402 protein-coding genes, 8 tRNA genes and 3 pseudogenes (1 of these 413 cut by a window edge) are annotated in these 459,433 nt (G+C 63.9%); 268 read left to right on the top strand and 145 right to left on the bottom strand.

The window, feature by feature from the left end; genetic code table 11:
* The 3 genes and pseudogenes from MMB74_RS06205 to MMB74_RS06215 all read left to right on the top strand — a co-directional run.
* Positions 1–167, top strand: a pseudogene (locus MMB74_RS06205) (electron transfer flavoprotein subunit alpha/FixB family protein); the annotation flags it as partial.
* A 49-nt stretch (positions 168–216) separates the two neighbouring features.
* Positions 217–513, top strand: coding sequence for a hypothetical protein (locus MMB74_RS06210; RefSeq protein WP_277427744.1), 297 nt, complete (start codon positions 217–219; stop codon positions 511–513).
* The gene (locus MMB74_RS06215; protein ID WP_277427745.1) at positions 510–1,358 is read left to right on the top strand and encodes a 3-hydroxybutyryl-CoA dehydrogenase; all 849 of its coding nucleotides are present in this window, start codon (positions 510–512) and stop codon (positions 1,356–1,358) included. Before MMB74_RS06210 ends, MMB74_RS06215 begins: the two co-directional genes overlap by 4 nt.
* Here the strand turns inward: MMB74_RS06215 and MMB74_RS06220 are convergent.
* Complete coding sequence (locus MMB74_RS06220; protein WP_277427746.1) at positions 1,333–2,400, bottom strand: LacI family DNA-binding transcriptional regulator; 1,068 nt, start codon at positions 2,398–2,400, stop codon at positions 1,333–1,335. The genes MMB74_RS06215 and MMB74_RS06220 overlap by 26 nt on opposite strands.
* Before the next feature lie 543 nt (positions 2,401–2,943).
* On the opposite strand from MMB74_RS06220, the gene MMB74_RS06225 reads away from it, so the two are divergent.
* Genes MMB74_RS06225 through MMB74_RS06245 form a run of 5 tightly spaced genes read left to right on the top strand, consistent with a single transcriptional unit; the run spans position 2,944 to position 7,024 of the window.
* The gene (locus MMB74_RS06225; protein ID WP_277427747.1) at positions 2,944–4,209 is read left to right on the top strand and encodes an MFS transporter; all 1,266 of its coding nucleotides are present in this window, start codon (positions 2,944–2,946) and stop codon (positions 4,207–4,209) included.
* A gap of 6 nt (positions 4,210–4,215) precedes the next feature.
* A complete protein-coding gene (locus MMB74_RS06230) occupies positions 4,216–5,208 on the top strand; it encodes a fumarylacetoacetate hydrolase family protein (RefSeq protein ID WP_277427748.1) in 993 nt (330 codons plus the stop codon).
* The gene (locus tag MMB74_RS06235) at positions 5,205–5,825 is read left to right on the top strand and encodes a cytochrome b (protein WP_277427749.1); all 621 of its coding nucleotides are present in this window, start codon (positions 5,205–5,207) and stop codon (positions 5,823–5,825) included. The genes MMB74_RS06230 and MMB74_RS06235 overlap by 4 nt, the downstream gene beginning before the upstream one ends.
* A gap of 52 nt (positions 5,826–5,877) precedes the next feature.
* Positions 5,878–6,402 carry a YceI family protein gene (locus MMB74_RS06240; protein WP_277428172.1) on the top strand — a complete coding sequence of 175 codons (525 nt, stop codon included), beginning with the start codon at positions 5,878–5,880 and terminating at the stop codon, positions 6,400–6,402.
* A 34-nt stretch (positions 6,403–6,436) separates the two neighbouring features.
* Complete coding sequence (locus MMB74_RS06245; RefSeq protein WP_277427750.1) at positions 6,437–7,024, top strand: YceI family protein; 588 nt, start codon at positions 6,437–6,439, stop codon at positions 7,022–7,024.
* Positions 7,025–7,117: 93 nt separating this feature from the next.
* Here MMB74_RS06245 and pobA read toward each other — a convergent pair whose 3' ends face one another.
* A complete protein-coding gene (pobA, locus tag MMB74_RS06250; RefSeq protein WP_277427751.1) occupies positions 7,118–8,302 on the bottom strand; it encodes a 4-hydroxybenzoate 3-monooxygenase in 1,185 nt (394 codons plus the stop codon).
* Between the two features lie 178 nt (positions 8,303–8,480).
* Here pobA and MMB74_RS06255 point away from each other — a divergent pair, with 178 nt between their 5' ends.
* The 3 genes from MMB74_RS06255 (at position 8,481) to MMB74_RS06265 (ending at position 12,173) form a co-directional block, all read left to right on the top strand.
* Positions 8,481–9,356, top strand: coding sequence for a helix-turn-helix domain-containing protein (locus MMB74_RS06255; protein ID WP_277427752.1), 876 nt, complete (start codon positions 8,481–8,483; stop codon positions 9,354–9,356).
* Positions 9,357–9,773: 417 nt separating this feature from the next.
* Positions 9,774–11,033, top strand: coding sequence for an MFS transporter (locus tag MMB74_RS06260; RefSeq protein WP_277427753.1), 1,260 nt, complete (start codon positions 9,774–9,776; stop codon positions 11,031–11,033).
* Between the two features lie 63 nt (positions 11,034–11,096).
* A complete protein-coding gene (locus MMB74_RS06265; RefSeq protein ID WP_277427754.1) occupies positions 11,097–12,173 on the top strand; it encodes a porin in 1,077 nt (358 codons plus the stop codon).
* Positions 12,174–12,319: 146 nt separating this feature from the next.
* Here the strand turns inward: MMB74_RS06265 and MMB74_RS06270 are convergent, their stop codons facing one another.
* The 3 genes from MMB74_RS06270 to MMB74_RS06280 all read right to left on the bottom strand — a co-directional run bounded on the left by MMB74_RS06270 (position 12,320) and on the right by MMB74_RS06280 (position 14,380).
* Positions 12,320–12,787, bottom strand: coding sequence for a MarR family transcriptional regulator (locus MMB74_RS06270; RefSeq protein WP_277427755.1), 468 nt, complete (start codon positions 12,785–12,787; stop codon positions 12,320–12,322).
* A gap of 85 nt (positions 12,788–12,872) precedes the next feature.
* Positions 12,873–13,361: a MarR family transcriptional regulator gene (locus MMB74_RS06275; protein ID WP_277427756.1), complete on the bottom strand. Its 489-nt coding sequence runs from the start codon at positions 13,359–13,361 to the stop codon at positions 12,873–12,875.
* A 137-nt stretch (positions 13,362–13,498) separates the two neighbouring features.
* Positions 13,499–14,380: an amidohydrolase family protein gene (locus MMB74_RS06280; protein ID WP_277427757.1), complete on the bottom strand. Its 882-nt coding sequence runs from the start codon at positions 14,378–14,380 to the stop codon at positions 13,499–13,501.
* A 120-nt stretch (positions 14,381–14,500) separates the two neighbouring features.
* Between MMB74_RS06280 and MMB74_RS06285 the strand changes: the two genes are divergently transcribed.
* Both MMB74_RS06285 and MMB74_RS06290 read left to right on the top strand, forming a co-directional pair.
* Positions 14,501–15,328 (top strand): p-hydroxycinnamoyl CoA hydratase/lyase, encoded by an 828-nt coding sequence (locus tag MMB74_RS06285; protein WP_277427758.1) that lies wholly within the window; start codon positions 14,501–14,503, stop codon positions 15,326–15,328.
* Between the two features lie 191 nt (positions 15,329–15,519).
* Positions 15,520–17,385 carry a feruloyl-CoA synthase gene (locus MMB74_RS06290; RefSeq protein ID WP_277428173.1) on the top strand — a complete coding sequence of 622 codons (1,866 nt, stop codon included), beginning with the start codon at positions 15,520–15,522 and terminating at the stop codon, positions 17,383–17,385.
* Between the two features lie 101 nt (positions 17,386–17,486).
* Here the strand turns inward: MMB74_RS06290 and MMB74_RS06295 are convergent, their stop codons facing one another.
* Positions 17,487–18,587, bottom strand: coding sequence for an NAD(P)-dependent alcohol dehydrogenase (locus MMB74_RS06295; protein WP_277427759.1), 1,101 nt, complete (start codon positions 18,585–18,587; stop codon positions 17,487–17,489).
* A gap of 40 nt (positions 18,588–18,627) precedes the next feature.
* Positions 18,628–20,109, bottom strand: coding sequence for a benzaldehyde dehydrogenase (locus MMB74_RS06300; RefSeq protein ID WP_277427760.1), 1,482 nt, complete (start codon positions 20,107–20,109; stop codon positions 18,628–18,630).
* Positions 20,110–20,481: 372 nt separating this feature from the next.
* On the opposite strand from MMB74_RS06300, the gene MMB74_RS06305 reads away from it, so the two are divergent.
* The 11 genes from MMB74_RS06305 to MMB74_RS06355 all read left to right on the top strand — a co-directional run bounded on the left by MMB74_RS06305 (position 20,482) and on the right by MMB74_RS06355 (position 31,455).
* Positions 20,482–21,528, top strand: a complete 1,047-nt coding sequence (locus MMB74_RS06305) for an aromatic ring-hydroxylating dioxygenase subunit alpha (protein ID WP_277427761.1) — start codon at positions 20,482–20,484, stop codon at positions 21,526–21,528.
* An 8-nt stretch (positions 21,529–21,536) separates the two neighbouring features.
* Positions 21,537–22,481, top strand: a complete 945-nt coding sequence (locus tag MMB74_RS06310) for a PDR/VanB family oxidoreductase (protein ID WP_277427762.1) — start codon at positions 21,537–21,539, stop codon at positions 22,479–22,481.
* Positions 22,482–22,526: 45 nt separating this feature from the next.
* Positions 22,527–23,306 carry a GntR family transcriptional regulator gene (locus MMB74_RS06315; protein WP_277427763.1) on the top strand — a complete coding sequence of 260 codons (780 nt, stop codon included), beginning with the start codon at positions 22,527–22,529 and terminating at the stop codon, positions 23,304–23,306.
* Between the two features lie 140 nt (positions 23,307–23,446).
* Positions 23,447–24,382 carry an alpha/beta hydrolase gene (locus MMB74_RS06320; RefSeq protein ID WP_277427764.1) on the top strand — a complete coding sequence of 312 codons (936 nt, stop codon included), beginning with the start codon at positions 23,447–23,449 and terminating at the stop codon, positions 24,380–24,382.
* Between the two features lie 241 nt (positions 24,383–24,623).
* On the top strand, positions 24,624–25,643 hold the full coding sequence (locus MMB74_RS06325) for a MoxR family ATPase (protein ID WP_277427765.1): 1,020 nt from the start codon (positions 24,624–24,626) through the stop codon (positions 25,641–25,643).
* Between the two features lie 67 nt (positions 25,644–25,710).
* A complete protein-coding gene (locus tag MMB74_RS06330; protein ID WP_277427766.1) occupies positions 25,711–26,610 on the top strand; it encodes an MxaS protein in 900 nt (299 codons plus the stop codon).
* Positions 26,607–27,683: a calcium incorporation protein MxaA gene (locus MMB74_RS06335; protein ID WP_277427767.1), complete on the top strand. Its 1,077-nt coding sequence runs from the start codon at positions 26,607–26,609 to the stop codon at positions 27,681–27,683. The genes MMB74_RS06330 and MMB74_RS06335 overlap by 4 nt, the downstream gene beginning before the upstream one ends.
* Positions 27,683–28,666: a vWA domain-containing protein gene (locus MMB74_RS06340; RefSeq protein ID WP_277428174.1), complete on the top strand. Its 984-nt coding sequence runs from the start codon at positions 27,683–27,685 to the stop codon at positions 28,664–28,666. The genes MMB74_RS06335 and MMB74_RS06340 overlap by 1 nt, the downstream gene beginning before the upstream one ends.
* On the top strand, positions 28,663–29,286 hold the full coding sequence (locus MMB74_RS06345; RefSeq protein ID WP_277427768.1) for a hypothetical protein: 624 nt from the start codon (positions 28,663–28,665) through the stop codon (positions 29,284–29,286). Before MMB74_RS06340 ends, MMB74_RS06345 begins: the two co-directional genes overlap by 4 nt.
* On the top strand, positions 29,283–30,284 hold the full coding sequence (locus tag MMB74_RS06350; RefSeq protein ID WP_277427769.1) for an MxaL protein: 1,002 nt from the start codon (positions 29,283–29,285) through the stop codon (positions 30,282–30,284). Before MMB74_RS06345 ends, MMB74_RS06350 begins: the two co-directional genes overlap by 4 nt.
* An 88-nt stretch (positions 30,285–30,372) precedes the next feature.
* Positions 30,373–31,455 carry a beta-propeller fold lactonase family protein gene (locus tag MMB74_RS06355; RefSeq protein WP_277427770.1) on the top strand — a complete coding sequence of 361 codons (1,083 nt, stop codon included), beginning with the start codon at positions 30,373–30,375 and terminating at the stop codon, positions 31,453–31,455.
* A gap of 36 nt (positions 31,456–31,491) precedes the next feature.
* Here MMB74_RS06355 and pqqE read toward each other — a convergent pair whose 3' ends face one another.
* The 5 genes from pqqE to MMB74_RS06380 all read right to left on the bottom strand — a co-directional run bounded on the left by pqqE (position 31,492) and on the right by MMB74_RS06380 (position 35,404).
* Positions 31,492–32,736 (bottom strand): pyrroloquinoline quinone biosynthesis protein PqqE, encoded by a 1,245-nt coding sequence (pqqE, locus tag MMB74_RS06360; protein WP_277427771.1) that lies wholly within the window; start codon positions 32,734–32,736, stop codon positions 31,492–31,494.
* Between the two features lie 4 nt (positions 32,737–32,740).
* Positions 32,741–32,989, bottom strand: a complete 249-nt coding sequence (pqqD, locus tag MMB74_RS06365; protein WP_277428175.1) for a pyrroloquinoline quinone biosynthesis peptide chaperone PqqD — start codon at positions 32,987–32,989, stop codon at positions 32,741–32,743.
* Positions 32,990–33,027: 38 nt separating this feature from the next.
* Positions 33,028–33,768 (bottom strand): pyrroloquinoline-quinone synthase PqqC, encoded by a 741-nt coding sequence (gene pqqC / locus MMB74_RS06370; RefSeq protein WP_277427772.1) that lies wholly within the window; start codon positions 33,766–33,768, stop codon positions 33,028–33,030.
* 75 nt (positions 33,769–33,843) lie between these two features.
* On the bottom strand, positions 33,844–34,773 hold the full coding sequence (gene pqqB / locus MMB74_RS06375) for a pyrroloquinoline quinone biosynthesis protein PqqB (RefSeq protein WP_277427773.1): 930 nt from the start codon (positions 34,771–34,773) through the stop codon (positions 33,844–33,846).
* Between the two features lie 13 nt (positions 34,774–34,786).
* Positions 34,787–35,404, bottom strand: coding sequence for a cytochrome b (locus MMB74_RS06380; RefSeq protein WP_277427774.1), 618 nt, complete (start codon positions 35,402–35,404; stop codon positions 34,787–34,789).
* Between the two features lie 499 nt (positions 35,405–35,903).
* Between MMB74_RS06380 and MMB74_RS06385 the strand changes: the two genes are divergently transcribed.
* Complete coding sequence (locus MMB74_RS06385; protein WP_277427775.1) at positions 35,904–36,527, top strand: aspartate kinase; 624 nt, start codon at positions 35,904–35,906, stop codon at positions 36,525–36,527.
* An 85-nt stretch (positions 36,528–36,612) separates the two neighbouring features.
* Here the strand turns inward: MMB74_RS06385 and pqqA are convergent, their stop codons facing one another.
* Positions 36,613–36,687, bottom strand: a complete 75-nt coding sequence (pqqA, locus tag MMB74_RS06390) for a pyrroloquinoline quinone precursor peptide PqqA (protein WP_008354335.1) — start codon at positions 36,685–36,687, stop codon at positions 36,613–36,615.
* Between the two features lie 422 nt (positions 36,688–37,109).
* Here pqqA and MMB74_RS06395 point away from each other — a divergent pair, with 422 nt between their 5' ends.
* The 6 genes from MMB74_RS06395 to tkt are packed head-to-tail and all read left to right on the top strand — an operon-like array spanning position 37,110 to position 44,235.
* Positions 37,110–38,591, top strand: a complete 1,482-nt coding sequence (locus MMB74_RS06395; RefSeq protein ID WP_277427776.1) for a ribulose-bisphosphate carboxylase large subunit — start codon at positions 37,110–37,112, stop codon at positions 38,589–38,591.
* A 30-nt stretch (positions 38,592–38,621) separates the two neighbouring features.
* Complete coding sequence (locus MMB74_RS06400; RefSeq protein WP_277427777.1) at positions 38,622–39,053, top strand: ribulose bisphosphate carboxylase small subunit; 432 nt, start codon at positions 38,622–38,624, stop codon at positions 39,051–39,053.
* Positions 39,054–39,088: 35 nt separating this feature from the next.
* Complete coding sequence (gene cbbX, locus MMB74_RS06405; protein WP_277428176.1) at positions 39,089–40,066, top strand: CbbX protein; 978 nt, start codon at positions 39,089–39,091, stop codon at positions 40,064–40,066.
* A gap of 19 nt (positions 40,067–40,085) precedes the next feature.
* A complete protein-coding gene (locus MMB74_RS06410; protein WP_277428177.1) occupies positions 40,086–41,171 on the top strand; it encodes a class 1 fructose-bisphosphatase in 1,086 nt (361 codons plus the stop codon).
* A 55-nt stretch (positions 41,172–41,226) separates the two neighbouring features.
* On the top strand, positions 41,227–42,114 hold the full coding sequence (locus MMB74_RS06415; RefSeq protein WP_277427778.1) for a phosphoribulokinase: 888 nt from the start codon (positions 41,227–41,229) through the stop codon (positions 42,112–42,114).
* 42 nt (positions 42,115–42,156) lie between these two features.
* Entirely contained in the window at positions 42,157–44,235 is a 2,079-nt protein-coding gene (gene tkt, locus MMB74_RS06420; RefSeq protein WP_277427779.1) for a transketolase, read from the top strand.
* Positions 44,236–44,269: 34 nt separating this feature from the next.
* Here tkt and MMB74_RS06425 read toward each other — a convergent pair whose 3' ends face one another.
* The 3 genes from MMB74_RS06425 to MMB74_RS06435 all read right to left on the bottom strand — a co-directional run bounded on the left by MMB74_RS06425 (position 44,270) and on the right by MMB74_RS06435 (position 48,389).
* Positions 44,270–46,306, bottom strand: coding sequence for a sigma-54-dependent Fis family transcriptional regulator (locus MMB74_RS06425; RefSeq protein ID WP_277427780.1), 2,037 nt, complete (start codon positions 46,304–46,306; stop codon positions 44,270–44,272).
* A gap of 428 nt (positions 46,307–46,734) precedes the next feature.
* A complete protein-coding gene (locus tag MMB74_RS06430; protein ID WP_277427781.1) occupies positions 46,735–47,160 on the bottom strand; it encodes a hypothetical protein in 426 nt (141 codons plus the stop codon).
* 302 nt (positions 47,161–47,462) lie between these two features.
* A complete protein-coding gene (locus MMB74_RS06435) occupies positions 47,463–48,389 on the bottom strand; it encodes an NAD(P)-dependent methylenetetrahydromethanopterin dehydrogenase (protein WP_277427782.1) in 927 nt (308 codons plus the stop codon).
* A gap of 564 nt (positions 48,390–48,953) precedes the next feature.
* On the opposite strand from MMB74_RS06435, the gene MMB74_RS06440 reads away from it, so the two are divergent.
* From MMB74_RS06440 to MMB74_RS06475, 8 genes are all read left to right on the top strand, one after another.
* Complete coding sequence (locus MMB74_RS06440; RefSeq protein ID WP_277428178.1) at positions 48,954–50,789, top strand: methanol/ethanol family PQQ-dependent dehydrogenase; 1,836 nt, start codon at positions 48,954–48,956, stop codon at positions 50,787–50,789.
* A 152-nt stretch (positions 50,790–50,941) separates the two neighbouring features.
* A complete protein-coding gene (locus MMB74_RS06445; RefSeq protein ID WP_277427783.1) occupies positions 50,942–51,361 on the top strand; it encodes a c-type cytochrome in 420 nt (139 codons plus the stop codon).
* 50 nt (positions 51,362–51,411) lie between these two features.
* Positions 51,412–52,305, top strand: coding sequence for a substrate-binding domain-containing protein (locus tag MMB74_RS06450; RefSeq protein ID WP_277427784.1), 894 nt, complete (start codon positions 51,412–51,414; stop codon positions 52,303–52,305).
* Positions 52,302–53,129, top strand: coding sequence for a hypothetical protein (locus MMB74_RS06455; RefSeq protein ID WP_277427785.1), 828 nt, complete (start codon positions 52,302–52,304; stop codon positions 53,127–53,129). Before MMB74_RS06450 ends, MMB74_RS06455 begins: the two co-directional genes overlap by 4 nt.
* 60 nt (positions 53,130–53,189) lie before the next feature.
* Entirely contained in the window at positions 53,190–54,158 is a 969-nt protein-coding gene (locus tag MMB74_RS06460) for a LysR family transcriptional regulator (protein WP_277427786.1), read from the top strand.
* An 86-nt stretch (positions 54,159–54,244) separates the two neighbouring features.
* A complete protein-coding gene (gph, locus tag MMB74_RS06465; RefSeq protein ID WP_277427787.1) occupies positions 54,245–54,910 on the top strand; it encodes a phosphoglycolate phosphatase in 666 nt (221 codons plus the stop codon).
* A gap of 21 nt (positions 54,911–54,931) precedes the next feature.
* On the top strand, positions 54,932–55,978 hold the full coding sequence (gene fba, locus MMB74_RS06470) for a class II fructose-bisphosphate aldolase (RefSeq protein ID WP_277427788.1): 1,047 nt from the start codon (positions 54,932–54,934) through the stop codon (positions 55,976–55,978).
* A gap of 147 nt (positions 55,979–56,125) precedes the next feature.
* On the top strand, positions 56,126–56,890 hold the full coding sequence (locus MMB74_RS06475; protein ID WP_277427789.1) for an HAD family hydrolase: 765 nt from the start codon (positions 56,126–56,128) through the stop codon (positions 56,888–56,890).
* Here the strand turns inward: MMB74_RS06475 and fghA are convergent.
* The 4 genes from fghA to frmR form a co-directional block, all read right to left on the bottom strand.
* Positions 56,869–57,699 carry an S-formylglutathione hydrolase gene (fghA, locus tag MMB74_RS06480; protein WP_277427790.1) on the bottom strand — a complete coding sequence of 277 codons (831 nt, stop codon included), beginning with the start codon at positions 57,697–57,699 and terminating at the stop codon, positions 56,869–56,871. The two genes, MMB74_RS06475 and fghA, sit on opposite strands and share 22 nt — an antisense overlap.
* A 5-nt stretch (positions 57,700–57,704) precedes the next feature.
* On the bottom strand, positions 57,705–58,280 hold the full coding sequence (gfa, locus tag MMB74_RS06485; protein WP_277427791.1) for an S-(hydroxymethyl)glutathione synthase: 576 nt from the start codon (positions 58,278–58,280) through the stop codon (positions 57,705–57,707).
* 40 nt (positions 58,281–58,320) lie between these two features.
* Positions 58,321–59,430 carry an S-(hydroxymethyl)glutathione dehydrogenase/class III alcohol dehydrogenase gene (locus tag MMB74_RS06490; protein WP_277427792.1) on the bottom strand — a complete coding sequence of 370 codons (1,110 nt, stop codon included), beginning with the start codon at positions 59,428–59,430 and terminating at the stop codon, positions 58,321–58,323.
* A gap of 62 nt (positions 59,431–59,492) precedes the next feature.
* Positions 59,493–59,768, bottom strand: a complete 276-nt coding sequence (gene frmR, locus MMB74_RS06495) for a formaldehyde-responsive transcriptional repressor FrmR (protein WP_277427793.1) — start codon at positions 59,766–59,768, stop codon at positions 59,493–59,495.
* A 212-nt stretch (positions 59,769–59,980) separates the two neighbouring features.
* Between frmR and MMB74_RS06500 the strand changes: the two genes are divergently transcribed.
* Together MMB74_RS06500 and MMB74_RS06505 are read left to right on the top strand one after the other, a co-directional pair.
* A complete protein-coding gene (locus MMB74_RS06500; protein ID WP_277428179.1) occupies positions 59,981–61,192 on the top strand; it encodes an MFS transporter in 1,212 nt (403 codons plus the stop codon).
* Positions 61,193–61,301: 109 nt separating this feature from the next.
* Positions 61,302–61,892 (top strand): DUF1571 domain-containing protein, encoded by a 591-nt coding sequence (locus MMB74_RS06505; protein ID WP_277427794.1) that lies wholly within the window; start codon positions 61,302–61,304, stop codon positions 61,890–61,892.
* Between the two features lie 68 nt (positions 61,893–61,960).
* On the opposite strand, the gene MMB74_RS06510 is transcribed toward MMB74_RS06505, so the two are convergent.
* Genes MMB74_RS06510 through MMB74_RS06520 form a run of 3 tightly spaced genes read right to left on the bottom strand, consistent with a single transcriptional unit; the run spans position 61,961 to position 63,939 of the window.
* Complete coding sequence (locus MMB74_RS06510) at positions 61,961–62,578, bottom strand: hypothetical protein (protein ID WP_277427795.1); 618 nt, start codon at positions 62,576–62,578, stop codon at positions 61,961–61,963.
* A gap of 41 nt (positions 62,579–62,619) precedes the next feature.
* Positions 62,620–63,393 (bottom strand): molybdopterin-dependent oxidoreductase, encoded by a 774-nt coding sequence (locus tag MMB74_RS06515; protein WP_277427796.1) that lies wholly within the window; start codon positions 63,391–63,393, stop codon positions 62,620–62,622.
* 24 nt (positions 63,394–63,417) lie between these two features.
* Positions 63,418–63,939: a cytochrome b/b6 domain-containing protein gene (locus tag MMB74_RS06520; RefSeq protein WP_277428180.1), complete on the bottom strand. Its 522-nt coding sequence runs from the start codon at positions 63,937–63,939 to the stop codon at positions 63,418–63,420.
* A 235-nt stretch (positions 63,940–64,174) separates the two neighbouring features.
* Between MMB74_RS06520 and MMB74_RS06525 the strand changes: the two genes are divergently transcribed.
* Both MMB74_RS06525 and MMB74_RS06530 read left to right on the top strand, forming a co-directional pair.
* On the top strand, positions 64,175–64,846 hold the full coding sequence (locus MMB74_RS06525; RefSeq protein ID WP_277427797.1) for a heavy metal response regulator transcription factor: 672 nt from the start codon (positions 64,175–64,177) through the stop codon (positions 64,844–64,846).
* Complete coding sequence (locus MMB74_RS06530; RefSeq protein ID WP_277427798.1) at positions 64,843–66,258, top strand: heavy metal sensor histidine kinase; 1,416 nt, start codon at positions 64,843–64,845, stop codon at positions 66,256–66,258. Before MMB74_RS06525 ends, MMB74_RS06530 begins: the two co-directional genes overlap by 4 nt.
* Here the strand turns inward: MMB74_RS06530 and MMB74_RS06535 are convergent.
* Positions 66,255–67,451 carry an acyltransferase gene (locus tag MMB74_RS06535; protein WP_277427799.1) on the bottom strand — a complete coding sequence of 399 codons (1,197 nt, stop codon included), beginning with the start codon at positions 67,449–67,451 and terminating at the stop codon, positions 66,255–66,257. The two genes, MMB74_RS06530 and MMB74_RS06535, sit on opposite strands and share 4 nt — an antisense overlap.
* Positions 67,452–67,806: 355 nt before the next feature.
* Here MMB74_RS06535 and MMB74_RS06540 point away from each other — a divergent pair, with 355 nt between their 5' ends.
* Positions 67,807–68,619 (top strand): methyltransferase domain-containing protein, encoded by an 813-nt coding sequence (locus MMB74_RS06540; protein WP_277427800.1) that lies wholly within the window; start codon positions 67,807–67,809, stop codon positions 68,617–68,619.
* Between the two features lie 97 nt (positions 68,620–68,716).
* Here the strand turns inward: MMB74_RS06540 and trxC are convergent, their stop codons facing one another.
* The 6 genes from trxC to MMB74_RS06570 form a co-directional block, all read right to left on the bottom strand.
* Entirely contained in the window at positions 68,717–69,139 is a 423-nt protein-coding gene (gene trxC / locus MMB74_RS06545) for a thioredoxin TrxC (protein WP_277427801.1), read from the bottom strand.
* A gap of 87 nt (positions 69,140–69,226) precedes the next feature.
* Entirely contained in the window at positions 69,227–70,498 is a 1,272-nt protein-coding gene (locus MMB74_RS06550) for an FAD/NAD(P)-binding oxidoreductase (RefSeq protein ID WP_277427802.1), read from the bottom strand.
* A gap of 83 nt (positions 70,499–70,581) precedes the next feature.
* Entirely contained in the window at positions 70,582–71,952 is a 1,371-nt protein-coding gene (locus MMB74_RS06555) for a TolC family protein (protein WP_277427803.1), read from the bottom strand.
* A 39-nt stretch (positions 71,953–71,991) separates the two neighbouring features.
* A complete protein-coding gene (locus MMB74_RS06560; protein WP_277427804.1) occupies positions 71,992–72,201 on the bottom strand; it encodes a DUF2892 domain-containing protein in 210 nt (69 codons plus the stop codon).
* Between the two features lie 11 nt (positions 72,202–72,212).
* A complete protein-coding gene (locus tag MMB74_RS06565) occupies positions 72,213–75,461 on the bottom strand; it encodes an efflux RND transporter permease subunit (protein WP_277427805.1) in 3,249 nt (1,082 codons plus the stop codon).
* Positions 75,462–75,477: 16 nt separating this feature from the next.
* Entirely contained in the window at positions 75,478–76,641 is a 1,164-nt protein-coding gene (locus tag MMB74_RS06570; RefSeq protein WP_277427806.1) for an efflux RND transporter periplasmic adaptor subunit, read from the bottom strand.
* A 250-nt stretch (positions 76,642–76,891) separates the two neighbouring features.
* On the opposite strand from MMB74_RS06570, the gene MMB74_RS06575 reads away from it, so the two are divergent.
* The 3 genes from MMB74_RS06575 to MMB74_RS06585 all read left to right on the top strand — a co-directional run bounded on the left by MMB74_RS06575 (position 76,892) and on the right by MMB74_RS06585 (position 80,363).
* On the top strand, positions 76,892–78,436 hold the full coding sequence (locus MMB74_RS06575) for an FGGY-family carbohydrate kinase (protein ID WP_277427807.1): 1,545 nt from the start codon (positions 76,892–76,894) through the stop codon (positions 78,434–78,436).
* Between the two features lie 152 nt (positions 78,437–78,588).
* Positions 78,589–79,404: an acetoacetate decarboxylase family protein gene (locus tag MMB74_RS06580; protein ID WP_277427808.1), complete on the top strand. Its 816-nt coding sequence runs from the start codon at positions 78,589–78,591 to the stop codon at positions 79,402–79,404.
* Positions 79,405–79,487: 83 nt separating this feature from the next.
* Positions 79,488–80,363: an AraC family transcriptional regulator gene (locus tag MMB74_RS06585; RefSeq protein ID WP_277427809.1), complete on the top strand. Its 876-nt coding sequence runs from the start codon at positions 79,488–79,490 to the stop codon at positions 80,361–80,363.
* A 13-nt stretch (positions 80,364–80,376) separates the two neighbouring features.
* On the opposite strand, the gene MMB74_RS06590 is transcribed toward MMB74_RS06585, so the two are convergent.
* A complete protein-coding gene (locus MMB74_RS06590) occupies positions 80,377–80,913 on the bottom strand; it encodes a peroxiredoxin-like family protein (protein WP_277427810.1) in 537 nt (178 codons plus the stop codon).
* 114 nt (positions 80,914–81,027) lie between these two features.
* Here MMB74_RS06590 and MMB74_RS06595 point away from each other — a divergent pair, with 114 nt between their 5' ends.
* Entirely contained in the window at positions 81,028–81,768 is a 741-nt protein-coding gene (locus MMB74_RS06595; protein WP_277427811.1) for an AraC family transcriptional regulator, read from the top strand.
* A gap of 193 nt (positions 81,769–81,961) precedes the next feature.
* Here MMB74_RS06595 and MMB74_RS06600 read toward each other — a convergent pair whose 3' ends face one another.
* The 4 genes from MMB74_RS06600 to MMB74_RS06615 form a co-directional block, all read right to left on the bottom strand.
* Complete coding sequence (locus tag MMB74_RS06600) at positions 81,962–82,780, bottom strand: alpha/beta hydrolase (RefSeq protein WP_277428181.1); 819 nt, start codon at positions 82,778–82,780, stop codon at positions 81,962–81,964.
* A 20-nt stretch (positions 82,781–82,800) separates the two neighbouring features.
* Entirely contained in the window at positions 82,801–84,438 is a 1,638-nt protein-coding gene (locus MMB74_RS06605) for a benzoate-CoA ligase family protein (RefSeq protein WP_277427812.1), read from the bottom strand.
* Positions 84,439–84,537: 99 nt separating this feature from the next.
* Positions 84,538–86,124: a 3,4-dehydroadipyl-CoA semialdehyde dehydrogenase gene (locus MMB74_RS06610; protein ID WP_277427813.1), complete on the bottom strand. Its 1,587-nt coding sequence runs from the start codon at positions 86,122–86,124 to the stop codon at positions 84,538–84,540.
* A gap of 27 nt (positions 86,125–86,151) precedes the next feature.
* A complete protein-coding gene (locus MMB74_RS06615; RefSeq protein ID WP_277427814.1) occupies positions 86,152–86,625 on the bottom strand; it encodes a DUF4863 family protein in 474 nt (157 codons plus the stop codon).
* 197 nt (positions 86,626–86,822) lie between these two features.
* On the opposite strand from MMB74_RS06615, the gene MMB74_RS06620 reads away from it, so the two are divergent.
* The 7 genes from MMB74_RS06620 to MMB74_RS06650 all read left to right on the top strand — a co-directional run bounded on the left by MMB74_RS06620 (position 86,823) and on the right by MMB74_RS06650 (position 95,886).
* A complete protein-coding gene (locus MMB74_RS06620) occupies positions 86,823–87,785 on the top strand; it encodes a helix-turn-helix transcriptional regulator (protein ID WP_277427815.1) in 963 nt (320 codons plus the stop codon).
* A 139-nt stretch (positions 87,786–87,924) separates the two neighbouring features.
* On the top strand, positions 87,925–89,592 hold the full coding sequence (boxC, locus tag MMB74_RS06625; protein WP_277427816.1) for a 2,3-epoxybenzoyl-CoA dihydrolase: 1,668 nt from the start codon (positions 87,925–87,927) through the stop codon (positions 89,590–89,592).
* A gap of 32 nt (positions 89,593–89,624) precedes the next feature.
* The gene (gene boxB / locus MMB74_RS06630; RefSeq protein WP_277427817.1) at positions 89,625–91,052 is read left to right on the top strand and encodes a benzoyl-CoA 2,3-epoxidase subunit BoxB; all 1,428 of its coding nucleotides are present in this window, start codon (positions 89,625–89,627) and stop codon (positions 91,050–91,052) included.
* Between the two features lie 194 nt (positions 91,053–91,246).
* A complete protein-coding gene (gene boxA / locus MMB74_RS06635; protein ID WP_277427818.1) occupies positions 91,247–92,506 on the top strand; it encodes a benzoyl-CoA 2,3-epoxidase subunit BoxA in 1,260 nt (419 codons plus the stop codon).
* A gap of 481 nt (positions 92,507–92,987) precedes the next feature.
* Positions 92,988–94,091: a sugar ABC transporter substrate-binding protein gene (locus MMB74_RS06640; protein WP_277427819.1), complete on the top strand. Its 1,104-nt coding sequence runs from the start codon at positions 92,988–92,990 to the stop codon at positions 94,089–94,091.
* Complete coding sequence (locus tag MMB74_RS06645; RefSeq protein WP_277427820.1) at positions 94,091–95,098, top strand: ABC transporter permease; 1,008 nt, start codon at positions 94,091–94,093, stop codon at positions 95,096–95,098. The genes MMB74_RS06640 and MMB74_RS06645 overlap by 1 nt, the downstream gene beginning before the upstream one ends.
* On the top strand, positions 95,098–95,886 hold the full coding sequence (locus tag MMB74_RS06650) for an ATP-binding cassette domain-containing protein (protein WP_277427821.1): 789 nt from the start codon (positions 95,098–95,100) through the stop codon (positions 95,884–95,886). Before MMB74_RS06645 ends, MMB74_RS06650 begins: the two co-directional genes overlap by 1 nt.
* 71 nt (positions 95,887–95,957) lie before the next feature.
* Here the strand turns inward: MMB74_RS06650 and MMB74_RS06655 are convergent, their stop codons facing one another.
* The gene (locus MMB74_RS06655; RefSeq protein ID WP_277428182.1) at positions 95,958–97,193 is read right to left on the bottom strand and encodes an ABC transporter substrate-binding protein; all 1,236 of its coding nucleotides are present in this window, start codon (positions 97,191–97,193) and stop codon (positions 95,958–95,960) included.
* 203 nt (positions 97,194–97,396) lie between these two features.
* Here MMB74_RS06655 and MMB74_RS06660 point away from each other — a divergent pair, with 203 nt between their 5' ends.
* Entirely contained in the window at positions 97,397–98,470 is a 1,074-nt protein-coding gene (locus MMB74_RS06660; RefSeq protein ID WP_277427822.1) for a LacI family DNA-binding transcriptional regulator, read from the top strand.
* A 135-nt stretch (positions 98,471–98,605) separates the two neighbouring features.
* On the top strand, positions 98,606–99,340 hold the full coding sequence (locus tag MMB74_RS06665) for a ProQ/FinO family protein (RefSeq protein ID WP_277427823.1): 735 nt from the start codon (positions 98,606–98,608) through the stop codon (positions 99,338–99,340).
* Between the two features lie 104 nt (positions 99,341–99,444).
* On the opposite strand, the gene MMB74_RS06670 is transcribed toward MMB74_RS06665, so the two are convergent.
* From MMB74_RS06670 to MMB74_RS06680, 3 genes are all read right to left on the bottom strand, one after another.
* Positions 99,445–99,897, bottom strand: coding sequence for a YidB family protein (locus MMB74_RS06670; RefSeq protein ID WP_277427824.1), 453 nt, complete (start codon positions 99,895–99,897; stop codon positions 99,445–99,447).
* 110 nt (positions 99,898–100,007) lie between these two features.
* Positions 100,008–100,502 (bottom strand): helix-hairpin-helix domain-containing protein, encoded by a 495-nt coding sequence (locus MMB74_RS06675; protein ID WP_277427825.1) that lies wholly within the window; start codon positions 100,500–100,502, stop codon positions 100,008–100,010.
* A 272-nt stretch (positions 100,503–100,774) separates the two neighbouring features.
* Entirely contained in the window at positions 100,775–101,440 is a 666-nt protein-coding gene (locus MMB74_RS06680) for a GntR family transcriptional regulator (RefSeq protein ID WP_277427826.1), read from the bottom strand.
* 40 nt (positions 101,441–101,480) lie between these two features.
* On the opposite strand from MMB74_RS06680, the gene MMB74_RS06685 reads away from it, so the two are divergent.
* Positions 101,481–102,638, top strand: coding sequence for a pyridoxal phosphate-dependent aminotransferase (locus MMB74_RS06685; RefSeq protein WP_277427827.1), 1,158 nt, complete (start codon positions 101,481–101,483; stop codon positions 102,636–102,638).
* A gap of 53 nt (positions 102,639–102,691) precedes the next feature.
* Here MMB74_RS06685 and MMB74_RS06690 read toward each other — a convergent pair whose 3' ends face one another.
* Both MMB74_RS06690 and MMB74_RS06695 read right to left on the bottom strand, forming a co-directional pair.
* The gene (locus MMB74_RS06690; RefSeq protein ID WP_277427828.1) at positions 102,692–103,126 is read right to left on the bottom strand and encodes a helix-turn-helix domain-containing protein; all 435 of its coding nucleotides are present in this window, start codon (positions 103,124–103,126) and stop codon (positions 102,692–102,694) included.
* A gap of 14 nt (positions 103,127–103,140) precedes the next feature.
* Complete coding sequence (locus tag MMB74_RS06695) at positions 103,141–103,461, bottom strand: DUF4258 domain-containing protein (RefSeq protein WP_277427829.1); 321 nt, start codon at positions 103,459–103,461, stop codon at positions 103,141–103,143.
* A gap of 24 nt (positions 103,462–103,485) precedes the next feature.
* Here MMB74_RS06695 and MMB74_RS06700 point away from each other — a divergent pair, with 24 nt between their 5' ends.
* The 3 genes from MMB74_RS06700 to MMB74_RS06710 all read left to right on the top strand — a co-directional run bounded on the left by MMB74_RS06700 (position 103,486) and on the right by MMB74_RS06710 (position 106,555).
* On the top strand, positions 103,486–103,611 hold the full coding sequence (locus tag MMB74_RS06700) for a hypothetical protein (protein ID WP_277427830.1): 126 nt from the start codon (positions 103,486–103,488) through the stop codon (positions 103,609–103,611).
* Between the two features lie 51 nt (positions 103,612–103,662).
* Positions 103,663–104,832, top strand: coding sequence for an aldose epimerase family protein (locus MMB74_RS06705; protein ID WP_277427831.1), 1,170 nt, complete (start codon positions 103,663–103,665; stop codon positions 104,830–104,832).
* Between the two features lie 406 nt (positions 104,833–105,238).
* On the top strand, positions 105,239–106,555 hold the full coding sequence (locus MMB74_RS06710) for a hypothetical protein (protein ID WP_277428183.1): 1,317 nt from the start codon (positions 105,239–105,241) through the stop codon (positions 106,553–106,555).
* A gap of 25 nt (positions 106,556–106,580) precedes the next feature.
* Here MMB74_RS06710 and MMB74_RS06715 read toward each other — a convergent pair whose 3' ends face one another.
* Genes MMB74_RS06715 through MMB74_RS06725 form a run of 3 tightly spaced genes read right to left on the bottom strand, consistent with a single transcriptional unit; the run spans position 106,581 to position 110,894 of the window.
* The gene (locus tag MMB74_RS06715; protein WP_277427832.1) at positions 106,581–108,479 is read right to left on the bottom strand and encodes an EAL domain-containing protein; all 1,899 of its coding nucleotides are present in this window, start codon (positions 108,477–108,479) and stop codon (positions 106,581–106,583) included.
* Complete coding sequence (locus MMB74_RS06720) at positions 108,476–109,009, bottom strand: YfiR family protein (protein ID WP_277427833.1); 534 nt, start codon at positions 109,007–109,009, stop codon at positions 108,476–108,478. The genes MMB74_RS06715 and MMB74_RS06720 overlap by 4 nt, the downstream gene beginning before the upstream one ends.
* Position 109,010: 1 nt before the next feature.
* Entirely contained in the window at positions 109,011–110,894 is a 1,884-nt protein-coding gene (locus tag MMB74_RS06725) for a TonB-dependent receptor (protein ID WP_277428184.1), read from the bottom strand.
* Between the two features lie 550 nt (positions 110,895–111,444).
* On the opposite strand from MMB74_RS06725, the gene MMB74_RS06730 reads away from it, so the two are divergent.
* Positions 111,445–112,845: an alkaline phosphatase family protein gene (locus tag MMB74_RS06730; protein ID WP_277427834.1), complete on the top strand. Its 1,401-nt coding sequence runs from the start codon at positions 111,445–111,447 to the stop codon at positions 112,843–112,845.
* Positions 112,846–112,862: 17 nt separating this feature from the next.
* Here MMB74_RS06730 and MMB74_RS06735 read toward each other — a convergent pair whose 3' ends face one another.
* On the bottom strand, positions 112,863–114,176 hold the full coding sequence (locus MMB74_RS06735) for an amino acid permease (protein ID WP_277427835.1): 1,314 nt from the start codon (positions 114,174–114,176) through the stop codon (positions 112,863–112,865).
* 123 nt (positions 114,177–114,299) lie between these two features.
* Here MMB74_RS06735 and MMB74_RS06740 point away from each other — a divergent pair, with 123 nt between their 5' ends.
* The 10 genes from MMB74_RS06740 (at position 114,300) to MMB74_RS06785 (ending at position 123,477) form a co-directional block, all read left to right on the top strand.
* Complete coding sequence (locus MMB74_RS06740) at positions 114,300–115,259, top strand: WYL domain-containing protein (protein WP_277427836.1); 960 nt, start codon at positions 114,300–114,302, stop codon at positions 115,257–115,259.
* Positions 115,260–115,459: 200 nt separating this feature from the next.
* On the top strand, positions 115,460–116,473 hold the full coding sequence (locus MMB74_RS06745) for an ABC transporter substrate-binding protein (protein ID WP_277427837.1): 1,014 nt from the start codon (positions 115,460–115,462) through the stop codon (positions 116,471–116,473).
* Positions 116,474–116,585: 112 nt separating this feature from the next.
* Positions 116,586–117,383, top strand: a complete 798-nt coding sequence (locus tag MMB74_RS06750; RefSeq protein ID WP_277427838.1) for an ABC transporter ATP-binding protein — start codon at positions 116,586–116,588, stop codon at positions 117,381–117,383.
* Between the two features lie 32 nt (positions 117,384–117,415).
* A complete protein-coding gene (locus tag MMB74_RS06755) occupies positions 117,416–118,279 on the top strand; it encodes an ABC transporter permease (protein WP_277427839.1) in 864 nt (287 codons plus the stop codon).
* Positions 118,280–118,392: 113 nt separating this feature from the next.
* The gene (locus MMB74_RS06760; RefSeq protein WP_277427840.1) at positions 118,393–119,766 is read left to right on the top strand and encodes a sensor histidine kinase; all 1,374 of its coding nucleotides are present in this window, start codon (positions 118,393–118,395) and stop codon (positions 119,764–119,766) included.
* Positions 119,767–119,770: 4 nt separating this feature from the next.
* On the top strand, positions 119,771–120,445 hold the full coding sequence (locus MMB74_RS06765) for a response regulator (protein ID WP_277427841.1): 675 nt from the start codon (positions 119,771–119,773) through the stop codon (positions 120,443–120,445).
* A 205-nt stretch (positions 120,446–120,650) separates the two neighbouring features.
* Positions 120,651–121,793, top strand: coding sequence for a porin (locus MMB74_RS06770; protein ID WP_277427842.1), 1,143 nt, complete (start codon positions 120,651–120,653; stop codon positions 121,791–121,793).
* A 184-nt stretch (positions 121,794–121,977) separates the two neighbouring features.
* Positions 121,978–122,283, top strand: a complete 306-nt coding sequence (locus MMB74_RS06775; RefSeq protein ID WP_277427843.1) for a DUF3579 domain-containing protein — start codon at positions 121,978–121,980, stop codon at positions 122,281–122,283.
* A gap of 219 nt (positions 122,284–122,502) precedes the next feature.
* Positions 122,503–123,135 (top strand): glutathione S-transferase, encoded by a 633-nt coding sequence (locus MMB74_RS06780; protein ID WP_277427844.1) that lies wholly within the window; start codon positions 122,503–122,505, stop codon positions 123,133–123,135.
* A gap of 141 nt (positions 123,136–123,276) precedes the next feature.
* Positions 123,277–123,477 carry a hypothetical protein gene (locus MMB74_RS06785; RefSeq protein WP_277427845.1) on the top strand — a complete coding sequence of 67 codons (201 nt, stop codon included), beginning with the start codon at positions 123,277–123,279 and terminating at the stop codon, positions 123,475–123,477.
* Between the two features lie 130 nt (positions 123,478–123,607).
* Here MMB74_RS06785 and MMB74_RS06790 read toward each other — a convergent pair whose 3' ends face one another.
* Together MMB74_RS06790 and argA are read right to left on the bottom strand one after the other, a co-directional pair.
* Positions 123,608–123,883 carry an oxidative damage protection protein gene (locus MMB74_RS06790; protein ID WP_277427846.1) on the bottom strand — a complete coding sequence of 92 codons (276 nt, stop codon included), beginning with the start codon at positions 123,881–123,883 and terminating at the stop codon, positions 123,608–123,610.
* A gap of 49 nt (positions 123,884–123,932) precedes the next feature.
* Entirely contained in the window at positions 123,933–125,315 is a 1,383-nt protein-coding gene (argA, locus tag MMB74_RS06795; protein ID WP_277427847.1) for an amino-acid N-acetyltransferase, read from the bottom strand.
* A 22-nt stretch (positions 125,316–125,337) separates the two neighbouring features.
* Here argA and hrpA point away from each other — a divergent pair, with 22 nt between their 5' ends.
* The 5 genes from hrpA to MMB74_RS06820 all read left to right on the top strand — a co-directional run bounded on the left by hrpA (position 125,338) and on the right by MMB74_RS06820 (position 133,293).
* Positions 125,338–129,417, top strand: coding sequence for an ATP-dependent RNA helicase HrpA (hrpA, locus tag MMB74_RS06800; protein ID WP_277427848.1), 4,080 nt, complete (start codon positions 125,338–125,340; stop codon positions 129,415–129,417).
* Positions 129,418–129,569: 152 nt separating this feature from the next.
* A complete protein-coding gene (locus MMB74_RS06805; protein WP_277427849.1) occupies positions 129,570–130,601 on the top strand; it encodes a beta-propeller fold lactonase family protein in 1,032 nt (343 codons plus the stop codon).
* 25 nt (positions 130,602–130,626) lie between these two features.
* Positions 130,627–131,628: a sterol desaturase family protein gene (locus MMB74_RS06810; RefSeq protein ID WP_277427850.1), complete on the top strand. Its 1,002-nt coding sequence runs from the start codon at positions 130,627–130,629 to the stop codon at positions 131,626–131,628.
* Between the two features lie 12 nt (positions 131,629–131,640).
* Positions 131,641–132,453 (top strand): EI24 domain-containing protein, encoded by an 813-nt coding sequence (locus MMB74_RS06815; RefSeq protein WP_277427851.1) that lies wholly within the window; start codon positions 131,641–131,643, stop codon positions 132,451–132,453.
* 9 nt (positions 132,454–132,462) lie between these two features.
* Positions 132,463–133,293, top strand: a complete 831-nt coding sequence (locus MMB74_RS06820; protein ID WP_277427852.1) for a molybdopterin-binding protein — start codon at positions 132,463–132,465, stop codon at positions 133,291–133,293.
* A gap of 60 nt (positions 133,294–133,353) precedes the next feature.
* On the opposite strand, the gene MMB74_RS06825 is transcribed toward MMB74_RS06820, so the two are convergent.
* Positions 133,354–133,821: a rhodanese-like domain-containing protein gene (locus tag MMB74_RS06825; RefSeq protein ID WP_277427853.1), complete on the bottom strand. Its 468-nt coding sequence runs from the start codon at positions 133,819–133,821 to the stop codon at positions 133,354–133,356.
* Between the two features lie 441 nt (positions 133,822–134,262).
* On the opposite strand from MMB74_RS06825, the gene glnA reads away from it, so the two are divergent.
* The 3 genes from glnA to ntrC all read left to right on the top strand — a co-directional run bounded on the left by glnA (position 134,263) and on the right by ntrC (position 138,491).
* A complete protein-coding gene (gene glnA / locus MMB74_RS06830) occupies positions 134,263–135,678 on the top strand; it encodes a type I glutamate--ammonia ligase (protein ID WP_277427854.1) in 1,416 nt (471 codons plus the stop codon).
* Positions 135,679–135,808: 130 nt separating this feature from the next.
* Positions 135,809–136,951, top strand: coding sequence for a nitrogen regulation protein NR(II) (glnL, locus tag MMB74_RS06835; protein ID WP_277427855.1), 1,143 nt, complete (start codon positions 135,809–135,811; stop codon positions 136,949–136,951).
* A 19-nt stretch (positions 136,952–136,970) separates the two neighbouring features.
* Positions 136,971–138,491: a nitrogen regulation protein NR(I) gene (ntrC, locus tag MMB74_RS06840; RefSeq protein ID WP_277427856.1), complete on the top strand. Its 1,521-nt coding sequence runs from the start codon at positions 136,971–136,973 to the stop codon at positions 138,489–138,491.
* Positions 138,492–138,579: 88 nt separating this feature from the next.
* On the opposite strand, the gene xth is transcribed toward ntrC, so the two are convergent.
* On the bottom strand, positions 138,580–139,356 hold the full coding sequence (gene xth, locus MMB74_RS06845; protein WP_277427857.1) for an exodeoxyribonuclease III: 777 nt from the start codon (positions 139,354–139,356) through the stop codon (positions 138,580–138,582).
* A gap of 227 nt (positions 139,357–139,583) precedes the next feature.
* Here xth and MMB74_RS06850 point away from each other — a divergent pair, with 227 nt between their 5' ends.
* The 5 genes from MMB74_RS06850 to MMB74_RS06870 all read left to right on the top strand — a co-directional run bounded on the left by MMB74_RS06850 (position 139,584) and on the right by MMB74_RS06870 (position 145,343).
* The gene (locus tag MMB74_RS06850) at positions 139,584–140,378 is read left to right on the top strand and encodes an SDR family oxidoreductase (RefSeq protein WP_277427858.1); all 795 of its coding nucleotides are present in this window, start codon (positions 139,584–139,586) and stop codon (positions 140,376–140,378) included.
* A gap of 37 nt (positions 140,379–140,415) precedes the next feature.
* Positions 140,416–140,492 (top strand) — tRNA-Met (locus MMB74_RS06855).
* A 478-nt stretch (positions 140,493–140,970) separates the two neighbouring features.
* Positions 140,971–142,605, top strand: coding sequence for a methyl-accepting chemotaxis protein (locus MMB74_RS06860; RefSeq protein WP_277427859.1), 1,635 nt, complete (start codon positions 140,971–140,973; stop codon positions 142,603–142,605).
* Positions 142,606–142,799: 194 nt separating this feature from the next.
* Positions 142,800–143,867, top strand: a complete 1,068-nt coding sequence (dinB, locus tag MMB74_RS06865) for a DNA polymerase IV (protein ID WP_277428185.1) — start codon at positions 142,800–142,802, stop codon at positions 143,865–143,867.
* Positions 143,868–144,056: 189 nt separating this feature from the next.
* Positions 144,057–145,343 (top strand): amidohydrolase family protein, encoded by a 1,287-nt coding sequence (locus tag MMB74_RS06870; protein ID WP_277427860.1) that lies wholly within the window; start codon positions 144,057–144,059, stop codon positions 145,341–145,343.
* 36 nt (positions 145,344–145,379) lie between these two features.
* On the opposite strand, the gene MMB74_RS06875 is transcribed toward MMB74_RS06870, so the two are convergent.
* The 4 genes from MMB74_RS06875 to fixL all read right to left on the bottom strand — a co-directional run bounded on the left by MMB74_RS06875 (position 145,380) and on the right by fixL (position 152,003).
* The gene (locus MMB74_RS06875) at positions 145,380–147,518 is read right to left on the bottom strand and encodes a M3 family metallopeptidase (RefSeq protein ID WP_277427861.1); all 2,139 of its coding nucleotides are present in this window, start codon (positions 147,516–147,518) and stop codon (positions 145,380–145,382) included.
* A 180-nt stretch (positions 147,519–147,698) separates the two neighbouring features.
* Positions 147,699–148,562 (bottom strand): bifunctional methylenetetrahydrofolate dehydrogenase/methenyltetrahydrofolate cyclohydrolase FolD, encoded by an 864-nt coding sequence (gene folD / locus MMB74_RS06880; protein WP_277427862.1) that lies wholly within the window; start codon positions 148,560–148,562, stop codon positions 147,699–147,701.
* 283 nt (positions 148,563–148,845) lie between these two features.
* Positions 148,846–149,490: an oxygen response regulator transcription factor FixJ gene (gene fixJ / locus MMB74_RS06885; protein WP_277427863.1), complete on the bottom strand. Its 645-nt coding sequence runs from the start codon at positions 149,488–149,490 to the stop codon at positions 148,846–148,848.
* Positions 149,487–152,003, bottom strand: coding sequence for an oxygen sensor histidine kinase FixL (gene fixL / locus MMB74_RS06890; protein WP_277427864.1), 2,517 nt, complete (start codon positions 152,001–152,003; stop codon positions 149,487–149,489). Before fixL ends, fixJ begins: the two co-directional genes overlap by 4 nt.
* 273 nt (positions 152,004–152,276) lie before the next feature.
* Between fixL and aceE the strand changes: the two genes are divergently transcribed.
* The 3 genes from aceE to lpdA all read left to right on the top strand — a co-directional run bounded on the left by aceE (position 152,277) and on the right by lpdA (position 158,570).
* Entirely contained in the window at positions 152,277–154,973 is a 2,697-nt protein-coding gene (gene aceE / locus MMB74_RS06895) for a pyruvate dehydrogenase (acetyl-transferring), homodimeric type (RefSeq protein ID WP_277427865.1), read from the top strand.
* 84 nt (positions 154,974–155,057) lie between these two features.
* Positions 155,058–156,743, top strand: a complete 1,686-nt coding sequence (gene aceF / locus MMB74_RS06900) for a dihydrolipoyllysine-residue acetyltransferase (RefSeq protein ID WP_277427866.1) — start codon at positions 155,058–155,060, stop codon at positions 156,741–156,743.
* Between the two features lie 39 nt (positions 156,744–156,782).
* The gene (gene lpdA, locus MMB74_RS06905) at positions 156,783–158,570 is read left to right on the top strand and encodes a dihydrolipoyl dehydrogenase (RefSeq protein WP_277427867.1); all 1,788 of its coding nucleotides are present in this window, start codon (positions 156,783–156,785) and stop codon (positions 158,568–158,570) included.
* Between the two features lie 233 nt (positions 158,571–158,803).
* On the opposite strand, the gene MMB74_RS06910 is transcribed toward lpdA, so the two are convergent.
* Positions 158,804–159,385, bottom strand: a complete 582-nt coding sequence (locus MMB74_RS06910) for a phasin family protein (RefSeq protein WP_277427868.1) — start codon at positions 159,383–159,385, stop codon at positions 158,804–158,806.
* 619 nt (positions 159,386–160,004) lie between these two features.
* Here MMB74_RS06910 and pbpG point away from each other — a divergent pair.
* The gene (gene pbpG / locus MMB74_RS06915; RefSeq protein WP_277427869.1) at positions 160,005–161,123 is read left to right on the top strand and encodes a D-alanyl-D-alanine endopeptidase; all 1,119 of its coding nucleotides are present in this window, start codon (positions 160,005–160,007) and stop codon (positions 161,121–161,123) included.
* Between the two features lie 95 nt (positions 161,124–161,218).
* On the opposite strand, the gene MMB74_RS06920 is transcribed toward pbpG, so the two are convergent.
* Positions 161,219–162,031 (bottom strand): IclR family transcriptional regulator, encoded by an 813-nt coding sequence (locus MMB74_RS06920; protein WP_277427870.1) that lies wholly within the window; start codon positions 162,029–162,031, stop codon positions 161,219–161,221.
* Between the two features lie 179 nt (positions 162,032–162,210).
* Between MMB74_RS06920 and MMB74_RS06925 the strand changes: the two genes are divergently transcribed.
* The 12 genes from MMB74_RS06925 (at position 162,211) to iscX (ending at position 171,467) form a co-directional block, all read left to right on the top strand.
* A complete protein-coding gene (locus tag MMB74_RS06925) occupies positions 162,211–162,939 on the top strand; it encodes a (Fe-S)-binding protein (RefSeq protein ID WP_277427871.1) in 729 nt (242 codons plus the stop codon).
* 43 nt (positions 162,940–162,982) lie between these two features.
* Positions 162,983–164,395: a lactate utilization protein B gene (locus tag MMB74_RS06930; RefSeq protein WP_277427872.1), complete on the top strand. Its 1,413-nt coding sequence runs from the start codon at positions 162,983–162,985 to the stop codon at positions 164,393–164,395.
* Positions 164,396–164,562: 167 nt separating this feature from the next.
* The gene (locus tag MMB74_RS06935) at positions 164,563–164,811 is read left to right on the top strand and encodes a hypothetical protein (RefSeq protein WP_277427873.1); all 249 of its coding nucleotides are present in this window, start codon (positions 164,563–164,565) and stop codon (positions 164,809–164,811) included.
* 113 nt (positions 164,812–164,924) lie between these two features.
* Entirely contained in the window at positions 164,925–165,422 is a 498-nt protein-coding gene (locus MMB74_RS06940) for a low molecular weight protein-tyrosine-phosphatase (RefSeq protein WP_277428186.1), read from the top strand.
* A 105-nt stretch (positions 165,423–165,527) separates the two neighbouring features.
* Positions 165,528–166,058: a Fe-S cluster assembly transcriptional regulator IscR gene (gene iscR, locus MMB74_RS06945; RefSeq protein WP_277427874.1), complete on the top strand. Its 531-nt coding sequence runs from the start codon at positions 165,528–165,530 to the stop codon at positions 166,056–166,058.
* Between the two features lie 71 nt (positions 166,059–166,129).
* Entirely contained in the window at positions 166,130–167,353 is a 1,224-nt protein-coding gene (locus MMB74_RS06950; protein ID WP_277427875.1) for an IscS subfamily cysteine desulfurase, read from the top strand.
* 31 nt (positions 167,354–167,384) lie between these two features.
* Positions 167,385–167,807 (top strand): Fe-S cluster assembly scaffold IscU, encoded by a 423-nt coding sequence (gene iscU / locus MMB74_RS06955; RefSeq protein ID WP_277427876.1) that lies wholly within the window; start codon positions 167,385–167,387, stop codon positions 167,805–167,807.
* Positions 167,808–167,819: 12 nt separating this feature from the next.
* On the top strand, positions 167,820–168,143 hold the full coding sequence (gene iscA, locus MMB74_RS06960; protein WP_277427877.1) for an iron-sulfur cluster assembly protein IscA: 324 nt from the start codon (positions 167,820–167,822) through the stop codon (positions 168,141–168,143).
* Between the two features lie 141 nt (positions 168,144–168,284).
* Entirely contained in the window at positions 168,285–168,812 is a 528-nt protein-coding gene (hscB, locus tag MMB74_RS06965) for a Fe-S protein assembly co-chaperone HscB (protein ID WP_277427878.1), read from the top strand.
* A gap of 153 nt (positions 168,813–168,965) precedes the next feature.
* Positions 168,966–170,831, top strand: coding sequence for a Fe-S protein assembly chaperone HscA (hscA, locus tag MMB74_RS06970; protein WP_277427879.1), 1,866 nt, complete (start codon positions 168,966–168,968; stop codon positions 170,829–170,831).
* A 76-nt stretch (positions 170,832–170,907) separates the two neighbouring features.
* Positions 170,908–171,249, top strand: a complete 342-nt coding sequence (gene fdx / locus MMB74_RS06975) for an ISC system 2Fe-2S type ferredoxin (protein ID WP_277427880.1) — start codon at positions 170,908–170,910, stop codon at positions 171,247–171,249.
* Between the two features lie 20 nt (positions 171,250–171,269).
* Positions 171,270–171,467 (top strand): Fe-S cluster assembly protein IscX, encoded by a 198-nt coding sequence (gene iscX, locus MMB74_RS06980; protein ID WP_277427881.1) that lies wholly within the window; start codon positions 171,270–171,272, stop codon positions 171,465–171,467.
* A 174-nt stretch (positions 171,468–171,641) separates the two neighbouring features.
* Here iscX and MMB74_RS06985 read toward each other — a convergent pair whose 3' ends face one another.
* The 5 genes from MMB74_RS06985 to MMB74_RS07005 all read right to left on the bottom strand — a co-directional run bounded on the left by MMB74_RS06985 (position 171,642) and on the right by MMB74_RS07005 (position 178,423).
* Entirely contained in the window at positions 171,642–172,430 is a 789-nt protein-coding gene (locus MMB74_RS06985) for a glycine zipper 2TM domain-containing protein (protein ID WP_277427882.1), read from the bottom strand.
* Positions 172,431–172,675: 245 nt separating this feature from the next.
* Positions 172,676–174,202 carry a lysine--tRNA ligase gene (lysS, locus tag MMB74_RS06990; RefSeq protein ID WP_277427883.1) on the bottom strand — a complete coding sequence of 509 codons (1,527 nt, stop codon included), beginning with the start codon at positions 174,200–174,202 and terminating at the stop codon, positions 172,676–172,678.
* A 16-nt stretch (positions 174,203–174,218) separates the two neighbouring features.
* Positions 174,219–175,323 (bottom strand): peptide chain release factor 2 gene (gene prfB, locus MMB74_RS06995; protein WP_277427884.1). Its coding sequence is split into 2 segments (ribosomal slippage): positions 174,219–175,241 and positions 175,243–175,323, totalling 1,104 coding nucleotides; the frame shifts between segments, so codons are not numbered across the junction.
* A 162-nt stretch (positions 175,324–175,485) separates the two neighbouring features.
* Complete coding sequence (gene recJ / locus MMB74_RS07000; protein ID WP_277427885.1) at positions 175,486–177,216, bottom strand: single-stranded-DNA-specific exonuclease RecJ; 1,731 nt, start codon at positions 177,214–177,216, stop codon at positions 175,486–175,488.
* A gap of 127 nt (positions 177,217–177,343) precedes the next feature.
* Complete coding sequence (locus MMB74_RS07005) at positions 177,344–178,423, bottom strand: regulator (RefSeq protein ID WP_277427886.1); 1,080 nt, start codon at positions 178,421–178,423, stop codon at positions 177,344–177,346.
* 173 nt (positions 178,424–178,596) lie between these two features.
* Between MMB74_RS07005 and MMB74_RS07010 the strand changes: the two genes are divergently transcribed.
* The 9 genes from MMB74_RS07010 to ftsB all read left to right on the top strand — a co-directional run bounded on the left by MMB74_RS07010 (position 178,597) and on the right by ftsB (position 189,498).
* A complete protein-coding gene (locus MMB74_RS07010) occupies positions 178,597–179,850 on the top strand; it encodes a lipoprotein-releasing ABC transporter permease subunit (RefSeq protein ID WP_277427887.1) in 1,254 nt (417 codons plus the stop codon).
* A 4-nt stretch (positions 179,851–179,854) separates the two neighbouring features.
* On the top strand, positions 179,855–180,598 hold the full coding sequence (locus tag MMB74_RS07015) for an ATP-binding cassette domain-containing protein (RefSeq protein ID WP_277427888.1): 744 nt from the start codon (positions 179,855–179,857) through the stop codon (positions 180,596–180,598).
* A 26-nt stretch (positions 180,599–180,624) separates the two neighbouring features.
* Complete coding sequence (locus tag MMB74_RS07020) at positions 180,625–181,413, top strand: TatD family hydrolase (RefSeq protein ID WP_277427889.1); 789 nt, start codon at positions 180,625–180,627, stop codon at positions 181,411–181,413.
* Between the two features lie 89 nt (positions 181,414–181,502).
* Entirely contained in the window at positions 181,503–184,109 is a 2,607-nt protein-coding gene (locus tag MMB74_RS07025) for a DNA internalization-related competence protein ComEC/Rec2 (RefSeq protein WP_277427890.1), read from the top strand.
* A 26-nt stretch (positions 184,110–184,135) separates the two neighbouring features.
* On the top strand, positions 184,136–184,945 hold the full coding sequence (locus tag MMB74_RS07030; RefSeq protein WP_277427891.1) for an alpha/beta hydrolase: 810 nt from the start codon (positions 184,136–184,138) through the stop codon (positions 184,943–184,945).
* A gap of 121 nt (positions 184,946–185,066) precedes the next feature.
* Entirely contained in the window at positions 185,067–186,725 is a 1,659-nt protein-coding gene (locus tag MMB74_RS07035; RefSeq protein WP_277427892.1) for a CTP synthase, read from the top strand.
* Positions 186,722–187,576 (top strand): 3-deoxy-8-phosphooctulonate synthase, encoded by an 855-nt coding sequence (gene kdsA / locus MMB74_RS07040; protein WP_277427893.1) that lies wholly within the window; start codon positions 186,722–186,724, stop codon positions 187,574–187,576. Before MMB74_RS07035 ends, kdsA begins: the two co-directional genes overlap by 4 nt.
* A 47-nt stretch (positions 187,577–187,623) precedes the next feature.
* Positions 187,624–188,907 carry a phosphopyruvate hydratase gene (gene eno, locus MMB74_RS07045; RefSeq protein ID WP_277427894.1) on the top strand — a complete coding sequence of 428 codons (1,284 nt, stop codon included), beginning with the start codon at positions 187,624–187,626 and terminating at the stop codon, positions 188,905–188,907.
* A gap of 135 nt (positions 188,908–189,042) precedes the next feature.
* Positions 189,043–189,498 (top strand): cell division protein FtsB, encoded by a 456-nt coding sequence (gene ftsB / locus MMB74_RS07050; RefSeq protein ID WP_277427895.1) that lies wholly within the window; start codon positions 189,043–189,045, stop codon positions 189,496–189,498.
* Between the two features lie 36 nt (positions 189,499–189,534).
* Here the strand turns inward: ftsB and MMB74_RS07055 are convergent, their stop codons facing one another.
* The 3 genes from MMB74_RS07055 to MMB74_RS07065 form a co-directional block, all read right to left on the bottom strand.
* Positions 189,535–189,927 (bottom strand): hypothetical protein, encoded by a 393-nt coding sequence (locus tag MMB74_RS07055; protein WP_277427896.1) that lies wholly within the window; start codon positions 189,925–189,927, stop codon positions 189,535–189,537.
* A 160-nt stretch (positions 189,928–190,087) separates the two neighbouring features.
* Complete coding sequence (gene hslO, locus MMB74_RS07060) at positions 190,088–191,041, bottom strand: Hsp33 family molecular chaperone HslO (RefSeq protein ID WP_277427897.1); 954 nt, start codon at positions 191,039–191,041, stop codon at positions 190,088–190,090.
* 61 nt (positions 191,042–191,102) lie between these two features.
* Entirely contained in the window at positions 191,103–191,627 is a 525-nt protein-coding gene (locus MMB74_RS07065; protein ID WP_277427898.1) for a gamma carbonic anhydrase family protein, read from the bottom strand.
* A gap of 175 nt (positions 191,628–191,802) precedes the next feature.
* Between MMB74_RS07065 and MMB74_RS07070 the strand changes: the two genes are divergently transcribed.
* The 10 genes from MMB74_RS07070 to MMB74_RS07115 all read left to right on the top strand — a co-directional run bounded on the left by MMB74_RS07070 (position 191,803) and on the right by MMB74_RS07115 (position 200,914).
* Positions 191,803–192,648, top strand: a complete 846-nt coding sequence (locus MMB74_RS07070) for a ferritin-like domain-containing protein (protein ID WP_277428187.1) — start codon at positions 191,803–191,805, stop codon at positions 192,646–192,648.
* 141 nt (positions 192,649–192,789) lie between these two features.
* Positions 192,790–193,674, top strand: coding sequence for an alpha/beta hydrolase (locus tag MMB74_RS07075; RefSeq protein WP_277427899.1), 885 nt, complete (start codon positions 192,790–192,792; stop codon positions 193,672–193,674).
* Between the two features lie 98 nt (positions 193,675–193,772).
* Positions 193,773–194,603 (top strand): 3',5'-nucleoside bisphosphate phosphatase, encoded by an 831-nt coding sequence (locus MMB74_RS07080; protein WP_277427900.1) that lies wholly within the window; start codon positions 193,773–193,775, stop codon positions 194,601–194,603.
* A gap of 99 nt (positions 194,604–194,702) precedes the next feature.
* Complete coding sequence (locus tag MMB74_RS07085) at positions 194,703–195,335, top strand: L-threonylcarbamoyladenylate synthase (protein WP_277427901.1); 633 nt, start codon at positions 194,703–194,705, stop codon at positions 195,333–195,335.
* Positions 195,336–195,381: 46 nt separating this feature from the next.
* Positions 195,382–196,047 carry a site-2 protease family protein gene (locus MMB74_RS07090; protein WP_277427902.1) on the top strand — a complete coding sequence of 222 codons (666 nt, stop codon included), beginning with the start codon at positions 195,382–195,384 and terminating at the stop codon, positions 196,045–196,047.
* Positions 196,048–196,051: 4 nt separating this feature from the next.
* Positions 196,052–197,254 carry a tryptophan--tRNA ligase gene (locus MMB74_RS07095; protein ID WP_277427903.1) on the top strand — a complete coding sequence of 401 codons (1,203 nt, stop codon included), beginning with the start codon at positions 196,052–196,054 and terminating at the stop codon, positions 197,252–197,254.
* Between the two features lie 49 nt (positions 197,255–197,303).
* Positions 197,304–197,912 (top strand): class I SAM-dependent methyltransferase, encoded by a 609-nt coding sequence (locus tag MMB74_RS07100; protein ID WP_277427904.1) that lies wholly within the window; start codon positions 197,304–197,306, stop codon positions 197,910–197,912.
* A 42-nt stretch (positions 197,913–197,954) separates the two neighbouring features.
* Positions 197,955–198,872 carry a 4-hydroxy-tetrahydrodipicolinate synthase gene (gene dapA, locus MMB74_RS07105; RefSeq protein WP_277427905.1) on the top strand — a complete coding sequence of 306 codons (918 nt, stop codon included), beginning with the start codon at positions 197,955–197,957 and terminating at the stop codon, positions 198,870–198,872.
* 120 nt (positions 198,873–198,992) lie between these two features.
* Positions 198,993–200,129 carry an outer membrane protein assembly factor BamC gene (gene bamC, locus MMB74_RS07110; protein WP_277427906.1) on the top strand — a complete coding sequence of 379 codons (1,137 nt, stop codon included), beginning with the start codon at positions 198,993–198,995 and terminating at the stop codon, positions 200,127–200,129.
* An 8-nt stretch (positions 200,130–200,137) separates the two neighbouring features.
* Positions 200,138–200,914, top strand: coding sequence for an MBL fold metallo-hydrolase (locus MMB74_RS07115; protein WP_277427907.1), 777 nt, complete (start codon positions 200,138–200,140; stop codon positions 200,912–200,914).
* A gap of 131 nt (positions 200,915–201,045) precedes the next feature.
* On the opposite strand, the gene MMB74_RS07120 is transcribed toward MMB74_RS07115, so the two are convergent.
* Both MMB74_RS07120 and MMB74_RS07125 read right to left on the bottom strand, forming a co-directional pair.
* Entirely contained in the window at positions 201,046–201,309 is a 264-nt protein-coding gene (locus MMB74_RS07120) for a hypothetical protein (RefSeq protein WP_277427908.1), read from the bottom strand.
* A 230-nt stretch (positions 201,310–201,539) separates the two neighbouring features.
* The gene (locus MMB74_RS07125; RefSeq protein WP_277427909.1) at positions 201,540–202,790 is read right to left on the bottom strand and encodes a cupin domain-containing protein; all 1,251 of its coding nucleotides are present in this window, start codon (positions 202,788–202,790) and stop codon (positions 201,540–201,542) included.
* Positions 202,791–202,821: 31 nt separating this feature from the next.
* On the opposite strand from MMB74_RS07125, the gene MMB74_RS07130 reads away from it, so the two are divergent.
* Positions 202,822–203,364, top strand: coding sequence for a peptidylprolyl isomerase (locus tag MMB74_RS07130; RefSeq protein WP_277427910.1), 543 nt, complete (start codon positions 202,822–202,824; stop codon positions 203,362–203,364).
* Here MMB74_RS07130 and MMB74_RS07135 read toward each other — a convergent pair.
* The 3 genes from MMB74_RS07135 to MMB74_RS07145 all read right to left on the bottom strand — a co-directional run bounded on the left by MMB74_RS07135 (position 203,341) and on the right by MMB74_RS07145 (position 208,810).
* The gene (locus MMB74_RS07135; RefSeq protein ID WP_277428188.1) at positions 203,341–204,678 is read right to left on the bottom strand and encodes a hypothetical protein; all 1,338 of its coding nucleotides are present in this window, start codon (positions 204,676–204,678) and stop codon (positions 203,341–203,343) included. The genes MMB74_RS07130 and MMB74_RS07135 overlap by 24 nt on opposite strands.
* Positions 204,678–207,383 (bottom strand): DNA mismatch repair protein MutS, encoded by a 2,706-nt coding sequence (gene mutS / locus MMB74_RS07140; protein ID WP_277427911.1) that lies wholly within the window; start codon positions 207,381–207,383, stop codon positions 204,678–204,680. Before mutS ends, MMB74_RS07135 begins: the two co-directional genes overlap by 1 nt.
* A 623-nt stretch (positions 207,384–208,006) precedes the next feature.
* Positions 208,007–208,810, bottom strand: coding sequence for an inositol monophosphatase family protein (locus tag MMB74_RS07145; RefSeq protein WP_277427912.1), 804 nt, complete (start codon positions 208,808–208,810; stop codon positions 208,007–208,009).
* Between the two features lie 337 nt (positions 208,811–209,147).
* On the opposite strand from MMB74_RS07145, the gene MMB74_RS07150 reads away from it, so the two are divergent.
* Both MMB74_RS07150 and cysE read left to right on the top strand, forming a co-directional pair.
* The gene (locus MMB74_RS07150; RefSeq protein WP_277427913.1) at positions 209,148–209,963 is read left to right on the top strand and encodes an RNA methyltransferase; all 816 of its coding nucleotides are present in this window, start codon (positions 209,148–209,150) and stop codon (positions 209,961–209,963) included.
* Between the two features lie 244 nt (positions 209,964–210,207).
* A complete protein-coding gene (gene cysE, locus MMB74_RS07155) occupies positions 210,208–211,005 on the top strand; it encodes a serine O-acetyltransferase (RefSeq protein ID WP_277427914.1) in 798 nt (265 codons plus the stop codon).
* 4 nt (positions 211,006–211,009) lie between these two features.
* Here cysE and MMB74_RS07160 read toward each other — a convergent pair whose 3' ends face one another.
* The 4 genes from MMB74_RS07160 to MMB74_RS07175 form a co-directional block, all read right to left on the bottom strand.
* Positions 211,010–211,777, bottom strand: coding sequence for a UDP-2,3-diacylglucosamine diphosphatase (locus MMB74_RS07160; RefSeq protein ID WP_277428189.1), 768 nt, complete (start codon positions 211,775–211,777; stop codon positions 211,010–211,012).
* Positions 211,778–211,848: 71 nt separating this feature from the next.
* Complete coding sequence (locus tag MMB74_RS07165; RefSeq protein ID WP_277427915.1) at positions 211,849–212,343, bottom strand: peptidylprolyl isomerase; 495 nt, start codon at positions 212,341–212,343, stop codon at positions 211,849–211,851.
* A gap of 61 nt (positions 212,344–212,404) precedes the next feature.
* Entirely contained in the window at positions 212,405–212,986 is a 582-nt protein-coding gene (locus MMB74_RS07170) for a peptidylprolyl isomerase (RefSeq protein ID WP_277427916.1), read from the bottom strand.
* Positions 212,987–213,026: 40 nt separating this feature from the next.
* Positions 213,027–213,758 carry a tetratricopeptide repeat protein gene (locus MMB74_RS07175; RefSeq protein ID WP_277427917.1) on the bottom strand — a complete coding sequence of 244 codons (732 nt, stop codon included), beginning with the start codon at positions 213,756–213,758 and terminating at the stop codon, positions 213,027–213,029.
* Positions 213,759–213,955: 197 nt separating this feature from the next.
* Between MMB74_RS07175 and cysS the strand changes: the two genes are divergently transcribed.
* The 6 genes from cysS (at position 213,956) to MMB74_RS07205 (ending at position 220,899) form a co-directional block, all read left to right on the top strand.
* Entirely contained in the window at positions 213,956–215,353 is a 1,398-nt protein-coding gene (gene cysS / locus MMB74_RS07180; protein WP_277427918.1) for a cysteine--tRNA ligase, read from the top strand.
* A gap of 50 nt (positions 215,354–215,403) precedes the next feature.
* Positions 215,404–216,354: a DNA-3-methyladenine glycosylase gene (locus tag MMB74_RS07185; protein WP_277427919.1), complete on the top strand. Its 951-nt coding sequence runs from the start codon at positions 215,404–215,406 to the stop codon at positions 216,352–216,354.
* Positions 216,355–216,471: 117 nt separating this feature from the next.
* Positions 216,472–217,443, top strand: a complete 972-nt coding sequence (locus tag MMB74_RS07190) for an acetyl-CoA carboxylase carboxyltransferase subunit alpha (protein ID WP_277427920.1) — start codon at positions 216,472–216,474, stop codon at positions 217,441–217,443.
* Between the two features lie 68 nt (positions 217,444–217,511).
* Positions 217,512–219,029 carry a tRNA lysidine(34) synthetase TilS gene (gene tilS / locus MMB74_RS07195; RefSeq protein ID WP_277427921.1) on the top strand — a complete coding sequence of 506 codons (1,518 nt, stop codon included), beginning with the start codon at positions 217,512–217,514 and terminating at the stop codon, positions 219,027–219,029.
* A gap of 351 nt (positions 219,030–219,380) precedes the next feature.
* The gene (locus MMB74_RS07200; RefSeq protein ID WP_277427922.1) at positions 219,381–220,631 is read left to right on the top strand and encodes an aspartate kinase; all 1,251 of its coding nucleotides are present in this window, start codon (positions 219,381–219,383) and stop codon (positions 220,629–220,631) included.
* A 174-nt stretch (positions 220,632–220,805) separates the two neighbouring features.
* Positions 220,806–220,899 (top strand) — tRNA-Ser (locus tag MMB74_RS07205).
* Between the two features lie 160 nt (positions 220,900–221,059).
* Here MMB74_RS07205 and MMB74_RS07210 read toward each other — a convergent pair.
* Positions 221,060–221,752, bottom strand: coding sequence for an SGNH/GDSL hydrolase family protein (locus MMB74_RS07210; RefSeq protein WP_277428190.1), 693 nt, complete (start codon positions 221,750–221,752; stop codon positions 221,060–221,062).
* Between the two features lie 176 nt (positions 221,753–221,928).
* Here MMB74_RS07210 and MMB74_RS07215 point away from each other — a divergent pair, with 176 nt between their 5' ends.
* From MMB74_RS07215 to MMB74_RS07225, 3 genes and pseudogenes are all read left to right on the top strand, one after another.
* Complete coding sequence (locus tag MMB74_RS07215; RefSeq protein ID WP_277427923.1) at positions 221,929–222,180, top strand: hypothetical protein; 252 nt, start codon at positions 221,929–221,931, stop codon at positions 222,178–222,180.
* Positions 222,181–222,223: 43 nt separating this feature from the next.
* Positions 222,224–222,332: pseudogene (locus MMB74_RS07220) on the top strand (helix-hairpin-helix domain-containing protein); the annotation flags it as partial.
* 431 nt (positions 222,333–222,763) lie between these two features.
* Positions 222,764–223,300, top strand: a complete 537-nt coding sequence (locus tag MMB74_RS07225; protein WP_277427924.1) for a hypothetical protein — start codon at positions 222,764–222,766, stop codon at positions 223,298–223,300.
* On the opposite strand, the gene MMB74_RS07230 is transcribed toward MMB74_RS07225, so the two are convergent.
* Positions 223,248–224,873: a bifunctional aminoglycoside phosphotransferase/ATP-binding protein gene (locus tag MMB74_RS07230; RefSeq protein ID WP_277427925.1), complete on the bottom strand. Its 1,626-nt coding sequence runs from the start codon at positions 224,871–224,873 to the stop codon at positions 223,248–223,250. The two genes, MMB74_RS07225 and MMB74_RS07230, sit on opposite strands and share 53 nt — an antisense overlap.
* 969 nt (positions 224,874–225,842) lie before the next feature.
* Between MMB74_RS07230 and MMB74_RS07235 the strand changes: the two genes are divergently transcribed.
* The gene (locus tag MMB74_RS07235; protein ID WP_277427926.1) at positions 225,843–229,343 is read left to right on the top strand and encodes a pyruvate carboxylase; all 3,501 of its coding nucleotides are present in this window, start codon (positions 225,843–225,845) and stop codon (positions 229,341–229,343) included.
* Between the two features lie 174 nt (positions 229,344–229,517).
* Here MMB74_RS07235 and ehuA read toward each other — a convergent pair whose 3' ends face one another.
* The 4 genes from ehuA to ehuB form a co-directional block, all read right to left on the bottom strand.
* A complete protein-coding gene (gene ehuA / locus MMB74_RS07240) occupies positions 229,518–230,342 on the bottom strand; it encodes an ectoine/hydroxyectoine ABC transporter ATP-binding protein EhuA (RefSeq protein WP_277427927.1) in 825 nt (274 codons plus the stop codon).
* 74 nt (positions 230,343–230,416) lie between these two features.
* Positions 230,417–231,076 carry an ectoine/hydroxyectoine ABC transporter permease subunit EhuD gene (gene ehuD, locus MMB74_RS07245; protein ID WP_277427928.1) on the bottom strand — a complete coding sequence of 220 codons (660 nt, stop codon included), beginning with the start codon at positions 231,074–231,076 and terminating at the stop codon, positions 230,417–230,419.
* Positions 231,073–231,741 (bottom strand): ectoine/hydroxyectoine ABC transporter permease subunit EhuC, encoded by a 669-nt coding sequence (ehuC, locus tag MMB74_RS07250; protein ID WP_277427929.1) that lies wholly within the window; start codon positions 231,739–231,741, stop codon positions 231,073–231,075. The genes ehuD and ehuC overlap by 4 nt, the downstream gene beginning before the upstream one ends.
* A 66-nt stretch (positions 231,742–231,807) precedes the next feature.
* Positions 231,808–232,659: an ectoine/hydroxyectoine ABC transporter substrate-binding protein EhuB gene (gene ehuB, locus MMB74_RS07255; protein ID WP_277427930.1), complete on the bottom strand. Its 852-nt coding sequence runs from the start codon at positions 232,657–232,659 to the stop codon at positions 231,808–231,810.
* Between the two features lie 212 nt (positions 232,660–232,871).
* Here ehuB and MMB74_RS07260 point away from each other — a divergent pair, with 212 nt between their 5' ends.
* The 9 genes from MMB74_RS07260 (at position 232,872) to MMB74_RS07300 (ending at position 242,745) form a co-directional block, all read left to right on the top strand.
* Positions 232,872–234,287 (top strand): PLP-dependent aminotransferase family protein, encoded by a 1,416-nt coding sequence (locus MMB74_RS07260; protein WP_277427931.1) that lies wholly within the window; start codon positions 232,872–232,874, stop codon positions 234,285–234,287.
* Between the two features lie 81 nt (positions 234,288–234,368).
* Positions 234,369–235,343 (top strand): hydroxyectoine utilization dehydratase EutB, encoded by a 975-nt coding sequence (eutB, locus tag MMB74_RS07265; protein WP_277427932.1) that lies wholly within the window; start codon positions 234,369–234,371, stop codon positions 235,341–235,343.
* Positions 235,336–236,337 (top strand): cyclodeaminase, encoded by a 1,002-nt coding sequence (locus MMB74_RS07270; RefSeq protein WP_277427933.1) that lies wholly within the window; start codon positions 235,336–235,338, stop codon positions 236,335–236,337. The genes eutB and MMB74_RS07270 overlap by 8 nt, the downstream gene beginning before the upstream one ends.
* 21 nt (positions 236,338–236,358) lie before the next feature.
* Positions 236,359–237,567, top strand: a complete 1,209-nt coding sequence (doeA, locus tag MMB74_RS07275) for an ectoine hydrolase DoeA (RefSeq protein WP_277428191.1) — start codon at positions 236,359–236,361, stop codon at positions 237,565–237,567.
* A 4-nt stretch (positions 237,568–237,571) separates the two neighbouring features.
* Entirely contained in the window at positions 237,572–238,597 is a 1,026-nt protein-coding gene (gene doeB, locus MMB74_RS07280; protein ID WP_277427934.1) for a N(2)-acetyl-L-2,4-diaminobutanoate deacetylase DoeB, read from the top strand.
* A gap of 12 nt (positions 238,598–238,609) precedes the next feature.
* Positions 238,610–239,101 carry an Lrp/AsnC family transcriptional regulator gene (locus MMB74_RS07285; RefSeq protein WP_277427935.1) on the top strand — a complete coding sequence of 164 codons (492 nt, stop codon included), beginning with the start codon at positions 238,610–238,612 and terminating at the stop codon, positions 239,099–239,101.
* Positions 239,102–239,225: 124 nt separating this feature from the next.
* Entirely contained in the window at positions 239,226–240,704 is a 1,479-nt protein-coding gene (locus MMB74_RS07290; protein WP_277427936.1) for an NAD-dependent succinate-semialdehyde dehydrogenase, read from the top strand.
* Between the two features lie 18 nt (positions 240,705–240,722).
* Entirely contained in the window at positions 240,723–242,111 is a 1,389-nt protein-coding gene (locus MMB74_RS07295) for an aspartate aminotransferase family protein (RefSeq protein WP_277427937.1), read from the top strand.
* Positions 242,112–242,397: 286 nt separating this feature from the next.
* Positions 242,398–242,745, top strand: coding sequence for a hypothetical protein (locus MMB74_RS07300; RefSeq protein WP_277427938.1), 348 nt, complete (start codon positions 242,398–242,400; stop codon positions 242,743–242,745).
* Between the two features lie 225 nt (positions 242,746–242,970).
* On the opposite strand, the gene fabI is transcribed toward MMB74_RS07300, so the two are convergent.
* On the bottom strand, positions 242,971–243,765 hold the full coding sequence (gene fabI, locus MMB74_RS07305) for an enoyl-ACP reductase FabI (protein WP_277427939.1): 795 nt from the start codon (positions 243,763–243,765) through the stop codon (positions 242,971–242,973).
* Between the two features lie 110 nt (positions 243,766–243,875).
* Between fabI and MMB74_RS07310 the strand changes: the two genes are divergently transcribed.
* The 5 genes from MMB74_RS07310 (at position 243,876) to MMB74_RS07330 (ending at position 250,462) form a co-directional block, all read left to right on the top strand.
* Complete coding sequence (locus MMB74_RS07310; RefSeq protein ID WP_277427940.1) at positions 243,876–245,783, top strand: extracellular solute-binding protein; 1,908 nt, start codon at positions 243,876–243,878, stop codon at positions 245,781–245,783.
* 53 nt (positions 245,784–245,836) lie between these two features.
* The gene (locus tag MMB74_RS07315) at positions 245,837–246,883 is read left to right on the top strand and encodes an ABC transporter permease subunit (protein WP_277427941.1); all 1,047 of its coding nucleotides are present in this window, start codon (positions 245,837–245,839) and stop codon (positions 246,881–246,883) included.
* 83 nt (positions 246,884–246,966) lie between these two features.
* Complete coding sequence (locus tag MMB74_RS07320; protein ID WP_277428192.1) at positions 246,967–247,998, top strand: ABC transporter permease; 1,032 nt, start codon at positions 246,967–246,969, stop codon at positions 247,996–247,998.
* Positions 247,995–249,641, top strand: a complete 1,647-nt coding sequence (locus tag MMB74_RS07325) for a dipeptide ABC transporter ATP-binding protein (RefSeq protein ID WP_277427942.1) — start codon at positions 247,995–247,997, stop codon at positions 249,639–249,641. The genes MMB74_RS07320 and MMB74_RS07325 overlap by 4 nt, the downstream gene beginning before the upstream one ends.
* Before the next feature lie 125 nt (positions 249,642–249,766).
* The gene (locus tag MMB74_RS07330; protein ID WP_277427943.1) at positions 249,767–250,462 is read left to right on the top strand and encodes a C40 family peptidase; all 696 of its coding nucleotides are present in this window, start codon (positions 249,767–249,769) and stop codon (positions 250,460–250,462) included.
* A 135-nt stretch (positions 250,463–250,597) separates the two neighbouring features.
* Here MMB74_RS07330 and MMB74_RS07335 read toward each other — a convergent pair whose 3' ends face one another.
* Positions 250,598–251,575: a patatin-like phospholipase family protein gene (locus tag MMB74_RS07335; RefSeq protein ID WP_346780672.1), complete on the bottom strand. Its 978-nt coding sequence runs from the start codon at positions 251,573–251,575 to the stop codon at positions 250,598–250,600.
* A gap of 217 nt (positions 251,576–251,792) precedes the next feature.
* On the opposite strand from MMB74_RS07335, the gene gltX reads away from it, so the two are divergent.
* The 5 genes from gltX (at position 251,793) to MMB74_RS07360 (ending at position 256,112) form a co-directional block, all read left to right on the top strand.
* Positions 251,793–253,196: a glutamate--tRNA ligase gene (gltX, locus tag MMB74_RS07340; RefSeq protein WP_277427945.1), complete on the top strand. Its 1,404-nt coding sequence runs from the start codon at positions 251,793–251,795 to the stop codon at positions 253,194–253,196.
* 100 nt (positions 253,197–253,296) lie between these two features.
* A tRNA-Ala gene (locus MMB74_RS07345) sits at positions 253,297–253,372 on the top strand.
* 490 nt (positions 253,373–253,862) lie between these two features.
* Complete coding sequence (locus tag MMB74_RS07350; protein WP_277427946.1) at positions 253,863–254,909, top strand: 2-dehydropantoate 2-reductase; 1,047 nt, start codon at positions 253,863–253,865, stop codon at positions 254,907–254,909.
* Between the two features lie 278 nt (positions 254,910–255,187).
* The gene (locus tag MMB74_RS07355; RefSeq protein WP_277427947.1) at positions 255,188–255,415 is read left to right on the top strand and encodes a hypothetical protein; all 228 of its coding nucleotides are present in this window, start codon (positions 255,188–255,190) and stop codon (positions 255,413–255,415) included.
* The gene (locus MMB74_RS07360; protein ID WP_277427948.1) at positions 255,390–256,112 is read left to right on the top strand and encodes a GntR family transcriptional regulator; all 723 of its coding nucleotides are present in this window, start codon (positions 255,390–255,392) and stop codon (positions 256,110–256,112) included. Before MMB74_RS07355 ends, MMB74_RS07360 begins: the two co-directional genes overlap by 26 nt.
* Before the next feature lie 27 nt (positions 256,113–256,139).
* Here the strand turns inward: MMB74_RS07360 and MMB74_RS07365 are convergent, their stop codons facing one another.
* Positions 256,140–257,096 carry a LysR family transcriptional regulator gene (locus MMB74_RS07365; RefSeq protein ID WP_277427949.1) on the bottom strand — a complete coding sequence of 319 codons (957 nt, stop codon included), beginning with the start codon at positions 257,094–257,096 and terminating at the stop codon, positions 256,140–256,142.
* A 537-nt stretch (positions 257,097–257,633) separates the two neighbouring features.
* On the opposite strand from MMB74_RS07365, the gene oxlT reads away from it, so the two are divergent.
* Positions 257,634–258,941, top strand: a complete 1,308-nt coding sequence (oxlT, locus tag MMB74_RS07370; RefSeq protein WP_277427950.1) for an oxalate/formate MFS antiporter — start codon at positions 257,634–257,636, stop codon at positions 258,939–258,941.
* Between the two features lie 170 nt (positions 258,942–259,111).
* Here oxlT and MMB74_RS07375 read toward each other — a convergent pair whose 3' ends face one another.
* A complete protein-coding gene (locus MMB74_RS07375; protein WP_277427951.1) occupies positions 259,112–259,480 on the bottom strand; it encodes a hypothetical protein in 369 nt (122 codons plus the stop codon).
* A 232-nt stretch (positions 259,481–259,712) separates the two neighbouring features.
* Between MMB74_RS07375 and MMB74_RS07380 the strand changes: the two genes are divergently transcribed.
* The 14 genes from MMB74_RS07380 (at position 259,713) to MMB74_RS07445 (ending at position 271,163) form a co-directional block, all read left to right on the top strand.
* A complete protein-coding gene (locus MMB74_RS07380; RefSeq protein WP_277427952.1) occupies positions 259,713–260,432 on the top strand; it encodes a GntR family transcriptional regulator in 720 nt (239 codons plus the stop codon).
* Positions 260,433–260,546: 114 nt separating this feature from the next.
* Positions 260,547–262,289, top strand: a complete 1,743-nt coding sequence (gene oxc / locus MMB74_RS07385; RefSeq protein ID WP_277427953.1) for an oxalyl-CoA decarboxylase — start codon at positions 260,547–260,549, stop codon at positions 262,287–262,289.
* 41 nt (positions 262,290–262,330) lie between these two features.
* Positions 262,331–263,581, top strand: coding sequence for a formyl-CoA transferase (frc, locus tag MMB74_RS07390; protein ID WP_277427954.1), 1,251 nt, complete (start codon positions 262,331–262,333; stop codon positions 263,579–263,581).
* Positions 263,582–263,661: 80 nt separating this feature from the next.
* The gene (locus MMB74_RS07395) at positions 263,662–264,093 is read left to right on the top strand and encodes a PAS domain-containing protein (protein ID WP_277427955.1); all 432 of its coding nucleotides are present in this window, start codon (positions 263,662–263,664) and stop codon (positions 264,091–264,093) included.
* The gene (locus MMB74_RS07400) at positions 264,090–264,395 is read left to right on the top strand and encodes a hypothetical protein (RefSeq protein WP_277427956.1); all 306 of its coding nucleotides are present in this window, start codon (positions 264,090–264,092) and stop codon (positions 264,393–264,395) included. The genes MMB74_RS07395 and MMB74_RS07400 overlap by 4 nt, the downstream gene beginning before the upstream one ends.
* 156 nt (positions 264,396–264,551) lie before the next feature.
* Positions 264,552–265,799 carry a formyl-CoA transferase gene (gene frc, locus MMB74_RS07405; RefSeq protein ID WP_277427957.1) on the top strand — a complete coding sequence of 416 codons (1,248 nt, stop codon included), beginning with the start codon at positions 264,552–264,554 and terminating at the stop codon, positions 265,797–265,799.
* Positions 265,800–265,918: 119 nt separating this feature from the next.
* On the top strand, positions 265,919–266,698 hold the full coding sequence (locus MMB74_RS07410; protein ID WP_277427958.1) for a fumarylacetoacetate hydrolase family protein: 780 nt from the start codon (positions 265,919–265,921) through the stop codon (positions 266,696–266,698).
* Between the two features lies 1 nt (position 266,699).
* Positions 266,700–268,322 (top strand): Re/Si-specific NAD(P)(+) transhydrogenase subunit alpha, encoded by a 1,623-nt coding sequence (locus tag MMB74_RS07415; RefSeq protein WP_277427959.1) that lies wholly within the window; start codon positions 266,700–266,702, stop codon positions 268,320–268,322.
* Between the two features lie 10 nt (positions 268,323–268,332).
* Positions 268,333–269,724, top strand: coding sequence for an NAD(P)(+) transhydrogenase (Re/Si-specific) subunit beta (locus tag MMB74_RS07420; protein WP_277427960.1), 1,392 nt, complete (start codon positions 268,333–268,335; stop codon positions 269,722–269,724).
* A gap of 250 nt (positions 269,725–269,974) precedes the next feature.
* A tRNA-Glu gene (locus MMB74_RS07425) sits at positions 269,975–270,050 on the top strand.
* Positions 270,051–270,131: 81 nt separating this feature from the next.
* A tRNA-Asp gene (locus MMB74_RS07430) sits at positions 270,132–270,208 on the top strand.
* Between the two features lie 62 nt (positions 270,209–270,270).
* Positions 270,271–270,346: transfer RNA gene (locus tag MMB74_RS07435), tRNA-Glu, on the top strand.
* 81 nt (positions 270,347–270,427) lie between these two features.
* Positions 270,428–270,504: transfer RNA gene (locus tag MMB74_RS07440), tRNA-Asp, on the top strand.
* A 179-nt stretch (positions 270,505–270,683) separates the two neighbouring features.
* Positions 270,684–271,163 (top strand): GNAT family N-acetyltransferase, encoded by a 480-nt coding sequence (locus MMB74_RS07445; protein WP_277427961.1) that lies wholly within the window; start codon positions 270,684–270,686, stop codon positions 271,161–271,163.
* A 64-nt stretch (positions 271,164–271,227) separates the two neighbouring features.
* Here the strand turns inward: MMB74_RS07445 and MMB74_RS07450 are convergent, their stop codons facing one another.
* Positions 271,228–272,106, bottom strand: coding sequence for a helix-turn-helix transcriptional regulator (locus MMB74_RS07450; RefSeq protein ID WP_277427962.1), 879 nt, complete (start codon positions 272,104–272,106; stop codon positions 271,228–271,230).
* A gap of 194 nt (positions 272,107–272,300) precedes the next feature.
* On the opposite strand from MMB74_RS07450, the gene MMB74_RS07455 reads away from it, so the two are divergent.
* Positions 272,301–272,732: a gamma-glutamylcyclotransferase family protein gene (locus MMB74_RS07455; protein ID WP_277427963.1), complete on the top strand. Its 432-nt coding sequence runs from the start codon at positions 272,301–272,303 to the stop codon at positions 272,730–272,732.
* Between the two features lie 84 nt (positions 272,733–272,816).
* Here the strand turns inward: MMB74_RS07455 and aceB are convergent, their stop codons facing one another.
* The gene (gene aceB / locus MMB74_RS07460) at positions 272,817–274,409 is read right to left on the bottom strand and encodes a malate synthase A (RefSeq protein ID WP_277427964.1); all 1,593 of its coding nucleotides are present in this window, start codon (positions 274,407–274,409) and stop codon (positions 272,817–272,819) included.
* A gap of 85 nt (positions 274,410–274,494) precedes the next feature.
* Positions 274,495–275,247: a haloacid dehalogenase type II gene (locus MMB74_RS07465; RefSeq protein ID WP_277427965.1), complete on the bottom strand. Its 753-nt coding sequence runs from the start codon at positions 275,245–275,247 to the stop codon at positions 274,495–274,497.
* 151 nt (positions 275,248–275,398) lie between these two features.
* On the opposite strand from MMB74_RS07465, the gene MMB74_RS07470 reads away from it, so the two are divergent.
* Both MMB74_RS07470 and MMB74_RS07475 read left to right on the top strand, forming a co-directional pair.
* Positions 275,399–276,301 (top strand): LysR family transcriptional regulator, encoded by a 903-nt coding sequence (locus MMB74_RS07470; RefSeq protein WP_277427966.1) that lies wholly within the window; start codon positions 275,399–275,401, stop codon positions 276,299–276,301.
* A 175-nt stretch (positions 276,302–276,476) separates the two neighbouring features.
* Entirely contained in the window at positions 276,477–276,911 is a 435-nt protein-coding gene (locus tag MMB74_RS07475; protein WP_277427967.1) for a universal stress protein, read from the top strand.
* A 116-nt stretch (positions 276,912–277,027) separates the two neighbouring features.
* On the opposite strand, the gene aceA is transcribed toward MMB74_RS07475, so the two are convergent.
* From aceA to MMB74_RS07490, 3 genes are all read right to left on the bottom strand, one after another.
* Positions 277,028–278,332 (bottom strand): isocitrate lyase, encoded by a 1,305-nt coding sequence (gene aceA / locus MMB74_RS07480; protein WP_277427968.1) that lies wholly within the window; start codon positions 278,330–278,332, stop codon positions 277,028–277,030.
* A gap of 414 nt (positions 278,333–278,746) precedes the next feature.
* Entirely contained in the window at positions 278,747–280,300 is a 1,554-nt protein-coding gene (locus MMB74_RS07485; RefSeq protein ID WP_277427969.1) for a DEAD/DEAH box helicase, read from the bottom strand.
* 378 nt (positions 280,301–280,678) lie between these two features.
* On the bottom strand, positions 280,679–280,948 hold the full coding sequence (locus tag MMB74_RS07490; protein WP_277427970.1) for an acyl-CoA-binding protein: 270 nt from the start codon (positions 280,946–280,948) through the stop codon (positions 280,679–280,681).
* Positions 280,949–281,119: 171 nt separating this feature from the next.
* Here MMB74_RS07490 and tsaB point away from each other — a divergent pair, with 171 nt between their 5' ends.
* From tsaB to MMB74_RS07510, 4 genes are read left to right on the top strand one after another with little or no spacing between them, the layout of a single operon-like run.
* Positions 281,120–281,884, top strand: a complete 765-nt coding sequence (gene tsaB / locus MMB74_RS07495; protein WP_277427971.1) for a tRNA (adenosine(37)-N6)-threonylcarbamoyltransferase complex dimerization subunit type 1 TsaB — start codon at positions 281,120–281,122, stop codon at positions 281,882–281,884.
* Positions 281,881–282,372, top strand: a complete 492-nt coding sequence (rimI, locus tag MMB74_RS07500; protein WP_277427972.1) for a ribosomal protein S18-alanine N-acetyltransferase — start codon at positions 281,881–281,883, stop codon at positions 282,370–282,372. The genes tsaB and rimI overlap by 4 nt, the downstream gene beginning before the upstream one ends.
* Complete coding sequence (locus tag MMB74_RS07505; protein ID WP_277427973.1) at positions 282,359–283,222, top strand: uracil-DNA glycosylase; 864 nt, start codon at positions 282,359–282,361, stop codon at positions 283,220–283,222. Before rimI ends, MMB74_RS07505 begins: the two co-directional genes overlap by 14 nt.
* Positions 283,219–284,199, top strand: a complete 981-nt coding sequence (locus MMB74_RS07510; protein WP_277427974.1) for a DUF1853 family protein — start codon at positions 283,219–283,221, stop codon at positions 284,197–284,199. Before MMB74_RS07505 ends, MMB74_RS07510 begins: the two co-directional genes overlap by 4 nt.
* A gap of 93 nt (positions 284,200–284,292) precedes the next feature.
* Here MMB74_RS07510 and thiD read toward each other — a convergent pair whose 3' ends face one another.
* Together thiD and lplT are read right to left on the bottom strand one after the other, a co-directional pair.
* On the bottom strand, positions 284,293–285,102 hold the full coding sequence (thiD, locus tag MMB74_RS07515; protein ID WP_277427975.1) for a bifunctional hydroxymethylpyrimidine kinase/phosphomethylpyrimidine kinase: 810 nt from the start codon (positions 285,100–285,102) through the stop codon (positions 284,293–284,295).
* A 28-nt stretch (positions 285,103–285,130) separates the two neighbouring features.
* Positions 285,131–286,438, bottom strand: coding sequence for a lysophospholipid transporter LplT (gene lplT, locus MMB74_RS07520; protein ID WP_277427976.1), 1,308 nt, complete (start codon positions 286,436–286,438; stop codon positions 285,131–285,133).
* Positions 286,439–286,653: 215 nt separating this feature from the next.
* Between lplT and alr the strand changes: the two genes are divergently transcribed.
* Both alr and radA read left to right on the top strand, forming a co-directional pair.
* Positions 286,654–287,724 (top strand): alanine racemase, encoded by a 1,071-nt coding sequence (gene alr, locus MMB74_RS07525; protein WP_277427977.1) that lies wholly within the window; start codon positions 286,654–286,656, stop codon positions 287,722–287,724.
* Positions 287,725–287,827: 103 nt separating this feature from the next.
* On the top strand, positions 287,828–289,204 hold the full coding sequence (gene radA / locus MMB74_RS07530) for a DNA repair protein RadA (protein ID WP_277427978.1): 1,377 nt from the start codon (positions 287,828–287,830) through the stop codon (positions 289,202–289,204).
* Here radA and MMB74_RS07535 read toward each other — a convergent pair.
* Positions 289,188–290,243, bottom strand: a complete 1,056-nt coding sequence (locus MMB74_RS07535) for a CaiB/BaiF CoA-transferase family protein (protein ID WP_277428193.1) — start codon at positions 290,241–290,243, stop codon at positions 289,188–289,190. The two genes, radA and MMB74_RS07535, sit on opposite strands and share 17 nt — an antisense overlap.
* An 82-nt stretch (positions 290,244–290,325) precedes the next feature.
* Entirely contained in the window at positions 290,326–292,287 is a 1,962-nt protein-coding gene (locus tag MMB74_RS07540; protein ID WP_277427979.1) for an ATP-binding cassette domain-containing protein, read from the bottom strand.
* A gap of 137 nt (positions 292,288–292,424) precedes the next feature.
* Here MMB74_RS07540 and MMB74_RS07545 point away from each other — a divergent pair, with 137 nt between their 5' ends.
* Positions 292,425–292,904, top strand: a complete 480-nt coding sequence (locus tag MMB74_RS07545) for a glutathione peroxidase (RefSeq protein ID WP_277427980.1) — start codon at positions 292,425–292,427, stop codon at positions 292,902–292,904.
* A gap of 34 nt (positions 292,905–292,938) precedes the next feature.
* Here MMB74_RS07545 and cls read toward each other — a convergent pair whose 3' ends face one another.
* The 7 genes from cls to dapC all read right to left on the bottom strand — a co-directional run bounded on the left by cls (position 292,939) and on the right by dapC (position 300,205).
* Positions 292,939–294,390: a cardiolipin synthase gene (gene cls / locus MMB74_RS07550; RefSeq protein WP_277427981.1), complete on the bottom strand. Its 1,452-nt coding sequence runs from the start codon at positions 294,388–294,390 to the stop codon at positions 292,939–292,941.
* Positions 294,391–294,578: 188 nt separating this feature from the next.
* Positions 294,579–295,328 (bottom strand): lysoplasmalogenase, encoded by a 750-nt coding sequence (locus MMB74_RS07555; protein WP_277427982.1) that lies wholly within the window; start codon positions 295,326–295,328, stop codon positions 294,579–294,581.
* A 69-nt stretch (positions 295,329–295,397) separates the two neighbouring features.
* Positions 295,398–296,285, bottom strand: a complete 888-nt coding sequence (gene prmB / locus MMB74_RS07560; protein ID WP_277427983.1) for a 50S ribosomal protein L3 N(5)-glutamine methyltransferase — start codon at positions 296,283–296,285, stop codon at positions 295,398–295,400.
* A gap of 61 nt (positions 296,286–296,346) precedes the next feature.
* Positions 296,347–297,486 carry a succinyl-diaminopimelate desuccinylase gene (gene dapE / locus MMB74_RS07565; RefSeq protein ID WP_277427984.1) on the bottom strand — a complete coding sequence of 380 codons (1,140 nt, stop codon included), beginning with the start codon at positions 297,484–297,486 and terminating at the stop codon, positions 296,347–296,349.
* 141 nt (positions 297,487–297,627) lie between these two features.
* Positions 297,628–297,990, bottom strand: a complete 363-nt coding sequence (locus MMB74_RS07570) for an ArsC family reductase (protein WP_277427985.1) — start codon at positions 297,988–297,990, stop codon at positions 297,628–297,630.
* Positions 297,990–298,817 carry a 2,3,4,5-tetrahydropyridine-2,6-dicarboxylate N-succinyltransferase gene (gene dapD, locus MMB74_RS07575; RefSeq protein ID WP_277427986.1) on the bottom strand — a complete coding sequence of 276 codons (828 nt, stop codon included), beginning with the start codon at positions 298,815–298,817 and terminating at the stop codon, positions 297,990–297,992. The genes MMB74_RS07570 and dapD overlap by 1 nt, the downstream gene beginning before the upstream one ends.
* 182 nt (positions 298,818–298,999) lie before the next feature.
* Entirely contained in the window at positions 299,000–300,205 is a 1,206-nt protein-coding gene (dapC, locus tag MMB74_RS07580) for a succinyldiaminopimelate transaminase (protein ID WP_277427987.1), read from the bottom strand.
* 354 nt (positions 300,206–300,559) lie between these two features.
* Between dapC and smc the strand changes: the two genes are divergently transcribed.
* From smc to def, 4 genes are all read left to right on the top strand, one after another.
* Positions 300,560–304,078: a chromosome segregation protein SMC gene (smc, locus tag MMB74_RS07585; RefSeq protein WP_277427988.1), complete on the top strand. Its 3,519-nt coding sequence runs from the start codon at positions 300,560–300,562 to the stop codon at positions 304,076–304,078.
* A gap of 73 nt (positions 304,079–304,151) precedes the next feature.
* Positions 304,152–305,405 carry a cell division protein ZipA C-terminal FtsZ-binding domain-containing protein gene (locus MMB74_RS07590; protein WP_277427989.1) on the top strand — a complete coding sequence of 418 codons (1,254 nt, stop codon included), beginning with the start codon at positions 304,152–304,154 and terminating at the stop codon, positions 305,403–305,405.
* Positions 305,406–305,449: 44 nt separating this feature from the next.
* Positions 305,450–307,498 (top strand): NAD-dependent DNA ligase LigA, encoded by a 2,049-nt coding sequence (gene ligA, locus MMB74_RS07595; protein WP_277427990.1) that lies wholly within the window; start codon positions 305,450–305,452, stop codon positions 307,496–307,498.
* The gene (def, locus tag MMB74_RS07600; protein WP_277427991.1) at positions 307,495–308,028 is read left to right on the top strand and encodes a peptide deformylase; all 534 of its coding nucleotides are present in this window, start codon (positions 307,495–307,497) and stop codon (positions 308,026–308,028) included. The genes ligA and def overlap by 4 nt, the downstream gene beginning before the upstream one ends.
* A gap of 138 nt (positions 308,029–308,166) precedes the next feature.
* On the opposite strand, the gene MMB74_RS27405 is transcribed toward def, so the two are convergent.
* From MMB74_RS27405 to map, 3 genes are all read right to left on the bottom strand, one after another.
* On the bottom strand, positions 308,167–309,168 hold the full coding sequence (locus MMB74_RS27405) for a pseudouridine synthase (RefSeq protein ID WP_346780669.1): 1,002 nt from the start codon (positions 309,166–309,168) through the stop codon (positions 308,167–308,169).
* Between the two features lie 861 nt (positions 309,169–310,029).
* Positions 310,030–312,603: a [protein-PII] uridylyltransferase gene (locus MMB74_RS07610; protein WP_277427993.1), complete on the bottom strand. Its 2,574-nt coding sequence runs from the start codon at positions 312,601–312,603 to the stop codon at positions 310,030–310,032.
* Positions 312,604–312,623: 20 nt separating this feature from the next.
* Positions 312,624–313,430 carry a type I methionyl aminopeptidase gene (map, locus tag MMB74_RS07615; RefSeq protein WP_277427994.1) on the bottom strand — a complete coding sequence of 269 codons (807 nt, stop codon included), beginning with the start codon at positions 313,428–313,430 and terminating at the stop codon, positions 312,624–312,626.
* A gap of 368 nt (positions 313,431–313,798) precedes the next feature.
* On the opposite strand from map, the gene rpsB reads away from it, so the two are divergent.
* The 16 genes from rpsB to MMB74_RS07695 all read left to right on the top strand — a co-directional run bounded on the left by rpsB (position 313,799) and on the right by MMB74_RS07695 (position 329,727).
* Positions 313,799–314,551, top strand: coding sequence for a 30S ribosomal protein S2 (rpsB, locus tag MMB74_RS07620; protein WP_277427995.1), 753 nt, complete (start codon positions 313,799–313,801; stop codon positions 314,549–314,551).
* Between the two features lie 156 nt (positions 314,552–314,707).
* Positions 314,708–315,589 carry a translation elongation factor Ts gene (gene tsf, locus MMB74_RS07625; protein ID WP_277428194.1) on the top strand — a complete coding sequence of 294 codons (882 nt, stop codon included), beginning with the start codon at positions 314,708–314,710 and terminating at the stop codon, positions 315,587–315,589.
* Between the two features lie 193 nt (positions 315,590–315,782).
* On the top strand, positions 315,783–316,496 hold the full coding sequence (gene pyrH / locus MMB74_RS07630) for a UMP kinase (RefSeq protein WP_277427996.1): 714 nt from the start codon (positions 315,783–315,785) through the stop codon (positions 316,494–316,496).
* A gap of 94 nt (positions 316,497–316,590) precedes the next feature.
* Positions 316,591–317,151: a ribosome recycling factor gene (frr, locus tag MMB74_RS07635; RefSeq protein WP_277427997.1), complete on the top strand. Its 561-nt coding sequence runs from the start codon at positions 316,591–316,593 to the stop codon at positions 317,149–317,151.
* A 53-nt stretch (positions 317,152–317,204) separates the two neighbouring features.
* Positions 317,205–318,002: a polyprenyl diphosphate synthase gene (gene uppS / locus MMB74_RS07640; RefSeq protein WP_277427998.1), complete on the top strand. Its 798-nt coding sequence runs from the start codon at positions 317,205–317,207 to the stop codon at positions 318,000–318,002.
* Entirely contained in the window at positions 317,996–318,817 is an 822-nt protein-coding gene (locus tag MMB74_RS07645) for a phosphatidate cytidylyltransferase (RefSeq protein ID WP_277427999.1), read from the top strand. The genes uppS and MMB74_RS07645 overlap by 7 nt, the downstream gene beginning before the upstream one ends.
* 10 nt (positions 318,818–318,827) lie before the next feature.
* Positions 318,828–320,051, top strand: a complete 1,224-nt coding sequence (locus tag MMB74_RS07650) for a 1-deoxy-D-xylulose-5-phosphate reductoisomerase (RefSeq protein ID WP_277428000.1) — start codon at positions 318,828–318,830, stop codon at positions 320,049–320,051.
* Between the two features lie 7 nt (positions 320,052–320,058).
* Complete coding sequence (gene rseP / locus MMB74_RS07655; RefSeq protein ID WP_277428001.1) at positions 320,059–321,432, top strand: RIP metalloprotease RseP; 1,374 nt, start codon at positions 320,059–320,061, stop codon at positions 321,430–321,432.
* A 69-nt stretch (positions 321,433–321,501) separates the two neighbouring features.
* Positions 321,502–323,817, top strand: coding sequence for an outer membrane protein assembly factor BamA (gene bamA, locus MMB74_RS07660; RefSeq protein ID WP_277428002.1), 2,316 nt, complete (start codon positions 321,502–321,504; stop codon positions 323,815–323,817).
* Between the two features lie 38 nt (positions 323,818–323,855).
* Positions 323,856–324,383, top strand: a complete 528-nt coding sequence (locus MMB74_RS07665; protein WP_277428003.1) for an OmpH family outer membrane protein — start codon at positions 323,856–323,858, stop codon at positions 324,381–324,383.
* A 19-nt stretch (positions 324,384–324,402) separates the two neighbouring features.
* Positions 324,403–325,476, top strand: a complete 1,074-nt coding sequence (gene lpxD / locus MMB74_RS07670; protein WP_277428004.1) for a UDP-3-O-(3-hydroxymyristoyl)glucosamine N-acyltransferase — start codon at positions 324,403–324,405, stop codon at positions 325,474–325,476.
* 116 nt (positions 325,477–325,592) lie between these two features.
* Positions 325,593–326,051, top strand: coding sequence for a 3-hydroxyacyl-ACP dehydratase FabZ (gene fabZ / locus MMB74_RS07675; RefSeq protein WP_277428005.1), 459 nt, complete (start codon positions 325,593–325,595; stop codon positions 326,049–326,051).
* A 16-nt stretch (positions 326,052–326,067) separates the two neighbouring features.
* Positions 326,068–326,856 (top strand): acyl-ACP--UDP-N-acetylglucosamine O-acyltransferase, encoded by a 789-nt coding sequence (lpxA, locus tag MMB74_RS07680; RefSeq protein ID WP_277428006.1) that lies wholly within the window; start codon positions 326,068–326,070, stop codon positions 326,854–326,856.
* Between the two features lie 3 nt (positions 326,857–326,859).
* Positions 326,860–328,029: a lipid-A-disaccharide synthase gene (gene lpxB / locus MMB74_RS07685; RefSeq protein ID WP_277428007.1), complete on the top strand. Its 1,170-nt coding sequence runs from the start codon at positions 326,860–326,862 to the stop codon at positions 328,027–328,029.
* On the top strand, positions 328,026–328,856 hold the full coding sequence (gene rnhB / locus MMB74_RS07690) for a ribonuclease HII (RefSeq protein ID WP_277428008.1): 831 nt from the start codon (positions 328,026–328,028) through the stop codon (positions 328,854–328,856). The genes lpxB and rnhB overlap by 4 nt, the downstream gene beginning before the upstream one ends.
* An 85-nt stretch (positions 328,857–328,941) precedes the next feature.
* Positions 328,942–329,727 carry an RNA methyltransferase gene (locus MMB74_RS07695; protein WP_277428009.1) on the top strand — a complete coding sequence of 262 codons (786 nt, stop codon included), beginning with the start codon at positions 328,942–328,944 and terminating at the stop codon, positions 329,725–329,727.
* Between the two features lie 100 nt (positions 329,728–329,827).
* Here MMB74_RS07695 and MMB74_RS07700 read toward each other — a convergent pair whose 3' ends face one another.
* Positions 329,828–330,643: a pyruvate, water dikinase regulatory protein gene (locus MMB74_RS07700; RefSeq protein WP_277428010.1), complete on the bottom strand. Its 816-nt coding sequence runs from the start codon at positions 330,641–330,643 to the stop codon at positions 329,828–329,830.
* Between the two features lie 289 nt (positions 330,644–330,932).
* Between MMB74_RS07700 and ppsA the strand changes: the two genes are divergently transcribed.
* The 3 genes from ppsA to MMB74_RS07715 all read left to right on the top strand — a co-directional run bounded on the left by ppsA (position 330,933) and on the right by MMB74_RS07715 (position 334,852).
* On the top strand, positions 330,933–333,335 hold the full coding sequence (gene ppsA, locus MMB74_RS07705; RefSeq protein ID WP_277428011.1) for a phosphoenolpyruvate synthase: 2,403 nt from the start codon (positions 330,933–330,935) through the stop codon (positions 333,333–333,335).
* A 97-nt stretch (positions 333,336–333,432) separates the two neighbouring features.
* Complete coding sequence (locus MMB74_RS07710; RefSeq protein WP_277428012.1) at positions 333,433–333,909, top strand: NfeD family protein; 477 nt, start codon at positions 333,433–333,435, stop codon at positions 333,907–333,909.
* Between the two features lie 4 nt (positions 333,910–333,913).
* Positions 333,914–334,852 carry a stomatin-like protein gene (locus tag MMB74_RS07715; RefSeq protein ID WP_277428013.1) on the top strand — a complete coding sequence of 313 codons (939 nt, stop codon included), beginning with the start codon at positions 333,914–333,916 and terminating at the stop codon, positions 334,850–334,852.
* A gap of 13 nt (positions 334,853–334,865) precedes the next feature.
* Here MMB74_RS07715 and smpB read toward each other — a convergent pair whose 3' ends face one another.
* Positions 334,866–335,312, bottom strand: a complete 447-nt coding sequence (gene smpB / locus MMB74_RS07720) for an SsrA-binding protein SmpB (RefSeq protein WP_277428014.1) — start codon at positions 335,310–335,312, stop codon at positions 334,866–334,868.
* A 103-nt stretch (positions 335,313–335,415) separates the two neighbouring features.
* Between smpB and MMB74_RS07725 the strand changes: the two genes are divergently transcribed.
* Together MMB74_RS07725 and MMB74_RS07730 are read left to right on the top strand one after the other, a co-directional pair.
* The gene (locus MMB74_RS07725; protein ID WP_277428015.1) at positions 335,416–335,853 is read left to right on the top strand and encodes a type II toxin-antitoxin system RatA family toxin; all 438 of its coding nucleotides are present in this window, start codon (positions 335,416–335,418) and stop codon (positions 335,851–335,853) included.
* On the top strand, positions 335,850–336,182 hold the full coding sequence (locus MMB74_RS07730; RefSeq protein ID WP_277428016.1) for an RnfH family protein: 333 nt from the start codon (positions 335,850–335,852) through the stop codon (positions 336,180–336,182). The genes MMB74_RS07725 and MMB74_RS07730 overlap by 4 nt, the downstream gene beginning before the upstream one ends.
* Before the next feature lie 12 nt (positions 336,183–336,194).
* Here the strand turns inward: MMB74_RS07730 and MMB74_RS07735 are convergent, their stop codons facing one another.
* On the bottom strand, positions 336,195–337,184 hold the full coding sequence (locus MMB74_RS07735; RefSeq protein ID WP_277428017.1) for a DMT family transporter: 990 nt from the start codon (positions 337,182–337,184) through the stop codon (positions 336,195–336,197).
* A 301-nt stretch (positions 337,185–337,485) separates the two neighbouring features.
* On the opposite strand from MMB74_RS07735, the gene guaB reads away from it, so the two are divergent.
* From guaB to MMB74_RS07760, 5 genes and pseudogenes are all read left to right on the top strand, one after another.
* Entirely contained in the window at positions 337,486–338,946 is a 1,461-nt protein-coding gene (gene guaB, locus MMB74_RS07740) for an IMP dehydrogenase (protein ID WP_277428018.1), read from the top strand.
* A 6-nt stretch (positions 338,947–338,952) separates the two neighbouring features.
* Positions 338,953–339,633: a hypothetical protein gene (locus MMB74_RS07745; RefSeq protein WP_277428019.1), complete on the top strand. Its 681-nt coding sequence runs from the start codon at positions 338,953–338,955 to the stop codon at positions 339,631–339,633.
* Positions 339,634–339,776: 143 nt separating this feature from the next.
* On the top strand, positions 339,777–341,360 hold the full coding sequence (gene guaA / locus MMB74_RS07750; RefSeq protein ID WP_277428020.1) for a glutamine-hydrolyzing GMP synthase: 1,584 nt from the start codon (positions 339,777–339,779) through the stop codon (positions 341,358–341,360).
* A gap of 151 nt (positions 341,361–341,511) precedes the next feature.
* Positions 341,512–341,973 (top strand): annotated as a pseudogene (locus tag MMB74_RS07755) (RIO1 family regulatory kinase/ATPase); the annotation flags it as partial.
* 154 nt (positions 341,974–342,127) lie between these two features.
* Positions 342,128–343,807 (top strand): ATP-binding cassette domain-containing protein, encoded by a 1,680-nt coding sequence (locus tag MMB74_RS07760; RefSeq protein WP_277428021.1) that lies wholly within the window; start codon positions 342,128–342,130, stop codon positions 343,805–343,807.
* A 613-nt stretch (positions 343,808–344,420) separates the two neighbouring features.
* Here MMB74_RS07760 and MMB74_RS07765 read toward each other — a convergent pair.
* Positions 344,421–346,232: a diguanylate cyclase gene (locus MMB74_RS07765; RefSeq protein ID WP_346780670.1), complete on the bottom strand. Its 1,812-nt coding sequence runs from the start codon at positions 346,230–346,232 to the stop codon at positions 344,421–344,423.
* Positions 346,233–346,473: 241 nt separating this feature from the next.
* Here MMB74_RS07765 and MMB74_RS07770 point away from each other — a divergent pair, with 241 nt between their 5' ends.
* The 7 genes from MMB74_RS07770 to MMB74_RS07800 all read left to right on the top strand — a co-directional run bounded on the left by MMB74_RS07770 (position 346,474) and on the right by MMB74_RS07800 (position 355,059).
* Positions 346,474–348,498: a sigma-54-dependent Fis family transcriptional regulator gene (locus MMB74_RS07770; RefSeq protein ID WP_277428023.1), complete on the top strand. Its 2,025-nt coding sequence runs from the start codon at positions 346,474–346,476 to the stop codon at positions 348,496–348,498.
* Positions 348,499–348,709: 211 nt separating this feature from the next.
* Positions 348,710–349,831 (top strand): NAD(+)/NADH kinase, encoded by a 1,122-nt coding sequence (locus MMB74_RS07775; protein WP_277428024.1) that lies wholly within the window; start codon positions 348,710–348,712, stop codon positions 349,829–349,831.
* A 42-nt stretch (positions 349,832–349,873) separates the two neighbouring features.
* Positions 349,874–350,863: a thiamine pyrophosphate-dependent dehydrogenase E1 component subunit alpha gene (locus tag MMB74_RS07780; protein WP_277428025.1), complete on the top strand. Its 990-nt coding sequence runs from the start codon at positions 349,874–349,876 to the stop codon at positions 350,861–350,863.
* Between the two features lie 35 nt (positions 350,864–350,898).
* The gene (locus tag MMB74_RS07785; RefSeq protein ID WP_277428026.1) at positions 350,899–351,918 is read left to right on the top strand and encodes an alpha-ketoacid dehydrogenase subunit beta; all 1,020 of its coding nucleotides are present in this window, start codon (positions 350,899–350,901) and stop codon (positions 351,916–351,918) included.
* Positions 351,918–353,039 (top strand): acetoin dehydrogenase dihydrolipoyllysine-residue acetyltransferase subunit, encoded by a 1,122-nt coding sequence (locus MMB74_RS07790; protein WP_277428027.1) that lies wholly within the window; start codon positions 351,918–351,920, stop codon positions 353,037–353,039. The genes MMB74_RS07785 and MMB74_RS07790 overlap by 1 nt, the downstream gene beginning before the upstream one ends.
* A gap of 162 nt (positions 353,040–353,201) precedes the next feature.
* Entirely contained in the window at positions 353,202–354,275 is a 1,074-nt protein-coding gene (locus MMB74_RS07795) for a 2,3-butanediol dehydrogenase (protein WP_277428195.1), read from the top strand.
* A gap of 34 nt (positions 354,276–354,309) precedes the next feature.
* Positions 354,310–355,059 carry a lipoate--protein ligase family protein gene (locus MMB74_RS07800; protein ID WP_277428028.1) on the top strand — a complete coding sequence of 250 codons (750 nt, stop codon included), beginning with the start codon at positions 354,310–354,312 and terminating at the stop codon, positions 355,057–355,059.
* Between the two features lie 42 nt (positions 355,060–355,101).
* Here MMB74_RS07800 and MMB74_RS07805 read toward each other — a convergent pair whose 3' ends face one another.
* The 3 genes from MMB74_RS07805 to MMB74_RS07815 all read right to left on the bottom strand — a co-directional run bounded on the left by MMB74_RS07805 (position 355,102) and on the right by MMB74_RS07815 (position 358,413).
* A complete protein-coding gene (locus MMB74_RS07805; RefSeq protein ID WP_277428029.1) occupies positions 355,102–356,298 on the bottom strand; it encodes a pyridoxal phosphate-dependent aminotransferase in 1,197 nt (398 codons plus the stop codon).
* 166 nt (positions 356,299–356,464) lie between these two features.
* The gene (locus MMB74_RS07810; RefSeq protein WP_277428030.1) at positions 356,465–357,634 is read right to left on the bottom strand and encodes an MFS transporter; all 1,170 of its coding nucleotides are present in this window, start codon (positions 357,632–357,634) and stop codon (positions 356,465–356,467) included.
* Positions 357,631–358,413 carry a DeoR/GlpR family DNA-binding transcription regulator gene (locus MMB74_RS07815; RefSeq protein ID WP_277428031.1) on the bottom strand — a complete coding sequence of 261 codons (783 nt, stop codon included), beginning with the start codon at positions 358,411–358,413 and terminating at the stop codon, positions 357,631–357,633. The genes MMB74_RS07810 and MMB74_RS07815 overlap by 4 nt, the downstream gene beginning before the upstream one ends.
* Before the next feature lie 203 nt (positions 358,414–358,616).
* Between MMB74_RS07815 and MMB74_RS07820 the strand changes: the two genes are divergently transcribed.
* Positions 358,617–358,910 carry an antibiotic biosynthesis monooxygenase gene (locus MMB74_RS07820; RefSeq protein WP_277428032.1) on the top strand — a complete coding sequence of 98 codons (294 nt, stop codon included), beginning with the start codon at positions 358,617–358,619 and terminating at the stop codon, positions 358,908–358,910.
* A gap of 19 nt (positions 358,911–358,929) precedes the next feature.
* Here MMB74_RS07820 and MMB74_RS07825 read toward each other — a convergent pair whose 3' ends face one another.
* Positions 358,930–359,664: an ABC transporter substrate-binding protein gene (locus tag MMB74_RS07825; RefSeq protein WP_277428033.1), complete on the bottom strand. Its 735-nt coding sequence runs from the start codon at positions 359,662–359,664 to the stop codon at positions 358,930–358,932.
* 179 nt (positions 359,665–359,843) lie between these two features.
* Positions 359,844–360,776, bottom strand: a complete 933-nt coding sequence (locus MMB74_RS07830) for a LysR family transcriptional regulator (RefSeq protein WP_277428034.1) — start codon at positions 360,774–360,776, stop codon at positions 359,844–359,846.
* Between the two features lie 89 nt (positions 360,777–360,865).
* On the opposite strand from MMB74_RS07830, the gene MMB74_RS07835 reads away from it, so the two are divergent.
* From MMB74_RS07835 to MMB74_RS07905, 15 genes are all read left to right on the top strand, one after another.
* Complete coding sequence (locus MMB74_RS07835) at positions 360,866–361,873, top strand: NAD(P)-dependent alcohol dehydrogenase (protein WP_277428035.1); 1,008 nt, start codon at positions 360,866–360,868, stop codon at positions 361,871–361,873.
* Between the two features lie 152 nt (positions 361,874–362,025).
* Positions 362,026–362,286 carry a hypothetical protein gene (locus tag MMB74_RS07840; RefSeq protein ID WP_277428036.1) on the top strand — a complete coding sequence of 87 codons (261 nt, stop codon included), beginning with the start codon at positions 362,026–362,028 and terminating at the stop codon, positions 362,284–362,286.
* A gap of 173 nt (positions 362,287–362,459) precedes the next feature.
* Positions 362,460–362,876: a DnaJ family domain-containing protein gene (locus MMB74_RS07845; protein ID WP_277428037.1), complete on the top strand. Its 417-nt coding sequence runs from the start codon at positions 362,460–362,462 to the stop codon at positions 362,874–362,876.
* Positions 362,877–362,938: 62 nt separating this feature from the next.
* On the top strand, positions 362,939–363,487 hold the full coding sequence (gene tadA / locus MMB74_RS07850; RefSeq protein ID WP_277428196.1) for a tRNA adenosine(34) deaminase TadA: 549 nt from the start codon (positions 362,939–362,941) through the stop codon (positions 363,485–363,487).
* 59 nt (positions 363,488–363,546) lie between these two features.
* Positions 363,547–364,473 carry a muramoyltetrapeptide carboxypeptidase gene (gene ldcA / locus MMB74_RS07855; RefSeq protein WP_277428038.1) on the top strand — a complete coding sequence of 309 codons (927 nt, stop codon included), beginning with the start codon at positions 363,547–363,549 and terminating at the stop codon, positions 364,471–364,473.
* Between the two features lie 223 nt (positions 364,474–364,696).
* Positions 364,697–365,392: a GntR family transcriptional regulator gene (locus tag MMB74_RS07860; RefSeq protein ID WP_277428039.1), complete on the top strand. Its 696-nt coding sequence runs from the start codon at positions 364,697–364,699 to the stop codon at positions 365,390–365,392.
* 195 nt (positions 365,393–365,587) lie between these two features.
* Positions 365,588–367,072 carry an NCS1 family nucleobase:cation symporter-1 gene (locus MMB74_RS07865; protein ID WP_277428040.1) on the top strand — a complete coding sequence of 495 codons (1,485 nt, stop codon included), beginning with the start codon at positions 365,588–365,590 and terminating at the stop codon, positions 367,070–367,072.
* A gap of 33 nt (positions 367,073–367,105) precedes the next feature.
* Positions 367,106–367,855 (top strand): aspartate/glutamate racemase family protein, encoded by a 750-nt coding sequence (locus MMB74_RS07870; RefSeq protein ID WP_277428041.1) that lies wholly within the window; start codon positions 367,106–367,108, stop codon positions 367,853–367,855.
* A 183-nt stretch (positions 367,856–368,038) separates the two neighbouring features.
* Entirely contained in the window at positions 368,039–368,989 is a 951-nt protein-coding gene (gene puuE / locus MMB74_RS07875; protein WP_277428042.1) for an allantoinase PuuE, read from the top strand.
* Entirely contained in the window at positions 368,986–369,507 is a 522-nt protein-coding gene (gene uraD, locus MMB74_RS07880; protein ID WP_277428043.1) for a 2-oxo-4-hydroxy-4-carboxy-5-ureidoimidazoline decarboxylase, read from the top strand. The genes puuE and uraD overlap by 4 nt, the downstream gene beginning before the upstream one ends.
* 144 nt (positions 369,508–369,651) lie before the next feature.
* Positions 369,652–370,665 carry an allantoicase gene (gene alc, locus MMB74_RS07885; protein ID WP_277428044.1) on the top strand — a complete coding sequence of 338 codons (1,014 nt, stop codon included), beginning with the start codon at positions 369,652–369,654 and terminating at the stop codon, positions 370,663–370,665.
* Entirely contained in the window at positions 370,662–371,189 is a 528-nt protein-coding gene (locus MMB74_RS07890) for an ureidoglycolate lyase (RefSeq protein ID WP_277428045.1), read from the top strand. Before alc ends, MMB74_RS07890 begins: the two co-directional genes overlap by 4 nt.
* A gap of 268 nt (positions 371,190–371,457) precedes the next feature.
* Entirely contained in the window at positions 371,458–371,598 is a 141-nt protein-coding gene (locus MMB74_RS07895) for a hypothetical protein (RefSeq protein WP_102608480.1), read from the top strand.
* Between the two features lie 134 nt (positions 371,599–371,732).
* A complete protein-coding gene (gene flhD, locus MMB74_RS07900; protein ID WP_277428046.1) occupies positions 371,733–372,023 on the top strand; it encodes a flagellar transcriptional regulator FlhD in 291 nt (96 codons plus the stop codon).
* 147 nt (positions 372,024–372,170) lie between these two features.
* Positions 372,171–372,635, top strand: coding sequence for a hypothetical protein (locus MMB74_RS07905; protein WP_277428047.1), 465 nt, complete (start codon positions 372,171–372,173; stop codon positions 372,633–372,635).
* Between the two features lie 324 nt (positions 372,636–372,959).
* Here the strand turns inward: MMB74_RS07905 and MMB74_RS07910 are convergent, their stop codons facing one another.
* Together MMB74_RS07910 and uraH are read right to left on the bottom strand one after the other, a co-directional pair.
* Positions 372,960–374,153 carry a urate hydroxylase PuuD gene (locus MMB74_RS07910; RefSeq protein ID WP_277428048.1) on the bottom strand — a complete coding sequence of 398 codons (1,194 nt, stop codon included), beginning with the start codon at positions 374,151–374,153 and terminating at the stop codon, positions 372,960–372,962.
* A gap of 41 nt (positions 374,154–374,194) precedes the next feature.
* Positions 374,195–374,548 carry a hydroxyisourate hydrolase gene (gene uraH / locus MMB74_RS07915; RefSeq protein WP_277428049.1) on the bottom strand — a complete coding sequence of 118 codons (354 nt, stop codon included), beginning with the start codon at positions 374,546–374,548 and terminating at the stop codon, positions 374,195–374,197.
* A gap of 325 nt (positions 374,549–374,873) precedes the next feature.
* Here uraH and MMB74_RS07920 point away from each other — a divergent pair, with 325 nt between their 5' ends.
* On the top strand, positions 374,874–376,280 hold the full coding sequence (locus MMB74_RS07920; RefSeq protein WP_277428050.1) for an 8-oxoguanine deaminase: 1,407 nt from the start codon (positions 374,874–374,876) through the stop codon (positions 376,278–376,280).
* Between the two features lie 13 nt (positions 376,281–376,293).
* On the opposite strand, the gene MMB74_RS07925 is transcribed toward MMB74_RS07920, so the two are convergent.
* Positions 376,294–377,226: a LysR substrate-binding domain-containing protein gene (locus MMB74_RS07925; RefSeq protein ID WP_277428051.1), complete on the bottom strand. Its 933-nt coding sequence runs from the start codon at positions 377,224–377,226 to the stop codon at positions 376,294–376,296.
* A 329-nt stretch (positions 377,227–377,555) separates the two neighbouring features.
* Here MMB74_RS07925 and MMB74_RS07930 point away from each other — a divergent pair, with 329 nt between their 5' ends.
* The 4 genes from MMB74_RS07930 (at position 377,556) to MMB74_RS07945 (ending at position 382,447) form a co-directional block, all read left to right on the top strand.
* A complete protein-coding gene (locus MMB74_RS07930) occupies positions 377,556–379,148 on the top strand; it encodes an ABC transporter ATP-binding protein (RefSeq protein ID WP_277428052.1) in 1,593 nt (530 codons plus the stop codon).
* A 67-nt stretch (positions 379,149–379,215) separates the two neighbouring features.
* Positions 379,216–380,319 (top strand): ABC transporter permease, encoded by a 1,104-nt coding sequence (locus MMB74_RS07935; protein WP_277428053.1) that lies wholly within the window; start codon positions 379,216–379,218, stop codon positions 380,317–380,319.
* A gap of 63 nt (positions 380,320–380,382) precedes the next feature.
* Complete coding sequence (locus tag MMB74_RS07940) at positions 380,383–381,312, top strand: ABC transporter permease (protein WP_277428054.1); 930 nt, start codon at positions 380,383–380,385, stop codon at positions 381,310–381,312.
* Positions 381,313–381,361: 49 nt separating this feature from the next.
* Entirely contained in the window at positions 381,362–382,447 is a 1,086-nt protein-coding gene (locus MMB74_RS07945; protein WP_277428055.1) for a BMP family ABC transporter substrate-binding protein, read from the top strand.
* 59 nt (positions 382,448–382,506) lie between these two features.
* On the opposite strand, the gene MMB74_RS07950 is transcribed toward MMB74_RS07945, so the two are convergent.
* Positions 382,507–382,716, bottom strand: a complete 210-nt coding sequence (locus MMB74_RS07950) for a dodecin (protein WP_277428056.1) — start codon at positions 382,714–382,716, stop codon at positions 382,507–382,509.
* 113 nt (positions 382,717–382,829) lie between these two features.
* Here MMB74_RS07950 and MMB74_RS07955 point away from each other — a divergent pair, with 113 nt between their 5' ends.
* A complete protein-coding gene (locus MMB74_RS07955) occupies positions 382,830–383,729 on the top strand; it encodes an NAD(P)-dependent oxidoreductase (RefSeq protein WP_277428057.1) in 900 nt (299 codons plus the stop codon).
* Positions 383,730–383,785: 56 nt separating this feature from the next.
* Here MMB74_RS07955 and MMB74_RS07960 read toward each other — a convergent pair whose 3' ends face one another.
* On the bottom strand, positions 383,786–384,268 hold the full coding sequence (locus MMB74_RS07960) for a hypothetical protein (RefSeq protein WP_277428058.1): 483 nt from the start codon (positions 384,266–384,268) through the stop codon (positions 383,786–383,788).
* Between the two features lie 396 nt (positions 384,269–384,664).
* On the opposite strand from MMB74_RS07960, the gene MMB74_RS07965 reads away from it, so the two are divergent.
* Both MMB74_RS07965 and MMB74_RS07970 read left to right on the top strand, forming a co-directional pair.
* Positions 384,665–386,272 (top strand): ATP-binding protein, encoded by a 1,608-nt coding sequence (locus MMB74_RS07965; protein ID WP_277428059.1) that lies wholly within the window; start codon positions 384,665–384,667, stop codon positions 386,270–386,272.
* Positions 386,273–386,309: 37 nt separating this feature from the next.
* A complete protein-coding gene (locus MMB74_RS07970) occupies positions 386,310–388,298 on the top strand; it encodes a response regulator (RefSeq protein WP_277428060.1) in 1,989 nt (662 codons plus the stop codon).
* 31 nt (positions 388,299–388,329) lie between these two features.
* Here the strand turns inward: MMB74_RS07970 and mscL are convergent, their stop codons facing one another.
* Both mscL and MMB74_RS07980 read right to left on the bottom strand, forming a co-directional pair.
* Entirely contained in the window at positions 388,330–388,770 is a 441-nt protein-coding gene (mscL, locus tag MMB74_RS07975; protein ID WP_277428061.1) for a large conductance mechanosensitive channel protein MscL, read from the bottom strand.
* A 169-nt stretch (positions 388,771–388,939) separates the two neighbouring features.
* Entirely contained in the window at positions 388,940–390,343 is a 1,404-nt protein-coding gene (locus MMB74_RS07980) for a methyl-accepting chemotaxis protein (RefSeq protein ID WP_277428062.1), read from the bottom strand.
* Positions 390,344–390,785: 442 nt separating this feature from the next.
* Here MMB74_RS07980 and MMB74_RS07985 point away from each other — a divergent pair, with 442 nt between their 5' ends.
* Positions 390,786–392,417, top strand: a complete 1,632-nt coding sequence (locus MMB74_RS07985; RefSeq protein ID WP_277428063.1) for a methyl-accepting chemotaxis protein — start codon at positions 390,786–390,788, stop codon at positions 392,415–392,417.
* A gap of 142 nt (positions 392,418–392,559) precedes the next feature.
* Here the strand turns inward: MMB74_RS07985 and MMB74_RS07990 are convergent, their stop codons facing one another.
* The 4 genes from MMB74_RS07990 to MMB74_RS08005 all read right to left on the bottom strand — a co-directional run bounded on the left by MMB74_RS07990 (position 392,560) and on the right by MMB74_RS08005 (position 396,847).
* Complete coding sequence (locus MMB74_RS07990; RefSeq protein WP_277428064.1) at positions 392,560–394,140, bottom strand: NAD(P)/FAD-dependent oxidoreductase; 1,581 nt, start codon at positions 394,138–394,140, stop codon at positions 392,560–392,562.
* Positions 394,141–394,142: 2 nt separating this feature from the next.
* Entirely contained in the window at positions 394,143–395,312 is a 1,170-nt protein-coding gene (locus tag MMB74_RS07995) for a tetratricopeptide repeat protein (protein ID WP_277428065.1), read from the bottom strand.
* A gap of 111 nt (positions 395,313–395,423) precedes the next feature.
* Positions 395,424–396,116 carry a PspA/IM30 family protein gene (locus MMB74_RS08000; protein ID WP_277428066.1) on the bottom strand — a complete coding sequence of 231 codons (693 nt, stop codon included), beginning with the start codon at positions 396,114–396,116 and terminating at the stop codon, positions 395,424–395,426.
* Positions 396,117–396,331: 215 nt separating this feature from the next.
* Positions 396,332–396,847, bottom strand: a complete 516-nt coding sequence (locus tag MMB74_RS08005) for a hypothetical protein (protein ID WP_277428067.1) — start codon at positions 396,845–396,847, stop codon at positions 396,332–396,334.
* A 379-nt stretch (positions 396,848–397,226) separates the two neighbouring features.
* Between MMB74_RS08005 and MMB74_RS08010 the strand changes: the two genes are divergently transcribed.
* Together MMB74_RS08010 and MMB74_RS08015 are read left to right on the top strand one after the other, a co-directional pair.
* Positions 397,227–399,692, top strand: coding sequence for a penicillin-binding protein 1A (locus tag MMB74_RS08010; protein ID WP_277428068.1), 2,466 nt, complete (start codon positions 397,227–397,229; stop codon positions 399,690–399,692).
* Between the two features lie 73 nt (positions 399,693–399,765).
* A complete protein-coding gene (locus tag MMB74_RS08015) occupies positions 399,766–400,923 on the top strand; it encodes a patatin-like phospholipase family protein (protein ID WP_277428069.1) in 1,158 nt (385 codons plus the stop codon).
* 226 nt (positions 400,924–401,149) lie between these two features.
* Here the strand turns inward: MMB74_RS08015 and MMB74_RS08020 are convergent, their stop codons facing one another.
* The 3 genes from MMB74_RS08020 to mfd form a co-directional block, all read right to left on the bottom strand.
* A complete protein-coding gene (locus tag MMB74_RS08020) occupies positions 401,150–402,163 on the bottom strand; it encodes a threonine/serine dehydratase (protein ID WP_277428070.1) in 1,014 nt (337 codons plus the stop codon).
* 34 nt (positions 402,164–402,197) lie between these two features.
* The gene (gene argE, locus MMB74_RS08025) at positions 402,198–403,457 is read right to left on the bottom strand and encodes an acetylornithine deacetylase (RefSeq protein ID WP_277428071.1); all 1,260 of its coding nucleotides are present in this window, start codon (positions 403,455–403,457) and stop codon (positions 402,198–402,200) included.
* Positions 403,458–403,638: 181 nt separating this feature from the next.
* Positions 403,639–407,151, bottom strand: coding sequence for a transcription-repair coupling factor (gene mfd / locus MMB74_RS08030; RefSeq protein WP_277428197.1), 3,513 nt, complete (start codon positions 407,149–407,151; stop codon positions 403,639–403,641).
* Between the two features lie 189 nt (positions 407,152–407,340).
* On the opposite strand from mfd, the gene ispD reads away from it, so the two are divergent.
* Positions 407,341–408,060, top strand: a complete 720-nt coding sequence (ispD, locus tag MMB74_RS08035; protein WP_277428072.1) for a 2-C-methyl-D-erythritol 4-phosphate cytidylyltransferase — start codon at positions 407,341–407,343, stop codon at positions 408,058–408,060.
* Between the two features lie 103 nt (positions 408,061–408,163).
* On the top strand, positions 408,164–408,655 hold the full coding sequence (gene ispF, locus MMB74_RS08040) for a 2-C-methyl-D-erythritol 2,4-cyclodiphosphate synthase (protein ID WP_277428073.1): 492 nt from the start codon (positions 408,164–408,166) through the stop codon (positions 408,653–408,655).
* A gap of 109 nt (positions 408,656–408,764) precedes the next feature.
* Here ispF and MMB74_RS08045 read toward each other — a convergent pair whose 3' ends face one another.
* From MMB74_RS08045 to ompR, 4 genes are all read right to left on the bottom strand, one after another.
* Positions 408,765–409,292, bottom strand: a complete 528-nt coding sequence (locus MMB74_RS08045) for a carboxymuconolactone decarboxylase family protein (protein ID WP_277428074.1) — start codon at positions 409,290–409,292, stop codon at positions 408,765–408,767.
* Positions 409,293–409,371: 79 nt separating this feature from the next.
* Positions 409,372–409,920 (bottom strand): peroxiredoxin, encoded by a 549-nt coding sequence (locus MMB74_RS08050; protein WP_277428075.1) that lies wholly within the window; start codon positions 409,918–409,920, stop codon positions 409,372–409,374.
* 188 nt (positions 409,921–410,108) lie between these two features.
* Complete coding sequence (locus MMB74_RS08055; RefSeq protein WP_277428076.1) at positions 410,109–411,458, bottom strand: ATP-binding protein; 1,350 nt, start codon at positions 411,456–411,458, stop codon at positions 410,109–410,111.
* A gap of 37 nt (positions 411,459–411,495) precedes the next feature.
* Positions 411,496–412,221 carry a two-component system response regulator OmpR gene (gene ompR / locus MMB74_RS08060; protein WP_277428077.1) on the bottom strand — a complete coding sequence of 242 codons (726 nt, stop codon included), beginning with the start codon at positions 412,219–412,221 and terminating at the stop codon, positions 411,496–411,498.
* Positions 412,222–412,464: 243 nt separating this feature from the next.
* Between ompR and MMB74_RS08065 the strand changes: the two genes are divergently transcribed.
* Complete coding sequence (locus MMB74_RS08065) at positions 412,465–412,794, top strand: hypothetical protein (protein ID WP_277428207.1); 330 nt, start codon at positions 412,465–412,467, stop codon at positions 412,792–412,794.
* Between the two features lie 180 nt (positions 412,795–412,974).
* Here the strand turns inward: MMB74_RS08065 and hpnD are convergent, their stop codons facing one another.
* Both hpnD and MMB74_RS08075 read right to left on the bottom strand, forming a co-directional pair.
* Entirely contained in the window at positions 412,975–413,835 is an 861-nt protein-coding gene (gene hpnD / locus MMB74_RS08070) for a presqualene diphosphate synthase HpnD (RefSeq protein ID WP_277428078.1), read from the bottom strand.
* Positions 413,836–414,006: 171 nt separating this feature from the next.
* Positions 414,007–414,204: a hypothetical protein gene (locus tag MMB74_RS08075; RefSeq protein WP_277428079.1), complete on the bottom strand. Its 198-nt coding sequence runs from the start codon at positions 414,202–414,204 to the stop codon at positions 414,007–414,009.
* Between the two features lie 286 nt (positions 414,205–414,490).
* Here MMB74_RS08075 and MMB74_RS08080 point away from each other — a divergent pair, with 286 nt between their 5' ends.
* Positions 414,491–415,690 (top strand): NnrS family protein, encoded by a 1,200-nt coding sequence (locus MMB74_RS08080; protein WP_277428198.1) that lies wholly within the window; start codon positions 414,491–414,493, stop codon positions 415,688–415,690.
* A 175-nt stretch (positions 415,691–415,865) separates the two neighbouring features.
* Entirely contained in the window at positions 415,866–417,209 is a 1,344-nt protein-coding gene (locus MMB74_RS08085; RefSeq protein WP_277428080.1) for a nicotinate phosphoribosyltransferase, read from the top strand.
* 7 nt (positions 417,210–417,216) lie between these two features.
* On the opposite strand, the gene MMB74_RS08090 is transcribed toward MMB74_RS08085, so the two are convergent.
* The 5 genes from MMB74_RS08090 to MMB74_RS08110 all read right to left on the bottom strand — a co-directional run bounded on the left by MMB74_RS08090 (position 417,217) and on the right by MMB74_RS08110 (position 422,995).
* Positions 417,217–418,641 carry an aspartate aminotransferase family protein gene (locus MMB74_RS08090; RefSeq protein ID WP_277428081.1) on the bottom strand — a complete coding sequence of 475 codons (1,425 nt, stop codon included), beginning with the start codon at positions 418,639–418,641 and terminating at the stop codon, positions 417,217–417,219.
* A gap of 37 nt (positions 418,642–418,678) precedes the next feature.
* Positions 418,679–420,013, bottom strand: a complete 1,335-nt coding sequence (locus MMB74_RS08095; protein ID WP_277428082.1) for a glutamine synthetase family protein — start codon at positions 420,011–420,013, stop codon at positions 418,679–418,681.
* A gap of 42 nt (positions 420,014–420,055) precedes the next feature.
* Complete coding sequence (locus MMB74_RS08100) at positions 420,056–420,829, bottom strand: gamma-glutamyl-gamma-aminobutyrate hydrolase family protein (protein ID WP_277428083.1); 774 nt, start codon at positions 420,827–420,829, stop codon at positions 420,056–420,058.
* Between the two features lie 144 nt (positions 420,830–420,973).
* Positions 420,974–421,180 (bottom strand): hypothetical protein, encoded by a 207-nt coding sequence (locus tag MMB74_RS08105; protein ID WP_277428199.1) that lies wholly within the window; start codon positions 421,178–421,180, stop codon positions 420,974–420,976.
* Between the two features lie 354 nt (positions 421,181–421,534).
* Positions 421,535–422,995, bottom strand: a complete 1,461-nt coding sequence (locus tag MMB74_RS08110) for an MFS transporter (RefSeq protein WP_277428084.1) — start codon at positions 422,993–422,995, stop codon at positions 421,535–421,537.
* 140 nt (positions 422,996–423,135) lie between these two features.
* On the opposite strand from MMB74_RS08110, the gene MMB74_RS08115 reads away from it, so the two are divergent.
* Complete coding sequence (locus tag MMB74_RS08115) at positions 423,136–424,008, top strand: LysR family transcriptional regulator (protein ID WP_277428085.1); 873 nt, start codon at positions 423,136–423,138, stop codon at positions 424,006–424,008.
* Positions 424,009–424,204: 196 nt separating this feature from the next.
* On the top strand, positions 424,205–426,391 hold the full coding sequence (locus MMB74_RS08120) for a prolyl oligopeptidase family serine peptidase (protein WP_277428086.1): 2,187 nt from the start codon (positions 424,205–424,207) through the stop codon (positions 426,389–426,391).
* 45 nt (positions 426,392–426,436) lie between these two features.
* Here the strand turns inward: MMB74_RS08120 and MMB74_RS08125 are convergent, their stop codons facing one another.
* Positions 426,437–426,979 (bottom strand): hypothetical protein, encoded by a 543-nt coding sequence (locus tag MMB74_RS08125; protein WP_277428087.1) that lies wholly within the window; start codon positions 426,977–426,979, stop codon positions 426,437–426,439.
* Positions 426,980–427,065: 86 nt separating this feature from the next.
* Between MMB74_RS08125 and MMB74_RS08130 the strand changes: the two genes are divergently transcribed.
* From MMB74_RS08130 to MMB74_RS08160, 7 genes are all read left to right on the top strand, one after another.
* Positions 427,066–427,668, top strand: coding sequence for a DJ-1/PfpI family protein (locus MMB74_RS08130; RefSeq protein WP_277428088.1), 603 nt, complete (start codon positions 427,066–427,068; stop codon positions 427,666–427,668).
* 338 nt (positions 427,669–428,006) lie between these two features.
* Complete coding sequence (locus tag MMB74_RS08135) at positions 428,007–429,416, top strand: NarK family nitrate/nitrite MFS transporter (RefSeq protein ID WP_277428089.1); 1,410 nt, start codon at positions 428,007–428,009, stop codon at positions 429,414–429,416.
* Between the two features lie 13 nt (positions 429,417–429,429).
* Positions 429,430–433,230: a nitrate reductase subunit alpha gene (locus MMB74_RS08140; RefSeq protein WP_277428090.1), complete on the top strand. Its 3,801-nt coding sequence runs from the start codon at positions 429,430–429,432 to the stop codon at positions 433,228–433,230.
* The gene (narH, locus tag MMB74_RS08145; RefSeq protein ID WP_277428091.1) at positions 433,227–434,750 is read left to right on the top strand and encodes a nitrate reductase subunit beta; all 1,524 of its coding nucleotides are present in this window, start codon (positions 433,227–433,229) and stop codon (positions 434,748–434,750) included. Before MMB74_RS08140 ends, narH begins: the two co-directional genes overlap by 4 nt.
* A gap of 2 nt (positions 434,751–434,752) precedes the next feature.
* On the top strand, positions 434,753–435,484 hold the full coding sequence (gene narJ / locus MMB74_RS08150) for a nitrate reductase molybdenum cofactor assembly chaperone (RefSeq protein WP_277428092.1): 732 nt from the start codon (positions 434,753–434,755) through the stop codon (positions 435,482–435,484).
* Positions 435,481–436,194 (top strand): respiratory nitrate reductase subunit gamma, encoded by a 714-nt coding sequence (gene narI, locus MMB74_RS08155; protein ID WP_277428093.1) that lies wholly within the window; start codon positions 435,481–435,483, stop codon positions 436,192–436,194. Before narJ ends, narI begins: the two co-directional genes overlap by 4 nt.
* Before the next feature lie 111 nt (positions 436,195–436,305).
* Complete coding sequence (locus tag MMB74_RS08160; protein WP_277428094.1) at positions 436,306–436,554, top strand: hypothetical protein; 249 nt, start codon at positions 436,306–436,308, stop codon at positions 436,552–436,554.
* Positions 436,555–436,638: 84 nt separating this feature from the next.
* Here MMB74_RS08160 and MMB74_RS08165 read toward each other — a convergent pair whose 3' ends face one another.
* Together MMB74_RS08165 and MMB74_RS08170 are read right to left on the bottom strand one after the other, a co-directional pair.
* Positions 436,639–436,959 carry an HPF/RaiA family ribosome-associated protein gene (locus tag MMB74_RS08165; RefSeq protein ID WP_277428095.1) on the bottom strand — a complete coding sequence of 107 codons (321 nt, stop codon included), beginning with the start codon at positions 436,957–436,959 and terminating at the stop codon, positions 436,639–436,641.
* Positions 436,960–437,159: 200 nt separating this feature from the next.
* Positions 437,160–437,810 (bottom strand): TetR/AcrR family transcriptional regulator, encoded by a 651-nt coding sequence (locus MMB74_RS08170; protein WP_277428096.1) that lies wholly within the window; start codon positions 437,808–437,810, stop codon positions 437,160–437,162.
* 247 nt (positions 437,811–438,057) lie between these two features.
* Here MMB74_RS08170 and MMB74_RS08175 point away from each other — a divergent pair, with 247 nt between their 5' ends.
* The 5 genes from MMB74_RS08175 (at position 438,058) to MMB74_RS08195 (ending at position 445,734) form a co-directional block, all read left to right on the top strand.
* On the top strand, positions 438,058–439,617 hold the full coding sequence (locus MMB74_RS08175) for an efflux transporter outer membrane subunit (protein WP_277428097.1): 1,560 nt from the start codon (positions 438,058–438,060) through the stop codon (positions 439,615–439,617).
* Positions 439,614–440,687, top strand: coding sequence for an HlyD family efflux transporter periplasmic adaptor subunit (locus MMB74_RS08180; protein WP_277428098.1), 1,074 nt, complete (start codon positions 439,614–439,616; stop codon positions 440,685–440,687). The genes MMB74_RS08175 and MMB74_RS08180 overlap by 4 nt, the downstream gene beginning before the upstream one ends.
* Before the next feature lie 68 nt (positions 440,688–440,755).
* Entirely contained in the window at positions 440,756–443,473 is a 2,718-nt protein-coding gene (rbbA, locus tag MMB74_RS08185; RefSeq protein WP_277428200.1) for a ribosome-associated ATPase/putative transporter RbbA, read from the top strand.
* On the top strand, positions 443,474–444,598 hold the full coding sequence (locus MMB74_RS08190) for an ABC transporter permease (protein ID WP_277428099.1): 1,125 nt from the start codon (positions 443,474–443,476) through the stop codon (positions 444,596–444,598).
* A 185-nt stretch (positions 444,599–444,783) separates the two neighbouring features.
* Positions 444,784–445,734 carry a carbamate kinase gene (locus MMB74_RS08195; RefSeq protein ID WP_277428100.1) on the top strand — a complete coding sequence of 317 codons (951 nt, stop codon included), beginning with the start codon at positions 444,784–444,786 and terminating at the stop codon, positions 445,732–445,734.
* A 113-nt stretch (positions 445,735–445,847) separates the two neighbouring features.
* Here MMB74_RS08195 and adhP read toward each other — a convergent pair whose 3' ends face one another.
* A complete protein-coding gene (adhP, locus tag MMB74_RS08200) occupies positions 445,848–446,873 on the bottom strand; it encodes an alcohol dehydrogenase AdhP (RefSeq protein WP_277428101.1) in 1,026 nt (341 codons plus the stop codon).
* Positions 446,874–447,104: 231 nt separating this feature from the next.
* On the opposite strand from adhP, the gene MMB74_RS08205 reads away from it, so the two are divergent.
* A complete protein-coding gene (locus tag MMB74_RS08205; RefSeq protein WP_277428102.1) occupies positions 447,105–447,305 on the top strand; it encodes a copper chaperone in 201 nt (66 codons plus the stop codon).
* A 129-nt stretch (positions 447,306–447,434) separates the two neighbouring features.
* Here the strand turns inward: MMB74_RS08205 and MMB74_RS08210 are convergent, their stop codons facing one another.
* Entirely contained in the window at positions 447,435–447,665 is a 231-nt protein-coding gene (locus MMB74_RS08210) for a hypothetical protein (protein WP_277428103.1), read from the bottom strand.
* Positions 447,666–447,966: 301 nt separating this feature from the next.
* Here MMB74_RS08210 and MMB74_RS08215 point away from each other — a divergent pair, with 301 nt between their 5' ends.
* Positions 447,967–448,614, top strand: a complete 648-nt coding sequence (locus MMB74_RS08215; protein ID WP_277428104.1) for a response regulator transcription factor — start codon at positions 447,967–447,969, stop codon at positions 448,612–448,614.
* Between the two features lie 129 nt (positions 448,615–448,743).
* Entirely contained in the window at positions 448,744–449,109 is a 366-nt protein-coding gene (locus MMB74_RS08220) for a hypothetical protein (RefSeq protein WP_277428105.1), read from the top strand.
* 60 nt (positions 449,110–449,169) lie between these two features.
* On the opposite strand, the gene MMB74_RS08225 is transcribed toward MMB74_RS08220, so the two are convergent.
* Entirely contained in the window at positions 449,170–450,177 is a 1,008-nt protein-coding gene (locus MMB74_RS08225; protein WP_277428106.1) for a 2-dehydropantoate 2-reductase, read from the bottom strand.
* A gap of 4 nt (positions 450,178–450,181) precedes the next feature.
* The gene (locus MMB74_RS08230) at positions 450,182–450,913 is read right to left on the bottom strand and encodes a class II aldolase/adducin family protein (protein ID WP_277428107.1); all 732 of its coding nucleotides are present in this window, start codon (positions 450,911–450,913) and stop codon (positions 450,182–450,184) included.
* 318 nt (positions 450,914–451,231) lie between these two features.
* On the opposite strand from MMB74_RS08230, the gene MMB74_RS08235 reads away from it, so the two are divergent.
* A tRNA-Leu gene (locus MMB74_RS08235) sits at positions 451,232–451,318 on the top strand.
* Between the two features lie 146 nt (positions 451,319–451,464).
* Here the strand turns inward: MMB74_RS08235 and MMB74_RS08240 are convergent.
* Positions 451,465–451,914, bottom strand: a complete 450-nt coding sequence (locus tag MMB74_RS08240; protein ID WP_277428108.1) for a MarR family transcriptional regulator — start codon at positions 451,912–451,914, stop codon at positions 451,465–451,467.
* 127 nt (positions 451,915–452,041) lie between these two features.
* Positions 452,042–453,178: a glycerate kinase gene (locus MMB74_RS08245; RefSeq protein ID WP_277428109.1), complete on the bottom strand. Its 1,137-nt coding sequence runs from the start codon at positions 453,176–453,178 to the stop codon at positions 452,042–452,044.
* 380 nt (positions 453,179–453,558) lie between these two features.
* On the opposite strand from MMB74_RS08245, the gene tig reads away from it, so the two are divergent.
* The 4 genes from tig to lon form a co-directional block, all read left to right on the top strand.
* Entirely contained in the window at positions 453,559–454,905 is a 1,347-nt protein-coding gene (gene tig / locus MMB74_RS08250; RefSeq protein ID WP_277428110.1) for a trigger factor, read from the top strand.
* Positions 454,906–455,050: 145 nt separating this feature from the next.
* A complete protein-coding gene (gene clpP / locus MMB74_RS08255) occupies positions 455,051–455,704 on the top strand; it encodes an ATP-dependent Clp endopeptidase proteolytic subunit ClpP (protein ID WP_277428111.1) in 654 nt (217 codons plus the stop codon).
* Positions 455,705–455,907: 203 nt separating this feature from the next.
* Entirely contained in the window at positions 455,908–457,179 is a 1,272-nt protein-coding gene (gene clpX / locus MMB74_RS08260; RefSeq protein WP_277428112.1) for an ATP-dependent Clp protease ATP-binding subunit ClpX, read from the top strand.
* Between the two features lie 182 nt (positions 457,180–457,361).
* Positions 457,362–459,433, top strand: partial view of an endopeptidase La gene (gene lon, locus MMB74_RS08265; RefSeq protein ID WP_277428113.1) — the 5' portion only. Its footprint extends 346 nt past the window's final position; only the first 2,072 of its 2,418 coding nucleotides appear in the window; it begins with the start codon at positions 457,362–457,364; the stop codon falls past the right edge of the window.

Raw genomic sequence — 459,433 nt, forward strand, 5'->3', positions numbered from 1 at the left:
CGGTGGGCATCTCCGGCGCGATTCAGCATTTGGCGGGCATGAAGGATTCGAAAGTGATCGTGGCGATCAACAAGGATCCGGAAGCGCCGATCTTCAGCGTGGCCGATTACGGCCTCGTCGGCGATCTATTTACCGCGGTTCCCGAGTTGGTCGAAGCGCTCGCATAGATGCGGGTGACAGTGAGCGCGAAATCCGCGCGTCTACTGGAGTCACGATATGGATGCGATGCAACGCACTCGCTTCGATGCCGCCGCAGTGGCCAATGCGGAAGATGCATCGGTCTGGCGGTGGTTTTCCGCGCTGTTGGAGGAGCGCCGCATACGGTGGCGATACTCGTTCGACAACTGGGTAGTGATCGTCGATCGGGCGTGCGTAGCTACCGAGCGCACGTTCGACGGTGCGATTCGAGCCGCAAAAGACGAAGCCGAGTTGCGCAATGTGGGCCAGCCCGGCGAATGGTCGCGGCCGAAGCGGCGTCGTACCGGATTATCCGAATACATAAGGCAACCATGAACTACGAAACGATAGGCATCGTCGGAGCAGGCCAGATGGGCGCGGGGATCGCACAAGTGTGCGCGGCAGCGGGCCTGATGGTCGTGCTCAGCGATGTCGATGAAAGCGCGCTCGAGCGCGGGCGCGAGCGGCTTTTGGCGGGCTACGACAGCCTAGTCTCGAAGCAGAAGATGACAGCCGGCGACGTTGCCGAAGCGATGGCGCGGGTGGAGACGACGTCCCAATTGGCCGCGCTCGGCGCATGCGATGTCGTCATCGAAGCGGCCACGGAAAATGTCCGGATCAAGTGCCAGTTATTGCCCGAGTTGGACGCGATCGCCAAGCCGGGCGCCATCATCGCAACGAACACGTCGTCCGTGTCGATCACGCAATTGGCGGCTACGCTCGCCGACCCGTCGCGTTTCGTCGGCATGCATTTTTTCAACCCCGTTCCGGCGATGGCGCTCGTCGAAATCATTCGCGGCATGCAAACGAGCGATGCCACGTTCGAGACGACCGTTGCGCTTGCTGAGCGCCTCGGTAAATCCGCGATCCAGGTGAAGAATGCCCCCGGCTTCGTGGTCAACCGCATTCTCGTGCCGATGATCAACGAAGCGGTATTCGCGCTGCAGGAGGGATTGGCGAGCGCGGAGGAAATCGACGCAGGCATGCAGCTAGGCGCGCGTCATCCGATGGGGCCGTTGGCGCTCGCCGATTTGATCGGCCTCGACACCGTGCTCGCGATCATGGAGGTGATTCAGCGCGAGATGGGCGACACGAAATATCGGCCCGCGTCCTTGCTTAAAGAGATGGTGGACGCGGGCTATCTCGGCCGTAAGGCTAAGCGGGGCTTTTACTCCTACTGACCGCGGCCGTAGCGCGCTCTCGCGCGGCGGATGCCGGCGCGCGCGTGCTGCCGCGTTGGATCAACGTGGCCGTGGCAATCGAAGCGTAGGGCGCGCGCGCGGCAGCATTTTCGCGGATCTGGTGCACGAACCAGAGGCCGCACGCCGTGGCCAGATCGTGAACGGGAAGGCCGACGGTCGTGAGACCCGGCCCCCACCAACTGAATCCCATCTCATCGCCGAAGCCCACCACCGAAAGTTGCTCGGGAACGGCGATACGTTGAGCCGTGAGTTCTTCCACGATGCCTTGCGTGATGCGTACCGAACCGGCCACGACTGCCGTCGGCGCGCAGGCTTGCGACAGGATGGCGCGCATGGCTTCCCGCCCGAAGTCGATCGAACCCGGCGGGCCGAGCCGGACGAGCTCGGCGCCGGGCCCTGCATTGCGCGGCATGGCTTCGATGGCTTTGCGGTAACCCTGCAGTCGCGCTTCACCCGTGGGCAGCTCGTCGGTGCCGCCGAGGTAGGCGATGCGTTGGTGGCCAAGCGCAATCAAATGGTTCGTCGCGTCGAACAGCGCCTGCGTATCGTCGATGCCGAAGTACTGATCGCCGATGGCCGCTTGCCGGCGAATCAATTGGACGTGCGGCAACAATTTGAGCAGGCGCGTGGCTTCCCGATGCGGCCTCGCCGTTGGAACGATGATGATCCCGGCCACGTTCGCGCTCGTCAGCTCCCGAATGTGATGCAGCTCGACCATCCGGTCGTCTTCGGTTTCCGACAACATCAATTGAAAGCCCGCGCCCTGCACGCACTTGGACAGCGCGTGCGCAATGGTCGAGTAAAAACTATTGCGAATGTCGGGCAGCACGAGGCCGATGAGATTGCTCGACACGCCGCGCATCATGCGGGCCGCGAGATTGGCCACGTAGCCCATTTCATTGGCGACTTCCGTGACCTTCTTTTTCGTGGCGGCGCTGATTCTCGGATCGTCGGCGAGCGCGCGGCCAACCGTCGAAGGAGAGACCTGGAGACGGGTGGCGATGTCTTTGATGGTGATCATAGCGTTCCAATGAAGCGGATCCGGACAAACGATAGCACACTCGCTCGCCGCTGAGCAGTTCCCGATCTCGACCGCCTGATATGACGGTGACCGAGCAATCTCGGCGTTGAATCATGGGTTTATCTGTGTCTGGTGCGTACGTAAGCATAGAAATCAGTAGATGTACGCAATTGACAGCGCCGTAACAGGCATCTAATCTACGCTAACGTTAGCATTGAGCGTGCGGGGCGGTGAGGGAAGGAATGCCGTCATGGGCGTATATCGCACGGAGGAGGAGAGCGTGCTTGTCGAGGACAGATCCTTGCGCTGCGTGGTCGAGAAGTGGTTCGGCAGGGACTCGGACGAGGCGGTTCATGTGAGCCGCGTCCCCCCTGTCAGGCGCAATCGGCATCGTTGCGTTCGAGTGTGCCTGGCGCGGCCGGCCCATGCGGTCACGATCTTTTTCTTCCGGCACGACGATGGCAACTGGAGCGTGGTGCCTCCGGATAGCTCATCGGCGCCCGTCGTCACATCACACGAAAGACAACTTAATGGAGACAAAAGATGACCACATCTCACCATGACATCGGGTACGAGCGCAAAACGCTCGTCCTGCTGGGCCTGGGGTTCGGATTGGTCGGTTTCGACCGGTGGCTGATGGCGCCGATGTTTCCGTACATGATGAAGGACCTCGGCCTCGACTATTCGCAACTGGGCAGCTTGATTGGCGTGCTCGGCGTGGCGTGGGGCATCTGGTCCATCGTGATGGGGCCGGTTTCGGATCGCATCGGACGAAAGAAGATTCTCGTCGCGACGATGATCGTTTTCTCCGTGCTATCGAGCTTGGCCGGGTTCGCCGCCGGCTTTAGCAGCCTGTTGCTGTTGCGTGCCGCGATGGGCGTCGCCGAAGGCGCATTTACGCCCGCAAGCCTCGCGGCAAACAGCGAAGCGTCACGCCCCACTCGACGCGGCCTGAACCAGGGCTTGCAACTGAGCATGATTCCGCTCGTCGGCCTCGGTTTCGCGCCGATCGCCGCGACGCAGTTGCTGCGGATCTTACCGTCCTGGCACTGGGTATTCATGATTTCGGCCGTGCCGGGGTTGATCGTCTCTGTGCTGATCTGGCGCCTGTTGCAAGAGCGCACGCGCGGCAATGCGTCCTTCGCCGCGCAAGGCACAATGAAGATGCAATGGACGCAATTGCTGCGCACGCGCAACGTGCTTGTCGCGACCGCGGCCATTGTGTGCGCCATGGGCGGGATTTTCGTGATCGGTGCCATGGTGCCGACGTATCTCGTCGGCGTGTTGCATCTGGACCCGCGCACTATGGGCTTGGTGGCGTCGGCAATCGGTTTTGGCGGGTTTGCGGGCTCCTTCGCGCTGCCGGGCATTTCCGATTACGTTGGCCGACGCCCGACGGCGCTGTTTGGGTTCGCCGCCGCGACGCTGCTGCTTTATTGCTTCGCGCGCTCGGGCCCGAATCCTCAGATGCTGTTCGCGTTGCTATTCGGCGTCTCCCTTTTCTCCATCGGCTTGCTGTCATTGCTGAGCGGGCCGGTCGCCACCGAGGCGGCGCCGCTCGGTCTGGTCGCGTCGGCCATCGGTTTCGTGTCGGGGGTGGGCGAGACGTTCGGGGGCGGCGTTGCACCCGTGATTGCCGGTTTCATCGCGCAGCATTTCGGCTTGGCCCGCACCCTCGACTTCGCGTTCTACAGCCTCATCGCGGGAGCGGGCGTTGCCGTGCTGCTCGTTGAAACCGCGCCGCGCCGGCGCTCGCGCGCACGCCCCGGCGGCGATGCAGTCGCGGCTCCTTTCACCCAAGCTCGGTGAGCGGCCATGTTTCCGGTACTAGTGAACGTGTCGATCGCCGCGTGCATGCCGTTTCCGGCGCTGCTGTTCGACTCTCGCGTAATGGCCTTGGCGCACTGGCGCACTAACGGTCTGCGCGGCACGTCGTCGATGCGTGAATTGCTCGATGAGTGGGAGGGCAATGCCGAACCATTGAAGCACGTCGTCCGATCGCAAGCAACGCAGGCGCTCATCGTGGAGCAAGGCATCGAGCTTACCGCCTTCCGGGTCCATGAGCCGATTGCGCCGCGGCAGGTTTACTGCACCATCGGTAATTATCGGGAGCAGGTCCTGCAGGCGGCGCTCGATGCGCAGAACGCAGCGGATGCGCCCGGCCGACGAGAAGCTGTGCTCAGATCGATCGAAACGCGGCGGCGCGAGGGCGCGCCCTACGTGTGCCTGAAGGGCGCGGCAGCGGTGGCGGCGCCGTTCGACCCATTGCCCGTCGAAGGCGGCATGGCGACGCTCGATTGGGAGGTGGAGATCGGCGTCGTCATCGGACGGCACGCACGCAACGTCGAGGCCGCACGCGCGTTCGATCATGTGGCGGGCTATTGCGTGGTCAACGACATCACATTGCGCGATCGCATAGCGAGAGCGGATGTGCCGATGCTCGGAACGGATTGGGTGCAGTCGAAATCGAGACCCGGATGGTTGCCGGCCGGTCCGTGGCTCGTTCCCGCATGGGACGTCGAGGCGCCATCGGCGTTGCGCCCGTGGTTGCGGCTGAACGGCGACTTGATGCAGGACGGGCTGGCCGGCGACATGATTTTCGGCATTGCCGAGCAGATCGCGTATTTGTCGAGGCACACGTCGTTGCACCCGGGCGACTTGATCTGCACGGGCACGCCGGCGGGCATCGGCAGCCACTACGGGCGATATCTGCGTGCAGGCGATGTGCTCGAGGCCGGTGTGTCGGCGCTCGGCGTGCAGCGGATCGTTTGTGTCGATGCGGCCGCGGAACGAGGAGGGGAGCGATGAGTCAATCGAACAGCGCCGGCGCAGCCGGCCATGAGCGCATCGCAAGACGCGCGGACAAGCATGCGTCTGCCACCGTTTGCGGTGCGCACACCTACACGGCAGCCGCGATCGGGTTGCATTGGATCGTCGCGGCGTTGATAGTCGGCGCTTTTGCATTGGGCTGGACGATGACCCGCATTCCGGGCATCACGCCCGATAAGTTGCGCTTCTTTTCCTGGCATAAGTGGATCGGCGTGACCGTGCTCGGATTGGCCCTGCTGCGCATCGTTTGGCGCTTGACCCATCGCGCGCCACCGTTGCCTGCGAGCATGAGCGCCTGGCAGCGCTGCGTAGCGCATGCCGTCCACGTGGCGCTCTACGCGCTCATGATCGCGATTCCCGTATCGGGTTACCTCTATAGCTCGGCGGCCAATGTGCCCGTCGTCTATCTGGGCCTCATACCGCTGCCGCGACTGATCGCGCCGGACCCGGCGCTCAAGGTGTGGCTCAAGTGCGTTCATATTGCGCTCGATTACGGGCTGTTCGTGCTCGTTGCGGGGCACGTTGCCGCTGCGCTCAAGCATCAGTGCATCGACCGAGACGGACTGCTCGCGCGCATGCTGCCTTTTCTCAAATGACGAGGGATCTTCGATGAAGTCATCGCTTTACCGCTGCGTGGCGCCCGCGCTCATGTCGGTCGTCTTGGCCGCGCCTAGCGCGGCGCGCGCCGAGGTGGACCTCGCGAAAAGCTCGATCAGCGCCGTGTCGAAACAGATGAACGTGCCTGTCGCGGGCGTGTTCAAGAAGTTCAGTGCGCATGTGAGCTTCGATCCGGTCAAACCATCCGCGGCTATTGCGCAGATCGCGGTCGAGGTCGGCAGCTACGATCTGGGCGACCCCAGCTACGACAGCCAGGTGGCCGGCAAGGACTGGTTCGATGCCCGCACTTATCCGACTGCCACGTTTGCTTCGAGTGCGATTGCCGCTGCCGGCGGCAATCAGTACAACGTGACAGGCAAGCTCACGATCAAGGGCAAATCGGCGATCGTTACGGTTCCCGTCACGTTCACGGAGCGCGATCACACGCAGACGCTGGACGGCAGCGTGCCGATCAAGCGTTCGCAGTTCGACATCGGAACGGGCGAATGGAAGGACACGTCGATCGTCGCGGACGAAGTCATTATCAAATTTCACCTCGTTGCACCGAAGTTCTAAAAGAGCAGCCAATTTAACGAATCTGGAGGAGACAATGAACAAAGCAAACCTGCTTGTCACGGCTGGCCTCGCCGCCGCGGTGGCGTCGTGCTCGGCCCCCGCTTTGGCGAGCACCTATCAACTCGATCCGACGCATACCTATCCCAGTTTTGCCGTGGACCATTTCGGAGGCGTTTCGGTCTGGCGCGGGAAATTTACGAAGTCGAGCGGCACCGTGACGCTCGATCTCGCGAAGAAAACGGGGACCGTCGAGGTATCGATCGATCCGGCATCGATCGACACGGGCAACGCGCAACTCAATCACAACTTGCAGGGCAAGGACGGGTTCGATACGACGCAGTTTCCGAAGGTGACATACAAGGGCACGCAAATCCGGTTCGACGGCGATCGGCCCGATCAGGTGGTCGGCACCCTGACGCTGCATGGCGTCACGCGGCCCGTCAATCTGAAGATCGAATCGTTCAAATGCATCATCAATCCGTACTTCAAGCGTGAGGTATGCGGCGTCGAGGCGAGCGCGCAGTTCAATCGGGCCGATTTCGGCATCGATATCGGGCAGAAGCTTGGGTTCAATATGCTGACCAAGCTTCAGATTCAGGCCGAAGGCATCAAACAGGAGTAGGGCGGACAAGCGCACGCCGCGAAGCGGACGCGCGCGGCCGGGAGTGACGCAGGTGCCGATCGAAAGCTATCGCCGATTGCCGCGATCCTGATCCTATTCGATCACATCGAGCGGCAATCCCACATAGTTTTCGGCGATCATCCTGCGCCCGGCATTCGAGCCCGTGTAGTACTCGTAGTCGATGCGCTGCATCTGTTTGTCGAAGGCGTCGCGCTCGGGGAACTCGTGGAGCAGGTTCGTCATGAGCCATGAAAAGCGCACGGCCTTCCAAACACGGCGTAGCGCGATCGAGGAGTACTTCTCTATCCAATCGGTGCGCCCGTTCTCGTAGACGCCGCGAAGGATCCGATACAGCGCGCCGACGTCGCTCGCGGCGAGGTTCAAGCCCTTGGCGCCCGTCGGCGGGACGATGTGCGCGGCGTCTCCCACGAGAAAGAGCTTGCCGTATTGCATCGGCTCGACCACATAGCTGCGCAGCGGCGCCACGCTTTTTTCCAGCGAATCGCCCGTCACGAGATCGTTGGCAACGTCCCCCGGCAAGCGCCTTTTCAGTTCTTCCCAGAAGCGCTCGTCCGTCCAATCCTCTGCCTTCTCCGTGAGGGGCACCTGCAGGTAGTAGCGGCTGCGGGTCGTCGAACGCTGGCTGCACAGCGCAAAGCCGCGCGGATGGTTCGCGTAGATCAATTCATGATTGACCGGGGGCGTATCGGAGAGCAGCCCCAGCCAGCCAAAGGGAAAGATGCGCTCGTATTGCGTGAGACGATTGGCCGGTATGGTCTTGCGCGATACGCCGTGAAAGCCGTCGCAACCGGCGATGAAGTCGCATTCGAGCGTCACCGTCTCCCCGTTTTTCTCGAAGGTGACGTGCGGCGTGTCGCCTTCGACTCCGTGCAATTGCACGTTGCGTGCCTCATAGATGGTCGTGCCGCCGCTCGCTTCGCGCGCCGCCATCAAATCGCGCGTGAGCTCGGTCTGTCCATAGACGATGACCGTCGAGCCGCCCGTCAGCGCTTTCAGATCGATGCGGTCGCGACGGCCGTGGAAGGCGAGCTCGACACCCTCGTGCACGAGCCCCTCCGCTTCCATGCGCGCGCCGACGCCGGCTTCGCGCATCAGATCGGCCGTGCCTTGCTCGAGCACGCCCGCCCGAATTCGGCCGAGCACGTAGCCGGCGCTTTGGCGTTCGAGGACGATGTTGTCGATGCCGGCGCGTTGCAGCAGTTGGCCGAGCAGCAAGCCGGATGGGCCGGCGCCGATGATGGCGATTCGCGTTTTCACGGTGATGTCTCCTGATACACGCTGCGCGTGATGACGATGTTTTTGTATGCTTGTATTTTTCGTCGATAGCACACGGGAAAGAAGGCACATTTATGCAATAGAATTGGACTTTTCAAAGATCTCGCTGCAGCCCGTGTGCCGTGGATCAGGCGGCGCGAGGCGGGGGCCAGGAGCACCGATGGACTATTCGCCGCTCGAAGACATCCCTGTATTCAAGCTGTACGGCGAGGGGCACGACTGGCGCACACCGGATCTGTTGCACTGCGAATCCATTCCGAAGCGCAGTCGCTTGCACGATTGGGAGATCCGCCGGCATCGGCATGCGGACCTCGCGCAGATCGTTTACCTGCAGAAAGGATCGGCGTGCATCGATATCGAAGGCGCGCACACCGAGGTTGCGCGGCCGTCGATCCAAGTCGTGCCGCCGCTATGTGTGCATGGCTTTCGCTTCAGCCATGACGTCGATGGCTTCGTCGTCACGCTCGCGGCCCCGCTCGTTGCGTGGCTGCAAGAGCAGATCGACGCGCAGCGCCCGGTGCTTCACTATCCCGCGTGCCACGCAGTGGGCACGGACAAGCGCTATCTGGACACGTTGTGCGCCGCGATCGATCGCGAATACGCCAATCCCGCACCCTCACGTGATCTGTTATTGCGCTCCCTCGTCAGCGCGTTGGTGGTTTGGACCAGTCGCAAAGACGCGCGCAGGCTGCACGATGCGGGCGAACGTCTAGACCGCGGTCAGACCCATTTGCGGGTCTTCTCGAAGCTGGTGGAGAAGCATTATCGCGAGCATCTCCCGATTGCCGAGTACGCATCGCAACTGGGCATCACCCCTGTGCACTTGAATGCGGTCTGCCAACGGCTCGTCGGGCAGAGCGCACTGTCGATCGTGCATCAGCGCCTGCTGCTCGAGGCGAAGCGCAATCTCGTCTATACGACGCTCAATGTCAGTCAAATCGCCGATCTGCTCGGTTTCTCCGAACCCGCTTACTTCACCCGGTTCTTCAAACGGCTGACCGGCAGCGCGCCGAACGCTTTTCGCAAGCGGCGGTGACGCCGTATCGACTCGATCGGCCCGATTAGGCAACCAGCTCCGCACGAAGCGGCGGAACGCGATTCGACCAAGGGGCGGCCCGCTCCAATAGAGAGGCACCGACATCGCAGGTTGTCCCGGTCGCGCTGAACCATGCGGTGAACCGCACCGGTATCCATGCCGGATGCCGGTTCGACCTGCCATCCTGTCCTGGGAATGAAGCGCCCGCTTCGTTTTTTTCCCTTGCTCTGGTTGAAGTGTTCCGAGGCCGCCCGGGCCGCCAAGGCCCACGAATTCAGGATCTCCGAGGCGAGTCCGGCGCTGATTGCGCGTTTTCCCCTATCGTCGCGCGCTTGCATTCGACCGGCAAGTCGTTATGCTTTATAACAAATATGAAAAAGAACTATATCGACAGTGACAACAATCGGAGACACCTTCATGAGCACCCTTTCTAGGCACGACACCGCCTACGAGCGCAAGACCCTGATTCTGCTTGGACTTGGCTTCGGCCTCGTGGGCTTGGACCGCTGGATCGTCGCGCCGCTCTTTCCTCACATGATGCGCGACCTTGGCCTGAACTTTCAGCAGTTGGGCAGTTTGATCGGCATCCTGAGCGTTGCATGGGGCATCTGGGCCATCGCGATGGGGCCGGTGTCGGATCGCATCGGGCGCAAGAAGATCCTGGTCGTGACGATGATTGCTTTCTCGCTGCTTTCGAGCCTGTCGGGGCTCGCGGCCAGCTTCGCAGGGCTGATGCTGATCCGCGCCATCATGGGGATCGCCGAAGGCGCATTCACGCCTGCCAGCGTCGCCGCCACGGGCGAGGCGTCGCTGCCTGCCCGGCGGGGTTTCAACCAAGGGCTGCAACTGAGCATGTTCTCGCTGCTCGGCCTCGGATTCGCGCCGATCATCGCCACCCAGTTGTTGCGCGTCGTCCCGTCCTGGCATTGGGTCTTCATGATTTCCGCGGTGCCCGGGCTCATCGTCGCGACGTTGATCGCCGTGATGTTGCGGGAGCATCCGCGCAACGAGCTGCCGCACGCCGATGCCGCACACGCTAAGGCGCGGTGGACTTCGCTCTTTCGCAGCCGCAACGTCGTGCTGGCCACGCTAGCGATTTTGTGCGCGATGTCCGGCATCTTCGTCGTGAGCGCCATGGTGCCGACCTATCTCGTCGAAGTGCTGCATCTCGACACGCAAAGCATGGGCTTCGTCGTATCGGCGATCGGCTTCGGCGGCTTCATCGGGTCGTTCGGCGTGGCCGGCGTATCGGACTTCATCGGCCGGCGCGCCGCGGCGATCATCGCTTTCGTCTGCGCGGCCGTCTTGCTCTACGTCTTCTCGCTCGTCGGGGCAAACCCGCCTGTCCTGTTCGCACTGCTGTTCGGCATCTCGATGTTCGCGCTCGGGTTGCTTGGTCTGTTGAGCGGGCCGATCGCCACCGAGGCGGCGCCGCTTGGACTCGTGGCGTCGTCGGTGGGTTTCGTGTCGGGCACGGGAGAGATTTTCGGCGGCGGTCTCGCGCCCGTGATTGCCGGCTTCATTGCGCAGCATTTCGGTTTGCCCATGACACTCGATTTTGCGCTCGCCGGGCTCGTGGGGGGCGCCGTGGTGTCGCTCTTCCTGCTGGAAACGGCGCCGTGCAAGCGAGGCGCGGCCGCAAGCGATGTCTTCGGCGCAACGCGCGATGTGGCTTGACCCATACCAATGCATCCGCCGGCGATGACCGCGGGCACTTCATACCAGGCAAGGAGAAATCAGATGAAACGTAAGGCCATGTTCGCGGCGGCCGGCGCGCTGTTCGCATCGCACGCATTCGCGCAGAGCAGCGTGACCCTGAGCGGGTTGATCGACGGCGGGGTGTCGTATATCAGCAACCAAGGCGGCAAGAGCGTCGTGAAGTTCGACGACGGCATCGAGGTGCCGAACTTGCTCAAGATCGACGGCAAGGAGGATCTGGGCGGCGGGCTGAAAGCCATCTTCGACTTGACCAATCAGTTCGAGCTCGGTACGGGGTCGTTCATGCCGGGGCAGAGCCTGTTCGGCCGAAACGCTTATGTCGGACTCGACGATCAACGCTGGGGGCGGCTCACTTTGGGCAACCAGTACGACTTCATGGTCGACTCCCTATTTTTCGGGTTCGACGATGCGGCATTCTATGCGCAAGGGGTCTACGATTTCCGCAACGGCCCGTTTGCTGGCCTTGCGCTGCCGAACAATCCGACGGGCGCGTTCGATTGGGACCGCATGGCCGGCGAGCGGGTGCAGAACTCCGTCAAGTATTTGAGCCCAAGATTCGGCGGCTTTTCCGTCGGTGCGATGTATGGCTTCGGGAACGTCGCGGGATCGATCGGGGCAGGCAATGCGCAGAGCATCGGGATCAACTACCTCAATGGCCCGTTCGGCGCCAATGCCGCTTACACGTTGACGAAGACGGATGTGGGCGGGGTGCAGGACAGCGTGCGCAACTGGGGTGTCGGCGCGCATTACCACATCGGCAGGATGGTGACGACGGCACTCTTCACGACGGTGCGCAACGAGTTGAACGGCGCGGCCGTATGGCAAGCGGAAATAGGCGCGGCATACTCGTTCGACAGCCCGTGGCTCGTAAGCGGGGTGTATTCCTATATGAAGGGCAATCATGTGGTCGACAACAACCATGCGCACCAACTAACGGCAGAGCTGCAATACAACTTCTCGAAGCGCACCAATGTGTACGTGGCGGCCGTCTACCAGCGCGCGAGCGCCGGGGCGAATGCGCAGATCAACGATGTCATGGTGGCGTCCAGTTCGCCGTCGCAGTTCATCGGGCGTATCGGGCTGCAGACGCGGTTCTGACGTGACCGTCTTGCGCGTATAAGGTTCGGAGCGATGCATCGGCGCGGCTCGCGCCGCATCGCTCCAAAGCCCTTCACCCTTCATTCATGACCACTCGCTATCTCGCGTTCTGGAGGGGGGAACAATAAGCGGATAGACGCCGGCGCTCACGCCACGAAAATCTTGCGCAGCAACGCCTTCAACTGCTCGCGCTCATCCTCGCTGAGCCTTTCGAGCGCTAGGCGATCGGCGACCGCGGCTGCTTTCAGCGCGCGGTTGTAGATGCGCACGCCTTGCGTCGTCAGCCCGACGTGCTGCACCCGTTTATCTTCCTTGCTGCGTTGGCGCGTCAATAAGCCGCGCGCTTCGAGACGGTCGAGCAGCGTCGCGAGGTTCGGCGGCGCGACCGCGAGGGCATCGGCCAGCGCGCGCTGACTGATCCCGGGGTTTCCGCGCACGACCGACAGCACGCCGAATTCGGCTTGCCGCAGCTCGTGCTTCTCCATCTCCTTGTCGAAGTAGGCTTGAATAACCAAATAGGAGCGCCGAATGTTGTAGCCGACTAGCTCGAGTAGTTCGGATTGGTCGGTCTGCTCGCTTGTGTCGTCTTCGGGAGCGGGCGGCATCGAGGGCATGAGGAAGAGCGTTGGAATGCTGAGGGATCGACGATCATAACATGCACGTATCCCAATTCCGCGGCTCGCAACGTGCTTTCGAACGTCATTCGCGCAGATTCGAAACACAGCGCTGCAGCACCTTGCGAAGCGTATCGAGCGGGATTTCCGTGATGCCTTCGAGCATCGATGCTTCGAGCGCGTCCACCGCGGCATCGCAGCCGCGCAGGACGCGGCGCCCTTCATCGGTGAGAAAGAGATGAATGAGACGCCCGTGGGTAGGATGGTGCGTGCGCCCCACCCATCCGTTCGCTTCCATCGTCTTCACGACCTCATTGGCGGACTGGGGCGTGATCAACGACCGTTCCGCCAGCTTTGCATTGGTCATGCCGCCGCTGGCGTTGATGACCGACAGCGCGGTGAACTGCGGCAGGGTCAAGTCGAATTCGGCCAGCGTTTCGGCCAGGCGACGTTTGACGACTCGATCCAACTGGCCGATCAAATAAGAGACCCGGACCGGCGGGGCGGCCGCGGACCTTGCCGATTGCGCGCGTTTGGTGGCGGCCGGACGCCGCTTCTCCATCGTCGTTGTCATTGTTGCAGTGCTGTTAGGTGTTTGCACCCGGCACATCATAGTCCAGTTTATCTATCGGCCAGCCGGATGGCATATGGGCTTACGCCGAGCGCGGCGGGGCCGCATCGCGGGTTCGGCGATGCGGCCCCGAGCCGCACTCAATGCTTGCGCAGATCGAGCAGCCGCACCGCATTTTCCTTCAGGATCAGCGCTCGCACCTCCGGCTTGACGGGCAGCGTGTCGAAGTCCGCAAGCCAGCGATCGGGTTGGATCAGGGGAAAATCGGAGGCGAACAGCACGCGGTCCTTGAGCAACGTGTTCGCGTACTTCACGAGTTCCGGCGAAAAGTATTTCGGCGACCATCCCGACAGATCGATATACACGTTGGGCTTGTGCAAGGCGATGGACAGGGCTTGTTCCTGCCACGGCCACGACGGATGCGCGATGACGATCTTCATATCGGGGAAGTCGGCCGCTACGTCGTCCAGGTGGATCGGCTCCGAATACTTCAAGCGCAGGCCGCCGCCGCCGCGCATCCCCGATCCCATGCCCGAGTGCCCGCTATGGAAGACCGCAGGCAAGCCGTGCTCGGCGATCACTTCATACAGCGGATACGCGAGCCGGTCATTCGCGAAGAAGCCTTGCATGGTCGGATGAAATTTGAATCCGCGCACGCCATGCGCGTCGATCAGTTGCCGCGCTTCGCGCGCGCCCATCTTGCCCTTGTGCGGATCGATGCTGGCAAAGGCAATCATGATGTCCGCGTTCTCCCGAGCGAACCCGGCGATCTCCTCGTTGGAAATGCGCCGCCGGCCCACGTTCGCTTCGCAGTCCACCGTGAACATCACGAAGCCGATGTTGCGCTCGCGGTAATGCGAGATCGTTTCGGGAATCGTCGGCCGCCGTCCCGCCTTGAGGATCGTTCCGAAGTATTTGTCCGCCGCTTCGTCGAACTCCTTTGCAAAGAGATCGGGCGGCTGACAGCACGACACTTCCGCGTGAACGTGCGTGTCGATCGCCACGAGACGGTCGATATCCATTCATGCCTCCTTGCTAGCGCGGGTTTACACCGAAAGGTTCACATTATACTTTACATGTCAGGCAGCCTGATATTAAATTGAGTGCAAGCCGCAAGGGCGGCAGTGTTCTCGGAGAAAAAAATGAGTTACGAAGGTCGCTGGAAAACGGTCAACGTCACGGTGCAGGGCGGCATCGCGTGGGTGGCGTTCAATCGCCCCGAAAAGCGCAACGCGATGAGTCCGACGCTGAACCGGGAAATGATCGACGTCTTGGGGACGATCGAGCTCGATGCGCAGGCGCAGGTGCTCGTGTTGACGGGGGAGGGTGACGCGTGGACGGCCGGCATGGATTTGAAGGAATACTTCCGCGAGGTGGACGGAAGCCCCGACGTATTTCAGGAGCGTATCCGTCGCGATGCAAGCCGCTGGCAGTGGCAGTTGTTGCGCATGTACTCGAAGCCGACCATCGCCATGGTCAACGGCTGGTGTTTCGGCGGTGGCTTCTCGCCGCTCGTCGCTTGCGATTTGGCCATCGCCGCCGACGAAGCCGTGTTCGGGCTGTCGGAGATCAACTGGGGCATCCCGCCGGGCAATCTCGTCAGCAAAGCCATGGCCGATACAGTGGGCCACCGCGAGGCGCTGTACTACATCATGACCGGCGATACGTTCACGGGGGAGCAAGCGGCGAAGATGGGGCTCGTCAACAAGAGCGTGCCGCGCGCGCAATTGAAAGAGGAAACGCTGGTGCTGGCGGCCAAGCTGCTCGACAAGAATCCCGTCGTGTTGCGCAATGCCAAGCACGGCTTCAAGCGCTGCCGCGAACTGACGTGGGAGCAGAATGAGGACTACCTGTATGCGAAGCTCGATCAGGCGAACTACCGGGATCCGGAGGGCGGCCGTGCAAAGGGCCTCAAGCAATTCCTCGACGAAAAGAGCATCAAGCCGGGCCTGCAAACCTACAAGCGCTGAGCCGGCGACCAGGCCGTCGGCACACTATCCGAAATAACACAGGCCGTGCGTGCCGGCGATCCGTTCAGCGGTTGACGGGACTCGGCACGCATCGATCAGGTCCGCCGCTGCGTAGCCCGCAAGGCGTCGCGAGCAGAGGCCCCAATAGGAGACAGGTTTTGGAACAGCACCAAAGCCACGGAAACAACGGCATGCCCGGGTACCGGCCGGTTGGCATCGGCTCGGTCACGCCTCGCATCGAACGGCGCGGCGAGTGTTGGTACCTGCAAGCCCAGGAGCCGCTCGGCAACTATCCCGAGCGGGTCACAGATCGACTCGAAAGCGGTGCGCGCGAGCATCCGGAACGCTGGTTGATCGCGCGACGCGATGGCTCGGGCGTCTGGCAGGGCGTGAGCTATCGCCAGATGGCGCAGCAGGCGCGCGCCATCGGTCAGGCCTTGCTCGACCGCGGTCTGAGCGCGGAGCGGCCGCTCGCGATCCTCTCGGGCAACAGCATCGAACACTTGCAACTCGCGCTCGGTGCGATGTGGGCCGGCATCCCTTATGCGCCAATATCGCCCGCGTATTCGCTCGTGTCGAGCGATTTCGGCAAACTGCGTCATGTGCTCGCGCTCATCACGCCGGGGCTCGTCTTCGCCGACGACATCGGCGTCTACGCGCGCGCGCTCGACGCGGCTTTGCCTGACGACGTCGAACGCATCAGCGTGGCGCCGGTGGGCGAGGCGCGTGTGACGGCATTTACGACATTGCTCGACACCCCCATGCACGATATCGATGCCGCGCATGCCGGTGTGAATGGCGACACGATCGCCAAATTTCTGTTCACTTCCGGCTCGACGAGCTTGCCCAAGGCGGTGCCCACGACACATCGCATGCTGTGCGCCAATCAGCAGATGCTGCTTCAGACGTTTCCGCAATTCGGCATCGAACCTCCGGTGCTCGTCGACTGGTTGCCGTGGAACCATACCTTCGGCGGTAGCCACAACGTTGGCATCGCGCTGTATAACGGCGGCACGCTTTATATCGACGATGGCAAGCCGATGGCGGGCAAGTTCGACGAGACGTTGCGCAATCTGCGCGAGATCTCACCGACGGTCTACTTCAATGTGCCGAAGGGATGGGAGGAGTTAACCGTGGCGCTCGAAGGCGACGAGGCCTTGCGCAACTGTTTCTTTTCTCGCGTGAAGCTCTATTTCTTCGCGGGCGCGGGGCTGTCGAAGGCCGCTTGGGAACGTCTCGAGCGCGTGACGCAAGCGCATTGCGGCGAACGCATCCGCATCATGGCCGGGCTCGGCATGACGGAGACGGCGCCTTCGAGCTTGTTCACGACCGGGCCCCTTTCGGAAGCGGGCTACCTCGGATTGCCCGCACCCGGTTGCCAGGCCAAGCTAGTGCCGGTCGACGGCAAGCTCGAGGTGCGCTTTCGCGGCCCGCATGTGATGCGTGGCTATTGGCGCGTTGCGCCCGAGGTGGCCGGCAAGGAATTCGACGAGGAGGGCTACTACCGCACCGGCGACGCCGTTCGGTTTGCCGATCCGGCGCGCCCCGAGGTGGGCCTTTCGTTCGATGGGCGCATCGCCGAAGACTTCAAGCTCAGCTCGGGCACGTTCGTGAGCGTGGGCGTGCTGCGCGCGCGCGTGGTCAGCGAAGGGGCGCCTTACGTGCAAGATGCGGTCGTGACGGGCATCGACCGCGACGAGGTGGGCCTCATGATCTTTCCTCGGGTCGATAGCTGTCGAAAGCTGGCCGGATTGCCTGCGAGCGCAAGCATGCAGACGGTGCTGGACGCGTCCGAGGTGCGAGCGTTCTTTGCGGATCTGCTTGCACGCTTGAACGAAAAGGCGACCGGGGGTGCCACCTTCATCGCGCGGATGCGTTTGCTTGCCGTGCCGCCGTCGCTCGATCTGGGCGAGATCACCGACAAGGGCTCGATCAATCAGCGCGCGGTGCTGCAACATCGTATGGACATGGTCGATGCCATGTATGCCGCAGGCCCCGACGATGCCGAAGTGATCTTTGCGCGTCGCAATGAGCAGCAGGGGGCGGCGCCGAAGTAACGTGATGTGAGCGGCTGGTCATTGAAATCCGTCGCACGAACCTACAGTGCGACGGATTTTCTACTTGCGGCTCCTTACCGCATCTACCGCATTCACTCCATCTATTGCATCTTCACGATTGGCTTGATTGTCCTGCCGTCGAGCGAATCGGCGATCGCCTCGTTGATTTCGTCGAGCGCGTAGAACTTGACCATCCGATCGAACGGAAACATTCCGGCGCGGTGAAGTCGAATCAGCATCGGGATGAACGTGTCGGGCGTCGATTCGCCTTCCACGATACCCATCAGGCGCCGGCCCCCGCTCATGAAGTGCACCTCGTCGAGCGTAATCTCGCTGCCCTCGGCGGACGCGCCGAGCACGCCGCAGGTGCCGCGCGGCGCGAGACTTTCGACCGCCTGACGAATGACCGCCGCAACGCCGGTCGTATCGAGCGTGAAGTCGACGCCATAGCCGGTCAGCGCCGTCAACGACGCAACGATATCGTCGCGCGACGGATTGAGGGTATGCGTCGCGCCGACACTGCGCGCGAAGTCGAGTCGCGCATCGTGCAGGTCGATGGCCACGATCGTGGTCGCGCCGACCACACGCGCGGCCATGACCGCGGAGAGCCCGACCGAGCCCGCGCCGAACACGGCGAACGATGCGCCCGCGCTCACGCGCAGCGCATTCATGACCGCACCGGCGCCGGTTTGCACGCCGCACGCGAGCGGGCCCAGCAGCTCGAGCGGGGCATCCGCCGGCACTTTCACCACGTTGCTTTCGCGGCACAGCGCGTGCGTCGCGAACGACGACTGACCGAAGAAGTTGCCGTGAATGATCTCGCCGTCTTTTGAAATCGTGCCCGTGCCGTCGGGCCGCGTCGCAAAGAAGTTGCGCGGGAAGAACGCGTGGCAATAGCTTTGCGCGTGCGCGGCACAGGCAGGACAACTGCCGCACGAATCGTAGGTCATGACGACGGCGTCGCCGGGTGCGACCTTATGTACGTTGCGGCCGACGCGCTCGACGACGCCGGCGCCCTCATGACCGAGCACGACCGGATGCGGGGTGGGCAGCAGGCCGTCGCGTACGACGAGGTCGGTATGGCAGACACCCGTTGCGACGACGCGCACGAGGATTTCGTCCTCGCGCGGCTCTTCGAGATCGAGTGTTTCTATGGACAACGGGCCGCCCTTTTCGCGGGCCACTGCGGCTTTGATCTTCATTGTCGAACTCCAATTGGATCGGGATGGTGCTTTCGGCCGCTCAGAACGGCGTGCGCTCGGCCGCGCCCTTCACCGTCACCCATTGCCATTGCGTGTATTCCTCGATGTCGGCCGGGCCGCCCATGCTGCCGCCGTTGCCGGAATCGCCGCGCCCGCCGAACGGGTTGACGCACTCGTCGGCGACGGTTTGGCCGTTGATGTGCAGCAGGCCTGATTTGAGCCGATCGCCGATGGCGCTCGCGCGGGCCAGCGAGGTGCCGATCACCGCGCACGAGAGGCCATACTCGGTGCGATTGGCCAATTCGACGGCTTCGTCGTCGCTGTCGAACGGCGTGACGACGGCGACGGGACCGAAGATTTCTTCGTCGAAGGCGCGCATCCCGGGCCGCACATTCGAGAGCACGGTCGGGCGATAGAAGAGGCGCTCATGCGTGCCGCCCGCCTCGAGCACCGCGCCCGCGCCGATCGACGCTTGTACGATGGCGTCGACATTGCTCAGCTGCCGCGCATTGATGAGCGGACCGATCGCCACCGTGCCGCTTGCCGGATCGCCGACGGGCAGCGTGTTGGCCTTGTCGACGAGACGCTTCGTCAGTTCGGCGACGATGCTGCGATGCGCGAGAATGCGGCCCGTCGCCATGCAGATCTGCCCTTGGTGGAAGAAGGCGCCGAATGCGGCGTTGCTTGCGGCTACGTCCAGATCGGCATCGTCGAGCACGATCAGCGTGTTCTTGCCGCCGAGTTCCAGCGAGACTTTCTTGAGCAAGCGACCCGCAAGCTCGCCCACTTTACGGCCCGCGGCGGTGGAACCCGTGAACGCGATCATCCGTACCTCGGGCGCTTCGACGACGGCCGCGCCCGCGTCCGCATCGCCAGGGACGACCTGCAATACGCCGGGGGGAAGCCCTGCCTCTTCGAAGGCTCGTGCAATCAGAAAGCCGCCGCTGATGGGCGTTTGCGGATCGGGCTTGAGCACCACCGCATTGCCCATCGCCAGCGCCGGCGCGACCGAACGCATGGACAGGATCAACGGGAAATTGAACGGCGAGATCACGCCCACCACGCCGTGCGGCACACGCCGCGCATAGCTCGTGCGGCCGGCGGGGCTCGGCAGCACGAGGCCTTGCGGCGCCAGCGGCAAGCCCGATGCGATATGCAGCTGCGTGGCGGCTTCGGCCACTTCGAGTTGCGCCTTGGCGGGAATGCCGCCCGTCTCGCGGGCAATGTAGCGCGCGGCCTCTTCGAGGTTGCGTTCGAGGGCCGCCGCGGCGCGGCGCATGATCGCCGCCCGGTCGCGCGGGGGCAGCGCCGCCCATGCCGGCTGCGCAGCGGCAGCCGCTTGCGCCGCACGCTTGACGTCGGCCGCGCGTGCGAGGCCGATGTTGGCGAGCCGCTCGCCCGTTGCGGGTTCGATGACTTCGCGCGTCTCGCTGGCCTGATACCAACTGCCCTCGGCACCGCCGAACAGGCGGCCGGTCCATTTGTCGTGATCGATGAGCGCGGTGCTGACGTTCTCTGCCATGGCTGATGTCTCCTTGTTTGGAATGGGGCGTCGTTGATGCCGTGCGCGCAGTCGGTGCTCGAGCTTGCGCACTACGAGAAAGTTATAGCATATAACTAAAATTGGAACTACCTATTTCACCTAAGGGCCGGTGCAGGCTGTGCTTTAGCAGCGCGTCACGTAGTCGTTTACCCCAGCACGCGGGCCAAACACTGGTGGTCTCGGTTGTGTTGTATACAATTCGATGTCATCGAACGACTCTGTTTAAGAGCGATTCTCGCTACCGTTCGACGTTTATCCGTATTTATGGGTAAAAACGTAGGTTACGGTGCCTTCTTGTCTGCCTGAAAGGCCACTCATTTTTGAAGATTGTATACATAGGAGATGCTTCGAATGTTTTTGACGAACGCTTGGTACGTTGCCTGCATGCCGGACGAGATCTCCGGAAAACCCCTAGGCCGGCGCATCTGCAACGAGCGCATGGTCTTTTTTCGCGGCGCCGATGGCGTTGTCGCCGCATTGGAAGATTTTTGTCCGCATCGAGGTGCACCGCTGTCGCTGGGCTTCGTGCGCGACGGCCGGCTCGTATGCGGCTATCACGGCCTCACCGTGGACGCGCACGGCAAGTGCGCATCGATGCCGTGTCAGCGCGTAGGCGGCTTTCCGGCGACACGCAGCTTTCCGGTGGTCGAGCGTCACGGTTTCATCTGGGTCTGGCCCGGCGACCCGGCGCAGGCCGATCCCGCGAAAATCCACCCGCTCGAATGGGCCGATAGCCCCGAATGGGCGTACGGCGGCGGGCTCTACCATATCGAGTGCGACTATCGGCTGATGATCGACAACCTGATGGACCTGACGCACGAAACATACGTCCACGCATCGAGCATCGGGCAAGCCGAGATCGAGGAGTCGGCGCCGCAAACCAAAGTCGAGGGCGATACGGTCGTGACGAGCCGCTTCATGGAGAACATTGTGCCGCCGCCGTTCTGGGCCGCAGCGCTGCGCGGCAATGGGCTAGCGGATGACGTGCCCTGCGATCGCTGGCAGATCTGCCGGTTCACACCGCCGAGCCACGTGCTGATCGAGGTGGGCGTGGCGCATGCGGGGCACGGCGGCTATCACGCCGATGCCCGGCACAAAGTGTCGAGCATCGTCGTCGATTTCATTACCCCGGAGACGGACACGTCGATTTGGTATTTCTGGGGGATGGCGCGCAATTTCCGTCCCGGCGACGCCGAGCTCACGCGAACGATTCGCGAAGGCCAAGGCAAGATCTTCAGCGAGGATCTCGAGATGCTGCAAGCGCAGCAACGCAACCTGCTCGCCTATCCGCGGCGCAGTCTGCTCAAGCTGAACATCGATGCCGGCGGCGTGCAATCGCGCCGTGTGATCGAGCGTTTGCTGGCCGCGCAGCAGCCGGCCGTCACCGCCGTTTCGTGAGGTCTGCCGTGAAAGTCAAAATCGCGCGCAAGTTTGCCGTGGCGACCGATATTTGCGCCTTCGAACTCGCGCATCCCGACGGGGCGCCGTTACCGGCGTTTTCCGCGGGAGCGCATATCGACGTGCGCCTGCACGACGGCCTCGTTCGTCAGTATTCGCTCTGCAACGCTCCGCACGAATCGCATCGCTACGTGATCGCGGTGCTCCTCGACGCGAACTCGCGCGGCGGCTCGGTCGCGATGCATGCGCTCGAAGAGGGCGGCTCGCTCGAGATCGGCGAACCGAAGAATCATTTTCAGCTGCATGCGGGGGCGCGTCATTCGCTGCTGTTGGCGGGCGGCATCGGTGTGACGCCCATCGCGTCGATGGCGGAAGCGCTCGATCGCGCGGGTGCGTCGTTCGAAATGCACTATTGCACCCGCAGCGTCGAGCGCACCGCGTTTCGCGGTCGCTTTGCAGAGCCGCGTTTCGCGGGGCGCGTTCATCTATACTTCGACGACGCACGCAACGGCCCTGGCATACGGCTCGACGCCGTCCTCGCTCGGCCGCGGCCGGATACGCATCTTTACGTTTGCGGCCCGGCAGGGTTCATCGCCGCGGTGATGGATGGGGCGAAGGCCGCGGGCTGGCATGAGGCGAACGTGCACCGTGAATTTTTCGCTGCGGCGCCCGCTCGGGAAGAAAGCGGCGCATTTCAAGTGAAACTCTCGAGCACGGGGCGCATCGTCGATGTGCAAGCGGACATGACGGTGATCGCCGCGCTCGCGAAGGCGGGCGTGGAGGTGGCGACTTCATGCGAGCAGGGGGTGTGCGGCACCTGCTTGACCCGTGTGCTGTCGGGCGAGCCCGATCACAGAGACGTGTATTTGACCGACGAGGAAAAGGCCGCGAACGATCAGTTCTTGCCGTGCTGCTCGCGGTCGAAATCGCCCTTGCTGGTGCTCGATCTCTAGGCGATGCGGCGTTGCGCGGTCTATTGGACAACATCGAGGGTGTGAATGGAGCAATGGGACGGAACGCCGGGCGATGCCGTAGCTTCGGCGGGGGCATCGCAGGCGGTCAAGGCGCAGTTGGGGTTGCGCGAACTCATACTGGCAGGCGAGCTCGCGCCCGGCGCCCGCATCACCGAGCTGTGGGCGGTGGATCGGCTCGGAATGTCGCGCACGCCCGTGCGCGCCGCGCTGATGCGCTTGCAGGACGAGGGCTTGCTCGATGCCGTGCCGTCGGGCGGCTACGCGGTGCGCTCGTTCAGCCGTGCCGAGATCTACGATGCCATCGAGTTGCGCGGCACGCTCGAAGGGTTGGCGGCGCGCCTGGCTGCGGAGCGGGGCGTCGAGGCCTCGCTGATGGCTTCGCTGCGCACCTGCGTCGACGAGATCGATGTGCTGTTGGCCGCTTCGAAATTCGGCGAAGCAAAGTTTTCGCGCTATGTGGAGTTGAACGAGCGGTTCCATCGCCTACTGGCATCGGCTTGCAACAGCAGCGTGATCGAGCGGCAACTCGCCAAAGCGCTTGCGCTGCCCTTCGCGTCGCCGAGCGGGTTCGTCAAAGTGCAGGCCGCGGCGCCCGATGCCTATCAGGTGCTCGTCGTAGCGCAAGCGCAGCATCGAGCAGTGGTGGACGCGATCGAGCGCCGCGAGGGCGCGCGCGCGGAAGCGTTGATGCGCGAGCATGCGCGCATCGCACATCGCAACCTCGAAAACGCTTTGCGCAATCAATCGGCTCTGTCGCGCCTATTCGGCGGAAATCTCATCCAGCGGGGCGCGACGAGAGTTTGATGAGGCCACCCGGCCCGAAGTCGGTATTTCCCCCGATGCGATAATGCAGCGACTCCAATAAAGTTATAAAACATAACGATATGTGCGTATATCGTTTATGGGAAACCGCTGACCTTATCGACTTCTCCCTCAGGGCGACCATGCCACTCGACAAAACGCTTCAGGACTTCCTCGATCAAGCGCGCGCATCAGGTGCGCCGGATCTCGCCGATTTACCCGTGCCTGCGGCCCGCGATCTTTATCGTCATATTCTGGCCGCCGCGGATGTTCCGCCTGCCGACGTCCGCGTGGAGGATAGAGAAATAGACGGTCCCGACGGCACGTTGGCGCTGCGCCTGTATCGTCCGCGACACGAATCGCCGCAAGGCATTGTGGTCTATTTCCACGGTGGAGGATTTGTGCTCGGCGATCTCGACGGATACGACAGCGTGTGCCGGCAACTGTGCGAAGACAGCGGGGCGTTGCTCGTCTCGGTCGACTATCGATTGGCGCCGGAACACGTCTTCCCCGCCGCCATCGACGACGCGTGGGCCGCGTTGGAATGGGTCGCGCGCCATGCCGAGGCGCTCTTGCCGGACGGTGCGCGCATTGCCGTGGCCGGCGACAGCGCGGGGGCGCTGTTGGCGGCGCTCATGTGCATCTGGGCGCGAGACCGTCGCGGCCCCGCGATCGCGTTTCAGGCGCTGGTCTATCCGCCGGCCGGCGCGGGCCGGCATGGCGAGTTTGCTTCTCGGACGGTGCATGCCGCAGGGCCGACGTTGACGGCGCGAACGATCGACTACTTCAATCGACTGTATTTCGGGAGCGAGATACCGCCCGAGGATATCCGCGCGGCGCCCTTGCTTGCGACCGATCTGGCGGGGTTGCCGGCTGCGCTGGTGCAAGTGGCGGCCTACGATCCGCTGCGGGACGAGGCACTCGCGTTCGGCGAGCGCCTGCTCGAGGCGGGCAACGACGCGATGATCGTCGAATATCACGGGCTGGCGCACGGCTACATCAGCATGGGCGGGATGCTGCAGGCGGCCCGTCTCGCTCAGCGGCAGATCGCGCAGGCGCTGCGCACGGCGTTGCGATAGCGCGCCTGTCTCGTCGCAGGCATTCGCCCTCGTGACAGACTGTCCTCTTTCGATGTGACAGACCCGCCCGTCGTCATGGGGCTCCTTGCCGATCGGCCGCGCGCGCATGTCTGGCGCGGGTTCGGCAAAACGGCACGGCCACTCGGCATGAACCCTGCTTCGAGCAGAGTTGGCCCGGACGCGACGATCTTGCCCGTCCGGCGAAGACGACGCGCAGGCGACGGCCAGGGAGAGGCGATCGATGGCACTGGGCGAGCAGTTGCAGGACTGGCGCAGCGATGCGCTGCGACTCGAGGACGAAGTGGGCAAGATCGTGATCGGCCAGCAACCCACGATCCGGCTCATCAACATCGCGCTGTTCGCGCGCGGCCATGTGCTCTTGGAAGGTGGCGTGGGCGTCGGCAAGACCACCGTGCTGAGAGCCTTCGCGCGCGCCGTGGGCGGCGACTTCGAGCGCGTGGAGGGCACCATCGACCTGATGCCCGGCGATCTCGTTTATCACACCTATGTCGATGCGCAGGGCAAGCCGCGCATCGATCCTGGGCCGCTGTTGCGCCGCGGCGAGCGGCTGACCACGTTCTTCTTCAACGAAATCAACCGCGCGCGGCCGCAGGTGCAGTCGCTGCTGTTGCGCGCGATGGCCGAACGTTCGGTGTTCGCCTTCGACCGCGAATACCGCTTTCCGCACATGATCGTCTTCGCAGACCGCAACAAGGTCGAGAAGGAGGAAACGTTCGAACTGGCCTCGGCCGCGCGCGACCGGTTCCTATTCGAGCTCAATATGCCGACGCCTGAAGATCGCGCCGTACGTCGCGCGCTCGTATTCGACACGGCCTATCACGATGTCGACGCGCTCGTCGAGCAAGTGCGCCCGGGCGTGATCGCCTGGGAGCAGTTGAACACGATCGGTGCGGCAATTCAGCAGGGCGTGCACGCAAGCGAGGCCATCGAGCGCTATGTGCTCGACATTTGGCAGGCGAGCGAATCGCCGCAACGGTTCGGCATCGCGCTCGATGGCGTGGACATGGAGCGGCTCGTGCTGGCCGGTGCGAGCCCGCGCGGCATGAGCGCGCTGTTGCGCGCGGCACGCGTGAGTGCCTGGCTCGCGGGGCGCGCGCATCTCGTGCCGGAGGATATCCATGCGGTGCTGCCCGCCGCGCTCGGCCATCGTGTGTTCTTCACGCCGGTTCATGAACTGCACCGGCAAGCGTTGGCTGCCGCGCTCGTCGATCAGATCGTGGCGCGGCTCGCCGTGCCTTGACTGCCATGACTGCCGTTGTGACCGGAAGCGGTCCTTGGGCCGAGATTCCAACCGAGTGTGGAGTGCGATGAACGAGGCGCGCGAGTTCCACTATCGGCTGCCGGGACGCGCCGGCGGTTTTCGTCCCGGCTCGCATGCGGGTACGAGCTTCGGCGCGGGTCAGCAGTTCGCGCTGCACGCGCGTCTCGTCGACCATCCCGACCCGCGCCGCGTCGATCTTCGCGCGAGCTTGCAATCGGTGCGCGGCGAATGGCTCGTGCGGCTGCATCTGCAACGCGTGGCGGTGCCGGTGCATGTGGTGGTCGATGTGTCGGCTTCGATGTGCTTCGGTAAACGGCGCTCGAAGCTCGAGATCGTTGCCGATTTCGTGGAGGTGCTCGGCTACAGTGCATTCCGTTCGGGAGACCGGGCGGGAATGACCGCGTTCGACGCTCGAGCGCGCGAAGACCTCTTCGTTTCACCGCGTCACGGCCGAGGCAGCGGGGACATGATGGCGGCGATGCTGCGGGCCGAGGCGGCCCAGAGCCGTACTCGCAGCGCGAACGCCACCGGCAGCGGCCAGGTAGACGCGAGCGGCACGAATGGGCTTGCCCGTGCGGTCGAGATTCTGGCCGGCAAGCAGGCGCTGGTTTTCATCGTATCGGACTTTCATTGGCCGCTCGATGGCCTCCCGGCCGCGCTCGATACGCTCGCGCATGCGAGCGTCGTGCCGATCGTCGTGTGGGACGCGGCCGAGCTTGCACCGCCGTCGCGTGGATCGCTGCTAGCGGTCCATGATGCGGAGACGGGTGAGGGGCGCACGATCTGGCTCTCTTCGCGTGTGCGGCGGCAATGGGAAGAGGCCGTGAGCCTGCGGCGCAGGACGCTAACCGCGCTGTTCGGCGCGCGCGGCCTGCGGCCGTTCGAGATCGCAGGCGCGTTCGATGCCGACGCGCTTTCGCGCTACTTCATCGAGGGAGCCGCATGATGAGCCCGCGCTGTCGCATGCCGACGCAGCGCTCACCGAAGCTGCCACGCTCCGGGACGGTTGCGCTCACGCTCACGCTGGCCCAGGCACTTGCGGGTGCGGGCACGCTCACCGTCTCGTTTCCCGCTCGCGCAACCGCCTACGCGGCGAGCATCGATCCTCCGCGCGGCTTCGGTCACACGATCGGCGACGTCGTCACCGAGCGAGTGCTGCTTGCCGCGGCGGGCCGTGAAGTCCGCAACGTCGAGCCGCCCTCGAGCGGCCGCATCGATCTTTGGCTCGAGCGCCGTCCCGCGCGGGTGGAGACCGATCGCGAGGGGCGCCGCTGGCTCGTCCTGGACTATCAGATCGTCAACGCCCCGCGCTCGCTCACGCAAATCGCGCTGCCCGCGCTAAGCTTGCGCACCCGTGGCGGCGATCTTCTGCAACTCGGGGCATGGCCGATTACGGTCGGGCCGATCATCTCCGATGCGGTCGCCGCGCCGGTCGACATCGACTCCGCCGGAGCCGGGGTGGCGCAGATCGTTGCAGCGGGGCAGGGGCGTGAGCCGACGGCTCTCTCCAGTGCTTCGCCGGCCATGCAGCCGGATCGAGGGGCCTCGCCGATTCCGCTCTCGCCGATCGTGTGGCGAATCGGCTATGCGCTGGCATGTCTTCTTTCGACGCTTGCCTGCTGGCTGGCATGGTGGATATGGCGAAATCATCGTGACGCCGCACAACTGCCGTTCGCGCGAGGCTGGCGGCGGATGCGCTCGCTCTGCGCGTCAAGAGCGCCTGCCGATGCTGATGCCGATGCCGCGTGGCACATCGTCCATCGCGCGTTGAATGAAACCGCGGGCCAGGTGATCAACATGCACTCGCTCTCGCGGCTCTTTGCGCATGCGCCATGGTTGCTGCCGATGCAGCCTGAGCTCGAATCGTTCTATGAGCGCTCCGACGCACGCTTTTTCGCGGTGTCGAGCGAGCCGGGCGGCCGGCCGTCCGCCGAGTCGGCGTCGCGGCCGAGCGCGGACGCCGCTCTCGTTGCACTGCTGCGCGCGCTCTTTCGCGCCGAACGGCGGCGTCACCGATGATGGACGCCACGCTCGATTTCACCGCACCCTGGGCGCTCCTGCTGCTGCCGCTCGCGCTATGGCCGCTTTTGCCGCGGCGCGACGACACGCTGGCGTTCTCGTGGGCGGGCTGGCTGCCCGAAGATCGTATCGGTCGTGCATTGGGCATCATGGTGCGGGCGTGCGCTGCGCTCTCGCTTGCGTCCATCGTCGTGGGCTTGGCCGGCCCGGGCCTCACCGGCCTCGCCGTGCATCGCACGGGGCGCGGCGCCCAGATGCTGATCTTGATGGACCGCAGCGGCAGCATGACGGACGTCATGGCGAGCCGTGGCGTCAACAGTTCGGGCGAGTCCAAGAATAGCGTCGCGCGCTCGGCGCTCGTCGAATTCGTCCGCGCGCGGCCGAATGATCGCTTCGCGTTCATGATGTTCGGCATCAGCCCGGTACTGGCCATGCCGTTCACCTACGATCACGCCATCATCGCGGACGCCATAGACGGCACGCGAATCGGCCGGGGCATGCCGGATACGCAGCTTGGCCGCGGGCTCCTTGCCGCCATTGCGCAATTCGACGCCCGCCCGTTCACGGGGCATCGCGCAATCGTGATGGTGTCCGATGGCGGTGCGCTTCTCACCTCGGAAGAAAGCCATGCGATCGCCGATGGGCTTGCGCGAAATCGCATCGCGCTTTACTTCGTATTCTTGCGCAGCAGCGTGTACACGCCCGCCCTCGATGTCGCCGTGCGCCGTGGAGACGCATCGCCTGAAGCGCGGCTGCATCGCTTCTTCCTTTCGCTGCGCACACCGTATCGCCTGTTCGAGGCCGGCGACGCGAACGGCATGGCCGCCGCGATGCGGACCATCGGCGAGCAACAGAACTACCCGGTCGCGTTCGTCGAGCGATTGCCTCGACAGGATCGCAGCGCATGGTGCTTTGCCGTGGCCATCGCTTGTTGCGCGATGCTCATCGTCGCGCGCGCAATCGGCGTTGGGGGCTGGCAATGAAACGGGCGACGGTCCATGCCGCCTTCGCTGCCGTGGCGCTTTTGAGTGCGGGCGCAACGGCTTACGAGACCATTCGGTTTGCTCGTGCCCAGCGCATGGACCGCGAACTGGCGACGATTGCCGCGGATGCGCTCGCCCGCCGAGCAAGGGCGAGCATCGAGCCGGCGGCTGCCGATTCGAGCCATGCAGATTGGTCGCGCGCCGTGGCGCGCTTTGCCGATGGGGCTGGGGACGAGCCTCGGCAGATCGTGCTCGCGCGGGCCGTTGCACTCGCGGCCGAGGGCAACTTCCCCGCAGCCGCCCGGCGCTATGAATCGCTACTCGAAGCCGGCCCAGTCGACGAAATCGGCCGTGCTGCCTTGTTCGATCTCGGTAATGCCTATCTGCGTCAAGGCGCGGGGACGGCGGCCGATGCGCCGCGGTCACTGCCCATGCTCGAGCAAGCCAAAGCGCACTATCGCGCCCTGTTGCGTTCTGTCCCCGACGATTGGGACGCACGCTACAACCTCGAGCGCGCGCTACGGCTCGCGCCGGAAGGCGCGGCCGAGCTCGATGCGGCAAGCGCGGCGACGAAACATCACGTGACCCTGCGCGGTGCGAGGAGCGACGATCTGCCGTGAAACTACCCGCACTCGCCCGTATCCGCATGCTCTTGCAGCGACGTCATTGGGCCGTATGCGCCGCGTTTGCGCTGCTCGCCGTCGCGCTCGTATCGCCCAGCGTGCAATGGCCGCGCACGACGTTCTCGTACATGGTCACGTTCGACATCACCCAAAGCATGGACACCGAGGATCTCACCGTCTCCGGTGCGCCAATGAGCCGGCTCGCCTACGCCAAAGCGGCGATGCGCGAGACATTGGCGCAACTGCCGTGCGGCTCGCGCATCGGGTGGAGCATCTTTGCCGGGCAAAGCACGCTGCCGCTGATGCCGCCGCTCGAGGTCTGCGCCAATTTCGACGCGCTTCTGGCTTCGCTCGACGGCATCGACGGCCGCATGCGCTGGGCCAATTGGAGCCGTATCGCGGAGGGCGGGGTGTATTCGGCCATCCGGGTTGCGCGCGATCTCGGTCACGGTACCGCCGTCGTGTTCATCACCGACGGTCAGGAGGCGCCGCCGATCCTGCCTGGAAATGGGCCGGCCGTGAAAATCGCACTGCCCGGCATCGGCGGCTGGCTGATCGGCGTGGGCGGCGACGCACCCGCGCCGATTCCGAAGACCGACGAGCGCGGCAATCGTATCGGCTACTGGCTAGCCTCCGAGGTCGTGCAGATTCCGCCTGCTGTGCGCGGCCCTGGCGCCGGCGCGAGTCACGAGGAACGCTCCGAATTGCGAGGCCGGTATCTTGCCGACGTTGCCGGCCGGATCGGCTTCGGGTACCGAAGACTGTCTAGCCCCGTTGCGCTCGCGGCGGCGCTGCGCGATGCGCGCTGGGCACGTCATGAGCGCGCGCCTGAGAGCGTGCGGTGGATCGCGGCGCTCGCTGCGCTCGTGCTACTCGTTTGGCGCTATGCACGCCTGCGCGATCTGCGAGCGGCGGCCGCGAGCGCGTCGCGAGCGATGCGGCGGTGGATCCTTGAATCGTGGGTTGTCTCCGATCGCCGCGGTGAGCGATCCTGACAGCAGCAAGGCTGCGACCGCGACCCGGCGGATATGAACCTGAAACGAAATCCCAACGAACACGCAACGAAACCCAACGGAGAACGACATGCTGGAGACTCGACCCATCGCCACGCACATCCTGCGGCCCCTCATTGCCGCCGCGGCAGCATGGTTTGCGGCAGGCTCGCTTCAAGCCGCGCCGCTCGCCTACGTCACGAGCGAGAAGGCCGGCATTGGCGTGATCGGCCTAGACACGATGACGCTCGAGAAGACGTTTTCGATCGGCGCTGCGGGGCCGCGCGGGCTCAGTCTCAACGACGACGGCACGCGTCTCGTCGTCGCCGATAAAACCACGGGCGAACTGGTGGCGGTCGATACGTCAACGGGCCGCGTCGCGGAGCGGGTGAAGATCGGCAAAAACCCCGAATACGTGCGCGTGCGCGGCGGCTATGCGTACGTGACCTACGAGCCGGGCGATTCGGGCAAGCCCGCCGGCAAAGCCGCCGGTACGTCGCCCGACAAGCCGGGCGCCGAAGACGACGACGCGAACAAGCCGCCGGCCGAGATCGCAATCGTCGATCTGAAGACCTGGAAAATCGTGCATTCCGTGGTGAGCGGCCATGAAACGGAGGGCGTGGAGTTCTCTCGCGACGGCAAGCAAATGCTCGTCACGAACGAGGGGGACGACACCGTGTCCGTGTACGACGCGCGAAGCGGCAAGCCGATCGCCACCGTGAAGGTGCCGGCCGGCGGGCGGCCCCGTGGCATCAGGCGTTCCCCGGACGGCACGCAATACGTCGTGACGCTCGAATCGCTGAGCAAGATGATCGTGCTCGACGCGGGCGACTTTCACATCGTGAAGTCCGTCGATACGAAGCTCGGCCCTTACGGCGTCGCATTCGGGCCGGACGGAAAGCGGTTGTTCGTGGCCGCCGCACGCGACCAGACTTTGCAAGTGTTCGACGCGAAAACGTTGGAGCCCATCGCTCAAGTGCCGGTTGGCAAGCGCTGCTGGCACTTCAGCTTTACGCCCGATGGTTCGAAGCTGTTGCTGGCGTGCGGACGCTCGGATGCCGTGTTCGTCATCGATGCGGGCGATTACCATGTCGTCAAGCAAATCGGCGATCTGCCGCTCGCATGGGGCATCGTCACCTATCCGCCAAGCGACGGTTCGATCGAATCGCGCTGAGTCAGGTTAGCGCACGGCGCGCTCGGGCACCGCGCGTCAAGGCGATCGCGGCCCGGCGGTAGAGGCAGAGACGGAGGTCGTGCCTTCGCCCCGGTCGTGGCCGGTCGCCGCGAAAGCGCGGGAATTTGCATCGTTGCGAAAAAGAATGGGGCGTTCCGTGGCCTCGGCTGTGCTTTGCCGCGCTCGTGCGTCTTCGACGAATCGCACGATGCGCGCGTGATCGGGCGATTTGCTGCAGACCGGGTCCGCATTGGCCGCGTCGCCCGTCAACAGGTACGCTTGGCAGCGGCAACCGCCGAGGTCTTTGGTCTTCTCCTCGCAACTGCGGCACGGCTCGTTCATCCAGTCGAACCCGCGAAAGCGATTGAATGCGGCGCTCTCGTACCAGATCTCGCGCAGCGCGGTCTCGGTCACGTTCGGGAACGTGAGGCCGGGCAGGCTGCGCGCCGCGTGACAGGGCAGGGCCGTGCCGTCGGGCGCCACGCCGAGAAACACCGACCCCCAACCGTTCATGCAGCGCTTGGGCCGCTCTTCGAAGTAGTCGGGGACGACGAAGAAAATGCGGCACTTGTCGCCGTGCGCTTTACGGTAAGCCTCGACGACGGCTTCGGCTTGTTCGAGCTGTTCGCGCGTCGGCAGCAATTGCGCGCGGTTGGCCAACGCCCAGCCGTAGTACTGCGTGTTGGCGAGTTCGAGGTACTCGGCGCCCATTGCAAGCGCCATGTCGATGATCTTATCGACATGCGGCAGGTTGTAGCGATGCAACACGCAATTGATCACCATCGGAAAGCCGTGCGCCTTGATCGACGCCGCAACGCGGCGCTTCAAATCGAACGTTCTCGTGCTGCTGAGGAAGTCGTTCAGTTCCTGAGTGGAGTCCTGAAACGAGAGCTGAATGTGATCGAGACCGGCCGCTTTGAGTTCATCCAGGCGCCCGTCGGTCAAGCCGACGCCCGACGTGATCAGATTCGTATAGAAGCCGAGCGCTCGTGCTTCCTTCACGAGCGCCGTGAGATCGTCGCGCAGCAGTGGTTCGCCGCCCGACAGGCCGAGCTGCGCCGCGCCGAGCGCGCGCGCTTCGCGAAGGACCGTGATCCACTGATCCGTATCGAGTTCTTGCCGATTGGCGGCGTAGTCCACGGGGTTGTAGCAGAACGCGCAATGAAGCGGGCAGCGGTAGGTGAGCTCGGCGAGCAACCAAAGCGGTGGCGTCACTTCGTGCGTTGCTTGCTCGGATGATGCCGCAGCGGCAAAGGCTTCGTGTGCCGAAATCTCGCTCATTGCGCTACTCCAGCCAGCCGCGCGATCGCGCTTGAGCAACGAACGTGCGCACTTCGTCGCCGATGCCGGTCGCACCGAATGCGCTTTCGAGCTCGGCGATCACGGCATCCAGCGAACGCGTGCCGTCGCAGCGCTTCAGGACTTCGGCCGCGCTCTGATTGAGCTTGACCATCCCTTCGGGATAGAGCAGCACGTGTGCGTTTTGCGCAGGCTCCCACTGCAAGCGAAAGATCGGCTTGAGCCGTGGCGGCATATCGTGTGCGCCGGCCGCGGGCGCTGGCGAGTCGGTATTCATGAGGGGAAGGCCTTGTCGATGGCGTCGAGCATCGACCATAGGATGTCGAGCTTGAACTGTAGGATCGTCAACGCGCGCTCTTGCTGATCGCGTCGCCTGAAATGGTCGAGCGTCACTTTCAAACCATGCTCGACGTCGCGCTGCGCAAGCGGAATGCGCGAGCGAAAGTAGGCAAGCCCTTCGGCATCGATCCATGGATAATGCTGTGGCCACGACGCCAAGCGATCCTTGTGGATCTGCGGCGCAAACATCTCCGTCAGGGATGAGCAGACCGCCTCTTGCCAGGGCGCGCGTCGCGCGAAATTGACGTAGGCATCGACGGCGAAGCGCACGCCCGGCGTCACGCCCTCGAGCGACCAGAGCGCGCTGCGCGTCAGTCCAACCGCCTCACCGAGGCGCGACCACGCTTCGATGCCGCCCGCGTTCTCGCCGTAGCCGTCGTGATCGAGAATGCGCATGACCCACTGGCGGCGCGTTTCCCGATCAGGGCAGTTCGACATGATCGCCGCATCCTTGATCGGGATGTTGATCTGGTAGTAGAAGCGGTTGGCGACCCAGCCGCGAATTTGCTCGGGAGAAGCGCCGCCCGAATTGAGCCGCACGTTGAACGGGTGGTGGATATGATAGCCGGCGCCTTTCGCGCGAAGCGCGGCCTCGAACGCTTCGCGCGTCAATGCCGGTTGGGCCGGGTCGGGCTGGCGCACCGGCGCGGTGCCGAAGCAGTCGTCGATCGTCATCGAGTCTCGTCTCCTCTGAACTGTCTCGGGTTGCGCCTGCGGTCACGCCGGATTCGTGCACGCGCCGGCATGCAGTCATAGCTCGAATGCCATGCCGTCCTCGGCGACCTCGATCCCGTGCTCGGTCAATATGCGTCGTTCGGTTCCGTCCTCGAGCAGAATCGGATTCGTGTTGTTGATGTGGATCAGCACTTTTCGCACGCGGCTGCGCGCCGACGATTCGATCGAATCGAGCACCTCGATCATCCCGCCTTTACCGGACTGCGCCAAATGCCCCATGTCCGCCGCCGTCTTGCCGGATAGGCCGAGCGCGATCATTTCGTCGTCGGTCCACGTCGTGCCGTCGACGAGCAGCAAATCGGCGGCGCGCATCGCCGCGAGCACGTGCGGCTCGACCGTGCCGAGGCCAGGGGCATAGAACGCGCGCTTGCCCGTGTCGAGGTTCGTGATGGCGAGCCCGATGTTGTCGCCCCGCTCGGGCGCCTCTCGGTGCGGCGAGTAGGGCGGCGCCTTGCTCAGAAGCGGCACCGCTTCGATGGCGATGCGCGGTAGCGCGGCGAGCGTGAGCGGCGTGCCATCGAGCGGGATGGGGTGGTGCGTCACGCCGCAGTAATGCGAAAGCATCGGGCCGATCGGAAAGCCCGTCGTCAAATCCTGCCAGACGGCGTTCGTCGCATAGAGCGGCAAGGGTGCGCCGCGTTCGCGCAACATCAGCAGCCCCGTGACGTGATCGATCTGCGCGTCGATCACGAGCACGGCCGCAATGCCGGTGTCGCGCACGCGCCGTGCAGGCTGCAACTCGGGATGCGCGGCGATTTGCGCGAGCAGATCGGGAGAGGCGTTGACGAGCAGCCAGTCTTTCCCGTCGGCGCTGACGGCGATCGACGACTGGGTGCGCGGCCGTGCGTCGATCGTGCCTCGACGCAAGCCGTCGCAGTTGCGGCAGTTGCAGTTCCATTGCGGGAACCCGCCGCCCGCCGCTGAGCCGAGCACCTTGATCTTCATGCTGGGCGGTTCCTCATATGCGTGGCCTCTGGGCCTTGGAGTTCGCTCGCTGCGGCAGCATGGTTGCAAGCAGCGCATCGCGATCGATGAATTCGTGCTTGAGCGCCCCGGCGATATGAAGGACGACGAGCCCGATCATCGCATAAGCGAGCACGTGATGGGCGCCGAAAAAGAGGCCGCGCACAAAAGGATCATCCCGTCCCCATGCCGGCAGCGCAAAGCCCCAGAAGCGCACGCCGTATTTGTTGAACGACGATCCCAGGTACCCGCTCACTGGCAATCCAACCATCCCGACGTATAAAAAAGCCTGCGTCGTGCGCGCGGCGGCGCGTTGCCACGGTCGCATCGGCGGTAGCGGCGGCCGGTTCGCGGCCATGCGTACGGCAATGCGGATAAGCACAAGCAGGAAAACCGTTAGCCCGAGCGATTTGTGCAGATTGATCAGCGTCGCCTTGATGGGCAAACCTTTTGGCAGGCCGACCATATAGAGCCCGAGCGCGAGCAGCGCGATGATCGCGAGCGCGATCAGCCAGTGCAACACGATTAGCGAAGGCGTGAAGCGGGTGACCGTCTCCGGCGATTCGCGCCGCACCGTTTGCGCTCGCGCGTCGCGCGAGTGGGTCGTAGTCATGACTGTCTCCAATCGCCGCCTTCATGCGTCTCGTGAAAACGCGGGGCATTGCCTTCGTCGCATTGCTTACGCTCGGCCTTTGTGGCGGCCTGCGCAAGCCTGGATAGACGTGAATAGCCCCTGGAGCAAGGTCTGTGCCGACTGCGCAATTCGTATGCGTTGCGCCAAGACGCTAGCGCTCGCCGCGTTTGCGGTGCGTCTCATCGAACAGACTGTTTATCGTTCTGACGCACAGTGTCACCGGTGCGGCCTCGGCGAAGCACGTCCGGCTTGCCTTTCGCTTACGCCCACGCGGGCGGGCTCAATGGCATGGAACTTGTGTGGTTCAGCGCGACGACGTCGACCGGCGGGTCCCGGGCCCGGCCTGCGCCGCGCATGCCGGGCGCGCAGACGAGTTTGTGTTGGCGTCGAACGGCGGAACACCGGGTTGTGCGGGCATGCGGCAGAGCGGAAAGAAACGAAGCCGCGAGGACGGATCGAACCATGCGAGGACAACGGTATGTGGGTGGTGAAGATCGGGGGCGGCCTCAGTCACGAGCCGGCGCTGCGCAACTGGCTCACCGAGCTTGCCGAAGTGGGCGGGGGACGCGTGGTGATCGTTCCGGGCGGCGGCGATTTCGTGGACAAGGTGCGGCAGTATCAAGCCGAGTGGCGCTTGGGCCAACTGGCTGCGCACAACATGTGTTTGCTCGCCATGGCGCAGTATGCCGTGTTGATGCAAGACCTCGTGCCGGAACTCGTGCTTGCGTCGAGCGAGGCCAAGATTCGGCGCGCATTGCGCGACGGGCGCGTGGCCGTATGGGTGCCGACGGCGCTCATGTGCGACACGCCCGATGCGATGAGCGATTGGGATGCCACGTCGGACAGTCTCGCCGCATGGCTTTCGACGATGCTCAATGCAGAGCGGCTCACACTCGTGAAGGCGTGCGCGATCGATCCGGCTGAGCCGCTCGAATCGCATGCTCGCAGTGGGGTAGTCGACCGGCGCTTCATCGGCTACGTCAGCGACGCCAATTACGTGGTCGAGCTTTTCAGCAAGGACAACGTCGCGCTGATGCGCGATCGTCTCTTGAACGTGCCGGCCGCATGGGCCGGCGAACAGCCGGGCGGTGCGGGAGCTTGATGGCGGCGGGCCGCGCGGACCTTCGTCCGCATATCGGCTCGGTGGGCGTTGCGTTACGGGCGCCCGGCGGGCAGCCCGTTACCGCTTAACGCGTTGCGATGTACATGGTGATTTCGAAGCCGAAACGCATGTCGGTGAAGCTAGGTGTCGTCCATTGCATCGATCGTCCTCCATCCAGTCATTCGAAGAAGTCGCCGTCGGCGGCGCCGACGCCGTGCCGGTCGCCGATCGGCGTGCGAACGATGCAAGCTCCGTGCCGGGACATGCGCCACGCGCGCGCTCGAGCTGAGCGGGGCTCGCGCGAGGCGCGAACGACTGCAGCTTGCGCCTCACTGTCGCGAAATCGCAGCAAAGTGTGCCACGCGATCGCGGCGCCTCTGTGCGAGCGAGGTGCTACATGGCACCCGCAAACGGGCACTCGCACATCGCGCACTGAGCGTTCGCGATCTGCAATCGATAAGGCATCCGTTAAGTCTCGGGAATGAAATCGTGAATATTCAACGGGTATCGGCCTGCATACGATGACATCACGCGTTTCGTTTCCCATCGAGACGCACCCAGGTCAACTCCCGAGGACAGGTCATGAACGATTTCAGCAGGGCAGCCGTGCAGCCGGCCCGCACGCCGAGCGAGCGTTATGCCGCGGGCGTGCTGAAGTACCGCGAGATGGGTTATTGGCAGCCCGACTACGCGCCGAAGGACACCGACGTCATTGCGCTCTTTCGCATCACCCCGCAGCCGGGCGTGGAACCGGAGGAAGCGGCGGCCGCTGTCGCTGGCGAATCGTCTACGGCCACCTGGACCGTCGTCTGGACCGACCGGCTCACGGCCTGCGACATGTACCGCGCGAAGGCATACCGGATCGAACCGGTGCCGGGCGCGCCGGGCGCCGAGCCGCAGTATTTCGCGTACATCGCTTACGAGCTCGATCTGTTCGAGGAAGGGTCGGTCGCGAACCTGACGGCGTCGATCATCGGCAACGTATTCGGCTTCAAGCCGTTGAAAGCGCTGCGTCTGGAGGACATGCGCATACCCGTTGCTTACCTGAAGACGTTCCAAGGGCCGCCCACGGGCATCGTCGTCGAGCGCGAGCGGCTCGACAAGTACGGCCGCCCGCTGCTTGGCGCGACGGTGAAGCCCAAGCTCGGTCTCTCGGGCAAGAACTATGGGCGTGTCGTCTACGAAGGACTGAAGGGCGGGCTCGATTTTCTGAAGGATGACGAGAACATCAACTCGCAACCGTTCATGCATTGGCGCGATCGCTTTCTGTTTGCGATGGAGGCAGTGAACCGCGCCCAGGCGGAGACGGGCGAGGTGAAAGGGCACTACCTGAACGTGACCGCGGGCACGATCGAAGACATGTATGAGCGCGCCGAATTCGCGAAGGAGCTCGGTTCGTGCATTGTCATGATCGATCTCGTGATCGGATGGACCGCCATTCAGTCGATGTCGCGCTGGGCCAGGCGCAACGACATGATTCTTCACCTGCACCGCGCGGGGCACGGCACCTACACGCGGCAACGCAATCACGGCATCTCGTTTCGCGTCATCGCGAAGTGGGTGCGCATGGCCGGCGTCGATCACGTTCACGCGGGCACTGCCGTCGGCAAGCTCGAAGGCGATCCGCTATCGGTGCAGGGCTATTACAGCGTGTGTCGCGAATCGCACAATGCGGCCGACCTCTCGCGCGGGCTTTTCTTCGAACAGCCATGGGCCGGCCTGCGCAAGGTGATGCCGGTGGCCTCGGGCGGTATCCATGCGGGGCAGATGCACCAGCTCGTCGATCTCTTCGGAGACGACGCGATTCTGCAGTTCGGCGGCGGCACGATCGGTCATCCGGGCGGTATTCAGGCCGGCGCCATCGCCAATCGCGTCGCGCTGGAGGCGATGATCAAGGCCCGCAACGAAGGGCGCGACATCGCGAACGAAGGGCCGCAGATTCTCGAGGCGGCGTCGCGCTTTTGCACGCCGCTCAAGCAGGCGCTCGACGTATGGAAGGACGTGACCTTCAACTATGCATCGACCGATACGCCCGATTTCGCGGTCACGCCGAGCGTCGCCTGACGCGCACCGAACCCACACGAGGTCATTGCCATGCGAATCACACAAGGGACGTTTTCGTTCTTGCCCGATCTGACCGACGAGGAGATTGCCGCCCAGATCGACTATGCACTGGGTCGAGGCTGGGCCTGCTCGGTGGAATTCACCGACGACCCGCACCCGCGCAACACCTATTGGGAGATGTGGGGGCTGCCCATGTTCGATCTGCGCGACGCCGCCGGCGTCATGCAGGAAGTGCGCGCTTGCCGCACCACGTACCCGAACCTGTACATCAAGGTCAACGCGTTCGATTCCGTGCGTGGCTTCGAGACGATGCGCCTGTCGTTCATCGTCAATCGCCCCGCTGTGGAACCGGGTTTCCGATTGACTAGAACCGAGGGCCGCGGCCGCATGCAGCACTACTCGATCACGAGTTACGCAACGAATGCCCCCGCAGGCGAGCGCTACGCGGACAAAGACCGATGAGCACGACCCAGAGTCCCCACCAACGGGAGGATGCGATGGCGGCAGCCGTTTGCGCGAGCAGCGTCGATCTTGCGGGGCTGTACCGCGATTCGGGCATCGCCGAGGTGCTGGACGACCTCGATCGCGATCTCGTGGGCCTCGTGCCGGTGAAGACGCGCATTCGCGAGATCGCGGCCTTGCTGATCGTCGAGCGGGCGCGCAGGCAATTGGGCCTTGCCAGCGGCGCGCCGACGCTGCACATGTGCTTCTCGGGCAACCCGGGCACAGGCAAGACGACGGTCGCGCTGCGCATGGCCGAAGTGCTGCACCGGCTCGGCTACATCCGCCGCAATCATCTCGTGACCGTCACGCGCGACGATCTCGTGGGCCAGTACATCGGCCACACGGCGCCAAAGACGCGCGACGTGCTCAAGCGCGCCATGGGCGGCGTGCTTTTCGTCGACGAGGCCTACTACCTTTACCGCCCCGAGAACGAACGCGATTACGGCCAGGAAGCTATCGAAATCCTGCTGCAGACGATGGAAAACCAGCGTGACGACCTGGTCGTGATTCTTGCCGGCTACGCCGCTCGTATGGACATCTTCTTTCAAAGCAACCCCGGCTTGCGCTCGCGCATCGCCCATCACATCGAATTCCCCGACTATGAGGCGTCCGAATTGATCGCGATTGCCGAGCGCATGCTCGAGACGATGCACTACCGATTCGACGACGCGGCGCGCGATGCGTTTGCCGAATACATCGCGCGGCGCAAGGCTCAACCGAACTTCGCCAACGCGCGCTCGGTGCGCAACGCGCTCGATCGCGCGCGGCTCAGACAGGCTCGGCGCGTATTCGCGGCATCGCTGGCGAGCGGCGCGCCGGTCTCCAGCGAGATCCTGATGGAGCTGGCCGCCGACGATATTCGCGCGAGCCGAGTGTTTGCGGCGCAGGGGGAAGATGCTGACGAGCCGTCGCATGCCGCTGCGCAGCGAGCCGCGCATGCCGGCGCGCCGCCGCTCGGACACCGGATTTGAACTGCAGCAGGAGAGCGCGATGCAAGACGGACGTACGACCCTTTCGAAGTTCCTGATCGACACGCTTGATCGCCAGCCGTCTCCGGTGGCAGCGACCGGCCTGTCGGCCTTGTTGATCGACGTGGCGGCGGCGATCAAGACGATTTCGTCCACGCTCACGCGCGGCGCGCTCGGCGGCAACTACGGCTGTGCGCACTCGATCAATTCGCACGGCGAGGAGCAGCAGAAGCTCGATGTGGCCACCAACGAGATCTTCGTCCAGCATTGCGAGTGGGATGGTCTGCTCGCCGCGATGGTCTCCGAGGAAATGGAGACTGTCTATGCGATCCCATCCAACTATCCGCGCGGCGAGTATCTGCTCGCGTTCGATCCGCTCGACGGCTCGTCGAACATCGACATCAATGGGATCGTCGGCTCGATCTTTTCGGTCTTGCGTGCGACAGACGGCGCGCGCGACGAGACCGGTTTTCTGCGCCCTGGCCGCGAGCAGGTCGCGGCCGGCTATGCCGTCTACGGACCGTCGACGATGTTGGTCCTCTCTGTCGGCAACGGCACGCATGGCTTCACGCTCGAGCGCGACGTCGGAAACTTCGTGCTTACGCATTCGGACATTCGCATCCCCGCGGAGACGAGCGAGTTCGCCATCAATGCGTCGAACGAGCGCTTCTGGGAGGCGCCCGTCAGGCGCTATGTCCAGGAGTGCAAGGACGGCCGCACGGGCTGCCGGGGGCGCGATTTCAACATGCGCTGGATTGCGTCGATGGTCGCGGAGGTGCATCGCATCTTGATGCGAGGCGGTGTGTTCATGTACCCGCGCGACTTCAAGACGCCATCGATGCCGGGCCGGCTACGGCTGCTTTACGAAGCCAATCCGATGAGCTTTCTGATCGAGCAGGCGGGCGGCGCGGCAACGACGGGACGCGAGCGCATTCTCGATGTCGTGCCGCGCGCGCTGCACGAGCGCGTGCCCGTGATTCTCGGTTCGCGCATCGAAGTGGAGCGTATCGCCCGCTATCACGGCGAGTTCGATCGCGGCGAGGACAAGCCGTTCACGTCGCCGCTGTTTCATCCGCGTTCGTTGTTCTTGCCGGAGACCCCTGCCTGACCGTGCCACTCGCCGAGCGGCGCCGATTCCAACGATTACACCGGAGACTGAACGTATGTCCGTCAAGCATCCGATCATCGCCGTGACCGGCTCGAGCGGCGCCGGCACGACGACCGTCATGAAGAGCTTCACGCATATCTTTCGACGAGAGGGCATCAACGCGCAGATCGTCGAAGGCGATGCATTCCACCGATACGATCGCGCGGGCATGCGCGCGGCGATGCAAGAGCATGAGCGCGATGGAAAACGCGACTTCAGCCACTTTGGGCCGGGGGCCAATTTGCTGCGGGAGCTTGAGGAGCTGTTCGCGAGCTACGGGCGCGAAGGCAGCGGGCGCTACCGGCACTACGTCCACGACGAAGCCGAGGCTGTGCAATTCGGGCAGGAAGCCGGGACCTTCACCGCTTGGGAGGAGATCGCCGCGGGCACGGACTTGCTCTTCTATGAAGGGTTGCATGGGGCTGCCGTGGTCGCGGACGTGGAGGACGTGCAGATCGACATTGCGCGCCACGCCGACCTGCTCGTTGGCGTGGTGCCGATCATCAATCTCGAATGGATCCAGAAGCTGCATCGGGACCAGACGCTGCGCGGCTACTCGCACGAGGCAGTGGTCGATACGATCCTGCGCCGGATGCCCGACTATGTGAATCACATCTGCCCTCAGTTCTCTCGCACGCACGTGAATTTTCAGCGCGTGCCGACCGTCGACACCTCGAATCCGTTCATCGCCCGCGAGATTCCGCAGCCGGACGAGAGCTTCGTCGTGATTCGCTTCGCGCGGCCACGGGGCATCGACTTTCAATACCTGCTCACGATGCTGCACGACTCCTTTATGTCGAGGCCGAACGTGATCGTCGTGCCCGGCGGGAAGATGGGACTGGCGATGCAATTGATCTTCACGCCGATGATTCTTCAATTGATGGATCGGCGCGCACGCGCATGAACGTGCGATGCGCCCGAATGCGACCCAAGGAGAGACGCCCCGATGAATGCCGCAGCCGAACGTTTGCCTTCGTCAGATACCGCCCTCATGGCCAATGCCCTGCGCATGCTCGCGGTCGATGCCGTGCAGGCGGCCAATTCTGGCCACCCGGGGATGCCGCTCGGGATGGCAGAAATCGCCGTCGCGCTGTGGGACCGTCACTTGCGGCACAACCCGCGCAATCCTCAGTGGGCCGACCGTGACCGCTTCGTGCTTTCGAACGGCCACGGCTCGATGTTGCTCTACGCCGTGCTGCATCTGAGCGGCTATGCATTGCCGCTCGACGAACTCGAGCGCTTTCGGCAACTACACAGCTTGACGCCCGGTCATCCCGAAGCGGGCGTGACGCCCGGCGTTGAAACGACGACGGGGCCGCTGGGGCAGGGGCTCGCCAACGCGGTCGGCATGGCGCTAGCCGAGGCGCTGCTCGCGAGGGAGTTCAATCGCCCTGGCCACCGGATCGTCGATCACTACACGTATGCGTTCGTCGGCGACGGGTGTCTCATGGAGGGCATCTCGCACGAAGCGTGCTCGCTCGCGGGCACGCTTGGGCTCGCCAAGCTGATCGTGTTGTACGACGACAACGGCATCTCCATCGACGGTCACGTGCAACGGTGGTTCGCCGACGATACGCCCTCGCGCTTCGAGGCCTACGGGTGGAACGTCGTTCGCGACGTGGACGGTCACGACGTGGATGCCGTCGATCGCGCGATTGCCAGCGCTCGCGAGGCGAGCCGGCCGACGCTGATCTGCTGCAAGACCGTGATCGGCCGCGGCGCGCCCACGAAAGCAGGCACGCACGACGTGCATGGCGCGCCTTTGGGGGCGGCCGAAATCGCGGCGATGCGCCTCGCGCTGAACTGGCCGCACGCACCGTTCGTCGTGCCGCAGCCGGTCTATGCGCTCTGGGACGCGAGCGTTCGGGGTGCGCAGGACGAGGCGCAGTGGACGCAGCGCTTCGCGGCTTATCGCGAGCGCTATCCGCGCGAGGCCGGCGAGTTCGAGCGGCGTATGTCGGGGGCGTTGCCGTCGACGTGGCCGGACGCCGCGCGCATGCTCGTGCAGACGGCGCACGAGGCAGGGCAATCGATGGCGACGCGCAAGGCCTCGCAAAACGCGATCTGCGCCTTGGCGGCGGCGCTGCCCGAACTGCTCGGCGGCTCCGCCGACCTGACGGGATCGAACCTCACGGACTGGCCGGCTTGCGTCGACGTCCAGGGCGGCGAGCACGGCCCGACGGGAGGCAACTATCTGCACTTCGGCGTGCGCGAGTTCGGCATGAGCGCGGTGATTAACGGCGTCGCGTTGCATCGCGGCTATCTGCCGTTCGGCGGGACGTTCCTGACGTTCTCCGACTACGCGCGCAATGCACTGCGGATGGCCGCGCTGATGAAGACACGCGCGATCTTCGTGTTCACGCACGACTCGATCGGACTCGGCGAAGATGGGCCGACGCATCAGTCGATCGAACATGCCGCAAGCTTGCGTCTGGTCCCTGGGCTAGATGTCTGGCGGCCTTGCGATACGGTCGAAACGGCTCAGGCCTGGGTTAGCGCGGTGCAGCGCGAGGGGCCGTCGTGCCTGCTGCTCTCGCGTCAATCCGTGCCGTTTTGCGCGCGAAGCCAAGCGCAAGTCGACGCGATTGCGTGCGGGGGCTATGTCTTGCGCGACTGGGCGCCGGACGACGCGTCCGGTGGCCTCGTATGCAACGGCGAGGCCGAGCGCGCCCCGCGTCGCGTCGTGCTGATCGGGACGGGCTCCGAAGTCGCGCTCGCGCTCGCGGCGGTTGCGCCGTTGGCGGAAAAGGGAATCGCCGCGCGCGTCGTATCGATGCCGGCGACGACCGTGTTCGATCTTCAGCCGCCTGCATATCGCGACACGGTGCTGCCCGCAGGCGTGCCGCGCGTCGCCGTCGAAGCCGGTGTGACGGCGCCGTGGCGGCAGTATGTCGGACTCGAAGGGGAGGTGGTCGGCGTCGACCGCTTCGGCGAGTCGGCGCCTGCTTCAGCGGTCTATGCCCACTTCAACCTGACGCACGAGGCCGTGGTCGATGCGGCCCTTCGCGCCATATCGCGAGCGTGATGGCTTGGCGCAGTCCGGCGCGCTAGCGCCGGATTCATGCGTCGAAGGTCCCATCGTGCGACAGGCGGATATGCAGCCGATGCATCTTGCGGTAGAGCGTGTTGCGGCTGATGCCGAGCGCCTTGGCGACATTGCTCACGTTCCATCGATGCTCATCGAGCATGGCCAGTACCGTCTCGCGCTCGTTCATCTGAATCGCGTTCAACCCGTCGATATCGGCATCCTCGGCCAGATGAGGTAGCGGCTCGCGGGCGGCCGCGGGCGGGGCCGCGTGGACCTCGGCCGCCGCCGCGCACTGTCCCTGTAGCAGTTCGGGCGGCAGATGCGCGCATTGAATCGGCTGCCCGTCGGATAGCGCGATCGCCATTTGCAGGATGTGACGCAACTGGCGGATGTTGCCCGGCCACGCGTATTCGAGCAGGGCGCGCCGCGCTTCGGGCGTCAGCTCGGGCGGATCCTCGGTCTCGCTCTCGAGCAGATGCAAAATGAGCGGCAGTTTGTCGGCACGCTCGGCGAGCGGCGGCAGATTGATCTCGATGCCTTTGAGCCGGTAGTAGAGATCCTCGCGAAACTGCCCGGTCTGCACGAGTTCGAGCAGATTTCGGTGGCTCGCGCTGATCAACTGAAAGTCGACCTTCACGGTCGTCTCGGCGCCAAGGGGCGAGACCTCGTGCGATTCGATCACGCGCAGCAGCCGCGCCTGCAAGGCGAGCGGCATGTCGCCGATTTCGTCGAGGAACAGGGTTCCGCCGTTGGCTTGAACGATTTTTCCGCGCCGCCCTTCGCGCTGGGCGCCCGTGAACGCGCCCGCGCGATAGCCGAACAGCTCGCTCTCGATCAGGCTTTCGGGAAGCGAGGCGCAGTTGACGGGCACGAACGGCCCGTTTGCGAGCGGGCTGATGCTGTGTAGCGCTTGCGCGAACACATCTTTGCCCGTGCCGGTTTGCCCGCGCACGATGATCGGAATCTTGCGCTGGATGACGCGCGCGGCGAGTTGGATCTGCGAGGCCATGCGTGGATCGCCGAACTCGAGATGCGAGATTTTATCGAGCCGGCCCGCGGGGGCGGGCGTTTCGCGCGCGGGACGGCGCGTGGCCGGTGCGGCCGCGGTTTGCGGCGCAATGATTCGTGCGGTGCGCGCGGCGCTCGTTTTTTGCGGCGTCTGCGCGATGAGGAAGAAGCGATTGGTGCCGTTCGCGCTGTAGACCGTGATCGGATGGAACGAGCCGCGAATGCTGCGAGCGATCATATCCTCGATCGAGGCGTTGAACGCTTCGTTGATCGGCTTGCCGCGCAACTCGTCGAGCGAGCGATGGCCGAGTTGGAACAGAGCGCTGCGGTTGGCTGCGAGAACGACGCCGTCGTCGTTGACGGCGAGCGTGCCGCCATGCAGCGTGCCGACGAATTCGGGCCGGCTGTGGAACTGGATGATGTTCACATCGCGAAATCGGGCGCTCATGAGCCGGTTTTCGATCATCTGACGGGACATGCCCACGAGCACGAGCGAATGCTGCTGCAGCAGCTTCGAGCGGCTCGTGACGTCCAGCGCGCCGGCAATCTCGCCGCGCTCGTCGAAAATCGGCGCGGCCGTGCAGGTGAGCGACGTATAGCGCGGAAAGAAATGCTCGTGCTGGCGCACGGCGATGCAATCGCGCTCGGCAATGCAGGTGCCCATGCCGTTCGTCCCCGCTTCGCGTTCGCTCCACAGCGCGCCGACGCGTAGCCCGTCGGCGCCGATGGCTTGCGCGAACGGGACGGACGAGACTTGATGAACGATCAGCCCATCGGCGTCGACGAGCACCACGGCCAGTTCGGGGTCGGCCAGTTGTTGATAGAGCGTCGTCATCTCGAGCTTTGCGCACGCGATCAAATCGCCCACGGCCTCGCGGCGCGCAGTCAACTCGTAATCGGTCAGCACGGGAGGCATGACGAACCGCCCCGGGTCGAGCCGGAACTCGTTGACGCAGCGCGTCCATGACTGTGCGACGGACTCGCTCATCGAATGCGGATGACGATTGACGACATCTAGCACTTCACGCACGTGCGAGCTGCTGTCGGCGACCAATGACATGGGGTTGTCTCCAAGGCGTGCGACGCGCGCAACCGCGCTCCGGTTGCGTCGCTTCACCGCTCTGTACTTAACGTTTATCCCCTTGCACCACGGTTTCTCCTGCCCGCGTGTGCGGCGGCTCGAACCAAAGTTGCATTGTTATCGCTAACGATGTGCCGCGCCAACTGCGAAAACTTTACCCTCGATGGCGCAGCTGTTCAATAAGGAGTCGCATTAGGTAGGTGTGCAGGTGCGAGATTTCGGCTTGCCCGACGCCGGGCGGGCGAGGCAGGGCGCCGCGCCTCGCAACCTTTGCATGAGAAACGGGCGATCGATTAGCCGGCCGTGCGCGGGGCGCTGGCGTGCCGCTCTCGCGCCGCGGCGTCGAGCTAGCGGGTCGCGATGCGCTAGCGGACCACGCGGCACACTCGCCGTGGTGGCGAGCCCCGTTATTTGGCGGCCGTCACGGCCTGCATGCCGAGTCCGCAGGCCCGGTACGCCTTCGCCTGGAGTGCTCGGAACGCCTTGCCGCGTGCACGCGCGTGATCGGTCCTGAACTCCGCGCCGCCTTCGCCGCCGAGCGACGCGTAGCGGGCGAACGTCGACTCGTCCACGAACTGGTCGTAACTGAGCGAGGCAGCCATCTTGTCCACCACGCACGAGCACTTATAGACGTTCGCGAACGCGTGGCCGTTCTCGTCCATGCAGCTCAACACGTATTCCACGCGGCCTTGCGTGGGATAGTCGTTGGCCGGCCGGCCATCGGCGCTGGCGCTCGTTGCCTCGCCGCCAGCCGCCCAGGCCGGGGCCGAAACGGCCGCCGCCATGGCGGCGCAGAAACCGAGCGCCATCATGGCGCAACGCATCAATCTCATCACGATCTCCTCGCTCAAAGCACGGCGCCTTGCGGACCATTCGATTCTCATGCGACTCATGCGACTGGCGCGCGTGCGTCTGCCAGCGCCGCCGCGTCCCTCGCCGATGCGCCGAGCAGGCTCGATCGACGATCCGCGATGGCCCCATCTAACAGTTTTCATGCCAGTCAGCCCGATCGATCGTAGCGCGCTAGGCATCGCGGCCTGCGAAGGGAACGCCAGCGTCGGCGGCCGTTGCGCTCAATTGGGCAGGGTGACACAGTGCGTCATCGCGCGGCCTCGCCTGCGCACAATGTGCGGCCTCAGCCCAGCCCGGCCGCGGCGGCGCGCGCCTCCTCGAATGCTTGCTCGTATCCGAGATACAGCGGGCTGCCGCCGGTGCGCATCCGGACGAACAAGCGATGCTCCACTTGATATTTGACGTTGCCGATCGCGAGCGCGCCGATGCCGATCGGCCCGGCGTCTCCGTTGGAACCGATCGGCTTACCGTCGTTCATGACGTTCACGCCGGCGATGCCTTCCGGCGCCACCGCGCTGACGTCGGCGGCGATCAAGAGGCGTCGTGCGTGGGCGAGATCGGCGGCGCTGGCTACCTGTATGCCGGCAGTGGAGGCCGAGAGCAGTATTTCGGTGTCGGCGAGCGCGTTGCGCAATTCCGTGACGGACGCCGTGCTGGCCGCGGTCGTCATGATCGCCAGGCGCTCGTTGATTTCGTCGCTGACCTGTCTCGCGCGCGCGAGCGAATGGTGGCTTGCGATGGTGACGTCGGCGCCCAGCGAGGCCGCCATGGCCGCGGCGGTGCGCCCGACCGCGCCTGTTCCGCCGAGGATCAGCACGCGCTTGCCGCCGAGCTCCATCGCGTGCGTGCGATTCAAATGGCACTCCGCGAGCGCAACGAGGGCAGCCGCCGTCGTATAGGAGCCGCTCGGATCGGCGAACACGGAGACCTCGAACGGCGGCACCATGGCCGTGCGCGCGATCTCGAGCATGTCGGCCGCAAGCATCGCGTCGCGCCCGCCGATGAAGATGCCCGTGCGCGAGACGCCTTTCGGCCCGCGAGAGAAGATCGCGTCTTGCGTGAGGCTCATGACCATCGTCGCTTCGACGTTGCAGTATGGGACGATGACTTGATAGCCCGCATCGGCGGCCATGTTGACGTCGAAGGGGCTTATCTGCGGCGCAGTCGTCAGCATGTGCAGGATGTAGGGCCTTTCGGTGGCTTCTCGCATGTCGGCTGACTCGTGTCGTTGGGCGTGGCGTGCAGGGCGAAGCTAAGCAGGTGCTATACCAGGCGCTTGCGGCAGCGCGTGCGGCGCGGCGCATTGCATGGGAGCCTCGCCGGCTCGAAGGGACGTGCTTGCCCCGAGGCGCCGGCTCGCACCGCCCACTGACGTTGCACCGTGCGAGCACGCGCCGCGCGTGTCATCGCGGAATTGACACAGTATGTCTCGCGCTGTGGGCGCCCGGCCGCGACAAGCATTGCTGCGCCGCGGCGGGGAAATGCCCTGCGCGAGCCTTTACGGGGTTTCTCGCTACGACGCTCGGCCGCTAATGCGCATGCCCAAAGGCCATGCTCTTTCAAGCCGTTTCCACGACGCGTGCGGCACTGCACACCGGCATGGAATGTGCGTTGTGCCTGCTCACGCCAATGAAGCCTACCCCCGAAGAGGACGACAGCGTAAATCGTTACCCGCATTCGAGAGAGCGCGCCCGATGCGATCAGGTAGCGTGGGTCATTCGTTCGTGAGTTAGACAGCAAGACAAATTCTGGAGGAGCAATGAACTTACGCACCATGGTTCTGGGGCTCGCGATGCTTGCATCAGGGGCCTTCACGACACTCGCGGCACACGCGGATCCCGATCTCGACCGGTTGATGAAGAACCCTGCGAACTGGGCATCGCAGGCAGGCGATTATGCCAATCACCGCTATAGCTCCCTGAAGCAAATCAACGCCTCGAACGTCAAGAACATGCAGGTGGCCTGGACGATGTCCACGGGCGTGTTGCGCGGTCACGAAGGCTCGCCGCTCGTCGTGGGCGACACGATGTATATCCACTCCCCGTACCCCAACAAGGTCATTGCGGTGAGCTTGAAGGATCAGACCTTCAAGTGGATGTATCAGCCGCAGCAGGACGATCAGACTGTCTCGGTGATGTGCTGTGACACCGTCAACCGCGGGGTTGCGTATGGAGACGGGAAGATCTTCCTGCAGCAAGCCGATACGACGCTCGTCGCGCTCAATGCGAATACGGGCGATGTCGTCTGGACCGCGAAGAACGGCGATGCGAAGAAGGGCGAGACGAATACGAACGCGCCGCACGTATTCGGCGATAAAGTGCTGACCGGCATTTCCGGCGGCGAGTTCGGCGTGCGCGGGCGCATCATCGCGTACGACATCAAGACCGGCAAACCCGCGTGGACGGCCTACAGCACGGGGCCCGACAACGAAATCCTGTTGGATCCCGAGAAGACCATGACGTGGACCGACGGCAAGATGATGCCCGTCGGCCAAGATTCGTCCGTGAAAACCTGGAAGGGCGATCAGTGGAAGCTGGGCGGCGGCACGACGTGGGGTTGGTACGCGTGGGATCCGAAGCTCAATCTCGTCTACTACGGGTCTGGCAACCCCGGGACGTGGAACCCGACGCAGCGGCCCGGCGACAACAAGTGGTCGATGACGATCTTCGCGCGCGACCTGAACACGGGCATGGCGAAATGGGTCTATCAGATGACGCCTCACGATGAGTGGGACTACGACGGCGTCAACGAGATGATCCTGGCCGACCTCACGATCAAGGGCAAGCAGGTGCCCGCGATCGTTCACTTCGACCGCAACGGCTTCGCCTATACGCTCAATCGCGCGACCGGCGAGCTCCTCGTCGCGCAGAAGTACGACCCGGCGGTCAATTGGGCCGATCACATCGACATGAAGAGCGGCAAGCCCGTTCGCAACGTGGCGTATTCGACGCAGGCTGCGGGCGCGGATCACAACGTGAAGAACATTTGCCCGTCCGCGCTCGGCTCGAAGGATGAGCAGCCCGCGTCGTTCGATCCGAACTCGAAGCTCTTTTTCGTGCCGACGAACCATGTTTGCATGGACTACGAGCCGTTCGAAGTGGACTACACCGCCGGTCAGCCGTATGTCGGCGCCACGCTCTCGATGTACCCCGGCCCGAAGGACCCGGGCGTAGGTGGCGCCAACCAGGGCAAGACTGTCGAGAACGCGATGGGCAACTTCATCGCATGGGATGCGGCCAAAGGCAAGATCGTCTGGTCCAAGCCCGAGAAGTTCTCCGTGTGGTCGGGCGCGTTGACGACAGCGGGCGACATCGCCTTCTACGGCACGCTCGAGGGTTATTTGAAAGCGGTCGACCTGAAGACGGGCAAGGAGCTTTGGAAGTTCAAGACGCCCTCGGGCATCATCGGCAACGTCTTCACCTACGAGTACGACGGCAAGCAGTACGTGGGCGTGTACTCGGGCATTGGCGGTTGGGCCGGTATCGGTCTCGCGGCCGGGCTGAAGAAGTCCAACGAGGGCCTGGGCGCCGTGGGCGGCTATCGCGAACTCGCGAAGTACACCGCGCTGGGCGGCACGTTGTTCGTGTTCGCGTTGCCCGGGAAGAGCTGACGGCGTGGACGGGCGTTGCGCGCGGGACGCGAGAGCGGTGCGCGAAAGCGCTGCAACGTTCGAAAGAGTAACCGAGTTGTATCCGCCCGCGGCGCGCTGCTCATAGGGGTGAGCGTCGCGGGCCATGACGACATATCGAAGGAGACGTTTGTATGAGAGGCCGTTCCATCCTGTTGCTGACGACAATCGGCGCCGTCGTCGCTTTGCCCGTTGTCTTTGCTCAGAATCAGCCGGCGCTGGCGCAGCAGGTGACGTACAAGGTCGTCGACGGCAACAAGGTCGACAAGCGGACGTTCGATGGCTGGCATACCTGGCGCGCGCTCGATTGCGAGCGCTGCCACGGGGCGCAGCAGCAGGGCCTCGTCGGCCCCTCGTTGGTCGACGCGTTGAAAGTCATCGACGAAAAGGAGTTCAAGCGCACGATTTTCGGCGGCCGTCTCGCCAAGGGGATGCCCGACTTCAGTTCGAGTCCCAGAATGCAAAAGCATTGGGAGGATCTCTATACGTATCTGAAGGGTCGTTCCGACGGAAAGATCCAACCCGGCGATCTAACCTTGATGGATAGCGAGTGATGCAAGCGCCGCGATTCACCCGGAGGTTCCCGATGCGATCGAGTAAACGAATGTCCGCGCATGTCGCGCTATCTGCCGCCACTCTCTGCTGTGCGGCGCTCGCGAGTGCGGCCGTGCGTGCGGACGGGCCGGCGCTGCCGAACAACGACGGCGCCGACGGCGTGCTTCGCGTATGCGCCGATCCGAACAACATGCCGCTTTCGAACGACAAGGGCGAAGGCTACGAGAACAAGATCGCGAGCGCGATGGCGCACGATCTCGGCTACAAGATCGAGTTCACGTATTTCCCGCAGCGCATTGGGTTCGTCCGCCATACGCTGCGCGAGAAAATATCCGATACCGGGCGCTACAAGTGCGACCTCGTCGTTGGTGTGCCCAAGGGCTACGATCTGACATCCACCACGCATCCGTATCTGCGTTCCACCTATGCGATGGTGCTGCCGAACAAACCTGAATTCGCGAGCGTCAAGACGCCCGACGATCTCCTTGCGCTGCCGCCCGACGTGCTTCATAAGCTGCGTTTCGGGATCTTCACGCAAACGCCGGCCGTCGACTGGTTGCTGAGCCACGGCCTCATCGACCAGGCGCACTCGTACCAGATTCAATCGGGCGACACCCAGGTTTACCCGGGTGAGATCGTCGAGCACGACCTCGCCGCGGGCAATATCGACGTCGCCTTTCTCTGGGGGCCGATTGCCGGTTACTTTGCGAAGCGGGCCGGCGACAGCGTGCGGGTCGTGCCGTTTCCTCCGCAAAAGGACATCCGGTTCGACTATCAAATCTCGATGGGCGTGCGCTACGGCGAGAAGCCGTGGCACGACAAGATCGATCAATGGATCGGCAGCCATCAGGACAAAATCGACGCCATTTTGACGAGCTATGACGTACCGTTGCTCAGGCCCGTGGAATCGGCCGACAACCAAGCATCGGGCGGACCGCAATGACCGCGCGAGGAGGCGCCGCGCCGCGCCGGTTACGGCTTGCCGCGCTTGCCGGGGTGTGCCTTCTCGCGCTCGGCGCGGGGCATGCGGCCCACGCGGCCGATGCCGCGGCATCAGCGGATGCCGTAGCGAAGCCGTCGCCCGATATTACGCCGGCCGAGCAACTGGTCTTCACGACCGACCACATGCGCGGCATTGCACCGCAAACGGAGCTCGATTATGCGATCGTCGCCACGGGCAGCGAAGCGCCGGGCAATGCACGAGGGGGCTCCCCTGGCGCGGCGAACGGCTCGGATGTCGTGCACGTGCTTGTCACCAGTGCGGGCAATTCGAAGAGCGACGCCCAGGTGTCCGACCATAGCGGCGCGGTCACGCTGCCGACGGAAGGCATGCCCTGCAACCCCGTCATCCTTTATTTCCTCGAGCGTGATATCAGCGAAATGTCGGCCCTCACCGGCGGTCAGCGGCGCTACTTCCAAAAGCGTCTTCGTTTGGCGCTGGCCGAAGGGCCGAAGATCACGCCGGCGATGAGCCGCATCGGCGGCAAATCGGTCGCCGTCCGGCGCATCGTCGTGCAGCCCTATCTTCATGATCCGAATGCGCAACGATTCGCGCGTTATACGGGCAAGCGCTATACGTTCGAGATCGCGGACGCGCTGCCGGGACAGGTTGCGCAAATCCGCACCGAGGTTCCGGGGTCAAACGGAGATTTCGCGCATCCGCTTAGAACCGAGACGCTGACGTTCCAGGCTGCCGTGCGCAAGCTAGGCGGTGCTGCATCGGCCCCCGCCGCCACGCCAACCGCGGTGCCGAGCGCAAGCCGCTGAACTCGCGCTGCTGGCGCGAGCCCCGGCCTCGCCCGATTTCGCCTGCCAACGAAGAGTCGCATGGCCGTCAACTTCATTCGCTCGCTGACTTTGCGTCAGTTGCAGATCTTTATCGTCGCGAGCCGCCATGCGAGCTTCGCGCGCGCGGCCGAGGAATTGCATCTGACGCAGCCCGCGATATCGATGCAGATTCGTCAGTTGGAAGATGCCATCGGGCTCGCGCTGTTCGAGCGCGTCGCGCGGCGGCTGATGTTGACGGAAGCAGGCGAGCGCTTGACGCACCACGCCAGCCGCATCCTGGGCGAGATCAAGGATGCCGAGGACGCGATGATGTCGTTGCAGTTGGCGGACAGCGGCTCGATCTCGGTGGGTATCGTCAGTTCGGCGACGCATTTTGCTCCGAAACTGCTCGCGCTCTATTCGCGCCAGTATCCGAAAGTCGATGTCCATTTCTCTGTGGGCAATCGCGAATCGCTGCTGCGCTTATTGCAGGACAACGCAATCGACTTGGCGTTGATGGGGCGCCCGCCCGCCGAGTTGGATGCGCTCGTGGAGCCGCTCGCCAGCCATCCGCAGGTGGTGATCGCGCCCAGCGACCATCCGCTTGCGAGCGCGCGCCGTTTCGATCTGCAAGAGCTGCGAGGCGATACGTTCCTGCTGCGCGAGCCGGGGTCGGGCACGCGCATGGCGGCCGAGGAGATGTTCCGGCAGCATCTGTTCATTCCGAAGAAGATCGTCACGCTCGGCAGCAACGAGACGATCAAGCAGGCCGTCATCGCTGGCATGGGCGTGAGCCTGATCTCGCTGCATACCCTTCAATTGGAACTGCGCACCGCCGAACTCGCGTTGCTCGACGTGAACGGCACGCCGATCGAACGCACCTGGCAGATCGTTCATATGCGCTCGAAGCAGCTATCGCCCACCTGCAAAGTGTTTCGTCACTTTCTGCTCGACGAGGCCGCACCGTATCTGCAGCGCGAATACACGCCGTTGCTCGAGCGCGACCCGCCTCCGATTAGAAACCCTTAATCGAGAGCAAAGAAAAAGTGAATGTTCAACGGATATCGCGCCGCTTAACCTTGTGACTCACCTAAGGTTAGGGAGGCAGGCCGGCGATGAGAGCGCGCCTTATCACCTTCGATCTGGACGGCACCTTATTCGACACGGCGCCCGAGATCGCGCTCGCGGTCAATCGTACGCTCCAAGCATACGGGTACGCGCCGATCGAGCTCGGTGCGGTCACCGGATTCATCGGCAACGGCATGGACGCGCTTATGCGCGAGGTGCTCGCCAGCGTCGTGGTCGACCGCGTGATCGCACTCGATGCGGTGATGCCTGTGTTCGTCGAGCATTACGACGCCACTGCCGGTTCGACCGCACAGCCTTATCCGGGCGTGCCGGACGCCCTCGAGACGTTGAAGTCCGCGGACATTCACCTCGCCGTCGTCACGAACAAGGAGCGAAAGTTCGCGCTGCGCTTGTTGGAAAACGCCGGGTTGGTTAGCTATTTCGACGTGGTGCTCGGCGGCGACAGCCTGCCTTACAAGAAACCGCATCCGCTACCCATCCGCTATTGCATCGACCGCTTGAACGTGCCCGCGCAAGCGGTCGCTCACTTGGGCGATTCGCGCACCGACGTGGAGTCTGCGCATCGTGCGGGCGTGGCCGCGTGGGCGGTGCCATATGGCTACAACTACGGCGAACCGATCGAGGATGCGCATCCGGACCGGGTGTTCGCTTCGATTGCAGAGATGGCCGAACACGTCGTCTCGCTGCATTGATCCATTCGACAGGAGACTTCCATGGCTCTCATCTCACTGCGCCAATTGCTCGACCATGCGGCAGAGCACGACTACGGCGTGCCTGCATTCAACGTCAACAATCTCGAGCAGATCCAAGCGATCATGGAAGCGGCGCAAGACACGCAAAGCCCGGTCATTCTGCAGGCGTCGGCGGGCGCGCGTAAATATGCGGGCGAGCCGTATTTGCGCCACATGGTGTTGGCCGCGATCGAAGCGCACCCGGACATCCCCGTCGTGCTGCATCAGGACCACGGCGCGAGCCCGGCCGTCTCTCAGATCGCCATCCGCTCGGGCTTTTCCAGCGTGATGATGGATGGCTCGCTCGAAGACGACATGAAAACCCCGGCGAGTTACGACTACAACGTGCGTGTCACGCGCACTGTCTGCGAGATGGCGCATGCGGTCGGCGTCTCGGTCGAGGGCGAGCTCGGCTGCCTCGGTTCCCTCGAGACCGGGGAGGCGGGCGAGGAAGACGGCGTGGGCGCGGCGGGCAGGCTTTCGCACGACATGCTGCTGACCGATCCTACTCAGGCGAAGGACTTCGTCGAACGCACGGGCGTGGACGCGCTCGCTATCGCCATCGGCACGTCGCATGGCGCGTATAAGTTCACGCGCAAGCCGAGTGGGGACATTCTGGCGATCGACCGCATCGCGCAGATCCACGCACATATACCCGACACGCATCTCGTGATGCACGGCTCGTCATCGGTGCCGCAGGAATGGCTCGAGATCATCCGGCGCTTCGGCGGCGAGATCAAAGAGACGTACGGCGTGCCGGTCGAAGAAATCCAGTGTGGCATTCGCAGCGGGGTGCGCAAGGTCAACATCGACACGGATATCCGTCTCGCGATGACGGGCGCGATGCGACAACTCTTTGCCGAGCAGCCTGAGGAATTCGATCCGCGCAAGGCATTTGCAGCGGCTAAAAGAGCGGCGCGCGGCATTTGCGTCACGCGCTTCGACGCATTCGGCTGCAGCGGGCAGGCGCCCAAGATCAAGCCGGTTCCGCTCGAACGCATGGCGCGGTCGTACGGTGCGGGTGGGTGAGCCCATGACGCAGGCCCGCGTGAATCGATTCGCTTTCATTCGGAGGAGCGCGATCGCGTGCCTGAAACGGTTCACGAGATCGAGATTGATTCGCCGAAATCGCGTGGCGGGAGCCATGGCGGTGCGGCACGCATGGAGGGAACGGGCATGCAAGCATTGATCTTCGACGTCGACGGGACGATGGCTGACACCGAGGCGGCCCATTGCGACGCGTTCAACGCCGCGTTTTCGGAGGTCGGTCTGGACTGGCAGTGGGATGAACGCCTCTATGCGCGCTTGCTCCACGTGGCGGGCGGCAAGGAGCGCATCGGTCACTATTGGCGCTGCGTTGAGCCCGAGGAGGCGGCGGGCGGCGCGATCGCCGAGACCATCGAGGCGATCCATGCGATCAAGACGCGCCACTATGTGGAGCGCGTGCGCGGCGGCGCGTTGCCGCTGCGGCCGGGTATCCGGCGTTTGGTTGAAGAAGCGAGCGCGGCCGGCTTGGCGCTGGCGATCGCCACGACCACGACACCCGGCAATCTTGACGCACTACTGTGCCCGGCGCTGGGGGTGGCTTGGCGTGAGCGGTTTTCGGCCGTGTGCGATGCGTCGACTGCGCCGGTGAAGAAGCCCGCCCCCGACGTGTATTACGCCGCGTTGCGCGAACTCGGGTTGCCGGCGGATGAATGCCTTGCGCTGGAAGATTCGGAGAACGGGCTGCGTGCGGCGCGCGCGGCGGGTATTCCGACGTTGATCACGACCACGGCCTACACCGCGCGGCAGCGCTTCGAAGGCGCGCTGTGCGTGCTGCCTCACTTGGGCGACCCGGACCAGCCGCTGCCGAACGGCATGGTCGAGATGGAGCAGGGCTGGGTCGACCTAGACGCGCTTCGGCGCCTGCATGCCAATCAACGCAACGCCTTTGCGTGATAGGCGATGTGCTCGCCGATGAAGCTGGCGATGAAGTAGTAGCTGTGGTCGTAGCCCGCACGCAGATTCAGTTCGAGCGGGTGTCCCGTTGCGTCGCAGGCTGCGCGCAACAGTTCGGGCTTCAACTGCTTGTCGAGAAATTCGTCGCCGCCGCCTTGATCGATCCGTAGCGGCAAGCGGTCGGCCCCTGCTTTGACGAGCTCCACCGCGTCGTACTCTTTCCACGCTTGCCGATCGTCGCCGAGATAGGCCGTGAACGCCTTTTCGCCCCAAGGCACTTGGCTTGGGGCGACGATCGGCGAAAACGCCGACACGCTGCGATAGCGTGCCGGGTTGCGCAGCGCGATGGTCAATGCGCCGTGCCCCCCCATCGAGTGTCCGCTGATCGAGCGCGCCTGAGTGGCGGGAAATTGCGCTTCGATCAGTGCCGGGAGTTCTTCGACGACATAGTCGTACATGCGGTAATGCTTGGCCCACGGTTGCCGCGTAGCGTTGACATAAAAGCCGGCGCCCTTGCCCAGATCGTAGCTCGGATCGTCGGCCACCTCGTCTCCGCGGGGGCTCGTGTCCGGTGCGACGATGATGAGGCCGTGCTCCGCCGCGTAGCGTTGAGCGCCACTTTTCGTAATGAAGTTCTGCTCGGTGCAGGTGAGGCCAGATAGCCAGTACAGAACCGGGCAGGGCTGGCCGCGCAAGGCCGCGCTCGGCAAGTAAATGGCGAAGCGCATCTCGCACTGAAGGGTGGAGGAGGCATGCGTCCACACTTCCTGGTATCCCTCATGACAAACGTGTCGCTCAACGCGTTCCATATCGATCAAGCCTCGCGGTAGGTGCCTTTGGCCTTGGCCGCATGCACGGCCAGGAGATCCATTAGTGCAGGACTCAGGCAGTCATACGGCTCGAGTCCTTTCTCGCGCAGCGTCTTGCGCACGTCGGCCATTGCGGACGGCGGCGTGCCGCTTTCGATGATGGACGAAACGAACGCGGCGAAACCAGGCCCTTCCCAGCCCGCGTCCTTCGACAGCTCCGTGTGAATGAAGTCGAGGCCGTAGAACGCATGGTCCTTGTTCTCGATGCGCCCGAACAAATGCTTGCCGCAACCGGTGCAGGCATGACGCTGAATCAGCGCCGAATCGTCAACGACCTTGAGCTTTTCACCGTGCGCCGTCACCGTCAGCTTGTCGCGCGGCACGACCCCCACTACGGAGAATAGGGCGCCGGCGGGTTTCCAGCACTTCGTGCAGCCGCACGCGTGATTGAACAGCACCTGCGAATCCACGCGCACCTCCACGGGATCGGTTGCACATGAGCATCGCAAGGTGCCGCCCTTGAAATCGCTCGCGCCCTTCTGAATGCCGTGGTCGACGCTAGGGTGAATTGCCGTGGTCATGACCTGTCTCCTGGTTGGGGTCAGTTGTTGTCGTTCGCGATCAATAGTGAACGACGGTGCGGATCGACTTGCCTTCGTGCATCAGATCGAACGCTTCGTTGATCTCGGCGAGCGATTTGGTGTGGGTGACGAACGGTGCGAGTTGGATTTTCCCGGCCATGGCGTCTTCCACCATGCCGGGCAACTGCGAGCGGCCCTTGACGCCGCCGAACGCAGTGCCGAGCCAGCGGCGGCCGGTGACGAGCTGGAACGGACGCGTGGAGATTTCTTGCCCCGCGCCTGCCACGCCGATGATGACGGACTGACCCCAGCCGCGATGGGCGCACTCGAGCGCCGCGCGCATGACATTGACGTTGCCGATGCATTCGAAGCTGTGGTCGACGCCCCAGCCCGTCATCTCGACGATCACTTGCTGGATCGGCTTCTCATGGTCTTTCGGGTTGACGCAATCGGTCGCGCCGAATACCCGTGCGAGGTCGAACTTGCTCGGGTTCGTATCGATGGCGATGATGCGGCCTGCCTTGGCCAGCTTGGCGCCTTGGATCACGGCCAAACCGATGCCGCCCAAACCGAACACGGCCACGGAATCGCCTTCTTGCACCTTCGCGGTGTTCTTGACCGCGCCGAGTCCGGTCGTGACGCCGCAACCTAGCAGGCAGACCTGCTCCGGGTTCGCATCGGGGTTGATCTTGGCCAGCGAGACTTCGGCCACCACCGTGTATTCGCTGAACGTCGAGCAGCCCATGTAGTGATAGACCGGCTGGCCGTTGTAGCTGAAGCGCGTCGTGCCGTCGGGCATCACGCCCTTGCCCTGCGTGGCGCGCACCGCCACGCACAGGTTGGTCTTGCCGCTTTTACAGAAAAGACACTCGCCGCATTCCGCCGTGTAGAGCGGGATCACGTGATCGCCAGGCTTGACGCTGGTCACGCCCTCGCCGACTTCAACCACGATGCCCGCGCCTTCGTGTCCGAGCACGGCGGGGAAGAGGCCTTCGGGGTCGTCGCCCGAGAGCGTGAAGGCGTCGGTATGGCAGACCCCCGTGTGCGTGATCTTCACGAGCACCTCGCCCTTACGCGGCGGTTCGACGTCGATCTCGACGATTTCGAGGGGTTTGCCAGGCCCGAATGCAACGGCAGCACGTGATTTCATGTCAGTCCTTTGAGCAAAAGAGGGCAAACTCAGCCGGCGCGATCGGCGGCCGCTGAATACGTTCAACGAAGATAGGAGCGCACGAGGGAGACGACGTCATCGATCGATCCTTGCTGAGCACCGTTTGGTTGCGCGACATGCGAAAACTCTTCTCGTAAATGGCTTTCGAGAACACCAGCCATCAACCCGTTGATGGCGCCGCGCACGGCGGCTATCTGCTGAAGAATCGGACCGCAGTCGGCACCTTCCTCGAGCGCGCGCTCGAGCGCGTCGATCTGTCCTTTCACGCGGCGCACGCGGGCGAGGACGCGCTTTTTCTCTGCTGCGGTGTGTGGCATTTTTCTCGCTAAGGGAACTGGGGTGCAGTATAAGGTAGCATACTGGGCGGCAGTATGAAAGAAGGGATGAGAAATTGGCGCCGAGGGATTGATAGGGTACCTACCGTGCGCATCCTAAGATAGGGGTAGGTTTGTTCGGTAACCTATGGGGTGACGAACGGCCGCTGCTGTCCATAAGGTGGCGATACCGAGCAGGAGATACGGTGGACGAGATGCTCAATGCCGTTGGGGCGCCCAGCTATGGCGTGCGTGAAAGGCGCGCCGTGTGGACGATCGCGGTTGCCCAATTGCTTGGCACTTCGCTGTGGTTCAGCGCGAACGCCGCCATGCACGATCTCAAGATGGACTGGAACCTGACCTCGGCCGATGTGGGTTGGCTCACGAATGCCGTTCAAGCCGGTTTCATCATAGGAACGCTCGTCTCTACGCTGACTGGCATTGCCGACAGACTGCGCGCAAGCCGTGTATTTGCGGCATGCGGGTTGGCTGGGGCGTTATTGAACGCGCTTTTTGCGCTCTACGGTTCCGGCCTCGGGACAGCCATCGCGTTTCGGTTTGGCGTCGGCGTTGCGCTTGCCGGGATTTACCCCCTGGGGATGAAGCTGCTCGTCACGTGGGCGCCCTCGCGCGCGGCGCAGACGCTCGCTCTGCTCGTGGCCATGTTGACGCTTGGCACTGCCTCGGTCCATGCGATTCGCGCCACGTTCAGCGCGCTACCCTGGCAGTCGGCCGTGCTGGCCTCTTCGGCGCTGGCGACCATCGGGGCTATGATGGTCTACCGCCTGGGCGAAGGGCCGCATATCCGCGTTGCGACCAAGGCCGCGCGCTTCAAGGGAATCGGCAGCGTGCTCGGAGTGCGCGAATTCCGTGCTTCCGCGCTGGGGTATTTCGGACATATGTGGGAGTTGTACGCATTTTGGACTTTGACGCCCTTGCTCGTGCGGCACGCGTTCGGCGCTTCGGCTGAACACGCGGAAGCAGCCATAGCGTTTTGGTCGTTTGCCATCATCGCGATCGGCGCGGTGGGCTGCGTGGCCGGAGGCTCGCTGAGCAAGCGGATCGGTAGCGCTCGGACGGCCTGGGGCGCGTTGGCCATTTCGGGCACGATATGTGCCGCTTATCCACTGCTGGCTTCGCTCGGGACCTACGCCCAACTGGGGTTGCTGCTCGCGTGGGGCGTGAGCGTGATCGCGGACTCGCCGCAGTTTTCCGCGCTTTCCGTTCGGGCATGTCCTGCGCAGCAGATCGGCGGAGCGTTGACCTTACAAAACAGCCTTGGCTTTCTGCTTTCAGCGTGCTCGATTTTCGTGTCGACGAGCGCGTTCCCTGATATCGACGTCCGGGTCGCGTTTCTGTTATTGCCCGGTCCGGTGTTCGGATTGGTCGCGATGATGCCGCTCTTGTCGAAGCGGCCGCGCTGGTAAGCGCCCGCGTTCCCGCACCATGATGCCGTAGCGGTAAATCCTAGGAGGCGACGATGCCCATCCTGGCATTGGCGCCGTTGCGCGAACCTACTTGATGACGGATGCTCGAATGCCGGATCGTGATCCGATTGCCGATGCGCAGGCGCGCTTCGATGCGCTCGCCAATTATCAGGTCACGCTCGCATCGGCCGCTGCGGGCGCCGAGCCGGTCGAGATAAGGTATAGCTATCGCAAGCCGGGCTTCGTTCGCATGGATTGCATCCGGCCGCATGCCGGCACGACGCTCGTCTACAGCCCTGAAACCGGGAAAGTCACGCTTTGGCCTTTCGGTTTCGGCAGGTTGCCCAAGCTCGCATTAAGCCCCGACAATCCCGTCATCCAGAGTCCGCAAGGGCATCGCATCGACCGGTCGGACATTGGCGTGCTGCTCGTCAATATTCGAGAGCTGCAACGACACGGCGATACCCAGGTGGTCGGCGTGGAGACCATCGGCACGCGCCGGGCGTCGCATGTGATCGTGACGGGCGAACCCGGGCAGAGGGTGGCGGGGGTGTGCCGCTACGAATTGTGGTTCGATCTCGGCCTGGGGCTGCCCGTCAAGGCGGCGAGCGAGGGGGCGTGGGGCAAGCTCATCGAGACAGTGCTGTTGGACGATTTGCGGATCGACGTGCCCGAGTCGCAACTCGGGCCGTTCAGCTAGTCAGGAGTGCGAGCGCCGTATGGTCAAACAGACGTGTTTCATGGGCATGGCGCCGATCGATGCGCCCCTTACATCGGTGGCTTCACCCCGTTTTTCTCCACCACGATGCGTTGCGCCGTATAAGCCGATCCCATCGGGCTCGCAACCACGAACACTTGCTTGCCGGCCTGCAGATCGCTGCGCGTCGCCGGCGCGAACGTCACGACAGGCACGTTCTCCGGCACCGTGACCGCATTGGAGCCGCCCTTGTACGAGAGCTTCAGATTGCGTCCGTCGGTGCTTTGCACGACTTGGTCGACATTCGCGTTCGTCATCGTGCTGTTCGGACCCAGATCCCATGCGTAGTGGCCTTCGCCGGTGCCGCGCGCAGATTCGGGAAAAACCAGCACTTCGGTCGCGGTCAGCTTGCCGTCCACGCCCGTCATTGCCGCCGTGCCCACGAACGAGCCGGGCTTGATGTCTTGGAGCTTGATGTTCCTCAGCGCGTTGATGGGCGTGTCGCCCTTCAACGAAATCTTCACGATATCGCCGCTGCGGCGATGCACGGTTAGCGTATCGGCCGAGAGCGCAACGATGTCGCCGCGGATGCGCGTGGGTTTGGCCGGCGTTTGAGCGAGCGCTGCGCAGGTGATGGAGGCCAGCGTCAACGTGGCGACGCTGGCAGTGAGTGTGCTTCGAATCGACATGAAAGCTCCTTGAGTTGTCGAGGGTGATCGGACCGTGAACGTTAGGAACCGCCGAACCAGTTGTAGCCCTGGTTCTCCCAATAGCCGCCTGGGTATTCGTTGGTGACGGTGATGGCGACGATGTGCTTGGGGTTCTTGTAGCCGAGCTTGGTGGGCATGCGCAGCTTCATCGGGAAGCCGTACTTCGGCGGCAGGATCTGGCCGTCGTAGGTGAGCGTGAGCAGCGTCTGGGCGTGAAGCGCGGTCGGCATGTCGATGCTCGTCGAATAGTTGTCGGCGCAGTGAAAGGCGACGTATTTCGCGCTCGTATCGGCTCCGGCGTGGGCCAGGACATGCGCGAAGCGCACGCCGCCCCACCGGCCGATCGCGCTCCAGCCCTCGATGCAGATATGCCGAGTGATCTGGCTTTCTTGCGGCATGGCATGCAGCTCGTCGAGCGTCCATACGCGCTTGCCTTTCGCGAGACCGCCGATCGTGAGCTTGTAGCCGGACGGATCGACTTGCGGCACTTCGTCTATGTCGTAGAAGGCGTTGAACGGGAACGGGCGCGTGATCATGGACTCGGGATAAGTCGGCGCAAGCGCGTTCGGATCGAACAAGAGCGCTTGCACGTCGTCGTTGAACCTCGACATCTTGCGCAGCATCGCGTTCACGGACTGGTCGTCGGTGATGCTGCAGCCCGAGAGCATCGCGAGGCCGCCGAGCGAAAGGATGCGCTTGCCGAACAACCGGCGCGCTGGCGCTTTCAATTCTTTCGCCGCGTCCTTGACGATGAGTTCGGCATCGGGCCTAACGAGAGAGCGTTTGAATGACATGGTCGAATATCCGTTGGCGCGGCGTCACCGCCCGCGAATCATGAGCACGAGCGAGCGCGGCACGAGCGCCACCATCGCCACATGCACGACGAAGAACGCCACGAGAAAGCTCATGCCGAAAAAGTGCACGATGCGCGCGTTGTCGTAGCCGCCCATGAGCGTCCGTAGCAGCGGGAATTGCACCGATTTCCAGACGACGAGGCCGGAAAGCATGACGATGGCGAGGTCGGCGATGACCGCGAGATACGCAAGCTTTTGCACGGCGTTGTAATGAGCGAGATCGTCGTGGCCCAATTTGCCGCGCAGGGCGGCGTTCGCATCTTTGATGAGCGTCTTCACGCTCAACGGAAACAGGCGGCGCCGCAAACGCCCGGTTGCGACGTTCATCGCGAGGTAGGCCACGAAGTTGACGACCAATAACCACATCGCCGCAAAATGCCACTCGGTCGCGGCGCCGAGCCAGCCGCCCAACGTCACCGCGGACGGAAACGTCAGCGCTTGGAACAGGGGCGATGCGTTGTAGATTTGCCAGCCGCTCGTCACCATGATCACGATGGCGAGTGCGTTGATCCAGTGCGTGATGCGCAACCAGAGAGGCTGGGTAGGGTGCTGCGTTTGGTTTTGCACGGCATGCCTCGCATTCGATGGAGCCAAAACGCTTGACATGGTAGAAACGCGGCGCTGATCGATCGATGACCCATCGATGACTTTTTTGTCATGAAGGAATGGCTCGAGCCAGCGGTCGCTAAAATGTCGCCAATGCAATCAAGGCCGCCCCAGCATGACCATCCTCGTGATCGAAGACGACCGCAAGACCGGCGATTATCTGAAGAAGGGCCTGACGGAATCGGGCTATCAGGTCGATCTCGCCCGCAACGGTACCGACGGTCTGCATCAAGCGCTCGCGAACGCGTACGAACTCATCGTGCTCGACGTGATGTTGCCCGGCATCGATGGGTGGCAGATCATGTCGGCGCTGCGTGCCAAGCGCGACTTGCCTGTCATTTTTCTGACGGCGCGGGATCAAGTCGCGGATCGCATTCATGGCCTCGAGCTTGGCGCGGACGATTACCTCGTCAAGCCGTTCTCGTTTACCGAGCTGCTTTTGCGCATTCGCACGCTGCTGCGGCGCGGCGTCATGCGCGAATCGGATACGTACAAGGTTGCGGACCTGCAAGTGGACGTTTTGCGGCGCAAGGTGACGAGAAAGGGTATCGACATCACCTTGACCAATAAGGAGTTCGCGCTGCTGCATTTGTTCTGCAAGCGCCAAGGCGAGGCATTGTCGCGCACGCTCATCGCTTCCGAAGTGTGGGATATGAACTTCGACAGCGACACCAATGTCGTCGATGTCGCGGTGAAGCGCCTGCGCGCCAAGATCGACAATCCATTCGATCTCAAGCTGATTCATACGGTGCGCAGCATTGGCTATTCGTTCGGGGACGACGCGTGAGACGGCCCGCGCGCTCGCTCGCGATTCGCATCGCGCTCTCGTTCGCCGCGATCGTCTGCGTCGTGGTCGGCATGGTGGGGGCGGCGCTCTACCACGCGACCAATCGGGCATTGTCCACGCGCGCGGACTATCAACTGATCGGTCGCGTCGAGCATTTTCGTTCGCTGTTGCACGATCTCTATACGATCAAGGAAATCGAAGCCCGGCCGCGGCTCTTCGAAACGATGCTCGGCGACAGCCAGGATGTGATCATATTCAAGCGGGCAGGATCGGCTCCGATCATCAATGTCAATCCCGACCACATGGCGTTGCCGCCGCTTCGTGTCGTGCCGGTGGCCGAGGCCGTGGGGCTCGACGCGCTTTACGAGGGTAAGCGTCCCGACGGCGTGCGCATGCGCTGGGTCGCTGCCCAGGCGCAGATCGGCGACGATGGCGACGTCGTGCAGATCATCGCGGCGCACGTGATGACGCAGGAAGCGCGGGTATTGTCGATCTATCTGCGGCGCGTATGGATCACGGTCCTCTGTGCGGTGCTGGTGACCCTAGCACTCGCGTACTGGGTCACGAGCCGAGGGCTGATGCCGCTGAAGCTGATGGCGGACAAGGCTGCCGAAATTTCTCCCAACCGGATGACTACGCGACTCGATGTGGCAGGCTCGCCGGCCGAACTGCAAAGCCTCGCGGCCTCGTTCAATGCCATGCTCGATCGCCTAGAACATGGTTACGAACGATTGCTTCAGTTCTCGGCCGATCTTGCCCATGAGTTGCGCACGCCTATCGGGGTGCTGATCGGCGAAACACAAGTTGCGCTTGCGCATGAGCGCGGCGCAGCGGACTATCGCGCCGTGCTCGAATCGAACCTGGAAGAATTGGAGCGGCTCGCGCGCATCGCGCAAAACATCCTCTTCTTGGCGCAGGCCGATCATGGGCAGCAGGTTATCCAGCGCGAGCGCATCGATATCCGCAGCGAGATCGAGGCGATCGTCGAATACTTCGACGGGATCGCCGACGAGCGGCGAATCACGTTTCAAATCGATGCCGACGGCGAGATGGCGGTCAACCCGATCATGTGTCGCAGGGCGATCGGCAATGTCGTCGTCAATGCGGTGCGTTATGCCGATGCCGGCACGACCGTGCGGATCGACGCGCATGCCGATGCTGCGGGCGCGCGCATCGTCATCGGCAATTTCGGGCCGCGTATCGAGCGTGAGGCGCTCGCACGCTTGTTCGACCGCTTCTATCGCGGCGATGCGGCGCGCAGCGAGTTCACCGAATCGAGCGGGCTCGGCTTGTCGATCGTGCAGGCGATCATGCGGCTGCACGCGGGCGACGTATCGGCCAGTTGCTCGGCAGACGGTTGGATCGAATTCACGCTGAGCTTTCCGCGCGAGTCGCGCGCGGCCGGTTCCTAGCTGCGAGGCCGGGATGCGCCGTGTGCGATCGCACGTGAGCAGGGTGTGCGGCCGAATGCGAACGCGTGGTCGATCTTGACGAGCAGACTGCGGGCGAGCTTGGACGCGAAGCGTTGCACGAGTTTGTCCGTTAGTCGCGAGAGCAGGTAGGACGCACCCAGCGTGACGGCGAGCACGGCGACGAACGCAAGCAAGCGAGAATCTTTGAAGAGATAAACCGCAGCGAATGCGAACAGAAAATGCCACAAATAGATGGCATAGCTTTCACGCCCGACGGCGGTTGCGATGCGTCCCACGAACCGCAGCTGCTGGCTGTGCCCCCGATGCGCGGCCGAACAGAACACGAGCAGTAGCGCCGCCGAGCTGCCGGCCGCGAAGAGGGGCGCATATTCGTTCGCCAATCCGATCCATACGCCGCACACGGCGGCAAGAAGTGCGCAAAGCGCCATCATGGCGAGCGCCATGCTCATGCCGCGGCTGCCGAGCTTGGCGTGCCCGTTCAGATAATGGCTAAAGAAATGCCAGCACCAAATGCCCACGAGAAAACAGGGCACTTGCACCGGTGGCCAGAAGTAGAAGAACGAGTTGTTCTCCACGTTGCACGACAGGCCGCCGCCGCAGGCGCCCGATGACACGAATGCAGCGCACGCGAGCAGCAACGCCGCGGTGATCGTAAGGAGCCGGGCTCGCGTCGTGGCATAGAAGAAGATGAACGGTGCGATCGAGTAAAACAACATTTCCACGCCGATCGACCACCCGCCCGGAACCACATTGTTGATCGCGGAGGGCGACACCGCATGCATGAACAGCAGATTTAGGACGATGTCTCCCGCATCGTGCTGGCCCAGAATCGAGGCATGATCTGGCGCGAAGCGGTATGTGTACCAACTCATCGCGCCGTAAGCCAGGATCGCGACGTAATAAAGCGGCGCGATGCGAAAGAAGCGCTTGATGTAAAAGCGCGCCGTAACGTGGCGGGCAGCTCGATATCGCGCGTGGTCGGCGGCGAGCGTCATGAAGATCGTAATGGCGCTGATGACGAAGAACAATTGGACGCCGTATTGGCCCATGCGGGCCAGCACGGCGGCCCATTGGGGCAGATGAGGGAATTGAAATGACAAATGAACCGCAACGACCGCAATGATGGCAATGGATCGAGCTTGATCGAGACCAGATAACCTTTCTCGCTGCATCCTTTCTCCTGGTAATGATGTGAAGAAAAGCGAAGCCGCATTGCTTCAAAAGCGGCGTTGGGATGCAGGAATTGAGCCAGGACGGGTCGGACATATGGCGATCGGCGCGCGAGACTGTGCGCATAGGCTCCCGGCGTATCGTCGCGCTCGCGTGGGCGATCCCGTCGGCCGCGCTCTAACGCGTCAAAGGAACAACACGGATGAAAGAATTTCAGGCGGAGGGCGAAAAGACCCGCTACTGTTCCATTGAAGATCTCGACGCCGATCGGCAGCTAGCGCACGCAAGGAGCGCGAAGCCGGCGTCAATAGCGATGAGCGCGGTGCCATCGAGGCGCGCTTTAAAGGAGGGGAGATCATGACGGATCGCGACACGGTATTCGTGGGCTCCATCCCGAAGTTCTACGACACGCTCATGGTCCCGCTCATCTTCGAGGCCTACGCCGCCGATCTTGCCGAACTCGCCGCGGCATCCGCGCCCCGGTCGGTGCTCGAAACGGCGGCCGGCAGCGGCGTCGTGGCGCGATCGCTTGCACCGAGGCTCGGCGCAGACACGCGCTATGTGGTAACGGACCTGAACCAGCCCATGCTCGACTACGCCGCCAGCAGGCAAGGGCTCGATAGCCGAATCGAATGGCGGCAAGCGGATGCGCTCGCGCTGCCGTTCGACGATGCGTCGTTCGACGTCGTTTGCTGTCAGTTCGGCGCGATGTTTTTCCCCGACCGTGTCGCCGGTTACGGCGAGGCGCGTCGCGTATTACGAGAAGGCGGGCGCTTCGTCTTCAATGTCTGGGATCGCATCGAAGAGAACGCTTTTGCCGACGACATCACCAACGCTCTCGCGACTGTGTTCGAGCATGACCCGCCGAGGTTCCTAGCGCGCACGCCGCACGGCTACCACGAGGTCGCATTGATCCGCGAGGAATTGAGTAGCGCGGGCTACAGCGACATTCGGATCGAGACCCGCGAGAAAACGAGCTTCTCGACATCGGCACGAGAGGTCGCCACGGCTTATTGCCTCGGGACGCCGCTGCGCAACGAGATCGAGGCGCGCGACGCAGACTTGCTGCAACTAGCGATAGAGCGAGCCACGGACGCGATCGTGAAGCGGTACGGCGAAGGTCCGGTGGCCGGCAAGATTCAGGCGCATGTGATCGTGGCGGCCGGGTGACCGAGCCTCGTCGGCTGATCCGGACGGCAGGCCGCGCGTAGGGGCTGACACGCGTTTGCCATGCATTGACGGCAGAGGTCTGCAGCGTATGCATCGTTCAGATTGCCGCCGCGAGCCACGCCGCCATCTCCTGACTGCTCATGACGCCGCTGCGTCGATCGACCTCGTTGCCGGCGCGAAACAAGACCATCGTCGGAATGCTGCGAATTTGAAATTGCGTGGCGATGTGCGGGTGCGAATCGGTGTTGAGCTTGGCAAACAGGACGCGGCCTTTGAGCTTGTCGGCCGCCGCCGATAGCTGCGGCGCCATCGCGCGACAAGGCCCGCACCAGGGCGCCCAAAAATCGACCAGCACCGGAAGATCGTTCCTGACGATGAATTGGACGAAGCCGCTCGCGTCCAGTTGCACGGGTTCCGGGTTGAGCAGCGGCTCGCCGCAAGCACCGCATACGGCACTCGCATCGAGCCGCGCCGGCTCGATGCGGTTGACTCTCCAGCAATGGCTGCAGACGATATGCATGATTCCTCCCTGAGTGCCTCGATGCGCGCGGGCGTGGCATGCCGGGGCCGCTGGCCGCACCCCGGCCGCCTCGATGCGCGCGACGCATCAAGACTTGAGCTTCTTTGCCCCCAGCAGATCGAGCAGCAGGCGTTCATACGCAGGCTCGGTCGAACCTGTGCGCATACGGTGCAAGAAGTATTTCTCGAAGCCGATCTTGGCCAGATGCACCCATTTTCCTTCGCTGGACCAGTTCAAATTGCGCGGCGGAATCTGCGGCAGCGCGACGAACGCCACGCCGCGGTCGCCGAAGTCGGCAAGGCATATCGCGTTCCAGGTCGCGCGCGTCTCGGGCTCCTTCTTATCGAGCGCGGCACGGATGTTTTCCGCCGTGGCGCTGACCATCGATTCGATCATGAACCCGGTCTTGGGCACGCCTGTCGGTATCGGGGTCGCTTCTTGGGGGGCGATCGCCACGCATACGCCGATCGCGAAGACGTTATGGTACGTGGGGTTGCGCTGATATTCGTCGATGATGACAAAGCCCCGCGGGTTCGTGAGTTTGTCGATGCCGGCCACCGCATCGACGCCCTTGAATGCGGGCAACATCATGGAAAAGCGAAACGGCAACTCGTGCTTGCGGCGTTCCTGGCCCAGATCGTCGTGCTCGGTGACGAATACATGGCCCGCGTCCACTCGCGTGGTCTTCGCGTTGCAGATCCATTTGATATCGTGCTCGCGCATCGTCGACTCGAGCATGCCTTTGGAATCGCCCACGCCTCCGAGACCCAGATGCCCGATGTACGGCTCCGGCGTCACGAATGTCATCGGCACGCGATCGCGGATCTTGCGACGGCGCAGGTCGGCGTCCATGATCATCGCGTACTCGTAGGCCGGCCCGAAGCACGATGCGCCCTGGACGGCGCCGACCACGATCGGGCCGGGATCGGCGACGAAGGCGTCCCACTTGCTGGCCGCTTGCTCGGCGTGATCGATTTGGCAGATCGAGACCGTGTTGCCCTGCGGGCCCAGCCCCTCCACTTCATCGAAGGCCAGCTTAGGCCCCGTTGCGACGATCAAGTAGTCGTAGGCGAGCGTTCTACCGTCCGCGAGCTCGATCTCGTTGCGCTCGGGATGTACTCGCTTCGCGCCGGTCGCGTCGAAGCCGATGTGCTTCTTGTCCAGCACGGGCTGCAGTTCCACGCTGACATCGTCGCGCTTGCGCCAGCGAACGGCGACCCATGGGTTGGACGGCACGAAATGAAAGTGGGTGTCGTCGGAGACGAGCGTGACATGGTCCTCGGTGCGCGCCGCCTTGCGCATCGCAAAGGCCATGGACAGGCCGCCGAGTCCGGCGCCCAGAATGACGATTTCAGCCATGCTGCCTCCTTCTCGAGTGCGCCACATGGCGCATGAATATCTTGACCGGCGCCTGTGCAACGCCGGCGTGCGATTACGGTGCGCTAATGCAGCATCGCGTTGATGGTTTCGAGTTGCGCCTCGTCGAGTTCGCCCGCTGCTGCCGCGAGTCGTAGACGATCGAGCAGGACTTGATAGCGCGCGGCTGCAAGATCGCGCCGCGTGCCGGCGAGCGCCTGCTCGGCGTTGAGCACGTCGATCGAGGGACGCTCGCCCGCTTGAAACCCGGTGCGGTTGGCGTCGAGTTGAAGCTCGGCCGAGCGCAATGCTTGACTAAGCGCTATGACCTGGGCCTGGGCGCTTCGCATGCCGAGGAAAGCCTGACGCACCTCGCGCGCGGTGGAGACGCGCGCCGCGTCTTCGTCAAGGCCCGCGCGGGTCAGTAATGCGGCGCTTTCTTGCGCTTTCGCGCTGCGCAGGCCGCCCGTATAGAGCGGAATGGTGACCATGATCCCCACTACGGCGCTGTTGCTGCGCATGGAGCTGTTTCCGCCATAGCCCGCGCCGTTGACGCGGTCGCCGATATAGGAGGCGAAGGCATCCACCGTCGTGCCTGCGCCCGGCCGATAACGCGAGGTTTCGGCGCGCGCGCTATCGATGCCGAGCTTGCGCAGTTCGATGAGCGGGTTGCCGGTCATGGCGCGGGATTGCCAGTCGCCGAGCTCGCCGCTACTCATCGATTCGACCGCGGCCGAGCCAGCGAGAGGACGCACGGCGCCTTGGGGGGCGCCCGTCAAGTCGCTCAACTCACCGCGTTTGAGCTCGAGCGTCGTTTGCGCCGCCAGCATTTGCGCCTGGGCAAGATCGGCGCGCGCTTGGGCGTCCTTGATGTCGGTGACCGGTGCATCGCCCGTGTCGAATCGGCCTTGGGCGATGTTGCGCGCTTCGAGCGCCGTATCGCGAATCGATTGCAGCGCCGCCACGTTGTCTTGGGCGGAGAGCACGCCGAAATACGCTTGCGCGACTTGCAACAGTAGCGTCTGGCGCGCAACCCGCAACGAGGCATCGCCGGCGTCGGCGGCGTCGTTCAGTTGCCGCGCGTCTGCATTTTTGGTTGCGCTGTAGAGATTCTCTTTGATTGTGATCGCCCAGCCCGCGCCGGTCGCACCGGCTGCGCGCGTATCGAACGCGATGCCGTTGCTCGACCCGAAGCCGCCGCCCGCGAAATGCGCGCCCGTCGTTTCCTGATCGATTGCACCGTAGCGCACATTCCCCGTTGCGAAGACCTGAGGCAGGTAGCCGGCGCGGCCTTGCTTGCGCTTGGTCGCATCGGCCTGGTTCTGCGCGAGGGCGGCAGCGTACACCGGATCGTGCGCGAGCGCCGCCTGCGCCGCGCCGAGCAGGTCCGTTTGCGCATGGGCGTTCGCGCTCGCTGCAAAGAGCGCGAACGCCCAGGCCCTAGCGACGTGCCTCATCGTTTTCACCGTTCGGTTCTCGCAGTCGTCGTCCGCGCCTCATGCGCCCGCGCGCAGACCGAGCTTGCGCATGAAAATCTCCATCGGACACCACCGTGTCAGGCCGCTTTGCAGCAAATTGGCGCCGACGAACACCGTGCCCCACAGCCACCACGCGCTCACGTAAAGCGGACTGGCCGGAGCGCCGAGCGCGAGGGTGACGAGCACGAACAGGCCTGCGAAGACGCGGGTGATTTGCCAGGAAGTCATGATTGCACTCCTTACGGATTGACAGTGGAGGGCGGCGTGCTGCCCAAGCGCCGCCGGTACGCCGTGTAATAGAGCAGCGGGATCACTACGAGCGTGAGCAGCGTCGAGACGAGGATGCCGAAGATCAACGAAACGGCTAGACCATTGAAGATCGGATCGTCGAGGATGAAGAGCGCCCCGATCATTGCGGCGAGCGCGGTGAGCAGGATCGGTTGCGCGCGCGTGGCCGCCGAATGGACGACGGCATCGCGGAAGGGGACCCCTTCGGCAACCTGCAGATTGATGAAATCGACCAGCAGAATCGAGTTGCGCACGATGATGCCCGCCAACGCGATCATGCCGATCATCGAGGTCGCGGTGAATTGCGCGCCCAGCAACGCGTGTCCCGGCATCACGCCGATGACGGTGAGCGGGATCGGCGCCATGATGATGAGCGGCGTCAGGTACGAGCCGAATTCGGCCACGACGAGCAAGTAGATCAGCATCAGCCCCACGGCGTAGGCGATGCCCATGTCGCGGAAGGTTTCGTAGGTGACCTGCCACTCGCCGTCCCACTTGAACGAGAACGCGCGATAGGGATCGTCGGGTTGACGGATGAACCATTCGCCAAGTTTGCCGCCGCCCGGCACGCCAAGCTTGGCGAGCTTGCTTCGCATCTCGAACATGCCGTAAAGCGGGCTATCCACCTTGCCGGCCATGTCTCCCACGACGTAGGTGACGGGCAGCAGATCCTTGTGGTAGATCGGTTGCTCGATTCGAGTGTCCCGCTCGCGGATCAGCGACGACAGCGGGACCAGTTGGCCTTGGCCGCCGCGCACGGCGAGGGCGAGTAGCGCGGAGGCGTCGCCGCCCAGCGTCGCGGGCAACGCGAGGCGCACGGCGGCAGGGTACTTGTTGCCGTCGCGAAGATAGGTGACCTCCTCGCCCGTGAGTCCCGCCCGCAGGGTGTGTGCGACGTCCTGCTGAGAGACGCCGAGTAGACCAGCCTTGCGCCGGTCGAGCTCGAAGTCGCGTTGGGGTGCGGCGGCGACCGTGCTGTCGTCGACGTCGACCACGCCGGGCGTCGCGGCGAATACATCGCGAATCTCGTGCGCCACGGCGTTGCGCTGCGCTTGTCCGGCGCCGTACACCTCGGCGACGATCGGTGCGAGCACGGGGGGGCCGGGCGGCACTTCCACGACTTTGAGGCGCGCGCCGTTGCGCTCGGCGATCTTTTCGAGTTCGGGCCGCACCGATGCGGCGATCGCATGGCTTTGCCGGCGGCGCTTGGATTGGTCGACGAGATTGACCTGAATGTCGCCGACGTTCGCACCGCTGCGCAAATAGTATTGGCGCACGAGCCCGTTAAAGTTGATCGGCGCCGACAAGCCCGCATAGGCCTGGTACGTCGCCGTCTCCGGCACCGTCGCGAGGTAAGCGCCCATGTCGTGCAGGACGCCCGCAGTGCGCTCGAGCGGCGTGCCGGCGGGCATGTCCACGACCACCTGGAACTCGGATTTATTGTCGAACGGCAGCATCTTGAGCACGACCCATTGGACCGCCGGCAATGCAAGCGAGAGGGCGATGGCGCCTGCCACCGCGAGCCACAGCAGCGAACGGTTGCGCTCGCCGTGCGCATCGTCGAGAAACGGTGCGAACAGCCGGTTGAAGAAGGGCAGCATCTTCGTTCGCAGTTTCTCTCTGGCGCTCGGTTCACCATTGGCGGGCTTGCCATGCTGCGCACGCGCAAGCCAGGTCCGCGAGAGCCAAGGCGTGACGATGAAGGCGACGGACAGCGAGATCGCCATGCCCATGCTCGCGTTGATCGGGATCGGGCTCATGTACGGCCCCATCAGCCCCGTGACGAAGGCCATCGGCAGCAGCGCCGCGATCACGGTTAGCGTGGCCAAAATAGTGGGTCCGCCCACCTCGTCGACGGCATGCGGGATGATGGCGGCCAGCGGCGTGCCGGGTTGAAGCTGATGATGGCGATGGATGTTTTCGACGACGACGATCGCATCGTCCACGAGAATGCCGATCGACAAGATGAGCGCGAACAAGGACACGCGATTGAGCGTGAAACCCCATGCCCAGGAGGCGAACAGCGTCGCAGTCAGCGTAAGGATGACCGCCACGCCGACGACGAGCGCCTCGCGCCATCCGAGCGCGAACAATACGAGCACCACCACCGACGTGGTGGCGAAGGCGAGCTTTTCGATCAGCTTCATCGCTTTCGCATTCGCGGTGACGCCGTAGTCGCGCGCGACCTCGACCTTGACGTCGGCGGGAATCACGGTGTTGCGCAAGGTGCCCACGCGTTGCAAGACGTGTTTGGCGACCGTCACCGCGTTTTCGCCCGGCTTTTTGGTGACGGCGACGGAGATGGCGGGATACTCCGCTCGATGTGCGCCCGCGATGCCTTCCCACACATAGTGCGTAGCCGCCGGCGGTCCTTCCTCGATGGCCGCGACGTCCGAGACGAACACGGGGTGGCCGTTGCGGACAGCGACGATGACTTCGCCTACATCCCGCGCGTTGACCAACACAGGGCCGCTTTCGACGTGGATGCTGCGGTTTTCCCTGACGAGATCCCCGACCGTCGCGCCGGCATTGGCGGCAGAGAGCACGCGCTGCAAATCGTCGACGGTGACGCCCGCGGCGCGCATGCGCTCGGGATCGAGCAGGACGTTGACCGCGCGTTGCGGGCCGCCGATGGTCGTCACGTCGCGCGTGCCGGGCACGCGCTTGAGTTCGGCTTCGATGGAATGGCCGACGCGCTCCAGGTCGTACGCGTTGCCGTCGGGGCGCGTGCTGTAGAGCGTCAGGACGACGATCGGCACATCGTCGATGCCTTTGGGCTTGATGAGCGGGGGCAGGACGCCAAGATTTTTCGGTAGCCAGTCGGCGTTGGAAAACACGGTGTCGTACAGGCGCACGAGCGCCTCGGTGCGCGGCACGCCCACCTTGAACTGCACGGTCAACACGGCCAGCCCAGGGCGCGAGACGGACATCACGTGCTCGATGCCGCTGATTTGCGACAGCACCTGCTCGGCGGGGCCGGCCACCATCCGTTCGACGTCTTGCGCGCTTGCGCCGGGAAACGGAACGAGCACGTTGGCCATTGTCACGTTGATCTGCGGCTCCTCTTCGCGCGGCGTCATGACCATCGCGAACAGGCCGAGCAGCAGAGCGACGAGCGCAATGAGCGGCGTGATCCGGTTCTGCAGAAAAAAGGAGGCGATGCGGCCCGATACGCCGAGTCTCGATTCGTCTCTCGTCATGGCGTAGCCTCGCGCGTCATTGTCTTGCCGCCGCCAGCGGGTCCAGCGCGATGCGCTCGCCCGCCGACAGCCCCGCAAGCACTTCGACCCGGTCGGCACGCGTTTCCCCGAGCCGCACTTGGCGCAGCGTGGCGCTGCCGTCGCCGGCGACGACATAGACGCCCGTGACCTCGGTGCGGCGCACGATGGCGGCCAGCGGGACCATCAAGCGCGGTCGAGGGGCGCCGGCCACGAAGTGGGCCCGTGCAAACATGCCCGGGCGGGCCGCCGCCCCGGCCGCAGCGGGCAACCCCAGCCGCACTTTCACCGAGTCGCTCAGCGGATCCGTGACGGGCAGCACCGTGACCGAAGTCGCGGTTTGCCATTGCAGCGCCGCGGGTGCGTCGGGCAACTCGATGCGTACGGGAAGAGTATTGGCGGTCAGCGCTGCGGCGCGCGCTTGCGGCACCGTGGCGACCGCGCGCAGCGCGCCCGGATCGAAGAGCGTCACGAGGGGCATGCCCGGCATCGCCATCGAGCCCAGTTCCACGTCGACGCCGGCAATCGCGCCGGCGTACGGGGCGGCGATGCTGTGCAGGGAAGGCCCGACAGCGGCCGCGCTGGCATCCGCCTGTCTGGCCAGTGTCATGGACGAAGCCGATTGATAGCGCGCTTTTGCGCGATCGAGCGCGGCTTGGCTCACGTATTGCTTATCGAACAAGAACTGAGTGCGCTCCAACTCGCGCTGGGCGACGTCGCGTTCGGCCTGGGCGGCGGCTGCCTGGGCGCGCACTGCCGCCAATTGCTGGTCGACGGCGCGTTGATCGACCGATAGCAGCATTTGCCCCGCGCTCACGCGGTCGCCGGCTTTGACATAAAGACCGGTGATGCGCCCTGCGACCTGCGCGGCGATCGTGGTTTGCCGCGTCGACTCGACGACGGCGTCCGCGACGATCTCATCAGCCACGGGCGCGAGTTCGACCGTGATCGTGGCGAGCTTTTCGGCATGGGCGCACGTCGTGCCCACGGTCATGCCGGCGACCACTGCGGCCACGGCTACCACTGCGAAGGCGCGCCAGCCGCGGCGCAGCGGCGCGGCTGCACGCGCGTCCGGTGCGCTGCACCGCGTCAAAGCCGTGCGCAACGTCTGTCTGGCGAGACGAGGTGCGCCGCACACATGCTGTTGGTGTCGAGAGGTCATGGTTGAGCAACGATGGGCGACGAAAGAATCGGCATGCGGCCCCGGGTGCATAAACGCAACCCGTTTGCCGCAAATCCCATCTTCGGCTCGCCCATGTCGTTGCCTTTGATCGAGGTCAACGATAGCGCGCGCCAATGTTCGTCTTCGCACGACGAATGACCCCTCGGCAGCGAGCGGGCCGCTCGGTCGAGCTCTGGCATACACTTGCGCTTGCGCAAAATGTTCGTTTTGACTCGACCAAGGAGGCTCCATGGAGTACGTGGTGGGTGTCGATATCGGCACGCAGAGCACGAAGGCGCTGCTCGTCGACCGTGATGGCGCGATCCTCGCGCGGCATTCGGCCGGTTATCAGCCCGATATGCCCAAGCAGCTGTGGGCCGAGCAATGGCCCTCCGTCTGGTTCGACGCCGTGGTCGAATGCATCGCTGGGTGCGTGCAAGCGGCGCGCGAGCAGGGCGTGGATCCATCGAAAATCCGCGCCGTCTGCGTGAGCAGTCTCTATGGCGGGTCGGGCATTCCCGTCGATGCCGAGATGCAGCCGCTGCATCCCTGCTTGATTTGGATGGACCGCCGTGCGACCGAGCAGGTGGAGCGCGTGCGCGAGGGCGTCGATCTGGACCGGCTGTACACCGTCACGGGCAATGGCGTCGACAGCTACTACGGTTTCACGAAGATGCTGTGGTTGCGCGAGAATCGGCCCGAGCTCTGGGCGAAAACGCGCTATTTCCTGCCGCCGAACGCCTATATGATTTATCTGCTGACGGGCGAGATCGCGGTCGATCACAGTTCGGCCGGCAACATCGGCGGCATCTACGACGTCGCGCGGCGCGAGTGGTCGCACGAAATGCTCGACACGCTTGGGATCCCGGCGAAGATGATGCCCGAGCGGCTCGTCGAATCGACCGATGTCGTCGGCGGCTTGCTGCCGCAATGGGGGCAGCGGCTCGGCCTCGCGGCGGGAACCCCGATCGTCGCGGGCGGCGTCGATGCCGCGGTCGCGACGTTCGCGGCGGGGGCGACGCGCGTCGGTCAACACGTCGCCATGATCGGCACGAGCATGTGCTGGGGCTACATCAATCAAGCGGTCGATGCGCGCCACGGGCTCGTGAGCATGCCGCACGTATTCAATGGCCGCCGCGACCTGTACGTGTTCGGCGGGGCCATGGCGGCGGGGGCATCCGTCGCCTGGTATCGCGATCAGTTCTGCCACGAAGAAATCGAAGCCGCGCGTGCGCTCCCGCATGGCGATCCGCACGTGTTGCTCGAAAGCGCGGCCGCGCGCGTGGCGGCCGGTTCGGACGGCGCGCTCTTCTTGCCGTATCTGATGGGCGAGCGCAGTCCCGTGTGGGATGCGAAGGCGAGCGGCGCATTCATCGGGCTCAGTCTCGGGCACACGCGCGCGCATTTGTACCGGGCCGTGCTCGAGGGTGTCGCGTTCGCGCTCGAGCACAACATCGAGGCGGGCCGTCAAGGCGCGCAAGCGCTCGAGGACAAGCTGATCGTCGTCGGCGGGGCGGCGTATTCCGGCTTGTGGATGCAGATCATCGCCGATGTCACGGGCTATCCGGTGTTCACGATCGAACAGGAGGTGGAAGCCGCCATGGGCGCGGCGCTCTTGGCAGCGTTCGGAGTCGGGCTCGTTTCCGAGGAAACCGCGCGCGGCGGGTGGTCCAGGCTCGTCGAGCGCGCCCGTCCCGATGCCGCGCGCCGCGCACTCTACGCAGAGCGTTTCGAGGTCTATAAAGGCCTTTATCCCGCGCTCAAGCCTTTCATGCACAAGCTGCGTTCCTCGTGAAGCCCACGGCTGCGGCGGGCGAGGCGTCGCCGCCGCATCCAGCGCATTGGGACAAGCGGCGATTTGCCGCGCGCAACCGTCACTGGCGTTCAAGACGCTGCGGCCGTGCGCCGAGATACTGGCCTCCTCACGCTTAGGCTCAAGGAGGCCATATGCTGCAAGGTTATTCGATCCCGCGCACGCCTGCGGGACGTTCGTCGCTTGCGCCACGACCGCCCTGGCACTACACGGGCGAGGTGCTTGCCGTCGAGTTTTCCGCGGATGCCGCCGCGGCCGCCGCCTATCTGCCCCCAGGCCTGAGCCCGGCGACGGGCGAGCGCGCGGGCCGTTGCGCGCTTTATTTCTGCGACTGGCAATTCGCCACCGATAGCGGCCAGGAATATCTCGATCCGTTCGCCAGTCAATATCGCGAAACGATTCTGCTGATCGCGTGCGAGCGCGACGGCGAACGCGCTTCGTTTTGCCCGTATATCTGGGTCGATCAAGACCTCGCGCTGATGCGCGGCTTGATCCAAGGGTGGCCCAAGCAATTCGGGCGCACGGGCATGACGCGCTGCTACGGCTCGCAAACGCCGGCAGCGCCTCGCGCAGCGGGCGGCGGCCGTTTCGGCGCGGCGCTGACGTTTCGCGAGCGCCGTGTCGCCGAAGCGCAAATCACGCTGCAAGGGCAAAGCCATCGATTGCCCGATCCGGGTTTCGCCTCGACCTTCAACGTGCGTCACTTTCCACGCTTGAACGCGGGCCATCACGACGACGCGGCCGTGCACGAGCTCGTGCAACTGCGCGCACGCGACGTATCGATCGAGAATCCGATGATCGGCCAGGCGTCGTTGACCTTGTTCGACCATCCCGGCTTGGAACTCGCCGCTTTTGCGCCGGTATCTGTCGGCGAGGGATTTCGCATGACGGTCTCGTTGACGATCGACGACCTGCAAGTGGTCGAAGACTATACGACGGCGGCGCGATGAGCGAGAATCGGCGACGCGCGGCGGCGCAGCCGCTCGGCGATCGGCCAGGCCGATAGCCACAGAATCCGTTGGCCGGAGGCTTCATGGCGATGACGAGTTTCACGTGGTACTGCGGGACGACGCTGCCGGGCGAAGTCATGACCGCCGCTTTGGAGGCGTATCAGTTCGAGCCGCATTTCCACGATGCCTGGTCGATCGGCGCGATCGTGGCGGGCAGTTGCACGTTTTCATATGAAGGCGGCGTGCACGTCGCGCGGCAGGGCGAGCTCGTCGTCATCCCGCCGCTCGCCGTGCATACGGGCGGGAGCTCGGAAGGCCCGCTCTCGTACGCCATGGCGTACCTGCAACCGAGTTGGTTCGATGCCCATGCCGCGCTGACGCACGGCGGCGAGCCGGTGCGATTTTCCGATGTAGTGATCGCCGACGAGCCGCTGTGCCGCCGCGTAGCTGCGTCGCTCACGGGAGCCGGTCTCGACGATGGGACGCGCAAGCGCGCGATTTCAGCCGCGTTGTTCGAATTGCTCGCCAAGCACGCAATACCTGCAAACGCCGCCGCGCCCGAACAAGGCGAAACCGATGCTTGCGCCGAGTTGCAAGCATCGTTCGACCGCCACGACCTATCCAAAGCCGACGTAAGCGCCCTCGCGCAACACTGGGGCATGCACCGCACGACGCTGAGCAAACGATTCGCGCGGCGCTACGGTTTGCCGCCCGACGCGTGGCTGCGCAATTGGCGGGCGCTCAAAGCGAAATCGCTGATCGTCGAGGGCATGCCGCTCGCCGATGCCGCCGCGGCCACGGGTTTCGCCGATCAAGCGCATCTCACACGCGTATTCAAGCGCATTCACGGCGCGCCGCCGGGGGCATTGAAACGATCGCCGGCCGAGGGCGCGGCGCCACGCGAGCGCAGCGCCGCTTCAGGCGTCGGCATACCCGATCGACGCAAGGCAAAAAGTTAGACGGGCAGGGGACTTAGACGTCGCCCACAAATTCGCCACGGGCCGGATAGTCGTTCTTGATGACGAAGTCGAGCGCCTGTGTCATCTCGGCGAACGACGGCCGCACGAACGGCATCGACTGAAGCGACACGTAGTAGATCGAGCGATCGGGGCGAATCAAAAACACACCGGGTTCGGAGAACAGCGCCGGCTCTTCGATGCCGATGGACGTCTTGCCGCGCGATGCCGAAATGTAGAGCCCCCAGCGCCGCGCGACGGCGAGCGGCACGCCATAGCCGATCCGTAACTGCGACGCGCCCACTTTTGCGGCCATCGCTTGCGCGCGCGCTTGGTCATCGGTGCTGACCGCGATCGTGCTGACGCCGCGCTCGGCGAAGGCCGGCGTGAGGCGTTCCAATTCCTTTAAATAGTTCGCGCAGATCGGGCAGTGCAGGCCTCGGTAAAAGCAAACGAGGGTCATGCGCTCGGGCGTTTCGCCGCTTAGGTCGAAGCGCCCATGAGCAAGCGTATCGACGGACAGATCGGGCGCGATTTGGCGGGGGACGAGCATGGGGCGACTCCTTTTGAAGACGTGCCGGAAGTAAGCGATGGCCTCAGTGTTGCAGATTTACAGTCATGATGAGTCCGAATATCATGATCGAAAATCTTGCGCCGAGGATTGCCCATGGATCGACTGTCTGCCTTTTTCGACGCTTTTCCGCTCGAAGTCCACGTTCCCGTGTGTGCGGGGGCGAGCGAGCATGAGGGCCCGAAGCTATATTTGCTCGGCGACGCGAGCGGACGCCTCACGCAAGTCGTGCTCTATGTGCGCGGCGCGGCTGCTCCGGCCGAGGCGCTGATGGCGGTCGACGTGTCGTTCGGCGGCAGCGATAACCCGTTGCTCGGTACGCTGCCCGATGCGTTGCATCTGCCGGTCGACGACGATCGAACGGGCGTCGGCAACCTCGCCCGCGCTTTCATCGACGAATTGGCGAGCGCGCGGTGCGGCCATCGGCACGCGTTGCACCGGTTGGGCGAAGTCATCGTGCTGATGGTGCTGCGGGCGGCGATCGAGCGCGGCAGCACGAGGCCGTGCCTGCTCGCGGGGCTCGCGCATCCGCTCTTGCACCGCGTGTTGGTGGCGGTGCACGAATCGCCTGCTCATCCATGGACTGTCGAAGAGCTGGCGCACATCGCCGGGCTTTCGCGTAGTCATTTCATGGCGTTGTTTCCCAAAGTGGTCGGCGCAACGCCCATGTCGTATCTCACCAAGTGGCGCGTCCGCTTGGGCCAGCGCGAGTTGCGCCGCGCCAATACCAAAGTGAAAGCGGTGGCAAGGCGCGTGGGCTTCGCGAGTGCCGAGGCGTTTTCGCGTGCGTATCAACGCGAATTCGGGCGCCCGCCCATGGACGATATGCGGGTGTGAATGTCGCCCATGGCGCCGCCCCGGCGTGCTTCCCGGTGTTGCGGGCCGCGCCAGCTTGCTTTGCATCTTCTTGTGTTCGTTGAAGCTGATAGCAATTGGGCGTAGTGAAGGGGTAGGGCGACGCGCGATTGCGTCCGCCCGGGCATGGGTGCGGCGGCGCTCATGCGATGACCTGTGTCCGATGACCTGCGACCTAAGCGCGGGCCGTCTCGACGAACTGCACGATTGCGTCGTTCAACGTTACGCTCGCCTCGCGATGCGGCGAATGCCCGCCTCGCGGCAACTTGCAGAGCCGTGCCCCCCGCACCGCCCGTGCGATCGTGTCGACCTGCGCCATCGTGCCGTAATGGTCGTCCTCGGCTTGCACGGCGAGGACGGGACAGACGATCCGCGCCACTCGATCCACGATGTTCCAGGCTTTGAATTCGGGATCGAGCCAAATATCGTTCCATCCATAAAACGCCGAGTCGACGTCGGCGTGATAGCGGCTCAGTTTTTCGCGAAGATCGGTATGCTCGTACGCTTGCTTTGCTTGCGCAATGCTGCGCACGCTGATGTCTTCGACGAAAACGTGCGGCGCGATCACCACAGCGCCTTGCAGCATCGTTGGAAATGCACTCGCGTAAAGCAGCGCGATCGATCCGCCGTCGCTGTGCCCAATGAGCCACATGCGCCGTCGCTCGTCCTCGTCGATGTGCAGCGCATCGAGCAGCAGGGGCAAGACTTCGCACGCTTGATGCGACATGAAATCGACGGGCCACTTGACGTGATGCGCGCGCGGCGTCGAGCGCCCATACCCGGGGCGCGAATAGACCAAGCCGCGCATGCCGAGCCGCTCGCACAGCTGGCGCGGCCAATCTCGCCACATGGCGATCGAACCGAGCCCCTCATGCAGGAACACGGCAAGCGGCGCATCGCGCCCGCCGGCTTCGATCCACTGGTATTCGATCGTCAGCGCTTCGCGTCCCTCGCGTGCGGGAAGCGTTGCAAAGCGAATGTCGTCGTCATGCATGGGCATAGCGGATGGCATGGTCATGAAGGGCGTAGCGATCCTTGCTGTCGTTGCGTTTGCTCGCGCAGCTTGAAGCGTTGAATCTTACCTGTCGCCGTCTTAGGCAGATCGTCGACGAACACGATGTCGCGCGGATACTTGTGGGGCGCGAGACGCTGCTTCACGAACGCCTTCATCTCCTGAGCAAGCGCATCCGAAGGAACGTGGCCCGGTTTCAGCACGACGAACGCGCAGGTCTTCACTAGGCCGTCTTGTTCGACGCCGATCACCGCCGCTTCGAGCACGGCATCGTGCTCCGTGAGCGTCATTTCGACTTCGATCGGCGAGACGTATTGGCCGCTCACCTTGAGCATGTCGTCGCTGCGGCCCGCATAAACGTAGCAGCCGTTGGGCAGTTTGCGATACTTGTCTCCGCTCTTGACCCAATCGCCGAGGAAGGTGGCGCGCGACTTCTCGCGATTGCTCCAATACATGAGCGCTGCGCTCGGGCCTTTGATGTACAGGTCGCCGACTTCCCCTTCGGCAACGGGCGCCCCCTGTTCGTCGCGCAACTCGACCTCATAGCCGGGAACGGGGGTGCCCGTCGTGCCGTAGTGCACGTCGCCGCGGCGATTCGATAGGAAAATATGCAGCATCTCCGTCGAGCCGAGGCCATCGAGGACTTCACAGCCGAAGCGTGCGGTGAATCGTTCACCGACTTCGCGCGGCAACGCTTCGCCGGCCGAGGCGCAAACACGCAGCGCGAGATCCGCGGCCGCGGGCAACTGCGGGTAGCTCAGCATGTTCGCGTAGAGGGTGGGCACGCCGAAGAACACCGTCGGCCGATAGGTGACGAGCCGTTCGAATATGGCTTGCGGCGTCGCGCGCTCGGCCATCAGCACGGTCGTCGCGCCGACCGAGAGCGGGAAGGTCAAGGCGTTGCCGAGACCGTACGCAAAAAAGAGCTTCGCCGCGGAAAATACGACGTCACTTTCTTGCATGCCCAGAATCGGCTTGCCGTACATTTCGGCAGTCCAATATAGATTCGCATGCGTGTGCACGGTGCCCTTGGGTTTGCCCGTGGACCCGGAGGAATAGAGCCAAAATGCGATGTCGTCGCCGCTGGTGGCGGCCGCACTTGCCGCGGGCTGCGCCGCGTCTATGAGCGTGCCGAGACTGGGATGCGAAGACGATGCCGTCTCGCCCTGCGCGGATACGAATACGGTGCATCCGCCAGGGTGCGCTTGTGTCTGCGCTTGCGATAGCGATAGCGCCTCGACGAACACGGGCACGAGCGGGGCCGACGTGATAACGGCCCGCGCGCGGCTATGCGCCAGCATGTAGGCATAGTCGGGCGCCGTGAGCAGCGTATTGACGACGACCGGCACGATGCCCGCGTATAAAGCGCCGAGAAAGCACACGGGAAGATCGGCGCTGTCAAGCAGCGCCAGCAAGATGCGCTCTTCCGCGCGAACACCTTGCGCGTGCAGCGCTGCCGCAAATCGCCGCGCGCGTTCCTCGAGCTCGGCATAGGTCGTGACGCCGCGATCGTCGATATAGGCGGCTTTGGCCGCACGCGATCGGTTCAACGAAAAGACGTGCGACGCGAAGTTCAGTTGCGACGGCGGGGGCGTGAGCTCGTGCGCGTGCTCGGCCGTGGTTGTCGTGCGGGTATCCATGGGTGCTTCGTCTCCGTCCTGGTCCTCGAGGGGCCGATACCTGATTGGCTAGACGCTGCGCGAATGCGGCGGCTACGCGTAAGAGCGGTCGTGTTTAGGCTACAGGCGCGGCTCGGCGACACCCGTCATGGCTTCGATCGCGAGCGACGACGCTTGAACGGCGGCGCGCCGATGGTAGAACTCGAGTGCGCGCAGGCCGCCTAGTTCGGCGCCGCCGCCGGCCCGGCCCGGCCCGCCGTGCAGAGACATCGGCATCACGTTGCCGTGCCCGGTGTGGCTTTCGCGCACGGCCGGCGTGACGCAGTGAACGCGGCCGTGCGTGTCGGCCAATTCGAGGGCGACCGGGGCCACGCGTGCTTCGTCGTTCGCATAGACGGAGGCGACGAGCGAACCCCCGCCGCGTCGCGCCAATTCCACGGCGTGCGCTTCGGGCAATCCTTGGGCCGCTACGCGATAAGGCGCGACGGTCGCGACCGGGCCGAATACCTCGATGTCATGCATCAGACTCGCGCGGTCGGGATCTTCGACGACGAACAAATGCGGTGCGACGCAGGCCGAGGCGGCGGCATCGGCATCGACGAGCGGAGTCGATGCGCCGTCGAAGACGAGGCGGGCCTCGCGCGACAGCGCGGCGATGCCCGCTTCGACGCTCGCGCGTTGCGCGCGGCTCACGAGCGCGCCCATGCGTACCGATTCGTTGCGCGGATTGCCGACACTGATCTTGGCGAGCTTTGCGCAAGCCGCGTCGAGCACCTGCTCAAGCCAGGCTTGCGGCACGAAGGCGCGGCGAATCGCGGTGCATTTCTGCCCCGACTTCACGGTCATTTCACGCACGAGCTCTTTGACGAATAGATCGAACGCTTCGGTGCCGGGCGCACCGTCGCCGCAAAGAATGGCGCTGTTCAGGCTGTCCGCTTCCACGTTCAAGCGCGCGCCGCGCGAGACGAAAGCGGCATGCGAGCGCAACGTGGCCGCGGTGTCGGCCGATCCCGTGAACGACACGACATCGAACGCGCCGATTCGGTCCAACAAGCCCGCGGCGCTGCCGCACACGATCGAGAGAGCGCCCGCTGGCAAAATGCCCGCTTGCACGACGTCCGCCACCATCCGATGCGCGAGCCAGGCCGTGGCCGTCGCTGGCTTGACGATGACGGGAACCCCGGAGAGCAGCGCAGGCGCGGCCTTCTCCCACAGGCCCCATGAAGGGAAGTTGAATGCATTGATGAAGAGCGCGACACCCCGGGTCGGCGTCCACAGATGGCGAGCCCGGAACGACTGATCTTTCGACAGCGGCGTATCGGCGCCGTCGCGCCAGGCGAACGTTTCCCCCAACGCGGCGCCGTGCTTGGCGTACCAGGAAAGGGTATAGATGCCGCCGTCGATATCGACCGACGAATCGTTGCGGGTCGTGCCCGAGTTGGCCATGGCAATGGCGTAGTACGCCTCGCGATTGGCTTGCAGCACCTTGGCGATTTCGGCGAGCATCGAGGCACGCACGGCGTAAGACTGCGATCGAAGATGCGCGCCGCCCGTGTCGCGCGCGAATTGGAACGCCGCGTCGAGGTCGAGCCCGTCGCTCGAAACGCTGGCGAGCGCCTCGCCGGTTATCGGGTCGGTGAGCAATGCGCCTGGGCCGCTGCCGGCAATCCATTGCCCGGCAACGTAGTTTTCGAGTCGTTCTGTCATGGGTCGTCCTGATGCGGCACGCGGCGCCTAGGCGCCGGCGCCCGTGAAGTCGATCGCGCCTTGCGGCAGGAGATAGAGAATCAGCGCTTGGCCGCCCGACACCGTGGGCCGGTGTGCGCTGCCCGGGCCGTAGACGCACCAGCCGGCGGGCCGGCCGTCGAATGTCGCTTGCTCGGAAATGGGTACGATCAGATCGATTTCGCCGAGCGGATGCACGTGGTAGGGTCCGGCTAGATCCTCCATCTGCACGACGTCGACGGAGAATCCGTGCGTGCGCGGCGTCGGCTTGACGATGCGGCCGTAGCGTATTCCGCCCGCCTCGCGACGGCAGAGCCAGCCTTCGGCCACACCCGTGCGACATGCCTGGGCGAGCCCCGCATAGGTCGCGCTGCCCGGCGGCCAAGTGGCGTTGAGCCAGCTTTCGAGCGTTTGGTCGAGGGGACGGTCAGCAATGCGCTGCGTCACCTCGGCTATGAGGCTTTCGAAATCGTCGGGTGACACCGATGTCTCCTTGTTTCCGCTTGGAACGAGCCGGATGGCCGGCACTTAGCTGCACCGTAGTGCATGTAGTGCGAGCCGGGATGGGTGCGGCAAGCTGCTACCGTTTGCCGCATCGCCTCGTTTTGGCGAAAATTAGCGGTATAGAATCGATGTGTCAAGCACTATAGTGCGTGTATGACGAATTAGACGAGTGAAACATGAAACGAAATTACACCGTTGTGACAGGCGGTGCGGCCGCCGCGCCCGGCGTCAACGAGCCTGAAGGCGAGGGCGCCGAGCACGAGCGTGTCGAACGCGATCCGTTCATTGCCGCGATGGGCGAACGCGTTCGTCTGCTGCGCGCGCGGCGCGGGATGACACGCAAAGCGCTCGCCGCGGAAACGGGGCTCTCGGAGCGCCATCTCGCCAATCTCGAATCGGGAATGGGCAACCCGTCGGTGCAGGTTCTGCGGCAGATCGCGACGACGCTCAATTGCGCGTTGGCCGAGATCATCGGCGACGTCACGACGTCGTCCGCCGAGTGGATGCTGATCCGCGAGTTGTTGCAGGACCGCGATCAAGCGGCGCTGCAGCGCGCGCGTCTCGCGCTCGCGCAACTGTTCGAGCAAGCGCCGGCCGACCCGCACCGGCGCGAGCGAATTGCATTGATCGGCTTGCGCGGCGCGGGCAAGTCGACGCTCGGGCGCATGCTGGCGCAGGAAATGAAGGTGCCCTTCGTCGAACTCAATCGTGTCGTCGAGCAATTGGCCGGGTGCCCGCCCTCGGAAATTCACTCGCTTTACGGCGCAAGCGCCTATCGGCGCTACGAGCACAGGGCGCTCGAAGCCGTGATCGCCGAACATCCGCGTGCGGTGATCGCGTCACCCGGCGGGCTCGTGTCGGAGCCGTCGACGTTCAGCATGCTGCTGACCCATTGCTTCACCGTCTGGCTGCAGGCCACGCCCGAAGAGCATATGCGCCGCGTCGTGGCGCAAGGCGATTTGCGCCCGATGTCGGGCAATAGCGAGGCGATGGACGATTTGAAGCGCATCCTCGCCGGCCGCGGCGAACTCTATGGCCGGGCGGACATGACGTTCGACACGAGCGACAAGACGCTGGCCGATGCCTACCTGGCGTTGCGCGATCGCATTGCGGCTCGACTCGGCGCTGAAATGGAGTGACCCGCACGCGCGTGGCGGGCCGCCATTGCGCGGCCCGTGTTTACCCGTAACCACGCAAAACATGAATTAAAATGCTTTACATGCTGCCTGGTGATGCACTATCGTTCATCGAAACGATGCAGCTCATTAGGAGAAAGGCATGCTCAACCCGCAGACGGCGGTGCGCGTCGATTACCGCACCGACCCATCGCAGTACAAGCATTGGAAGCTCGCGTTCAATGGCCCCGTTGCCACGCTCGGCATCGACATCGCCGAGGACGGCGGCATTCGCGACGGCTACAAGCTCAAGCTCAATTCGTACGATCTGGGCGTCGACATCGAGTTGCACGATGCTTTGCAGCGCATTCGCTTCGAACACCCCGAAGTCAAGACCGTCGTTCTAACGAGCTTGAAAGAGCGCGTGTTTTGCTCAGGGGCGAACATCTTCATGCTCGGTTTGTCCTCGCATGCATGGAAGGTCAACTTCTGCAAGTTCACGAACGAGACGCGCAACGGCATCGAGGACACCTCGCGCCACAGCGGGCTCAAGTTCATCGCGGCCGTGAATGGCGCGTGCGCCGGCGGCGGCTACGAACTCGCGCTCGCTTGCGACGAAATCATGCTGGTGGACGACCGCTCCTCGTCGGTCGCCTTGCCCGAAGTGCCGTTGCTCGGTGTGCTGCCGGGCACGGGCGGGCTGACCCGCCTCACCGACAAGCGCAAGGTCCGGCACGACCGCGCCGATATTTTCTGCACGCTCGTCGAAGGCATCCGTGGCGAGCGGGCCAAGCAATGGCGGCTCGTCGATGAAGTGGTCAAGCCCAATCAGTTCGAACAAGCCGTGCAGGCGCGCGCGCTGGAGCTGGCCGCGCAAAGCGATCGCCCCGACGGGGCGAAGGGCGTGGCGCTCGAGCGCATCGAGCGCACGGACCGCGAAGACGGCATCGACTACGAAACGCTCGAAGTTTCGATCGACCGCGCCAAACGCACGGCCACCTTCGTCATGAAAGCGCCGAGCGGCGAGGAACCCGAGACGCTCGACGCGATCGTCGAAGCAGGCGCGCGGTGGTGGCCGCTTCGGTTCGCGCGCGAACTCGACGACGCGATCCTTTCGATGCGGACCAACGAACTCGAGATTGGCACTTGGATCTTCAAGACGTCGGGCGATGCATCGGCGGTCCTCGCCGCGGATGCGATGCTGCTCGCGCATCGCGATCATTGGTTCGTGCGCGAAACGATCGGCATGTTGGGCCGCACGCTGGCGCGCATCGACGTGTCCTCGCGCTCGCTGTTCGCCCTGATCGAGCCCGGTTCGTGCTTTGCCGGCACATTCGCCGAATTCGCGTTCGCCGCCGACCGCACCTATATGGCTGCGCTGCCGGCCAACGAGGAAGAAGAGCCGGCCATCACGCTCTCCGAAGTCAATTTCGGCCTGTATCCGATGGTCACCGGCCAGTCGCGCATTGCACGGCGATTTTATGAGGACTCCGAAACGATCGAAGCCGTGCGGGCCAAGATCGGCGTTCCGGTTCGCGCGGTTCAGGCCGAGCGCCTCGGCCTCGTGACGGCGTCGCCCGACGATATCGATTGGGCCGACGAGATTCGCCTCGCGCTCGAGGAGCGCGCCGCGATGTCGCCGGACGCACTGACGGGGCTCGAGGCAAACTTGCGCTTCAATGGCGCCGAAACGATGGAGACGCGCATTTTCGGGCGTTTGTCCGCTTGGCAAAACTGGATCTTCAACCGTCCGAACGCCGTCGGCGAAAAGGGCGCGCTCAAGGTCTACGGCAAAGGCAGCAAAGCGCAATTCGACGCGGCTCGCGTCTGACCGTCACGACTTCGCACGAGGAACGCACAATCATGTCCACGATCAACTATAGCGAGAAGATCCCCAACAACGTCGACCTGGCCGGCGATCGCACGTTGCAGCGCGCGCTCGAGCAATGGCAGCCGAATTTCCTGTCTTGGTGGGGCGATATGGGCCCGGACGGCTCGCACGGCTTCGACGTTTATCTGCGCACGGCCGTGAGCGTCGATCCTGGCGGGTGGGCGCACTTCGATCACGTGAAGATGCCCGACTATCGCTGGGGCATCTTCCTGTCTCCGGGCGAGGCCGATCGCAAGATCCATTTCGGCGAGCACAAGGGCGAATCGGCGTGGCAGGAGGTGCCGGGCGAGCACCGCGCCAACTTGCGCCGGATCATCGTCACCCAAGGCGATACGGAGCCCGCTTCGGTCGAGCAGCAGCGGCACTTGGGCCTCACGGCGCCGTCGATGTACGACCTGCGCAACCTGTTCCAAGTCAACGTCGAGGAAGGGCGGCACCTGTGGGCGATGGTTTACCTGCTGCACCGCTATTTCGGGCGGGACGGGCGCGAGGAAGCGGACGCGCTGCTTGCGCGCCGCTCGGGCGACGACGACAATCCGCGCATTCTCGGCGCCTTCAACGAGAAGACGCCCGACTGGCTGTCCTTCTTCATGTTCACGTACTTTACCGACCGCGACGGCAAGTTTCAATTGTCCGCGCTCGCCGAATCGGGCTTCGATCCGCTCGCGCGCACGACCAAGTTCATGCTGACCGAGGAAGCGCACCACATGTTTGTCGGGGAGTCGGGCGTCTCGCGCGTGGTGCAGCGCACGGCGCAGGTCATGAACGAACTGAAGACCGACGATGTGACCAAGCTGCGCGCGGCCGGCGTCATCGATCTGCCGACGATTCAACGCTATCTGAACTTCCATTACTCGGTGACGATCGACTTGTTCGGCGCGGATCAATCCTCCAATGCGGCGACGTTCTATAGCTCCGGACTCAAAGGCCGTTACGAAGAATCGAAGCGCGACGACGATCATCGGTTGACGGGAAGGCGCTACAAGCTGCTCGACGTCGAAGACGGCAAACTGGTCGAACGCGACGTGCCGATGCTCAACGCCATGAACGAAGTGCTGCGCGACGACTACATCGTGGATTCGGTCGCGGGCGTGAACCGTTGGAACAAGGTGCTGGAGAAGGCCGGGATCGATTTTCGTCTGACCGTGCCGCACAAAGCGTTCAATCGCCAGATCGGCACGTTCGCGGGCGTGCGCGTCGCGCCCGACGGCCGCATCGTGAGCGAAGCCGAGTGGGCGGCGAACGAGGCCAACTGGCTGCCCACGCCGCAAGACCGTGCTTATGTCGCATCGTTGATGGGCCGGGTGACGGAGCCCGGCAAGTTCGCCAATTGGATCGCGCCACCCGCGATGGGGATCAACCGTCAGCCGATCGATTTCGAGTACGTGAGGTTCAACTAGAGCCGAACGCCGAACGCCGAACGCCGAACGCCGAACGCCGAACGCCGAACGCCGAACGCCGAACGCCGAACGCGGCGCTAGCGACTAGCGTCGCCCGATCGGCCCTTGCTTTCACCGTACGTGCAAACGCATTACATCCGCTCCGCAGCGGCCTCTCCGGACGAGAGACGTTCCGGCGCGGGCAGTGAGCCCTCATGAATATGCCTGCCGCCCCCATCGAAGTCATCGAGCAGCACCTGATCGACCCCGAGATTTGCATTCGGTGCAACACGTGCGAAGAGACGTGCCCCATCGATGCGATCACGCACGACCAAAACAACTATGTCGTGAAAGCGGACGTTTGCAACGGCTGCATGGCCTGTATCGCTCCGTGCCCAACGGGCGCGATCGACAGTTGGCGCACCGTGTTCAAAGCGCAGGCCTACGGCATCGACGAGCAATTCGGATGGGATGAGCTGCCGCCGCAGCAAGCGATCGGCGAGGCGGCGACCGCATCGATGCAAGCATCGAGCGCCGAGTCCCTGGGCGGCGATGTGAGCGACATCGACGCCGACGCCGACGGTTCGACGCAGACGCGCAGCGCGACGGTGCCGCCTTGGTCCGCGGCGAAGCCCTATGTCAATCTCTACACGCATAAAGCGCCTATCCAGGCGACGGTGGTGGGCAACTATCGATTGACCGACGCATCGACCGAAAGCGACATCCGCCACATCGTCCTCGATTTCGGTGCGATTCCGTTTCCGGTGCTCGAGGGGCAATCGATCGGCATCTTTCCGCCGGGCGCGGCGCGCGACGGCAAGCCGCATCATGCGCGCCAGTATTCCGTTGCAAGCCCCCGAAACGGGGAGCGCCCCGGCTACAACAACCTCTCTTTGACGGTCAAACGCGTCACGCACGATCACGAAGGCAACGTGGCCGCAGGCGTCTGCTCGAACTACCTGTGCGATCTGCGCAAGGGCGACGTCGTCACGGTCATCGGTCCGTTCGGCAGCACGTTCTTGATGCCCAATCATCCGCATTCGAATTTGCTCATGATTTGCACCGGCACGGGATCGGCGCCGATGCGCGCGATGACCGAGTACCGGCGCAGGCGCCGGTTGCGCGGGGCGACCGGAAAGTTGATGCTGTTCTTCGGCGCACGCACCAAGGACGAGCTGCCTTATTTCGGGCCGCTGATGAATTTGCCGAAGGACTTCATCGATACGAATTTGGCGTTTTCGCGGACGCCGGGACAACCGAAGCGATACGTTCAAGACGTCATGCGCGAACGGGCCGTCGACATCGCGCAATGGCTCGCGGATGAACAAACCTACATCTACGTCTGCGGGCTGCGCGGCATGGAGGAGGGCGTGCTGCAGGTGCTGCAGGAGATCGCGCAACGCAACGGCCTCGCCTGGGCGGCGCTATGGGAGCGCCTGAAGCGCGAAGGACGCTTGCACGTCGAAACGTATTGAGCCGCTGCGTGCCGGCGCCGTCCAAACCACTAGAAAATTGACAAAATGATTTGGACGAGCGTTTCATGCGCTTCGAGAACGCTAGGGTGGCCGGGGCGAATTTCCCCGCCCTGGTCAATATAGTCTTACTCTTATTGGGTGGCACCGCTCGCTGCGCGCTGCATCGCCGCCCGTGCCGGCGATGCTTACGTTATTCTTGCGCTACCGCAATCTGCCGAGAACGATGCGCGTGTGCGCCTAAATCCTTCAGTTCGGCGTTCACGGCCCTCAAGGTCGTCAAATAGTCCGACTAGTTAAGGGTATTCATGTATTAAGAGCGTCGTACCGGTGAGCTAGCATTGCTGCGTTCATGCATTGGCCGCCGCGTGCTCGCACTTCGATCGTGCGCGGGGGCGCCGGAGCACAATCCGGCGCGAACCGTCGTCGGTCCGCGCCGTTTCGCAAAGAAGCATTTAGCCAACGAAAAGCTACGGAGGACGAGATGACGAACGAGCGAGACGATGCGCAAGATGAGATCCAAGGGGCGGCTGGCGAGGGCGCAGCGAACCGCATGCGGCGCGGGTTGCTGCAAGGCGCGGGGCTAGGGGCCGCGTTGGCCATGATGGGCGGGATGATCACGCCCGCGCAGGCGGCCGAAGCGCCGTTTCCCTCGCACAAGCGCTGGAAGATCGTGTTCGTCAATCACGTGACGACCAATCCGTTTTTCGTGCCGACGCAATATGGCATTCAAGACGCCTGCGCCGTGCTGAACATGGATTATCAGTGGACCGGCTCCGCCAATGCGGACGTCGCCGAGATGGTCAACGCGATGAATGCGGCGATCGCGGCGAAGGCCGACGCGATCGCGGTGCCGATCGTCGATCCCAAAGCATTCAACGGCCCGATTCAGAAGGCGCTCGACGCCGGTATCCCAGTGTTTGCTTACAATGCCGACGCGCCGCGCGGCAGCACGAACCCGCGGCTCGCCTACATCGGACAGGATTTGTATTTGTCGGGCTATCAGATGGGCGAGCGCATCGTGAGCCTGGTCGATAGCGGTCTCGTCGGGCTCTTCATCGCCACGCCGGGTCAGCTCAACATCCAGCCGCGGCTCGACGGCGCCACCGATGCGATCAAGAAGTCGGGCAAGAAGATCGAGATCCAAACGATCGCCACGGGCGCGACGGTGAACGAGGAACTCTCGAAGATCAAGTCGTTCTACCTCGGGCACCAGAACGTGAAAGGGATGTTCGCCGTCGACGCGGGGAGCACGCAGGGCGTCGCGCAAGTCATGAAGGAATCCAAGCTGCCGGAGAAGGGCGTGCATGGCGGCGGGTTCGACTTGTTGCCGCAGACGGTGCAATTGATTCACGACGGCTTCCTCGACTTCACGATCGATCAGCAACCTTACGTGCAGGGCTTCTATACTGTGGTCGAGGCCTTTACGTATCTCGTGTCGGGCGGCCTCGTCGGTCCGGCGGACATCAATTCCGGCCTGAAGTTCGTCACGAAGTCGACCGTCGATCCGTACCTGACCACATCGACCCGTTATGAAGGCAAGAGCACGAAAGCGCAAGTCGTGCCGCGCTCGGGTGCTATCAAGTGATGAGTGAAAGCGTCAACGAAACTCGCCGCCGTCCCGTAACCTCGCGCGCTAGCTCGAGGTTCGGGGGCTTCGCGTGGTCGGCCGAATTGCGGATCCTGCTCGTCGCCATTCTCGTCGGCGGGTACTTCGAAGCGGCCAATCACGATTTCTTGCTGACGAGCGCGAGCCTGCAGAATCTCTCGCAGTTCGTCGCGCCGGCGGCGATCATCGCATTCGGCGAAATCATGCTGATGATCGGCGGCGAGATCGACTTGTCGGCGGGCATGGTGTTCGCATTTGCGCCGTTCATGATGGCATTCGCCGCCGACGCCGGCGCGCCGATGTGGCTGGCCGTGCTCGCGGGCATGACTGCCGCCGGGCTCGTCGGTTTCGTCAACGGCGCCGTGACGGTGTTTCTGCGCTTGCCTTCTTTCGTCACGACGCTTGGCACGCTGTTTCTCATCAACGGCATCACGTTGACGATCTCGCGCGGCATGCCCGTTTCGACGCCGGGCGGTCCCGACTTCATGGCGGTGATGGGCGGATGGGGTTATAGCGAAATTTGCTGGACCGTCGCGATCGCGCTCGCGATGCACGTCCTGCTGCGGCATACGCGCTGGGGCTTGCATACGGTCGCGAGCGGCGCCAATCCGCTCGGCGCTTCCGAAGCCGGGATCCACGTGAACCGCCTGAAGCTCGGCAATTTCGTTCTGGCCTCCGTATTGGCCGGATTCACGGGCATTCTCGAATGCGTTCGGATCACCTCCATCGACCCGCAGGCGGGCGGCAATCAGATCATGTTCCTCGCGGTCGCGGCGGCCGTGATCGGGGGCACGCCGCTCACGGGCGGATCGGGCACGATCATTGGCGGGCTGATCGGCGCGGCCGTGCTGGGCATGTTGAACGACGGCTTCACGCTGATCGGCATCAACGCCTTCACGTTCAACATCATTCTTGGCGCGGCGATTCTAGCGGCGATGATCTTCAACATCCACGTGGCGCGGCTCAGCCGGCGCGGGAGATCGTAATGGCTGAGACGGGCGGGCCGCTCGCGCTGCAGGCTCAAAACATCGTCAAACGCTTCGGCGCCGTTACCGCGCTCGACGGCGTGTCGTTGCACCTCGCCGAAGGCGAAATTCTGGGCATCCTCGGCGATAACGGCGCGGGCAAATCGACGCTGATCAAGATCCTCACGGGTTTTCATCAGCAGACGAACGGCGAGTTGTCGATTCGTGGCGAACAGATGCTGCTGCGCTCGGTCGATCACGCTCGCTCGCTCGGTATCGAATGCGTCTATCAGGATCTTGCGCTCGCCAATTCGCTGAGCATTTACCACAATATGTTCTTGAATCGGGAGATCGTCTACCCCGGGCCGATCCGCTTTCTGAACCATCGCGCGATGCGTGAGCGCGCCGCGCAGTGCTTGGAAGACATCGGCGTGCACGTGCCGTCGGTGACGATGCCGGTCGAGCGGCTATCGGGCGGGCAGCGTCAAGCGATCGCGGTTGCGCGCGCGGTGAACTCGAACGCGCGCATTCTCTTGCTGGACGAGCCGCTGGCCGCCATGGGCGCGCGCGAGGCGGGGCTCATCATCGACTTGATCATGCGGCTCAAGGAGAAGGGCGGCTTGTCGATCGTCATGATCATGCACAACTACGCGCAGACGCTCGATATTGCCGACCGCATCATGCTCATGCAACGCGGGCGGGTCACGTACGAGCAGCACAGCGCGCAAACCTCGGTGCCCGAACTCATGGAAATCGTGCGCCGCGAATATCGCGCGATGCGCGAGGCGACGAACGGCGGGGCGGCCTAGGCCAGAATCGCAAGCTCGGCAACGAATGCGAACAGGGGCAGGAGAAGGCGCCCCCGTTCGCCGTAGATCGATCAGTTCGTCTTCGCGGCCGCGGCCAATTTGTCGGCGGCTTGCTGCGCCGTTTCGTCTTTGCTCGCCCAGTAGTTGCCGATCACATCGTAGAACGCTCCTTCGACTGCCGGACTGACGAGCATGTCGTGCGCCCACGACGGCACGAGACCGCCATTCGCGCCCGCGGCCTTGAAGTCGGCCGACGATTTTTTCGCGCAGTCGTCGAACTTAGCGAGGCTCACGTCCTGCCGCACCGGGATCGAACCTTTGTTGAGATTGAAGGCTTCTTGGAAAGCCGGGCTCATCAGCAAGCCGGCCATATCCTTTTGCCCCTTCTCGACGCCGGCCGTCTTGACCTTGAAGAATACGAAGCTATCCACGTTGAACGTGAAATCCTGTTGCGATCCCGGCGCCGCAACGCACAGGTAGTCCTTGCCCGGCGTCTTGCCCGCGACCGTGAATTCGCCCTTCGCCCAATCGCCCATGAACTGCATCGCGGCTTTGCCGTTGATGACCATCGCGGTCGCCATGTTCCAGTCGCGGCCAACTTGTCCCGGGTCGGTATAGTCTTTGATCCGCTTGAATGTCTCGAGCGCCTTGACCATCGTCGGGCCTTTGAGCGTGGCTTGGTCGAGTTGCACGAACGCCTTTTTGTAGAAGTCCGGGCCGCCGATGCCGAGCGCCACCGATTCGAACGTCTCGGCTTCTTGCCAAGGTTGTCCGCCGATGGCGACCGGCACGATGCCGGCTTGCTTGAGCGAATCGGCCACTTTGAAGAAGGCGTCCCACGTGGCGGGTGGCTGCGCATGGACTTTCTTGAGCGCGTCGGCGTTGATCCAGAGCCAGTTCACACGGTGCACATTGACCGGCGCGCCGACGTATTGGCCTTTGTATTTCATGATGCGGGCGATTTCGGGCGGCAACAGGCGATCCCAATTGCCGCTCTTGGCGACATCGTCGATCGACAACAGGACGCCTTCGTCGCCCCATTCCTGAATCGCCGGTCCTTTGATTTGCGCGGCCGCAGGGGGATTGCCCGCCACCACGCGCGTCTTGAGCGCCGTCATCGCGTTGCCGCCGCCCCCGCCCGCCACGGCGAAATCGACCCAGGTATCCCCCTTTTCTTCCAGCATCTTCTTGAGCAATTGCGCCGATTTGGCTTCGCCGCCGGAGGTCCAGTAATGCAGCACCTCGACGGAAGCCGCTTGAGCGGGAATGGTAGCGAGCCCGAGCGCCGCGGCGACGCAAGCGGTCATCGCGGCGAGGGGCTTACGGGCGCACCAGCGTGCGCTTTGCTTCGAATGCATCGATGTTCTCCCATCGCCGGCTAGCGGCGGATACGGTTGTGAAATTCCGGCGGGAAATGGTAGCGCTAACATCGTAAGGCCCCCACTAGGAGGAACCCTGCCGTTGCGGCCCGATCCTTTCTGTCGGCGAGCAAACCGGCGATACTTTCGCCATGAATAGGCCCGATCGCAACCGACCCTCACATCGCCCTCGCACCGGCGAAGAGCAGCCCCCCGGCAACGCGCGCCGGCGACCGAGCGGGCGTGTCACGCTCGATGAAGTCGCGCAGCGGGCGCGCGTCAGCACGATGACGGTGTCGCGCGCGCTGCGCGATCCGTCGCTCGTCTCGCCCAGCGTGCTCGAGCGCGTGCAAGCCGCGGTGGCCGAGCTCGGCTACATTCCGAATCGCGCTGCGCGCACGCTCGCATCGGCGCGCTCCAAACTGATCGGCGTGCTCGTGCCGTCCCTGTCCAACGCCGTGTTCGTGGAAACCATCGCGGCCGTGCAAGACTGCGTCGGCCCCGCAGGCTATCAATTGTTGATCGGCAACACGGGGTACTCGCCGGCTCGGCAGGCCGAGTTGCTCTCGGCCTATCTCTCGCACGCACCGGACGGCTTCCTCGTGGCCGGCATCGATAATTCGAACGCGGTGCGTCGTCAATTGGCCGCGGCGAAGGTGCCGCTCGTGCACATGTTCGATCTCGTGCCGGGGAAAGAGGGTTCTGTCGGATTCTCGCAGCGGCGCGCGGGATTCGCGATCGGCGCGCATTTGGTTGAGCGAGGCGCACGCCGCCCGGCTTTTCTCGCTGCGCAATTGGATCCGCGAACGATGCAGCGGCGTGCGGGCTTTCGGCGCGCGCTGCGCGCGGCCGGGCTCGATGCATCGCTCGAAGCGTTGACCGAAGATCCGTCGGATGCCGCGGTGGGCAGCCGGTTGCTGCGCGAGTTGCTCGAGAAGGCGCCCGACTGCGACGCCGTGTTTTGCTGCAACGACGATCTCGCGCTCGGTGTGCTGTTCGAATGTCGACGGCGAGGGATTGCGGTGCCGGAGGAACTTGCTGTAGTCGGCTTCAACGATCTGCCCTTCGCGGCGGTGTCCTCGCCTTCGATCACGACCGTGGCGACGCCGCGCTACGCGATCGGCTTCGAAGCGGCGCGCATGCTGTTGCAGATCATCAATGACGAGGCGCCCGCCAAGCATCGCATCGATCTCGGGTTCGAGTTAGTGGTGCGGGAAAGTGCGTAGTTTCGCGTTCGCACTGCGTCGATTCACTGGGCAAAAGCGTGGGGCGGATGCGGCGTGCGCGCTCGCGTAGGCATCGAGGCTGCGACGCTGATACTATTGTCGTCCCGAATCAGGTACGCGGTGACAGGATAAAGCATGGGTTTCGAGCAACTGGCCGCGCTTAAGGCGCAGCTGACGAAAGAAGCGAAGTTGAAAAAGCAGCAGGAACAGGCGACTGAAAGACCGGCTGCGAAAAAAGTGCCGAAGCCGGAAGCGAAGCCGGACCGGCCTGCGCGTCCCGCTCGCCCTGCACGGACCGGCGCAAACGCGCGCGCGAGCGAGAAGGCGCCACCGGTCGATCCGGTCGTGCGCGTGATCGGCAAGCTGCAGAAGCGTTTTCCGGCAGCTTTTCCAAAGAATCCGGCCCCAAAAGTGCCATTGAAGGTGGGCATTTTGGCCGATCTGATCGCGCAGGCGTCGCAATTGCAGCTCAGCGAGGCGGAAATTCGCGAGGCCGTCAGCACGTGGTGCCGCGGCAGCCGTTACTGGGCTTGCTTGACCGACGGCGCCGCCCGTGTCGATCTGACGGGCGCGCCTGCGGGTGAAGTGACGGCGCGCGATGCCGCGTTCGCACGTAATCAGGCGAAGGGCGGTGCGGGTGCACGGCGCAAGGCGCGCGGCAAACCGGGAGCGGCGAACGCCGAGGCCGGCGCTGCCGTGGCGACCGCGGCGGAGGCTGGATCGGGTGCCGAAGCTGGTGCTGAAACGGAGCAAGCGAGCGATGCCCAACCGGAAGGGGCACGGCCAAACGAAGCGCAAGCAAACGAAGCGCAAGCCGAAGGCGTCGAATCGGGTAGCGCACCGGCCGAGCGCGATTCCCTCGGGTCGTAGGCTGCATATACGCGGCGCGTCGGCGAAGCGACGTGCCGCGTTGTTCGAGTCCTTTTGCACGCAGCCCCCACGGGCTGCTGTCGAGAGCGAGCCGCTTGGCTCGATCACCCTTGGCGATTGCCCAGGAATCCCTCGATGAAGGAACCGATCCCTCCTGCGCCTTGGATCGAACTGAGCACGCTGGCCACGTCGATCTGGCCTGACGGCGGCGTTTCGCCGTTCGGCGTCGCATGGTTCAGCACGTGCGGGAGTATTTGCGCGAGCAACGCCGATGCTTGTTCGGGCGGCACGCCCACCTTGCTCGCCAGTTGGCTCAATGCGTCCGAGCCGACCACATTCTGCAGCGTTTCGGGCGAGACCGATTGGTTCGGCCCTGCGCCGATCCACGACTGAACGATATCGCCCAGGCCATGCTCGTGGAACTTCTGCACGAGTCCATTGATCCCGCCTGGCTGATTGTTGACGAACTCCATCACGGCGCTGAGCAGGTTCTGGTGTGGTTGACCGTCTGCGTTCGTTTGGCCGAGCGCAGAGCCGATCATATCGAGTAGACCCATGTCGATGCTCCTGAAAAAAACGATGGCGCCCAGCGGTGTGGGGCGCCTAAAGGAACGCCTCGCGCGATGCAAGCGAGGCGGGCGTGTGCCTAGCGGCCGGATGCTGTAGCTCAGGCGCCAGATGCAGCTGAAGCAGCTTTCGTCTTCTCTTTCTTCTTCTTTTTCGATTTCGATTCGCGGGCGCCGGATTGCGGCATCGATGCGCCGCTTGCAGCAGGTGCGGCCGCCGCACGCTTGCCCGCTTTCGCGGAGGGAGGTGCGGCCGATGGCGCTGTCGGTGTGGTCGTAGTTGTCGTTGTCGAAGGCGCGGTCTTGGCGCTCGTTCCACGAGGCGGCGCCGACGAGCCGTTGATCGTTAGGCCTTCCGCTTCGAGCTTGGCGACCGATTTCGGCCCCAATCCTTTGACTCGATTGGCCAAGTCGTCGGCGTCCTTGAAACGGCCCTTGGCGCGTTCGTCGATGATGGCCTTCGATTTGACTGGCCCGAGGCCTTTGAGGGCCTCGAGGGCGGCCTGATCTGCGCTGTTGACCTCGACCGATGCGGCGAGGGCAGTCGACATCGAGACGATCAGTGCGGCGAGCAGCAATAGCAGCTTTTTGAGCATGGCGAGACTCCCGTTCGACGAGCATATCGATGAAGCGATGGTCGCGCCGCCACCTCAAATTCGGGCACGAAGTCTTCTTCCCAATCCGATCAACAACTTACGCCGCTAATCTGCAGCTTGTCCACAGCATTGCCAACAGAATGTGGGGATAACTCTTTCGCTCCCTCGCGCGTCGCGCGCGAACAGCAACGTGTGCTCACTATGTGGGTGTGGCGCCGCGTGGCCTGTGCGCTACCGCACATGCCGACGCACATGCACACGCGACATTTTGGCTACGACGTGATGTCCGCCTGATGACTGCTCAACGCATCGCGCATCACCTTACCGGCTGCTTCGATGTGTTCCTTCGTGAGCCGCTTCGCAAGACGTTTGTCCTTCGCCTCGACCGCTTCGAGGATTTGCAGATGCTCGGCGAACGATGTGCCTTGCCATGAGGCGAGCTGCCAGACGAGCCGCAAATAGCGATCGGCTTTCTGCCATAGCGATTCGAGCACGTTCATCAAATGCTGTTTGCCGCATGGCGCGTAGATCGCACGATGAAATGCCCAGTTGTCCTTGGACCACTGGTCGACGTCTCGCGCTTTGCGATCGAGTTCGAGGATCGCGCGCGCCGCGGCGGCGTCTTGCGCTGTGAATGCCTCGATGGCCGAATCCAATGCGAGCAGTTCGAGCGCGACGCGCATCGCTTGCAATTGCTCGGCTTCGTCGCGCGTCATGGCCGAAACGAAGGCGCCCCGGTTCGGAATGATCGTGACGAACCCTAGCGCCTCGAGCTGCGCAAACGCTTCGCGCACGGGGATGTGGCTCGTGCCGTACTCCTGCGCGATTTTGTCTTGCCGCAGTTGCGCGCCAGGGGCCAATTCCCCGCGCAGGATGCGGGCGCGCAGCCGCTCGGCAAGCGAGTCCGAAAAAAACTTTGCAGTCGGCGACTTCTTCATTTTAATATATTAAAACACTATCGAAACGGAGGAGGTGCGCATGACGGTCTCTCGTTTGAAAGACATTCCGGGTATCGGCGTCGATAAGATGGGGGATGCCGCCGATGCCCAACGCAACCGCGACATTTTACGGCTCGAGAATCTCGATACCGACTTGAGGCCGCCGGCGGCAGCGATCGCGCGCACGCACGAAGCGATCGACGACGACGATGCCAACAGTTACTTGCCGTTTACGGGGCAGGTGGCATTGCGCGAGGCGGTCGTCGCGCGCATGCGGCGATCGACCGGCAGCGACTACGATCCGAGCACCGAGTGCATCGTGTCGGCGGGCGGCCTTGCGGGGATCCTCAACGTTTTGCTGTCGATCCTCGAGCCAGGCGACGAGGTCGTGCTGACCGATCCCACCTACGCCGGGCTGATCAATCGCGTGCGGCTCGCGGGCGGCGTACCGAAGTTCGCTCGGCTGATTCCCGGTGCGCACGGATGGCGCCTCGATCTCGACTCGCTTGTCTCGGCGGTCGGTCCGCGCACGAGAGCGTTGCTCGTGATGTCCCCGTCGATGCCGAGCGGCTTCGTCGCGAATGCGCAGGAGTGGGATGCGATTGCCGTGCAGTGCCGTAGCGCCAACGCCTGGCTCGTCTACGACGCCGCGATGGAGCGGATCGTTTTCGACGGCCGTCCCGTCATTCACCCCGCGTCATTGCCGGGCATGCGCGAACGGACCATTACAGTGGGATCGGTATCGAAAGAATTGCGGATGATCGGATGGCGCGTGGGATGGATCGTCGGTCCGGCGCCAATCATGGCCGACATTCGCTTGACGAGCCTTTCGAACGTCGTATGTCAGGTCGGCATCGGTATGCCGGGTGCAGCCGCGGCGCTCACATGCGCCGACGACGGGGTGGTGCAAGCCGTCGCGCAATGGCAGGCGCGGCGAGATTGCTTGCTGGCGGAGCTGAAGGACCTGCCGGTGATTCGTCCGGATGGCGGCTGGTCCCTGCTGATCGACACGGAGCAGTTGGGATTGCCCTCCGACGAAGCATCGCGTTTGTTGCTCGCGAAAGCGGATGTCGCGGCCACGCCAATGCAAGGATGGGGGCCGCAAGCGGGACGATATCTGCGCTTGGTCTTCGCCAATGAACCGGTTCAGAGGCTGGCCGATTTTCGAACGCGGGTGCGCGGCGCGTGGGGCGTATAGGGCAACGCAGCCGCCTCGCCGGCGGCGTGCGCTGCAGGGCTCGTCGAGAAAGGCTATGCGGCGGCCGGAAGCCAACCTTGCGCGGTGTATTCGAAGATCATTTTCACGTCGACTTTGCGGTCGAGATCGGCAATGCGCTCGATCAACTCTTTGAGCCTTACATTGCCGTCGATCGTTTCCAAATAAATGGCGCGGAACATGCGATCGGCCGTCTTCGGAATCTTTCCGCGCTTTTCCCACAGCGCGACGGTTTGCTCTGAGGTGCCGAGCAAGTCTGCGAGGCGGTGCTGCGATAAGTCCAGCTCCTTTCGCAAGAAGCGAAACTCGGCGCCGGTAAGGTAGCTCTTGCGGGCGAGCGCTTTGCCGATGGCCCGATGCAGGCCGTCGGCGTCTTCGATCGATACGGCTTTCCCGTAATGTGTTTTGCGTACGTGATAACCGTTCGCCAGCCACACGTTTTGTAATCCGATTTCTGTGTAGTGGTACATGGCCTGCCCTCAGCTCAATAAACCGTGATAACCGTCACCCAATTGCCCTGACCGTCCCGCTCGAGCGCGGCAGCGACGGTCACTTCGTCTCCCGCGTGCCGGCGGGTCAGCGTGCATTGCCAGTTGCCGTGAATGTTGACGTGCGCCGGCTCGCAGACGCTACCGTTGCGCAGGCAGTCATAGACCTGCGTCGGCGTGATCTTGCGCTGCTTCATCCGCTTTTTCGCGTGCGGCGAAAAAAAGACACGCGACGTGTCGGTCGCGGCCTCGCGGATCATTCGTTTCAGGTTGTCGTCGTTGAGTGTGAAGACGATGGACTGGCTTGGTATACCCATAATTATTATAGGTTCTGCGCCAAAATGCAAGTCCCGCTTGTGCGGATGCCTTATCGCCGTGCGACGCGCGCTGCGCAATCGCTCGATGTGCCCGTGTCCAACGGCATGCGGATCGGTATCGATCTCAAGCGGATGCACGGCGCGGCATGATCCGTGCTGCTGGCTCCGAAAAACCAGACATCACGCACGGACCCATCCCCTATGACTGACAAGACTGAACCGTCCCGCGCGCTGGCGCGTCTCTCAACCGCGTTGACGATCGCATGCGCTGCATTCGCGGCGGCTCCGGCATGCGCGGCCGTTTCGATGTCCGAGTCAGGCTACGGCACGACGCGCGCCGGCCAAGCCGTGCGGCAATATGCTTTTACCAACCGCTACGGCGTGACGTTGAAAGTCATTACCTACGGCGGCATCGTGACGGAACTCGATATGCCGGACCGGCGCGGCCAGGTCGAGAACATCGTGCTCGGTTTGTCCTCGCTGCGCGACTACGAGCGCCACAACGGCAACATCCATTTTGGCGCGTTGATTGGCCGCTATGCGAATAGGATCGCCGATGGACGCTTTTCGCTCGATGGCCATGAGTACCGATTGCCGGTCAATGACCCGCCCAATACTTTGCATGGCGGGCCCGATAGCTTCGATGCGAAAGTTTGGACGCCTGTCCGTACTTTCGAGGAGCCGACGGAGGCGGGGGTGCAATTGCGCTACGTCAGTCCCGATGGCGAGAACGGTTTTCCGGGGAAATTGACCGTCGATGTGACGTACACCCTGACGGACGATGACGAGGTGCGCATCGACTATCGGGCGACGACGGACAAGGATACCGTCGTCAATTTGACCAATCACAGCTACTTCAACCTCGCCGGAGAAGCGAGCGGCAGCGTGGAGCGGCAGATGATCGAGATCGCCGCGTCGCGTTATACGCCGACCGACCGGCATGCGATTCCCACCGGCGCGATCAGCGATGTGAGCGGCACGCCGATGGATTTGCGCGGCCTGGCACCGATCGGCTCGCACCTGAGAGACGATTTCCCGCAGACCCTCTGGGCGCACGGTTACGACCAAAATTGGGTGCTGGACAATGGCGGCCGCGACACGCCTTCGTTCGCCGCGCGCGCCTACGATCCCGATTCCGGACGCACGCTCGATTTATACACGACGCAGCCGGGGTTGCAGTTCTATACGTCGAACGGGCTCGACGGCAGCGTGGTGGGGCGCTCGGGTATCGCCTATCGGCAAACCGATGGATTCGCGCTCGAGGCCGAGCATTTTCCCGACTCGCCCAATCATCCGGAATTCCCGACGACCGAGCTCAAGCCGGGACAGACGTTGCATGAGACGACGCTTTGGCGTCTCGGAGTGCGCTAGCTTCGTGCCGGTCAGCAACTGCGCTGCCAGCGCCGCATTGCCGAGCCTCGCCGAGCATTGCGCGAAGCGAGGCGCAAACGTGCGTGAGGGCCGAGATGAATCGGCCGATATCGCCTTGTCCGCATCGGGTACTCGCCGGTAGAAAAACAATAGCCTCGCACTGCGCGCCCACGGCTGCGAGGACCGAAAACGACGAGGGGATCGACGCGCGCGATCGTTCCCCGCCAGCCGTCGGTCGAGTACCCGATTCGAGTCCTGTATGAAGGGAGTAGAAAAAACTACCGCCACGTCTACGAGAAAAAAGCTGAAATCGATTCGAACTCTTTCGGCTGCCTCATGGTCAGAGTGCGCGACCTCGCAAGGGTCGTACCTAACTCTCTATTACTCGCCATGGAGGCAATTTGTGATCACCAAGAGACGTCGATTCCTGGGCCAAGTGGCCGCTCTCGCGGGCGGCCACGTACTCGTTGCATTGGGTGGCGCAGGAGCAGACGAAGCTTTCGCCGCAAGCGATACTACAAGCACGACCTCAGTAAGTACTGCGCCGTCGACGGATGGGACGGTCATTCCTACCGCCACGTCGATCGTCGATCGGCAACGCAACGTATGGACCCTCAAGAGCGGATTCGTCTACAAAAATGGCGTGCGCGACAAGGATTCATACAACGTGAGTCTTCTGCTTTGGTACGGCGGCATGATTTATCAGCGCGGCACTGGCGGTCAGTTTTACGTCATGACTTGGGCCAATCGCTGGTTGCCATGCACCGACCCTCGCATACCGATGTCGGTGGCGGCCGGTGCGTTCTACGGCATCAACGGTCACCACGATTATCCGTTCACGCCGCAGCAAATCATTTCGGCGCTGCAAGCGCTCGGTTGCACGAGCTACCGGGTGGCCTGCATTGCTACCGACGCGCAACTGAAGCCGATGATCGCGCTGGCCGATGCGTTCCGGCCTATCGGTTTTACCCTGCTGCCACTTCTGAACTACGGCTTGCGCGACCGCAACGGCTATCTATACGCGAGCGAGCATGACGCGTACGTAGCCAATCGCGCAGGCGCGGCTGCGGTCGCGCAAGCTCTTGGGCCGCATGGCATCACGATGTACGAGTGCGGCAACGAGCTCACGCGCGATCGGGCGATCATTCTCGACTCGCGGCAGGCGGGCACGGGGCCTCACGATTTCAACAACACGAATTGGCCGATTCTGCGCGGCGCGATCCAAGGGATGATCGACGGCGTCAAATCGGTTCAGCCCAGTGCGAAGTGCGCGGTGAACTTCACCGTGGCCGACATCGGCGCCTCGGATTTGCTGTGGGACGGCGAGCAGCCGAACGGCTCGGGCGGCTACCGGAAGATGCGCTGGGACATTACGACTTGGCACAACTACCAGCCCTACGGCGATATTTTTCAAATCGGGATCGACGGCGCGGGTCCGGGCTTCAACTTGCCGGCCTATTGCAAGGCGCGCTATGGCGTGCCGTTCATGATTACCGAGTGGAACGCAGCGCCCGAAGAAGACGAGCAGTTCCGCGCCACTTACGTACAACAAAAGTTGCAGCGCTTCTATGCGGCGCGCAAGAACGAAGGTATCCAGGCGGTGATGTACTACGACTTGCTCAGCGGTGACCACACGTATGGCATCGTGATGAACGACCTTGCGCCGATAGACCCGACGCATACGGCATTCAGCGCGTTTACCGCGTCGAATGCCGATCAGTAGCGGCAGTAGCCGGTTGCGCAGCGCCTCAGGTTAGCGGCTCGGAATCTTCGCACTCGGAATTAAAAAGGTCGGTGATGCCTTCGAGCGACATCGGCCTGCCCGTCAGGTAGCCCTGGACGATATCGCACCCCGCGTCGTCTAGCCAAGCGAGTTGCGCCGGCTCTTCGACGCCCTCGGCAACGACGGCAATCCCGAAGCTGTGCGCCATCGAAATGATGGCCGTCACGATCGGTTGCCCGTCTCTCGGTAACGGATTGACGAACGTGCGATCGATCTTCAGCTTGTTGACGGGAAAGGCCTGCAAGTACGACAGAGACGAGTAGCCCGTTCCGAAATCGTCGAGGGACAAGCGAATACCGGCTGCGCGCAGTTGGCGCATCGCTTCCACGCCGGCGGTCATGTTCGCCATCAGTTGGCTCTCCGTGAGCTCGAGCTCGAGCAAATGCGGGGAAAGGCCACTTTCGGCAAGCACCGCCTTAACGTCTTCGCTAAATTGCGGCTGCCGCAATTGGCGTGCCGAAACGTTCACGGCCACGTGAACGCCGACGCTGTGCTCCGCATTCCACCGTGCCGCATCGCGGCAGGCGCGGCGCAGCACCCAATGCCCTAACGCCACGATGAGATCGCTGTCTTCCGCCACCGGGACGAACTCGGTCGGCGCAATCTCGCCGTCCACGGGATGCATCCAACGAACGAGCGCCTCGGCGCCGATCAACCGCCCCGTGCGGCATTCGAACTGCGGCTGGTAGACGAGATGCAGGGCGTCGGTTTCGATCGCCTTGCGCAACTGCGCATCGAGCCGTGCGCGTCTGCGCGCTTCGACGGTCATGCTCGGATGAAACTCGACGGCCGCGTTTTTACCCACTCCCTTGGCCGCATAGAGCGCGATGTCGGCGCTGCTAACGAGCGAGGCGACATCCGCGGCGTCGTCGGGAAATACGCTCACGCCTAGGCTCGCGCTCGCCATGATGCTCGCGCGCGGCAGGTCGAACGGGCGCGCGAGCGCGCGAGCGATGCGCTCGGCCGTATGGATGCCCTCGGCCTTCTCCTTTGCGATCGCGACCAGCACGGCGAATTCGTCGCCGCCGATGCGGCTCACGAGATCGGCCAGCCGCACGCTTTGCCGCAACGCGATGGCGACGTGTTTGAGCAGTTCGTCGCCTGCGCCATGTCCCAGCGTGTCGTTGACCGTTTTGAAATCGTCGAGGTCGATGAGAATCAGTGCGGCGCGCGAGCACGCGTCGGCGCCTCGCTGCAGCCGTTGCTCCAATTGCTCGTAGAACGCACGCCGGTTCGGCAATCCCGTCAGCGGATCGGTCGATGCCAGATATTCGAGCTGCTTTTCCGCTTGCGAGATGCGCGCGCTCATCCGTGTGGTGACGACGAATGCGATCCAGAGCGCGCACAACGAGGCGCCGAGAATGAAAGCCGCGTAGTGCAGCAGTTCGTCGAGCATTTTCTGCGTCGTGGCGACCAGGACCACCGAGCCGAGCGGCTTGCCGTTTTGCGCGATCGTGGCCGCGACGAAGACGTCTGCGAACGAAAGACGGCGCTTGGCCGGCTTGACGTTGTCGGGACTTGCCTCGGCCAATTCGTCTTTGGGCACGCCGGGACGTGCGTATGCAGCGAAGCGCTTGCCGTCCGTCGTAAAGATCGCCGCGCTCTCGACGTAGGGCACTTTGCGTAGCGAATGCAACACCTCTTGCGCGGATCGCAAGTCGTCGAACATGAGCGCGGCCGATACGTTGTCGGCGATCATATCGGCCTGCACGTTGGCGTCTGCCGTGAGGGCCGAGCGCAGGGACAAGGCTTGATAAAGCAGCAAGACGAGGCCCGAGACGAAAAGGGCGACGCCGAACCCGGCGAGCTTGATGCGCGCCATCTCCTTCATGGGGCTGGGCCCCGGATGTCCGCTGTGCTTCATGTGACGTTCCTTGCCAAGCGCAGCAGTTTCGAGCTGAGTGCGACGCGGCGGCGCGCCGCCTCCTTGTTGTCGATGTCGAAGCGAAGCCGCTCGCCGTCTCGAACCAAGGTGACGATAGCCGGCCCATCGCCGGCGTCGGCCTCCGCCGCGCGTATGACGAGAATCGGGACGTCGCGCGCGCTAGCCGATTTGCTGGCGGCGTTGGAGGCGGCGTCCTCGACGATCAGTACGTTGCACGCGGCGATCGCTGCACCCTCCGGTACCGGCTGCACGTGCCAGGCTCTGCCCGACACCGTGCGCCCGTCGAGCTTGGTGAGGGCCGCGCCCAGTTCAGTGAGCGGATTGACGCAGACCGCGAGCGGACCGCTCGCGTGCGTAGGGGGCCATTGGGTGAATTCGGTGAAGTTATAGACGTAAGCGGCTTCGAGCGAGTAAAGATCGACTTGGGCGTGTGCCAGCGCCCACACGCATGCGGACGCAATCGACGCGCAGGCCATCGTGAGGCTCGGAAGCGATCTAGCGGCGCGCATGTCAGAAACCGTAGACGAGCTTGAGCACGAAAGTCCGGCTTTGCTGCGCGATCACGTTCTGCGTAAAGTTCGGCCCGGCTGGATCCGCGTACCGCTTATCGGTCACGTTATAGACCGAGAAAGATACGTCGGCGTGCGGCACGAGGTGCGAGCTTCCGATCGTCACGTTGCCGAGGCAATAGCCGGCGGCGGAGCCCGCCTGGGCGAGTCGCGCCGATGCGCATCGCATCTCGGCGCCCAATCGCGCCCTGTGATAAAACAGCGGCACCGTGACATTGAGCTTGGCCAGATTGCGTGGCGAGTTTTGCAGGACGGCGCCGGTATCGCCGTCGCGCGCGAGCTGCCAGGCGTAGCTGGCGCGGATCGTGGCCAACGAGGCGATATGTTGCTCGTAAGCGAGCTCGATGCCGTTCGCCCGAGCTCGAGCCGTGTTCTCGAATACGTAGACGCCCGAGGGGTCGAGCGTCTCCGTAATGAGGTCGCGCACGTCGTAATGGAACAACGACACGGTGGCATGGGCATTCTCGCCGAGCGCACGGTCGTAGACGAGTTCGGTCGTCGTGATGTGCTCGGCTCTGAGCGAGGGATTGCCTTGCTGGCCGCCCGGGCCGCCAATCGTGTAATAGAGCTCGTACGCGTTCGGCGCGCGATAGGCGCGCCCGTAGATGACCTTGAACGTATCGATGTCCGTCGGCTTGTAGTTCAGCGCGAGCCGGGGGCTCAAGTTCGTTCCCGCGATCGTTTCGTGATCCGCGCGCAATCCTGCGTTCAACGTGATGCGCCAGGGAAGCTTGATTTCGTCTTCCGCATAGAGGCCGATCGAATTGCTGCTGCGTCGATCGTCGAGCACGAGCTGATACGGATCGGTGTTGTAGTTGAATTGATCGCGGCTCGCGTCGCGCATCGCGCTCACGCCCACGACGAACTTGTTGTGAGGGACCGAGGAAATGGTGGCGTGCACGTCTGCGCCGTACCAGATCGCCTTGTCGCCGTCGAGATTGGCGGCCGGCGGCGAGCCGAACAAAGCAAGGTACGAGTAGTCGTACCGCTCCCAATAGAGTTCCGACGCGATGTCGACCCCGTGCGCGACGCTATGGCTATACGTCGCGTCGATGAAGCTATGTGTGTCGATGGTGCTTTGCGGCGCGTTGAAGACGGCGTCGTATGGCGCGGGGGGCATCCCTTTCGTGCGGTTGCCGTAACCGGCGCTGATCCTGAAGCCCGAGTAGGCGAACTTCGCGAACAAGTATTGGGCGCGATCGTAGTCGAGCCCTTGCGCGACGCCGTGGTTCTGGTCCGGCGTATCGAACTCGGGGTAGTACAAGTCTTGGCCGCTGCGATCGAAAGAGGTCGCGGATAGGACCAGATCGGCGCCATGCTCGCCGTGCCAGCCGTAAGTTGCGCGCGCGCGTTTTTCGCCGAAGCTGCCGACTGAGGCCGCGGCTTGCGCGCCGTGGATATCGCTGCCCTTTTTCGTGACGACGTTGATCACGCCGAACAATGCGTTCGACCCGTAAATGGCCGAGCCGGGGCCCGGCACGTATTCGATGCGCTCGACTAGATCCATATCGAGCGGAAAGTCGTCGCCGATCGGCGCTTGGTCGTACACGGAGTCGTTGACGCGCATGCCGTCGATCAACAGCAGGAAGCGGCTGTTGTAATCGCCGGGACGCTGAAAGCCGCGCGCGCCCAGGTACGAGTAGGTGCGGTCGTAGGTGGTGTAGACGCCCGGCAGCGAACCGAGCGCGTCCGCGAGCGTGCGCCAGCCGAAGGCGCGAATGTCCTTGGCCGTCAGCACGACGACGGCGGCGGGGGCCTCTGCCACGGATTGGCTAAATAGGGAGGCGGTCTTGACTTTCACCTGCATCAGCGCTTCCAGCGGCATCGAGGCAAGGTCGACCGGCGAAGCGGGCACGGCGGCTGGAGCCTCTTTAGCGCGAGCGCTGACCGCCGCGACTACAATCGCGACTGCGAACGCCAGGCGGCACAGCGGGTGCGGGACGTGCCCGCGAATGAATCGGTCCGTAAGCATGAGGCAGGAGTAAGACGGCGACCCATCATCTGTCGTGAGCCTGCCTTTTTAACGGCCCTGAAATGTAAAGCTTGAGGGGCGCTCGCCCCAGCTTGACGCACGGCCTGCACTGTTCTAGGGGCAGAGCGGCGAATCACAGCGGCATGTGCTGGCACGCCCCTACGCAATCGTTTGCGAAAGCGACGATGCGCCGAACGTCCGTTTCAATCGACGTTGGACGCCACGCAGGTCGGCGCTGGCCGCGAATCCACGACGGTGGCGTACGGCAGGTCGCTGGGCCATAATTTCGCGATCGCGCGGGGCGCAACTTCCGGCGCGCCGGAGCCGGCCCGATGGCCCTTATCGTCTTTCGACCTGACTTACTCGGCGGCCTTCTCGTTCCTCGAATAGCGGAGAGTGGAAAATGTCAGCAGTCCTAAATATCAAAAAGATGTTCGTTTTGATGTTGGAGAACCGCTCGTACGACAACCTTTTCGGGTGGTCGGATTTTCGCGGCTGGACGCCGGATGGCACGCCGACGCAGGCGGACGGGCTCACGGGCAAGCCGCCGTTTTCGAATGCGGGCGCGCGAGGGGCGGCCTATGCGGTTGGTCAGGGCGCGCCGTTTCGGCTCGCGTTCGACCCCGGCCACGAGTTTACCGATGCGCTCGTGCAATCAACCTCCGCCAGCGACAGCCGTGCGTACGCCACCTGCGTGCGCGACGATTCGGCGGGCCTTGCGAGCGGCGCGTATCCGCCTTGCGCGCCGGGGCCGAACGAGCTCGGTTTTGCGCGCGACATGGAGGCGCACGGTTACGACGTAGCCTCGGCGTTGCGCTGCTTCACACCCGACCAATTGCCGGTGCTGAACTTTCTCGCACAGCAATTCGCCGTATGCGACCGATGGTTTTCGTCGGTGCCTGGGCCGACCTGGCCGAATCGTTTCTTCGCCTTGGCTGGCACGTCCTGGGGGCTCGATCATTCGCCGAGCGGCCTCGGATCGATCGAAGCGAGCCTGTTCGACGGCGCCAAGTACGGCAATGGCAAAGACTCGTTGCTCACGCGGCTTGCGCCCGAACAATGGCTCGTCGCCCACGGCGATATCCCCCAGTCGTGGGCGATCAAAGGCGCCGATGCGCATCACGCGCGTTTCATCGGGCACGAGGATTTCTTTTCGACGTTGGCGAGCGGCAACCTCGATGCGAGTTTCGTCTTCATCGAGCCGCGCTACGACCCGGTCGGCAACTTCGAAAACGGCGAATCGATGCATCCGTGCGGAGACGTGCGCTTGGGCGAGGCGCTCGTCGAACGCGTCTACAACGCGATTCTTTCGTCGCCATACTGGGAGCAAAGCCTGCTGTTGATCGTATTCGACGAGCACGGCGGATTTTTCGACCACGTGATTCCCGATCGCGCTCACGTTCCCGGCATGCCCGCGCTCGCGCCCAGTTCGCCCACAGGGCTGACCAAGCGCGGCTTTCGCTTCGATCGCTACGGGTTTCGCGTGCCCGCTGTCGTCGTATCGCCCTATGTGAAGCAGGCGAGCATCGATCACACGGTGTACGACCATGCATCGATTGCGAAGACGCTGGCAAAGATCCTGCCTTCGGACGGCGCGCCGCTGCTCGATACGCCGCGCTTCGCGGCCGCGGCCGATCTTACGCCGCTGCTCACTCTATCGTCGCCGCGCAAAGCCAGCGATATTCACCCGTGTCCGCACGCATTGCCGCTGGGCGCGGCCTCGGCCCCGGTGCGGCCAGGCGGCAGCGCGGCGGCGCTGCGTGCGCTCGGCTGGCCCGGGCCGATCGGCGGCGGCGCCGCCTAGGCAACATCACCGCCTCGTCACGGAACGTCGCAGCGAATCGCGGTGCGATTCGCCCGGCGGCGACCGAGCCGTAAATAGAGCAGGGCGCAGCCGCTCATGCAGAGCGGCCACAGCAGGAACCAACCGGTCGCAAGACACAGGGCGACGACGCAAACGAGCGAGCATTGCGCACAGCGATGCGCTGCCGTGCCGCGCGGCAACAAGCGCAGCGCCGCGGCGCAGCCGATCGCGTAGACGGTGACGAACGAGCCTGTCGTCATCAGAACGAGGGGCTTGGGGCCGACTCCCGCGAACGCAACCGCGCACATGGAGAGCGCGGACAAGCCCGATACGACGGCGAGACTGCGGCGTGGGACGTCCCCGGCGAGGCTGCCCGCCGCAAGCCAGCCCGGCAACGCGCCGTCGCGGCCCAGCGCCGCGCCGAGCTTGGCCGCGCCCGCAAAGTAGGCGTTCATCGTCCCGAGCGTGAGTAGCAACGCGGCCGCCGCGGCGAGCACGCGGACGTTGCCGCCGATGCCGAGCACCAGAAGTTCGGCGAGCGGCGCCGCGCTGTCGCCGGCCGCGGGTCCGAGCACGAGCACGCTGGCGAGCGCGACCGCCAAGTACAGTGCGCCGACAACGACGACGGCAATGGCCGATGCCAGCGGCAAATCGCGCGCCGGGCGCTTGAATTCGCCGGCCAGGTGCGTGATGGCTTCCCACCCCGCGAAGCTCCAAACGAGCAGTGCGGCCGCCGGCACCACGGCGAGCCAGCCATGCGGTGCGAACGGATGCAGGTAGCCGGCGTGCGCGTGCGGCGCCGAGGCGGCGACGGCAGTCAGCAGCAAGGCGACGAGCAATGTCGACAGCACGACTTGCATCTTGCCCGATATGGTGACGCCCAGCGAATTGGCGAGCGTCACGATCGCGAGCAAGGCAGCGCTCGTCAAAAACACCGTATGCTCGCCGCCTCCCAGCGCCGCGGCGACATAGGCGCCCGCGAAAATCGCGGCGGCGGGCGTGCCGGCTGGCACCGCAAAATAGAAGCACCAGCCGACGATGGCCGAGGCGCGCGGGCCGAAGGCTTGGCGCGCATAGGTTGCGACGCCGCCTGCATCGGGATAGCGCGCCCCCAATGCGGCGAAGGTGGCGGCAAGCGGCGCCGAAAGCAGCACGAGCGCCAGCCAAGCCAACAACGACGCAGGCCCGGCCACTTTGGCGGCCAATGCGGGCAGCGCGATGACGCCGGTGCCGAGCACGGCCCCGACGTAGAGCGCGGCCCCTTGAAGCACGGTGAGCCGCCCGTGCGCTGTGCCGTGCTGCCGCTGCGTGGTGTTCGTCGATGCGCTCATGATGTGTCCGGATTCTCGTAGGCCGACGCTCGTGTGTCGCTTATGCGTCGCGCGTTGGCGTGATGGGTGATCGTTATAATCCCGCATACCTGACAAAGGATGTCATGAATTGGGAGGCAGGCGATGCGAACGAGCAGGCTCGTCTCGATGCTGCTGATGTTGCAGGCGCGCGGACGCATTACGGCGCAGACGTTGGCCGACGAATTCGAGGTGTCGGTGCGTACGATCTATCGCGACGTCGATCAGCTGAGCGCGGCGGGCGTGCCCGTCTATGCCGATCGCGGCCCGGGCGGCGGGTTTGCCTTGCTCGACGGATACCGGACCGACCTGACCGGCATGACGCGCGCCGAAGCCGAGACGCTGCCGATCGCCGGCTTGCCCGGCGCCGCCGATGCGCTAGGCTTGAGCGAGCCGTTGCGCTCGGCGCAACTCAAGCTGCTGGCGGCGTTGCCGGCCGCGGCGGCAGGCGGCTCACGGATCGGCTCGCGCTTGCATATCGATCCCGTCGATTGGTATCGGCGGCCCGAGCCTGCGCCGCTGTTGCCGCAACTGGCAAGCGCTGTGTGGCAACAACGATGCGTCGCAATGCGCTATCGAAGCTGGGAGGGCGCGCGCTTGCGCCGCTGCCGGCCGCTCGGCCTGGTGCTCAAGGCCGGCAATTGGTATCTCGTTGCACAAGCGCGCAACCGCATTGGCATCTACAAGGCGGCGAATATCGAGCGCTTGGTCATGCTCGAGGAGAGCTTCGAACGCCCCGACGGCTTCGACCTGCAGCAACAGTGGTCGGGCATGGTGGAGCGCTTCGAGCGCGGTTTGCTCAAAGGCAAGGCGACGTTGCTCGTCAGGCCCGACGCGCTGGCCGATCTCCATGCGCTCGGCGCCGCTGCCGCGGATCGGGCCGTTTGCGCCTTGTCGGCGAAGGACGGCTGGTGCGAAGTGACGCTGCCGGTGGAAGCGACCGAGCAGGCGGCCCGCCAATTGCTGCGGCTCGGCGCGCGCGTGCGCGTGCTCGGTCCCCCCGCATTGCGCGAAGCGCTATGCAGGCTCGGCCAGGAAATCGCCGCGCTCAATGCGGCCGCTTGAAGCGAGGTCCGCGCCGGTTTTGCCGTGGGTAGCGCCAGTCGCGAACGGGTTTCCATCCGCCGAAACACGCCCATCATGGTAATCCCGTATACCTGACCCGAGGTGGTGAAAGGCTCGGGAAGGATTGTTCCACCTAGAATCGCTCCATCGATGCAACCCGGCCATTCAAAAAAGGCCGACATAAATGAGGAGACGCTCGCATGCACCCGATGTCGCGGAAAATCCGCAGTTTCGCTCTCGCTTCCGCCGTCCTGTTCGGCTTGGCCTCTCAAGGCGCCATGGCTGCCGACTCCGGCAAGATCACCATCATGGTCGGGGGCATCACCAAGCTCATCTATTTGCCCGCGAAGTTGACGGAACAGCTTGGCTACTTCAAGGATGAGGGGCTCGACGTCGAATTGCTGTCGCAGCCAGCCGGCGTCGACGCCGAAAACGAACTGCTCGCCGGCGCCGTGCAAGCCGTGGTCGGCTTCTACGATCACACCATCGATCTGCAGACGAAAGGCAAGGACGTCAAAGCGATCGTCGTCTTCGGTCAAGTGCCGGGCGAAGTCGAGATGGTGTCGACCAAGGCTGCCGGATCGCTCAAATCGATGGCCGACGTCAAGGGCAAGACGCTGGGCGTAACGGGCCTGGGTTCCTCCACGAGTTTCCTCACGCAGTATCTGGCGAGCGTGCATGGCATTGCCTCGTCGCAATACACGATGCTGCCCGTGGGCGCCGATGCGAGTTTCATCGCGGCGGTCAAGCAGTCGCGCATCGATGCGGGCATGACGACGGAGCCGACGGTGTCCAAGCTGCTCGCAACGGGTGACGCGAAGGTGCTCGTCGACATGCGTTCGGTCGAAGGCACGAAGGCGGCGCTCGGCGGAACCTATCCGGCATCGAGCCTGTACGTGCAGTCGGCGTGGGTCGATTCGCACAAGGCCGAAGCCGCGAAGCTCGCCCATGCGTTCCTGCGCACGATGCAGTTCATCCATACGCACAGTGCGGAAGAGATCGCGGCCAAGATGCCGGCGGATTATCAGAAGGACAAGGCGCTCTACGTGGGCGCGTTGAAGGCTTCGCTGCCGATGTACACCGTGGACGGCAAGATGCCGGCCGACGGCCCGGAGACGGTGCTGAAGGTGCTTTCGGGCTTCAACCCGGCAGTCAAGGGCAAGCACGTCGATTTGTCGAAAACGTACACGAACGAGTTCGTGGCCGCGAAGTAAGTATCGATCGATCGTTCGGGGCCAATCGCCCGCTCGATCGGATCGAAGTTTCCCCTGCCGTACCCAGGGCGCCGCAGTTCGGGCGCCCGCCTCAAAACGCTTGGATGCTTTGATGAACCACGCTGCTTCCCAGGATGCACCCGTCATCGAGTTCGATTCGGTGTCGTGCCGCTTCATTTCCCCCGACGGCAAAGCGACGATCGCGCTGCGCGATTTCAGCATGTCCGTCGCCAAGGGCGAATTCATCGCTATCGTCGGACCGACCGGTTGCGGCAAGTCGACGACGCTCAGCATGATCACGGGCTTGCTCAAGCCGACCACCGGCAGCGTGCGCGTCATGGGCAATCCCGTCACCGGCATCGATCCGCGCATCGGCTTCGTGTTTCAGGCCGACGCCGTATTCCCGTGGCGCACGGTGCTCGACAATGTCGCCGCCGGCCCGTTGTTCCGCGGCCGCTCCAAAGCCGCCGCCTACGAAGAGGCGAAAGACTGGCTGCGCCGCGTGGGCCTCGAGAAATTCGGCGGCCATTATCCGCACCAGTTGTCGGGCGGCATGCGCAAGCGCGTGGCGCTGGCGCAGACGTTCATCAACAAGCCGGAGATCCTGCTGATGGACGAACCGTTCTCCGCGCTCGACATGCAAACGCGCACGTTGATGCAGGACGAGCTGCTGCAGTTATGGTCGGCCAACAAGGGCTCGGTCGTGTTCGTCACGCACGATCTGGAGGAAGCGATTGCGCTCGCCGATCGCGTCTTCGTGCTGACCGCGCGCCCGGCCACGCTCAAGAAGGTCTATCAAATCGACCTGCCGCGCCCGCGCATCACCTCGGAGATTCGCTACGAGCCCCGCTTCATCGAGCTTTCGCGCGACATTTGGCATGACCTGCGCGAAGAAGTGCAAATCGCTTGACCTGGAACACCGGAAAGACTGAGATGGCTACTATGGCTACTACCTTCGAACAATCATCCAAAGCAAGCCTTGCCGATGCGTCGCTTGCCGAAGTGGAACAGGCGGCGCGGCGCAAGCTGGCGCAGCGACGCGCTTTGATCATCGGCTTGCGTTTGCTCGTGCTCGTCGTGTGGCTCGGCGGGTGGGAAGTCGCCGGACGGTTGAAATGGATCGATCCGTTCTTCTTCTCCATGCCCTCGCTGATCTTCGCTCAGATCATCGATTGGTTCGTGAACGGCACCTCGCAGGGGCCGCTGCTCGTGCAGGTTTGGGTGACGCTCGAAGAGACGATGATCGGCTTTGCGATCGGCTCCGTCGCCGGCGTGATTTGCGGCGTGGTATTGGGGCGCAACAAGCTGCTCTCCGATGTCTTCAGCCTCTACATCCAAATCGCCAATTCGATCCCGCGCGTCGTGCTCGGTTCGATCTTCGTCATCGCCCTGGGGCTCGGTATGGCCTCGAAAGTGGCGCTCGCCGTCGTGATGGTGTTTTTCGTCGTCTTCGGCAACGCCTTCCAAGGCGTGCGCGAAGCCGACAGGTATATGATCGCCAATGCGCAGATTCTCGGCGCGTCCAAGCGGCAATTGACGACGGCCGTCGTGATCCCTTCGGCACTGTCCTGGATCTTGGCGAGCTTGCACGTGAGCTTCGGCTTTGCGCTCGTCGGTGCGGTCGTCGGCGAATTCCTCGGCTCGAAGCAGGGTATCGGCCTCTTGATCTCGACGGCGCAAGGCGCGTTCAACTCGAGCGGCGTGTTCGCGGCGATGATCGTATTGGCCGTGGTGGCGTTGACCACGGACTACTTGCTGACGACGCTGGAAAAGCGCTTGCTGAAATGGAGGCCCGCCGCCTTTTGAGCGGAGCCGATGCGCCAAGCAAATGGCGCGAACGAGATGGCCGGCTCGCGCCGCGCCGACGCTGCCCGCGTCGGCCGTGCGCGGGCCGAACCACATAGACGGGGCGTCGATCGATGATGCATAGTTTGCGCGCCCGCCTGCTTTGGTGGGTGCTATTGCCGCTGGCGGCGTTCATGCTCGTCGCCGGGGTCATGGCATACGAGGCCGCGCGGCAGACCGCCGACCTGCTGCAAGACAGCGTCCTGCTCGCCTCGGCGCGAACGATCGGCGAGGATGTCCAATGGAATAACGGCGAGCTGACTGCCAACATCCCGCCTGCAGCGCTCGAAATGTTCGAGTCGCCCTATCAAGATCACGTCTTCTACAAGGTCGTGGCGGGCGGCGACAGGCTGCTCGGCGGTTCGCCCGAGCTCTCGCTGCCGAGCGATGCGCGCGCGTCCTATCCCGTCTTCTACGACACGACACTCGATGGTCAATCGATCAGAGCGGTCGCGTTCGAGCGTCAGCTCTACAACTCCGGCGAGGCTTTGCCGGTCGTCGTCATCGTCGGTAAGACGCAAGCGTCCCGGGAGGGCATGTTGGCGCAACTGTGGCACCCGCAACTCGTGCGGCAGGGCTTGATGCTCGTGCTCGCGGTGCTGCTCGTGCTGATCGGCCTCACGAGCGAGCTGCGCCCGCTCATGAAGCTCAAAGAGGACGTGGCCGATCGCGATCCGATGGAGCTCGATCCGGTTCGCGTGGCACATCTGCCCACCGAACTGCGGCCGATCGTGGATGCGATCAACCAGTGCATCGCCAGGCTCAAGCTGCACACGAGCACGCAGCGGCAGTTCATTGCCGACGCTGCGCATCAATTGCGCACGCCGCTGACGCTGCTCGACACGCAAGTCGAATGCGCACGCCAATGTATCGACGACACGCCCGCGTTGTCCGATGCGCTTGCAGGCATTCACCGCACGAGCCGCAAGATGACGGAAATCACGAATCAGTTGCTGCTGCTCGCGCGGGCCGAAGCGGCGCCGTCGCCCAATGTGTCCGTCGATATGACCGAAGTCGTCTCGTCCGTGCTCGAAGAGCTGATCTTGGCCGCGCAGCGCCGCGACATCGACCTTGGCGCCGAGCTCGATGGCGACTTGCGCGTGGCGGGCAATGCCCAGTTGTTGACGGCGCTCGTCGCCAATCTCGTCGACAACGCGGTGCGCTACACGCAAGCGGGCGGCGCGGTGACGGCCCGATGCCGTCGGCAAGGCGCACAGGTCGTGCTCGAAGTCGAGGACAATGGGCCAGGCATTCCGGCGGAGATACGCGCTCATGTATTCGAGCGGTTCTATCGCGGGATGACGAACGTCGAGGGCACGGGCCTCGGCTTGTCGATCGTGCAGCGCATCGCGCAGTCGCACGGGGGCTCGGTCGCCGTGGCGCCGGGGGCGGGGCGGATAGGGCTCGTCGCCACCGTGCGCTTGCCCGCATGGAAGGAAAAGGATTGATGCGATGAAGTTGCTGCTCGTGGAAGATAACGCCGAACTCTCGCATTGGATCGTCAATCTGCTGCAAGGCGAGAATTTCACGGTCGATTGCGTGCCCGACGGCGAAACGGCCGACGCGGTGCTGCGCACCGGTCACTACGATGTGATTTTGCTCGACATGCGCTTGCCGCGGATGAGCGGCAAGGATGTCCTCGCGCGCTTGCGGCGCCGCGGCGACAATGCGCCCGTGCTCATGCTGACGGCGCACGGATCGATCGACGACAAAGTCGATTGCTTTAGCGCGGGCGCGGACGACTATGTCGTGAAGCCATTCGATGCGCGCGAGCTCATCGCGCGCATCAAGGCGCTGATCCGGCGGCAAGCGAGCGGCAAGTCCGTCTCGCTCGTGTGCGGCGATCTGCACTACAACTCTAATACTCGCGAATTCAGTCACCAAGATGCGCCGCTCGTATTGCGGCGGCGCGAACATGCAATTCTCGAAGCGCTGATGCTCAAGCAAGGCAAGACGGTATCGAAGACGGCGCTGATGGACAGCGTCTACAGCCTCGAAGACGAACCGAGCGCGGACGCCATCGATATTTACATTCACCGGTTGCGTAAGCACTTGATTCATTCGACGGCGCAGATCATGACGCTGCGCGGGCTGGGCTACGTGTTGCGGGCCAAGGACGGTTCGTAGGTTGCAATCGCCGGTTTAGCCGATAGCGCTTAGTTTGAAAGAAGTTTACGTATAAGTACTTAGTAGTCCTAAAGATTCGCGAAAGGAGCGCGAAGGATAGGGACGGATAGGATTCTCTCCATTGCGACGACGCAAAAAAAGATGCGGCACGGTGGGCCGGCTTCGCGCAAAACAAAATTTCAACGCAGTAAGAGAGGAGACGATCTTGAAAAAGACGTATCGAACGTTGGCGCTGACGGCAGGCGCTTTGGTGGCAACGGGCGCGCATGCGCAATCGAGCGTGCAGCTCTATGGCCTTTTCGACATGAGCGCCATCGCCTACACGACGAATGCAAATGCGGCAGGCGATCACTTGATTTCGATGGGCCACCCGGGCGACACCGGCGGCGAACCGTGGTTCAGCGGCAGCCGCTGGGGCATGCGCGGCGCCGAGGATATCGGTGGCGGCAACAAGATCATCTTCACGTTGGAGAGCGAGTTCGTCGGCACGAGCGGCATGGCCGAAGACGGCAGCCAACTGTTCGATCGCGACGCGTGGGTAGGCCTCCAAAACGATACGATCGGCAAGGTGACGGTCGGTTTCCAGGATACGATCGCGAAGGATTTCTCGGGCCTTTACGGCGATCCTTACACGAGCTCGCAGTTCTCGACGAAGGAAGGCGCCTACACCAACTCCAACAACTTCAAGCAAATGGTGTTCTACGCGGCGGGTCCGACCGGCACGCGTTCCACGAATAGCATTGCGTGGAAGAAGCTTTGGAATAACGGCATTTACGCGGCCGCGGACTATCAGTTCAGCAACTCGACGCAATTTGCCACGGGATCGGGTTACCAGGTGGCGCTCGGTTTCAACGGCCCGTCGTTCTCCGTGGGCGGTTTTTACGATCACACGAACAACGCGGGCTTCATCGATCAGACGTATTCGGTGGGCGGCAACTATCGCTTCGGCATCGGCAAGATCAACGCCGGCTACTTCCACTACACGGGCAAACAGGGCTCGTTGCCCGATCGCGAGGACAATGCGTGGACGGTGTCGTTCAAGCTCGCGCCGCATGGTTCGATGGACTATGAGCTCGGCTATCAGCAGATGCACGTGAAGAACGCTGCGTACAACGCCGACGGCAACATCCCGAATGCGAACTCGGGCCTCTTCGATCCGGCTGGGACGACGGTTCACAACGGCTACAAAGAGACGCTCTACGCCTCGACGTTCTATCACCTTTCCAAGCGTACCGAACTGTATTTGGCTGCCGATTACATGAAGCTGCATGGCGGTTACACGGTGGCAAATACGTTCGGCCACAGCAACCAGCTCGAAGTCGCCACGGGCATCCGCACGCGCTTCTAATCGGTTTTCTCTTCTACTCCGCGACGACTAGCCGTGCTTTTCGGCGGCCTCAGGCGGCGGCGAACCTGTTCGCCCGCCGCCGTTTTTTGGGGGAAGACAGCATCGTTGCCCGGCCGCGTTCAGCCAGTTGCGTTCCGCCCTGCACGTTGGCAAGCGAGGCCGTCATTCACTCGTTCAACCACGCATGAGCACAATCGATTACCGACCTACGCGAACCAACACTCATAGGATCGTCGGCATGACCCACGGCGGCAAGCCGTTTCGTCCTGGCGACTGGGCCGAGCGGCTCGCGGGGGTCATTACGCTGTTCGTCAAGGAGCGGCACCCGGGCAGCAGCACCGCATCGACGTGGCTTGCCGTGCCGTTCGTCGACGGCGGCGCCCGGTGCCTGAGCGTATCCGGGGAACTCGCCGACATCTGCCCCGAAGCTTTCGAGTTCGTCATGCGGTTCGCCAAAGACAATGAGCTCGTCGTCGAGTCGGACGCATAACCGCTTCGACCGCTCAGCCCATCGTTTCATTCCCTCTCGGCCACTCCGCTGTCCGTCAACGATCGATATGGGGCCTTCTACGTGGCGTGCGCAACGATTGTTCATTGAGGCTTCTTTTTCTGCCAATCATCGGCTTCCCGCTTGCCGCGAGCGGTTCCGGGACGGCAAACTGGCGTTTGCTCCGAGCCGTACCCTTCTTCCACGAAAAAAGAGGCATCGATGCAACTCATTGGCATGATGGATTCCCCGTTCGTACGTCGCGTAGCGGTGTCGATGGCGCTACTAGGGATGCGGTTCGAGCACCGCCCCGTTTCGGTATTCCGCCACTTCGACCAGTTTCGCGAGATCAATCCGGTTGTCAAGGCGCCCACCTTCATCGACGATGACGGCACGCAGTTGATCGACTCCACGCTCATCCTCGATTACCTCGACGAGAGCGTCGAGCCGCAGGCGCGTCTCATGCCGCAGGGTCGCCCGATGCGCCGGCAGGCGCTGCGCTTGATCGGTTTTGCGCTCGCCGCCAGCGAGAAGACGGTTCAGATCGCCTACGAGCGCAACTTGCGCCCCGAGGACAAGCAGCATGCGCCGTGGCTGGAACGGGTGCAAATGCAGTTGGCCGCCGCTTACGACACGTTGGAGGGCGATGTCGCGAGGCTTGCCGGCGCCGCGGGCGCCAACGGCTGGTTGTGCGGCGAGCGTCTGATGCAACCCGACATCACCGTGGCGGTGGCCTGGCGCTTCACGCAACACATGCTGCCCGGCGCGATCGATCCGAGTCGCTATCCGGCGCTCGCCGCGCTGTCGGCGCGCGCCGAGGCTTTGCCGGCGTTCGTGGGCGCGCCCCTTCAATGACGGCCGAGCGGCGATTGTTCGATTTCAGCGACTTCTGACTTTCGATTTAGCGCATTTATCGGCGTCGCGCGCGTCCTTAGAATGGCGGTCAGGTTGCATGACGGGGCATAGGCTGCCTTGCTGCCAGCCGGGAGAGTCGCCATGAAGAAGCTCATCGAACAACGGCTGTATAGTCCGACCGTGGTGTTGCCGATGGTCGAGCTAATGGAATTGATGGTCTCGCTCGATTTCAATCTTGGGCAAGTGGGCGCAGTCATGGCGACGCGAGGCGCTCGCGCGGCGTTGCATCGTTCGCGCGGGCTGCTGGGTCACCGTGAGGCTTGCGCGGCCGCGGCGGCTTGACGGCGGCGGCGCGATCCCGGCGGATCGCGGAGAACGGCAAGCGGCGAAGGGAGTGAAGCGCGACGCGCCGGCTCGAAGTTGCGACGAGCCGGCGGTAGAAAGCAAGGGTGCAGCGCAGGCGCGGTTGCGCTCAGCCTTGCGCCGGCGGCACATAGCCGGCCGCTTGATCGGCGCCTTCGCCGAAGAAGAATTTCTCCGTTTGCTTCATCAAGTACTGGCGCGCGCGCGGATCCGCCATGTTCAGACGATTCTCGTTGATGAGCATGGTCTGGTGCTTGAGCCACATTTGCCAAGCTTCCTTCGAAACCCCTTCGTAAATGCGCTTGCCGAGTTCGCCCGGCAGCGGCGGAAAGTCGAGTCCTTCGGCTTCCTTGCCGAGCTTGACGCATTGAATCATGCGGGCCATCGTGAATTTCTCCTGTAGTCGTTGGGGACGGGCGGCAAAGCGGCCGCGCTCAGAGCTGCTTCATCAGCACGAGCGATTTGCGCTGCCAGTTGTAGAGGCGTCGACGGTCCTCGGGGAGATCGTCGACCGAAACCTTGACGAAGCCGCGCTTCAAGAACCAATGCTCGGTGCGCGTCGTGAGGACGAAGATGCGCGTCAAGCCGCGCGCGCGCGCACGTTGCTCGATGCGCTTGAGCAGGCGTTCGCCGTCGCCGGCCCCTTGCGCGTCGGGCGCCACCGTCAGGCACGCCATCTCGCCGATGCGCTCTTGCGGGTAAGGGTAGAGCGCCGCGCAACCGAACAGCACGCCATCGTGCTCGATGACCGAGAAGTGATCGATGTCGCGCTCGATTTGGTGGCGGCCGCGCTTGACGAGGGTGCCGTCCGATTCGAGCGGCTCGATCAGCGTGAGAATGCCGCCGACGTCGTCGGGGGTGGCTTCGCGCAGGCTTTCGAGGTTCTCATACGAAATCATCGTGCCGACGCCGTCGTGCAGGAAGAGTTCCAGCAGCAAACTGCCGTCGAGCGCGTACGGAATGATGTGCGCCCGCGCCACGCCGCCGCGGCACGCGCGCACCGCATGCTTCAGATAGAACGCCGCATCGCCCTTGACTTCGCCGCTGTCGAGCAGCTTGTAGGCATCGTCGAGCGAAAGCTCTTGCACGAGTTCACCCTCGTCGCCCATGAGCCCGGGCGTTTCCGTCAGGAAGATGATCTTGTCCGCGCGCAGGGCGATCGCGGCGGCGGAGGCGACGTCTTCCATCGACAGGTTGAACGCTTCGCCCGTCGGCGAGAAGCCGAGCGGAGAGAGCAGCACGAGCTTGCGGCTTGCGAGCGAATGGCGGATCGATTCGGCGTCGACCTTGCGCACCACGCCCGTGTGGGCGAAATCGACGCCGTCGAGAATGCCGACCGGCCGCGCGGTGACGAAGTTGCCCGAGACGACGCTGATGTGGGCATGCGCCATCGGCGTATTGGGCAAGCCCTGGCTGATGGCGGCTTCGATGTCGAGCCGCACTTCGCCTGCGGCTTCTTTGGCCGATTCGAGCGCGCGTGCGTCGGTGATGCGCATGCCGTGCGAGAACTCCGACTGCACCCCGTGCAGGTTCATCTGTTCCTCGACCTGCGGACGCGATCCATGCACGAGCACGATCTGGATGCCCATGGCTTGCAATAGCGCGATGTCGGAGACGAGCGCATTGAGCAGTCCCTGATGGACCACTTCGCCCCCGAACCCGACGACGAACGTCTTATTGCGAAAAGCATGGATGTACGGCGCCACCGATCGCATCCAGTCGACGAACTGTGCGTGGGAGACGGCTACGGGGTCGGGCGCCGCGGGACGGGCCGCGGCGCTTTCCGGTGTGGGGGCGAGGTCGGTTTGAGAATTCATCCCGGGATTATAATGCGCCCCCATGTCGAACGTACCCAAAAGTCCGGCCGCGAGTGAGGTCCCTGTTGCGCGCGCACCGCGTGCGCCGCGCCCCGAGAATGCGCGTCGTCGTCCCGCCGTCCCGCCCAATCCCGTCCCACCGATCGATTTTCCGGCCGCGCTGCCCGTTTGCGGGCGGCGCGAGGAGATCGCGGGCGCGATTCGCGACCATCAAGTGGTGATCGTTTCCGGCGAAACGGGCTCCGGGAAAACGACGCAGTTGCCCAAGATCTGCCTCTCGCTGGGCCGTGGCCTCGGGGCCGGCGGCAGCGGTCTCATCGGCCATACGCAGCCGCGGCGGATCGCGGCCTCCGCCACGGGCCGGCGCATTGCGGAAGAGCTCGGCACGCCGTTCGGCGAAGTCGTCGGCTATAAGGTCCGGTTCACCGATAATCTGGCACCCGGCGCCTCCGTCAAGCTGATGACCGACGGGATCTTGCTGGCCGAGACGCAAACCGATCCGCTGCTGCGGGCCTATGACACGCTCATCATCGACGAGGCCCATGAGCGCAGCCTGAACATCGATTTTTTGCTCGGCTATCTGAAGGAGATTTTGCCCCGGCGCCCCGATCTGAAGCTGATCGTCACGTCGGCGACGATCGACGCCGAGCGCTTTGCCCGCCATTTCGGGACCGACGAGCGGCCCGCGCCCGTGATCGAGGTCAGCGGCCGGCTCTATCCGGTCGAAATCCGCTACCGGCCGGTCGAGGAGCCCAGCGCGGCAGTCAAGTCCGCGCAAGGCACGACGGGGCGCGAGCGCCCGGCTTACGGCAAGAGTGCGCGCGACGCCGATCGCGATCTGATGGAGGCGATCGTCGACGCCGTCGACGAGCTGTGCCGCGAAGGTCCCGGCGACGTGCTGGTGTTCCTGCCCGGCGAGCGCGAGATCCGCGAGGCCGCCGAGGCGCTGCGCAAGCATCATCCGCCGCACACCGAAATTCTGCCGTTGTTCGCCCGGCTCTCGGCCGAGGAGCAGGCGCGCGTGTTCAAGCCGTCGAACGCGCGGCGGCTCGTGCTGGCGACGAACGTGGCCGAAACGTCGTTGACGGTGCCCGGCATCCGCTATGTCGTCGACACGGGGCTCGCGCGCGTGAAGCGGTATTCGTATCGCAACAAGGTCGAGCAACTTCAAGTCGAGCCGATTTCGCAAGCGGCCGCGAACCAACGCGCGGGCCGTTGCGGGCGCGTGGCGGACGGCGTGTGCATTCGTCTGTTCGACGCGCTCGACTTCCAAGGCCGCCCGCGCTTCACCGACCCCGAAATCCTGCGCTCGTCGCTGGCGGCCGTCATTTTGCGGATGAAGTCGCTGCATTTGACGGCGATCGAGTCGTTCCCGTTCATTGAGCCGCCGCCGGGGCGCGCAATCGCCGACGGATATCAATTGCTGGCCGAACTGGGCGCCGTCGACGACGACAACGCGCTGACGCCGCTCGGCCGCGAGCTGGCTCGCTTGCCCCTCGACCCGCGCGTGGGCCGCATGATCTTGGCGGCGCGCGACCAGCAGGCGTTGAGCGAGGTGCTCGTGATCGCGAGCGCCCTGTCGGTGCAGGACCCGCGCGAGCGGCCCGCCGATGCGCAAGGAGAGGCCGATGAAGCGCACCGGCGCTTCGCGGACGAGCGTTCCGAGTTCTTGCAGTGGCTCAAGATCTGGAAGTGGTTCGGCGAGGCGGTGGCGCACAAGAAATCGAACCGGCAACTGGTCGACGCTTGCCGCGCGCAGTTTCTGTCGCACTTGCGGTTGCGCGAGTGGCGCGATGTCCATTCGCAGTTGTTGACCGTCGTGCGCGAACACGGCTGGCGCTTGAACGAAAGCGAAGCCACCTACGAACAGATCCATTTGGCCCTGCTCACGGGCTTGCTCGGCAACGTGGGCCTGAAGGCCGACGACGAGCCGCACTATCTCGGCGCGCGCGGCATCAAGTTCTATCTTTGGCCAGGCTCGACGCTCGTCAAGAAGGCGGGGCGCTGGGTCGTGGCAGGCGAGCTCGTCGAAACGAGCCGGCTCTACGCGCGGTGCCTGGCCAAGATCGAGCCGGAGTGGATCGAGAAGGTGGCCGGACATCTGCTGAAGAAGTCGCTCTCCGAGCCGCATTGGGAGAAGCGGCCCGCGCAGGTCACGGCGTTCGAGCGCGCCACGCTCTATGGGCTGCCCGTCTATCACCGCCGCCGGGTGGCGTTCGGCCGCCAAGATCCGGCCCGTGCTAGAGCGCTCTTCATTCGCGGGGCGCTCGTCGAAGGCGAGTTCGATACGAAGCTGGCTTTCTTCGCGCACAACCGCAAGCTGCTGGCCGACATCGAGCAGCTCGAACACAAGTCGCGGCGGCAGGACGTGCTGGTGGACGACGAATTGATCTTCGCGTTCTACGATCAGGCGCTGCCGAGCGGCCTCCATACCGGCGCGGCGTTCGAGCGCTGGTATCGCGATGAAGTGCGCAAGAGCGGGCAAGCCGAAGACAAACTGCGCTTGCTGTATTTGTCGCGAGACGATCTGATGCGGCACGAGGCGGCCGGCGTCACGACCGATCTGTTCCCGAAGCGTTTGACGATGGCCGGCGTCGAAATGGGGCTCGGGTACCATTTCGAGCCCGGGTCGCCGCGCGACGGCGTCACGCTGACCGTGCCGCTCTATGCGCTCAATCAGGTCGATCAGCGCCGCACGGAGTGGCTCGTGCCCGGCATGCTCAAAGAGAAGGTCCATCTTCTGTTGAAATCGCTGCCGCAAAAGCTGCGCCGACATTGCGTGCCGCTGCCCGAGTATGCGGGCGCTTTCGTCGAGCGTCACGAAACGCGCGTCGGCGCTTGTCCGAGCGAAGCGCTGCGCGGCGCCTCGGGGCTGGTCGAGGCTGTGATCGCCGACGTGCGCGAGCAGACGCAGGTCGCGCTGAAGTCGACCGACTTCAAGCTCGAAACGCTGCCCGCGCATTTGTTCATGAATTTCAAGGTGGTCGACGAGCACGGCCGACAGCTCGCGATGGGCCGCAATCTGGCGCAGCTGCGCGGCGAACTGGGGGCGGATGCGCAGCGGCATTTCCAGCAAATCGCTGCGGGCGCGGCGTTGAACCCCGGCGGCGCGGGCCAGCGCGCCTCGAGCGCCGAGGCGGCGCAGCCTGCGAGACCGAGCGCCCAGGCCAAGCGCGAGACGGGCGGCGCGCGCGCCGGCGAAGCGCCTGGCGGCGTGGCTGCCGGGGCGCCAGCAGCCGCTACGACAGCGCTGTACGACAACTTGACGACGTGGAACTTCGGCAAGCTGCCCGAGTTGCTCGAAATTCACCGGGGCGGACAGACGCTGTTCGGCTATCCGGCGCTCGTCGATCGCACGACGCATTGCGATGTCGAGGTGTTCGATTCGCCCGAGGAGGCCGCGCGAATTCACCGCGCCGGCCTGCGCCGCCTGTTCGCGCTGCAGTTGCGTGAGCCGATCAAGTACTTGGAAAAGAACCTGCCGGGCTTGCGCGAGATGGCGATGCAGTTCATGCCGCTCGGCACGCAAGAGGCGTTGCGCGATCAATTGATCGATACAGCGCTCGATCGCGCCTGTTTGCAAGAGCCGCTGCCCGGCGACGACGCGAGCTTTCATGCGCGCCGCGACGAGGGCAAGGGCCGGCTGTCGCTGCTCGCGCAAGAAATCGCGCGGCTCGTGGGGCAAATTCTGACCGAATATGCCGCCGTGACGAAAAAGCTGGCTCAGGCCAAGCCGTTCGCCGCGGCGTACGCCGACATGCAGCAGCAGGTGCAGACGCTGATGCACAAGCGCTTCGTCGTCGATACGCCGTACACGCAACTCGCGCATTTTCCGCGCTATCTGAAAGGCATCGCGCAGCGCATCGACAAATTGAAGGCCGATCCGGCCCGCGACGCCCGTGCGTTCGCGGAAATGTTGCCGCTCGTTCAGCAGTATCAGCGCGCGCAGTCGGCCCGGGGGGGCGTAGCCGATGCGCGGCTCGCGGAATTTCGCTGGTTGCTCGAGGAACTGCGCGTTTCGCTGTTCGCTCAGGAACTGCGCACGCCGATGCCGGTGTCCGTCAAGCGTTTGCACAAAGTGTGGGAATCGATGCAGCGGTGAGCGCGTGAGGGCGAACGGGCCGCGCGAGACCGCGATGCCGCCCCGATAACGGCTGCGTGCTCTTCGCGCCGGACGTCCTCTTTTTTCGCTGGCGGTCAACCGCGCCGCGTCGCAAACGTTTTATGATTGCGGCGATTTTCCAACGAGTGCTCATGCTTACTTCTTTCCTTTCCTGCGCCGGGCGAGCCAAACGCGCCGCCGGTGCGCTCGCGGCTGTATGTGTCGCGGCGGCTGTGTATTGTCCCGCGGCCCGCGCGAACAACGTCATCGTCCTCAATTCCGGTGAAGCGACGCTCTCGCTGATCGACGAAGCGACGCAGCAGGTCCTTGCCGCTAAGACGCCGACGGGCAAGGAGCCGCATCACTTGATGGCGACCCCGGACGGGCGCTCGCTGATCGTCGCCGATTCTGTTTCGAACGATCTGATGTTCGTCGATCCCAAGACGGGGAAAGTGCAAAAACGCCTCGAAAACATCGAGGACCCGTATCAACTCGGCTTTTCGCCGGACCGCAAATGGTTCGTGACGACCGGGCTGCGCTTGGACCGCCTCGACATTTACGCCTACGACGAGAAGACGGCGACGCCGACGCTCGTCAAGCGCCTGCCGCTCGCGACGATGCCGAGCCATATGGCCTTCACCAACGACAGCAAGACCGTGTTCGTTACGCTGCAGGTGTCGGGCCAAATCGCTGCGATCGATCTGGCGACGCAGTCGGTCAAGTGGAAGATGAACGTCGGCAACACGCCGGCGGGGCTCTGGCTGACGCCGGGGGACAAGTACCTGCTCGTGGGCATGACGGGCGAGGACGACGTGGCTGTCGTCGACTGGCGCAAGCAAACCATCGTCAAGCGGATCCAAACGGGCAAGGGCGCGCACAACTTCCGCTCGCTCGACGACGGCACGCACGTGGCGGTCAGCAATCGCGTGGCGAGCACGATCAGCATCATCGACGAGAACACGCTGATGAACGTCGGCGACATCACGGGCCTGATGCCTGGCCCCGACGACATGGAACTGACGGCCGACAAGCGCTATTTGTGGGTGACGTTCCGCTTTTCGAAGCACGTCGGCGTCATCGATCTGACGACGCGCAAGCTCGTCAAGACGATCGCCGTGGGGCGCTCGCCGCACGGCATCTACTTCTTCGACCGCGCGCCGGTGACAGCGCCCAACGGCGCTTGAGCACGCTTAGCGGGTCCGGTTCGCCATGCTGCATCTGATCGTCGCATCGCTCGATTCGCTCGTCTCCTCGCTGCAAACCTGGCTCTTCGTCGACGTCGTTCAGCCCTTGCTCTTCAAGATCGGGGCGATGGATTACGACGAAGACGCCTACGACGCCTTGTATCCCGTCATCATCGGCTTTCTGACCATCGTCGCGATGTACGGGCTGCTGCGGCCGCTCGAAGCGCTGCGGCCCGTCGAGCGGTGGACGGACCGCAAAGCCGTACGCGTCGACGTGCTGTACACGTGGGTGACGAAGCTCGGCCTTTTCAACCTCTTCTTCTTCGTCGCGTTCCAGCCGATCTTCGACCGGACGCAGGTATGGCTTCGCTACCACGGCATCGCGAACCTCAATCTCGATACGCTATGGCCCGGCGTGACCTCGCAGCCGCTCGTCGCGTTCGCGATTTACCTGATCGTGCTCGATTTCGCGGGTTACTGGTATCACCGCTGGCAACATCGGATCGGAGTGTGGTGGGAACTGCACGCGGTGCACCACAGCCAGCGGCAAATGTCGCTCTGGTGCGACGATCGCAATCATTTGCTCGACGACGTGCTGCAAGCGGGATTCTTCGCCGCCATCGCGCTTGCCATCGGCATCGCGCCGACGCAATTCGTCGTGCTCTCGGCCGTGACCAACTTCTTGCAAAGCGTCCAGCACTGCAATGCGCGCATTGACTACGGCCGGGTGCTCGAGCGGGTCGTCGTCAGCCCGGCGTTTCATCGGCGTCACCATGCCGTCGGCTACGGTCACGAGGGGTCTGCCTATGGCTGCAACTTCGGCGTGCTGTTGCCCTGGTGGGATATGCTGTTCAAGACCGCGTCGTGGAATCGCGCGCTGGAACCGACAGGTATCCGCCAAGAGCGGGAGGGGCAATCGTATGGAGAAGGGTTCGTTTCGCAGCATTGGCTTGCGTTCGTGCGCATCGCGCGGCGGCTCGGCGCGAGCCGCGCCAAGGCGGGCGGCGGGGATGCGGCCGCGCTCTGACGGGGCTTGCCAATGACGGATTTTCTGCGCTCGTTGGGCAGGGCGGCCGCCAGCGCGCTGCATCCGCGCATGCTTTGGCTCACGTTCATGCCGTTCGTGGTTGCGGCGGCGGGGTGGGGGCTGTTGCTGTGGTTCATGTGGCAGCCGCTCGTCGACGCGGTCAGGGTGCGGCTGGGGGGATCGTGGCTCGGCGAATCGCTCTACCACGCGTTCGACTGGGTGGGCTTGACCTCGTTGCACGCGGCGCTCGCGCCCTTCATCGTGATTACGCTGGCGATTCCGCTCATCGTCACCACCGTGTTGCTGCTCATCGCAACCATTTCCATGCCGATGGTCGTGCGGCATCTCTCCTTGCGGCGGTTCGCCAATCTGGAGCAGCGGCGCGGCGGCACCTGGTACGGCAGCCTCGCTCACACGCTCGTGACGACGATCGTATGCATCGTGCTGTTCGTGGTGACGCTGCCGCTGTGGCTGTTTCCGCCGCTTTTCGCCATCATCCCGCCGCTGCTGTGGGGCTGGCTGACCTATCGGGTGATGACCTACGATGCGCTGGCGCTGCATGCAAGCAGGGAGGAGCGCCGGGCGCTGATCCGGCGTCATCGCGCGCCGCTCCTCGCGATCGGCATCGCCACGGGCCTCATGGGCACGGTGCCGACGCTGATTTGGGCCGCCTCGATCTGGCTCATCGTGCTGTTTCCGGTGATCGCGGCCGCCACGATTTGGATCTATGCGTTTATCCTCGTGTTTTCGGCGCTCTGGTTCGGCCACTATTGCCTGGACGCATTGCAGCGCTTGCGCGCCGACGAGGCGCTTCCTTCCACCTGAGGGCGGTCTATGGCATTTGGCGTGATCATCATCGGAGATGAAATCCTTTCGGGCCGGCGCGTCGACAAGCACCTGCCCAAGGTCATCGAATTGCTCGGCGCACGCGGGCTCGCGCTGGCTTGGGCCGAGTATGTCGGCGACGAGCGCGAGCGCATCACCGCCACGCTCAAACGCACGCTGGCATCGGGCGACATCGTCTTTTCCACGGGCGGGATTGGCGCCACGCCCGACGACCATACGCGGCAATGCGCGGCCGACGCGCTCGGCGTGCCGCTCGAATTGCATCCCGCAGCGGCCGAGTTGATCCGCGCGCGCATCCGCGAAATGCATGGGGGCGCCGCAAGCTCGGCCGCCACGGCGTCGCAGCCGCTCGATCTCGATTCGCCCGAGAATCTGCATCGCTTGAATATGGGCGTGTTCCCGCGCGGCGCATCGATCATCCCGAACGGCTACAACAAGATTCCGGGCTTCTCGATCGGCGATCATCATTTCGTGCCGGGTTTCCCCGTGATGGCGTGGCCGATGATCGAATGGGTGCTCGATACGAAGTACGCGCACTTGCACCATGCGGTCGCGCATGCCGAGCGCTCGCTCTATGTGTTCGAGCTGATGGAATCGACGCTCACGCCGCTCATGGAGAAAATCGAAGCCGATTTCCCGGGCGTGCGCGTATTTAGCTTGCCGAGCGTGGGCGACGTCGAGCGCGGCGGGGTCTTCGCCCGGCGTCACATCGACTTGGGTGTCAAAGGCGAGCCCGAGGCCGTCGCCGCGGCCTTCGTCAAACTGCGAGAAGGCGTGCATCTGCTCGGCGGCGACATCGTCGAGCCCGAGGGCGGTTAGGGGCGCGGATGGCGCTGGCGTTCGGCCGTTCGGCCGCTCCGCCGGCTCGCAGCGACCGCGCTAAGCTCCCATCCAAGGCAAGCCGCGGCAGCACCAGCCGCTGACCGTCTTGCGGTGGCCGTTGCCGTCCTTATCGCCTTCGAAGCCTTCCAACAGATCGAAGGCTTTCGTATAGCCCGCTTGCGCGGCCGCCACGGCCGCGAGCTTCGAACGCGCCGCGCTTCGGCACAGAAATAGGACGGGCGTATCCGGGGAACCCACCGCCTGCTGCAGCTGGGCCAGGAATTCCGGATTAGGTACGCCGCCCGGGTAACGCGTCCATTCGACGTGCGCGTATTGACCGTCGCCCACGAGCGGCCGGCCCACCCAGTCCAATTCCGCGCGGGTGCGCACATCCACCAGCCGAGCGCTCGAATCGAGTTGCAGCAACTCGAACGCTTCGGCCGGCGAAAGCGCGCCCGCATACGCCAGTTGATGTTCGGCGCGGCGTTTATCGGCCTGCGCGAGGATTTGTTCGAGCGAGCTCATGGCCTTGTCTCCTTCGTTCGCAAAATCGTCATGGCAAGCGCACATTCTAGCGCGATGCCATCCCGACGCCCGATGCACCGTGGTGCATGGCGACGGCGGCAAAAATGCGCCAATGTTGTGCAATATCGTGCGCAATGCACCACAATGGAAGAATCTGGCCGCCCGGCGCACGAACGCGCACCATGGTGGTGCCGGGTTGGGAGCCGTCCCGGCGCGAGCCGCGCCTCATCGTGTCGTGGCCGGCTCCACCGCAGGGCGCGTCGTTGAGCGGCTCGCACTCAGCTGCACCGCCGCGGTACGCTCGATTTTTTGTTGCTGGCATGGAAGCTGCTTTTACCGGCGGCGATCGCTTGGAATTACCGGATTTGGCTTGGGCGGCGCAATGAGCCGAAGCGGGAAGAAGCGAAGAACCGCCGAACCCTATTAAATGGAGAACAGGATATGAGTAAATCCGTGGCCGACGTCATGCAGCTCGTCAAGGACGAGGACGTCAAGTTTATCGACTTTCGCTTCACCGACACGCGCGGCAAGGAGCAGCACGTCTCGGTGCCGCTGTCGGCGTTCGATGAAGACAAGTTCGAAAGCGGCCATGCGTTCGACGGTTCCTCGATTGCCGGCTGGAAGGGCATCGAAGCCTCGGACATGCTGCTCGTACCCGATGCCAACACGGCTTTCATCGACCCGTTCTACGAAGAGCCGACGCTCGTGCTGACGTGCGACGTCGTCGAGCCGGCCGACGGCAAGGGCTACGAACGCGATCCGCGCTCGCTCGCCAAGCGCGCCGAAGCCTACCTGAAGAGCACGGGCCTGGGCGACACGGCCTTCTTCGGTCCGGAGCCGGAATTCTTCATTTTCGATTCGGTTCAGTGGAACACGGACATGTCGGGCTGCTTCGTCAAGATCGGCTCGGAAGAAGCGCCGTGGTCGTCGGGCAAGGAATTCGAAGGCGGCAACACGGGTCACCGTCCGGGCACGAAGGGCGGCTACTTCCCGGTCGCGCCGGTGGATTCGTTCCAAGACATGCGCTCGGAAATGTGCCTGTTGCTCGAGCAGATCGGGATCCCGGTCGAAGTGCATCACCACGAAGTGGCGGGCCAAGGCCAGAACGAAATCGGCACGAAGTTCTCGACGCTCGTGCAGCGCGCCGACTGGACGCAGCAGTTGAAGTACATCGTCCACAACGTTGCGCACACGTACGGCAAGACGGCGACGTTCATGCCGAAGCCTGTCGTCGGCGACAACGGTTCGGGCATGCACGTGCACCAGTCGATCTGGAAGGACGGCCAGAACCTGTTCGCGGGTAACGGCTATGCCGGCCTGTCGGAATTCGCGCTGTTCTACATCGGCGGCATCATCAAGCACGCCCGTGCGCTGAACGCGATCACGAACCCGACGACGAACTCGTACAAGCGCCTCGTGCCGCACTTCGAGGCTCCGGTCAAGCTGGCCTACTCGGCACGCAACCGTTCGGCTTCGATCCGTATTCCGCACGTGAGCAACCCGAAGGGGCGCCGTATCGAAACGCGCTTCCCCGATCCGATGGCGAACCCGTACCTCGCGTTCTCGGCGCTGATGATGGCCGGTCTCGACGGCGTGCAAAACAAGATTCATCCGGGCGAAGCCGCGGACAAGAATCTGTACGACCTGCCGCCCGAAGAAGACGCGAAGATCCCGACCGTGTGTGCCGGTCTCGATCAAGCGCTCGAAGCGCTCGATAAGGATCGCGAGTTCCTCACGCGCGGCGGCGTCTTCACCGATGCCATGCTCGACGCCTATCTGGAACTGAAGGAAGGCGAATTGCAACGCTTCCGCATGACGACGCACCCGATCGAGTTCGAGATGTACTACTCGCTGTAAGCCGCGCGATGCGCTTCGCATGTGTCGTCGGCGAAGCGCATCGGGGCCTGCTCTCATCGGGCCTGCAAGGCTTGCGAACGGTCTCGAGGGGACGGCGGCGCCGTCCCCTTTTCGTTCCGGTGAATCGACGATGGTGCTCAAGAATTTGATCAAGGCGAAAAAAGGCCAGTCGGAACCGCTTTCCGACGACGAAGCGCTCGTTCGATCGGGGTTGCTCCCTGGGTTCGAGTCGTTGCCCACTGTCGTGCTTCTGCTCGATAAAAGCACGCGGCGCATCGCGTTTGCGAACCCGTCGGCGGAATCGATGCTCGATTTGTCCCGGCGGCAATTAATGCAGATGTCGTGGTCGGAGCTCTTCGCCAATGGCGAGGATCTCGGCGCGACGATCGCCGCGATCGCGGAGCATCGTTTTCACGCGACGCATTTGGATACCGTGCTCGAGCGCGCGGGGCGCGAGCCGCTCCATGTGCATGTGGTCGTCGGGTTCCTCGAAAGTGCGCCCGATTACGTTCTGCTCGAACTGTTCGAGAACGAGCGCCATTTGCGCACCGATCGCGAAGAGCGCATTCACGATTTATCGATCGCAAACAAACAACTGATTCGCAATCTCGCCCATGAGATCAAGAATCCGCTGGGCGGAATTCGCGGCGCGGCGCAACTGCTCGAATTCGAACTGGGTGCGCGCGAGCGCCTCGAATTGCGCGAATACACGCAGGTGATCGTCAAGGAATCCGACCGCCTGCAAACGCTGGTCGATCGCTTGCTCGAGCCGCATCGGCATCCGCACATCGTGGGCGACGTGAACATTCACGAAGTGTGCGAGCGCGTGCGCGCCGTCATTCTGGCCGAGTTTCCGCGCGGTCTCACGATCGAGCGCGACTACGACGTGAGCGTGCCGGATTTGCGCGGCGACAAAGAGCAACTGATCCAAGCGCTGCTCAACATCGTGCGTAATGCGGCGCAGGCGTTGCGCGAGCGCATTGGGCAGGGCGACGCACGCATCGCATTGCGCACGCGCGTGGCGCGCAAGGTCACGATCGCCAAACGCCTATGCAAGTTGGCATTGGACTTGCGAGTGATCGACAACGGGCCGGGGATCGCCGAAGAGATCCGAGATCGTATTTTCTATCCGCTCGTGTCCGGCCGCGAGGACGGAAGCGGGCTCGGCTTGACGCTCGCTCAAACCTTCGTGCAGCAGCACGACGGCTTGATCGAAGTGGAGAGCCGCCCCGGCCATACCGAGTTTCAGATTTTGCTGCCGCTCGTCAATTGAATTGATAAGACCCAACTCCATGAAGCCGATCTGGATAGTAGACGACGACCAATCGATTCGCTGGGTGCTCGAGAAAGCGCTCGCGCGCGAGAATTTCCCGACGCGCAGTTTCGCGAACGTGCGCGAGGCGCTGGCTGCGCTCGAGCGCGAGAGCCCGCAGGTGCTCGTCTCCGACATCAGGATGCCGGGGGCGTCGGGCCTCGAACTGTTGCAAGCGATCCGCACGCGGTTGCCTGAGCTGCCCGTGATCATCATGACCGCGTACTCGGATCTGGACAGCGCGGTGGCCGCGTTTCAAGGCGGCGCGTTCGAATATCTCGCCAAGCCGTTCGACGTCGACAAGGCGGTGGAATTGATTCGCCGCGCGGTGGACGAAAGCCTGCGCGGGACGCAAGCGAGCGACGTGCAGATGGCCGACGCCCCCGAAATGCTGGGGCAGGCGCCGGCGATGCAAGACATGTTTCGCGCGATCGGGCGGCTTTCGCATTCGGCCGCGACCGTGCTGATCACGGGCGAGTCGGGCACGGGCAAGGAATTGGTCGCGCGCGCGCTGCATCGGCACAGCCCGCGCGCGAACGGCCCGTTCATCGCCCTGAACACGGCCGCGATTCCAAAGGATCTGCTCGAGTCCGAACTCTTCGGGCATGAGCGGGGCGCATTCACGGGGGCGCAGGCCACGCGGCAAGGGCGCTTCGAGCAGGCCGAGAACGGCACGCTGTTTCTCGATGAAATCGGTGACATGCCATTCGATTTGCAAACGCGCTTGTTGCGCGTGCTTTCGGACGGGCAGTTCTATCGCGTCGGCGGCCACAGCCCGCTGCGCGCCAACGTGCGCGTGATCGCCGCGACGCACCAGAATCTGGAAGCGCGCGTGCGCCAAGGATTGTTCCGCGAGGACTTGTATCACCGCTTGAACGTCATCCGCTTGCGTCTGCCTGCGTTGCGCGAACGGCGCGAGGATATCCCGCTGCTCACGCGCCACTTTCTGCAAAAGAGCGCGCGCGATCTGGGCGTCGAGCCCAAGCGCGTGTCCGAGGCAGCGCTCGCCTATCTGACGACGTTGCCGTTTCCGGGGAACGTGCGCCAGCTCGAAAATCTCGCGAATTGGCTGACCGTGATGGCGCCCGCGCAGACCATCGAGATCAAGGATCTGCCGCCCGATCTCGTTCCTGGCGCGGCGCCCGAAGGCAGCGCCGAGATCATCGCCGGCACCGGTGCGACGCCGGCGATATCGGTCGGCGCCGCTTCCGCCGACGGCGCCGAGCGCAACGGCACGGCCATCGCGCCGGCCGCGCTGGCCGGCATTGCGACCGGGGTGCCCGTCAGCGTGTGGGAGAGCGGCCTACGCGCGGAAGTCGCGCGCATGCTGCGCGAGAACACGGTCGATGTGATGGACGAACTCGCGCGGCGCTTCGAGGCGGCGGTCATTCGCGAAGCGCTCGACTTCACGCGCGGCCGCAAAGTGGAAGCGGCGGAGCGGCTCGGCATCGGCCGCAACACCATCACGCGAAAAATCCAAGAGCTGCATTTAGAGCCATAACGGCGCGTGCAGTTGCGTACCGCTATGCGCGATCAAAAGGCCGACGACTCCAACGGAGCGTCGGCCTTGTTCATGGCGTGGGTCGTCCTTAATCGATTTGCGCGATCACCGGCGCATGATCGGACGGTTGCTCCCATTTACGCGGGGTTTTGTCGACTTCGCATAGGGTGCACCCTTGGGCAAGGTCGGGCGAGAGCAAGATGTGATCGATGCGCAGGCCCGCGTTGCGACGGAACGCGAGCATGCGGTAGTCCCACCACGTGAAGGTTTTCTCGGGCTGATCGAACTTGCGGAAGGCATCGACGAAGCCCAGTTCGACCAGCTTGGCGAACGCCGAGCGCTCTTCGGGCGAAACGAGGTTCTGGCCTTCCCAGGCTTTCGGATCGTGAACGTCGCGATCTTCGGGGGCGATGTTGTAATCGCCTAGCAGCGCAAGTTTCGGGTGGGCGTGAAGTTCATCCTTGAGCCATTGCGCAAGCGCCTCCAGCCAACGCAGCTTGTAGGCGAACTTATCGGTGCCGGGCGCTTGACCGTTCGGGAAGTAGGCCGAGACGATACGCGCGCCGCCGACGGTCAAGGCGATCAAGCGTTGTTGTTCATCGTCGAAGCCGGGAATGTTGCGGACGATTTGCGTCTCGTCGACCTCAATGCCATCGCGAACGACGATCGCCACGCCGTTATAGGTCTTTTGTCCGGCGTACCAGCTTCGATAGCCCTTTGCGGCGAGTTCGGCGCGCGGAAATTTTTCGTCGGGCATTTTCAATTCCTGCAGGCAGAGCACATCGACATGGCTCAGGTCGAGCCAATCGATGACGTGTTGCTGGCGAACCTTCAGCGAATTGACATTCCAAGTGGCGATTTTCATGGTGCTCTCGTATCGTGTGCCGCACGGGGAATAGGCGGAGTCCTCTCGTTGCGTCGCCGCGCTCGTGAATCGGCAGCGCGCCGCGTTGGCGGCTGGGGCGAGCCAGACGTGATGGTAAACGCTATCGGCGATGAAAGCGCGTCGATCCGCTCTGCGCCAAAATAGGCGGCTCGCGGCTCGATGCACCGCGACGCATCGCTTCTCGGACCGACACCACGGAGATCACCATGCACATCGATTTGACAGGCAAGACTGCACTCGTGAGCGCCTCGACGGCCGGCATCGGCTTTGCCATCGCGACGGGCCTTGCCCGCGCGGGCGCTCGCACGATCATCAACGGACGCAGCGAGGCTTCCGTCGTGAAATCGCTCGATGCATTGCGCGAGGCCCTGCCTGGCGCCGACGTGCGCGGTATTGCCGCCGATCTGTCCACGGCGGCGGGAGTCGCCAAGCTCGTGGAAGCGATGCCCGAGGCCGACATCCTCGTCAACAACGCAGGTATTTACGGACCGGAACCCTTCTTCGACGTCACCGACGAAACGTGGGAGCGATTCTTTCAAACGAACGTCATGTCGGGCGTGCGCCTCTCGCGTCACTACCTGCGCGGCATGCTCGCACGCAATTGGGGGCGCGTCGTGTTCATTTCGTCGGAGTCGGCGCTCAACATCCCCGGCGACATGATCCATTACGGCATGACGAAGACTGCGCAGTTGGCGATCGCGCGCGGGTTGGCGAAGTTGGGGGCCGGCACGCAGGTGACCGTCAATTCGGTGCTGCCTGGGCCGACGATGTCCGAAGGCGTCAAGCGCATGCTCGAGGGCGCCGCCGAGAAAGAGGGCAGGGAGATCGACGAAGTCGCCGTGGACTTCGTGCGTGAGCATCGCGGCAGTTCGATCTTGCGGCGTCCCGCGAGCGTCGAAGAAGTGGCCAATCTCGTCGTCTACGTTTGCTCGCCCCAAGCCTCGGCGACGACAGGCGCGGCATTGCGAGTCGATGGCGGGGTCGTCGATAGTATTGTTTGACGCGCTGCACGAACTCTCGTATAATTTATTTCTCTGACGCGGGGTGGAGCAGTCTGGCAGCTCGTCGGGCTCATAACCCGAAGGTCGTAGGTTCAAATCCTACCCCCGCAACCAAACACAAAAACCCGCTACTATTAGCGGGTTTTTGCTTTTGCAGTGCTGTTTGCGGCTGCCGGTGCAACATCGGGGCGCCGATTCCCCTATTCACTCCTATTCGCTCCCCATTCGTTGGCCGCGCCTTCGCTCAAGGACGGATGCGCCGTTCACCCTCAAGCATTCGCACCTCGCGCCGATATCGCATAAAGCGGTCACGTCGGGCCGATGGCTCCATCGAATCGCGCTCGCTTGTGCGCGCAGCCTCATCCATCTGGGCGTATCCGTCCCCATTCGATGTCACGCGCAAGCGTTGACGACGTTCTTCTTCAGCTAATTAGGAGAACTAAGTAACGGCTAGCGTTGGCGGCAGCCTTGCACTCGGCCGATCTCGCTGCCGGTGCCGAGCGGCGCCCGAAGACACGCTCCACCCACCTACGTTGTATCCCGCCCGCGGCCTGTGCTGCCGCGCGAGGGGTTGTTTGGCAGAGGAAGCAGCATGAAATGGTTTTATGACTTGAAGATCGCGCGACGGCTGATGATTTTGAATCTTGCGGCTGCCGTCGCGTTGTTCGCGGTCACAGGGTTCGGCATTTATCAATCGCGGCGCGTCTACGATGCCGCGAGCTATGCCAGCGAGAATACTGTCCCTAGCTTCGAAACGCTCGGTGCGGCATTGAAGGCGTTCGATGCATTGACTCTGCTCACGAGCAAGCACGTATCCGAGTCCGATCCTCGTAAGATGCAGGAGATCGAGCAGCAGATCGGACAGCAACGCGAGAACCTGCGCGCGCAGTTCGCCCATTACGAGACGCTCGTGTCGGATCAAAAAGACCGCGACTTACTCGCAGCCGATGTCGCGGCCGTCGAACAAGTGGCGAAGCTCCGCGATCAAGCGCTGGCGCTCTCGCGCGAAAACCGCAAGCAAGACGCCGACGCAATGCTCAACGCAGCCCTGGCCGATGCTACCGAGCGTCTCGATGCTGCGTTGCAGGCACACCTCGCGTACAACGACCAGCTTGGCAGGGAAGGCACGCAGCGTGCCAGCGCATTGATCGAGCGCGCGAACCTGCTGGAAATCGCGACCTCGCTCGTGGTCATGGGCGGCGTGTTCGGCTTGGGTGTCATCGCCGCGCGTTCCATTACGCGGCCGCTCGAGCGCGCCGTCGCGTTCGCGCATCGGGTCGCGCAAGGCGATCTGAGCACGGCGGCCGGGGCGCGCACTCGCGATGAGACCGGGCAATTGTTGCGCGAACTCGATGAGATGAACGGCAACCTCAAAGGCGTCGTCGCGAAGGTGCGCGGCGGCAGCGAGACGATTTCGACCGCGACGGCCCAAATCGCCGCGGGAAATCTCGATCTGTCCTCGCGCACGGAAGAGCAGGCGTCCTCGCTCCAGCAGACGGCCGCCAGCATGGAACAGATCACATCGACGGTCAGGTTGAACGCGGAGAATGCGCAGCAGGCGAGCGCGCTGGCGTCCAGTGCGTCCGATGTGGCGCAAAAGGGCAGCGGCGTGGTCGGGCGCGTCGTCGATACGATGACGCAGATCAGCGATCGCTCGGCAAAGATTGCGGACATCACGGGAATGATCGAGGGTATCGCGTTCCAGACCAACATCCTTGCGTTGAACGCGGCTGTCGAAGCCGCGCGAGCGGGCGAGCAAGGCCGCGGGTTCGCGGTCGTGGCGAGCGAGGTGCGCAGTCTCGCGCAACGCTCGTCGAGCGCGGCCAAGGAAATCAAGGATCTGATCGCCGCTTCGGTGGAAACGGTCGCCGAAGGCTCGGCGCTCGCCGGCGAGGCCGGCACGACGATGACGGAGGTCACGCGAGCCATTTCGCGCGTGACCGACATCATGGGCGAGATCGCCGCAGCCTCGGAGGAACAACGCCGCGGCATCGAACAAGTGGGCCTCGCGATTTCACAGATGGACGAGGTGACGCAGCAAAATGCGGCGCTCGTCGAGCAAGCTGCTGCCGCCTCGCAATCGCTAGACGAGCAAGGGCGGCGACTGAACGACGCCGTCGCCTTCTTTCGCATCGCCGGTGCAACTCATGCGCATAGGCTGTCGAACGTCAGCGAGCCCAGGGCCACGGCGGCGATGAAGGCTGACGATTGGTCGTTGGCCGCGTGAGAGGAAGAGGGAAACGGTGCGAATGTCGTGAGGTTGAGGCGCCGGAGCCAAGCAGGGCGAAGCCGCCATGATCGGGTCGCTTGAAATGGTTACTGTGTTTTTGTACAGTAACGCTCACCTTGAGCACGCGCGCACCGACTTCACCCGCCACCGTTCCGGTACCGCCCGGCGCTGAGGCCTCGCTCGCGCGCAAAATCATCCACTGCGATTGCGATTGCTTCTACGCATCGGTCGAAATGCGCGACGATCCTAGCCTGCGCGGCCGGCCGCTAGCCGTTGGGGGGCGGCCCGAGCAGCGCGGCGTGATCGCCACGTGCAACTACGAGGCGCGTCGGTTCGGCGTGCATTCGGCTATGTCCTCGGCGCTCGCCGTGCGCAAGTGCCCGGGCCTGTTGATCCTGCCGCCGGCCATGGAGAAGTATCGCGTCGCGTCGCGGCAAATCATGGCGATTTACCGCGACTACACGCCGATCGTCGAGCCATTGTCGCTCGACGAAGCCTATCTCGACGTCACGCTCGCGCCGCACTGCAAAGGCAGCGCGACCTTGATGGCCGCCGAAATCCGCGAGCGTGTGCGCGATACGGTCGGTGTGACGGTATCGGCGGGCGTCGCGCCAAACAAATTCGTCGCGAAGATCGCCTCCGATTGGAACAAGCCCGACGGGCTATTCGTCGTCCGCCCGCATGAAGTCGATGCCTTCGTCGCCGCGCTGCCGGTGCGGAAAATTTTCGGCGTCGGCAAAGTCACCGCGGCCAAGCTCGAACAACTCGGGGTGGAAACGTGCCGCGATCTACGCGAGTGGTCGCTCGTCGATCTCCATCGGCGCTTCGGCGCATTCGGACGCAGGCTGTACGACTTGTCGCGCGGGAACGATCATCGTGCCGTCCAACCCGATCAGGAACGCAAGTCGGTCAGTGTCGAAACGACGTACGTGAACGATCTACGAACCCTAGACGATTGCGCAGCGCAGTTACGGTTGCTCGCCGAGCAGCTCGACGTGCGCATCGAGCGCGTGGGCGCGGCGGCGGCCATCCGCAAGCTCTACGTGAAGATTCGATTCGCGGATTTCCAACGCACGACGGTCGAATGTGTCGCCAGCGAAACCGATCTGCCCACCTTCCTCGCATTGCTTGAAAAAGGTTTCGCGCGTCGCGCCCGGCCTGTTCGCTTGCTCGGGGTGGGGGTGCGGCTCGAGGAGGACGACGGCACCGGGCGAGGACAATTCCCGTTGTTCGACCATGAGCCCCATGACGAAAGTTGAGCGGCAGGCTAGGTGCGGCCGGCTCGGTACGGCACGCTAGGCGCCGAGGGCTAAGCGGGCAGGGCTAGAATCGAGCCTGACTCGCGCGCTCGTCAGGGCGCGCCTTGCCCGTGCACCGCGCGCATCCGATGTCGGAAATAGCCAGCATCACCGGCGCCATGCGCCGGCCCAACGCCCGAGGAGCCGTTCATGGATCTCATCATTCGTCGCGCCGCACTGTGCGAGCACGTTGCCGGTCGCGATGCACCGGTCGACATCGCCATGGAGGCCGGCCGCATCGTCGCAGTCGAGCCCAACCTTACGGCGAAGGCCGCGCAGGAGCTCGACGCCGCGGGTTCGCTCGTCGCGCCAGCATTCGTCGATGCGCATTTTCATCTGGACGCCACATTGTCCTACGGCCTGCCGCGTATCAACGCATCGGGCACGTTGCTCGAAGGCATCGCGCTTTGGGGGGAGCTCAAGCCGCAATTGACGCAAGAGGCGCTGATCGAACGCGCGCTTAGGTATTGCGATTGGGCCGTCGCACGAGGGCTGCTCGCCATTCGCTCGCACGTCGACGTTTGCGATCCCCGCTTGCTAGCGGTCGAAGCGCTGCTCGAGGTCAAGCGCCGCGTCGCGCCATATTTGGACTTGCAGCTCGTGGCCTTCCCGCAGGACGGGTTGCTGCGCTCGCCGGGCGCGTTCGACAATTTGAAGCGGGCGGTGGCGATGGGCGTCGATGTCGTCGGCGGTATTCCCCACTTCGAGCGAACGATGGCGGACGGTGCGGAATCGGTTCGCCTGTTGTGCGAATTCGCGGCGGATAAGGGGTTGCCCGTCGATATGCACTGCGACGAATCGGACGATCCGCTCTCGCGCCATATCGAGACCCTCTGTGCGCAGGCCCATCGGCTGGGGCTTCACGGCCGCGTGGCGGGGTCGCATTTGACGTCGATGCATTCGATGGACAACTACTACGTCAGCAAGCTGCTTGCGTTGATGCGCGAGTCAGGCGTGGCCGCGATCGCCAATCCGCTCATCAACATCACGCTGCAGGGCAGGGCCGATACGTATCCCAAGCGCCGCGGCATGACCCGCGTGCCCGAGATGATGGCGGCCGGCATCGAAGTGGCGTTCGGTCACGATTGCGTGATGGACCCGTGGTACGGCTTGGGTTCGGCCGACATGTTGGAAGTTGCCCATATGGGCCTGCATGTGGCGCAAATGACCGGCGTCGATGCGATGCGCGCCGCGTTCGACGCGGTGACCGTCAACGCCGCGCGTATTTTGAATCTGGAGGGCTACGGCATTGCCCCGGGTTGCCGCGCCGATTGCGTCGTGCTCGATGCGCGCGATCCGATCGAGGCGATTCGGTTGCGCGCGACGCGGCTGGCTGTCGTGCGTCGCGGCAAGATCGTCGCGCGCACCCCGGCAGCGCACGCTACACTCGCGCTAGAAGGGCGCCCTGGCGAAGTCGACTTCAAACTGAGCCGCTGACGTCCTTCATCGCGATTGCGATGCGCTTGCTCCGCTTCAACCCGCCTGCAGTGGGGCTTGCGCCATGCCGTTGTGCCGCAGCAGCGCGTCGATGGTCGGGGCGCGGCCGCGGAACGCCTTGAACGAATCCATCGCGGGACGGCTGCCGCCGACTTCGAGGATTTCTTGGCGGTAGCGTGTGCCCGTCGCGACATCGAGAACGCTGCCTTGCGCGGCCTTGGCTGCATCTTCGAAGGCCGCGTAGGCATCGGCCGACAATACCTCCGCCCACTTATAGCTGTAGTACCCCGCCGCGTAGCCGCCGGCGAAAATATGGCTGAACGTATTGGGCCAGCGCGAAAAGCTCGCTTGCTCGATCACGTGATAGCGCGCGTTGATTTCGCGGGCGAGCGCGTTGGCGCTTTGCGCCCCATCCGGATCGAAGCTCGTATGCAGCAGCATGTCGTACATCGAGAAGACGATCTGGCGCAGCATGCCGAGCCCGCTTTGGAAATTCTTTGCGGCGATCATCTTGTCGAAGAGCTCGCGCGGTAGTTTCGCGCCGGTGTCGACGTGCGACGACATATCGGCCAGTACGTCCCATTCCCAGCAGAAGTTTTCGAGGAATTGCGACGGCAGCTCGACGGCGTCCCATTCGACGCCGTTGATGCCCGACACGCCCAGCTCGCCCACGCGCGTGAGCATGTGGTGCAGCCCGTGGCCGAACTCGTGAAATAGCGTGATGACTTCGTCGTGCGTGAAGCAAGCCGGTTTGCCGCCGACCGGCGCCGAGAAGTTGCAGGTCAAATAAGCGACGGGCGTTTGCAGGCTGCCGTCGCTGCGCTGATGGCGGGAGCGGGCATCGTCCATCCAGGCGCCGCCGCGCTTGCCCTCGCGTGCGTACAGGTCGAGATAGAATTGCGCGCGCAGCGTGCCGTCGTCGTTCTCGACGCGGAAGAAGCGCACGTCGGGGTGCCAGACGGGCGCGTCATCTTGGCGGATCCGCACGCCGAACAGTGTTTGCGCGACCTTGAAGAGCCCGCCGATCACCGCCTGCTCGGGGAAGTATTGCTTGACCTCGTTCTCGGAGAACGCATAACGCTTTTCGCGCAAGCGCTCGCCCGCAAACGCAACGTCCCACGGCTCGAGTTGCGCGAGAGCGAGCTCGCTCGCGGCGAATTCGCGCAGCTCCTGCCAATCCTTTTCGCCATAGGGGCGTGCGCGGCGCGCGAGATCTTCGAGGAAGTCGATGACTTGCTCGGGCGTATCGGCCATCTTCGGCACGAGCGAGACGTCGGCGAAGTTGCGGTAGCCGAGCATCTGCGCTTCTTCTTTGCGCAACTTCAAGATGTCGGCGACGTTCTGCGTATTGTCCCACTCGAGCTTGCCGCCGCCGTAGGTGGCGCCGAGCTCCGAGGCGCGCGTGACGTAAGCGCGATACATCGCTTCGCGCATCGGACGGTGCGCGGCGTACTGCATGACCGGAAAGTACGACGGGAAGTGAAGCGTGAATTTCCACCCTTGCACGCCGGCTTCTTGCGCCGCTTCGCGAGCCGCCTCGATCACGTCGGCGGGCAGCCCCGCCAGTTCGGCTTCGGTCGTGGCGATATAGGCGTAGGCGTTCGTCGCGTCGAGCACGTGATCGGAGAACGCTTTGGCAAGCGCCGCCTGGCGTTCTTGCAATTCGGAGAAGCGCGGCTTCTGTTCTTCTGGCAGTTCGGCGCCCGAGAGCCGGAAATCGCGCAACGCGTTCTGCAAAATCTTTTTGCGCTCATCCGTGAGCCCCGCGTAGGCGGGACTTGCGACGATCGCCTTGTACTTGTCGAACAGCGCCAGGTTTTGGCCGACGTTCGACCAGAATTCGGTGACGCGCGGCAGGTTCTCGCCGTAAGCGGTGCGCAGCTCGGGCGTATCGGCGACGGCGTTCAAATGACCGACGATGCCCCAGGCCCGCGAAAGCGGCTCGGTGGCGGCCTCGGTCGTTTCGACTACTTCGGCCCAGGTTGCCGGCGTGGCGGGATCGGTCGCATGGTCGATCGCCGCTTGCGCCTTGGCAAGCAAGACATCGAGCGCGGGCGTGATGTGCTCGGCGCGAATCTGGCCGAAGCGCGGCAGGCCGGAGAAGTCGAGCAGCGGGTTCTCGTTCGGGATGCGCTGATCCAGTGCAGAGGACGAATCGGTGGTATTCGATGCCATAGCGCTATTCCTGTCTGTCTAGTGAGAGGTGTCTAGTGTCTCGTGCCCTAGCGGCAGGCGCTGGCGCGCCCGACTCCGTCATTATTGGGGCACAACGCACCGATTCCAATTGATGGCGGGCATTTTCGATGCCGCTGCGATCGCGGCGACGCCCTTCGCGGGCGCCGACCGGATGGCAGCTCAGCCTAGCGCCGTGCCCGCAGCGCGTTCGGCGGCTTCGATCGTGTTCACGAGCAGCATCGTGATCGTCATGGGGCCTACGCCGCCTGGCACTGGCGTGATGAGGCCCGCCACGGCCGAGACGCCGGCGAAGTCGACATCGCCGCACAGCTTGCCCGCTTCGTCGCGATTCATGCCGACATCGATGACGGTCGCACCGGGTTTGACCATGTTCGCCGTCAGAATGTTGCGCCGCCCGGTTGCGGCGACGACGATGTCGGCGCAACGCGTGTGGGCGGCCAGATCGCGGGTTTTGCTATGGCAGATCGTGACGGTGGCGCCCGCTTCGAGCAGCAGCATTGCCATCGGCTTGCCGACGATGTTCGAGCGGCCGATCACGACGGCGTTCGCGCCTTGCAACGGCACCTCGTGCGCCTCGAACATCTTCATGACGCCGTACGGCGTGCAAGGCCGAAACAGCGGCTTACCGGTCATCAAGGCGCCCGCGTTCGCGATATGGAAGCCGTCGACGTCCTTTTCGGGCGCGATCGCTTCGATCACTTTGTGGCTGTCGATGTGCTGCGGCAGCGGCAGTTGCACGAGGATGCCGTGAATGCGCGGATCGCGATTGAGGGCGTCGATGCGGGACAGCAGATCGGCTTCGGACAGCGTAGCGGGGTAGCGATCGTAAGAAGAGTAAAGGCCGTTGTCCTCGCACGCTTTCACCTTGTTGCGCACGTAAACTTCGCTGGCCGGATTGTCGCCCACGAGCACCACCGCGAGCCCCGGCTGGTGGCCGCGCGCCGTGAGCTGGGCGGCGCGTGCTGCCACTTGCGCGCGAAGGGTCTTGGAGAGGGCGAGGCCGTCGATCAATTTGGCTGTCATGGTGGTCGGTCGAGAATGAGACGAAGAAAAGCGGCTATCGCGCGAGGGGCAGGGGCCGGCGGGGCGCGATGCGCTAGGCCCCGAATAGGCGGGCGCGAGCGGCAAGAACGCGGATGCCCGGTGAGGAGCCGGGACGACGGCAGCCGCAGACGCATCGCGGCGCGTGACAAAAGCGTAATTATAGCGTCGGACGCGAGGCCGACACGTCGGATAGGCCCGGCGCGAGCGCGCTGCGAGCCAAGCAAAGGCGGCGCGGCGCGCGCCACGCCGCCGGGCGCGACGGTTACGTCTGGTTGGCGGGCTTGTTCGACAACGCGAGGCGCAGCAGGTCGGCCACCGTGTTGACGTTGAGCTTTTCCATGATGTTGGCGCGGTGGGCTTCGACCGTCTTGATGCTAATGCCCAGATCGTCGGCGATTTGCTTGTTCAAGCGGCCGGCGATGATGCGCTCGAGCACCTGATGCTCGCGCGCCGTCAGCTTGCCTAGGCGCTCGGCGGCCGCGCGCTGCTGCTGCACGGTGCTGCTTTCGCTGCGCGCCTTGTCGAGCATGCGTTCCACGAGCTTGCGCAACTCGGCTTCGTCGAACGGCTTCTCGATGAAATCCATCGCGCCTTTTTTCATCGTCGATACGGCCATCGGCACGTCGCCATGGCCTGTGACGAAGATGATCGGCAGCGAGGCGTTTTCTGCGATAAGGCGCTCTTGCAGCTCGAGCCCGCTCATGCCCGACATGCGCACGTCTAGGATCAGGCAAGCGATCTGGCCGGCATGCTGTGCGGGCTGATACGCTTCGAGGAATTGCTCCGCGCTCGAAAAGCACTGCACGCGGTAGCCATTCGCTTCCAACAGCCAGCGCAGCGAATCTCGCACGGCTTCGTCGTCATCGACCACGAAGACGGTTTCTTGACTAGTGACTGGGCTGCTCATAGCTCTCCCGTAACGGTTTGTGGTCTCGGCGCTTCGACCCGGCCCCCGTGGCCCGGGTCGCTTGGTTCGCCGATCGGCAGACTACAGTGAAATGTGGCGCCTGTGATCTTGCCATTCTCGTCCACGTTGTTGACAACCCACAGACGGCCTCGATGAGACTCGATGATCGAGCGGCAAATATTGAGCCCCATGCCCATGCCGTCCGACTTGGTGCTGTAAAACGGCTCGAACAGACGTTCGATTGCCGCTTCGTCGACGCCCGGGCCCTGGTCGATCACGCTGATGCAGACGAACCCGGCGTCGAGTCGAACGATGACGCGGATCACCGCGTCGAGCGCGTTCGGGCGCGCCTCGTGCATGGCTTCGGCGGCGTTCTTGAGCAAATTGACGAGCACCTGCTCGATCAGCACGGGATCGACATAAATGACGGGCAAGCGCGAGCGGATTTCGGTGAGGATCCGAATGCGCCGTTTGCGCGCTTCGATTTCGGCCAGCCCGACCGCGTCCGCTACGATGTCCGATACGCGGGCGGCTTGGCGCTTGGGTTCGCTGCGTTTGACGAATTCGCGGATGCGCTTGATGATCATGCCGGCGCGCACCGCCTGTTGCGCCGTTTTCTCGAGCACGGGCAGCAGCGTATCGGGCGTCGTGCGGCCGGCTTTGACGAGCGCGACGGTGCCCGAGCAGTAGTTGTTGATGGCCGCGAGCGGTTGGTTCAGCTCATGCGCGAGCGAGGAGGCCATTTCCCCCATCGTCATCAAGCGGCTCGTGAAGTGCAGTTTCTCTTCCTGCTGCCGCGCGAGTTCCTGGGCTTGCTTGCGCGTGGTGATGTCCGTGGCGATCTGCATTTGCGCGAGATGGCCGTCGACCCATTGGATGTACTGGCGCCGCACCTCGAACCACTTCTGGATGCTCTGCACGTAGATCTCTTGGGCATCGGCCGCGCTTTCCGTCAGCGCGGCGGCGGGCAGCCCTGCGTAGGTATCGACCATGTCGATCGAATCGGACGAAGCTTGCGCGCTGTCGAAGCCGCCGCCGGCGAGTTCGAGGTGGCCGTCCGGACGAATGCCGAACAGATGCCGGTAGTAGCGGTTGGCGAAGAGCAGCTCTGCCTCGTCGGCCGCGAGCACCGACACGGCGGCGTCCAAGCTCTCGAGCACGGTGGTGAAGCGTTCGTGCGCGGCGGCGAGTTCCTCGCGCGCCCGCTTGGGCTCGGTGATGTCGGTCATCGACGACATCCAGCCCGTTTGGCGCCCCGAGCTGTCGATCAGCGGCGAGACGTACAGGCGCGCATGAAACAGCGAGCCGTCTTTGCGCCGCACGCGCAGCTCGAACCCGGAGGAGGGCGCCTTGCCGCGCAGCGTCATGTCGAGTTGGCGCTGCATCTCGGGGTAGGAGTCGCGCGGCCAATAGGGAAACGGCGCCGTCTTGCCGACGAGGTCGCTCTCGTCCCAGCCCGTCATGCGGCAAAACGCCGGGTTCACGTGCGTGATGCGCCCATGCATATCGAGCACGCGCATGCCGATCAGCACGGAATTCTCCATCGCCCGGCGGAAGAAGGCTTCCGCATACAGCGCCTGCTGCGCCTCGAAGCGCTGGCGCGTGTGCTTCCACAGGCTCCACAAGCTCCACAGCACGAAGCACGAGAGCCCGGCCACGAGCCAGACGAGCGTGTTGTTCGTGAAGTTCGTGATCTGCGGGAAGGCGTAGACGCGCACCGTCACGCCCTGGCCCGGCGGGTCGAGCGGCAGATCGTAGAACATGTCGCGCGGCAAGCGCGGGCGCGTGGACGTGGTAGCCAGCTCGCGGTTGTTCACGTCGGTGATCGAGATCTTGTACTTGGCCGACAGCTCGGACGGAATGTCGTGCTTGAGGATCCCTTCGATCGAGAACACGGCTGCAATGGAGCCGAGGAACTCGCGGTCGCGGTAGATCGGCGTTTGCAGCGTCAAATAGCCGTTGCCGACGTCGTCGTAGATCAGCGGCGAATAGACCTGGCGCCGCGTGCCGCGCGCATCGGCGAAGGAGGCTTTCACCGCTTCGTCCATCTGCGCGTCGGTGAGCCGTGCGAAGCGTTGGCCGGCGAGCGGCAGCGGCGTATTGGGCCAGCGCGGCGTCTTCGCCACCGTATACCAGTTCAGGTACAGGATCTCGGGATGCGCCTGCATGATGTCCGCCGTCGACATCTCGAACGAATGCTGATCGGCATGGCCGGCGGCGATGTCGCGCGCGAGCGCCTGCAGTTGCTCCTGCGCGCCCGTCATCGACAGGCGGATTTGCTGCTGCGCCCATGCGACGTTGCGATACAGCGTGTCCTCTTGCTGCTGCTGCTCCCGCCGGTTCAAGCTCCATAGGATCAAGCTCATCACCACCAGGAACACGAGGATCGAGAGCAGGGGCGTGAGCAAATACGAGTTGGACCACCACGGTCCGTGGTGCCAGCGGGACGGCGCCGAGTCCGCCCGGGGACCGGACGGCCGCGCCGAGCGTGCGAAAAGCCGATCGGTCAACATGGCTCGAATTGTAGCGCAGCAGGCCCGCGCCAATTGGCGTAAAACAAGCCTATTCACCCCTCATTGCATGCAACTGAGCGCACATTGCCGCACGGATGCCAGCATTTTTAGGTGCGTCGCAACAATATTCCGTATTATGAGAAATCATCTCGTCATTCGAAAAATTGTTTGCTAAGGCCCTGCAAGCATCATTACAATCGCCGACAACTGCCGCGGTCCCCCGGGTCTGCGCCGTCCGTTCGAAGAGAGCATTCCCCAATCCAGGAGACGAGAATGTCCGCTGTGCCCGACGAAGTCATGAAATATGTCGCCGCCGATAAAGACGACGATCCCCAAGAAACCGGCGAATGGCTCGACGCGCTCGAAGGGGTCATTTCTGCCGTCGGCCCGGACCGAGCGCACTATTTGATCGAAAAGCAGATCGAGTTCGCCCGCGTGCACGGCGAGCATCTGCCGTTCTCGGCCAATACGCCGTACATCAATACGATTCCCGTGTCGCGCCAGGCCAAGATTCCGGGCGACCAGGACATCGAGCATCGCATCCGCTCGTATACGCGCTGGAACGCGATCGCGATGGTGCTGCGCGCCGGCAAGCATACGAACGTGGGCGGCCACATCGCGTCGTTCGCCTCGGCGGCCACGCTGTACGACGTCGGCTTCAACCATTTCTGGCATGCGCCGTCGCCCGAGCATGGCGGCGATCTCGTGTTCGTGCAGGGGCACTCGTCGCCGGGTGTCTATTCGCGCGCGTTCCTGCTCGGCCGGTTGACGGAGAAGCAGCTCGACAACTTCCGCCAGGAAGTGGGCGGCGAGGGCATCTCGTCGTATCCGCACCCGTGGCTGATGCCCGATTTCTGGCAATTCCCGACCGTTTCGATGGGCCTTGGGCCGATCATGGCGATCTATCAAGCGCGCTTCATGAAGTACATGCAAGCGCGCGGCATCGCCAAGACGCAGGGCCGCAAGGTCTGGGCGTTCCTCGGCGACGGCGAAACGGACGAGCCCGAATCGCTCGGCGCGATCGGCATGGCCGGCCGCGAGCGGCTCGATAACCTGGTTTTCGTCATCAACTGCAACTTGCAGCGCCTCGATGGCCCGGTGCGCGGCAACGGCAAGATCATTCAAGAGCTCGAATCGGAATTCCGCGGCGCCGGCTGGAACGTCATCAAGGTGGTCTGGGGCAGCCGCTGGGACGCATTGTTCGCGCGCGACAAGACCGGTGCGCTGATGCGCCGCATGATGGAAGTCGTCGACGGCGAATACCAAACGTACAAATCGGAATCGGGCGCGTTCGTGCGCGAGCATTTCTTCAACACGCCCGAGTTGAAGGCGCTCGTCGCCGATTGGTCCGACGAGGACATCTGGAACCTGAACCGCGGCGGCCACGATCCGCACAAGATCTACGCGGCGTTTCATGAAGCGACGCACGCGAAGGGTCAGCCCACCGTCATCCTGGCCAAGACCATCAAGGGCTACGGCATGGGCGAGGCCGGCCAAGCCATGAACATCACCCACCAGCAAAAGAAGATGCAGGTGGATCAGCTCAAGGTGTTCCGCGATCAATTCCGCCTGCCGATCTCCGACGAAGATATCGTCAACGTGCCGTACCTGACGTTCGAAGAAGGCTCGAAGGAACTCGAGTACATGCGCACGCGGCGTCAAGAGCTTGGCGGCTATCTGCCGGCGCGCCGGCAGAAGGCCGAATCGCTGCCGGTGCCGGCGCTGAGCGCGTTCGAGCCTTTGCTCAAGGGCACGGGCGAAGGGCGCGAGATCTCCACGACGATGGCGTTCGTGCGGATCTTGAACATCCTGCTCAAGGACAAAGCGCTCGGCAAGCGCGTCGTGCCGATCGTGCCTGACGAATCGCGCACGTTCGGCATGGAGGGCTTGTTCCGCCAGATCGGCATTTGGAATCAGGAAGGGCAGAAGTACGTGCCGGAAGATTCCGATCAGCTGATGTTCTATAAGGAATCGGAAACCGGCCAGATCCTGCAGGAAGGCATCAACGAAGCCGGCGGCATGTGTGACTGGATCGCGGCTGCGACGTCGTATTCGACGCACGGCGAGATCATGGTGCCGTTCTACGTCTTCTATTCGATGTTCGGCTTGCAGCGGATCGGCGATCTCGTGTGGGCGGCCGGGGACATGCGCTCGCGCGGTTTCCTGCTCGGCGGCACGGCGGGGCGCACGACGCTGAACGGCGAAGGCTTGCAGCACGAAGACGGCCACTCGCTGCTGTGGGCGCAATCGGTTCCGAATTGCCTGAGCTACGACCCCACGTTCGGCTACGAGCTCGCGGTCATCATGCAAGACGGCTTGCGCCGCATGGTGCAGAACCAGGAAGACGTGTTCTATTACATCACCGTGATGAACGAGAACTACGAGCACCCGGCCATGCCGCAGGGCGAGAACGTAGCGAGCGACATCATCAAGGGCATGTATTCGTTCAAGAAGGCCGACGGTGCATCGAAGAGCCCGCGCGTGCAACTGATGGGCGCCGGCACGATCATGAACGAAGTGATCGCGGCCGCCGATCTGCTCAAGAACGATTGGGGCGTCGACGCCGATATTTGGGGCGTGCCGAGCTTCACCCAGCTCGCGCGCGAAGGCCAGGACATCGCGCGTTGGAACCTGTTGCATCCGAGCGAGCCGCGCAAGCTCTCGCACGTCGAGACGCTGCTCAAGGATGCGAAGGGTCCCGTCATCGCTTCGACCGATTACGTGCGTGCGCTGGCCGATCAGATTCGCGCTTACGTGCCGAACCGGTTCGTGGTGCTCGGCACCGACGGCTTCGGCCGCTCGGATACGCGCGAGAAGCTGCGTCATTTCTTCGAAGTCGATCGTTACTGGGTCACCGTTGCGGCGCTGAACGCGCTGGCCGACGAGGGCGCGATCGAGCGCAAGGTCGTAGCCGATGCGTTGTCCAAGTACCGGCTCGACCCCAACAAACCCAACCCGATGACCGTTTAAGGCATCGCCTTCGCGTGAGGCTATGCGCGCCCGCCGCTTGGTAACACGGCGGGCGCGCCTGTGTGAGCCCTGGAGACACGAACAATGAGTGAAGCGATCGAAGTCAAGGTGCCGGACATCGGCGACTATAAAGACGTGCCCGTCATCGAGATCCTCGTGAAGGCCGGCGACGCCGTCGAAAAAGAACAGTCCCTCGTGACGCTGGAGTCGGACAAGGCGACGATGGACGTGCCGAGCCCGCAAGCGGGCACGGTCAAGGAAGTGAAGATCAAGCAGGGCGATTCCGTGTCGGAAGGCACGTTGATCGTGCTGCTCGAGCCCGTTGCGGGCGGCGCGCAAAATGCCAAACCCGCGCAGGCCAACGGCGCCGCGGGCAGCGCGCAAGCGAGCGCCCCGGCGCAAGCGGCTGCCGCGCCCGCTCCCGCCCCCACAGGCGGCGGCAGCGTGCAGGAAGTGAAGGTGCCGGACATCGGCGACTACAAAGACGTGCCCGTCATCGAAGTGGCGGTCAAGCCCGGCGATGCGGTCGAGAAAGAGCAGTCGCTCATGACGCTCGAATCGGACAAGGCGACGATGGACGTGCCGAGCCCGGTGGCCGGCGTCGTCAAGGAAGTAAAAGTGAAGGTGGGCGACACGGTGTCCGAAGGCACGCTGATCGTCCTCGTCGAGGCACAAGGCGCGCAGGGCGCCGCGCCGGCAGCGCCGGCGAAGGAGCCGGCCGCGGCCGCCAAGAAAGTGGAACCGCCCGCCGATTCGCCGCGCGAAGACGCACGGCACAGCATGCCGGCGCAACCGTCCGCGCTCGCGCAAGCGCCGATCATTCCGGCCGGCGAAGGCGGGGCGCGCCAGCCGAGTCATGCATCGCCGTCGGTGCGCAAGTTCGCGCGCGAGCTTGGCGTCGACATCGCTCGCGTACCCGGGACCGGCCCCAAGGGCCGCATCACGCAGGACGACGTCACCGCGTTCGTCAAGGGCGTGATGACGGGGCAGCGCGCGCTTGCCGGTGCCGCGCCCGCTGCGTCGGCCGGCGGCGGCGAGCTCAATCTGCTGCCGTGGCCGAAGGTCGATTTCACGAAGTTCGGCCCCATCGATCCGAAGCCGCTCTCGCGCATCAAGAAAATCTCGGGCGCCAATCTGCATCGCAATTGGGTCATGATTCCGCACGTCACGAACAACGACGAAGCGGATATCACCGAGCTCGAAGCGCTGCGGGTGCAGTTGAACAAGGAAAACGAAAAAGCGGGCGTGAAGATCACGATGCTCGCATTCGTCATCAAGGCCGTGGTATCGGCGTTGCGCAAATTCCCGACGTTCAATGCGAGTCTTGACGGCGACAATCTGGTCTTCAAGCAGTACTACCACGTCGGCTTCGCGGCCGATACGCCGAACGGTCTCGTCGTGCCGGTCATTCGCGATGCGGACAAGAAGGGGCTCATCGACATCGCCAAGGAAATGGCCGAGCTGTCCAAGCTCGCCCGCGAAGGCAAGCTCAAGCCCGATCAGATGCAAGGCGGCTGCTTCTCGATTTCCTCGCTCGGCGGTATCGGCGGCACGCATTTCACGCCGATCATCAACGCACCCGAAGTGGCGATTCTGGGGCTGTCGCGCAGCGCCATGAAGCCCGTGTGGGATGGCAAGCAGTTCGTGCCGCGCCTCACGCTGCCGCTCTCGCTCTCGTACGATCACCGCGTGATCGACGGTGCGGCAGCCGCGCGCTTCAACGCGTATCTCGGTGCGCTGCTCGCCGATTTCCGGCGCGTGATTCTTTAATCGTCGAATACGGCGCGGTCCAAAAACAAGGGGACGTGAATGAGTCTCGTCGAAGTGAAGGTGCCGGATATCGGCGATTTCAACGATGTCGACGTTATCGAGGTCAACATCAAGCCTGGCGACGTGATCGAGAAAGAGCAGTCGTTGCTCACGCTCGAATCGGATAAGGCGTCGATGGAAGTGCCGAGCGATGTGGCCGGCACGGTCAAGGAAGTGAGAATCAAGGCCGGCGACAAGGTGTCGCAAGGAACGGTGGTCGCGCTCGTCGAGGCGCAAGAGGCGGCCCCCGCGCCGGCCAAGGCTGCGAGCGCGCCGCCTGCTGCCGCAGCGCCCGCGCCGGCCCAGAGCGCGGCCCCGTCCGCCGCTTCGGCTGGCGCTGCTGCCGCACCCGCGGCGGGCAGCTACGCCGGTGCGGCCGACGTCGAATGCGACATGCTCGTGCTCGGCGCCGGTCCCGGCGGCTATTCGGCGGCATTCCGCTCGGCCGATCTAGGCATGAAGACGGTGCTCGTGGAGCGTTATTCGACGCTCGGCGGCGTGTGCTTGAACGTCGGGTGCATTCCGTCGAAGGCGCTGCTGCATACGGCGCTCATCACCGACGAAGTCGCGGCCCTGGCCGAGCATGGCATCACGTTCGGCAAGCCGCAGATCGATCTCGACAAGCTGCGCGGATTCAAGTCGGGCGTCGTCAAGAAGCTGACGACGGGCCTGGCCGGCATGGCGAAGGCGCGCAAGGTCGAAGTGGTGACGGGCGTCGGCGCATTCCTCGATCCGCACCATATGGAAGTGCAGGGCGAGGGCGGCAAGAAGGTCGTCAAGTTCAAGCAGGCGATCATCGCGGCCGGCTCGCAAGCCGTGAAACTGCCGTTCATGCCGGAGGACCCGCGCGTCGTCGATTCGACGGGTGCGCTCGAGTTGCGCCAAGTGCCGCAGCGCATGCTCGTCATCGGCGGGGGCATCATCGGCCTCGAAATGGCGACCGTCTATGCAACGCTCGGCGCGCAGATCGACGTCGTGGAAATGCTCGACGGCTTGATGATGGGCGCCGATCGCGACCTCGTGAAGGTCTGGGAGAAGTACAGCTCGAAGTATTTCTCGAAGGTGATGCTGCGCACGAAGACGGCGGCCGCCGAGGCGAAATCGGATGGCATCTACGTCAAGTTCGAAGGCGAGCAGGCGCCGGCCGAGCCGCAGCGCTACGATCTCGTGCTCGTCGCCGTCGGCCGCAGCCCGAATGGCAAGAAGATCGGCGCGGACAGGGCGGGCGTGGCGGTGACGGATCGCGGCTTCATCGACGTCGATAAGCAGATGCGTACGAACGTGCCGCATATCTTTGCCATCGGCGATGTCGTCGGCCAGCCCATGCTCGCGCACAAGGCCGTGCACGAGGGGCATGTGGCGGCCGAGGCCGCGCATGGCGAGAAGGCGTACTTCGACGCGCTGCAGATTCCGTCGGTCGCTTATACGGATCCGGAAGTGGCATGGGCCGGCAAGACGGAAGAGCAGTGCAAGGCCGAAGGCATCAAGTACGGCAAGGCGGTCTTCCCGTGGGCCGCATCGGGCCGCGCGATCGCCAACGGCCGCGACGAGGGCTTCACGAAGCTGATCTTCGATGAGCAAACCCATCGCGTGATCGGCGGCGGTATCGTCGGGCTCAACGCCGGCGATCTGATCAGCGAAGTCTGTTTGGCGATCGAGATGGGGGCGGATGCGACCGACATCGGCCGCACGATCCATCCGCACCCGACGCTGGGCGAATCGGTCGGGATGGCAGCCGAACTGTTCGAAGGCGTGTGCACGGACTTGCCGCCGCAGCGAAAGAAGTAGGGCGTGTCGCTTGCCGCCGGGCGCGTGTCCGGCGGCGCACCAAAGCTGACCGGCGCTCGGGGCGAGCGGCGGGCGGCGGGCGCACGTGCTGCGCCTGGTTCGGGCAAGGCGCGCACGCAGGCGCCTTGCCGTGTTACCGCAGAATGTTCGAAAAGCGCCGGAAGAAACAAAAACGGCGCGCTCCCGTAAGGAGCGCGCCGTTTCGCGTTTCGGCGTGTCGCGCGGGCCGAGACTTAGGCGGCCGTCTTCTTCGTGGCGGCAGCGCGCGAAGCTTGCGACGCTGCTTGCTGAGCAGCCTTCTGCGCAGCCGTGGCGGCGGCGTTGAAGTTGCTTTCGGCGATTTCGACAGCTTGCTTCGTGGCCTTGTGAACCGTTTCGTACGTCGTGTTCGCGGCGGTGATCGCCGACTTCATGACGGCGACGGCGGTTTCCGAGCCGGCCGGGGCATTCTTCGCGACGTTCTCGACGAGCGCTTGCACCTTGCGGTTTTGCTCTTCGTACTGGGCTTCCGCAACGCGCGCGAATTCAGCTTGCGTGGCCGAGGCGATTTCGTACAAATGACGACCGTACGAGAGCACCTTTTCGGCGACCGGCTGCGTCAGGCTGGCTTGCAGCGCGACGAATTCTTGCGCATCCTTGACCGACAGCGCACGTTGTGCGTTTTCCTGGCCTTCGGCGAGCGTCGACTTCACCACTTGGAGGTTCAGTTCGACAAGCTTTTCGATGCCTTCGAAGGCCTTGTTCGTCAGACCGAAGAGGGCTTCGAGGTTTGCTTTTTGTGCTGCGGCGAATTGCTCAGGTGTCAGCAGAGTCATGTTTTCGCTCCTGAAAATCGACCTGTTTCGTCAGATCGAAAGGGTGGAATGGCTAAATTTGCGAGGCGCTTCTTCGGTTCGACGCCTTTTGTGCGTCGCAACAACGGTTCCCATTTTAGGACGACGCGCACAAATGTCAAGCATATTTTGTGCGCCGCACAATAGTGTGATTTTTCTTGTGAAAACAATACGTTGCGAATATTTAGGGTCGTGACGATGGTATCGTTTTCCACTGCCGGAAATCATAGGGACAGATTGCCGCAGCGCCATGCCGCGGCAAATGCTGGGGGCATGTGCGCTACCTCGCGGACAATTTGCCGGTGCGGCGGTAAACCGAACACTAGCCTCGCGCGTTATGCGGCATTGCCTCGAGCGGCGTTGCACGATTGCAGAAAGAAGCCCACCGGAGTGAACGTTTTCGCTCAAGTTCGGACAAATACCGCCGTTATGCGGTTACGGCCCTAGTAGGCGACGCGGCGCGCGGGCAAGATTCGTGCATGACGCAACCCCGTTTTACAAATCGGATCAAGGACGGCCTATAAGTGCTTAATATTGCTAATTTTTCGTAGCTTTACTACACTTGCCGTCAACCGTCCGCCACTCCTGCATCAGAACACCAATGAAAATCGCTCTGTTTTCGTCGCTTACCGTGTTGCGAAGCGTGGCGCTCGGCACAATCGTGTCCGCTGCCGCCAGCGCTTTGCTCGTGACGACGCTGGCGGCCCCGGCGAATGCGTTCGCCGCTACCGGCACCGTCCCGGCGCATCGGCCGGTTCATAAAAAGCATCTGAAGAAAAGGGCGAAAGCCGCTGCTTCGACGGCCGCGGCCGAACCGGTCAAACGAAAGCGCGCGACTTACACGCTGCGCGGCCATGGCCGGCACGGCGTCCATCGGGTCGCGTTCGAACCGCGCTCGCCCACGGCTGGGCAGGCTTTCGGCCTGCCCGACACGCCTGAGGGCGTCGCGCTGCGCTCCAATGTCGCATTCGTCGTCGATCAGAACACCTCGGAAGTGCTGTTCGACAAGAATTCGACCTCGGTCGTGCCCATTGCGTCCATCACCAAACTGATGACGGCGATGGTCGTGCTCGATTCGAAGTCCCCGCTCACCGATCAGATCGAGGTGACCGCCGATGATCGCGACTACGAGAAGCATACGGGCTCGCGCCTGCACGTGGGGGCGGTCCTCTCGCGCGAAGACATGCTGCATATCGCGTTGATGGCCTCGGAAAATCGCGCTGCCGCTGCGCTGTCGCGCTACTTCCCGGGCGGGCGGCCGGCGTTTATCGCGGCGATGAACGCCAAAGCCAAAGCGCTCGGGATGAACGACACGCATTTCGAGAACCCTACGGGCTTGACGAGCCATAACGTCTCGACGGCGCGCGATCTCGTCAAGATGATCAATGCGGCGTACCAATACCCGCTCATCCGCAAGTTCTCGACCGATCGCAGCTATGAGGTTTACCCGGGCAGGGGTGTGCTGGCCTATAACAGCACCAATGCGCTCGTGCGCAACCCGACCTGGGACATTGGCTTGCAGAAGACGGGTTTCATCAATGAAGCGGGCGAGTGCCTCGTGATGCAGGCCACCCTCCATGGTCGTCCCGTGGTGATGGTCCTACTCGACTCAGCGGGCAAATACTCGCGTTTCGCCGATGCCACGCGCCTGCGCAAATGGCTCGACGAGTCCGACGGCCAGCGCATCACGAGCGCGGACGCGGGTGGTCGCGGCACCTGAAGCTGGGACTGCACGGCCGCTCGCTAGGCGGACGTGGCGCAACGAAAAAGCCCCGCGTTGGATGCGGGGCTTTTTCGTTTTCCGTGAGGAAAAGATTAATGCGAGCCGGCTTTTCGCTGCGCTTCCGGCACCGCCGCTTCGGGGTGATAACCGAGCGATTCCGAGATGACGAGCGCCGTGCGGTTCAGTTGCGCGATCCACGCGTCTTGTAGCCGATCGGCGGGCGCCGACAACGACAAGCCGGCCACGAGCTTGCCCGTATCGTCATAGATGCCTGCGGCAATGCAGCGCACGCCCAGTTCGAGTTCCTCGTTGTCGCGTGCGCACGCTTGCTGACGCACCTGGGTAAGTTCCTTTTCCAGCCTCGAGATATCGGTGATGCTATTTTGCGTGTGGCCCGATAGTCCGGTCCTCATCGCATAGGCGCGCACGCGCGATGCCTCGTCGGCCGCGAGGAAAAGCTTGCCGACCGAGGTCAGGTGCAGTGGGGCACGACCCCCGATCGCGCGCACGACCTGCATGCCCGAGCGCTCGGAGTAGGCGCGCTCGATATAGACGATCTCGTCGCCTTGGCGCACCGATAGATTCACCGTTTGCCCGGTCATGCGGTGCAACTCGCGCATCGGCGCGAGCGCCGCGTCGCGCACCGACAGCCGCGCCTTGACGAGATTGCCGAGTTCCAGCAGACGCATGCCCAGGCGATAGGTGCCCGGATCGGAGCGATCCACGAGACGGCACGTCACCATGTCGTTCAAGATGCGGTGCGCCGTGGATGGGTGCAACGCGGTACCCAGCGCGAGTTCCTTGAGGCTGACCGGATCGGTATGCGCGGCAAGGGCGTCGAGCAGGCGCATCATGCGCTCAATGACTTGGATCGACGTTTTGGAGTCGTGGTTCGTCTCGCTCATTGGAAATCGATTGACTCGGCAATTAATAGGTGGGGTCCATTGTATCTCGTATCGTGAAAAAAGCGAACGCCGTTTGAATGCGCCCTCGGATCGGCGCTGCGCCCTTTTTTCGATTTATTCCATTGCTTCGGGGCGCAAACGTCGGATAATCGCGCTATTTCGTTCATCTTTGGGTGCCCATGCGAGTTGGACTATTTGCCACGTGTCTGATCGATCTGATGCGCCCCGAGATCGGCTTCTCGGTGGTCAAGTTGCTCGAGCAGGCCGGTTTCGACGTGAGTGTGCCGCCGGCCCAGACCTGCTGCGGACAGCCGGCTTATAACTCCGGCGAGCGGCGCATCGCGCGTGATCTTGCCGAGAAGATGCTGCGCGAATTCGAGCAGTTCGACTATGTCGTGGTTCCCTCCGGCTCGTGCGGCGGGATGGTCGCCGCGCATTACGGCGATCTTTTTCGCGACGATCCCGAACTGACCGGCCGCTACGAGCGGTTGCGGCCAAAAGTTTATGAATTGACCGATTTTCTCGTCAAGGTCGCGAAAGTGCGCTTGGAGCCCGGTTCGTTCGCGGGGCCGGTGACGTATCACGATTCGTGTTCGGGCTTGCGCGAGCTGGGCGTGAAATCCCAGCCGCGCGAATTGCTCGCGCAGCGCGGCGTCGCCGTGACGGAGATGAAGGACTGCGAGCATTGCTGCGGCTTCGGCGGTACCTTCGCCGTGAAGTACGGCAATATCTCGACGGCCATCGTCGACGAGAAATGCGCGAATGTCCAAGCGAGCGGGACCGGCTGCGTCGTGCTGGGCGACCTGGGTTGCATGCTGAACATCGAAGGGCGGCTGCGTCGTACGGGCGACACCACGACGCGCGTGCTGCATATCGCTCAAGTCCTGGCCGGCGACGCCGACCAGTAAGGCGTCACGCCGTATTCTCGAAACGAGACCGATCGAGCCATTCATGCAAGTTCAATCGATGCATTTCAAGGCGCGCGCAAAAGCAGGGCTGGCCGATGCGCGCTTGCAGCAGAACCTGAAGAAGCTGTCGACCAAATTCGTGTCGGCGCGCGCGGCAGCCATGACGGCGATCGACTTCCCGGCGACGCGCGCCGAACTGAAAGCGCGCCGCAATCGGGCGCTCGAGCATCTGGACGTTTGGCTCGAAACCTTCGAGCGCGAGGCGGCCCGCCGCGGCACGACGGTGCTGTACGCCGAGACCACGCGCGATGCGGCGCGGCTCGTAGCCGAAATCGCACGCAAGCACGACGTCAAGAAAGTCATCAAGACGAAATCGATGGTTTCGGAGGAGATGCAACTGAACGCCGTGCTCGCCGAAATGGGCGTGCAGTCGCTCGAAACGGACCTGGGCGAATACATTCTGCAGATCAACGACAACGAGCCGCCAAGTCACATCATCGCGCCGGTGGTTCACAAGGACAAAGAGCAAATCGCCGATTTGTTCGCGGCCACGCACGGCCGGCCGCGCCTCACTGAAATTCCGGATATGACCCGCGAGGCGCGGGAAGTGCTGCGTCCCCACTTCGTATCGGCCGACATGGGCGTGACGGGCGGCAACTTCCTCGTCGCCGAGACGGGCTCGGTCGCGCTCGTGACGAACGAGGGCAACGAAGGGATGTGCACCGTCTTGCCGCGTGTTCATGTGGCCGTCACCGGCATCGAAAAAGTGCTGCCGACGCTGGAGGACCTCGCGCTGGCCATGCGGTTGTTGCCGCGCAGCGCGACAGGGCAAGTCACGGCCAATTATTTCTCGCTGCTGACCGGACCGCGCGGCGAGGGCGATCTCGACGGCCCCGAGCATATGTACGTCGTGCTCGTGGACGGCGGGCGCACCGGGCTGATCGGCGGCGCCTTTCAAGAGATGTTGCGATGCATCCGCTGCGGCGCCTGCATGAACCACTGCCCCGTCTATCAAAAAGTCGGCGGCCATGCCTATGGGTGGGTCTATCCGGGGCCGATGGGCTCCGTGCTGACACCTAGTTACGTCGGCCTCGACAAGGCGCTCGATCTGCCGCAGGCGGCAACATTGTGCGGTGAATGCAACGCCGTTTGCCCCGTCGGTATTCCGATTTCCGACTTGCTGCGCAAACTGCGCGAAAAGCAAGTCGAGCGCCATCTTCGCCCTTGGGCCGAACGCGCGGCGCTCTCCGCTTGGGGGTTCATGGCGTTGCGGCCGGCGTTGTACGCGATGGTCACGAAGTTGGCGGTGCGGTTGCTCGAACGCTTGGGCGGGAGCCGACGCTCGATCACACGTCTGCCGTTCGGACGCGGGTGGACGGCGACCCGCGACATGCCGGCGCCTGTCGGCCGCACGTTTCGCGAACTCTATGCAGCGCAACGCAGTCATCAAGGCTGAACCGCGCAATGGCCCGAGCCGGTGCCGCCTTTCCTTCATTGTTTATCCACGAGCAACGCTGAATTCGCTATTTGCCCCTTTGTCTCGATAGCCTGCATTTATAGAATACGTTCCATGGATAAGCGGGCGCGCGATAGGCGCGCGCTCGGCGGGCAAGGGGCGCGAACATGAGAACGACAAAAGCGGGCTATTTCTCCAGCTACTGGCCGGTGGCGTTGGCCGCGGCATTGGTCGTGCTGGCTGCGCTGCGAGCGTACGGCGATGGCAGCGCGGCGCGCGAACCGCTTGCCGCCGACCGCGTGACGGCCGAACTGGCTCGCACCGTGTCTTACGGGTTGATCGATGCCGGCTCCGCTAGAACGGCATCTGGCGTCCATCGGAGCGATGTCCGCGCGGCAGCGGGCGAGGCGTCGTAAGTGCGCTGCTCGTATAATCGAACGCTTGCCCGGGCAGCGTGTCGGCCCGCGCGCGGGGCGCTGCACCGCCTTGTCGCGTACGCCCGGCAACCCGCATCTGGTCAATGAAGTCGATGAAAACCGTCTCGATTTGCTTCGTCTGCCTCGGAAATATTTGTCGTTCGCCCACGGCGGAAGCGGTCATGCGCGCCCAGGTCGAAGCGGCCGGACTCTCGCAGCGCATTTTCATCGATTCGGCGGGGACGGGCGACTGGCACGTCGGCAAAGCGCCCGATGCCCGAGCGCAGCAGGCGGGGCATGCGCGAGGCTACCAACTCGCGCCGTTGCGGGCGCGCCAGGTGTCGGCCGACGATTTTCGCCGCTTCGATCTGCTGCTGGCGATGGACGAGGCGAACGTCGAGAATCTGAGACGCATTTGCCCGCCAGCGCTACGTGATCGCGTCCGGTTGCTGTTGGAGTTCGCACCGCACCTCGGCCATCGCGAGGTCGCGGATCCGTACTTCGGCGGCAGCGAGGGCTTCGAAGCCGTGCTCGATCAGTGCGAGGCGGCTTGCCAAGGTTTGCTGGCCCACCTGCAAACGCAGCTTGCGCGAGAGGACGACGATGCGTAGTCAGTCCGGCACCAATAACCTAACTGCCGGAGGGGGATACTTGACTAAAATCGTCATGTATTTATACTTGACCAAAATCGTCGAGAATTCAGGTTTTTCGTCCCTATGAGACTCACCACCAAAGGCCGTTTCGCCGTTACGGCGATGATCGACCTGGCCCTGCGCCAGGAGCAAGGTCCGGTGACGCTCGCCGGCATCAGCCAGCGTCAGCGTATTTCGCTGTCCTATCTGGAACAATTGTTCGGCAAGCTGCGGCGCCACGGGATCGTCGAGTCGGTCCGAGGGCCCGGTGGCGGCTACTACTTGGCGCGCCGCGCACAGGAAGTGACCGTGGCCGACATCATCATCGCCGTGGACGAACCGCTCGACGCGACACAATGCGGCGGCAAAGGGTCGTGCGAGGGCACCAAGCAGCACGACGGCCACTGTATGACGCATGAACTCTGGTCCACGTTGAACCAGAAAATGGTCGAGTACTTGGATTCGGTCTCGCTGCAGGCGCTGGTCGAGCAGCAACGGGCGCGCGAGGGGTCGCCGGCCGTGTTGCGTGACAGGCGCAGCGAGGCCGCGGCCACGGAAGCGGCGCGCGTCGCACCGAAAGGGCCTAATTCCGTATTCAATATCGCGAGTTCGTAAGGCCTGCGCGCAAGCGAGCGCCAGGATGGAACGAACCGACGAGCTATAACGATTTTCCCCCGGAGCCATTGATGACTAACGAGAAGCCCCACCTGCCCATCTACATGGACTACAGCGCGACGACGCCCGTCGATCCGCGCGTGGTGGACAAGATGATCCCGTATCTGCGCGAGCAGTTCGGCAACCCGGCTTCGCGCAGCCACTCGTATGGCTGGGATGCGGAGCGGGCGGTGGAAGAGGCGCGCGAACAAGTCGCCGCACTCGTCAATGCCGATCCGCGCGAGATCATCTGGACCTCGGGTGCGACAGAGTCCGACAACTTGGCCATCAAAGGCGCCGCGCACTTCTATAAGAGCAAGGGTAAGCACATCGTCACCGTGAAGACGGAGCACAAGGCCGTGCTCGATACCTGCCGTGAGCTCGAGCGCGAAGGCTTCGAAGTCACGTATCTCGACGTCAAGAGCGATGGCCTGATCGATCTCGATGTCTTCAAGGCCGCGCTGCGCCCCGATACGATCCTCGTTTCGGTCATGTCGGTGAACAACGAGATCGGCGTCATTCAAGACATCGAAGCGATCGGCGAGATTTGCCGCGAAAAGGGCATCATATTTCACGTCGACGCTGCGCAGGCCACGGGCAAGATCGAAATTGATCTGAGCCGGCTGAAGGTCGACCTGATGTCCTTCTCGGCGCACAAGACTTACGGCCCCAAGGGCATCGGCGCCCTTTACGTGCGTCGCAAGCCGCGCGTGCGCATCGAAGCGCAGATGCACGGCGGCGGCCATGAGCGCGGCATGCGCTCGGGCACGCTGGCGACGCACCAAATCGTGGGCATGGGCGAAGCATTCCGCATCGCCCGAGAAGAAATGGCAACGGAAAACGAACGTGTTCGCATGCTGCGGGATCGCTTGCTGCGCGGCTTGACCGAGATGGAAGAGGTCTACGTCAACGGCGACATGGAACGCCGTGTGCCGCACAACTTGAACATTAGCTTCAACTTCGTCGAAGGCGAATCGCTGATCATGGCGATCAAGGACGTCGCGGTTTCGTCCGGCTCGGCTTGCACGTCAGCCTCGCTAGAGCCTTCGTACGTGCTGCGGGCGCTGGGCCGCAACGACGAACTCGCGCATAGCTCGATCCGCTTCACGGTCGGCCGCTTCACGACGGAGCAGGACGTCGATTACGTCGTCGATCTCCTCAAGAGCAAGATTGCGAAGTTGCGCGATCTGTCTCCGCTCTGGGAAATGCATCAGGACGGCATCGATCTGACCACCATCAAGTGGGCCGCACACTAATCGCCATACGAACGAATCCAGGAGTCTGATCATGTCTTACAGCAGTAAAGTTCTCGATCATTACGAAAACCCGCGCAACGTCGGCTCGTTCTCGAAGGACGACGACGCGGTGGGTACCGGCATGGTGGGCGCCCCGGCCTGCGGCGACGTCATGAAGCTGCAGATTCGCGTCGGCGCGGACGGCGTCATCGAGGACGCCAAGTTCAAGACCTACGGGTGCGGCTCGGCCATCGCTTCGAGCTCGCTCGTCACCGAATGGGTGAAGGGCAAAACGCTCGACGAAGCGCTGTCGATCAAGAACACGCAGATCGCGGAAGAATTGGCGTTGCCGCCGGTGAAGATCCACTGCTCGATCCTCGCGGAAGACGCGATCAAGGCGGCCGTGGCCGATTACAAGCAACGTCACGGCGCGCCCCAAGCGGCAGACGCCGAGGCCAAGCAGCACGTCGCGTAAGCATTGAGCATCATGGCGATCACTTTGACCGAAAAGGCCGCGCAGCACGTGCAGAAGTACCTTGCTCGCCGCGGCAAGGGCCTGGGGCTGCGCTTGGGTGTGCGCACCACGGGGTGCTCGGGCCTCGCGTACAAGCTCGAGTACGTCGATGAAGTCGAGCCCGAGGATCAAATCTTCGAATGCAACGGCGTCAAAGTCGTCGTGGATCCGAAGAGCCTCGCCTATATCGACGGCACGGAACTCGACTTCGCGCGAGAAGGGTTGAATGAAGGCTTCAAGTTCAACAACCCGAACGTGAAGGATGAATGCGGCTGCGGCGAGTCGTTCCGCGTATGACGCATCCCGCCGCCCAGGGCGGACGATAAGGCGGCGCTGGCCGCCTTTTTGTTTCCGGCGCGCCATTGCGGCGCGGTGGCGGGCAGCGGCGCCGGCCGCGCGCTCGTGCCGACCGCGGATGTTTGACCGACGATTGACCTCATGTCCTCGATCCAAGACAGCCATTTCGATTTATTCCATCTGCCCGAGCGTTACTCGCTCGATTTGGACGCGCTCGAGCACGCCTATCGCACGGTGCAGGCGCAGGTCCATCCCGATCGCTTCGCCGCGGCGGGCGACGCGCAAAAGCGCATCGCCATGCAATGGGCGACGCGCGCGAACGAGGCCTATCGGACGTTGCGCGACCCGCTCAAACGCGCGACTTATCTGCTGTCGCTGCGCGGCGTCGACGTTGGCGCCTCGGAGAACACCGCCATGGAGCCCGCGTTCTTGATGCAACAGATGGAATGGCGCGAGCGCGTCGAGGACGCCGCGGACGCGAGGAACGTCGCCGAGTTGATGGCGTTGCAGAGCGAATTGCGAGACGAAGAGCGGGTGCGCTTCGAGCGGCTTTCGACCTTGCTCGACAACGGCGCGGATCAGCCTGCCGCCGAGGCGGTGCGGCAACTGATGTTCCTGGAGCGTGTCGCGGGCGAGATCGGACGGCAAATCGAGCGGCTCGAGCACTGAGGCTACCCCGGGTGGGGCAACCGCGGCAGAGCAGGTCGGACCCGCAGGGGCAAGGGCCGCTCGATAGCACGCTAGGTGCAGCGCGACGGTCGCGTTGCGCGAGATAATCGATGTTTCCGCCAAAACGGGCGGGCACGAACCACATTGACCAGAATGGCTCTACTGCAAATCTCGGAACCCGGCATGGCGCCGGCGCCGCATCAGCGGCGGCTCGCTGTCGGCATCGACCTCGGTACGACGAATTCGCTCGTCGCCGCCGTTCGTAACAGCGTGGCGGAAGCCTTGCCCGATGAGCAAGGCCGCATCCTCTTGCCTTCGGTGGTGCGCTACCTCGAGCGCGGGGGGCGTCGCATCGGCCATACGGCCAAAGAGGAAGCCGTGCTCGATCCGCGAAACACGATCGTCTCGGTCAAGCGCTTCATGGGGCGTGGCAGACAGGAGGTCGAAGGCGTCGAAAGCGCCCCCTATGAGTTTGTCGATGCCCCCGGGATGGTGCAGATCCGCACGGCCGACGGCGTGAAGAGCCCGGTCGAGGTCTCCGCTGAAATTCTCGCGACGCTGCGCCAGCGGGCCGAGGATTCGCTCGGGGACGAGCTTGTCGGCGCGGTGATCACGGTGCCGGCTTACTTCGACGAAGCGCAGCGTCAGGCGACCAAAGATGCCGCGCGGCTCGCGGGTCTGAACGTCTTGCGTTTGCTCAACGAGCCGACGGCGGCGGCGATCGCCTACGGTCTGGATCACAGCGCGGAAGGGCTCTATGCCGTCTACGATCTGGGCGGCGGCACATTCGACTTGTCGATTCTCAAACTGACCAAGGGCGTATTCGAAGTGCTCGCGGCAGGCGGCGATTCCGCGCTCGGCGGCGACGACTTCGATCACATCTTATTCCGGCACGTATTGGCGCAGGCCGATATTGCGCCGCAGAGCCTCGCGGCCGAAGACGTGCGCCTGTTGCTGGATCGCGTGCGTACCGCCAAGGAAGCGCTCTCCGCTGCACCGGAAGCGACCGTCGAAGCGACGCTCGCCGGTGGCACGGCGGTGCGCGTGGACATCACCGAGACCGAGTTCGCCGAACTCGTGCGGCCGCTCGTCGATCGTACGCTCGCGCCGACCAAAAAGGCGCTACGCGATGCGAAGATCACGCCCGAGGACGTCAAGGGCGTCGTGCTCGTTGGCGGGGCTACACGGATGCCCGTCGTTCGCCGCGCGGTCGAAGCGTTCTTCGGTCAGCCGCCGCTCACCAATCTCGATCCCGATCAAGTCGTCGCGCTCGGGGCCGCGATCCAAGCCGATCTGCTGGCCGGCAACCGCACGGGCGACGACTGGCTGCTGCTCGATGTGATTCCGCTATCGCTCGGCGTGGAGACGATGGGCGGCCTCGTCGAGAAAATCATTCCGCGCAATTCGACGATACCGGTCGCGCGCGCGCAGGAATTCACGACATTCAAGGATGGCCAGACGGCGATCGCGATTCACGTGGTGCAGGGTGAGCGCGAGCTCGTCTCGGATTGCCGCTCGCTCGCGCGTTTCGAGCTGCGCGGTATTCCGCCGATGACCGCCGGCGCCGCGCGCATTCGTGTGACCTACCAGGTGGACGCCGATGGCTTATTGTCGGTGTTTGCCCGCGAGCAACATTCGGGCGTCGAGGCTTCGGTCGTCGTCAAACCGTCGTACGGGCTTGCCGACGAAGAAATCGCGCGCATGCTCGAGGATAGCTTCCGCACCGCGGAAGTCGATATGCGCTCGCGAGCGCTGCGCGAGGCGCAGGTCGAGGCACAGCGCCTGCTCGAGGCGACGCAAGCGGCGCTGGCTGCCGACGGTGAGTTGCTGGCCGAGGACGAACGCGCGGGTGTGGACGAGGCGCTTGCGCGTTTGCGCGATACAGCTCAGGGCGCCGACACCGATGCGATCGAAGCGGCGACCCGCGCGCTTGCCGAGCAGACCGACGAGTTCGCGGCCCGGCGAATGGACAAGAGCATTCGCCTGGCACTGAAGGGCCGCAAGCTCGACGAGATCTAAGGCGAGACGCCGCTATAAAATGACAGGGCGAGCCGTGCTCGCCGCCCCACCCAATACAGTCAGAACGGAATTCTTCATGCCTCAAATCGTTGTCCTGCCCCACGTGGAGCTGTGCCCGGAAGGGGCGGTGTTCGAGGCCGAGCCGGGCCAGAGCATCTGCGATGCGCTGCTCGAACACGGCGTCGAAGTCGAGCATGCCTGCGAAAAGTCTTGCGCTTGCACCACGTGTCATGTGATCGTGCGGGAAGGCTTCGAAGCGCTTGCGCCGTCGGAAGAGGACGAAGACGACTTGCTCGATAAGGCGTGGGGTCTCGAGCCTACCTCGCGGCTGTCATGCCAGGCGCTGGTGCCGCAGGACAAGGATCTGGTGGTCGAGATTCCGCGGTACTCGATCAACCACGCCAAAGAGAACCATTGACGCCCAAGGAGGGAGTAGCCATGAAGTGGACAGACGTACAAGAAATCGCGATGGCCCTCACCGACAAATACCCCGCCACGGATCCTCAGAACATCCGTTTCACCGATCTGCATCGGTGGGTAATGGAATTGGAGGGCTTCGACGACGATCCCAATCGGTCGAGCGAAAAAATTCTCGAGGCCATCCAACTGGCTTGGATCGAAGATTCGGCCGAGTGAGGCGCGAGCGGTGCGTGAAGACGCTGGCTTTCCGTGACGCCGTGCCGACTTGAAAAGAAAGGCGACCTCTCGTTAGGTCGCCTTTTTTATGTAGTGCTGCGTAGGTGGGCGGCTTGGCGTCGCACGTCGAGACGACGCGTACGCGTTCACCCACCCACGCATATCCACGCATGCTCAACCCGCCGCGAGCGTGCCGTGTTCGATGTGAACACGCTCGCCTTGCTGAAACGGCGGCGGTTGACGATAGGTGAAGTAGCGCGTGTGGCCATTGGCCATCCGCACGCGGACCTGGTAGCTCGTTTCGCTGCGCAGGTGTTTTTCAACGGCGTTGCCGGCGAAGCCGCCGCCTACCGCACCGAGGACGGTCATCGCCGCGCGGCCCGTGCCCCGGCCGAATTGATTGCCTAGCAATCCCCCCGCCACCGCGCCGCCGACAGCGCCGACCCCCGTGCCCCGTCCCTCGTGCCGCACGGCCGCGATCGATTCGACGGTGCCGCAGGTGGAGCAGTAGGCAGATTGAGTGCTGGGCTGTTGCGGTTGCGCGTAGGGCTGTTTGGCGAGCTGCTGCTGTTGGGCGTACTGTTGTTGATAGGGCTGTCCAGGCTGGCCCGGCTGTTGCTGCTGGGCGTACGAAGGCTGAGCGGCGCCACCCTCTGCGTAAGGGACTTGGCCCGGCTCGGGAGGTGCGCTTTGGGCCGATTGCGTCGGGCTCGCTGCCGGGGGCTGCGACTGCTGTTGCTGTCTCGTCAGCGCGGACATATGCGCGGGAGCGGCCGAGTCGATGACCGGCTGCGATCCGACTTGCGCGGTTTGTGCCTGGTCGGTCTGCACGTTCGAGCTCGATGCTTTCGGAAATACACCTGTGATCGCAGCGGTAGCGGCCAGGCTCGCGACGATGACGGTGCCCGCCGCGACGGCAATCAGAGGATGCAGGCGACGAGTGGACGTGGTCGGGTTATTCATATCGCGCCTCCGTGAATACGAAAGCCATTTATTGGAACAATGATAGTGTCGATCATCGCGGCACAGTCGTCGTTTCAATTTGTAACCTCGGCGTGGGGCCCGCGCGGTGGCGCGGACGGACGCCCAAGCGGCAGCGGGCAACATGCGCCGCCGTACGAGGGTCGAATCGAATGCAAAAAAGCCGTTCACAGCAACGCTGCGAACGGCTTTTACCGATGGTTACAAACTGCCGTGGCGAGTTCGCGTCAGTCTTCGCGGCGCAAATGCGGGAACAAGATGACGTCGCGGATGCTGGGGCTATCGGTCAGCAGCATGACCAGGCGGTCGATGCCGATGCCGCAGCCGCCTGTCGGCGGCATGCCGTATTCGAGCGCGCGGATGTAGTCGGCGTCGTAGTACATCGCTTCCTCGTCACCGGCGTCTTTCTGCTCGACTTGCTTCTTGAAGCGCGCCGCTTGATCCTCGGGGTCGTTCAATTCCGAGAAGCCGTTCGCGATTTCGCGCCCCGTAATGAACAGTTCGAAGCGCTCGGTGATGCCATCCACGGAATCCGATGCGCGCGCGAGCGGCGACACTTCGACGGGGTAGTCGATGATGAACGTCGGCTCCCACAATTGCGCTTCGGCCGTTTCCTCGAACAGCGCCAATTGCAGCGCGCCCACGCCTGCGTTCAAGAACATCGGCTGCGTCGTGTCGACACCGAGGCGCTTGAGCTCGGTGCGCAAGAACGTCGCATCGCCCAGTTGCGCATCGGTATAGTCGGGCGCGTACTTGCGGATGGCCTGCGTGATCGTCAACCGATGGAACGGCTTGGACAGGTCCAGCTCACGGCCCTGATACACGATGTTCGCGGTGCCTAGCGCGTCGATGGCCGTTTGACGAAGCAACTGCTCGGTGAAGTCCATGAGCCACGTGTAATTCGTGTACGCGGCGTAGAACTCCATCATCGTGAACTCGGGATTGTGCCGCGGGGACACGCCTTCGTTGCGGAAGTTGCGGTTGATCTCGAAGACGCGTTCGAAGCCGCCGACGATCAATCGCTTCAGATAGAGCTCGGGCGCGATGCGCATGAACATTTGCATGTCGAGCGCATTGTGGTGCGTCACGAACGGCTTGGCCGCGGCGCCGCCCGGAATCGGGTGCAGCATGGGCGTTTCGACTTCCATGAAGTCGGCGTCGGACATGAACTTGCGAATCGAGGAAATCGCTTTCGTTCGCGCGACGAACGTCTTGCGCGCCTCCGGCGTCACGATCAAATCGACGTAACGTTGGCGGTAGCGTGTTTCCTGATCCGACAAGCCGTGGAACTTGTCGGGCAGGGGACGCAGCGCTTTCGAGAGCAGGCGCAACTCAGTGCAGCGCACCGACAACTCGCCCTTGTTCGTGCGGAACAGCACCCCGCGCGCGGCAATGATGTCGCCGAGGTCCCACTTCTTGAAGGCCTCGTACGTTTGCTCGCCGACATCGGCCGGCGTCACGAAGAACTGGATCTGGCCCGAGCCGTCGCGCACGGTCGCGAAGCTTGCCTTGCCCATCACGCGTTTGAGCATCATGCGGCCCGCGACGGCCACTTGCGGCGCGGCTGCTTCGAGTGCGTCCTTGTCGGTATCGGCGTGCTGCGCTTGCAGGTTGCCCGCATGGTGCGTCGGCGTGAAATCGTTCGGGTAGGCGATGCCTGCCTCGCGCAACGCACGCAGCTTTTCGCGCCGCTCGGCGATGATCTTGTTCTCGTCGAGTGCTGTGTCGACGGTGGGGAGTGTCGATTCGGTCATGGTGTATCCGCTGCGCTTACACGCCTTGTTTCAGGCTGGCGCTGATGAATTCGTCGAGGTCGCCGTCGAGCACGGCCTTCGTGTTGCTGATTTCCACGTTGGTGCGCAGATCCTTCACGCGGCTCTGATCGAGCACGTACGAGCGAATCTGGTGGCCCCAACCCACGTCGGTCTTGCTCGATTCGAGCTTGTCCTGCTCGGCCTGACGTTTGCGCATTTCCGCTTCGTACAAGCGCGATTTGAGCATTGCCATCGCCTCGGCGCGGTTGCGGTGCTGCGAGCGGTCGTTCTGGCATTGCACGACGATGCCCGACGGCAAGTGCGTGATCCGCACGGCCGAATCGGTCTTGTTGATGTGCTGCCCGCCGGCGCCCGAGGCGCGGTAGGTGTCGATGCGCAGATCGGCCGGGTTGATGTCGACTTCGATCGAATCGTCGATTTCGGGGTAGACGAATACCGATGAAAACGACGTGTGGCGGCCGCCCGACGAATCGAACGGCGACTTGCGCACGAGACGGTGAATGCCCGTTTCGGTGCGCAAGAAGCCATAGGCGTACTCGCCCTCGACCTTGATCGTCGCGTTCTTGATGCCGGCGACGTCGCCTTCGGATTCCTCGAGCACTTCGGTCTTGAAACCTTTGCGCTCGCAATAGCGCAGGTATTGGCGCAGGAGCATCGACGCCCAGTCGCAGGCTTCGGTGCCGCCGGCGCCGGCCTGGATATCGATGAAGGCGTTGTTCGGATCGGCCGGGTTGGAGAACATCCGGCGAAATTCGAGATCGGCGACGCGCGCCTCGATCTTCTGCGCATCGGCTTCGCAGGCGACGAGCGTCTCGTCGTCGTTTTCCTCGCGGGCCATCTCGAAGAGATCCTGCGCGTCGCGCAGGTCCGTATCGAGAGCGGAAAGGGTCAGCACCGCGCCTTCGAGAGCCTTCTTTTCCCGGCCGAGGGCCTGGGCGTGCTTGGCGTCATTCCAGACGTTCGGGTCTTCGAGTTCCTTGTTGACTTCTGCTAGACGCGCGGCTTTGGCGTCGTAGTCAAAGATACCCCCGTAGCTCGCTCGCGCGCCGGCGCAAGTCTGCTAAAGAACCTTCGATCGCATTCAGGCGTTCGGCTTCCATGTCGATCTGCTTCGCTTCGTCAAAAGGAGAAATTATAGCTGATCGGCGGGGACGGCCGACGGCCGGAGCAGGATCGTCCCGTTCAAATGATCGGTGCTCGGCGGCTCGGTGGGGTACGCTGGGCGGGCGATTTCCGCGCCAGCCCGAAGGTCAGGGCACCGCTCAGGTCGTGGCCGCGGCCACCGCATGCTCCACGATCAACTGCACCCTGACAACCCCGTTCCAACTATCGGCTGCGAGCCGATAGGCAACGCGGGCGCGTGCGGGAAGCGTGTCGGTGTGATTGAACCAAATCGCCTGGAAGCGCTGCCTGCCGCGCGCAAGTTGCAGCTTCAAATGCTTGTCTTTCACGAGCGCTTGCGACACGACGTCGAACTCGCCCGAGAACGTCGGCGCCGGGAAGCCTTGCCCCCAGACGGCAGCGTCGATCAGCTCCACGACTTGCGGCGTGAAGTAAGCATCTTCGAGTTCGCCATCCGTCATCACCACGCGCGCGAGCGCATCGTCGTCGAGCGCCGCGCGCGCGACCGCCTCGAACGCATCGGCAAAGCGCGGCACGTCGCGCGCGGCCAGCGTGACGCCGGCGGCCATCGCGTGGCCGCCGAATTTGGCGAGGAGGCCGGGCTCGCGCTTGGCGATCAAGTCGAGCGCGTCGCGTAAGTGAAACCCCGGGATCGATCGGCCCGAGCCTTTGACGAGTTCGCCGCGCTCGTCGGCCAGCGCGAACGTGAACGCGGGCCGATGATATTTCTCCTTCAGGCGCCCGGCGACGATGCCGATCACCCCTTGGTGCCAGCTTTCGTTGAAGAGCGTGATCGTCGCGCGGCCTTCGGGATCGAGCGTCGCGATTTCGTCGAGCGCCTGCTGCTGCATGCCAGCTTCGATCTCCCGCCGCTCGCGATTCATCGCGTCGAGCTGCTGCGCGAGTTCCCAAGCGCGCCCGACATCATCGGTCGTCAGGCATTCGATGCCGAGCGACATATCCGACAAGCGCCCCGCGGCGTTCAACCGCGGACCTAAAGCGAAGCCCAGATCGAAGCCGGAGGCGCTGCGCGCGTCGCGACCGGCCGCGCGAAACAGGGCGGCGATGCCCGGTTGCATGCGGCCACGGCGAATGCGTGCGAGACCCTGCGCCACCAGCACGCGGTTGTTGCCGTCGAGCTTGACGACATCGGCCACGGTGCCCAGGGCAACGAGATCGAGCAGACCGTCCAGGCGCGGCTCGGGTATCCCGGCCTTGCCGAGCGCGCCGTCGCGATCGAAAGCGCCTTGCTCGCGCAGTCGCGCGCGCAGCGCCAGCAGCACGTAGAACATCACGCCGACACCTGCGATGCACTTGCTCGGGAACATGCAGCCAGGCTGATTCGGATTCACGATTGCGCGGGCGGCCGGCAACGTATCGCTGGGCAGGTGGTGGTCGGTGACGAGCACGTCGATGCCCCGCGCGTTCGCAGCGGCCACGCCATCGACGCTCGCGATGCCGTTGTCGACCGTGATCAGCAGATCGGGACTGCGCTCGGCAGCGAGCGCGACGATCTCGGGCGTGAGCCCGTAGCCGTATTCGAAGCGATTGGGCACCAGGTAATCGACTCGGGCGCCGAACATGCGCAGTCCGCGCACGGCCACGGCGCAGGCGGTCGCGCCGTCGCAGTCGTAATCGGCGACGACGAGCAGGCGCTTGCCTTGTGCGATCGAATCGGCCAGCAATGCCGCCGCATCGCTCGCGCCCTTTAGCTCGACGGGCGGTACGAGCCGCGTGAGCGCAGTCTCGATCTCGTCGGGCAGACGCACGCCGCGCGCGGCGTACAGACGAGCGAGGATCGGATGAAGGCCGTGGCGGATCAGCGCCGCTTCGTCGGCGGGCGAGCACGCGCGGTTAACGATTCGAGTCATGCGGGAAGCAGGCAAGGGGAGGGCGTGTCAGGGACGACACGGCGCATACGCAGCATTGGGGCGCGCGCGGCGGCGCGACGTGCCGAGCCTGGCGGCATCGAGCGCGCACGCGCTTGCGGGCGCCGCATCATTCGAACAGCGACGCGAGCACGCGCCGGCGCCAAAATTTGCGCAAGTCGCCGCGGGTTGCGGTGAGGGTGACCGAGCCGGTATCGCCCGCCAGCGTGAGGGCTAGCGCGCCGAGGCGGCCTGTTTCGAGCGCCTCGAGCGCGGGCGCGAACCAGTCGCGCTCGAGGCTGCCGAGTGCGTCTTGCCAGGCGGCCCAATCCTGGGCGATGAACGGTGCGGCGAACGGCCCCAACTCCACCAGCGTTTGGCCGGCGCCCAGCGGCCCCAGCGCTTGGAACGAGGCGCTCGCTCCGGCCGCTTCCACCCCCGCAGCGAGCGCCAGCCCGCGCGTGGCGACCGCGTCCGAAAGCACGCGCACGAAGGGGCTGCGCACGGGCTGCGCCACGCCTTGGGCATGCAGCCAAATCGAATTGACGGCGGGCAGGCCGCGCGCCTCGCGAGCCTCGTTGACGGGGTGCTCAAACCAACTCATCTGCACTTCGTTTTGCAGCTTCATCCAAATGCGCGAGCGTTGGCCCGACTGCGCGTCGTGCGGCAGCCAGATCTCGATGCTGCGTCCGCTGGCGCGCAGTGGCGACGCACCGGCGAGTTTGCCCAGCGCCGCACCGGTCAAGTACCAGCGGCGCGGCGTTGGCGCCTCCACCTTCACGCCGAGTTCTTCGATCAATGGCTTGGCCGTGGCGAGCAGTTGAGCCGCCTCTTCGTCGCTCAAATCGAGCGCCGAAGGATCGATCAGCACGAGGTGATCGTGCGCGATACGCACATGCACGGGTTCCACGCATGCCCATTGCTCGTTGCCCGGTGTGCCGCCGTCGGCGAGTAGCATATAGGGCGCGAGCGGCGCTTCATCCACCGCGTTCGCTGCGATCGCGCCGAATTGGCGCGCCACCCACCGTTCGTGGGGCAACGTGCGTTGGAAGTCCTCGCCGGCCACGCGTTCGACGAGGGTCGCGCGGGCGAGCAACTTGTCGAGCGCCGGGCTGTGCAGATCGTGCAGCGCCATGGAGGCGTCGGCGGCTGCCGGCAGCGCGAACGGCAACAGAAGATGAAGACGGTTGGAATGCATGATGGTGCGCATTGTATGGCAAACTGCGCGCTTGATCGGCGCCGCGCAGAACTCGCTTGCCGGCATGCCGGTTGCAGGCGCTTACGCGAGGTCATCCGCGTCCGCGTCGGATTCACGGCCGTGCCTAAGCGCGGCGCTCGCGCTGCCGCGGTAGTCCGCGACAGCCAAAGAATGGAAGGATTCGCTTGAAATTCCCTTACGAATGGCAGATTGGCTGGCGCTATACACGGGCCAGTAAGCGCACGACAGGCAACGGCTTCATTTCGTTCATCGCGGCCGTGTCGATGTCGGGCATCGCGCTCGGCGTGGCCGCGTTGATCGTCGTCTTGTCGGTCATGAACGGTTTCCAAAAAGAGGTGCGCGACCGGATGTTGTCGGTTCTCGCGCACGTCGAAATTTTTTCGCCCACGGGCGCGATGCCCGATTGGCAGCGCACGGCGTTCGAAGCGCGCCGCAATCCGGCGGTAATCGGTGCGGCCCCCTACGTCGACGCGCAGGCGCTGCTCACGCGGCAAGACGCCGTGAGCGGCGTGGCCTTGCGCGGCGTGGAGCCCTCGCTCGAGCCGCAGGTGTCCGACATCGGCAGCGACATGAAGGCGGGGCGACTGACGAGCCTCCAGCCTTCGCAGTTCAATATCGTGCTCGGCGCCGATCTGGCCGCCAATCTCGGCGTCTCCGTCGGCGACAAGGTCACGCTCGTCGCACCCGAAGGGTCGATGACGCCCGCGGGCATGATGCCGCGCTTGAAGCAGTTCACGGTCACGGGCGTGTTCGCCTCGGGGCACTACGAATACGACAGCACCCTTGCGCTCATCAACATTCGCGACGCCGAAGCGCTCTTTCGGATCACGGCGCCGACGGGGGTGAGGCTCAAGCTCAAAGACATGCAAGAGGCGCCGCGCGTCGCGCATGAATTGTCGCGCACGCTCTCGGGCGACCTTTATATTCGCGACTGGACGCAACAGAACAAGACGTGGTTCTCGGCGGTGAAGATCGAAAAACGGATGATGTTCGTGATTCTGACGCTCATCATCGCGGTCGCCGCGTTCAACCTCGTGTCTTCGCTCGTCATGACGGTAACGAACAAGCAGGCCGATATCGCGATCTTGCGCACGCTCGGCGCGCAGCCCGGCTCGATCATGAAGATCTTTTTCGTGCAGGGCATCACCATCGGTTTCGTGGGCACGGCAACGGGCGTTGCGCTCGGGTGTCTGATCGCCTGGAGCATTCCGTGGCTCGTGCCGATGATCGAGCATTTGTTCGGCGTTCAGTTTCTTCCGCCATCCGTCTACTTCATCACCGAACTGCCTTCCGAGTTGGTCCCGGGCGACGTGATGAGAATCGGCGTCATCGCATTTGCGCTGTCGGCGCTTGCGACGCTCTACCCGAGCTGGCGGGGTGCGAAGGTGCGCCCTGCCGAGGCGCTGCGCTATGAGTGATTTCATGATCGAACGATCGATGGCGGCCAGCGCCGCATCAGGCGTGCACGGCTCGCACGAATGCGTGCTCGAAGCGCGAGGCATATCGAAGGTGTTCGTGCAGGGCGGGCTGAACGTGCCCGTGCTCAGCGGTGCCGATTTGTCTGTGCGGCGCGGTGAAAAATTGGCGATCGTCGGCGCCTCCGGGTCCGGCAAGAGCACGCTGTTGCACGTGCTCGGCGGGTTGGATGAACCTAGCGCCGGCAGCGTTTCATTGCTCGGGCGTCCGTTCACCGACCTGGCCGAACGCGAGCGCAACACCCTGCGTAACCGTGCGCTCGGCTTCGTCTATCAGTTCCATCACTTGCTCGCAGAATTTAGCGCGGTCGATAACGTCGCGATGCCGTTGCGCATTCGACGCATGCCGACCGACGAAGCGCGGCGCGAGGCCCTTGCGACGCTCGAGCGGGTCGGCCTTGCCCATCGCGCGAAGCATCGCCCCGGCGAGCTATCGGGCGGCGAACGCCAGCGCGTCGCCATCGCGCGCGCACTCGTCACCAAGCCTGCCTGCGTGCTGGCCGACGAGCCCACCGGCAACCTCGACGGCGCAACGGCCGATAACGTGTTCAACCTCATGCTGGAGTTGTCGGCCACGCTCGAGACGAGTTTCGTCATCGTCACGCACGATGCCGATTTGGCCGGGCGCTGCGACCGCATCTTGCGCCTGCGCGATGGCGTCTTGCACGAAGAGCCGTTCGTGCCCGTATAGCCTATCTAGATAGATGGACGGTCGCTATGTGGATCGATACGCACTGTCACCTCGATGCCGGCGAATTCGACAGCGACCGGGACGATGTCGCGGCGGCGGCGCGCCGGGCAGGCGTGGCGCGCATCGTCATTCCCGCCGTGGGGCGTGCCAATTTTGCGATCGTGCGCGCGCTCGCGCATCGTATCGAGGGCGGCGTCTACGCGCTCGGTATCCATCCTCTGTTTGCGCCCCGATCGAGCGACGACGATCTCGATGTGCTCCGCCGTGAGATCGAGGCGAGCTTGGACGACCCGCGATTCGTCGGGATCGGCGAGATCGGGCTCGATTACTTCGTTCCCGACCTCGACGACGCGCGTCAGCGTTTTTTCTACGATGGGCAACTCAAGCTCGCGCGCGAGTTCGATCTCCCCGTCATTTGCCATGTGCGCAAATCGCAAGACCTCGTGCTCAAAGGCTTGCGCCGTTATGGGGTCCGGCGCGGCATCGCACATGCGTTCAACGGCAGCTTCCAGCAGGCGCGGGCTTTCATCGATCAGGGGATGCGGCTTGGATTCGGCGGCAACGTCACGTTCGAACGCGCCCGTCAAATCAGGCGGCTCGCGGCCGAGTTGCCGCTCGAGGCCATCGTCGTCGAAACGGATGCGCCCGACATTCCTCCTGCATGGGCCTACAAGCAACGCAATGCGCCGGATCAGGTGCCTCGCATCGGCGGCGTGCTTGCGCAACTGCGCGGCATCGACGAAAGGGACCTGGAGATAGGCACAACGGCTAACGCTCACGCTGCGCTGCCCCGACTCGCGCTCGCTTGCGCATAATCGTCGATCGTTTGCGCCGGAGGTGACGGCTAGGGGCTTCACGCTCGCGGCTGCCCTCGCATTTCGGTGCGCTGATCGAAGGAGAGCGGATGCGGGGTGTGCTGATCGGCTTTACGCTTGGCGTCGCCATGCTGCAGCAGCGCGCGTCGCTGCCGGGGCGCTGGGAATGGGCAGCGCTCGGCCTGCTGTTCGCGGTCCTATCGAGCGTGATGGCGTGTGCGTGGGCAAGCGCGCCGGCGATCGAACGATCCGCGCGGGATGAGCGCTCGATGGGGGTTCGCACCGTCTTCGAGCGGGTCGCGGCTTGCGCACCGCACATTGCGCCCGCCATCTTGGCAGGGGCGGCTGTCGTCGCCGGTTATGCCTACGCGGCGATGCGGGCCGAGCTGCGCTTGGCGGAAACATTGCCGCTCGCCTGGGAACAACGCGAGGTGACACTTTCGGGGCATGTGCGCGGTTTGCCCATGGGCGATCGCGCGAACACTCGGTTCTTGTTTGCCGTCGACGCCGAGGACGTGCGGCAACGAACCGGCGTCGAGCGCTTCCCCTCGCTCGTGCAGCTGAATTGGCGCGCGCGTGGACGCGGCGCGGCGCCGCCGCTTGCGCCTGGCGATCGATTCCGATTGACGGTGCGGTTAAAGCGCCCGCACGGGTACGCCAATTTCGCGGGCCAAGACACGGAAGTCTCTTTACTCGAGCGCGGCGTGCGTGCGACGGGCGCCGTGGTGCCCGCTGCCGCGGCGGTACGCTTGCCGGGCACGGCAGGCGGCGTGGGCGTGGCGATTGATCGCGTGCGCTTCGCATTGCGTGCGCGCATCGAACAGGCGCTTGCCGATGCGCGGCATCGCGGCATCGTGACGGCGCTTGCGATCGGCACTCAAGATGCGATCGGGGAGGACGATCGCATCGCGTTGCGCCGCACGGGGACGAGCCACCTCGTCGCGGTATCGGGCTTGCACATCGGGTTCGTTGCGGGGCTATGCGCCATGCTGACGTCGTGGCTATGGCGTCGCTCGTGTTTCTTGGGCGCAATCCTTGCCGCTCGAGGCAGGCGCGAGTGGCCGCTCGTGTTGCCGGCGCCGGTCGTCGCCACGCTGGCCGGCGCCGTGTGCGCGCTAGGGTATTCAGCGCTCGCCGGGTTCAACGTGCCGGCGCAGCGTGCGCTGTGGATGCTCGTCGTGACGAGCGTGGCATTCGTGCTCGGGCGCAGCGTCGCGTTCTCTCTCGTGCTCGCCTGGGCGGCGGCGCTCGTGTTGGTCGTCGATCCTTGGGCGGTGACGTCCGCCGGCTTCTGGCTGTCCTTCGGCGCCGTCGCTGCGATCGCATTCGCGATGCGAGCCCGCTTACGCGTGCGTGCCGACATCGAGGCGCAGTTCGACGAGGTCCAAGCCATCCGCGCGACCGATGCGGCGTGGATGCCGGCGGACGAACCGCCAGGCGGTCCAGGCCGCTCGCGATGGCGCAGCAGGCTCGCTCGCGCGCGCGCCAAGTGCGCCGATGCGGTGCGTGCACAATGGGCTGTCACGCTCGGCCTCGCGCCTTTGACGGCATATTGGTTTTCGCAAGTTTCGCTCGTCGGGCCGTTGGCCAATGCCGTCGCCGTGCCATGGGTCAGCGTGCTCGTCGTGCCGATCGTGCTCGTCGCGCTCGTATTGCCCGCGCCGCTCGATGCGCTCGCCTACGAGGTGGCCCATGCGTTGCTGGAACCGCTGATGCGGCTACTGCATGCGCTTTCGCAATCGCCGTGGGCGGACCGGTATCCGCCGCGCCCGTCGTTGTGGGCCGTGACGTCGGCGCTCGCGGGCGTCGCCTGGTGCCTGATGCCGCGCGGGTGGCCGTTGCGCTTTGCCGCGCCGCTTACCTGGCTGCCGCTCGTCGTTCCGTGCGCACCCCAAGTCGAGCCTGGATCGTTTCGGCTCACTGCGCTCGACGTGGGGCAGGGCGCGTCGATCCTGATCGAGACGCGACGCCGCACGCTGCTATTCGATGCAGGCACCGGCCCGGAGTCGAGCAACGCGGGGGCGCGCGTCGTCGCCCCCTATCTGCGGGCCAACGGCGTTGCGCGTGTGGACGCGCTCGTCGTGAGTCACGGCGATGCGGACCATGCGGGAGGCGTGCCGGCCGTGCTCGCGGCCGCCGATGTTCGCCAAGTGCTGGGCGGATTGCCGCCGGCCCACCGTGTGTGGGGCCAGGCTCAGGCGAGCGGCGCCGAGCGTCTGCGCTGCGCCGCGGGCCAACGCTGGCAATGGGACGGTGTGACATTCGAAGTCCTATGGCCCGATCCCGGACCGTTGCCGACGCGTTCCAACGAACAGTCGTGCGTGCTCAAGGTCAGCGCGAGCGGCATGAGCGCACTGCTGACGGGGGACATCGGCGCTTCCTCGGAGCGCTTGCTCGTTCGCCGCGGGACCGATGCGCTCGGCGCCGACGTGCTGCTCGTCGCCCATCACGGCAGCGCAACCTCGTCCACCGAGCCTTTCCTCGATTTGGTTCAGCCGCGCGTCGCGGTATTTCAGGTAGGCTATCGCAATCGCTTTCGCCATCCCCATCCGCATGTTTGGTCGCGCTTGGACGAACGCGGCATCGCGCTGGCGCGAACCGATCTTGACGGCGCGGTGCGCGTCACGCTGGAGGGCGGCCGGCTCACGCTCGAACGCTACCGGCAGACGCACGCGCGCTATTGGATGGATCGATAAAACGAACGAATCGGAGGCAGAGGCGCTTGAAAGAAATCATCCACTTTTCGCATGCGAATGGCTTTCCCGCCTCGACGTACCGAACGCTCTTCGCCGAACTATCCGATGACTACGAGCTTCGCTTTCTCGAACGCATCGGCCACGATCCGCGCTATCCCGTCACGAGCGACTGGCCGCATTTGGTCGAAGAGCTGCTAGCCGACATCGACCGCCGCTACGAGCAGCCGGTGTGGCTCGTCGGCCATTCGCTCGGCGGCTATCTTTCGCTGATGGCCTCTCTGAAGCACCCGCATCTCGTGCGCGGCGTCGTCATGCTCGATTCGCCGATCATCGCGGGCTGGCGCGCGAACGTGCTGCGCTTCTCGCAATGGACTGGGCTCGACGAGCGGCTCTCGCCGGCCGCCGCCACGCGCAAGCGCCGCACCCATTGGGCAAGCCGCGACGAGGCGTGGCGGCATTTCCGCGCCAAACCGGCGTTCGCGCGATGGGACGAGCGCGTGCTCGCCGACTACGTCGACTTCGGCATCCCGCAAATCGCGCCAGGCGGCGCGCGTGCGCTCGCGTTCGACCGCGACGTGGAATACCGCATTTACCGCACGTTGCCGCGCACGCTCGGTGCGCGGCTCGCGCATGGGCCGAGCGTGCCCGTGGGCTTCATCGCGGGGACGCGTTCGAAGGAGATCCGCCAAGTCGGGCTCGAGGCGACGGCGCGTGCGGCGCGCGGACGCATCGAATGGATCGAGGGCAGCCATTTGTTTCCGATGGAGCGGCCGATCGAGACGGCGCGTGTGGTGCTCGGCATGCTGCGCCGATTGCGCGAAGAAGATGGGCGGTAAGCGCGCGGCTTGCCCGGTTGCTCGCAAAACCGAAGGGGCGCCGTTCCCACGACGGCGCACGCGCATTCCATATCCACGCGGACCCTAAGGTATAATCCGTTTTTCCCGCGAGCATTCAGCGATGACTAAATATGTTTTCGTCACCGGCGGCGTAGTGTCGTCCCTCGGCAAGGGCATTGCCGCCGCTTCTCTCGCCGCGATCCTCGAATCGCGCGGCCTCAAAGTCACCCTCCTCAAGCTCGATCCCTACATCAACGTCGATCCCGGCACGATGAGCCCGTTTCAACACGGCGAAGTATTCGTGACGGAAGACGGTGCTGAGACGGATCTGGATCTCGGTCACTACGAACGGTTCATCAGTACGAAGATGCGCCGCGCGAACAACTTCACGACCGGCCAGATCTACGAATCGGTGATCCGCAAGGAGCGTCGGGGCGACTACCTCGGCAAGACCGTGCAGGTCATTCCTCACATCACGAACGAGATCCAAGCGTTCATCGAGCGCGGCGCGGCGTCCGCCACCTGCGGCGAGCCCGATGTGGCGATCGTCGAGATCGGCGGCACCGTCGGCGACATCGAATCGCTACCGTTTCTCGAAGCGGCTCGGCAAATGAGCCTGCGCATGGGGCGCAACAGCGCGTGCTTCGTCCATCTCACGCTCGTGCCGTTCATCGCCACGGCCGGCGAACTGAAGACCAAGCCCACGCAGCACAGCGTTCAGAAGCTGCGCGAAATCGGGATCTCGCCGCACGTGCTGCTGTGCCGCGCCGATCGACGGATTCCCGACGAAGAGTGCAAGAAGATCTCGTTGTTCTCGAACGTGCCCGAAGATGCCGTGATTTCGGTGTGGGACGTCGACAGCATCTATAAGATTCCGCAAATGCTGCACGATCAAGGGCTCGACAGCATCATTTGCGAGGAGCTCAAGCTGCAGCCGAAGGCGGCCGATTTGTCGATGTGGTCGGAGATCGTCGACAAGCTCGAGCGTCCGAAGCACGAAGTCACGATCGGCATGGTCGGCAAGTATGTCGATCTGACCGAGTCGTACAAGTCGCTGATCGAAGCGCTGCGCCACGCATCGGTCCATACGTCGACCAAGGTCAACATCGAGTACATCGATTCGGAACAGATCGAAACCGAAGGCGTCGAAAGCCTCAAGCATTTGGATGCGGTGCTCGTGCCGGGCGGCTTCGGCCGTCGCGGCACCGAAGGCAAGATCGCGGCCATTCGCTATGCGCGCGAAGCGAAGGTGCCGTATCTGGGCATCTGCCTCGGCATGCAATTGGCCGTGATCGAATTCGCGCGCGACGTGGTCGGGCTGCAAGGCGCGAACAGCACGGAGTTCGACGTCGACACGCCGCATCGCGTCGTCGCGTTGATCACCGAGTGGTACGACCGAGAAGGCCGCGTCGAGAAGCGCACCGAAGAATCGGATCTCGGCGGCACGATGCGCCTGGGCTCGCAGCGCTGCCCGGTCAAGCCCGGCACGTTGGCCGAGCAGATCTACGGCAAGGACGTGAACGAGCGCCATCGTCACCGTTATGAAGTCAATAACCGCTACGTGCCGCAGCTCGAAACCGGTGGCCTTATCATCAGCGCCCGTACGCCGAGCGAGGATCTGCCCGAAATGATGGAACTGCCGAGCAGCCTGCATCCGTGGTTCGTCGGGGTGCAGTTCCACCCTGAATTCACGTCGACGCCGCGCGACGGGCATCCGCTGTTCAAGTCGTTCGTCGAAGCGGCGCTGGCCTGTCACGAAGCGCGCAAGGAGAAGGCATGAAGCTGTGCGACTTCGATGTCGGTCTGGACAAGCCGTTTTTCTTGATCGCGGGCACCTGTGTCGTCGAATCGGAACAGATGACGATCGATACCGCGGGCCGGCTCAAGGAGATCTGCTCGAAGCTCGGCATCCCGTTCATCTACAAGTCTTCGTACGATAAGGCCAACCGTAGCTCGGGCAAGTCGTTTCGCGGGCTCGGCATGGACGAAGGCCTGCGCATCCTGTCCGAAGTGAAGCGGCAACTGGGTTTGCCGGTGCTCACCGACGTGCACGCCATCGATGAAATCGAGCAAGTCGCATCGGTCGTCGATGTATTGCAAACGCCGGCGTTTCTGTGCCGTCAAACCGATTTCATTCACGCCTGCGCGCGCTCCGGCAAGCCCGTGAATATCAAGAAGGGCCAGTTTCTCGCGCCGCACGACATGAAGAACGTGATCGACAAGGCCCGCGATGCAGCGCGCGAAGCAGGCTTGTCCGAAGATCGATTCCTCGCCTGCGAGCGCGGTGTGTCATTTGGCTACAACAATTTGGTCTCCGACATGCGCTCGCTTGCGATCATGCGCGAGACGCTCGCGCCGGTCGTGTTCGACGCCACGCACTCGGTGCAACTGCCGGGCGGGCAGGGCACGAGTTCCGGCGGGCAGCGCGAGTTCGTGCCCGTGCTCGCGCGCGCTGCCGTAGGCGTGGGCGTTGCGGGCTTGTTCATGGAGACTCACCCCGATCCCGCCTGCGCGCTGTCGGACGGCCCCAACGCCGTGCCGCTGCGCCGTATGGCCGACTTGCTCGAGACGCTGGTCGCGCTGGATACCGTCGTGAAACGCACTCCGTTCATCGAGCGCGATTTCAACTGACTGCACCCGTCAAGAAAGAGAATTCATCGTCAAATTTAGAGGAAATCATGAGTGCAATCGTAGATATCATCGGCCGTGAGATTTTGGACTCCCGAGGCAACCCGACCGTCGAATGCGATGTGCTGCTCGAGTCGGGCACGATGGGTCGCGCGGCGGTACCGTCGGGCGCGTCGACGGGCTCTCGCGAAGCGATCGAGCTGCGTGACGGAGAAGCCGGCCGTTACAACGGCAAGGGCGTGCTCAAGGCGGTCGAGCATATCAACACCGAGATTTCCGAAGCGATCATGGGTCTGGACGCCTCGGAGCAGGCATTCCTCGACAAGACGCTGCTCGAGCTCGACGGCACGGACAACAAATCGCGCCTCGGCGCGAACGCGATGCTGGCCGTGTCGATGGCCGTCGCGAAGGCTGCCGCCGAGGAGGCCGGCCTGCCGCTGTACCGTTACTTCGGCGGTTCGGGCGCGATGCAACTGCCGGTGCCGATGATGAACATCGTCAACGGCGGGGCGCACGCCAACAACAGCCTCGACATCCAAGAGTTCATGATCGTCCCGGTCAGCCAGCCGACGTTCCGCGAAGCGCTGCGTTGCGGTGCGGAAGTGTTCCATGCGCTCAAGAAGATCCTGTCCGATCGCGGCATGAGCACGGCCGTGGGCGACGAAGGCGGGTTCGCTCCGAACTTCGGCAGCAACGCCGAATGCTTGTCGGCGATCTTGCAAGCGATCGAGAAGGCGGGGTACCGCGCCGGCGAAGACGTCCTGCTTGCTCTGGACTGCGCGGCGAGCGAGTTCTACCACGACGGCAAATACCAACTGGCTGGCGAGGGTCTGCAATTGTCGTCGGCCGAGTTCACCGATTACCTGGCCACGCTCGCCGATAAATTCCCGATCGTTTCGATCGAGGACGGCATGCACGAGTCGGACTGGGACGGCTGGAAACTGTTGACGGACAAGCTCGGCAAGAAAATCCAGCTCGTCGGCGACGATCTTTTCGTGACGAACACGCGCATCCTGAAGGAGGGCATCGAGAAAGGCATCGCCAACTCGATCCTCATCAAGATCAACCAAATCGGCACGCTCACCGAAACGTTCGCCGCGATCGAAATGGCCAAGCGAGCCGGCTATACGGCCGTCATTTCGCACCGTTCGGGCGAGACCGAAGATTCGACGATTTCGGACATCGCGGTGGGCCTGAACGCCGGTCAGATCAAGACGGGTTCGCTCTCGCGCAGTGATCGCATCTCGAAGTACAACCAATTGTTGCGCATCGAGGAAGATCTCGGCGATATCGCAAGCTATCCGGGCAAGTCCACGTTCTATAACATTCGCTAACGCGCGTCGGCTAACGCGCGTCTGCTACGCGTGTGGGCTTCCTACGCGATCGTTTTTGCTCGCCGCCTCGTGCTTTTGTTCCCAAGGGATTGCCCGCGGGGCGCACGGGGCGGTTTTGAATTTGCGGCCTTCTGAATGCGCCTCGTTACCGTAGCTCTCGTCGCCCTCCTTGCGCTGATCCAGTATCCGCTTTGGTGGGGCCATGGCGGGTGGCTGCGCGTGCACGAATTGCGTGGCGCCTTGGCGGCGCAGCAACAGAAGAACGCGGACGAAAAGCTGCGCAACGAGCGGATCGAAGGGGAAGTGCAGGACTTGCAAAACGGCACGGCCGCCGTCGAAGAGCGCGCGCGCTACGAAATGGGGATGGTCAAAGGGGGTGAAGTGTTCGTGCAGTTCGTCTCGCCGAACGCCACGTCAAGCGTGCCCGCAACGGCTGTTCCGAGCAACACTTCCACGCGGGGCGAGGTGTCCGCGGCGCCGGTCAGCGTCGTGCCGAACCCGGTTTCACGCGAACGGCCCTCGAAGGCCAAGAAGCACGCTGGCGAAAAGTCGAAGCGCTCGGCGGCGCGGAAAGGGCATGGCGCCGGTTGAACCGGCGCTCACGCCGCATTTTCGCGGTCCTCGCCCTTACCACCACCAGCCGGGATAGTAGCCCGGGCTGGTGTATCCCACACCCCATCCGCTGTTCCATCCGCCGTAATACGTTCCGAACGTCATGGGGGCCGGGTAGTAGTAAGGCGCATAGTAGCGAGCCCAAGCGCTCGCCGACATCGCCTCGTTCTGTTCACGCAAAACTTGCTTGTCGATTTCGTCGTAGCGCTTTTTCTCGGCAGCCGAGAGTGGATGCGCGGACTCCGCCGCGCCCGGTTGCCCAGGCGGCAAGCGGCTGAGGATTGGGCCTGGCGGTGGCGCTACGACGCAGCCTGAGAGTAAAGCGAATGCTGCGGCGCCGGCGCCCGCGCACGCCAAGCGGCCGATGCGCTCTGCCAGCGAGGGATGCAGGGTAATCGTGGCATTCATTGACGGACTCCGAGTGGCGCGAAACAAAGACGCAATCATGCGTGGGCGTTATGGCCAATGCGGGCGGGCGGACCCAACGCAGTGTCGAGGCAGTGAGTGCCGAACTGCGCCGAATATTGCATAGGCACGTTCGCCCGCGTGGGCGCGACCTGAGCCGGCTCTAGTGCCGCTGGGTCCGAGCCGGAGCGACGCCAGCGGTCACCTCGTTTGCGGCGAACAGCTGGGCAACGTCGACGGGATCGAACTCGTAGCGTTGATTGCAGTATTCACAGTGAATTTCCACGTGACCCTGTTCGGCGATGACCCCCTCGACTTCGATCCGCCCGAGCATTTTCAGCATCGAGCCGACGCGCTCGCGCGAGCAACTGCATTCGAAGCGCGTGAGCGTCGGCGCGAAGTGCTGCACGTTCTCCTGCCAAAACAAACGCCTGAACAACGTCTGGGGCTCTTCCCGAAGCAGCTCTTCTTGCGACAGGGTGCCGCCGAGCACGCAAACGCGCTCCCAGGTATCGGCGTCGTGCTGCTCGCCCGAGTGCGGGACGATGCCGCCGTCGCCGGGCAGCTTTTGCAGCAGCATGCCGACCGCGCGCTCGGTATCGGCCGCGAGCCACAAGCGCGTATCGAGCTGCTCGGAATGATGCATGTAATGTTCGAGCACCGCGGCGATGGACTGCAGCGGGCCGTCTTGACTGCTCAGAGGCACGATGCCTTGATAGGGTTGCTGGCCCGGCCGCTTGTCGTGCGGGTCGAGCGTGATCACGCAGCGCCCGTGACCGCTCGCGTTCAGCAGCTCGACGAACGAAAGGCTATCGCCGAGCGTCGGATCGAATTCGCTCGATATCTTCGCCGTCGCACGCATGGTCAGGTCGGAGCTGCATTGCACGACGAGCATTTTGATCGGCCCATCGCCGAAAATTTGCATGATCATCGTGCCGTCGAACTTCAGATTCGCCGACAACAACGCGCACGCGGCCATCATCTCGCCCAGAATGTCGCGCACGGCCACCGGGTACTGCCGGCGCGCGAGCACTTCCTGCCAGGTATTGCGCAGCGAGACGATCTCGCCACGTACGGGCGCGGCGGCGAAGATGAATTTTTGCAACTGGTCGTCCACAACTTTTCCTTCGATCATATGTTGCCGTGGCGCAAGGCCTGCGGCGAAGCGGCGCGCGATGTCAGCCGATCCGCACGAGCTGTGCCTTGAACAGTTCGCGGCGGGCCACATAGGTTTCTGCGCTTTGGGCGAGGCCCTCGACTTCCTCGTCCGTCAATTCCCTGACGACGCGCGCGGGCGCGCCGAGAATCAGCGACCGGTCGGGAAACGTCTTGTTTTCGGTGACGACGCTGCCGGCGCCGACCAGACAGTTGCGGCCGATTACCGCACCATTCAAGACCACCGCTTGAATGCCGACGAGGGAGCCGTCTCCGATCGTGCAGCCATGCAACATGGCTTGATGCCCCACCGTTACGCCATTGCCGATCGTGAGCGGCAGGCCCGGATCGGTATGGAGCACAGCCCCTTCCTGAACGTTGCTGTTCGGGCCGATCGTGATCGGTTCGTTGTCGCCGCGAATGGCCGCGCCAAACCACACGCTCGCATGCTCTTCGAGCGCAACTTTGCCGACGATCGTGGCGGTATCGGCCACGAAGACGCTTTCGTGAATCGTCGGAGCATGGTCTCCCAGCTTGTAAATCGGCACAATGGCTCCTTGGGCGAGTAGTGCGCAGGCCCGTGGGATGCTGCAACATGCCGCGGGCCTGCGCGCGATGTCGAATCGCATATTGTAAACGGTCCGCCCGGCGGCTGCGGGGGGCGGGGCCGCGGCTCCGCCCACTTTGTTCCCACTATCGATGAATCAGCCTTTGTCTCATTCCATGGTCGAGCGCGATTGCGCCGCCGATCTACGCCGTGCGGCGCTGGCGGCGCTGTGCGAGCGCGAGCCGGCAGCGAAAGCGGCTGCTGCCGGCGCCTTGTTCGCCCGTTACCGGGCGGGCGAAACGACATGCCGAGCCGACGAGCCGCTCGAGGAGCCGCCGGGGCTGCCGGGCAGGCCGGAGCGGCCGGCGCTCGTCGAGCCGCGCCTGTTGCGCCACCGAGGCATGCAGACGCAGGCCGGCCGCGCGGTCTTGCTGCACGCGCTGGCACATATCGAATTCAACGCGATCAACCTGGCCCTCGACGCGGTCTGGCGGTTTGCGGGCCTGCCGCAAGCGTATTACGCCGATTGGCTTCGCGTGGCCGCCGAGGAAGCCCATCACTTCGAACTGCTGCAATCTCGCTTGCTCGAGTTCGGTCACGCATACGGCGATTTCCCCGCGCATGACGGTCTCTGGGACATGTGCGCGCGCACGCGCGAGGACGTTCTCGCGCGCATGGCGCTCGTTCCTCGCACGCTTGAGGCTCGCGGCCTGGACGCCTCGCCGCCGATCCGCGCCCGCCTCATGCAAGCGGGGGACGCGCAATCGGCCGCGATCCTCGATGTCATCTTGCGCGACGAAATCGGCCACGTGCGTATTGGCAATCGCTGGTTCAGGCATGTGTGCGGGGTGCGCGGTCTCGAGCCGCACGAGACATACACGCGTCTTGCGGCGCAATATCATGCGCCTCGGTTGCGTGGGCCGTTCAATTTCGACGCTCGGCGCGACGCCGGATTCGACGAAGCCGAATTGGCGGCGTTGGCCTTGCAGGAGCGCGCCGATGGCGGCCCAAGCGAGCCATAGAATCCCATCCGCCGGCCTGCATGGCGGCAGCAATCGAGAGGCGAATCTAAAAGTCGCCGTGCGGCAGCGCAGCGAAACCTGCCATACCTGGATATAATCGAACGGCCATTCGTTTTTTTTGCGGCTTGGCCGCTTCCCACAATGAACAACCCGCAATCCGATTTCGTCACCGTGCGCGGTGTCAAGCTACACGTGCGGCGTTGGGGCAATCCCGACGCGCCGACGCTTTTCATGTTGCATGGCTGGATGGACGTCTCGGCGTCGTTTCAATTCGTGGTAGACGCATTGGGCGGCGATTGGCAGGTGATCGCCCCCGACGCGCGCGGGTTCGGCCTATCCGACTGGCCGGTGGCCGAGCGCGGCGGCGGCCACTACTGGTTTCACGATTACTTGACCGACCTCGATGCGCTGCTCGATCACTACGCGAGCTCGGGGCAGGTCAATCTCGTCGGCCACAGCATGGGGGCAAACGTCGTTTGCCTGTACGCCGGAGCGCGGCCCGAGCGGGTGCGGCGCGTGGTCGATCTCGAGGGCTTCGGGCTCGCGCCGGCGCGAGCCAGCGAGTGGCCGCGCCGGCTGGCGGCTTGGCTCGACGATATGCGCGAGCCCGCGCGCCTGAAGACCTATGAGTCTTTGGAGGACGTCGCCGCACGTCTGATCAAGACGAACCCCCGGCTCGCACCCGGCCGCGCGCGGTTTTTGGCCCGGCATTGGGCCAAGCTCGGCGAAGACGGCCGCTACATGTTGCTGGCCGATCCGGCGCACAAGCACCATGGGCCGTTGCTGTATCGTCTCGACGAAGTGATGGCCGTATGGTCCGAGGTGACGGCGAAGGTGCTGCACGTGGAGGCCGTTGCATCGCCCACGCTCGCGATGCTTGCGGGCTCGATTCCGCTCGATGAATACAAGGCGCGCTTCAAGGCGTTTCCCGACTGGCGAGAAAAAATCATCGAGGACGCGGGGCACATGGTTCATCACGACCAGCCCGAGCAAGTGGCGGCGTTGATCGAGGCGTTTTGCGCGTGAGAGGCGGCGTGGTTGCCGGACGCCACCGTTAGCCGAACGGCCGGCCCGCTCTTTTGCTGCGTTGCGGGTAAAATGAGAAATTATTCGATCCCGACAGCATGAACGCCGATCTCCATTGCCATTCGAACGTTTCCGACGGCTTGCTCGCGCCGCGTGAAGTTGCGCGCCTCGCGCAGGCGGGCGGGGTAACGCTGTGGGCGTTGACCGATCACGACGAGGTAGCGGGGCAGGCCGAAGCGCGCAGCGAGGCGCAAGCGCTCGGCATGCGTTACGTGCCTGGCGTGGAGATCTCCGTCACCTGGGCCTCGCGCACCGTGCATATCGTCGGCCTCGATATCGACGCAGCTTGTCCCGCGCTCGTCGCGGGGCTGCAGGCCACGCGCAACGGGCGCATGGCGCGAGCCCGGGCAATGAGCGATGCGCTTGCCGAGGTCGGCATCGAGGGCGCCTATGAGGGTGCGCTGCGCTACGTAGGGAACCCCGATCTGATCTCGCGCACGCATTTCGCGCGTTTCCTGGTCGAAAAAGGCTACGCGGCATCGACTTCGGACGTCTTCGAACGTTATCTCGGCGAGGGCAAACCGGGGTACGTGCCCCACCGTTGGGCAACGCTCGAGAACGCAGTCGCATGGATTCGCGCCGCAGGGGGCGTGGCGGTGATTGCTCATCCCGGCCGTTACAAGTTCACGCCGCTCGAGTTCGATACGCTGTTCGGTCAGTTTCAGGATTTGGGCGGCAAAGCCATCGAAGTGGTAACGGGCAGTCACACACCGGATCAGTTTCGCGAATATGCGGAAGTGGCGCGCCGTTTCGGTTTCGAGGCGTCGCGCGGCTCCGATTTTCATGCGCCGGGCGAGGGACGCATGGGCCTTGGCCTGCTGCCGCCGTTACCGTCCGATCTCACGCCGGTTTGGCTGCGCTGGAGTTAGGCGTTTTCGCGCGAATTCGCGCGCGGCCTCTCACTGTACGCGTCGTGGCGCAGGCGGCGGCTCCGTCGCCGTCTGCGCCGACTCATCGATCGTTCTCACATGTCCCAATTTTTCCGGATTCACCCCGACGATCCTCAGCCGCGCCTGATTTCGCAAGCGGCCCAGATCGTCAAAGACGGCGGCGTGATCGCACTGCCTACCGATTCGAGCTATGCACTCGCGTGCCGGCTCGACGATAAGGATGCCGTGACGCGCTTGCGTCGTATTCGCGGGCTCGACGAAAGACAGCATTTATCGCTGCTGGTGCGCGACTTGTCCGAATTGGCGACGTTCGCCATGGTCGACAATCGGCAGTTCCGGCTCATCAAATCGGTGACGCCGGGGCCTTACGTATTCATTCTGCTAGCGACGAAAGAAGTGCCGCGGCGCTTATCGCATCCGTCGCGTAAAACCATTGGGTTGCGGGTGCCGGATCACGCGATCACGCTCGCGTTATTGGAGGTGCTCGGCGAGCCGTTGATCGCGACCACGCTGATTTTGCCGGGCGAGGACGAACCGCTGAACGATCCCGAAGAAATCCGCGTCCGTCTCGAAAAGCAACTCGATCTCGTGATCGACGGGGGCGCGTGTCCGCGCGAACCTTCGACGGTCGTCGACTTGACGGGCGAGTTGCCTGCGCTCGTTCGCGCGGGGCGCGGATCGCTCGAGCCGTTCGGGCTCGCCGCATCATGAGCCGCTGCGCCGCAAGGCGGGGTCGGCCGCTTGTTACAATACTTCCATGAATCCCTCGCTCATCCAGACGATCGTTGTTTATGCTTTGCCCGTGATCTTCGCGATCACCTTGCACGAGGCGGCGCACGGTTACGTCGCCCGGCTGCTCGGCGACAACACCGCGTACATGATGGGGCGCGTCTCGTTCAATCCGATGCGCCACATCGATCCCATCGGGACCATCGCCATTCCGCTGCTGTTGTATTTCGTCACCGGGGGATCGTTCTTGTTCGGCTATGCCAAGCCCGTGCCCGTCGCCTTCGGCAATCTGCGCAATCCACGCTGGGGCACGTTCTGGGTGGCGTTGGCCGGTCCTGCGTGCAATTTCGTGCAGGCGTTGTTGTGGGGCGTGTTCGGCGTGGCGCTGGCGGCGTTCGGCATTGACGAGCCGTTCCTCACGCGCATGGCGGCGGCAGGCATCGGCGTCAATCTCGTGTTGGGGGTGCTGAACCTGTTCCCGCTACCGCCGCTCGACGGCGGGCGCGTCCTAACGGCGTTGCTGCCGCCGCGGCAGGCGTTATCGCTCGCGCGATTCGAGCCGTATGGTTTTTTCATCGTCATGGCGCTCGTGATGACGGGCGTGCTGACGAAGGTTTGGCTGCGCCCACTCGTCGCGATCGGCTACGATGCCGTCACGGCCATCCTGACCCCTCTTGCTTCGCTTATCAACTGACACCATGTTTCCAGACCGCATTTTCTCCGGCATGCGCCCGACCGGGTCGCTCCACCTCGGCCACTACCATGGCGTGCTCAAGAACTGGGTCCGGCTCCAGTCCGAATACCCCTGTTTCTTCTGCGTCGTCGATTGGCACGCGCTGACGACGCACTACGAGACGCCCGAGGTCATCGAAAAGAACGTCTGGGAAGTGCTGATCGACTGGCTTGCCTCGGGCATTGATCCCGCGCAAGCCACATTGTTCATTCAAAGTCGCGTGCCCGAGCATGCCGAGCTTTCCCTATTGCTCGGCATGAGTGCGCCGCTCGGCTGGCTCGAGCGCGTGCCCACTTACAAAGAGCAGATCGAAAAGCTCAAGGATAAGGATCTGTCGACGTATGGCTTCCTCGGCTATCCGGTTTTGATGGCGGCCGACATCCTGCTCTATCGCGCCTCGCTCGTGCCCGTGGGCGAGGACCAGGTGCCACACGTGGAGATGACGCGCGAGATTGCCCGACGCTTCAATCATTTGTACGGGCGCGAACCCGAGTTCGAGGAGAAGGCGCTCGAAGCGGCGAAGAAGCTTGGCGGAAAACGGGCGAAGCTGTACCACGAATTGCGTAACGCCTATCAACAAGAGGGCGACGATGAAGCGCTGGAGCAAGCGCGCGCGATGCTGCAGGAATCGCAAAGCTTGTCCATGAGCGACCGTGAACGGCTGTTCGGCTACCTCGAGGGTTCGCGCAAGATCATTCTGGTCGAGCCGCAGGTGCTGCTCACGAAGGCTTCGCGCATGCCGGGGCTCGACGGCCAAAAAATGTCGAAGTCGTACGGCAACACGATCGGCCTGCGTGAAGATGCGGAGACGATCACGAAAAAGGTCCGCACGATGCCGACCGATCCGGCCCGAGTGCGCCGCACCGATCCAGGCGATCCGGACAAGTGTCCGGTTTGGCAGCTGCATCAGGTCTATTCGGACGAAGCCACGCACGAATGGGTGCAAAAGGGTTGCCGTTCGGCCGGCATCGGCTGCCTCGAGTGCAAGCAGCCCGTCATCGAAGGCATTTTGCGCGAGCAGCAGCCGATGCTCGAGCGCGCGCAAAAATACATGGACGATCCGTCGCTGCTTCGCGCGATCGTCGCCGACGGCTGCGACAAGGCCCGCAAGTTCGCCACCGAGACGATGCGCGACGTGCGCGAAGCGATGGGCTTGTCATATTCATGAGGACGGTGACGGGGCCCTGCGAGACCGATTGCGCGAAGGGCGCAGCGCGATGACGCATTTACCCGACGATGCGGCGTCGAGCGGCGCGCCTGGCAGTGGCGGGCCGTCCAAGTGGGTCGTTCGCTGGTCGCGCCTCGTTGAGCCGGGTGGCGCCGTGCTGGATGTGGCGGCTGGCGCCGGGCGCCATGCGCGCTGGTTCGCTGGGCGCGGGCACGAGGTCGTCGCGATCGACCGAGCAGAGGCGGCGCTGGCTGCGCTCGCGGAAGTCCCCGGCGTCACGCCGGTTCGTGCCGATTTGGAAGACGGTAGCGGCTGGCCGCTGCCCGAGACCGAGCGATTCGCGGCCGTCGTCGTGACCAACTATCTCAATCGGGCGTTGCTGCCGCGGCTCGTGCAGTGTCTCGCACCCGGGGGCATCTTCTTGTACGAAACCTTCGCGCGTGGCAACGAAACCGTCGGCAGGCCGTCGAATCCGGCGTTTTTGCTGGAGCCGGGCGAGCTGCTCGCGGCCGCGCATGGCCGCCTGTCGGTTATCGCGTACGAGAACGGCTATGTGACCGAGCCGCGCCCGGCATTCGTTCAACGGATCTGCGCGGCGCTGCCCGCTCAGCCGCTTGCGGCGGGCGTCGTGCCGCCGCGTTACGATTTGGCCGGCTAATCCGCTACAATCGCGCTTTCACGTCTGAATTCATCGTGTTTCATGGCTAACGGCACATCCAGCGGCACCCAAGGCGGCCTGCGCATTCGCGGCAGCATTCCTGCGATCGTCACGCCCATGCTCGAAGACGGCAGTCTCGATCTGCCCGCGTTTCGCAAGCTGATCGATTGGCATATCGACGAAGGGACGGACGCGCTCGTCGTGGTCGGCACCAGCGGCGAGTCGGCCACGCTGTCGGTCGAGGAGCACATCCTCATGATCAAGACGGCTGTCGAGCATGCGGCGGGTCGCATTCCCGTCATTGCCGGCGCGGGCGGCAACTCGACCGTCGAGGCGATCGATCTGACCAAGCATGCGAAGGCCGTCGGCGCCGACGCCACGCTGCAGGTCGTGCCGTATTACAACAAGCCGACCCAAGAGGGAATCTACCGTCATTTCGCGAAGATTGCGGAATCGGTGGATTTGCCCGTGATCCTATACAACGTGCCGGGCCGGACCGTGGCCGATATGTCGAACGAAACGGCGCTACGGCTCGCGCAAGTGCCGGGCATCATCGGCATCAAGGACGCGACGGGGAACATCGATCGCGCAGCGCATCTGATCAAAGCGGCGCCGGCCGACTTCTCGATCCTCAGCGGTGACGATCCGACGGCGATCGCATTGATGCTGCTCGGCGGGCACGGCAACATCTCCGTCACGGCAAACGTCGCGCCGCGCGCCATGAGCGAACTGTGCAAGGCCGCGCTCGCCGGCGATGCCAAGACGGCGCGCGAAATCCATCTCAAGCTGCTGTCGCTGCACAAGAACTTGTTCATCGAATCGAACCCGATTCCGGTGAAGTGGGCGCTCGAGCAGATGGGCCGGATGAAGGGCGGGATTCGTCTGCCGCTGACGCCGTTGGATGCACGCTGCCATGAGGCCGTGCGTGCCGCGCTCTTGGAATCGGGCGTCCTCGCTTAAATGGCCTGCTGAGCCAGCGCCATCCACCGCATTGGATTTGTTGTTGCATTCATCGACGTCGATTCCGGGATACAGGCTCGGCGCCGTCGCAGGCATGTGTTGCGCATCACGAAGGACCTCATGAAACGTTCCGCTTTCTCTACCCATGCCATCCGCGCGGCGGCGCTCGTGCTCGCGATCTCGACGCTTGCGGGTTGCGACACGCTCAACGATTGGTTCGCCACGGATCGCGTCAATTACAAGGAAACGGGGGCAGCGCCCCCGCTGCAAGTGCCGGGCGATCTAACCACGGCTCAGGCGCAGCCGCAGTACACGGCGCCGCCCGTCACTGCCGCGCTCGGCGGCGCACCGACGCGCCATGTGACCGCGGCCGGGAATTCAAGCGAAGGCGTGCCGAGCGCGAACGATCCGCTCGGTATGCACGTGGAGCGCGATGGCGATCGGCGTTGGCTCGTCGTCGACGGGCGCACGCCGGACCAACTGTGGCCGCAACTCGAAGGGTTTTGGAAGGACAACGGCTTCGCGCTTAAAACCGATACGCCCGCCACGGGCATCATGACGACCGATTGGGCCGAAAACCGAGCGAATATTCCCGACGATTGGTTCCGTCGCACCATTGGTCGCGTGATCGATTTTGCGTATTCCTCGGGCACGCGCGACAGCTTCCGTACGCTCGTCGAGCGCGGGGCGAACGGCACGACGGACATCTCGATCACGCACAGCGCGATGGAAGAGATGTTGACGGGACAGGACAAGACGTCGTCGCGATGGATCGAGCGTCCGCGCAACCCGGTGCTCGAGGCACTGTTCTTGTCCAAGCTCATGCAGAAGTTCGGCCTGACGGAGGAGCAATCCAAACAGTTGCTCGCCAGTGCCAAGCCCGCCGAAGCCCCCGCGAAGATCAATATGAACGCCGGTGCGACGACGCTCGATCTCTCGGACGCCGTCGAGGTCGCTTGGCTGCGCGTGGGCCTCGCGCTCGATCGCACCAACTTCACCGTAGACAATCGCGACCGCGAGAAGCGCATCTACTACGTGCGCTACGCCGATTCGACGCAAGAGCTCAAGCGCGACGGTCTGTTCGGCAAGCTGTTCTTTAGCGGAGCGTCCAAGCAGAAGACCGGGCAAGAGTTTCTCGTGAGCGTCCAGCCTGTCGAGCGCGGCACGCAAGTGGCTGTCGTCGATGCGAAAGGCCAGATCGACACATCGCCCGAAGCGCAGCGCTTGATCTCCCTGCTGCACGCGCAACTGAACTAGTTCCTGCCATGCGCTTTGCCAGCCTCGGTAGCGGTAGCGAGGGCAATGCGCTCGTCGTCGAGGCGGCGAGCGAGCACACCACCACGCGGGTGCTGCTCGATTGCGGGTTCTCCGCGAAAGAGCTCGAGCGGCGGCTCGCACGGCTTCATTGCGGCATCGATGCGCTCGATGCCATCGTCGTGACCCACGAACATAGCGATCACATCGGCAGCGCGTTGACGCTTGCCCGCAAGTGGTCGTTGCCGCTGTATATGAGTTGGGGGACGGCGAAGGCCGTCGGAGCCGATAGTGCTGGCATCGATTTGCACGTGCTCTGGGGCGATGAGACGGCCGCCATCGGGGATATCGAGCTCTCGCCCTATACGGTGCCGCACGACGCCCGTGAGCCGCTTCAATTCGTGTTTTCGGACGGCGCGCATCGATTAGGGGTGCTCACCGATGTCGGCGCCTGCACGCCGCATATCACCGCGATGCTGAACGGCTGCAATGCGCTCGTGCTCGAGTGCAATCACGACGTGCAGATGCTGGCGACGAGCCGGTATCCACAGTCACTGAAGGCGCGTATAGGCGGCAATCACGGTCATTTGAGCAACGACGCCGCGGCTGACATTTTGCGGGGCTTGGACCGGACGCGTTTGACCCAGGTTGTCGCTGCCCACCTCAGTCAGCAGAACAATCTCCCAGATCTCGCGCAGGCCGCGTTGGCGGGCGTGTTGGGCGCGGCTCAGCACGACGTCTTGGTGGCTTCGCAGGCGCTTGGCTTCGACTGGCTCGGGTGCGGCTGAGGGCAGGGAGGGCGAGGGCGCGCCAGCGGCCATGTGCGGCATACGGAACCGCTTGGCGCGAATCCGTTTCGAATAGGTAACAAAAAACCGGCTCGCGGCCGGTTTTTTGTTGCCTCGTTGCAGGCAGCAGCTTACTGGCTTGCGCCCGAAGCCGGAGCAGCAGCCGAAGCGGCAGCGTCCGAAGCAGCAGCGGCAGCGCCCGAAGCGGCAGCAGCCGAGTCGCTCGCAGCAGTCGCGTCCGAAGCAGCGGCGCCAGCGTCCGAAGCAGCAGCAGCCGGGGCCGAAGCAGCGGCAGCGTCGCTAGCCGGAGCGGCAGCGTTTTGATCGCTGCTCTTGTTGCACGCAGCCAGTGCAACTGCCGCCAACAGGGATGCTACGAGGAGGGATTTCTTCATGATCACGTCCTTTTATGGTTAAAGGTAAGCAACAGCGCGAAATAATACCGGTAATGTGCTCCAACACCAACCTAGGCCGCTGGTGGGACGCACATCTGAGCGTGAATCTTCCCCACGGCTTGGGCGGAAATTATATGCACTTTCGTACCGACCGTCGACAAAGCAGGGTCAATACGTTGCCTTTCTCATACAGAATTTAACCGTAATCGATAGGGCGGGCACGGCTAACGTCATGAGGATGCGCCGACTCGTACCCAGCCGGCACGATACCACTCGTGTAGCAGCGCTGTCATCGACGAGTCGGACGAGAGTGTTACAAAGCGTTTCCCTTCAATTCGTCTTGCATCGGCTAATTCGAAGAGCCATTTCCGGCGGCGCGGAAGCTGCGACTCCTCGCCGTTGATGAAGTACGTCCGTGTGCCATACAGGAGCGACGTCTTGTTGGCTAGACGTACGCCCACGGATTGCGCACGCCGGATGAATACCGCTTCGCCAAGCGGTCGATCAGGCGCATCGAACACTACGTGCGACTTCGGTTCGCTCAAATAGCTGCCAAGGAACGAGACCAGGTCGCGTTCGGTCCATCGCACGCGAGCAAGGATTGCGCCAAGTTCTGCAACTAGAGCGCTCGGCAAGGCGGCCGGATGCACGACGGCGGCCTGCTGCGGGTCACGATAGAGGCGCTCGCCGGCTCGTGAGCGAGCGAGGTCGCTACGCTCGGCCAAATAGTAGAGAAACTGGCCCAAGAGTTCATTGGCGCTGGGGGCTCTGAAGCCGATCGAACAGGTCATGCACTCGCCGATCGCGACGCCGTCATGAGCGATATGCGGAGGCAAATAGAGCATGTCCCCCGGCTCGAGCACCCACTCTTGTTGCGCCTCGAAATGCTGTAAAACCTTCAAGGGCAATCCCGGTTTTAACGTCAGATCGCGTTGCGAGGCGATCCGCCAGCGGCGCTGGCCGTGCACTTGCAAAAGAAACACATCGTAAGAATCGAAATGCGGCCCGACGCCGCCGCCGTCGGTTGCATACGAGATCATGAGATCGTCAAGACGTGCGTCCGGTACGAAGCGAAACCGATCCAGCAGGGCGCGCGCGTGGTCGTCATGCAAGTCCACGCCTTGCACGAGCAGCGTCCATTCGCGGCGTTTGACGCTTGGCAGCGCGTCGAGCGCGAAAGGGCCATGCTCGAGACGCCAACGTCCTCGTGCATGCGATACGAGGCGCGATTCGGCGTCCTCGCTAGCGGCCAGCTCGAACAGGGCCTCGCGCGAGAGCGGCGGTGCGATATCCGGCACTGCGCCGCGAATCAAGAGCGGCCGCTTCTGCCAATACTGTCGCATGAATTGCGATGGCGTCAGCCCGCCGAGCAGCGGCGTTGGCACATCAGGCGCCGGGTGGCGAAGGGGCTGGGCCGAGGGAGCGGAGGGCGCAGATGGAGCGGCCGTGCCGCTCCGATGGTAGAGGGGCCGCTTGGGCATCGTATAATGGAACCGTATTTTGGAGACTTGGATGAAAATTGCGAAGAACACCGTTGTGTCGGTCGCTTACAAACTCTCGGATGCCCAAGGCAACCTTATCGAGGAAAGCGAAGAGCCGATGGTCTATCTGCACGGCGGCTATGATGGCACGTTCCCTAAAATCGAGGAAGAACTCGACGGGCGCGAGCCTGGTTTTCAAACGCAGATCCAGCTCGAGCCTCAGGACGCATTCGGCGAATATGATCCCGAGCTCGTGAAGGTCGAGCCGCGCAACCGGTTTCCGGAGCCGCTCGAGGTGGGCATGCAGTTCGAAGGCACGCCTGAGGACGGCGACGATGAGATCGACTCGCTGATCTACACCGTCACGGACGTGGCCGAGGACAAGGTCGTGCTCGACGGGAATCACCCCCTGGCAGGCATGGCGTTGCGCTTTGCGCTGACTGTCAAAGAGGTGCGCGAAGCGACTGCCGATGAAATCGAGCACGCGCACGTGCATGGTGCCGAAGGTATCGAAGTCATCGACGAAGACGATGACGACGAGGAAGGCGCGTCAGGGTCCCCCACCCTGCATTGAGCCTGGCCCCTCCTGGGGCGTAGGCTCGTCGCTCGTTGGCTGCTGCGTCGGCGCCGTCCCCTGCAACGGGGCAGTAGCGGACGCCGCCGCGCCGCTTCCCGGGTCTTCGGGTAGAAGCGGTGGTTCCGAAGCCGGCATTGCGGGCGCGGGCCTCGGGAGAGAGGGCGCCGGCGGGACGTACTGAATGCCGGGCAGCGGCCCAATCAACGCCCCCGATGCGTTAGGCGCCGAAGCCGGCGCTTGCCATGAATCGTTGGACGGCGAGTTCGATGTGGCAGTGGCCCTGGCCGTGGTTGCGGTGCGCACCCTCACCCGAAATGGCGCAGGGTGGCCGAAGGCGACGTCGAATTGCACCCATTGCGTGGAGGCGTCGCGCGGCGCAATGGCGATGCGCGTCAAATTGTCCACGCGGGTGCCTTTATCGTTATAAAGCGGCTGGTCGATGGTGAAGCCGCCCGGCAGCGAATGCGCGCTGTGATGTATCACGATGACCGGCCCCCGGAAGATACGGGCCGCGTTCACTAGGCTGCGCTTGATTTCGAGGTAGCCGTCGCGTTTCCGATGGCGAGCGAAGCGCAGCCAAGCGAACCGGTCGGCGTGTTCTTCGTAGCGAGAGAAGTCCGGGTCCGCTTCGAACAACACCACGAGCGCTTTCGCCGCGCGGCGTTTGGCATATTCGGCTGCGTGCTGGAGCCAAAATGCCGAGGCGATGGCTCGGTCGTCGAATTCGCCGTTGCGGCCGCCTGCGTCCGAATAGTGATTATTGCCGCCGACGATATCCAATCCGACAAAGACCGTCTCTCCCGTTTCCCAACGCACGTTTTCTCGGAACGCATGAAACCGCGCGACCTCGCTTTCGCGCGTGAGAGAGAGCGTGGGCCTGCCGAGCGAAACCGCATCGGAAAACATGGTCTGTCTCAAGAAATCCAGCCGCTCGGCGGCATCGTAACGGCCCGCTGCCGGCGTTGTGCAGTCGGCCCAATCATGCTGCCCGGGGAGAAGAACGAGCGGAACCGCGGACGTTTGCAGCCACTGCAGCCGTCGTTCATAGAGCGTGTCGGAACAAGGCTCGTCCGCGCCTTTCAGGTTGCCGGCGTAGACGACGAACGAAAGGCGCGCATCGAGGCCGATCGTGGCAAGCAGCCGTTGCGCGGCAGGCGCGTCGGCCTGGCTGCCGATTGCGCCCGACATGACCGCGAAAGCGTAGCGCGGCTGCGCAGCGCAAGCGGGCGGCGCAAACGAGCACAGGCAACCGAATGCGGCCGCCGCGACGAGTGCAACACGGCCTCGTGCACGCACCCGACGAACGGCCATCACGCCTTCGGCTCCCGCGTTCGTTGCTCTTGCGGTGCGCTTGCGATCTCGTGAAGCTCGTAAATCAAATCAAGCGCGTCGCGCGGCCTGAGTTCGTTCGGATCGACCTCGCGTAGCCGCTCTAGCGCAGGATGACTCGATGGCCCCATTGCATCCGGGTTGTCGCCGCGGCCGTCACCATCGTCCGGTGCATCCTCGGCATAGACGGGCGCGGCGAACAAGTCGAGTTGCGGCGTGCTTTGAGCGACCGATTGCTGTTCGAGATGCGCGAGGTGCTTGCGCGCTGCGCGAATGACGGCGGACGGCACGCCCGCCAGTTGCGCCACTTGCAGCCCGTAACTTTGGCTCGCAGGGCCCTCGTTGACGGCGTGCAGGAAGACGATGCCGTGACCGTGCTCGACGGCCGACAAGTGAACGTTGGCCGCTTGCGCGAATTCGAGCGGTAGCTGAGTGAGTTCGAAGTAATGCGTCGCAAATAGCGTATAGCAGCCGTTGACCGACAGCAGGTGGCGAGCGATGGCCCAGGCGAGTGCGAGGCCGTCGAACGTCGATGTGCCGCGGCCGATCTCGTCCATTAGAACGAGACTGTGCTCCGAGGCGTCGTTCAGAATGGCCGCGGCCTCGGTCATTTCGACCATGAACGTGGAACGGCCGCCTGCGAGATCGTCGGCCGCCCCGATGCGCGTGAAGATGCGATCGATCGGTCCAAAGCGCGCGCGCCGTGCCGGCACGTAGCTGCCGACGTAGGCCAGAAGCACAATGAGCGCTGTCTGTCGCATGAATGTGGATTTGCCGCCCATGTTGGGCCCGGTGATCAAAAGCAGCTTCCTCTCGGCGCTCAAGCGGCAATCGTTGGCCACGAACTGCTCGACTTGCGCTTCGACCACCGGATGTCGCCCTTGCTCGATGTCGACGCCCGCGTCATCGGAAAACTCGGGCGCGACCCAACCTAGCGCACGAGCGCGTTCGGCGAACGCGGCAAGTAGATCGAGCTCGGCGAGCGCCGCCGCTACGCGCTGGCAATCCTCGATGAAGGGCAGCAGCGTCTGCAGCAATGCGTCGTATAGCGCACGCTCCCGCGCGAGTGCGCGCTCTTGCGCCGAGAGCGCTTTATCTTCGAACGTCTTGAGCTCGGGCGTAATGTAGCGCTCCGCGTTCTTCAACGTTTGGCGGCGCCGATAATCGTCGGGCACTTTGTCGGTTTGGCCGCGCGTGACTTCGATGTAGAAGCCATGCACCTTGTTGTATTCGACGCGCAAGTTGCCGATGCCGGTCCGGGCCCGCTCACGCGCTTCGAGATCGATCAGAAATTGACCGCAGTTCTCGGAGATGTCGCGCAAGTCGTCCAGCTCGCTGTCGTAGCCGCGCGCAATTACGCCGCCATCGCGCACCATGGCGGCAGGCTCCTGCGCGATGGCGCGCGTGAGCAGGTCCATGCATTCGGTCGGCGGCTCGAGCGCGGCGCCGATACGTTCGAGCGGCGGGGTGTCGGCGCCCATTGCCGCGACGAGCTCGCGCAGTGCCGGCAGTGCCGCGAACGTATCGCGCAGGCTCGACAGATCGCGCGGACGAGCCGAAAGCAGTGCGAGCCGGCCGGTGATTCGCTCGACATCGGCGATGCGGCGCAGCGCGGTGCGCACGAGATCGAGGCTCGCGCCCGAGCCGGCTTCCAAGAGCGCCCCGATGGCTTGCTGGCGCGTCTGTGCCACCGCCGCGGCGCGCGGCGGGTGATGCAGCCAATGGCGCAGCAGGCGGCTGCCCATCGTCGAGCAGCACGTGTCGAGCAACGAGCACAGTGTCGGCGATTCGCCCCCGCGCAGTGTCTCGGTCAGCTCCAGATTGCGGCGCGTGGCGGGGTCTAGGCCGATGTATTCCGATTCGGTTTCGACCTTGAGGCTGCGGATGTGGCGCAACTGCTGGCCCTGCGTCGCGGCGGCGTAGAGCAATACCGCGCCGGCGGCGCCGCAGGCGCTCGTGAAGCCTTCGGCGCCGAAGCCGTCCAGGCTCGCCACATTCAATTGATCGCACAGCCTTTGAATGCCGGACGCGACGTCGAAGTGCCAGGCCGGCACGCGTGTGAGCGTGCCCGAAGGCGCGCCGGGCACGAGTTCGGCCATGCCGTCGGCAACGAGAACTTCGGCGGGCCGAATGCGCTCGAGCGCGGCGGCGACTTCGCCCGGCGCCACTTCGGCGAGCCGTAGCGCGCCGCTGGCGAGGTTGAGCCATGCAAGGCCGATCGCCGTCGTTACGCCACGCTTGTTGTGGGCGGGGCAGGCGGCGAGCAGGTAGGCGTCGCTTTTGTCGGAGAGCAGCGCCGCGTCGGTGAGCGTGCCGGGCGTGACGATGCGCACGACCTTGCGCTCGACCGGTCCTTTCGCGGTGGCCGGATCGCCGATCTGCTCGCAAATGGCGACCGATTCCCCAAGTTTGACGAGCTTCGCGAGATACTGCTCGACGGCATGGTGCGGCACGCCGGCCATCTTGATCGGATTGCCGGCCGAAGCGCCGCGTTGCGTGAGCGTGAGGTCGAGCAGGCGAGCGGCTTTCTCCGCATCGTCGAAAAAGAGCTCGTAAAAGTCGCCCATGCGAAAAAACAGCAACGTGCCGGGATGATCGGCTTTGATGCGCAGGTACTGCTGCATGTAGGGCGTATGCTTCACGAGCGTGCTTTCCGCCGGAGCATCGACGCTGGTTTCAGTTTTCATTCGTGGCTTTCGCAAAAACGTGTTCGGTTGCGGGCTGTCCCTGCTACGGCGCGGCGCGCTCCAATTGACGATGTGCCGCGGGAGCCGCGGCAGCGCGACTGTGGGCGGACTATACTGCGCGCCGCGTTGATCGCGCAGTCGGCCGAATGACCGGCCTCGCGCACGTGCAATGGCCGCGCCGAGCCGCGCGCGCACCACGTGCTTCGGACCGACTCGCAGCCAAGCTCAGCATTTTATGGGATTCGACGGCGCAACCGCGCATTTCGGCGGTGCCGTGCCGAGCGGCCCAGCGGATGGAGCGAACAGTTTCGGGCGGATGGCCCCAACGAACGCTTCAAGCAAAGGCAACCACGTCTTTGCTTTCGAACAAATTGATTTTGACTGTCACCTCGCGAGCCATGCAGGGTGTTCTATAGCGATTGCAGGTAGGGGCTGATCAATGCGCCGCCGAGCGCGGTCCGACGATCGTCGAAAGGACGGGGGCTGACTCCAGCCATGCGTTGGCCGCGACGAGCCTCTGCTCGCAGATCGAAAAGGATCGTGAGAAACAAAAAGGCGGCCGCCGCCGCCTTTTGCCGTGGTCCGCCGCACGTGTTGGCGCCGCGCCGGACGTCGAACGACGCTTAGTTCGCGCCTTTCCCCGTGCGGCTATACGGGCTTAGGATCGGAACCATCTGTGCGTAGATTTTGGGATTGCCTGCAACGATTTCGCCGAGGTGCAGAAAGTCGGAATCGCCGGTGTAGTTCCCGACGAGGCCGCCCGCCTCGGTGATCAAGAGGCTGCCCGCCGCCATGTCCCAAGCGCTGATACCTTGCTCGAAGAAGCCATCGAGCCGGCCGGCAGCCACATTGGCCAAATCGAGCGCCGCAGCGCCAGGGCGGCGCAAGCCCGTGCAAGCACGCGTCATGTCGGCGAACAGGCGACAGTAGGCTTCGAGACTGTCGTTTTCCCGGAAAGGGAAGCCCGTGCCGATCAGCGCGTCGCCAAGGCGGTCGCGGCGGCCGACGCGGATTCGCCGGTCGTTCAAATAAGCGCCGCGGCCGCGCGATGCCGTGAACAGATCGTTGCGAGTGGGATCGTAGACGACCGCTTGCGTGACGATGCCTTTGTGCGCGAGCGCGATGGATACGCCGTAATAGGGCAGGCCGTGGATGAAATTGGTGGTGCCGTCCAGCGGATCGATGATCCAGACGTAATCGGATTCGTTCTCGGAGCGGCCCGATTCTTCTGCCAGGATGGCGTGATCGGGGTAGGCCGTCTTGAGGGTATCGATGATCGCCACTTCCGCCGCTTTATCGACCTCCGTCACGAAATCGTTGTGCTGCTTCTTGCTGACCTGGACGAGATCCAAGTCGAGCGAGGCGCGGTTGATGATCTGTGCGGCGCGACGGGCGGCCTTGACAGCAATATTGAGCATCGGATGCATAAAACGGATTCCTTGTACCGCGGCGCTGCGAGCGCTGCGACGGGTGGGCCAAACCGCCCGGAATGCGCAGGCATTCCGTCGACGAAAGCGAATTGAAGAAGAGCAATGTGCGCTCGGGTGGTTCAGATCCCAAATCGCGCGCACGAATAGCGGGATTTTACCCGAGTCGGCGCCCGTTCGGCTCAAACGTTGCCGCAACCCGTCGATCTGCCGCGTCCGGGCGCGATCGGGTTCGCATCGCCTCGGCGAGCGCGCTAACATACCTGCACGCGGCGCTTTGCTCGCCGTTTCTCGTTCATTCGCTCGTTCTTTCGACCTCCCCACTTTGAATCGCTCTATGTCGCAATCGCCGTCGACCACCGTTCACACCTGCGCGTCGGGCCCGCATGGCGGCTTCACCTCGACTCTGTTCGTGCTCGTCGAGCCGAGCCACCCCGGTAACGTGGGGGCCGCCGCGCGTGCGATCAAAACGATGGGGTTCTCCCGGCTGGTCCTCGTCGCGCCGCGCGTCCCGCTCGTGCAGAACGAGCCCGAGGCGATTGCGATGGCCAGCGGCGCGGAAGATGTGCTCGCCTCGGTGCGCATCGTGCCGACGATCGCCGATGCGCTCACCGGCGTCGCCTGGTCGGTCGCATTGACGGCGCGTATGCGCGAGTACGGGCCGCCGCAGCTCGCGCCGCGCGAGGCCGCCCAGGAGGCGCGCAACCACGCGCTTGCCGGTGACATCGCTTTCGTCTTCGGCAACGAGCGGACCGGGCTGTCGAACGAGCACGTCGAGCGGTGTAGCGCGCTCGCCCACATCCCGGCCAACCCCGCATACAGCTCGCTCAATCTCGCGCAGGCCGTGCAGGTGCTGGCCTACGAACTGCGCATGGCTTATCTCTCCGACGAGCAGGGCGCCGCCCCGGCCTCGGCCGACGAGGAGAGCGTGCGCGCGCCGAGCGAGGACGTCGAGCGCATGTACATGCACCTCGAAAACGCGCTGATCGCGCTCGAGTTCCTCGATCCGGCCAATCCCAAGAAACTGATGTCACGGCTGCGGCGTTTGTTCGCGCGCGCCGGCTTGGAGCGGGAGGAAGTCAATATCGTGCGCGGTATTGCAAAGCATATCCTGCTCAAAACGCATGCCGGCGATCGATCGTCTTCGCCGTGAACGGCCAGTGCGCGCGGCGAGCGCCGCCGCCCGCCCAACGATCTCGATAAGCCTCACGATCGGCATGCGACAGCGGTAATGCCCCTGGTTGGCGCAGGGGCGATCGAGGCGCGTTCAGCAGGTTTGCCGCGATCACCCTACAATCGAGCCGATCTTCATAAGCAAATCGCCCGACGTCATATACGACGCCGCCGGCGTTGCCCACGGGCAACCGCGCTCCGGCGCTTTTTAGCGAGCCCCCACCATGTTCAAGAGACTTCGCGAAGACATTGCCACGATTCGTCAGCGGGACCCCGCGGCTCGCAGTGCTTGGGAAGTGCTCACCTGTTACCCGGGGCTGCACGCGCTGGTGCTGCATCGGTTCGCGCATGCTTGCTGGCGCGTGCGCCGTCGCTGGCTTGCGCGTTTCGTCTCGCAGATCGCCCGGTTCTTGACCGGCATCGAGATCCACCCCGGGGCCACGATCGGCCGCCGCGTCTTCATCGACCACGGGATGGGCATCGTGATCGGCGAGACTGCCGAGGTCGGCGACGACTGCACGATTTATCAAGGGGTGACGCTTGGCGGCACGCTGCTCACGCGCGGCGCGAAACGCCATCCGACGCTCGAGCGCGGTGTCATCGTGGGCGCGGGCGCGAAGGTGCTGGGTGGTTTCACCATCGGCGCCGATGCGAAGATCGGCTCGAACGCGGTGGTCGTGAAGCCGGTGCCGCCGGGAGGCACTGCCGTCGGCAACCCGGCGCGTGTGATCATGCCGGCCGATGCCAAGCGGGCGCCCGAGCGGGCTTCGTTCTGCGCATACGGGATCACGCCGAATGCGGAGGATCCGGTATCGCTCGCATTGCACGGGCTGATCGATCACGCAGGCAAGGAGGCGCAGCGTGTCGATGAGATCGTGGCCGCGCTCGAGCGGCTCGGCGCGCGGCTCGAGGCGTTACACGGCGTGGACGGGGCGGGCGTCGATCTGCGGCGCTTGTCGGCCGTGATCGAAGGCGCGATGGTTCATGCCGACGCGCAGACCGATCTGGACCGGACGGGTTGAGCCGTCAATCCAACGGCAACGCGTGGATCCCTTCGGCATCGATCCGTAGGTAGCCGCCACGGCGGGTGCCGTGATCGAGATCCCAATCGGGCAGCACCCAACGCGTGCCGCCCGCTTCCAGATGGCGCGCGGGTTTGTGCGTGTGCCCGTGGATCATCGTCTTCGTATGGCTTTTGCGGAACAGCGCCTCGACGCTCTCGTGCGTGACGTCGTATAACGGCGAAGGCGGCCGCGCCCGGCCTTCCTCGCTCGATGAGCGCATGCGTTCGGCCAGCGCCTGACGCCAGGCGAACGGCCAAGCGAGAAACATCAACTGAAGCGCACGCCAACGTGCGATACGGCGGAAAGCTTGGTATTTGCGATCGGCCGTGCAAAGCGCATCGCCGTGAGCAAGCACAATACGCGAGCCGAATGCCGTCATGACGAAAGGGTCGGGGAGCCAAATCGCGCCGGCCGCCTTCATGAATCGCTTGCCGAGCAGGAAGTCGCGGTTCCCATGCATGACATACAGCGCGATGCCGCGTTCGCTGAGCGTATGCAAGATGGCAGCAATGCGCGCGGCGAATGCATCCGCGCCGAGGCGGTCGTCGCCGATCCAATAGTCGAACAAGTCGCCCAAGACGAACACGGAATCGGCGCTATCGGCCGTCACCCGGATGAAGTGCTCGAACGCGTCGACCGTGCGAGGGATCGACGCGCTCAGGTGCAAGTCCGAGATGAGCAAGAGCGGGCGCGGCGCATGGGGACGCGTACGGCCGTGCTCGTGCGGCACGCTGGCCTCGACGTTGCGAGGCCCCGTGTCTTGCCGCGCCGATATTCCGGCGTCTCGGATGACGCTCGTGTTCAATCGACTACGACCGCTTTCTCGATGACGACATCGTCGAGCGGCACGTCCTGGTGAAAGCCTTTGGAGCCCGTGCGCACCTTCTTGATTTTCTCGACCACGTCCAGGCCTTCGACGACTCGGCCGAACACCGCATAGCCCCAGCCTTGCGGCGTCGGCGACGTGTGGTTGAGGAAATCGTTGTCGTTCACGTTGATGAAGAACTGCGCCGTCGCCGAGTGCGGATCGTTCGTGCGGGCCATCGCGATCGAACCCTTGACGTTTTTCAGCCCGTTGTTCGCTTCGTTGTCGATGGGCGCGTCGGTCGGCTTTTGCTTCATGCCGGGCTCGAAGCCGCCGCCCTGAATCATGAAGCCGTCGATCACGCGATGAAACACCGTGTTGTCGTAATGACCTTTCTTCACGTAATTGAGGAAATTTTCGACGGACTTCGGCGCCTTCTCGGCGTCGAGTTCGAGCTTGATGACGCCGTGATTCGTATGCAGTTCTACCATGATGGGTTCCTTTTTGAAGAGCCAAGCCGGCGCCGCGAAGGCGCGCCGGCGGGGAGGGGCGTTATTTGGAAACGACGGTTGCCGATTCGATCACGATCGGCTGTTGCGGCACGTCCGCCATCGGTCCGCGCGTCGTGGTGGGCGTCGCTTCGATCTTCTTTACAACGTCCATGCCCGACACGACTTTGCCGAACACGGCATAGCCGTTGCCGTCCGGATTGGGATAGTCGAGCCCGGCGTTGTCTACCGTGTTGATGAAGAATTGGGCGGTTGCCGAGTTCGGATCGCTCGTGCGCGCCATCGCGATCGTGCCCGCAGCGTTTTTCAAGCCGTTGCGGCTTTCGAGCGGGATGGGCGCGCGCGTCGGCTTTTCGGCGTAGCTGGCCGTATAGCCGCCGCCTTGAATCATGAAGCCCCGGATCACGCGATGGAAGATCGTGCCGCTGTATTGGCCGGATTTCACGTAGGCCAGGAAATTGGCGACGGTCTTGGGCGCTTGCTGGGGGTAGAGTTCGACCTTGATGTCGCCGTCCGTCGTCTTGAGCAGCACTTGGGGATGCGCGCCAGCCGCGTTCGTTTGCGCGAAAGCCGGTGCGTTCGCGATCAAAGCGGCGCTGCCGAGCGCCAACCAAAAGCTTTTCATGGGGTCCTCTGGGTGGAAGAAATCGAATGAAATGCCGTGCTCAGCGCGACGGCGCAATGTAGGGCTGCGCCGGGAACATGCCGTTCGAGCCGCCGAATTCGACAGCGGGCGGCCTCACGGGCGGCGGCACGGTGGCCGGGCGCGCCTGTACGGCCGCCTTGGCGGCGCTCGCGCCGTTCGCGGGCGAGACGATCTGCTCGATGGAAGCGATGCGCTGCGCGGTGAGCGCGCTGGCTCCACCGAGCGTTTGTGCGCGCCGGTACGATCGATCGGCGAGCCGCAGGTATAGATCGCCCAGATTCTCGTAGGCGAGCCCATAGCTGGGATTTGCCTTCACGGCCGTCTCGAGCGCGGTGCGGGCGTCTTCATAGCGGCCTTGCTTCGCATACAGCGCGGCGAGATTGTTGTAGGGCTCGGGCAACTCGGGGTACGACTGCGTGAGTTCGGTGAATTGGCGTATTGCGTCGTCGTCGCGATTCAGGCGCGCGAGGACGGTGCCGCGCTTGAATTTTGCTTGAGCGTCGCGCGGATGCGAGGCGATGCGCGCATCGAGTTCGGCGAGCGCGCCATTCCAATTTCGCGCGGCGATGGATGCATCGATTTGCGGCGTGTCGTCGGCCACGGCCGGCGACGTTTGCGCGTGCGCCGCCACGCTCGTGAAGGCCGCGAGCGTAAAGGCGAAAACGGAGGCCGCGGCGAGGGCCGCAGTACGGTGCATGCGGCCGCTGGAAGGTTTCATAGGCTCAAGTCTGGGTGTTATACTCCGGCCCATTCTAACAAAACGTTTGTCGGTTTCCTCGAACGGCAAACGGTCCTCCGCCAGTCGTGGTCGCCTTTTCGCGCCGCTCGCATTGAAGCGCTCGTGGCGCAAAGGTATTCGCACCGCGCAAGCCGTTTGCGCTTCATCGCGAAATGCTGCGAAACGCGCGTCGCCGAGTGCGGATTGCTGCAGGCTCACGCATCGTCTCTATGGAATCACTGCGCATCTACAACACGCTCGCGCGTGACAAGCAACTTTTCGTGCCGCGCCGTGCAGGCGAAGTGCGGATGTACGTCTGCGGCATTACCGTCTACGACTACTGCCACATCGGTCATGCGCGTCTTTTCGTCGTATTCGACATCGTGCAGCGCTGGCTGCGCGCGCTCGGCTATCGCGTGACCTACGTGCGCAACATCACCGACGTCGACGACAAGATCATTCGGCGCGCCGTCGATTGCGGCGAGACGATCAAGGCCGTGACCGACCGCTACATCGCGGCGATGTACGAAGACGCCGATGCGCTCGGCTGCGAGCGCCCCGACATCGATCCGCGGGCGACCGACTACATTCCTCAAATGCTGGGCATGATCGACGCACTCGTCGCGAACGGCTATGCCTATCAAGCGACGGATGGCGACGTCAATTACGCGGTGCGCAAGTTCGAGCGCTACGGCGCGCTCTCGGGCAAATCGCTCGAGGATCTGCGTGCGGGCGAACGCGTGGCGGCGAACGACGCCAAGCAAGACCCGCTCGACTTCGCTCTGTGGAAGCACGCCAAAGCGGGCGAGCCGGCCGATTGCACCTGGGATTCGAAGTACGGGCCCGGCCGTCCCGGTTGGCATATCGAATGTTCGGCGATGGGATGCACGCTGCTCGGCGAGCATTTCGATCTTCACGGCGGCGGGCAAGATCTGCAGTTTCCGCACCATGAGAATGAAATTGCGCAAAGCGAAGGCGCAACCGGGCAGACGTTCGTCAACTACTGGATGCATAACGGGTTCGTGCAGATCGACAACGAGAAGATGTCGAAATCGCTCGGCAATTTCTTTACGATCCGCGACGTGATCGCGAAGTACGATCCCGAAGTCGTGCGCTTTTTTCTCGCACGCGCGCACTATCGGTCGCCGCTCAACTACAGCGACGTCCATCTGGACGATGCGCGCGCCGCGCTGACGCGTCTTTACACGGCGCTCAAGGATGTGACGCCCGATACCGCGCCGCTCGATTGGAGCGAGCCGTATGCGCAGCGCTTTCGCGATGCGATGAACGACGACTTCAACACGCCTGTTGCCGTCGCGGTGCTGTTCGAGCTCGCGACGGAACTCAATCGCACTCGAGATGCAGCCCTGGCGCGGCAGTTGCACGCACTGGCCGGCACCTTGGGGTTGCTCGGCCGGGATCCGCGCGCGTTTTTGCAGCACGCGGCGGGCGAGCGCGCGAGCGGCGGGCTCGATGCGGCCGCGATCGAAGCGAAGATCGCCGAGCGCGCCGCCGCCAAGGGGGCGAAAAACTACGCCGAGGCAGACCGGATTCGTGCGCAATTGCTCGAAGCCGGTGTTGCACTTGAAGACAAACCGGGCGGGCTGACCGAATGGCGCCGCGTATGACGAACGCGCATCGCGCATTGCGCTGATCGACTCGCCAGGCAGGAGGCAAGATGGCAACGGCCAGAAAGGCGCCCGCGCGCACAAGTCGCAAGGGCGACGTACGCGCGAGCGCAACGGCGGCAACCGCTGACAAAGACGACAAGGCAGTGGCCAAGCGTGCTTCGAGCATGAAGCGCGCGGCGTCGGCCAAAACCGCGCCGACGCGTGCGAAAGACAAGCCGGCGCGCCCGCCGAAAATCAACGGCGCAGCGCCGCCCGAGTCGGCCGACGTCCAAGCGTTTTCGCGCGAAGGCGGCGCCGATGGCGAGATCGTGCGCAAATCGCGCGCGGGCAAGGACGCGCAGGCGGCCGTGCCCGTGCAGATCGGTGGCCTCGAGCCTGCCATTACGCGCCCAGCCTATTGGGATCGTGCCTGCGCGGATCTCGTCAAGCGCGATCGCATTCTGAAAAGACTGATCCCCAAGTTCGGGCCGGTGCACCTGATCAACGGCGGCGACCCGTTCGTGACGCTCGCGCGCTCGGTCGTGGGCCAGCAGATTTCGGTGCGGGCCGCACAGGCCGTGTGGCAGCGGATCGAAGCCGCATGCCCGAAGCTTTCGCCTCAGCAATTTAGAAAGCTCGGTCAGGACAAACTGAGCGCCTGCGGGTTGTCCAAGCGCAAGTCGGAGTACTTGCTCGATCTGGCACAGCACTTCGTATCCGGTGCGTTGCACGTCGACAAATGGATGTCGATGGAAGACGAAGCGGTGATCGCCGAACTCACGCAAATCCGGGGCATCGGCCGCTGGACCGCCGAGATGTTCCTCATCTTCAACTTGTCTCGTCCCGACGTCCTGCCGCTCGACGATCTCGGCCTCATCCGCGCGATCAGCGTTAATTACTTCAGCGGCGAACCGGTCACGCGCAGCGAGGCGCGCGAAGTGGCGGCGAACTGGGAGCCGTGGCGTACGGTCGCGACCTGGTACATGTGGCGCAGCCTCGACGGGGCGGCCGAGGCGTAGCGTGGCGGCGGAGGGGACAATGGCTATCGATTATATGCATCGATAGATTTGCTCGATTCTGGTAAGGGCGCGGACGGTTAGAATACGCGCTGCCGCAAGACTCTAGGAATGAAACATATGAAAACGACCTTTCTGGATTTCGAACAGCCCATCGCGGAGCTCGAGGCAAAAATCGAAGAATTGCGCTTCGTGCAAGACGATTCGGCGGTCGATATTTCGGAAGAGATCGAGCGGTTGTCGAAAAAGAGCCAGCAGCTCACGAAGGATCTGTACGCGAACCTCTCGCCCTGGCAGGTATCGCAGATCGCCCGTCATCCGCAGCGTCCCTATACGCTCGATTACGTGAACGAGCTGTTTACGGATTTCCACGAATTGCACGGCGATCGCGCGTATGCCGATGACCTGTCGATCGTCGGCGGCTTGGCGCGTTTCAACGGTCATCCGTGCATGGTGATCGGTCAACAGAAAGGCCGCGATACGAAAGAGCGCGCGGCGCGCAATTTCGGCATGCCGCGTCCCGAAGGTTATCGCAAGGCCGAGCGCTTGATGCGTCTGGCCGAAAAGTTCGGGCTGCCGCTTTTCACGTTCATCGATACGCCGGGTGCCTATCCCGGGGTGGGCGCGGAGGAGCGCGGGCAATCGGAAGCGATCGGCCGCAACCTCTATGTCATGGCCGAACTGAAGACGCCCATCATCGCTACGGTGATCGGCGAGGGCGGTTCGGGCGGCGCGCTGGCGATCGCCGTGGCCGATAGCGTGTTGATGCTGCAGTTCTCGACCTATTCGGTGATTTCGCCCGAAGGGTGCGCGTCGATTCTTTGGAAGAGCGCCGCCAAGGCGCCCGAAGCAGCCGAAGCGCTGGGCTTGACGGCGCATCGTCTGAAGGCGCTGGGCCTGATCGACAAGATCGTGAACGAGCCCTTGGGCGGTGCCCATCGCGACGTCAAAGGCATGGCCGCCTTGCTGCGCCGGGCGCTGGCCGATACGCTGCGGCAATTCCAAGGCATGAGCGTGCCCGATCTGCGGCAACGCCGTTTCGAGCGGCTCATGTCTTACGGTAAATTCAAGGAATCCCTCCCCGGCGCCTAAGGCGCGGGAGGCCGGGCAGCACGAGGCTTCGGCCGTCGCCTGCAGGTTTCGTTTCAATCTCTACCGACGTGACACCTTCAGTCGATTCCGCCGCCGAGCGCATCGTTCTCGATGCCCTCGGCGGCGCGCTTTCCGCGCTGCCTTCCGATGATGCGATCGTGGCGATCGCGTTCAGCGGCGGACTCGACTCCAGCGTGCTCCTCGATGCGGCGGTGCGCGTGATGGGCGCTTCGCGCTGCGTTGCGCTGCACGTCCATCATGGGCTGAGCCCGAACGCCGATCGTTGGCTTGCGCACTGCGAGGCGGCCGCGCACACGCTCGGTGTGCGCTTCGAGGCGCAGCGCGTGCGCGTGGCGCGCGATGGCGGGGAAAGCATCGAGGCCGCCGCGCGCGAGGCGCGGTATCGAGCGCTCGACGTCATGTGCGCGCGGCAAGGCGTGGCCGCGCTGTGGCTTGCACACCATGCCGACGATCAAGCCGAGACGGTGCTGCTGCAATTGTTGCGCGGCTCCGGTGTGATGGGGCTCGCGGCGATGGCGCCGCAGCGCGTCGACGAGACGTCCGCGGCGCCGCGCGTGCGCCCGTTTTTGCATTTGCTGCGGGCGCAGTTGGAGCGATACGCGCATCTGCGCGGTTTGCGATGGATCGAAGACGAATCCAACGCCGACACGCGCTATGCCCGCAACGCACTTCGTCACGAGGTGCTGCCTGCATTGTCGACGCGTTTCCCCGGTTTTCGCGATGCGCTCGCGCGCACGGCGCGTCACGCGGCCACGGCGCAGCGGCTGCTCGACGAACTGGCGCACATCGATTTGCGCACGATCGCGCGTGACGAGGGGGCCGCGCTTTCGCGCAAGGCGCTGATTGCACTGGACGATGCACGCGCGATGAACGTCATGCGCGTTTGGATTCGTTCGGCGGCGCTGCCGACGCCATCGGCCGCGCGCCTGGGCGACATGCTGCGGCAACTGCGCGAAGCGCGCGACGGACATGCGTTGAGCGTGATGCACGGGGGCGCCCGTCTGCGCTTGTATCGAGACAAGATCTACTGGGAGCAGCGCGCTCCCGCGCGTTTGTCGCTCAACCCGACCGTCGCCATCGAGAAGGCGATACCGGCGCCGAGCGTTGCGGCCGTGCCGCCGCCCGATCGCATCGAGCAAGCGAGCGCAACGGCTACGGGCGAGGTCAAGCGCGTTGCACATCTGACCTGGAGCGGACAAGAGGTATGGCATTTGCCGCAGTGGCACGGCTCGCTCGTGTTCGTGCCGACGGATGAAGACGATGCCGGCGCGCACACGGTGCCGGCCGCGCTGCTTGGCACCGCTGCGCTTTCGGCGCGAGCGCGCACGGGCGGGGAGCGCATGCAGCGCACGGTTGGCAGCGCGGCGCGCACGCTGAAGAATTTGTTCCAAGAGATGGGCGTGCCGGCCTGGGAGCGCGATGTGCCGCTCATCTATCTCGGCGACAAGCTGCTTTACGTGCCCTTCCTTGGCGTGAACGGCGCAGTGGCGCAGTCGCTGCCGCCGTTGCGTGCGCGTAACGAACGCAGGCGGTTGGAGTGGCGTCCGGACTTGCTGATCGCCTAGCGTGTGCGCGTGCCGCGAGGGCGATCGGCGTCGCGCCGGATTGACACGGGGCGCCCCCCGGTGCTTGTTTTTTCGTCGTCGATCAAGTACGCTCGAAGGCTCGCCCGATCCGCTTTCGCAGCCGTTTGCGCGCATTTTGCGCATTCGCCGCCTATCTGCGCGCTACCCGCGCCGGCGATAGGCGCCCGCAGCAGGCGCTTCGCATCCGGGCAAATCCGCGCATGCTGCACCCGCTTTCGCAGCCATCCTTCGTCGTCGTCGAAGCGCTCACGAGGCCGCGAGACCGAACGGCAGTCCTGCGGTACTGCTTTTGGCGCATCGGCGCGGTTCCTCCTCCAGTTCAGAACGACAATGGCACTCATCGTACATAAATACGGCGGCACCTCGATGGGCTCGGTCGAGCGCATCAAGAACGTCGCAAAGCGCATCGCGAAGTGGCACAAGGCCGGGCACAAGATGGTCGTCGTGCCTTCCGCGATGTCGGGCGAAACCAATCGCTTGCTCGGTCTCGCCAAAGAGATTTCGAGTCAGCCCAATCCGCGCGAGCTCGACGCGATTGCCGCGACGGGCGAGCAAGTGAGCGTGGGCCTCTTGTCGATCGCGTTGCAAGATATCGGCATCGAAGCCGTGAGCTATGCGGGCTGGCAAGTGCCGATCAAGACCGACAGCGCTTACACGAAGGCGCGCATCAGCGAAATCGACGGCGAGCGCGTGATGCGCGATCTCGACGCGGGAAAAGTGGTCGTGATCACGGGCTTTCAGGGCGTCGATCCCGAAGGGCATATTACGACGCTGGGCCGCGGCGGCTCGGATACGTCGGCGGTGGCTGTTGCCGCCGCGCTCGAAGCCGACGAGTGCTTGATCTTCACGGATGTCGACGGTGTGTACACCACCGATCCTCGCGTGGTCGAAGAAGCGCGCCGGCTCGATCGCGTCACCTTCGAAGAAATGCTTGAAATGGCGAGCCTCGGCTCGAAGGTGCTGCAGATTCGATCCGTGGAATTCGCGGGCAAGTACCGCGTGAAGACGCGTGTGCTGTCGAGCTTGACCGACCCGATGATTCCGCTCGAGGAAGAAATGAAATCGGGCACGCTGATCACTTTTGAAGAAGACGAGACCATGGAAAAAGCAGTCATCTCCGGCATCGCGTTCCAACGCGACGAAGCGCGCATTGCAGTGCGCGGCGTGCCCGACAAGCCGGGCATCGCTTATCAGATCCTCGGGCCCGTGGCCGACGCGAACATCGACGTCGACATGATCATTCAGAACCAGAGCGTGCATGGCAAGACCGATTTCACGTTCACGGTCGGTCGCGGCGATTATCAGCGTGCGATGGATATCTTGGTCAATCACGTGAAGGGTCACGTGAATGCCGAGGAAGTCGTGGGCGATCCGCGTGTCTCGAAGGTGTCGGTGGTGGGCGTGGGTATGCGCTCGCATGTGGGCATCGCCAGCAAGATGTTCCGCACGCTGTCGGAAGAGGGCATCAACATCCAGATGATCTCGACCTCCGAAATCAAGATCTCGGTGCTCATCGACGAGAAGTACATGGAATTGGCCGTGCGCTCGCTGCATAAGGCGTTCGAACTCGATCAGGCCTAAGCGGGCGGCGGTCTTGCGTTCGTCATGAGCGGGTGCGGGGCCGGTCGCGCATGCGCGGCCGCAGGGTGAATGGGCGATGCGGTAAAAAAATGCGTCGCACAAATTGACCTGCGCAACCGTTCCCGTTATTATCTTGGTCTCGTTGCGCTGCCTCCCGGTGCAACGACAAGTTTGGGAGACGTGGCCGAGAGGTCGAAGGCACTCCCCTGCTAAGGGAGCATCTGGGCCAAAACCTGGATCGAGGGTTCGAATCCCTCCGTCTCCGCCAAAAGCGGTGACAAAGCCCCGCGAGTTCTCGGATTCGCGGGGCTTTTCTTTTTGGCCTCGATCGGAGCAATAGGCTGTTCGCTGTCAACTTTAGCGCTTGGGTCACGCGACCAAAGGCTGAAATGCCGGGTTGAACCAAAAGTGCCGACGCTATTCGTTGTTCACCGTCGCCGAATATCCTCGGCTCCGTCGAGCGCAGACTCTCCGCTTTGCAGAGGCTGGAGCGCAACTTGGACGATGTCCGCAATGGCTTTGCCGAGCACCGCATGCTGATCGGCGTCGAGGTGAATCCCGTCTCGGTGGCTCGTCATCGTCACCGTCCCTGCGTCGAAAATCATGCAGTCGTGCAGTCGTGCGATATCGCCGTACGCGTCTGCCAAGCCGACGCACCGGCCTTCGCTGCCCAGGAACTTGGGCATGACGGGGCCATCGGGAACCCTGATAGCCGGCGGCACGACGATCAGCACGGGGGGCACGGGCATGCCGGGTTCCACAGGAGCACGGCGTATAGCATCGATCAATGCGCCGATGCCTTCTGCCGAATGCCGTGCGGTGTTGTCGTGGACCATCTGGAAATCGTTGGTCCCGAGCATCACGATCACCAAGTCGAGAGGCGAGTGCATCTCGATCACTTGCTCAATGCCTACGATGCCGTTGCGTCCGGGCTTGAAAGGATCTTCCCATGCCGTCGTGCGGCCGTTCAGGCAGTCCTCGAACACGCGTGCTGCGACTCCTCGCATACGAAGGGTGTTTTCCATTACGCCGGGCCAGCGCGCGTTGAACGTCAAGCGTTGACGGGTTCCGGGAACGATGCCCCAGGATAGCGAGTCGGCGTACACCAGAATCTGTTTCATATCGATTGCAGCCGGACAAATGAGAGTGGGGGCACCGGTTTTCAATAAACCATCTTCATGAGTTCGAGGGCCAGGATTCCACTCGATATCGTCATCCAGGTATTCGACGTGCGCCGATGGACCGCGCACGCGATCAGCAGGCCGACGACTTTTTCGCTGGCCCGAACCGACCATCCATGTTCCGCCGAGCTAAAGACGACGGTGTCACCACTGCAGCTATGGCAGTGATCGGAATGTACTTCAGCGAGGTTGCGATTTGGTCCGGAATCGCGCGATTGGTAAGCAGTATAGAGCCAGCGGCCTTCAAGGCGAAGGCGCCGGCCGCCGACCTGCCGGTAGTGAGCAATACGTTGTTCATTGCCATCTTTGCACCGTCCAGCCGGTTGCTGTACCGACACATCGGCGCGCGGCTCAGTGTTGTCAGCTGATGAGTGATGGGGGCGGACGATGCCTGCTTTGGAGAGGCGCCGTATGCCACTTCATAACGACGATATGGCGGCGGATCTTTTCCGAGATCGCGAATCTTCTCGAAATACAAGGTGCGAAACCGTTTCGCGTGCGCGCCTCTCGCAATCTAGCGGGCGCGTGCTCGTAATTCGGAAAGCGCGCGTATGCGATTGCCATCTCGAGCTGAACGCGCCCCCGATAGGCTCGACCTCGCCGATACGTACTGCCAGATGGCGAAAGCCGAAGGCGTACTTATTTCATCCCAGCCCCGATATTCGGGTCGCCCGCTGGGAGATGGTCGGGGTGAGGGTGGGGACGCTCCCGGCAAGGTGCCGCCGGCCTCAAGGGTTGACGGGGATCAAAAGTCCGGCGCCGTAGATGGCGCAGCATGCATGCAGAAGTGTTGAATGCTCCTGCACCCGATGCGCCAGCTCGTGAAAGATTTGTAGGTAGTGGTTCCCGCCACATTCGAAGGCGAAGCCTATCGAGCCCGCGTCGAAAAAATCGATTCGGAGTTCTCATCGAATCAGGAGAAGGCGCGAATTGGCTTCCAGGGGAAATGGAATGACTGAACCTTTTAGTTTCCTGGCTTTCGAGCCAGACGGTCCGGGCCTCATGTGCGCCGTCATGATCATGGTCGAAGGCGAAAACGTTTACGGCTGGTACACGGGGCCGGCCGGTGCCAAGTTCGCTGCGGCGTTTTTCGTGCTCGATCGGTACTACTCGACGCACGAGACGGCGTTCTATCACAGCGTGGAGGACGACGTCTACGACGATTGGGTGCTGGCCTATCCGCCGATGGAAATCGATGCGGGCCACCACTCTCCGGTGCCGGAGGAACTGTGTCATGCGCTCGAACGCGCACAAGACGCGTTCGTGGCCGAGTGGCTGTTCTACTGCGATGATCCTGCGGCCGCAGCCGACCTCGAGTGGTATCGAAAGCGCAGTCTGCCGCTCACGCATGCAGGCATCCGGTGCGAGAAGCTAAACAAGCTCAAGGAGGGCGAAGTCGTCTGGACTTGTGCGTCTCCGGGGCTGGATCTGAACATTATCGACTTTTTGCGCGAGCGTTGGCCGCTGGACTACGCGCTTGCGTCATAGTGCTCGCAGGTGCGTGCTGATCCGACAGCCACCCGCGAGAAGCGGCGAGGCGATCGAGCAAAGCGCCCCAGAAGGTTTGCTCGTCGAACGAATCGAGGGGAGCCGCGGTGTCGATCGTGACGACCAACGCCGATTCGTCACATGTCAGCGGCTCAGCTTCCGTCAGCTGGAGCCTCAAGGTGGTTTCGTCTGCGTCCGATGCTTCGCCCGCCTGCATCGCTCGTTTTCGCAGGCGTTCGACGAGTATGCCGAGGTCGGCCTGGAAATCCACGACGAACACAGGAATCGAGCGAGCCGCAGCAAGTGCGATGAATGACGAACGATGCACCCGCCTGAGGAAACTCGCGTCGACGATCACAGGAAAGCCGGCCTCCAGCAGTTGGCTTGCAATGGCACGCAGGTGGGCGTAGTTGGCATCGATCGCTTCGCGCGTATAGGCAGCCGATTCAAGGGAGCGCTTCTGCGCGGCCGCGAGCGGTTGCGTCATGCGTTTGCGCTCGATATCGCTGCTGATGCGAATCGCGCCGATCTGCTGCGCCAGTGCTTCGCTTGCCACGGATTTACCCGATCCCGAGAAACCGTGGCAAAGAATCAGGAACGTCTGCGGTGGTGCAATGAGGCGCGCAGCAAGACGCAGATAGTTTTCCAACGCAGTGGCATCAGCGTCATCGCGCGGCTTGCCATGCCGCTTGAGGGCCGCCACCAGCGCTCTCACGAGCGCCCGGTAGACAACATATAGCCGCAAAGCGGGAAGCCCTGCGAAGTCACCCGTCGAAGTCAGCCATCGATTCAGAAAACGTATTGCCAGATCGCCTCGTTCGTGCGCGAGCAAGTCCATCACGACGAACGCGATGTCAGCCGTGACGTCGATCCAGCGCAATTCGTCACTGAAATCAATGCAATCGAAGAACGCCACGTCAGCGTCTAGACGCACCATATTGTCCAGATGCAAGTCGCCGTGACATTCGCGCACGAAACCTCGATGTTGCCGCATATCGATGTGCGCGTGAAGCCGCGCCATCTCCTCGCGACACCAGTTGACCATGCCGGACGAGACGCGCGAAGGGACCTCTCGATCGAGCGAGGCGAGCACGCTATCCAACTGTTCACGCATCCTTGCGGCGGAGCCAAACAAAGGGTTCGGGGCGTGGCGGGACGCGCGGACATGGAACGAGGCAAGTCGAGCCGCGATATGGTCGATGTCGACGGTACGTAACTCATCGCGTACGAGCAGTGCGGATAACGTCTTTCGCTCGTCGAAGCGGCGCATCTTGAGCGCGTATTCGAACGGCGTGCCGAGCGCGCCGATCTTGAACGTGCGCCCGGTGCGCTTGATGGGCACGATGGCGAGGTAGAGCGATGGGGCAAGACGGCGGTTCAGTCGCAGGGCCTCGCGGCAGCATCGCATCCGTGCATGTCGCGTCGTGAAGTCGACGAAGCCAAGCTTGACTGGTTTGCAGATCTTGTAGGCGTAACGTCCCGCGAGATAGACCACCGAAATGTGCGTTTCGATGCGCACTAGGCGACCCGCTGGGTGCGGATAGGTGCAGGCGCGCTGTAATGCCTGGTCCATGCGGTGCCAGTCGGCAAGCCGCGTCCGCTTGTCGCGGTGCGGGCGGGGACGCCGGACCCGTGGGCCGTTCCGAGTGTCATCAAGATCGCAATGAGTCATTGTTGCGCCATGCCGGACTTTCCCGCGCCGTTGCGCTTGGCGAGGCCCCGCGGCTGCGCGGCCTCCTCTCGTGCGACGGCCCGCTTCAATATTTCGACAGCCTCTTGCGCGAGCGGCCTGGTCGTATGCCTGTTCGAGAGTACCCCCAGGCCGCGTACCCCGATGTCGGCACCGTGGTGGGAATCTTCTCAGTGCGGAGGCCACGCTTGCTCCTCACCAAGGGTAGTTTCATCGTCGTGCTCAATTAAAGGCGGGATTCGATGCGTAGAGACTGCAATCCATAAAGGTCTTCTGAGTCGGGAGCCCTCGAGCTGTGCCAATCTCCGTGCACCGATACGTTCATTGTTTGCTGTTCCAGGACTCGCAGCTTGACCTCGATCAAAGCCCCACGAACGGTGTCACATGACGTACGTCGTCCAAGCCTTGCCATCTTGCGCGAAGCGCTGCGGTGTCATGGTCTAATTTCCTCGGACAGGTCGATAGGAGGACAATCCAAATCGGCAATGCCATTGCTCGGAGGGGCCGGACCGCTCATGTCCCCCAAAGTCACCCGCTCGCAGGGAGTCCCTTGAAACCTGACGAAGTGGACGACTTTGTTCGAGATCCCATGTCGCGATCCTTCAACCACGCGGCGTGTTTGCGGAATCTTTGAATGGCCGCGCATAGTATGCTTCGCTTGCTCGAGCAGTAAGTGCCTTTGCCCGCCGCTTGTGTCGCCTGCGCATGCGAAGCACGATGTTCGCGCCCCGCGGTCGATCGAATATGCCGGCCTGCCGGCCTCGAAAGATAAGCTGTGGACCCGCCGAAGCCCCGCTTGCGCTACAACGATACATCGACATCACTCGACGCCAACGATTCTTCTCGCCAATCATGACCCCGAACCTGATCAGATCCCTCCTGATAGCGAATCGCTCGGAAATCGCGATTCGCGTGATGCGCGCTGCGGCCGAGCTGAACATTCGCACGGTGGCGATTTACTCGAAGGAAGACCGTCTCGCGTTGCACCGGTTCAAGGCCGACGAGAGCTATCTGATTGGCGAAGGCAAAAAGCCGCTCGCCGCGTATCTCGACATCGACGACATCCTGCGCGTCGCACGGCAGGCGAAGGTCGATGCCATTCACCCGGGCTACGGTTTCCTATCGGAAAACCCCGATTTCGCGCAGGCCGTGATCGATGCGGGCATCCGCTGGATCGGCCCATCGCCCGAGGTCATGCGCACGCTCGGCAACAAAATCGCCGCGCGCAACGGAGCCATCGCGGCGGGCGTTCCCGTGATGCCGGCAACCGCGCCGCTGCCAAGCGATCTCGATATGTGTCGCCCTCTGGCAGCGGAGATCGGCTATCCGTTGATGCTCAAGGCGAGCTGGGGCGGCGGCGGGCGCGGAATGCGCGTGCTCGAAAGCGAGCAGGACCTCGAGACGCTGCTCCCTGCCGCGCGCCGGGAAGCGTTGGCGGCCTTCGGCAACGACGAGGTGTACGTCGAGAAACTCGTGCGCAACGCGCGTCACGTGGAGGTGCAGGTGCTCGGCGATATGCACGGCACCGTCGTGCATCTGCATGAGCGCGACTGCACGGTGCAGCGCCGCAACCAGAAAGTCGTGGAGCGCGCACCCGCGCCGTATCTCGATCCCGCTGGCCGTCATGCGCTGTGCGAAGCGGCACTGCGGCTGATGCGCGCAGTCGGCTACACGCACGCGGGCACCGTCGAATTCCTGATGGATGCCGACACGAACCAGTTTTACTTCATCGAGGTGAACCCGCGCATCCAGGTCGAACATACGGTGACCGAAATGATCACGGGCGTGGACATCGTGAAGGCGCAGATCAGGATCACGGAGGGCGGCCGCATCGGTCTTGCCGACGATGTGATCGACGCGAGTGGTGCGCTCGTGCAACGCGCGGCCGGCGTGCCGGCGCAGGAGGACATCGCGCTGAACGGCCATGCGCTCCAATGCCGGATTACGACCGAGGATCCGGAGAACGACTTCCTGCCCGACTACGGCCGGTTGAGCGCGTATCGCAGCGCGGCGGGTTTCGGCGTGCGGCTCGATGCGGGCACGGCCTATGGCGGCGCGGTGATCACGCCGTACTACGATTCGCTGCTCGTCAAAGTGACAACGTGGGCGCCGACGGCCGCCGAATCGATCCACCGGATGGATCGCGCGCTGCGCGAGTTCCGGATTCGCGGCGTCACGTCGAATCTGCAGTTTCTCGAGAACGTCATCAATCATCCGGCGTTCGTCGCGGGAAAGGTGACGACACGCTTCATCGACCAGACGCCGGAGTTGCTGGCATTCGCCAAGCGCGGCGATCGCGCGACCAAGCTGCTGCGCTATCTCGGCGAACTTAATGTCAACGGCAACAGCGAAATGAGCGGCCGCACGCTGCCGGAGCTACCGCTGCCCAAGCCGGTATTGCCGAAGATCGATACGCGCGCCGCGATTCCCGTCGGCACGCGCGATAGGTTGCGCGAACTCGGCGCGGAAAGATTCGCGCAGTGGATGCTCGAGCAGAAGCGCGTGCTGCTGACCGACACGACGATGCGCGACGCGCACCAGTCGCTGTTCGCGACACGCATGCGCACGGCCGACATGTTGCCGATCGCGCCGTTCTATGCCCGGGAGCTATCGCAGTTGTTCTCGCTCGAATGCTGGGGCGGCGCGACGTTCGACGTCGCACTGCGCTTCCTGAAGGAAGACCCGTGGGAGCGGCTCGCCTTGCTGCGCGAGCGCGTGCCCAACGTGCTGTTCCAGATGTTGCTGCGCGGCTCGAACGCGGTCGGTTATACGAACTATGCGGACAACGTCGTGCGCTTTTTCGTGAAGCAGGCGGCGAGCGCGGGCGTCGACGTGTTCCGCGTATTCGATTCGCTGAACTGGGTGCGCAACATGCGCGTTGCGATCGAGGCAGTCTGCGAGAGCGGGATGCTGTGCGAAGGCGCGATTTGCTACACGGGCGATTTGTTCGATGCGTCGCGTTCGAAGTACGACCTCAAGTACTACGTCGGCATCGCGCGCGAGTTGCAGAAGGCCGGCGTGCACGTGCTCGGCATCAAGGACATGGCCGGCATTTGCCGCCCGCAGGCCGCCGCAACGCTCGTGAAGGCGCTCAAGGAAGAAACGGGCCTGCCCGTGCACTTCCACACGCATGACACGAGCGGCATTGCCGCTGCGTCGGTGCTCGCCGCGATCGACGCCGGCTGCGACGCGGTGGACGGCGCGCTCGATGCGATGAGCGGCCTCACGTCGCAGCCGAACCTGTCGAGCATCGCGGCCGCGCTCGCGGGCAGCGAGCGCGATGCTGGGCTCGATGCGGAGCGGCTGCACGAAGCGTCGATGTACTGGGAAGGCGTGCGCCGCTACTACGCGCCATTCGAATCGGAGATTCGGGCGGGCACCGCCGACGTCTATCGTCACGAGATGCCGGGCGGCCAGTACACGAACCTGCGCGAGCAGGCGCGTTCGCTCGGCATCGATCATCGCTGGACGGAGGTATCGCGGGCGTACGCCGACGTGAACCGGCTGTTCGGCGATATCGTCAAGGTGACGCCGACGTCGAAGGTGGTCGGCGACATGGCGCTGATGATGGTCGCGAACGACCTGAGTGTGGACGACGTGCGCAGCCCGGGCAAGGACATTGCCTTCCCCGAATCGGTCGTGTCGCTGTTCAAGGGCGAACTGGGCTTCCCCCCGGACGGCTTTCCGGCGGACCTGTCGCGCAAGGTGCTCAAGAGCGAGCCGCCGACGCCGTATCGGCCCGGCGACCACATTCCGGCGGTCGATCTCGATGTGGTGCGCACGCGGGCAGAAGCTGCGTGCGTGCAAGCGCTCGACGACAGGCAACTCGCGTCGTATCTCATGTACCCGAAGCAGACCGTCGACTATTACGCGCATGTGCGCGCGTACAGCGATACGTCGGTGCTACCGACGCCCGCGTTCCTCTATGGCCTGCAGCCGCAGGAAGAAGTGGCGATCGACATCTCGCCGGGCAAGACGCTACTCGTCTCGCTGCAGGGGCAGCACGCCGACACCGAGGAGGGTGTCGTGAAGGTGCAGTTCGAACTGAACGGCCAGTCGCGCACCGCGTTGATCGAGCCGCGCGCGAAAACGCATGCGGGCAAGGAGCGTCACAGCCTGACGAAGGCCGATCCGGCGAACCCGCTGCACATCGCCGCGCCGATGCCCGGATCGGTCGTGACGGTGGCGGTGCAGCCGGGACAGCGGGTGACGGCCGGCACGACACTGATCGCGCTCGAAGCGATGAAGATGGAAACGCACATCGCAGCCGAGCGCGATTGCGAGATCGCTGCCGTGCACGTCAAGCCCGGCGAGCGAGTCGCGGCGAAGGATCTGTTGATCGAGTTGAAATAGGCAGATCGATCGACGGCATGCCTTGAGACGCGACGCGGGGCTTTGCGTAGAGATGCGGCCGATGAATCGTTGGCTTGATTGGCTCGACCGTGAATCCCACTGTTTCGTCGGTCGCAGCGATCGGATCTTGCTCGACTTCACGGCAACGCGAGACGACGGTGTCGCGCTCGCCACTCACATCGCTTCGCGCACCGCACGCAAGAACTGCTGCGTGCGTTCGTGTTGCGGCGACGAGAAGAATTGCGCGGGCGGCGCCTGTTCGATGATCTTGCCCTGCGAAAAGAAGCAGACGCGGTCGGCAAATTCCTTCGCAAATCCCATCTGATGGGTGACCATCAGCATCGTCAAATTGTGTTCGGAGCCAAGGCGGCGAATGACGTTGAGCACCTCGCCGCACAACTCGGGATCGAGCGCCGAGGTGACTTCGTCGAACAGCATGACCTTCGGCCGCATCGCGAGCGCGCGTGCGATCGCCACGCGCTGCTGTTGGCCGCCGGACAACTGCGAAGGGTAGTGATCGCATTTTTCCGCCAAGCCGACCAGCGACAACAACTCGCGGCCGCGTTCGGTCGCTTCCCGGCGCGACATGCCGAGCGTATGGATCGGCGCCTCGATCGTGTTCTGCAAGGCGGTCATGTGCGGAAATAGATTGAAGCTTTGAAATACCATGCCGATCTTGCTGCGAACGCGTCGCACGTGCGCTTCGCTTGCCGGCACGAGCTTGTCGCCGCGCATCATGTGCGTCAGCGGTTCGCCGTCCACTTCGATGAAGCCGTCGGTGACGGGGTCGAGCGTCATCAGCACGCGCAACAGCGTCGACTTGCCCGATCCGCTCGGGCCGATCACGGCCACTTTCTCGTTGGCCGCGATGTCGAGATCGAGGCCGTCGAGCACCGTCAGTGCGCCATAACGCTTGGTGACGCCGGCGAAGCGAACCATGGGGCGTTCCGTCTGCCTACCCGCAGCCGTGTCCATCGCGGGATAAAGATCGCGTTTCATCTGCTGCTCCTGATGTTCTGCTTGCGTGAACTCAACCATCATCGGACTCCCGTCCCGCGCATCCGGGCACATGTTCACGGCAACCGCAAACGCTTTTCGAGGTGGCGCACGCCCGCGGCGAAGGTGAGGCTGATCACGAGGAAGAAGGCGCCCGTCATCGTGATCGGTTCCAGATAACGAAAGGTTTCGGAGCCGAGGTTCTTGGCCTGTTGCATCAATTCGACCACCGTGATCGCGGACAGCACGGGCGTGTCCTTGAACATCGCCACCAGGTAGTTGCCAAGCGCCGGTATGACCTGCCGGATTGCCTGCGGCAAGATGACCCCGGTGTAGGTTCGCCAGCGCGAGAGCGACAGCGCACAAGCTGCTTCCCATTGCCCCCGTGCGACGCAATTCAGGCCCGCCCGATAGACCTCGGAGACATAGCAGGCGTAGTGCAATGCGATGCCGATCGTGCCCGCGGTCAGCGCGCTGATCACGAGACCGTACAGCGGCCCTACATAGAAGATCACGTACACCTGGATCAGCAAAGGCGTGCTGCGGACGAACTCGACGACCAAGCCGGTCGTGCGCGACACCGCCGCGATGGGGCTGCGGCGCAGCAACGCGAGCACGAGACCGAGCACGAGCGCGATCGCGAAGCCGACGAGCGTGATGCCGATCGTATAGAGGCTCGCGCGGGCGAGTGCGGGCAGGATGCGCGCGGCGTAATGAAGATCGAAGAAAGTGTTCACCGTGCGGCTCTCCGGGCGGCGCCGTGGCTGAATCGAAGTTCGACGCGGCGCATGAGCGCAACGAGGCATTGCGCGAGGGCGAAATAGATGATGAGCGTCAGCGCGAAAATCTTCGCGGTTTCGAGGGTCGCCTCGTCGAGCTGGCGCGCACGAAAGGTCAGATCGGAAAGCGTGATGAGCGACACGAGCGAGGTGCCTTTGATCAGCTCGATCATGAGATTCGTGGCGGGCGGCAGCGCATTGATCATGGCTTGCGGCAGGATGATGCGGCGCATGCGCATGGCCGGCGACATATTGAGCGCGAGCGCCGCTTCGAACTGGCCGTGCGGCACCGAGCGCAGCGCGCCGCGCAGGATCTCCGAGCCGTACGCGCCGTAGTGCAACCCCAGTCCGACGATCGCGACGGTGAACGGCGTCAGCGCGACATTGAACGGCGGCAGCGGCAGCACGAAGAAGAACCAGAAAAGCTGCACGAGCAGGGACGTGCCGCGAAACACTTCGACATAGACGTTGCCGAGCCAACGCACGGCCCGCCATGGCGCTGCTCGCAGCACATTCGCGAAACACGCCATGAACACGGCCAGCACGATCGCGCAAGCGGCGATCTCCACCGTGACGGCAGTGCCTTTTACGAGCAGCGGAAGCAGTTGTTCCAGATCACCCATTGCGGCTCCTGGCAAAGAGAGGCGAAGCCGATTCTCGCGACGGCGAGCGCATCGCGAAAATCGCGTTTACTCGCGACACAGCTCGGCTGCGGTCTTATCGGTCACGTTGGACTTGTCGAAGCCGAACGGCGCCACGGTCTTCAGGTGGTCGGGCGTGCCGAGCCACGCGTGCAGTTGCTTGTCGACCGCATCGCGCAGGTCGGTGTCGTCCTTGCGGAATGCAAGCGCGCCATAGCCCATGTGCTTGGGATCGTCGACGAACTTGTCGACGGTTACGACTTGCCCCGGCATCTTCGCGGCCAGATCCTTCATCGTCAATGCGGTGCCGACCGCCGCGTCCGCACGGTGAGACCGGACCGCTTGAAGTTGCGCCGTGGTATCGGGCACTTGCAGGATCTGCGAATCCTTGATGCTTGCCTCGCGCGCGTAGCCGAGCTCGACCGTGCCGGCCATGACCGCCAGCTTCACATCGGGATTCTTCGCCACCGACGTGTAACTGTCGAGATGCTTCGGATTTCCCGGCAGCGTCAGCAAGGTATCGCCGATCTGATACTGGGGATCGGCGAACGCGACCTGCTTGCAGCGCTGTGGCGTGATGTACATGCCCGCAGCGATCACGTCGAAACGTCCGGCCTGCAGGCCCGGAATCAGCGATCCCCATTCGGTCAGCACGGCATCGACCTTCTTGACGCCGAGTTTGGAGAAGATCTTTTTCGCAATCTCGGGGGATTCGCCCGTTACGTCACCGTTTGGCAGCGTATACGCGAACGGCTTTTCGTTCGCGTAGCCGATGCGCACGACGCCGGTGCGCTGGATCCGCTGCAGCGTGGTTTCCGCGCGGGCCGAGGGCGCTTGGGCGATCAGGCCGGCGATGGCGCAGAGCATACCGAGAGCGCCAGTCAGTCTATTGAGTTTCATGTCGATCCGTTCCCGTTGGTTGACTGATTCACCGCGGCCGCCGGTGCCCGCCTGCCGTCGCGGTCTAGTGGAAAACCCTTGCAAAACAATGCGCTGGCATATCGCAACACCAGTCGAATGCAGCATACCGAGCCATATTTTTCTTTTCGATTGCTCTAGGACAATTATTTTTCGGGCGCAGATAGAGCGACCATTGCTGCATAGCGACGGAGATGAGCATGACACAACGAACGAGCAGGGCCTGGCGCGATGCGGTCGATTCCGTGCACGGCGTCGAATCGAAATACAAGCGCTTGGTCAAGGCGATCGCGGGCGAAATCGAAAGCGCGGTGCTCGTATACGGGGCGCGCCTGCCGCCGCAGCGCGAGGTGGCGGCCGAACTCGGCATCAGCGTGCAAACGGTCACGAACGCCTACAAGGAATTGGAGCGGCAAGGCCTCATTCGCTGCGAGGTCGGGCGCGGCAGTTTCGTTGCGGGGCGGCTCACGGATCGCGTGTCCAATTACATTCTCGATACCACGGAACGGGAAGTCGTCGACTTCTCGATCGCTCGCATGGTGCATACGCCCGAGCACGACGAGGCTTGGCGCAAAGTCTGTGCAACGCTCGCCGGCGTCGAAGACCAGCCGTGGATTCGCGCGTTTCGGCCGATCGCCGGGTTCGAACGGCATCGGCACGCGGGTGTCGCTTGGCTCGAGTCGCTCAACATGCCCGCCCATGCCGATTCGCTGCTCGTGACCAATGGCGCGGCGCACGGCATCTTTCTTGCGCTCGCCTCGCTCGTCGGTCCCGGCGACACCGTATTGTGCGAAAGCCTGACCGATCACGGCGTGATCGGCTCGGCGAACGTGCTCGGCTTCACGCTCAAAGGCCTCGAGATCGACGAGCACGGCTTGCGGCCGGAACATTTCGAAGAGATGTGCGACAGCGAGCGCGTCTCGGCGCTCGTTTGCACCCCCACGTTGAATAATCCGACCGTCTCGGTCATGACCGACTCGCGTCGTCGCGCGATCGCTCGCATCGCCGAGCGCTATGGCGTCTACGTCATCGAGGACGACGTATACGGCGCGCTGCCGGAGAAAACCTATACGCCGATCGCGAGCCTCATTCCGGAGCTGGCGTTTTACTGCACGAGCATGACGAAGTCCGTCCTGACCGGCCTGCGCACGGGCTACCTCGCGATGCCGCGGCGTCTCGCGTTGCGCTGCGAGAGTGTGCTGCGCGTCAGTTCGTGGATGGCGACGACCGTTATCGCCGAAGTGGCCACGCGTTGGATCACCGATGGAACGGCGCGGCGCCTGGTCGAGTTGCAGCGCGCGCGGCTCGCGGCGCGGCATGCGGTGCTCACGGCCGTCCTCGGCAAGTACGTGCTCGGTAGCCATCCGAACGCGGTATCCGCTTGGCTGCGCGTGCCCGATCATTGGCAGGCGGATCGCGTGGTGCGCGAATTGCGCAATCGGCAAATCGCGGTGACTTCGCCCGACCCTTTTCTCGTGAGCGGGGCAGAACGGCCCAACGCGGTTCGCCTGTGTCTCGGCGCGGACGTGAGCGAGCCCGCGTTCGAAGCCGCGCTCGGCGTCATTGCCGAAGTCTTCGAGCAATTTCCGCATGTTCACGATTTCCTGTGATTTGATGTCCTAGGACATTTGGGAAGCATTTTCCGCAACATTAGACTTGGCCGCATCGATCACGCTTTGCGGTAGCGGCCCATGTCCTCTTTGTCTCTCGCGGATGTCTTTCGTGCGCGGCAGCGCCTCGCGGGGCGGGTAGCGCACACGCCGCTCGTCGAGTCGCCGTCGCTGTCGTCTCTTGCCGGCGTACCCGTCTACCTCAAGCTCGAGACCGCTCAACCGACCGGTAGTTTCAAGGTGCGCGGCGCGACCAACGCCTTGGCCGAGATCGCGCAGAGCGGCGTTCGCCGAGTGGTCACCGCATCGACGGGCAATCATGGGCGCGCGCTTGCCTACGCCGCGCGCGCGCTCGGCATCGAGGCCGCCGTCTGCATGTCGTCGCTCGTGCCGAAGAACAAGGTCGATGCCGTCGCGGCGCTCGGCGCGCGCATCCTCATCTCGGGCCGCAGCCAAGACGACGCTCAGGTTCAAGCGCTGCGCATGGCGCAAGAAGAGGGCTATGCGTTCGTTGCGCCGTTCGACGACCTGCGCGTGATTGCCGGGCAGGCGACGATCGGGCTCGAGATTTTGGAGGCGCTGCCCGATGCCGCGACGCTCGTCGTCCCGCTCTCGGGCGGAGGGTTATTTAGCGGAACCGCGTTCGCGGCGAAAGGCATCCGCCCGGATCTGCGCGCGATCGGCGTATCGATGGCGCGCGGCGCCGCCATGCATGCGAGTCTCGCGGCCGGTATGCCGATCGCAGTGGAAGAAGTTGAAACGCTAGCCGATTCGCTCGGCGGCGGGATCGGACTCGAGAACCGCTACACGTTCGCCATGACGAACGATCTCGCCGACGAAATCTTGCTCGTCGACGAGCCTTCGATTGCACGCGGCATCGTTCACGCGTACCGGCAGGAGCGACTCATCGCGGAAGGCGCCGCGGCTGTAGGCATAGCCGCGCTGCTCGAGTGGCGCATCGCTGCGGGCCATGGACCGATCGTCATCGTGGTGAGCGGCGCCAACATCGATATGGATGCGCATCGGCGCATCGTCATGGAGAACGCAGATGCCTGACATCACGATCGTCGGCGAGGCGCAATTGCGCTCGCTCGTTGCGCTCGATCTGGCCGCCGTCGATCAGATCGAACGCGCCTTCGTCTCGCTTGCGACCGAGCCCGTGGTCATGCCGCCGGTCCTCAATCTCGCGCTGCCCGAGCGGCACGGTGAAGTCGACGTCAAAACGGCATACCTGCCGCGTTTGAACAGATTCGCCATCAAGGTGAGCCCGGGCTTCTTCAACAATCCCGCGCTCGGCTTGCCGAGCTTGAACGGCCTCATGCTCGTGCTGTCCGCGAGCACGGGACTGACTGAGGCCGTGTTGCTCGACAACGGCTACTTGACCGCCGTGCGCACCGCGGCGGCGGGCGCCGTCGCTGCGCGCTGGCTCGCGCGCCCCGATGCGCGGCGCGCAGCCGTCATTGGAGCCGGAGAGCAGGGGCGGCTGCAACTACAGGCGTTGATGCTCGTGCGCAAGATCGAGCACGTCGCGGTTTGGGCGCGCGATGCCGAGCAAGCGGCCGCGTATGCGGCGCACGTTCGCTCGCGCTTCGATATCGATTGCGTCGTCGCGCGGAGTGTGCGTGAGGCGCTCGCGCGAGCCGACGTTGCCATTACGACGACGCCGAGCCGCTCACCGCTCATAGAAGCGCAAGACCTCCATCGCGGCCTGCATGTGACGGCGATGGGCTCGGACGCCGATTACAAGACCGAACTTGCGCCGTCGGTGTTCGAGCATGTGCGCTACGTATGCGACCGCCTCTCGCAAGTGCGCGTGATCGGCGAGCTCGCGCATGCGGTGCGGGCCGGGGCGGTGGCCGCCGACGCGGCGTTCCCCGAGCTAGGCGAAATCGCGGCCGGGCGCGCGAGCGGGCGCACGAGCGCCGATGACATCACCGTATGCGATCTCACGGGCACGGGCGCCCAAGATACCGCCATCGCGGCGCTCGCGCTGGAGCGAGTGCGGGCCGCGGGCGCGGGAACGATTTTCCACAACGACACGACACCCTGAGAGGAAGCGATGTCCACTGAGATGGAGCAGCAGGCGGATTCCACCCGCGTCGTACCGCGCCTCGCGTTCGAGCGCGACGAGTACGCGACGCGGATCGCCAAGACGCGCCGCGCGATGCAGCGAGCCGGCATCGATCTGTTGATCGTCACCGATCCGACCAACATGGCGTGGCTGACCGGCTACGACGGCTGGTCGTTCTACGTTCACCAGTGCGTGCTGTTGCCGATGGACGGCGACCCGGTCTGGTTCGGCCGCGGCCAGGACGCGAACGGCGCGAAGCGTACGGTGTTCATGCCGCACGAGCGGATCGTCGGCTATCCCGACCACTACGTGCAGTCGCCGGTTCGCCATCCGATGGATTACTTGTCGAAAGAAGTGATCGCGGCCTTCGGGTGGGACGCGCTGCGGATCGGCGTCGAACTCGACAACTACTATTTCAGCGCCGCGGCCTACCGCTCGTTGCAGCAGCATCTGCCGCGCGCGCAGTGGGTCGATGCGACGAGTCTCGTCAACTGGCAACGCGCCGTGAAGTCGCCGCGTGAGATCGACTACATGCGCATCGCCGCGCGGATCGTCGAGAAGATGCACGCGCGCATCGTCGATGTGGTGGAACCGGGAATGAGAAAGAGCGATCTCGTGGCCGAGATCTATTCGGCCGGGATCACCGGCGTGGACGGATACGGCGGCGACTATCCCGCGATCGTGCCGCTCTTGCCCACGGGTTCCGACGCGGCGGCCCCGCACTTGACCTGGGACGACTCTCCTTTCACGGTGAACGCCGGCACGTTCTTCGAGATCGCCGGATGCTTCAAACGCTACCACTGCCCGCAATCGCGCACGGTGTATCTGGGTAAGCCGCCGCGGCATTTTCTCGATGCGGAGAAAGCGATCGTCGAAGGCATCGAAGCGGGCCTTGCCGCCGCGAAGCCCGGCAATCGTTGCGAGGACATCGCGAACGCATTCTTTGCGGTGCTGCGCAAATCGGGCATCGAAAAGGATAGCCGCTGCGGCTACCCCATCGGCGCGAGCTACCCGCCCGACTGGGGCGAGCGCACCATGAGCTTGCGTCCCGGGGACCAGACGGTCCTCGAACCGGGCATGACCTTCCACTTCATGCCGGGGCTGTGGCTCGACGATTGGGGCTTGGAGATCACCGAAAGCATTCTCATCACGCAAACGGGCGTCGAGACCTTTTGCAACACGCCGCGCAAGCTGTTCGTCAAGGAGTGACTCGATGCGCGCTTCACCCATCACGCCGACGGTCGATTTCGACGCGGACGGAGAGCAGCACGGGTTTCTGAAATTGCCGTACTCGCGCGACGATTCCGCCTGGGGCGCGATCATGATTCCGATCACGGTCGTCAAGCGTGGGGAGGGGCCGACCGTGCTCCTCACCGGCGGCAACCACGGCGACGAATACGAAGGCCCCGTCGCGCTGGCCAAGCTCGCCTGCAGCCTGAAGGCGAGCGAGCTGCGCGGGCGCGTGATCATCGTGCCGTTCATGAACTATCCGGCGTTTCGCGCCGGCACGCGCACCTCGCCGGTCGACGCGGGCAATTTGAACCGCAGCTTCCCCGGCAAGCCCGACGGCACGGTTACGGAGAAAATCGCAGATTACTTTCACCGTCATCTGCTGCCGCTGGCCGACTATGTGCTCGATATTCACGCAGGCGGGCGCACGCTCGATTTCGTGCCGTTCGCCGCGATTCATTTGCTGCCCGATGCGCAGCAACAGGCGCGCTGCGAACGCGCAATGCTCGCGTTCGGAGCGCCTTATTCGATGCGGATGCTCGAACTCGACAGCGTGGGGCTGTTCGACAGCGCGGCAGAGGAGGCGGGCAAAGTCTTCGTGACGACCGAACTTGGCGGCGGCGGCACCTGCACGGCGCGAAGCGTCGCCGTCGCCGAGCGCGGCGTGCAAGGATTCTTGCGCTTTGCCGGTGTGCTGGCGGGCGAAGCGCGCGCGCAGGGGGCGCCGCGCACGACGACGCTGCTCGACATGCCCGACGCATCGTGCTTCACGACGAGCGAGCACGAGGGCCTGCTCGAAATATGCCGCGACCTCGGCGAGACGGTGGCGCAGGGCGATCTGCTGGCGCGCGTCTACGACACGGTGCGCTTGGGCAGTCCTGGCATCGAATATCGCGCGAAGCGCGACGGCATCGTCGCCGCGCGGCATTTCCCCGGGATCGTGAAAGCGGGCGATACGATTGCCGTCGTCGCCGACGTGCTCGAGCGCGGGATCGCCACCGCAGGGTGAATCGAGGCTGCCGTGATCAAGCTCGACCGCTACGACGTCGCCATCTTGCGCATCCTCGCGCGCGATGGCCGGATCACGAAATCGAAGCTCGCGGAAGAGGTGAACTTGTCGATTTCGCCGGCGTGGGAGCGCGTGCGCAAGCTCGAGGAAAGCGGCGTGATTCGCGGCTATCGCGCGGACATCGATTGGGTGGGTGCATTCAGCGGCAGCCGGATCGTCGTCGAGGTCACGCTCTCGCGTCACACCGCATACGACCAGAGCCGATTCGAGGCACGGATAGCGGCCGCGGGCGAGGTGATCCAGTGCTATGCGACGGGCGGCGGCATCGACTACGTGCTGCACGTGGTCGCACGCGACATCGATCGCTATCAACGTTTCATCGATGCGCTGCTTGCCGATGACTTGGGAATCGAACGGTATTTCACGTATGTGGTGACGAAAGTCGTCAAGGATGCGCCGGGGCCAATGCTCGACGCGCCCGAGCATTTCCCGAGCGGCGCGTGAAACTCGCGTGAGCACGAGCCCGAACAGAAAAAACACGGGGACGGCGCCCGCCAAACAGAAACTTCGCGAGCGGCGGCCGAGACAGAATGAATGTCATCTCAACGCTGAGTGAGGAGTGTGTGACATGAAGTTCGGGCACCCCGTTCTATTCAAATCGGTGTGTTACGTCGATGGCCATTGGACGCATAGCGACACGGCGTCGACCATCGCGGTGCAAAATCCGGCGGACCAATCGGTGATCGGCCACGTGCCGATGCTCGAGCGCGCTCAGATCGTCGCCGCGATCGATGCGGCGGATCGCGCGTTCGCGAGTTGGCGCTGGGTGGCGCAGCCGCAGCGCAGCGCGGCGCTGCTGCGCTGGCACGCGCTGATCGTTCGACACGCCGAGGACCTCGCGGCGTTGCTGTCGCTCGAGCAAGGCAAGCCGCTCGAGGAGGCGCGCGGCGAGGTGCGCTACGCAGCGAGCTTCGTCGACTGGTTCGCGAACGAAGCGAAGCGACTCGCCGGCCGCACGATTCCCACGCACATCGACGGCGCGCATCTGGCCACGCTGATGGAGCCGGTCGGCGTTGCGGCGCTGATCACGCCGTGGAATTTCCCGGTTGCGATGATCACGCGCAAGGCGGCCGCCGCGCTTGCCGTCGGCTGCACCGTCGTCGTCAAGCCTGCGCACGAAACACCGTTCACGGCGCTCGCGCTCGCTCAGCTTGCCGAAGAAGCCGGCTTTCCCGCGGGCGTGTTCAACGTCGTGCTCGGCGAGCCGCAGATGGCGATGGAGACGCTCGTATCCGATACGCGCGTGCGTGCGGTCAGCTTCACCGGGTCCACGCGCGTGGGCAAGCTCGTTGCGCAAACCGCTGCCCAAGCAGGCATCAAAAAATTGGCGCTGGAACTGGGCGGCAACGCGCCGTTCATCGTGACGCAGGACGCCGATCTCGACGCATCGGTCCGGATCGCAGTCGCGGCGAAATTCCAAACATCGGGGCAGGACTGCTGCGCGGCCAACCGCATCCTCGTCGCACGGCCGCTTTACGACGCATTCGTCGACCGATACGCGCAAGCCGTGCGGGCGCTGAAGGTGGGCGCGGCCTTCGAGCCGGGCGTCGACGTCGGGCCGCTCATGCATCAGGGCGCGTTCGAGAGCACGCTCGCGCGTATCGAAGACGCACGCGCCAAAGGCGCACGCATCTTGACCGGTGGGCGGCCGCACGAGCGCGGCGGCTGGTTCTTCGAGCCGACCGTCGTCGCGGACGCGCGGCCCGGCATGCGCATTTACGACGAAGAGAACTTCGCGCCGATCTCCGCCGTGTCTCCGTTCGATACGCTCGACGAAGCGCTCGCGCGTGCGAACGACACCGAGTACGGACTAGCCGCGTACGTCTGCGCGACGAAGATCGACACGATTTTCCAACTGATTCGCCGGCTCGATTTCGCCATGGTTTCCGTCAATGGCGTGAAGTTCACGGGGGCGCCGATCCCGTTCGGCGGGATGAAGGCCTCGGGCCTCGGCCGCGAAGGCGGATTCGAAGGTTTCGAACCTTTCGTCGAAACCAAATATTTCTGTCTCGGCAATATGGGCCTGCCTGTCGCGGCCATTGCCTAACGCATTTCAGGAGTCATCATGACGCAATCGATCGAACAACTGTTTCAGCAAGACCGCGCGCACTTCATGCATCCGTCGACGCATGCCCACGATCATGCAACGGGTGCCCTCGCGGGCAAGATCATTCGCGACGCCAAGGGCATTCGCATCGAAGACCATCAAGGCAAGCAATACATCGACGCATTCGCGGGCCTGTATTGCGTCAACATCGGCTATGGCCGCACCGAGGTGGCCGAAGCGATGTACGAGCAGGCCAAAGCGCTCGCCTACTATCACACTTATGTGGGGCACTCGAGCGACGCGATCATCGAGCTCTCGTCGCGCATCATCGATTGGGCGCCCGTCGGGATGAAGAAGGTCTATTACGGCATGTCGGGTTCCGACGCCAACGAGACCCAAATCAAGATCGTCTGGTACTACAACAACGTGCTCGGCCGGCCGAACAAGAAGAAGATCATTTCGCGCGATCGCGGCTATCACGGCTCGGGCATCGTTACCGGCAGCCTTACCGGCCTGCCGAGCTTTCATCAGCATTTCGACTTGCCGATCGATCGCGTCAAGCACACGGTGTGTCCGCATTGGTATCGGAAGGCGCCGGCCGGCATGGACGAGGCGCGCTTCGTCGCCTATTGCGTCGATGAACTCGAAAAGCTCATTGCACGCGAAGGCGCAGACACGATCGCCGCATTCATCGGCGAGCCGGTGATGGGCACAGGCGGCATCATCGTGCCGCCCGCGGGCTACTGGCCCGCGATTCAGGCCGTGCTGCGCAAGCACGACATCCTGCTGATCGCCGATGAAGTGGTGTGCGGCTTCGGCCGCGTCGGCTCGAAGATGGGCTCGCAGCACTATGGCATCGAGCCGGATTTGATCACGATTGCGAAAGGTTTGACGAGCGCGTACGCGCCGCTCTCGGGCGTGATCGTCGGCGAGAAAGTGTGGGGCGTTATCGATCGAGGCTCGAAAGAGCACGGCGCGATGGGGCACGGTTGGACCTATTCGGGCCACCCCGTTTGCGCGGCGGCGGCGCTCGCAAACCTGCGCATCTTGGAGCGCGAAAATCTGACGCGCAATGCGACCGAGGTCGGCGGTTACCTGCTCGAACGCCTGCACGCCGAGTTCGACGCGCATCCGCTGGTGGGTGAAGTGCGGGGGGCCGGCATGCTGGCTGCGCTCGAATTCATGGCCGAGCGCGACGCACGCACGCCGTTCGACGCCGCGCTCAAAGTGGGGCCGCGCGTTTCGGCCGCAGCGCTGCAGCGGGGGGTAATCGCGCGCGCGATGCCGCACGGCGACATCCTGGGCTTTGCGCCGCCGCTCGTCACGACGCGCGCCGAAGTCGACGAGATCGTCACGATCGTTAAACTGGCGGTCGACGAGGTTGCCGATCAGGTGGCGGCACGCTGAGCATCGGGCTAGGGAGCGCCTGCGCGCGTAGGCACTCCGGCGGGCTGGCTATGCCCGATCGTGCGCGTGGTAGCGGGGAAGACCGCCGTCTTCGCCGCCGCCCCACCGTTGTCACGGTCTTCCCCTTGCAGACGTTCGAAGCGCACCGTGGCTTTTCGCTGCTGCGGGTGCACGAGTGTTTCGCCGTCCGACGTTCTGCAGCAATAGTTACAAGTTTGAAATACGCCTATTGATTGCGCCGGGCTATAGTTCAATCCAACCACGCTACGCAATCAAAGGTGAATCCATGAAGTCCGTTGCCCGTATCGTTTCGTTGGCCGCTGGCGCGCTGGCTATCGGCGCATCCTCAGCGGCGATGGCGAGAGTCGACATCGGCGTCAACATCGGCGTGCCCGCGCCGGTCTATGTGGCACCGGCTCCGGTTTATGCGCCGCCGCCGCCTCCCGTCGTTTATCAGCCTGCGCCCGTCTATGTGGCGCCGGCGATCATCGTCGGCTGGCATGGCGACCGGTATTGGGACGGCGGGCGCTGGTGGGGCCGCGACGAATGGTATCGCCATCATCGCGGTTGGGATCACGACCACGGTCGTGGTCACGGATGGGGGCGCGGCGAGCATCGCGGGTGGAACCGCTGACGGGCGGCGGCTCGCTTCGGCCTCCTGCGGTTTCGGTAATCGGTGCTCGGGCGGCCGCAACACACCTGCTAGACGACAGGCAATCAGGGAAGAGCGCTGGCGCACCTACACCGGACGCGCCGAACTAAAGAAAAACCGCCTCGGCGTGCGCCGCAGGCGGTTTTTCTTTTATGGCGTGTGCGCGCGCTTTCAGGCGCGCGCCAACGCCGGCGGACGAGGACGCCCTTATTCGGCCGCTTCGCCCACCATGCCGCCGACGACGGCGTGAAAGCCGCTATCGACGTGCATGATCTCGGCCGTCACGCCGCTCGCGAGGTCCGACAACAGAAAGGCGGCGGTATTGCCGACTTGCTCGATCGTCACATTGCGCTTGAGCGGCGCGTTTTGCTCGACGAATTCGAGGATTCTGCCGAAGCCCTTGATCCCGCTGGCGGCAAGCGTCTTGATGGGACCGGCGGAAATGCCGTTGACGCGCACGCCCTTGGGGCCGACCGCGCCGGCCATGTAGCGCACGCATGCTTCGAGCGCGGCCTTGGCGACGCCCATCGTGTTGTAGTTCGGGATGACGCGCTCGGCGCCGAGGTACGAGAGCGTGAGCAGCGACGCGTTCTCCGACAGCATCGGCAGCGCCGCCTTTGCGAGGGCGGGGAAGCTATAGGCCGAGATATCGTGAGCGATGCGAAAGTTTTCACGCGTCATGCCTTCGAGGAAATCCCCGGCGATCGCCTCGCGCGGCGCGAAGCCGATCGAATGAACGAGACCGTCGAGCTTGGGCCAGTGCTGCCCCAGCGAGGCGAAGAGCGCGTCGATTTGCGCGTCGTCGGCCACGTCGCAAGGAAACACGAGTTCGCTGCCGAATTCAGCGGCGAATTCGACGATGCGGTCCTTGAAGCGATCGCCGACATACGTGAAGGCGAGTTCCGCGCCTTCGCGCTTGCAAGCTTGCGCGATGCCGTAGGCGATCGAGCGGTTCGACAGCAGACCGGTCAGCAAAATGCGTTTTCCAGCGAGAAAGCCCATGAATTCTCCTAGCGTTGTCAGTGCCGGGCGCCATGCGCGCAAGCGCCGCACAGCGGTGGCGGGTATCGGTTTGGGTAGAATTCTCTCACATTGGCACTTATGATCATCCGATGACGGTGACGACGACTCTAGGCCGGCGCCCGCTTGCGCCACGAAACACACGCGTGCGCCTCGCTTGGCGTCTGCTGTGCGCATGCTGGCTTGCGTGGGCATTGGGCTTGGCGCGCCCGGCCATGGCGGTCTATGCCATCGCCCAATTCGGCGAACCCAAGTACCCGGCCGGGTTCAAGCATTTCGATTACGTCAATCCGCAGGCGCCCAAAGGCGGCACGCTCGTGCTGGCGAATCCGAACCGGCTCACGAGCTTCGACAAGTTCAATCCGTTCACGATGCGCGGCAATCCGGCGCCCGGCATCGAGATGCTGTTCGAAAGCTTGACGACGGGCAGTTCCGACGAAGTGGCCTCCGCCTACGGGCTGCTCGCCGACGATATCCGTGTCGCGCCCGATCGCCTCTCGGTCACGTTTCATCTGAACCCTCGCGCGCGTTTCTCGAACGGCGATCCCGTCACGGCCGAGGACGTCAAATACTCCTTCGACACACTCAAGAGCGCCCAGGCCGCACCGCAGTTCTCGGTGTTTTACGGCGACATCGCGCGCGCCGTCGTCGTCGATGCCGCCACGGTCCGCTTCGAATTTCGTCAGCCCAACCGGGAACTGCCGCTGATCGCGGGCGGCGTGCCAATCTTCTCGCACAAGTGGGGGCTGCGGCCCGACGGCACGCGTATCCCATTCGATCAGCTCGCCTTCGAGCAGCCGATCGGCAGCGGGCCGTACATCATCGATCACTACGATACGGGCCACACGATCACCTATCGGCGCAACCCGTCGTATTGGGGCGCCGCGCTGCCCGTGCGGGTCGGCACGGGCAACTTCGATCGCATCACCTATAAGCTTTACGCCGACAGCACCGCTCGGCTCGAAGCCTTCAAGGCAGGCGAATACGATGCGCTCGTGGAGTACATCGCGCGCAATTGGGCGCGGCGCGATGTGGGCAAGCGTTTCGACGACGGTGAACTGATCAAGCGCGAGTTCCGCCAGCACAACGGGGCCGGCATGCAAGGCTTCGTGATGAACTTGCGACGTCCGCTGTTCCAGGACGTGCGCGTGCGCCAAGCGCTCGATCTCGCGTTCGACTTCGAATGGCTGAACCGGCAGTTGTTCTTCGGCGGCTACACGCGGCTCGACAGCTATTTCTCCGATAGCGCGCAACAAGCGACCGGCATGCCCAGCGAGGGCGAGCTTGCGATTCTGAACCCGTTGCGTGCTCAACTGGATCCGGCGGTGTTCGGGCCGATGACGGTGCAGCCGAGCACGGATCCGCCCGGCTCGCTGCGGGCCAATCTGCTCAAAGCGCGCGCGCTGCTGGCCCAAGCAGGCTGGCACTACCGCGACGGCGCGCTGCGCAACGCACAGGGACAACCGTTTCGCTTCGAGATTCTCGACGATTCGGGGGCGGCGATGGCCCCTGTCGCAAGCGTCTACATTCGCAACCTGAAGAAGCTCGGCATCGAAGCGAACTTTCGCACCGTCGACTTTGCGTTGATTCAAAAGCGCTTCGATACGTTCGACTTCGACATGACGTCGCTGCGCTACCCGGACGTGCAAGTCCCGGGGACCGAGCAGGTGTCGCGCTTCGGCAGCAAATCCGCCGACGAGCAAGGCTCGGACAACCTGATGGGATTGAAGTCGCCGGCCGTCGATGCAATCTTGCGTACGCTCGTGCATGCGCAGACGAGAGCGCAACTCGTCGATGCGGCGCGCGCGCTCGATCGCGTGCTGATGCACGGCTATTACGTCGTGCCGCAGTGGTTCAGCACCACGCATCGCATCGCGTATAAGCATACGCTGCGGTATCCGGCCACGCTGCCGCTGTACTATTCGGCGAGCGATTGGATCGTCTCGACGTGGTGGTTTGCGCCATCGTCGCCGGGCGGCAGCGGGGCCGCGGGGAACTAGTTCATCGCGGGCCGCGCGCCGGCTTCGCTTAGCTCATTTTCGGGTGCACGTATATGTGGAGTTACGTCCTCAAGCGACTGCTGCTAATGATTCCGACGCTGATCGGGGTGCTGACGCTGACTTTCGCCGTCATTCAGTTCGTACCGGGCGGCCCGGTCGAGCAAGCCGCCTATGAGCTTCGCAAGGGCGCGGTGCAGGAAGGGCAGGCAAGGCCCTTCGGTTTGCGCGCGAACTCGGGCGTGGACGCGCAGCAACTCGCTCAGCTCAAAGCGCTGTACGGTTTCGACAAGCCGCCGCTCACGCGCTACTGGTTGATGCTGTCGCGCTTCGCTCGCTTCGACCTGGGTCAGAGCTACTTCCATCATCAGAGCGTATGGTCGCTCGTCGTCTCGAAGCTGCCGGTATCGATTAGCATCGGGCTGTGGACGTTTTTCCTCACCTATTTGATATCGGTGCCGCTCGGCATCGCCAAGGCCGTGCGCAATGGTTCGCCGTTCGATCTCGCAACGAGCTTGATCGTGCTCGTGGGCTATGCGATTCCCGGTTTCGTGTTGGGCGTATTGCTGCTCGTGCTGTTCGGCGGCGGCTCGTTCCTGCAGATCTTCCCGCTGCGCGGCTTGGTGTCGGACAACTTTGCGCAATTGAGCCTGGGCGGAAAGATTGCCGATTACCTTTGGCACATAACGCTGCCGGTGACGGCTTCGGTCGTCGGCAGCTTCGCCGTGGTGACGATGCTGACGAAGAATGCCTTTCTCGACGAAATCAAAAAGCAGTATGTGCTGACCGCGCGAGCGAAGGGTTTGAGCGAGCGGCGCGTGCTGTGGAAGCACGTGTTTCGCAATGCAATGCTGCCGCTCGTGGTGGGCTTTCCAGCGGCGTTCATCGGGGCGTTCTTCACGGGCAGCCTGTTGATCGAAACGCTGTTCTCGCTAGACGGTTTGGGCCTGCTTTCCTATGAGTCCGTGGTGCGCCGCGACTATCCCGTCGTACTGGGCACGCTCTACATCTTCACGCTGATCGGGCTCGCAACGAAGCTGTTGTCCGACCTGTGCTACGTCTGGGTCGATCCGCGTATTCAATTCGAACAATTGGAGCGTTAGCGTTGAATCACGTTAGCCCCCGTACCGGCGCAGACGCGCAACCGCGCAGCGCACTGCCGAGCGTTCTCGCTTCGCCTTCGCCGATGCGCCGCGTATGGCGGCGCTTCAAGGCGCAGCGCTTGGGCTATTGGAGCCTCGTGCTGTTCGTCGCCGCCTTTGCCGCGAGCCTCGCCGGGCCGTTATGGTCGAACGACAAGCCGCTCGTCGTTCGCTACGACGGCAAGTTTTATTTCCCGATTGCCAAAACCTATCCGGAGACGCGCTTCGGGGGCGATTTCCCCACGCCGGCGGATTACCTCGACCCCTATGTGAAACAGCGCTTCTCGTTGCCCGGCAATTTTGCGTTATATCCGCCGAATCACTATTACTACGACACGCTCAACTACTTCTCGCGCGAGCCCAATCCCGCGCCGCCATCGGCCGAGAATTGGCTCGGCACCGATTCTCAAGGCCGCGATGTGTTCGCACGACTCTTGTACGGCTTTCGCGTATCGGTCGAGTTCGCGTTGGTGCTGACGTTGATCGGCAGCGTGCTCGGCATCGTCGCGGGGGCCGTGCAAGGGTATTTCGGCGGACGCATCGATATCGTGGGGCAGCGCCTGATCGAAATCTGGAGCTCGTTGCCCGAGCTCTACTTGCTGATCATTTTCGCGTCGATTTTCGAGCCTAGCTTCTTGCTGCTCATCGTCTTGCTGTCGCTGTTCGGCTGGATTGGATTGGCCGACTACGTGCGCGCCGAATGTTTGCGCAACCGCACCCAGGACTATGTGCGCGCGGCGCGCGCCATGGGCCTATCGAATTGGCAAATCATTTGGCGCCACGTTTTGCCCAATAGCCTGACACCCGTCATCACGTTTCTGCCGTTCCGCATGAGCGGATCGATTCTCGCGCTGACGAGCCTCGATTTCCTCGGTCTGGGCGTGCCCGCGCCGACGCCCAGCCTTGGCGAATTGCTCGCGCAAGGGAAAGCGAATCTCGATGCCTGGTGGATTTCGCTCTCGACGTTCGGCGTGCTCGTCGTCACGCTGCTGCTGTTGACGTTCATGGGCGATGCGTTGCGCAATGCGCTCGACACGCGTATCGCCGACGCGATGCGCGCCGGAGGCAATCAATGAGCGCCGCGTCGGCAGTTCCCCTCACGCCCTCGGACGCGTCGGCGTGCGCCGCGCCGCTGCTCGAACTCGAGCATCTGCGCGTTGCGTTCGGCGATACGGTCGCCGTGGACGATCTGACGTTTTCCATCGCGCAGGGCGAGCGCGTGGCGCTCGTCGGCGAATCGGGATCGGGCAAGACCGTGACTGCGCTCGCGATCCTGCGGCTGCTGCGCGATGCGCAAATCGGCGGCAGCATTCGCTTTGCCGGAGAGGATCTGCTCGGCAAAAGCGAGCGGGCCATGCAAGCGCTGCGCGGCTCCGACATCGCGATGATCTTCCAAGAGCCGATGACGGCGCTCAATCCGCTTTATACGATCGGCGAGCAGATTGCCGAGACGATCGTCGCGCATGAAGGCGTCTCGCCGCAGCAAGGCCGGTTACGGGCCGTGGAACTGCTGGCCCGCACGGGGGTGGCCGAGCCGGCCAAGCGCGTGCTGAGCTACCCGCATCAGCTCTCGGGAGGACAGCGCCAACGCGCCATGATCGCAATGGCGCTGGCTTGCCGGCCGCGTCTGTTGTTGGCCGACGAACCGACCACGGCACTCGATGTGACGATTCGCGCACAGATCGTCGATCTGTTGCTCGACATTCAGCGCGACGAAGCGCAAAAGCGCGGCATGGCCGTTTTGCTGATCACGCACGACCTCAATCTCGTGCGGCGCTTCGCCCAGCGCGTCGCGGTCATGGAGCGCGGTTTGCTCGTCGAAAGCGGGCCGGTCGAGCGCGTGTTCGAAGCGCCGCAGCACCCGTACACGCAGCGCTTGATCGCAAGCCGCCCGCAACGCAGCGTGACGCCGGTGCTGCCGATCGCGCCGGTGCTGATCGATGCCCGAGAAGTGTCCGTATCGTTTGCGACGCCCATGCCCGGCGTGCGCGGTTGGTTCCGCTCGGGCCGCTTCACAGCCGTATCGAGCGCGAGCGTCAACGTCAGACAAGGCGAGACGCTCGGCATCGTCGGCGAATCGGGCTCGGGCAAATCGACGCTGGCAATGGCGCTGCTAGGGCTGCAGCGCACAGTCCAAGGCTCCATCGAGTTCCAAGGGCGGCCGCTCGCAAGCTACCGCGGCCGCGAGCAGACACAACTGCGCTCGAACATGCAGGTCGTGTTTCAAGATCCGTTCAGTTCGCTGTCCCCGCGTCAGACCATCGAGCGCATCGTCGGCGAAGGATTGGCGTTGCATCGTCCCCAATTGAATGCGACCGCGCGTCGCGAAAAGGTAATTGCCGTATTACGGGAAGTGGGGATCGATCGAGCGGCGCTGGCGCGGTATCCGCACGAATTCTCGGGCGGGCAGCGGCAGCGCATCGCGATCGCGCGCGCTTTGGTGTTGGAGCCGCGGCTGCTGGTGCTGGACGAGCCGACCAGCGCGCTCGATGTCTCGATTCAGCAGCAGGTGCTGACGCTCCTGACGGCGTTGCAGCACAAATACAACCTCGGATTCGTTTTCATCAGCCATGATTTGGCCGTGATCGGCGCGATGGCTCACCGCGTGGCGGTCATGCAAAACGGGGCCATCGTGGAAAGCGGTGACGTAGAAAAAATCTTCTCGAATCCGGCCCATCCGTATACGCGAAAACTCCTCGCTGCGAGCCTGCAAGGGTAATTCGTAGCAATTGTGACGGTACCCCGATTGTTTTTTTTAATTTGTTTTGACATTCGGTAACTTCGTGGCTAGTATCGTCCAAACTTTTCGCAGTTCACTGATTCTTAAGCAAAACCTACCGACCAATGCAGCACCGATATTTTGCCCAGGCTTGTACGCGCGTCGTCGCCGGGATGTTCATTGGCGTGTTGATGACGGCAGCAGCCGGCGCGTTCGCAGAAGAAACCAACAATTCGCAGCAGATCGCTTCACCCGCCTCGGCTCAGATAGAGTCGAATGCGTCGTCTTCTTCACAGGCCTCTTCCTCGCAATCGTTAAACGTCACCAGCACCACGGGTCGCGCAAAGGCGTTCCTGTCGGGTGTCGCAGGGAAGGCGGGCGACGTCGTTGTCGGCGCGCTGAACATGATCGGTGTGCGCTATCGCTGGGGCGGCAGTTCGCCCGATTCGGGGCTTGATTGCAGCGGCTTCGTGCGCTACGTGTTCCAGGACACCCTGGGTATGGCGCTGCCGCGCCGTGCCGAGGAAATGAGCCGCGTCGGAGAGAAGGTGCGAATGGCCGATCTGAAACCGGGCGATCTCGTTTTCTTCAACACGATGCGTCGCACGTTCTCGCACGTGGGCATCTATATTGGCGGCAACAAGTTCGTGCATTCGCCGTCGACGGGGAGCACCATTCGGGTCGATGATCTCGACAATGGCTACTGGGAAAAGCGCTTCACCGGCGCGCGCCGGATCGAAACGCAGTTCCATACGAAGGACGACGACCTGCGCCAGCGCGTTAGCGCAAGCTTTAATGACGTCGGTGTGAGCGGCAACTGACGCCTCGACCGATAGCTTGCCGGCCGTTGCTATCGGTCGGCAACGGGCTCGGGCCGTCGGCTCGAGCCGCTCGCTGAAGTAAGTGGCCCGCTTAGGCGGGCTTTTTCACGTGCGTGTTGCGTTGCGGCTTTGCCTTCAAGCCGCCGCGGCCGCGCCTTGCCGATGGTCGGCCAGCTTGCGCTGCAGGTCCCCATAGAGCCGCGCCACGGCTTCTTCCCCCGCCAAAATGGCTGCGTTGCGCTGGCCGAAATCGGCCCCGCTCATTGCGGCGAGATTCGGACGGATGACGAAATCCGCATATTTCTCGAGCTCGTAGGTCTTGATCGTTTGTCCCATGATCGTGAACGTCTGAAGCAGCACGTCGAACGAGCTTTGCGTCAGCGCGGTTTCGGGATTGGCCGAGATGTCGACGGCGATCACGAAATCGGCGCCCATTTTGCGCGCGAATGAAGCAGGGACGGGGCTAACTAGCCCGCCGTCTACGTACTCGTGACCGCCGATCTTCACAGGCTCGAATATCGATGGGACGCTGCACGAGGCTCGCACCGCGATGCCCGTATCGCCGCGCTGGAACAAAATCGGCTGGCCGCTGCGCAGATCGGTGGCCACGATGCCGAGCGGTCGCGCCATCTTCTCGATCGGCCGGTTGTGCAACGTCGTATCGACGTAGCTTTGCAGGGCGACGCCTTGCAGGAAGCCCCGCGTGCGGAACGGCATGGCCCAATCGCTGATCGACGCTTGATCCATCGTCAACGCCAGCTTGTTGATTTGCAGCCCGCTCATGCCGGAGGCATAAAGCGCGCCAACGACCGAGCCCGCGCTCGTGCCGCAGATCAGATCGACTTGGAGCCCGCGGGCTTCTAGCGCTTTAATGACGCCGATATGTGCGAAACCGCGTGCGGCGCCGCCGCCTAGCGCTAGACCGATCCGAAGCGGCTTTTGCGGCGCAGCCGGTTTCGTTTCGACGTTCGACTCGTTCTGCTTGGTGACGGGCGAAGCGCAGGCGGCGAGCAGGGCCGATGCGCATGCAACGGTGAACTCGCGACGGGCGAGTCGGGGGGAAGACGATTTCAACGGTATCTCCAGCGGCGCGCCCGGGAGGCGCACATCGATGCGCCGGGCGTGGATAGTGGCGCGCCGGCACGCCGGCCAGCCGGCCGGCGCGCGCACATGATACGGCAAAAGCGAACCGCGTCGGCGGCCTTGCCTATGTCGGTCGCAGGGCGGCGACGGCGAGCCGCCGGTTATAATCGCCGCTTACTTTTCTGTTCGTTCGATGGCGCCGCGCTCTTCGTGACTTGCGCCCGCCGCCGAACCATCGACGCTACCTATGACGACCGTCCGCACCCGCTTCGCCCCGAGCCCGACCGGCTTCATTCATCTCGGCAACATTCGTTCCGCGCTTTACCCCTGGGCTTTCGCTCGCAAGATGAAGGGCACGTTCATCCTGCGCATCGAAGATACGGACGTGGAGCGATCGACGCCCGAATCGGTCAATGCAATCCTCGAAGGCATGGCGTGGCTAGGATTGGACTTCGACGAGGGGCCCTTCTACCAGATGCAGCGCATGGATCGTTATCGCGAGGTCGTCGCGCAAATGCTCGATCAAGGCCTCGCGTATCGCTGCTACATGTCGATGGAAGAGCTCGAGGCGTTGCGCGAGCGTCAACGTCTGGCCGGCGAAAAGCCGCGCTACGACGGCACGTGGCGGCCCGAGCCGGGCAAGATCTTGCCGGAGCCGCCCGCGGGCGTCGAGCCCGTGATTCGCTTCAAGAATCCGCTGACGGGCGTGGTCGCTTGGGACGATGCGGTCAAGGGGCCTGTCGAAATTTCGAACGACGAACTCGACGATCTCGTCATTGCGCGGCCGGACGGCACGCCCACCTACAACTTTTGCGTGGTCGTCGACGATCTCGATATGTGCATCACGCACGTGATTCGCGGCGACGATCACGTCAACAACACGCCGCGGCAGATCAACATTCTGCGCGCGCTCGGCGGGCAAACGCCCGTGTACGCACACTTGCCCACGGTGCTGAACGAAGCCGGTGAAAAAATGAGCAAGCGGCACGGCGCGATGAGTGTCATGGGCTATCGCGATGCAGGCTATCTGCCCGAAGCCGTGCTCAATTATTTGGCGCGCCTCGGCTGGTCGCACGGCGACGCCGAAATTTTTTCACGGGAGCAGTTCGTCGAGTGGTTCAACCTCGAGCATCTGGGCAAGTCCCCCGCGCAGTACGACCACAATAAGCTCAACTGGCTTAACAATCACTACATCAAGGAAGCCGACAATGCGCGCCTCGGCGAGCTCGCGAAACCGTTCTTCGCAGCGCTCGGCATCGGCGAGGCGGCGTTGGCCGGCGGACCGGCTTTAGCGTCGGTCGTGGCGCTGATGAAAGACCGGGCGACGACCGTCAAGGAAATCGCGGAAAACGCCGCGATGTTCTATCGCACGCCGGCGCCCGACGCCGACGCCCTCGCGCAGCATCTGACTGATGCGGCGCGGCCGGCGCTCGCGGAACTTGCCGCTACGTTGCGCAGCGCCGAATGGACGAAGGAGGGCATCGGCGCCGCGCTGAAGGCGACGCTCGCAGCTCACAAACTCAAGATGCCTCAATTGGCGATGCCCGTGCGCCTGCTCGTGCTGGGCACAACGCATACGCCGTCGATCGACGCCGTGCTCGCGCTGCTACCTCGCGAGGTGGTGACGGCGCGCCTGGATGCGGCGGCCTAGGCGCTGGCGCGCGCATCGCCGCGAAAAAAATGCGTGGCGATGCACGAAGGGTATTTACAAGTTCCGAAAGCCTCTATAAAATCTCATTTCTGTTCTGCACGGGGGTATAGCTCAGCTGGGAGAGCGCTTGCATGGCATGCAAGAGGTCAGCGGTTCGATCCCGCTTACCTCCACCAAGAACTGTTCAGCAGTCGATCGAAGTAGTACCAAAGGCCCCGTCAGCGTCATGCTCACGGGGTTTTTTGTTGCCCGCTCGTCATCTCGTGCGCCGTGCTTTCAACGCGCCGATCGTTTCTTCCGTTGCCCACGCGCGCCGTCTCGGGTCGATCCATTCGCGATCCCTAATTCACACGATAAAAAACTTTAACTTTTCCTAATGGATTGGTGCGCGCAATATCGTTGGCAGAGAGGGGCCGCGGCCAAATCCAGGCGAGGCGCGGCCCACCGCTGCGACGGACGGCACGAGACGTTTTCGGCACTGTGGTAGGCACGGCGGTAGGCACCGCGCTAGGCACGGCGGTATCGTGAGGACTCCTAACGAGTTCGCAGCCCGCGCGGCGGGGCCTACCAAGTGCGAACGACCCACGCTCTTCTTTATCGATCGATACGGGTGTTGCACCCCGTGCGAGTTCGACCGCTTTCGTGACTCCACTAAAGGTACGGCATATGAAGATTTGCGTTTATGGCGCTGGGGCAATCGGTGCATATATGGGCGGGCGGCTCGCGCAGGCCGGAGCGGACGTCAGCTTCGTTGCGCGCGGGCCGCATCTCGCGGCAATGCAAGCGAATGGCGTAAGGCTCGTGACGGAGGAAGACACGCGTGTCGTCCACGTGCGATGCACGTCCGACGCGAGCGAGCTCGGGCCGCAGGACTACGTCATCATCGCGCTCAAGGCGCACTCGGTGCCCGGTGTCATCGAGGCGATGCAACCGCTGCTGGGCCCGCAGACCGCGGTGGTCACGGCCGTCAACGGCATCCCGTACTGGTACTTTCATCGGCACGGCGGCGAGTTCGCGGGTGCCAAGCTGCAGAGCATCGATCCCGGCGGCGCGCAGTGGGATCGTCTGGGCCCCGAGCGCGCCATCGGTTGCGTGCTCTATCCGGCCGCCGAGATCGTCGAGCCCGGCGTCGTGCGGCATGTCTACGGTAACAAGTTTCCGCTTGGTGAACCGAGTGGCGAGCAGACCGAGCGCATTGTCATGTTGCAGGAAGCCATGGTGGCGGCCGGCTTCGATGCGCCGATCCGGGACAACATTCGCGACGAGATCTGGCTCAAGCTGTGGGGCAATCTTTGCTTCAACCCGATTAGTGCGCTAACGCACGCAACCCTGGACATCATCGCGAGCAACCCGGCGACCCGCGCGGTCTCGCGCTCGATGATGCTCGAGGCGAAGTCGATTGCCGAGCGCTTCGGCGTGCGTTTTCGCGTGGACGTCGAGCGGAGGATCGATGGGGCGGGCGCCGTCGGCGCGCACAAGACCTCCATGTTGCAGGACCTCGAGCAAGGACGGCCGATGGAAATCGATCCGCTGCTGACGGTCGTGCAGGAGATGGGGCGGCTCGTGGGGCAGGCCACGCCGATCATCGATGCCGTGCTGGCGCTCATCAAGTTGCGCGAACAGACTGCGCAGCAGACGCGCACCGGTCACGCCGCCCAGCCTAGTCGCGCAGCGACGGCAGAGCCACCGCGCGAAGCGGTCCGCGCGGCATAGCGCGTCATTGCGCCGGTTGCCCGCCCGCGAGTGCGATGGCAGGGCGCAGAACGCGTCCGTGGCCGCGCGCTCGCAAGCTGCATCCGGACGGGCCCCTGACGAGGGGCCCGTCCCTTTTCCGGTGTGCCTCTCGTACGTCTGCGTTGGCGTAACATGGAGTTGTTTCATGGGCGCAACGTCCGTGAAATATCACATACCAAATACTTGACGATTACCGCATTGCATCATTACCATGAGCTTGTCTGGTCGTAATGACCGCTTTCACATGGAGTAGTGCGATGGAACTGTCTTCTTTGACCTTATTGACCGCGGCGGGCCTTGTCCTTGGCGCCGCCGCGACTTACTTGATGGCCCAACTGCTGCCTGCGCCTGTCGCCGAGATGGCCGCGCGCCACGGGCGCTTCGTCGGTCTCGGAGAGGGCAGGCAAGCTACCACGCCGCCGGCGCCGCATCGCCGTCGGACCCAGCGCGAGGCAATGAATGTCGTCAGAACTGCTCACTCCTAAGCAGGCCGGCGCGCCTGTAACGCTTTCGCTGAAGTCGATCGGCGCGAACGTCAGCTTGCGCGATCAGGCGTACGCCATGTTGCGCAAGGCCATTGCCGACGCGGACATCTACGCGACGCGCGAGCCCGTGCGTTTGGATGAACGCATGCTCAGTGAAACGCTCGGAGTGAGCCGCACGCCGATCCGCGAGGCGATGACGCTGCTCGAGCAAGAGGGTTTCTTGCGTACGGTGCCGCGGCGCGGCATCTACATCGTGCGTAAGAGCAAGCGCGAGATCGTGGAAATGATTCAAATGTGGGCCGCGCTCGAGAGCATGGCCGCGCGGCTGGCGACCCAGAATGCCAGCGACGAAGAAATCGCGCGATTGCGGCGCATGTTCGACAATTTTCGCGATACGACGCCGGCCGAGCATATCGCGGAGTACTCCGATGCGAACATCGCCTTTCATCAGGCCATCGTGGAATTGTCGAAATCGCAAATCATCCTCGAGACGATCAAGAATATCTTCGTGCACGTGCGAGCGATTCGCCGTATGACGATTTCACAAAGCGATCGTGCGGCGCGCTCGATCGTCGATCATCTGCGCATCATCGAAGCGCTCGAGCAACGCGATACCGATCTGGCCGAGCGGCTGGTGCGGCAACATTCGCTCGATCTCGCCGCGTACGTCGACGCGCACTGCGATTTTCTCGACTGAGGCGTGCGCGGGCGCGGCGCCCTCGGCTCAACTCGATGGCGCCAGTTTCGCCGTCAATGCGCTCACGCGCGTGATTTTTTCGAGTTGAGCCGCGCCTTCCTCGATCAAGAACCGCTTGAAGGCTTCGGCGACGGGGGGCAACCGCTTGTTCTTGCGGTGCACGACGTACCAGTTGAGCATCACGGGGAAGCGTTCGACGTCGAGCACGACGAGATGGCCGACCTGTAGCTCGAGGCTGATCGTATGACCCGAGAGGAAAGCGATGCCCATGCCGGCGATGACCGCCTGCTTGATCGTTTCCGTGCTCTTGATTTCCATTGCGATCTTCAGATGATCAAGCCGCCCTCCCAGGCCGTCTTGCATGGAATTCCACGTGTCCGAGCCGCGTTCGCGCACGATGAACGACTCCTGCGTCAACTGGTCCATGCTGATGAAACGTTTGCCGGCGAGCGGATGGGTGGGCGCCGCGACGATCACGTACGGGTGCGGCGCGAATGGTTCATTGACGACGTCCATGCCCGCCGGCGGCCGAACCATGACGGCAAGATCCGTTTGGTTCGTCGATAGCTGGTGCAGCAACTCTTCGCGATTGTGGACCGAGAGGTTGAACGTGACGCCGGCATGGCGGCGCGTGAATTCGGCAAGCAGGCGGGGAAAGAAGTAATCGCCGGCGCTGATGACGGCGACATTGAGCGTGCCGCCCGAGATGCCTTTGAGCTGGCTCATCGCTTCGTCCTCCTGCTGGAATTGCTGGAGGATCGTACGGCTGAACTGCAGCATCTCCGCGCCGGCAGGCGTCAGGTAGATCTTCTTGCCCAATTGTTCGAACAGCGGCAGCCCGGCGTGGTCCTCCAGTTGCGCGACTTGTGTCGAAACGGCAGGCTGAGTCAAATGCAGTTCCTCGGCCGCCCGTGAAAAGCTCAACAGGCGCGCCACCGTTTCGAACACCTTCAATTGCCGAAGCGTTGCGTTTCTGATGGTCATTGCAGGTGCCGGCCTATAAGCGAAACTAGATCGTTATCCTAGCAAGCTTCAACGTTTCCTAACTTAGGCAAAGACCCTATGCACGCGCGCGGCGCACGCGTGGGAGTCACGCGTCGGCATCTCCCGGGAACGCTGGCGCCATGGGGAGAGGAGCGTTGCGTGCGCTCGCCGCAATGGGGGCACCGAGCCGATACGCTGCCGCGCATGGCCTGCGTCTGTGGAAACAAGCGCGTTCGGCGACGGGAAACCATAAGTCATTGTGAATCAAGACGGTAATAAAGTTTGATTATCGATAATCGTCCTAAGCCCCTAGCATGCCTCTATGCATCCGGCAGATTGATCCTCCAAGGCGATGGGCTCCGACGCGTGCGCATCGACCGTCGGGCCGCAGGCCTTTTGTCTATGGATCGACCTCTCGGTGCGCTTGCTTTTCAGGCGGCGTGTTGGACTCGGACATGAATTGACCAAGTGCACCGCTCGAGTGCGCTAGCCGGGCCGCCTTTCGCTTTCGATAACGAAATCATGGAGACGAAGCACATGGACGGATCTGCACTACAGACCCCGGCGTTTTGGAAAAACAGGTGGTGCCAGCTCGTCATAGGCATGCTTTGCATGGCGCTTATCGCTAACCTGCAGTACGCCTGGACGCTATTCGTTGCGCCGATACATGCGAAGCACGGCTGGAACAGGGCCGAGATCCAGTTGGCGTTCTCTATCTTCGTCATCACCGAAACCTGGCTCGTGCCAATCGAAGGGTACCTCGTCGACCGATTCGGGCCGCGGCCTGTCGTCGCCGTCGGCGCGCTGTTCGCGGGCGTCGCGTGGGTCATGGATTCGCTCGCGTCGTCGCTGCCTGTCCTGTATGCGGCTGCGGTCATCGCGGGCATCGGCGCCGGATGCGTATACGGCACATGCGTCGGTAACGCGCTGAAGCTGTTCCCCGATCGCCGCGGCCTGGCGGCGGGCTTGACGGCCGCAGGGTTCGGCGCCGGCGCGGCCGTGACTGTCATCCCGATCGCAAACATGATCGTGCGGGCCGGCTACGAGCATACGTTTTTCTTTTTCGGCATCGTGCAGGGCGCTTGCATCCTCGCGCTCGCGCTGTTGCTCGGCAAGCCTGCGTTGCGCGGCTATGGTGCGCCCAAGCGAAAGCTCGCCGTCACGAAGATCGACTACACCGCCAAGCAGATGGTCCGCACTCCGGTGTTCTGGATGATTTACGTATCGTTCGTGGCGGTAGCCGCGGGCGGCTTGATGGCAACGGCGCAAATCGGACCGATCGCCAAGGATCTCGGCTTGGCGCGCATCCCCATGACGCTCTTCGGCATGACGTTGCCGTTGCTGACGATGACGCTGTCGATCGACAACCTGTGCAATGGGCTGACGCGCCCCCTGTGCGGATTCCTCTCCGATAGGATCGGACGCGAGAACACGATGTTCATCGTCTTCATCGGCGAGGGGCTCGCACTGCTCGGGCTGATGCAATACGGGACGAATCCGTACGCGTTCATGACGTTTGCCGCCTTCATCTTTCTGTGCTGGGGGGAAATTTTCTCGATTTTCCCGGCCATCTGTGCCGATACCTTCGGCAGCAAGTTCGCGGCGGGCAATGCCGGCGTGTTGTACACCGCCAAGGGCACCGCGTCGCTGCTTGTTCCGCTCGCATCGATTTTGGCCTCGACGGGCGGCTGGAACGCCGTATTCCTGGTTGCCGCTAGCATCACGATCGTAGCCGGCGTAAGCGCGAAGTTCCTGCTCGCACCGATGCGCGCCCGGTGGCTCGAAGCGCAGGGGGCCGAAGAATCATTCGTCGCGGCGCCGCGGCCCTCTACGATGCCACACTGACATTGCCCGCCGGCGCCTGGCTCGAGTTGGGGTAGGCGTCCGGTTTTTCGCTTAGGCGTCTTCGGTTGCCGGCGGCGGCAAAAAGAAACACCGCGCTGTGCGCGGTGTTTCGGATTTGATTAGGTGTCCTAATTATTATGGCGCCGCTCGGGCGCCGAATGAGATCCGGTTTAGGCGCCGGCCAGCATGGGCAGTGGGAAGTCCGTGGCGGGATGGGGCTCGCGGGCGCGAACCTGAACGACCGAAGGACGATTGGTCTCGAGCGCGACGGCGTGGCGGACGCACGGCGGCTCCGGCCGCAGTTCGTTCTTCTTCTCGAGAATCGCCCGGCTCAGGAAATTGGCGCTGTAGGCCGTGAGCAGGTGAGGCTGATGCATTTGGATGTACGCGACGATGCGCTCGCGTTCGTCCTCGATGCCGGCGAGCGACGCGAGCGTGCGAACGTCCCAACGAAAGCGCAGCCCGAGTTCGGCGAACGCCATGTTGTAGGCGCACAGATGCGCGTCGAGTTCGGTCAGGTCGCGGGATGTTGGATTCATGGGCTCCTCCTTAATCGGTCAATCGTGACTGAGCTAAAGCATAGAGCCATCAGAAATAGATGATAGTTAAAGTTTTATTGGAAAAGCATAAGCAATAAGTTATCGATCCGAGAGGTGAATTGCGCTGCGCGTCGACGTACGTGGCTGGCTACGGAGGAGGATGTATTTACGCCTTGGTATTTAGTGGTATGTGATATATCGTATAACCCATGCCAAAAATACGAGTGGAGACATGACGATTAACAGGGAAGCCGCCACCTACCGGCCGCCTACGGCGCTGTCGTTGGCACCGCTCGGACCCGCTGCATCGTTGCGCGATCGGGCATATGCGAGCTTGCGGCAGGCGATTGCCGAAACGGACATCTACCGCAGCCGGGAGGCCATCCGTCTCGACGAGAAAGAGGTCGCCGAAGCGCTGGGCGTGAGCCGCACACCGGTTCGCGAAGCCATGACGCTGCTCGAACAGCAAGGTTTCTTGCGCACGGTACCAAGGCGCGGCGTCTACATCCTGCGCAAAAGCAAGCGGGAAATCGTCGACATGATCCACATGTGGGCCGCGCTGGAAAGCATGGCTGCCCGCTTGGCCACGCTGAGTGCGTCGGCCGAGGACTTCGCGGCGCTGCGGCGCTTGTTCGATGCCTTTTGCGAAGCTGCTCCGTCCGCGCATGTCGACGCATATTCCGAAGCCAACCTTGCTTTTCACCAGTCACTCGTCGAGTTGTCCGGCTCGCATCTACTGATCGAGGCGGTTAGGAACATCTTCGTGCACGTACGCGCGATCAGGCGCACGACCATCGCTCGCGGCGATCGTGCGTCACGCTCCATCGCCGAGCACATGAGCATCATCGAAGCGCTCGAGGCGCGCGACACCGAACTGGCGGAGCGGCTCGTGCGGCAGCACTCGCTCGATCTGGCGGCATTCGTCGAGGCGCACTGCGACTTCCTCGACTGACGCGCGTGGCGTCGAACGAGCGCTACGCGAAGGAGCACAAAACTGCTTGATAAAACACAGTATGTGGCATATGGTATATCACAGCCGAACAACAAAGGCGCAAGGAGGCAGGACATGGCAGCAGTGATTGGGCAAATCGAGGCAGAGAGCGTCCCCGAAACGGAAGCGCCGTCGATGACCGACGGATTTCACCTGGTCATCGACGCATTCAAGCTGAACGGCATCGACACGATCTACGGGCTTCCCGGCATCCCGGTTACCGACCTGGCGCGGCTCGCGCAAGCGCGCGGCATGCGCGTCATCAGTTTTCGCCATGAGCAGAACGCGGGCAACGCTGCCGCAATCGCCGGCTATCTCACGCAAAAGCCTGGGCTGTGCCTGACCGTGTCGGCCCCCGGCTTCCTCAACGGCCTGACGGCGTTGGCCAACGCCACGACGAACTGCTTTCCGATGATCCTCGTGAGCGGGTCGAGCGAGCGGGAAATCGTCGATCTTCAGCAGGGCGATTACGAGGAGATGGACCAGTTGAACATCGCCCGCCCTCACGCGAAAGCCGCGTACCGGGTGTTGCATGCCGAAGACATCGGCATTGGTGTCGCTCGCGCCATTCGCGCCGCCGTTTCGGGGCGCCCGGGCGGCGTGTACCTCGACTTGCCGGCCAAGCTGCTGGCCCAAACGATGACGGCGGAAGCCGGACGGCGTTCGCTCGTGCGCGTCGTCGACGCCGCGCCGCGCCAGTTGCCGTCCCCGGAGTCGGTCGAGCGGGCGATCGACTTGCTGAAGAGCGCGAAGCGTCCGCTTATCTTGCTCGGAAAAGGCGCAGCTTATGCGCGTGCAGATGCCGAGATTCGCGCGCTGGTGGAGCGCTCCGGCATTCCATACCTGCCGATGTCGATGGCCAAGGGACTCTTGCCCGACGACCATCCCCAGTCGGCATCGGCGGCGCGCTCGTTCGTGCTGGCAGAGTCGGATGTCGTCCTGCTGATCGGCGCGCGCTTGAATTGGCTGCTCTCGCACGGCAAAGGCAAGACGTGGGGCGCGCCGAAGCGGTTCATTCAGGTGGACATATCGCCGACGGAAATCGACAGCAACGTGGCCATCGCGGCGCCGGTGGTCGGCGATATCGGCTCGTGCGTGTCGGCGCTGCTCGAAGGCATCGGCGCTTCGTTCCCGCGGCCCGACGCGGCGTGGCTGCAAGCGGTCGGCGAGCGCAAGAGCAAGAACCTCGAAAAGATGGCTGCGACGCTCGCGAAAGATCCCGTGCCGATGAATTTTCACAGCGCGCTGCGCGTACTGCGCGATGTCGTGAAGGCCAACCCGAGCGTGACCGTCGTCAACGAGGGCGCCAATACGCTCGACTACGCCCGCAGCATCATCGACATGTATGAACCACGCAAGCGGCTCGACTGCGGTACATGGGGAATCATGGGGATCGGCATGGGCTTCGCGATCGGCGCGGCCGTCGAAACGGGCAAGCAAGTCATCGCGATCGAAGGCGACAGCGCGTTCGGTTTCAGCGGCATGGAGGTGGAAACGATCTGCCGCTACCGCTTGCCCGTGTGCATCGTCGTCTTCAATAACAACGGCGTCTATCGCGGGACCGACAAAAACCCGTGCGGCGGCGAGGACGTCGCGCCTACCGTGTTCGTCAAAGGCGCGCGCTACGACAAGCTGATCGAAGCGTTCGGCGGCAAGGGCTACCACGTGAGCACGCCCGCGGAGCTCGAGCGTGCGCTGCGGGAAGCGATCGCATTGGGCGAGCCGGTACTCATCAACGCCGTGATCGACGAAGCGGCCGGCACCGAGAGCGGGCGCTTGACGAATCTCAATCCGCAAAGCGCCGCCAACAAGAAATGACCTCCCTCCAACATCCGGAATCAGCCATTAGGAGAACGAACGTGAGCCTACCCTTGGAAGGTATCAAGATCATCGATTTCACTCATGTGCAGGCAGGGCCGGCTTGCACGCAGATGCTTGCTTGGTTCGGCGCCGATGTGATCAAGGTCGAGCGCCCAGGCTCCGGCGACGTGACGCGCACGCAGTTGCGCGATATCCCCGGCGTCGATGCCCTCTACTTCACCATGCTCAACAGCAACAAACGTTCGCTGACGCTGGACACGAAGAAGGACGAAGGCAAAGCCGTGCTCGAGAAGCTGATTCGGGAATCGGACGTGCTCGTCGAAAACTTCGGCCCGGGGGCGCTCGATCGCATGGGCTTTTCGTGGGAGCGCATCAACGAGCTCAATGCGAAAATGATCGTCGCGTCGGTCAAGGGTTTTTCGGACGGCCACCACTATTCGGATCTCAAGGTCTACGAGAACGTCGCCCAGTGCGCGGGCGGCGCGGCATCGACCACGGGCTTCTGGGACGGTCCCCCGACTGTCAGCGCCGCGGCGCTCGGCGACAGCAATACGGGCATGCATCTGGCCATCGGCATTCTCACGGCGATTATCGGCCGCCAGCAGACAGGCAAAGGCCAAAAAGTTGCCGTGGCGATGCAAGACGCGGTGCTCAATCTATGCCGCGTGAAGCTGCGCGACCAGCAGCGTCTGGAACGCGTCGGCTACCTGGAAGAGTATCCGCAGTATCCGCACGGCACGTTCAGCGATGTGGTGCCGCGCGGCGGCAACGCGGGCGGCGGCGGCCAGCCGGGTTGGGTGCTCAAGTGCAAGGGCTGGGAGACCGATCCCAACGCCTACATCTACTTCACGGTGCAGGGGCATGCGTGGGCGCCGATTTGCCGCGCGCTCGGACGCCCCGAGTGGATCGACGATCCCGACTACAACACCCCGGAAGCTCGCCAGCCGCATATCTTCGACATTTTCGCGAAGATCGAGCAGTGGCTGGCCGACAAGACGAAGTACGAGGCCGTCGACATCCTGCGCAAGTTCGATATCCCGTGCTCGCCCGTTCTCAGCATGAAGGAACTCGCGAACGACGAATCGCTGCGCAAGTCGGGCTCGATCGTGGAGGTGGAGCATAAAGAGCGAGGCACGTATTTGACGATCGGCAGTCCGATCAAGTTTTCGGACCTCAAACCCGAAATCAAATCATCGCCGCTGCTCGGCGAGCATACCGAGGAGGTATTGCTCGGGCTGGGTTATACGAAGGACCAGGTGCGCGAAATGCGCGAGGTGGGCGCCGTCTGAGTGCTACGCTGCGGTGCGGGCGGCCGTATCGACGGCGTGCCCGCGTCGCTTCGATCATTCGCGCATAGGGGGAAGGGGCAATGCAAACGTCGGTTGATTTATCGCAGCTCGTATCGGCGATCGGAGATGCGGTGGTGGTGTGCGATCCGGACGGAATGATCACGCTGTGGAACGGCGCGGCCGAGCGCATCTTCGGTTTTACGGAACAAGAAGCGCTCGGCAAGTCGCTCGATCTCATCATTCCCCAACGCTTGCAGGAGCGCCATTGGTCCGGGTACCGGAACACGATGCAGACGGGGCAAACGCGCTACGGCAGCCAAGTGTTGAAGGTGCCGGCCGTGCGCAAGGGGGGCGGCGCGCTCTCGATCGCATTTACCGTGGCTTTGCTGCGCGATGCGGCCGGAGCCGTGAACGGCATTGCTTCCGTCATTCGAGACGAAACCGAGCGATTTCAGGAAGAGCGCGATTTGCGTAAGCGGCTGGCGGCGCTCGAGGCGCGCGCAAGTGCATGAGCGCGACCCGCGAGGGGGCGCGTGGCTACGGCAGCTTGAACGAGGAGTCAAACGCGATGCAAGTGGAAATACTGGGGCCGTTCCGGCTGGAGTTGTCCGCGATGCAACTGATCGAGAACGGCGGGTGGACGGCGTATGCCGCCGTGCGCAATGCGGACGATAGCGAAACGCGTGAACGCGTGAGCTTGCTGCCATATCAGCGCGTCGTCGGCGACGCGGTGTTCGCAAGCGAGGCTGCGGCGCTTGCCGCCGCGCGTCGTGTGGCGATTGCGTTGGCCGCCGCGACCGAGCCGCAAGGATAAGCGCGAGACAAGACGGCAACGTGCCGATGTCGGCCTAGCAATTAGGATTCCTAAATAATTACGATGGCTCGCATGTCCGCACTCGGCGGCACCCGCCGGCGGACGGCATCGGGAGCGATTGACCGACCGATAACGAAGCAATGAGGGAGACGAGAAGTGGGCAAGGCGTTAGAGGGGGTGCGTGTCCTCGATTTCACGCACGTGCAATCCGGACCGACGTGCACGCAACTGCTTGCATGGTTCGGTGCGGATGTCATCAAAGTGGAGCGGGCGGGAGCGGGCGACGTCACGCGCGAACAACTGCGCGACATTCCCGACGCCGATAGCCTCTACTTCACCATGCTCAATCACAACAAGCGCTCGATCACGGTCGATGCGAAGCATCCGGAAGGCAGGCAGGTGCTCGAGACGCTGATTCGCCAATGCGATGTGCTCGTCGAAAACTTCTCACCGGGCGCGCTGGAACGGATGGGATTGGGCTGGGAGCGTGTACAGGTATTGAATCCGCGCATGATCTACGCCTCGGTAAAGGGTTTCGGGCCGGGCCCTTATCAGGACTGCAAGGTCTACGAGAACGTGGCGCAATGCGTGGGCGGCGCTGCGTCGACGACCGGCTTCGAGGACGGACCACCCGTCGTGAGCGGCGCGCAGATCGGCGACAGCGGCACCGGGCTGCACCTCGCGCTGGGCATCGTCACGGCGCTCTATCAGCGGACCGTGACGGGACGCGGCCAGTACGTGCTGGCCGCGATGCAAGACGCTGTGCTCAATTTGTGCCGCGTGAAGTTGCGCGATCAACAGCGGCTCGACCGCACGGGCGTGCTGCGCGAATATCCGCAACATCCGAAAGGCACGTTCGGGCCTGCGGTGCCGCGCGCCGGCAACGCATCGGGGGGCGGCCAGCCGGGCTGGATTTTGCGCTGCAAGGACTGGGAGTGGGATTACAACGCGTACATCTACTTCATCGTGCAGGCGCCCGTGTGGAGCAAGATATGCAACCTGATCGGCAGGGAGGAATGGATCGGCGATCCCGATTACGCCACCCCGGGCGCACGGCTGCCACGCCTTGCGGAGATCTTCGCGGAGATCGAGCGCTGGACGATGACGAAGACGAAGATCGAAGCCATGCAGATCCTGAACAAGTACGAGATTCCATGCGGGCCAGTTTTATCGATGAGGGAAATCGTCGACGACGAATCGCTGCGCAAAACGGGCACCATCGTCGAGATCGATCATCCAGCGCGCGGCAGTTACTTGTCGGTCGGAAATCCGATCAAGTTGTCCGATAGTCCGACCGTGGTGACGCGCTCGCCGCTACTCGGGGAGCACACGGACGAGGTGATGGCCGAATTCGGCTTTTCCGCCGAACGAATCGCCGCGTTGCGCGCCATAGGCGCCATTTGACGAGGCGGGCGCCTTTTCGCAGGGCGGGGCGTTTCGCCCCGCTCGCCGTACGACGCACGCAGCGCGGCGCACCGTGCCGTCGTACCTCCGATCATCCTTTGAAGATAGGGGTTATCCCGATGACATCGTGGATACGCTTTGAGTCGTCCGACGGAAACGTCGGGTTCGGCGTGCTGGAGAACGGCCGCGTGCGGCAGTACGACGGCGATATGTTCGGCGCTGCGCATCCGAGCGGTGCGCAGCGGCGCCTGGACGAGGTCACGCTGTTGAGTCCCTGCATGCCGAGCAAGATCGTGGCGCTGTGGAACAACTTCCACGCGCTGGCCGTCAAGCTCGAAAAGGCGCCGCCGCGACACCCGCTGTTTCTCATCAAGCCGTCGATGTCGGTGATCGGGCCCGGGCAGACGATTCGACGCCCTCTCGGGTATGACGGCAAGATTGCCTATGAGGGCGAGCTCGGTATCGTCATCGGTCGGCGCTGCAGCAACGTCATGCCGGAGCAGGCCGGCGATTACATCTTCGGCTACACGTGCGTCAACGACGTGACTGCGATCGAATTGCTGGCCGAGGACCCGAATTTCGCGCAATGGTGCCGAGCCAAGGGGTTCGATACGTTCGGCTGCATCGGCCCTGTCGTGCGCAGCGGATGGGACTGGCGCACCGCGAACGTCGTGACGCGGGTCGATGGCGTCGAGCGCCAGAACTATCCGTTGCGCGACATGATTTTCGCGCCTCACGAGCAGGTGAGCCGGCTCTCGCACGACATGACGCTGATGCCCGGCGATGTCATCGCCTGCGGCACGTCCGTCGGCGTGGGCTCGATCAAGGACGGAGCGACGGTGACGGTTTCGATCGACGGCATCGGCACGCTCTCCAACACGCTGCAATCACGAGGTTGAGATGGACGCACGATTCGAACCCGCGGCCTCCGGCGGCGCGGCGCCTGCGATGACCGTCGCCGTTCCGCGCGAAGTGCATGCCGGCGAGCGGCGCGTGGCCGCGACGCCCGAAACCGTGGGCCAACTGCTCAAGCTCGGCTACCGCGTCTGCATCGAGGCCGAAGCCGGCTTGGCCGCATCGTTTCCCGATGACGCTTATCGTGCCGCGGGCGCAGAGGTGATAGCCGATCCGCGCCGGTTATGGAGCGAGGCCGATATCGTCATCAAGGTGCGTCCACCCGAGCATCACCCCGCACTCGGCGTGGACGAAGCGGCATTGCTCGAGCCTGGGGCGACGCTGATCGGCTTCGTATGGCCGGCTCAGCATGCGTCGATGCTCGAGACGCTCGCGTCGCGTCGCGTCGACGTGCTCGCGATGGATTGCGTGCCGCGCATCTCGCGCGCGCAAAAGCTGGACGCCCTGAGTTCGATGGCCAACATCGCGGGCTATCGCGCGGTCATCGAGGCGGCGCATCACTTCGGGCGCATCTTCACCGGCCAAATCACGGCGGCGGGCAAGATGCCGCCGGCGAAGGTGCTCGTCATTGGCGCCGGCGTGGCCGGGCTGGCAGCGATTGGCGCCGCGCGGGGCCTCGGCGCGATCGTGCGCGCCTTCGACACGCGGCCGGAAGTCGAGCAGCAGGTGCAAAGCATGGGCGCCGAATTCTTGACAGTGCAGATCGAGGAGGAAGGCAGCGGCAGCGGCGGATATGCGAAGGAGATGAGCGCGCGCTATCTCGAAGCGGAACTCGCGTTATTTGCGGCGCAAGCAAAGGATGTCGACATCGTCGTGACCACCGCGCTGATCCCGGGCAAGCGCGCGCCGAAGCTGATCACGGCGCCGATGGTGGCCTGCATGCGCCCAGGCAGCGTGATCGTCGATATGGCGGCGGAGCAGGGCGGCAACTGCGAGCTCACACGGGCCGGTGAAGCCGTCGTGCACCACGGCGTGACGATCGTCGGGTACACCGATTTGCCGAGCCGGATGGCGACGCAGTCGAGCCAGCTCTTCGCCACCAACGTGCGGCATCTGGTGGCGGATCTCACGCCGGGAAAAGACGGCGTCATCCGCATCGACATGGACGACGAAGTGGTGCGCGGGGCCACGGTCGTTCACGACGGCGCCCTGACATGGCCCGCGCCCGAGCCGAAGCGTCCAAGCGTGGCGCTGCATCGCCCCGCGGCGGGTGCGCCGCCGCAGGTGGCAGCCGCGGTCGGGCCGCGTCCTGGCCGCGCATGGGGCGCGCCTGCACGCGCGCTGACCATCTGCATCGCGATCGCCGCGCTGCTGGCATTGGGCTCATTCGCGCCGCCTTCGTTTCTATCGCACCTGACCGTGTTCGTGCTGGCGGTGTTCGTTGGCTATCAAGTCATCTGGAACGTGACGCCTGCGTTGCACACGCCGTTGATGAGCGTGACCAACGCCATCAGCGGCATCATCGTCGTCGGCGCGCTTTTGCAGCTAGGCGCACACAACTCGCTCGTCGCGATATTGGGCGCACTCGCGTTGTTCGTCGCGACGATCAACATCGCCGGCGGCTTTCTCGTCACGCAGCGCATGCTGAAAATGTTTCGCAGAACTTAGGAGGCACGCGATGCTCGACGGAATCGGCAACATCGCTTATTTGGGCGCTAGCACGCTGTTCATCTTGAGTCTGCGCGGCTTGAGTCACCCTGATACGGCGCGCCGCGGCAACATCTACGGCATGATCGGCATGGTCATTGCCGTCGTCGCCACGCTGGCGATCGCGCCGGGTGCGAGCCTAGGCGTGGCGCTGGGCGGCGCCGCGGCGGGCGCGGGGCTTGGCGCGCTGCTGGCGCGGCGGGTCGAGATGACGCAAATGCCGCAACTCGTCGCGGTGCTGCATAGCTTCGTCGGACTTGCCGCCGTGCTCACGGCCGTCAATAGCTACCTCGCGCCCGCTGGCGGGCTTGCCGGCGCCGAGCGGGCCATTCACGCGTGCGAGATTTACCTTGGGGCATTGATCGGCACGGTCACGTTCTCGGGATCGATCGTCGCATTCTTGAAGCTGCAAGGCGCGATTGGCGGCAAGCCGCTCGTGCTGCCGGCGCGGCATGCGCTGAACGCCGCCATCCTCGTGGCCTGCGCGGCGCTCTGCTACCGGTTCTTGACCGCCGACACCGCCGCCGAAGGTTTATTCGCGCTGCTGACGATGATCGCGCTTGCGGGCGCATTGGGCGTGCATCTCGTCATGGCCATCGGCGGCGCCGACATGCCGGTCGTCGTGTCGATGCTCAACAGCTACTCGGGCTGGGCGGCGGCCGCGACGGGCTTCACGCTCGGAAACGACCTGCTCATCACGACGGGTGCGCTCGTCGGCTCGAGCGGCGCGATCCTGAGCTACATCATGTGCCGCGCAATGAATCGCAGCTTTGCCTCGGTCATTCTCGGCGGATTCGGCGCGACGAGCGCCTCGAGCTCCGCGCAGGCCCAGGGCGAGGCGGTGGCGGCGACAGCCGAGGAGGTCGGCGCGTTACTGCGCGATGCGTCGAACGTCATCATCGTGCCCGGATACGGCATGGCCGTCGCGCAAGCTCAATCCACCGTCAGCGAAATCACGCGCGTGCTCGCGGCCATGGGCGTGCGCGTGCGCTTCGGCATTCATCCCGTGGCGGGCCGCTTGCCGGGCCACATGAATGTGCTGCTTGCCGAGGCGAAGGTGCCTTACGACATCGTGCTCGAGATGGACGAGATCAACGACGACTTCTCCGAAGCCGACGTCGTGCTCGTGATCGGCGCCAACGATATCGTCAACCCGGGCGCGCTGGACGATCCTGCCAGCCCGATAGCCGGCATGCCGGTGTTGGAAGTGTGGAAGGCGCGCACGGTCGTGGTGTCCAAGCGCAGCATGGCGTCCGGCTACGCCGGCGTCGACAACCCGCTGTTCTACAAGGAGAATACGCGCATGCTTTTCGGTGACGCGAAGGCCAGCATCGATGCCTTGCTCAGAGCGCTCGCGGCGTAGGGTTCCGTTTCAGCCTGTCTGCGCGAAATCGCTTGCCGCGCGCGAAAGAGCATGCGTATAATACGAGGCTCTCCGGGAGAGGTCGGGTATGGTTTGAAATTGCACGATCTAGCCGGCGGCGTGTGTTGAAGTTGCTTTCGAAGTGCAGTGTTTGAAAGAAAAAACTTCACAAACGCCTAGAGGCGAGTTAGAATAGCGTTCTTCGCTGTTGACGAATGTTGAGAGCGAAAGCAAGTAGTGAAAAGATTTTGTCCCCTTCGTCTAGAGGCCTAGGACATCACCCTTTCACGGTGAGTACAGGGGTTCGAATCCCCTAGGGGACGCCAAAACATCGGCGGCGCTTCATGAAATGAGGCGAAGCAGCTTGCGAGACAAAACCGACGCTCGCAGGTAGGGTGAGCAGTATAGGAGTGGTAGTTCAGTCGGTTAGAATACCGGCCTGTCACGCCGGGGGTCGCGGGTTCGAGTCCCGTCCACTCCGCCAGACAAAGCCCGTTCAGGTATCGCTTGAACGGGCTTTTTTAATAAAAGTGTAAGCAGTACATTGTCCCCTTCGTCTAGAGGCCTAGGACATCACCCTTTCACGGTGAGTACAGGGGTTCGAATCCCCTAGGGGACGCCAGCACATCGGCTTCGTTTCTCCGTTGAAGCGAAGCAGCTTGCGAGTCGAGACCGACGTTCGCAGGCAGGCTGAGCAGCATTGGGAGTGGTAGTTCAGTTGGTTAGAATACCGGCCTGTCACGCCGGGGGTCGCGGGTTCGAGTCCCGTCCACTCCGCCAAATAAGCGTCCGCCCGAACGATGGTTCGGGCGGATTTTTTTTGTGGCTCGCGGCATGGCCCGTTTGTCGCTGGTGGGTGGATATCCCCGCCGGTCGTTCGTACTACGCCGGGCAATTGGGCATTGCAACTCGGGCCGCGCTGCCTTACTGTGGTTCCGATTTCTCTCGTTCCCGCTACGATGTTCGATCCGACCGACGCGCCGACCGCTTACGCGCCATCGCCGTTTCATCTTCGTCAGGCATCGCCGAGCGACTTCGCTTTTGCCGAAGCGCTTACGCATGCGAACATGGGCCGGTATTACGAGCGGCATCGGCTGGCTTGGCGAGCGGATTTGTTCCTAGCCAGTTGGCAGGAATCGGAAAACTTCATCCTCGAAGTCGACAATGAGCCGATCGGTTTGCTGCGGCTGACCGAAGAGGGCGATTCGTTGCATATCCGCGACGTGCAAATCGCGCCCGACCACCGAGGCCGGGGTGCGGGTACCTTTTTGCTCGAGATGTCCCACCGTTGGGCGCGAGAGCGCGGATTGCGCGAGTTGCAACTGCGTGTGTTCGTCGACAACCCGGCGGCTCGTCTTTACCTGCGCATGGGGTACCGGCTCGCGGGCCCACGCCTCGCGCAATTGGGCGCGATTCGCCACATGACGCGGCGCGTCTGACGTCACGGCCCCGATCGGCATGACGTGCCGGCGATAAGCGGCGCGGCCTGCCACCTGCCTTCGATCAAACGGCAGGCGACGGCACGGTGAGCCCGTCGAAATCGTCGTCGCCGCCTCGTTCGGGGGCGGATTCCGCATCGCGCATCATGAACGCGCGCGGGCTTTCGCCAAATGCGCGGCGGAACATGGCCGAAAACGCGCTCTGGCTTTGATAGCCGAGCTCGTGGGCGATCTGCGACAGTGCGCGGCCGCGTGTGAGCAGCGGTATGGCGCGGGCGAGCACCGCCTGCTGGCGCCACTGCGAAAAGCTCATGCCGAGTTCTTGACGAAAGAGCCGGGCGATCGTGCGTGTGCTCGCGCCGACAGTCGCGGCCCAATACTCCAGCGAGTCCGTGTTGCCCGGATCGGCCAGCAGCGCTTCGCACAACGCGCGCAGCCGCTTTTCCTTCGGCATGGGCACGGACAGCGGCAGGGGTTCCGAGCGCGTGATCTCGTCGAGCGCCAACGCGCCGAGCAGCCGTTCGCGCGGCGCGCCTAGGCCGTCGACGTCAAGCGCCGCGATGACCTCGCGCAGCAAGCCCGACATCTCCACCACGCGGCAGGCATCGAGCCCCGGCGGCACGACCGACTCCTCGATGTAGAGCGTGCGCAAATAGGCATCCTCGAGGATGACGACTTCGTGCGGCACATGCGGCGGCACCCAAATGGCGCGCGAGGGCGGGACCATCCAAGTGCTGCTTGCGACGCCCACGCGAAGCACGCCGCGCGAGGCATAGGCGAGTTGCGCCCAGGCGTGCATATGCAGGGCGATGCGCTCGCCAGCCGGCATCGGGCGCGCCCGCACACGGATCGGGTGGGCGGGCGTGGGAGCGAACTCCGGCGGGATGTCGATGAGGCGGACGCGGGCGCTTGGTGGGCGCGGCGTGGGCTCGTTCGTGCTCATAGCGAAAACCCGTTGGCGGAATGAAAGACAACGCCTATCGGGATGGCAAGCGTGGATCGGATGCTCCGTATTGTATGTGCGTCGTTTGATTCGAGATGCATAATGCACGAGCCGAGCGCGGGCGAAGTCCACAAGCCGAATCAGCCACAGCCTGCGATGCGAGTCACCACGAACAAAAATGGGGGCGAGGGCACATGCGATACGTATTCGTGTACGGGACGCTGCGAGCGGGTGAGATCAACGATATCTGGCAAGCGGCCGCGCGCCATGAGATTGCGGCGCCGCGGCTCATCGGCAGGTCGGTCGTCTCCGGGCGGTTGTACGATTTTGGGGACTATCCGGGACTCGTGCCCGACGAGACGGCGGGACCGGTGAGCGGCGACGTCTACGAGATCGAAGACGCGCTCGTGCCCGTGCTCGATCGCATCGAAGGCGTGCAGCCTGGCGTGGACAGCCTGTTCAAATCGCGTGCGATCGACGTTCCGGTTGCGGGGCGGCTGCTGCCGTGCTTCTTTTACCCTGTCGACGAGCCATCGGTCCAGGGACGCATCCGCATCGAGGCCGGCGATTGGATCGCATATCGCTTGGCGCGCGACGCGGTCAGCTCGCTCGTGTACGGTAGCTGAGCGGCCGCCGAATTCCCTATGCGCGGCGCTGTCATGCGACGGCGCCCGAACGCCGCCGCCGCATGCTGTCGGTATCGCTGACGTTTACACCTGCTCGTAAAGCGGCAACGTCAGGAATTCGGTGAACGTTTCCGACGTCGACATTTGCTCGAAGATCGTCGCGGCGCGATCGTAGGACTGCGTATCGCCACCGACGGACCCTTTGATTTTCGGCAGTTCTTCGGCAATCAGGCCGCGCACGAGTTCGGCGGTGACTTTGCGGCCGTCCTCGAGCTTGCCCTTCGGCGAGCGGATCCATTGCCAGACTTGCGAGCGCGAGATTTCGGCCGTCGCCGCGTCCTCCATCAGGTTCTGGATCGGCACGCAGCCGTTGCCTGCGAGCCATGAGCCGAGATAGTGAATCCCGACGTTGATGTTGTTGCGCAAGCCCGTTTCCGTGATCGGCGTTTCGGGGCGGAAGTCGAGCAAATCGGTGGCCGTCACTTGCACGTCGTCGCGTTGCTTGTCGATCTGATTGGGCCTGTCGCCGAGCACGCTGACGAACTCTTCCATCGCAACCGGCACGAGCCCCGGATGCGCGACCCAGCCGCCGTCGTAGCCGTCTGTCGCATCGCGCTTCTTGTCCGCGCGCACGCCGGCCATGGCCTTCTCGTTCGCGGCGGCATCGCTCTTGATCGGAATCAGCGCGCTCATCCCGCCGATCGCGGGCGCGCGGCGCTTGTGGCACGTCCTGAGCAATTGCAACGCATAAGCGCGCATGAACGGCACCGTCATGGTGATTTGCGCGCGATCGGCCAGGCAGAAATCCTTGTCGTTCTTGAACTTCTTGATTGCCGAGAAGATGTAATCCCAGCGCCCGGCGTTCAGCCCCGCGCTGTGCTCGCGCAACTCGTACAGGATCTCGTCCATTTCGAACGCCGCGAGGATCGTCTCGATCAGCACGGTCGCGCGAATCGTGCCGCGCGGCAGACCAATCGCTTCCTGGGCGGCGATGAAAATATCGTTCCACAGGCGCGCTTCGAGGTGGCTTTCCATCTTCGGCAGATAGAAGTAGGGGCCGCTGCCGCGTGCGAGCAGTTCACGGGCGTTGTGGAACAGGTAGAGCGCGAAATCGAAGATGCCGCCCGAGACGCGCTGGCCGTCCACGGTGACATGCTTCTCGTCGAGGTGCCAGCCGCGCGGGCGCACCACGAGCGTGGCCGTCTTCTCGTTCAGCGTGTAGGTCTTGCCGTTCTGTTCGAGCGAGATCGTGCGGCGCACCGCATCCTTCAGATTCAATTGCCCCGTGATCTGATTGTGCCAATTGGGGGTATTCGAATCCTCGAAGTCGGTCATGTAGGAATCGGCGCCCGAGTTCAAGGCGTTGATGATCATCTTGCGCTCGACGGGCCCCGTGATCTCGACGCGGCGGCATTCGAGGTCTTTCGGCAGCGGCGCGATCGTCCAATCGCCATCGCGGACCGCCTTCGTTTGCGCAAGGAAATCCGGGCGCTCGCCGGCATCTAGCCGCTGCGTGCGCTGCGCACGCGCTTGCAGCAGTTCACGTCGACGCGCTTCGAACGCGCGGTGCAGGTTGGCGACGAGGGCGAGCGCTTCGGGCGTCAGGATGGTTTCGAAGCCCGCTTCGATTGCGCCGGTGATTTGCATGCCTTGCGGCAACGACAAGGTGTTCGCCATGGAATATCTCCTTTGGTCGGTCAGATGGCAAAAATACAAGCGGGCGGCATGGCGCACCGGGCTGTGGCGCGCCATGCCGCCCGCTTCAATCCTTTTCGGGCGGCGCGAGCGCCTGCACGAAGGCAACGAGGTCGGACATTGCGCGGCCGGTGCCGTGCGGCTTCGTTTGGAGTTCCTCGAGGGGCGCTCCGGCGCGATTGATCCAGAAAGTGGTGTAGCCGAACCATCCCGCGCCGGCCACATCCCAGCCGTTCGACGAGACGAAAACGATCTCTCGCGCGTTGGCGCCGACGGCGCGCGTGCCGAGCGCATAAGCGGCCGGCGCCGGCTTATAGGCGCGGACCGCATCCACCGACAACACGTGATCGAACAGATCGGCAATACCCGCGCTCTTCACTGCGACCTCGAGCATTTCCGGGTTGCCGTTCGAAAGAATGCCAAGGCTCGGGCTGTGGCCGTCGGCTGCGTCCGTGCAGGTGTGCAGCGCGCGAAGGGCGCGCAATGCGGGCGCCGAATCGGGAAAGGCCGATAGGCACGCGTACTGATCCATGAGGCGTTTCTCGCCGGCGCCGTCGAGCGGCAACTGCAAGCGCCGCGCCGCATAGCGCAGTGCGTCGAGCGTGATGTCCCAGAACGGTTTGTAGTGAGCGCCGCCCGGATCGGCCAGGGTGCGCAACTGCGAGTATTCGATTTGCTTCAGGCGCCACAACTGCGACAGCGCGTCGCCTCGCCCGGGAAACAACTGCTCGGCTGCGGCCACCACCGAGTGGACGTCGAAGAGAGTGCCGTACGCGTCGAACAGCACCGCTTGGGGCAGACGTCGTGGCGAAGTCGACATGGCCTAGGCTCCCGGTTTTCTCGCGTGATTCAGGTCTGGAACGAATTCTATTTGTGACTTGATAGATTGAAAAATAGGCTTGGAGTCACTTTATCTGTGACTTTTTAGTGCATAATCGGCCGATCGGTCTTTGGCGAAGGGGTATCTCGTCGTGTCGCGCTTCAAGCAAATCGAAACGTTCGTTGCCGTGGCGGCAAAGGGCAGCCTGTCGGCCGCGGCTCAGGCCGAAGGCGTGGCCCCGGCCGTGATCGGCCGGCGGTTGGACGCGCTCGAAGAGCGGCTTGGTGTGAAGTTGCTGGTGCGCACGACGCGCAAACTCTCGCTGACGTTCGAAGGCTCTGCGTTCCTGGAGGATTGCCAGCGGATCGTCAACGACATGCAGAACGCCGAAGCCAGCGTCTCGGCGGGCGGCGTCAAGGCGAGCGGCCATGTGCGCGTGTCGGCGCCGGCCGGTTTTGGCCGTAAGCACGTCGCGCCCTTGATTCCGGCATTCGCGTCGGCGCATCCCGAGGTATCCGTGGCGCTCGATTTGTCCGACCGCATGGTCGATCTCGTCAACGAAGGCTTCGACTGCGCCGTGCGTTTCGGCGAATTGCCCGATTCCTCGCTCGTGTCCCTGCGGCTCGGCGAGAATCGCCGCGTGTGCGTCGCCGCGCCGGCTTACCTCACCCATCGCGGGACCCCACGCACGCTGGCCGATCTCGCTCATCACAACTGCCTGGCGCTCGCAGCCGGGGTCAACCAGCAACGCGGCTGGACTTTCCAGCAAGAGGGCAAGATCGTGTCGATCAAAGTCTCGGGCACGCTGGAATGTTCCGATGGCGCCGTGCTGCATGACTGGTGCTTGGCGGGCCATGGCCTGGCATGGCGCTCGTCCTGGGAGGCGGGGGAGGACATTGCGGCGGGCCGCCTCGTGACCGTGCTCGACGCCTTCGCCGCACCGCCGATCGGAATTCATGCGGTGTTTCCGCAACGGCGGCATCTGCCGTTGCGGGTGCGGCTGTTTCTCGATTTCCTCAAGCATACCTATGAGCGTCCCGGCTACTGGCAATAACGACCGATCGTCACTGAGGCGGCGACCGTGCGGGCGGGTTTCCGATATGCGGACTCACCCGAGGCGCCGCCATCGGTAGGCCAACGCCGCACTACAATCGATCAGGGCAGCGCTCGCGCAGCGAGGCCGCTTAGCCATTGCCCAGCGGCGAACATCCATCGACGAGGCAGGCGCCATGTTCAAGCACATCCTGGTCCCAACTGACGGTTCGGATCTCTCCAAGAAAGCGATCGACGGGGCGATCGATCTCGCGCGCACGGTCGGTGCGCGTATCACGGCCTATGCATGCTTGCCGCAGTACCCGTATTCGCCGTTTTCGGAAGTCGTCGTCGAGCAGCCCGCCGATTTTCTAGCGCGCAGCGAACGCGAAGCGCGCGAGCATCTCGACGAAATCGAAGCGGCTGCGCGTCTCGCGGGCGTACCCTGCAGCAGCCAAACGAGCGTCCATCCTTCCGCGTATCTGGGCATCATCGAGGCGGCCGAGAGCGGCGGATGCGACGTCATTTTCATGGCCTCGCACGGCCGCAAAGGGCTTGGCAGCTTACTCATCGGCAGCGAGACGCAGCGCGTGCTCACCCATACCAAGATTCCCGTGATCGTCTACCGCTGATTCGGCGCGTTCGATCGAAGGCGTTTGCGGCGCACTGGGTTTAAACGTCAGGCCCCGCATGCATCGCGCATGCGGGGCCCGCGTCCCTCCCTGGTCCCCTGTGCTGGTTCTATTGCTTACGCGACCTTCTTGTCGAAGAACTGTTCGTCTTCGGTCGAGCCGTGCAGGGCAGTCGTCGAGGCATCGCGCTCCACCGTCTGAGTGACGGCATCGAAGTAGCCGGTGCCGACTTCGCGCTGGTGCTTCACGGCCGTGAAGCCCTTCTCGGCGGCCGCGAACTCGGCTTGCTGCAGTTCGACGAACGCACTCATCTGCGAGCGCGCATAGCCATGGGCGAGGTTGAACATCGAGTAGTTGAGTGCGTGGAAACCCGCCAGCGTGATGAACTGGAACTTGTAGCCCATCGCGCCCAGTTCCTTCTGGAACTTCGCGATCGTCGCATCATCGAGGTTCTTCTTCCAGTTGAAGGACGGAGAGCAGTTGTACGAGAGCAGCTTGCCGGGGAATTGCTTGTGGATGGCTTCGGCGAACTTCTTCGCGTATTCGAGATCGGGCTTGCCCGTCTCGCACCAGATCATGTCGGCGTACGGCGCGTAGGCGAGGCCGCGCGAGATCGCTTGCTCGAGACCCGGCTTCGTGCGGAAGAAGCCTTCGACCGTGCGCTCGCCGGTCAGGAACGGGCGATCGTTCTCGTCGACGTCCGAGGTGATCAGGTCGGCCGCTTCGGCATCCGTGCGAGCGATCAGCACCGTCGGCACGCCGCAGACGTCGGCTGCCAGACGCGCTGCCGTCAGCTTGGCGACGTTCTCGCGGGTCGGCACCAGCACTTTGCCGCCCATGTGGCCGCACTTCTTCACCGATGCGAGCTGGTCTTCGAAGTGAACGCCCGAGGCGCCTGCCTCGATCATCGCCTTCATCAGTTCGAACGCGTTGAGCACACCGCCGAAACCGGCTTCGGCGTCCGCGACGATGGGGGCGAAGAAGTCCACATAGCCTTCCTCGCCAGGGTTCTTGCCTTCCGACCATTGGATTTGATCGGCGCGCGTGAGCGTGTTGTTGATGCGCTTGACGACGAGCGGCACCGAATTGGCCGGATACAGCGATTGGTCGGGGTACATTTCGCCCGCGACATTGGCGTCGCCCGCCACCTGCCAGCCGGAGAGGTAGATCGCCTTCAGGCCGGCTTTCACTTGTTGCATCGCTTGATTGCCCGTCAGCGCGCCCAGGGCGTTGACGAACGGCTCGGTGTTCACCAGATTCCAGAGCTTTTGGGCGCCTTCCTTGGCGATCGTATGCTCCGGCTGCAACGAGCCGCGCAGACGGACGACGTCTTCGGCCGTATAACCGCGCTTGATGCCTTTCCAGCGCGGATCGGTTTCCCATTGCTGCTGAAGTTGCTGTGCTTGTTGTTGCCGTGACATGGTGTGGCTCCTTGTTGCCTGAAAGAGAGAAGACAGCGATCTCGTTTGTCGCGACGTTCTGTGGCGCGAACTCTTATATAAGAGTCTAGGCAATGTGAAGCCGGGAGGGTATCGGGAATTTGATGTTTTTATATATCTTTTAATTGTGAAAAATCAAATAGTTACATAATTTATATCGCAATACGAAATGACATTTTCCATCCCGCAACGACCAGCGTTGTGCCACGCAACACAGATTTTTACGACGCAAAAGGGTTTTTCGTATCGTGAAATTGGGGCGCGAAGGTTTGTGCGGGCACCGGTACAGGCCTAAACCTCGAGGCGAAAAAAAACCGGAGCGGGTTTAACTCCGCACCGGTTCTCGTCCGCTCGACTCAGCTTCCGCCTGCTATGGGCGGCGCGAGCCTCTCTGTATCAGCCGCTACGGCGTGCGCCGCGCTGGCCGTCGCTGCGGCGGCCTTGGTAGCCCTCGCGAGCACCGAAGCCCTCGCGCGGGCCATTCGAGTTGCGGGCGCCCCAGCCACCGCTGCCGCCGCGCTTTTCGCCGGCGCCGGTGCCGGCGCTCGCGCCACGCGAGGCGCCGTTCGAGCCGAAACGGCGGCCGCCGTTATTGCCACCCGGACGGCCACGGCCGTTGCCGTTGCCGCTTCGGGCAGGCGGCGCCTTGCGCGGCTCGAAGCCTTCGATGACGTTGACCGCCAGCGGCGTACGCACGAAGCGCTCGATCCGTTTGAGCGCGCCTTGCTCGGCGTGATGCACGAGGCTCACGGCGATGCCCGAGCGCCCGGCGCGGCCTGTACGGCCGATACGGTGCACGTAGTCTTCGGCGAATTTCGGCAAGTCGTAGTTGAAGACGTGCGTGATGCCGGGGATGTCGATACCGCGAGCGGCGACATCGGTCGCCACGAGCACGCGCACGCGGCGCTCGCGCAACGCGCGGACCGTGCGGTTGCGCGCGCCTTGCGGCAGGTCGCCGTGCAATGCGGCCGAAGAGAAGCCGGCGTCGGCGAGGCGGCCCGCCAACTGATCGGCATCGCTCTTCGTGGCCGTGAACACGATGGCCTGGTCGAGCGCCGAATCGCGCAGCAGATGATCGAGCAAGCGATCTTTGTGATCGCGGTCGTCGACGTAATGGACCGTCTGCGCGATGTTCGTGCGCGATTCCATCCGCTGAACAATCTCGATGCGCTCGGGGTCCTTCAGCAGGCGGCTCGTCAGCGAACCGATCTTGCCGTCCAGCGTGGCCGAGAACAGCATCGTTTGGCGCGAGGCGGGCGTAGCGGCGACGATCGTCTCGATGTCGTCGATGAAGCCCATGTCGAGCATGCGGTCGGCTTCGTCCAGCACGAGCATTTGCAGTTGCGACAGGTCGATGCGGCCGCGCTCGAGATGGTCGAGCAGGCGGCCCGGCGTTGCCACGAGGATTTCCGGGTTCTTGGCGAGCAACGTCAATTGCTGGCCATAGGCCACGCCGCCAAGAATGCTGACCGTGCGCAAGCGACGCAGATGCTTGCCGTAGGTCGATGCGGCCGTCGTGACTTGCATGGCGAGCTCACGCGTGGGCGTCAGCACGAGCAAGCCCGGCTGCGCCACGGGCGGGCCGCGGCGCGGGCGGCGCTCGCCGCCGGCTTCGCGCGGCTGCCCAGCTTGGTTTTTTTGCACTTGGGCGAAACGTTCGATCGCCGGCAGCATGAAGGCTGCGGTTTTGCCCGAACCCGTGGGGCTCGAGACGAGCAAATCGCGGCCCGCGATGGCGGCCGGAATGGCGCGCTCTTGCACGGGCGTGGGTGCGGCATAGCCCGCTGCCGTCAGCGCCGAAAGGATTTCGGGCGACAGGCCTAGCGAGGCGAAGGTCGGGCCGGAGGGCGTTTCGACGGCCGGCTCGATCGCGGTAGCGGCATCGGCGGGCAGATCGAGAGCGCGATCGGCGATAGCGGTCAACGGGCTGGTTTCAAAGCTCGAAGTCATGAGAATCCTAAGAAGACGTCAAAGATACGTCGGCGCCAATCGGCATTACCCAAGTCGTCGGATTCAGCATGCAAGAGGAACGCGCGCAAATCGAAAAACGGGGGCAGCTCGCGAATCGATGCGAGCTTTTCGTTAGAAGCTGTATCGGGTACGGGACGCCGCTATGGCATCGCCGCCAGCCTGGTATAAGACGGCCTGTAAGGGCCTAGGCGGAAGGGGACAGGTTCTAAACTGGATTGGAGCAAAACGCTACGGTAGCGCATTACATCCCGGCTTGTTACCGGCAGGTGACGCGCAAGCCGCCATTATACGAGGTTTTGCTGCGCTGCGCCACTACGGCGTGGCTCAAGCGCGAAGGGGCGCGCCGGCGCCCCGGTTCTAGGTGGCGGTGCCGTTCTTCAGCGCTTCCACGAGTTCGACGTATTGCTGCTTCGCCACGTCTTGCGCCGTGCCTTTTAACGAGGCCCACGCGTCGTACTTGTACTTGCCCACGATGTCCGTGAAGCCGGGCTTATCGCCATGCACGTCGCCTTCGGTGGCTTGCTTGAAGAGCGCATACAGACGCAGCAAGGTCATATTGCCGGGTTTCTCCGGCAACGCTTTGACGTCGACTTGGGCTTGCTCGAACTGCGTATCGACATTGCTCATGACAACTCTCCCATGCGGAAACGGTAAGGCTGCCGATCATAGCAAGCGACACCGCCGAAAAGGTCGAGCGCTGCTTCCAAACGCGCGCGGCGAAACGGCGCGCGCCGCGCTAGTGCGACGCGCCGCATGCGGGCGTCGGAGCGCCGCGCTACCCGCATTACAATAGCGCCCATGACATCCACTGTGCTGCTTGCTCTCGATACATCGACCGAATATTGCTCGGTTGCGCTGCTTCGCGCCGAAGGGCCGTCGGCTGCTGCCGAATCGGCTTCGTCGCGCATTTGGTTCCGCCACGAGCGGACCGGGCCGCTTTCCAGTTCGCGCGTGTTGCCCGCCGTGCGCGAATTGTTCGACGAAGCCGGCTTGACGCTCGGGCAGTGCAACGCCGTGGCCTTCGGCGCCGGACCCGGGTCGTTCACGGGTTTGCGCACGGCGACGGGCGTCGCGCAAGGTCTTGCCTTCGGGCTCGGGGTGAGCGTCGTTCCGATCAGCACGTTGCTCGTCTGCGCCGAAAGCGTGCGCCGGCGCGAGCCGTCGATTGCGCGCGTGTTGGCGGTGCTCGACGCGCGCATGGACGAAGTCTACTGGGCCGACTACGCCTGGGATGCCGCCGCCGCAGAGTGGCGCACGCTGACGCCGCCCACCCTTTCGGCGCCCGAGTCGCTGGCGGCGCCCGATGAACCGTTCGCGCTCGCCGGCAACGCCGCTCGCGCCTTCGGCGAACGGTTGGCGCTTTCCCGGCAGGCCGCACTCGTCGATCACGAAGCGTTGCCGGATGCGCGACCGCTTGCGTTCGCGGCGTTGCGCGCTTACGGCGCGGGTCGCGTGGTGGCCGCCCACAATGCCGCGCCTGAGTATGTGCGTGACAAGGTTGCTCAGACGACGGCCGAACGGATGGCCGAGCGCGCCGCGCGAGGCGGCCAGGAGGCGCGATGAGCGGGGTGCTGCTCGCCGACCGGTATATGTCGCCCATGACGGAGGCCGATCTCGACGAGGTGGCCGCCGTCGAACGCGAAGCCTATGATTTCCCCTGGTCGCGCGGCAACTTCGAAGATTCGCTGCGCAACGGCTACTTCGGCGTTTGCATGCGGCATCTGACCGGCACGCTCGTGGGCTATTGCGTGCTGATGCCCGTCGTCGATGAAATGCATCTGCTCAACTTATGCGTGTCGCCGCAGGCGCAAGGGACGGGCGCCGGTCTCACGCTGCTGCGAGAAGCCGTGCGCATCACCCGCAGCAAACAGTTGAGCGGGCTCTTGCTGGAGGTTCGGCCTTCCAACGTGCGCGCACTGCGGCTGTACGAACGGTTCGGCTTCACCACGATCGGCCGGCGCAAAAACTACTACCCGGCACGGCGGCATGGCCTCGAGGATGCGCTCGTGATGCGCTACACATTTGAGGAGGGCAACGATGGCGCTCGATGAAGCCGCGCTCGACACGCTGGGCCTGACGACCCTTTGGGTGCGCCGGGGCGCGCCGGCCGGCCGGGGCGAGCCCTTGGGAGAGTCCGTGCCGTCGCCGCAGCAGGGGGCCGCTCAGGTCGAGGACACGCCGCCGCAAGTTATGGCGAGCTTGGCGCAAGAGACGCCGGCAGCCCGTGCGCCGCAAGGCGAAGCGACACCGCCCGCAAGCGTGCCGCAAGGCGAGGCGACGGCGCGTGCCGTATCGATGCCTAGGGTGGAAAGCGGCGTTGCGATGCTCGATTGGGACGCGCTCGAAGCGCGCGTTTCGGCGTGCGAGCAGTGCCGGCTTTGCGAGAAGCGCACCCGAACCGTGTTCGGCGTGGGAGACCGTGCAGCCGATTGGATGCTGATCGGCGAGGCGCCAGGCGAAAACGAGGACAAGCAGGGCGAGCCGTTCGTCGGCCAGGCGGGCAAGCTGCTCGACAGCATGTTGCGAGCGGTTTCGCTCGCGCGCGGCGAGAACGTGTATATCGCCAACGTCGTCAAATGCAGGCCGCCGGGCAACCGCAACCCCGAGCCTGACGAAGTGGCGCGCTGCGAGCCGTATTTGCAGCGGCAGGTGGCGCTCGTCAAACCGAAGCTCATCGTCGCGCTGGGCCGAGTCGCCGCGCAGAATCTGCTCAAGACCGACGCGAGCATTTCGTCGCTGCGGGGCCGAGTGCATCGTTACGAAGACGTTCCGGTCATCGTGACCTATCACCCCGCCTACTTGCTGCGCAGTTTGCCGGACAAGGCGAAAGCGTGGCTCGACTTGTGCCTTGCGAGCGATACCTACCGGCAAGCCCTGGACGAGCAACGGGCGGCGCGATGAGTACGCTCGAGCCGGCCGCTGCCCCAGCCGCCGCGCTCGATGCGTTGCTGCGCGTGTTGTCCGATCCGTTGGTCCGCGACTTGGCCTGGCTGCTGTTGAGCACACCGCTACTGCGCGCCCAGCCGAGCGCGGGCGAGCTTGCCAATCCTTTCGAAAGCGTAGCCGAGATGCAGGCCACGATCGATTGGCTGCTTGCGCTCGAGCGCGATCCAAGGCCACTGCGCGAAGCGATTGCAGGTGCGCGCGTCGTGCGTCTGGGACGCTACGCCGAATGCTTGCTCGCTTATTTCTTGCAGCATGGCCCGGCGGCGCGCCTCGTTGCCGCTAACGTCGCGCTGCGCATCGCGGGCCGCACGATCGGCGAGTGCGATTTCCTCGTCGAGACGGCGAGCGGCCGCAGGCTGCACTGGGAGTTGGCCGTCAAATGCTATTTGCATGCGCCGGGCGACGGTGGCGGCTTGTCCGATTATGTCGGCCCGAATCTGCAAGACCGCTTCGACCTCAAACTCGCGCACTTGCTCGAGCGGCAACTGCCGCTGTCTTCTCGCGAGGAGTTTGCGACGCTGGGGCACGCGGGGCCTTGGCGGCCGCAGATGTTCGTCAAAGGTTGGCTGTTCTATCGCTGGCCGGATTCGCCGCCCATTGCGCTGGCCGTCGATCCTTCGCACAACCGGGGCTTTTGGGTGACGCGTGGGCAATGGCCTGCACTGTGTGCCGCTCGTCCCGACGCGCGATGGGCCGTGTTGCCGCGTCTCGCATGGCTGGCCCCGCGGCCGGCGGTGTCGGACGATGATCTCGCCGCGACCGGATTGTCGGCGCTAGCCGCACTGGCCGAACGGCTGGCCCCGCACACCGGTCCCACGATGGTGGCTGCATTCGAACGAGAGTCGAAACTGGCCGGACCCTGGCGCGAGACGAGCCGAGGGTTCTTCGTACCGGACGAATGGCCGGGGTTGGCCAGCGGCCGCTCGCACTGATTGCTCTGATCGGGTGGATTGCTTGCGCCGGGCGCGGCACGATGCGACGAGCACACCGGCTCCATCCAAAGCTGAAAAGGCGCGCGGCGGTGGCTACCAGAATCGATGAAAATGATGCAGCGGCCCGATACCGCTGCCGACGTCGAGGCGTCCGCTTTCGCGCAATGCCTGGGCGAGATAGGCCTTCGCGTCGGAGATGGCGCTGAGCCAATCGGGGCGCTGCGCGCTCAGCGCGGCAATGGCCGCCGATAGCGTGCAGCCAGTGCCATGTGTATGTTTGACGGCGATGCGCTCGCCGCCTAGCCTGTGAGCGCCGCGCTCGTCGACGAGCCAATCGGGGCTTTGCGATCCGCCCAAATGCCCGCCTTTCATCAGCACGGCCTTCGCCCCCATGGCGCGCAGCGTTTCGCCATGCCGTTGCATCGTGGCTTCGTCGCCAGCCCGCTCGGGCGCGCCGATGAGCGCGGCCGCCTCGTCGAGATTGGGCGTCACGAGATCGGCCAACGGCAGCAGTTCTTCGCGCAGCGCGGTGACGGCGTCTGCCGCGAGCAGGGCGTGCCCGTTCTTCGACAGCATGACGGTGTCGAGCACCACGCGCTGCGGACGGTAGCGGCGCAGGGCCTCGGCTACCGCGCGCACGATGCCGGCGTTCGCGAGCATCCCGATTTTTACGGCGTCGATGCGGATGTCGTCGAAGACGGCGTCGAGCTGGGCGGCGACGAAGCCGGGCTCGGGTACATGAACGCTGCGCACCCCATGAGTGTTCTGTGCCGTCAATGCGGTGATCACGCTCGCTCCGTACACGCCGAGCGCCGAAAACGTCTTCAAGTCGGCTTGAATTCCGGCCCCGCCGCCGGAATCGGAGCCGGCGATCGTTAGTGCATTGGCAATGGTGCGAGTCATGGCAGGCGGCTGGAACGCGGCTGTGACCTCAATGCTTGACCTCGCCGATCAGGGCGACCGAATCGAACGCGCGCTGATTGGCTTGATGGCGGCGCATGACGAGCCACATCATGAGGCACACGAATGTGCCGAATAGAACGATGACGATCGATACCGGCACGTCCAGCCATACCAGGACGGCGTACAGGCACAGCATGATGAGCACGGAGAGGTTTTCGTTGAAGTTCTGCACGGCGATCGAATGGCCGGCGGAGAGCAGTACGTGCCCCCGGTGCTGCAGCAGCGCGTTCATCGGCACGACGAAATAACCGGAGAGCGCGCCGACGATCATCAGAAACAAATAGGCGATGATGAGATAGCCCGGCACGTGCAGGCGCCCGAAGTAAAAGCCCCAGTTGGCGGGCACGAGATGCCGCGTGTAGAAGGCCATCAGCATGACGGCGATGCCCATCATGATGCCGACTGGCAGCACCGTGAGCGACTTCTTCAGCGGCACGCGCGCGGCCGCGAACATCGCGCCGCCGGCTACCCCGACAGCCACGATCGCTTGCAAGATCGCGCCCTCGGACAACGACATGCCGAGCGACACCTCGGCCCATTTCAAGACGATGAACTGCAGCGTCGCGCCCGCGCCCCAGAACAGCGTGGTGACGGCAAGCGAGATCTGGCCGAGCTTGTCGCGCCAGAGCGTCAGGAAGCAATCGGCGAAATCGGTGATGAGCCTGATCGGGCCATGCTGTTGCCTCGGGTACCGCGCGCCGGTATCGGGAATACGCAAATTGAATAGCGCTGCGGCGACATAGATTCCCATGATGACGACCATCGCGGCTTCGGCCGGCGTGGCGACGAAGGGCATGCGGTGCTTGAGCACGTGCGCGGCGATGTGCGGGCTGATCAGCGCGCCGCCCAGCACCGTGCCGAGAATGATCGAGGCGACCGTCGTGCCTTCGATCCAGCCGTTGGCCGCGACCAAGCGTTCGGGCGGCAACAGCTCGGTCAAGATGCCGTACTTGGCCGGCGAGTAGGCCGCCGCCCCGAAGCCGACGATGCCGTACGCAGCCAGCGGATGCGCGCCGACGAGCATGACGATGCAGCCGAGGATCTTGATCGTGTTGGTTGCGAACATGACTCGTCCCTTGGGGCGCGAATCGGCGAAAGCGCCGACGAACGCGGCGAGCACCACGTATGACAGGACGAAGAACAGCTTGAGTAGCGGCGTCATCCAGTTCGGGGCATGGAGGTCTTTCAGCAGTGCAATGGCGGCGATCAGAAGGGCGCTATCGGCCAGCGACGAGAAAAACTGCGCGGCCATGATGGAGTAAAAACCTTTTTTCATCTGATGCGGTGCGGTCCTTTGCGGCGCGTCCTCCCCGGGCGCGTTTGACGCGTTAGGACTTAGGCCGTTCGAAATGGGTTGTGCGCACGGCTTTATATCACGAAAATAGGTGGCTTCGGACTGCCGGCGCGCCGCCCGAACGGCGCACCGTCCATTGTGCACCGCAAAACGCGCCCTCCCGTCACGATTTGCCTCGTGCTTCATACGAAAACACCATGCCGCGCCCGCTTCTCGCTACCATTCATACCGCAGCCCTAGCCAACAATCTCGCTTGCGCCCGCCGCCACGCGCCCAATTCGAAAGTATGGGCTGTCGTCAAAGCCAATGCATACGGCCATGGCCTCGCCCGCGCATTTCCGGGATTGCGTGCAACCGACGGGTTCGGTTTGCTAGACCTCGAAGAGGCCGTCAAGTTGCGTGAATTGGGATGGGCCGGTCCCATTCTTCTGCTCGAAGGTTTTTTCCGGCCGACCGACATCGACGTCATCGACCGCTACAGCCTGACCACCACCGTGCACAGCGACGAGCAGTTGCGCATGCTGGAAATGGCGCGGCTGTCCAAGCCCGTCAATATTCAGCTGAAGATGAACAGCGGCATGAACCGGCTCGGCTATACGCCTGAGAAGTTCCGCGCGGCGTGGGAACGGGCGCGCGCGTGCCCGGGAATCGGGCAAATCGTGCTCATGACCCATTTTTCCGATGCCGATGGGGAACGCGGAATCGAGCACCAGCTCGCTGCGTTCGAGCGCGGCGCCGAGGGCATCGCGGGGGCGCGCAGCCTGTCCAATTCGGCCGCGACACTGTGGCACCCAGGTGCGCATTTCGATTGGGTGCGGCCCGGGATCATCCTTTATGGCGCTTCGCCCTCCGGCGTGACGGCCGCCATCGACGGCGTGGGACTGCAGCCTGCGATGACGCTCGCGTCGGAACTCATCGCCGTGCAATCGCTGGCAACGGGCCAGACTGTCGGCTACGGCTCGGCGTTTAAGGCGCCCGCGCCGATGCGCATCGGCGTCGTCGCTTGCGGCTATGCCGACGGCTACCTGCGATGCGCGCCCGAGGGCACGCCGATCGTCGTCGACGGCGTGCGCACGCGGCTCGTAGGGCGCGTATCGATGGATATGCTCACGGTCGATCTGACCCCGTGCCCGACGGCGAACGTCGGCTCGCGCGTCGAACTGTGGGGCGCGCAGTTGCCCATCGACGACGTCGCGCGAGCTTGCGGCACGATCGGCTACGAGCTCATGTGCGCCGTCGCACAGCGCGTGCCCGTTTTGGCCGAGTAGTTGACCGAAGGATTGGCTGAGAAGTTGGCCGAGTAGCGGGGCGCGTTCGTCCGCTTCCTCTCTGGTTTCGGATTACAAAAGCAAGAACGGCGAAGGACCGCGCGTGGCGAAACAAAAAACGATTTACACCTGTACCGAGTGCGGCGGTCAAACGCCGAAGTGGCAAGGCCAGTGTCCCTCGTGCAGCGCTTGGAACACCCTGGTCGAAGCGGTTGCGCCGAGCGTTGGCGCCCATCGATTCCAATCGCTTGCGAAAAGCGCCCCCGTGCAGCGGCTCGCCGATATCGAGGCGGCAGACGTGCCGCGTTTTTCGACAGGCATCGGCGAATTCGATCGCGTATTGGGCGGCGGCTTCGTTGCGGGTGGCGTGGTGCTGATCGGCGGCGATCCGGGCATCGGCAAATCGACGCTTCTGCTGCAGTCGCTCGCCTCGCTTGCCGACGAGCGCAGCGCCCTTTACATCAGCGGTGAGGAGTCGGCCGCCCAGATCGGCTTGCGCGCGCAGCGCCTCGCGTTGCTCGAGCCCGGCTCGCGCGCGACGGACTTGAAGCTGCTCGCCGAAATACAACTCGAAAAAATTCAAGCCGCGATCGAAGCGGAGCGGCCCGACGTCGCGGTGGTCGATTCGATCCAAACGATCTACTCCGATGCGCTCACGTCCGCGCCGGGCTCGGTGGCGCAGGTGCGCGAATGCGCCGCGCAACTGACGCGCATCGCCAAGCAATCGGGCACGACCGTGGTCATGGTCGGGCATGTGACGAAAGAGGGCAGTCTCGCGGGCCCGCGAGTGCTCGAGCATATCGTCGATACGGTGTTGTATTTCGAAGGCGATACGCATTCGTCTTTCCGGCTTGTGCGCGCGTTCAAGAACCGCTTCGGCGCGGTCAACGAATTGGGCGTGTTCGCCATGACCGAGCGCGGGCTGCGCGGCGTTGCCAATCCGTCGGCGTTGTTCTTGTCGCAGCACGAGCAGATCGTCCCGGGCTCGTGCGTGCTCGTCACGCAGGAAGGCTCGCGTCCGTTGCTCGTGGAGATTCAAGCGCTCGTCGATACCGCGCACGTGCCGAATCCGCGCCGGCTCGCCGTCGGGCTCGAACAGAACCGGCTCGCAATGTTGCTCGCCGTATTGCATCGGCATGCGGGCATTGCCTGCTTCGATCAGGACGTGTTCCTCAATGCGGTTGGCGGCGTGAAGATCGCCGAGCCCGCGGCCGATCTCGCCGTGTTGCTCGCGATTCATTCGTCGATGCGCAATAAGCCGTTGCCCAAGGGACTGATCGTGTTCGGGGAAGTCGGTTTGGCCGGCGAAATCCGGCCGTCGCCGCGCGGACAGGAGCGTTTGAAGGAAGCGGCCAAGCTCGGCTTCACGGCAGCGTTGATTCCGAAGGCCAACGCGCCGAAGCAGCCCATCGACGGGTTGCAGGTGCTTGCGGTCGAACGCATCGAGCAGGCGATCGACCGAGTCAAGGAGCTCGAGTAGGCGCTTGCGGTTGGAACAGCAGGTGATCGCGCGCCTCCTCGACGGTGAGCACGGGCGAGACACAGCAGTCGCGCGGCTCGAGCAGTTCCACCCAGGTGGCGAGCCGATGCGTCGCGATGTGCTCGGCCAGTTCTCGGGTCAAGGCGATTGCGTCTGGGCCGCCGATGACCTGACCCAGGCTCCAGTGGCGAGCGGCCCAATCGGGGCGGCCCAGCGCGCGGCAGAACCGCTCCCAAAACTTCAACTCCAGCGCCCCGACCGCAAGCCAGCGCCCATCGGCCGTCCGGTAGACGTTGTAACAGGGCACGCCCCCGTTCAGGAGGCCATGCCCGGTCCTTAGCGCATCGGCGGCCCCGGGCACCGAGCCTTCGGCGTTTTCGAGCGTCGCCTGCGCGACGATATTGTGAGCGTGGATCGAATGCGTCATCGAGACATCGAGGAACGCGCCATCGCCACCTTGCGAGACGTGCCAAAGCGCCGCGAGAATGCGTGTCACTGCCGGCAGTGCACCGCCCAGCAAATCGGCGATCTGGATGTTCGCGATGACGGGGGCGCCGTCCGGTGTGGCGATCTGGTCGAGCACGCCCGCGTACGCGAGGTAGTTGATGTCGTGGCCGGGCCGTTGCGAGAAGGGGCCTTGCGCGCCGTAGCCCGTGATCGCGCAATAGACGAGCTTGGGGTTGATCTTGGCTAGATTCGCATAGTCGAGCCCGAGCCGCTCCATCACGCTGGGCCGAAAGCTTTCCACGAGCACGTGAGCCTCGCGCACGAGCGCGCGCAGGACCGTGCGGCCCGTCTCGGTCTTCAAGTCGAGCCGCGTCTCGCGCTTGCCGCGATTGACATGGCGGTAGAAGGCGCTTGGCATCCCCTTGGCGCGATCGGCCGGGGCTTGCATCATCGCGCGCGCCGGGTCGCCGCCGCCTGGCTCTTCGATCTTCAGCACATCGGCGCCCAGTTCCGCAAGCCGCAACGTCGCGAGCGGACCGGGCAGCAAACGCGTGAGATCGAGCACGCGCAGGCCGCGCAGCGGAGCATCCATCGTCAACGTGCACCTCCCTTGCGATCGTGGCCGGTCAGCCGTACGCCCGCAAGCGTTGCGGGCATCGCTTCCGTGAGTGCGGCTAGCCGATTTGCTCGAGTTCTTCCTGTGCCTCGAGCCATTGCGCTTCGAGCGCTTCCAGGCGCGCGGCGACTTCGGCCTGGCGCTTGAGCGCGTCGGTCAATTTGGCTTTCATCGCCGGCTCGTAGCTCGCAGTATCGGCGACAAACGCGTCGAGCGCCGCCTTTTCGCCGTTGAGCGCGTCCATCTCCTTCTCCAGCTTGGTAATGCGCGTCTGCAGCGGCTTCTTCAAGTGCGACAGCTTTTGACGGGCCTGCGCTTCCTGACGGCGTTGGTCTTTCCGGTTGCCGCTGGCTTGGGCTTCTCCGTCGCGGGCGTTCTCGCTCGTCGCGGCTGCGCCCGCTTGGTTCGCCGCTTTGGCCGCGGCGCGCGTTTGCGCGGCATGTTGGAGCAGCCAGTCGCGATACTCGTCGAGATCGCCGTCGAACGGTTCCAACCGATGCTTGGCCACGAGCATGAATTGATCGGTGCTTGCGCGCAGCAAATGCCGATCGTGCGAGACGAGGATCAGCGTGCCCTCGAATTGCGCGAGCGCCATGGTCAATGCGTGGCGGGTTTCCAGATCGAGGTGGTTCGTCGGCTCGTCGAGTAGCAGGAGGTTGGGCTTTTGCCAGATGATCAACGCGAGCGCGAGGCGCGCTTTCTCTCCTCCGGAGAACGGGCCGATCGGCGAACTCGCCATGTCGCCCGAAAAATTGAAGCCGCCGAGGAAGTCGCGTAGTTCCTGCTCGCGCGTGTCGGGTGCTAGGCGCGCCAAATGCGCGAGCGGCGAATCGTCGGGACGCAACGTTTCCAATTGATGCTGCGCAAAATAGCCGATGACGAGGCCGCGACCCGCACGCATCGTGCCCGCGAGCGGCTCGAGCGTGCCGGCGAGCGTTTTGACGAGCGTCGACTTACCCTGACCGTTCGCGCCGAGCAGGCCGATACGCTGGCCGTTCTGCACGGAAAGCGTCACCCCCTCGAGAATGGGGATTTCGATGCCCTCGCCGGTACGGTAACCGCAGCGCACGTCTTCCATGACGAGCATCGGATTAGGCGCGGCATCGGGCGTGCGAAATTCGAAAGTGAAGGGCGAGGCCGCGTGCGCAGGGGCGATCCGCTCCATTTTCTCGAGCGCCTTCATGCGGCTTTGCGCTTGCCGTGCTTTGGTTGCCTTTGCCTTGAAGCGGTCGATGAAGCTTTGCAGATGCGCGATCGTCTTTTGCTGCTTCTCGAACGCGTTTTGCTGCAAGGCGAGCTGCTGCGCACGCAGAATCTCGAACTGCGAGTAGTTGCCGCCGTAGCGCTTCACCTGCCGGTTCTCGACGTGCAGGGTCACGTTGCAGACCGAATCGAGAAATTCGCGATCGTGCGAAATGACGATGAGCGTGCCGGCGTAGCGGCCCAGCCAATCTTCGAGCCAGACGATGGCGTCGAGGTCCAGGTGGTTGGTCGGCTCGTCGAGCAGCAGTAAGTCGGAGCGGCACATCAACGCTTGCGCCAAATTGAGCCGCATACGCCAGCCGCCCGAGAACGCCGCGACGCGCTCGCGCGTTTGCGCCAGCGTGAAGCCCAGGCCGAGCAGCAGCGCCTCGGCGCGGGCCGGCGCCGTGTAGCCGTCGGCATCGGCGAATGCGGCGTGAGCATGCGCGAGCGCTTCGCCATCGTGGGCGGCTTCGGCGCGTGCAATGTGGTCCTCGATTTCACGCAGGGCGGCGTCCCCGTCGAGCGTGTACTCGAGCGCCGTCTGTTCGACGGCGGGCGTCTCCTGCGCGACGTGCGCGATGCGCCAGGACGGGGGCAGGAAGACCTCGCCCCCGTCGGCGTGCAGTTCGCCGCGCAGCACTGAGAACAGCGTGGATTTGCCCGCGCCGTTCGCGCCGACGAGGCCGGCTTTCTCACCGGGGTTCAACGTGAACGAAGCGGCATCGAAAAGCGGCTTGACGCCGCGGGCGAGACTGAATTGACTGAAACGGATCACGACAGGGCCGGCTGCTCGAAAAGCGCTATTTTAGACGGTGTGCGGACGGCGGCGTGCACGACACGCGCCGGCACGCCGATTTTGTATTCCGTAGGGTCTTTCGCATAGACTTGCGCTTTTCCTATCGAGGCGCTCCGATGAGCACGCTCTATACGTTTTCCGCTCGCACGCTCGGCGGCGAGTCCGAGGGTCTTGATCGTTACCGCGATAAGGTGCTGCTCATCGTCAATACGGCGAGCGAGTGCGGATTCACGCCGCAGTACGCCGGCTTGCAGCAACTGCACGACCGGTTCGCCGCGCGCGGCTTCGAGGTGCTCGGTTTTCCGTGCAACCAGTTCGGCAAGCAGGAGCCGGGCGACGCCGCGCAGATCGGCAGCTTTTGCGAGAAGAACTTCGGCGTGACGTTTCCGATGTTCGAAAAGATCGACGTGAAAGGTCCCGCGGCGCATCCGCTGTATCGCTATTTGACGAATGAAGCGCCGGGGTTGTTCGGCACCAAGGCGATCAAGTGGAACTTCACGAAGTTTCTCGTCGATCGCCGTGGGCAAGTCGTCAAGCGATATGCGCCCAAGACGACGCCGGAGGCGATCGCGGCGGATATCGAGGCGTTGTTGTAGCGTCCGGAGAAGGGGAAGCCCGCCCGCCCTTGCGTTACAGGATCGGCGAGAACAAGCGAGCCACGTGCATGATGATTTGCCGCAGCGCCGACGCGTTGCGGTACTCGCCGCGCTCGACCTCCCAAGCTTGTTCGAAGTCCCGCTGCAACATCGCTTCCACTTCCGATGCGAAGCCACGGTCGATCGTCAGCACCATGATCTCGAAGTTCAGCCGGAACGAGCGATTGTCGAGATTGGCGCTGCCGATGGCCGCGGCGACGTCGTCGATTAGCACCACCTTCTGATGCAAGAACCCGGGCCGGTAGCGGAAAATGCGCACGCCCGCGCGAATCAGGTCGTAGGCGTAGAGCTTCGACGCTTCGAACACCACATAGTGATCGCGCCGGCTCGGGATCAGGATGCGCACGTCCACGCCGCGCATGACTGCCAGGCGCAGCGCCGAGAATACGGCCTCGTCTGGCACGAGATAGGGACTCGTGATCCAAATCCGCGTTTGCGCCGCATTGATCGCTTCGACGAAGAACAGCGAGCCGGTTTCATCTTTGTCCGCGGGCCCCGGTGCGACGACGAGGCAGTGCATATCGGCGTCGCCCGCGTTTTCGGGCTGCTCCGCTTGCGATGGCTCGAGCCGAGGCAGGCGTTGCGTCGCCCAATGCCAATCTTCGACGAAAACGAACTGCACGCTGGCGACGATGGGGCCGCGCAGTTCGATATGCGTGTCGCGCCAGGGCGATAAGCGCGGATTGCCGCCGAGGTATTCCACGCCGACGTTGTGGCCGCCGACGAACGCACACTCTCCGTCGACGACGACGATTTTCCGATGATTGCGAAAATTGAGCTGAAAGCGGTTGACGAAGCGATGGTTCGTCGCAAACGGGTGCATCTCGACGCCGCCCGCGATCAGTGCCGCCACGTACCGCTGCGGCAGATCGAAGCTGCCGATGCTGTCGTACAGGAAGCAAACGCGCACGCCTTGCGCCGCTTTGGTCAAAAGCAACGCCTTGAGCATTTCGCCGAGCGCGTCGTCGCGCACGATGAAGAACTGAATTAGGACGTAATGGCGCGCGCGCTCGATCGCATCGAGGATCGCGGCGAACGTGGCATCGCCGTTCACCAGCGTGCGTACGGCGTTGCCCCCGAGAAACGGCATGCCGGACAGCCGGGTCAGCGCGCGCACGACGTGATGACCGAGGGCTTCGGCCGGGCGCCCCGCGGACGACGCGCGCGTATCCCAAGCGCTCGGATGCGCGCGCGTGCGCAGCAGTTCGCTTTCGATGCGGCGCTTATCGACGTAGCCCGAAAACTTGCTGCGCCCGAGGAACAGGTAAGGAATCAACGTGACGTAAGGCACGGCGACGAGCGAAACCGCCCACGCGATCGCCCCTTGCGAGGTGCGCGTGTTGAGGATGGCGTGACCTGCCGCGAGCACGCCCAGCAAGTGAGCAGCGAATATCAGACTGCCAAGAGAGAGCCAATCGAAATGCATAGGTGGCGCGAGGCGTTGTGCAAATGCGTGGCTCACAGGGGGAGCGCGATGCCATGAATCTTACAGAAGCTGTGGCATCGGCGGGGCGCATCGTTGCGGGAACATCGGCCGGCGGACGGCGGCCCTCGACGCCAGCGGTCGAACATCGTGACCGAGGCGCGCGCCGCCGTTCGAGCGCTGGCGTAGCGCTAGCGGACCGTGTGTTTTCCGGGCGGTTTTCCATAGAGTAGGAAACCGGCGGCAATGGCCACTTGAGCGATTGCGTACGTGAACCAAATGGCGTAGGCGCTTGCCGAGAAACCGGCAATGAAACGGTCGATGCCGATCATGGCGTCGGATGCGACGAATGCCAGGCCCCCCAGCGGGAGCATCGGGCTGCGTCGTGCTGCCAGCAGCGTCAAGCTGGCCATGGCGCACAAGGCGATCATGTAGACGGCGACAGGCACGCTCAATGGCCCGAGATTCGGCAGGAGCGCCGCGTACATCGCGATGGCCGCGGCTGCGAGAACAGGCAGCACGGCCCGAGCCCCCACCGGCGATTCGCGCCAGCTGGCGCGCAGGCCCCGTGGGACGAGCAGCGCGCAATAGGCGAGGTGCGCCACGAGGAACGCGCCGAGACCTCCGACGAACGAGAACGAGAGCTGCGGCAGGGCGAGCAGTGCATCGCCGACCGCGGACGCGGCGAGCGCCGCCATGAGCATTAGACGTTCGCGCATCGGTTCGTGGCGCGCGGCGGCCAGGAACAATAACGCACACATCAGCACTTTCGCCGCGGCTTGGTCGGGATAGGGCGCATCGCGCAGCGATACGCCGTAGGCGAGCCCCGCACCGGCGGCGATCAGCAATAAGCGCTGCGCTTGCGAACTCGCGGTTTCCGTCTGACTGGCGTGCCCGCCATCGTCGTTCTCGGGTGTCGGCGTGGGGCGATGAGCGGCCATAGGGCGGGCATGCCGTTGCTGAGTCGGACCTAGGGCGTCTGGCGCAGCGGGGCGCCAGAGCGTCGAAGATTACGCCGCCGGCAGATCGCCGGCCTGAATCAAGAAGACGCTATCGTCGCCGCCGCTCGTCGAGAGCCAGACGAGATCGAGCCCGCCGAATGCCGCTTCCACGTGCGCGCGCTCGTTGCCGATTTCGACGACGAGCACACCCTCGTCGGTTAGCCACTCGCGCGCCTGGCCGATGATGCGACGCACGACGTCCATGCCGTCGGGGCCGCCGGCGAGCGCGAGCTGCGGCTCGTGCCGGTATTCGGCGGGCAGTTCCGCCATCGAATCGCTGTTGACGTACGGCGGATTGGCGATGATCACATCGTAGCGGCGCTGGGGTAGCGGTGTGAACAGATCGCCTTCGAACAGCGCGATACGATCGTCGAGCGCGTAGTCGGCCACGTTGATGCGGGCCACTTCGAGCGCATCGGCCGAGATGTCGACCGCGTCGACATCGGCGTTCGGAAACGCGTGCGCCGCCAGAATGGCCAGGCAACCGGACCCGGTGCACAGTTCGAGCACGGCGCCGACTTCATCGGGATCGGCGACATAAGGCTGCAAGCCGTCTTCGAGCAGCTCGCCGATGAACGAGCGCGGCACGATCACGCGTTCGTCGACGTAAAAGCGCCGCCCATGCATCCAGGCTTCCTGCGTGATATAGGCGGCGGGCACGCGCTCGCCCGCGCGGCGCTCGATGACTTTCATCACGGCCTCGATCTCGCTGCCGAGCAAGCGCGCATCGAGAAACGGATCGAGCGTATCGAGCGGCAAGTGAAGCGTATGCAGAATCAGGTAGGCGGCTTCATCGTAGGCGTTCGCGCTGCCGTGCCCGAATGCGAGATGCGCCTGCGTGAAGCGGGACACCGCATAGCGCAGCAAGTCGCGAACGGTAAGAAACGGCGTAGTCATTGCGGCATCTCCTTGGGCAATGCACGGTAAGGCGAAGTGATTCGGGACTTTGGGAAGCGCATCAAGCGATCAGCGTTTCCAGCACGCGGAGGTAGATATTCTTTAGCGGTTCGACGAAGGCGAGCTCGATATGCTCGTCGATCTTGTGGATGCTGCCGTTCGGCGGGCCGAATTCGACCACTTGATTGCAGATGCGCGCGATGAAACGGCCATCGGAGGTCCCGCCCGTGGTCGAAAGCTCGGTGCTCACGCCCGTTTCGTCCTTGATCGCCTGCGCAAGCGCGTTCGACAGCTCGCCGCGCGGGGTGAGGAACGGCAACCCGCTCACGGTCCAATCGAGGTCGTATTCCAGCCCATGCTTGTCGAGAATGGCATGCACGCGCTGCTGCAGGCCCTCGACCGTGCTGGCGGTCGAAAAACGAAAATTGAACGTGAGCTCGGCGCGGCCTGGAATCACGTTGCTCGCGCCCGTGCCGCTATGCAAATTCGAGACTTGCCAGGTCGTGGGCGGGAAGTACTCGTTACCTTCGTCCCACCGCTCGGCGACGAGCTCGGTCAGGGCCGGCGCGAGCAGGTGAATCGGATTGCGGGCGAGGTGAGGGTACGCAATATGACCCTGCACGCCCTTGACGACGAGCTTGCCGGACATCGATCCGCGGCGGCCGTTCTTGACGACGTCGCCGAGCGCGTCGGTGGACGTGGGCTCGCCGACGATGCAGTAATCGAGCCGCTCGCCGCGCGCTTGCAGTGCCTCGACGACTTTGACGGTGCCGTCCGTGGCCGGGCCTTCTTCGTCGCTCGTGATCAGCAGCGCGAGCGAGCCCCGATGACGCGGATGCGCCGCGACGAATTCCTCGCTCGCCACGATGAAGCCGGCGATCGACGTTTTCATGTCGGCTGCGCCGCGCCCGTAGAGTTTGCCATCCCGGTGCGTGGGTACGAAGGGGGGCGAGCTCCATTGTTCGAGCGGCCCCGTGGGCACGACATCGGTGTGGCCCGCGAACGCAAGCAGCTTGCCGCTCGCGCCGTCCGTTCCGCGCTTGACGGCCCATAGATTGGTCACGCCATGCGATTGGATCGTCTCGCAGACGAATCCGGCGGCTTCGAGCCGCTCGATCAGGAGCTTCTGGCAGTGCTGATCGTCGGGCGTGACCGAGGCGCGAGCGATCAGTTGTTCGGTGAGGGCGAGGGTGCCGGACATGGGTTCAGAGGCCGTTGGTGCTCGATAAAAAAATGCCGGCGGACGCTGGCCGGCAGGCGATGCTCGTATTGTTTCGCGACTCGGCGCGCAGCGCCAGCTTACCGAATGGCCAACGCCAAGCGTAAGCCGAGCCGCACTGCGCTACGCGTAGCGCGCCGCGTATTCGTCGGGCGAAAAACCCACCGAAGTCACGCGGCCGTCGACCACGACGACAGGCCGTTTGACGATCGAAGGCTTTTCGACCATCAGTGCAACTGCGCCTTGCTGCGTTTCCGCCGCGGCCTTGGCCTCGTCGGGCAAGGCGCGCCAGGTCGTGCCCCGGCGGTTCAGCAGAACCTCGAGCGGCACGTCGGCGAGCCAGCCGTTGACGATGGAGGCCGTGAGCCCCGCCTTTTTGAAGTCGTGAAACTCGAAAGCGACACCGTGCGCTTGAAGCCACGTGCGCGCCTTCTTGACGGTGTCGCAATTCGGAATGCCGTAGACGACGGTGCGCTTGACGCCCATCAGTCGCCCCGCAGCAGCTCGTTCAGGCCGACTTTCGCGCGCGTTTTCGCATCGACCTTCTTGACGATGACGGCGCAGTACAGGCTGTGGGTGCCGTCCTTGGAGGGCAGATTGCCCGCGACGACGACCGAGCCCGGCGGCACGTAGCCGTACGTCACTTGACCCGTTTCGCGATCGTAGATCTTCGTGCTCTGGCCGAGGTAGACGCCCATCGAGATGACCGAATTTTCGCCGACGATCACGCCTTCCACCACCTCGGAGCGCGCGCCGATGAAGCAGTTATCTTCGATGATGACGGGGTTCGCCTGCAGCGGCTCGAGCACGCCGCCGATTCCCACGCCGCCGGACAAGTGCACGTTCTTGCCGATCTGCGCGCAGGAGCCGACCGTCGCCCAGGTGTCGACCATCGTGCCCTCGTCGACGTAGGCGCCGATGTTCGTGTACGAGGGCATCAGCACGACGTTCTTGGCGATGAACGAACCGCGGCGCGCGATGGCGGGCGGCACGACGCGAAAGCCGCCTTCGGCGAAATCTTGCGCCGTATAGTTCGCGAACTTCGAAGGCACCTTGTCGTAAAACTGCGAATAGCCGCCAGCGGGCATCGGCGTGTTGTCTTCGAGACGGAACGAGAGCAACACGGCCTTTTTCAACCATTGATTGACGACCCATTGGCCGTCGATCTTTTCGGCCACGCGCAGGCGGCCCTTGTCGAGTTGCTCGATCGCTTGCGCGACGGCCTCGCGCACTTCGGCTGGCGCTGCCTTCGGCGAGAGCTCGGCGCGGTTTTCCCAGGCGTTGTCGATGATTTGCTGAATGTGTTGCGACATGTCGGTAGTTTCGCTAAATGAAGTCGGAAGAAGACGGAGCGGTCGGTCAGTTACGGGTACTCAAACGGGTACTCAATGCGGCGCGCGGCGCAGGGCTGCGCGCCTACGAACCTGCAGCCGGCTGTGACGAGCGCACTGCGCGTCGCGCCGTGCAGCGGCAACCGCCGCTTTTTCGGCGCCGGTCAGCGCGCGAGTTTGCGGCAGAAATCGACGATGCGTTTGGCGCCGTCGACACATTCGTCGACATCGGCAACGAGCGCCAGACGCACGAAATTGCGGCCCGGGTTGACGCCGTGCGCGTCGCGCGCGAGGTACGAGCCGGGCAAGACCGTCAGATTATAGTCGGCGTACAGGCGCCGGGCGAACTCGGTGTCGCTCAACCCGGTCGGCTCGACGCTCGCCCAGAGATAGAACGCCGCATCGGGGCGGCGCACGTCGAGCACTTGCCCGAGCATGGGCGTGACGATCGAGAACTTCGCGGCGTAGAGGGCGCGGTTCTCGCGCACGTGCGCCTCGTCGCCCCAGGCGGCCACGCTAGCCGCTTGGTAGACGGGCGAGAGCGCCGCGCCGTGGTAGGTCCGATAAAGCAGAAAGCGTTTAATGAGCGCCGCGTCGCCCGCGACGAAGCCCGAGCGCATGCCCGGCACGTTCGATCGCTTTGACAAGCTGGACAGCATGACGAGCCGCTCGAAGCCGCGTCCGAGAAGGTGCGCCGCTTGCAGCGCCCCGAGCGGCGGATGGGCCTCGTCGAAGTAGATCTCGGAATAGCATTCGTCGGACGCAATCACGAATCCGTGCTGGTCCGACAGGGCGAACAACTCGCGCCAATCGTCGAGCGTGAGCACGGCCCCGGTCGGATTGCCCGGCGAGCAGACGTAGAGCAACTGGGTGCGCGCCCAGACTTCCCGCGGGACGGCTGCGTAATCGCAGGCGAAGTTGCGGGCCGGGTCGCTATTGGCGAAATAAGGCTCGGCGCCGGCGAGCAGGGCCGCGCCCTCGTAGATTTGATAGAACGGGTTCGGGCACAGCACGATCGCGCCGGGCCGCGTGCCGTCGACGACGGTTTGCGCCAGCGCGAACAAGGCTTCGCGCGAGCCCGAGACAGGCAGCACCTCGGTGGCCGGATCGAGCGCGGGCAGGCCGTAGCGGCACCTCGTCCATGCGGCGATCGCTTCGCGCAGCGCGCTCGAGCCGATCGTGGCGGGGTAGCTCGACAAGGTATCGAGCGAGGCGACGATGGCCTCGCGAACGAGCGCGGGCGTGGCGTGTTTCGGTTCGCCGATGCCGAAGCTGATATGGCGAAGATCGGCAGGCGGCGTCGCGTCCTTGAACAGCGCGCGAAGCTTTTCGAACGGGTACGGCTGGAGGCGGTCGAGTAGCGGATTCACGTCGGGCTCGGCGTGTGCGTCGAGGGACAAGCGCGGGACGCGCGCCCGCTCGTACGGGATAAGAGGAAAAGGGCGCCATTATAGCCCGGCGCTCGCCGGCGCGCGGGGCGCGCATGCGCGCCGCGGCCGCATCGGCGGCCGTGCCGCCGATAGGCGATGGTATGATTGCCACTTGCTCGCGACTCGTGCGCACGCAGCCTGCTGTGCGTGCCTTCGCGACCCAAAAGCATCGCGGCGGCGCTCTGCCGTGCATGGCGCGCACAGTTCTATGCATCAAGCTGTCGCGCCGTGCGCGGCTCGAGCTGTCCGGCCGCGTTTTTGTTCGACCTTCTTCATCAAAACAGCGATATCGCCGTGCGTCTGACCTCGATCAAACTCGCTGGTTTCAAGTCCTTCGTCGATCCCACGCATTTTCAGGTTCCGGGTCAGCTCGTCGGCGTAGTCGGCCCGAACGGATGCGGCAAGTCCAACATCATCGACGCCGTGCGCTGGGTGCTCGGCGAATCGCGCGCCTCCGAGCTGCGCGGCGAGTCGATGCAGGACGTCATCTTCAACGGTTCCACCGCGCGCAAGCCCGGCAGCCGGGCCAGCGTCGAGCTGATCTTCGACAACTCCGACGGGCGCGCGGCCGGCCAGTGGGGGCAGTACGGCGAAATCGCCGTGAAGCGCGTGCTCACGCGCGACGGCACTTCCAGCTACTACATCAACAATTTGCCTGCGCGCCGGCGCGACATTCAGGACATCTTCCTCGGCACGGGCCTCGGGCCGCGCGCGTACGCGATCATCGGCCAGGGCATGATCGCGCGCATCATCGAGGCGAAGCCCGAAGAGTTGCGCGTGTTCCTCGAAGAGGCGGCAGGCGTCTCCAAGTACAAGGAGCGCCGTCGCGAAACCGAGAATCGGCTGCACGACACGCGCGAAAACTTGACCCGCGTCGAAGACATCGTGCGCGAACTCGGCGCGAATCTCGAAAAGCTCGAGGGGCAGGCGATCGTCGCGACCAAGTTCAAGACGCTGCAGAGCGAAGGCGAGGAAAAGCAGCGGCTGCTGTGGTTGTTGCGCAAGAACGAGGCGGCGGCCGAGCAGGGCAGGCAGCAGCGCGCGATCGCCGAAGCGCAGATCGATCTGGAGGCGCAGACGGCCAAGCTGCGCGAAGTCGAAGCGGATCTCGAAACGCTGCGCGTGGCGCACTACGCCGCGAGCGACGCGATGCAAGGCGCGCAGGGTTCGCTTTATGAAGCCAATGCCGAAGTGAGCCGGCTCGAAGCCGAAATCAAGTTCGTCATCGAATCGCGCAACCGCGTGCAAGCGCAAATCGCGGCGCTCACGGCGCAGCGCGAGCAGTGGCAGGTCCAAGCGGAAAAGGCGCGCGGCGATCTCGAGGAGGCCGAGGAGCAACTCGCCGTCGCGGAAGAAAAGGCAGCCATGGCCGAAGAAGCGGCAGCTGCGAAGCACGATGAATTGCCGGCGCTCGAAGCCCGTTGGCGCGACGCCCAGGGGCAGCTCAACGACGAGCGCGCGGGCATCGCGCAGACCGAGCAGGCCCTCAAGCTCGAGGCGGCGCACCAGCGCAACGCCGATCAGCAGCTTCAGCAACTGCAGCAACGCCACGAGCGGCTCAAGGCCGAGGCGGGCGGCTTGGATGCGCCCGATGAAGCGCAGCTCGAAGAGCAGCGCATGCAGCTTGCCGAGCAGCAAGAAATCCTGAGTGAGGCTCAGGCGCGCCTCGGGCAGGCGCAGGACGCGTTGCCGCAGGTCGAGGCGCAGCGCCGCGAAGCCCAGGAGCGCGTGCAAAAAGAAAGCGCGCAGATCCATCAATTCGAAGCGCGCCTCATCGCGCTCAAGCAGTTGCAGGAGAACGTGCAGACGGAAGGCAAGATACAGCCCTGGCTCGAGAAGCACGAGCTCGCGGGCTTGCCGCGCCTGTGGAAGAAGCTGCATGTCGAAGCGGGGTGGGAAGGCGCGCTCGAATCGATCTTGCGCGAGCGTCTGGCGGCGCTCGAAATATCCAATCTCGACTGGGTGCGCGCCTTCGCGAGCGATTCGCCGCCGGCCAAGCTCGCCTTTTTTGCGCCGCCCTCGGCGGGCGCGTCCCGCGAAGCGCCTGCCGGCTTGACGCCGCTCGTCTCGCTCGTGCGCATCGACGACGCGGGCTTGCGGGCAGTTCTGAACGAGTGGTTGGGCCAAGTCTACGTCGCCGACGATCTGACGCAAGCGCTCGCCATGCGCGCGCAACTGCGCGAGGGCGCCATGTTGGTCGTCAAGGCCGGGCACGTGGTGACGCGCGTCGGCGTGCAGTTGTATGCGGCCGATTCGGAGCAGGCCGGCATGCTCGCGCGCCAGCAGGAAATCGAGAATCTCACGCGCCAAGTTCGTGCGCAGACGCTGCTCGCCGACGAAGCGAAGAGCGCGGCGGTGCGCGCCGAAGCCGCGTACACGCAAGCGTCCCAAGCGCTCACGGATGCGCGGGCGCAGGTCGAACGCGCCACGCAGCAGGTGCACACGCTGCAATTGGACGTGCTCAAGCTGACGCAAGCGCACGAGCGCTACACGCAGCGCAGCACGCAGATCCGGGAAGAACTCGAGGAAATCGCCGCCCAAATCGAGGAACAACGTGCGCAGCGCGCGGAATCCGAGGCGAATTTCGAGCGGCACGATGGCGAACTCGCGGAGCTGCAGGCCCGCTTCGAAGAAAATCAGCTCGCCTTCGAGGCGCTCGACGAGACGCTCTCGGCTGCGCGCACGCAGGCGCGGGACCTCGAACGCGCCGCTGCCGACGCGCGTTTCGCGGCCCGCAACGTGGCCACGCGTATCGACGAGCTCAAGCGCAGCATCCAAGTGGCACACGAGCAGAGCGAGCGCGTGGCGGGATTGCTGGAAGATGCGCGCGCCGAACTCGAAACGATCAACGAGCAGACCGCGCACACTGGATTGCAAGAGGCGCTCGAAGTGCGTGGGCAGAAGGAAGCGGCGCTGACGGCGGCGCGCCACGAGCTCGACGATCTGACGGCCAAGCTGCGCCAGGCCGACGAGACGCGCCTGACGGCGGAGCGCTCGCTGCAGCCGCTGCGCGATCGCATCACGGAATTGCAGTTGAAGGAGCAGGCGGCGCGCATCGCCGGCGAGCAATTCATCGAGCAGCTTCTCGCCGCGGGCGTGGACGAAGCGCAGTTGCAGGAGAAGCTCACGCCGGACATGAAGCCGTCGTATCTGCAAGGCGAAGTCACGCGTATCAACAACGCGATCACGGCGCTCGGGCCGGTGAACATGGCCGCGCTCGACGAGCTTGCTGCGGCGAAGGAGCGCAAGGCCTTCCTCGACGCGCAGTCGGAGGACTTGACGCGCGCCATCGAAACGCTCGAAGACGCGATCCGAAAGATCGACCAGGAAACACGCACGCTCTTGCAAGGTACGTTCGACGAGGTCAACCGGCATTTCGGCGAACTGTTCCCGCGTCTATTCGGCGGCGGGCAGGCCAAGCTGATCATGACCGGCGACGAGATTCTCGATGCGGGCGTGCAGGTAATGGCGCAGCCGCCGGGCAAAAAGAATTCGACGATCCATCTGCTCTCCGGCGGCGAGAAGGCCTTGACTGCGACGGCGCTCGTGTTCGCGATGTTCCAGCTCAATCCCGCGCCGTTCTGCTTGCTCGACGAAGTCGATGCGCCGCTGGACGACGCCAATACGGAACGCTTTGCGAACCTTGTTCGTGCAATGTCGGACAAAACCCAGTTCCTGTTCATTTCGCACAACAAGATCGCGATGGAAATGGCGCAGCAACTGATCGGCGTGACGATGCAGGAGCAAGGCGTTTCGCGCATCGTGGCCGTCGACATGGAAACGGCCGCCGGTTTCGCCCAGAATACCGTCTAACGAGCGGCCCGCGCTCGCTGGCGCGAGGCGCCCGGCGCGGGGCCGCGACACAGGATTGCTTCATGGAGCGTGCATGGACGAGTTGACACTCGGATTGATCGGCGCTGGCGCCGTGGTGGTGGGGGGCGTGGTCGTGTTCAACGCTTGGCAGAGCGCGAAGGTTCGCCGCAAAATGCCGAGGCCAATGCCGGCCGACGCGGAGCAAGGGCTCGCGCGCCACGACCACGAGGAAGAGCGGCCGTTCATCGAGCCGGCGCGCGCGGGCGCGCGACGCGAACCCGCGTTGTCGGACGCGCCGCAAGAAGGCGAGGCTGCGCGAATCGAGCCGAGCTTCGGCGGCGTGTCGGCGCCGCTCGACATCCCGGCCGATATCCAAGCGGAAACCACGACGCCGAACGGCTTCACGCCCGAGTCGGCGCCTTCGGACGGGGCCGAGGCCACGACGCCGGGCGCGGCGGTGGACAGCGAGACGGTCGCGCCGGCCGCCACCACCATTTCGGCTGCGCCGCCTCATGTCGTCGATCGTCGCATCGATTGCGTCGTCCCGATACGTTTGGCCGGTCCGATCCACGGCGAGAAGGCGTTGCCGCTCGCGCAGCGGCTGCGCCGCGCAGGCAGCAAGCCGGTTTACGTCGAAGGGAAGCCCGAAGGAACCGAGGGCTGGGAATTGGTGCAAAACGCCCAGCGTTACGAGGAATTGAGGGCGGCCGTGCAATTAGCCAACCGCGGTGGCCCGCTCAACGAACTCGAGTTTTCCGAGTTCGTCTCCGGCGTGCAGCAATTGGCCGACGCGATCGACGGCGCGCCCGAATTTCCCGACATGCTCGAAACGGTGTCGATGGCGCGCGAACTCGATGCATTCGCGGCGCAGTGCGACGCGCAATTGTCGATCAACGTGTTGTCCGACGGCGCGCCCTGGTCGGCCAACTACGTGCAAGCGGTCGCATCGCAAGACGGCCTCCTGCTCTCGCGTGACGGCACGCGTTTCGTCAAGCTCGACGCCAAGCAAAGCCCCGTCTTCATGTTGCAGTTCGGCGATACCAACTTCCTGCGCGACGACTTGACGTACAAAGGCGGTCAGATGATCACGCTGATCTTGGACGTGCCCGTCGCCGATGAAGACATCCTGCCGTTTCGCCTCATGTGCGATTACGCCAAATCGTTGGCCGAGCGCATCGGCGGGCGCGTGGTCGACGATCAGCGGCGGCCGCTGCCCGAGCAAGCCTTGCTCGCGATCGAAAAGCAGTTGATGACGCTTTACGCACGGCTCGAAGAGGCAGGCATTCCGGCGGGTTCGGCGGCGACGCGACGTCTGTTCAGCCAGTAAAGCCTCGGCCGCCACACGCACGCAACGACGACAACCTCAACGACATGCCTCGCAAGCACGCCGAATCGCCTCCGCCCGTCGACCAACCGGCCGAACGCGCCGCCTGGTTGCGTACCGAACTCGAGCGGGCCAACTATCAGTACTACGTGCTGGATCAACCGCAGATCCCCGATGCCGAATACGATCGCCTGTTTTCGCAGTTGCAGTCGATCGAGTCCGAACATCCCGATCTGATTACGCCCGAGTCGCCCACGCAGCGTGTCGGCGGGCAAGTGGCCAGCGGCTTTGCACCGGTCGTTCATGCGCTGCCCATGCTGTCGCTGAACAACGGCTTCACCGACGAAGACGTCGTCGCGTTCGACAAGCGCGTCAGCGATCAGCTCGATCGCGCTTCTGTCGAATATTCCTGCGAGCTGAAGTTCGACGGTCTCGCAATCGCGCTGCGCTACGAAGACGGGCGCTTCGTGCAAGCGGCCACGCGCGGCGACGGCTCAACGGGCGAGGACGTGACGCAAAACGTGCGGACCGTGCGCTCGATCCCGTTGCGCTTGAAGGGCAGACGGATTCCGCGCGTGCTCGAAGCGCGTGGCGAAGTCTTGATGTTCAGGCGTGATTTCGATCGTCTCAACGAGCGGCAGCGAGAGGCCGGGCAACGCGAGTTCGCCAATCCGCGCAATGCGGCCGCGGGCAGCTTGCGCCAACTCGATTCGAGCATCACGGCGCACCGGCCGCTGTCGTTTTTCGCGTACGGCATCGGCGCGCTCGAAGGGGTGGAGATGCCCGACACGCACGACGCCGTGCTCGACTGGTATATGGAGCTGGGCTTGCCCGTGTGCGCGGAGCGCGAAGTCGTGCAAGGCGCACAGGGATTGCTGTCGTTCTACCGCCGCATTGGCGAGAAGCGCACGAGGCTGCCCTACGACATCGATGGCGTGGTCTATAAGGTCAACCGGCGTGTCGATCAAGATATTCTCGGCTTCGTCTCGCGTGCTCCGCGCTTTGCGCTCGCACACAAGTTCCCGCCCGAGGAAGCGCTGACCCAGCTCATCGACATCGGCGTGAACGTCGGGCGCACCGGCGCGATCACGCCGGTTGCGCGGCTTGCTCCCGTCTTCGTCGGCGGGGTGACCGTGACGAACGCCACGCTGCACAACGAAGACGAAGTGCATCGGAAGGACTTGCGCCCCGGCGATACGGTCATCGTGCGTCGCGCCGGCGACGTCATCCCGGAAGTGGTCGGCCCTGTGCTCGAACGCCGCCCGGCGCACGCGCAGCCGTTCGTGATGCCGACGACGTGCCCGGCCTGCGGCTCGGCCATCGAGCGGCTGCCCGGCGAGGCGGTGGCGCGCTGCACCGGCGGCTTGGTCTGCCCTGCGCAGCGCAAGCGTTCGCTCGAGCACTTCGCGCAACGCCGCGCGCTCGACATTGACGGCCTTGGCGAAAAGATCATCGATCAGCTCGTCGAGCAAAATCTCGTGCGCACGCCGGCCGATCTGTTTAATCTTGGTTTCTCGACGCTTGCTGCGCTCGACCGTTTCGCCGATAAATCGGCGCAGAATCTGATCGACTCGCTCGAAAAGGCGCGGCATACGACGCTCGCCCGGTTCATTTTTGCGCTAGGCATTCCCGATGTCGGGGAATCGACAGCCAAGGATCTCGCGCGGCATTTCGGTTCGCTCGATCCGGTGCTCGACGCGTCGGTTGAAACGCTGATGGAAGTGGAAGGTATCGGGCCTGTGGTGGCCGAATCGATTCATCAGTTCTTTAAGGAAGACCACAACCGCCTCGTGATCGATCAATTGCGAGAGAAGGTCAGCTGGCCCGAGGGGCCGCCGGCGCCGCGCAAGCCGCAGGGCGTGTTGGCCGGCAAGACGATCGTGCTCACGGGGACGCTGCCAAGCCTCGCGCGCGAGCAAGCCAAGGAAATGCTGGAAGGCGCCGGCGCCAAAGTGGCCGGTTCGGTGTCGAAGAAGACCGACTACGTGGTGGCTGGAGCCGAGGCTGGGAGCAAACTGGCGAAGGCCGAGGAACTCGGCATTCCGATTCTCGACGAAGACGGTATGCGCAAGCTGTTGGAGGGCGACAATCCATGATCCATGAAATTCTCAAGATGGGCGATCCGCGCCTCTTGCGCATCGCTCAAAGCGTCGAGCACTTCGATACCCCCGAGCTGCACGCGCTCATCGCCGATATGTTCGAGACGATGCATCACGCGAACGGTGCGGGACTGGCCGCGCCGCAGATCGGCGTCGATTTGCAGCTCGTCATCTTCGGGTTCGGGCACAACGATCGCTACCCCGAGGCGCCGCCTGTGCCCGAGACCGTACTCATCAATCCCACGATCACGCCCGTGTCTCAGGATATGGAGGAGGGCTGGGAGGGGTGCTTATCGGTGCCGGGTATGCGGGGCGTCGTCAATCGCTTTTCGATGATTCGCTATCACGGGTTTGATCAATACGGCCAACCGATCGATCGCGTCGCTGAAGGCTTTCATGCACGCGTGGTGCAGCACGAATGCGACCATCTGATCGGCAAGCTCTATCCGATGCGGATCACCGATTTTTCGAAATTCGGATTTACCGAGGTGTTGTTCCCCGATCTCGATCCGAACGCGGACGACTGAGGTACGGCGCGCCGCCTGTGCCAAGTGCCGTCGAAGCAAGGAAAGACGCCCGCTTCGTGCGGGCGTTGTCATTTCGGCTGCGCTAGGAAATACGGGCGAACTGCGAACGGCAGAGGCGCAGCGGGCGCGGCCGCCCGCTCAGAACGCCTCGTCAGGCAGCAGGTAACGCCATTTGCCTTGCGGCAATGCACCTAGCGCAATGCGTCCCATTCGAACGCGCTTCAGACCGACCACATGCAGGCCCACGAGCTCGCACATCCGGCGAATTTGACGTTTCTTACCCTCGCGCAGCACGAACCGCAACTGTTCGCCATTTTGCCAACTGACCTTGGCAGGCTTGAGCGCCGTGTCGTCGAGGGACAGCCCGAAGCGCAGCAGCGCTAGCTTGTCGGCGGGGAAATGCTGATCGATGTCGGTCGTGCGGTCGCCGTAGGTGACGCGTACGAGGTATTCCTTTTCGACGCTCGAATGCTCGCCGATCAACTGTTTGGCGATGCGGCCGTCTTGCGTCAGCACGAGCAAGCCTGTCGAATCGATATCGAGCCGGCCCGCCGGTGCGAGCGTGCGCAGGTGGCTTGGCGCGAAGCGCGTGGTCGCGCGATCGCCTTCCCAGCGATTGGCCGCGGTGATCAACGTGATTGCCGGCTCGTAGCCGTCTTCCGCTTGGCCGGAAACGTATCCGACCGGCTTATGCAGCAAGATCGTGACTTGGCGCGATTGCGCGACGTGGGCGTCGCGCGTCACGTCGATGTGTTGATCGGGGCGCACGCGAGCGCCGAGCGTGTCGATGCGTTCTCCGTCGACGCGCACCCAGCCGTTTTCGATCCATTCGTCGGCTTCCCTGCGAGAGCACAGGCCGAGCTCCGACATCCGCTTGGACAGCCGGACGAGGCCTTCGGTGTGTTCGGCGTCCGGGGCGCCGCTTGCACGGGCTGCCCCTTTGACGGGCGCCGCGCCGCGCTTTGCCGTCGTCGCGCTTCTGGCCGCATCCTCGCGCTTGCCCGTTGGCGCTCGGCTGTGCGTTTCGGACGACGCTCCTCGCCGTTCACGATTGCCCGCGGGCGCTTTGGCGCTTTGCGGCGGGCGGCCGCCCGCGCGACTTCCTTCGCTACGCGCTGTCGGTCCGCTGCCGTACTTCACCGGGTTTGCAATCTTGGGTGAGCTCGGCTCGCGTCCGGTGCGCTCGGTGGCGCTTCGCGCAGGCCGGTCGCCACGGTCGGCTGCCCTGCGGGCGGGAGCGTCGGTGCGCTCAGCGGGGCTGCGAGCGGGGCGACCGGTGCGCTCAGCGGCGTTTCTGGTTGGCCGATCGCCACGGTCGGTTGTTGCCCCGCGAGCGGGACGGTCGGTGCGCTCGGTCGTGCGTCGGGCGGGACGGTCGCCCCGGTCAGACGCGCCGCGCGCTGGGCGGTCGCTTCGTTCAGCCGTATTTCGGACCGGGCGGTCAGCCCATTCGCCCACGCTGCGGGCAGGACGGTCACCGCGCTCGGTGGTGGCGCGGCCCGTCCGGTCCGCTTTTTCAGCCGCGCTGCGGCCCGGACGATTCGTTCGCTCAGCCCTCGGATCGCCCTCGGCAAAGCCGCGATTGCGTGTGCCTGGTGCGTCGCCCAGCTTGCCCGCGGAGCGGGGGCGATCCGTATCACGCGGCGTGCGCGCTTTTTCGCCGGATGGCGACCGCGCGTCGTGGGCCTGTGCCGGCCGCGGCGCGCGACGCACGCTCTCCTGTCCCCCGTGCGACACCGCCTTGGCGGCCGCGCTAACGCGCTTGCCCGGTGCCGCATCGCGCGGCTTTGCCCCCGCGCCGCCGCGCTTGGGCATGGCAGAAGCGGGCGCCGAGGCTTTATCGCGCGCGCCTGTCTTGGCCTCGTTACCGGAGGCGGCCGGATGCGCTCCCTCCCAAGTTCGAGGCGTTTTTCGCGCCGACGGGCTGCCGGTACGAACGGGGGCGCGGCTCGGCGATGCCGGGCGCGGATGCTTGGCTGTCAGTTTGACGCGCATAAAGTCTCACACGGCGATCGCGCGCAGCAATTCGGTCTCGACCTGGATTTGCAAGCGGTTATCGGAAAGGCCGCGTCCGTCCAACAGGAACACGTCCTCGACGCGCTCGCCGAGCGTATTGATCCGCGCCGCATGGACGCCGACCCGATGCTCCGCCAGCACGCGCGCGATTGAATAAAGAAGCCCGGGCCGGTCGTTGGCCGATACGGACAGGATGTAGTACTGCCCCCGCTCGTCGGCTCGCAAGTCGACGCGCGGGGTAATTGGAAAAGTCCGAGAAAGCCGCGAGAGGCGGCCTTTGGAGGGCTCGGGCAGCGGCGCATCGGACGAGAGTCGAGCGCCGAGTTGCTGCTCGACGAGATTGGCGATATCGCGGTACTGCACGTCGTCCTGCTCGGTGTGCGCGACGATGAAATTATCGAGCGCGTAGCCGTGGCGCGTCGTGTTGATGCGCGCGTCGAGCACGGATAGGCCATTGCGGTCGAAATAGGCGCAAATGCCGGCGAACAGGTCGGAGCGATCGCGCACGTAGACGAGCACCTGCAGCGCCTCGCCAATCGGTGACGGGCGCGCCCGCACGATTGGCGTATCGGTGCGAACGTGCCGATAGAGCACGCGCGTTTGCCAGGCGATGTCGGCCGCGTCATGGCGCAGGAAGTAACCGACGTCGAGTTCGTCCCACAGGGCGCACTGCGCATTGTCGGGCACGGTCTCGAGGCGCAACAGCGCGAGCGCCTGCTCCTGCCGGGTCTTCAGTTCCGAATGCTCGTCGGGGCTCGCGCCGCCCAACACGGCGCGGGTCATTCGATAGAGGTCTTCGAGCAGCTTGCCTTTCCAGGTGTTCCACACCTTCGGGCTCGTGCCGCGGATATCGGCGACAGTCAGCAGATAGAGCGCCGTGAGCCGGCGCTCGTTGCCGACCAATTCCGCGAATTGCTTGATGACTTGTGGATCGCTCGTGTCTTGTTTCTGCGCGACTTGGCTCATCGTCAGGTGGTGCTGAACCAGCCAGACGACGAGAGCGGCATCCTCTCTATCGATGCCATGCTCGCGGCAGAAACGCCGCGCATCGGCCATGCCGAGTGTGGAATGATCGCCGCCGCGACCCTTGGCGATGTCGTGAAACAGCGCCGCGACGTAGAGCACCCACTGCCGCTCGAAGTTGGCCATCAACTGGCTGCAGAAGGGATACTCGTGCGCATGCTCGGCCAGCGCGAAGCGGCGCAGGTTGCGCAACACCATCAAGATGTGCTGATCGACCGTGTAGACGTGATAGAGGTCGTGCTGCATCTGCCCCACGATCCGCCGGAAATTCAGCAGATAGCGGCCGAGGACGCTCGTTTGATTCATGAGCCGAAGCGCATGCGTGATGCCCTGCGGCTGCTTGAGGATTTCGATGAATTGGCGGCGATTCTCGGGATCGCGCCGCCAGCGCGTATCCATGATTTCGCGCGCGTTGTACAGCGCGCGCAGCGTGCGCGCCGACAGGCCTTTCGTGCCTCGCGTGGTCTCGTAGAGCAGGAACGCTTCGAGGATCGCCGCGGGCGTGCGTTCGAACACGTCGTCGCTCGCGATCTCGATCATCCCTTGCTTTTCGACGAAGCGCTCGGACAGCACGCGCGTGACGCCACTCGTGCGCGGGAACAACTGCGCCTCGATGTTTTGAATGAGGATCGTCGCGAGCTGCGTGACCGCCTTGGCAGCCCAGTAGTAACGCCGCATGAGTTGCTCGCTCGCACGGCGTGTCTGGGTGGCGGTGTAGCCGAAGCTTTCCGCCGCGGCCGTTTGCAAGTCGAACACGAGCACATCCTGGCGCCGCCCGGCGATCACGTGCAGCCGCGCGCGCAGCATTTTCAGGAAGCTTTCGTTGCGGCGCAGCTCGCGCGCTTCGCGTGCCGTGATGAGGCCGCGCTCGTCCAACTCGCGCCAACTGCGGCCGAACCCCGCGGCGCGCGCGATCCATAGGATCAGTTGCAGATCGCGCAATCCCCCGGGGCTTTCCTTGACGTTCGGTTCGAGGCTATAAGGCGAGTCCTGAAACTTCGCATGGCGCTGGCGCATTTCGAGGACCTTCGCCTGGAAAAACGCGCGTGCGTCGAGCGTCTCGTTCAGGCGCAGGACGAAACGCTGAAACAGCGCCGTGCTGCCCACGATGCGCCGCGCTTCCAGCAGCGACGTGCGCACGGTGATGTCGTTGCCCGCTTCCTCGATACATTGCGCGACGTTGCGCACGCTGCTGCCGAGCTCGAGCCCCAGATCCCACGCCATGCCGATGAAGCGTTCGATGCGCGCGTCCAATTCCGGCGGCGCGCCGTCCGGCAGCAGCACGAGGATGTCGATGTCGGAATAGGGCGCGAGTTCGCCGCGGCCATAGCCGCCGACGGCGACGAGCGCGCACGAAGCCGGCAGTTCGCAGCTTTGCCAAGCGCGGCGCAGCGCGTCGTCGGTCGTGTGCGAGAGCGTTTGCATCAGCGCATCGACGCGGCTCGCCGACTTGAACTTCGCGAGCAATTGCGCCTTGGCGGCGCGGTAGTCTGCTTTGACCGATGCGGGATCGGCAACGACGGCGGTTTCGCTCATAAGGCGGCGCGAACCGCCGCTCACGCGGCGACGGGGATCGAGGGCTTGGCCGGCGTGCCCGCCGACACCGTGAGGACGTCATACCCCGTATCGGTCACGAGCACCGTGTGCTCCCATTGAGCCGAGAGGCTGCGGTCTTTCGTCTTGACCGTCCATTGATCGGGCATCGTGCGAATATCGCGCCGGCCGGCGTTGATCATCGGCTCGATCGTGAAGATCATGCCCTTTTGCAGTTCGAGCCCGGTGCCGGGGCGGCCGTAGTGCAAGATTTGCGGATCTTCGTGGAACACCGTGCCGATGCCGTGGCCGCAATATTCGCGCACCACGCTGTAGCCGCCGGCTTCGGCGTGGCGCTGGATGGCGTGACCGATATCGCCGAGCCGCGCGCCGGGGCGCACTTGCTCGATGCCGAGCCACATGCATTCGTAGGTCGTTTGCACGAGGCGCTTGGCAAGAATCGAGCCTTCGCCGGCGATGAACATCCGGCTCGTGTCGCCGAAGTAGCCGTCTTTGATGACGGTGATGTCGATGTTCAGCGCGTCGCCCGCCTTCACGATCTTGTCGCCGGGAATCCCGTGGCAAATGACGTCGTTCACGGAGATGCAGGTGGCCTTCGGGTAAGGCGGGTAGCCGGGCGGCTGATAATTGAGCGGCGCGGGGATCGTACCCTGCACGTCGAGCATGTAGTTGTGGCAGAGCCGGTCGAGCTCGGCGGTGGTTACGCCGGGTTTGACGAACGCAGTGATGTAATCGAGCACTTCGCTCGCGAGGCGGCACGCGACGCGCATTTTCGCGATGTCGTCTTCGTTCTTGATCGTAATAGCCATGGATGCGAGCCTGAAACGGGATATACGGGAAAGGTGCGGTTAGCCGACAATGTCGCGATTATCGCACCATATGCGCGGTGTGGCAGGCCGCCGCGGTGCGCAATCCCGTCCATGGCCGGGTCCGAGACCGTCGCGAGGGCCCGCCGCCGCCAAGATCATCCCGTGACTTGAGAGGGCGCGCCGTCGCGTGATATACTTTCGGGCTAGTCGTAACCACTAGTAGTGGTAACCACTAGAAAGAAGTCATCGAATCGCAAGCCGGCGCACCCAGGGTGCCGGGTTGCGCTGCACGGGCGTTCACGGAACGTTTCGCGCATCGCGCCCCGGTACGGCAGCCGGCTTAAGACCCAACCCTCGCGGAGAATTTCATGGCAGTCACTATGCGTCAGATGCTGGAAGCCGGCGTCCACTTCGGTCACCAAACGCGCTTCTGGAATCCCAAGATGGCCCCGTTCATCTTCGGCCATCGCAACAAGATTCACATCATCAACCTCGAAAAGACGCTGCCGATGTACAACGACGCGCTGAAGTACGTGCGTCAATTGGCGGCCAATCGCGGCACGATCCTGTTCGTCGGCACGAAGCGCCAGTCGCGCGACACGATCGCCGAAGAGGCGCAGCGCGCCGGTATGCCGTACGTCAACGCGCGCTGGCTCGGCGGCATGCTGACCAACTTCAAGACGCTGAAGGTGTCGATCAAGCGCTTGAAGGACATGGAAGCGTCGGTCGAGGCCGGTGAGCTCGAGAAGATGAGCAAGAAGGAAGCGCTCCTGTTCGAACGCGAAATCGCCAAGCTGCAAAAGTCGATCGGCGGCGTGAAGGACATGGGTGGCATTCCCGACGCGATCTTCGTCGTCGACGTCGGTTACCACAAGATCGCCGTGACCGAGGCGAACAAGCTCGGCGTGCCGGTTATCGCGGTGGTCGATACGAACCACTCGCCTGAAGGCATCGATTACGTGATCCCGGGCAACGACGACGCCAGCAAGGCCGTGGCCTTGTACGCTCAAGGCGTGGCGGACGCGATCCTCGAAGGTCGCGCGAACGCGGTCAATGAAGTCGTGCAAGCCGCGCGCGGCGCCGAAGGCGACGAATTCGTCGAGGTGGGCGGGGAGCAATAAAGCAGCCCCGCTGCCGGCAAAAAAGGGGGCTTTCGATAGGCCCCCTTTTTTTAAGTGCCGGCGCAATGCGCGGCGCGTTCCATGCGCCGCGAACGAATGCCTGCCGTTCGCATCGAAAGCGGGCGGCGTATGAAATACAGACTCAAGGAGCGAATGATGGCGGCAATTACCGCAAGCATGGTTGCAGAACTGCGCGCGAAGACCGACGCGCCGATGATGGAATGCAAGAAGGCGCTCACGGAAGCCGAAGGCGACATGGGTCGCGCCGAAGAATTGCTGCGTGTGAAGCTCGGCAACAAGGCGAGCAAGGCAGCCTCGCGCGTCACGGCCGAAGGCGTGATCACCTCGCACATCGGCGCGGGCGCCGGCGCGCTCGTCGAACTGAACTGCGAAACCGACTTCGTCGCGAAGAACGACGATTTCAACGCGTTCGCCAAGCAAGTGGCCGAACTCGTGGTGTCGCAGAACCCGGCCGACGTGGCCGCGCTGTCGGCATTGCCGTTGAACGGCTCGACCGTCGACGCCGTGCGCCTCGCGCTCGTGGGCAAGATCGGGGAAAACCTCTCGATTCGCCGCTTCGCCCGTTTCGAAACGTCGAACAAGCTGGCCGCTTACCTGCACGGCACGCGCATCGGCGTGCTCGTCGAATACACGGGCGCGGACGAGCAAGTCGGCAAGGATGTCGCGATGCACGTCGCGGCCATGAAGCCGGTTTCGCTGTCGGCTAACGATGTGCCGGCCGAGCTGATCGCCAAGGAGCGCAGCATCGCCGAGCAAAAGGCCGCCGAATCGGGCAAGCCCGCCGAAATCGTCGCCAAGATGGTGGAAGGCAGCGTCCAGAAATACTTGAAGGAAGTGTCCCTGCTGAACCAGCCGTTCGTGAAGAACGACAAGCAGACGATCGAGCAGATGCTGAAAGCGGCCAACGCGTCGGTGCAGAAGTTCGCGTTGTTCGTGGTCGGCGAAGGCATCGAAAAGCGCCAAGACGACTTCGCCGCCGAAGTGGCCGCGCAAGTGGCCGCCGCGAAGCAGCAGTAAAGGTAGTTGCCGTACCCGCGGCGGGCGCCAGGCTCGTCGCGGAGGTTCGCCCTTGGCGAAGTCAGGGTTAACCCGGCTCTCCGCCGCAATTGCGTTCGACTCCAGTTGCGCGGCGGCCTAGCTTGCCCCGTCGTACGTTTCACCCCTACAGTTCCACATTGTCGTGATCTCTTCGACGCGATCGGATACCGCTATGCCCACAGCCTATAAACGCGTTCTTCTGAAACTCTCCGGTGAAGCTTTGATGGGCGACGATGCGTTCGGCATCAATCGCGCAACGATCGAACGGATGGTGGCCGATATGGCCGAAGTCGTCCGGCTCGGCACGCAGTTGGCCGTCGTCATCGGCGGCGGCAACATTTTCCGCGGCGTCGCGGGCGGTGCAGCGGGGATGGACCGTGCAACGGCCGACTACATGGGCATGCTGGCGACGATGATGAACGCGCTCGCCCTGCAAGATGCGATGCGTCACGCGGGCATCGAGGCGCGCGTGCAATCGGCGCTGCGGATGGACCAAGTCGTCGAGCCGTATATCAGGCCGCGCGCGATCCGCCAGCTCGAGGAAGGCAAGGTCGTGATTTTTGCGGCCGGCACGGGCAACCCGTTCTTCACGACCGATACGGCCGCCGCACTGCGCGGCTCCGAAGTCGGCGCGGAAGTCGTATTGAAGGCGACCAAGGTCGACGGCGTATACTCCGCGGACCCGAAGAAAGATCCTGCGGCAACGCGCTACTCCTCGATCAGCTTCGACGAAGCGATTGGTCGCAATCTGCAAGTGATGGATGCGACGGCCTTTGCGCTGTGCCGCGATCAGAAGCTGCCGATTCGCGTGTTCTCAATCGTCAAACCCGGCGCGCTCAAGCGGATCGTACAAGGTGAGGACGAGGGCACCCTCGTCCACGTGTAAACTCCCGGAATATCGGCGGGAGCCCGTTTGTCCGCGGTGCGGTACGGTGCCGCGGCCGGGCAATCCGCACAGTGATGAAGCTTTGGAGGTCTAAATGAGTGTGGTAGAGATCAAGAAGGGCGCCGATCAAAAGATGCAACGTTCGATCGAAGCGTTCAAGAGCGATTTGGCAAAAATCCGCACCGGCCGTGCCCATACGGGCTTGCTCGATCACATTCAGGTCGACTATTACGGCTCGAACGTGCCCATCTCGCAAGTGGCCAATCTGACGCTCATCGATGCACGCACGATCGGCGTTCAGCCTTGGGAAAAGAAGATGGTTTCCGTTGTCGAAAAGGCGATTCGCGAGTCCGACCTCGGTCTGAACCCCGCGACGCAAGGCGACCAGATTCGCGTGCCGATGCCCGCGCTGACCGAAGAGCGCCGCCGCGAGTTGACGAAGGTCGTCAAGAGCGAAGGCGAGACAGCCAAGGTTGCCGTGCGCAATTTGCGCCGCGATGCGAACGAACAGCTCAAGAAACTCGTCAAAGACAAGGAAATTTCGGAAGACGACGAGCGTCGCGCGAGCGACGAGGTGCAAAAGCTCACCGATAAATACGTTGCCGAAATCGACAAGCTCGTTCATTCGAAAGAAGCCGAGATCATGACCGTTTGATGCTGTCGGTCTCGCGCGTTCTTCTTTTTCAAGCAGTCTAAGTCCCGGCGGCCATGACCTATACCAGCTCTACCGTTCGCGTGCCTGATGTTGCGGCCGTGCCGCGACACATCGCGATCATCATGGACGGCAATGGCCGTTGGGCGACGCAACGCCGCTTGCCCCGCGTGGCCGGCCACACGCGCGGCGTCGAGGCGGTGCGCACGGCGGTTGAGGCCTGCGCGCGCGCAGGCGTCGAATATCTGACCCTGTTCGCCTTCAGTTCCGAAAACTGGCGCCGGCCCGTCGAAGAGGTGTCGTTTCTGATGCGGCTGTTCGTCACCGCGCTAGAACGCGAAGTCGGCAAGCTGCACGCCAACGGGATTCGTTTGCGCGTCGTCGGCGATTTGTCCCTTTTCGACTCGCGTATCCAGGATTTGATCCGACGGGCCGAAACCAAGACGGCCCGCAACACCCGGCTCACACTGACCATCGCGGCCAACTACGGCGGGCGCTGGGACATCATGCAAGCCGCCCGTAAGCTGGCCGAGCAATCGGTCAGCGAAGGGCGAGTCGTCGAGATCGACGAAGCTTCGCTCGCCCAACACCTCGCGCTCGCTTACGCGCCCGAACCCGATCTGTTCATCCGAACGGGCGGCGAAACGCGCATCAGCAACTTCCTGCTCTGGCAACTGGCCTATACCGAGCTTTATTTCACCGACGCGTACTGGCCCGATTTCGACGCCAATACGTTGTTCGACGCTATTGCTTCGTACGCACGGCGCGAGCGCCGGTTCGGCCGTACGAGCGCGCAACTCGACCCCCAACGGGACGACGCGCCTTCGCAAAACGCCGATTCCCTTCCATGCTGAAAACTCGGGTCATCACCGCCGTGGTGCTGCTGGCGGTGCTGCTGCCGGTTACGCTGTTCGCGCCGGTGGCCGCTTTCGGCGCGTTGATCGCGGTGGCGCTCGTGTTGGGCGCTTGGGAATGGGCGCGTCTGCTCAAGCTGCCGGGGCTGGCCCCGGTCGGTTATGCGGTACTGGCTGCCTTGGCGCTGGCCGCTAGCACGCGGCTCGGCATAGGGGTTCGCGCGGCGCGGCCGCTATTCGAAGCGGCCGGCGTATTCTGGATTCTGGCGGGGCCGTTCGTGCTCATACGGAAGCCCACGCTTGCGCACGGCGCCTGGCGGTTGTTTTTGATCCTGGCCGGGCTCGTCGTGCTGGTCGCTTGCTGGCATGCGCTGGTCGCCGCTCGGGCACTGGGCGTAGCGTTCGTGCTGTCGGTTCTCGTCGTCGTCTGGCTGGCCGATATCGGCGCATACTTTGCCGGTAAAGCGTTCGGCAAGCACAAGCTCGCGCCCGCGATCAGCCCGGGCAAGACCTGGGAGGGCGCCCTGGGCGGCTGGCTCGCCGTCATGATCGTAGCCGTTGCCGTGATGGCGTCGCATGCATTCGCTCCGACGCTCGTGTCGCAGCTCGCGCTGCGCGTCGGTGCCGCGCGCACGCTGCTCGCGCTGACCGTGCTCGTCGCGTTCAGCATCATTGGCGATTTGTTCGAATCGATGCTCAAACGTCAAGCGGGCGTAAAGGATTCGAGCGCTCTGTTGCCGGGGCACGGCGGGGTGCTCGACCGCATCGACGCACTGCTGCCGGTGCTGCCGCTCGCAATGCTGCTCATCGGTTAGAGATAGAGATATGAAGAAACGTTTGACATTGCTCGGCTCCACCGGCTCGATCGGCGACAGCACTCTCGACGTCGTCGCTCGCCATCCGGAGCGTTTCACGGTGCATGCGCTCACCGCGCATCGCAACGGCGACAAGCTCGTCGCCCAATGCCTGCGTTTCAGGCCCGATGTCGCCGTAGTCGGCGACGCCGAGACTGCGGCGCGCGTCCAGGCCCAACTGCGCGATGCCGGCTGCAGCACGCAAGTGGCCTATGGCCCCGAGGCGCTCGTGCAAGCGGCCCAAAGCGGGCAATGCGATACGGTCGTCGCCGCCATCGTCGGCGCGGCGGGGCTTGCGCCCACACTGGCGGCGGCTCGCGCGGGCAAGCGCATCTTGTTGGCGAACAAGGAAGCGCTCGTCATGTCGGGCGCGATCTTCATGGATGCGGTGCGCGACCACAGCGCGACGCTGTTGCCCGTGGACAGCGAGCACAACGCCATCTTCCAATGCTTGCCGCGCGATCTGGCCGAGCATGGCGGCGTGACGAAAATCATTCTGACCGCGTCCGGCGGGCCGTTCCGGACGCGCGAGCCTGCCACGCTCGTCGACGTGACCCCCGAGGAAGCTTGCAAGCATCCGAATTGGGTCATGGGCCGCAAGATTTCCGTCGATTCGGCCACGATGATGAACAAGGGGTTAGAGGTCATCGAAGCCCATTGGCTGTTCGGCTTGACGGGCGATCGCATCGACGTGCTGATCCACCCGCAAAGCGTCATTCATTCGCTCGTGTCGTACGCCGACGGCTCGGTGCTCGCGCAGCTCGGCAATCCCGACATGCGTACGCCCATCGCCCATGCGCTGGCCTTTCCCGACCGGGTCGACTCGGGCGTGGCGCAACTGGATCTGGCGCAGATCGCCTCGCTGCAGTTCGAAAAGCCCGACTACGAGCGTTTCCCGTGCCTCGCGCTCGCGATGCAGGCGCTTGGCGCAGGCGGGGTTGCCAGCGCGGCGCTGAACGCGGCCAACGAGGTCGCGGTCGAAGCCTTCCTTGAACGCCGTATTGGCTTCACGGACATTGGGCGCACGGTGCAAGCGGTGCTCGATGACTTGTCCAACTACACGCCGAGCGGCCTGGACGACGTGCTTGGCACCGACGCCGACGCTCGGCGCGCCGCCCGCGCGTTCATCGAGGGCCGCCCGCACCCGACCCCGCCGACCAACCGTACGAGCTCGGTCAATCGCGCCGTGCAGTGAGAGCGTGATGAACTTGCTGATCGAAGTCGCAGCATTCGCCGTCGCCATCGGCGTGCTCGTGGTGGTCCATGAATATGGCCACTACAGCGTCGCGCGGCTATGCGGCGTCAAGGTCTTGCGCTTTTCGATCGGCTTTGGGCGGCCGCTCGCGACTTGGGTCGGCCGCAAATCGGGCACCGAGTGGACCATCTCCGCGCTTCCGCTCGGCGGCTACGTCAAGATGCTCGATGAACGCGATCCCGGGCCGGGGATCCTGCCTCCGGATCTGCCGTACGCATTCAACCGGCAGCATGTCGCCAAGCGGATCGCGATCGTGCTGGCCGGGCCGCTGGCCAATTTTCTGTTGGCCGTGGCGTTGTTCTCGATCGTCTTCGCCACCGGTGTGGTCGAGCCGGTCGCGCGGCTGGCAACGCCGCCCGTCGGCAGCGTCGCGGCGCGCGCCGGGTTCGACGGCGGGGAGACGATCGTATCGATCGGCGACATGCAAGGCGCGGACGTCGAAGCGGTGCGGTCCTGGTCGGATTTGCGCTGGAAGCTGCTCGATGCGGCGTTCGACCATCGGCGCGTGGTACTGCGGGCGCACGACGGCCGCGGGACGTACGATTTTCAAGTCGATTTGCGCGACGTGGCCGAGCGCGACCTCGACGACGATTTCCTGGGCAAGCTCGGTTTCGATCAAGGCGGCACGCTGTCGGTCGCGGCCGTGGAACCGGGCAGCGCCGCGGAGCGCGCCGGGCTCGAGCCCGGCGATACGCTGCGCACGGTGGGCGGCGCACCGATCGACGGCGCGCAGGCGTTCATCGCCTATGTTAAAGCGCACGCTGGGCGTCCGATCGTGCTCGGCATCGATCGCGGCGCCCCCGCGCAGCGGCTGTTGCTGACGGTCGTGCCCGATTCTCGAGAGGATGCCCAAACTGGTGCGGCGGCTGGGCGCATCGGCGCGGCGCTCGGGACCCAAGTGCAAACCGTGAATGTGCGCTACGGCTTGGGGCAGAGCGTGGCGCGCAGCGTGCGGCGCACGTGGGACATTGCCGTTTATTCGCTGCGAATGTTCGGCCGCATGCTGACGGGGCAGGCTTCGCTGAAGAATTTGTCCGGGCCCGTCACGATCGCCGACTATGCCGGCAAGAGCGCACAACTCGGTTGGGCGCCGTTTCTTTCGTTCCTCTCACTCGTGAGCATCAGCCTCGGCGTACTGAACTTATTGCCGATTCCGGTATTGGACGGGGGGCATCTGTTATATTATTTGGTTGAAGCCGCAACTGGCAAAGCCGTGTCGGAACGCTGGCAACTCGTTCTGCAACGGGCTGGCCTCGTGTGCATCGTCGTGTTGTCGGCGATCGCGCTCTTCAACGATCTGGCTCGTTTAATCCATTTTTAAAGTGTCCGGCGGCACGCGCAAGCGGGAGCCGCGACGGACAGATGTAGCTAAAAACACTGGGGAAGCACGTTGTTCAAACCTCATCGCTTTGTTCCTAAGTCGGTTGCGGTCGCGGCGCTTGCCGCTCACGGACTCGTCGCGCACGCGGCGACGGCGCCTTTCGTCGTAAAAGACATTCGGATCGAGGGCTTGCAACGGATAGAGCCCGGCACGGTGTTCTCCTATCTCCCGATCAAGCAGGGCGACACGTTTACGGACGACAAAGCGTCCGAAGCGATCCGCGCGCTTTACGCGACGGGCTTCTTTAGCGATGTGCGCATCGCCACGGAGGGCGACGTCGTCATCGTCAACGTCGCCGAACGTCCGGCCATCGGAGCCATCGATTTCTCCGGTCTGCACGAATTCGACAAGGATGCGCTCGATAAAGCGCTCAAGGGCGTCGGGTTGTCGCCGGGCCGTTACTACGACAAGGCGCTCGTCGATCGCGCGGAGCAAGAGCTCAAGCGCCAATATTTGACGCGCGGCTTTTACGCCGCGGAAGTCACGACTACCGTCACGCCGCTCGACAGCAGCCGCGTGTCGATCTTGTTTGCCGTGAACGAAGGCCCGAGCGCGAAGATTCGCCAGGTCAATTTCATCGGCAATAAGGCGTTCAGCACGGGCACGCTGCGCAACGAAATGCAGTTGTCCACGCCGAACTGGTTCTCGTGGTACACGAAAAACGACCTTTATTCGAAAGACAAGCTCACGACCGATCTCGAAAATGTCCGTTCGTTCTATCTGAACCGCGGCTATCTCGAGTTCAACATCGAGTCGACGCAGGTGTCGATTTCGCCCGACAAGAAGGACATGTACCTCACGCTGACGGTGCACGAGGGCGAACCGTACACCGTGTCGAGCATCAAGCTGGCGGGCAATCTGCTCGATCGCGGCCCCGAGTTGCAAAAGCTCATCACGGTCAAGCCCGGCGAGCGGTTCTCGGCCGCCAAGCTGCAAGCCACGACGAAAGCGATCGTCGACAAGCTCGGTGAGTACGGTTACGCGTTTGCCAATGTCAACGCGCAGCCCGAGATCGATCAAGTGCATCACAAGGTCGCGCTGACGTTGCAGATCGATCCGAGCCGTCGCGTCTATGTCCGGCATATCAACGTGGTCGGCAATACGCGTACGCGCGACGAAGTCGTTCGCCGCGAGATGCGTCAGCTCGAAAGCTCGTGGTTCGATTCGAGCCGCCTTGCGCTGTCGAAGGATCGGATCAACCGCCTCGGCTACTTCACCGACGTCGACGTGACGACGGTGCCCGTCGCAGGCACGGCCGACCAGGTCGACGTCGACGTCAAGGTCACGGAAAAACCGACGGGCGCAATCACGCTCGGCGCAGGTTTCTCGTCCACCGACAAGGTGGTGCTCTCGGCCGGCATTTCGCAAGACAACGTGTTCGGCTCGGGTACGAGCTTGGCCGTCAACGTGAACACGGCGCGCACCTATCGCACGCTTACCGTCACGCAGGTGGACCCGTACTTCACGGTCGACGGCATCAAGCGGATCACGGACGTCTACTACCGCACGACGCAGCCGCTGTACTACTCGACCAACTCGAGTTTCCGCATCATCACCGCGGGCGGCGACTTGAAGTTCGGGATTCCGTTCTCGGAAGTCGATACGGTGTTCTTCGGCGCGGGCTTCGAGCAGAACAAGCTCGATATCGATTCGACCACGCCGCAAAGCTATAAGAATTACGTCAACGAATTCGGGCGCGTCTCGAACAACATCCCGCTGACGGTCGGCTGGTCTCGCGATGCACGCGATAGCGCACTCGTGCCGAGCCGCGGCTATTTCACGCAGGCGAATGCCGAGTACGGCACGCCGGTGGGTGCGACGCAGTACTACAAGGCCGACGTGCAAGCGCAGTATTACTACTCGTTCGCGCGGGGCTTCGTGCTCGGACTGAACTTCCAGGGCGGCTACGGCAACGGTCTCGGCGGCAAGCCGTTCCCGATCTTCAAGAACTACTTCGCGGGCGGTATCGGTTCGGTGCGCGGCTATGAACCGAGCTCGCTCGGTCCGCGCGACACGTCGACGAACGACCCGATCGGCGGCTCGAAGATGGTCGTCGGCAATGTCGAACTCACGTTCCCGCTGCCGGGCACGGGCTACGACCGCACGCTGCGCGTGTTCACGTTCTTCGATGCCGGCAATGTGTGGGGCGATACCGCTCCGGGGATCAGCACGACCGGATCGAACGGCTTGCGTTACGGCTATGGCGTGGGTCTCGCGTGGATTTCACCGATCGGGCCGCTCAAGCTCAGCTTGGGTTTCCCGGTGCAGAAGCACAACGGCGACCAATACCAGAAATTCCAATTCCAGATCGGGACGGCGTTCTAATAGCGCGCCGCGCTCTGTCCAGCAACGAGAGGACGATTTTGCAAACCGGTATGTTTATCAAACGCGTGTTGGGTGTGGTGGCACTAACGGGGGCGCTTTTGAGCGGCGTCGCGCAAGCGCAAGAGGCCCGCATCGCCGCTGTCAACTCGGACCGCATTCTGCGCGAATCCGGTGCCGCAAAAGCCGCCCAAGCCAAGCTCGAGGCGGAATTCGCCGCGCGAGACAAAGACTTGCAGGCGCTCGCGGCAAAGATGAAAAAGCTATCCGATCAGATCGACTCGAGCGGCAACTCGATGTCCGCAACGGATCGCGCGCAAAAGCAGAAGGATTTGGCCCAGCTCGACACGGATCTTCAGCGCAAACAGCGCGAGTTCCGTGAAGACTTGAACCAGCGTCGCAACGAGGAATTGGCGGCCGTCTTGGAGAAGGCCAACAAGGTCATCAAGCAAATTGCCGAGCAGCAGCATTACGATTTGATCGTGCAAGAAGCCGTCTACGTGAGCCCGCGTATCGACATCACGGACCAGGTGCTCAAGGCGCTGGCGGGCTCGAACGGGACGAACTGAACGACGGAGCAGCACGGCAATGGCATTGACGCTCGGGCAGATCGCCCAACGCTTAGGCGGTGAAGTCGTGGGCGATGCGACCCTGGAGGTGGCGGGCCTGGCTCCGCTCGATCAGGCTCAGGCGCATCAACTGGCGTTTCTCGCCAACCCCAAGTACCTCTCCCAGGTCGATACGACACAGGCCGGCGCGGTGTTGATCGCGCCAAGCGATCTCGATAAGCTCGCCTCGCGCGCGGGACGCACCTTCATCGTCACGGCGAATCCTTACGCCTATTTCGCGCGAGTCGCGCAGTTGTTCATCGATTTGGCTGCGCCGAAAACGCCCGCAGGCGTGCATCCGAGCGCCGTCGTCGATCCGAGCGCGCAGGTTGCGGCCAGCGCCGTGATCGGCCCGCATGTGGTGATCGAGGCGGCGGCCGTGGTGGGCGAGCATGTGCGACTTGACGCCAACGTTACCATTGGTCGCGGCACGAGCATTGGCGAGGGCTCGCATCTTTACCCGAACGTGACGGTCTATCACGGTTGCAACATCGGTCCGCGCGCCATCGTGCACGCGGGTGCGGTCATTGGCTCAGACGGCTTCGGTTTTGCTCCCGACTTCGTCGGCGACGGCGATGAACGCACCGGAAGCTGGGTCAAGATTCCGCAAGTGGGCGGTGTGACGATCGGCGCCGACGTCGAGATCGGCGCCAACACGACGATCGACCGCGGCGCGATGGCCGATACGACGATCGAAGCCTGCGTGAAGATCGACAACCTCGTGCAGATCGGCCATAACTGCAAGATCGGCGCCTACACCGTGATCGCGGGTTGCGCCGGCATCGCGGGCAGCACGACGATCGGCCGTCACTGTATGATCGGCGGCGCGGTGGGCATCGCAGGGCACGTGACGCTGGCCGATTACGTGATCGTCACGGCCAAGTCGGGCGTATCGAAGTCGCTGCTCAAGCCGGGCATCTACACTAGCGCCTTCCCGGCTGTCGACCATGCGCAGTGGAACAAGAGCGCGGCGTTGATGCGCAATCTCGATAAGCTGCGCGAGCGTATCAAAGCGCTCGAAACCACGCTTGCCCAGCGAGGGGGCGAGGTTTGAGACCCACCGGCGCGCGCACTTGGCAATCGTGAGCGCCGGCAAGCCGGCGTAGTTCGCCGCGATTCGCATCCGTAGTAATTACCCGCGCGAGGCAGCTTGCGTGGAGCAGACACACCATGAGCACTGAAAAAATCAATCTCGACATTCACCAGATTCTTAAGCTGCTGCCGCATCGCTATCCGATCCTGCTCGTGGACCGGGTGTTGGAACTCGAGCCGCACACGCGCATCAAGGCGCTCAAGAACGTGTCGATCAACGAACCCTACTTCATGGGGCATTTTCCGCAGCGCCCCGTGATGCCCGGCGTGCTGATCATGGAGGCGCTCGCGCAGACGGCGGCGCTCCTGACCTTCGCCGAGGAACCGCACGATCCCGAAACGACGCTGTACTACTTCGTCGGCATCGATGGGGCGCGCTTCAAGCGCGTCGTCGAACCGGGCGATCAGCTGATTCTCAATGCGACGTTCGAGCGCCGCATGCGGAACATTTGGAAATTCAAAGCCCACGCGGAAGTCGACGGCGTGATCGCCGCCGAAGCCGAGTTGATGTGTACGGTCAAGCACACGAACGAGTGAGAAGGGCCAAGAACGCATGAGCAGGATTCATCCCACCGCGATCATCGAGCCGGGCGCGCAACTCGGAGAAGACGTCGAGATCGGCCCCTATGCGATCGTCGGCGCCAACGTGACGATTGGCGCTCGTACGACCGTCGGCTCGCACAGTGTCATCGAAGGCCATACGACGATCGGCGCCGATAACCGGATCGGACACTACGCGTCCGTCGGCGGCCGCCCGCAAGACATGAAGTACCAAGGCGAACCGACTCGGCTCGTCATTGGCGATCGCAACACGATTCGCGAGTTCACCACGATCCACACGGGCACCGTGCAGGACGGCGGCGTGACGACGCTTGGCGACGACAACTGGATCATGGCGTATGTCCACGTCGGGCACGATTGCCACGTCGGCAGCCATGTGATTTTGTCCAGCAACGCGCAGATGGCGGGGCACGTCATCATCGGCGACTTTGCGATCGTGGGCGGCATGTCCGGCGTCCATCAGTTCGTGAAGATCGGCGAGCACTCGATGCTCGGCGGCGCATCGGCGCTGGTGCAGGACATTCCGCCTTTCGTGATCGCCGCGGGCAACAAGGCCGAGCCGCATGGCATCAACGTCGAAGGGCTGCGGCGACGCGGCTTCTCTGCCGATGCGATCTCCGCATTGCGCAGTGCCTACAGGCTGCTTTACAAGAACGGCCTGTCGCTCGAAGAGGCGAAGGCACAGCTCACGGAACTGGCATCGGCGGGCGGGGACGGCGACGAGCCTGTGCGCAAGCTCATCACGTTCATCGAATCGTCGCAGCGCGGCATCATTCGCTAGGCAATGACGCCTCAATCGAATGCGCCGCGCATCGCCATGGTTGCCGGCGAGCCGTCGGGCGATTTGTTGGCGGCCTCGCTGCTCGGCGGCCTCGTGCGCCGGTTGCCAGAGGGCACGCGCTACTTCGGCATCGGCGGCCCGCGCATGGCGGCGCAGGGCTTCGAGGCGCATTGGCCGATGGAAAAGCTCTCCGTCCGGGGCTACGTCGAAGCGCTGCGCCATATCCCCGAAATTCTCGGCATCCGCAACGAACTGAAGCGCCAATTGCTGGCCGAGCCGCCGCACGCATTCATCGGTGTCGATGCGCCCGATTTCAACTTCGGACTCGAGCAAGCGCTACGCCGGGCGGGAATCCCGACGATTCATTTCGTTTGCCCGTCGTTCTGGGCGTGGCGCGGGGGGCGCATCAAAACGATCGCGAGAGCGGTCGATCACATGCTTTGCGTGTTTCCGTTCGAAACGGCGTTGCTCGAAAAAGCTCACGTGCCGGCCACCTACGTCGGCCACCCTCTCGCGGATGAAATCCCGCTGGAACCTGATGTCGCCGGTGCGCGCGCCATGCTGGGTCTGCCCGCCGCAGGGCCTGTCGTGGCAGTGCTGCCGGGCAGTCGACGCTCGGAAATCGGCCTGATCGGCCCTACGTTTTTCGAGGCGATGGCGATCATGCAGCGTCGCGAGCCAGGTTTGCGGTTCGTCATGCCGGCGGCCACGCCCGCGCTGCGCGCGCTGCTGCAACCGCTCGTGGCCGCGCATCCCGAACTAGCCCTGACGATCACCGATGGCGACGCGCAACGCGCAATGACCGCTGCCGATGCCGTGCTCGTCAAGAGCGGCACGGTCACGCTGGAAGCCGCGCTGCTGAAGAAGCCGATGGTGATTTCGTACAAGGTGCCCTGGCTAACGGGGCAGATCATGCGCCGGCAAGGATATTTGCCGTACGTCGGGTTGCCGAATATCTTGGCGGGCCGCTTCATCGTTCCGGAACTGCTGCAGCATTTCGCGACACCCGAGGCGCTCGCGGACGCCGTGCTCGTCCAGTTGCACGACGATGCGAATCGGCGCACGCTGACCGACATCTTCACGCAGATGCATTTGACGTTGCGCAGGAACACGGCCGAATGTGCGGCCGAAGCCGTCGCGCGCGTCATCGAAGCGAGGAAGCCGCGGCTATGACGACTTCGCGACCATCGCGCGCAAAACAGGGGAGCGATACTGCCGATGCGCCCGCCAGTGTGCGGTCGCGCGGCACGCCGCGCACCGCGTCGGCGCAAAGCCCGCTCAATTTCGATTCGCCGCTCGACATCGTCTGCGGCGTGGATGAAGCCGGCCGTGGGCCGTTGGCCGGGCCCGTCGTTGCCGCGGCTGTCATCTTGGATCCGACGCGCCGCATCCGAGGGCTCGACGATTCCAAAGCGCTGACGGCGAAAAAGCGTGAGGCGCTCTACGAGAAGATCGTCGAGCGTTCGCTGGCTTTTTGTGTGGCTTCGGCGAGCGTCGAGGAAATCGACCGGCTCAATATCTTGCATGCGACGATGTTGGCGATGAAGCGGGCCGTCGAGGGCCTGTCGATCATGCCGACGCTGGCTCGTATCGACGGCAATCGCTGTCCGGTGCTCGCCGTGCGCAGCGAAGCGGTGATCGGCGGCGACGCGCTCGTGCCGGCCATTTCGGCTGCCTCGATACTGGCCAAAGTCACGCGCGACCGGATGTTGCAGGAACTGCACGCGCAGTTTCCGATGTACGGTTTCGATGCGCATGTCGGCTATGGCACCCCTCGGCATTTGGCGGCCCTCGACGAACATGGGCCGTGCGAGCATCATCGGCGCTCGTTCGCCCCGGTGCGCGCCGCGTTCGAACAGCGGGGCATCCGCGTAACGCTGCCGAGCGGGGCGAGCGCGGTAGAGGTCGAGGAGGCCGTCCACGCTGACGCCTTCGACGAAACCGCGCTGTACGACCAAGCGTTCGGCGCCGATACCGAGGGCGTGGGCGCCGACCAATGAGTCGACGCGCTCGCCTTCGAATGGCGGCGAGCGTGTTTCAAGTTCTTAGGCCTCAAAAAAGGCCGTCTCTCTGGCTGCCAATCTCGTGAAAGCGATCACCTCGCGCGACAACCCGCTCTATAAGCGCCTCAAGGCGCTGGCTGCTTCGACGCATCATCAGAAAAAGAGCGGCCGGGCGCTGCTGGAAGGCTTTCATCTTGCGTCGGCCTACCTGGACGTAGCCGGTCAGCCCGAAACCTGCGTCGTCACCGATGGGGCGTTGCAGCACGACGAGGCGCAGGCGATCGTCGCGCGTGTCGATGCCGAGCGCATCGTCACGCTGCCCGATGCGCTATTCGGGCAGTTATCGAACGTCGTTAATGGCGTGGGCATGCTATTCGTCGTGAGCAAGCTCTGCGCGCCGCTGCCCGAGCGCGTGGACACGACCTGCATCGTGTTGGATGGCGTGCAAGACGCGGGCAACGTGGGATCGATTCTGCGCAGCGCCGCGGCTGCGGGCGTCAAGCAGGTGTTTTGCGCGCCGGGGACGGCTTATGCATGGTCGTCGAAGGTGTTGCGTTCGGGAATGGGCGCGCATTTCCTGCTCGATGTGCATGAAGACGTCGACGCCGCAACGCTGATGCCTCGCCTGGCCATCCCCGCGGCCATGACCGACTCGCATGCGCCGCAGGCGCTTTACGATTGCGATTTGGCCGGCCCGATCGCGTGGATTTTCGGCAACGAAGGGGCGGGCGTCTCGGCGGCGTGGCGGGCGGCAGTCGCTTATCGCGTGACGATTCCTCAGCCCGGCGGCATGGAGTCGCTCAATGTGGCGGCGGCTGCGGCGATTTGTCTTTTCGAGCAGTGCCGCCAGCAGCGCATTTCCCGCTGATCGCTTTGCACACCGGCCTGCACGCGCACCGGCGTGCGGCCGGCACGGCATTCGACCGCTGGGCGCGAACCCGCACTGCGCCCGCGCTTTCGCCGCTCACTCAATACGTGGGCCGGTCGAGCTTGATTTCCTGCAGGATCGTCGTCGCGATTTCCTCGATCGACTTATGCGTCGAGGACAGCCATTTGATCCCTTCGCGCCGCATCAGCGCTTCGGCCTCGTTGATCTCGTAACGGCAATTTTCGGGCGCAGCGTACTTGCTGCCGGGGCGGCGTTCGTTGCGGATTTCCGATAGACGTTGCGGGTCGATCGATAGGCCGAACAACTTGTCCCGGTGCGCGAGCAGCGGGGTGGGCAGTTTGCCGCGCTCGAAATCTTCGGGAATGAGCGGATAGTTGGCTGCCTTGACGCCGTATTGCATCGCGAGATAGAGGCTCGTGGGCGTCTTGCCGCTGCGCGAGACGCCCACGAGGATCACGTCGGCGCCGGCCAGATTGCGGTTGGACTGCCCGTCGTCGTGCGCAAGCGAAAAGTTGATCGCCTCGATCCGTGTCTTGTATTCCTCGGTGTCCGCGTTCTGGTGCCCGCGCCCGATGGCGTGCGTCGACTTCATTTCGAGCTCTTGCTCGAGCGGCTCGACGAACTGCTGGAAGATGTCGAGCACGAGGGCGTTGGAGTTCTTGACGACCGCGTTGGACGCGCTATCGACGAGTGTCGTGAAGACGATCGGCCGGCGACCGTCGAGTTCGGCCGATTCGCTGATCTTTTCGATCGTGGCGTACGCTTTGTCGACCGAATCGACGAACGGCACCCGGACGAGGCGGAATTTCTGATCGAATTGGGACAGGATCGAGTGCGCGAACGTTTCGGCGGTGATCCCCGTTCCGTCGGAGACGATAAATACGGTAGGCGGCATCGGCTAACGCTTCTGAAAGCAGCGGGCGCTGCGGGAGGAAACGCGATTTTCGCGCGTTTTCGCGAGCAGTGTGCCGGCGTTTGACATGCGACCGTCACAGCAGAGCGGGCGGCCGGTTAGAAGCAGGGTAGAATAGCGGCAACCTGTTGGATAAGCAATTGCAATCGGCGATGCGAAGCGATTGCTTCTCCAACAGGTTGCGCGTGCTGCGCGTCCCCGGGTCCCAATGGCCCGCGCGCACCAAGCCCACACGCGCGACCGAGTATTTTTTTCACACTTAGGGGCTTGTATGACTAACGCTGCAAACATCACGAAGGATCAGGCGTATGTAATTCCGTTCGAACAGCTACGGATGACCGATGTGGAGATCGTGGGCGGCAAGAATGCGTCGCTCGGCGAGATGATCAGCCAACTGGCAGAGGCCGGCGTGCGCGTGCCCACGGGCTTCGCCACCACGGCGCTGGCATTTCGCGATTTCCTCACACACAACAATCTGACCGAACGGATCGCCGCTCGGCTCGAGACCCTCGACGTCGACGACGTCAAGGCGCTCGCGGCCGCGGGCAAGGAAATTCGCGCGTGGATCGTCGACGCGCCGATGCAGTCGCGCCTGGAAGCAGAGATCCGCGAGCAGTTCGAGATCCTGCAAAAGAGCTCGCCCGAGGAACTGTCGTTCGCCGTGCGTTCGTCGGCGACGGCCGAGGATTTGCCGGACGCTTCGTTCGCCGGTCAGCAAGAGAGCTATTTGAACGTCGTCGGCGTCGAGGAAGTGCTCGATCGCATGAAGCACGTGTTCGCCTCGCTGTACAACGATCGCGCAATCTCCTATCGCGTCCACAAGGGCTTCACGCATGCGGAAGTCGCGCTGTCGGCCGGCGTGCAGCGCATGGTGCGCTCCGACGTGGGCGCGGCGGGCGTCATGTTCACGCTCGATACCGAATCGGGCTTCAAGGACGCCGTGTTCATCACGTCCAGCTACGGTCTGGGCGAGACTGTCGTGCAAGGCGCCGTGAATCCGGACGAGTTCTACGTCTTCAAGACCACGCTCGAGCAGGGCAAGTATCCGATCATCCGCCGCTCGATCGGCTCGAAGCTGATCAAGATGGAGTTCACGAAGCCGGGCGAGCCGGGCCGCGTCAAGACGGTCGATGTGCAGCACGAGCAGCGCAACCGCTTCTCCATCACCGACGAAGACGTGATCGAGCTGGCCAAGTACGCCGTCATCATCGAGAAGCACTACCAGCGTCCGATGGACATCGAGTGGGGCAAGGACGGCCGCGACGGCAAGATCTTCATCCTGCAGGCGCGTCCGGAAACGGTGAAGAGCCAAGGCGCGGGCAAGGTCGAGCAGCGTTTCAAGTTGCGCGGCCAATCGCAGGTGCTGGCCACGGGCCGCGCGATCGGGCAGAAGATCGGCGCGGGCCGCGTGCGCGTGATCCACGATCCGTCGGAAATGGAGCGCGTGCAGCCGGGCGACGTGTTGGTGGCGGACATGACGGACCCGAATTGGGAGCCGGTGATGAAGCGCGCATCGGCGATCGTCACGAACCGCGGCGGCCGTACCTGCCACGCTGCGATCATCGCGCGTGAATTGGGCGTCCCCGCCGTCGTCGGCTGCGGCGATGCCACCGACGTCTTGAAGGACGGCGCGCTCGTGACGGTTTCGTGCGCCGAAGGCGACGAAGGCAAGATCTACGACGGCTTGCTCGAAACGGAAGTGACGGAAGTGTCGCGCGGCGAATTGCCGCCCATCCCCGTCAAGATCATGATGAACGTCGGCAACCCGCAGCTCGCGTTCGACTTCTCGCAGTTGCCGAACGCCGGCGTCGGCCTTGCGCGGCTCGAGTTCATCATCAACAACAACATCGGCGTGCATCCGAAGGCGATTCTCGAGTATCCGAACGTCGATCAGGATCTGAAGAAGGCGGTCGAGAGCGTCGCGCGCGGGCATGCGTCGCCGCGAGCGTTCTATGTCGACAAGTTGACCGAAGGCATCGCGACCATCGCGGCGGCTTTCTATCCGCGGCCTGTGATCGTGCGTCTGTCCGACTTCAAGTCGAACGAATACAAGAAGCTCATCGGCGGCTCGCGTTACGAGCCCGACGAGGAAAACCCGATGCTGGGCTTCCGTGGCGCCTCGCGCTACATCGCGCAAGATTTCGCGCAGGCGTTCGAAATGGAATGCTTGGCGCTCAAGCGCGTGCGTGAAGATATGGGTTTGACGAACGTCGAGATCATGGTGCCGTTCGTGCGTACGGTCAAACAAGCCGAGCGCGTCGTCGGCTTGCTCGACAAGTTCGGCCTGAAGCGCGGCGAGAACGGCCTGCGGCTCATCATGATGTGCGAAGTGCCGTCGAACGCGATTCTTGCCGACGAGTTCCTGCAACACTTCGATGGTTTCTCGATCGGCTCGAACGATTTGACGCAGCTCACGCTCGGCCTCGATCGCGATTCCGGCATGGAACTCTTGGCAGTCGACTTCGACGAGCGCGACGAAGCCGTCAAGTTCCTGCTCAAGCGTGCAATCGAGGCGTGCCGCCGTTTGAACAAGTACGTCGGCATCTGCGGTCAGGGTCCCTCGGATCATCCCGATTTCGCGCAATGGCTGGCCGATGAAGGGATCGCATCGATTTCGCTCAATCCCGACACGATCATCGATACTTGGCAAGCTTTGGCCAAGACGGCGAAGTAATCGCGTCCGCTTGAGGGTCCGCCCACGAATGCGGACCCTGCTTCGTGCTATAACGCCCCGGTGCATCCGGGGCGTTTCTATTTCGGGGAGACCAAACATGACGCCGAACGATTTTCTGTGGTGGATCGGCGCCGGGGCGCTGATCGTCGCCGAACTGCTGACGGGCACGTTCTACTTGCTGATGATCGCGCTCGGATTCATTGCGGGTGCATTGGCGAAATGGGGCGGGGCGAGCCTGGCGGTGCAGTATCTTTCCGCAGCGCTAGTCGCCTTGGCCGCGGTGGTGCTCCTGCGGCGCTCGCGGTTCGGGCGGCGTCGCGAGCGGCGCGATGCGTCGACCAATCCTGACGTTGTACTCGACGTAGGGACCCCGATCGAAGTCGTGGGCTGGCGCGATCGCTGTGCACGCGTGCCTTATCGTGGCTCGCAATGGGATGCCGAACTCGCGCCGGGCGAGCGCGAAGACGCTCGCTTTTACGAGATCGCAGCCGTGCGCGCCAATCGTCTCGTGCTGGTCGAGAAGGGCCATGCCGCCAAACGCACGCATCATTCGGTGTCAACAACAAAGGAGTAAAACGATGGATATGACAATCGTTGCGGCCGTGCTGCTCATCGTCGTGGTCGTGATCGCCGCGCAAACGGTCAAGATCGTTCCGCAACAGCATGCCTGGGTAGTGGAGCGCTTCGGCCGCTATCACGCCACGCTGGCGCCTGGGCTGAACATCGTGCTGCCGTTTGCCGATCGCATCGCGTACCGCCATGTGCTCAAAGAAATCCCGCTGGACGTGCCGGGGCAGATCTGCATCACGCGCGACAACACTCAGTTGCAGGTCGACGGCGTGCTGTACTTCCAGGTCACCGACGCGATGAAGGCTTCCTACGGTTCGAGCAACTACGTGTTTGCGATTACGCAGCTGTCGCAAACGACGCTGCGTTCGGTCATCGGCAAGCTCGAACTGGACAAAACCTTCGAAGAGCGTGATCTCATCAACCACAGCGTCGTATCGGCGCTCGACGAAGCTGCGTCGAGCTGGGGCGTCAAGGTGCTGCGCTACGAAATCAAAGACCTGACGCCGCCCAAGGAGATTTTGCACGCCATGCAGGCGCAAATCACGGCCGAGCGCGAGAAGCGGGCGTTGATCGCGGCGTCGGAAGGCCGCAGGCAGGAGCAGATCAACATTGCCTCGGGCGGGCGCGAGGCGGCGATCCAGAAATCCGAGGGGGAAAAGCAGGCGGCGATCAACCAGGCCCAGGGCCAGGCCGCGGCAATCCTGGCAGTGGCCGAAGCCAATGCGCAAGCGATTCAGAAGATTGCGCAAGCGATCCAATCCACCGGGGGCATGGATGCCGTCAACTTGAAGGTGGCCGAGCAGTACGTGAGCGCGTTCGGCAATCTCGCAAAGGCGGGCAACACCTTGATCGTGCCGGGCAATCTGTCCGACCTCGGCTCGATGGTCGCGTCGGCCCTGGCGATCGTCAACCGCGGCAAGAGCTCGGCCGCCGCGGAGATGCGTTGATCGGCTTCTGGGGCTAACTCGCGGTGCGCATGATGCGCGCTTTCTCGCGCTGCCAGTCGCGCTTCTTTTCGGTCTCGCGCTTATCGTGCAGCTTCTTGCCCTTGGCGAGGCCGATCTCGCATTTGACGCGGCCGCCCTTGTAGTGAAAGTTCAAGGGGACGAGCGTATAGCCGCGCTGTTCGACCTTGCCGATCAGCTTCTTGATTTCGTCCCCGTGCAGAAGCAGCTTGCGCGTGCGGACCGGGTCGGGCTTGATGTGCGTCGATGCTTCGGGTAGGGGGCTGATGTGCGCACCGATCAGGAATAGCTCGCCGTTGCGCACCACGACGTAGCCTTCCTTGATTTGGCCGCGTCCGGCGCGCAGCGCCTTCACCTCCCATCCTTCGAGCACGAGCCCCGCTTCGTAGCGTTCCTCGATGAAGTAATCGAAGAACGCCTTTCTGTTGTCGATGATGCTCATGGATATGGACGGCGCCCAACTCGTTTAAAATCACAATTTTAGCAAAGCGGCGCCTCTCGATCCCGCCAAGCTCGCCCCTTTTTCGCCGCGCGTCGCGCTTTTTATGGCTGATGTTCAGAAAACCGTCCTCATTCGCCACTCGGCGGAGCAAATGTTCGATCTCGTCACGGACGTGGCCGACTATCCCAACTTCCTGCCCTGGTGTGGTGGCGTCGATATCCGCCGGCAGGAGCCGCACGAGATGGAAGCGCGCATCGACATCAACTTCAAGGGCATCAAGCAGCACTTCGCCACGCACAATACGCAGGAGCGGCCCACGCGCATCGACATGCACTTCGCCGACGGCCCGTTTCGCAAGTTCACCGGGTACTGGCGCTTTACGCCGCTGCGCACCGACGCCTGCAAGATCGAGTTCGCATTGCACTATGAATTTTCGAGCTTGATTCTCGAAAAGATCATTGGGCCCGTGTTCAACCACATCGCGAACACGTTCGTCGAATCGTTCGTGAAGCGCGCCGACGAGCGCTACGGCCGATCATGAGCGCCACGCTTTCGATCGAGGTGTGCTACGCGCGCCCCGAGGCGCAGACGTTGATCGCGCTGACGCTGCCGGCCGGCGCGACGGTGCGCGATGCGCTTGCCGCCAGCGGCATGACCACTCGCCATCCCGAAATCGATCCGGCTACCGCCAAGGTCGGCGTTTTCGGCAAGCTCGCCACGCTCGATACGCCGCTTGCCGATCATGATCGCGTCGAGATCTATCGGCCCCTCATCGTCGACCCAAAGCTCGCGCGGCAGCGCCGCGTGGAAAAGACGCGCCGAGCCGGGTCGATCGAAGGCCGTAAATGGCTACACAAGGATTCGCGCTGAATCCCGTCGCCGCTACGATGCAGGCGTCTCGACGTTTGCCGGGAGCGGCGCCGCATGGCCCGAGCCGTCGTCGTGACGCCGTACCGACCAGGTGACCCCCGCCAACAACAGCACGATCGCGGCCGCTTCGAGCGGGCGCGGCAGCCGCGCGTCGTAGATAAAGCCGTAGAGCAGGGCGAAGAGCGTCTCGAATACGATCAATTGCCCGGATAGCGTCAGCGGCACGCGCTTGGAAGCCGCGTTCCACAGGCCCGTGCCGAGCCACGACGCGCCGAAAGCGAGTCCCAGATTGAGCAGCCAGAACGCGTGCCAGCGGGTTGGCTCGGGCGGCGTCGGCAGCGTGGCGCCGGGAATGATGGGGCAGGCGCTCCACAGCAGCGCGCCGAGTATCCCCGTGGCTAAGCCGAGCAGGACTGACCACTCGTTGCCGTCGAAATGCGGGTTGCGCCGCAGGTAGCGTGCGTTTTCCACGGCGAACCAGGTCCAGCTCCCCAATGCGCCGGCGGCGCACAGCACGCCTACGATCTTGTCCGCCACGCCTGCCACGCCTGCCGCGCCGGTCTGCGCAGGCCCGGAGGCAAAGACATCGACGTTGATGCAAACGATGCCGGCGACGACGAGCAGTAAAGGCCAAAGCAGCCGCTCGAGCGAGACGGCCCCGGCGTCGCGCCGTCCGGCAAGCGTGACGGTGACCGGCAGCACCCCAACCACGAGCGAGGTCGGACCGATGCCGATGCGATGCACGCCCGCGGTGAGGAATACGTAATAGACCAGATTGCCGACGAGCGCGAGCTTGCCCGCGGCGACCAGATCGGCGCGCGTGAGCTTGGCCGCGAGGCGGCGCGCCATCGGCAAAGCGGCGGCCAGCGACACGAGGCCGTACATCATGCAGCGAGCCGCTCCCAGCATCATCGGCGGGAAATCGGGCAGCAGGCGCGGCACCAGAAAGACCGTGCCCCATATCGCTCCCGCGAGCACCCCGTACATCACTCCGCGCCTCATGCTGGCCCTTTCGTTTCGTCAGTCGAGGAGGCAGATTACTTGCGGGGCGCCGATCGGTCTTGTTCGATTCTGCAATCCCGAGCCGGAAGAAGCGAAGGCGCGGCGCTTTTCTCCCCCATTTCCCGCACTCGCGACTGCGAACGCGCGCCGCTGGCAAACGAAAGTCGCGCGAACGCGGGTCGAACCGAAAACCGAAACGCGCGGCCTCGGCGGAAGCAGAAAAACGCGTAACTTACTGTTCGCGCAGTGAAAAGCAGGGAGGTATCGCGTATAATTCGCTTTTGCGCCTATAGGATTTGCCATGCGTCTGATCCAAAAAGCACTCACGTTCGATGACGTGCTCCTCGTCCCGGCGTTCTCCGACGTTCTGCCGCGCGACACCAGCCTCAAAACCCGGCTGACCCGCAATATTTCCGTGAACATGCCGCTCGTCTCGGCTGCGATGGATACCGTTACCGAGGCGCGGCTCGCGATCGCGATGGCGCAGCAAGGCGGTGTCGGCATCATTCACAAGAACCTGACGGCGGCCGAGCAGGCGCGCGAGGTGGCGAAGGTCAAGCGTTTCGAATCGGGCGTCGTGCGCGATCCGATCACGGTTCCGCCGCAAATGAAGGTGCGCGACGTGATCGCGCTGTCGCAGCAGCATGGCATTTCGGGCTTTCCGGTGGTCGAAGGCGCGCAGTTGATGGGCATCGTGACGAATCGCGACCTGCGTTTCGAAACGCGGCTCGACGAGCCGGTGCGCACGATCATGACGCCGCGCGAGCGGCTCGTCACGGTCAAGGAAGGCACGGCGCTCGCCGAAGCCAAAGCGCTGATGCACAGCCATCGCCTCGAGCGCGTGCTCGTCGTCAACGATGCATTCGAGTTGCGCGGCCTGATGACCGTCAAGGACATCACGAAGCAAACCGAACACCCCGACGCCTGCAAGGACGAGCATGGCAAGCTGCGCGTCGGCGCGGCGGTCGGCGTCGGCCCTGAAAACGAAGAGCGCGTGGCGGCACTGGCCGGCGCCGGCGTCGACGTCATCGTCGTCGATACGGCGCACGGTCACAGCAAGGGCGTGCTCGAGCGCGTGCGCTGGGTCAAGAAGAATTTCCCGCACGTCGAAGTCATCGGCGGCAACATCGCCACCGCGGATGCGGCGCGAGCGCTCGTCGAATATGGCGCGGACGGCGTCAAGGTCGGGATCGGGCCGGGTTCGATCTGCACGACGCGAATCGTGGCGGGCGTGGGCGTGCCGCAAATCACGGCCATCGCCAATGTCGCCGAAGCGCTGAAGGGCACGGGCGTGCCGGTCATCGCCGATGGCGGCGTGCGTTTCTCGGGCGATGTCAGCAAGGCGCTGGCGGCCGGAGCCAACGCGGTCATGATGGGTAGCATGTTCGCCGGCACGGAAGAGGCGCCGGGCGACGTATTCCTCTACCAAGGCCGCCAGTACAAGTCCTATCGCGGCATGGGTTCGGTCGGCGCAATGAAGGATGGCGCGGCCGATCGCTACTTCCAAGACAATTCGGCGAACATCGACAAGCTCGTGCCCGAAGGCATCGAAGGCCGGGTGGCTTACAAGGGCTCGGTGGGCGCGATCATCTTCCAACTGATCGGCGGCGTGCGCGCCAGCATGGGCTACTGCGGCTGCAAGACGATCGACGAAATGCACGAGAAGGCGCAATTCGTCGAAATCACGGCGGCCGGCATTCGTGAGTCGCACGTGCATGACGTGCAGATCACGAAAGAAGCGCCGAACTATCACGTCGACTAAGCGCCGATGAAACCGCTGCTGCGCGCTGTTCTGATCCTCGACGCCGGGCTCTACCTGAGTTCGGGCGCCGTGCTGCTGCTCACGCCGCTCGCGGGCGTGCAGCGCGCGCTGCAATTGACGGCGATCGAACCGGCTATGGTCGGGCAGATGTTGGGGCTCGCGCTGTTGGGGCTTGCGTGGCTGTCGTTGCGCGGCGCTGTCGATGGCGCGATGACGATCGCCGTCGCCAAGATCGTCGGCCACGTGACCTGGCTCGCAGGCGCGCTCGTGCTTGTCTGGACGCTCGCGCCGCCGCATACGTTGTGGTTCCCCGCGCTTGGGATCGTGCCGAATCTGCTTGTTGGCGGCTTGCTGGTCGTGATCGGCCTTGGCGGTGTCCGCTTCGCCCAAGCGGTGCGTCGGCGCGAAATCGCCAAAGCCGCGCAGGCGGCGGCTAAGGGGCGCGTGGCGGCTGACGTGCCGGCCGCGGCTCCGTCGGTGCCAGTCGAACCGGTGTTTCGGCCCGCGCCGTCGGCTGTACCGCCGGTGGCGCCGTCGGGGCCTGCTTCAACGGCGGAGCGCGATGCCGCGCTGCGCTCGGAAGCAAGCGCCCGGGATGCCGCTGCTTCGGCGGGCGCGGCCAGCGGCAGCGACGACGTCCGTTCGAGCCGGAGCACGTCCGCGCCACGGCCGCCGTTTCATGGTTGAGCGCGCCATCGTTCGCATCGGCTTCGCCCCACCTATATCTTGCGTTCGCGCCCCGCGGGTGCGCGACGCGCTTTGTTTGACCATTCATGTGCTGCGCCGTGCGCGCTGCACGTTGCATTCGTCCACTATCGACCGTGCCTGCCATGCATGACAAGATCCTAATCCTCGACTTCGGTTCGCAAGTCACCCAACTGATCGCTCGCCGCATCCGCGAAGCGCACGTTTATTCGGAAATCCATCCGTACGACGTCGACGATGCGTTCATCCGCGAGTTCGCCCCGAAGGGCATCATTCTTTCGGGCGGGCCGAATTCGGTCACGGAAGCCGAGACGCCGCGCGCGCCGCAAGCGGTGTTCGAATTGGGCGTGCCTGTGCTGGGCATCTGCTACGGCATGCAGACGATGGCGGAGCAGCTTGGCGGCAAGGTGGATCTTGGCCACGTGCGCGAGTTCGGTTACGCCGAAGTCCGTGCGCGCAATCACACGAGTTTGCTGGAGGGCATCGAGGATTTCAGCACGGCGGAAGGTCACGGGATGCTCAAGGTGTGGATGAGTCACGGCGATAAAGTCACGCAGATGCCCGAAGGGTTCGCGCTGATGGCGTCGACCGAATCGTGTCCGATTGCGGCGATGGCCGACGAGACGCGCCATTTCTACGGCTTGCAGTGGCACCCCGAAGTGACGCACACGGTCAAGGGGCGCGCGATGCTCGAGCGCTTCGTGTTGCAGATTTGCGGGGCGAAGCCCGATTGGGAGATGGGGCATTACATCGACGAGGCCGTCGCGAAAATCCGCGAGCAAGTCGGCAGCGAGCACGTCATTTTGGGCTTGTCCGGCGGCGTCGATTCGTCGGTGGCAGCGGCATTGCTGCATCGTGCGATCGGCGATCAGCTCACCTGCGTGTTCGTCGACCATGGTCTGTTGCGGTTGAACGAAGCCGAGCAGGTGATGGCCACGTTCGGCGATCACTTGGGTGTGCGCGTGATCCACGTCGACGCGAGCGAAGCGTTCCTCTCCAAGCTTGCGGGCGTGACCGATCCTGAGCAGAAGCGCAAGATCATCGGCGCCGAGTTCGTCGAAGTGTTCCAAGCGGAGGCTGGCAAGCTGACCGATGCCAAGTGGCTGGCGCAGGGCACCATCTACCCGGACGTGATCGAATCGGCTGGGAAGGGCAAGAAGGCGACGCATACCATCAAGAGCCACCATAACGTCGGCGGGTTGCCCGAGACGTTGAATCTGAAGTTGCTCGAGCCGCTGCGTGAGCTTTTCAAGGACGAAGTGCGGGAGCTGGGTGTGAAGCTTGGTTTGCCGCATGAGATGGTGTATCGCCATCCGTTCCCGGGGCCGGGCTTGGGCGTGCGGATTCTTGGGGAAGTGCGGCGCGATTTCGCGGACTTGCTGCGCCGTGCCGATGCAATTTTCATCGAGACACTGCGCAATACGGTCGACAAGGAAACGGGCAAGTCGTGGTACGACCTGACGAGCCAAGCGTTTGCGGTGTTCCTGCCCGTGAAGAGCGTGGGCGTGATGGGCGATGGACGCACGTACGAATATGTCGTTGCGCTGCGCGCGGTGCAAACGCTCGATTTCATGACGGCGCATTGGGCGCATTTGCCGCATGAGTTGCTCGGGCAGGTGTCGAATCGGATCATCAACGAAGTGCGCGGGATCAATCGCGTCGTTTATGACATCTCGGGGAAGCCGCCGGCGACGATTGAGTGGGAGTGAGGGTCTTTAAAATTCTATTTCGAATCAATGGCTTGTGGTGACCGATAAATTACGTGCGTGCAATTCTAAATTGCACGACGTGGGTCCGTAAGTCATTGATCGTTTGGAAGGAATAAATCTTCGTTGGTGATTGCGTGTAACCCCGAGCAGCAACGACGTCGATCTGACCGAAACCCGCGCCCTCGAACTACACACGCTCCTGCTGAACCAGGTTGTCCGTATGCTTTGCGCAGGGATGATTCGCGGCGACCTGTCGGAATACAACATCCTGCTGGTTGCGGATGGGCCCGTGATCATTGATCTACCACAGGCCTTTGACGCAGCCTGCAACAACGAAGCCGCCTCGATGCTTAAGCGAGACGTCGACAACCTGGCCGCGTACTTCGGACGGTTTGCCCCGCAAATACTCACCGCGGGTTATGGCATGGAGATCTGGACGCTCTTCGAAGCAGGGCGGCTGCATGTGGATGCCGAATTGACCGGCCGCGTCGAAGTCGACACGGGACCTGTGGACCTCGAAGGCGTCCTGAGGGAACTCGAAGAGACACGCCTTGAGGAAGACGCGCGAGTGTGGCGACAGCAGGAACAGAGCGCCGCCCACGCAGCCCGGTAACCGTGCTCGATGTCCGGCAGCCGGGCTCGCGCGACAACGATGGCTGGCGCGGCAGCGGCAATTGCGGGTCGAAGCTGAGCCGGAGGGCTGCTCCCGGTTGGCTAGCCTGTACGTCGGTCGGCTATCATGCCTATCCTCTCCGAAGTAGCTCCTTATGATTTCCGTCCGTAATGTCACGCTGCGCCGCGGCGTCAATGTCGTACTCGACCGCGCGTCCGTCACCTTCACCCCCGGTGAAAAAATTGGCCTTGTCGGCCGCAATGGCGCCGGCAAGTCATCCTTCTTCGGCCTTCTCAACGGCACGCTGCACGAAGACGGCGGCGAGTTCTCGATTCCCGCTGGATGGAGGATGGGCCAGGTCGCGCAGGAGATGCCAGAGACGGAGCAGAGTGCGACCGATTTCGTCATCGATGGTGATACCGTGCTGCTGGCCGCGCAGGCCGAAGTAGTCGCCGCCGAGGCCAGCGACGATGGCATGCGCATGGCGCACGCCTACATGGCCCTGCACGACGCCGGTGCGCATGATGCCCCCGCACGTGCCCAAGCGCTGATCCTGGGCCTTGGCTTCAGTGCGGCGCAGCTTAGCCAGTCGGTCAACAGTTTTTCCGGCGGCTGGCGCATGCGACTGCAGCTGGCGCGCGCGCTCATGTGTCCCTCCGACTTGCTGTTGCTCGACGAGCCGACCAATCACCTGGACCTCGACGCGCTGGTCTGGCTGGAAGCGTGGCTCAAGCGCTATCAAGGAACCCTGGTAGTGATCAGTCACGATCGCGAATTTCTCGACGCGGTGACGCAGGTGACGGTGCACGTCGACAACGCCAAGCTCGTTCGTTATGGCGGCAACTACAGCAAGTTCGAAGACATGCGCGCGGAGCAGCTCGTGTTGCAGCAGGCCGCGATGGCCAAGCAAGCGGACAAGATCGCCCACCTGCAAAAATTCATCGACCGTTTCAAGGCCAAGGCCTCGAAGGCGAAGCAGGCGCAGAGCCGGGTCAAGGCGCTCGAACGCATGGAGAAGATCGCACCAGTGCTTGCCGACGCAGAGTTCAACTTCGAGTTCAAGGAGCCGCTCAACGTCCCGAACCCGCTGTTGTCGATGCTCGACACGAGCTTCGGCTATCCGGCGCCGACCGGCGCACTGCCGGGCACGCCGCCCACGGTCATCGTTCGGGGCATCAACCGATCCGTGCTGGCCGGGCAGCGCATCGGCATCCTCGGTGCCAACGGCCAAGGCAAGTCCACACTGGTGAAGACTGTGGCGCACGCGCTGGCGCCGATTGCTGGCGAAATCAGCGAAGGCAAAGGCCTGAACATCGGCTACTTCGCACAGCAGGAACTCGACGTGCTGCGTCCTCTTGATACGCCGATGGAACACATGATCCGCCTTGCCAAGGACACGCCGGCGCACATGCGCGCCCCCGGCCAGAGCGGCACCGAACAATCACTTCGCACCTTCCTCGGCACCTTCAACTTTAGTGGCGACACGGTCCATCAGGCGGTTAGCACGATGAGCGGCGGCGAAAAGGCGCGGCTCGTGTTGTGCATGATCGTGTGGCAGCGCCCCAACTTGCTGCTGCTTGATGAGCCTACCAACCACCTCGACTTGGCCACACGCGAAGCGCTAGGCATGGCACTCAACGAATTCGAAGGCACCGTGATGCTGGTCAGTCACGACCGGTCCCTGCTGCGCGCGGTATGTGACGAGTTCTGGCTCGTCACCAACGGTGGCGTCGAGCCCTTCGACGGCGATCTGGACGATTACCAGCAGTTCCTGCGCGACGAAGCCCGTCGCCTGCGCGAGCAGGCTGCCGGAGAGCAGACGGCCATCGCCTGAGTTAACGCCCTGGCAGTTCCAGGTTGGAAGCTGCCAGTGCAACTAGTATCAGAGAAAGCGGAACGGGCCATTTATATAGGGGCGACTACGGAAGTTCGCTCGGGTCCGGCCCCGTTCGCCTTTCGAGTGAGTGGTCCGTTTCCTCACGTCCGTAGCGCTAGCAGTCTGTCCGCGCAAAAGACGGCAGGCAAGGCGCCGGCGGGCGTCCCTACGGCTTCGTATGGGCGGGTGAACCGCGATCCCGCTGCGGGGCTCCTGCTCGTTTTCACCTTCTGAAACAGAGCCTGATCAGAAGTTCCCAAGCGTTTGCTGCGGCGTCGGGATTTGAGGCCGACGCGCTTGTGAGAGCGGTGACGATGAAACCTGCGAGGCCGTTCGGCAGACCGTGAGCAAGGCATGTCCTGGATTGTAACTTATGGGTTACGGCATATCAGACGTCCGCATCGACCCAAGATTGCGGCATCGACCGGCTCAGAAAGGATCGCCCCGGAATTCACCTTCGGCTCAGGTCTTCGAGCAACGTTGCCGCTACTGCCTCCTCGGCAATCGCGATGGCATGGCGCTGTATCAGGCACGGGATTGACAACCGAGTGGGAGTGAGGCTCGCGCTAACCTAGTCTCCGTCAACCTCGATCCGGTTGCGACCGCGCTCTTTCGCGCAATACATGGCCTTGTCGCCACGAGACAGCGACTGATAGGCACCGACATCGGTCGCGTGCATCGTGCCGACGCCGATGCTTGCGGTCAGCACGATGTGCGCGTCACCGCACAGCAAGGGGGTGCTCGACGTACGCTGCTGGACGCGTCGCGCGAGCGCCACGGCGGCGTCGGTACCGGTGTCTGGCAGCACCATCGCGAACTCCTCGCCGCCAAGGCGGCCGACGATGTCGCTGGTCCGCACTTCGGCGCGCAGGAGCGCGGCAAAGTGACTGAGCGCGCGGTCACCAACCTCGTGTCCCCAACGGTCGTTGAGCGCCTTGAAGTTGTCCAGATCGAACATCAGCACGGAGGCGACACGACTGCCGGCACGCCGCAGGCGCAATAACTCCGCCTCGCTCTGCATCATGAAGTGGCGGCGATTGGGCAACTGGGTCAAGAAATCGATTGTCGCCGATTCCTGCAGCTCAGCCTCGATGTGCTTGCGCTCGGTCACGTCGGTGATGAAGCCGTGCCACAGCGTGCTTCCGTCGGCCAGCCGTTGCGGCCGCGCATCGCCTTGCCGCCAGCGCAAGCCTTGGCGCGGTAGCTGCACTCGATATTCGAGGTGCCACGGCGACATGCTTGTAGCCGATTCCTCGATCGACTGCCGGTACGCGGCCAGATCGCGCGCATCGATCATCGCGTCCACAGCCTCCGCGCTCGTCGTGGCTTGCTGTGGCGTTAGCCCGTAGATATCGCGGATTCCGTCGCTCGCGTACGGGAAGAACGCGCGCCCATCGGGCATCAGCCGGTATTGGAAGACCAGGCCCGGAACCTCGTTCGTCAGGTTCGTGATCAGCTCAACGGACTGCTGTAGCCGCGCGGCCATCTCGCGCAACGCCGTAATGTCGGTTGTCGTGCCGACCATGCGAAGTGCGTGACCATCGCTGTCGCGGTTGACCACCTTGCCCCGGCTGCAGATCCATTTGTAGCTGCCGTCCTTGCAACGGATCCGGTGCTCGACCGCGTAGCTGTCGGTTTTGGTTTCAAAATGCGCCCGCATCGCCGCCTCGACGTACGCGAGGTCGTCCGGATGCAAGCGCAGATAGGCGTCTTCGATCCGGTTGGTGAGCTCATGCTCCTCGTAGCCGAGCATCGCCTTCCAGGCAGGCGAGTAGTGGATTTCGCCGGTGACGACATTGCGGTCCCAGACGCCGGTCCCGCTGCCGGCAAGTGCCAGCGTCATGAGTTCCGCGCCGGCTTCCAGTTCTTTCACGCGGTCACGCAGCGTCGGGAGTAACCTCTCACGTTCGAGTCCGTGTGCGATCAACCCAGCCATTTCACGAAGGAATGCCCGTTGTGCGTCATCGAGTGCGCGGGGCACGTCATCCAGCAGGAACAGCGCGCCCAAATGGAGTCCGTCGGCGTTTGTCAGCGCACAGGCGGTGTAAAAGCGCGGCCAGCGCGCCTTGCCGCGAAAGCGCTCGTCAACCCACGTATCCGGCACGACGATCATCCCGTCGGTCGCCGTGCTTGCTTGCAACGACGGACCTGATAGGTCCGGAGGCAGGACGTCAGGCAAAACGCCATCGACCGCCTTAAGCCGCTGCCCATGAGCGTTGGATAATGTGACCAGGACGGTTGCGACGCCGAAATGAGCCCGCGCCAGTCTCGCCACCGCTTGGCATTCCGTGTCAGCCGGCGGCATTGCTACATCGCCGCCCTCCACGGGTGCGGCAGACCGAATGGCGTCTTCATCGGAGTGGGTGCAAACCAGCATAGGCATTGAGGCGTTACTGTGACCGCTCGCGAGTCGAATCAAGCACCTGTATAACGGCACCGCATGCCGCGAATTTAGGGGGACGGTCGTCCGGACCGAAGCGAACTCAACTCCCCCTCGGCAGTGGTACATTAACCGCTCGAACGCGAAACATTGGGTGCGCCCCGCGGCGCCGCCCGAGAGGTCATCGGCTCATCGGCCGGTGCCATTGTGTCCAGCAACGTACGTCCGGACACAGGAGACAAGCATGGACGTCCGGCAGCGCGATCACATCGAAACGGTGGTCCTAACGACCACCGGCCAGCCTCCCGTAGCGGCACGGATGCACGATGCTATCATCCAAAGCTCGTGGCAGCGTTGCGTGCATCAGTACGGTCTCGATCCGAGCCGGATGCAGGAGGCTCGCATCGTTCCGGCGCAGCGGCTGCGCGAGCATCAGCAGCGCATCGACGATTTCGCCCGCATCGCACGGTATGGCCTCGAAACCCTCTACAGCCAGGTCGCGGGCACGGGTTATGTCGTACTCCTGACCGATGCAGACGGTGTCGCGGTCGACTACCTCGGCGACGAGGGCGCCGACGCCGGATTGCGCCGCGCAGGCCTCTATCTAGGCGCGGAATGGAGCGAAGATGGGGCGGGCACCTGTGCAGTCGGCACGGCGCTAGCCACCGGCCATGCGCTCACCGTGCATCGGGACGATCACTTCGATGCCACGCACATTCCTCTGACGTGTACAGCCGCGCCGCTGTTCGATTCGCACGGCCAGCTTCACGCGATTTTGGATATATCGGCGCTGAGCTCGCCGCTTGCAAAAGATAGTCAGACCTTCGCGCTCTATCTCGTGCGAACCTACGCGAGTCGAATCGAAGACGCGTATTTCCTCAGGCGTCACAGGCGAGACTGGATCCTCAAACTGAGCCCCGCGCCGGAATTCATCGACGTCAATCCCGAGTATCTAATCGCGCTCGACGCGAGCGGCCGCATCGTCGGCCATAACCGCCGCGCTCAGCAAATGTTGGCGGCCGAGGCCAGCTTGGATTCGACAGGTTCGCCGCTGCTCGGCATGCGGTTCGACGCATTGTTCGAAGTGCCGCTCGAGCAATTGGGGCGCTTCGTGTATTCGCGTCCGAGCGAGGAACGCGTCGTCCGTTTGGCGGGGAACGGCAAGCGCCTGTACCTGAGCGCCATGCCGCCGATGTTGCCGGCGCCGGCAGGCACGGCAGACGCTGCACCAGCGCCGTTGCCGCCCGAATTGGCCGCGCTGTGCGGCGACGACGCGGCACTGCAGCGCCAGTTGCAATTGGCCGCGAGGCTTGTCGATGCGCCCATCAATTTGCTCATCAACGGCGAAACGGGGAGCGGCAAGGAGTACCTCGCGCGTGCGTTGCATCGAGCAAGCGCGCGTCGCGGCGGCCCGTTCATCGCCGTCAATTGCGCCGCGATTCCTGAAACGCTGATCGAGAGCGAACTGTTCGGACACTTGCCCAATAGCTTCTCGGGCGCTGGGTCGAAAGCCAAGCGCGGATTGATCCAAGAGGCCGATGGCGGCACGTTGTTCCTGGACGAGATCGGCGACATGCCCCGAGATCTGCAGTCGCGCCTACTGCGCGTGCTCGCCGAAGGCGAAGTGCTCGCGATCGGCGCCTCGCGTCCCGTCCCGGTCAACATTCGCGTGATATCGGCGACGCACCATCCGTTAGACCGGCTGATCGGCGACGGACGATTCCGCGAAGACCTCTATTACCGTCTGAACGGCGCCCGGCTCGTCCTGCCACCGCTGCGCGAACGCAGCGATCTCGATTGGCTGATCGACAAGTTTCTCGCCGGATCCGGAGGTTCGCAGCGATTCACACTGTCCGAATCGGCTCGGTCGCAATTGCATCGGCACCGCTGGCCGGGCAACCTGCGCGAACTGCGCAACGCGCTCGAATACGCCCGTGCCGTCTGCAACGACAAACATATCGAAGCAAGCGATCTGCCCGATGGCATCGGCGGGCCGGGCGTCTCAGTGGTGACGGACGCCTCGGCGCCCGGCAAGGCCGAGCCAGCGCAAGCCGCGGGCGTCGAACCGAACGCGTGCGAATCCGAGTGCGCGCTGCTTACGCGGCACCTGCGTGCCCATGGCTGGAACCTCAGTGCCGTCGCACGCGCATTGGGGATCAGTCGCATGACGCTGTACCGGCGCATGGCGCGCCACGGCATCCAGTCGCCGAACCGTAGCGATGCGGTCTCGTCTCACCCCGAGGGCAGCCCGGACGACGCACGATCTTAGCGCGCGGCGGCAGCACCAGCCACCGCGCCGGGCCAACGATACGCCTGTCAATCGCGATACATCTGATGCTGTGACACCTGTCACGGTCTCCGCCGCAAATCGTCTATTCCCGCGCTGAATTTTCGGGGTAATCCCGGAATTTTTCGCCGGGATCCGCATGGCATACCTATTGCAGTTAAGCCTGTCGATACCAATACATTAGGAGACAGGCATGCGCGAACCTTCACCGGTTCGTTCGCCAGCGGTCGGCATCATTGCCAATCCCGTTTCGGCTCGCGACATTCGCCGTGTCGTGGCCAACGCGAACAGTCTGCAATTGGCCGACCGCGTCAATATCGTGCTGCGCGCCATGGCCGCGCTCGGCGCTTGCGGCGTGACGCGCGTGTTGATGATGCCGGACCGCGAAGGCTTGATGCCGATGCTCGAACGGCATCTGAAACGCGAGCGTGCGGCGTCGAGCGGCAGCCAAGCATGGCCGCGATTGGAGTGGCTCGCGATGCCCGCGACGGGCCGCGTCGACGATACTTTTCTTGCCGCGAAACTGATGCGCGAGGCGGCTGTCTCGGCCATCGTCGTGCTGGGCGGCGACGGCACCCATCGCGCCGTCGTGCGCGAGTGCGGGCAGGTTCCTATCGCCGGTTTATCGACCGGGACCAATAACGCTTATCCCGAGCTACGCGAGGCCACATCGGCAGGCCTGGCGGTGGGGCTCTATGCGATGGGCCGCATCGCGCCCGACGTGGCGCTCGTCTACAACAAGCGGCTCGACGTCACGCTCGATGCGAGCGGCGGCGCGACTCGCCACGACATCGCGCTCGTGGACGTCGCAATCGCGCACGAACATTACATCGGTGCAAAGGCCCTATGGCGGACCGATTCGCTCGCTGCCATCTACATGGCCTTTGCCGATCCCGAGGCGATCGGCCTGTCGGCGATCGGCGGCATGCTCGCGCCGGTGGGGCGGCGTGAACCCGGCGGCCTGCACGTGCAAGTGGCGTCGCCCGAGGCGCACGCAACGCGATGCGAGGCAGCCGATCCGCTTTTCCATCTTCATGCACCGATCGCACCGGGTCTTTTGCAGCCGGTGCCGGTGTACGGCTGGCATCGGCTGGTCAACGGCCAGCCGGTCTTGGTCAGCCAACGCGCCGGTGTCGTGGCCTTGGACGGAGAGCGTGAGATCACGTTCGGGCCTGACGATCGATTGACGATCACCCTGCGCGAGTGCGCGTTCCGTTCGATTGAGGTGGCCGATTGCCTTCGTTACGCCGCCACGCAGGGCTTGTTGCGCGCGCAACTTTCGGCGACGTCGGGCGCGGGAGCGCCAGCCTTCTGACTTTTTTGCACCCTGAAACGACACACACCAAAGGAGACACGCATGACAGCGAACCCCGCAGCCCTGCCGCTGGGCCGTAAAGAACTGCTCGACTGCTATCGCAAGATGCGCACGATTCGCGAGTTCGAAGAGCGGCTGCACGTCGATTTCTCGCGCGGCGACATCCCCGGCTTCGTCCATCTCTATGCCGGCGAGGAAGCAGCCGGCGTGGGCATCTTGCACCACCTGCACGACGGCGACCGCATCGCCAGCACGCACCGCGGCCACGGCCATTGCATTGCAAAGGGCGTGGACGTGATCGGGATGATGAAGGAGATCTACGGCAAGACCGGGGGCTCCTGCAACGGTAAGGGCGGCTCGATGCATATCGCCGATCTGTCCAAGGGGATGATGGGCGCGAACGGCATTCTGGGCGCGGGCGCGCCCCTGATTTGCGGCGCTGCCTTAGCCGCGAAATTCCGCGGGAAAGGCGAAGTCGGAATCACGTTCGCCGGGGACGGGGCCTCGAATCAAGGCACCTTCCTAGAAAGCCTGAACCTCGCGGCGGTCTGGAATTTGCCCGTCATCTTCGTCATCGAAAACAACGGCTACGCGGAAGCGACGGCGCGCGAGTACGGCACCGCCGTCGATAGCTATGTCGATCGCGCGGCCGGCTTCGGCATTCCCGGCGTCACGGTGGACGGCACCGACTTTTTCGCCGTGCACGAAGCAGCGGGCGAAGTGATTCGGCGCGCTCGCGAGGGCGGTGGCCCGTCGCTGCTCGAATGCAAGATGGTGCGCTTTTACGGCCACTTCGAAGGCGACGCGCAGACCTACCGTGCCCCCGGCGAGCTCGACGACATCCGCGCCCATCGCGACTGCTTGAAGATTTTCGCGGCGCGCGTCACCGAGGCCGGCGTGCTCACGAAGGGCGAACTCGAGGACATCGACAGCGAGATCGCCACGCTCGTCGAGCGTGCCGTGCAGGAAGCAAAGGCCGCGGAGCATCCCAAGCCTGCCGATCTGCTGACCGACGTCTACGTGAAGTATTGAACCGCGAACCCGACGAATCAAAGGAAATACGCATCATGGCCCGCAAACTCAGCATGAAGATGGCGATCAACGAAGCGATCGACCAGGAAATGACGCGCGATCCGAGTGTGATCATGCTCGGCGAAGACATTGTCGGCGGCGCCGGCGCCGAGGGCGAGAAAGACGCCTGGGGCGGCGTGCTCGGCGTGACCAAAGGCTTGTACGCGAAGCACGGCGATCGTTTGCTCGATACGCCCCTGAGCGAGAGCGCATACGTGGGCGCGGCGATCGGCGCCGCGGCGTGCGGCATGCGTCCGATCGCAGAACTGATGTTCATCGATTTCATGGGCGTGTGTTTCGACCAGATATTCAACCAGGCGGCCAAGTTCCGCTATATGTTCGGCGGCAAAGCGCAGACGCCGGTAGTGATCCGCTGCATGGTCGGTGCGGGGTTCCGCGCGGCCGCGCAACATTCGCAGATGCTCACGCCGCTGTTCACGCATATCCCCGGGTTGAAGGTGGTTTGCCCCAGCACGCCGTACGACACGAAGGGGCTGTTGATTCAATCGATCCGCGACGACGACCCGGTGATTTTCTGCGAACACAAGAACCTCTATGGATTCGAAGGCGACGTGCCGGAGAACTCGTATGCCATCCCGTTCGGCGAGGCCAATGTCGTGCGCGACGGCAAGCACGTATCGATCGTGACGTACGGATTGATGGTGCATCGCGCGCTGGAGGCGGCCACGCAGTTGGCGAAGGAAGGTATCGAAGCGGAGGTGATCGACTTGCGTACGCTGTCGCCGCTCGATATCGATACGGTGCTCGAGTCGGTGGAGAACACCGGTCACCTCGTGGTGGTCGACGAGGCCAGCCCGCGTTGCAACATTGCAACCGACATTTCGGCGCAGGTAGCGCAGCGCATTTTCGGTGCGCTCAAGGGGCCCATCGAGATGGTCGCGCCACCTCATGTGCCGGTGCCGTTCTCGCCGACGCTCGAAGATCTCTATATCCCGAGCAGCGCGCAGATCGCCGAGGCGGCGCGCCGCACACTGGGCAAGGGAGGGAAGCACTGATGGCCGCACAGATCATCCCTATCGTCATGCCCAAGTGGGGCTTGGAGATGCGCGAAGGCACCGTGCAGGACTGGCTCGTGAAGGAAGGCGAGCGCATCGACGTGGGCGAGGCGCTCGTCGATGTGGAGACCGACAAGATCTCCAATGCCGTCGAAGCCACGGATGCCGGGCTGCTGCGCCGGATTGTCGCGCAGAGCGGCGAGACGCTTCCTGTCAAGGCGCTGCTCGGCGTGCTGGCCGACAGCGACGTGAGCGATGCGCAAATCGAGGCTTACGTCGCCGCATACGAGGTGCCGGCCGCCGGAGACGACGAGGGCGAGGCGGGGCCTTCGTTCGAGTATGCCGAGGTCGACGGAATCCGTATTCGCTACGCAAGGCGCGGGGCGGAGCAGGGCACGCCGGTGGTGTTCATTCACGGCTTCGGAGGCGACCTGAACAACTGGCTGTTCAACCTCGATGCCGTGGCCGATAAACATCCTGTCATCGCACTCGACCTGCCCGGTCACGGACAGAGCCAAGCCAAATTGCCCGGCGCGTCGATTGCAACGCTGGCCGATTTCGTTCTGAAGTTCCTGCGTGCCGCCGAGGTGACGGGACCGGCCCACCTGGTGGGACATTCGATGGGAGGGGCCATTGCGATCCAGATGGCAGTCAGCTCCCCGGAGCGGGTGGCCAGTTTGGCGCTGGTCAGCCCGGCCGGCTTCGATGCCGAGATCAATGTCGGCTATACCGATGGCTTCGTGCAGGCGCAATCGAGACGTGAACTCAAGCCGGTATTGGAGCAGCTATTTGCCGATCCGCAATTGGTGAGCCGTCAGATGATCGACGACATGCTCAAGTTCAAGCGCATGGATGGTGTCGAACCGTTGCTCGCGGAACTGGGCGCGGCGCTCTTTGGCGGCGGCAGGCAATCGGCAGTGCTTGCCCATCACCTGGCAGCATTGGACAAGCCGGTGCTCGTGTTCTGGGGCAACGAGGACCGCGTCATTCCGGCGGCACAGGCAGCCAATGCGCCGTCGCATGCGAAGGTGATTCGATTCGACGCGACGGGGCACATGGCCATGCTAGAAAAAGCCAGCGAAGTGAACGCCGCGCTGCAACGCCATCTGTCCGGCGGTTGATGTCTTGTCCTTCCGGCCGCCGGAAGGCGGCCGGGTCTCGATTCTCTTTACGTCGCTCGAATCGGCTTGCGGCCTGCGTTTTGTGCCGTCATGCCTTCGTGCGGGCAATAACATGTTCGGAGACACTTCATGACTTCCTCGACCGACGCTTACCGCCACACCATGCGCGCAGCCGTCTGGCACGGGCGGCACGACATTCGCGTCGAAACGGTTCCACTGCCCGCTGCTCCGCCCGAAGGCTGGGTGCAAATCCGCGTCCATTGGTGCGGCATTTGCGGTTCGGATCTGCATGAATATCTGGCCGGCCCTGTGTTCATCCCCGTGGACACGCCTCATCCGCTGACCGGCATCCAAGGCCAGTGCATTCTCGGTCACGAGTTTTGCGGCGAGATCGCCGCGTTGGGGGCCGGCGTGCAAGGCTTCGCCGTGGGCGAGCGCGTGGCCGCGGACGCTTGCCAGCACTGCGGCCATTGCTATTACTGCACGCATGGGATGTACAACATTTGCGAGAACCTCGCGTTCACCGGCCTGATGAACAATGGCGCATTTGCAGAGCTCGTCAATGTGCCGGCCAATCTGCTGTATAAGCTGCCTGATCGCTTTCCGACCGAGGCGGGGGCGTTGATCGAGCCGCTCGCAGTCGGCATGCACGCGGTGAAGAAGGCGGGTAACCTGCTGGGGCAGCATGTGGTTGTGGTGGGCTCGGGCACGATCGGCCTATGCACGATCGCGTGCGCGCGTGCGGCCGGAGCGGCGCAGGTCATTGCGCTCGAGAGGTCGGCGGCGCGCAAGGCGCGCGCGAAAGCGGTGGGGGCGAGCCACGTGATCGATCCATCCGCCTGCGATGCGTTGGCGGAGATCCGTCGTTTGACCGGAGGACTCGGGGCGGACGTGAGCTTCGAATGTATCGGGCACAAGGACACGGCAAAGCTTGCGATCGACACCATCCGCAAAGCCGGTACGTGCGTGATGGTCGGCATCTTCGAGGAGCCGAGCAGCTTCAACTTTTTCGACCTCGTGTCCACCGAGAAGCATGTGATCGGCTCGCTCGCTTACAACGGGGAGTTCGCCGATGTGATCGCATTCATTGCCGATGGCCGCATCGACGTAACGCCGTTCATCACTGGCCGGATTCAGTTGGAGGACATCGTGGACAAGGGTTTCGAACAGTTGGTCCACCATAAGGAAAACAACGTGAAGATCATCGTGTCGCCGGGGGAGCGGGCGACCGTGTAAGCGCCGCTCGGGGTGCCGCTCGATCCAGATGCCTATGTCATTCGATATCGTCGATTTCGAAATCGGTTCGGACGATCCGCTCGCCTCGGAGCAGGCGTTGCTATCGTTGGCTGGCGAGGGGCGGCGCGTTGCGCATCTGTGGGAGGCGCCGCGCTCGCTCGTGGTGCCGCGCAGCTATCGGCGCTACGCGGTGCTCGATCAGGCGCGGGCCGCGTTTGCGCGGCACGGTTGTCCGGTTTACTTGCGAATGTCCGGGGGCGGGCTCGTTCCGCAGGGGCCGGGCATCGTCAATGTGAGCCTTGCATATCAAGTACGGGGGACGGTGGGCGAGCTTTCCGAAGCCGTGTATCGGCACCTATGCGAACTGTTGCGAAGGGCGCTTGGGATGTTGGGATTGGAGACGCATTGGCAGGCGGTGGAAGGCTCATTCTGCGACGGCCGCTTCAATCTGGCTTGGGGGCCGCCCGATGACATTCGCAAGATTGCCGGCACCGCGCAATACTGGCGTCGTCTCGAGGCGGCATCGGAAGGAACGTCGGCGCCGCTGCATGCGGTGCTGGCGCATGCTGTGTTGCTGGTCAGCGCCGATCCCGAGGAAATCAATCAACGCGCGAATGCGTTCGAAGCAGCTATCGGTAGCGGCAAGCACTACCTTGCCGGGCGGGTGATCAGCGTGCAGCAAGCGCTTTGCGCGGCGGGGTTGGGCCTCGCGCCGGCCGACCGGCTCGGCCGGGACGTCATGGCCGCACTGCGCTCCTGCGTCGCGGCGAGCAGCGCAGCATGAACGACATCGCGGGTAGGCGGTTCGACCCGTAGAATGCGCGCCTCAGCCAGTAGCCCGCGATAGAAACGTGCTCAAGCGTTCGACGCCTTCGTCGAGCCGAGCGGCATCGCACGCGTAACACCATCGCAAAAAGCCTTCGCCCTCCGGACCGAATGCGCTTCCGGGCGCGAGCCCCAGCCGCGCCTCGCGCACGAGCCGTTTGCACAGCGCCAAGCTATCGTGCGCGCCTTCCACGCGGAAGAACACGTACATGGCGCCTTCCGGGGTATGCACGTCCACGCCCGGCAGCGCGGCGAGCGCATCGACGAGATGATCGCGTGCGCTGCGCAATCGCAATTGCTCGCTGCGCACGAACGCTTCGCCGTCGCGCACCGCGACGACTCCCGCTTCTTGCACGAACGCGGGCGCGCATGACGTGTTGTATTCGATGAGCTTACCCAGATCCCCGGTCAGCGCCGCGGGCAGCACCATCCAACCGAGTCGCCACCCGGTCATGAGCCACGACTTGGAGAACGAGTTCACGCAGATGACCCGTTCGTCCCGCTCGGCAATATCCAAGAACGAAGGCGCGGCAGGTTGGCCGCCGTAATAGAGCCGCTCGTAGACTTCGTCGGCAAGGATCCAAATGCCATGTCTTCGGCAATGTTCGAGCACGGCCCGTTGCGCATCGCGCGGCATGACCCAACCCGTCGGGTTGCTCGGCGAATTGAGCGTCAGGAGCTTGGTGTCGGGCGTGAGCGCCGCCAGCAGCTTGTCGACGTCGAGCGTCCAACCGTGCGCGCCATAATCGAGCGAGACGGTTCGCACTTGCGCGCCGAGTATCTTCGGTATCTCGACGACGTTCGGCCATAACGGCGTGACGGCGACGGTGCGATCGCCCGGCCCCACGACCAATTGCGCGGCGAGCATGAGCGCGCTGACGCCGGCGCTCGTGACGGCCACATGATCGACGGAGGTGGCGCCGTGCAATGCGCCGATATAGTCGGCCAGTGCGCCGCGCAAGGCGGGGACGCCCAGATTATGTGTGTAAAACGTCGCTCCACGCGACAGCGCATCGGTCGCGGCGGCACGAATGAAGTCGGGGGTAACGCGGTCGGATTCGCCGAACCAAAACGGCAGCACATCCGGCACGCCCAAGCCGGCGTTGGCCACTTCACGGATGCGGGAGGCGCGTAGCTCCCGAATCGCGTCGCGGGCTGCGACGGGCGATTTCTCGGCGGGTGCAAGACTGGCGTTCATGAGGCTCGGTGTCCTTGGTCGAATGCGGGAAGGCGCATAGCCGTTCGGCGTGTCGTTCGAAGGAACCATACCAGGAACGAAAAAAGGGCGGTGGTGAATGCAACCGCGCGCGGCGACTGCCGCAAGCATCGACCCGGGCTTCGAGCGGCGACGATCGTCGTCCTGCTCAAGACCGCTTCGCCGTCACCACATGCGCGCAGCACGGAACGAGGCAAAACAAGCCGGCCAGCAGCCAGAAGGCGCAAGGCAGGCCGACTGCCTTGGCGACGAAGCCCACGCCGGCCGGTCCTACGAGATTGCCAGCATAGCCGGTAGTCGTGATGGCAGCGACGGCCAGCGCGGAGGGCATCGCCCGTTGCGATCCTGCACGGCGAAAGAGCACCGGAACGATGTTCGATGCGCCCAGACCGATCAGTAGAAATCCGGTCATCGCAACCAAGGCCATGGGGGCGGTGAGCAGGGTCGCGAAGCCGGCCGTGGCAAGGACGCCGCCCCACAGCAACGTCGATCGATCGCCGAAGCGCGCCGTAATCGCGTCGCCCCCGAGCCGTCCCGCCGTCATGGCGATGGAGAAAAGTAGATAACCCAACCCGCCTCGACTGGCGAGCATGAGACCTTTCTCGGTCACGAGCAGCGCGCTCCAATCGAGCAGCGCACCCTCCACGAGGAAGGTAATGGCGGTGAGGCTTGCGAGCAGCAGTACGATGCCTCGCGGCGCGGCGAAGAGCGGGCCGCCGTTGCGTTGAGCCCGTTCGAGCAGGCGTGGCTGCGCGATCGCCATCGCGACCAGCATCAGCACGGCGCACAGCACCGTGCTTGCCTGCGTCTCGATGTGCAAGGAAAGCAACAACGTCATCAAGCCCGACCCGGCGAACCCGCCGACGCTAAATAGCCCGTGAAACCCCGACATCAACGGCTGGCCGGCGGCGCGCTCGACCTCGACGGCATGGACGTTCATCGCTACGTCCAGCGAGCCGAGCGATGCCCCGAAGGCCAAGAGCGTGAGGCCGAGCGTAAGAGGGGTGCTGGCGATGGTCAACAAAGGGAGGAACAGCGCAAGCCCGATGCCCCCTGCCACGATGATCGGCTTGCTGCCGTAGCGCGAGCTAAGCGCACCCGTGAGCGTCATCGCGATCACCGAACCCAGGCCGAGGCAAAGCAGCAAGAGCCCGAGCACACCCTCGTCGACGCCGAGCCGCTCCTTGGCGAAGGGTACGAGCGGCGCCCAACACGCCACGCCGAACCCCGCCACGAGGAAGGCCAACCGCGTGGCCAGACGCGTGGCGGGCGTGTCGGCCGGCGTTGTGCCGAACGCAGGCGAAGCGCGCGTGCTCATTCGCTATCGGGACGTTCGGCTTTGACGACCGACGTACCCGCCTTCCATAAGCTCGCGCATTGCGCGTCCGAGACTTCGTATTCGACGACGACATGACCGATGGCCTTGATCGGCGCGACGCGATAGGGCGCGTGCGCGGCAAACTTGTCGGCTGTGGCAAGTGCTACGCTATTGCGGCTGGCCGCGAGAGCTGCGCGCTTGAAGGTCGCATCGGCGACGCTCGCCGCACCGACGCCGGTCTTCGGCGACAGCGCGCACGCACCGAGGAAGCATCGATCGAACGCGAACTGTGCGACGGCTTGGACCGCGCTCGCGTCGATGCAGCCTCCGACCATGTGATCGACCGTTCCGCCGATCACGATCAGTTGCAAATCGGATCGTCGCAGCACGGCGGCTGCGATGTCGATCGAATTGGTCGCCACCGTCAGCTCGCGATCTTCCGGCAGTAACTCGACGAGCGCCAGATTCGTGCTGCCGCTATCGAGGAACAGCAATTCGCCGGGCTCGATCAACGTCACGGCCGCGCGCGCCAATGCAGCCTTTTGCGCTCGGCCTTCATCGAGGCGCGCCGCCATCGGGGCCGAACCCGGCGCAATCGGCAACGCGCCGCCGTAGACGCGGCGGCAGCGCCCTTGCGCTGCCAGCGCGCGCAAGTCGCGCCGAATGGCGTCTTCCGATATGTCGTATTCGATCGCGAGGGCCGTCGCGACCACCGGCTGGCCCTGGGCGAGCCGGGCGGCGATCGCTTCGCGTCGAGCGAGAGGGATGTCTTCGTTCATGCGGCTCATCATATCGTGCACAAACGAGAATGTAAACGTGCATAAACGTGCATTCACTAAACATTCAGATACCCGCGTTCGCCGTGCGTGATGCTAGCTTCGCGACGGCGCGCGTTGTAACGTTGCGTTCCGGATGAACGCCAGAGCCGTAGGCGTACGGGCGGACGCTGTTCATCAAGACACTCACTGGAACTGGAGGAAACGTGATACTGGAAATGGCTCACATCGAAGTGCTGCCGGGGACGAACGCGGACTTCGAGGCGCGCGTCAAACAGGCCTTACCGCTGTTCGCGCGCGCGAAAGGCTGCGGCGGGGCGCAACTGCATCGTGTCGTGGAGCACGATGCCCGCTACGTGTTGGTCGTGCGATGGGAGACCGTTGAAGACCACATGATCCATTTCCGGCAATCGGAGGACTTCCAGGTGTGGCGAGGCTTGGTTGGCGGCTTCTTTGCCAAGCCTCCCGAGGTCATTCATACGCAAGTGCGCGTCGAATAGATTCAACGCGCTCGAACGCTCAAACGCTCGGGGCCACCGACGCGCCGGCGATCCCATGCCGCTCGAGGGCTTGCGCAACGAAGCCCGATGTTTTCATCTCTTCGACGAAAGCGCCGAGCGCAGCGGCAGCGGCGTCGCCTCGGCGTTTGTGGATGCCCATGGCTTGCTGGATCACCATGAACCGCTCGCCGAGCATACGAAGACCGTCGATCGTGCGCGCATCCGCCTCGAGCTGCTGCTTCACGCCTGCGGCCACTTCCAGCCGTTGTTCCACGAAGGTATGCACGACGGCGGGCGAGCTGGGCGCACGAACGATTTGCGCGTGTTCGAGTTCGCGTGTCAGGAAGAGGTCGTATGCACTGCCTTTGCCGACTGCGACTCGGTTGTGAGCTTGATCGACATCTTGGTTCGTCCTGATCGGCGAGTCGTTGCGCACGAGATAGAAGCCTTCGATCAACACATACGGCGCGGTGAAGGCAATTTTCTCGCCGCGTACGGGATCGATGGCAAAAAAGCCGAAATCGGCGCGTTCCTCGCTCACGGCTTCGACGGATTTGGCCGCCGTGTCGAAGATCATCCACTCGAGTTCGACGTTCAGCTTTTGGGCGAGCGCCCGCGCGAGGTCGATCGATACGCCGCAGGGCTCGCCCGACCGAGCGTGCCGATTGGCGAGGATGGGGTTGCCGAGATTGATCGAAGCGCGCAGCTTGCCGGTCGGCGCGAATGCACTCGCGAGAGAAGGGTCGATGTTCATGGCCTTGGGATCGCAACCGCCCATGCTGGCGCGGTTCTTATCGAGTTGAGGGAGACTGATGCGCGAGCGCGGCTAGCGCGCCTTGCCAATGATACCGACGACCGACCGGCGCCGAGCTGCGCGCGCGTCGCCAAGCCGCGGGGCGCCGTGGGCGCTCGCCGATCCCGCGCGCAGTTGTGCTACTGAACGCGCCACGGCGGCAACGGCGAAAAGCGATGCGCGATCCAATCCACGAAGGCGCGGGTTTTTGCCGGTAGCAGGCGGTTCGACGGCACGACGGCGTAGATTGCGCCTTCGTCTTGCGGCAGCCATTGTGCGAGCGTGGGCACGAGCGTGCCCGCGGCCAGCTCGCGGCCGACCAGCCAATCCGTGCTGAGCATGATCCCCAGGCCTTGCACGGCGGCGTGAACGAGCGCTTCGGCGTCGTCCGAAACGAGCGGCCCGTCCACGCGTACCGTCACGCGCTCGCCGCGGGCATGGCCGAAGGTCCAGTTAGGGTGCGAGGCTAGGCCCGTGAAGGCGAGGCAGGGTAGCCGCGCCAAATCTTCGGGGCGCTCGGGCGCACCGTAGCGCTCGAGAAACGTCGGAGCCACACACAACAGGCGGCGACGCGGCGCGATCCGCCGCGCCACCAGTCGCGAATCGGCGAGTTCCCCGAGCCGCACGGCCGCGTCGAATCCTTCCGCCACGAGGTCGACGAATCGATTTGCGTAAGAGGCATCGATGCGCACTTGAGGGTGCGCGGCCATGAAGTCGGGCAGCGACGGTGCGATCCACATGCGGCCGAACGTGGCAGGTAGCGCGAGGCGTAGCGTGCCGCGCGCTTCGCCGCTTCCATGCGCCGCTGCAGCCTCCTGCGCTTCGGCCAATGCGGCCATGATCGCTTGCACTTGAACCAGAAAGCCCGCACCTGCCTCGGTCATTGCGACGTGACGCGTCGTGCGCGTCAGAAGCCTCACGCCAAGCCGCCGCTCCAACGACTGCACGCGACGCGAGAGAACCGTCGCATCGCGGCTCAGCGCCGAAGCGGCCTTCGTGAACGAACCGAGCTCGGCCACGGCGGCAAACGCCGCCATCTCGGCAATATGGTTTCCATCAGGCCATTGCTGCATGGTGTGCACGATTGTTATGTGATTCAGTCAGTTTATCGGATTCCGTTGCATCAGTAAGCTTCTCTTCATTCAACCCGAGGAGAAAAACCATGCACGCTGTCGAACTTGCCGCGCCTTCTCTCGATGCTTTCCGCCGCGTGACGTTGCCGCAACCGGAGCCCGGCCCCGGCGAAGCGCTGGTCGCCATGCGAGCGGCGAGCCTGAATTTCGTTGACCTTGCGGTCGCGACCGGCCGGTATCCCGTTCCGCGGTTTCCCTTGATTCCGGTGGCGGACGGTGCGGGCGAAGTCGCCGCCGTCGGCCCCGGCGTGACGGAGTTCGTCGTCGGCCAGCGCGTGATTGCACATTCGAAGCCGCTTTGGATGGGTGGCCCTGCTCGCGCCGAAATCAGCGCAGCCACGCGCGGCGTGGTATTGCCCGGGTCGTTGGTCGAGTACGTCGTGTTGCCGGCCAGCGCGCTCGTGCCGACGCCCGCGCATCTGACCGACGAAGCCGCCGCCACGTTGCCGATCGCCGCGACGACGGCCTGGCGCGGGTTGCGCACGGCCGGCGTGCGTGCCGGGTCGGTGGTTGCGCTAATCGGTACGGGCGGCGTGAGCGTCATGGCCTTGCAATTGGCCAAGGCGGTCGGCGCGACGGTGATCATCACGTCGTCCTCCGACGAGAAGCTGGAACGGGCAAAGGCGCTTGGCGCCGACTTCACCGTCAACTACCGGCGCACATCGGCGTGGGACGAGGCGGTTCTCGAGATGACCGGAGGGGCCGGGGCGGACCTCATCGTCGAAACGGGCGGCACGCAAACGTTCGGCCGTTCGATCAATGCGGCGGCGCTTGGCGCCACGGTCTTCGTCATCGGCTTCGTCACCGGCACCACGGCAGAGGCCGATCTGTTCGCGATCATGAGGAAGGAACTCAACGTGCAAGGCAACACGACCGGCTCGGTTGCGGATTTGCGAGACGCGGCGCGCGCCGTGGCAGCGAGCAAAATGACGCCCGTGATCGACAGGACCTTCGGAATCGACGAGACGCCGCAGGCATACGCTTACCTGGCGCAGGGCGGCCAGCATTTCGGCAAGATTGCGATTACATGCGGCTAGCGGGAGCGCAGTGCGCCAACGAGTTCGGCAAGACGGCGTCCGCGCAGCGGCCGATTGGCAGTAGACGATACTCGCCGCCCGGTATATAAGAGTCGAACGAGGTCGCCGCAAGCAAGTTGCGGGATCGACCGCAATAGACTCATAGGACTGCCATGACGAATCCCGATCCGACCAAGCCGAAGCAAGAGCCTGCCTCTCCCGAACTCGATCACCTCCACGACGCCCTTGATCACGTCGATACGTTGCTGTCCTCGGGCAATATCGCCGTAAGCGCGGCCAAGGGCATTCTCTACAGCCTGATCGAGACGCTTGGCGCACTCGTCGGCGACCCCGATCTGCCCGAGCATAGCCGTGCAGGCTACGAAGGTTTGCTCGAGACCGCGCGCGAGCTGCGCGCGAAAATCGGCAGGTAGGCCGTTGCCGGCCTGCCGGTTGGGGCGGCCAAGCGCGCCCGTCCCCAGCGGCGCGCCTGCGGCACTTCTTAGCGGTCCGAGACGCGTGTCGCCGATGGCCCCGAGCGAATGCTCCAGAAAGCGGGCGTCGACTCCCTGCTAAAATGCGCTCGCCGCAATGTAGTGGATCGCAGATGAAATTGCTTGATGCCTTGGTCGAACAGCGCATTGCCGCTGCCGCCGCCCGCGGCGAGTTCGACGACTTGCCGGGAGCCGGAGCGCCACAGGACCTCGACGACGACCTGCTCGTGCCCGAGGAGGTCCGTGTCGCCAATCGCATTTTGAAAAACGCCGGCTTCGTGCCGCCGGCCGTTGAGCAATTGCGCTCGCTCAGACACCTGCAAGAAGAGTTGCAGGCGGCAGGCGACCGGGCTACGCGCTGTCGCCTGCAAGCGAAGCTGCTCGCGCTCGATATGGCCCTCGAGTCGCTTCGCGGCGAACCGACGGTCGTGCCGCGCGAATATTGCCGCCGCATCGCCGAGCGTTTGTCGGAGCGCGTTCAAGACGGCGAACCCGCGACGACGCAGTCCCCGCCCGCGAGGCTTTCGTGAGCGAGGCGCTGCCCGCCGCAGAGCTGCCGCACCCGCAGGAGCCCACCGGCGCGTGCGCGGGTTTGTCCACGGCAGAGGCGGGGGCGGTGCATTCGGAGCGCGACCGGCGCTATATGTCGTTGGCGCTCGATGCCGCTCAGTCGGCCCGCACAGCAGGGGAGGTGCCCGTTGGAGCGGTGCTGGTTTGCGGCGACGAGGTGATCGCAACCGGTTTCAATCATCCGATCGGCGCACACGACCCGTCCGCTCACGCTGAAATGATCGCGTTGCGCAAGGCCGCGCAATCGCGGCAAAACTATCGTTTGCCCGGCTGTGAACTCTATGTGACGCTCGAACCGTGCCTCATGTGCGCCGGCGCGATCATGCATGCGCGCCTTGCGCGCGTCGTTTTCGGTGCGTCCGATCCGAAGACGGGCGCATGCGGCAGCGTCGTCGATGCGTTTGCCAATGCTCAGCTCAACCACCATACGCAGGTCACGGGCGGCGTGCTCGCGACCGAATGCGGCAATACGCTGAAGTCGTTTTTCGCCGATCGCCGTCGGGCAATCCGAGCGGAGCGCGCGGCCGCGGCGGCCCAAGCCCAGGCCTGCGTGCCGCAGCAGCCTGTCTAAGTCCATCGAGTCGCGCGAATGCTCGGTGCGCGACTTCTCATTCCCACAATCAACCGACCATGGCCCGCTCCCGCTCCATCGAGATCGTCGCTCCGTCAGGCTATCCGCCCGATGCCCTCGCTGCCGAGCGCGGCATGGCTAGACTGCGGGCGCAGGGTCACGAAGTCCGAGGCGGGGAGGCGGCTTTGCGCCGCTACCTACGCTTCGGCGGCACCGACGCCGAGCGCGCGCAGGATCTGAATCGTCTCGCCGATCCGGCCCGCGGCTTGCCGGACATCGTCTTGGCGCTGCGCGGCGGTTACGGCGCCGTTCGCATTCTCGACGCGCTCGATTACACGGGGCTAGGGCGCCGCCTCGCCGGCCAACGCATTGCAATTTGCGGGCACAGCGATTTCACGGCGGTTCAACTGGCGTTGTTCGCTCGTGCGGGACTGGTGACATTCGGCGGCCCCATGGTGACCGCCAATTTCGGCGCTCAGGTAGAAAGCGCTTTCACCCTAGAGCATTTTTGGCAGGCGCTCGAATCACCCGAATTCACGGTGCGAGAAGCGATTGCCCAGACGCACGAGATCGATGTCAGCGGCACGCTGTGGGGCGGCAATTTGGCGATGATCGCGGCGCTCGTCGGCACGCCCTATATGCCGCGCATCGAAGGCGGCATCTTATTCATCGAGGAAGTGAACGAGCATCCTTACCGCATCGAGCGCATGCTTTATCAACTGCATCTGGCCGGCATCCTCGCTCGTCAGCGCGCCATCGTGCTCGGCGACTTCACGGGGGGCAAGCTCTCGCCGTACGACAACGGTTTCGATTTGTCATCGGTGATCGAGCAGATCGGTACCCTCACCGGATTGCCCATCGTGACAGGGCTGCGATTCGGCCATGGTCCGGACATTCTCACGCTTCCCTTTGGTGCGCGCGCTCGGCTGCAAGCCGGGCGAGACGGCTTCGCGCTAACTGTCAGCGGACATCCGACATTGCGGTGATGCGAGGCGGGACGCGGCGCTTCGGTCATCGGGCGGGAAGATTGTTGACAATCCAAGGGTCGATTGGATGCAAGATGGCGGTGCATTAGGCGCGTCGCTCATGCACTTGGCCGTTGCACTATGCACCAAGTAGCGGATAAATCAGAAGTTTGGCTGCACGGATGGCTCGATCTTCAACAAATAAATTGTTGACAATCTTTATGTCGAATCTACTATAGCCAACATGTCGACAGCGAAATCATCCGAGCCGGCAACCCCGGCGGCGATCGCTGAACGTATTCGCGACGCGATTCTCGAGCACAGGCTCGAACCCGGGGCGAAGCTGACGGAAGCGCAATTGTGCGAAGTGTTCGGCGTCAAGCGAGGGAGCGTGCGCCAAGCCTTGTCGTTGCTGGCCACAGAGCATCTCGTCGATCTGGAGCCGAATCGCGGCGCGTTCGTGGCGAGCCCGTCGCTTCAGGAAGTTCATGAAGTGTTCGAAATGCGCCGCATCATCGAGGCGGCCGTGATCGAGCGCGTATGCCGCAATCAAGGCGGCCAAGGCGCCGCGCACTTGAAGTCGATCGCGAAGATGATCGAGCGCGAACGCACGGCATTCGAGCATCGCGATTTCCGTTCATGGATTCGCCTGTCAGGCGAATTTCATACGGAGTTGGCTGCGCTAACGGGCAACCGCGTGCTCTGCAGTTGCTTGACCGGACTCGTTGCGCGTTCGACGTTGATCTCGGCGCTGTACGAATCGCTCGGACGCAGTCCATGCTCGTTCGACGAGCATGCGCAAATCGTCGCTGCGATAGAAGCCGGCGATACGGCGCATGCATCGGACCTGATGGTGCGGCATTTGGAGACGGTGGAATTGAAGATGCTCGATCGGCCTGCACGAGGTGCGGCCGATCTGCGCGAAGTCTTCGGCGCCTAGGCTCAGGTTTTCCGGCACACCGTACGTATCGCGCAAAATCGAAAAATTTCTTTAGGACAACTAACTACATCCAACCACCTTGGGGGCGAAGGTCGCGGGTTGCGCCGACTGCGACCGGTTGAACGAGGCGCTTCGTCACGTGTGCGGCGCCTTTGCGCCGTGCGGCAATGCTCTTTCCCTTCACCGGAGACGCTCATGCCTGACCTGACCGTACCCACCGATGCCGGCGCCGTCGGCCCATCGCCCTCGACCAGCGCAGCCGGCTTGCCCGCCGGCTACAGCGAACGCCTATTCAATGCCGACTTAGCGCCGCTGCGGGATCAGCATTGGGGCACTTACAACATCTTCGCGTTCTGGATGTCGGACGTGCATAGCGTGGGCGGCTATGTGTTCGCGGGCAGTTTGTTCGCCCTAGGCTTGACGAGCTGGCAAGTGTTGATTGCGCTGCTCGTGGGCATTGGCATCGTAAACGTGTTCGCCAACTTGATCGCGAAATCGAGCCAACGAAACGGCGTGCCTTACCCCGTCATTTGCCGCGCGACGTTCGGCGTGCTCGGCGCGAACATCCCGGCCGTGATCCGCGGCCTGATCGCCGTCGCATGGTATGGCATCCAAACGTACCTCGCATCGAGCGCCTTCGTCATCGTTCTGCTCAAATTCGCGCCGCAGCTCATGCCTTATGCTGACGTTCATCACCACGGGTGGCTCGGATTGTCGGCGCTCGGTTGGGCTGGTTTCATGACGCTCTGGGTGCTGCAAGCGCTCGTGTTTTGGAACGGCATGGAGACGATCAAGAAATTCATCGACTTCGCCGGCCCCGCCGTCTATGTGGTGATGTTCATCCTGGCTGGCTACATGGTTGCGCGCGCGGGCATCTCGAACATCAGCCTCAATCTCGGCACGGTGAAATACCACGGTTGGGAAGCGCTGCCCGTCACGATCACGGCGATTTCGCTCGTGGTGTCGTACTTCTCCGGGCCTATGCTGAACTTCGGCGATTTTTCTCGGTACTGCAAGAGCTATACGAGCGTGAAGCGCGGCAATTTCTGGGGGCTCCCCGTCAACTTTCTGGCGTTTTCGCTCGTGACGGTCGTTACGACATCGGCAACGATGCCCGTCTTCGGCGAGTTGATCACCGACCCCGTCGCCACGGTGGGGCGCATCGACCAGCCGTTCGCCGTGGTGCTGGGCGCGTTGACGTTCATGATCGCGACCATTGGCATCAACATCGTCGCCAATTTCGTTTCGCCCGCCTTCGACTTCTCCAATGTCGCGCCCAAGCACATCAGTTGGCGCGCGGGCGGCATGGTCGCCGCAACCGCTTCGGTTTTCATCACCCCGTGGAACCTCTTCAACAATCCGGCGGTGATCCACTACACGCTCGATGTGCTCGGCTCGTTCATCGGTCCGCTCTACGGCGTCTTGATCGTCGATTACTACCTCGTCAAGCGAGAGCGCGTCGTGCTCGACGATCTCTATTCGATGTCGGAATCAGGCGCCTACTGGTATCGAGGCGGTGTCAATTGGAGCGCGGTGGCCGCCGTGCTGCCCGCAGCCGCCATTGCCGTGCTGTGCGTGATGACGCCGGCGCTTGCGCCGCTCGCGAACTTCTCTTGGTTCATCGGGGTTGCGCTCGCGGGCATTTTCTATGCGTTCGCGGCGCGCACAGTGGGCCGCTGAGACAAGTCATTCCGCCCTTGGAGGAGCAGCGCGATGAAAATCAAGCTCATCAATCCAAACACCACCGCGCGCATGACCGAAACGATGGCTCACTGCGCGCGTGCCGTCGCGGCCGCCGGCACCGAGGTCGTCGCGGCGACCTCGGCGATGGGGCCGCCATCGATCGAAAGCTGGTATGACGAGTCCCTTGCGCTGCCGGGCCTGCTTGCCGAAGTCGCGGCTGGCGAGCGCGAAGGCGTCGACGGTTACGTGATTGCGTGCTTCGGCGATCCGGGCTTGTTCGCGGCGCGCGAGCTTGCTCGCGGACCCGTCGTCGGTATCGCGGAAGCGGCGATGCATGCGGCCAGCGTGATCGCGCCAGGCTTTTCCGTCGTGACGACGCTCGCTCGCACGACCGGTATGGCGTGGCATCTCGCCGAGCGCTATGGGATGAAGCGCTTCTGCCGCTCCGTGCGCGCGACCGACGTCCCCGTGCTCGAACTCGACCGGCCCGGCAGCGCGGCTCGGCAATTGATCGTCGAGGAATGCCGTCGCGCGCTCGAACACGATGGCGCCGATGCCATCGTCCTCGGGTGTGCAGGCATGGCCGACCTGTGCCATGCCGTCGAGCGCGAGATCGGCGCTCCCGTCGTGGAAGGCGTGACCGCGGCGCTCAAGTGGGTCGAGGCGCTCGTTTCCTTGAGGCTCGGCACGGCCAAGCGCGGCGAGTACGATCACCCGTTGCCCAAGCGCTATGACGGTCCGTTGGCCGATTTCGGACCGCGAGACGCGCGCGGCGCTTGAGTCGATTGCCGCCGCACGCGGACAGCGCACGACATACGAGCGTGGTGAGCCTCGATATCGGCCCGCTCGTATGGGCGCGAGCGGGTGTTTTATATACACTCATTCCACCGAGACGTATCGGTGCGGCAAGCGGCTTGCACGCTGCGTCGCGGCATCGTCGTCACCACGCTAAGAACCCTTGCTATGACATCCGATACCCGCTATCCGCGCGATTTGATCGGCTACGGCCGTCAACCGGTTCAAGCCGACTGGCCCGCAGGCGCACGCATCGCTGTCCAGTTCGTGCTCAATTACGAGGAGGGCGGTGAGAACTGCGTCTTGCACGGCGATCCGGCTTCGGAGCAGTTTCTCTCCGAGATCGTCGGCGCCGCCGCCTATCCTGCCCGGCATATGAGCATGGAGTCGATCTACGAGTACGGCTCGCGGGCGGGGGTCTGGCGCATCTTGCGCGAGTTCGAAAAACGCCGCTTGCCGCTGACGGTGTTCGGCGTGGGCATGGCGATCGAACGCAATCCGGAAGCGGCGCGCGCGTTCGTCGAGTTGGGCCACGAGGTCGCGTGCCATGGGTGGCGGTGGATCCACTACCAAGATATGCCGCCCGAGCGCGAGGCCGAACATATGCGGTTGGGGATGGAGGCGATCGAGCGTGTCACTGGTGTTCGGCCGCTTGGCTGGTATACGGGGCGAGATAGCCCGAGCACGCGCCGGCTCGTCGCCGAATACGGCGGCTTCCTTTACGACTCGGACTATTACGGCGACGACCTGCCGTTTTGGACGCAGGTTCGGGTGACGGGGGGAGAAGAGCGGCCGCAACTGATCGTGCCATATACGCTCGATACGAACGATATGCGCTTCGCGACACCGCAAGGGTTCAACACGGCCGATCACTTCTTCACTTATCTGCGCGATGCGTTCGACGTGCTCTATGAAGAGGGCGACGAAGCGCCGAAGATGCTGTCGGTTGGGATGCACTGCCGGCTGTTGGGCCGACCCGGGCGCTTTAGGGCATTGCAGCGTTTTCTCGACCACATCGAAAAGCACGATCGCGTATGGGTGGCCCGCCGTGTCGACATTGCACGCCACTGGCGTGCGCGCCATCCCTTTGAGCCACAGACCGCCCGCTGCGCCGAATGAAGCCGATGCGATACACGCTGGAACAACTCAATACGATGCCGCCCGAGGCGTTCGAGGCCGCGCTCTCGGGTATTTTCGAACATTCGCCGTGGGTGGCCGAGCGCGCGGCTCGAAGGCGGCCGTTTGGCAGCATCGATGCGCTTTATGCGGCGATGTGCGAGATCGTCGCCGATGCAGGCGCCGAGCGCCAGCTCGCCCTGATCGATGCCCACCCGGAACTGGCCGGCAAGGCGGCGGTGCAAGGGCAGTTGACTGCCGAATCGACGCGCGAGCAAAGCGGCGCGGGTCTCGCGCATTGCTCGCAAGAAGAGTTCGACACGCTTCAGCGCTTGAACGAGGCCTACCGCGAAAAGTTCGGCTTTCCGTTCATTTTGGCCGTGCGCGGCTACGACCGCGCGGGCGTGATCGCGAATTTCGAAGCGCGCTTGAACAACGCACGCTCGGACGAGTTGCGCACGAGCTTGGAGCAGATTTACCGCATCGCCCGCTTTCGGATCGACGATCTCGTGACCGGGTAAGCGCGCAATCGTGCGAACGGCCTATGGCGAACTGCCGGCCGCAGCCGGTGGCCGCTCCCCGCCCCCGAGCGCACTCGCCGATGCGTGGATACGCCGTTTCGATTGGCACTACGAACGCAATGACAGACACGAAGGACGACAACCATGGCTCTTCCTATTCTCGACCCTAACGCGCCCGACTTCACCCGTCGCTACGTCAACCTGGCCGATCCGCGACTGGGCGCGCAGGCGCTCGAAGCAAGCGACGAATTCTTCGCGCCGAAAGAGCGCATGCTCAATGCCGAGCCGGCCGTATTCATTCCGGGCAAATACGACGATCACGGCAAATGGATGGACGGCTGGGAGACGCGCCGCAAGCGCACGACGGGATACGACTGGTGCATCGTGAAACTGGCGCGCGCGGGCGTCGTCATGGGCTTGGACATCGACACCAGCCATTTCACCGGCAACTTCCCGCCGGCCGCGTCGGTCGAGGCCGCCTATGTCCCGGGCGGTGCGCAACCGGACGGCGACACCGACTGGCGCGAGATCGTGCCCTCGACGACGCTACAGGGCAATAGTCATCACTACCTCGGGGTTGCGGACGCGCGTGCGTATACGCACGTGCGGTTGAATCTGTACCCCGACGGCGGCGTGGCGCGGTTGCGCGTATACGGGCAGCCACAGGTCGATTGGGCCGCGGCGGCGCGCAACACGTCGGTCGATCTCGCGGCGATGGAAAACGGCGCGTATATCGTAGCCGCTAACAACCAACATTTCGGCTCGGCCTCGAATCTGTTGATGCCTGGCCGCGGCGTGAATATGGGCGACGGCTGGGAGACGCGGCGGCGCCGCGAGCCCGGCAACGATTGGGCCATCGTCGCGCTGGCCCGGCCCGGCACGATTACGAAGATCGAGGTCGACACGGCTTTCTTCAAAGGCAACTTCCCCGATCGCTGCTCGATTCAGGCGGCATGCGTCAAAGGCGGCACCGACAGCTCGCTCGTGACGCAATCCATGTTTTGGCCGACGTTGCTCGGCGAGCAGAAGCTGCAGATGGACAAGCAGCATTTCTTCGAAGCGGAGCTGGCTGCGATCGGCCCCGTCACCCATCTTCGCTTGAACATCATTCCCGATGGCGGCGTGTCGCGACTGCGCGCTTGGGGCGAATTGGCATGAACGGCGTCCATACGAATTCGCTGACGATCGAGCCGCTCACGCGGGCGGCGTTCGCGCCCTTTGGCGACGTCATCGAGCTAGAGAGCGCTCGTCAGATTCCGATCAACTCGGGCACGACGATGCGTTACCACGATCTCGCCCGCGTGGACGTGGGCGATGGCGGAGGGCGGCCGCTCGTCAATGTGTTTCGCGGCCAACCGCGCACTTTGCCATTCGAAGTGACGATGCTCGAGCGCCATCCCCTAGGCTCCCAGGCATTTTTGCCGATGATGGACCGTCCCTATCTGGTCGTGGTCGCGCCGGCGGGCCCGCTCGCGCCAGACGCAGTCCGCGCTTTCGTCACGCGTGGATGGCAAGGCGTCAACTACGCAAAAGGGGTTTGGCACCATCCGTTGATCGCGCTCGATGCGATCAGCGATTTCATCGTGATCGACCGTGGCGGCGAAGGCGCCAACTGCGACGAACAGGTTCTGCCCGAGTCGCTGTGGCTGACGCAGGAGGCGATGGCGGCGGCTCAGCGATAACAGGACTGCATCGGCCCGCGCGATAACGCCCGCATTGCCATGCGGGCGTTTTTACATGCATGGGCATATGAGGCAGCCGAGGCGTAGCCCTGCGGAACATCGGTCGTAGGAAAAGGCTGACAAGCGCGCTGCCACGTATTACGCGAGGTTCAGCGCACGCTGATTTGTTTTGATGCGACGCTCGCCGATACTTTGATCACAGGAAAACGTTTCGCGCCGGGCATCCCGGCACCGACGTTCCGGACTTCGAATCACAGGAGAGATCGCCATGAGCCGCTTCGCCCAAGACCTCCTCGAGCTGCAACGCCTTTGCCTTGGCGGTTCAGGTGCGCTCACGCAACACCTGCTGCGCGAGATCGCTTGCAACCTGATCGCCGCCGGGGTTGCCGACCAACGCGGTGGCTGCTAATTTCGTCTGGCCCCAAAAGCAAACGTTTGCGCGCACGACACTTTTCGCGACGGAACAGCGGTTTGTTTTGCTTTCGATTGCCCTACATCCGTCGATCTTTTATCCGAATCACAAAGCCCCTGGCAGAGACAGTCATGAACGGTAGCGAGACCCTCGAATCGATCCGCGAAATCAACCTGTCGTATCTCTCGCTCGCGCAGCGCCTATTGCGCGCGGACCGAGAAGCAGGCGTGCAACGGCTGGGGTTGTCGACCCAGGTGGCCGACATCATCGTGGACTTATCAGGCCCGCAGATGCTCAAGCTGGCCGGATGCGATCAGCTCGTATGCTTCTTCCGCTTCAACGACCGCTCGATGTTCACCGCGTTGACGCCGCCGGCCGCACGCGTCCCGGAAGCGCAAGGGCTCGACACGCAGGCCGCGTGACGCGCGCCGCGTGCAGTGCGGCGCCGCGAGCAGTTACCGTGGCGCTTTCCTCGGCCGTCTAGCTAACGCTTGCCCCGCGCCGGGTGCCGGAACGATGATCGGCGGTAACATTGAACGCTCGATCCACAACGTTCATAAGCTCGGCCGATGAATGCATTTTTCTGGTGGCTTCTCAATATAGGCGTGCCGATCGCCGGGCCCGTATGCATGCTCGGACTGTTTTCCGTCACGCACGGCAAAGGGGTGGCGCGCCTCTTGATTTACGAGTCGCTCAAGGGTGGGCAACTTCTCTGGTCCGCCATCGCCATTTCGGCGACGGCAATCTACGAGAGCGCAACCGTGCTTGAACGACGGGCGGGGCCGGCCCCCTTATTCGAACTTGCGATCGCTGCGTTTCTGATGATCGCCTTTACCTGTTCGATGCTCGTGATGCTCGTCACGCTCAAGCAACACGACGACCGGACGCTGGCCTACGCCCGCCGCCGGACGCAAGCCGCATGGCCGCTCTCGACGGACCTGCGGCTGCCTGAAGACGCCACGGTGAGCACGTCCGTGTGGCTGACTGGCGCCGCCGCGTTGCTGTTCGGCGCATTACATATGATTGTAAGCTGATTGAAGGGAATGTGTTACACTTGGGCACCTTGAAGGAGGAATGATGAACAGGCTACTCAATTTCGTCGGGTCCCAAGAGAACATTGAGCGCTTCGCTGTCCGTTGGAGTGCAGGCGTGTCCATTTTTGCCGTAGCGACGGCTGCCGTGATTGCGGCGGTTGCGCTGTTCAAATAAGCGCAACGCTGCAGCGATAAGCGCCCCGTTTTCGCTGCGTCGGTTCGGCTCGTTTCAGCCCCTTCGGCCTGTATTGGCCCAAGGGGCTTTCTTTTGTCCGGCGCGCTTGCCGCGATTGCACCGCGAGCGCGGCGACGGCGTCCAAACGGCTAGTGCTGCGTGCGCGCGTTGAACCAGGCGGCCACCTTTTCGCGCTCCGCGCTCGTCATCTGAGTGACGTTGCCTAGCGGCATCGCTTTGAGCACCACCGCCTGTTGATACAGCCGCTGCGCATTCTTCGAAATCTCGCCTGGCGAATCTAAGAGGACGCCCGCCGGCGCGCTGCCCATCATCGTGGGGTGCGCCGAGTGGCAAGCGACGCAGCGCTGCTGCAAGATCGGCTCGATGTCGGCGAGTTTGACGACGGGCATGTTGGCCGCCTGCGCTGGTTGGGCCATGGGCTTGGGCAGCGTAACGGCCAATGCCGCAGCCAGCAGGGCGACGCCGCCCGCGGGGAGATACCACAACACGCGTCCGCGATGGCGCATGACGAAAAACTGACGAATCAGCGCACCGGCGAGCATGATGACGGCCAGCACGGCCCAGTTATAGGGGTGCGTGTACGTCATCGCATAGTGGTTCGACAGCATTGCGAACACCACCGGGAGCGTGAAGTACGTGTTATGCACGGAGCGCTGCTTTCCGCGTTTCCCGTATACCGGATTGGGCGCGTTCCCCTCGAGCATGGCGTTCACCATCTTGCGCTGCCCCGGGATGATGACGAAGAACACGTTGGCCGACATGATCGTGGCCAGCATCGCGCCTACGATCAGGTATGCGGCACGGCCAGCGAACACATGACAAGCGAGCCATGCGGCAGAGAGCACGTAAAGGCCGACGATCGCGCCGAGCAGGCGATCATTGTGGCCCAACAGCCGACAAAGCGAGTCGTAGACGATCCAGCCCGCGGCCAAGAAACCGAGTGCAGCCGCGATCGCGACGACAGGCCCCATATCGAGCACGTTTTTGTCGATGAGATAGGTTTGGGGGGAACAAAGATAGAGCACGATGAACAAGCCGAATCCCGACATCCAGGTCGTATAGGACGGCCATTTCGACCAGTGCAGGTCCTCCGGCATTTGCGCAGGCGCGACCATGTACTTTTGCATGTGATAGAAGCCTCCGCCATGCACATGCCACAACTCGCCGAATACGCCACGCTCCGTGAGCGCCCGGTCCTTCGGCTTTCTCAAGCTATTGTCCAGCGCAACGAAATAAAACGATTCGCCGATCCACGCGATCGCGACGATCACATGCAGCCAGCGAATCGTAAGATTCAGCCAGTCCGTGATGAAACCTTCCATGAAACGCCTCCAAAGCTCCTGATAATCGTTGGTATGGGGGATCAGCTACCGCGATAGGTGCTGTAAGCCCAGGGGGAGACGAGGAGCGGTACGTGATAGTGTGCGGTGGCGTCGGCAACCCCGAAGCGCAACACGACGCGGTCGACGAAGCGGGGCTTCGGCAGGGCGACACCTGCGGCCGCGAAGTAATCGCCGGCGTGGAAGACGAGCTCGTATTCGCCCGCGGTCAATGCGTCGCCTTCGAGAAGCGGGGCGTCGCAGCGGCCGTCCTCGTTGGTGACGGTCCGCTTGAGCGAGCGTCGTGCGTCGCCGTCGAGCTTGAACAGCTCGATCGCGATACCGGCGCCGGGACGGCCGTGCGCCGTATCCAGAACGTGGGTAGTCAGCTTGCCCATTCGCAATTTTCCTCTTTGATGAATGCGAAAAGTGGTGGGGGCGGCTCGATCCGATACGCAGGCGGCGGATCGAGGCTCCACGACGCGTGGCTACATACCCGTCGGCGATTCGATGCGAGCGCCGTATCGCCATTCTATGAAGTCGGAGGCGCTCGGCGCGCATCCGATAGGAAAGATAAGAGCGGCCGCATGAGGCGAGGCGCCGTGCGGGCGAAATCGAATCAATATATCGGAACCGTGAAGGCGAGTATCGCACCGGTGTACATTGCCAGCGCTATTTTGGCTTCGGATCGTTATGCCAATCGTTTCAACCCGGAAAGATCGAATGATCAGCGAACAAAGCCCGCGCACGCCGAATACCCCTCGCCCCAAGACGATGCTCGTCAAGCATGCCGATGTGCTCGTTACCATGGACGGCGAGCGCCGCGAGCTGCGCGATGCGGGGTTGTTCATCGAGGGCAATCGTATCGTGGCGGTCGGCCCGTCGAGCGAGCTACCGAGCGTGGCCGACCAAGTCTTCGACCTGCGCGGCCATCTCGTCATGCCGGGGCTCGTGAACACCCACCACCACATGTATCAAAGCTTGACGCGTGCGGTGCCGGCAGCGCAGAACGCCGAGCTTTTCGGATGGCTGACGAGCCTCTATCGCGTCTGGGCGCATCTGACACCCGAGATGATCGAGGTGTCGACGCTTACGGCGATGGCTGAACTGCTGCTGTCGGGCTGCACGACTTCGAGCGATCATCTCTATCTGTACCCGAACGGCAGCCGGTTGGACGACAGCATCGCGGCGGCGGCACGCATCGGCATGCGTTTTCATGCGTGCCGCGGCAGTATGAGCGTGGGGCAAAAGGACGGCGGTTTACCGCCCGATTCGCTCGTCGAACGCGAGGCCGATATCCTCGACGACACGCAGCGCTTGATCGAAACCTATCACGACGAGGGCCGCTACGCGATGTTGCGGGTGGCCGTGGCGCCGTGCTCTCCGTTCTCGGTGAGCCGCGATTTGATGCGCGAATCGGCCGCGCTGGCCCGCCGGTACGGCGTGTCGATGCATACGCACCTAGCCGAGAACGTCAATGACGTGGCCTACAGCCGCGAGCGCTTCGGGATGACGCCCGCCGAATATGCGGAAGATCTTGGCTGGGTCGGAGCCGACGTCTGGCATGCGCACTGCGTCCAACTCGATCCGGCCGGCATCGCGCTATTTGCTCGCACTCGCACGGGCGTGGCGCATTGTCCCTGTTCCAACATGCGGCTCGCATCGGGCATTGCACCGATTCGGCGCATGCGCGATGCGGGTGTGCCCGTTGGGTTGGGGGTCGACGGATCGGCGTCGAACGACGGCGCGCATCTCGTCGGCGAGGCGAGGCAGGCGCTGCTGCTGCAACGCGTGGGATTCGGGCCGGATGCGATGACCGCACGCGAGGCCCTGGAGATCGCTACGCTCGGCGGCGCGGCCGTGCTGGGGCGCGACGACATCGGTGCGCTTGCGCCTGGAATGGCCGCCGATTTCGTCGCATTCGATCTCAATCAGCCGAATTTTGCCGGCGCATTGCACGATCCGGTCGCGGCGCTCGTGTTTTGCGCTCCATCGCAAGTGGCGATGAGCGTCGTCAACGGCGAGGTCATTGTGAAAGAGGGCCGTCTGACGACGCTCGAACTGCGGCCGCTGCTCGAGCGCCATAACCGGCTGGCACGCATGCTGGGCGAAGCGGCGCGCACCGCTTGATGCGCGCCGCCGGTTACGGGCGATCGACGAGCGCGTGCGTTGCATCGGCGACGAGACTGCGCAGCCACCGGACCTCGTCGGAATAGTGACAGCGCTCGTGCCACAGCTGGTAATACTGCATCGGCGGGAAGTCGAGCGGCGCGGGTAGCACGGTGAGCGGCAGGAATTTGGCGTAGTGGTCGGCGAATAGGCGGGTCGTCGTGAAGATGAGGTCCGATTTGACGAGCACGTAGGGCGCGAGATTGAAGTACGGCAAGGTGACGACGACGTGGCGCTTGAGCCGCTCGCGTGCGAGGTGCACGTCGATCGCGCCGCGCTGGCCGACCGAGTAGGGGGACGGCGCGAGGTGCGGAGCGTTCAGATACTGATCGAGCGTGAGCGTCCCGCGTTTGGCGAACGGGTGGGTGTTGCTCATGAGGCAGACGATCTCGTCGACGAACAGATTCGACAGGTGCAACTGCTCGGGCGGCTCGGGCCAATTGCCGACGACGACGTCGAGCTTGCCGTCTTCGAGCGCCAGCTCGTAATCGAAAGAGGGGCCGAGCGAATGGAATTCCAGTTGAGCGTTGGGCGCCGCTTGCCTGAAGCGTTCGACGACGGTTGGCACGAACAGGACATTCAGATAGTCGGGGCAACCGATCCGGTAGCAACGAATCGAGGTGGCCGGATCGAAGTTGTGCTGTTGGAAACGGATGCGCTCTATTTCGCGCAATGCGTTTTGAACGGGCTCGAGCAGGCGCAGGCCGTATTCGGTCGGCACCATGCCCGACTTGCCGCGCACGAGCAGCGGGTCGCCCGTGATGTCGCGCAGGCGGCGCAGTGCGGCACTGATGGCCGGTTGCGATTGGTTGAGCTTGACGGCTGCGCGCGTGACGCTGCGCTCCATCAACAGGGTGTGCAAGACGCGCAAGAGGTATGTGTCGATCGCCTCGCGTTGCTGACTCATGGTTGCTCCAGTATATGGTTAGGCTGATCGATCATGGGTTCGGGTATCTGATTTTTAATATGTTCGTTAAATCGCGTCAAGGACGCATATACCCGTGTGGCGCATAGGTCGAATCGAGCGCCCACACGATATTGTCGGCTCGACGCTCGGGCGCGATTTGGGTATCGTCGGGCCGACGGCGCGGCGGCCGGCCGGTGGCCAACCGGTGGCCAACCGGTGCGAACCGTGCAAGCGGAGCAGCGGCGGAAACGGGGGCGATGGGCGTATAGCGCATCGCGTTGAAGCATAAAGAGCGGGGCAGACAGCAAGAACGTTCGGCGACGAATTTCATGAGCGATCAATCGACTTTCCGCGATGCTGCGGGCGCGGGCCAAGCCGTGGTGCCGCGGCTGGCGCTTGCGGGCATCAGCAAGCAATATCCGTCGGTGCGTGCCAACGACGATGTGCATCTGGCCGTGGCGCCGGGCGAGATTCACGCGGTATTGGGCGAGAACGGCGCCGGCAAGAGCACGCTGATGAAGATCATCTACGGCTCGGTGCGACCCGATGCGGGCGAGATCCGGTGGGAGGGCGACCTCGTCGAGATCGGCAGCCCCGCGCAGGCGCGCAAGCTCGGTATCGGCATGGTTTTTCAGCACTTCTCTTTGTTCGAGACGCTGACCGTCGGCGAAAACATTGCCCTCGCGCTCGACGAGCCCTTCGACCTCGGCGCGCTCGGCAAGCGCATTCGCGAGGTGTCGCGCGAGTACGGGCTCGATATCGACCCGCAGCGGCACGTGCATAGTCTGACTGTGGGCGAGCGTCAACGCGTCGAGATCGTGCGCTGCCTGCTGCAGCATCCGCGGCTGCTCATCATGGACGAGCCTACCTCGGTGCTCACGCCGCAGGCCGTGCGCAAGCTGTTCGATACGCTGAAGCGATTGGCGCACCAAGGCTGCAGCGTACTCTACATCAGCCACAAGCTCGACGAGATCCAAGAGCTCTGCGATACGGCGACGGTCATGCGCGGCGGGCGCGTCACGGGCCACGTCCGGCCTCGCGACGAGACCCATGCCTCGCTCGCGCAGTTCATGGTGGGCCATGCGCTGCCCGATTACACGCGCCGCGCGCATGCGCCGGGCGCGGCCTTGCTGAGTGTCAAGCAATTGTCGGTGGCGAGCGACGACCCGTTCGGCACTTCGCTGGAGAACGTGACGTTCGACGTGCATGCCGGAGAAATTTTCGGTATCGCGGGCGTATCGGGCAACGGGCAAGCGGAGTTGCTCGCGGCGTTATCGGGCGAAAGGCGCGGCGCGGGCGCGGCGGATGCCGTCACGATCTGCGGCAAAAACGCGGGCCGGCTCTCGGCCGGCGCACGGCGCCGCCTCGGCTTCGCCTTCGTGCCCGAGGAGCGGCTAGGGCGCGGCGCCGTGCCTGCGATGTCGCTTGCCGAGAATGGGCTGCTGACCGCGCATCGGCAACCGGGCATGGTCCGTCACGGCTGGATCGGCGCGCGGGCGATCCGCGCATTTGCGACGCGCTGCATCGAAGCGTTCGACGTGCGCTGCGGCGGCCCCGACGCGTTGGCGCAATCGCTCTCGGGCGGGAACTTGCAAAAGTACATCGTCGGCCGCGAGTTGCTGCAGGCGCCGAAGGTGCTCGTGGTCGCGCAGCCGACGTGGGGCGTGGACGTCGGCGCATCGGCCTTCATCAGGCAACAACTGCTCGATCTATCGGCCAAGGGGGGGGCCGTGCTCGTCATCTCCGAGGAGCTCGACGAGTTGTTCGACATTTGCGATCGGATCGCGGTGCTCGCGCGCGGACGCTTATCGCCCTCGCGCAAGACGGGCGAGACCAACGCTGAAGAGATCGGCTTGTGGATGGCGGGGCTGTTCGGCGATCGTGGTGCTGCGCCGCCCGCCCAGCAGGCCATCCATGCTTGAGCGCGCCGGCGCCGCGACCGGCGCCGTGGCGACCTTTACATTCGAACCATCGACGCTCGTATAAACCATGTATTTTCCGTACCGAATCGAAGCCCGCCCAACGCCCTCGCGAGCGATGCAGCTCGCCGTGCCGGCGATCGCCGCCCTGTTGACGCTCGCGATCGGGTTCGCGATCTTCGGCCTCGTCGGGCGCGACCCCGCGCAGGCGATGCGCGCCTTTTTCGTCGATCCGCTCGCCGACGTCAACGGCTGGTCGGAGCTGCTGCTCAAAGCCTCGCCGTTATGTTTGATCGGCCTTGGCCTTGCCATCGGCTATCGAGCAAACGTCTGGAATATCGGCGCGGAAGGGCAAATGCTGGCGGGCGGCATGGCTGCGAGCGGGGTCGCCATCCACTTCGACCAAGCGAGCGGGGGCTGGATTCTGTTCTTGATGATGGGTGCCGGCGTCCTCGGTGGCATGGTTTGGGCCGCGATTCCCGCGTTCCTGAAAACGCGTTTCAACACGAACGAGATATTGACGAGCCTCATGCTGACTTATGTGGCCGCCCAATTGTTGATCTATCTCGTGAGCGGGCCGTGGCGCGACCCGCAGGGAATGAATTTTCCGATCTCGGAGATGTTCTCGGGCGATGCGCTCTATCCGACTTTCGGCGGCGACTGGCAGTGGCATTGGTTGCGCGGTACGCGATTGAATGCTTCGATTTTCGTGACGCTGGCAGCCGTGCCGCTGGCTTGGCTGTTCATGCGCAAGAGCTTCGCGGGGTTTCGCATGAACGTGGGCGGCCTTGCGCCGCTTGCCGCGCGCTATGCGGGCTTCTCCGATACGCGCACCGTTTGGATGTCGCTGCTCATCGGCGGCGCGTTGGCCGGGCTTGCGGGCATGGGCGAAATCGCGGGGCCGATCGGGCAGTTGCAGGCGACCTGGTCGCCCGGCTACGGCTTCACCGCCATCATCGTCGTGTTCGTGGGCCGGCTGCACCCGCTTGGCATCGTGCTCGCGAGCTTGTTGATGGCTTTGCTGTATCTGGGGGGCGAGGCGGTGCAGACGTCGATGCAGTTGCCGCAAGCGCTGTCGGGGGTGTTCCAGGGCTTGTTGCTGTTTTGTTTGCTCGGGGCCGACTTGTTCGTGAATTACCGTCTGCGCCGGGTGTCCCGCGTCGCGCATGGGTGAGCGTGCCAAACCCGACCGAGCGCTGTGCAAGCGCATGACTAGCCAATCGAAATAGAACGAACCATGGATATCCAACAAGCCGGCACTCTTGCCTCGAGTGCAGTCGTCGCCGCGATTCCGCTGATGTTCGCGGGCATTGGCGAACTCGTCACTGAAAAGTCGGGGGTGCTGAACCTGGGCGTCGAAGGGATGATGCTAATGGGGGCGGTGACCGGCTATGCCGTCACGGTCACGACCGGGCATCCGTGGCTGGGCGTGGCGGCGTCGATGGCGGCCGGCGTCGCAATGGCGTTGCTGTTCGGCTTTCTCACGCTGACGATGCTGGCCAATCAAGTGGCGACCGGGCTTTCTCTGACGATCTTCGGCATCGGCTTGTCGGCTTACGTCGGCAAGCCCTATACGTCGGCGTCGGTCAGCGCGACGATCGATGCCTGGCCGGTGCCCGGGCTGGCCAAGATTCCGGTGCTGGGGCCCGCGCTCTTCACGCTGACGCCGCTAGGCTATCTCGCGTTCGCGGCCTTCGCACTCGTTGGGTGGTTTCTCTATCGAACGCGGGCGGGGCTCGTGCTGCGCTCGGTGGGCGAATCGCCCGCCGTGGCCCATTCGGTCGGCTTTCCGGTGATCGGCGTGCGCTACGGCGCGACGTTGTTCGGCGGCGGCATGGCGGGGCTCGCGGGCGGTTACTACTCGATCGTCTACCTGCATCTGTGGCAGGAACAGCTGACCTCGGGCCGAGGCTGGATCGCGCTCGCGCTGGTCGTGTTCGCCACGTGGCGTCCTTGGCGCTTGCTGCTCGGCGCGCTGCTGTTCGGCGCGGTCACGGGCTTGCAGTTTTATGCGCAAGCGGTGGGCGTGCCGGTGCCGACGCAGGCCCTGGCCATGCTGCCGTACTTGGCGACGATAGTCGTACTGGCCGTCATCTCGCGCAACCCGAATACCATCAAGCTCAATGCGCCCGCTTCCCTCGGCAAGCCGTTTTTCGCGACGAGCTGAGCAAGTGAGGTCCGATCGACCGATTCCCCCACACCACTGGAGAAGTTCGATGAAAAGAAGAACGTTGCCACTGCTCGCCGCTTGCGCGGCGCTCGCGCTCGGCGCGGCCGTTGCGCCCGTCGCGCATGCGGCCGATGCGCCGGGCGTCGCTTTCGTTTACTTGGGCAACCCTGGCGATGCGGGCTGGACGTTCGCGCACGATCAAGGGTCCAAGCAGGCGGAGGCCAAGTTCGGCAACAAGATCAAGGTGACCCGCGTCGAGAACGTGCCGGAATCGGCCGACTCGGAGCGGGTGTTCCGGGATCTGGCGAACAAGGGGAACAAGATCATTTTCGGATCGAGCTTCGGCTATCAGGATTTCGAGCTGAAAGTGGCGAAAGACTTCCCCGACACGGTGTTCCTGCATGCGACGGGCTACAAGAAGAGTAAGAACTTCGGCACTTACGACGTGCGCATGTATCAAGGCGCGTACCTCGCGGGCATCGTTGCGGGCCATATGACGAAGACGAACACGCTCGGATTCGTCGCATCCGTGCCGATCCCGGAAGTCGTGCGCAACATCAACGCCTACACGCTCGGCGCTCGTTCGGTGAATCCGAAGGTGCATACGAAGGTCATTTGGATCAACAGCTGGTTCGACCCCGGCAAGGAGAAGCAGGCTGCGGAAACGCTGATTGGGCAGGGCGCCGACGTCCTGCTGCAGAACACCGATTCGAGCGCGACGCTGGCAACGGCAGAGCAGAAGAAGGTGCACGCTTTCGGTTGGGATTCGGACATGAAGAAATTCGGTCCGAACGCCGCGCTCGGCTCGGTGGTCGCCCATTGGGGCGTGTATTACATGGCTGCCATCCAGCAGGTGCTCGACGGCAAATGGAAGAATGACCCGGTGTGGTGGGGACTGTCCCAACAGGCCGTCGACCTCGAAGATCTGAGCCCGTCCGTGGACGCCGCGGCGCGCGCGGACGAGAAGAAGGCGCATGACGCGATCGCGAGCGGTAGCCGCGACGTTTTCACGGGCCCGATCAAAGATCAATCGGGCACGGTCAAGGTTGCCGCGGGCAAGACGCTGACCGACGCCGAACTGCAACGGCTCAATTGGTACGTTGAAGGCGTCGACGGTTCGCTGCCGAAGTAATAGGGCCTGCGTTGGCCGGCAAGGGAACCTGCGGGCGGCGCGTTCGGCGCCGCCCGGCATCAATCCTCCAATCGCAGGCCCACTTTGAGGGTGACTTGCCAATGCGCGACGCTGCCGCCGTCGATGTGCCCGCGCGTTTCGGTGACTTCGAACCAGTGCAAGTTGCGCAGCGTCTTCGATGCGCGTTCGATGGCGCAGCGTACGGCATCGTCGCTCGATTTCGTCGACGATCCGGTCAATTCGATGTACTTGTAGACGTGATCGTTCATGAGTCGTCTCCGCATTTCGTCGAAAATGGAACAACCAGTATAGGCAACGACGGTCGGGCACGCCCGGGCATGTAGCAGGGCGGCCCGCCGCATTCGCGGGAGAGCACGAAACGATGGAACTCGGATTTTGCGGGCCAGGGCTCATGGGTGCGCCGATGATCCGGCATCTGCTGCGCGCAGGCCATGACGTGTGGGTCTGGAACCGCACGCGCGCGAAGGCGCAAGCGCTGGCCGCCGATGGGGCGCGCGTGGTCGACGCGCCGTGCGACTTGCTCGCGCATGCCCAGGCAGTTTTCTTGTGCGTGTCGGACACGAATGCCGTCGAGGAAGTCGTTTTCGGCCCCGGCGGCTTGCTGGCCGAGCCTGACGCCGGGGCGGGGCGTTTGCGCTGGATCGTCGATCATTCGAGCATCGCGCCCTCGGCAACACGCGCATTTGCCGCGCGCGCGGCTCAATGCGGCGTCGGTTGGGTGGATGCGCCCGTTTCGGGTGGCGTTCCAGGCGCGCAGGCGGGCACGCTCGCGGTCATGGCCGGCGGCAGCGCCGAGGACATCATCGCGGTCGAACCCGTCATACGCGCTTATGCAGCACGCGTGACGCATATGGGCGAGGTGGGGGCGGGCCAAACGACGAAGCTTTGCAATCAAGCGATCGTTTGTGCGACGGTGGCGGGCATCGCGGAAGCGGTGGGCTTGGCTCACGCGGCGGGGATCGACGCGGCGCGTCTACCCGAAGCGCTCGGAGGCGGTTGGGCCGATTCGGTCCTTTTGCGCACCTTCGTGCCGCGCATGACAGAATCGGGACACGCCCCGCTCGGTTCGTTGAAAACGTTTCAAAAAGATATCGACACGGTGGCGGACGCCGCCAGGGAAACGGGCGCCGCAATGCCCGTCGTGGGCGCCGTGCAGCAGATGTTGCGCTTGGGCGCGGCGATGGGGCTGGCGGATGCCGATTTGGCGGCATTCATCGATATCGTCCGGCCGCAGGCGGGCATGCACCGCGCCAAGCAGTAGCGCAGGGGGCACGGCGCGGGCCGAACCTATCTGCCGCGCCGCCAATTCACCAGTCGTCAGCGAAACGAGCGCGGGGCGGCATCGCCTGCGTTTTGCCGCCGCGCGTTGGGCGCGGCCGCGCCGGCGCCGAATTCGGGCAGAACCTTCGTGCGCGCCCGGCTCGCGAAGACGAGAAAGCCGAAACCGTTCGTTTCATACCAGTAGCCGCCGTTCTCGAGGCCCTCGAGCGGCTGTTCGAGCGCGTTCGCGATCGACTCGAGACAGCGCCGGCGCAATTCGTCGACATCGGGATAGGGCGGTTGCGCGCCACGAACCGTGCACAGTAGAACGTCGAGCCCCGGCAAGACATGTTCGTAGAGCACGGGCTCATCCTGCGAACGAGCGCGCGCAATCTTTGTATCCAGCTGGACGAAAGGTTTGAACTGGCGCAGGACGGCGAGAAACGACTCCTTACTGTCCGCGCTCGCGCGCCTACGCTTTCTCGGGAAGGACATAAACATTCGCCTGAAAAAGAATTGCAAGAAACACAGCGTCCTCATGCGACCACTCCCGGCTCTCGCGCGCCGCACGTCCGATCTTTTATAGCATACGAAATCGGCATCTTCACGACCCGTTACGGTCTCGCTCGAACGATCGACGCAGTTCGCATGCAGTCATGCCGGAACGGGTGCGCGAGTCGTGTCGCGCTACGCTCGACATCTATGGCAATAATAGGCCCGAGTTTCGTCCGCGTGCTGATCCAACTCATAAAAATTGCCATTTTCTGTGGGCATGCGCGCTCGTATATCGTCCGTTGAAATATCTCGAAACAGCACGGATAATGGTTCGGCTTCACGTTTGCACGTCGTGCGATGCAAGCGCCGTGCCGCCGTGAAAGCCTGCGGCGCGGCTCGCGTGACGCGCGCGACTCGACTCGATGGGGCCGCCAAGGACGCATGAAACTATTCACGAAGGGACTGCTGCTGATCGCCGTGCCGAGTTTGATCGAGTTGGCGCTCGTCGGCATGCTGTCGAAGACGCAGGAGCAGGCCACGCAAGCGGGCCAGTGGGCATCGCATAGCAAACAGGTGCTCTATCAAGCGTCGGCCATCGCCGATCCTCTCTTGCGCGAGGCGTCGCGCGTGCGTGCGGGCCTCATCGTCGGCGATCCTTCCTTCATCGATCGGCATGTCGTTTGGGTCGATCTGGGCGATCGGCTCTCGCGGCTCGAGAAGCTCGTGGCGGACGATCCGCTGCAAGTCGAGCGGGTGCGGCGTATGCGCGAAGCCATCAACGACTACCGGGCACTGACGGACAAGGTTTATGCGGCATTGCACGATCAGCAGCGCGTGCAATTGGCCTCGCTCGACAGCGAGCCGCTGCCGCCGCCCATCCAAGCGTTTCGAGATGAACTGGGCGCCTTCGTTGCCGACGAATCGCGGCTCGACGCCGAGCGCAGTTCGGAACTGGCTGCGACGCGCGAGCAGCAGCGCTATGCGCTGATTGCCGCCATTGCGGGGTCGATGCTGATTTGGGCGATCGCGGCGCTGGCGTTCGCCGGCAACATCGGGCGGCGCCTGCACACGTTGACGGCCAACGCGCAGCGGCTGGGGCGTTCACAGGCGCTGGGCGCGCCCTTGGCGGGCGACGACGAATTGGCTCAACTCGATGCGGCGTTGCACCGGACGAGCCAACGCTTGACCGAGGCCGAGCACGATCAGGCCACGTTGCAGGCTACGCTCGAGATGCGTGCACAAGAACTGACGCAAGTGAACGATAATCTGCGCCAGCAAAAGCAGGACAACGATATGTTCATCTATAGCGTCTCGCACGATCTACGCTCGCCGCTCGTGAATTTGCAAGGGTTTTCGCGCGAATTGCAAGTGTCGTGCGACGAGTTGCGCACGATGCTCGACGCCGCCCGTTTGCCGGAGGTTGAGCGCTCGCGCATCACTCGGGTGCTCGATGGCAATCTGAGCGAAGCGCTGCACTATTTGCGCACCGCGGTGGCGCGTTCAGCCTCGATCATCGACGCGCTGCTGCGGATATCCCGGGCGGGCCGGCTCGAATATCAATGGCAGCGCGTCAGCGTGGCCCGCGCCGTCGCGCGCGTGGTGGAATCGCTGCACCAGGCAATCGCCGAGCGCGGCGTGGTCGTGTCGGTGGGCGAGCTGCCGCCCGTATGGGGCGACCCCACGGCGATCGAGCAGATTTTCGCCAATCTGATCGGCAACGCGGTCAATTATCTCGACACGTCGCGCCCCTGCCGCATCGAAATCGGCACGCTCGAGCAGCCGCAGCCGGAAGCCGGCGAACGAGCGCCTAGAATGCGAACATATTACGTGCGCGATAACGGGCTCGGCATTCCCGCCGCTTGCATGCCCAAAATGTTTAGCGCGTTTCAACGGTTGCACGGCGATCGGGCCAAAGGCGACGGCATTGGCCTTGCCCTCGTGCGCCGGGTGACGGAGCGGCACGGTGGACGCGCGTGGGTCGAATCGACGGAGGGCGTCGGTTCGACCTTTTACGTGACGCTGCCAGAACAGCCGTTACGAATGACTTGATGCAAAAGGCGTCGAGCCGAATGAGCCAAAATTGAGCATGACCGAAGTTTCTCGCCAGGAAAGCGCCCGCGTACTCATCGTCGATGACGACGAGGGCATTTTGCGCTTAGCGCGCAAGTCGCTAGAGCGCGCGGGGTGCCGCGTATTCGGCTATCCGAGCGTGAAAGCCGCGCACGCGCAGCTTGCCGCCGACGCCCCCGATCTGCTCGTGCTCGACTATCAGCTCGGCAGCGCCGAGACCGGTCTCGATTTCTTCCGCCGTCTGCGTGCCGAGGGCGTGACCTTGCCTGCGATCCTCGTTACCGGGTTCACCGATGAATCGCGCGTGATCGAGGCATTGCGCGCCGGCGTATCCGATGTCGTGCCGAAGTCGGGCGGTTACCTCGATTATTTGCCGGAGGCCGTCGAGCGCGTCCTGACCCAGGTTCGATTGCAGCGCGCATCGGCCGAGGCGTTGCTGCTGCGCGACCGCGAGGCGCACTACCGCAGCTTGTCGGAGGCGTTACCGCACCTCGTGTTCACCAGCAACGCGCGAGGCGAGTGCGATTTCTTTTCGAAACAGTGGTACGCCTACACAGGCTTGGACGAAGCCGCTTCGCGCGGGCTCGGATGGCTTGCCGCAGTGCACCCCGACGATCGGGATGCACTGCGCCGCTCGTGGCTCGACGCCGTGAGCGGCGCGCCCGGGGCCGACTACCGGCATGAACTGCGCTTGCGTGCGGCCGATGGCACCTATCGCTGGTTCGACATGCGCATTGCGGCGGTTCGCGACGCGAGCGGAGGGGTGGGCAAGTGGTTCGCCAGTTGCACCGACATCCAGTCGCAACGCGAGGCGATGGAAGAGCGCGAACGGCTCTTGACGGCCGAGCAGTGTGCACGCCAGACGGCCGAGGAAGCCAACCGGGCCAAGGACCGCTTCCTGGCCATGCTCTCTCATGAGTTGCGCACGCCGCTCACGCCCGTGCTCGCGGGCACGCGCGTGCTTGAAACGATGCAGGAGATGCCTGCCGCCGCACAGTCGTGCGTCAAGATGATTCGACGCAATATCGAACTCGAAGCGCGTTTGATCGACGACTTGCTCGATTTGACGCGCGTGGCGAATGGCAAGCTGCGGCTCGCACTGGAAACCGTCGACGTCCACGACGTCATCGACAGTGTGCTCGAGCTGTTTCATGCCGAGATCCAGGTCAAGGCGCTCGACGTGCACGTCGAAAAGAACGCCAAGAGTCATTACGTGCTGGCAGATCCGGCCAGGCTGCAGCAGATGCTGTGGAACCTCGTGCGCAACGCGGCGAAATTCACGCCCGATGGCGGCCATATCTACGTACGTACGCGGGATGCGCGCATGCGCATCGAAGTCGAAATCGAAGACACGGGCATCGGCATCGCGCCGGAGCAAATCGGCAAACTGTTCAATGCGTTCGAGCAAGGTAGCCAGCGCATGACCCAGCAGTTTGGCGGGCTCGGGCTGGGGCTTGCGATAACGAAGGCGTTGACCGATGCCCACGGCGGTTCGGTCAGCGCGCGCAGCCCCGGGCCGCATTGCGGGGCCACGTTCACGATCGCGCTGCCGACGACGTCGGCGCCCGCGGCCGAGCCGGTGCCGCCGGTGTCGGCGCGCGCCGCAGCGGACGAACGAATCGCCATCCTGTTGGTCGAGGACCACGTCGATACGGCAGACGTCATGGCGCACTTGATGCGCTCGCTCGGGCACGACGTGGCGGTGGCGGCGTCCGTCGCGGAGGCGCTCGCTGCCACGCGGGCGCGCACCTTCGATCTGATCGTCAGCGACGTGGGGTTGCCCGACGGAACGGGCCTGGACTTCGTGAGTTCGGTGCGCCGCAGTTCGCAGGTACCGGCCATAGCCTTGACCGGCTACGGTTCGGACGAAGACATACGACGGTGCCTCGCCGCCGGCTTTACGGCGCATCTGACCAAGCCGGTCAACTTCTCGCAATTGGAAGTGCTGATACAGCGCACGGCCGAGGCCAAGGGCCAAAGTGGCGCACCGCAGCGCGCCGGGTAGACCTTCGTTGGGGCGCTTGCGAGGCTTGCGCTCAACGCTGCTTGAGCGCGTCGCGGATCTCACGCAACAAGACGACGTCTTCGGGCGGAGCGGCGGGCGCAGCCGGCGCCGCTTCCTCGCGCTTGCGCAGCGAGTTCATGAACTTGACGATCGCGAACACGATCATCGCGAGGATGGCGAAATTGATGACGGCCGTGATGAACGAGCCATAGCCGAACACGGCTACGCCGGCCGTTTGCAAATCTTTGAATGAATCGGGGTTGCCCTTGAAGGAGGGCGGGATATCGCCGAGCCGAACGAACTTGTTCGAGAAGTCGAGACCGCCTGTGACCACGCCGACGATAGGCATGATGAGATCTTTGACGATCGAATTGACGATCGTGGAAAACGCGCCGCCGATGATCACGCCGACGGCCAGATCCATCACATTGCCTTTGACCGCGAACTCCCTGAATTCCTTGACGATACCCATCGTTTTTTCCTCCTTGCTTGGCTGGGTTGCGGGCGAACGCGTCGAGCGGCGCAACGCGTGTGCCATCGCGGCCATGATAGCGAACGGTCGCCCCGTGCGGGAGGATTTTTGGCGCGCGCGGGCAGGCGCCGGGCCATTCAGATTTTCAGCTTTTCAGGCTTTCGATCCTTCAGGTCTTATAGGCGAGCCTCAGGCCGCCCCAGTGGCGGCCGCGTACGAAGATCGGCGCCGACGCGTCTTTCATCGTCGCAAATGCGCCGCCGCCCATGTCGCGCCGGTAGGTCTGCAGCAGGAACGTCTTCGTGTGGCCCGCGGCCGCGAGTCCGGTGCGATCGTTGAAGATGCGACGGTTGCGGCAGTTGGCGGCGTTCCAGACGGATTCCCCCGGGCGCTGCGGTTGCGAAAACTTGCGATTGTGCGTCGGTAGATAGCCGCGCACATCCACTGCCGCGCAAAACGCCACGCGCTCGTCCAGAGCGAGCAGGGGTTCTTGAATGTCGGGGAGCACGCGATCGGTGAATGCGGTGAATTGCGTCATGAACTGTTGCGGATCGGTCCCGGCGATCGGCGCGTAGTGGGTATCGAAGAGCGCGGCTTCGGTGATCTCGCCGCGCGCGAGCGCCTGCTCGAAGCGCTGGCCGATCAGCGCCGCTGCGCGCTGCGCGGCTTCGATGAAGCGGGTGTCGGGCGTCTCCACGCCGGCCGCCGCCGTCAACTCGATCAGCGTTTCCGATACGGTCAAGAGCGAGGCGATACGGTCCTTCGCCTGCAAGAAGTTTTCGCTCGATTGCTCGACGCCGGTTGCCATCTCGCCCACTTGTTCCTCGAGTTGATGGCACTGCGCCTCGATGTCGTCGGTCAGCGTCGCGATTTGCTCGGCCTCTTCGTGCAATTGATTGATGGCGGTGCCGGTCGATTGCACGATGCCGCCGATCGTCGCCGAACCTTCCCGGACGCGATGCGCCCGCGCGGTGTTCTCGGCGCCATCGGTGATGAGCTGTTCGGTTTGCTGGGTCAGGCGGGCGAGGGTCGCTTCGATTTGCGACGTGGCCTGGGCAGTTTTGCTCGATAGGTTTTTGACTTCGGCCGCCACCACGGCGAAGCTCTTGCCCGATTCGCCGGCGCGCGCCGCCTCGATCGCTGCGTTGATGGCGAGCAGATGGGTTTGCCGCGCGATCAGCGAAATTTCTTCCGAGACGGTGCTGACGTGATCGAGCGCCTCGCGCAAGGCTTCGATTTGCGTCGCAATGCCGGTCACGCCTTCGACGAGCCCATGGATATCCGCTAGCGACGCGTCCAGCGTTTGCCGCGATTGCTCGACGGCGCCCGACGCTTCTCTGCTGACGACGCGTACTTGCCGCGCTGCCTCGGCGATACGCTGATTGCCTTGCATCGTCACCGATGCCGATTCGCGCAAAGAGCGGCAAACATGAGCATGTTGCGCGACGCGGCCAGCGACTTCCTCGACGTGGCCGGAGACGTCGCATATCTCCATGCCGAGTTTGCTCGCGTGCGCGGCGATGTCCGCCACGAGCGAACGCGCGGCTCGACGCCGCCGCAAGATCAAGCGCATGAAGGTCTCCTTGGCGCGGATGCGATCCGACCCGCCGCTCTGTAATTTGTCCGTTGTTTGTCCGTTGCCGCCGCGAAGGGCCGCTTGCAGCACATATCTAACCAAGCCAGCTTACGTGACACTTACGCCCCGAGGCGCAATCCGGATACCGTTTCGGAGGAGGTGTCGACAGGCTGTCCTCTGTGTTTACGGACGGCAGGGGCCTTGGCTTAAGGGGGGAAGTCGATAGTATGACAATAGTGCTTACAGCCATTGCGCATTCGTCTCGAAACGCTTAGATTGCGCGAGAACCTTCGCACGCACGACGCGCCCGATAGACCTCTCGCAGCAGGCCGGGACCATTCGACGCTCCACAAGAAGAGCCGACAGTGCGCGCATTACCACCACCACGCAGAGGGGGACCGTGCCACGCTTGGGCAACCAGCGCGCGCACGACGTAGCCATGTTCAAACGCTTTACGATTCGCGGCGGGCTGACGCTCACGATCGCGGGCTATACGCTCGCGCTGATGGCGGCCATGGCCGCCGGCATGTTGGGTCTGAAACAGAGCAACGATGCTCTGCGGCAAATGTACGCGACCGATACGGCCGCGCTGACGCATTTGAAGACGAGTTCCGAGCGCATGCTTCAAGTGCGCCTCGCGCTCGGTAGCTACGAGACCCTATTTTCGATGGGCAAGGCCGGCGACGATCTGCTTCCCAAGGCGCATGGCGTGCTCAAGGACAGCGACGCGCAATGGGCCGAGTATTTGAAGAAGCCGCGCGACGAGAACGAGTCGCGGCTCGCGGATGCCGTTACCGCGGCGCGCGCGGCGCTCGTGAAGCAAGCGATCGAGCCGGAGTTTCAAGCGCTCGAGCAAAACGACTTCAACTCGTTCCGCACGCTTCAAGGCCAAACGGCCAACGAGCTCTACGCGCGTTACGAAACGGCGATCGGCGAGCTCGAGGCGTTGCAGGTCACGCACCAGGAAGCGCGCTATGCGGCGTCCCAGGCACTCTTTCATACGCTGGCGACGGCGGCTGCGATCATCGCCGCCATCGCATTCATCGTCGGGCTGTTCGCGCGGGCGGCGCTCGTCGCGGCCGTCGTGCGGCCCATAGACAGTGTCGTGCGTCATTGCGAACGCATCGCGTCTGGGGATCTGACGGGCGCAATCAACGCCACCAGCAAAAATGAAATGGGGCGTTTGCTAATCGGCTTGCAAAGCATGCAGGCGGCGCTCGTGGCGACGGTGTCGCGCGTGCGCACCGGCTCGGAAGCGATCATGCACGGTGCGCGCGAAATCGCAACCGGCAACGCCGATCTATCGCAGCGCACCGAACAGCAAGCCGCGTCGCTGCAGGAAACGGCGTCGAGCATGGAGCAATTGACGTCGACGGTGAAGCTCAATGCCGCGCACGCGGTGGAGGCGAGCGGTCTCGCGCACGATGCGTCGGAAACGGCGGCACGCGGCGGCGAAGTCGTGAGCGACGTCGTGCGCACGATGGAGGACATCGCGACGAGCTCGAACCAGATCGGCGACATCATCGGCGTGATCGAAGGCATCGCGTTCCAGACGAACATCCTAGCGCTGAACGCGGCGGTGGAAGCCGCGCGGGCGGGCGAGCAGGGCCGCGGCTTCGCCGTGGTGGCGGGCGAAGTGCGCAGCCTCGCGCAACGCAGCGCGAGCGCCGCGAAGGAGATCAAATCGCTGATCGCGGCGTCGGCTGACAAGGTGCAAACCGGCAGCGCGCTCGTCGGACGCGCCGGTGAGACGATGGGCCAGGTCGTCGCCGCCGTGCATCGCGTCGCCGACATCATCGGCAAGATCAGCGCAGCCTCCGGCGAACAATCGACGGGCATCGAACAGATCAATCTCGCGGTGGTGCAGATGGACTCCGTCACGCAGCAAAACGCCGCGCTCGTCGAGCAAGCTGCTGCGGCAGCCTCATCGCTGCAGGAACAGGCGGCGCAACTCGATGCTGCCGTCGCCGCGTTCCGCGTCGAAGCGCACACGCTCGAAGCCGCGCCGCGTGCGGCTACGTCCCGGCTGTCGCACGATTCGCATACCGCGTTGCCGGCGCTCGCGGGTTGATCGCAGGTTGAACCGGTGCAGAGCGCCGGTTTCGCGGCGGCTCTCGGCTAGGCTGGCGCGAGTGGCGCACGCGTTCGTTCCGAAGGGAAGAGCGCGTGTGCCGCATTCGCGGCCGTCGACGGGCCGTGAATCAGAGCGCGCATCAAGGCAGCGCGGGGATGTCGGTCTCGCTCGGCCGGACCGTCCCGGGCGATTCGTCGAAGCGATAGTCCCCAGCGCGCACCCGCCGCGTCAGCCGACGAAAGGCAAACGAGAAGCCGGGCCACAACGCCGTGTTCTTGCCGCGCGCGGATAAGTACCAACTGCGGCAGCCGCTCATCCAAACGGTTCCTTCGAACGCTTTCTGAACCTTCTCGTTATAGGCCGCTTGTACGTCGGCGCGGACCTCCATCGTCCTCGCGCCGCGGCGCACGAGCAGTTTCAGGCAGCTTGCGATGTACGCGATGTGCGACTCGATCATGTACACCATCGAGTTGTGGCCGAGCCCTGTATTCGGGCCGATCATCATGAAGAAGTTCGGAAAGCCGGCAATGCTCGCCCCGAGATAGGCTTGCGGCCCCTCGCTGCGCCACCGCGCATCCAAACTCTCCCCGCGCGAACCATATAGCGGAAACGGCGCGCCCGCATCGGCCACGTCGAAGCCCGTGCCGCAAATGATCGCATCGACGCGATATCGGCGGCCGTCTTCGGTCACGATTCCGTCCTCGACGATTTCACGAATGGTCGACGTCACCAAGTCGACGTTCGGTTGCACGAGAGCGGGGTAGTAGTCGCTCGACAGCAGCACGCGCTTACAGCCGAGCAGGTAATTGGGCGCGAGTTTGGCTCGCAACGCCGGATCTTTCACGCGGCGTTCCAGATAGCTGCCGGCGAAGCGCATCGGCGCTTTCATCCATTTAGGATTGACGATGAAGGCGAGCGCGCGCGCTTCATGGCGCCAATAGATCGCCCAGCGTACGAGCCGCTGCGCCCATGGCGCGAAGCGAAACAGACGCTGTGTCCGCGGATCGATGGCGCGGTCCGGCCGGGGCATGACCCACGGCGGCGTGCGTTGAAACACGTGCAGCCGCGCCACGCGCGGCTGGATGCGCGGGATGAACTGCACGGCGCTGGCGCCCGTGCCGATCACGGCAACGGTCTTGCCTTCGAGCGGATACGCGTGATCCCAGCGAGCGGAATGAAAGAGGGCGCCGCCGAAACGATCCAATCCGGCGATCGCAGGCAACGCCGGGCGCGACAGCGGGCCGCTCGCCGCGATGAGCACATCGACTTCGACCGTTTCGGGCCCGTTCTGCGCGTTATCCGTTTGGATGCCGCCCGTGTCGCCGTGCCGGCCGTGCTGGGCCTTAACGACATCGAGCCGCCAGATTCGGCGGGCGTCGTCGAAACGCGCCGCCGCCACGCGCGCATTGCAGCGGATCAGCGACGCCACGCCCTGATCGCGTGCGCAACGGTTCAGGTAGGCCAGGATTTCCTGCTGCGAAGCGAACGTGCGCGTCCACGACGGATTGGGCGCGAACGAGAAAGAATATAGATGCGAGGGAATATCGCACGCGGCCCCGGGGTAGGCGTTGTCTCGCCACGTACCGCCGATCTCGGCAGCGGCTTCGTAGACGGTCACGGAAGCGACGCCCATTCGGCGCAGCCGGATCGCCATGCCGATGCCGGCGAACCCGCTGCCGACGATGGCGACGCGCAGGCCGATCGTGTTCGAACCGCCCACGTTCAGGTGTCGCTCCAGCCGCCCGAATCGTCGTTGCCGAAGTCGACCCCGCCGCTATCGCCGTCGTTCCAATCGTTCGACCCCTGGCCGAAGTCGAGGCCGCTCGTGTCGCCGCGCTCGGCTGCGCGGCGGCGGGCCGTGTCGTCGTCGACGATGACTTCGCGTTCGATCACGCGATCGCGTCCATGCGAGAGCACTTCGCCGAGCAGCACGCCCGTGAGAAGTCCGCCCATGCCGCCGCCTTGTTGGACGATGACGGGCGGCTGTTGCTGGGGCGGATAGGGTTGTTGCATGCCATACGGGGCTTGCTGTTGCTGCAGCCGTTCGGCTTCCCGCGCATACGCCGATGGGTTGCCGCCAGGCGCGGGCGCATTCGCGTCGGCGCGTGTGGGATCGGGCCGCCCTTCGGTTCGGGCGCGAAGACTGTCGAGCTGCCGCGCGAGGTCGTCGAGCTGATAGGCCGGCACCGGGTTGCCCTGATTCGACAGCGATTCCACGAGGGTGCGCAACTGATTCTCCACGCCTTCGACTTCGCTCGCCAGCGTTTCATGTCCCTGCGCGCTCGAGAGACGCGCGTCGAGCTTGAGCGAGCGGGCCGAATTGAGCAACTCCGTCGCGCGCTTCAACTGGGTCCGGCGCTCTTCGTCGGCGCGGCCGTCTTCGTTCGAACGCGCGCGGCGCAGCGTCCAGCGCAAGAGCAGGACGATGGCGACGATCAGGACGGCCAAGCCGATCCACGCGGCCATCGATGGGCCATGACGTTGGGGCGCCGGCGAGGACGGCGCTGCCTGAACGAACGGATTGGCGGCGCTGTGAGTCGTGGCGGCGGGGGCCGGGACGCTGGCGCGATTGGCGGCCGCGCGCACGCGCGCTTCGACTTGGGCGAAGCGGGACTGGCTCGTGAATCGCACCTGCGGGTCGAGCGACTTGGCCTGTTCGATCTGGGCGAGCGCATCGGCAAAGCGGCCTTCGTTCGCCAGCACCTGGCCGTACAAATAGTGCGCGTGGGCATTGTTCGGATGCTCGGCGAGCACCTGCGAGAGCTCGGCGTCGGCTTGCTGCCAATTGCCTTGCGCCATCGCGCGTTCGACTTGACTTGCGCTCGGCGCGGCGAACGCCGCACCGGACGCAAAGAGCAGGGCGGCGAACGCGGCCGCGAGGAATGTCTTCATTGACTCAACCGGGCGCGAGCGCCCGTCTCCGTAACCATCGACCTGTTTCGGCCCGCGCGCGATGAGCCGGCCCATCCGCTCCGACGGGCCGGCTCATCGCGTTGCCGTGCGTCATTGCGCCGGCGTATTCGTGTTCGTGCTCAACTGCTGCTTGAGCGCGGCGAGACGGTCTTCTACCGACGGACCATGATCGAGCGCCGCCAATTTATCTTCGAGCGCCTTGCCCGAGGACGTATCGGCCGAATTCAGCCGCGCGTCGGAGCGGGCGTTCGAGAGCGCGACCTTGTCCTCCAGCTTGCGGAAATCCTCCGACAGGTTCTTGCCGCCGATGCCGCCGAGCGCGGTAGCCGCGACATCCTTGGCTTGCGCGATCTCTTGCTTCGCCTGAAGGATGTTCGAGCGCGCGTTCAGATCGTTGCGGCGTTGGCGCATATCGGCGATCTGGCCTTTCAACTGATCGACGGACGGCTCGAGCGTCGCCAGTTCCTTGGCGAGCGCATCGCGTTCGGCTTCCGCGTTCGCTTGCGCGGCTAGCGCTTCGCGTGCAAGGCCTTCGTCGCCCGATTGCAGCGCACGCTTGGCGCCGTCTTCGTACTTCTTCGCCTTTTCGGCAGCGGCGTCGCGCTTGCTTTGCTGCGTCGCGACTTGCGCTTCGATCTCGATCAGCGCGTTTTCGGCTTTCCCGATGCTGTCGTCGAGCTCGCGCACGATTTGGCGTGCATCGCGCGAGGGGTCCTGCACGGACTCGGCCGCATCGTTGAGCAAGCCTTTGACAGTACGCGAAATTGAGTCGAATAACGACATGAAATCCTCCGTGAAATGATGTCGGCGCCGAATGCGGCGGGCGGCGATTCGGGCATGCCCAACACTCTATGCTACGCCGCGTTGCGACCGGCGGCGCGGCGCGAGCCGAACGGCGCGTCGCGCTTGCCGAATGTCGGGACGCGCGGCGCAATTGCAAGAGGCGCGCCGCCATGCGTTCCCATTTGCGCCGCCCGCGATAGTACAGCAGGGTATCGTTAAAACCGGCTTAAATCGCGCGATTGATTGGCGATCGCCCGGGCAACGGCCGCTTCGTCCGCGTGATCGGGACCCGGCTGCGCGGGCGCGCCCGCCTCTAGAGCGAGCGCCCGGGCCACGGCGGCCGCAACGGGTAGCGCGGCCGGCGTCTCGTCGCTTTCCGGCTCGCTCGGCGGCAAGGTTGAGTTCGGCGAGGGGGCGAGCGCCAGCACGCGGACGTCGGGGGCCGGTTGCTTGGCGTTGCCGTCCGTTTGTCCGGATGAGCCGTCTTGAACGTGGGGTCCGGCGGCGAGACGCCGCAGTAGATCGTCATCGATGGCGTGATGGCGGGCGGCCGCGCCGAGCCGGTCGACGAGGCCCGCCGCCCGAACTTCTTCGCCGGTGTCGTCGAAGGCAAGGACGGCGCGCCTCACGAGTTCGCTCACGCTGATGCCCATGCGCTGTGCGCGCGCGGCGAGCACGCGCTTTTGCGCGGGCGTGACGAAGACCACGATACGTTCGCTGCTCTGGCTCATGATGGGCTCACTGGCGTCGAAAGCGGGGCGGGGCGGCGATGTTCCTCATGATAGAGCGCCAGACGCTGCCCTCAAACGCACCCGGCCGCGATATTCGTGCGCCATCAATCACTTATGAGCGTTTTCTGCCACTTCTCCACAGGCCTTTCAACATTTTCTGTTGATAACTTGCCGCTATCGGGCGAATGTGCCGCTTTGCGCGAACTCTTACAAAAAAAATTCCGGTGCCGCGGCGGCGATTTAATTAAAATGCGCTGTTGCCCCGCGCTCGGCGGTTCGCCGCCGAAGCGGCCAACCACACGATTACATACATTACGAGTCACGCCGCGAGCACCGTTCGCGGCGAAGAGGCGCCGAGAGCCGCGCCATTCATGCCGTCATGCCTATCATCAAAAGACCGCCTTCCGACGGCCGCCCGGCCGACCGAGTTCCTCCCCGCCCCTCCGATAGTTCCAGCAGCGCTCGTCGCTCGCTAGGCGGGCGGATCGCGTTGACGTTCGTGGGCCTCATGGCCACCGCTGCCGTCGTCGGTGCCCTGATCGTCGGCTACGCGCTGATCGTCATGGCGCCGCAACTGCCTTCGCTCGACGCGCTGACCGATTACCGCCCGAAAGTCCCGCTGCGCATCTATACGGCCGATCACGTCCTGATCGGCGAGTTCGGCGAAGAGCGGCGCAACTTGGTTCGTTTCGCGGACATCCCCGACGTCATGAAGAACGCGGTGCTGGCCATCGAGGATTACCGCTTCTACGAGCACGGCGGTGTCGACTTCATCGGCATCTTGCGCGCGGGCACGGCCGACTTGCTGCATGGCGGCGCCTCGCAAGGCGCGAGCACGATCACGATGCAGGTGGCGCGCAACTTCTTCTTGTCGAGCGAGAAGACGTACACGCGCAAGATCTACGAGATGATGCTCGCCTACAAGATCGAGCGTGCGCTCACGAAAGACCAGATCCTCGAGTTGTATATGAACCAGATCTATCTGGGCGAGCGCGCCTACGGCTTCGCCGCCGCGGCGCGCGTGTATTTCGGCAAGGATCTGAAGAACCTCACGCTGGCCGAAGCGGCGATGCTGGCCGGGTTGCCGAAGGCGCCGTCCGCCTACAACCCCGTCGTCAATCCTAAACGCGCGAAGATCCGGCAGGAGTACATCCTCAAGCGCATGCTCGATTTGGGCTACATCACGCAGCCGCAGTACGACGAGGCCGTCAAGGAGCCGATTCGCACGAAAGCCGCCGGCACCGAGTACAGCGTGCATGCCGAGTACGTGGCCGAAATGGTGCGGCAGATGATGTATGCGCAATACAAAGACGAAACCTATACGCGGGGCCTCACGGTCACGACCACCATCGATTCGGCGGACCAGGACGCCGCTTATCGCGCCGTTCGCAAAGGTGTGATGGACTACGAGCGCCGCCACGGTTATCGCGGGCCGGAAGGGTTCGTCGAATTGCCGACAGCGGGCGACGATCGCGATGAAGCGATCGACGATGCGCTCGCCGATCATCCCGATGACGGCGAACTCGTCGCGGCCGTGGTGACGAGCGCGAGCCCGAAGGAAGTGGCGGTGCAATTTGTCGACGGCGCCTCGGCGAAGGTCACCGGCGAGGGATTGCGGTTCGCCGCTTACGCGCTCGGCCCGCGCGCGTCGCGGGCGCAACGCATCCGCCCCGGCTCGATCGTGCGCTTGATGCCCGATGCGAAGGGCAATTGGCAAATCACGCAGCTTCCTCAAGTCGAAGGCGCACTGGTCTCGCTCGCCCCGCAGGACGGAGCGGTGCGCGCCCTCGTGGGCGGCTTCGACTTCAACAAGAACAAGTTCAACCATGTCACGCAGGCGTGGCGCCAGCCCGGTTCGAGCTTCAAGCCGTTCATCTACTCGGCCTCGCTCGACAAAGGGCTCGCCCCGGCGACCATCATCAACGACGCTCCGCTGTATTTCCCGCCCAGCACGCCTGGCGGCGATCCGTGGGAGCCGAAGGACGACGATCAGCCGGAAGGGCCGATGTCGATGCGCGTCGCGCTCGAGAAATCGAAGAACTTGGTGTCCATTCGAATCTTGTCGTACATCGGCACGAAGTACGCTCAAGACTACGTGACGCAGCGTTTCGGCTTCGACGCCGACAAAACTCCGCCGTATTTGCCGATGGCGCTCGGCGCGGGCCTCGTCACGCCGCTGCAGTCCGCCGCGGCTTATTCGGTCTTCGCGAACGGCGGCTATCGCGTCAATCCCTATCTGATCGCGGAAGTGGACGATGCGCGCGGGCAGCCCGTTTCGAAGGCCCAGCCGATCGTCGCGGGCCAGAACGCGCCGCGCTCGATCAGTGCGGCCAACGCCTACATCATGAACAGCCTGTTGCATTCGGTGGCGACGGCGGGCACCGGTGCGGGCACGAACGTGCTGCATCGCAGCGACCTGTCGGGCAAAACCGGTACGACCAACGATGCGAAGGACGGTTGGTTCGCAGGCTATCAGCCAACCCTCGTCGCCGTGGCCTGGATGGGCTACGATCAACCGAAGAGCTTGGGCAGCCGCGAGTTCGGCGCGCAGCTCGCCTTGCCGATCTGGGTGGACTACATGAGCCGAGCGCTGCGCGGCGTGCCCGACCAGCCGATGCCGATGCCCGAAGGCGTCGCCACGATTGCCGGCGAGATCTATCTGGCCGATAAGGTTCCAGGAAATGGCTTCGTCGCAAGCATCGGCATGGATGCCGGTACCGCGCTGGCCGGCGCCGGGGCGAGCGACGCCGTCGGCTCGGTGGGCCCAGCCGGTTTGGCGACGCCGGACGTGAGCAAGCAAGAGCAGAAGCAGATTTTGAATCTGTTCGAGGACGGCCGGCCGTAACGCGCGATGCATCCGCACGCGGCTCGCCTGCGTATCTCCAACGAATGCTTTGCGCAGGAACACGGAGAGGCGAATGGACGAGAACGCGACGGGCGGCCGCATCGATCCGCCGGCAGAAGGCGCCGGGCGCGCAGGGATTGCAGGGCAAATCGTGCTCGTGTTCCAAGGCGGCGGCGCCCTCGGCGCTTATCAGGCAGGCGTCTATCAGGCGTTGCACGATGCGGGCATCGAGCCTGATTGGGTGATCGGGACGTCGATCGGGGCCATCAATGGCGCCATCATCGCCGGGAACCCTCCGGAAACGAGGCTGGCACAGCTCGACGCCTTTTGGTCGCGCGTCGCGGCTTCGGGCAGCGTCACGGGGGGATGGTTGCCCGCGGTCGACGACTGGTGGCGGCGCGCCTCGATTTTCATGCAGGGCATCCCCGCGTTCTTTAGTCCCTCGCCGCACGCTTGGCTCGGTATGCAAGCGTCGCTTGGGCGCGAGCATGCCGCGTTTTACTCGACGCGCCCCCTGCGCGAAACCCTCGTCAAGCTAGTTGATTTCGACTACCTCGCCGCCGGCGCGGTGCGCTTGACGGTCGGCGCGGTGCATGTCGCGAACGCGCGCATGCGCTATTTCACGAATCGCGACGCGCCGCTCACCGTCGAGCATGTGATGGCGTCGGCCGCATTTCCGCCGGGCTTCCCGTCGGTCCAGCTCGATGGTGAGGCGTACTGGGATGGCGGCATCTATTCGAACACGCCGCTCGAGGCGGTGCTCGACGACCGCCCCCGCCGCAGCTCGGTCATTTTCGCCGTCCAGCTTTGGCCGGCCGTGGGCCGCGAGCCGGAGTCGATTCTCGAGGCGATGGTGCGTCAGCGCGACATTCAATACTCGAGCCGTGCGCAGAGTCATTTGGAGCGGCAACGGCAAATTCATCGATTGCGTCATGTGATCCGCGAGCTCGAGTCGTTCATCCCCGAATCGATGCGTAAAACGCAACCGGTCGAAGATCTCCTCGCGTGGGGGTGCGGCACCACGATGCAAGTGCTCGAGCTCGACGCACCGAGTTTCGGCGACGACGACATGCACAAGGACATCGACTTTTCGCCAACCGGTATCGCGCGGCGCCGCACGGCAGGTTACGACGATACGCGTCGAATGATCGAGCGGGCGCCATGGCGTGAGCCGATGGACCCGATGGAGGGCGTCGCCGTCTATCGCGAGGCGCATCCCGCGAACCGCTAGCCGGTAACCGCTTGTCAAGCGGCCGGCTGCATCGTCGTGCCTCGAACAAGGTGCGCGAGAAAAATTCGTTGTGCGTACAACTGCTTAGCGCAATCGCCCAAAGCTTATCAACAGGTCTGTCAACAAAATCTGGGGATAAGTCGAGCGCCGCGCCGTCACGTTTGTGCGGCAAGAAGCGGCGAGGCAGGGGCGAAGTACGGGCGAAGCGCGCGCTTGGCTGCGGCGCTCATGCCTGCACCGATCGAATGTGCGATGCGAAGGTGGTGGGATCGGTATTGGAGCCGCACAGCAGCACACCGACGCGTTTGCCCTGCAACGTTTCGCGTAGCGGGCCGAGCAGCGCCGCGGTGGCCGCTGCGCAGGCCGGCTCCACTGCGATCTTCAACTGCGTGAACAGCTTCAGCATGGCCGCGCGCAAAGCGTCGTCCGACACGGTCACGAGCCGGTCGATATGGCGGCGGCAGAGCTCGTAGCTGTATTGCTCGGTATGCGGCGCCATCAGCGAATCGGCGATCGAATGCATCGGCCCCATCTTGATCGTGTGATTGGCGGCGAAGCTTTTGCTCATGGCGTCGGCGCCTTCGGGCTCCACGCCGTACACGTGAACGCGCGGATTGGCCAGGCGCAGGGCGGTCGACACCCCCGCGGCGAGCCCGCCGCCGCCGATCGGCACGATCACGGCATCGAGATCGGGCGTTTGCGTGGCCCATTCGTAGCCGAGCGTGGCTGTGCCTAGGACGGTCCGAAAGCCGTTGAACGGATGCACGAAGAAGCGGCCTTCTTCGGTCTCGATGCGGCGCACGAGATCGAATGCCTCGGCCGGCGTATCGGCCACGACCACCTCGGCGCGATACTGCCTGCACAAGTCGATGCGCGTGGGCGTCGTCGTGCGAAAGACGACGACCTTCGCGCTGACGCCTAGCCGCATCGCCGCATACGCGACGGCCGCGGCGTGGTTGCCGCCCGAGACGCAGGTGACGCCGACGCTGCGCTGCGCGGCGTCGAGCGCCAGCAAGTTCGTGAAGGCGCCGCGCGCCTTGAAGGTTCCACTCGCTTGCAGCAGTTCGAACTTGAAGTTGATCGCGGTGCCTTCCAACGAGGGAAAGTCGTGCCGCTCGAACACGGGTGTGCGAAACACCCAGGGCGTGAGCGCGAAATGCTGCGTGGCGATTGCATCGAGCGTCGGAATCGGCTCGCCGTCGATGGTGCGGTCGGTCGGCTGCGACATGGCGGTGGACATGGTTCGGAGCGCGTCGTTCAGAGGTGCTTGCGCGCTACGCTTGCGCGTCGACCGACATGCTGCGAATGAACTTGCGCAGGAACGCTTCGCAGGCCGCAAGCTGCGACAACGCCAAGTACTCGTTGGGCTTGTGCGCTTGCTCGATATCGCCGGGGCCGCACACGATGCTCGGCACGCCTGCGCGCGCGAAGAGGCCGGCTTCGGTGCCGTAGGCGACCTTGCGGGTTTCGCGATTGGCGGTCAACGCGCGCACGAGCGCAGTGACGGCGGCTTGTTCGGAGGCGTCGAGCCCCGGGGCCGCAGCAATCCTGGTGAACTCGATCGCTGCGTTCGGATGCTCGCGCCGCATTTGCGGCAACAGCGTCTCGTGCGCGTAGCGTTCGATGCGAGCGAAGACGGCCTCGGGATCCAGCGTGGGCAGATTGCGAAACTCGAAGCCGAAGCGGCACTCGGCAGGCACGGTGTTGATTGCGTTGCCGCCTTCGATCGTGCTCGTTTGCGCCGTCGTGAACGGCACGTCGTAGTCTTCGTCGAAGGGGCCGTCGCGGCGCATTTCATCGGCTAGATCGCGAATGTGGCAAATCAGCCGCGCCGCGTACTCGATCGCATTCAACCCCTTGGGCGTGAGCGACGAGTGCGCTGCGTGACCGCGCACGCAACAGCGATAAGCATTGATGCCCTTATGCGCCACGATCGGGCGCATGCTCGTCGGCTCGCCGACGATGCAGCCTTCCGGTTTCACGCCGCGGCGCAGCAAGTCCGCGATCATGTAGGGCGCGCCCGCACAGCCGATCTCCTCGTCGAAGGACAGGGCGAGATGGATCGGCTTGGCAAGCTGCGCTGCCTGCATTTCAGGAACGAGCGCGAGCGCCGCGCCGATGAAGCCTTTCATGTCGCACGTGCCCCGGCCGTACAGACGGCCGTCGCGCACTTGCGGCTTGAACGGATCGCTGTCCCATGCTTGACCGTCGACGGGCACGACGTCCGTATGCCCCGAGAGCACGACGCCGCCGTTCGTCGCCCCATCGCGGGCAGGTATCGTCGCGAACAAATTCGCCCACTGGCCGCGGCCGTCCTGCGTGAGCGTCGAGGCAATGCCGAGACCCGCCAGCGCGTCGCGCACCAGCTCGATCAGGCCGATGTTCGGGACACGGCTCGTCGTATCGATCTCGACCAGACGCTCGACCCACGAGAGGCTCAGCGGCGATTGCGAGGAGGAGTCGGTAGAAGCCGAAGCCGGCCGAGAATGGGAGGAAGGGGAGGACAAGTGCGCCGTTTCGACATCCTGCGACATGGCGAAGCTCCAGCTTTTGAGTGGTCCGATCATACCGAAAAAACACGACCAGACCCAAATGGATGCGCACGCGCTCGATTGTGCGCTGCGGTATCGGAGGAGTGAATCGCCCTTCGGCTTCGCGAAGAAAAAGCGTGCTGCTCGTGCGCGGCGAGCTTGGCGCCCGCCGCCTCGAGCCGGTTCAGCGAGCGACCACGGGTGCGTTTTGCCGCGCCGGCGCACCGAGGGCGCGCAGCGATTCCTTGACGGTCGCCAAGCGCACGGAGAGATCGGGGCTGCGCGTTTCGATGCGCAGCTTGTCTTGCCCGGCGAGCTTGATGTGCTTGTGCTTTTGCACCATTTCGATGATGCGCATGGCGTCGATCGGGGGATTCGGGACGAATTGCAGACTGATCGCGTTCTCGCCCGCATCGATCTTCGAAATGCCGAGCGGCTTTGCCGCGAGCCTGAGCCGGTGCGTTTCCACGAGCGCGTGCGCCTGCGGCGGCAGCTTGCCGAAACGGTCGATGAGTTCTTCTTGGATATCGTCGATCGAGTCGCTGCGCTCGCAACTGGCGAGCCGTTTGTAGATCGACAGGCGCTCTTGAACATCGCCGCAATAATCGGCCGGCAGAATCGCCGGCGCGTGCAGATTGATTTCGGTCGTTGCCGCCAGCGGCGCGGTGAGGTCGGGCTCTTGTCCGTTCTTGAGCGCTTTGACGGCGTCCGCGAGCATATCCGAGTAAAGCTGGAAGCCAATCTCGTGAATCTCCCCCGATTGCTTGTCGCCGAGCACTTCCCCGGTGCCGCGAATTTCGAGGTCGTGCATCGCGAGATAAAACCCCGAGCCGAGCTCCTCCATCTGCTGAATCGCTTCCAGGCGTCGCTGCGCTTGCTTCGTGAGCCCTTGCGGGTCGTGCACGAGCAGGTAGGCGTATGCCTGATGATGCGAGCGCCCGACGCGGCCGCGCAATTGATGCAACTGCGCAAGGCCGAACTTGTCGGCTCGGTGAATGATGATCGTATTGGAGCTCGGCACGTCGATGCCGGTTTCGATGATGGTCGTGCACAGCAGGACGTTCGCGCGCTGCGCCACGAAATCGCGCATGACGCGTTCGAGTTCGCGCTCGTGCATTTGCCCATGGGCGACTGCAATGCGCGCTTCGGGCACGAGCGCTTCGAGCATTGCCCGGCGGTTCTCGATCGTCTCCACTTCGTTGTGCAGGAAGTACACCTGGCCGCCGCGCTTGAGCTCGCGCAGCATTGCTTCACGAATCACGCCGTCTTCCTCGCGCCGCACGAATGTTTTGATGGCGAGGCGCTTTTGCGGCGCGGTGGCGATCACCGAAAAATCGCGCAAGCCTTCGAGCGCCATGCCGAGCGTGCGCGGAATCGGGGTTGCGGTGAGCGTGAGCACGTCCACCTCGGCGCGCAACGCCTTGAGCGCCTCTTTCTGGCGCACGCCGAAGCGGTGTTCTTCGTCGATGATGACGAGCCCTAGCCGTTTGAAGCGTACATCCGAAGAAAGCAGTTTATGCGTGCCGATGACGATATCCACCGAGCCTTCGTTGATTTGCGCAATGGCCGTGTTGACTTCCTTGGTCGACTTGAAGCGCGACAGTTCGGCGACGCGCACGGGCCAATCGGCGAAGCGGTCGGTGAACGTTTGCGTGTGCTGTTCGGCAAGGAGCGTGGTGGGCGCGAGCAAGGCGACTTGCTTGCCGGCCATGACGGCGATGAACGCGGCGCGCAGCGCCACTTCGGTCTTGCCGAAGCCGACGTCGCCGCAGACGAGCCGGTCCATCGGCTTGCCCGCGGTCATATCGCCGATCACCGCGGCGATGGCCGCCGCTTGGTCCGGCGTCTCCTCGAAGCCGAAGCTTTCCGCGAATTTCGCGTAATCGCGTGGTTCGAGATTGAACGCATGACCTTCACGCGCCGCGCGCCTTGCGTAGAGGTTCAACAGTTCGGCAGCGGTGTCGCGAATTTGTTGCGCGGCCTTGCGCTTGGCCTTTTCCCATTGGCCGGAGCCGAGTGCGTGCAGCGGCGCGCTTTCGGGGTCGGCCCCGCTGTAGCGCGAGATGACGTGCAATTGGGCGACCGGCACATAGAGCTTGCTGTCGCTTGCATACTCGAGGTGCAGAAATTCGGTTTCGCCTTCGCCCAGGTCCATCGTGACGAGGCCCATGTAACGGCCGATCCCGTGCTGAGCATGCACGACCGGGTCCCCGACCTTCAGTTCCGACAGATCGCGCACCATCGAATCGACGCTGCTCGCCTGCTCTTGGCGGCGACGACCAGCGCGGCGCGCGAGCATGCCGTAGAGCTCGGATTCGGTGACGAGCGCGAACCCTTCGCTGGGCAGCGAAAAGCCGCTCGTCAACGGCGCAACGCCCAGCGCGAAGCGCTCGTCGCCCGTCAGCCAATCTTGGAAGCCGTCGACGCTGGCAGGGCGCAAACCATGCTCGGCGAACAGCTGCGCGATCGTCTCGCGCCGCCCCGCCGATTCGGCGGCGACGAGCACTCGCCGCTCGCTGCTTTCCAAATAGCGGCGCAGCGCGAGCAGGGGATCGTCGGCATGACGATCGATCGCGAGCGCGGGTAACGGGCTCGCCCAAGCGCCATCGCCGTTCGACGGCAACACGAGACGCGCGAACGGCTTGGCGAGCGCGTAGAAATCGTCGTCGGACAGGAACAGCCGCTGCGGCTCGAGAATGGGGCGCTCGCGATCGTGCGAGAGGAAGTTGTAGCGCTGCTTCGTGTCGAGCGTGAAGCGGCGGATCGCCTGATCGAGATCGCCGACGAACGCCAAATGCGTCCCCTCGGGCAGGTAGTGAAACAGCGTGGCAGTCTCGTCGAAGAACAGCGGCAGGTAATACTCGATGCCAGCCGAGGGTACGCCGTTGCCGATGTCCTTGTAGATCGAGGAACGGCTCGGATCGCCTTCGAATACTTCGCGCCAGCGGCTACGGAAAGCGGTGCGCGCCGCTTCGTCGAACGGAAACTCGCGCCCTGGCAGCAAGCGCACGTCGCGCACCGGGTAGAGGCTGCGCTGCGTGTCGGGGTCGAACGCGCGAATCGAATCGACTTGATCGTCGAATAAATCGATGCGATACGGCAGGGGCGAGCCCATCGGAAACAGATCGATCAGCGAGCCGCGCACGCAATACTCGCCCGGACGCACGACTTGGCTCACATGCTCGTAGCCGGCCAGCGTCAATTGCGCCTTGAGCTTGGCCTCGTCCAGCCGTTCGCCTTGCGAGAACGAGAACGTGTAGGCGGCGAGAAAAGCGGCCGGCGGCATGCGATAGAGCGCCGTCGTGGCGGGCACGAGCAGGATGTCGCAGCGGCCCTCGCCGAGATCGTGCAGTGTCGCGAGCCGTTCGGAGACGAGATCCTGATGCGGCGAAAAGGTATCGTAGGGCAGCGTCTCCCAATCGGGCAGCAAGCGCACGCGTGCGTTCGGCGCGAACCATGGAATCTCTTGCGCGAGCCGCTGCGCATCGACGGCACTCGCGCAGACGACGGCCAAAAGCGGCGCCGCCCCGGCGCTCGAGCGCTGTTGCGGCCCGCGTGCGCGTGCGGCCTCGCTGTAGCGGGCGAGCAGCAGGGCGTCGGATGAGCCATGCGTGCCGTCGAACGCGAAGCGTTGCCCCGCTTTCACGAGGGCGAGCGGCAAATTGACGGCGGCGGAAGAAGGGTCGGTTTGCGGCATGAGAAAGAGCGTGCGGCCTTGCGTGTGAGCGTGACAAAGCCCCGCCGCGACGCCGTGAAGCGCGTGCAAGCAGGGGCTTCGAGCGCCGGACACACGATCGGCGACCGATGAGGCGCCCGGAGCAAAGCGTCTATTATAAAATCCGTTGTCTATTTTTGATCGGCCGCCTGCGCGGCTCGCCCCGATTTCGTGACTTCCCGCTTTTTTGCACTGATTCCCTGCGCGGGCACCGGCAGCCGGTCCGGCGCGCCGATGCCCAAGCAATACCGCACGCTGGCTGGGCGCGAACTGCTGTATTTCACGCTCGCCGCGTTCGATGCCTGCGACGAACTTTCGCAAACGCTCGTCGTCATTTCGCCCGACGACACGCATTTCGACGAAGCCCGTTTCGCGCCGCTGCGCTTTGCCGTGCGGCGGTGCGGCGGGGCGTCCAGGCAAGCCTCGGTGAAGAACGGGCTCGACGCGCTGGCAGCGTTCGGCGCACGCGATGACGACTGGGTGCTCGTGCACGACGCGGCGCGGCCGGGCATCACGCCCGCGCTCATTCGCTCGCTGATCGCCGCGCTCGCCGACGATCCGGTGGGCGGGATCATGGCGCTGCCCGTAGCCGATACGCTCAAGCGCGTCGATATCGACCAGGGCGACCGAATCGCGCGTACCGAGTCTCGCAATGGCCTATGGCAGGCGCAGACGCCGCAGATGTTTCGCATCGGCATGCTGCGCGAGGCGATCGCTCGGGCCGAGCGCGACGGGCACGATTTGACCGACGAGGCGAGCGCGGTCGAATGGCTGGGGCATGCACCGCGCTTGGTGCAGGGCAGCTTGCGCAATTTCAAGGTGACGTATCCCGAAGACTTCGCGCTGGCCGAGGCCATTTTGACGCAGGATCTGCCGCAAGGCGCGCGATAGCGCCGCCGCTTGCCCGCACGAGCCCACGAAAAACCGTACCGCAACCGCAAGCGCGATGACGAGCGCAATCGCGGCGGCAATTGGCAACCAATAGGACTTGAACATGAATTTCAGAATCGGACAGGGCTACGACGTGCATGCGTTGGTGCCCGGGCGGCCGCTCATCATCGGTGGCGTGACCGTTCCCTACGAACGCGGTTTGCTTGGCCATTCGGATGCGGACGTGCTGCTGCATGCCGTGACCGATGCGCTGTTCGGCGCCGCGGGGCTGGGCGACATCGGCCGTCATTTCCCCGATACGGACACGCGCTTCGCCGGCGCGAACAGCCGGGTGCTGCTGCGAGAATGCGCGGCGCGCATCAAGCAGGCGGGCTTTGCCATCGTGAACGTGGACAGCACGGTCATCGCTCAGGCGCCCAAGCTCGCGCCGCACATCGAGGCCATGCGCGTCAACCTGGCCGAGGATCTCGCGCTGCCTGTGGCCTGCGTGAACGTCAAAGCCAAGACGAACGAAAAGCTCGGTTATTTGGGCCGAGGGGAAGGCATCGAGGCGCAAGCCGTCGTCTTGCTCAGCGGCTCGGCGCAAGCGGCGTAGGGGGGCGTAGGCGGGACTCGTGCGCAGCCCGTGTATCAGGCAGGCCGGGCTCACACGGGCCTGCGCTACGGCTCACGCACGCCCCCCCGGCAGATCTAGGCTAGCCTCGTTACTTGCCTTCCGCGGCGATCACCTGCGCGGCGGCATTGACCACGGCGGCGATCCGGCCCACATCGCGCAGTTGCTGCACCGACATCCCTTGCTCGTTCTTGAGCAGCGCGAAGTGCGATTGGATGCAGAAATGGCACTTGCCCACGATCGAGGCAGCCAGCGCATACATTTCGAAGCGACGCTTGTCGACGCCGCCATGCGAAGCATAGGCGCCCATGCGTAACTCGGCGCGCTGGGTCTTCAAATCGGCATCCTCTGCCATCTCGACGAACGGATACCAGACGTTGTTCATCCCCATCAACGCAGCCGCCGTCTGCGCGCCGTTCAATTCCTCGGGCGAGAGCACGCCAGCCGCGCGGATCCCCTCGACGATCGTGCGGCTCTTGGCGGCGAATGCGGCGGCCAGCGCCACGCCCACCGCATCATTGCCTTCCAGCGACGAACGCGCGATCGTACCGTCCAGGTTCAGGCGAATGTCCTTCGCGTAGTCGGGGATCCATTCCTTAATCGAATTCAAGAATTCCATTGTTTTCTCCTATCGCTGCGTCGATAAAAAAGCCCGCCGGCTTCGAGAGACCATAGCGGGCTTCGGGCCAGGGCTGCGCTTACAGCGTCGCGCCGCCGACCGAGCGGTTGCACGGGCACAGCTCGTCCGTTTGCAGGCCGTCGAGGATACGCAGAATTTCTTGCGTGTTGCGGCCGACGTTCAGGTTGTTGACCGAAACGTGCTGGATCGTGTTGTCCGGATCGACGATGAACGTCGCGCGCAGGGCCACGCCGGCTTCCTTGTCGCGCACGCCCAGTTGGTCGATCAGTTCGCCCTTGACGTCGCCGAACGCGTAGTGGTTCAGCTTGTCCAGGTCCTTGTGCTCGCGGCGCCATGCGAGCTTGACGAACTCGTTGTCGACGCTGCCGCCCAGCAGTACGGCGTCACGCTCTGCGAAGTCCTTTTGCAGCTTTGCGAATTCGACGATTTCCGTCGGGCAAACGAACGTGAAATCCTTCGGATAGAAGTAGATGATCTTCCACTTGCCCGGGAACGACTGTTCGGTGATCTCTTCGAATGCCGATTGACCGTTTTCTTCGTGGTGGTTGAAGCCCGGCTTTGCAGCGGTGACGGTGAACGCTTCGAGTTTATCGCCGACGGTTTTCATGCGGTGACTCCTGTGTCTGGTTGGGAAGAAACGCGTTGTTCAAAAGTACCTGCTCGCTGTAACGAATGCGTTGCATGGCCCCTACTGTATCGCTATTGAATATTTATGGCAATAGAATTTAACTAATGCAGCGGATAGAATGTTCTAACTGGCGCGATAGCTTCCTTGCGGCGCTGCCGTCTCGCGCCTCACGCGCTCTTGGCGAGCGGGAACTCGATCGTCACTTCGAGGCCCGGGCCCGGTGCGCGGTTGCGCAGCTTGAGCGTGCCGCGGTGGCGGCTCACGAGGCGCTGCACGATGGCCATCCCAAGGCCCGTCCCGTTCGCCTGGCTGCGCGCCGAATCGACACGATAGAACGGCCGCGTGACGAGCCCGATTTGGTCCTCGGGAATGCCGGGCCCTTCGTCCAGAACGGACAACTCCACGCGAGAATGCGAAACGCGCGTTTCCAGCATGATGTGCGGGATGCCGTCGCTCTCGCTCACGCCGTACTTCTTTGCGTTTTCGAGCAAATTGCCGACCACGCGCCGCAGGTCGGTTTCGTCGGCTTCAATGATGGCCTCGTCGGCTAGGCGCGAAATGAGGCGCACGCCGTCCTCGCTGGCCATGCGAGCGGCCATCTCGCCCGCGATCAGCGATAGATCGACGGCGCGCGAGAAGTGTTGCGGCGGCCGCGCGTAGTCGAGGAAGCGGCCGATGATCGAGTCCATTTGCTCGATGTCGTCGATCATGGCGTCTTTCGTCGTTTGATCGGAAGGACTCATTTCCGTCTCCAGCCGCAACCGCGCGAGCGGCGTGCGCAGATCGTGCGAGATGCCGGCGAGCATCAGCGCACGGTCGGCCTCGAGTTGCTCGAGGTCGCGCACCATTTGGTTGAAGCTGCGGTTGGTCTCCGCCGCCACGCCGAGCCCGCGCTCGGGCAACGGCTCGGGCGTATGGCCCAGGCCCACCTTGCGGGCGGCCGCGGCCAAGCGCGCAAACGGCCGGTTCACGAGACTCGTGATGAAGGCGGCGCCGAACAAGGACAACGCGAGCGCGAACACGCCCCAGCCGGCCCACTGCAGCCCCGTGACGCTATCGAGTTGATCGCGGTCGAGCGCGACCCAATAGTCGTCGTCGTCGATCTTGAAGCTGATCCACACGCCCGGTATGTCGTTCACCGATTGCGCGATGACGGTATCGTCCCCGAGCCGGCCGCGGATGTCGTGCTCGATGAGCCGGTTCAGCGACTCGTCGGGCTGCAGCTTGAACTTGTCCGAGGTCTCGCGCGGATAGACGCGCACGCCTTCGTTGCTTTCGAGGTCTTGCAGCAGCGCGCGGCGCAAGTCCGGATCGGAGTAGAGCAGCGCAGTGCGCGTGAGCTTGACGATCGCCACGAGCTGCAGCGCCACGCGCTGCGCGCGCGGCTCGCGCTCGATCACGCGGAAACTTTGAAACCACGCGGCGAGGCTGACCGCGATCAGCAGCGCGATCAAAAGAAACGTGCGCCAGAACAAGCCCCCGAACGCGTGGGCGAGAAACCGCCGGTCGATGCGCATGGGGCTTATTCGGGTGCGCTAGGCGACAGAGCGAAGGTCACGCCGCGCCGTCGGGGATGAAGACGTAGCCGAGGCCCCAGACGGTTTGAATGAAGCGGGGACTGCTAGGATCGACCTCGATCAGCTTGCGCAGACGCGAGATCTGCACGTCGAGGCTGCGGTCGAAGACCTCGTACTCGCGCCCGCGCGCGAGCTCCATCAGCTTTTCGCGCGAGAGCGGCTGGCGCGGATGGCGCGCGAACACTTTCAGCACGGAGAACTCGCCCGTCGTGAGCGGAATCTCTTGGCCGGATTTGGTCAGCGTGCGCGTGGCCAGATTCAGCGCGAAGTCGCCGAATTCGAACACCTCGGCGGTCTCCGACGGCGCGCCGGGCAGTTCCGACGGCGACTGACGCCGCAACACCGCGTGAATGCGCGCGACGAGCTCACGCGGGTTGAACGGCTTGGGCAGGTAGTCGTCGGCGCCCATCTCGAGCCCGACGATGCGGTCGACGTCTTCGCCCTTGGCCGTCAGCATGATGATGGGCGTGCGGTCGTTGCTGCCGCGCAGCCTGCGGCAAATCGACAGGCCGTCTTCGCCGGGCAGCATGAGATCGAGCACGAGCAGGTCGAACCGCTCGCGCACCCACAGCTTGTTCATCGCGGGCGCGTTCTCCGCAACGTAGACGTTGAAGCCTTGCTCGCCCAGGTAGCGGCGCAGCAAATCGCGCAAGCGGGGGTCGTCGTCGACGACGAGAATCTTCGAAGGGTTTTTAGTTTCCATGGGCGGCATCTTAGCGCGATTGGAAAGCGGGGCGCGAAACGTGAAATTGTAGGGTTACAGACAGTTACAAAATTTACCCGTGTTGATGCGCCGCGTAAACGGCGTCCACTTAAACTGCTTCACGGATAGCGGCTGTTCGGTGGATACTTCATCCCATAACATCTTTCGCTCGCGCTCGACATCGATCGGGCATCTGCACACGTAATTCGAGGTAGCCGGTTGCCGCATGACGAAGGGAACAAGATGACGGTGGGACGCGCGTTGCCGCGCTTGCGTGCGCGGGTCGCCGCGGTCGCCATCGCCGGCGCTGTCGCCAGTCTGACCGTTACAGCCGAAGCACGGGCCCAAGGGCCGCTGCGCGAGCGCTCGGCCGCGCATCATCGTTACCTGCCGCGACAGCGCGCACCGCTCGCGAATCCGGCGCCACCGGCCGCATCCGCGCCGATCGTGCGCACAGGCTCGATGCCGGGCGAGTTCAGCGACCACCAACGAGACGGCCACATGACTGCCGACGAGCGGCGCTTATTGCGTCAGCATATCGAAGACGCGGTGCGCGAACTCTACAAGCGGTAAGCGCGGGCCAACGCCATACCGAGCGCGGCGACAACCGTTTGCTGCACTCGACTTGCATCGTTGCGGCGATCGCTCTCATTCTGGTCGCCGCGCCCATCGGGCCGGTTTGCGCGGCCGTTCTCGTGCATCGCGACGCAAATTGCGCCCGGACGATATGGAACGCGCATGCGATCCGGTATGTCAGCGCTTGCGTGCAGCGCGCCAAGCGATCCACAGTTTTCGGATCGGCGTGAGCGCAATGCGCTGATGCAGTACTCGAAACTGGTCGCGCTCGATTTCCTCGAGCAGTGCGAGCGCCATGGCCGCTTGCGCTTTGAGCGTGCGCTGCGTCGCGCGCTCGGAGGCCGGTACGCCGGCGAGCGCCGCGTGGAGCGATTCGCGCGCGCGATCCGTTTGAAAGCGCATGAGCTCCGTGAAGGCCGGGGTGTACTTGCGGTTGATCAGTTCGGCCGCCGTCACACCGTAACGCTGCAATTCGTCGATCGGCAAGTAGATGCGCCCGTGGCGGGCATCGTTGCCTAGCTCTTGCACGAATTGCGCGAGCATGAGCGCGTTGCCGAGCGCCGGCGCCCACTCCTGAGTGCGCTCACGCTCGCGTGCCGTGACGCTAGCGACGGCGCTCGCGAATGTGCCCCCGACACGCTCGATGTAGCGCCTAAGATTGGCGAAATCGAGGTACCGCGCTTGATCCAAATCCATCTCGAACCCGGCGACGAGCGTGCGCAGCATCGGGGCTTGCGCTTCGATATCGTCCCAGTGGGCGGCGAGTGCACGGGAGACGGGGTGTGACGGTTGCCCGGCGGCCAGCGCGGCCGTTTCCTTTTGCCACCACGCCAACTTCGTCCGTCCGACGGTCGGATCGGTCGTGTCCTTCACCGTTTCTTCCAGCTCCCGGCGCAGCGCGAACAGAGCAGTCAATAGCGGCTGCCGGGCGAGCGGCGCCTGGCGAAGCGCATAGTAGGCGCTCGATCCGGCGGGCGCGGCCTTCTGCGCGCAATATTCGTCGAAACTCGGGGCAGAGGAAGAAAGAGACTGTGACACGGTGGACGGACGAGCGGTGAGGCATCGAATGAGTGGACGGGCGCGAGAGCCAGTGGCGCTAGCCGCGGGTCTGTCGGCCGGGACCGCCGCGCGGCGCTCGCTTTTCGCTTCGGTGCGGATACTACCGCACTTCACTGTGTCTCGCCTTCATCGCTGCCCGGCGCGCTGGGCCTAATGAGGGCGCCTCGTCACGGCCCTGACCACGCATGCGCCACGCTCGGTCAGGCGCAACTGCGGGCCTGTCACCAATTTGTCCAGCGCGACGAGCTGACGCTCGACCAGCGAAGCCAAGTCGTCTCGATCGAGCCCGTCCAAGTCGCGTGTGTCTCCGACGAGCAGGAGCGCGGCGAATTCGTGTGGACTTAGCATTTTTTCCTCCTTTGGCCGATGAGTGGTTTCGGCTACCACGATAAAGCGACGGCGTGGCCTTGCTGACGAGCATATTGTCGCAGTGACCCGCTAGAGGGGTGACAACGCGCTATGCTTGCGGTATTTGTATCACCATGTGATGTATATGGGCGGTGCAACGAAATCCCGCACGGACGCGGGAGCCAGCGCGATCGGGGTCGCAAATCGCGCATTCGGCGGACGAAACGAACGCCTAATATGAATGCCTCGGGCGGCGATCTGCCGCTCAAGGGGAAACGGCATGACAATGAAGATCAATGAGCCGCTCGAGCGCGGCGCAACTCAGCAAGCATCGGGTCTGCCGGTCTTGCGCCTCGGATTCCGTCCGTTTTACCTTGCAGGGGCCGCTTTCGGTCTCGTCGCCATCGCGCTGTGGTTATCGACGCTGCGCGGTCACGGCGGGGCGGGGCAGAGCGCGCAACTGTCGGGCATGCTCTGGCACGTGCACGAGATGTTGTTCGGCTTCGTGGCGGCGATCGTCGTCGGGTTCTTGCTGACGGCCGTGCGCGCCTGGACTTCGCGTCCGACGCCCACCGGCGCGCCGCTAGGCGCCCTCTGGTTGCTTTGGGCGGTCGGGCGCGTGCTGGTTTGGACCGGTCCGGAGCCCGTGGCCGCCGTCGTCGACGTGTCGTTCCTGCCGATTGCGGCCGTCGTGCTATTGCGCGTGCTGATTGCGGCCAAGAATCGGCACAACATTTTCTTGCCCGTCGCGCTGGCGTTGTTGGGCGTGCTCAACGCGCTATTTCATTGGTACGCATGGCAGGGCCGCGTCGATCTGGCTTTGCGCTCGGCCTATGCGACCACGGGCCTCGTCATCATGTTCATCGCCGTTATCACAGGCCGCGTCGTGCCGATGTTCACGACCAATGCGATCAAAGGTCTCACCATCAAACGGTGGAAGTTCATCGACACGTGGTCGACGCCGATGCCCCTGATCGCGCTGATCGCGGATGCTGCCGGCGCGCCAGGGTGGCTCGTTGCCGCGTGCGCCGCGGCAACGGCGATCATTCACTTGGTGCGCATGGCGGGGTGGCGCTCGTGGCGGGTCGGGGCGCGCCCGATTCTGTGGGTGCTGCACGTGGCGTGTCTGTGGATTCCGCTCGGTTTCGCATTGCTCGCTTGTTCGGCCCTCGGCTTGGTCGCGCATTCGCTTGCGATTCACGCGTTGACGGTCGGGGCGATGGGCGGCGCAATCATGGCGATGATCACGCGCACCGCGCTCGGTCACACCGGGCGTGTGCTGGTGGCCGGTCCGTTCGAGATCGCCAGCTACTGGCTCATGATCGTGGCCGCGCTCGCACGCGTGTTCGGTCCACTGCTGTTGCCCGGCGCAAACGCTATGTGGATCGATATCGCTGGCGGCGCTTGGTGCGCGGCGTTTATCGTCTATCTGATCCGCTATGCGCCTTTCTTGACCTCGCCGCGGATCGACGGCAAACCGGGTTGATCCGCTTCCATCGAGGGCCCGAGAAGCGCTCCGAACGATGAAGGCGGCAGGCATTGGTCGGAAAATTGCCGCCTCGTCGCGCAAGCATTCGCGCGCATACGTTAGCCACCGCGCGCAGCGTTAGGCGCCAGTCGGGCATCATGTGATTCGATGACCCGAACGGGAGAGGAACGCCATGAAGCTATCGCTCGGTAGCGCGCTTCTCACCGATCTATACGAACTGACGATGCTCCAGGCGTATTTCGACGCCTGCATGAACGAAACTGCATCGTTCGAGCTGTTCGTGCGTGCGCTTCCCACGGGGCGCAACTTTCTGATGGCGGCCGGGCTCGAGCAGGTCGTCGATTACCTCGAGCAACTGCGATTCACCGCTGAAGATCTGTCGGGGTTGTCGCGCACCGGGCGATTCTCCACGCCCTTTCTCAGGTCGCTCGAGCACTTGCGCTTCACGGGCGATGTCGACGCCATGCGCGAAGGCACCGTCTTCTTTCCCGACGAGCCGTTTTTGCGCGTTACCGCGCCGATGCGCGAAGCGCAGCTCGTCGAAAGCCGCCTCATCAATCTTGCGCATTTCGAGACCTTGGTTGCGAGCAAGGCAGCGCGCTGCGTGCTCGCCGCGCCCGAGAAGCTGCTCGTCGATTTTGGGCTGCGCCGCGCGCATGGCGCGGAAGCGGCCTGGCTTTCGGCGCGCGCAAGCTTCCTAGCCGGTTTTAGCGGCACGGCGACGCTGGCCGCGGGACTCGCGTTCGGTATTCCCGTCTTCGGGACGATGGCGCATTCGTATGTGCAGGCGCACGACGACGAAGCCCACGCGTTCGAGCAATTCGCTCGTTCTCAGCCAACGAACGCGACGCTGCTCATCGACACGTACGACACGGAACACGCGGCGCGCAAAGTCGTCGCGCTCGCGCCGCGTCTGGCCAAGGACGGCATCTCGATTCAAGCCGTGCGGCTCGATAGCGGCGATCTGGGCGAACACGCGCGGCGCGTGCGGCGCATCCTCGATGCGGGAGGCCTAGCAGGCGTCACGATCTTCGCGAGCGGCAACCTCGACGAGTACCGGTTGCGTCAGTTGGTAGACGAGCATGCACCGATCGACGGCTTTGGAGTGGGCACGCGCATGAACACGTCGGCCGACGCGCCGTATCTCGACTGTGCGTACAAGCTCGTCGAGTATGCGAACGAGCCGCGGCGCAAGCGTTCGGAAGGAAAGGCGACGTGGCCGGGACGCAAGGCCGTGTACCGCGTGTATGGAGCGAACGGCGTCATGGCGGGGGACCTCGTGACGCTCGAGCGAGAACGGCGCGATGGCGAGCCGCTGCTCGAGCCGGTCATGCGCGACGGAAAGCGCTGCGGGCCGCCGGTGACGCTCGAAGCGGCGCGCCAGCACGCGCAGCGAGCTCTGCGGGCGCTAACGCCCGCGCAGCGCTCGCTGGACCGGAACGAGCCCTACCCGGTGGCGATTTCCGATGGCTTGCGCGAATTGACGCGTCGGCTCGACGCTAGGCTTGGGGCGTAAGCCGGCATCATGGTCCGATTCGCTTTGCCGTCGCGTCGATCGCCTGTTTGGCCTTCTCCACGATTTCGTCGATTTGCGCGCGCGTGATGACGAGCGGGGGCGAGAGCAACATGCGGTCGCCCGAGGCGCGCATGATGAGGTTGCCGTTGAAGCAGAAGTCGCGGCAAAGCGAGGCGATCTCGCCGCCGTTCGGAAAGCGTGTCCGCATGCGCGGCGCTTGCGCGAGTTGAATGCCGGCGACGAGGCCCGCGCCCGCGACTTCCCCGACGATAGGATGGTCTTCGAACGCTTGCCGCAAGCAAGCCTGCAAGTAGGGGCCGGTGTCGGCTTTGACGCGCTCGACGATCCCCTCGTCGCGCAACAGCGTGAGGTTGGCGACAGCGACCGCCGCTGCGACGGGGTGCCCCGAGTAGGTCAGCCCGTGATTGAACTCGCCGTTCTCGATGATGGGACGAGCGATGCGCTCGTGGAGCGCGACCGCGCCCATTGGAACGTATCCGCTCGTGAGACCCTTGGCGAGCGTGAGCAGATCGGGCTTGAAACCGAAGTGCTGATGGGCGAACCATTCGCCGGTGCGCCCAAACCCGCCGATCACTTCGTCCGCGATCAGCAATACGTCGTATTTTCGGCAAATACGCTCGATTTCGGGCCAGTAGGTGGCGGGCGGGAAAATGACGCCGCCCGCGCCTTGAAACGGCTCGCCGATGAACGCAGCGACGTTATCCGCGCCCAACTCGAGGATCTTCGCTTCGAGTTGCCGGGCGCGGGCGAGGCCAAATGCATCGGGCGCCGCGTCGGCGCTCGCTTCCCCGAAAAAGTAGGGCTGATCGATGTGAACGACGTGCTCGACTTTCGACGGCATCTGCTCGTGCATGTACGCCATGCCGCCGAGCGTGGCGCCCGCGATCGTCGATCCGTGATAGCCGTTCCAGCGCGAAATCACGTACTTCTTCGACGGTTTGCCTTGCGTCGCCCAGTATCGATAGACGATGCGCAGCGCGGTGTCGTTGCCTTCCGAACCGCTGTTGCAATAGAAGAAGTGATTGAACGGCTCGGGCGCGAGTTCGGCCAGCAAGGCGGAGAGCTCGATGACGGGCGGATGCGTCGTCTTGAAGAAGGTGTTGTAGTAGGGCAGCGTCGACAATTGGCGATAGGCGGCCTCGGCGAGTTCTTTGCGGCCGTAGCCGACGTTGACGCACCATAGCCCCGCCATGCCGTCGATGATTCGATTGCCGTCCGAGTCCCATAAATAGACGCCGTCGGCCTTGACGATGACGCGGCTGCCCGCTCGATTGAGCGCGGCCATATCGGAGAACGGATGCAGATGGTGCGCGGCATCGAGCGCACGGTAGTCGGCCGTGCTCGGCACAGGGCGCGCTTGCGCGGCGGGTGCGAGGTGGGGCCGATCGAAGGTGTCGAATTCGGAATTCATTGGGTTGGATCCTTTCGGTTGCGATGCATCGCGTGCTTCAAACGTGCAGCAGCAAATGCCTGCGCTCCCACGAACTGATCACGCGGAAAAATGCGTCGTATTCCGTTTCTTTCAGCGCGAGAAACGCTTTCACGAAGGTTTCGCCGAGAATCGAGGCAAGCGGTTCGGAAGCGCCCATCAGCGTCAGGCCTTCCTCCAAATTGCGCGGCAATTGGTAGGGCATGCGGTAGCCGTCGTTTGCAAGCGGCTCGGTTGGCGCCAGGCGTTGCGTGAGCCCGAGGTAGCCCGCGGCCAGCGTCCCGGCAATCGCCAGATACGGATTGCAGTCGACCCCTGGGATGCGATTCTCGATGCGTCGTGCGGCAGGCGAAGAATGCGGAATGCGAAAGCCCACGGTGCGGTTGTCATAACCCCATTGCACATTGATCGGCGCAGCCATGAAGCGCGATAGGCGGCGGTACGAATTGATGTACGGCGCGAAAATCGGCATGAGCGCGGGCGTATATTTTTGCAGGCCCGCGATGTACTGATAGAACAGTTCGGTGGGCTCGCCCTCGCTGCCCGTGAACAAATTGCGGCCCGTCTCGGCATCGACCAAGCTCTGATGCACGTGCATGGCCGAGCCCGGCTCTCCCTCCATCGGCTTGGCCATGAACGTGGCGTACATGTGATGGCGCAACGCCGCTTCGCGCACCGTGCGCTTGAATAGAAAGACGCGGTCGGCGAGATTGAGCGGATCGCCGTGCAAAAAGTTGATCTCCATCTGCGCCGCGCCCACTTCGTGGATCAAGGTGTCGACTTCGAGCTCTTGAATGTCGCAGTATTCGTAGATGTCTTCGAACAAGGGATCGAACTCGTTGACGGCCTCGATGGAATACGCTTGGCGTCCCGTTTCCGCGCGGCCCGTGCGGCCCACGGGCGGCCGCAGCGGCAAGTCGGGGTCCTTGTTGACTTCGACCAGGTAGAACTCGAGCTCGGGCGCAACGACAGGCTTCCAACCCTTCGCTTCGTATAACTCCAGCACGCGGCGTAGAACCCGTCTTGGGGAAATCGCCACCGGCGTGCCGTCGAACTTCACGCAGTCGTGGATCACCTGGGCCGTGGGATCGACCGCCCATGGGATCAGCCGAATCGTCGACGGATCGGGCACGCAGAGCATGTCGGGATCGGTGACGCCGGTGAGACTGCCGTCGTCGGGATATTCGCCGGTGACGGTCTGGATCATGACCGCTTGCGGCAGGCGCATCGCTTCGCCCGCCTCGAACTTGCTGCGCGGAATGATCTTGCCGCGCGCGATGCCGGCCATATCGGGGATGATCGCCTCGATCTCGGTGATGTGATGCTTGCGAAGAAACTCGTCGATGACTTGCATGGCTTTTCTCGGTTCGTTGTGATGTGCGCGTCGGCCGCGCGCTTAGGCAAGACTTTGCGCCGTGCGTGCGCCTAGCCGCGCACGGCACGCCTCGCCGAAGGCGCGAAAGAGGGCGCGCGAAAGCGGATCGTCCGCATGCTTCCATTCGGGGTGCCACTGCACGCCTAGCGCGAACGCGCGCGCATCGGCCGGGCGAATGGCTTCGATCAGGCCGTCGGGGGCGATGGCCTCGACGATGAGATGCGGCGCGAGCGCGGCGATCCCCTGCGTATGCAGCGAATTCACGCGTGCCTGTGCGCGGCCGCCGTTCAGCGCGCACAGCACGCCGTTTTCGACTAGGCGAACGGGATGGGCGGGGCCGTATTGCACGTCGAGCGGATCGGCGTGGCGCTCGCGATGATCGCTGAGGCCGTCGACTTCATGCACGCGTTGATGCAGCGTGCCGCCGTAGACGACGTTCATCTCTTGGCATCCGCGGCAGATGGCAAGCACGGGCACGCCCGCGTCGATCGCTGCGCGCATGAGCGGTAGCGCCGTTGCGTCGCGCGCGCGGTCGTGCAGCGTGCCAGGCTCGCTCGGCTCGCCGCCGTAGCGATGCGGTTCGACGTTGGACGCGCTGCCGGTGAAGACGAGGCCATCGAGCGCTTGCAGCATGTCTTCGCTCGACTGCCGTGTTCCAAGCGCGGGCACGATGACCGTGAGCGCCTGTGCGCCGTCCACCACGGCCATGACATATTTGTCGCCCGCGACGTGAGCCGGGTGGGCGCCGAATTCGGTCGTGTCGGCGATCACGCCGACGAGCGGTTTGTTTAGCATAACTAACTAATAGCGGATGATGGGCGGCCGTTACTGGCATGCGCGATGCGCGCTCGGTTTTGCTACGCGCGCGCGGACCCCCACGCCGAACCGGCGTGAACTGCATGCGCAAAGCGCTGGATGAGTTGCGACGGAAAAGAGGCGCTACGGCAGCAACGAGGACGCGTCGTCGATATGCACGGCGATATGCGCGCGAGCCGACGTGACGTTATGGCGGCGAATGGAGCGGCAGGAAAGGATGGTGAAGACGGGCAGAAACCGGCGAAACGCAAGTTTGCCGGTGCAGCCGTCGGCGATGGCGCGGTCGGCGCGAAAACGATTCGCGCGCGTACTGCGATTCCATCTAACCAAAGGGCCTCGGACTCTCACGATGACACTCGACTCGGTGATGTTCAGGGTGTTGCGCGTCCCGCGCGCAGCGCATGGCGCGATCGAATGGACGCCCAGTCCGCGCCGGTGCCGAGCATCGACCGATGCGGCGCAGCAATCACGGGTTACGACACATCACCGGCTAGAACCTAAAGATGAGCATATACGAGCCAGGATTACCGTCAAATCCATTTTAAGAATGCTTCGACGCCGGTCATGCGAAAGTGCGCAGGAGATGTTGCTCGGTTTTGCAATATTCGCTCGCTTTGCATCTGAAAACGACGAATTCCGCGCAGATCGTTCGTTGCTGCACGGCAATTATGTGCGGCCGTCAGATTAATCCAAATTCTCGGCCGCATGCCGGGCTGGCGAGCCGGCCATACTGTCCGCCGGGGCGCGCGCGGCGCCCGCCGATCGAGCCGCGAGGAAAGCGGAGCCCGCGTAAGCGAAGCCCGCCATGGCGCCGACCACGATCAAAGCCGTGGATAGTTGCGCACACAACAGTGTGGCCGCACCGGCGAACGCGACGCCCAACAAGCTCCCGGCTTGGCGCAACGCATTGAGCAGGCCCGATGCGACGCCCGCCGATTCGCCGGGCACTTGTTCGAGGACGGTCGCAATCATCGGCGGCACCGAGAGCGCGGTGCCGATCCCGAACGCCGTCATCGCCGCGAACACCCAGCCCCACGCGGCGTTCCCTTCGAGCGCCAGCGCCATGGCCGGTCCCGCGACGGTCGCGACTACCAGGCCTATCGTCATGAGATGGGCTGCACTCGCGCGCGCTTGCAACTTTCCGGCGAGCACATTGCCCAGCGAAAGGCTCGCCGCCATCGGCAACATCGCAAGCCCGGTGTGCCGTGCATCGAGGCCGCGTACGCCATGCAAATACAGGCTCAACACGAACAGTAGACCGAAGTAGCCGACATAGACGAGCGTTCCGCTCACGTTCATCGCGACGAACGTCGCATTGCGAAACCACGCAATGGGCACCATCGGATCGGCGCTGCGGCGCTCGGCGACGATCAAGAGCGCCGTGGCGAAGACTGCGAGGGCGATGGCAACGTGAACTTCGCGCGCGCCGATGCCTCTGGTCGGCAGCTCGATTGCCGCGAAGCAGAGCGCGGCAAGCGCAATGGTGCTGGCGACCTGTCCGACCCAATCGAAACGGCGGAACTTTGCGGGATTGGTTGCGCGAACAACCATCGCGGCGCCGGCCAGCGCCGCCACGCCGGTCGGCACGTTGACGAGAAATGCGCTGCGCCACCCGAAAGCATCGACTAGGAGCCCGCCCGCTACGGGGCCTATCGCAGCGGCCACCGATGCGATGCCGGCCCACGCAGCAATTGCCTTGGCGCGCTGCGCCGGGTCATCGAACGTCGCGCGCACGATGGCGAGCGACGCCGGTAGGAACAACGCCGCGCCCATCCCTTGAGCGAAGCGGGCCGCGATCAAGAGCGCGACCGACGGCGCGAGCCCGCATGCTGCCGAGGCGAGAACGAACAACGCCAATCCGCAGAGGTAGACGGTTTTGGCGCCGAAGCGGTCCGATGCGACGCCACCGGCGAGGATGAGCGCCGCGAAGCTGAGCGTATAGGCATCGACGATCCACGCAAGTGCTCCGACGGATGCGCCCAAGTGCATGCGCATCGCGGGCAGCGCAACGTTCACGATCGTCGTGTCGAGCACCGCCATGAACATGCCGCTCGCGACGAAAGCGAGCGTGAGGCGCCGCCTGACGGCGGCATGCCGGTCGTCGCAGGATTCGGATGGGAGCGATGAAGCGATGCAGTCGGTCATGGAAGCCTCGGACTCGGTGCGTGGTGTTCAATGCCGCAAGTCTATAAACTGGAGGCGCAGCGACAAAGCAGTGAATTTGCAGGGTAGTGATGCAAAAATGCATCACCGTCAACGATGTGCACGAGGGTTCGTAGGCAGCGATGACAAACTGGGACAACGCGCGTTTTTTCTTGGCAGTGGCGCGCACGGGCACGTTGCGTGGTGCGGCGGCGCGCCTGGGCGTGGATCAAGCGACTGTCGGCCGTCGCATCGCGGCCCTCGAGCAGGCGCTGTCGGCGCGGCTTTTTTTGCGGACGCCGACGATGTACGTGCTGACCCCGGCCGGAGAAGCGCTGATCGGTCCGTGCGAGGCGATGGAGCAAGCCGTGCATCAAGTCGAGCGGCGCATTGTCGGCATGGATGACCAATTGTGCGGTGCGATACGGGTGGCGACCACCGATTCGCTCGGCAAGCGCTTCGTCGTGCCCGCGATCGCGAAGCTGCGCGCGGCCCATCCGGGCATCGAAGTCATTTGCGTGACATCTGCGGGCATGGCCAATCTGACGCGGCGCGAGGCCGACATCGCGATTCGCACGCTAAGGCCCGAGTCGCCCGATCTGATCGTGCGCCGCCTCGCGCAACTCGAATCGGGCATCTACGCCTCGCGCGCCTATCTGGCGGCGCGCGGCGAGCCGCGCGAGGGCGAGGCGTTCGAAGGCCACGATCTCGTGATGTATCAGCGGCCCGTGGTGCCGTCGATGTGGGAGGCGTTATGCGGCGAGCCGACTCGTCGCGGGAGGATCGCCTTTCAAACCTCTTCGACGATGATGCTGTTCGAGGCGGCCATTTGCGGCCTTGGCGTCACCGAGTTGCCATGCTTTCGAGCCGATGACGAGCCCGAGCTCGTGCGTGTCATGCCCAAGCGCTGCGACCACTTCGACGTTTGGCTCGTGACGCACACCGATCTGTATAAGACCGCGCGAGTGCAAGCGTTCATCGACATCGTCGCGCGCGAATTCGAAGCCGCCGTGTGATGCGGGCGACTTCCGATGCGCGCGAGCCGTTGCGTATCGCAGCGGGCCCAAAAACATTGCAGGGGTGACCGGTTGCGGCGCCGGCGATACCGCGCACCCATGCGCCGCTCGCCATGTCATTCGAACAAGTTCTCTACTATCGCCCAGGCACACGGCGCGTTAATCTTGCGCGTCGTTACTTGGAGCGATCACAACAATGAAACGAAACAAGTCTCTTTGGGTTGTAACGCTGCTGTCTTGCTTGACCGCCTCGAGCGCCGCTTGGTGTGCCGACACGCCCCCCGTCGCCCCGGTGCGCCCGGTGACCGACACCTACTTCGGCACGCCGTTCGTCGACAATTACCGCTACATGGAGAACCTGAAGGACCCAGAGGTTCAGTCCTGGATGAAAGCGCAGGACGACTACACGCGCCGCGTGTTGGCCGCGATTCCAGGGCGCGACGCGCTCGCTGCCCGCATCGAAACGCTGATGGGCGGCGATTTGCGGCGTACGGATTTCACGCGCCGCGGTCATCGGCTGTTTTATCAAACGGCCGCGGCCGGTGAAAACCTCTTCAAGCTCGCGTATCGCGACGGCGTGGATGGGCCAGAGCACGTGCTCGTCGATCCGGCCCAACTCTCTACGGATAGCTCGCGCCATTTCGCGCTCGATTGGTATGCGCCGTCGTGGGACGGGCGCTATGTGGCCTACGGCATTTCGGAGGGTGGATCCGAAAAGAGCGTGCTGCATGTGGTCGATGTCGAAAGCGGCAAGACGCTTGCCGAGGCGATCGATCGCACGAGCGCCTGCGTCGTCTCGTGGCGCAACGACAACCGCTCGTTCTTTTATCTGCGCTACCCGCAGGCCGGCCCAGATACACCGCCCGCATTGAGCGAGTACAACGCGGTGACGCGGTTGCACGTGCTCGGCCGGCATGCCGATGGCGAAGGCGACGAGGCAGTCTTCGGCCGTGGCGTGTCGCCCAAGCTCGACGTGCCCGAGGGGCAGGGCGCCTACGTGTTGCTGTCGCCCGATTCGCCTTACGCCGTCGCCGTGGCGAATCACAATATGGACGAGAACCCGAACACCTTCTACGTCGCTCGAGTCGCGGATATCCACGGCGCCGGCACGCCTTGGAAAAAGATCGCAAGCCCCGAGGACGGCGTCGTCGACGTGCAACTGCGCGGCGATCGCCTGTACGCGTTGACGGGCAAAGACGCCCCGCGTTTCAAGCTCGTATCGGCGCCGCTGGCACAGCCCGATCTCGCACACGCGCAGGTCGTCGTGCCGGAGGGGGCCAACGTCATCGACACCTTCACGCTCGCAAGCGATGGCATCTATCTGGCTGAGCGCGCGGGCGCGACGTTCGAGTTGCATCGCACGAACTTGGACGGCAAGCACGGGCGCACGATCGGGCTGCCGTTCGCGGGCGCGATTCGCGATCTTAAGCCCGACGCGAAGCTGCCGGGCGTGATGTTCGAGTTGCGAGGTTGGATCAAGGCGCCGCGCGAGCTGGCCTACGCGCCCGGGGCACAAGCGGCGGCCGATACGGGATTGATTCCGCCATCGAAGACCGAGTCCGACGAACTCGAAGCGCAGGAGACCTTCGCGACGAGCTACGACGGCACCCGCGTGCCCGTTTCGATCATTTCGAAGAAGGGCATCCTGCGCGACGGCTCGCACCCGACCATCATCTACGGCTACGGCAGTTACGGCTTGTCGCTGGATCCGAACTACCAAAGCGCATGGCGCGCTTGGTTCGAGCAGGGCGGCATCATGACGGTCGTGCACATGCGCGGCGGCGGCGAGTATGGCGACGCCTGGCATCGCGCGGGGCAAAAGCGCTGGAAGATCAATACGATGTTCGACTTCCTGGCGGGCGCGCAGTACATGATCGATCAGGGCTACACGCAGCGCCGGTATTTGGTGGCTAACGGCCGCAGCGCCGGCGGGATAGTGATGGGCGGCGCGCTGACGATCGATCCGGGATTGTTCCGCGTGGTGCTCGACGATGTCGGCGTATCGGACGCGTTGCGCTTCGAGACCGAGCCCAATGGGCCGCCGAACGTGCCCGAGATGGGCTCGACATCGAACGAAGCGGGATTTCACGGCCTCTATGCGATGAGTGCGTATGCGCACATTCATGACGGGACGCCCTATCCGGCGGTCATGTTCACGACGGGCGCCAACGATCCGCGCGTGTCGCCGTGGCACATGCTGAAGATGACGGCACGCGTGCAGGCGGCGACTTCGAGCGGCCGGCCGGTCCTGCTGCGCGTCGACTACGATGCGGGGCACGGCATCGGCTCGAGCGTCAAGCAAACGGCCGATCGTTTCGCCGACGAGTGGGCGTTCTCGCTCTGGCAGGTGGGCGCACCCGGGTTTCAGCCGAAGGCGCATTGAGCGGGTCGACCGGCCGGCGCCCGGCGCGCGAGCGGGGCGGGCGCGCTACGCGCTACGGCGCGCGTCGCCGTTGCCGTCGTTGCGGCGGCCGTTCGCTACGGCCGGTTTCCCGAACCATGCCACCTCCGATTGCAGCGCGGCGGCATAAGAGGACCAGCCCTGCGCGTTGTCGCGGAAAAGGTGCTCGCGTACGGAGGCGGCAAGCGCAGCGCGATCGAGCGGCGCTTCCAAGAGCAACTGCGGCCACAAGCAAAACGCGCGCAAGGCGGCCGTCGCAAGCTCGCGCACGGTCATTTGCTGATAGCTGTATTCGAGAAGCGGGACGTCGGCGAGCAACGGTTGCGCTTCGATCAGTTCCGCGAGCGTCTCGTCGCCGCGCTCGTGTTCCATCAGCAGGCTCGTCGTCTGCAATACGCCGCCCAAATGCAGCAGCAGGGCTCGGCGCTCGTAGCTGTCGTCCATGCGATGCTCCTTGCCGCGATGATGCGGCCCTGGTTTCCATTCGCGCGCGCCTGCGGGGCCGACGCTACCCTTGTAGCCATCGTAGGCGAGCGCGGCTGTCCACACGTTGATTGGCGTCAATTGCACCGCTCGCCATTTTTTGATTACATGGCGCATTGGGCATAGGATAGTGCACCCCCGAACCCATACAAGTCGCTACCCCGCTAAATCCTATGCATATCGCCATCCTGACCTTCGACGGTTTCAATGAACTCGACTCGCTGATTGCACTGGGCGTGCTCAATCGTGTCAAAAAGGCGGATTGGCGCGTATCGCTGTGTTGCCCGCAAGGCGAGGTCGTTTCGATGAACGGTGTCCGCGTGCGCGCGCAGTCGCTGCTCGAGGACGCCCACGCCGCGGACGCCGTGCTGGTCGGTAGCGGCATGAAGACGCGCGAGATCGTCGCCGACGCGCAACTGTTGCCGCGCCTCGCGCTGGATCCGAGCCGTCAATTGATTGCGGCGCAGTGCTCGGGCGCGCTGATCTTAGCGAAGCTGGGCCTGCTCGAGGGCATCGCGGCTTGCACGGATTTGACGACCAAGCCTTGGGTGCTAGAGGCCGGGGTGGAGGTGCTCAATCAGCCGTTTTTCGCGAAAGGGAACGTCGCGACGGCGGGCGGCTGCCTGGCCTCGCCTTATCTCGCCGCGTGGATCATTGCGCGCACGGAAGGGATCGACGCCGCCGCTTCGGCGCTGCATTACGTGGCGCCCGTGGGCGAAAAAGAGACGTACGTGGAAAACGCGCTCAAGCGCATCTCGCCTTACTTGGTTCCGTAATAGGCCAGGCGTCCCGCCCGGGGCGCCGTCCATGCCGAGCGCGCGTGCACTGCCGCCGGGCGTTCGTCCCTTGCCGCGCTCGGACGGCCGCAGTTCGATCGATTCTGCCCCTCTCCCTCTCGCGCGAATTTGACGCGCGTCAACACCTCGCATGAACGCGACAGAGTCGCCTCGGACATCTTGTCGCGAGAAATATCACTCTTTGAGCTAGTTGATCCGCATCAATTTGTGCGGCGCGCCGACCGGTTAGTTTCTCAGTCGTCGGCGCGAGCTTGCTCGCAACACCTGTCGAACTAGCCGCGACGCCGACGCCCAATCCAATCGATAGAGGTGTCGTCATGCACATCCGTTCGCTGACGCAGCGAAGCGGTCATACGCTCGAAATCTGGACGCCGGAAGACAAAGCTTTTTGGGAACGCGAGGGCGAAGCCGTCGCAAAGTTGAACCTGTGGATCTCGGTGCCGGCGCTGTTCCTGGCGTTTGCAATCTGGCAGGTATGGAGCGTCGTTGCGGTGAGTTTGCCGGCGCTCGGCTTCAAGTACTCGACCGACCAACTCTTCTGGCTCGCGGCGGCGCCGGCGCTCAGCGGCGCGACGTTGCGCATCTTCTACTCGTTCATGGTCCCGCTCGTCGGCGGCCGGCGCTGGACCGCGATTTCCACCGCTTCGCTGCTCGTGCCCGCACTTGGCATCGGCTTCGCGGTGCAAGACAACACGACGCCTTACACGACGATGCTCGTACTCGCATTGCTGTGCGGCTTCGGCGGTGGCAACTTCAGCTCGAGCATGGCCAACATCAGCTTCTTCTTTCCGAAGGAGCGCAAGGGATCGGCGCTTGGCGTGAATGCCGGGCTCGGCAACCTCGGCGTGTCCGTCGTTCAGTTCTTGAGTCCGCTCGTTGTCACGGTCGGCGTGCTCGGCATCTTCGGAGGCGCACCGCAAACGATCATCAAGGCCGGTCATACGTCCCAAGTTTGGATGCAAAACGCAGCATTCATTTGGGTGCCGTGGATCGCCGCCGCCTCGATCGCCGCTTGGTTCGGCATGAACGACATCGCGCAAGCGAAAGCCTCGTTTGCGGCGCAAGCGGCGATTTTCCGCCGCAAGCACAACTGGCTCATGTGCTTGCTCTATTTGGGCACCTTCGGTTCGTTCATCGGTTATGCCGCCGGCTTCCCGCTGTTGATCAAGAATGAATTCCCGGCCATCAATCCGCTCGCCTATGCCTGGCTCGGTCCGCTGATCGGCGCGATCGTGCGGCCGTTCGGCGGCTGGCTCGCCGATAAGCTGGGCGGCGCGCGCGTCACGCTGTGGAACTTCGTGGTCATGGCGCTGGCCGTGGGCGGCGTGCTGTTCTTCTTGCCGTCGGGACCGTCGGGCGGCAGCTTTGGCGGCTTCTTCGTCAGCTTCCTCGTGCTGTTCTTCACGACGGGCATCGGCAACGGTTCGACCTTCCGCATGATTCCCGCGATCTTTCTCGCGTTGAATCTGCGCGAAGCAGACCCGCGCGATCGCGACGCCGTCGAGCGCGCGACCAAGCAAGGCAACACCGAAGCCGCGGCGACGCTCGGCTTCACGGCGGCGTTTGCCGCATACGGCGGCTTCTTCATCCCGAAGAGCTACGGCAGCTCGATCAAGCTGACCGGCGGTCCGGAGGCCGCGCTGTACCTGTTCATCGGCTTTTATCTGATCTGTATCGCGGTGACGTGGTGGCACTACGCGCGCCGCCGAGCACCCATGCCTTGTTGAGTTCGGAGCATCCATGAGTCACTTTCTCGATCGTCTGATTCACTTTGCGCTGCCGTCCGAGCGCTTTTCGGAAGGCCACGGCGTGACCACTGGCGAAAATCGCAAGTGGGAGGATGCCTATCGCAATCGGTGGTCGCACGACAAGATCGTGCGTAGCACGCACGGCGTCAATTGCACGGGATCCTGCTCGTGGAAAATTTACGTGAAAGGCGGCATCGTCACCTGGGAAACCCAGCAGACGGACTATCCGCGCACGCGCTGGGACATGCCCAATCACGAGCCGCGCGGTTGCGCGCGCGGCGCTTCGTACTCGTGGTACCTGTACAGCGCGAATCGAGTCAAATACCCGATGGTGCGGGGCCGATTGCTCAAGCGCTGGCGCGCTGCGCTCGCGCAACTCACCGATCCGGTCGAGGCTTGGGCGTCGATCGTCGAAGACGACGAGGCACGGCGCGATTATCAGCAGGCGCGCGGCATGGGCGGCTTCGTGCGCAGTTCGTGGGACGAGGTCAATCGACTCGTCGCGGCGGCGAACGTCTACACGATCAAACGCCACGGACCCGATCGCGTCATCGGTTTCTCGCCGATCCCCGCCATGAGCATGGTCAGCTACGCAGCGGGCAGCCGCTACCTGAGCTTGATCGGCGGCGTGTGCATGAGCTTCTACGATTGGTATTGCGATCTGCCGCCGTCTAGCCCGCAAGTGTGGGGCGAGCAAACGGACGTCCCCGAATCGGCCGATTGGTACAACTCGACGTTCATTGTCGCCTGGGGCAGCAACGTCCCGCAAACACGCACGCCCGATGCGCACTTCTTCACCGAGGTGCGCTACAAAGGCACGAAGACGGTCGCGATCACGCCCGATTACAGCGAAGTGGCCAAGCTCGCCGACCTCTGGCTGCACCCGAAGCAAGGCACGGACGCCGCCCTTGCGATGGCGATGGGCCACGTCGTGCTGACGGAATTCTTCTTCCGCAAACGCAGCGCGTACTTCGACGACTACGTGCGCCGGTACACCGACATGCCGATGCTCGTGATGCTCAAGCGGCACACGTTGCCCGACGGCAGCACGACGCTCGTGCCCGATCGCTATCTGCGCGCGACCGACTTCGACGGGAAACTCGGGCAGGACAACAATCCAGAATGGAAGACCGTCGCGTTCGATCGTTCGGGCCGCGTCGTGTTGCCCAACGGCTCGATCGGTTTCCGCTGGGGCGCGGAGGGGCGCGACGATACCGGCAAGTGGAACCTCGAAGAGAAAGATGCGCAAAGCGGGGAAGCCGCGAGCCTGAAACTGTCGGTGCTCGAAGATGGCGCGCAGGCGCACGAGATCGTCGACGTGGCGTTCCCGTACTTCGGCGGCGTGCACAATCCGCATTTCCCTGCGAACGAGCAAAGCGGCCGCATCAACGTGGCCCGTGTGCCGGCAGTGCGCCTTGCGCTCGCGGGCGAACAAGGCGCGAACGAAACGTTCGTGGCGACCGTCTTCGATCTGCAAGCCGCGCAATACGGCGTGGACCGCGGGTTGGGCAGCGGCGCCTCGAGCTATGACGCGGACACCGCCTATACGCCGGCGTGGGCCGAATCGATCACAGGCGTCGCACGCGGGCAGATCGTTGCGCTCGCTCGCCAGTTTGCCGAGAACGCGGACAAGACGCACGGCAAGTCGATGGTCATCATCGGCGCAGGCATGAACCATTGGTACCACGCCGACATGAACTACCGCGGCATCATCAACCTATTGATGATGTGCGGCTGCATCGGCCGCAGCGGCGGTGGGTGGGCGCACTATGTCGGCCAGGAAAAGCTGAGGCCGCAAACGGGCTGGACCGCGCTCGCGTTCGCGCTCGACTGGGTGCGGCCGCCGCGTCAAACGAACAGCACGAGCTTCTTCTATGCGCATACCGATCAATGGCGCTATGAAAAGCTGAGTCCCGACGAAATCGCCTCGCCTCTGGCCGACGCTTCGCAAGCGCAGGCGAGCATGATCGACTACAACGTTCGCGCCGAGCGGATGGGGTGGCTGCCGAGCGCACCGCAGTTGAAGACGAACCCGCTGCATCTCGCGCAGATGGCCGCGGCGGACGGCAAGGACATCCGCGACTTCGTCGCGCAGGGTTTGGAGAGCGGCAGCTTGCAAATGAGCTGCGAGGATCCGGATGCGCCCGAGAATTGGCCGCGCAACATGTTCGTGTGGCGCTCGAATTTGCTGGGATCGTCCGGCAAGGGGCACGAGTACTTCTGCAAGCACTTCCTCGGCACGAGCAACGGCGTGCAGGGCAAGGACTTGGGCCCGGACGACGCCAAACCGCAAGAAGTGAATTGGCACGCGCAAGCGCCGGAGGGCAAGCTCGATCTGCTCGTCACGCTCGATTTCCGCATGAGCACGACGTGCCTGTATTCCGACATCGTGCTGCCGACGGCGAGCTGGTACGAAAAGAACGACCTCAACACGAGCGACATGCACCCGTTCGTCCACCCGCTCTCGGCGGCCGTGGACCCGGTCTGGCAATCGCGCTCCGATTGGGAAATCTACAAAGGCTTCGCGAAAGCGTTCAGCGAAGTCTGTCCGGGGCACTTGGGCGTGGAAGAGGATGTCGTGATGACGCCGCTCATGCACGACACGCCGGGCGAGCTCGCACAGCCGTTCGAAGTGCGCGAATGGCGCAAGGGGGAGTGCCGCGCAATCCCCGGCAAGACCGCGCCGCAAGTGACGCTCGTCGAACGCGACTATCCAAACCTGTACAAACGCTTCACCGCGCTCGGCCCGCTCATGTCGAAGATCGGCAACGGCGGCAAGGGCATCGCGTGGAAAACGGAGGTCGAAGTCGAACAGTTGGGAGAACTGAACGGCTTGACGGAAGAGGAAGGCGTCACGCGCGGGATGCCGCGCATCGTCACCGACATCGATGCCTGCGAAGTCATTTTGCAACTTGCGCCGGAGACGAACGGGCACGTTGCGGTCAAGGCGTGGGAAGCGTTGTCCAAGGCCACGGGGCGCGATCACAGCCATCTGGCCTTGCCGCGCGAGGACGAAAAGATTCGCTATCGCGACGTGCAAGCGCAGCCGCGCAAGATCATCAGCTCGCCCACGTGGAGCGGCATCGAGAGCGAGACCGTCAGCTATAACGCCGGCTACACGAACGTCTACGAACTGATTCCATGGCGCACGCTCACGGGCCGTCAGCAGTTCTACCAAGACCATCCTTGGATGATCGCGTTCGGCGAAGGCTTCTCGACTTACCGGCCGCCGGTCGATCTGAAGGCGACGGCGTTGATGAACGGCGTCAAGCCGAACGGCAATGCCGAGATCGTGCTGAACTTCATCACGCCGCATCAAAAGTGGGGCATTCACAGCACGTACAGCGATAACTTGCTGATGCTCACGCTCAATCGCGGCGGCCCTTGCGTGTGGATCAGCGAGGACGACGCACGCCTCGCCGGCATCGAGGACAACGACTGGATCGAGCTGTTCAACGTCAACGGCGCGATCGCGGCGCGGGCGGTCGTCAGTCAACGCGTCAACCCCGGCATGGTGCTGATGTACCACGCGCAGGAAAAAATCATCAACACGCCCGGTTCGGAGATCACGGGCGTGCGCGGCGGGATCCATAACTCGGTGACGCGCATTGTGCTCAAGCCGACGCACATGATCGGCGGCTACGCGCAACTGAGCTACGGCTTCAACTATTACGGAACGATCGGCACGAACCGCGACGAATTCGTGGTCGTGCGCAAGATGCGGCGCGTCGATTGGCTCGACGAGCCCGCTGCTGCGGTAAGCGCGGAGCAAACGCAAGGAGCTGGAAAATGAAAGTGCGCGCCCAAATCGGCATGGTGCTGAATCTGGACAAATGCATCGGCTGCCATACCTGCAGCGTCACCTGCAAGAACGTCTGGACGAACCGGCCCGGCATGGAATACGCCTGGTTCAACAACGTCGAGACCAAACCCGGCATCGGCTACCCGAAGCAATGGGAAAACCAGGAGAAGTGGAACGGCGGCTGGATTCGGAAAAAGGACGGCTCGATCGAGCCTCGCCAAGGCGGCAAGCTGAAAGTGCTCTCGCGCATCTTCGCGAACCCGAACCTGCCGCAGATCGACGACTACTACGAGCCTTACACGTTCGACTACGATCATCTGCAGAGCGCGCCCGAGATGAAGGCGGCGCCGACGGCGCGCCCGCGCAGCCTCATCACGGGCCAGCCGATGGAGAAGATCACCGGCGGCCCGAACTGGGAGGAAATTCTCGGCGGCGAGTTTTCCAAGCGCAGCCAAGACAGCAACTTCGAGGCGATTCAGAAGGACATCTACGGACAGTTCGAAAACACGTTCATGATGTACCTTCCGCGCCTGTGCGAGCACTGCCTGAATCCGGCCTGCGTCGCGTCGTGTCCGTCGGGCTCGATCTACAAGCGCGAGGAAGACGGCATCGTTTTGATCGACCAGGACAAGTGCCGCGGCTGGCGCATGTGCGTGAGCGGATGCCCGTACAAGAAGATTTACTACAACTGGAAGTCGGGCAAGGCCGAGAAGTGCATCTTCTGCTACCCGCGTATCGAAGCGGGGCAGCCGACGGTCTGCTCGGAAACCTGCGTCGGGCGCATTCGGTACCTGGGCGTGCTGCTCTACGATGCCGATCGCATCGAGGCGGCAGCCAGCGTCGAAAACGAAAAGGACCTCTATCACGCGCAGCTAGGCGTCTTCCTCGACCCGCATGACCCCGCCGTGATCGAGGCCGCGCGTCGCGACGGCGTACCGGAAAACTGGCTCGAGGCCGCGCGCAACAGCCCCGTGTACCGGATGGCGGTGGAGTGGCAAGTGGCCTTGCCGCTGCACCCCGAATACCGCACTTTGCCGATGGTGTGGTACGTGCCACCGCTTTCGCCGATCACGGGCGCCGCGCAAGCGGGCCACATCGGTGCGAACGGCGCGATCCCCGACGTCAGCCAGTTGCGCATTCCGGTGAAGTACTTGGCCAACCTGTTGACGGCAGGCGACGAAGCGCCGGTCGTGCGGGCGCTCGAGCGCATGCTGGCCATGCGTGCCTATCAGCGCGCCAAGCACGTCGACGGCGTAACCGACGATACGGTGCTGCGCCAAGTGGGCTTGAGCTTGGAGACGATGGAGAAGATGTACCGCGTGATGGCGATCGCGAACTACGAGGATCGCTTCGTGATCCCCACCTCGCATCGCGAATATGCCGAGGACGCGTTCGATATGCGCGGCGGTTGCGGCTTCAGCTTCGGCAATGGCTGCAATCATGGCGACGAAGAGCCGAGCCTGTTCGGCGGCGAAGGCAAGCGGACGATTCCGATCAAGGTGGAGGAGTGACCATGGCACGACTGGACCCACGGCAGGCCGCGTTCGCGCAAACGCTGCGCGCGCTGGCTTTTCTGCTGCGCTATCCCGATGCCGAGTGGCGCGTGCATCTGGATGAAGTGAGCGACGCGTTGCGCGCGAGCGCCGTGCTCGGCTCGACGCGCCTCGAACGGATCGATGCGCTGCTGGAGTCGATCCGCGGCGCCGACGAGCTCGAAGCGGAGGCGGCCTATGTCGAATTGTTCGACCGCGGCCGCGGCACCGCGCTGCATTTGTTCGAGCACGTGCACGGCGATTCGCGCGAGCGTGGCCCCGCCATGCTCGATTTGATCGCGACCTACGAGCAGGCCGGACTCGCGCTGAATACGGACGAGCTACCCGATCATTTGACGGTGTTGCTCGAATACGCATCGACGCAGCCGCGCGAAGCGGCGGTTGCATTGCTCGGGGAAGTCGCGCATATCTTGCAGCGCATCCACGGCGCCGTCGAAAAGCGCGGGAGCGCCTATGCCGCGGTGCTGGCGGCGTTGCTCGAGGTCGCGGGCGTCGATAGCGCCACCCCGGCTCAGCCGCCCGAGCCCGAGCTCGACATCGACGAAGCATGGCAGGAGCCCGCGGCATTCGACGGCTGCGGCAACGCGGGACAGCAAGGAGCGGGGCAACCCCAGCCGGTGCGCGTCGTGCGCCGGGCCGCGGCGGCCGATTCACAAGCTGCTTTGAGCGCGGCGCAAGGAGCACGGGCATGAGCACTTCTTTGAATACGTTCTTTTTCTCGGTCTATCCGTACATCTGCCTGACGGTGTTCCTGATCGGCAGTCTGGGGCGGTTCGAGCGGGCTCAGTACACGTGGAAGAGCGATTCGTCGCAGCTGTTGCGGCGTGCGCAGTTGCGCTGGGGCAGCAATCTCTTTCACGTGGGGATTCTGTTTCTGCTGTTCGGCCACACGCTGGGCCTGCTGACGCCGCACGCGCTTTACTCGGTCTTCATCACGGCTTCGCAAAAGCAGATGCTGGCGATCGTATCGGGCGGGACAGCCGGCACGCTGTGCTTCATCGGTTTGACGATGTTGCTGCATCGGCGCATGTTCGATCCGCGCATTCGCAAAACGAGCCGTCGCACCGATTTGGCGCTGCTCATCGTGCTGTGGGTGCAATTGTGCCTGGGGCTCTTGACGCTGCCGTTTTCCTACGCCCAGCGCGCCGATGCGCATGAAATGCTCGTATTGGCCGATTGGGCGCAGCACATCGTCACGTTCCGTCCTGATGCGAGCGCCATGGCGTCGGTGCTCTGGCCCTTCAAGCTGCATCTGGTGCTGGGGATGACGGTGTTTTTGCTGTTCCCGTTCACGCGCCTGGTGCATATTTGGAGCGGGTTCGGGACCGTGGCCTATGCGTTGCGCCCCTATCAGCTCGTGCGCTCACGGCGCTTGAGCGCAGGCGCGCGGCGCAACGGTTGAGAGGCCGCGCCCGAGGGCAGGCCGGCAACGATGGGACGCCGGCCTGCATCGATGGTTTGACTGGCGTCTTCGTAGGTAGCTGGGCCTTGGACGCCTATCGGAGAAAGCACCATGATTGCCGATGACAGAATGGGATTACAGGCCGCAACGGCCAGCGATATTCGTCACATCGTGGGGGAGCTTGAAGACGAGGTGATCGCCCAAATCGTTGACGTAGGCGCGACCAGCGCCGAAGTGCTCGACGCTTATACGCGGTATCGCTCCGATCAATTGCAGGAGCGCAGGCTCGATTACGAGTTGCATGGGAAAGCCGCCCGCGTCTACGAGATTTTGCAGACCGAAGAGGGCGATGACGATTAGAAGGGCCGGTTCACGCCCGTTCGAGGCGTACGCCGGCCAGAGTCCCGCGCGCGTGGCGCGGGGCTCGCGGGACACGCGGGACGCTCAACCCCGTTTGGCTTGCCGCGCCTGTGCAACTTGATCGAGTTGGCGCGATACCGCCTTGAAGGCATCGTGCATCGCCACGTAGACGTCTTCGTCGGCTTCGCGGTTCGAGACGATCTCTTGTCCGGGGATCGTCAAATCGATCGAGACGCCGAATGGCTTGCCATGATGCTTGTGCTTGCCGTCGCAGACGATGGCGACGCGGCAGCGCATGATCTCGGCGTGGTGCTGCTCGAGCTTGTCGGCGTGCTTGCGCACCGCGTCTTCGAGCGCTGCCGAGCGGTCCAGGCCTTCGAATGAGATTTCCAAGGGTAGTTTCATAGTCGGTTGTGTCGATGGGCCAAAGAGAATAACCGGGCGCAGCCGCTTCGTTCTTGCATGCGCTCTGCGCTGGCAAGCCGCATATGCGCGGGCGATTTGCGCCTCGCCTCCATTGTTCCCTGCCGCGGACCAACCCGGTTGACATTGGTCAACTGCCTGGTCAACTGCCTTGAAGCTTCTCGGCGGCGAGGCGGGCACGACTAGGCTGCGTGGCGCAAAGCCAGCAGCTCGTGCAACAAGCGAGCGTAATCGGCCCGGGCGTGATCGAGTTCGCCGGCTGTTCGCTCGGCTGTTCGCAGGACTTCGGCAAGGCAGGCCTGCGCGATCGGCGCGATCAACAGAGACGGCGATCGCGCGGCGATGCCGTCGCGCAGCGTACCTTCGCGCACGCCTTTGACGATGAGCGTGCGCACCGCGGCGACGATCGTTCGATCCATGTAACAACGCCACTGCTCGACGGCGTTGGGCACGCGCGCGCTCTCCGCGATCAACAAGCGCAGCGTCGCAACGGCCGGTGCGCTCACGGCCCACGAATAAAGACGGTTGCCGAGCAAATCGACGATACGCTCGACGGTGACCGGCTCGCGATACAAGGTAGGCTCGTCGATGCCGATCGGCTTTAACGTGCGATTGAGCAACGCCTCGAAGATTTCATCCTTGCTGTCGAAATGCGCGTAGATGCCGCCTTTGGACAACCCCGCACGCGCCGCGATGTCGTCAATGCGCGTATGCGGGAATCCGCGGGTGGAAAAAACGTCGTACGCGGCATCGAGGATTTGCGCGACGCGAACCTCGGGCGGCAGCCGGCGACGCGTCGTATCGGGGAGCGGTTGAGCGGAGATGGCATGCATGGCGGTCGGCGTAGAAGGTTCGTGACGAAGGGGAGACGCAAAACGCGCGCTCGTCCAGGTTGGGGCAATTCGAGGATGTTAACGACTGCACGGTCGGACCGCGCTTGACGTGGATCAAGACGGCATAAGGGTTTGCTCGGATATAAAGGGGTCAGTGGTCCCGGCGGTGCATTCGCGCGAAGCGATCGCCGCAATCGCCGCCGCCCAATGGGCGGCGGCGATCCAAGCAACCTCGAATGGCGTCTTCATGTGCGATTTCGCATTCCCCCCGCAACACGACCCGATGCCGCCACGCCACGGCGGCATCGGGTCGCACCGGCTGGTGCGCCGCGCCTGGCGGACAGGCGTCTCGACGCTTGCATGTCTGCTCGCTTTGACGGGCTGCGTGTCGCTCGCACCGCACTACACGCGTCCCGACCTGCCTGTGCCGGACAGCTATTCGCGTGACGACGCGGCGACCCGGGCGGGCGAGCCCTCGCAACGACTGGCCTCGCCTGAGTTGCCCGAATGGCGCCACTATTTCGTCGATCCGCGCTTGCGCGCGTTGATCGCGCAGGCGCTTTCGAACAATCGGGATTTGCGCATCGCGACGGCACGGATCGAGCAAGCGCGCGCCGTATACGGTTTGCGTCGCGCCGCGCAGTTGCCCAGCATCGACGCGACGGCAACCGCCGCGCGGTTCCGGTTGCCCAGCGGATTGCTGGCGCCCGAGCCGATCGTCGCGACTGTGTATGACGCGGGTCTGCTGCAAAGCAGTTGGGAGATAGACTTGTGGGGCAGGCTGCGCGATACGAGCGCGGCATCGCTCGAAGATCTCCTCGCGAGCGAATCGGCGCGACGGGCCGTGACATTGAGTTTGGTCGCGCACATCGCCGATGCTTACCTCCGCGTATGCGAGCTGGACGAACGCATCGCTTTCACACGCGAGACGATCGCAAGCCGCGAGAAGTCGCTGCATATCTTTCGACGCCGCTACGAAGTCGGGGCGACCTCCAAGCTCGATTTCGAGCAATCGGAGATCTTGCTCGAACAGGCGCGCACGCTCGGCGCGCAGTTGCAACAAGCGCAAGCGGCGCAAGCCCATACGCTCGACGTCTTGATCGGCGCGCCCGCCCAACTCGGCGCGGGCGAGCGGCCGCTCGACGACGCCGCGGTGATGCCCGAGCTCGAGCCGGGCTTGCCATCCGCGCTACTCGAAGCGCGCCCCGACATCATCGCCGCGGAGCATCGTTTGCGAGCTGCGAATGCGAACATCGGCGCCGCGCGCGCCGCGTTCTTTCCGCGCATTGCGCTCACGAGCTCGGTAGGCGCGAGCAGCACCGAACTGAGCAAGCTATTCTCGTCCGGCACGGGCATGTGGGCGTTCGTCCCCAACCTTGCGCTGCCTATCTTCGATGCCGGGCGCAATCGTGCCAATCTCGCCCTGGCGAAGGCCCGTCGAGACGAAGCGGTGGCTCAATACGAAAGCGCGATTCAGAATGCGTTCCGCGATGTCGCCGACGCGCTGTCGGCGCGTGCGTGGCTCGGCGAGCAAGTTCAAACCGCCCGCGCGACGCTCGCCGCGCAAACGGAGCGCGCTCGCCTCGCTCGATTGCGATACGACGACGGCGCCACGCCATTTCTCGAAGTCCTCGACGCGCAGCGCGATCTGCTAGCGGCGCAGCAGCAGCTCGTGCAATTGCGTCGCGCGCTGCTTTCGAGCCGCGTGGCGCTCTACACGGCGCTTGGCGGCGCGACGATGCGCGACGCGGACGACAGCGGCGGCATGTCGGCCGCGCCCAACGACACTCACCGAACGACACCATGAAGATCACGAGGCAATCAGCGACGATCGCCCTTGCCGCCGCAGCGGCCATTGCCCTGGCCAGCGGCTATGCATGGCTGAATTCGCGGCAAAGCGGACCTGGCGAGGGCTTCGCGAGCGGAAACGGACGTATCGAGGCGACGGAGATCGATGTCGCAACGAAGTTGCCCGGCCGCGTAGACAGCATCCTCGTCGACGAGGGGGACTTCGTCAAAGCCGGCCAACCGCTCGCGAAGATGGAGGTCCAGTCGCTGAATGCGCAACTGGACGAAGCGCGTGCGCGTGCGCAGCAAGCGGTCTATACGGTGGCGAGCGTTGCCGCTCAGGTCGCGCTGCGCGAGAGCGATAAAGTCGCGGCTCAGGCGGTCGTCGCGCAACGCAATAGCGAACTCGATGCGGCGCGCCGGCGTCTAGAACGATCGGAAACGCTTTCGCGCGAAGGCGCATCGTCGATGCAAGAACGCGACGACGATCGCGCGCGCGTGCGCGGCATGCAAGCGACCGTGCAAGCGGCCGTTGCGCAGGTGGGCGCGGCGCAGGCGGCGATCGAGGCGACGCGCGCGCAGCTCGTCGCAGCGCGCTCGGCGGTGGCGGCCGCCAACGCGACGATCGCACGCGTACAGTCGGAGATCGACGACAGCAAGCTCGCCGCGCCGCGCGACGGCCGGGTGCAGTACCGCATCGCCCAAGCGGGCGAAGTCCTTCCCGCGGGCGGCAAGGTCCTGAACCTCGTGGATCTGTCGGACGTCTACATGACATTCTTCCTGCCCGAAACGGTGGCCGGCAAGGTCGCGATGGGCAGCGAAGTGCGCCTCGTGTTGGACGCGGCGCCGCAGTACGTCATTCCGGCGTCGGTTTCGTTCGTGGCGAGCACGGCGCAGTTCACGCCCAAAACCGTCGAGACGCAGAGCGAACGGCAAAAGCTGATGTTTCGCGTGAAAGCGCGCATCAACCGCGACTTGCTGCTCAAGCATCTCACGATCGTAAAGACCGGCGTGCCCGGCGTGGCTTGGGTCAAGCTCGATCCGAAGGCGGCTTGGCCGAGCGAGTTGGCCATCAAGGTTCCGCAGTGAGCGATACGCGCCAAACGCTGGCGGCCGAGCGCGTCGCGTCCGCCGACGACGCAACCGCGGCCGTGCGCATGTCCAACGTAAGCTTGCGTTACGGCAAGACCGTCGCGCTCGAAGACGTGACGATCGCGATCCCGGCCGGCAAGATCGTCGGCTTGATCGGGCCGGACGGGGTAGGCAAGTCGAGCCTGTTGGCGCTCGCTGCGGGCGCGCGCGTGATCCAGACCGGCGAAGTGTCCGCCCTCGGCGGCGACATGCGCTCGGCGCGCCACAGGGAGGCCGTGTGCCCGCGCATCGCTTATATGCCGCAGGGACTCGGCAAAAATTTGTATGCGACGTTGTCCGTCGAAGAGAACTTGCAGTTCTTCGCGCGCCTGTTCGGTCATGACGCTGCGCAGCGCCGTCGCCGTATCGATGCGCTCACGCGCAGTACGGGCCTTTATCCGTTTCTCGCTCGCCCGGCAGGCAAACTATCCGGTGGCATGAAGCAAAAGCTCGGGCTGTGCTGCGCGTTGATCCACGACCCCGACCTGTTGATCCTCGACGAACCGACGACGGGCGTCGACCCGCTCGCAAGAGCGCAATTCTGGACCTTGATCGCGGCGCTGCGCGCCGAGCGTCCCGCGATGACGGTGGTCGTCGCGACCGCTTATATGGACGAAGCGCAGCGCTTCGACTGGCTCGTGGCGATGAATGCGGGCCGAGTGCTCGCGGTCGGCTCGCCGCAAGCGCTGCTCGCGCAGACCGGCGCCGATACGCTCGAGGCGGCCTTCATCGCCTTGCTGCCGCCAGCGCGGCGCGGCGATTACCGGCCGGTCACCGTCGAGCCGTGGGTCGCGGACGAGGGCGAGGGCGAGGACAACGCTGCGATCGAGGCAGAAGGTTTGACGATGCGTTTCGGCGATTTCTTGGCCGTCGATCACGTCAGCTTTCGCATTCGCCGCGGCGAGATCTTCGGCTTTCTCGGCTCGAACGGTTGCGGCAAATCGACGACGATGAAAATGCTGACCGGGCTCTTGAGCGCGAGCGAGGGCAACGCCACGTTGTTCGGCCGAGCGGTCGACCCGAAGGATATCGATACGCGCCGCCGCGTCGGCTACATGTCGCAAGCGTTCTCGCTCTATAGCGAACTGACGGTTCGGCAAAATCTCGTCTTGCATGCACGATTGTTTCAGGTCGAAGAAGACAAGATCGTCGAGCGCGTGGCGGAAATGAGCGGGCGCTTCGGCCTGACCGAAGTGCTCGACGCCTTGCCGGATCGGTTGGCGCTCGGGATGCGGCAGCGTTTGTCGCTCGCGGTAGCGATGGTGCATCGCCCCGAAATGCTGATTCTGGACGAGCCCACCTCGGGCGTGGACCCGGTCGCGCGCGACGAGTTCTGGCGATTGATGCTCGATCTATCGCGACGCGATCGTGTGACGATCTTCATCTCGACGCACTTCATGAACGAGGCTGCGCGCTGCGATCGGATCTCGCTCATGCACGCGGGGCGCGTGCTCGCGAGCGGAGCGCCGGCCGAGATCGTGCGCGCACGCGGCGCAAAAAACTTGGAGGACGCGTTCGTCGCGTACTTGGTCGACGCCGAAGGAGGCAAGGCGGCCGCACCCGATGACGCGCCGGCCGCGCAGCCTTCGGCGCTGCCGGCCCCTTCGACCGCGCGTCGCGGCTTCAGTCCTTCTCGCGCGCTCACGTATGTGTGGCGCGAAGCGCTGGAACTGCGTCGTGACCCGGTGCGCGCCGCCCTAGCGCTCTTGGGCTCGCTCGTCCTAATGTGCGTCATTGGGCTGGGGATTAGCCTGGACGTCGAGAATCTGACCTTTGCCGTCCTCGATCGCGATCAATCGGAGCTGAGCCGCGACTATGCTTTGAACATTGCGGGCTCCCGCTATTTCATCGAGCAGCGGCCCGTCAGCGATTATGAGGACCTCGATCGACGCATGCGCGCGGGGAAGCTGTCGCTTGCGATCGAGATACCGCCGGGCTTCGGGCGCGACTTGGCGCACGCACGGCCGGTGCAAATCGGCGTTTGGATCGACGGCGCCATGCCGCTGCGCGCGGAGACGATTCGGGGCTACATGCTGGGCATGCACGAGCAATGGCTGCGCGATCAACTGCGGCACCGGCTCGGCGTGGATAGCGCCGCCCAGATTACTATCGAAACCCGGTTCCGCTACAACCCCGATGTGAAAAGTTTGCCTGCCATGGTGCCGGCCGTGATTCCGCTGTTGTTGCTGATGCTGCCCGCGATGCTCACGGCGTTGGCGGTCGTGCGCGAGCGCGAGCTGGGCTCCATCGTCAACCTTTACGTCACGCCGGTGACCCGCATGGAGTTTTTGCTCGGCAAACAAGTGCCATATGTGCTGCTGGCCATGCTGAACTTCGCGCTGATGGCGTTGCTGGCGCGCTTTGCCTTCGACGTGCCCGTCAAAGGCAGTTTGCCGACATTGCTCTTGGCCGTCCTGCTGTTCAACATTGTGTCGACTGCATTCGGCCTGTTGGCGTCGACCTTCACGCGCAGCCAAATCGCGGCGATGTTCTTCACGTTGATCGGCACGCTGATTCCCGCCGTGGAGTTTTGCGGGCTCATCAATCCGGTCTCGTCGATGGAGGGAACGGGCCGCTTGATCGGCCAAGCGTACCCCGCGACCTACATGTTCGCGATCAGCCGGGGCGTGTTCAACAAAGCGCTCGGATTCGCCGACCTTCGCGCGCATTTTCTGCCGCTCGCCATCGCGATCCCGGTTCTGCTCGGCGCCACCGTCGCGCTGTTGCGCAAACAGGAGGTTTAAGTGCGCGTGCTTTCGACGATCTACCGGCTCGGCGTCAAGGAACTGTGGAGCTTGGCGCGCGACCCGATGATGCTCGCGCTCATCGTCTATACGTTCACGGCCTCGATTTACGCGGCCGCCACGGCGCAGCCGGAGACGCTGCATATGGCGCCGATCGCGATCGTCGACGAAGACGCCTCGCCGCTTGCGCAACGCATCGTCTCCGCGTTCTTTCCGCCGCAATTTTCTGCGCCGTTGCTCGTCGATGCTACCGGCGTCGATCACGGGCTCGATCTTGGGCGCTTCACGTTCGCGCTCGATATTCCGCCGAACTTTCAGCGCGACGCGCTAGCCGGGCGGCAAACGCAGATTCAACTGAACGTGGATGCGACGCGCATGAGCCAGGCCTTCACGGGCAGCGGCTACGTGCAGCAGATCGTGCTGGGCGAGGTGCGCGATTTTCTGGCGCGCGAGAAGGGCGCGGCGCCTGCCCCAGTCGATTTGGCCATGCATATGCGCTTCAACCCGAATCTCGAGCATGCGTGGTTCGGCGCGCTCATGGAAATCATCAACAACGTCACCATGTTGTCGATCATTCTCACCGGCGCGGCGCTGATTCGCGAGCGCGAGCACGGGACTGTCGAGCATTTGCTCGTCATGCCCGTGACGCCGCTGGAAATCATGGTTGCGAAGGTGTGGTCGATGGGGCTCGTCGTGCTGACGGCCGCGTTCTTATCGCTCACGTTGGTCGTGCGCGGCGCTCTGCATGTGCCGATCCAAGGATCGGTTGGCTTGTTCATGCTCGGCGCGGCGCTGCATCTGTTCGCCGCGACGTCGATGGGCATTTTTCTCGCGACGCTCGCACGCAGCATGCCTCAGTTCGGCATGCTGATGGTGCTGGTGCTGATCCCGCTGCAACTGTTGTCGGGCAGCGTGACGCCGCGAGAGAGCATGCCGAAGTTCGTGCAAGAAGTGATGCTCGCGGCGCCCACGACGCATTTCGTCGAGCTCGCACAGGCGATCCTCTATCGGGGCGCGGGTTTCGAAGCCGTCTGGGCGCCGTTTCTCGCGCTCGCGACGATTGGCGCCGCCCTATTCGCGCTTTCGCTTGCCCGCTTTCGCAAGACGATTGCGCTGATGGCATGACTTGCGCTTGCTCGCCGCGTTCGGTGGGCCCGGTCATCGGCCATGGAAACCCGCGGTGCGCCGCTGGATGTGTCCCAGGACGCAGTCGAGCGCGCCGGCTTCGTTTATACAAGGGGTTGGGCAACGACGGCGCGCGCGAAGCGATCGACGCCTTGCGCGCTCAACGACCGTGGGGGAGTGAGGACATGCGAATCGTGATCGCATTGGCAAGCGACGCGCTGCACAGGCGAGACGGGAAGGGCGGAACCCAAGAGGACGCGCTCGTCGTTCGTTCGGCGGCCGAACAGTTGGCACGAATCGCGCAGGGCAACGACGTCGTGATCGTGCATAGCGATGGCTATCGGATTTTGCCTAACGCAACCGATCATCACGAAGATCGGGGGAATGGCGCGGTTTCGATCGAGCCCGCCAACGCAGAAGCTGCGCCAACGAAAATCGGCACGAGCTTCGAACGTGAACTGCGAAATATGCTTCCGAACGCGCGCCGATGCGCGGCACTGCACACCCAGGTGGAGGTCGATCGAACCGATCCCGCGTTCGACGCGCCCAACAAGGCCGTCGGCCCGATGCTCACGGGCGCGCGCGCGCTCGCCGCCGCCCGGGAAAAACACTGGAATCTGGCCCACGACGGCATTGCGTATCGGCACGTCGTGCCGAGCCCGCAGCCGCTGCGACTGCTGCAGGAGGAGCCGCTGCGTCGTTTGGTCGAGCAGGGCGCCGTCGTCGTGTGCACCGTCGGTGTCACGCCGGTCGTGGCCGGCGTCGACGGCGCTTCGCATGCCGTCGACGCCGTCATCGACGAGCACGACGGCGCAGCCCTCGTCGCGCGAACGGTGCAAGCCGATCTATTCGTCATCGCAACGGACAAGCCTGGCGTCTTTCTCGATTGGGGCACGGCCAACTCGAAGCTACTGCGCCATGGGCACCCGAGCGTGCTGCACGAGTTGGCCTGCACGGCGGGAACGATGAGCGCGAAACTGGAGGCGGCGGCGCGTTTTGCCGAGCGCACGGGCCGCAGGGCGGCGATCGGCGCGCTCAGCGACGTCGTTCGGCTCGTCGAAGGCACGGCCGGGACGACGATTTCCTGCGAACACGTCGATCCGAGCGGCTTCGCAGGCGGTGCGGTCGCGTGCTGATCGTCGCCGCGTGCGCCGGCGCGCCGCCGTGGAAGTCGACGTAGATCGAGCCAATAGCGATTCGCATCGGCTTCGAAGCGCGACGCGGCTGACCGCGACGCGCGTTTGCCTGATCAATCGGCGGTCAACACGATGCGTCCGTCTACCTTCCCTGCCTTGAGCGCGGCGAAGATCTCGTTGATGTTTTCGAGCCGGTCGCGGTGGATATGGGCGCGCACCTTGCCTTCGGCGGCGAAATCGAGCGATTCCTGCAAGTCACGCCGCGTGCCGACGATCGATCCGCGCACCGTGATGCCGTTGAGCACGGTCGAGAAAATCGGCAGCGGAAAGTCGCCGGGCGGCAGGCCGTTCAGCGAGATCGTGCCACCGCGCCTGACCATACTGAGTGCTTGCGCGAACGCGCTGCGCGAGACCGCGGTCACCAGCACGCCGTGCGCGCCGCCGATTTCTTTTTGGATCACCGCGGCAGGGTCTTGCTTGGCGGCGTTGACGGTCAACTGCGCGCCGAGCGTGCGGGCGAGTTCAAGCTTATCGTCGGAGACATCGACGGCGACGACGTGCAGCCCCATCGCCACGGCATACTGCACGGCAACGTGGCCTAAGCCGCCCACGCCGGAGATGGCGATCCATTGGCCCGGCCGTGTGTCCGTCACGCGAATGCCCTTGTAGACGGTGACCCCGGCGCACAGAATCGGCGCGATCTCGTCGAACGCGACGTTATCGGGAAGACGTCCGACGTAGTTGGGGTCGGCCACGACATATTCGGCGTAGCTGCCGTTGATCGAGTAGCCCGTGTTCTTCTGCTCGTGGCACAGCGTTTCCCACCCGGTCTGGCAATACTCGCAGTGGCCGCAGGCCGTGTAGAGCCAGGGCACGCCCACTCGGTCGCCCTCCTTCAGATGCTTGACGCGCGAGCCCACGGCGCTGACATAGCCCACGCCTTCATGCCCGGGAATGAACGGCAGCGAAGGTTTCACGGGCCAGTCGCCGTCGGCGGCATGCAAATCGGTATGACAGACGCCCGAGGCCTCGATTTTGACGAGAACCTGATCGGGCTCGGGGGTGGGCACACGCACCTCTTCGATGCGCAGCGGCTCGCCGAATGCATGTACGACAGCGGCTTTCATGAAGGTGGCCATCGATAACTCCTGTTCGGTTGGCGAAGATGGCCAGTATCGTGGCCGCACCGCGAAGCACTGTTGAGGAAGATCAAGGGCGCTGCGCGGCAAAACAGGACAATGGCAGTGAGCACGCGGCAATCGGCCGCTTTTATATATCACAACGTGATATAAAATGACCGCTGTCGGCCGCGTACGCGAGGCGGTCCATGCATGAGGCTGCGCACCTGGCACAGATGCACGGGAGGGGCAATGAGATTCGAAGTATTGGAACTGACGGGCAACGATGATGGTTCGCGCATTGCCGCGGCCGTCGGTAGCGTCGATCCTGAGGCGCACGTGACGCTGGATCCTCGCGCGCGAGCGATCGACGTCGATTCGTGGCTCTATCCGGAGGAGTTCCTCATTGCGCTCTATGAAGCGGGCTACGACGCCCGGATCAAGCGACGCTGACGGCGAGTGCGTTGCGGTCGGCGCATTCATCTACGGGCGCGACCCGACTGCGTTAATCCTTCTGTCGCTCCATGACGGTCGACGCGCTCTCGGTCCGGTAGGCTAGGAAGCCAACTCTATCGCGGCACCTTATCGGGCCGGCATGGCTGGTGACCGTGGAGGCGCGGCGCCTCGCGCTAGCCGCGAGAGCACTTCGGCGCCGCGCGCCGTCACGCGCAGCTCGATCGATTCGCCGATGCGCGCGACGCATTGCACGAGGTCCTGCTCGACCAGTGTTTCCAGTTCGGGACTCGCGGCATGGGCAGCCACAGGCGCATTCACGATGACGAAGAGTTGGGCGAGTTCGTGCGGCGTCAACATCAGGCATGTCTCCGGTTAGCGGCTCGGGCGCCTCGTGCGGCGGCCACTCTTTCAAATAGCCTGCACGGAAGCGTCGAAGCAGTTTCTCCGAAACCGCAGCATCGATCCATCGGTGTGGCGGCCGAATTCATGTCGGCGAATTCCGCGCGGCCGTAGGAATCATTCGAGTTCTCATACCATCCGATCGATCGCGGCGGGTCGCGGGCGAAATGTCGCACCCGCGCCGGAATATCGAGCGTCGGCGCTTGTCAAAAACTAAAATGAGTTTTGACTTTCAACGCTATCGATAGGAACCGTTCAGATGATTCGCGTCTTGCTGGCGGACGATCACGCCGTTATGCGCGAGTGCTTGCTGCACATCCTCATGGAGGCGCAATCGTTCGTGATAACGGGGCAGGCTGCCGACGGCGCATCGACGCTAGCGTTGGTACGCTGCACGCCTGCCGATGTCCTCGTGCTCGATCTGACGATGCCGGCCGGCGGCGGCATCGCGTTGATCGAACGGATTCGCGCAATCAGGCCGCAATTGCGCGTGCTCGTGCTAAGCATGCATACCGAGCCACATGTCATGGAGCGCGCGTTCAAAGCCGGCGCGGCCGGCTATTTGACAAAAGAATGCGCGGGCGCGGATCTGGTGGACGCGATTCGCAAAGTGGCGCAGGGCGAGTTGTACGCCGGACTCGGCGCAGCGGAACGCCAGCCGCGGCGGCTCGCCTCGCTGACCAGGCCAAGGCCGCACGAGGCGCTGACTAGCCGCGAGCGCGAAGTGTTGCAGCACCTTGCGGCCGGCGAATCGAGCCGGCGCATCGCGGACGCGCTCGACCTCACGCCGCAGACGATCAGCACGCACAAGAAAAACATCCTCGAAAAGCTCGCGCTCGCGAACGATGCCGCTTTGGTTCGCTACGCACTGCGTCATGGGTTCGACTGCGAGCCCGACAAGCATTGAGCATCGTGCACGGTGTTTACCCTATCTAAAGTAAAAGGGCCTGACGCCGTAATCCCTTAAGCACTCGCGGTAGACGTGCCGCCGGCACGCGCGCGGCCACGTCTTGCACGCCTTGTCACGCGCCTCACCATGCCTCTCGCCCCTACGCCTATGGAATCGATTGCGACCGATCGGGACACGGCTATCGCCGCGCAAGTGCGCGCCGCGTTGCGCGAGTTGTTTCTCGTGTCGGGTGCCGCCGCACAATTGGGCGCGCACGGTCAGCGGGTTCAAGATGCCCAGTGGCAGGCGCTCGCACGCGCCATGACCCATGCCAGCGCCGTGCTCGGAGCGCGAGATAGGCGCGAGAGCGAGCCGATGGCCTCGTTTCGACGCCTGGCGGGGTTGTGCGATGAACTGCTGGGTCGCCGCGCCCTGGGCCATGTTTGCCCCTCGGCCCTTTGGCGCGACCTTGCCCGCGCCGGGCGCGAAGCCTACGAACAAATCGATGCGTGAGGCGGCGACCATCGACAACTGCGTTCAGATTGTCGCTCGCCGCTCACCCCGATGCCTTGCTCACAAGCCGTTGTTCGCAGCTCGTTGACGCAGCAAGCCGAGCACTGCATCGCAAAACGGCGTGGGCAGTCCAAGCTTGCGGCCTAGCTCTGGGAACACGCCCAAAATTGGATCGACTTCGAGCGGGCGTCGCGCCTCCATGTCTTGAAGCATCGACGTCTTGAACGCGCCGAGTTCGCGCGTAACGGCGACACGCTCCTGCGCCGACATCCCGGTTGACAGCCCGAGACGCTGTCCGATCGCGTCGGCTTCTTCCATCATCCGCAGCGCAAGGGCATGCGTGAGCGGATCGTCGAGGAGACGGTCCGCGGTGGAACCGGTCAACGCGCTGAGCGGATTCATGTTCATGTTGCCCCAGAGCTTCGCCCAGATCTCGGCGCGGATGTTGTCGGCCGCTTCCACGTCGAAGCCGCCTGCCGAGAGCGCCGAAGCGAAGCGGTGGGCCGCGGCCGCGCAGCCGGCGAGCGCGGGGCCGACGATGAGCCGATTGCCGCGTCCCCGCTTGACGACGCCGGGCGCTTCGTTGGCCGCCGATAAATGCACCACGCAGCCTAGCGCGCGAGCGGCGGGCAACACCGCCGAGACGCGGCCGTCCGGATCGACGGCAGCCAGGGGCTCGGCGTCGATCGGCGCGGCCAGTCCGTGCAGAAACCACCACGGCAGCCCATTCATGGCGGAGACCACTACCGTATCGGCTGCGATGAGCGGTTGCAGGGAAGCCACGAGACCGGGCAGCGCTTGGGCCTTCAACGCGAGGACCACGAAGTCTTGCACGCCCAGCGCGGCCGCATCGTCGCTGGCCGCTACGCGCACCGCGTCGACCGAGCCGTCGTGTGCGCGCAGGCGAATGCCATTCTCGCGAATCGCGGCCAAGGTGGCGCCGCGCGCGAGCACCGACACGCGCTGGCCCGCACGGGCGAGCGCCGCGGCGAGCAATCCGCCGATCGCGCCGGCGCCCACTACGGTGGTGCGCATGGGTTGGGCGCCGTGCCCGTCAGGCAGGTTCATCGCATTACTCCTTGTAGGATGAATCGATTTTATCGGCTTGACGCAGTAGAGCGTCGAGCACGTCTTGCCCGGCGCCGTATGCGGGATCGAACTGCAACGCATCGCGCGTGCAGCGCGCCGCGACTTCGGGCGGCACCTGCCGGGAACGGCCGAGCGCCGCTGTCGCCAATTGGATCTCGCAGGCGCGGTTCAGCGTCCATAGCCGCGCGAAGGCCAGAGCAATCGTCGATCCCGCGGCGAGCAGACCATGATTGCGCAAGATCATGAGCCGCTTGCGGCCGAGATTGGCGACGAGCCTCGGCCCTTCGTCCTCGTGCACCGTGATGCCCTCGAAGTCGTGATAAGCGACCATGCCATCGAGTTGCGCCGAATAAAAGTTCGAATTCTCGAGACCCGCCTCGGAGCACGCGACGGCGAGGCCCGCTGTGGTGTGCGTATGCATCACGCAATGCGCGTCGGGCACGGCGCGATGGATCGCCGCATGCACGACGAAGCCAGCGGGATTGACGCGCCCGGCCGACTCGTCGACGACGTTGCCATGGAGATCGATCTTGACGAGATTGGACGCCGTGACCTCGGTGTAATGCAGCCCGAAGGGATTGATGAGGAAATGCGTTTGCGGACCCGGCACGCGCAGCGTGATGTGGTTGTAGATGAGTTCGGTCCACCCGAGCATCGCGAAGACACGGTATGTGCCTGCGAGCTGGACACGTAACGCACGCTCTATCTCGTTCATGCAACCTCCATGGCGCGGCTCGCGCCCGCTATCGCAGGGCAGAATAGTGCAAACTAGTTGTGTGCACAACCAATTTTACGAACCTGCGGCGCAAGACCATGGCTCCCGCGCCGCAGTCGCGAGGATGGCGTCGAACGGGTGGGCGAGGGGGCTGCGGCGAGCGGGGCGCAGCGATCTTCGACTTGTCGACACAACGGCGCGCGAATGAGTTAGAATCTCGCGCTTACGCTTTCGATCGCAAAACGTCGCGCCGTTCCCACGGCGCCGAAAGCGAGCCTGACATCGGAGTGCTGCGCTTGCCGCGCGGGGCGCTTCGGCGCGAGGATGGCGAAATTGGTAGACGCACCAGGTTTAGGTCCTGACGCCAGCAATGGTGTGCGGGTTCGAGTCCCGCTCCTCGCACCAGTAACAAGACGAATGCCCGCTTCTGCGGGCATTCGTCATTCAGGCTCAGGCTGCGAGCGCCGGCACGAGGCGCTTCTACTTTTTGACGAAACGCCGGGCCGGATCCCCTAGCCATCGCGCAGCCCTAACCGGCACGGGAAGAGGCCCTAGCCATCGGCTTGCGTCCGCGCGATGACCTTGTCGAGCACTCGCCCGAGCGTCTCCCGCTCCGACTCGCTCAAGCAACTGAACAGATCGGCATTCCACTTGCGCGCGATAGGCATCACTTTGCGAAACAACGCGCGGCCTTCCTGCGTGAGCGAGATCAATACCACGCGGCCGTCGTCGATGCTTGCCTCGCGTTGGACGAGCCCACGTTTGATGAGCGCCTCCGCTGCCCGGCTGGCTTGGCTCTTGTCCAGGTTGGCATGCTTGGCCAAGTCCATGATCGAAAACGGGCCGAACGAGCCCACCGATGCGATGACGCGCGCCTCCGGCAGCGTAATGTCGAGCTTGGTTTGATAACGCTCGCTGATCCCGCGGTCCGACAGCTTGTTCAACACATGCATGCGGTAAGTCAAGAATTGCTCTAGCCCGGCTTTGGCTGCAGCCTTCATGGGGTCGTCGATCCTATCGAAAAAGGGGCGGGTGAAAAACTATTCGGACGATTGTTGCCGCATCCTGCGCGGCGGTCAACGCGGCATTTCACGGCGTTCGCGCATGCATGCAGGCACCGCGTATTCTTCATTCGCCGAATTTCAACTGCGCCAATTGCTGCGCTTCGTTGGCGAGCAAGCGCGCCGCATCGCGAATCGCCGCATCGAGCGCGATAGGTCCGGGGGCGGGCGAGAAACATCCGGCGAAATGCTCGGAGAGGCGCGCGAGCGCGTTCGGATCGATGCCGCCCGAGAGCAGGGTGGCCGGCACGCCCGCCGCGCGCGCGTGCCGGCAAGCGATGAAGGGCGCTTTGCCGTGCAGCGTTTGGGCGTCGGAGCGGCCTTCGCCGGTGATCAGCCAGTCGGCGTCCTCGAGCGCGGTGTCCAGGCCCACTTGCGCCGCCACGACTTCCGCGCCGGGCTCGAACCGGGCACCGAGCAAATGCAGCGCGAAGCCGAGCCCGCCGGCCGCCCCAGCCCCGGGCAGATCGCGGGCGCGGCGGCCGAGCGCCGCTTCGGCCAGCTCGGCGAAATGAGCGAGGATCGCGTCGAGTGCATCGATGCGATCGGCCTTCACGCCTTTTTGCGGACCGAAGACGGCCGTCGCGCCGTGTTCGCCCGTCAGCGGGTTGTCGACGTCGGACATGGCGACGAACGAGGCCTGCGCGAGCCGCGCGTCGAGCCCCGACGCATCCACGCGAGCAAGCGCCGCGAGTGCGCGCGGCGTCGGCTCGAGTTCGCGCCCCTCGGCGTCCAAGAGCTTCATGCCGAGGCCGACGAGCAGCCCCGCGCCGCCATCGTTCGTGCTGCTGCCCCCGAGCGCGACGAAGAAGCGCCGCGCACCGGCATCGAGCAGCAGGGCAATCGCTTCACCCATGCCGCGCGTGCTGCGCGCTTCGACGTCCGTCTGCATCGCAATGGCATCGGTGATGCCGACGACCTCGGCCGTCTCCACGATTGCGCTGCCATCGGCCAACAAACCCGCGGCGGCCTCGCGCTCGACCTGCGACGCGCCATGCACGCGCAGCAGGCGCCGCTCGCCGCCTTGCCCGAGCATTGCGTCGAGCGTGCCTTCGCCACCGTCGGCCATGGGGCACAGGCGTAGCTGGGCGCCCGGCAGTGCGCGCTTGACGCCTTGCGCGATGGCCTGCGCCACTTCCTGCGCGCTCAGCGAGCCTTTGAACGAATCCGGGGCGATGACGACGATGGGTGCGCTGCGCGGCATGATGTCTCCGAAAATGAGCCGGCGCCGCGGTGTTGCCGGGGCGCTCGATATTAGAGGTTTGATTCGGTGCGAGCTTATCAGTCCTAGCGCCTCGCCGGATATACCCGGCGGCATGGCAGGCATCGGGCGCGCCTCGCTCATGCGCGACGCGGGCGCCCCGAACGCCTCCTTCGGCCTTCGTGCACGCATGCAATGCCAAATCGGGGGCCACCGATCAATAGTTTGCTAGAATATTCGATTCTTCCGATCCAACCGTGCCGCTGGCGGTCAGCCTCAGGCAGCTTCCGGCGGTGATTGCGGCGCTTTTTTGGGCGAAGCGCAACACGTGGGCACGGCGAAAGATACCCGATTCGCTTGAACAATTTAGGACGATTGAAGCCATGGCTAACGTTGTTGAGAACCTCGGCAAGCTTGAACGCCGTGTGACGATTTCCCTGCCGAAAGACACCGTGCAGAAGGAGATCGATTCGCGCATCCGCCAACTCGCGAAGAACGTCCGCATGCCGGGCTTCCGCCCGGGCAAGGTGCCGCTGAAGATGGTGACCCAGCAGTACGCGGGGCAGGTCGAAGCCGAGGTGCTGAGCGACAAGGTGGGCAAGCAGTTCTTCGACATCAGCCGCGCGGAAAATCTGCGCGTCGCCGGCCAGCCGAGCTTCAGCCCGAAGGAAGGCGCCGCGGATGATGCCTACGCGTTCGACGCCACGTTCGAGGTGTACCCCGAAGTCAAGCTCGGCGATTTGTCGAACGCCGAAGTCGAGCGCGCGGTGACGCAAATCACTGAAGCCGAAGTCGATCGCACGCTGGACATCCTGCGCAAGCAGCGCGTGCATTACCACGCGCGCGGCGAGGCCGGCGAGCATGGCGACGGCGGCGCGGATACCGCGGCCAAGAGCGGCGACCGCGTCACGGTCGATTTCGTCGGCAAGCTCGACGGCGTGGCATTCGAAGGCGGTACCGCAGAAGATTTCGTCTTCGTGCTGGGCGAAGGCCGCATGCTGCCCGAATTCGAGCAAGCCGCAACCGGTTTGTCGCTCGGCCAAGCGCGCGAATTCGACCTGAAGTTCCCCGAGGACTATCACGGCAAGGACGTCGCAGGTAAGACGGCGCAGTTCACGATCACGATGAAGAAGATCGAATGGCCGCATCTGCCGGAAGTCGATGCCGAGTTCGCGAAGTCGCTCGGCGTGGCCGACGGCGATCTGGATAAAATGCGCGCAGAGATCAAGGAAAACCTCGAGCGGGAGGCCAAGCGCCGCACGCAATCGCTGGTGAAGAACCAAGTGATGGATGCGCTGCTCAAGGTGGCCGAGCTCGAGGTGCCGAACGCGCTGATCGAGCAAGACCAACAGCGTCTGGTCGAAATGGCGCGCCAAGATCTCATGCAACGCGGTGTGCCCAATGCGCAGAACGCGCCGATCCCGGCCGAAATGTTCAAGGAACAAGCCGAGCGTCGCGTGAAGCTGGGCCTCGTGTTGGCCGAGCTCGTGAAGGAAAACGGCCTCGAAGCGAAGCCCGAGCAAATCCGCGCGGAAGTCGAGGAATTCGCGAAAAGCTACGAAGACCCGAAGGAAGTGATCCGCTGGTATTATTCGAACAAGCAACGCCTGTCCGAAATGGAAGCGTACGTCGTTGAAAGCAACGTCGTCGAATTCGTTCTCGGCAAGGCGAAGGTGACGGACAAGGAAGTTAGCTTCGAAGCATTGGCGGGCGCCTCGGCGCAAGCGTAAGGCATCGCCAAAGCGGCGTGCAGGCTGTCGGAGTGACGGCCTCACGCCGTTTTTCATGCCGCGATGGTTCGATGATGCATTGCGGCAGTGCGCGCGGTCCGTCTTCCCGCTGTTTCAAGACCCATTCCGAACAAGGACCCTTTGCATGATCTCTCGCGCTCAACTGTTGGACACGTTGGCTTCGAATGCGCCGCGCGATTTCGAGGCGCAGGCGCTGGGGCTCGTTCCGATCGTCGTCGAAACGAGCGGCCGTGGCGAGCGTTCGTACGACATCTACTCGCGCCTGTTGAAAGAGCGCGTGGTGTTCATGGTCGGCGAAGTCAACGACCAAACGGCCAACCTCGTCGTGGCTCAGTTGCTGTTTCTAGAGAGCGAGAATCCCGACAAGGACATCAGCCTCTATATCAACAGCCCCGGCGGCTCGGTTTCGGCCGGGATGGCGATCTACGATACGATGCAGTTCATCAAGCCGGACGTCTCGACGCTTTGCATGGGGCTCGCGGCCAGCATGGGCGCGTTCCTGCTCGCGGCGGGTGCGAAGGAGAAACGTTTCGCGCTGCCGAACGCGCGGGTGATGATTCACCAGCCGCTCGGCGGGGCGCGCGGCCAAGCGTCAGATATCGAGATTCAAGCCCGCGAGATTCTCTACCTGAAAGAACGGCTCAATCAACTGCTCGCGCACCATACGGGGCAGCCGGTCGAGCGCATCTCGCGCGATACCGATCGCGACAATTTCATGTCGGGCGAGGACGCGCGGGCGTACGGCCTCATCGATCAGGTCCTACAAAAGCGCCCATAAGCATCGGCGGTAGTCGGCATCTTCCCGCACATGTGGGACGGACGGCTCAAGCGATGTCAGAAATGGTCGATAATAGTTCTGGGCGCCGACGCCGGGGACGCTGATGCGTTTCCCGTACGCCGGCCGGCCGATTTGATCCGATCCTGCATTAGGGGCGGCGATCGGCGTGCCTGTCATTCGAGTGTCCGGAGGCTCGTATATCCATGGCGGACAAGAAAGGTTCTAACAGCGAAAAGCTGCTGTATTGCTCGTTTTGCGGTAAAAGCCAGCATGAGGTGAAAAAACTCATCGCAGGCCCGTCCGTGTTCATCTGCGATGAATGCATCGACCTGTGCAACGAGATCATTCGCGACGAGGCCGCGGGAGCCGGCGCGGATTCAGGCTTGTCCAAATCCGACTTGCCGAGCCCGCAAGAAATTCGCGACATCCTCGATCAATACGTGATCGGGCAGGAACGCGCGAAGAAGATTCTGGCCGTAGCGGTGTACAACCACTACAAGCGGCTCAAGCATCTCGACAAGAAAGACGAAGTCGAGCTCTCCAAGAGCAATATTCTGCTGATCGGGCCCACCGGATCGGGCAAGACATTGCTCGCGCAGACGCTGGCGCGTCTTTTGAACGTCCCGTTCGTGATCGCCGACGCCACCACGCTGACGGAAGCCGGCTACGTGGGCGAGGACGTCGAGAACATCATTCAAAAGCTGCTGCAAAACTGCAACTACGAAGTCGAGAAGGCGCAGCGCGGTATCGTTTATATCGACGAAATCGACAAGATCAGCCGCAAGTCGGACAATCCGTCGATCACGCGCGACGTCTCGGGCGAGGGCGTGCAACAGGCGCTGCTCAAGCTCGTCGAGGGCACGATGGCGTCCGTGCCGCCGCAAGGCGGGCGTAAGCATCCGAACCAGGACTTCATCCAGGTCGACACGACGAACATCTTGTTCATCTGCGGCGGGGCGTTCGATGGCCTCGAGAAGGTCATCACCGATCGCACCGAAAAGACGGGCATCGGCTTCGGCGCGAGCGTCAAGAGCAAGCAAGAGCGCGATGCGGGCGAAGTGCTGCGCGAAGTCGAGCCGGAGGATTTGATCAAATTCGGGTTGATCCCCGAATTGATCGGACGTTTGCCCGTGGTCGCAACGCTCGGCAAGCTGGACGAAGTGGCGCTGATGAAAATCCTGGTCGAGCCCAAGAACGCGCTCGTCAAGCAGTACAACAAGCTCTTTGCGATGGAGCGCGTCGAGCTCGAGATCCGTCCGGATGCGCTGCAGGCCGTGGCGCGCAAGGCGATTCGCCGTAAGACGGGCGCGCGGGGCCTGCGTTCGATTTTGGAACAGGCATTGCTCGACGTCATGTACGAACTGCCGGCGATGAAAGGGGTCAGCAAGGTCATCATCGACGATAACGTCATCGATGGCGACGGCAAGCCCCTGCTCATCTACGAAGAAGCGCCCAAGGTCGCGGGCTCGAATTGACTAATCCTAAAGCTTTCGCAGGAATGGCCGTTCATGGAGACGTGAACGGCTTTTTTCGTTTATCTTGTGGGTAACACTGACCGCTTCTCAATTCACTGAACTTTTCCCACACGCGTAGGCTTGCAATCCGTACTGCGGGCCTCAACTACCGAACGAACTGATTCCATCCATGGGGAAATGAAATGTCAGGAACCCAACTCCTTCCTCAAGAGCGCATCACGCTCCCGCTGCTGCCGTTGCGAGATGTAGTCGTCTTCCCGCATATGGTTATCCCGCTGTTCGTGGGGCGGCCCAAATCGATCAAGGCGCTCGAAGTCGCGATGGAGGGCGGCAAGCACATCATGCTTGTCGCGCAAAAGACCGCGGCCAAGGACGAGCCGACCGAAAAAGACATGTATGAAGTGGGGTGTATCGCCAACATCCTGCAAATGTTGAAACTGCCCGATGGCACCGTGAAAGTGCTCGTCGAGGGGTTGCAGCGTGCCAAGACGCTCTCGATCGAAGAGCAGGAAACGCAATTTTCCTGCGAAGTCATGCCGCTCGAGCCCGATCACGCCGACAGCGCCGAGACCGAGGCGCTGCGCCGCGCTATCGTGTCGCAGTTCGACCAATACGTGAAGTTGAACAAGAAGATCCCGCCCGAAATTTTGACGTCGCTCGCGGGCATCGATGAAGCGGGGCGCCTGGCCGATACGATCGCCGCGCACTTACCGCTCAAGCTCGATCAGAAGCAGCACATTCTCGAGATGTTCCCGGTTGTGGAACGGCTCGAGCACCTGCTTGCGCAGCTCGAGGCCGAGATCGACATCCTCCAAGTCGAAAAGCGCATCCGCGGCCGCGTGAAGCGCCAAATGGAGAAGAGCCAACGCGAGTACTACCTGAACGAGCAAGTCAAGGCGATTCAGAAAGAACTGGGCGAAGGCGAAGAGGGTGCGGACCTCGAAGAGCTCGAGAAGCGCATCGAAGCCGCGCGTATGCCGAAAGAGGCCAAGAAGAAGGCCGATTCCGAGCTCAAGAAGCTCAAGCTGATGTCGCCGATGTCGGCCGAAGCCACTGTCGTGCGCAACTACATCGACACGCTCATCGCGTTGCCGTGGCGCAAGAAGAGCAAGGTCAACAACGACCTCTCGAATGCCGAGCGCGTGCTCGACGAAGACCACTTCGGCCTCGAGAAAGTGAAGGAACGCATTCTCGAGTACCTCGCCGTGCAACAACGCGTGGACAAGGTGAAGGCGCCGATTCTTTGCCTCGTTGGGCCTCCGGGCGTCGGTAAGACCTCGCTCGGCCAGTCGATCGCACGTGCGACGAACCGCAAGTTCGTGCGCATGGCGTTGGGCGGCGTGCGCGACGAAGCCGAGATCCGCGGCCACCGCCGCACGTACATCGGCTCGATGCCGGGCAAGATCTTGCAGAGCCTCACGAAGGTCGGCGTGCGCAATCCGCTGTTCTTGCTCGATGAAGTCGACAAGATGGGCATGGATTTCCGCGGCGATCCGTCCTCGGCGCTGCTCGAAGTGCTCGATCCCGAGCAGAACCATACGTTCGCCGATCACTACGTCGAGGTCGATTTCGACCTGTCGGACGTGATGTTCGTCGCCACGTCGAACTCGCTGAACATCCCGCCGCCGCTGCTCGACCGGATGGAAGTGATCCGCTTGTCGGGCTACACGGAAGACGAGAAGGTCAGCATTTCGCAACGTTACCTTCTGCCGAAGCAGAAGAAGAACAACGGGCTGCGCGAAGGCGAGGTCGAAGTGACCGAGGCCGCGATCCGCGACATCATTCGCTACTACACGCGTGAGGCGGGCGTGCGTTCGCTCGAGCGCGAAGTGTCGAAGATCTGCCGCAAGGTCGTGAAGATGCTGTTGCTGAAGAAGGCGGAAGGCGCGATCAAGGTCGACAGCGGCAACCTCGACACCTTCCTTGGCGTGCGCAAGTACGACTTCGGCCTGGCAGCGAAGGAAAACCAGATCGGTCAGGTCACGGGCCTCGCTTGGACGGAAGTCGGCGGCGATTTGCTGACGATCGAAGCGGCGGTGATGCCTGGCAAGGGCAATGTCATCCGCACGGGATCGCTCGGCGACGTCATGAAGGAGTCGGTCGAAGCGGCGCGGTCGGTGGTGCGCTCGCGTTCGCGGCGTCTGGGCATCAAGGATGAAGCGTTCGAGAAGCAGGACATTCACATCCACGTGCCCGAAGGCGCGACGCCGAAGGATGGTCCGTCCGCCGGTATCGCGATGACGACGGCGCTCGT

Origin of the sequence: Trinickia sp. Y13 (assembly GCF_029522115.1) — a bacterium.
Taxonomy (GTDB): domain Bacteria; phylum Pseudomonadota; class Gammaproteobacteria; order Burkholderiales; family Burkholderiaceae; genus Trinickia.

Excerpts from the sequence above, each read along its gene's own strand:
- MMB74_RS06210 (WP_277427744.1), top strand. The coding sequence starts at position 217 with ATGGATGCGATGCAACGCACTCGCTTCGATGCCGCCGCAGTGGCCAAT.
- MMB74_RS06215 (WP_277427745.1), top strand. The coding sequence starts at position 510 with ATGAACTACGAAACGATAGGCATCGTCGGAGCAGGCCAGATGGGCGCG.
- MMB74_RS06220 (WP_277427746.1), bottom strand. The coding sequence starts at position 2,400 with ATGATCACCATCAAAGACATCGCCACCCGTCTCCAGGTCTCTCCTTCG.
- MMB74_RS06225 (WP_277427747.1), top strand. The coding sequence starts at position 2,944 with ATGACCACATCTCACCATGACATCGGGTACGAGCGCAAAACGCTCGTC.
- MMB74_RS06230 (WP_277427748.1), top strand. The coding sequence starts at position 4,216 with ATGTTTCCGGTACTAGTGAACGTGTCGATCGCCGCGTGCATGCCGTTT.
- MMB74_RS06235 (WP_277427749.1), top strand. The coding sequence starts at position 5,205 with ATGAGTCAATCGAACAGCGCCGGCGCAGCCGGCCATGAGCGCATCGCA.
- MMB74_RS06240 (WP_277428172.1), top strand. The coding sequence starts at position 5,878 with ATGTCGGTCGTCTTGGCCGCGCCTAGCGCGGCGCGCGCCGAGGTGGAC.
- MMB74_RS06245 (WP_277427750.1), top strand. The coding sequence starts at position 6,437 with ATGAACAAAGCAAACCTGCTTGTCACGGCTGGCCTCGCCGCCGCGGTG.
- MMB74_RS06255 (WP_277427752.1), top strand. The coding sequence starts at position 8,481 with ATGGACTATTCGCCGCTCGAAGACATCCCTGTATTCAAGCTGTACGGC.
- MMB74_RS06260 (WP_277427753.1), top strand. The coding sequence starts at position 9,774 with ATGAGCACCCTTTCTAGGCACGACACCGCCTACGAGCGCAAGACCCTG.
- MMB74_RS06265 (WP_277427754.1), top strand. The coding sequence starts at position 11,097 with ATGAAACGTAAGGCCATGTTCGCGGCGGCCGGCGCGCTGTTCGCATCG.
- MMB74_RS06270 (WP_277427755.1), bottom strand. The coding sequence starts at position 12,787 with ATGCCCTCGATGCCGCCCGCTCCCGAAGACGACACAAGCGAGCAGACC.
- MMB74_RS06275 (WP_277427756.1), bottom strand. The coding sequence starts at position 13,361 with ATGACAACGACGATGGAGAAGCGGCGTCCGGCCGCCACCAAACGCGCG.
- MMB74_RS06280 (WP_277427757.1), bottom strand. The coding sequence starts at position 14,380 with ATGGATATCGACCGTCTCGTGGCGATCGACACGCACGTTCACGCGGAA.
- MMB74_RS06285 (WP_277427758.1), top strand. The coding sequence starts at position 14,501 with ATGAGTTACGAAGGTCGCTGGAAAACGGTCAACGTCACGGTGCAGGGC.
- MMB74_RS06290 (WP_277428173.1), top strand. The coding sequence starts at position 15,520 with ATGCCCGGGTACCGGCCGGTTGGCATCGGCTCGGTCACGCCTCGCATC.
- MMB74_RS06295 (WP_277427759.1), bottom strand. The coding sequence starts at position 18,587 with ATGAAGATCAAAGCCGCAGTGGCCCGCGAAAAGGGCGGCCCGTTGTCC.
- MMB74_RS06300 (WP_277427760.1), bottom strand. The coding sequence starts at position 20,109 with ATGGCAGAGAACGTCAGCACCGCGCTCATCGATCACGACAAATGGACC.
- MMB74_RS06305 (WP_277427761.1), top strand. The coding sequence starts at position 20,482 with ATGTTTTTGACGAACGCTTGGTACGTTGCCTGCATGCCGGACGAGATC.
- MMB74_RS06315 (WP_277427763.1), top strand. The coding sequence starts at position 22,527 with ATGGAGCAATGGGACGGAACGCCGGGCGATGCCGTAGCTTCGGCGGGG.
- MMB74_RS06320 (WP_277427764.1), top strand. The coding sequence starts at position 23,447 with ATGCCACTCGACAAAACGCTTCAGGACTTCCTCGATCAAGCGCGCGCA.
- MMB74_RS06325 (WP_277427765.1), top strand. The coding sequence starts at position 24,624 with ATGGCACTGGGCGAGCAGTTGCAGGACTGGCGCAGCGATGCGCTGCGA.
- MMB74_RS06330 (WP_277427766.1), top strand. The coding sequence starts at position 25,711 with ATGAACGAGGCGCGCGAGTTCCACTATCGGCTGCCGGGACGCGCCGGC.
- MMB74_RS06335 (WP_277427767.1), top strand. The coding sequence starts at position 26,607 with ATGATGAGCCCGCGCTGTCGCATGCCGACGCAGCGCTCACCGAAGCTG.
- MMB74_RS06340 (WP_277428174.1), top strand. The coding sequence starts at position 27,683 with ATGGACGCCACGCTCGATTTCACCGCACCCTGGGCGCTCCTGCTGCTG.
- MMB74_RS06345 (WP_277427768.1), top strand. The coding sequence starts at position 28,663 with ATGAAACGGGCGACGGTCCATGCCGCCTTCGCTGCCGTGGCGCTTTTG.
- MMB74_RS06355 (WP_277427770.1), top strand. The coding sequence starts at position 30,373 with ATGCTGGAGACTCGACCCATCGCCACGCACATCCTGCGGCCCCTCATT.
- pqqE (WP_277427771.1), bottom strand. The coding sequence starts at position 32,736 with ATGAGCGAGATTTCGGCACACGAAGCCTTTGCCGCTGCGGCATCATCC.
- pqqD (WP_277428175.1), bottom strand. The coding sequence starts at position 32,989 with ATGCCGCCACGGCTCAAGCCGATCTTTCGCTTGCAGTGGGAGCCTGCG.
- pqqC (WP_277427772.1), bottom strand. The coding sequence starts at position 33,768 with ATGACGATCGACGACTGCTTCGGCACCGCGCCGGTGCGCCAGCCCGAC.
- pqqB (WP_277427773.1), bottom strand. The coding sequence starts at position 34,773 with ATGAAGATCAAGGTGCTCGGCTCAGCGGCGGGCGGCGGGTTCCCGCAA.
- MMB74_RS06380 (WP_277427774.1), bottom strand. The coding sequence starts at position 35,404 with ATGACTACGACCCACTCGCGCGACGCGCGAGCGCAAACGGTGCGGCGC.
- MMB74_RS06385 (WP_277427775.1), top strand. The coding sequence starts at position 35,904 with ATGTGGGTGGTGAAGATCGGGGGCGGCCTCAGTCACGAGCCGGCGCTG.
- MMB74_RS06395 (WP_277427776.1), top strand. The coding sequence starts at position 37,110 with ATGAACGATTTCAGCAGGGCAGCCGTGCAGCCGGCCCGCACGCCGAGC.
- MMB74_RS06400 (WP_277427777.1), top strand. The coding sequence starts at position 38,622 with ATGCGAATCACACAAGGGACGTTTTCGTTCTTGCCCGATCTGACCGAC.
- cbbX (WP_277428176.1), top strand. The coding sequence starts at position 39,089 with ATGGCGGCAGCCGTTTGCGCGAGCAGCGTCGATCTTGCGGGGCTGTAC.
- MMB74_RS06410 (WP_277428177.1), top strand. The coding sequence starts at position 40,086 with ATGCAAGACGGACGTACGACCCTTTCGAAGTTCCTGATCGACACGCTT.
- MMB74_RS06415 (WP_277427778.1), top strand. The coding sequence starts at position 41,227 with ATGTCCGTCAAGCATCCGATCATCGCCGTGACCGGCTCGAGCGGCGCC.
- tkt (WP_277427779.1), top strand. The coding sequence starts at position 42,157 with ATGAATGCCGCAGCCGAACGTTTGCCTTCGTCAGATACCGCCCTCATG.
- MMB74_RS06425 (WP_277427780.1), bottom strand. The coding sequence starts at position 46,306 with ATGTCATTGGTCGCCGACAGCAGCTCGCACGTGCGTGAAGTGCTAGAT.
- MMB74_RS06430 (WP_277427781.1), bottom strand. The coding sequence starts at position 47,160 with ATGAGATTGATGCGTTGCGCCATGATGGCGCTCGGTTTCTGCGCCGCC.
- MMB74_RS06435 (WP_277427782.1), bottom strand. The coding sequence starts at position 48,389 with ATGCGAGAAGCCACCGAAAGGCCCTACATCCTGCACATGCTGACGACT.
- MMB74_RS06440 (WP_277428178.1), top strand. The coding sequence starts at position 48,954 with ATGGTTCTGGGGCTCGCGATGCTTGCATCAGGGGCCTTCACGACACTC.
- MMB74_RS06445 (WP_277427783.1), top strand. The coding sequence starts at position 50,942 with ATGAGAGGCCGTTCCATCCTGTTGCTGACGACAATCGGCGCCGTCGTC.
- MMB74_RS06450 (WP_277427784.1), top strand. The coding sequence starts at position 51,412 with ATGTCCGCGCATGTCGCGCTATCTGCCGCCACTCTCTGCTGTGCGGCG.
- MMB74_RS06455 (WP_277427785.1), top strand. The coding sequence starts at position 52,302 with ATGACCGCGCGAGGAGGCGCCGCGCCGCGCCGGTTACGGCTTGCCGCG.
- MMB74_RS06460 (WP_277427786.1), top strand. The coding sequence starts at position 53,190 with ATGGCCGTCAACTTCATTCGCTCGCTGACTTTGCGTCAGTTGCAGATC.
- gph (WP_277427787.1), top strand. The coding sequence starts at position 54,245 with ATGAGAGCGCGCCTTATCACCTTCGATCTGGACGGCACCTTATTCGAC.
- fba (WP_277427788.1), top strand. The coding sequence starts at position 54,932 with ATGGCTCTCATCTCACTGCGCCAATTGCTCGACCATGCGGCAGAGCAC.
- MMB74_RS06475 (WP_277427789.1), top strand. The coding sequence starts at position 56,126 with ATGCAAGCATTGATCTTCGACGTCGACGGGACGATGGCTGACACCGAG.
- fghA (WP_277427790.1), bottom strand. The coding sequence starts at position 57,699 with ATGGAACGCGTTGAGCGACACGTTTGTCATGAGGGATACCAGGAAGTG.
- gfa (WP_277427791.1), bottom strand. The coding sequence starts at position 58,280 with ATGACCACGGCAATTCACCCTAGCGTCGACCACGGCATTCAGAAGGGC.
- MMB74_RS06490 (WP_277427792.1), bottom strand. The coding sequence starts at position 59,430 with ATGAAATCACGTGCTGCCGTTGCATTCGGGCCTGGCAAACCCCTCGAA.
- frmR (WP_277427793.1), bottom strand. The coding sequence starts at position 59,768 with ATGCCACACACCGCAGCAGAGAAAAAGCGCGTCCTCGCCCGCGTGCGC.
- MMB74_RS06500 (WP_277428179.1), top strand. The coding sequence starts at position 59,981 with ATGCTCAATGCCGTTGGGGCGCCCAGCTATGGCGTGCGTGAAAGGCGC.
- MMB74_RS06505 (WP_277427794.1), top strand. The coding sequence starts at position 61,302 with ATGCCGGATCGTGATCCGATTGCCGATGCGCAGGCGCGCTTCGATGCG.
- MMB74_RS06510 (WP_277427795.1), bottom strand. The coding sequence starts at position 62,578 with ATGTCGATTCGAAGCACACTCACTGCCAGCGTCGCCACGTTGACGCTG.
- MMB74_RS06515 (WP_277427796.1), bottom strand. The coding sequence starts at position 63,393 with ATGTCATTCAAACGCTCTCTCGTTAGGCCCGATGCCGAACTCATCGTC.
- MMB74_RS06520 (WP_277428180.1), bottom strand. The coding sequence starts at position 63,939 with ATGGTGACGAGCGGCTGGCAAATCTACAACGCATCGCCCCTGTTCCAA.
- MMB74_RS06525 (WP_277427797.1), top strand. The coding sequence starts at position 64,175 with ATGACCATCCTCGTGATCGAAGACGACCGCAAGACCGGCGATTATCTG.
- MMB74_RS06535 (WP_277427799.1), bottom strand. The coding sequence starts at position 67,451 with ATGCAGCGAGAAAGGTTATCTGGTCTCGATCAAGCTCGATCCATTGCC.
- MMB74_RS06540 (WP_277427800.1), top strand. The coding sequence starts at position 67,807 with ATGACGGATCGCGACACGGTATTCGTGGGCTCCATCCCGAAGTTCTAC.
- trxC (WP_277427801.1), bottom strand. The coding sequence starts at position 69,139 with ATGCATATCGTCTGCAGCCATTGCTGGAGAGTCAACCGCATCGAGCCG.
- MMB74_RS06550 (WP_277427802.1), bottom strand. The coding sequence starts at position 70,498 with ATGGCTGAAATCGTCATTCTGGGCGCCGGACTCGGCGGCCTGTCCATG.
- MMB74_RS06555 (WP_277427803.1), bottom strand. The coding sequence starts at position 71,952 with ATGAGGCACGTCGCTAGGGCCTGGGCGTTCGCGCTCTTTGCAGCGAGC.
- MMB74_RS06560 (WP_277427804.1), bottom strand. The coding sequence starts at position 72,201 with ATGACTTCCTGGCAAATCACCCGCGTCTTCGCAGGCCTGTTCGTGCTC.
- MMB74_RS06565 (WP_277427805.1), bottom strand. The coding sequence starts at position 75,461 with ATGACGAGAGACGAATCGAGACTCGGCGTATCGGGCCGCATCGCCTCC.
- MMB74_RS06570 (WP_277427806.1), bottom strand. The coding sequence starts at position 76,641 with ATGACCTCTCGACACCAACAGCATGTGTGCGGCGCACCTCGTCTCGCC.
- MMB74_RS06575 (WP_277427807.1), top strand. The coding sequence starts at position 76,892 with ATGGAGTACGTGGTGGGTGTCGATATCGGCACGCAGAGCACGAAGGCG.
- MMB74_RS06580 (WP_277427808.1), top strand. The coding sequence starts at position 78,589 with ATGCTGCAAGGTTATTCGATCCCGCGCACGCCTGCGGGACGTTCGTCG.
- MMB74_RS06585 (WP_277427809.1), top strand. The coding sequence starts at position 79,488 with ATGGCGATGACGAGTTTCACGTGGTACTGCGGGACGACGCTGCCGGGC.
- MMB74_RS06590 (WP_277427810.1), bottom strand. The coding sequence starts at position 80,913 with ATGCTCGTCCCCCGCCAAATCGCGCCCGATCTGTCCGTCGATACGCTT.
- MMB74_RS06595 (WP_277427811.1), top strand. The coding sequence starts at position 81,028 with ATGGATCGACTGTCTGCCTTTTTCGACGCTTTTCCGCTCGAAGTCCAC.
- MMB74_RS06600 (WP_277428181.1), bottom strand. The coding sequence starts at position 82,780 with ATGCATGACGACGACATTCGCTTTGCAACGCTTCCCGCACGCGAGGGA.
- MMB74_RS06605 (WP_277427812.1), bottom strand. The coding sequence starts at position 84,438 with ATGGATACCCGCACGACAACCACGGCCGAGCACGCGCACGAGCTCACG.
- MMB74_RS06610 (WP_277427813.1), bottom strand. The coding sequence starts at position 86,124 with ATGACAGAACGACTCGAAAACTACGTTGCCGGGCAATGGATTGCCGGC.
- MMB74_RS06620 (WP_277427815.1), top strand. The coding sequence starts at position 86,823 with ATGAAACGAAATTACACCGTTGTGACAGGCGGTGCGGCCGCCGCGCCC.
- boxC (WP_277427816.1), top strand. The coding sequence starts at position 87,925 with ATGCTCAACCCGCAGACGGCGGTGCGCGTCGATTACCGCACCGACCCA.
- boxB (WP_277427817.1), top strand. The coding sequence starts at position 89,625 with ATGTCCACGATCAACTATAGCGAGAAGATCCCCAACAACGTCGACCTG.
- boxA (WP_277427818.1), top strand. The coding sequence starts at position 91,247 with ATGAATATGCCTGCCGCCCCCATCGAAGTCATCGAGCAGCACCTGATC.
- MMB74_RS06640 (WP_277427819.1), top strand. The coding sequence starts at position 92,988 with ATGACGAACGAGCGAGACGATGCGCAAGATGAGATCCAAGGGGCGGCT.
- MMB74_RS06645 (WP_277427820.1), top strand. The coding sequence starts at position 94,091 with ATGAGTGAAAGCGTCAACGAAACTCGCCGCCGTCCCGTAACCTCGCGC.
- MMB74_RS06650 (WP_277427821.1), top strand. The coding sequence starts at position 95,098 with ATGGCTGAGACGGGCGGGCCGCTCGCGCTGCAGGCTCAAAACATCGTC.
- MMB74_RS06655 (WP_277428182.1), bottom strand. The coding sequence starts at position 97,193 with ATGACCGCTTGCGTCGCCGCGGCGCTCGGGCTCGCTACCATTCCCGCT.
- MMB74_RS06660 (WP_277427822.1), top strand. The coding sequence starts at position 97,397 with ATGAATAGGCCCGATCGCAACCGACCCTCACATCGCCCTCGCACCGGC.
- MMB74_RS06665 (WP_277427823.1), top strand. The coding sequence starts at position 98,606 with ATGGGTTTCGAGCAACTGGCCGCGCTTAAGGCGCAGCTGACGAAAGAA.
- MMB74_RS06670 (WP_277427824.1), bottom strand. The coding sequence starts at position 99,897 with ATGGGTCTACTCGATATGATCGGCTCTGCGCTCGGCCAAACGAACGCA.
- MMB74_RS06675 (WP_277427825.1), bottom strand. The coding sequence starts at position 100,502 with ATGCTCAAAAAGCTGCTATTGCTGCTCGCCGCACTGATCGTCTCGATG.
- MMB74_RS06680 (WP_277427826.1), bottom strand. The coding sequence starts at position 101,440 with ATGAAGAAGTCGCCGACTGCAAAGTTTTTTTCGGACTCGCTTGCCGAG.
- MMB74_RS06685 (WP_277427827.1), top strand. The coding sequence starts at position 101,481 with ATGACGGTCTCTCGTTTGAAAGACATTCCGGGTATCGGCGTCGATAAG.
- MMB74_RS06690 (WP_277427828.1), bottom strand. The coding sequence starts at position 103,126 with ATGTACCACTACACAGAAATCGGATTACAAAACGTGTGGCTGGCGAAC.
- MMB74_RS06695 (WP_277427829.1), bottom strand. The coding sequence starts at position 103,461 with ATGGGTATACCAAGCCAGTCCATCGTCTTCACACTCAACGACGACAAC.
- MMB74_RS06700 (WP_277427830.1), top strand. The coding sequence starts at position 103,486 with ATGCAAGTCCCGCTTGTGCGGATGCCTTATCGCCGTGCGACGCGCGCT.
- MMB74_RS06705 (WP_277427831.1), top strand. The coding sequence starts at position 103,663 with ATGACTGACAAGACTGAACCGTCCCGCGCGCTGGCGCGTCTCTCAACC.
- MMB74_RS06715 (WP_277427832.1), bottom strand. The coding sequence starts at position 108,479 with ATGAAGCACAGCGGACATCCGGGGCCCAGCCCCATGAAGGAGATGGCG.
- MMB74_RS06720 (WP_277427833.1), bottom strand. The coding sequence starts at position 109,009 with ATGCGCGCCGCTAGATCGCTTCCGAGCCTCACGATGGCCTGCGCGTCG.
- MMB74_RS06725 (WP_277428184.1), bottom strand. The coding sequence starts at position 110,894 with ATGCCGCTGGAAGCGCTGATGCAGGTGAAAGTCAAGACCGCCTCCCTA.
- MMB74_RS06730 (WP_277427834.1), top strand. The coding sequence starts at position 111,445 with ATGTCAGCAGTCCTAAATATCAAAAAGATGTTCGTTTTGATGTTGGAG.
- MMB74_RS06735 (WP_277427835.1), bottom strand. The coding sequence starts at position 114,176 with ATGAGCGCATCGACGAACACCACGCAGCGGCAGCACGGCACAGCGCAC.
- MMB74_RS06740 (WP_277427836.1), top strand. The coding sequence starts at position 114,300 with ATGCGAACGAGCAGGCTCGTCTCGATGCTGCTGATGTTGCAGGCGCGC.
- MMB74_RS06745 (WP_277427837.1), top strand. The coding sequence starts at position 115,460 with ATGCACCCGATGTCGCGGAAAATCCGCAGTTTCGCTCTCGCTTCCGCC.
- MMB74_RS06750 (WP_277427838.1), top strand. The coding sequence starts at position 116,586 with ATGAACCACGCTGCTTCCCAGGATGCACCCGTCATCGAGTTCGATTCG.
- MMB74_RS06755 (WP_277427839.1), top strand. The coding sequence starts at position 117,416 with ATGGCTACTACCTTCGAACAATCATCCAAAGCAAGCCTTGCCGATGCG.
- MMB74_RS06760 (WP_277427840.1), top strand. The coding sequence starts at position 118,393 with ATGATGCATAGTTTGCGCGCCCGCCTGCTTTGGTGGGTGCTATTGCCG.
- MMB74_RS06765 (WP_277427841.1), top strand. The coding sequence starts at position 119,771 with ATGAAGTTGCTGCTCGTGGAAGATAACGCCGAACTCTCGCATTGGATC.
- MMB74_RS06775 (WP_277427843.1), top strand. The coding sequence starts at position 121,978 with ATGAGCACAATCGATTACCGACCTACGCGAACCAACACTCATAGGATC.
- MMB74_RS06780 (WP_277427844.1), top strand. The coding sequence starts at position 122,503 with ATGCAACTCATTGGCATGATGGATTCCCCGTTCGTACGTCGCGTAGCG.
- MMB74_RS06785 (WP_277427845.1), top strand. The coding sequence starts at position 123,277 with ATGAAGAAGCTCATCGAACAACGGCTGTATAGTCCGACCGTGGTGTTG.
- MMB74_RS06790 (WP_277427846.1), bottom strand. The coding sequence starts at position 123,883 with ATGGCCCGCATGATTCAATGCGTCAAGCTCGGCAAGGAAGCCGAAGGA.
- argA (WP_277427847.1), bottom strand. The coding sequence starts at position 125,315 with ATGAATTCTCAAACCGACCTCGCCCCCACACCGGAAAGCGCCGCGGCC.
- hrpA (WP_277427848.1), top strand. The coding sequence starts at position 125,338 with ATGTCGAACGTACCCAAAAGTCCGGCCGCGAGTGAGGTCCCTGTTGCG.
- MMB74_RS06805 (WP_277427849.1), top strand. The coding sequence starts at position 129,570 with ATGCTTACTTCTTTCCTTTCCTGCGCCGGGCGAGCCAAACGCGCCGCC.
- MMB74_RS06810 (WP_277427850.1), top strand. The coding sequence starts at position 130,627 with ATGCTGCATCTGATCGTCGCATCGCTCGATTCGCTCGTCTCCTCGCTG.
- MMB74_RS06815 (WP_277427851.1), top strand. The coding sequence starts at position 131,641 with ATGACGGATTTTCTGCGCTCGTTGGGCAGGGCGGCCGCCAGCGCGCTG.
- MMB74_RS06820 (WP_277427852.1), top strand. The coding sequence starts at position 132,463 with ATGGCATTTGGCGTGATCATCATCGGAGATGAAATCCTTTCGGGCCGG.
- MMB74_RS06825 (WP_277427853.1), bottom strand. The coding sequence starts at position 133,821 with ATGAGCTCGCTCGAACAAATCCTCGCGCAGGCCGATAAACGCCGCGCC.
- glnA (WP_277427854.1), top strand. The coding sequence starts at position 134,263 with ATGAGTAAATCCGTGGCCGACGTCATGCAGCTCGTCAAGGACGAGGAC.
- glnL (WP_277427855.1), top strand. The coding sequence starts at position 135,809 with ATGGTGCTCAAGAATTTGATCAAGGCGAAAAAAGGCCAGTCGGAACCG.
- ntrC (WP_277427856.1), top strand. The coding sequence starts at position 136,971 with ATGAAGCCGATCTGGATAGTAGACGACGACCAATCGATTCGCTGGGTG.
- xth (WP_277427857.1), bottom strand. The coding sequence starts at position 139,356 with ATGAAAATCGCCACTTGGAATGTCAATTCGCTGAAGGTTCGCCAGCAA.
- MMB74_RS06850 (WP_277427858.1), top strand. The coding sequence starts at position 139,584 with ATGCACATCGATTTGACAGGCAAGACTGCACTCGTGAGCGCCTCGACG.
- MMB74_RS06860 (WP_277427859.1), top strand. The coding sequence starts at position 140,971 with ATGAAATGGTTTTATGACTTGAAGATCGCGCGACGGCTGATGATTTTG.
- MMB74_RS06870 (WP_277427860.1), top strand. The coding sequence starts at position 144,057 with ATGGATCTCATCATTCGTCGCGCCGCACTGTGCGAGCACGTTGCCGGT.
- MMB74_RS06875 (WP_277427861.1), bottom strand. The coding sequence starts at position 147,518 with ATGGCATCGAATACCACCGATTCGTCCTCTGCACTGGATCAGCGCATC.
- folD (WP_277427862.1), bottom strand. The coding sequence starts at position 148,562 with ATGACAGCCAAATTGATCGACGGCCTCGCCCTCTCCAAGACCCTTCGC.
- fixJ (WP_277427863.1), bottom strand. The coding sequence starts at position 149,490 with ATGAGCAGCCCAGTCACTAGTCAAGAAACCGTCTTCGTGGTCGATGAC.
- fixL (WP_277427864.1), bottom strand. The coding sequence starts at position 152,003 with ATGTTGACCGATCGGCTTTTCGCACGCTCGGCGCGGCCGTCCGGTCCC.
- aceE (WP_277427865.1), top strand. The coding sequence starts at position 152,277 with ATGTCCGCTGTGCCCGACGAAGTCATGAAATATGTCGCCGCCGATAAA.
- aceF (WP_277427866.1), top strand. The coding sequence starts at position 155,058 with ATGAGTGAAGCGATCGAAGTCAAGGTGCCGGACATCGGCGACTATAAA.
- lpdA (WP_277427867.1), top strand. The coding sequence starts at position 156,783 with ATGAGTCTCGTCGAAGTGAAGGTGCCGGATATCGGCGATTTCAACGAT.
- MMB74_RS06910 (WP_277427868.1), bottom strand. The coding sequence starts at position 159,385 with ATGACTCTGCTGACACCTGAGCAATTCGCCGCAGCACAAAAAGCAAAC.
- pbpG (WP_277427869.1), top strand. The coding sequence starts at position 160,005 with ATGAAAATCGCTCTGTTTTCGTCGCTTACCGTGTTGCGAAGCGTGGCG.
- MMB74_RS06920 (WP_277427870.1), bottom strand. The coding sequence starts at position 162,031 with ATGAGCGAGACGAACCACGACTCCAAAACGTCGATCCAAGTCATTGAG.
- MMB74_RS06925 (WP_277427871.1), top strand. The coding sequence starts at position 162,211 with ATGCGAGTTGGACTATTTGCCACGTGTCTGATCGATCTGATGCGCCCC.
- MMB74_RS06930 (WP_277427872.1), top strand. The coding sequence starts at position 162,983 with ATGCAAGTTCAATCGATGCATTTCAAGGCGCGCGCAAAAGCAGGGCTG.
- MMB74_RS06935 (WP_277427873.1), top strand. The coding sequence starts at position 164,563 with ATGAGAACGACAAAAGCGGGCTATTTCTCCAGCTACTGGCCGGTGGCG.
- MMB74_RS06940 (WP_277428186.1), top strand. The coding sequence starts at position 164,925 with ATGAAAACCGTCTCGATTTGCTTCGTCTGCCTCGGAAATATTTGTCGT.
- iscR (WP_277427874.1), top strand. The coding sequence starts at position 165,528 with ATGAGACTCACCACCAAAGGCCGTTTCGCCGTTACGGCGATGATCGAC.
- MMB74_RS06950 (WP_277427875.1), top strand. The coding sequence starts at position 166,130 with ATGACTAACGAGAAGCCCCACCTGCCCATCTACATGGACTACAGCGCG.
- iscU (WP_277427876.1), top strand. The coding sequence starts at position 167,385 with ATGTCTTACAGCAGTAAAGTTCTCGATCATTACGAAAACCCGCGCAAC.
- iscA (WP_277427877.1), top strand. The coding sequence starts at position 167,820 with ATGGCGATCACTTTGACCGAAAAGGCCGCGCAGCACGTGCAGAAGTAC.
- hscB (WP_277427878.1), top strand. The coding sequence starts at position 168,285 with ATGTCCTCGATCCAAGACAGCCATTTCGATTTATTCCATCTGCCCGAG.
- hscA (WP_277427879.1), top strand. The coding sequence starts at position 168,966 with ATGGCTCTACTGCAAATCTCGGAACCCGGCATGGCGCCGGCGCCGCAT.
- fdx (WP_277427880.1), top strand. The coding sequence starts at position 170,908 with ATGCCTCAAATCGTTGTCCTGCCCCACGTGGAGCTGTGCCCGGAAGGG.
- iscX (WP_277427881.1), top strand. The coding sequence starts at position 171,270 with ATGAAGTGGACAGACGTACAAGAAATCGCGATGGCCCTCACCGACAAA.
- MMB74_RS06985 (WP_277427882.1), bottom strand. The coding sequence starts at position 172,430 with ATGAATAACCCGACCACGTCCACTCGTCGCCTGCATCCTCTGATTGCC.
- lysS (WP_277427883.1), bottom strand. The coding sequence starts at position 174,202 with ATGACCGAATCGACACTCCCCACCGTCGACACAGCACTCGACGAGAAC.
- recJ (WP_277427885.1), bottom strand. The coding sequence starts at position 177,216 with ATGACTCGAATCGTTAACCGCGCGTGCTCGCCCGCCGACGAAGCGGCG.
- MMB74_RS07005 (WP_277427886.1), bottom strand. The coding sequence starts at position 178,423 with ATGCGCACCATCATGCATTCCAACCGTCTTCATCTTCTGTTGCCGTTC.
- MMB74_RS07015 (WP_277427888.1), top strand. The coding sequence starts at position 179,855 with ATGATCGAACGATCGATGGCGGCCAGCGCCGCATCAGGCGTGCACGGC.
- MMB74_RS07020 (WP_277427889.1), top strand. The coding sequence starts at position 180,625 with ATGTGGATCGATACGCACTGTCACCTCGATGCCGGCGAATTCGACAGC.
- MMB74_RS07025 (WP_277427890.1), top strand. The coding sequence starts at position 181,503 with ATGCGGGGTGTGCTGATCGGCTTTACGCTTGGCGTCGCCATGCTGCAG.
- MMB74_RS07035 (WP_277427892.1), top strand. The coding sequence starts at position 185,067 with ATGACTAAATATGTTTTCGTCACCGGCGGCGTAGTGTCGTCCCTCGGC.
- kdsA (WP_277427893.1), top strand. The coding sequence starts at position 186,722 with ATGAAGCTGTGCGACTTCGATGTCGGTCTGGACAAGCCGTTTTTCTTG.
- eno (WP_277427894.1), top strand. The coding sequence starts at position 187,624 with ATGAGTGCAATCGTAGATATCATCGGCCGTGAGATTTTGGACTCCCGA.
- ftsB (WP_277427895.1), top strand. The coding sequence starts at position 189,043 with ATGCGCCTCGTTACCGTAGCTCTCGTCGCCCTCCTTGCGCTGATCCAG.
- MMB74_RS07055 (WP_277427896.1), bottom strand. The coding sequence starts at position 189,927 with ATGAATGCCACGATTACCCTGCATCCCTCGCTGGCAGAGCGCATCGGC.
- MMB74_RS07070 (WP_277428187.1), top strand. The coding sequence starts at position 191,803 with ATGGTCGAGCGCGATTGCGCCGCCGATCTACGCCGTGCGGCGCTGGCG.
- MMB74_RS07075 (WP_277427899.1), top strand. The coding sequence starts at position 192,790 with ATGAACAACCCGCAATCCGATTTCGTCACCGTGCGCGGTGTCAAGCTA.
- MMB74_RS07080 (WP_277427900.1), top strand. The coding sequence starts at position 193,773 with ATGAACGCCGATCTCCATTGCCATTCGAACGTTTCCGACGGCTTGCTC.
- MMB74_RS07085 (WP_277427901.1), top strand. The coding sequence starts at position 194,703 with ATGTCCCAATTTTTCCGGATTCACCCCGACGATCCTCAGCCGCGCCTG.
- MMB74_RS07090 (WP_277427902.1), top strand. The coding sequence starts at position 195,382 with ATGAATCCCTCGCTCATCCAGACGATCGTTGTTTATGCTTTGCCCGTG.
- MMB74_RS07095 (WP_277427903.1), top strand. The coding sequence starts at position 196,052 with ATGTTTCCAGACCGCATTTTCTCCGGCATGCGCCCGACCGGGTCGCTC.
- MMB74_RS07100 (WP_277427904.1), top strand. The coding sequence starts at position 197,304 with ATGACGCATTTACCCGACGATGCGGCGTCGAGCGGCGCGCCTGGCAGT.
- dapA (WP_277427905.1), top strand. The coding sequence starts at position 197,955 with ATGGCTAACGGCACATCCAGCGGCACCCAAGGCGGCCTGCGCATTCGC.
- bamC (WP_277427906.1), top strand. The coding sequence starts at position 198,993 with ATGAAACGTTCCGCTTTCTCTACCCATGCCATCCGCGCGGCGGCGCTC.
- MMB74_RS07115 (WP_277427907.1), top strand. The coding sequence starts at position 200,138 with ATGCGCTTTGCCAGCCTCGGTAGCGGTAGCGAGGGCAATGCGCTCGTC.
- MMB74_RS07120 (WP_277427908.1), bottom strand. The coding sequence starts at position 201,309 with ATGAAGAAATCCCTCCTCGTAGCATCCCTGTTGGCGGCAGTTGCACTG.
- MMB74_RS07125 (WP_277427909.1), bottom strand. The coding sequence starts at position 202,790 with ATGCCCAAGCGGCCCCTCTACCATCGGAGCGGCACGGCCGCTCCATCT.
- MMB74_RS07130 (WP_277427910.1), top strand. The coding sequence starts at position 202,822 with ATGAAAATTGCGAAGAACACCGTTGTGTCGGTCGCTTACAAACTCTCG.
- MMB74_RS07135 (WP_277428188.1), bottom strand. The coding sequence starts at position 204,678 with ATGGCCGTTCGTCGGGTGCGTGCACGAGGCCGTGTTGCACTCGTCGCG.
- mutS (WP_277427911.1), bottom strand. The coding sequence starts at position 207,383 with ATGAAAACTGAAACCAGCGTCGATGCTCCGGCGGAAAGCACGCTCGTG.
- MMB74_RS07145 (WP_277427912.1), bottom strand. The coding sequence starts at position 208,810 with ATGCATCCGATGCTCAATATTGCTGTCAAGGCCGCCCGTCGCGCCGCA.
- MMB74_RS07150 (WP_277427913.1), top strand. The coding sequence starts at position 209,148 with ATGTCGCAATCGCCGTCGACCACCGTTCACACCTGCGCGTCGGGCCCG.
- cysE (WP_277427914.1), top strand. The coding sequence starts at position 210,208 with ATGTTCAAGAGACTTCGCGAAGACATTGCCACGATTCGTCAGCGGGAC.
- MMB74_RS07165 (WP_277427915.1), bottom strand. The coding sequence starts at position 212,343 with ATGGTAGAACTGCATACGAATCACGGCGTCATCAAGCTCGAACTCGAC.
- MMB74_RS07170 (WP_277427916.1), bottom strand. The coding sequence starts at position 212,986 with ATGAAAAGCTTTTGGTTGGCGCTCGGCAGCGCCGCTTTGATCGCGAAC.
- MMB74_RS07175 (WP_277427917.1), bottom strand. The coding sequence starts at position 213,758 with ATGGGCCGGAGTATAACACCCAGACTTGAGCCTATGAAACCTTCCAGC.
- cysS (WP_277427918.1), top strand. The coding sequence starts at position 213,956 with ATGGAATCACTGCGCATCTACAACACGCTCGCGCGTGACAAGCAACTT.
- MMB74_RS07185 (WP_277427919.1), top strand. The coding sequence starts at position 215,404 with ATGGCAACGGCCAGAAAGGCGCCCGCGCGCACAAGTCGCAAGGGCGAC.
- MMB74_RS07190 (WP_277427920.1), top strand. The coding sequence starts at position 216,472 with ATGAAAACGACCTTTCTGGATTTCGAACAGCCCATCGCGGAGCTCGAG.
- MMB74_RS07200 (WP_277427922.1), top strand. The coding sequence starts at position 219,381 with ATGGCACTCATCGTACATAAATACGGCGGCACCTCGATGGGCTCGGTC.
- MMB74_RS07210 (WP_277428190.1), bottom strand. The coding sequence starts at position 221,752 with ATGAAACAGATTCTGGTGTACGCCGACTCGCTATCCTGGGGCATCGTT.
- MMB74_RS07215 (WP_277427923.1), top strand. The coding sequence starts at position 221,929 with ATGTTCCGCCGAGCTAAAGACGACGGTGTCACCACTGCAGCTATGGCA.
- MMB74_RS07225 (WP_277427924.1), top strand. The coding sequence starts at position 222,764 with ATGACTGAACCTTTTAGTTTCCTGGCTTTCGAGCCAGACGGTCCGGGC.
- MMB74_RS07230 (WP_277427925.1), bottom strand. The coding sequence starts at position 224,873 with ATGGACCAGGCATTACAGCGCGCCTGCACCTATCCGCACCCAGCGGGT.
- MMB74_RS07235 (WP_277427926.1), top strand. The coding sequence starts at position 225,843 with ATGACCCCGAACCTGATCAGATCCCTCCTGATAGCGAATCGCTCGGAA.
- ehuA (WP_277427927.1), bottom strand. The coding sequence starts at position 230,342 with ATGAAACGCGATCTTTATCCCGCGATGGACACGGCTGCGGGTAGGCAG.
- ehuC (WP_277427929.1), bottom strand. The coding sequence starts at position 231,741 with ATGGGTGATCTGGAACAACTGCTTCCGCTGCTCGTAAAAGGCACTGCC.
- ehuB (WP_277427930.1), bottom strand. The coding sequence starts at position 232,659 with ATGAAACTCAATAGACTGACTGGCGCTCTCGGTATGCTCTGCGCCATC.
- MMB74_RS07260 (WP_277427931.1), top strand. The coding sequence starts at position 232,872 with ATGAGCATGACACAACGAACGAGCAGGGCCTGGCGCGATGCGGTCGAT.
- eutB (WP_277427932.1), top strand. The coding sequence starts at position 234,369 with ATGTCCTCTTTGTCTCTCGCGGATGTCTTTCGTGCGCGGCAGCGCCTC.
- MMB74_RS07270 (WP_277427933.1), top strand. The coding sequence starts at position 235,336 with ATGCCTGACATCACGATCGTCGGCGAGGCGCAATTGCGCTCGCTCGTT.
- doeA (WP_277428191.1), top strand. The coding sequence starts at position 236,359 with ATGGAGCAGCAGGCGGATTCCACCCGCGTCGTACCGCGCCTCGCGTTC.
- doeB (WP_277427934.1), top strand. The coding sequence starts at position 237,572 with ATGCGCGCTTCACCCATCACGCCGACGGTCGATTTCGACGCGGACGGA.
- MMB74_RS07290 (WP_277427936.1), top strand. The coding sequence starts at position 239,226 with ATGAAGTTCGGGCACCCCGTTCTATTCAAATCGGTGTGTTACGTCGAT.
- MMB74_RS07295 (WP_277427937.1), top strand. The coding sequence starts at position 240,723 with ATGACGCAATCGATCGAACAACTGTTTCAGCAAGACCGCGCGCACTTC.
- MMB74_RS07300 (WP_277427938.1), top strand. The coding sequence starts at position 242,398 with ATGAAGTCCGTTGCCCGTATCGTTTCGTTGGCCGCTGGCGCGCTGGCT.
- fabI (WP_277427939.1), bottom strand. The coding sequence starts at position 243,765 with ATGGGCTTTCTCGCTGGAAAACGCATTTTGCTGACCGGTCTGCTGTCG.
- MMB74_RS07310 (WP_277427940.1), top strand. The coding sequence starts at position 243,876 with ATGACGGTGACGACGACTCTAGGCCGGCGCCCGCTTGCGCCACGAAAC.
- MMB74_RS07315 (WP_277427941.1), top strand. The coding sequence starts at position 245,837 with ATGTGGAGTTACGTCCTCAAGCGACTGCTGCTAATGATTCCGACGCTG.
- MMB74_RS07320 (WP_277428192.1), top strand. The coding sequence starts at position 246,967 with ATGCGCCGCGTATGGCGGCGCTTCAAGGCGCAGCGCTTGGGCTATTGG.
- MMB74_RS07325 (WP_277427942.1), top strand. The coding sequence starts at position 247,995 with ATGAGCGCCGCGTCGGCAGTTCCCCTCACGCCCTCGGACGCGTCGGCG.
- MMB74_RS07330 (WP_277427943.1), top strand. The coding sequence starts at position 249,767 with ATGCAGCACCGATATTTTGCCCAGGCTTGTACGCGCGTCGTCGCCGGG.
- gltX (WP_277427945.1), top strand. The coding sequence starts at position 251,793 with ATGACGACCGTCCGCACCCGCTTCGCCCCGAGCCCGACCGGCTTCATT.
- MMB74_RS07350 (WP_277427946.1), top strand. The coding sequence starts at position 253,863 with ATGAAGATTTGCGTTTATGGCGCTGGGGCAATCGGTGCATATATGGGC.
- MMB74_RS07355 (WP_277427947.1), top strand. The coding sequence starts at position 255,188 with ATGGAACTGTCTTCTTTGACCTTATTGACCGCGGCGGGCCTTGTCCTT.
- MMB74_RS07360 (WP_277427948.1), top strand. The coding sequence starts at position 255,390 with ATGTCGTCAGAACTGCTCACTCCTAAGCAGGCCGGCGCGCCTGTAACG.
- MMB74_RS07365 (WP_277427949.1), bottom strand. The coding sequence starts at position 257,096 with ATGACCATCAGAAACGCAACGCTTCGGCAATTGAAGGTGTTCGAAACG.
- oxlT (WP_277427950.1), top strand. The coding sequence starts at position 257,634 with ATGGACGGATCTGCACTACAGACCCCGGCGTTTTGGAAAAACAGGTGG.
- MMB74_RS07375 (WP_277427951.1), bottom strand. The coding sequence starts at position 259,480 with ATGAATCCAACATCCCGCGACCTGACCGAACTCGACGCGCATCTGTGC.
- MMB74_RS07380 (WP_277427952.1), top strand. The coding sequence starts at position 259,713 with ATGACGATTAACAGGGAAGCCGCCACCTACCGGCCGCCTACGGCGCTG.
- oxc (WP_277427953.1), top strand. The coding sequence starts at position 260,547 with ATGGCAGCAGTGATTGGGCAAATCGAGGCAGAGAGCGTCCCCGAAACG.
- MMB74_RS07395 (WP_277427955.1), top strand. The coding sequence starts at position 263,662 with ATGCAAACGTCGGTTGATTTATCGCAGCTCGTATCGGCGATCGGAGAT.
- MMB74_RS07400 (WP_277427956.1), top strand. The coding sequence starts at position 264,090 with ATGAGCGCGACCCGCGAGGGGGCGCGTGGCTACGGCAGCTTGAACGAG.
- MMB74_RS07410 (WP_277427958.1), top strand. The coding sequence starts at position 265,919 with ATGACATCGTGGATACGCTTTGAGTCGTCCGACGGAAACGTCGGGTTC.
- MMB74_RS07415 (WP_277427959.1), top strand. The coding sequence starts at position 266,700 with ATGGACGCACGATTCGAACCCGCGGCCTCCGGCGGCGCGGCGCCTGCG.
- MMB74_RS07420 (WP_277427960.1), top strand. The coding sequence starts at position 268,333 with ATGCTCGACGGAATCGGCAACATCGCTTATTTGGGCGCTAGCACGCTG.
- MMB74_RS07445 (WP_277427961.1), top strand. The coding sequence starts at position 270,684 with ATGTTCGATCCGACCGACGCGCCGACCGCTTACGCGCCATCGCCGTTT.
- MMB74_RS07450 (WP_277427962.1), bottom strand. The coding sequence starts at position 272,106 with ATGAGCACGAACGAGCCCACGCCGCGCCCACCAAGCGCCCGCGTCCGC.
- MMB74_RS07455 (WP_277427963.1), top strand. The coding sequence starts at position 272,301 with ATGCGATACGTATTCGTGTACGGGACGCTGCGAGCGGGTGAGATCAAC.
- aceB (WP_277427964.1), bottom strand. The coding sequence starts at position 274,409 with ATGGCGAACACCTTGTCGTTGCCGCAAGGCATGCAAATCACCGGCGCA.
- MMB74_RS07465 (WP_277427965.1), bottom strand. The coding sequence starts at position 275,247 with ATGTCGACTTCGCCACGACGTCTGCCCCAAGCGGTGCTGTTCGACGCG.
- MMB74_RS07475 (WP_277427967.1), top strand. The coding sequence starts at position 276,477 with ATGTTCAAGCACATCCTGGTCCCAACTGACGGTTCGGATCTCTCCAAG.
- aceA (WP_277427968.1), bottom strand. The coding sequence starts at position 278,332 with ATGTCACGGCAACAACAAGCACAGCAACTTCAGCAGCAATGGGAAACC.
- MMB74_RS07485 (WP_277427969.1), bottom strand. The coding sequence starts at position 280,300 with ATGACTTCGAGCTTTGAAACCAGCCCGTTGACCGCTATCGCCGATCGC.
- MMB74_RS07490 (WP_277427970.1), bottom strand. The coding sequence starts at position 280,948 with ATGAGCAATGTCGATACGCAGTTCGAGCAAGCCCAAGTCGACGTCAAA.
- tsaB (WP_277427971.1), top strand. The coding sequence starts at position 281,120 with ATGACATCCACTGTGCTGCTTGCTCTCGATACATCGACCGAATATTGC.
- rimI (WP_277427972.1), top strand. The coding sequence starts at position 281,881 with ATGAGCGGGGTGCTGCTCGCCGACCGGTATATGTCGCCCATGACGGAG.
- MMB74_RS07505 (WP_277427973.1), top strand. The coding sequence starts at position 282,359 with ATGGCGCTCGATGAAGCCGCGCTCGACACGCTGGGCCTGACGACCCTT.
- MMB74_RS07510 (WP_277427974.1), top strand. The coding sequence starts at position 283,219 with ATGAGTACGCTCGAGCCGGCCGCTGCCCCAGCCGCCGCGCTCGATGCG.
- thiD (WP_277427975.1), bottom strand. The coding sequence starts at position 285,102 with ATGACTCGCACCATTGCCAATGCACTAACGATCGCCGGCTCCGATTCC.
- lplT (WP_277427976.1), bottom strand. The coding sequence starts at position 286,438 with ATGAAAAAAGGTTTTTACTCCATCATGGCCGCGCAGTTTTTCTCGTCG.
- alr (WP_277427977.1), top strand. The coding sequence starts at position 286,654 with ATGCCGCGCCCGCTTCTCGCTACCATTCATACCGCAGCCCTAGCCAAC.
- MMB74_RS07535 (WP_277428193.1), bottom strand. The coding sequence starts at position 290,243 with ATGGATGCTCCGCTGCGCGGCCTGCGCGTGCTCGATCTCACGCGTTTG.
- MMB74_RS07545 (WP_277427980.1), top strand. The coding sequence starts at position 292,425 with ATGAGCACGCTCTATACGTTTTCCGCTCGCACGCTCGGCGGCGAGTCC.
- cls (WP_277427981.1), bottom strand. The coding sequence starts at position 294,390 with ATGCATTTCGATTGGCTCTCTCTTGGCAGTCTGATATTCGCTGCTCAC.
- MMB74_RS07555 (WP_277427982.1), bottom strand. The coding sequence starts at position 295,328 with ATGGCCGCTCATCGCCCCACGCCGACACCCGAGAACGACGATGGCGGG.
- prmB (WP_277427983.1), bottom strand. The coding sequence starts at position 296,285 with ATGACTACGCCGTTTCTTACCGTTCGCGACTTGCTGCGCTATGCGGTG.
- dapE (WP_277427984.1), bottom strand. The coding sequence starts at position 297,486 with ATGTCCGGCACCCTCGCCCTCACCGAACAACTGATCGCTCGCGCCTCG.
- MMB74_RS07570 (WP_277427985.1), bottom strand. The coding sequence starts at position 297,990 with ATGGGCGTCAAGCGCACCGTCGTCTACGGCATTCCGAATTGCGACACC.
- dapD (WP_277427986.1), bottom strand. The coding sequence starts at position 298,817 with ATGTCGCAACACATTCAGCAAATCATCGACAACGCCTGGGAAAACCGC.
- MMB74_RS07590 (WP_277427989.1), top strand. The coding sequence starts at position 304,152 with ATGGACGAGTTGACACTCGGATTGATCGGCGCTGGCGCCGTGGTGGTG.
- ligA (WP_277427990.1), top strand. The coding sequence starts at position 305,450 with ATGCCTCGCAAGCACGCCGAATCGCCTCCGCCCGTCGACCAACCGGCC.
- def (WP_277427991.1), top strand. The coding sequence starts at position 307,495 with ATGATCCATGAAATTCTCAAGATGGGCGATCCGCGCCTCTTGCGCATC.
- MMB74_RS07610 (WP_277427993.1), bottom strand. The coding sequence starts at position 312,603 with ATGAGCGAAACCGCCGTCGTTGCCGATCCCGCATCGGTCAAAGCAGAC.
- map (WP_277427994.1), bottom strand. The coding sequence starts at position 313,430 with ATGGCTATTACGATCAAGAACGAAGACGACATCGCGAAAATGCGCGTC.
- rpsB (WP_277427995.1), top strand. The coding sequence starts at position 313,799 with ATGGCAGTCACTATGCGTCAGATGCTGGAAGCCGGCGTCCACTTCGGT.
- tsf (WP_277428194.1), top strand. The coding sequence starts at position 314,708 with ATGGCGGCAATTACCGCAAGCATGGTTGCAGAACTGCGCGCGAAGACC.
- pyrH (WP_277427996.1), top strand. The coding sequence starts at position 315,783 with ATGCCCACAGCCTATAAACGCGTTCTTCTGAAACTCTCCGGTGAAGCT.
- frr (WP_277427997.1), top strand. The coding sequence starts at position 316,591 with ATGAGTGTGGTAGAGATCAAGAAGGGCGCCGATCAAAAGATGCAACGT.
- uppS (WP_277427998.1), top strand. The coding sequence starts at position 317,205 with ATGACCTATACCAGCTCTACCGTTCGCGTGCCTGATGTTGCGGCCGTG.
- MMB74_RS07645 (WP_277427999.1), top strand. The coding sequence starts at position 317,996 with ATGCTGAAAACTCGGGTCATCACCGCCGTGGTGCTGCTGGCGGTGCTG.
- MMB74_RS07650 (WP_277428000.1), top strand. The coding sequence starts at position 318,828 with ATGAAGAAACGTTTGACATTGCTCGGCTCCACCGGCTCGATCGGCGAC.
- rseP (WP_277428001.1), top strand. The coding sequence starts at position 320,059 with ATGAACTTGCTGATCGAAGTCGCAGCATTCGCCGTCGCCATCGGCGTG.
- lpxD (WP_277428004.1), top strand. The coding sequence starts at position 324,403 with ATGGCATTGACGCTCGGGCAGATCGCCCAACGCTTAGGCGGTGAAGTC.
- fabZ (WP_277428005.1), top strand. The coding sequence starts at position 325,593 with ATGAGCACTGAAAAAATCAATCTCGACATTCACCAGATTCTTAAGCTG.
- lpxA (WP_277428006.1), top strand. The coding sequence starts at position 326,068 with ATGAGCAGGATTCATCCCACCGCGATCATCGAGCCGGGCGCGCAACTC.
- lpxB (WP_277428007.1), top strand. The coding sequence starts at position 326,860 with ATGACGCCTCAATCGAATGCGCCGCGCATCGCCATGGTTGCCGGCGAG.
- rnhB (WP_277428008.1), top strand. The coding sequence starts at position 328,026 with ATGACGACTTCGCGACCATCGCGCGCAAAACAGGGGAGCGATACTGCC.
- MMB74_RS07700 (WP_277428010.1), bottom strand. The coding sequence starts at position 330,643 with ATGCCGCCTACCGTATTTATCGTCTCCGACGGAACGGGGATCACCGCC.
- ppsA (WP_277428011.1), top strand. The coding sequence starts at position 330,933 with ATGACTAACGCTGCAAACATCACGAAGGATCAGGCGTATGTAATTCCG.
- MMB74_RS07710 (WP_277428012.1), top strand. The coding sequence starts at position 333,433 with ATGACGCCGAACGATTTTCTGTGGTGGATCGGCGCCGGGGCGCTGATC.
- MMB74_RS07715 (WP_277428013.1), top strand. The coding sequence starts at position 333,914 with ATGGATATGACAATCGTTGCGGCCGTGCTGCTCATCGTCGTGGTCGTG.
- smpB (WP_277428014.1), bottom strand. The coding sequence starts at position 335,312 with ATGAGCATCATCGACAACAGAAAGGCGTTCTTCGATTACTTCATCGAG.
- MMB74_RS07725 (WP_277428015.1), top strand. The coding sequence starts at position 335,416 with ATGGCTGATGTTCAGAAAACCGTCCTCATTCGCCACTCGGCGGAGCAA.
- MMB74_RS07730 (WP_277428016.1), top strand. The coding sequence starts at position 335,850 with ATGAGCGCCACGCTTTCGATCGAGGTGTGCTACGCGCGCCCCGAGGCG.
- MMB74_RS07735 (WP_277428017.1), bottom strand. The coding sequence starts at position 337,184 with ATGAGGCGCGGAGTGATGTACGGGGTGCTCGCGGGAGCGATATGGGGC.
- guaB (WP_277428018.1), top strand. The coding sequence starts at position 337,486 with ATGCGTCTGATCCAAAAAGCACTCACGTTCGATGACGTGCTCCTCGTC.
- MMB74_RS07745 (WP_277428019.1), top strand. The coding sequence starts at position 338,953 with ATGAAACCGCTGCTGCGCGCTGTTCTGATCCTCGACGCCGGGCTCTAC.
- guaA (WP_277428020.1), top strand. The coding sequence starts at position 339,777 with ATGCATGACAAGATCCTAATCCTCGACTTCGGTTCGCAAGTCACCCAA.
- MMB74_RS07760 (WP_277428021.1), top strand. The coding sequence starts at position 342,128 with ATGATTTCCGTCCGTAATGTCACGCTGCGCCGCGGCGTCAATGTCGTA.
- MMB74_RS07765 (WP_346780670.1), bottom strand. The coding sequence starts at position 346,232 with ATGCCTATGCTGGTTTGCACCCACTCCGATGAAGACGCCATTCGGTCT.
- MMB74_RS07770 (WP_277428023.1), top strand. The coding sequence starts at position 346,474 with ATGGACGTCCGGCAGCGCGATCACATCGAAACGGTGGTCCTAACGACC.
- MMB74_RS07775 (WP_277428024.1), top strand. The coding sequence starts at position 348,710 with ATGCGCGAACCTTCACCGGTTCGTTCGCCAGCGGTCGGCATCATTGCC.
- MMB74_RS07780 (WP_277428025.1), top strand. The coding sequence starts at position 349,874 with ATGACAGCGAACCCCGCAGCCCTGCCGCTGGGCCGTAAAGAACTGCTC.
- MMB74_RS07785 (WP_277428026.1), top strand. The coding sequence starts at position 350,899 with ATGGCCCGCAAACTCAGCATGAAGATGGCGATCAACGAAGCGATCGAC.
- MMB74_RS07790 (WP_277428027.1), top strand. The coding sequence starts at position 351,918 with ATGGCCGCACAGATCATCCCTATCGTCATGCCCAAGTGGGGCTTGGAG.
- MMB74_RS07795 (WP_277428195.1), top strand. The coding sequence starts at position 353,202 with ATGCGCGCAGCCGTCTGGCACGGGCGGCACGACATTCGCGTCGAAACG.
- MMB74_RS07800 (WP_277428028.1), top strand. The coding sequence starts at position 354,310 with ATGTCATTCGATATCGTCGATTTCGAAATCGGTTCGGACGATCCGCTC.
- MMB74_RS07805 (WP_277428029.1), bottom strand. The coding sequence starts at position 356,298 with ATGAACGCCAGTCTTGCACCCGCCGAGAAATCGCCCGTCGCAGCCCGC.
- MMB74_RS07810 (WP_277428030.1), bottom strand. The coding sequence starts at position 357,634 with ATGAGCACGCGCGCTTCGCCTGCGTTCGGCACAACGCCGGCCGACACG.
- MMB74_RS07815 (WP_277428031.1), bottom strand. The coding sequence starts at position 358,413 with ATGAACGAAGACATCCCTCTCGCTCGACGCGAAGCGATCGCCGCCCGG.
- MMB74_RS07825 (WP_277428033.1), bottom strand. The coding sequence starts at position 359,664 with ATGAACATCGACCCTTCTCTCGCGAGTGCATTCGCGCCGACCGGCAAG.
- MMB74_RS07830 (WP_277428034.1), bottom strand. The coding sequence starts at position 360,776 with ATGCAGCAATGGCCTGATGGAAACCATATTGCCGAGATGGCGGCGTTT.
- MMB74_RS07835 (WP_277428035.1), top strand. The coding sequence starts at position 360,866 with ATGCACGCTGTCGAACTTGCCGCGCCTTCTCTCGATGCTTTCCGCCGC.
- MMB74_RS07840 (WP_277428036.1), top strand. The coding sequence starts at position 362,026 with ATGACGAATCCCGATCCGACCAAGCCGAAGCAAGAGCCTGCCTCTCCC.
- MMB74_RS07845 (WP_277428037.1), top strand. The coding sequence starts at position 362,460 with ATGAAATTGCTTGATGCCTTGGTCGAACAGCGCATTGCCGCTGCCGCC.
- ldcA (WP_277428038.1), top strand. The coding sequence starts at position 363,547 with ATGGCCCGCTCCCGCTCCATCGAGATCGTCGCTCCGTCAGGCTATCCG.
- MMB74_RS07860 (WP_277428039.1), top strand. The coding sequence starts at position 364,697 with ATGTCGACAGCGAAATCATCCGAGCCGGCAACCCCGGCGGCGATCGCT.
- MMB74_RS07865 (WP_277428040.1), top strand. The coding sequence starts at position 365,588 with ATGCCTGACCTGACCGTACCCACCGATGCCGGCGCCGTCGGCCCATCG.
- MMB74_RS07870 (WP_277428041.1), top strand. The coding sequence starts at position 367,106 with ATGAAAATCAAGCTCATCAATCCAAACACCACCGCGCGCATGACCGAA.
- puuE (WP_277428042.1), top strand. The coding sequence starts at position 368,039 with ATGACATCCGATACCCGCTATCCGCGCGATTTGATCGGCTACGGCCGT.
- uraD (WP_277428043.1), top strand. The coding sequence starts at position 368,986 with ATGAAGCCGATGCGATACACGCTGGAACAACTCAATACGATGCCGCCC.
- alc (WP_277428044.1), top strand. The coding sequence starts at position 369,652 with ATGGCTCTTCCTATTCTCGACCCTAACGCGCCCGACTTCACCCGTCGC.
- MMB74_RS07890 (WP_277428045.1), top strand. The coding sequence starts at position 370,662 with ATGAACGGCGTCCATACGAATTCGCTGACGATCGAGCCGCTCACGCGG.
- MMB74_RS07895 (WP_102608480.1), top strand. The coding sequence starts at position 371,458 with ATGAGCCGCTTCGCCCAAGACCTCCTCGAGCTGCAACGCCTTTGCCTT.
- flhD (WP_277428046.1), top strand. The coding sequence starts at position 371,733 with ATGAACGGTAGCGAGACCCTCGAATCGATCCGCGAAATCAACCTGTCG.
- MMB74_RS07905 (WP_277428047.1), top strand. The coding sequence starts at position 372,171 with ATGAATGCATTTTTCTGGTGGCTTCTCAATATAGGCGTGCCGATCGCC.
- MMB74_RS07910 (WP_277428048.1), bottom strand. The coding sequence starts at position 374,153 with ATGGAAGGTTTCATCACGGACTGGCTGAATCTTACGATTCGCTGGCTG.
- uraH (WP_277428049.1), bottom strand. The coding sequence starts at position 374,548 with ATGGGCAAGCTGACTACCCACGTTCTGGATACGGCGCACGGCCGTCCC.
- MMB74_RS07920 (WP_277428050.1), top strand. The coding sequence starts at position 374,874 with ATGATCAGCGAACAAAGCCCGCGCACGCCGAATACCCCTCGCCCCAAG.
- MMB74_RS07925 (WP_277428051.1), bottom strand. The coding sequence starts at position 377,226 with ATGAGTCAGCAACGCGAGGCGATCGACACATACCTCTTGCGCGTCTTG.
- MMB74_RS07930 (WP_277428052.1), top strand. The coding sequence starts at position 377,556 with ATGAGCGATCAATCGACTTTCCGCGATGCTGCGGGCGCGGGCCAAGCC.
- MMB74_RS07935 (WP_277428053.1), top strand. The coding sequence starts at position 379,216 with ATGTATTTTCCGTACCGAATCGAAGCCCGCCCAACGCCCTCGCGAGCG.
- MMB74_RS07940 (WP_277428054.1), top strand. The coding sequence starts at position 380,383 with ATGGATATCCAACAAGCCGGCACTCTTGCCTCGAGTGCAGTCGTCGCC.
- MMB74_RS07945 (WP_277428055.1), top strand. The coding sequence starts at position 381,362 with ATGAAAAGAAGAACGTTGCCACTGCTCGCCGCTTGCGCGGCGCTCGCG.
- MMB74_RS07950 (WP_277428056.1), bottom strand. The coding sequence starts at position 382,716 with ATGAACGATCACGTCTACAAGTACATCGAATTGACCGGATCGTCGACG.
- MMB74_RS07955 (WP_277428057.1), top strand. The coding sequence starts at position 382,830 with ATGGAACTCGGATTTTGCGGGCCAGGGCTCATGGGTGCGCCGATGATC.
- MMB74_RS07960 (WP_277428058.1), bottom strand. The coding sequence starts at position 384,268 with ATGAGGACGCTGTGTTTCTTGCAATTCTTTTTCAGGCGAATGTTTATG.
- MMB74_RS07965 (WP_277428059.1), top strand. The coding sequence starts at position 384,665 with ATGAAACTATTCACGAAGGGACTGCTGCTGATCGCCGTGCCGAGTTTG.
- MMB74_RS07970 (WP_277428060.1), top strand. The coding sequence starts at position 386,310 with ATGACCGAAGTTTCTCGCCAGGAAAGCGCCCGCGTACTCATCGTCGAT.
- mscL (WP_277428061.1), bottom strand. The coding sequence starts at position 388,770 with ATGGGTATCGTCAAGGAATTCAGGGAGTTCGCGGTCAAAGGCAATGTG.
- MMB74_RS07980 (WP_277428062.1), bottom strand. The coding sequence starts at position 390,343 with ATGCGCTTGATCTTGCGGCGGCGTCGAGCCGCGCGTTCGCTCGTGGCG.
- MMB74_RS07985 (WP_277428063.1), top strand. The coding sequence starts at position 390,786 with ATGTTCAAACGCTTTACGATTCGCGGCGGGCTGACGCTCACGATCGCG.
- MMB74_RS07995 (WP_277428065.1), bottom strand. The coding sequence starts at position 395,312 with ATGAAGACATTCCTCGCGGCCGCGTTCGCCGCCCTGCTCTTTGCGTCC.
- MMB74_RS08000 (WP_277428066.1), bottom strand. The coding sequence starts at position 396,116 with ATGTCGTTATTCGACTCAATTTCGCGTACTGTCAAAGGCTTGCTCAAC.
- MMB74_RS08005 (WP_277428067.1), bottom strand. The coding sequence starts at position 396,847 with ATGAGCCAGAGCAGCGAACGTATCGTGGTCTTCGTCACGCCCGCGCAA.
- MMB74_RS08010 (WP_277428068.1), top strand. The coding sequence starts at position 397,227 with ATGCCTATCATCAAAAGACCGCCTTCCGACGGCCGCCCGGCCGACCGA.
- MMB74_RS08015 (WP_277428069.1), top strand. The coding sequence starts at position 399,766 with ATGGACGAGAACGCGACGGGCGGCCGCATCGATCCGCCGGCAGAAGGC.
- MMB74_RS08020 (WP_277428070.1), bottom strand. The coding sequence starts at position 402,163 with ATGTCCACCGCCATGTCGCAGCCGACCGACCGCACCATCGACGGCGAG.
- argE (WP_277428071.1), bottom strand. The coding sequence starts at position 403,457 with ATGTCGCAGGATGTCGAAACGGCGCACTTGTCCTCCCCTTCCTCCCAT.
- mfd (WP_277428197.1), bottom strand. The coding sequence starts at position 407,151 with ATGCCGCAAACCGACCCTTCTTCCGCCGCCGTCAATTTGCCGCTCGCC.
- ispF (WP_277428073.1), top strand. The coding sequence starts at position 408,164 with ATGAATTTCAGAATCGGACAGGGCTACGACGTGCATGCGTTGGTGCCC.
- MMB74_RS08045 (WP_277428074.1), bottom strand. The coding sequence starts at position 409,292 with ATGGAATTCTTGAATTCGATTAAGGAATGGATCCCCGACTACGCGAAG.
- MMB74_RS08050 (WP_277428075.1), bottom strand. The coding sequence starts at position 409,920 with ATGAAAACCGTCGGCGATAAACTCGAAGCGTTCACCGTCACCGCTGCA.
- MMB74_RS08055 (WP_277428076.1), bottom strand. The coding sequence starts at position 411,458 with ATGCGCATCGACCGGCGGTTTCTCGCCCACGCGTTCGGGGGCTTGTTC.
- ompR (WP_277428077.1), bottom strand. The coding sequence starts at position 412,221 with ATGGAAACTAAAAACCCTTCGAAGATTCTCGTCGTCGACGACGACCCC.
- MMB74_RS08065 (WP_277428207.1), top strand. The coding sequence starts at position 412,465 with ATGACGGTGGGACGCGCGTTGCCGCGCTTGCGTGCGCGGGTCGCCGCG.
- MMB74_RS08075 (WP_277428079.1), bottom strand. The coding sequence starts at position 414,204 with ATGCTAAGTCCACACGAATTCGCCGCGCTCCTGCTCGTCGGAGACACA.
- MMB74_RS08080 (WP_277428198.1), top strand. The coding sequence starts at position 414,491 with ATGAAGATCAATGAGCCGCTCGAGCGCGGCGCAACTCAGCAAGCATCG.
- MMB74_RS08085 (WP_277428080.1), top strand. The coding sequence starts at position 415,866 with ATGAAGCTATCGCTCGGTAGCGCGCTTCTCACCGATCTATACGAACTG.
- MMB74_RS08090 (WP_277428081.1), bottom strand. The coding sequence starts at position 418,641 with ATGAATTCCGAATTCGACACCTTCGATCGGCCCCACCTCGCACCCGCC.
- MMB74_RS08095 (WP_277428082.1), bottom strand. The coding sequence starts at position 420,013 with ATGCAAGTCATCGACGAGTTTCTTCGCAAGCATCACATCACCGAGATC.
- MMB74_RS08100 (WP_277428083.1), bottom strand. The coding sequence starts at position 420,829 with ATGCTAAACAAACCGCTCGTCGGCGTGATCGCCGACACGACCGAATTC.
- MMB74_RS08110 (WP_277428084.1), bottom strand. The coding sequence starts at position 422,995 with ATGACCGACTGCATCGCTTCATCGCTCCCATCCGAATCCTGCGACGAC.
- MMB74_RS08115 (WP_277428085.1), top strand. The coding sequence starts at position 423,136 with ATGACAAACTGGGACAACGCGCGTTTTTTCTTGGCAGTGGCGCGCACG.
- MMB74_RS08120 (WP_277428086.1), top strand. The coding sequence starts at position 424,205 with ATGAAACGAAACAAGTCTCTTTGGGTTGTAACGCTGCTGTCTTGCTTG.
- MMB74_RS08130 (WP_277428088.1), top strand. The coding sequence starts at position 427,066 with ATGCATATCGCCATCCTGACCTTCGACGGTTTCAATGAACTCGACTCG.
- MMB74_RS08135 (WP_277428089.1), top strand. The coding sequence starts at position 428,007 with ATGCACATCCGTTCGCTGACGCAGCGAAGCGGTCATACGCTCGAAATC.
- MMB74_RS08140 (WP_277428090.1), top strand. The coding sequence starts at position 429,430 with ATGAGTCACTTTCTCGATCGTCTGATTCACTTTGCGCTGCCGTCCGAG.
- narH (WP_277428091.1), top strand. The coding sequence starts at position 433,227 with ATGAAAGTGCGCGCCCAAATCGGCATGGTGCTGAATCTGGACAAATGC.
- narJ (WP_277428092.1), top strand. The coding sequence starts at position 434,753 with ATGGCACGACTGGACCCACGGCAGGCCGCGTTCGCGCAAACGCTGCGC.
- narI (WP_277428093.1), top strand. The coding sequence starts at position 435,481 with ATGAGCACTTCTTTGAATACGTTCTTTTTCTCGGTCTATCCGTACATC.
- MMB74_RS08160 (WP_277428094.1), top strand. The coding sequence starts at position 436,306 with ATGATTGCCGATGACAGAATGGGATTACAGGCCGCAACGGCCAGCGAT.
- MMB74_RS08165 (WP_277428095.1), bottom strand. The coding sequence starts at position 436,959 with ATGAAACTACCCTTGGAAATCTCATTCGAAGGCCTGGACCGCTCGGCA.
- MMB74_RS08170 (WP_277428096.1), bottom strand. The coding sequence starts at position 437,810 with ATGCATGCCATCTCCGCTCAACCGCTCCCCGATACGACGCGTCGCCGG.
- MMB74_RS08175 (WP_277428097.1), top strand. The coding sequence starts at position 438,058 with ATGTGCGATTTCGCATTCCCCCCGCAACACGACCCGATGCCGCCACGC.
- MMB74_RS08180 (WP_277428098.1), top strand. The coding sequence starts at position 439,614 with ATGAAGATCACGAGGCAATCAGCGACGATCGCCCTTGCCGCCGCAGCG.
- rbbA (WP_277428200.1), top strand. The coding sequence starts at position 440,756 with ATGTCCAACGTAAGCTTGCGTTACGGCAAGACCGTCGCGCTCGAAGAC.
- MMB74_RS08195 (WP_277428100.1), top strand. The coding sequence starts at position 444,784 with ATGCGAATCGTGATCGCATTGGCAAGCGACGCGCTGCACAGGCGAGAC.
- adhP (WP_277428101.1), bottom strand. The coding sequence starts at position 446,873 with ATGGCCACCTTCATGAAAGCCGCTGTCGTACATGCATTCGGCGAGCCG.
- MMB74_RS08205 (WP_277428102.1), top strand. The coding sequence starts at position 447,105 with ATGAGATTCGAAGTATTGGAACTGACGGGCAACGATGATGGTTCGCGC.
- MMB74_RS08210 (WP_277428103.1), bottom strand. The coding sequence starts at position 447,665 with ATGTTGACGCCGCACGAACTCGCCCAACTCTTCGTCATCGTGAATGCG.
- MMB74_RS08215 (WP_277428104.1), top strand. The coding sequence starts at position 447,967 with ATGATTCGCGTCTTGCTGGCGGACGATCACGCCGTTATGCGCGAGTGC.
- MMB74_RS08220 (WP_277428105.1), top strand. The coding sequence starts at position 448,744 with ATGCCTCTCGCCCCTACGCCTATGGAATCGATTGCGACCGATCGGGAC.
- MMB74_RS08225 (WP_277428106.1), bottom strand. The coding sequence starts at position 450,177 with ATGAACCTGCCTGACGGGCACGGCGCCCAACCCATGCGCACCACCGTA.
- MMB74_RS08230 (WP_277428107.1), bottom strand. The coding sequence starts at position 450,913 with ATGAACGAGATAGAGCGTGCGTTACGTGTCCAGCTCGCAGGCACATAC.
- MMB74_RS08240 (WP_277428108.1), bottom strand. The coding sequence starts at position 451,914 with ATGAAGGCTGCAGCCAAAGCCGGGCTAGAGCAATTCTTGACTTACCGC.
- MMB74_RS08245 (WP_277428109.1), bottom strand. The coding sequence starts at position 453,178 with ATGCCGCGCAGCGCACCCATCGTCGTCATCGCCCCGGATTCGTTCAAA.
- tig (WP_277428110.1), top strand. The coding sequence starts at position 453,559 with ATGGCTAACGTTGTTGAGAACCTCGGCAAGCTTGAACGCCGTGTGACG.
- clpP (WP_277428111.1), top strand. The coding sequence starts at position 455,051 with ATGATCTCTCGCGCTCAACTGTTGGACACGTTGGCTTCGAATGCGCCG.
- clpX (WP_277428112.1), top strand. The coding sequence starts at position 455,908 with ATGGCGGACAAGAAAGGTTCTAACAGCGAAAAGCTGCTGTATTGCTCG.